This window comes from Shewanella aestuarii (assembly GCF_011765625.1).
GTDB lineage: Bacteria > Pseudomonadota > Gammaproteobacteria > Enterobacterales > Shewanellaceae > Shewanella > Shewanella aestuarii_A.
The window spans coordinates 874,557-1,335,929 of the sequence record NZ_CP050313.1 but is presented as its reverse complement, the minus strand read 5'-3'; the positions used below and the strand labels follow the sequence as shown (position 1 = coordinate 1,335,929).

At 41.1% G+C, this 461,373-nt stretch carries 381 protein-coding genes, 26 tRNA genes, 1 other RNA gene, 14 pseudogenes and 1 riboswitch (1 of these 423 cut by a window edge); of the genes and pseudogenes, 157 read left to right on the top strand and 265 right to left on the bottom strand.

What is annotated here, in order from left to right; translation table 11 throughout:
- Nucleotides 1-291 precede the first annotated feature (291 nt).
- On the bottom strand, nucleotides 292-1,569 hold the full coding sequence (locus HBH39_RS06135) for a methyltransferase (RefSeq protein WP_167676560.1): 1,278 nt from the start codon (nucleotides 1,567-1,569) through the stop codon (nucleotides 292-294).
- A gap of 97 nt (nucleotides 1,570-1,666) precedes the next feature.
- Here HBH39_RS06135 and HBH39_RS06130 point away from each other — a divergent pair, with 97 nt between their 5' ends.
- Nucleotides 1,667-1,897 carry a DUF1289 domain-containing protein gene (locus tag HBH39_RS06130; protein WP_167676558.1) on the top strand — a complete coding sequence of 77 codons (231 nt, stop codon included), beginning with the start codon at nucleotides 1,667-1,669 and terminating at the stop codon, nucleotides 1,895-1,897.
- A gap of 179 nt (nucleotides 1,898-2,076) precedes the next feature.
- On the opposite strand, the gene HBH39_RS06125 is transcribed toward HBH39_RS06130, so the two are convergent.
- Together HBH39_RS06125 and HBH39_RS06120 are read right to left on the bottom strand one after the other, a co-directional pair.
- On the bottom strand, nucleotides 2,077-2,430 hold the full coding sequence (locus HBH39_RS06125; protein WP_167676556.1) for a YajD family HNH nuclease: 354 nt from the start codon (nucleotides 2,428-2,430) through the stop codon (nucleotides 2,077-2,079).
- A 102-nt stretch (nucleotides 2,431-2,532) separates the two neighbouring features.
- Nucleotides 2,533-4,497: a BCCT family transporter gene (locus HBH39_RS06120; protein WP_167676554.1), complete on the bottom strand. Its 1,965-nt coding sequence runs from the start codon at nucleotides 4,495-4,497 to the stop codon at nucleotides 2,533-2,535.
- 474 nt (nucleotides 4,498-4,971) lie between these two features.
- Here HBH39_RS06120 and HBH39_RS06115 point away from each other — a divergent pair, with 474 nt between their 5' ends.
- Nucleotides 4,972-6,117: a glycerate kinase gene (locus tag HBH39_RS06115; RefSeq protein WP_167676552.1), complete on the top strand. Its 1,146-nt coding sequence runs from the start codon at nucleotides 4,972-4,974 to the stop codon at nucleotides 6,115-6,117.
- A gap of 242 nt (nucleotides 6,118-6,359) precedes the next feature.
- Nucleotides 6,360-8,000, top strand: coding sequence for a pyridoxal-dependent aspartate 1-decarboxylase PanP (gene panP / locus HBH39_RS06110; RefSeq protein ID WP_167676550.1), 1,641 nt, complete (start codon nucleotides 6,360-6,362; stop codon nucleotides 7,998-8,000).
- A 494-nt stretch (nucleotides 8,001-8,494) separates the two neighbouring features.
- On the opposite strand, the gene HBH39_RS06105 is transcribed toward panP, so the two are convergent.
- From HBH39_RS06105 to HBH39_RS06050, 12 genes are all read right to left on the bottom strand, one after another.
- A tRNA-Leu gene (locus HBH39_RS06105) sits at nucleotides 8,495-8,580 on the bottom strand.
- Nucleotides 8,581-8,632: 52 nt separating this feature from the next.
- Nucleotides 8,633-8,706, bottom strand: a tRNA-Cys gene (locus HBH39_RS06100).
- A gap of 19 nt (nucleotides 8,707-8,725) precedes the next feature.
- Nucleotides 8,726-8,801: transfer RNA gene (locus HBH39_RS06095), tRNA-Gly, on the bottom strand.
- A 157-nt stretch (nucleotides 8,802-8,958) separates the two neighbouring features.
- Nucleotides 8,959-9,507, bottom strand: coding sequence for a CDP-diacylglycerol--glycerol-3-phosphate 3-phosphatidyltransferase (gene pgsA / locus HBH39_RS06090; protein WP_167676531.1), 549 nt, complete (start codon nucleotides 9,505-9,507; stop codon nucleotides 8,959-8,961).
- A 44-nt stretch (nucleotides 9,508-9,551) separates the two neighbouring features.
- On the bottom strand, nucleotides 9,552-11,384 hold the full coding sequence (uvrC, locus tag HBH39_RS06085; protein WP_167676529.1) for an excinuclease ABC subunit UvrC: 1,833 nt from the start codon (nucleotides 11,382-11,384) through the stop codon (nucleotides 9,552-9,554).
- A gap of 47 nt (nucleotides 11,385-11,431) precedes the next feature.
- Entirely contained in the window at nucleotides 11,432-12,076 is a 645-nt protein-coding gene (gene uvrY / locus HBH39_RS06080; protein ID WP_167679991.1) for a UvrY/SirA/GacA family response regulator transcription factor, read from the bottom strand.
- Nucleotides 12,077-12,264: 188 nt separating this feature from the next.
- Nucleotides 12,265-12,693, bottom strand: coding sequence for a secondary thiamine-phosphate synthase enzyme YjbQ (locus HBH39_RS06075; protein WP_167679990.1), 429 nt, complete (start codon nucleotides 12,691-12,693; stop codon nucleotides 12,265-12,267).
- Between the two features lie 5 nt (nucleotides 12,694-12,698).
- Nucleotides 12,699-13,244, bottom strand: coding sequence for a DUF1569 domain-containing protein (locus HBH39_RS06070; protein WP_167676527.1), 546 nt, complete (start codon nucleotides 13,242-13,244; stop codon nucleotides 12,699-12,701).
- Nucleotides 13,245-13,616: 372 nt separating this feature from the next.
- Nucleotides 13,617-14,021 (bottom strand): hypothetical protein, encoded by a 405-nt coding sequence (locus HBH39_RS06065; RefSeq protein ID WP_167676525.1) that lies wholly within the window; start codon nucleotides 14,019-14,021, stop codon nucleotides 13,617-13,619.
- A gap of 25 nt (nucleotides 14,022-14,046) precedes the next feature.
- Nucleotides 14,047-14,631 (bottom strand): GNAT family N-acetyltransferase, encoded by a 585-nt coding sequence (locus HBH39_RS06060; RefSeq protein ID WP_167676523.1) that lies wholly within the window; start codon nucleotides 14,629-14,631, stop codon nucleotides 14,047-14,049.
- Nucleotides 14,632-14,832: 201 nt separating this feature from the next.
- Nucleotides 14,833-15,456: a 2OG-Fe(II) oxygenase gene (locus HBH39_RS06055; protein WP_167676521.1), complete on the bottom strand. Its 624-nt coding sequence runs from the start codon at nucleotides 15,454-15,456 to the stop codon at nucleotides 14,833-14,835.
- Between the two features lie 239 nt (nucleotides 15,457-15,695).
- Nucleotides 15,696-17,426, bottom strand: coding sequence for a SulP family inorganic anion transporter (locus tag HBH39_RS06050; protein WP_167676519.1), 1,731 nt, complete (start codon nucleotides 17,424-17,426; stop codon nucleotides 15,696-15,698).
- A gap of 444 nt (nucleotides 17,427-17,870) precedes the next feature.
- Between HBH39_RS06050 and HBH39_RS06045 the strand changes: the two genes are divergently transcribed.
- From HBH39_RS06045 to ilvN, 4 genes are all read left to right on the top strand, one after another.
- Complete coding sequence (locus tag HBH39_RS06045) at nucleotides 17,871-19,037, top strand: multidrug effflux MFS transporter (RefSeq protein WP_167679989.1); 1,167 nt, start codon at nucleotides 17,871-17,873, stop codon at nucleotides 19,035-19,037.
- Nucleotides 19,038-19,272: 235 nt separating this feature from the next.
- Nucleotides 19,273-20,160 carry an IS982 family transposase gene (locus HBH39_RS06040; protein WP_167676517.1) on the top strand — a complete coding sequence of 296 codons (888 nt, stop codon included), beginning with the start codon at nucleotides 19,273-19,275 and terminating at the stop codon, nucleotides 20,158-20,160.
- 297 nt (nucleotides 20,161-20,457) lie between these two features.
- Complete coding sequence (locus HBH39_RS06035; RefSeq protein WP_167676515.1) at nucleotides 20,458-22,176, top strand: acetolactate synthase 3 large subunit; 1,719 nt, start codon at nucleotides 20,458-20,460, stop codon at nucleotides 22,174-22,176.
- Nucleotides 22,176-22,670, top strand: coding sequence for an acetolactate synthase small subunit (gene ilvN / locus HBH39_RS06030; protein WP_167679988.1), 495 nt, complete (start codon nucleotides 22,176-22,178; stop codon nucleotides 22,668-22,670). The genes HBH39_RS06035 and ilvN overlap by 1 nt, the downstream gene beginning before the upstream one ends.
- Nucleotides 22,671-22,729: 59 nt before the next feature.
- Here the strand turns inward: ilvN and HBH39_RS06025 are convergent, their stop codons facing one another.
- The gene (locus tag HBH39_RS06025; RefSeq protein WP_280117344.1) at nucleotides 22,730-23,239 is read right to left on the bottom strand and encodes a tRNA-uridine aminocarboxypropyltransferase; all 510 of its coding nucleotides are present in this window, start codon (nucleotides 23,237-23,239) and stop codon (nucleotides 22,730-22,732) included.
- Nucleotides 23,240-23,444: 205 nt separating this feature from the next.
- Nucleotides 23,445-23,777, bottom strand: coding sequence for a hypothetical protein (locus HBH39_RS06020; protein ID WP_167676511.1), 333 nt, complete (start codon nucleotides 23,775-23,777; stop codon nucleotides 23,445-23,447).
- Between the two features lie 466 nt (nucleotides 23,778-24,243).
- Between HBH39_RS06020 and HBH39_RS06015 the strand changes: the two genes are divergently transcribed.
- The 6 genes and pseudogenes from HBH39_RS06015 to HBH39_RS05990 all read left to right on the top strand — a co-directional run bounded on the left by HBH39_RS06015 (nucleotide 24,244) and on the right by HBH39_RS05990 (nucleotide 43,095).
- Nucleotides 24,244-25,062: a transcriptional regulator gene (locus HBH39_RS06015; protein ID WP_167676509.1), complete on the top strand. Its 819-nt coding sequence runs from the start codon at nucleotides 24,244-24,246 to the stop codon at nucleotides 25,060-25,062.
- Entirely contained in the window at nucleotides 25,062-33,035 is a 7,974-nt protein-coding gene (locus HBH39_RS06010; RefSeq protein WP_167676507.1) for a type I polyketide synthase, read from the top strand. The genes HBH39_RS06015 and HBH39_RS06010 overlap by 1 nt, the downstream gene beginning before the upstream one ends.
- Nucleotides 33,032-35,119, top strand: a complete 2,088-nt coding sequence (locus tag HBH39_RS06005) for a PfaB family protein (protein ID WP_167676505.1) — start codon at nucleotides 33,032-33,034, stop codon at nucleotides 35,117-35,119. Before HBH39_RS06010 ends, HBH39_RS06005 begins: the two co-directional genes overlap by 4 nt.
- Before the next feature lie 32 nt (nucleotides 35,120-35,151).
- A pseudogene (locus tag HBH39_RS06000) lies at nucleotides 35,152-41,150 on the top strand (beta-ketoacyl synthase N-terminal-like domain-containing protein).
- 9 nt (nucleotides 41,151-41,159) lie between these two features.
- Entirely contained in the window at nucleotides 41,160-42,788 is a 1,629-nt protein-coding gene (pfaD, locus tag HBH39_RS05995; protein WP_167676503.1) for an eicosapentaenoate synthase subunit PfaD, read from the top strand.
- Between the two features lie 49 nt (nucleotides 42,789-42,837).
- On the top strand, nucleotides 42,838-43,095 hold the full coding sequence (locus tag HBH39_RS05990) for a hypothetical protein (RefSeq protein ID WP_167676501.1): 258 nt from the start codon (nucleotides 42,838-42,840) through the stop codon (nucleotides 43,093-43,095).
- A gap of 250 nt (nucleotides 43,096-43,345) precedes the next feature.
- Here the strand turns inward: HBH39_RS05990 and HBH39_RS05985 are convergent, their stop codons facing one another.
- Both HBH39_RS05985 and lgt read right to left on the bottom strand, forming a co-directional pair.
- Nucleotides 43,346-45,049: an FAD-dependent oxidoreductase gene (locus tag HBH39_RS05985; RefSeq protein WP_167676498.1), complete on the bottom strand. Its 1,704-nt coding sequence runs from the start codon at nucleotides 45,047-45,049 to the stop codon at nucleotides 43,346-43,348.
- Between the two features lie 428 nt (nucleotides 45,050-45,477).
- Entirely contained in the window at nucleotides 45,478-46,257 is a 780-nt protein-coding gene (gene lgt, locus HBH39_RS05980) for a prolipoprotein diacylglyceryl transferase (protein WP_167676496.1), read from the bottom strand.
- Nucleotides 46,258-46,509: 252 nt separating this feature from the next.
- Between lgt and HBH39_RS05975 the strand changes: the two genes are divergently transcribed.
- A complete protein-coding gene (locus tag HBH39_RS05975) occupies nucleotides 46,510-46,869 on the top strand; it encodes an MmcQ/YjbR family DNA-binding protein (RefSeq protein ID WP_167676494.1) in 360 nt (119 codons plus the stop codon).
- Nucleotides 46,870-47,156: 287 nt separating this feature from the next.
- Here the strand turns inward: HBH39_RS05975 and HBH39_RS05970 are convergent, their stop codons facing one another.
- From HBH39_RS05970 to HBH39_RS05960, 3 genes are all read right to left on the bottom strand, one after another.
- Nucleotides 47,157-47,948 carry a fumarylacetoacetate hydrolase family protein gene (locus HBH39_RS05970; protein WP_167676492.1) on the bottom strand — a complete coding sequence of 264 codons (792 nt, stop codon included), beginning with the start codon at nucleotides 47,946-47,948 and terminating at the stop codon, nucleotides 47,157-47,159.
- A 66-nt stretch (nucleotides 47,949-48,014) separates the two neighbouring features.
- Nucleotides 48,015-48,881, bottom strand: a complete 867-nt coding sequence (locus HBH39_RS05965; RefSeq protein WP_167676490.1) for an SMP-30/gluconolactonase/LRE family protein — start codon at nucleotides 48,879-48,881, stop codon at nucleotides 48,015-48,017.
- A gap of 1 nt (nucleotide 48,882) precedes the next feature.
- The gene (locus HBH39_RS05960) at nucleotides 48,883-49,542 is read right to left on the bottom strand and encodes a fumarylacetoacetate hydrolase family protein (protein WP_167676488.1); all 660 of its coding nucleotides are present in this window, start codon (nucleotides 49,540-49,542) and stop codon (nucleotides 48,883-48,885) included.
- Between the two features lie 217 nt (nucleotides 49,543-49,759).
- Here HBH39_RS05960 and HBH39_RS05955 point away from each other — a divergent pair, with 217 nt between their 5' ends.
- Nucleotides 49,760-51,787: a methyl-accepting chemotaxis protein gene (locus HBH39_RS05955; protein ID WP_167676486.1), complete on the top strand. Its 2,028-nt coding sequence runs from the start codon at nucleotides 49,760-49,762 to the stop codon at nucleotides 51,785-51,787.
- An 82-nt stretch (nucleotides 51,788-51,869) separates the two neighbouring features.
- Here the strand turns inward: HBH39_RS05955 and HBH39_RS05950 are convergent, their stop codons facing one another.
- From HBH39_RS05950 to HBH39_RS05935, 4 genes are all read right to left on the bottom strand, one after another.
- Nucleotides 51,870-52,448, bottom strand: a complete 579-nt coding sequence (locus tag HBH39_RS05950; RefSeq protein ID WP_167676484.1) for a thymidine kinase — start codon at nucleotides 52,446-52,448, stop codon at nucleotides 51,870-51,872.
- A 111-nt stretch (nucleotides 52,449-52,559) separates the two neighbouring features.
- The gene (locus tag HBH39_RS05945) at nucleotides 52,560-54,119 is read right to left on the bottom strand and encodes a Na+/H+ antiporter NhaC family protein (protein WP_167676482.1); all 1,560 of its coding nucleotides are present in this window, start codon (nucleotides 54,117-54,119) and stop codon (nucleotides 52,560-52,562) included.
- A 79-nt stretch (nucleotides 54,120-54,198) separates the two neighbouring features.
- Nucleotides 54,199-54,396, bottom strand: a riboswitch (Lysine riboswitch).
- 142 nt (nucleotides 54,397-54,538) lie between these two features.
- On the bottom strand, nucleotides 54,539-55,462 hold the full coding sequence (locus HBH39_RS05940; RefSeq protein WP_167676480.1) for an FAD-binding protein: 924 nt from the start codon (nucleotides 55,460-55,462) through the stop codon (nucleotides 54,539-54,541).
- Between the two features lies 1 nt (nucleotide 55,463).
- The gene (locus tag HBH39_RS05935) at nucleotides 55,464-56,213 is read right to left on the bottom strand and encodes an electron transfer flavoprotein subunit beta/FixA family protein (protein WP_167676478.1); all 750 of its coding nucleotides are present in this window, start codon (nucleotides 56,211-56,213) and stop codon (nucleotides 55,464-55,466) included.
- Between the two features lie 498 nt (nucleotides 56,214-56,711).
- On the opposite strand from HBH39_RS05935, the gene HBH39_RS05930 reads away from it, so the two are divergent.
- The 5 genes from HBH39_RS05930 (at nucleotide 56,712) to HBH39_RS05910 (ending at nucleotide 60,912) form a co-directional block, all read left to right on the top strand.
- Nucleotides 56,712-57,119 (top strand): H-NS family nucleoid-associated regulatory protein, encoded by a 408-nt coding sequence (locus HBH39_RS05930; protein WP_167676476.1) that lies wholly within the window; start codon nucleotides 56,712-56,714, stop codon nucleotides 57,117-57,119.
- 125 nt (nucleotides 57,120-57,244) lie between these two features.
- Nucleotides 57,245-57,640 (top strand): Rcs stress response system protein RcsF, encoded by a 396-nt coding sequence (rcsF, locus tag HBH39_RS05925; protein WP_167676474.1) that lies wholly within the window; start codon nucleotides 57,245-57,247, stop codon nucleotides 57,638-57,640.
- Between the two features lie 90 nt (nucleotides 57,641-57,730).
- Entirely contained in the window at nucleotides 57,731-58,459 is a 729-nt protein-coding gene (gene tsaA, locus HBH39_RS05920; RefSeq protein ID WP_167676472.1) for a tRNA (N6-threonylcarbamoyladenosine(37)-N6)-methyltransferase TrmO, read from the top strand.
- A gap of 4 nt (nucleotides 58,460-58,463) precedes the next feature.
- On the top strand, nucleotides 58,464-59,075 hold the full coding sequence (locus tag HBH39_RS05915) for an acyltransferase (RefSeq protein WP_167676470.1): 612 nt from the start codon (nucleotides 58,464-58,466) through the stop codon (nucleotides 59,073-59,075).
- Between the two features lie 127 nt (nucleotides 59,076-59,202).
- Nucleotides 59,203-60,912, top strand: coding sequence for a proline--tRNA ligase (locus tag HBH39_RS05910; RefSeq protein WP_167676468.1), 1,710 nt, complete (start codon nucleotides 59,203-59,205; stop codon nucleotides 60,910-60,912).
- Nucleotides 60,913-60,972: 60 nt separating this feature from the next.
- On the opposite strand, the gene HBH39_RS05905 is transcribed toward HBH39_RS05910, so the two are convergent.
- Together HBH39_RS05905 and HBH39_RS05900 are read right to left on the bottom strand one after the other, a co-directional pair.
- Nucleotides 60,973-62,334, bottom strand: a complete 1,362-nt coding sequence (locus HBH39_RS05905) for a sensor histidine kinase (protein ID WP_167676465.1) — start codon at nucleotides 62,332-62,334, stop codon at nucleotides 60,973-60,975.
- Between the two features lie 6 nt (nucleotides 62,335-62,340).
- A complete protein-coding gene (locus HBH39_RS05900) occupies nucleotides 62,341-63,900 on the bottom strand; it encodes a DUF3369 domain-containing protein (protein WP_167676463.1) in 1,560 nt (519 codons plus the stop codon).
- Nucleotides 63,901-64,253: 353 nt separating this feature from the next.
- Here HBH39_RS05900 and HBH39_RS05895 point away from each other — a divergent pair, with 353 nt between their 5' ends.
- Both HBH39_RS05895 and HBH39_RS05890 read left to right on the top strand, forming a co-directional pair.
- On the top strand, nucleotides 64,254-65,324 hold the full coding sequence (locus tag HBH39_RS05895; RefSeq protein WP_167679987.1) for a patatin-like phospholipase family protein: 1,071 nt from the start codon (nucleotides 64,254-64,256) through the stop codon (nucleotides 65,322-65,324).
- Between the two features lie 158 nt (nucleotides 65,325-65,482).
- Nucleotides 65,483-65,647 (top strand): small highly charged protein, encoded by a 165-nt coding sequence (locus tag HBH39_RS05890; protein WP_167676461.1) that lies wholly within the window; start codon nucleotides 65,483-65,485, stop codon nucleotides 65,645-65,647.
- 60 nt (nucleotides 65,648-65,707) lie between these two features.
- On the opposite strand, the gene HBH39_RS05885 is transcribed toward HBH39_RS05890, so the two are convergent.
- Nucleotides 65,708-66,244 (bottom strand): YfaZ family outer membrane protein, encoded by a 537-nt coding sequence (locus tag HBH39_RS05885; RefSeq protein ID WP_167676459.1) that lies wholly within the window; start codon nucleotides 66,242-66,244, stop codon nucleotides 65,708-65,710.
- 203 nt (nucleotides 66,245-66,447) lie between these two features.
- Nucleotides 66,448-67,842, bottom strand: a complete 1,395-nt coding sequence (locus tag HBH39_RS05880; protein WP_167676457.1) for a magnesium transporter — start codon at nucleotides 67,840-67,842, stop codon at nucleotides 66,448-66,450.
- 245 nt (nucleotides 67,843-68,087) lie between these two features.
- On the opposite strand from HBH39_RS05880, the gene HBH39_RS05875 reads away from it, so the two are divergent.
- Nucleotides 68,088-68,573 (top strand): glutathione peroxidase, encoded by a 486-nt coding sequence (locus HBH39_RS05875; protein WP_167679986.1) that lies wholly within the window; start codon nucleotides 68,088-68,090, stop codon nucleotides 68,571-68,573.
- Nucleotides 68,574-69,171: 598 nt separating this feature from the next.
- Here the strand turns inward: HBH39_RS05875 and HBH39_RS05870 are convergent.
- The 9 genes from HBH39_RS05870 to gltX all read right to left on the bottom strand — a co-directional run bounded on the left by HBH39_RS05870 (nucleotide 69,172) and on the right by gltX (nucleotide 72,149).
- Nucleotides 69,172-69,247, bottom strand: a tRNA-Glu gene (locus tag HBH39_RS05870).
- Nucleotides 69,248-69,339: 92 nt separating this feature from the next.
- Nucleotides 69,340-69,415: transfer RNA gene (locus HBH39_RS05865), tRNA-Ala, on the bottom strand.
- Nucleotides 69,416-69,448: 33 nt separating this feature from the next.
- Nucleotides 69,449-69,524, bottom strand: a tRNA-Glu gene (locus HBH39_RS05860).
- Between the two features lie 119 nt (nucleotides 69,525-69,643).
- Nucleotides 69,644-69,719, bottom strand: a tRNA-Glu gene (locus HBH39_RS05855).
- Nucleotides 69,720-69,838: 119 nt separating this feature from the next.
- Nucleotides 69,839-69,914: transfer RNA gene (locus HBH39_RS05850), tRNA-Glu, on the bottom strand.
- A gap of 119 nt (nucleotides 69,915-70,033) precedes the next feature.
- Nucleotides 70,034-70,109: transfer RNA gene (locus tag HBH39_RS05845), tRNA-Glu, on the bottom strand.
- A gap of 297 nt (nucleotides 70,110-70,406) precedes the next feature.
- Nucleotides 70,407-70,482 (bottom strand) — tRNA-Glu (locus HBH39_RS05840).
- Nucleotides 70,483-70,560: 78 nt separating this feature from the next.
- Nucleotides 70,561-70,636 (bottom strand) — tRNA-Ala (locus HBH39_RS05835).
- A gap of 103 nt (nucleotides 70,637-70,739) precedes the next feature.
- Nucleotides 70,740-72,149 (bottom strand): glutamate--tRNA ligase, encoded by a 1,410-nt coding sequence (gene gltX, locus HBH39_RS05830; protein ID WP_167676455.1) that lies wholly within the window; start codon nucleotides 72,147-72,149, stop codon nucleotides 70,740-70,742.
- Nucleotides 72,150-72,413: 264 nt separating this feature from the next.
- Between gltX and HBH39_RS05825 the strand changes: the two genes are divergently transcribed.
- The 11 genes and pseudogenes from HBH39_RS05825 (at nucleotide 72,414) to HBH39_RS05775 (ending at nucleotide 79,870) form a co-directional block, all read left to right on the top strand.
- A tRNA-Val gene (locus tag HBH39_RS05825) sits at nucleotides 72,414-72,489 on the top strand.
- 43 nt (nucleotides 72,490-72,532) lie between these two features.
- A tRNA-Val gene (locus HBH39_RS05820) sits at nucleotides 72,533-72,608 on the top strand.
- A 29-nt stretch (nucleotides 72,609-72,637) separates the two neighbouring features.
- Nucleotides 72,638-72,713: transfer RNA gene (locus tag HBH39_RS05815), tRNA-Val, on the top strand.
- A gap of 36 nt (nucleotides 72,714-72,749) precedes the next feature.
- Nucleotides 72,750-72,825 (top strand) — tRNA-Val (locus HBH39_RS05810).
- A gap of 29 nt (nucleotides 72,826-72,854) precedes the next feature.
- Nucleotides 72,855-72,930: transfer RNA gene (locus HBH39_RS05805), tRNA-Val, on the top strand.
- 30 nt (nucleotides 72,931-72,960) lie between these two features.
- A tRNA-Val gene (locus HBH39_RS05800) sits at nucleotides 72,961-73,036 on the top strand.
- 361 nt (nucleotides 73,037-73,397) lie between these two features.
- Complete coding sequence (locus tag HBH39_RS05795; RefSeq protein WP_167679985.1) at nucleotides 73,398-74,414, top strand: TRAP transporter substrate-binding protein; 1,017 nt, start codon at nucleotides 73,398-73,400, stop codon at nucleotides 74,412-74,414.
- A 76-nt stretch (nucleotides 74,415-74,490) separates the two neighbouring features.
- On the top strand, nucleotides 74,491-75,138 hold the full coding sequence (locus HBH39_RS05790) for a TRAP transporter small permease (RefSeq protein ID WP_432280139.1): 648 nt from the start codon (nucleotides 74,491-74,493) through the stop codon (nucleotides 75,136-75,138).
- Nucleotides 75,138-76,535 (top strand): TRAP transporter large permease, encoded by a 1,398-nt coding sequence (locus tag HBH39_RS05785; protein ID WP_167676453.1) that lies wholly within the window; start codon nucleotides 75,138-75,140, stop codon nucleotides 76,533-76,535. Before HBH39_RS05790 ends, HBH39_RS05785 begins: the two co-directional genes overlap by 1 nt.
- A 130-nt stretch (nucleotides 76,536-76,665) precedes the next feature.
- Entirely contained in the window at nucleotides 76,666-78,486 is a 1,821-nt protein-coding gene (locus HBH39_RS05780) for a sensor histidine kinase (RefSeq protein ID WP_167676452.1), read from the top strand.
- Between the two features lie 5 nt (nucleotides 78,487-78,491).
- A pseudogene (locus HBH39_RS05775) lies at nucleotides 78,492-79,870 on the top strand (sigma-54-dependent transcriptional regulator).
- A gap of 36 nt (nucleotides 79,871-79,906) precedes the next feature.
- On the opposite strand, the gene HBH39_RS05770 reads toward HBH39_RS05775, so the two are convergent.
- From HBH39_RS05770 to tesB, 3 genes are all read right to left on the bottom strand, one after another.
- Nucleotides 79,907-81,175 carry an MFS transporter gene (locus HBH39_RS05770; protein ID WP_432280138.1) on the bottom strand — a complete coding sequence of 423 codons (1,269 nt, stop codon included), beginning with the start codon at nucleotides 81,173-81,175 and terminating at the stop codon, nucleotides 79,907-79,909.
- Between the two features lie 98 nt (nucleotides 81,176-81,273).
- Entirely contained in the window at nucleotides 81,274-81,675 is a 402-nt protein-coding gene (locus HBH39_RS05765; RefSeq protein WP_167679982.1) for a YbaY family lipoprotein, read from the bottom strand.
- A 31-nt stretch (nucleotides 81,676-81,706) separates the two neighbouring features.
- Nucleotides 81,707-82,567 (bottom strand): acyl-CoA thioesterase II, encoded by an 861-nt coding sequence (gene tesB / locus HBH39_RS05760; protein ID WP_167676450.1) that lies wholly within the window; start codon nucleotides 82,565-82,567, stop codon nucleotides 81,707-81,709.
- Nucleotides 82,568-82,781: 214 nt separating this feature from the next.
- Between tesB and HBH39_RS05755 the strand changes: the two genes are divergently transcribed.
- Nucleotides 82,782-83,663: a 1,4-dihydroxy-2-naphthoate polyprenyltransferase gene (locus HBH39_RS05755; RefSeq protein WP_167676448.1), complete on the top strand. Its 882-nt coding sequence runs from the start codon at nucleotides 82,782-82,784 to the stop codon at nucleotides 83,661-83,663.
- A 64-nt stretch (nucleotides 83,664-83,727) separates the two neighbouring features.
- Here the strand turns inward: HBH39_RS05755 and gndA are convergent, their stop codons facing one another.
- Complete coding sequence (gene gndA, locus HBH39_RS05750) at nucleotides 83,728-85,257, bottom strand: NADP-dependent phosphogluconate dehydrogenase (RefSeq protein WP_167676446.1); 1,530 nt, start codon at nucleotides 85,255-85,257, stop codon at nucleotides 83,728-83,730.
- Nucleotides 85,258-85,534: 277 nt separating this feature from the next.
- Entirely contained in the window at nucleotides 85,535-87,451 is a 1,917-nt protein-coding gene (locus HBH39_RS05745) for a propionyl-CoA synthetase (RefSeq protein WP_167676444.1), read from the bottom strand.
- A 269-nt stretch (nucleotides 87,452-87,720) separates the two neighbouring features.
- Between HBH39_RS05745 and HBH39_RS05740 the strand changes: the two genes are divergently transcribed.
- The 8 genes from HBH39_RS05740 (at nucleotide 87,721) to HBH39_RS05705 (ending at nucleotide 96,401) form a co-directional block, all read left to right on the top strand.
- Nucleotides 87,721-88,122: a MerR family transcriptional regulator gene (locus HBH39_RS05740; protein ID WP_167676442.1), complete on the top strand. Its 402-nt coding sequence runs from the start codon at nucleotides 87,721-87,723 to the stop codon at nucleotides 88,120-88,122.
- Nucleotides 88,123-88,280: 158 nt separating this feature from the next.
- Nucleotides 88,281-89,450 carry an isovaleryl-CoA dehydrogenase gene (locus tag HBH39_RS05735; protein ID WP_167676440.1) on the top strand — a complete coding sequence of 390 codons (1,170 nt, stop codon included), beginning with the start codon at nucleotides 88,281-88,283 and terminating at the stop codon, nucleotides 89,448-89,450.
- A gap of 116 nt (nucleotides 89,451-89,566) precedes the next feature.
- Complete coding sequence (locus HBH39_RS05730) at nucleotides 89,567-91,174, top strand: carboxyl transferase domain-containing protein (protein ID WP_167676438.1); 1,608 nt, start codon at nucleotides 89,567-89,569, stop codon at nucleotides 91,172-91,174.
- 25 nt (nucleotides 91,175-91,199) lie between these two features.
- On the top strand, nucleotides 91,200-92,030 hold the full coding sequence (locus HBH39_RS05725; protein WP_167676436.1) for an enoyl-CoA hydratase-related protein: 831 nt from the start codon (nucleotides 91,200-91,202) through the stop codon (nucleotides 92,028-92,030).
- Nucleotides 92,030-94,051, top strand: coding sequence for an acetyl/propionyl/methylcrotonyl-CoA carboxylase subunit alpha (locus tag HBH39_RS05720; protein ID WP_167679981.1), 2,022 nt, complete (start codon nucleotides 92,030-92,032; stop codon nucleotides 94,049-94,051). The genes HBH39_RS05725 and HBH39_RS05720 overlap by 1 nt, the downstream gene beginning before the upstream one ends.
- Nucleotides 94,048-94,935, top strand: coding sequence for a hydroxymethylglutaryl-CoA lyase (locus tag HBH39_RS05715; RefSeq protein WP_167676434.1), 888 nt, complete (start codon nucleotides 94,048-94,050; stop codon nucleotides 94,933-94,935). The genes HBH39_RS05720 and HBH39_RS05715 overlap by 4 nt, the downstream gene beginning before the upstream one ends.
- Nucleotides 94,936-95,028: 93 nt before the next feature.
- Complete coding sequence (locus HBH39_RS05710; protein WP_167676432.1) at nucleotides 95,029-95,733, top strand: CoA transferase subunit A; 705 nt, start codon at nucleotides 95,029-95,031, stop codon at nucleotides 95,731-95,733.
- A gap of 11 nt (nucleotides 95,734-95,744) precedes the next feature.
- On the top strand, nucleotides 95,745-96,401 hold the full coding sequence (locus HBH39_RS05705) for a 3-oxoacid CoA-transferase subunit B (RefSeq protein WP_167676430.1): 657 nt from the start codon (nucleotides 95,745-95,747) through the stop codon (nucleotides 96,399-96,401).
- 62 nt (nucleotides 96,402-96,463) lie between these two features.
- Here the strand turns inward: HBH39_RS05705 and HBH39_RS05700 are convergent, their stop codons facing one another.
- Both HBH39_RS05700 and HBH39_RS05695 read right to left on the bottom strand, forming a co-directional pair.
- Nucleotides 96,464-97,876 (bottom strand): endonuclease/exonuclease/phosphatase family protein, encoded by a 1,413-nt coding sequence (locus tag HBH39_RS05700; RefSeq protein WP_167676428.1) that lies wholly within the window; start codon nucleotides 97,874-97,876, stop codon nucleotides 96,464-96,466.
- A gap of 272 nt (nucleotides 97,877-98,148) precedes the next feature.
- A complete protein-coding gene (locus tag HBH39_RS05695; protein WP_167676426.1) occupies nucleotides 98,149-98,655 on the bottom strand; it encodes a DUF1097 domain-containing protein in 507 nt (168 codons plus the stop codon).
- Nucleotides 98,656-98,981: 326 nt separating this feature from the next.
- On the opposite strand from HBH39_RS05695, the gene HBH39_RS05690 reads away from it, so the two are divergent.
- Nucleotides 98,982-100,772, top strand: coding sequence for an acyl-CoA dehydrogenase C-terminal domain-containing protein (locus HBH39_RS05690; protein WP_167676424.1), 1,791 nt, complete (start codon nucleotides 98,982-98,984; stop codon nucleotides 100,770-100,772).
- A 264-nt stretch (nucleotides 100,773-101,036) separates the two neighbouring features.
- Here the strand turns inward: HBH39_RS05690 and HBH39_RS05685 are convergent, their stop codons facing one another.
- The 8 genes and pseudogenes from HBH39_RS05685 to HBH39_RS05650 form a co-directional block, all read right to left on the bottom strand.
- Entirely contained in the window at nucleotides 101,037-102,047 is a 1,011-nt protein-coding gene (locus tag HBH39_RS05685; protein WP_167676422.1) for a succinylglutamate desuccinylase/aspartoacylase family protein, read from the bottom strand.
- A complete protein-coding gene (gene rimK, locus HBH39_RS05680; RefSeq protein WP_167676420.1) occupies nucleotides 102,047-102,952 on the bottom strand; it encodes a 30S ribosomal protein S6--L-glutamate ligase in 906 nt (301 codons plus the stop codon). Before rimK ends, HBH39_RS05685 begins: the two co-directional genes overlap by 1 nt.
- Nucleotide 102,953: 1 nt before the next feature.
- Nucleotides 102,954-103,385 carry an ATP-dependent zinc protease family protein gene (locus HBH39_RS05675; protein ID WP_167676418.1) on the bottom strand — a complete coding sequence of 144 codons (432 nt, stop codon included), beginning with the start codon at nucleotides 103,383-103,385 and terminating at the stop codon, nucleotides 102,954-102,956.
- Nucleotides 103,386-104,033: 648 nt separating this feature from the next.
- Nucleotides 104,034-104,402: a hotdog domain-containing protein gene (locus HBH39_RS05670; protein ID WP_167676416.1), complete on the bottom strand. Its 369-nt coding sequence runs from the start codon at nucleotides 104,400-104,402 to the stop codon at nucleotides 104,034-104,036.
- 234 nt (nucleotides 104,403-104,636) lie between these two features.
- A pseudogene (gene ltaE, locus HBH39_RS05665) lies at nucleotides 104,637-105,649 on the bottom strand (low-specificity L-threonine aldolase).
- A 51-nt stretch (nucleotides 105,650-105,700) separates the two neighbouring features.
- Nucleotides 105,701-106,291: a thiol peroxidase gene (tpx, locus tag HBH39_RS05660; protein ID WP_167676414.1), complete on the bottom strand. Its 591-nt coding sequence runs from the start codon at nucleotides 106,289-106,291 to the stop codon at nucleotides 105,701-105,703.
- A 103-nt stretch (nucleotides 106,292-106,394) separates the two neighbouring features.
- Nucleotides 106,395-107,228 (bottom strand): mechanosensitive ion channel family protein, encoded by an 834-nt coding sequence (locus HBH39_RS05655; RefSeq protein ID WP_167676412.1) that lies wholly within the window; start codon nucleotides 107,226-107,228, stop codon nucleotides 106,395-106,397.
- A gap of 24 nt (nucleotides 107,229-107,252) precedes the next feature.
- Complete coding sequence (locus HBH39_RS05650; RefSeq protein ID WP_167676410.1) at nucleotides 107,253-107,897, bottom strand: OmpA family protein; 645 nt, start codon at nucleotides 107,895-107,897, stop codon at nucleotides 107,253-107,255.
- 623 nt (nucleotides 107,898-108,520) lie between these two features.
- Between HBH39_RS05650 and HBH39_RS05645 the strand changes: the two are divergent.
- Nucleotides 108,521-109,989 (top strand): annotated as a pseudogene (locus HBH39_RS05645) (peptide MFS transporter).
- A 256-nt stretch (nucleotides 109,990-110,245) separates the two neighbouring features.
- On the opposite strand, the gene HBH39_RS05640 reads toward HBH39_RS05645, so the two are convergent.
- Nucleotides 110,246-112,057: a M1 family metallopeptidase gene (locus HBH39_RS05640; protein ID WP_167676408.1), complete on the bottom strand. Its 1,812-nt coding sequence runs from the start codon at nucleotides 112,055-112,057 to the stop codon at nucleotides 110,246-110,248.
- Between the two features lie 955 nt (nucleotides 112,058-113,012).
- Here HBH39_RS05640 and HBH39_RS05635 point away from each other — a divergent pair.
- Entirely contained in the window at nucleotides 113,013-113,792 is a 780-nt protein-coding gene (locus HBH39_RS05635; RefSeq protein ID WP_167676406.1) for a class I SAM-dependent methyltransferase, read from the top strand.
- A 92-nt stretch (nucleotides 113,793-113,884) separates the two neighbouring features.
- Here HBH39_RS05635 and HBH39_RS05630 read toward each other — a convergent pair whose 3' ends face one another.
- The 4 genes from HBH39_RS05630 to HBH39_RS05615 all read right to left on the bottom strand — a co-directional run bounded on the left by HBH39_RS05630 (nucleotide 113,885) and on the right by HBH39_RS05615 (nucleotide 118,282).
- Nucleotides 113,885-114,856 (bottom strand): PstS family phosphate ABC transporter substrate-binding protein, encoded by a 972-nt coding sequence (locus tag HBH39_RS05630; protein ID WP_167676404.1) that lies wholly within the window; start codon nucleotides 114,854-114,856, stop codon nucleotides 113,885-113,887.
- A gap of 200 nt (nucleotides 114,857-115,056) precedes the next feature.
- Entirely contained in the window at nucleotides 115,057-116,352 is a 1,296-nt protein-coding gene (phoR, locus tag HBH39_RS05625) for a phosphate regulon sensor histidine kinase PhoR (RefSeq protein ID WP_167676402.1), read from the bottom strand.
- Between the two features lie 105 nt (nucleotides 116,353-116,457).
- A complete protein-coding gene (gene phoB / locus HBH39_RS05620) occupies nucleotides 116,458-117,147 on the bottom strand; it encodes a phosphate regulon transcriptional regulator PhoB (protein WP_167676400.1) in 690 nt (229 codons plus the stop codon).
- A 196-nt stretch (nucleotides 117,148-117,343) separates the two neighbouring features.
- Complete coding sequence (locus HBH39_RS05615) at nucleotides 117,344-118,282, bottom strand: porin (protein WP_167676398.1); 939 nt, start codon at nucleotides 118,280-118,282, stop codon at nucleotides 117,344-117,346.
- 305 nt (nucleotides 118,283-118,587) lie between these two features.
- On the opposite strand from HBH39_RS05615, the gene rdgC reads away from it, so the two are divergent.
- Nucleotides 118,588-119,499, top strand: a complete 912-nt coding sequence (rdgC, locus tag HBH39_RS05610; RefSeq protein WP_167676396.1) for a recombination-associated protein RdgC — start codon at nucleotides 118,588-118,590, stop codon at nucleotides 119,497-119,499.
- Between the two features lie 105 nt (nucleotides 119,500-119,604).
- Here the strand turns inward: rdgC and HBH39_RS05605 are convergent.
- Nucleotides 119,605-121,430: pseudogene (locus HBH39_RS05605) on the bottom strand (M61 family metallopeptidase).
- A 186-nt stretch (nucleotides 121,431-121,616) separates the two neighbouring features.
- Between HBH39_RS05605 and HBH39_RS05600 the strand changes: the two are divergent.
- From HBH39_RS05600 to HBH39_RS05570, 7 genes are all read left to right on the top strand, one after another.
- Nucleotides 121,617-121,952, top strand: coding sequence for a hypothetical protein (locus HBH39_RS05600; protein WP_167676394.1), 336 nt, complete (start codon nucleotides 121,617-121,619; stop codon nucleotides 121,950-121,952).
- 17 nt (nucleotides 121,953-121,969) lie between these two features.
- Nucleotides 121,970-123,055: a tetratricopeptide repeat protein gene (locus HBH39_RS05595; protein ID WP_167676392.1), complete on the top strand. Its 1,086-nt coding sequence runs from the start codon at nucleotides 121,970-121,972 to the stop codon at nucleotides 123,053-123,055.
- 17 nt (nucleotides 123,056-123,072) lie between these two features.
- Nucleotides 123,073-123,771, top strand: coding sequence for a hypothetical protein (locus HBH39_RS05590; protein ID WP_167676390.1), 699 nt, complete (start codon nucleotides 123,073-123,075; stop codon nucleotides 123,769-123,771).
- Nucleotides 123,772-124,120: 349 nt separating this feature from the next.
- Complete coding sequence (locus HBH39_RS05585; RefSeq protein ID WP_167676388.1) at nucleotides 124,121-125,677, top strand: GGDEF domain-containing protein; 1,557 nt, start codon at nucleotides 124,121-124,123, stop codon at nucleotides 125,675-125,677.
- Nucleotides 125,678-125,725: 48 nt separating this feature from the next.
- The gene (gene ppnN / locus HBH39_RS05580; protein WP_167676377.1) at nucleotides 125,726-127,081 is read left to right on the top strand and encodes a nucleotide 5'-monophosphate nucleosidase PpnN; all 1,356 of its coding nucleotides are present in this window, start codon (nucleotides 125,726-125,728) and stop codon (nucleotides 127,079-127,081) included.
- Nucleotides 127,082-127,852: a flap endonuclease Xni gene (gene xni / locus HBH39_RS05575; RefSeq protein WP_167676375.1), complete on the top strand. Its 771-nt coding sequence runs from the start codon at nucleotides 127,082-127,084 to the stop codon at nucleotides 127,850-127,852.
- A gap of 58 nt (nucleotides 127,853-127,910) precedes the next feature.
- Complete coding sequence (locus tag HBH39_RS05570) at nucleotides 127,911-128,339, top strand: DUF3192 domain-containing protein (protein ID WP_167676373.1); 429 nt, start codon at nucleotides 127,911-127,913, stop codon at nucleotides 128,337-128,339.
- A 112-nt stretch (nucleotides 128,340-128,451) separates the two neighbouring features.
- Here HBH39_RS05570 and HBH39_RS05565 read toward each other — a convergent pair.
- Nucleotides 128,452-131,207: pseudogene (locus tag HBH39_RS05565) on the bottom strand (prolyl oligopeptidase family serine peptidase).
- Nucleotides 131,208-131,598: 391 nt separating this feature from the next.
- Between HBH39_RS05565 and HBH39_RS05560 the strand changes: the two are divergent.
- Complete coding sequence (locus HBH39_RS05560; RefSeq protein ID WP_167676362.1) at nucleotides 131,599-132,609, top strand: isocitrate dehydrogenase; 1,011 nt, start codon at nucleotides 131,599-131,601, stop codon at nucleotides 132,607-132,609.
- Nucleotides 132,610-132,726: 117 nt separating this feature from the next.
- Here the strand turns inward: HBH39_RS05560 and rlmM are convergent, their stop codons facing one another.
- The 4 genes from rlmM to HBH39_RS05540 all read right to left on the bottom strand — a co-directional run bounded on the left by rlmM (nucleotide 132,727) and on the right by HBH39_RS05540 (nucleotide 135,933).
- Complete coding sequence (rlmM, locus tag HBH39_RS05555; RefSeq protein ID WP_167676360.1) at nucleotides 132,727-133,824, bottom strand: 23S rRNA (cytidine(2498)-2'-O)-methyltransferase RlmM; 1,098 nt, start codon at nucleotides 133,822-133,824, stop codon at nucleotides 132,727-132,729.
- Between the two features lie 68 nt (nucleotides 133,825-133,892).
- Nucleotides 133,893-134,288, bottom strand: a complete 396-nt coding sequence (locus HBH39_RS05550; protein WP_167676358.1) for a DUF423 domain-containing protein — start codon at nucleotides 134,286-134,288, stop codon at nucleotides 133,893-133,895.
- A gap of 39 nt (nucleotides 134,289-134,327) precedes the next feature.
- Nucleotides 134,328-135,041, bottom strand: coding sequence for an alpha/beta family hydrolase (locus tag HBH39_RS05545; protein ID WP_208764186.1), 714 nt, complete (start codon nucleotides 135,039-135,041; stop codon nucleotides 134,328-134,330).
- The gene (locus HBH39_RS05540) at nucleotides 135,022-135,933 is read right to left on the bottom strand and encodes a transcriptional regulator GcvA (protein WP_167676356.1); all 912 of its coding nucleotides are present in this window, start codon (nucleotides 135,931-135,933) and stop codon (nucleotides 135,022-135,024) included. Before HBH39_RS05540 ends, HBH39_RS05545 begins: the two co-directional genes overlap by 20 nt.
- Before the next feature lie 180 nt (nucleotides 135,934-136,113).
- Here HBH39_RS05540 and HBH39_RS05535 point away from each other — a divergent pair, with 180 nt between their 5' ends.
- Nucleotides 136,114-136,341 carry a hypothetical protein gene (locus tag HBH39_RS05535; protein ID WP_167676354.1) on the top strand — a complete coding sequence of 76 codons (228 nt, stop codon included), beginning with the start codon at nucleotides 136,114-136,116 and terminating at the stop codon, nucleotides 136,339-136,341.
- 392 nt (nucleotides 136,342-136,733) lie between these two features.
- Here the strand turns inward: HBH39_RS05535 and thiI are convergent, their stop codons facing one another.
- The 3 genes from thiI to pomA form a co-directional block, all read right to left on the bottom strand.
- A complete protein-coding gene (gene thiI / locus HBH39_RS05530; protein ID WP_167676352.1) occupies nucleotides 136,734-138,188 on the bottom strand; it encodes a tRNA uracil 4-sulfurtransferase ThiI in 1,455 nt (484 codons plus the stop codon).
- A gap of 307 nt (nucleotides 138,189-138,495) precedes the next feature.
- Complete coding sequence (locus tag HBH39_RS05525; protein ID WP_167676350.1) at nucleotides 138,496-139,428, bottom strand: flagellar motor protein MotB; 933 nt, start codon at nucleotides 139,426-139,428, stop codon at nucleotides 138,496-138,498.
- A 2-nt stretch (nucleotides 139,429-139,430) separates the two neighbouring features.
- Entirely contained in the window at nucleotides 139,431-140,198 is a 768-nt protein-coding gene (gene pomA / locus HBH39_RS05520; protein ID WP_167676348.1) for a flagellar motor protein PomA, read from the bottom strand.
- A gap of 237 nt (nucleotides 140,199-140,435) precedes the next feature.
- Between pomA and xseB the strand changes: the two genes are divergently transcribed.
- Genes xseB through dxs form a run of 3 tightly spaced genes read left to right on the top strand, consistent with a single transcriptional unit; the run spans nucleotide 140,436 to nucleotide 143,466 of the window.
- On the top strand, nucleotides 140,436-140,666 hold the full coding sequence (gene xseB, locus HBH39_RS05515; protein ID WP_167676346.1) for an exodeoxyribonuclease VII small subunit: 231 nt from the start codon (nucleotides 140,436-140,438) through the stop codon (nucleotides 140,664-140,666).
- Nucleotides 140,667-140,699: 33 nt separating this feature from the next.
- Nucleotides 140,700-141,581, top strand: coding sequence for a (2E,6E)-farnesyl diphosphate synthase (ispA, locus tag HBH39_RS05510; protein ID WP_167676344.1), 882 nt, complete (start codon nucleotides 140,700-140,702; stop codon nucleotides 141,579-141,581).
- Between the two features lie 19 nt (nucleotides 141,582-141,600).
- Nucleotides 141,601-143,466, top strand: a complete 1,866-nt coding sequence (gene dxs, locus HBH39_RS05505; RefSeq protein ID WP_167676342.1) for a 1-deoxy-D-xylulose-5-phosphate synthase — start codon at nucleotides 141,601-141,603, stop codon at nucleotides 143,464-143,466.
- A 143-nt stretch (nucleotides 143,467-143,609) separates the two neighbouring features.
- Here dxs and grpE read toward each other — a convergent pair whose 3' ends face one another.
- Nucleotides 143,610-144,239, bottom strand: a complete 630-nt coding sequence (gene grpE, locus HBH39_RS05500; protein WP_167676340.1) for a nucleotide exchange factor GrpE — start codon at nucleotides 144,237-144,239, stop codon at nucleotides 143,610-143,612.
- 150 nt (nucleotides 144,240-144,389) lie between these two features.
- Here grpE and nadK point away from each other — a divergent pair, with 150 nt between their 5' ends.
- The 3 genes from nadK to HBH39_RS05485 all read left to right on the top strand — a co-directional run bounded on the left by nadK (nucleotide 144,390) and on the right by HBH39_RS05485 (nucleotide 150,175).
- Nucleotides 144,390-145,268 (top strand): NAD(+) kinase, encoded by an 879-nt coding sequence (gene nadK, locus HBH39_RS05495; RefSeq protein WP_167676338.1) that lies wholly within the window; start codon nucleotides 144,390-144,392, stop codon nucleotides 145,266-145,268.
- A 381-nt stretch (nucleotides 145,269-145,649) separates the two neighbouring features.
- The gene (locus HBH39_RS05490; protein WP_167676335.1) at nucleotides 145,650-147,296 is read left to right on the top strand and encodes an L-lactate permease; all 1,647 of its coding nucleotides are present in this window, start codon (nucleotides 145,650-145,652) and stop codon (nucleotides 147,294-147,296) included.
- A gap of 68 nt (nucleotides 147,297-147,364) precedes the next feature.
- Nucleotides 147,365-150,175: an FAD-binding and (Fe-S)-binding domain-containing protein gene (locus HBH39_RS05485; RefSeq protein WP_167676333.1), complete on the top strand. Its 2,811-nt coding sequence runs from the start codon at nucleotides 147,365-147,367 to the stop codon at nucleotides 150,173-150,175.
- A gap of 219 nt (nucleotides 150,176-150,394) precedes the next feature.
- On the opposite strand, the gene HBH39_RS05480 is transcribed toward HBH39_RS05485, so the two are convergent.
- From HBH39_RS05480 to HBH39_RS05460, 5 genes are all read right to left on the bottom strand, one after another.
- Entirely contained in the window at nucleotides 150,395-150,823 is a 429-nt protein-coding gene (locus HBH39_RS05480) for a GNAT family N-acetyltransferase (RefSeq protein WP_167676331.1), read from the bottom strand.
- A 57-nt stretch (nucleotides 150,824-150,880) separates the two neighbouring features.
- The gene (locus HBH39_RS05475; protein WP_167676329.1) at nucleotides 150,881-151,213 is read right to left on the bottom strand and encodes a hypothetical protein; all 333 of its coding nucleotides are present in this window, start codon (nucleotides 151,211-151,213) and stop codon (nucleotides 150,881-150,883) included.
- A gap of 87 nt (nucleotides 151,214-151,300) precedes the next feature.
- Entirely contained in the window at nucleotides 151,301-151,591 is a 291-nt protein-coding gene (locus tag HBH39_RS05470) for a hypothetical protein (protein ID WP_167676327.1), read from the bottom strand.
- Nucleotides 151,592-152,389: 798 nt separating this feature from the next.
- Nucleotides 152,390-153,451 (bottom strand): CobW family GTP-binding protein, encoded by a 1,062-nt coding sequence (locus HBH39_RS05465; RefSeq protein ID WP_167676325.1) that lies wholly within the window; start codon nucleotides 153,449-153,451, stop codon nucleotides 152,390-152,392.
- Nucleotides 153,451-154,743 carry a DEAD/DEAH box helicase gene (locus HBH39_RS05460; protein WP_167676323.1) on the bottom strand — a complete coding sequence of 431 codons (1,293 nt, stop codon included), beginning with the start codon at nucleotides 154,741-154,743 and terminating at the stop codon, nucleotides 153,451-153,453. The genes HBH39_RS05465 and HBH39_RS05460 overlap by 1 nt, the downstream gene beginning before the upstream one ends.
- A gap of 203 nt (nucleotides 154,744-154,946) precedes the next feature.
- Here HBH39_RS05460 and HBH39_RS05455 point away from each other — a divergent pair, with 203 nt between their 5' ends.
- From HBH39_RS05455 to HBH39_RS05445, 3 genes are all read left to right on the top strand, one after another.
- Complete coding sequence (locus HBH39_RS05455; RefSeq protein WP_167676321.1) at nucleotides 154,947-155,567, top strand: peptidylprolyl isomerase; 621 nt, start codon at nucleotides 154,947-154,949, stop codon at nucleotides 155,565-155,567.
- A 389-nt stretch (nucleotides 155,568-155,956) separates the two neighbouring features.
- The gene (gene yiaY, locus HBH39_RS05450; RefSeq protein ID WP_167676319.1) at nucleotides 155,957-157,105 is read left to right on the top strand and encodes an L-threonine dehydrogenase; all 1,149 of its coding nucleotides are present in this window, start codon (nucleotides 155,957-155,959) and stop codon (nucleotides 157,103-157,105) included.
- 436 nt (nucleotides 157,106-157,541) lie between these two features.
- The gene (locus tag HBH39_RS05445) at nucleotides 157,542-157,907 is read left to right on the top strand and encodes a cytoplasmic protein (RefSeq protein WP_167676317.1); all 366 of its coding nucleotides are present in this window, start codon (nucleotides 157,542-157,544) and stop codon (nucleotides 157,905-157,907) included.
- 89 nt (nucleotides 157,908-157,996) lie between these two features.
- On the opposite strand, the gene HBH39_RS05440 is transcribed toward HBH39_RS05445, so the two are convergent.
- Both HBH39_RS05440 and HBH39_RS05435 read right to left on the bottom strand, forming a co-directional pair.
- On the bottom strand, nucleotides 157,997-159,130 hold the full coding sequence (locus HBH39_RS05440; RefSeq protein WP_167676315.1) for a response regulator: 1,134 nt from the start codon (nucleotides 159,128-159,130) through the stop codon (nucleotides 157,997-157,999).
- Nucleotides 159,131-159,175: 45 nt separating this feature from the next.
- Nucleotides 159,176-159,958 carry an MlaA family lipoprotein gene (locus tag HBH39_RS05435; RefSeq protein WP_167676313.1) on the bottom strand — a complete coding sequence of 261 codons (783 nt, stop codon included), beginning with the start codon at nucleotides 159,956-159,958 and terminating at the stop codon, nucleotides 159,176-159,178.
- Between the two features lie 271 nt (nucleotides 159,959-160,229).
- Here HBH39_RS05435 and HBH39_RS05430 point away from each other — a divergent pair, with 271 nt between their 5' ends.
- From HBH39_RS05430 to HBH39_RS05420, 3 genes are all read left to right on the top strand, one after another.
- Complete coding sequence (locus HBH39_RS05430; protein ID WP_167676310.1) at nucleotides 160,230-162,476, top strand: hypothetical protein; 2,247 nt, start codon at nucleotides 160,230-160,232, stop codon at nucleotides 162,474-162,476.
- A gap of 27 nt (nucleotides 162,477-162,503) precedes the next feature.
- A complete protein-coding gene (locus HBH39_RS05425; protein WP_167676308.1) occupies nucleotides 162,504-162,821 on the top strand; it encodes an EscU/YscU/HrcU family type III secretion system export apparatus switch protein in 318 nt (105 codons plus the stop codon).
- Nucleotides 162,822-162,915: 94 nt separating this feature from the next.
- Entirely contained in the window at nucleotides 162,916-164,274 is a 1,359-nt protein-coding gene (locus HBH39_RS05420) for an RsmB/NOP family class I SAM-dependent RNA methyltransferase (protein ID WP_208764185.1), read from the top strand.
- A 79-nt stretch (nucleotides 164,275-164,353) separates the two neighbouring features.
- Here the strand turns inward: HBH39_RS05420 and HBH39_RS05415 are convergent, their stop codons facing one another.
- The 50 genes and pseudogenes from HBH39_RS05415 to HBH39_RS05170 all read right to left on the bottom strand — a co-directional run bounded on the left by HBH39_RS05415 (nucleotide 164,354) and on the right by HBH39_RS05170 (nucleotide 213,810).
- Complete coding sequence (locus tag HBH39_RS05415; RefSeq protein WP_167676304.1) at nucleotides 164,354-164,752, bottom strand: DUF2802 domain-containing protein; 399 nt, start codon at nucleotides 164,750-164,752, stop codon at nucleotides 164,354-164,356.
- A gap of 71 nt (nucleotides 164,753-164,823) precedes the next feature.
- Entirely contained in the window at nucleotides 164,824-165,318 is a 495-nt protein-coding gene (locus HBH39_RS05410) for a chemotaxis protein CheW (RefSeq protein ID WP_167676302.1), read from the bottom strand.
- A gap of 2 nt (nucleotides 165,319-165,320) precedes the next feature.
- Complete coding sequence (locus tag HBH39_RS05405) at nucleotides 165,321-166,439, bottom strand: chemotaxis protein CheW (RefSeq protein ID WP_167676300.1); 1,119 nt, start codon at nucleotides 166,437-166,439, stop codon at nucleotides 165,321-165,323.
- Nucleotides 166,423-167,214 (bottom strand): ParA family protein, encoded by a 792-nt coding sequence (locus HBH39_RS05400; RefSeq protein ID WP_167676298.1) that lies wholly within the window; start codon nucleotides 167,212-167,214, stop codon nucleotides 166,423-166,425. Before HBH39_RS05400 ends, HBH39_RS05405 begins: the two co-directional genes overlap by 17 nt.
- Before the next feature lie 21 nt (nucleotides 167,215-167,235).
- Nucleotides 167,236-167,736, bottom strand: coding sequence for a membrane anchored protein in chemotaxis locus (locus HBH39_RS05395; RefSeq protein ID WP_244325750.1), 501 nt, complete (start codon nucleotides 167,734-167,736; stop codon nucleotides 167,236-167,238).
- Nucleotides 167,729-168,931: a protein-glutamate methylesterase/protein-glutamine glutaminase gene (locus HBH39_RS05390; RefSeq protein ID WP_167676296.1), complete on the bottom strand. Its 1,203-nt coding sequence runs from the start codon at nucleotides 168,929-168,931 to the stop codon at nucleotides 167,729-167,731. Before HBH39_RS05390 ends, HBH39_RS05395 begins: the two co-directional genes overlap by 8 nt.
- 23 nt (nucleotides 168,932-168,954) lie before the next feature.
- Complete coding sequence (locus tag HBH39_RS05385) at nucleotides 168,955-171,165, bottom strand: chemotaxis protein CheA (RefSeq protein ID WP_167676294.1); 2,211 nt, start codon at nucleotides 171,163-171,165, stop codon at nucleotides 168,955-168,957.
- A 15-nt stretch (nucleotides 171,166-171,180) separates the two neighbouring features.
- Nucleotides 171,181-171,915 (bottom strand): protein phosphatase CheZ, encoded by a 735-nt coding sequence (locus tag HBH39_RS05380; RefSeq protein WP_167676292.1) that lies wholly within the window; start codon nucleotides 171,913-171,915, stop codon nucleotides 171,181-171,183.
- 13 nt (nucleotides 171,916-171,928) lie between these two features.
- Complete coding sequence (cheY, locus tag HBH39_RS05375; protein WP_007649667.1) at nucleotides 171,929-172,312, bottom strand: chemotaxis response regulator CheY; 384 nt, start codon at nucleotides 172,310-172,312, stop codon at nucleotides 171,929-171,931.
- 43 nt (nucleotides 172,313-172,355) lie between these two features.
- Nucleotides 172,356-173,075, bottom strand: coding sequence for an RNA polymerase sigma factor FliA (locus tag HBH39_RS05370; RefSeq protein WP_167676290.1), 720 nt, complete (start codon nucleotides 173,073-173,075; stop codon nucleotides 172,356-172,358).
- Entirely contained in the window at nucleotides 173,068-173,949 is an 882-nt protein-coding gene (locus tag HBH39_RS05365; protein WP_167679978.1) for a MinD/ParA family protein, read from the bottom strand. The genes HBH39_RS05370 and HBH39_RS05365 overlap by 8 nt, the downstream gene beginning before the upstream one ends.
- Before the next feature lie 4 nt (nucleotides 173,950-173,953).
- Entirely contained in the window at nucleotides 173,954-175,342 is a 1,389-nt protein-coding gene (gene flhF / locus HBH39_RS05360) for a flagellar biosynthesis protein FlhF (protein WP_167676288.1), read from the bottom strand.
- A 30-nt stretch (nucleotides 175,343-175,372) separates the two neighbouring features.
- On the bottom strand, nucleotides 175,373-177,472 hold the full coding sequence (flhA, locus tag HBH39_RS05355) for a flagellar biosynthesis protein FlhA (RefSeq protein ID WP_167676286.1): 2,100 nt from the start codon (nucleotides 177,470-177,472) through the stop codon (nucleotides 175,373-175,375).
- 135 nt (nucleotides 177,473-177,607) lie between these two features.
- Nucleotides 177,608-178,741 carry a flagellar biosynthesis protein FlhB gene (gene flhB / locus HBH39_RS05350; RefSeq protein WP_167676284.1) on the bottom strand — a complete coding sequence of 378 codons (1,134 nt, stop codon included), beginning with the start codon at nucleotides 178,739-178,741 and terminating at the stop codon, nucleotides 177,608-177,610.
- Between the two features lie 9 nt (nucleotides 178,742-178,750).
- On the bottom strand, nucleotides 178,751-179,554 hold the full coding sequence (gene fliR, locus HBH39_RS05345; RefSeq protein WP_167676282.1) for a flagellar biosynthetic protein FliR: 804 nt from the start codon (nucleotides 179,552-179,554) through the stop codon (nucleotides 178,751-178,753).
- 3 nt (nucleotides 179,555-179,557) lie between these two features.
- Nucleotides 179,558-179,827, bottom strand: a complete 270-nt coding sequence (gene fliQ, locus HBH39_RS05340) for a flagellar biosynthesis protein FliQ (protein ID WP_167676280.1) — start codon at nucleotides 179,825-179,827, stop codon at nucleotides 179,558-179,560.
- A gap of 8 nt (nucleotides 179,828-179,835) precedes the next feature.
- A complete protein-coding gene (gene fliP / locus HBH39_RS05335) occupies nucleotides 179,836-180,558 on the bottom strand; it encodes a flagellar type III secretion system pore protein FliP (protein WP_432280146.1) in 723 nt (240 codons plus the stop codon).
- 28 nt (nucleotides 180,559-180,586) lie between these two features.
- The gene (gene fliO / locus HBH39_RS05330; protein WP_244325749.1) at nucleotides 180,587-180,991 is read right to left on the bottom strand and encodes a flagellar biosynthetic protein FliO; all 405 of its coding nucleotides are present in this window, start codon (nucleotides 180,989-180,991) and stop codon (nucleotides 180,587-180,589) included.
- Nucleotides 180,992-181,095: 104 nt separating this feature from the next.
- Nucleotides 181,096-181,479, bottom strand: coding sequence for a flagellar motor switch protein FliN (gene fliN, locus HBH39_RS05325; protein ID WP_167676276.1), 384 nt, complete (start codon nucleotides 181,477-181,479; stop codon nucleotides 181,096-181,098).
- A gap of 10 nt (nucleotides 181,480-181,489) precedes the next feature.
- On the bottom strand, nucleotides 181,490-182,518 hold the full coding sequence (gene fliM / locus HBH39_RS05320) for a flagellar motor switch protein FliM (RefSeq protein ID WP_167676274.1): 1,029 nt from the start codon (nucleotides 182,516-182,518) through the stop codon (nucleotides 181,490-181,492).
- A gap of 27 nt (nucleotides 182,519-182,545) precedes the next feature.
- Nucleotides 182,546-183,064, bottom strand: a complete 519-nt coding sequence (gene fliL, locus HBH39_RS05315) for a flagellar basal body-associated protein FliL (protein ID WP_167676272.1) — start codon at nucleotides 183,062-183,064, stop codon at nucleotides 182,546-182,548.
- A gap of 95 nt (nucleotides 183,065-183,159) precedes the next feature.
- Nucleotides 183,160-184,929 (bottom strand): flagellar hook-length control protein FliK, encoded by a 1,770-nt coding sequence (locus HBH39_RS05310; protein WP_167676270.1) that lies wholly within the window; start codon nucleotides 184,927-184,929, stop codon nucleotides 183,160-183,162.
- 237 nt (nucleotides 184,930-185,166) lie between these two features.
- Entirely contained in the window at nucleotides 185,167-185,613 is a 447-nt protein-coding gene (gene fliJ / locus HBH39_RS05305; RefSeq protein ID WP_167676268.1) for a flagellar export protein FliJ, read from the bottom strand.
- Between the two features lie 35 nt (nucleotides 185,614-185,648).
- Nucleotides 185,649-186,988 (bottom strand): annotated as a pseudogene (gene fliI, locus HBH39_RS05300) (flagellar protein export ATPase FliI).
- On the bottom strand, nucleotides 186,957-188,027 hold the full coding sequence (gene fliH / locus HBH39_RS05295) for a flagellar assembly protein FliH (protein ID WP_167676266.1): 1,071 nt from the start codon (nucleotides 188,025-188,027) through the stop codon (nucleotides 186,957-186,959). Before fliH ends, fliI begins: the two are co-directional and overlap by 32 nt.
- 66 nt (nucleotides 188,028-188,093) lie before the next feature.
- A complete protein-coding gene (gene fliG, locus HBH39_RS05290) occupies nucleotides 188,094-189,140 on the bottom strand; it encodes a flagellar motor switch protein FliG (RefSeq protein ID WP_167676264.1) in 1,047 nt (348 codons plus the stop codon).
- Nucleotides 189,133-190,812 (bottom strand): flagellar basal-body MS-ring/collar protein FliF, encoded by a 1,680-nt coding sequence (gene fliF, locus HBH39_RS05285; RefSeq protein WP_167679976.1) that lies wholly within the window; start codon nucleotides 190,810-190,812, stop codon nucleotides 189,133-189,135. The genes fliG and fliF overlap by 8 nt, the downstream gene beginning before the upstream one ends.
- Before the next feature lie 55 nt (nucleotides 190,813-190,867).
- Nucleotides 190,868-191,206, bottom strand: coding sequence for a flagellar hook-basal body complex protein FliE (gene fliE, locus HBH39_RS05280; RefSeq protein ID WP_167676262.1), 339 nt, complete (start codon nucleotides 191,204-191,206; stop codon nucleotides 190,868-190,870).
- Between the two features lie 159 nt (nucleotides 191,207-191,365).
- Nucleotides 191,366-192,712, bottom strand: a complete 1,347-nt coding sequence (locus HBH39_RS05275; protein ID WP_167676260.1) for a sigma-54-dependent transcriptional regulator — start codon at nucleotides 192,710-192,712, stop codon at nucleotides 191,366-191,368.
- Nucleotides 192,705-193,913, bottom strand: a complete 1,209-nt coding sequence (locus HBH39_RS05270) for a sensor histidine kinase (RefSeq protein WP_244325748.1) — start codon at nucleotides 193,911-193,913, stop codon at nucleotides 192,705-192,707. Before HBH39_RS05270 ends, HBH39_RS05275 begins: the two co-directional genes overlap by 8 nt.
- Before the next feature lie 186 nt (nucleotides 193,914-194,099).
- Nucleotides 194,100-195,530: a sigma-54 interaction domain-containing protein gene (locus tag HBH39_RS05265; RefSeq protein WP_167676258.1), complete on the bottom strand. Its 1,431-nt coding sequence runs from the start codon at nucleotides 195,528-195,530 to the stop codon at nucleotides 194,100-194,102.
- A 548-nt stretch (nucleotides 195,531-196,078) separates the two neighbouring features.
- Nucleotides 196,079-196,483 carry a flagellar export chaperone FliS gene (gene fliS, locus HBH39_RS05260; RefSeq protein WP_167676256.1) on the bottom strand — a complete coding sequence of 135 codons (405 nt, stop codon included), beginning with the start codon at nucleotides 196,481-196,483 and terminating at the stop codon, nucleotides 196,079-196,081.
- A gap of 6 nt (nucleotides 196,484-196,489) precedes the next feature.
- The gene (locus HBH39_RS05255; protein WP_167676254.1) at nucleotides 196,490-196,810 is read right to left on the bottom strand and encodes a flagella biosynthesis chaperone for FliD, FliT; all 321 of its coding nucleotides are present in this window, start codon (nucleotides 196,808-196,810) and stop codon (nucleotides 196,490-196,492) included.
- 30 nt (nucleotides 196,811-196,840) lie between these two features.
- Nucleotides 196,841-198,205, bottom strand: a complete 1,365-nt coding sequence (gene fliD / locus HBH39_RS05250) for a flagellar filament capping protein FliD (RefSeq protein WP_167676252.1) — start codon at nucleotides 198,203-198,205, stop codon at nucleotides 196,841-196,843.
- Nucleotides 198,206-198,262: 57 nt separating this feature from the next.
- Nucleotides 198,263-198,670 (bottom strand): flagellar protein FlaG, encoded by a 408-nt coding sequence (locus HBH39_RS05245; protein ID WP_167676249.1) that lies wholly within the window; start codon nucleotides 198,668-198,670, stop codon nucleotides 198,263-198,265.
- Nucleotides 198,671-198,798: 128 nt separating this feature from the next.
- Nucleotides 198,799-199,599, bottom strand: a complete 801-nt coding sequence (locus HBH39_RS05240; RefSeq protein WP_167676247.1) for a flagellin — start codon at nucleotides 199,597-199,599, stop codon at nucleotides 198,799-198,801.
- Between the two features lie 322 nt (nucleotides 199,600-199,921).
- Nucleotides 199,922-200,725, bottom strand: a complete 804-nt coding sequence (locus HBH39_RS05235) for a flagellin (protein WP_167676245.1) — start codon at nucleotides 200,723-200,725, stop codon at nucleotides 199,922-199,924.
- Nucleotides 200,726-200,807: 82 nt separating this feature from the next.
- Nucleotides 200,808-202,010, bottom strand: a complete 1,203-nt coding sequence (gene flgL, locus HBH39_RS05230) for a flagellar hook-associated protein FlgL (protein WP_167676242.1) — start codon at nucleotides 202,008-202,010, stop codon at nucleotides 200,808-200,810.
- 11 nt (nucleotides 202,011-202,021) lie between these two features.
- The gene (flgK, locus tag HBH39_RS05225; RefSeq protein ID WP_167676240.1) at nucleotides 202,022-203,947 is read right to left on the bottom strand and encodes a flagellar hook-associated protein FlgK; all 1,926 of its coding nucleotides are present in this window, start codon (nucleotides 203,945-203,947) and stop codon (nucleotides 202,022-202,024) included.
- Nucleotides 203,947-205,080: a flagellar assembly peptidoglycan hydrolase FlgJ gene (flgJ, locus tag HBH39_RS05220; RefSeq protein WP_167676238.1), complete on the bottom strand. Its 1,134-nt coding sequence runs from the start codon at nucleotides 205,078-205,080 to the stop codon at nucleotides 203,947-203,949. Before flgJ ends, flgK begins: the two co-directional genes overlap by 1 nt.
- A 30-nt stretch (nucleotides 205,081-205,110) precedes the next feature.
- Nucleotides 205,111-206,187, bottom strand: coding sequence for a flagellar basal body P-ring protein FlgI (locus HBH39_RS05215; RefSeq protein ID WP_432280145.1), 1,077 nt, complete (start codon nucleotides 206,185-206,187; stop codon nucleotides 205,111-205,113).
- A 34-nt stretch (nucleotides 206,188-206,221) separates the two neighbouring features.
- Nucleotides 206,222-206,896, bottom strand: a complete 675-nt coding sequence (flgH, locus tag HBH39_RS05210; RefSeq protein WP_167676233.1) for a flagellar basal body L-ring protein FlgH — start codon at nucleotides 206,894-206,896, stop codon at nucleotides 206,222-206,224.
- A 9-nt stretch (nucleotides 206,897-206,905) separates the two neighbouring features.
- Nucleotides 206,906-207,694 carry a flagellar basal-body rod protein FlgG gene (gene flgG, locus HBH39_RS05205; RefSeq protein ID WP_167676231.1) on the bottom strand — a complete coding sequence of 263 codons (789 nt, stop codon included), beginning with the start codon at nucleotides 207,692-207,694 and terminating at the stop codon, nucleotides 206,906-206,908.
- An 11-nt stretch (nucleotides 207,695-207,705) separates the two neighbouring features.
- Nucleotides 207,706-208,449 (bottom strand): flagellar basal-body rod protein FlgF, encoded by a 744-nt coding sequence (gene flgF, locus HBH39_RS05200; protein ID WP_167676229.1) that lies wholly within the window; start codon nucleotides 208,447-208,449, stop codon nucleotides 207,706-207,708.
- Between the two features lie 228 nt (nucleotides 208,450-208,677).
- Entirely contained in the window at nucleotides 208,678-210,042 is a 1,365-nt protein-coding gene (gene flgE / locus HBH39_RS05195) for a flagellar hook protein FlgE (protein ID WP_167676227.1), read from the bottom strand.
- A gap of 59 nt (nucleotides 210,043-210,101) precedes the next feature.
- A complete protein-coding gene (gene flgD, locus HBH39_RS05190; RefSeq protein ID WP_167676225.1) occupies nucleotides 210,102-210,887 on the bottom strand; it encodes a flagellar hook assembly protein FlgD in 786 nt (261 codons plus the stop codon).
- A gap of 24 nt (nucleotides 210,888-210,911) precedes the next feature.
- A complete protein-coding gene (flgC, locus tag HBH39_RS05185; protein ID WP_167676223.1) occupies nucleotides 210,912-211,328 on the bottom strand; it encodes a flagellar basal body rod protein FlgC in 417 nt (138 codons plus the stop codon).
- A 2-nt stretch (nucleotides 211,329-211,330) separates the two neighbouring features.
- On the bottom strand, nucleotides 211,331-211,729 hold the full coding sequence (gene flgB / locus HBH39_RS05180) for a flagellar basal body rod protein FlgB (protein ID WP_167676221.1): 399 nt from the start codon (nucleotides 211,727-211,729) through the stop codon (nucleotides 211,331-211,333).
- 136 nt (nucleotides 211,730-211,865) lie between these two features.
- Complete coding sequence (locus HBH39_RS05175; RefSeq protein WP_167676219.1) at nucleotides 211,866-212,705, bottom strand: CheR family methyltransferase; 840 nt, start codon at nucleotides 212,703-212,705, stop codon at nucleotides 211,866-211,868.
- Between the two features lie 184 nt (nucleotides 212,706-212,889).
- Complete coding sequence (locus HBH39_RS05170; protein WP_167676217.1) at nucleotides 212,890-213,810, bottom strand: chemotaxis protein CheV; 921 nt, start codon at nucleotides 213,808-213,810, stop codon at nucleotides 212,890-212,892.
- 324 nt (nucleotides 213,811-214,134) lie between these two features.
- On the opposite strand from HBH39_RS05170, the gene flgA reads away from it, so the two are divergent.
- From flgA to HBH39_RS05155, 3 genes are all read left to right on the top strand, one after another.
- Nucleotides 214,135-214,842, top strand: a complete 708-nt coding sequence (gene flgA, locus HBH39_RS05165; protein WP_167679974.1) for a flagellar basal body P-ring formation chaperone FlgA — start codon at nucleotides 214,135-214,137, stop codon at nucleotides 214,840-214,842.
- Nucleotides 214,843-214,913: 71 nt separating this feature from the next.
- On the top strand, nucleotides 214,914-215,240 hold the full coding sequence (gene flgM / locus HBH39_RS05160; protein WP_167676215.1) for a flagellar biosynthesis anti-sigma factor FlgM: 327 nt from the start codon (nucleotides 214,914-214,916) through the stop codon (nucleotides 215,238-215,240).
- A gap of 143 nt (nucleotides 215,241-215,383) precedes the next feature.
- On the top strand, nucleotides 215,384-215,809 hold the full coding sequence (locus HBH39_RS05155) for a flagella synthesis protein FlgN (RefSeq protein WP_167676213.1): 426 nt from the start codon (nucleotides 215,384-215,386) through the stop codon (nucleotides 215,807-215,809).
- 94 nt (nucleotides 215,810-215,903) lie between these two features.
- Here the strand turns inward: HBH39_RS05155 and HBH39_RS05150 are convergent, their stop codons facing one another.
- The 3 genes from HBH39_RS05150 to HBH39_RS05140 form a co-directional block, all read right to left on the bottom strand.
- Complete coding sequence (locus HBH39_RS05150; RefSeq protein WP_167676211.1) at nucleotides 215,904-216,464, bottom strand: chalcone isomerase family protein; 561 nt, start codon at nucleotides 216,462-216,464, stop codon at nucleotides 215,904-215,906.
- 29 nt (nucleotides 216,465-216,493) lie between these two features.
- Nucleotides 216,494-216,973, bottom strand: coding sequence for a DUF2947 domain-containing protein (locus HBH39_RS05145; RefSeq protein ID WP_167676209.1), 480 nt, complete (start codon nucleotides 216,971-216,973; stop codon nucleotides 216,494-216,496).
- A gap of 158 nt (nucleotides 216,974-217,131) precedes the next feature.
- Nucleotides 217,132-219,609 carry a 6-hydroxymethylpterin diphosphokinase MptE-like protein gene (locus tag HBH39_RS05140; RefSeq protein WP_167676207.1) on the bottom strand — a complete coding sequence of 826 codons (2,478 nt, stop codon included), beginning with the start codon at nucleotides 219,607-219,609 and terminating at the stop codon, nucleotides 217,132-217,134.
- 452 nt (nucleotides 219,610-220,061) lie between these two features.
- Between HBH39_RS05140 and pseB the strand changes: the two genes are divergently transcribed.
- From pseB to HBH39_RS19950, 27 genes and pseudogenes are all read left to right on the top strand, one after another.
- On the top strand, nucleotides 220,062-221,057 hold the full coding sequence (gene pseB, locus HBH39_RS05135) for a UDP-N-acetylglucosamine 4,6-dehydratase (inverting) (protein ID WP_167676205.1): 996 nt from the start codon (nucleotides 220,062-220,064) through the stop codon (nucleotides 221,055-221,057).
- Entirely contained in the window at nucleotides 221,054-222,202 is a 1,149-nt protein-coding gene (pseC, locus tag HBH39_RS05130) for a UDP-4-amino-4,6-dideoxy-N-acetyl-beta-L-altrosamine transaminase (RefSeq protein ID WP_167676203.1), read from the top strand. The genes pseB and pseC overlap by 4 nt, the downstream gene beginning before the upstream one ends.
- Nucleotides 222,199-222,903 carry a pseudaminic acid cytidylyltransferase gene (gene pseF, locus HBH39_RS05125; RefSeq protein ID WP_167676201.1) on the top strand — a complete coding sequence of 235 codons (705 nt, stop codon included), beginning with the start codon at nucleotides 222,199-222,201 and terminating at the stop codon, nucleotides 222,901-222,903. The genes pseC and pseF overlap by 4 nt, the downstream gene beginning before the upstream one ends.
- On the top strand, nucleotides 222,900-223,994 hold the full coding sequence (gene pseG / locus HBH39_RS05120) for a UDP-2,4-diacetamido-2,4,6-trideoxy-beta-L-altropyranose hydrolase (RefSeq protein WP_167676199.1): 1,095 nt from the start codon (nucleotides 222,900-222,902) through the stop codon (nucleotides 223,992-223,994). Before pseF ends, pseG begins: the two co-directional genes overlap by 4 nt.
- Nucleotides 223,987-225,066: a pseudaminic acid synthase gene (gene pseI / locus HBH39_RS05115; RefSeq protein WP_167676197.1), complete on the top strand. Its 1,080-nt coding sequence runs from the start codon at nucleotides 223,987-223,989 to the stop codon at nucleotides 225,064-225,066. The genes pseG and pseI overlap by 8 nt, the downstream gene beginning before the upstream one ends.
- Nucleotides 225,063-225,620, top strand: a complete 558-nt coding sequence (gene pseH / locus HBH39_RS05110) for a UDP-4-amino-4,6-dideoxy-N-acetyl-beta-L-altrosamine N-acetyltransferase (RefSeq protein WP_167676195.1) — start codon at nucleotides 225,063-225,065, stop codon at nucleotides 225,618-225,620. The genes pseI and pseH overlap by 4 nt, the downstream gene beginning before the upstream one ends.
- A 2-nt stretch (nucleotides 225,621-225,622) precedes the next feature.
- Nucleotides 225,623-226,369 carry an SDR family NAD(P)-dependent oxidoreductase gene (locus HBH39_RS05105; RefSeq protein WP_208764184.1) on the top strand — a complete coding sequence of 249 codons (747 nt, stop codon included), beginning with the start codon at nucleotides 225,623-225,625 and terminating at the stop codon, nucleotides 226,367-226,369.
- A 14-nt stretch (nucleotides 226,370-226,383) separates the two neighbouring features.
- Entirely contained in the window at nucleotides 226,384-226,620 is a 237-nt protein-coding gene (locus HBH39_RS05100; RefSeq protein WP_167676193.1) for an acyl carrier protein, read from the top strand.
- Nucleotides 226,621-226,701: 81 nt separating this feature from the next.
- Nucleotides 226,702-228,114, top strand: coding sequence for an AMP-binding protein (locus HBH39_RS05095; RefSeq protein ID WP_167676191.1), 1,413 nt, complete (start codon nucleotides 226,702-226,704; stop codon nucleotides 228,112-228,114).
- Nucleotides 228,104-229,177 (top strand): acyl-protein synthetase, encoded by a 1,074-nt coding sequence (locus HBH39_RS05090; RefSeq protein WP_167676189.1) that lies wholly within the window; start codon nucleotides 228,104-228,106, stop codon nucleotides 229,175-229,177. The genes HBH39_RS05095 and HBH39_RS05090 overlap by 11 nt, the downstream gene beginning before the upstream one ends.
- Entirely contained in the window at nucleotides 229,174-230,349 is a 1,176-nt protein-coding gene (locus HBH39_RS05085) for an acyl-CoA reductase (protein WP_167676187.1), read from the top strand. Before HBH39_RS05090 ends, HBH39_RS05085 begins: the two co-directional genes overlap by 4 nt.
- A 218-nt stretch (nucleotides 230,350-230,567) precedes the next feature.
- Nucleotides 230,568-232,004, top strand: coding sequence for a hypothetical protein (locus tag HBH39_RS05080; RefSeq protein WP_167676185.1), 1,437 nt, complete (start codon nucleotides 230,568-230,570; stop codon nucleotides 232,002-232,004).
- A gap of 48 nt (nucleotides 232,005-232,052) precedes the next feature.
- The gene (locus HBH39_RS05075) at nucleotides 232,053-234,386 is read left to right on the top strand and encodes a hypothetical protein (RefSeq protein ID WP_167676183.1); all 2,334 of its coding nucleotides are present in this window, start codon (nucleotides 232,053-232,055) and stop codon (nucleotides 234,384-234,386) included.
- A 99-nt stretch (nucleotides 234,387-234,485) separates the two neighbouring features.
- Complete coding sequence (locus tag HBH39_RS05070; protein WP_167676181.1) at nucleotides 234,486-235,382, top strand: glycosyltransferase family 2 protein; 897 nt, start codon at nucleotides 234,486-234,488, stop codon at nucleotides 235,380-235,382.
- A 47-nt stretch (nucleotides 235,383-235,429) separates the two neighbouring features.
- A complete protein-coding gene (locus HBH39_RS05065) occupies nucleotides 235,430-236,698 on the top strand; it encodes a hypothetical protein (protein ID WP_167676179.1) in 1,269 nt (422 codons plus the stop codon).
- Entirely contained in the window at nucleotides 236,695-237,579 is an 885-nt protein-coding gene (locus tag HBH39_RS05060) for a methyltransferase domain-containing protein (protein ID WP_167676177.1), read from the top strand. Before HBH39_RS05065 ends, HBH39_RS05060 begins: the two co-directional genes overlap by 4 nt.
- Nucleotides 237,580-237,590: 11 nt before the next feature.
- Nucleotides 237,591-238,781, top strand: a complete 1,191-nt coding sequence (locus tag HBH39_RS05055; RefSeq protein ID WP_167676175.1) for a glycosyltransferase family 2 protein — start codon at nucleotides 237,591-237,593, stop codon at nucleotides 238,779-238,781.
- Nucleotides 238,782-238,806: 25 nt separating this feature from the next.
- Nucleotides 238,807-239,574, top strand: a complete 768-nt coding sequence (rfbF, locus tag HBH39_RS05050; RefSeq protein ID WP_167676173.1) for a glucose-1-phosphate cytidylyltransferase — start codon at nucleotides 238,807-238,809, stop codon at nucleotides 239,572-239,574.
- Nucleotides 239,538-240,632 carry a CDP-glucose 4,6-dehydratase gene (gene rfbG, locus HBH39_RS05045; RefSeq protein WP_244325747.1) on the top strand — a complete coding sequence of 365 codons (1,095 nt, stop codon included), beginning with the start codon at nucleotides 239,538-239,540 and terminating at the stop codon, nucleotides 240,630-240,632. Before rfbF ends, rfbG begins: the two co-directional genes overlap by 37 nt.
- A pseudogene (locus HBH39_RS20090) lies at nucleotides 240,629-241,188 on the top strand (dTDP-4-dehydrorhamnose 3,5-epimerase family protein). The gene rfbG and the pseudogene HBH39_RS20090 overlap by 4 nt, the downstream one beginning before the upstream one ends.
- Nucleotides 241,188-242,411, top strand: a complete 1,224-nt coding sequence (locus HBH39_RS05035) for a class I SAM-dependent methyltransferase (RefSeq protein ID WP_167676171.1) — start codon at nucleotides 241,188-241,190, stop codon at nucleotides 242,409-242,411. Before HBH39_RS20090 ends, HBH39_RS05035 begins: the two are co-directional and overlap by 1 nt.
- Nucleotides 242,408-242,545, top strand: coding sequence for an NAD-dependent epimerase/dehydratase family protein (locus HBH39_RS19960; RefSeq protein WP_208764183.1), 138 nt, complete (start codon nucleotides 242,408-242,410; stop codon nucleotides 242,543-242,545). The genes HBH39_RS05035 and HBH39_RS19960 overlap by 4 nt, the downstream gene beginning before the upstream one ends.
- A complete protein-coding gene (locus HBH39_RS05030; protein ID WP_208764202.1) occupies nucleotides 242,542-243,246 on the top strand; it encodes an NAD-dependent epimerase/dehydratase family protein in 705 nt (234 codons plus the stop codon). The genes HBH39_RS19960 and HBH39_RS05030 overlap by 4 nt, the downstream gene beginning before the upstream one ends.
- A 16-nt stretch (nucleotides 243,247-243,262) precedes the next feature.
- Nucleotides 243,263-244,033, top strand: coding sequence for a cephalosporin hydroxylase family protein (locus HBH39_RS05025; protein ID WP_167676169.1), 771 nt, complete (start codon nucleotides 243,263-243,265; stop codon nucleotides 244,031-244,033).
- Between the two features lie 8 nt (nucleotides 244,034-244,041).
- The gene (locus tag HBH39_RS05020) at nucleotides 244,042-244,926 is read left to right on the top strand and encodes a sulfotransferase domain-containing protein (RefSeq protein WP_167676167.1); all 885 of its coding nucleotides are present in this window, start codon (nucleotides 244,042-244,044) and stop codon (nucleotides 244,924-244,926) included.
- Between the two features lie 62 nt (nucleotides 244,927-244,988).
- Complete coding sequence (locus tag HBH39_RS19955) at nucleotides 244,989-245,114, top strand: hypothetical protein (RefSeq protein ID WP_280117342.1); 126 nt, start codon at nucleotides 244,989-244,991, stop codon at nucleotides 245,112-245,114.
- The gene (locus HBH39_RS19950) at nucleotides 245,098-245,220 is read left to right on the top strand and encodes a hypothetical protein (RefSeq protein ID WP_280117341.1); all 123 of its coding nucleotides are present in this window, start codon (nucleotides 245,098-245,100) and stop codon (nucleotides 245,218-245,220) included. Before HBH39_RS19955 ends, HBH39_RS19950 begins: the two co-directional genes overlap by 17 nt.
- 23 nt (nucleotides 245,221-245,243) lie before the next feature.
- Here HBH39_RS19950 and HBH39_RS05015 read toward each other — a convergent pair whose 3' ends face one another.
- Nucleotides 245,244-245,492 carry a hypothetical protein gene (locus HBH39_RS05015; RefSeq protein WP_167676165.1) on the bottom strand — a complete coding sequence of 83 codons (249 nt, stop codon included), beginning with the start codon at nucleotides 245,490-245,492 and terminating at the stop codon, nucleotides 245,244-245,246.
- Between the two features lie 218 nt (nucleotides 245,493-245,710).
- Nucleotides 245,711-246,997 carry a motility associated factor glycosyltransferase family protein gene (locus tag HBH39_RS05010; RefSeq protein WP_167676163.1) on the bottom strand — a complete coding sequence of 429 codons (1,287 nt, stop codon included), beginning with the start codon at nucleotides 246,995-246,997 and terminating at the stop codon, nucleotides 245,711-245,713.
- A 188-nt stretch (nucleotides 246,998-247,185) separates the two neighbouring features.
- Between HBH39_RS05010 and HBH39_RS05005 the strand changes: the two genes are divergently transcribed.
- The 13 genes from HBH39_RS05005 to HBH39_RS04945 all read left to right on the top strand — a co-directional run bounded on the left by HBH39_RS05005 (nucleotide 247,186) and on the right by HBH39_RS04945 (nucleotide 256,460).
- On the top strand, nucleotides 247,186-248,520 hold the full coding sequence (locus tag HBH39_RS05005; RefSeq protein ID WP_167676161.1) for a DUF4910 domain-containing protein: 1,335 nt from the start codon (nucleotides 247,186-247,188) through the stop codon (nucleotides 248,518-248,520).
- On the top strand, nucleotides 248,517-249,311 hold the full coding sequence (locus tag HBH39_RS05000; protein WP_167676159.1) for a formyltransferase family protein: 795 nt from the start codon (nucleotides 248,517-248,519) through the stop codon (nucleotides 249,309-249,311). The genes HBH39_RS05005 and HBH39_RS05000 overlap by 4 nt, the downstream gene beginning before the upstream one ends.
- A 186-nt stretch (nucleotides 249,312-249,497) precedes the next feature.
- Entirely contained in the window at nucleotides 249,498-250,265 is a 768-nt protein-coding gene (locus HBH39_RS04995) for an EAL domain-containing protein (RefSeq protein ID WP_167676157.1), read from the top strand.
- 333 nt (nucleotides 250,266-250,598) lie between these two features.
- Nucleotides 250,599-251,885 carry a tyrosine-type recombinase/integrase gene (locus HBH39_RS04990; protein WP_167676155.1) on the top strand — a complete coding sequence of 429 codons (1,287 nt, stop codon included), beginning with the start codon at nucleotides 250,599-250,601 and terminating at the stop codon, nucleotides 251,883-251,885.
- A gap of 1 nt (nucleotide 251,886) precedes the next feature.
- The gene (locus HBH39_RS04985; protein ID WP_167676153.1) at nucleotides 251,887-252,336 is read left to right on the top strand and encodes a hypothetical protein; all 450 of its coding nucleotides are present in this window, start codon (nucleotides 251,887-251,889) and stop codon (nucleotides 252,334-252,336) included.
- Between the two features lie 97 nt (nucleotides 252,337-252,433).
- Nucleotides 252,434-252,625, top strand: a complete 192-nt coding sequence (locus tag HBH39_RS04980; RefSeq protein ID WP_167676151.1) for a helix-turn-helix domain-containing protein — start codon at nucleotides 252,434-252,436, stop codon at nucleotides 252,623-252,625.
- A 290-nt stretch (nucleotides 252,626-252,915) separates the two neighbouring features.
- The gene (locus tag HBH39_RS04975; protein WP_167676150.1) at nucleotides 252,916-253,320 is read left to right on the top strand and encodes a hypothetical protein; all 405 of its coding nucleotides are present in this window, start codon (nucleotides 252,916-252,918) and stop codon (nucleotides 253,318-253,320) included.
- Nucleotides 253,321-253,406: 86 nt separating this feature from the next.
- Nucleotides 253,407-254,246, top strand: a complete 840-nt coding sequence (locus tag HBH39_RS04970; RefSeq protein ID WP_167676148.1) for a helix-turn-helix domain-containing protein — start codon at nucleotides 253,407-253,409, stop codon at nucleotides 254,244-254,246.
- A 551-nt stretch (nucleotides 254,247-254,797) separates the two neighbouring features.
- On the top strand, nucleotides 254,798-255,451 hold the full coding sequence (locus HBH39_RS04965) for a hypothetical protein (RefSeq protein WP_167676146.1): 654 nt from the start codon (nucleotides 254,798-254,800) through the stop codon (nucleotides 255,449-255,451).
- A 21-nt stretch (nucleotides 255,452-255,472) separates the two neighbouring features.
- Entirely contained in the window at nucleotides 255,473-255,760 is a 288-nt protein-coding gene (locus HBH39_RS04960) for a hypothetical protein (RefSeq protein WP_167676144.1), read from the top strand.
- Nucleotides 255,750-256,007, top strand: a complete 258-nt coding sequence (locus HBH39_RS04955; protein WP_167676142.1) for a hypothetical protein — start codon at nucleotides 255,750-255,752, stop codon at nucleotides 256,005-256,007. The genes HBH39_RS04960 and HBH39_RS04955 overlap by 11 nt, the downstream gene beginning before the upstream one ends.
- Before the next feature lie 5 nt (nucleotides 256,008-256,012).
- Entirely contained in the window at nucleotides 256,013-256,183 is a 171-nt protein-coding gene (locus HBH39_RS04950; RefSeq protein ID WP_167676140.1) for a hypothetical protein, read from the top strand.
- A 10-nt stretch (nucleotides 256,184-256,193) separates the two neighbouring features.
- Nucleotides 256,194-256,460, top strand: a complete 267-nt coding sequence (locus HBH39_RS04945; protein ID WP_167676138.1) for a hypothetical protein — start codon at nucleotides 256,194-256,196, stop codon at nucleotides 256,458-256,460.
- A 168-nt stretch (nucleotides 256,461-256,628) separates the two neighbouring features.
- Here the strand turns inward: HBH39_RS04945 and HBH39_RS04940 are convergent.
- Together HBH39_RS04940 and HBH39_RS04935 are read right to left on the bottom strand one after the other, a co-directional pair.
- Nucleotides 256,629-256,704 (bottom strand) — tRNA-Arg (locus tag HBH39_RS04940).
- A 131-nt stretch (nucleotides 256,705-256,835) separates the two neighbouring features.
- Nucleotides 256,836-257,966 carry a flagellar assembly protein FlgT gene (locus HBH39_RS04935; protein WP_244325775.1) on the bottom strand — a complete coding sequence of 377 codons (1,131 nt, stop codon included), beginning with the start codon at nucleotides 257,964-257,966 and terminating at the stop codon, nucleotides 256,836-256,838.
- Nucleotides 257,967-258,269: 303 nt separating this feature from the next.
- Here HBH39_RS04935 and HBH39_RS04930 point away from each other — a divergent pair, with 303 nt between their 5' ends.
- The gene (locus HBH39_RS04930) at nucleotides 258,270-258,980 is read left to right on the top strand and encodes a FlgO family outer membrane protein (protein WP_167676135.1); all 711 of its coding nucleotides are present in this window, start codon (nucleotides 258,270-258,272) and stop codon (nucleotides 258,978-258,980) included.
- Nucleotides 258,981-259,015: 35 nt separating this feature from the next.
- On the top strand, nucleotides 259,016-259,429 hold the full coding sequence (locus HBH39_RS04925) for an LPP20 family lipoprotein (protein ID WP_432280144.1): 414 nt from the start codon (nucleotides 259,016-259,018) through the stop codon (nucleotides 259,427-259,429).
- A gap of 130 nt (nucleotides 259,430-259,559) precedes the next feature.
- Here HBH39_RS04925 and HBH39_RS04920 read toward each other — a convergent pair whose 3' ends face one another.
- The gene (locus HBH39_RS04920) at nucleotides 259,560-260,495 is read right to left on the bottom strand and encodes a DUF6268 family outer membrane beta-barrel protein (protein ID WP_244325745.1); all 936 of its coding nucleotides are present in this window, start codon (nucleotides 260,493-260,495) and stop codon (nucleotides 259,560-259,562) included.
- A 97-nt stretch (nucleotides 260,496-260,592) separates the two neighbouring features.
- On the bottom strand, nucleotides 260,593-261,213 hold the full coding sequence (locus HBH39_RS04915; RefSeq protein WP_167676131.1) for a TetR/AcrR family transcriptional regulator: 621 nt from the start codon (nucleotides 261,211-261,213) through the stop codon (nucleotides 260,593-260,595).
- Nucleotides 261,214-261,428: 215 nt separating this feature from the next.
- Here HBH39_RS04915 and HBH39_RS04910 point away from each other — a divergent pair, with 215 nt between their 5' ends.
- Nucleotides 261,429-262,601, top strand: a complete 1,173-nt coding sequence (locus HBH39_RS04910; RefSeq protein WP_167676129.1) for an efflux RND transporter periplasmic adaptor subunit — start codon at nucleotides 261,429-261,431, stop codon at nucleotides 262,599-262,601.
- Nucleotides 262,598-265,666, top strand: coding sequence for an efflux RND transporter permease subunit (locus tag HBH39_RS04905; RefSeq protein WP_167676127.1), 3,069 nt, complete (start codon nucleotides 262,598-262,600; stop codon nucleotides 265,664-265,666). The genes HBH39_RS04910 and HBH39_RS04905 overlap by 4 nt, the downstream gene beginning before the upstream one ends.
- A gap of 78 nt (nucleotides 265,667-265,744) precedes the next feature.
- Here the strand turns inward: HBH39_RS04905 and cydX are convergent, their stop codons facing one another.
- The 5 genes from cydX to purL form a co-directional block, all read right to left on the bottom strand.
- Nucleotides 265,745-265,855 carry a cytochrome bd-I oxidase subunit CydX gene (gene cydX, locus HBH39_RS04900; protein ID WP_167676125.1) on the bottom strand — a complete coding sequence of 37 codons (111 nt, stop codon included), beginning with the start codon at nucleotides 265,853-265,855 and terminating at the stop codon, nucleotides 265,745-265,747.
- Between the two features lie 17 nt (nucleotides 265,856-265,872).
- On the bottom strand, nucleotides 265,873-267,012 hold the full coding sequence (gene cydB, locus HBH39_RS04895) for a cytochrome d ubiquinol oxidase subunit II (protein ID WP_167676123.1): 1,140 nt from the start codon (nucleotides 267,010-267,012) through the stop codon (nucleotides 265,873-265,875).
- Between the two features lie 15 nt (nucleotides 267,013-267,027).
- A complete protein-coding gene (locus tag HBH39_RS04890) occupies nucleotides 267,028-268,584 on the bottom strand; it encodes a cytochrome ubiquinol oxidase subunit I (protein WP_167676121.1) in 1,557 nt (518 codons plus the stop codon).
- A gap of 1,057 nt (nucleotides 268,585-269,641) precedes the next feature.
- Nucleotides 269,642-270,529 (bottom strand): IS982 family transposase, encoded by an 888-nt coding sequence (locus tag HBH39_RS04885; protein WP_167676119.1) that lies wholly within the window; start codon nucleotides 270,527-270,529, stop codon nucleotides 269,642-269,644.
- 303 nt (nucleotides 270,530-270,832) lie between these two features.
- Complete coding sequence (purL, locus tag HBH39_RS04880; protein ID WP_167676116.1) at nucleotides 270,833-274,714, bottom strand: phosphoribosylformylglycinamidine synthase; 3,882 nt, start codon at nucleotides 274,712-274,714, stop codon at nucleotides 270,833-270,835.
- A 389-nt stretch (nucleotides 274,715-275,103) separates the two neighbouring features.
- On the opposite strand from purL, the gene mltF reads away from it, so the two are divergent.
- Nucleotides 275,104-276,534 carry a membrane-bound lytic murein transglycosylase MltF gene (mltF, locus tag HBH39_RS04875; protein ID WP_167676114.1) on the top strand — a complete coding sequence of 477 codons (1,431 nt, stop codon included), beginning with the start codon at nucleotides 275,104-275,106 and terminating at the stop codon, nucleotides 276,532-276,534.
- A gap of 253 nt (nucleotides 276,535-276,787) precedes the next feature.
- Here mltF and tadA read toward each other — a convergent pair whose 3' ends face one another.
- The 3 genes and pseudogenes from tadA to guaB all read right to left on the bottom strand — a co-directional run bounded on the left by tadA (nucleotide 276,788) and on the right by guaB (nucleotide 280,591).
- Nucleotides 276,788-277,303 (bottom strand): tRNA adenosine(34) deaminase TadA, encoded by a 516-nt coding sequence (gene tadA, locus HBH39_RS04870; RefSeq protein WP_167679970.1) that lies wholly within the window; start codon nucleotides 277,301-277,303, stop codon nucleotides 276,788-276,790.
- 140 nt (nucleotides 277,304-277,443) lie between these two features.
- Nucleotides 277,444-279,021, bottom strand: coding sequence for a glutamine-hydrolyzing GMP synthase (gene guaA / locus HBH39_RS04865; RefSeq protein WP_167676112.1), 1,578 nt, complete (start codon nucleotides 279,019-279,021; stop codon nucleotides 277,444-277,446).
- A gap of 98 nt (nucleotides 279,022-279,119) precedes the next feature.
- A pseudogene (gene guaB, locus HBH39_RS04860) lies at nucleotides 279,120-280,591 on the bottom strand (IMP dehydrogenase).
- Between the two features lie 120 nt (nucleotides 280,592-280,711).
- Between guaB and xseA the strand changes: the two are divergent.
- Complete coding sequence (gene xseA, locus HBH39_RS04855; RefSeq protein ID WP_167676110.1) at nucleotides 280,712-282,067, top strand: exodeoxyribonuclease VII large subunit; 1,356 nt, start codon at nucleotides 280,712-280,714, stop codon at nucleotides 282,065-282,067.
- A gap of 209 nt (nucleotides 282,068-282,276) precedes the next feature.
- Here xseA and HBH39_RS04850 read toward each other — a convergent pair whose 3' ends face one another.
- Together HBH39_RS04850 and HBH39_RS19625 are read right to left on the bottom strand one after the other, a co-directional pair.
- Nucleotides 282,277-282,954 (bottom strand): OmpA family protein, encoded by a 678-nt coding sequence (locus tag HBH39_RS04850; RefSeq protein ID WP_167676108.1) that lies wholly within the window; start codon nucleotides 282,952-282,954, stop codon nucleotides 282,277-282,279.
- Between the two features lie 107 nt (nucleotides 282,955-283,061).
- Nucleotides 283,062-283,994 carry a choice-of-anchor H family protein gene (locus HBH39_RS19625; protein ID WP_208764182.1) on the bottom strand — a complete coding sequence of 311 codons (933 nt, stop codon included), beginning with the start codon at nucleotides 283,992-283,994 and terminating at the stop codon, nucleotides 283,062-283,064.
- Nucleotides 283,995-284,189: 195 nt separating this feature from the next.
- Between HBH39_RS19625 and HBH39_RS19750 the strand changes: the two genes are divergently transcribed.
- The 4 genes from HBH39_RS19750 to HBH39_RS04825 all read left to right on the top strand — a co-directional run bounded on the left by HBH39_RS19750 (nucleotide 284,190) and on the right by HBH39_RS04825 (nucleotide 288,172).
- Nucleotides 284,190-284,519: a PepSY domain-containing protein gene (locus HBH39_RS19750; RefSeq protein ID WP_244325744.1), complete on the top strand. Its 330-nt coding sequence runs from the start codon at nucleotides 284,190-284,192 to the stop codon at nucleotides 284,517-284,519.
- A gap of 2 nt (nucleotides 284,520-284,521) precedes the next feature.
- On the top strand, nucleotides 284,522-285,205 hold the full coding sequence (locus HBH39_RS04835; RefSeq protein WP_167676106.1) for a response regulator transcription factor: 684 nt from the start codon (nucleotides 284,522-284,524) through the stop codon (nucleotides 285,203-285,205).
- Nucleotides 285,206-285,270: 65 nt separating this feature from the next.
- Nucleotides 285,271-286,551, top strand: a complete 1,281-nt coding sequence (locus HBH39_RS04830) for an ATP-binding protein (RefSeq protein ID WP_167679968.1) — start codon at nucleotides 285,271-285,273, stop codon at nucleotides 286,549-286,551.
- Nucleotides 286,552-286,657: 106 nt separating this feature from the next.
- Nucleotides 286,658-288,172, top strand: coding sequence for a DUF3300 domain-containing protein (locus HBH39_RS04825; protein ID WP_244325743.1), 1,515 nt, complete (start codon nucleotides 286,658-286,660; stop codon nucleotides 288,170-288,172).
- A 1,003-nt stretch (nucleotides 288,173-289,175) separates the two neighbouring features.
- Here the strand turns inward: HBH39_RS04825 and HBH39_RS04820 are convergent.
- The 15 genes from HBH39_RS04820 to HBH39_RS04750 form a co-directional block, all read right to left on the bottom strand.
- The gene (locus HBH39_RS04820) at nucleotides 289,176-290,576 is read right to left on the bottom strand and encodes an ATP-binding protein (RefSeq protein ID WP_167676104.1); all 1,401 of its coding nucleotides are present in this window, start codon (nucleotides 290,574-290,576) and stop codon (nucleotides 289,176-289,178) included.
- Between the two features lie 34 nt (nucleotides 290,577-290,610).
- Entirely contained in the window at nucleotides 290,611-291,270 is a 660-nt protein-coding gene (locus HBH39_RS04815; RefSeq protein ID WP_167676102.1) for a response regulator, read from the bottom strand.
- Between the two features lie 59 nt (nucleotides 291,271-291,329).
- Nucleotides 291,330-292,208 carry an FAD:protein FMN transferase gene (locus HBH39_RS04810; RefSeq protein WP_244325774.1) on the bottom strand — a complete coding sequence of 293 codons (879 nt, stop codon included), beginning with the start codon at nucleotides 292,206-292,208 and terminating at the stop codon, nucleotides 291,330-291,332.
- A 102-nt stretch (nucleotides 292,209-292,310) separates the two neighbouring features.
- The gene (locus tag HBH39_RS04805; RefSeq protein WP_167676100.1) at nucleotides 292,311-293,609 is read right to left on the bottom strand and encodes a DUF3570 domain-containing protein; all 1,299 of its coding nucleotides are present in this window, start codon (nucleotides 293,607-293,609) and stop codon (nucleotides 292,311-292,313) included.
- Nucleotides 293,600-293,839: a DUF4266 domain-containing protein gene (locus HBH39_RS04800; protein WP_167676098.1), complete on the bottom strand. Its 240-nt coding sequence runs from the start codon at nucleotides 293,837-293,839 to the stop codon at nucleotides 293,600-293,602. The genes HBH39_RS04805 and HBH39_RS04800 overlap by 10 nt, the downstream gene beginning before the upstream one ends.
- Nucleotides 293,840-293,843: 4 nt before the next feature.
- Nucleotides 293,844-294,344 (bottom strand): TlpA family protein disulfide reductase, encoded by a 501-nt coding sequence (locus HBH39_RS04795; protein WP_167676097.1) that lies wholly within the window; start codon nucleotides 294,342-294,344, stop codon nucleotides 293,844-293,846.
- A 153-nt stretch (nucleotides 294,345-294,497) separates the two neighbouring features.
- The gene (locus tag HBH39_RS04790) at nucleotides 294,498-295,064 is read right to left on the bottom strand and encodes a cytochrome b/b6 domain-containing protein (RefSeq protein WP_167676095.1); all 567 of its coding nucleotides are present in this window, start codon (nucleotides 295,062-295,064) and stop codon (nucleotides 294,498-294,500) included.
- A 187-nt stretch (nucleotides 295,065-295,251) separates the two neighbouring features.
- Nucleotides 295,252-296,718 carry a ribosome biogenesis GTPase Der gene (gene der / locus HBH39_RS04785; protein WP_167676093.1) on the bottom strand — a complete coding sequence of 489 codons (1,467 nt, stop codon included), beginning with the start codon at nucleotides 296,716-296,718 and terminating at the stop codon, nucleotides 295,252-295,254.
- Between the two features lie 100 nt (nucleotides 296,719-296,818).
- The gene (gene bamB / locus HBH39_RS04780) at nucleotides 296,819-298,051 is read right to left on the bottom strand and encodes an outer membrane protein assembly factor BamB (RefSeq protein ID WP_167676091.1); all 1,233 of its coding nucleotides are present in this window, start codon (nucleotides 298,049-298,051) and stop codon (nucleotides 296,819-296,821) included.
- 11 nt (nucleotides 298,052-298,062) lie between these two features.
- Nucleotides 298,063-298,683: a tetratricopeptide repeat protein gene (locus HBH39_RS04775; RefSeq protein ID WP_167676089.1), complete on the bottom strand. Its 621-nt coding sequence runs from the start codon at nucleotides 298,681-298,683 to the stop codon at nucleotides 298,063-298,065.
- Between the two features lie 15 nt (nucleotides 298,684-298,698).
- The gene (hisS, locus tag HBH39_RS04770; protein WP_167676087.1) at nucleotides 298,699-299,973 is read right to left on the bottom strand and encodes a histidine--tRNA ligase; all 1,275 of its coding nucleotides are present in this window, start codon (nucleotides 299,971-299,973) and stop codon (nucleotides 298,699-298,701) included.
- A 111-nt stretch (nucleotides 299,974-300,084) separates the two neighbouring features.
- On the bottom strand, nucleotides 300,085-301,200 hold the full coding sequence (ispG, locus tag HBH39_RS04765; protein ID WP_167676085.1) for a flavodoxin-dependent (E)-4-hydroxy-3-methylbut-2-enyl-diphosphate synthase: 1,116 nt from the start codon (nucleotides 301,198-301,200) through the stop codon (nucleotides 300,085-300,087).
- Nucleotides 301,201-301,288: 88 nt separating this feature from the next.
- Nucleotides 301,289-302,299 carry a RodZ domain-containing protein gene (locus HBH39_RS04760; RefSeq protein ID WP_167676083.1) on the bottom strand — a complete coding sequence of 337 codons (1,011 nt, stop codon included), beginning with the start codon at nucleotides 302,297-302,299 and terminating at the stop codon, nucleotides 301,289-301,291.
- Nucleotides 302,300-303,085: a type IV pilus biogenesis/stability protein PilW gene (pilW, locus tag HBH39_RS04755; protein ID WP_167676081.1), complete on the bottom strand. Its 786-nt coding sequence runs from the start codon at nucleotides 303,083-303,085 to the stop codon at nucleotides 302,300-302,302.
- Nucleotides 303,086-303,116: 31 nt separating this feature from the next.
- Nucleotides 303,117-304,238 (bottom strand): bifunctional tRNA (adenosine(37)-C2)-methyltransferase TrmG/ribosomal RNA large subunit methyltransferase RlmN, encoded by a 1,122-nt coding sequence (locus tag HBH39_RS04750; protein WP_167676079.1) that lies wholly within the window; start codon nucleotides 304,236-304,238, stop codon nucleotides 303,117-303,119.
- 185 nt (nucleotides 304,239-304,423) lie between these two features.
- On the opposite strand from HBH39_RS04750, the gene HBH39_RS04745 reads away from it, so the two are divergent.
- The 4 genes and pseudogenes from HBH39_RS04745 to HBH39_RS04730 all read left to right on the top strand — a co-directional run bounded on the left by HBH39_RS04745 (nucleotide 304,424) and on the right by HBH39_RS04730 (nucleotide 308,433).
- On the top strand, nucleotides 304,424-305,482 hold the full coding sequence (locus tag HBH39_RS04745) for a CNNM domain-containing protein (protein WP_167676077.1): 1,059 nt from the start codon (nucleotides 304,424-304,426) through the stop codon (nucleotides 305,480-305,482).
- 221 nt (nucleotides 305,483-305,703) lie between these two features.
- A pseudogene (locus HBH39_RS04740) lies at nucleotides 305,704-307,435 on the top strand (bifunctional metallophosphatase/5'-nucleotidase).
- Nucleotides 307,436-307,538: 103 nt separating this feature from the next.
- Nucleotides 307,539-307,841: an NrfJ gene (locus tag HBH39_RS04735; RefSeq protein WP_167676075.1), complete on the top strand. Its 303-nt coding sequence runs from the start codon at nucleotides 307,539-307,541 to the stop codon at nucleotides 307,839-307,841.
- 115 nt (nucleotides 307,842-307,956) lie between these two features.
- Entirely contained in the window at nucleotides 307,957-308,433 is a 477-nt protein-coding gene (locus HBH39_RS04730; protein WP_167676073.1) for a GNAT family N-acetyltransferase, read from the top strand.
- Here the strand turns inward: HBH39_RS04730 and HBH39_RS04725 are convergent.
- On the bottom strand, nucleotides 308,430-308,642 hold the full coding sequence (locus HBH39_RS04725) for a DUF3820 family protein (RefSeq protein WP_167676071.1): 213 nt from the start codon (nucleotides 308,640-308,642) through the stop codon (nucleotides 308,430-308,432). The two genes, HBH39_RS04730 and HBH39_RS04725, sit on opposite strands and share 4 nt — an antisense overlap.
- 333 nt (nucleotides 308,643-308,975) lie before the next feature.
- Between HBH39_RS04725 and HBH39_RS04720 the strand changes: the two genes are divergently transcribed.
- The 4 genes from HBH39_RS04720 (at nucleotide 308,976) to HBH39_RS04705 (ending at nucleotide 311,923) form a co-directional block, all read left to right on the top strand.
- Nucleotides 308,976-309,722: an AAA family ATPase gene (locus tag HBH39_RS04720; RefSeq protein ID WP_167676069.1), complete on the top strand. Its 747-nt coding sequence runs from the start codon at nucleotides 308,976-308,978 to the stop codon at nucleotides 309,720-309,722.
- The gene (locus tag HBH39_RS04715) at nucleotides 309,682-310,128 is read left to right on the top strand and encodes a hypothetical protein (RefSeq protein WP_167676067.1); all 447 of its coding nucleotides are present in this window, start codon (nucleotides 309,682-309,684) and stop codon (nucleotides 310,126-310,128) included. The genes HBH39_RS04720 and HBH39_RS04715 overlap by 41 nt, the downstream gene beginning before the upstream one ends.
- A 259-nt stretch (nucleotides 310,129-310,387) precedes the next feature.
- Nucleotides 310,388-311,212 carry a zinc-dependent peptidase gene (locus tag HBH39_RS04710; RefSeq protein ID WP_167676065.1) on the top strand — a complete coding sequence of 275 codons (825 nt, stop codon included), beginning with the start codon at nucleotides 310,388-310,390 and terminating at the stop codon, nucleotides 311,210-311,212.
- Between the two features lie 54 nt (nucleotides 311,213-311,266).
- The gene (locus tag HBH39_RS04705) at nucleotides 311,267-311,923 is read left to right on the top strand and encodes a nuclear transport factor 2 family protein (RefSeq protein WP_167676063.1); all 657 of its coding nucleotides are present in this window, start codon (nucleotides 311,267-311,269) and stop codon (nucleotides 311,921-311,923) included.
- Nucleotides 311,924-312,002: 79 nt separating this feature from the next.
- Here the strand turns inward: HBH39_RS04705 and HBH39_RS04700 are convergent, their stop codons facing one another.
- From HBH39_RS04700 to HBH39_RS04675, 6 genes are all read right to left on the bottom strand, one after another.
- Nucleotides 312,003-313,481, bottom strand: a complete 1,479-nt coding sequence (locus HBH39_RS04700) for an HDOD domain-containing protein (RefSeq protein ID WP_167676061.1) — start codon at nucleotides 313,479-313,481, stop codon at nucleotides 312,003-312,005.
- Nucleotides 313,482-313,755: 274 nt separating this feature from the next.
- Nucleotides 313,756-315,078 (bottom strand): isocitrate lyase, encoded by a 1,323-nt coding sequence (gene aceA, locus HBH39_RS04695; RefSeq protein ID WP_167676059.1) that lies wholly within the window; start codon nucleotides 315,076-315,078, stop codon nucleotides 313,756-313,758.
- A gap of 84 nt (nucleotides 315,079-315,162) precedes the next feature.
- Entirely contained in the window at nucleotides 315,163-316,818 is a 1,656-nt protein-coding gene (gene aceB, locus HBH39_RS04690) for a malate synthase A (RefSeq protein WP_167676057.1), read from the bottom strand.
- Nucleotides 316,819-317,843: 1,025 nt separating this feature from the next.
- Nucleotides 317,844-319,592, bottom strand: coding sequence for a GGDEF domain-containing protein (locus HBH39_RS04685; protein WP_167676055.1), 1,749 nt, complete (start codon nucleotides 319,590-319,592; stop codon nucleotides 317,844-317,846).
- A 2-nt stretch (nucleotides 319,593-319,594) separates the two neighbouring features.
- Nucleotides 319,595-319,807 carry a hypothetical protein gene (locus HBH39_RS04680; protein ID WP_167676053.1) on the bottom strand — a complete coding sequence of 71 codons (213 nt, stop codon included), beginning with the start codon at nucleotides 319,805-319,807 and terminating at the stop codon, nucleotides 319,595-319,597.
- A gap of 35 nt (nucleotides 319,808-319,842) precedes the next feature.
- A complete protein-coding gene (locus HBH39_RS04675; protein ID WP_244325773.1) occupies nucleotides 319,843-320,658 on the bottom strand; it encodes an SAM-dependent methyltransferase in 816 nt (271 codons plus the stop codon).
- Between the two features lie 292 nt (nucleotides 320,659-320,950).
- Here HBH39_RS04675 and HBH39_RS04670 point away from each other — a divergent pair, with 292 nt between their 5' ends.
- Nucleotides 320,951-321,445: an outer membrane protein assembly factor BamE gene (locus tag HBH39_RS04670; RefSeq protein WP_167676049.1), complete on the top strand. Its 495-nt coding sequence runs from the start codon at nucleotides 320,951-320,953 to the stop codon at nucleotides 321,443-321,445.
- Nucleotides 321,446-321,561: 116 nt separating this feature from the next.
- Here the strand turns inward: HBH39_RS04670 and HBH39_RS04665 are convergent, their stop codons facing one another.
- Nucleotides 321,562-321,897 (bottom strand): RnfH family protein, encoded by a 336-nt coding sequence (locus HBH39_RS04665; RefSeq protein ID WP_167676047.1) that lies wholly within the window; start codon nucleotides 321,895-321,897, stop codon nucleotides 321,562-321,564.
- On the bottom strand, nucleotides 321,887-322,324 hold the full coding sequence (locus tag HBH39_RS04660) for an SRPBCC family protein (RefSeq protein WP_167676044.1): 438 nt from the start codon (nucleotides 322,322-322,324) through the stop codon (nucleotides 321,887-321,889). The genes HBH39_RS04665 and HBH39_RS04660 overlap by 11 nt, the downstream gene beginning before the upstream one ends.
- A gap of 203 nt (nucleotides 322,325-322,527) precedes the next feature.
- On the opposite strand from HBH39_RS04660, the gene smpB reads away from it, so the two are divergent.
- Entirely contained in the window at nucleotides 322,528-323,025 is a 498-nt protein-coding gene (smpB, locus tag HBH39_RS04655) for an SsrA-binding protein SmpB (RefSeq protein WP_167676042.1), read from the top strand.
- 71 nt (nucleotides 323,026-323,096) lie between these two features.
- Nucleotides 323,097-323,451, top strand: a transfer-messenger RNA (tmRNA) gene (gene ssrA, locus HBH39_RS04650).
- 304 nt (nucleotides 323,452-323,755) lie between these two features.
- Here ssrA and HBH39_RS04645 read toward each other — a convergent pair.
- A complete protein-coding gene (locus HBH39_RS04645; protein WP_167676040.1) occupies nucleotides 323,756-324,100 on the bottom strand; it encodes a zinc ribbon domain-containing protein YjdM in 345 nt (114 codons plus the stop codon).
- Nucleotides 324,101-324,230: 130 nt separating this feature from the next.
- Nucleotides 324,231-324,422: a ribbon-helix-helix domain-containing protein gene (locus HBH39_RS04640; protein WP_167676038.1), complete on the bottom strand. Its 192-nt coding sequence runs from the start codon at nucleotides 324,420-324,422 to the stop codon at nucleotides 324,231-324,233.
- Nucleotides 324,423-324,757: 335 nt separating this feature from the next.
- On the opposite strand from HBH39_RS04640, the gene HBH39_RS04635 reads away from it, so the two are divergent.
- Nucleotides 324,758-327,556 (top strand): EAL domain-containing protein, encoded by a 2,799-nt coding sequence (locus HBH39_RS04635; protein ID WP_167676036.1) that lies wholly within the window; start codon nucleotides 324,758-324,760, stop codon nucleotides 327,554-327,556.
- 76 nt (nucleotides 327,557-327,632) lie between these two features.
- On the opposite strand, the gene HBH39_RS04630 is transcribed toward HBH39_RS04635, so the two are convergent.
- A complete protein-coding gene (locus tag HBH39_RS04630) occupies nucleotides 327,633-328,955 on the bottom strand; it encodes a leucine-rich repeat-containing protein kinase family protein (RefSeq protein WP_167679965.1) in 1,323 nt (440 codons plus the stop codon).
- A gap of 216 nt (nucleotides 328,956-329,171) precedes the next feature.
- Nucleotides 329,172-330,215 (bottom strand): alkene reductase, encoded by a 1,044-nt coding sequence (locus HBH39_RS04625; RefSeq protein WP_167676034.1) that lies wholly within the window; start codon nucleotides 330,213-330,215, stop codon nucleotides 329,172-329,174.
- A gap of 161 nt (nucleotides 330,216-330,376) precedes the next feature.
- Here HBH39_RS04625 and HBH39_RS04620 point away from each other — a divergent pair, with 161 nt between their 5' ends.
- Nucleotides 330,377-330,964, top strand: a complete 588-nt coding sequence (locus tag HBH39_RS04620) for a TetR/AcrR family transcriptional regulator (RefSeq protein ID WP_167676032.1) — start codon at nucleotides 330,377-330,379, stop codon at nucleotides 330,962-330,964.
- Nucleotides 330,965-331,029: 65 nt separating this feature from the next.
- Here the strand turns inward: HBH39_RS04620 and HBH39_RS04615 are convergent, their stop codons facing one another.
- On the bottom strand, nucleotides 331,030-331,290 hold the full coding sequence (locus HBH39_RS04615; protein ID WP_167676030.1) for a TIGR02922 family protein: 261 nt from the start codon (nucleotides 331,288-331,290) through the stop codon (nucleotides 331,030-331,032).
- 321 nt (nucleotides 331,291-331,611) lie between these two features.
- Between HBH39_RS04615 and HBH39_RS04610 the strand changes: the two genes are divergently transcribed.
- Nucleotides 331,612-332,334, top strand: a complete 723-nt coding sequence (locus HBH39_RS04610; protein ID WP_167676028.1) for a YebC/PmpR family DNA-binding transcriptional regulator — start codon at nucleotides 331,612-331,614, stop codon at nucleotides 332,332-332,334.
- Nucleotides 332,335-332,411: 77 nt separating this feature from the next.
- Here the strand turns inward: HBH39_RS04610 and hpf are convergent, their stop codons facing one another.
- The 3 genes and pseudogenes from hpf to HBH39_RS04595 all read right to left on the bottom strand — a co-directional run bounded on the left by hpf (nucleotide 332,412) and on the right by HBH39_RS04595 (nucleotide 340,577).
- Complete coding sequence (gene hpf / locus HBH39_RS04605) at nucleotides 332,412-332,771, bottom strand: ribosome hibernation-promoting factor, HPF/YfiA family (RefSeq protein ID WP_167676026.1); 360 nt, start codon at nucleotides 332,769-332,771, stop codon at nucleotides 332,412-332,414.
- Between the two features lie 439 nt (nucleotides 332,772-333,210).
- Nucleotides 333,211-337,538 (bottom strand): annotated as a pseudogene (gene pulA, locus HBH39_RS04600) (pullulanase-type alpha-1,6-glucosidase).
- Between the two features lie 78 nt (nucleotides 337,539-337,616).
- A complete protein-coding gene (locus HBH39_RS04595) occupies nucleotides 337,617-340,577 on the bottom strand; it encodes a TonB-dependent receptor (protein ID WP_167676024.1) in 2,961 nt (986 codons plus the stop codon).
- 414 nt (nucleotides 340,578-340,991) lie between these two features.
- Here HBH39_RS04595 and HBH39_RS04590 point away from each other — a divergent pair, with 414 nt between their 5' ends.
- Nucleotides 340,992-341,429 carry an OsmC family protein gene (locus HBH39_RS04590; protein WP_167676022.1) on the top strand — a complete coding sequence of 146 codons (438 nt, stop codon included), beginning with the start codon at nucleotides 340,992-340,994 and terminating at the stop codon, nucleotides 341,427-341,429.
- Between the two features lie 92 nt (nucleotides 341,430-341,521).
- On the opposite strand, the gene HBH39_RS04585 is transcribed toward HBH39_RS04590, so the two are convergent.
- Entirely contained in the window at nucleotides 341,522-342,103 is a 582-nt protein-coding gene (locus HBH39_RS04585; RefSeq protein ID WP_167676020.1) for a hypothetical protein, read from the bottom strand.
- Nucleotides 342,104-342,351: 248 nt separating this feature from the next.
- Here HBH39_RS04585 and HBH39_RS04580 point away from each other — a divergent pair, with 248 nt between their 5' ends.
- Complete coding sequence (locus tag HBH39_RS04580) at nucleotides 342,352-343,188, top strand: M14 family metallopeptidase (protein WP_167676018.1); 837 nt, start codon at nucleotides 342,352-342,354, stop codon at nucleotides 343,186-343,188.
- A gap of 380 nt (nucleotides 343,189-343,568) precedes the next feature.
- Here HBH39_RS04580 and HBH39_RS04575 read toward each other — a convergent pair whose 3' ends face one another.
- From HBH39_RS04575 to HBH39_RS04555, 5 genes are all read right to left on the bottom strand, one after another.
- Nucleotides 343,569-346,844 (bottom strand): S41 family peptidase, encoded by a 3,276-nt coding sequence (locus HBH39_RS04575; RefSeq protein WP_167676017.1) that lies wholly within the window; start codon nucleotides 346,842-346,844, stop codon nucleotides 343,569-343,571.
- A 314-nt stretch (nucleotides 346,845-347,158) separates the two neighbouring features.
- Nucleotides 347,159-347,872 (bottom strand): hypothetical protein, encoded by a 714-nt coding sequence (locus HBH39_RS04570; protein WP_167676014.1) that lies wholly within the window; start codon nucleotides 347,870-347,872, stop codon nucleotides 347,159-347,161.
- Between the two features lie 2 nt (nucleotides 347,873-347,874).
- Entirely contained in the window at nucleotides 347,875-348,483 is a 609-nt protein-coding gene (locus tag HBH39_RS04565; protein ID WP_167679964.1) for a sigma-70 family RNA polymerase sigma factor, read from the bottom strand.
- Nucleotides 348,484-348,814: 331 nt separating this feature from the next.
- Nucleotides 348,815-349,558 carry a transporter substrate-binding domain-containing protein gene (locus HBH39_RS04560; RefSeq protein ID WP_167676012.1) on the bottom strand — a complete coding sequence of 248 codons (744 nt, stop codon included), beginning with the start codon at nucleotides 349,556-349,558 and terminating at the stop codon, nucleotides 348,815-348,817.
- A gap of 240 nt (nucleotides 349,559-349,798) precedes the next feature.
- Complete coding sequence (locus HBH39_RS04555) at nucleotides 349,799-350,698, bottom strand: hypothetical protein (RefSeq protein WP_167676010.1); 900 nt, start codon at nucleotides 350,696-350,698, stop codon at nucleotides 349,799-349,801.
- A 333-nt stretch (nucleotides 350,699-351,031) separates the two neighbouring features.
- On the opposite strand from HBH39_RS04555, the gene purE reads away from it, so the two are divergent.
- Both purE and purK read left to right on the top strand, forming a co-directional pair.
- The gene (gene purE / locus HBH39_RS04550) at nucleotides 351,032-351,523 is read left to right on the top strand and encodes a 5-(carboxyamino)imidazole ribonucleotide mutase (RefSeq protein WP_167676007.1); all 492 of its coding nucleotides are present in this window, start codon (nucleotides 351,032-351,034) and stop codon (nucleotides 351,521-351,523) included.
- Nucleotides 351,523-352,611 carry a 5-(carboxyamino)imidazole ribonucleotide synthase gene (gene purK, locus HBH39_RS04545; RefSeq protein WP_167676005.1) on the top strand — a complete coding sequence of 363 codons (1,089 nt, stop codon included), beginning with the start codon at nucleotides 351,523-351,525 and terminating at the stop codon, nucleotides 352,609-352,611. The genes purE and purK overlap by 1 nt, the downstream gene beginning before the upstream one ends.
- Nucleotides 352,612-352,695: 84 nt before the next feature.
- On the opposite strand, the gene HBH39_RS04540 is transcribed toward purK, so the two are convergent.
- The 5 genes from HBH39_RS04540 to HBH39_RS04520 all read right to left on the bottom strand — a co-directional run bounded on the left by HBH39_RS04540 (nucleotide 352,696) and on the right by HBH39_RS04520 (nucleotide 359,056).
- The gene (locus tag HBH39_RS04540) at nucleotides 352,696-353,313 is read right to left on the bottom strand and encodes a hypothetical protein (RefSeq protein WP_167676003.1); all 618 of its coding nucleotides are present in this window, start codon (nucleotides 353,311-353,313) and stop codon (nucleotides 352,696-352,698) included.
- A gap of 180 nt (nucleotides 353,314-353,493) precedes the next feature.
- On the bottom strand, nucleotides 353,494-353,931 hold the full coding sequence (locus HBH39_RS04535) for a hypothetical protein (RefSeq protein WP_167676001.1): 438 nt from the start codon (nucleotides 353,929-353,931) through the stop codon (nucleotides 353,494-353,496).
- A gap of 13 nt (nucleotides 353,932-353,944) precedes the next feature.
- Complete coding sequence (gshA, locus tag HBH39_RS04530) at nucleotides 353,945-355,570, bottom strand: glutamate--cysteine ligase (protein ID WP_167675999.1); 1,626 nt, start codon at nucleotides 355,568-355,570, stop codon at nucleotides 353,945-353,947.
- Between the two features lie 164 nt (nucleotides 355,571-355,734).
- Nucleotides 355,735-358,593, bottom strand: coding sequence for a M16 family metallopeptidase (locus HBH39_RS04525; protein WP_167675997.1), 2,859 nt, complete (start codon nucleotides 358,591-358,593; stop codon nucleotides 355,735-355,737).
- Between the two features lie 40 nt (nucleotides 358,594-358,633).
- Nucleotides 358,634-359,056 carry a YqaA family protein gene (locus HBH39_RS04520; protein WP_167675995.1) on the bottom strand — a complete coding sequence of 141 codons (423 nt, stop codon included), beginning with the start codon at nucleotides 359,054-359,056 and terminating at the stop codon, nucleotides 358,634-358,636.
- Between the two features lie 276 nt (nucleotides 359,057-359,332).
- Here HBH39_RS04520 and HBH39_RS04515 point away from each other — a divergent pair, with 276 nt between their 5' ends.
- The gene (locus tag HBH39_RS04515; RefSeq protein ID WP_167675993.1) at nucleotides 359,333-360,583 is read left to right on the top strand and encodes a dicarboxylate/amino acid:cation symporter; all 1,251 of its coding nucleotides are present in this window, start codon (nucleotides 359,333-359,335) and stop codon (nucleotides 360,581-360,583) included.
- A gap of 75 nt (nucleotides 360,584-360,658) precedes the next feature.
- On the opposite strand, the gene HBH39_RS04510 is transcribed toward HBH39_RS04515, so the two are convergent.
- From HBH39_RS04510 to recA, 16 genes and pseudogenes are all read right to left on the bottom strand, one after another.
- Nucleotides 360,659-361,930 (bottom strand): alginate export family protein, encoded by a 1,272-nt coding sequence (locus tag HBH39_RS04510; protein ID WP_167675991.1) that lies wholly within the window; start codon nucleotides 361,928-361,930, stop codon nucleotides 360,659-360,661.
- An 82-nt stretch (nucleotides 361,931-362,012) separates the two neighbouring features.
- Nucleotides 362,013-362,885, bottom strand: a complete 873-nt coding sequence (locus HBH39_RS04505; protein ID WP_167675989.1) for an ABC transporter ATP-binding protein — start codon at nucleotides 362,883-362,885, stop codon at nucleotides 362,013-362,015.
- A gap of 26 nt (nucleotides 362,886-362,911) precedes the next feature.
- Nucleotides 362,912-363,898, bottom strand: coding sequence for an ABC transporter permease (locus HBH39_RS04500; protein ID WP_167675987.1), 987 nt, complete (start codon nucleotides 363,896-363,898; stop codon nucleotides 362,912-362,914).
- 23 nt (nucleotides 363,899-363,921) lie between these two features.
- Nucleotides 363,922-365,310 (bottom strand): CmpA/NrtA family ABC transporter substrate-binding protein, encoded by a 1,389-nt coding sequence (locus HBH39_RS04495; RefSeq protein WP_167675985.1) that lies wholly within the window; start codon nucleotides 365,308-365,310, stop codon nucleotides 363,922-363,924.
- A 487-nt stretch (nucleotides 365,311-365,797) separates the two neighbouring features.
- Nucleotides 365,798-366,928 carry a sodium ion-translocating decarboxylase subunit beta gene (locus tag HBH39_RS04490; protein WP_167675983.1) on the bottom strand — a complete coding sequence of 377 codons (1,131 nt, stop codon included), beginning with the start codon at nucleotides 366,926-366,928 and terminating at the stop codon, nucleotides 365,798-365,800.
- Between the two features lie 9 nt (nucleotides 366,929-366,937).
- Nucleotides 366,938-368,730 (bottom strand): annotated as a pseudogene (oadA, locus tag HBH39_RS04485) (sodium-extruding oxaloacetate decarboxylase subunit alpha).
- 21 nt (nucleotides 368,731-368,751) lie between these two features.
- Entirely contained in the window at nucleotides 368,752-368,988 is a 237-nt protein-coding gene (locus tag HBH39_RS04480; protein WP_167675981.1) for an OadG family transporter subunit, read from the bottom strand.
- Between the two features lie 1,006 nt (nucleotides 368,989-369,994).
- Nucleotides 369,995-370,071, bottom strand: a tRNA-Arg gene (locus tag HBH39_RS04475).
- A gap of 61 nt (nucleotides 370,072-370,132) precedes the next feature.
- Nucleotides 370,133-370,224 (bottom strand) — tRNA-Ser (locus tag HBH39_RS04470).
- Between the two features lie 8 nt (nucleotides 370,225-370,232).
- Nucleotides 370,233-370,309: transfer RNA gene (locus HBH39_RS04465), tRNA-Arg, on the bottom strand.
- A 28-nt stretch (nucleotides 370,310-370,337) separates the two neighbouring features.
- Nucleotides 370,338-370,414: transfer RNA gene (locus HBH39_RS04460), tRNA-Arg, on the bottom strand.
- Between the two features lie 35 nt (nucleotides 370,415-370,449).
- Nucleotides 370,450-370,526 (bottom strand) — tRNA-Arg (locus HBH39_RS04455).
- Nucleotides 370,527-370,544: 18 nt separating this feature from the next.
- Nucleotides 370,545-370,636 (bottom strand) — tRNA-Ser (locus tag HBH39_RS04450).
- 292 nt (nucleotides 370,637-370,928) lie between these two features.
- Nucleotides 370,929-371,123: a carbon storage regulator CsrA gene (csrA, locus tag HBH39_RS04445; RefSeq protein WP_167675978.1), complete on the bottom strand. Its 195-nt coding sequence runs from the start codon at nucleotides 371,121-371,123 to the stop codon at nucleotides 370,929-370,931.
- A gap of 402 nt (nucleotides 371,124-371,525) precedes the next feature.
- On the bottom strand, nucleotides 371,526-374,150 hold the full coding sequence (alaS, locus tag HBH39_RS04440; protein ID WP_167675976.1) for an alanine--tRNA ligase: 2,625 nt from the start codon (nucleotides 374,148-374,150) through the stop codon (nucleotides 371,526-371,528).
- 506 nt (nucleotides 374,151-374,656) lie between these two features.
- Nucleotides 374,657-375,718 carry a recombinase RecA gene (recA, locus tag HBH39_RS04435; protein ID WP_167675974.1) on the bottom strand — a complete coding sequence of 354 codons (1,062 nt, stop codon included), beginning with the start codon at nucleotides 375,716-375,718 and terminating at the stop codon, nucleotides 374,657-374,659.
- A 363-nt stretch (nucleotides 375,719-376,081) separates the two neighbouring features.
- Between recA and mutS the strand changes: the two genes are divergently transcribed.
- A complete protein-coding gene (gene mutS, locus HBH39_RS04430) occupies nucleotides 376,082-378,679 on the top strand; it encodes a DNA mismatch repair protein MutS (RefSeq protein ID WP_167675972.1) in 2,598 nt (865 codons plus the stop codon).
- Between the two features lie 160 nt (nucleotides 378,680-378,839).
- Here mutS and rpoS read toward each other — a convergent pair whose 3' ends face one another.
- The 13 genes and pseudogenes from rpoS to rlmD all read right to left on the bottom strand — a co-directional run bounded on the left by rpoS (nucleotide 378,840) and on the right by rlmD (nucleotide 392,947).
- Nucleotides 378,840-379,808, bottom strand: a complete 969-nt coding sequence (gene rpoS, locus HBH39_RS04425; protein WP_167675970.1) for an RNA polymerase sigma factor RpoS — start codon at nucleotides 379,806-379,808, stop codon at nucleotides 378,840-378,842.
- Between the two features lie 77 nt (nucleotides 379,809-379,885).
- Entirely contained in the window at nucleotides 379,886-380,812 is a 927-nt protein-coding gene (locus HBH39_RS04420) for a peptidoglycan DD-metalloendopeptidase family protein (protein WP_432280137.1), read from the bottom strand.
- A 48-nt stretch (nucleotides 380,813-380,860) separates the two neighbouring features.
- The gene (locus tag HBH39_RS04415) at nucleotides 380,861-381,478 is read right to left on the bottom strand and encodes a protein-L-isoaspartate(D-aspartate) O-methyltransferase (RefSeq protein WP_167675966.1); all 618 of its coding nucleotides are present in this window, start codon (nucleotides 381,476-381,478) and stop codon (nucleotides 380,861-380,863) included.
- Nucleotides 381,479-381,491: 13 nt separating this feature from the next.
- Nucleotides 381,492-382,241, bottom strand: a complete 750-nt coding sequence (surE, locus tag HBH39_RS04410; protein WP_167675964.1) for a 5'/3'-nucleotidase SurE — start codon at nucleotides 382,239-382,241, stop codon at nucleotides 381,492-381,494.
- 38 nt (nucleotides 382,242-382,279) lie between these two features.
- Entirely contained in the window at nucleotides 382,280-383,341 is a 1,062-nt protein-coding gene (gene truD / locus HBH39_RS04405; RefSeq protein ID WP_167675962.1) for a tRNA pseudouridine(13) synthase TruD, read from the bottom strand.
- Nucleotides 383,342-383,368: 27 nt separating this feature from the next.
- Nucleotides 383,369-383,848, bottom strand: a complete 480-nt coding sequence (gene ispF / locus HBH39_RS04400; RefSeq protein WP_167675960.1) for a 2-C-methyl-D-erythritol 2,4-cyclodiphosphate synthase — start codon at nucleotides 383,846-383,848, stop codon at nucleotides 383,369-383,371.
- A gap of 43 nt (nucleotides 383,849-383,891) precedes the next feature.
- The gene (gene ispD / locus HBH39_RS04395; protein WP_167675958.1) at nucleotides 383,892-384,593 is read right to left on the bottom strand and encodes a 2-C-methyl-D-erythritol 4-phosphate cytidylyltransferase; all 702 of its coding nucleotides are present in this window, start codon (nucleotides 384,591-384,593) and stop codon (nucleotides 383,892-383,894) included.
- Nucleotides 384,594-384,597: 4 nt separating this feature from the next.
- Nucleotides 384,598-384,900: a cell division protein FtsB gene (gene ftsB / locus HBH39_RS04390; RefSeq protein ID WP_167675956.1), complete on the bottom strand. Its 303-nt coding sequence runs from the start codon at nucleotides 384,898-384,900 to the stop codon at nucleotides 384,598-384,600.
- Nucleotides 384,901-384,993: 93 nt separating this feature from the next.
- On the bottom strand, nucleotides 384,994-386,295 hold the full coding sequence (gene eno / locus HBH39_RS04385) for a phosphopyruvate hydratase (RefSeq protein WP_167675954.1): 1,302 nt from the start codon (nucleotides 386,293-386,295) through the stop codon (nucleotides 384,994-384,996).
- A 259-nt stretch (nucleotides 386,296-386,554) separates the two neighbouring features.
- On the bottom strand, nucleotides 386,555-388,192 hold the full coding sequence (locus HBH39_RS04380; protein WP_167675952.1) for a CTP synthase: 1,638 nt from the start codon (nucleotides 388,190-388,192) through the stop codon (nucleotides 386,555-386,557).
- 114 nt (nucleotides 388,193-388,306) lie between these two features.
- Entirely contained in the window at nucleotides 388,307-389,167 is an 861-nt protein-coding gene (gene mazG, locus HBH39_RS04375; protein WP_167675950.1) for a nucleoside triphosphate pyrophosphohydrolase, read from the bottom strand.
- Between the two features lie 14 nt (nucleotides 389,168-389,181).
- Nucleotides 389,182-391,385 (bottom strand): annotated as a pseudogene (gene relA / locus HBH39_RS04370) (GTP diphosphokinase).
- Between the two features lie 192 nt (nucleotides 391,386-391,577).
- Nucleotides 391,578-392,947 (bottom strand): annotated as a pseudogene (gene rlmD / locus HBH39_RS04365) (23S rRNA (uracil(1939)-C(5))-methyltransferase RlmD).
- 99 nt (nucleotides 392,948-393,046) lie between these two features.
- Here rlmD and barA point away from each other — a divergent pair.
- From barA to recN, 3 genes are all read left to right on the top strand, one after another.
- Complete coding sequence (barA, locus tag HBH39_RS04360) at nucleotides 393,047-395,917, top strand: two-component sensor histidine kinase BarA (RefSeq protein WP_167675948.1); 2,871 nt, start codon at nucleotides 393,047-393,049, stop codon at nucleotides 395,915-395,917.
- A complete protein-coding gene (locus HBH39_RS04355) occupies nucleotides 395,910-396,509 on the top strand; it encodes a YjaG family protein (protein WP_167675946.1) in 600 nt (199 codons plus the stop codon). The genes barA and HBH39_RS04355 overlap by 8 nt, the downstream gene beginning before the upstream one ends.
- 262 nt (nucleotides 396,510-396,771) lie before the next feature.
- A complete protein-coding gene (recN, locus tag HBH39_RS04350) occupies nucleotides 396,772-398,430 on the top strand; it encodes a DNA repair protein RecN (RefSeq protein ID WP_167675944.1) in 1,659 nt (552 codons plus the stop codon).
- 128 nt (nucleotides 398,431-398,558) lie between these two features.
- Here the strand turns inward: recN and HBH39_RS04345 are convergent, their stop codons facing one another.
- The 10 genes from HBH39_RS04345 to HBH39_RS04300 all read right to left on the bottom strand — a co-directional run bounded on the left by HBH39_RS04345 (nucleotide 398,559) and on the right by HBH39_RS04300 (nucleotide 406,094).
- Nucleotides 398,559-399,053: a phosphatidylglycerophosphatase A family protein gene (locus HBH39_RS04345; protein ID WP_167675942.1), complete on the bottom strand. Its 495-nt coding sequence runs from the start codon at nucleotides 399,051-399,053 to the stop codon at nucleotides 398,559-398,561.
- On the bottom strand, nucleotides 399,053-400,009 hold the full coding sequence (gene thiL / locus HBH39_RS04340; protein ID WP_167679963.1) for a thiamine-phosphate kinase: 957 nt from the start codon (nucleotides 400,007-400,009) through the stop codon (nucleotides 399,053-399,055). Before thiL ends, HBH39_RS04345 begins: the two co-directional genes overlap by 1 nt.
- Nucleotides 400,010-400,094: 85 nt before the next feature.
- On the bottom strand, nucleotides 400,095-400,499 hold the full coding sequence (gene nusB, locus HBH39_RS04335) for a transcription antitermination factor NusB (protein ID WP_167675940.1): 405 nt from the start codon (nucleotides 400,497-400,499) through the stop codon (nucleotides 400,095-400,097).
- A 14-nt stretch (nucleotides 400,500-400,513) separates the two neighbouring features.
- Nucleotides 400,514-400,990 (bottom strand): 6,7-dimethyl-8-ribityllumazine synthase, encoded by a 477-nt coding sequence (ribH, locus tag HBH39_RS04330; protein ID WP_167675938.1) that lies wholly within the window; start codon nucleotides 400,988-400,990, stop codon nucleotides 400,514-400,516.
- A gap of 121 nt (nucleotides 400,991-401,111) precedes the next feature.
- Entirely contained in the window at nucleotides 401,112-402,215 is a 1,104-nt protein-coding gene (ribBA, locus tag HBH39_RS04325; RefSeq protein WP_167675936.1) for a bifunctional 3,4-dihydroxy-2-butanone-4-phosphate synthase/GTP cyclohydrolase II, read from the bottom strand.
- 79 nt (nucleotides 402,216-402,294) lie between these two features.
- Entirely contained in the window at nucleotides 402,295-402,951 is a 657-nt protein-coding gene (locus tag HBH39_RS04320) for a riboflavin synthase (RefSeq protein ID WP_167675934.1), read from the bottom strand.
- Nucleotides 402,952-403,004: 53 nt separating this feature from the next.
- Entirely contained in the window at nucleotides 403,005-404,141 is a 1,137-nt protein-coding gene (ribD, locus tag HBH39_RS04315; RefSeq protein ID WP_167675932.1) for a bifunctional diaminohydroxyphosphoribosylaminopyrimidine deaminase/5-amino-6-(5-phosphoribosylamino)uracil reductase RibD, read from the bottom strand.
- A gap of 22 nt (nucleotides 404,142-404,163) precedes the next feature.
- Nucleotides 404,164-404,613: a transcriptional regulator NrdR gene (gene nrdR / locus HBH39_RS04310; RefSeq protein ID WP_167675930.1), complete on the bottom strand. Its 450-nt coding sequence runs from the start codon at nucleotides 404,611-404,613 to the stop codon at nucleotides 404,164-404,166.
- Nucleotides 404,614-404,725: 112 nt separating this feature from the next.
- Nucleotides 404,726-405,979: a serine hydroxymethyltransferase gene (gene glyA, locus HBH39_RS04305; RefSeq protein ID WP_167675928.1), complete on the bottom strand. Its 1,254-nt coding sequence runs from the start codon at nucleotides 405,977-405,979 to the stop codon at nucleotides 404,726-404,728.
- Nucleotides 405,945-406,094: a hypothetical protein gene (locus HBH39_RS04300; protein ID WP_167675926.1), complete on the bottom strand. Its 150-nt coding sequence runs from the start codon at nucleotides 406,092-406,094 to the stop codon at nucleotides 405,945-405,947. The genes glyA and HBH39_RS04300 overlap by 35 nt, the downstream gene beginning before the upstream one ends.
- A gap of 138 nt (nucleotides 406,095-406,232) precedes the next feature.
- Here HBH39_RS04300 and ettA point away from each other — a divergent pair, with 138 nt between their 5' ends.
- The 3 genes from ettA to HBH39_RS04285 all read left to right on the top strand — a co-directional run bounded on the left by ettA (nucleotide 406,233) and on the right by HBH39_RS04285 (nucleotide 409,708).
- Complete coding sequence (gene ettA / locus HBH39_RS04295) at nucleotides 406,233-407,900, top strand: energy-dependent translational throttle protein EttA (RefSeq protein WP_167675924.1); 1,668 nt, start codon at nucleotides 406,233-406,235, stop codon at nucleotides 407,898-407,900.
- A gap of 757 nt (nucleotides 407,901-408,657) precedes the next feature.
- The gene (locus HBH39_RS04290; protein WP_167675922.1) at nucleotides 408,658-409,131 is read left to right on the top strand and encodes an NYN domain-containing protein; all 474 of its coding nucleotides are present in this window, start codon (nucleotides 408,658-408,660) and stop codon (nucleotides 409,129-409,131) included.
- A 133-nt stretch (nucleotides 409,132-409,264) separates the two neighbouring features.
- Nucleotides 409,265-409,708 (top strand): thioesterase family protein, encoded by a 444-nt coding sequence (locus HBH39_RS04285; RefSeq protein ID WP_167675920.1) that lies wholly within the window; start codon nucleotides 409,265-409,267, stop codon nucleotides 409,706-409,708.
- Between the two features lie 42 nt (nucleotides 409,709-409,750).
- On the opposite strand, the gene HBH39_RS04280 is transcribed toward HBH39_RS04285, so the two are convergent.
- Both HBH39_RS04280 and HBH39_RS04275 read right to left on the bottom strand, forming a co-directional pair.
- Nucleotides 409,751-411,277 (bottom strand): putative bifunctional diguanylate cyclase/phosphodiesterase, encoded by a 1,527-nt coding sequence (locus HBH39_RS04280; protein ID WP_167675918.1) that lies wholly within the window; start codon nucleotides 411,275-411,277, stop codon nucleotides 409,751-409,753.
- A gap of 95 nt (nucleotides 411,278-411,372) precedes the next feature.
- A complete protein-coding gene (locus HBH39_RS04275; RefSeq protein WP_167675916.1) occupies nucleotides 411,373-412,215 on the bottom strand; it encodes an HDOD domain-containing protein in 843 nt (280 codons plus the stop codon).
- A gap of 248 nt (nucleotides 412,216-412,463) precedes the next feature.
- Here HBH39_RS04275 and yegQ point away from each other — a divergent pair, with 248 nt between their 5' ends.
- Together yegQ and HBH39_RS04265 are read left to right on the top strand one after the other, a co-directional pair.
- Entirely contained in the window at nucleotides 412,464-413,852 is a 1,389-nt protein-coding gene (gene yegQ / locus HBH39_RS04270; RefSeq protein ID WP_167675914.1) for a tRNA 5-hydroxyuridine modification protein YegQ, read from the top strand.
- A 14-nt stretch (nucleotides 413,853-413,866) separates the two neighbouring features.
- Nucleotides 413,867-414,124, top strand: coding sequence for a YfhL family 4Fe-4S dicluster ferredoxin (locus HBH39_RS04265; protein ID WP_167675912.1), 258 nt, complete (start codon nucleotides 413,867-413,869; stop codon nucleotides 414,122-414,124).
- Between the two features lie 85 nt (nucleotides 414,125-414,209).
- On the opposite strand, the gene ubiT is transcribed toward HBH39_RS04265, so the two are convergent.
- Nucleotides 414,210-414,713 (bottom strand): ubiquinone anaerobic biosynthesis accessory factor UbiT, encoded by a 504-nt coding sequence (ubiT, locus tag HBH39_RS04260; protein WP_244325741.1) that lies wholly within the window; start codon nucleotides 414,711-414,713, stop codon nucleotides 414,210-414,212.
- Between the two features lie 141 nt (nucleotides 414,714-414,854).
- Here ubiT and ubiU point away from each other — a divergent pair, with 141 nt between their 5' ends.
- On the top strand, nucleotides 414,855-415,868 hold the full coding sequence (gene ubiU, locus HBH39_RS04255; RefSeq protein WP_167675910.1) for a ubiquinone anaerobic biosynthesis protein UbiU: 1,014 nt from the start codon (nucleotides 414,855-414,857) through the stop codon (nucleotides 415,866-415,868).
- A gap of 10 nt (nucleotides 415,869-415,878) precedes the next feature.
- Nucleotides 415,879-416,751, top strand: coding sequence for a U32 family peptidase (locus HBH39_RS04250; protein WP_167675908.1), 873 nt, complete (start codon nucleotides 415,879-415,881; stop codon nucleotides 416,749-416,751).
- 16 nt (nucleotides 416,752-416,767) lie between these two features.
- Here HBH39_RS04250 and HBH39_RS04245 read toward each other — a convergent pair whose 3' ends face one another.
- Nucleotides 416,768-417,469 carry a hypothetical protein gene (locus tag HBH39_RS04245; RefSeq protein WP_167675905.1) on the bottom strand — a complete coding sequence of 234 codons (702 nt, stop codon included), beginning with the start codon at nucleotides 417,467-417,469 and terminating at the stop codon, nucleotides 416,768-416,770.
- Nucleotides 417,470-418,099: 630 nt separating this feature from the next.
- Between HBH39_RS04245 and HBH39_RS04240 the strand changes: the two genes are divergently transcribed.
- Both HBH39_RS04240 and HBH39_RS04235 read left to right on the top strand, forming a co-directional pair.
- On the top strand, nucleotides 418,100-419,458 hold the full coding sequence (locus tag HBH39_RS04240; RefSeq protein WP_167675903.1) for a YjiH family protein: 1,359 nt from the start codon (nucleotides 418,100-418,102) through the stop codon (nucleotides 419,456-419,458).
- A 252-nt stretch (nucleotides 419,459-419,710) separates the two neighbouring features.
- Nucleotides 419,711-420,082 (top strand): PilZ domain-containing protein, encoded by a 372-nt coding sequence (locus tag HBH39_RS04235; RefSeq protein WP_167675901.1) that lies wholly within the window; start codon nucleotides 419,711-419,713, stop codon nucleotides 420,080-420,082.
- 19 nt (nucleotides 420,083-420,101) lie between these two features.
- Here HBH39_RS04235 and radA read toward each other — a convergent pair whose 3' ends face one another.
- Nucleotides 420,102-421,466: a DNA repair protein RadA gene (radA, locus tag HBH39_RS04230; protein ID WP_167675899.1), complete on the bottom strand. Its 1,365-nt coding sequence runs from the start codon at nucleotides 421,464-421,466 to the stop codon at nucleotides 420,102-420,104.
- Nucleotides 421,467-421,686: 220 nt separating this feature from the next.
- Between radA and HBH39_RS04225 the strand changes: the two genes are divergently transcribed.
- A complete protein-coding gene (locus tag HBH39_RS04225) occupies nucleotides 421,687-424,089 on the top strand; it encodes a PilZ domain-containing protein (RefSeq protein WP_167675897.1) in 2,403 nt (800 codons plus the stop codon).
- Between the two features lie 40 nt (nucleotides 424,090-424,129).
- On the opposite strand, the gene serB is transcribed toward HBH39_RS04225, so the two are convergent.
- Nucleotides 424,130-425,089: a phosphoserine phosphatase SerB gene (gene serB, locus HBH39_RS04220; RefSeq protein ID WP_167675894.1), complete on the bottom strand. Its 960-nt coding sequence runs from the start codon at nucleotides 425,087-425,089 to the stop codon at nucleotides 424,130-424,132.
- 198 nt (nucleotides 425,090-425,287) lie between these two features.
- On the opposite strand from serB, the gene HBH39_RS04215 reads away from it, so the two are divergent.
- Nucleotides 425,288-425,941 (top strand): AhpA/YtjB family protein, encoded by a 654-nt coding sequence (locus HBH39_RS04215; RefSeq protein WP_167675892.1) that lies wholly within the window; start codon nucleotides 425,288-425,290, stop codon nucleotides 425,939-425,941.
- A 236-nt stretch (nucleotides 425,942-426,177) separates the two neighbouring features.
- Here HBH39_RS04215 and deoD read toward each other — a convergent pair whose 3' ends face one another.
- The 10 genes from deoD to pnp all read right to left on the bottom strand — a co-directional run bounded on the left by deoD (nucleotide 426,178) and on the right by pnp (nucleotide 439,117).
- On the bottom strand, nucleotides 426,178-426,888 hold the full coding sequence (gene deoD / locus HBH39_RS04210) for a purine-nucleoside phosphorylase (protein WP_167675890.1): 711 nt from the start codon (nucleotides 426,886-426,888) through the stop codon (nucleotides 426,178-426,180).
- A 100-nt stretch (nucleotides 426,889-426,988) separates the two neighbouring features.
- Nucleotides 426,989-428,206 carry a phosphopentomutase gene (locus tag HBH39_RS04205; protein ID WP_167675888.1) on the bottom strand — a complete coding sequence of 406 codons (1,218 nt, stop codon included), beginning with the start codon at nucleotides 428,204-428,206 and terminating at the stop codon, nucleotides 426,989-426,991.
- A gap of 11 nt (nucleotides 428,207-428,217) precedes the next feature.
- Nucleotides 428,218-429,549, bottom strand: a complete 1,332-nt coding sequence (gene deoA / locus HBH39_RS04200) for a thymidine phosphorylase (protein ID WP_167675886.1) — start codon at nucleotides 429,547-429,549, stop codon at nucleotides 428,218-428,220.
- Between the two features lie 121 nt (nucleotides 429,550-429,670).
- Complete coding sequence (gene deoC / locus HBH39_RS04195; protein WP_167675885.1) at nucleotides 429,671-430,444, bottom strand: deoxyribose-phosphate aldolase; 774 nt, start codon at nucleotides 430,442-430,444, stop codon at nucleotides 429,671-429,673.
- Nucleotides 430,445-430,809: 365 nt separating this feature from the next.
- Nucleotides 430,810-431,652, bottom strand: coding sequence for an outer membrane protein OmpK (locus HBH39_RS04190; RefSeq protein WP_208764181.1), 843 nt, complete (start codon nucleotides 431,650-431,652; stop codon nucleotides 430,810-430,812).
- Nucleotides 431,653-431,992: 340 nt separating this feature from the next.
- Nucleotides 431,993-433,267, bottom strand: a complete 1,275-nt coding sequence (locus HBH39_RS04185) for a NupC/NupG family nucleoside CNT transporter (RefSeq protein ID WP_167675881.1) — start codon at nucleotides 433,265-433,267, stop codon at nucleotides 431,993-431,995.
- A gap of 179 nt (nucleotides 433,268-433,446) precedes the next feature.
- A complete protein-coding gene (locus HBH39_RS04180; protein ID WP_167679961.1) occupies nucleotides 433,447-434,208 on the bottom strand; it encodes a TatD family hydrolase in 762 nt (253 codons plus the stop codon).
- A gap of 100 nt (nucleotides 434,209-434,308) precedes the next feature.
- Nucleotides 434,309-435,892, bottom strand: a complete 1,584-nt coding sequence (prfC, locus tag HBH39_RS04175) for a peptide chain release factor 3 (protein WP_167675879.1) — start codon at nucleotides 435,890-435,892, stop codon at nucleotides 434,309-434,311.
- Nucleotides 435,893-435,968: 76 nt separating this feature from the next.
- Nucleotides 435,969-436,871 carry a lipoprotein NlpI gene (nlpI, locus tag HBH39_RS04170; RefSeq protein WP_167675877.1) on the bottom strand — a complete coding sequence of 301 codons (903 nt, stop codon included), beginning with the start codon at nucleotides 436,869-436,871 and terminating at the stop codon, nucleotides 435,969-435,971.
- A 149-nt stretch (nucleotides 436,872-437,020) separates the two neighbouring features.
- Entirely contained in the window at nucleotides 437,021-439,117 is a 2,097-nt protein-coding gene (gene pnp / locus HBH39_RS04165; RefSeq protein ID WP_167675875.1) for a polyribonucleotide nucleotidyltransferase, read from the bottom strand.
- 442 nt (nucleotides 439,118-439,559) lie between these two features.
- On the opposite strand from pnp, the gene HBH39_RS04160 reads away from it, so the two are divergent.
- The gene (locus HBH39_RS04160; RefSeq protein WP_167675873.1) at nucleotides 439,560-441,596 is read left to right on the top strand and encodes a putative bifunctional diguanylate cyclase/phosphodiesterase; all 2,037 of its coding nucleotides are present in this window, start codon (nucleotides 439,560-439,562) and stop codon (nucleotides 441,594-441,596) included.
- 186 nt (nucleotides 441,597-441,782) lie between these two features.
- Here the strand turns inward: HBH39_RS04160 and rpsO are convergent, their stop codons facing one another.
- The 14 genes from rpsO to rlmE all read right to left on the bottom strand — a co-directional run bounded on the left by rpsO (nucleotide 441,783) and on the right by rlmE (nucleotide 454,983).
- Nucleotides 441,783-442,052 carry a 30S ribosomal protein S15 gene (gene rpsO / locus HBH39_RS04155; protein WP_167675871.1) on the bottom strand — a complete coding sequence of 90 codons (270 nt, stop codon included), beginning with the start codon at nucleotides 442,050-442,052 and terminating at the stop codon, nucleotides 441,783-441,785.
- A 120-nt stretch (nucleotides 442,053-442,172) separates the two neighbouring features.
- Nucleotides 442,173-443,126 (bottom strand): tRNA pseudouridine(55) synthase TruB, encoded by a 954-nt coding sequence (truB, locus tag HBH39_RS04150; protein WP_167675869.1) that lies wholly within the window; start codon nucleotides 443,124-443,126, stop codon nucleotides 442,173-442,175.
- Nucleotides 443,126-443,548 carry a 30S ribosome-binding factor RbfA gene (gene rbfA, locus HBH39_RS04145; RefSeq protein WP_167675867.1) on the bottom strand — a complete coding sequence of 141 codons (423 nt, stop codon included), beginning with the start codon at nucleotides 443,546-443,548 and terminating at the stop codon, nucleotides 443,126-443,128. The genes truB and rbfA overlap by 1 nt, the downstream gene beginning before the upstream one ends.
- 58 nt (nucleotides 443,549-443,606) lie before the next feature.
- A complete protein-coding gene (gene infB / locus HBH39_RS04140) occupies nucleotides 443,607-446,261 on the bottom strand; it encodes a translation initiation factor IF-2 (protein WP_167675866.1) in 2,655 nt (884 codons plus the stop codon).
- 26 nt (nucleotides 446,262-446,287) lie between these two features.
- Nucleotides 446,288-447,787, bottom strand: a complete 1,500-nt coding sequence (gene nusA, locus HBH39_RS04135) for a transcription termination factor NusA (protein WP_167675864.1) — start codon at nucleotides 447,785-447,787, stop codon at nucleotides 446,288-446,290.
- A gap of 31 nt (nucleotides 447,788-447,818) precedes the next feature.
- Nucleotides 447,819-448,274 (bottom strand): ribosome maturation factor RimP, encoded by a 456-nt coding sequence (gene rimP / locus HBH39_RS04130; protein ID WP_167675862.1) that lies wholly within the window; start codon nucleotides 448,272-448,274, stop codon nucleotides 447,819-447,821.
- Nucleotides 448,275-448,442: 168 nt separating this feature from the next.
- A tRNA-Met gene (locus HBH39_RS04125) sits at nucleotides 448,443-448,519 on the bottom strand.
- A gap of 83 nt (nucleotides 448,520-448,602) precedes the next feature.
- Nucleotides 448,603-448,689, bottom strand: a tRNA-Leu gene (locus tag HBH39_RS04120).
- A 9-nt stretch (nucleotides 448,690-448,698) separates the two neighbouring features.
- Nucleotides 448,699-449,034, bottom strand: a complete 336-nt coding sequence (secG, locus tag HBH39_RS04115) for a preprotein translocase subunit SecG (protein WP_167675860.1) — start codon at nucleotides 449,032-449,034, stop codon at nucleotides 448,699-448,701.
- Between the two features lie 4 nt (nucleotides 449,035-449,038).
- On the bottom strand, nucleotides 449,039-449,821 hold the full coding sequence (gene tpiA, locus HBH39_RS04110) for a triose-phosphate isomerase (RefSeq protein ID WP_167675858.1): 783 nt from the start codon (nucleotides 449,819-449,821) through the stop codon (nucleotides 449,039-449,041).
- Between the two features lie 160 nt (nucleotides 449,822-449,981).
- Nucleotides 449,982-451,319, bottom strand: coding sequence for a phosphoglucosamine mutase (gene glmM, locus HBH39_RS04105; RefSeq protein ID WP_167675856.1), 1,338 nt, complete (start codon nucleotides 451,317-451,319; stop codon nucleotides 449,982-449,984).
- 97 nt (nucleotides 451,320-451,416) lie between these two features.
- Nucleotides 451,417-452,253 (bottom strand): dihydropteroate synthase, encoded by an 837-nt coding sequence (folP, locus tag HBH39_RS04100; protein ID WP_167675854.1) that lies wholly within the window; start codon nucleotides 452,251-452,253, stop codon nucleotides 451,417-451,419.
- 71 nt (nucleotides 452,254-452,324) lie between these two features.
- Nucleotides 452,325-454,307 (bottom strand): ATP-dependent zinc metalloprotease FtsH, encoded by a 1,983-nt coding sequence (gene ftsH / locus HBH39_RS04095; RefSeq protein ID WP_167675852.1) that lies wholly within the window; start codon nucleotides 454,305-454,307, stop codon nucleotides 452,325-452,327.
- 46 nt (nucleotides 454,308-454,353) lie between these two features.
- Complete coding sequence (rlmE, locus tag HBH39_RS04090) at nucleotides 454,354-454,983, bottom strand: 23S rRNA (uridine(2552)-2'-O)-methyltransferase RlmE (protein ID WP_167675850.1); 630 nt, start codon at nucleotides 454,981-454,983, stop codon at nucleotides 454,354-454,356.
- A 90-nt stretch (nucleotides 454,984-455,073) separates the two neighbouring features.
- Here rlmE and yhbY point away from each other — a divergent pair, with 90 nt between their 5' ends.
- Nucleotides 455,074-455,373, top strand: a complete 300-nt coding sequence (gene yhbY, locus HBH39_RS04085; RefSeq protein ID WP_167675848.1) for a ribosome assembly RNA-binding protein YhbY — start codon at nucleotides 455,074-455,076, stop codon at nucleotides 455,371-455,373.
- Between the two features lie 231 nt (nucleotides 455,374-455,604).
- Here yhbY and greA read toward each other — a convergent pair whose 3' ends face one another.
- The 8 genes from greA to HBH39_RS04045 all read right to left on the bottom strand — a co-directional run.
- Entirely contained in the window at nucleotides 455,605-456,081 is a 477-nt protein-coding gene (greA, locus tag HBH39_RS04080) for a transcription elongation factor GreA (RefSeq protein ID WP_167675846.1), read from the bottom strand.
- 262 nt (nucleotides 456,082-456,343) lie between these two features.
- Nucleotides 456,344-456,565: a (Na+)-NQR maturation NqrM gene (nqrM, locus tag HBH39_RS04075; protein ID WP_167675844.1), complete on the bottom strand. Its 222-nt coding sequence runs from the start codon at nucleotides 456,563-456,565 to the stop codon at nucleotides 456,344-456,346.
- 30 nt (nucleotides 456,566-456,595) lie between these two features.
- Nucleotides 456,596-457,606, bottom strand: coding sequence for an FAD:protein FMN transferase (locus HBH39_RS04070; protein ID WP_167675842.1), 1,011 nt, complete (start codon nucleotides 457,604-457,606; stop codon nucleotides 456,596-456,598).
- A gap of 115 nt (nucleotides 457,607-457,721) precedes the next feature.
- Entirely contained in the window at nucleotides 457,722-458,969 is a 1,248-nt protein-coding gene (nqrF, locus tag HBH39_RS04065; protein WP_167675840.1) for an NADH:ubiquinone reductase (Na(+)-transporting) subunit F, read from the bottom strand.
- A gap of 47 nt (nucleotides 458,970-459,016) precedes the next feature.
- Entirely contained in the window at nucleotides 459,017-459,625 is a 609-nt protein-coding gene (gene nqrE, locus HBH39_RS04060) for an NADH:ubiquinone reductase (Na(+)-transporting) subunit E (RefSeq protein ID WP_167675839.1), read from the bottom strand.
- Nucleotides 459,626-459,630: 5 nt separating this feature from the next.
- On the bottom strand, nucleotides 459,631-460,263 hold the full coding sequence (locus HBH39_RS04055) for an NADH:ubiquinone reductase (Na(+)-transporting) subunit D (protein ID WP_167675837.1): 633 nt from the start codon (nucleotides 460,261-460,263) through the stop codon (nucleotides 459,631-459,633).
- Complete coding sequence (locus tag HBH39_RS04050) at nucleotides 460,263-461,057, bottom strand: Na(+)-translocating NADH-quinone reductase subunit C (protein WP_167675835.1); 795 nt, start codon at nucleotides 461,055-461,057, stop codon at nucleotides 460,263-460,265. Before HBH39_RS04050 ends, HBH39_RS04055 begins: the two co-directional genes overlap by 1 nt.
- On the bottom strand, nucleotides 461,050-461,373 hold the 3' end of the coding sequence (locus tag HBH39_RS04045; protein WP_167675833.1) for an NADH:ubiquinone reductase (Na(+)-transporting) subunit B. It continues 876 nt past the right edge of the window; 324 of the gene's 1,200 nt are visible here — the last part of the coding sequence; its start codon lies off the right edge, out of view — the gene reads right to left on this strand; its stop codon occupies nucleotides 461,050-461,052. The genes HBH39_RS04050 and HBH39_RS04045 overlap by 8 nt, the downstream gene beginning before the upstream one ends.

The window sequence follows — 461,373 nt, the reverse complement described above, 5'->3', positions numbered from 1 at the left end:
TATCAAAGCACACGCTATTTTAATGCCTGTCGGCCCTGTGTTTCGCTGATTTTGGTCTGCGATGCTTTGATGATTCTTGAATATTAGCGGATTGATTTGTTGTAATTCACTATTAACCCGACATTTGAACAAGAATGGCCCAAAACTTCAATCAAAAACCGCAATTTGTGCACCTGTATGTGCATTTAATTGTTAAATTTTGCAGGACACATTTTGTGCTAGATAACTGAATTAATCAGAAATTTGTAAAATAGAATAGTCTAAACAATAGCTTAATATAAATATTTAGTCTTATATGGTTTTCTTTGCATCAATCAGTATATTTCTTGGGGTAATACTGCTTGGGCAAAATTTGCTCAAAGTCACATGGTAATTTTGCTCAGTCAAAAAGCACACTCGATCAAGCACCAGCCATTGCTCAAGCACACTACGAAATACATGCCGAACGAGGTCAATTCGTTGAGTGAGGCGCTGTCTTTGCTTGCCAATAACTAAGTAGCTTTCAATATCAATATGATTGGCTATTACTAAACCTTTTTGCTTTGCCGCCCAATGACAAAAATCGCTAAACGACCCAGATAGCTGACTTTGCTTTAAGGTAGGCACAGGTAAATATTGATCAATTTTGCGAATATCACGCTGCAAACTATCAAAACCTAAACGCCAAGCAACCTCCTGAATACGAAGTGCATTTTGCTTTTTACTTGCAATAACACTTTGCTGCAATGGTAATTGTAAATCATGACGCGACAAGCTGAGCTGCGCTTGCTGAGCTAGCCTTGATAGCGGCTGATAATACTTGGCGTGAATGAGGTGGTAACAACAGGGTGAAATAGAGATCGCCTGAGTATTGGCCTTAGCGGCTAAATCAAGTAATCGCACATGTAAGTCACCGCAGGCATGCAGGGCAACGGCATGCTGCTTGGTTTTAATTGGGCTAGCGCTATCCGTTACATCAATCGCCGCAAAAGCATCGGCACAAATAAACTGCTGCTCAAGTTGCCATTGCTGAGCAAACGCTTGCCCATCATCACACAAAGCTTGCTGCCATTCTAAACTGGTCACTTGGCATTGTTGAGTTTTAGCAATTAAGCGACCAAGATGACCTTTGCCGGCACACCACTCTAATACAGGGTATATGGTTGGCTGACTAAATACTTGCTCGGTAAAAGCAACAATCTGTTGCCATTTGCGGCCTTTAATATGAGCACTAAAATGACTTAATTCACTTGTCGCGATAGATAGATTCAAGTTTGACTTGGTAAAGATTGCTTTATCTGAACCGGACGTTAACCAATGAAGTAAAGGCAACTGCGAGCTTTGTCCCAACCCCGTTAGATCGGCCTGTAATGCACTCAGTAAATGACCAACCAATAAGGTTTGATCACTGTCGATGGCATCAAGATTGGCATCATCTATTTGCCAAACTCGCTCTGCTAGACGTGGGAAATCCTCCTGCCAAGGTAAATCATGACAATCAAATGCGACCACTTGCCACAAAGGTTGGGTTAATTTGAGCAGTTCAGTTAGTGCATTAAATTGGATTGAGTAATCAAGCTGCGGCATCATTTAACAAGGCTGGCATAGTCTAATGACTGGGATTCTAACATTTAAGCTAACCCCATGATAATATCTTAGCGTTTTTAATAGCCAAGGGTTTAAGGATATGCAATCGCCATGTGTCGCACGCTGCGGATTAAATGAGGATGATTACTGTATGGGATGTTACCGTCACCTTGATGAAATTGTCATCTGGTCAAGCGCAACCAATGAGCAAAAACAGTGTATTGTTGACAAACTCGCAGCCAGAAAACAACAATTTGTCGGCGATAAAAACAGCCAAACACTTTCACGGGATAAATGGTTAGCCGCGGAGTCAAAAATCAATAGCAACTAACCCTGCACACGTTAAATAACGTGACCCATTTAAGGGTTAAACAGCCAGTGGAATGCAGATTAACCCCCTCAGCTATATCGCAATTTAAATTAGCCTTATATAAATTTAAAGCCAGCAGTGCTGGCTTTAAATGATGCTGATGTAAACAATTGTCGCTTTGTCATTAAGTCATCACAGCGCTATTTTTTCATCATGGCTTTCAGATCCGCAAACGGATTATAGGTTGCCACGTCTTGTTTCACTTCAGTGGTGCTGCCATAACGAATGAGTTCTTCAAAACGTGAATGCTCGTTATCGTGACAATACAAGCATAACAATTCCCAATTACTGCCATCGGATGGATTATTATCATGATTATGATCACGGTGATGTACCGTTAACTCACTTAAATTTTTATGGGTAAACTCGCGGGTACAACGCCCACAAACCCAAGGGTATAGCTTTAACGCTTGCTCCCGATAGCCTTTCTCACGTTTGGCTTTGTAATCTCTGGCTTCTGCCAACACCTTGTCTAATTTACTTTCACCGGCCATTTTCGTTTCCAAACACCCAAAAAAATTACCCCAAGGATATCAGGGATATCACTTGGGGCAATAGTTTTCAGCTTTCAAAACGCCTTTAATGGATCTATCGGTTTAAATTAACTCAGCATGGGATAGATGTAAGTAATGTAAATAGCGTTCATATTGAGTAACAATGTCTGCGGTGATCTGCTCTTGGGTATAACCCATCACATCATATTGCTGTCCGCCATGTTCTAAAAATACTTCAACACGATAATATTCCTGCTCGTTTTCAGTATTTTCTTCTGTAGTACCCGACATCATAAAGGCTCTTAAACGCAGTCCATAAACAAACGAAAGTGGATCATCTGGGCCAACTACCAGCCGCACCCTTTCATCTTTAAAGATTATATCGGCCACCTGCCCTTTCGCGACTAGGGTATTACGAACCTCTGTTAACGCAGGATATGCAATATTATCAATAAAGTACTGCGCGTCATCACGGCTTGGCTGCGACACCAACACATCTAACCTATCTTGCCACGTCATATTGGCTTTAGCATACTGCACACTGGTGTTATGAGATTGGACACTATTAATTTTGAGCCAATCGTCTTGCAGTGCCTTAAATAACCCTAAACACATTAATAACATGACAATTAAAAATGGCATTGCACTCGCAATTGCTGCAGTTTGTAAGGCTTGTAAGCCACCTGCTATCAATAGTACTGACGCAACCACCCCTTGCAATACCGCCCAGAAAATACGTTGCCAAACCGGTGCATTGCTATCACCTCCTGAGGTCAAATTATCAATCACTAATGAGCCAGAGTCAGACGAAGTAACAAAGAAAGTCACCACTAAGCACACTGCAATAATAGAGAGCACATTAGCAAAAGGCAGATGTTCAAAGAACTTGAATAACGCAATAGAGACATCGCTTGAAACCGCATCAGCTAAATAAGTCGCGCCTTGGTTTCTTATTTCATCAATCGCAGAGTTACCAAATACCGTCATCCACAAAAATGTGATGCTTGAAGGCACAAATAACACACCGATTAAAAATTCACGGATCGTACGGCCACGGCTGACACGCGCAATAAAGGTACCCACAAATGGTGACCAAGATATCCACCAGCCCCAATAAAGTAATGTCCAGCCCCCAATCCAATCTTCTTTCTGTTGGTAGGCATAAAGATTAAAGGTTTTACCGACAATATCACTTAAATAACCACCGGTGTTTTGCACAAAAGCTTGCAATAAAGCAACGGTTGGCCCAAGCAGTAAAACGGCCACTAACAAAAATAAGGCTAAGCCAAGGTTTAACTCACTAAGGCGTTTAACTCCTTTATCTAAACCAGAGAATACTGACAAGGTGGCAATGGCAGTAATTACCGCAATTAATATTACCTGTACGGTAACATTATTGGGCAAATCCGTAATAAGGTAACTCAGGCCAGAGTTAACCTGCAGCACGCCGAACCCTAATGAGGTGGCCACACCAAACATGGTACCTAACACCGCAAAAGTATCCACAATATGCCCCAGTGGACCATAAATTTTCTCACCAATTAAAGGGTAAAGCGCAGAGCGAGGAAGCAATGGCAGCTTGTGACGATAAGCAAAATAAGCGAGTGATAATGCCACTACCGCATAAATCGCCCATGCATGGATCCCCCAATGGAAGAAGGTAATCTTCATAGCATCTGTTGCTGCTTGGATAGTTTCAGGCGTCGCATCGGGTGGGGCAAGATAATGCATCACAGGCTCTGCTACCCCAAAAAACATTAAACCTATACCCATCCCAGCGGAAAACAGCATCGCGATCCAGCTTTTATAGCTGTAGTCAGGCACAGCATGATCTGGCCCAAGCTTAATATCGCCAAAGCGGCTAACCATGACAAAGATGATAAAAATTAGAAATATTGCTACACCAAGGATATAAAACCAACCAGCTTGAGCTTCTAAGCTGTTTTGCACTGCCTTAAAAAAGTGACTTGCTTCTGCAGGCCATACGGCGCACAAGAAAACCATTAATATAATAAGGATAACAGAGGAATAAAACACTGGTGGGTTGATACTTGTCTTAATCGACATAATGTCTCCCATTATTTTGACAACAAATGCATATGACATAAATTGATTAAATTCAATACATCATAAGATGAACAAATAAGTCTAACACAAATAATTAGTGCATTAACTGTTATAAGCAAAGCAAGGTAAATTCACTACAAAATGTGAAACAAATACAAGTCATACCTCAAAATAATAAACACAACCCAACAACCAGCATGTAGCAATAGAACGTTATCATCACAAGTAACCAAAGTAATTTACAAACATATTTGTTTTAGTTGAGTTGCAGAGAATGAAAGCGAGCAAGGATATTCGGGAAATATCAAACCAGCCATTCAAATAATACTGACATCAAGCTTGGCAAACATCTTGATGATGAATAAATATCAAATTGATTTCCGAGTAATAATGTACAAATTGGATTGATAACAATAGACTAAATTTATCGTCAAGCAGTTCACTTTATAACCTTTAACTAGGAAATTCGCGCTTATGAAGATTGTTATCGCACCTGATTCATTTAAAGAAAGCTTAACGGCACTGCAAGTTGCACAAGCAATAGAACAAGGCTTTAAGCAAGTGTTTCCAGATGCGCAATATGACAAAGTACCAATGGCTGATGGCGGTGAAGGTACAGTTCAAGCCATGGTTGATGCCACTGAAGGGGAAATTATTTCTGTAGAGGTCAGCGATCCTTTAGGCTCAAAGGTGAATGCTTTTTATGGCATTTTAGGCAGTGTCGCTAACAAACCCGCCACGGCGGTAATTGAAATGGCGGCCGCTTCTGGATTACACCTTGTACCTAGAGACCAACGTAATCCACTAGTAACTAGCAGTTTTGGCACAGGTGAACTGATCAAGCATGCGCTAGATCGTGGTATAAAGCATATCATTTTAGGCTTAGGCGGCAGCGCAACAAATGATGCTGGCACCGGAATGGCTCAGGCTTTGGGGATAAAATTGTTAACCGCTAGCGGGGAATCAATCAAAGCCGGCGGTGCGGGTTTAAGTGAACTTGCCACCATCGATACCAGTCATGCTCACCCCGCCATTAAAGATTGCCATTTTGAAGTCGCTTGCGATGTTGATAATCCACTATGCGGCCCACGCGGCGCATCAGCGATTTTTGGCCCACAAAAAGGTGCGACAGCCGATATGGTCGAACAGCTAGATATTGCCCTTTCACACTTTTCCCATATCGTCACCCAAGAGCTTAAGCAAGATGTATCCAAGTCAGCTGGTGCAGGCGCTGCGGGCGGCATGGGGTTTGGCGTCATGACATTTTTACAGGGGCAATTACGCCCAGGCATCGAATTAGTCATTAAAACTGTTGGGCTAGAAAAATATTGCCAGCAGGCCGATTTGGTGATCACAGGCGAAGGCAGAATTGATGGCCAAACCGTATTTGGAAAAACCCCTATGGGAGTGTTACAAGTTGCGCAACATTATAATGTGCCAACCATTGGTATCGCGGGTAGTTTAGGTGACAATGCTGATGCCATTGTAGAGCAAGGTATGACGGCCATATTTCCAATCATTCCAGGAGTGGCAAGTCTTGATGAAGTTTTAGCCCATGCCACGACAAACTTAATCAATACCTCCGTGAATGTAGCCAGACTTATTAAGCTCAAGCTGTGATAAGGTGTGCAGATGACCTTGTCTTGATGAACTAAAGCCTCAAACGGTGACAGCTTTTGATGTCAGCAGTCAGCGATAACAATCGACTCAAGATACCCAACGGCAATCACGATAAAAACTTGATGCGAACCAAGCCATAAAGTAAAGTTAGCACCCTCATTTTTGCCAGTGGGTGCGACTTTACTTTTAGTGTATTTATCAGTACTCATAGGGCGAATTTAACTTAATTACGGCAAGCCTAAATGACCTCGAAACCAATCCGCCATGCAGATGCATCAGAGCAAAGTTTATTGCGCATTTTCACTGTGCCAGAAGATGCAAGTTCAACGTTAAGTATTATTGAGCAAAAACTTTCTGAAGATTTAGCGGGTTTTTTAGGTAACAGTATTGCGGCATTAGAAAAGCCTTTAAGCGAAATCGAAACTGACTTTCAAGCATTTCAAATTCCAAGTATGCCAAGGTTTGTGTCTGATTATACCGATGAAATTATGCAAAACTTGGTCGCCCATTCGGTACATACTTCAGCGCCCAGTTTTATCGGTCATATGACCTCAGCACTGCCCTACTTTGTTTTGCCGCTGTCTAAAATGATGGTTGGGCTTAATCAAAATTTGGTTAAAATTGAAACATCTAAAGCCTTTACTCCGCTAGAACGCCAAGTACTTGGCATGATGCATCACCTTATTTACAACCAAAACGACCACTTCTACCAACAATGGATGCACAGCGCTAATCACTCATTAGGCGCATTTTGTTCTGGTGGCACAGTCGCTAATATCACTGCATTGTGGATTGCACGTAACCGAGTATTAAAAGCTGATGGTGACTTTAAAGGCGTGGGCCGTGAGGGCATGTTAAAAGCACTGCGTCATTATGGATACGATGACCTAGCTATTTTAGTGTCAGAACGAGGCCATTATTCATTAGGTAAATCGGCTGATTTACTCAGTATTGGTCGAGACAACATCATTAGCATTGCGACAGACGCGAACAACAAAGTGGATGTTGCTGCCATGCGTCAAGCAGCTCAAAAACTCGCAAAGAACAACATTAAGGTGATGGCCATTGTTGGGGTTGCAGGTACCACTGAAACAGGCAACATTGATCCTTTAACAGAACTCGCACAACTTGCCCAAGAGTTAGATTGCCATTTTCATGTTGATGCTGCATGGGGTGGAGCAAGCCTGTTATCGAATAAGTACCGTCACTTATTAACAGGGATCGAATTAGCAGACTCGGTCACTATTGATGCCCATAAACAAATGTATGTGCCTATGGGTGCAGGCATGGTGCTATTTAAAGATCCAGAGCTTGCACATACTATTGCGCATCATGCTGAATATATTTTGCGCGTGGGCTCTAAAGATTTAGGCAGTCAAACCTTAGAAGGTTCGCGTCCAGGCATGGCAATGCTGGTACATGCTTGTTTGCAAATTATTGGTCGTGAAGGCTATGAAATTCTGATTAACAACAGTTTAGAAAAAGCACGCTATTTTGCAGATCTGATTGAGCAACATCAAGAGTTTGAGTTAGTCACCTACCCAGAGCTTTGTTTACTGACTTACCGTTATGTACCCCAATCAGTGCAATTGAAACTTAATCAAGCGATTGCCGATAATCAGGTTGAATTGGTCACTAAAATTAATGGGCTATTAGATGGCCTAACCCAATTTATTCAAAAACATCAACGTGAACAAGGTAAGTCATTTGTATCTCGCACCCGCATTCGCCCTGCAAAATACCAAAGACAGCCCACAACCGTATTTAGAGTCGTGCTAGCCAATCCATTAACCAGTCATGAAATATTGGCTGAGGTCTTGAACGAGCAAGCTCAAATAGCCCAATTAGATAGCGAATATTACCCGCTGTTAATCGAACTGTAATTTGTAAGCAAAATCTAAGCGAGTAAATCTAAGCCTTAACAGATTGTTAAGGCTTTTTTATGCCAAACAATAACCCGAGGCCAGACTTGAACTGGCTCACCTGCTTTTATCAAGAGTGCGAGGGATTTTGTATCGTTAAATTTCAGACATAAAAAAGCCCCAACTTATCGTTGAGGCTTGTTTATCCATCACTTGCAAGCAAGCTTAAAATGGTACCCGAGGCCAGACTTGAACTGGCACGCTTGCTTTTATCAAGAGTGCGAGGGATTTTGTATCGTTAAATTTCATAAATAAAAAAGCCCCGACTAATGTCGAGGCTTTTTTATCCATCACTTGCAAGAAAGCTTAAAATGGTACCCGAGGCCAGACTTGAACTGGCACGCTTGCTTTTATCAAGAGTGCGAGGGATTTTGTATCGTTAAATTTCAGACATAAAAAAGCCCCAACTTATCGTTGAGGCTTGTTTATCCATCACTTGCAAGCAAGCTTAATAATGGTACCCGAGGCCAGACTTGAACTGGCACGCTTATTCAGCGAGGGATTTTAAATCCCTTGTGTCTACCGATTCCACCACTCGGGCAAAGTGTTGTTTTAACCGCTGCTATTAAAGCAAGCCATTAAACGCAATTTAGTGGAGGCGCGACCCGGAGTCGAACCGAGGTCGACGGATTTGCAATCCGCAGCATAGCCATTCTGCCATCGCGCCACAATGTAAACTAATGATTTGGAGCGACATATCGGGTTCGAACCGATGACCTATACCTTGGCAAGGTATCGCTCTACCAACTGAGCTAATGTCGCCTGTATCATTTCATGTTCAACTTTCCGCTAATGCTTCGTGTCGTTGATGTCTTGTCTACGGGGGTGCATTCTACCGATTTCATCACCGGTGTCAATTGCCTTTTTTACTAAAATGATTTGTTTGCACACTTAATAATCTTATTGATCTATTTATGTGCTATTCCTCAATTAAATCTTTCCAAGCCGCAGAAATATAACTGAACATCGACCAAAACGTCAGCAAGGCCGCTACATAGAATAGCGCATATGCCACATCTGTCAGTAACGGTGTAGGTTTCCAAATTAATCCGATAATCGCAATCATCTGGGCTGCAGTCTTATATTTACCTATCCAAGAAACCGCAACCACCCCTCGTTTGCCGATTTCAGCCATCCACTCACGCAACGCTGAAATGACAATTTCACGACCAATCATAAATAACGCCGCTAGGGTTAAATAGATATTATCGTTTTGCTGCACCAATAACACCAAGGCAGTGGACACCATGACTTTATCGGCAACAGGATCTAAAAATGCCCCAAAGCGAGTTGATTGACCTAACTTTCTTGCCGCATAACCATCAAGGGCATCGGTTACCGCTGCGAGCCAGAATATAAACGCGGCCGTAAATGGCGCCCACGTATAAGGAAGATAGAAAAAGAAAACAAATACAGGCAGCAACACTAATCTAAAAAGTGTTAATGCAATAGGTAAGTTAAACGGCATAAATAAACCAATAATCCAGAAGCTGCGCCAATCTTGCCTTAATTTTAGCCCCCTCGCAATGAATCATGGATCGTTTGTGCCATTTCTAGGCTAATTCCTGGCACTTTTGCTAATTCTGCCACACTGGCGCTTTTTACTTCTTGTAAACCACCTAAATGTTGCAACAAAGCTTTGCGTCTTTTCGGTCCAACACCCGCTATGGATTCTAAGGTCGATGTATTACGCGTTTTTTGACGTTTATTACGATGGCCAGTAATGGCAAAGCGATGGGACTCATCTCGAATATGTAAAATTAAATGAAACGCTGGTGAATCACTAGCGATATCGATGGTCTCTTCAGAACCACCAATCACGAAGGTTTCTAAGCCAGCTTTACGCCCTTCGCCTTTAGTGACACCTATTAATAATGGCGGCCTTGCTAATTTAGCACATTTGTCATCGACAATTTGTTGAGCAATTCGCAGCTGCCCTAAACCGCCATCAATAAACACAATATCTGGCACCTTGCCATTGTCATCAATTTTATCAAATCGACGCCTAATCGCTTGATCCATTGCAGCATAGTCATCGCCACCAGTAATGTCATTAATGTTATAACGCCGATAATCAGCTTTATGCGGGCCTTCGCGATTAAAGACCACACATGATGCCACCGTACTTTCTCCCATCGTATGGCTAATATCAAAGCACTCCATACGTTTAATAGGAAAGGTTAACTCTAGTGCCTCTTCAAGCAAACTAAAGCGCTGGTCAATGGTATTTTTATGGGCCAATTTGGTCGCAACCGCATTGGCAGCATTGGTTACGGCTAAACGTAAAAAGCTTGCTCTTTCACCACGAACTTGGGTTTTAAGGCTAAATTTCTTTTGCAGTGCTTGTTCAATGGCATGAGCCGTGGCATTCATGCCACCAAACTCATGACTTATGATAACTTCTTTAGGAATGGTGCGCTGCACATCTTGATTTAGATAAAATTGCGCTAAAAATGCACTCAAGACTTCGTCTAATTCTGTCGCGGCAGGAATAGTCGGATAATAACTTCGGCTACCAAAAATTTTGCCTTCACGAATAAATAATAAATGAAAACAAGCAATACCTGAGGCGTAATCCACGCCAATGACATCCATATCGCCTTTGCTGTTAGATACTTCTTGCTGCTCGCTCACTTTACGCAGCGCCGTTATTTGATCACGAAACAATGCCGCCTGTTCATAGTGCATATCTATTGCGGCTTGTTCCATTTTAGCGACCAAGGTTGCAATAACTTGCTGGTCTTTTCCCCGTAAAAACAAGGTGGCGAGTTTTACTTGCTCTCGATAGTCAGTTTCAGAGACTAAATCGACGCATGGTGCGCAACAACGGCCAATTTGATATTGCAGGCAAGGTCGTGAGCGTGACTTGTAATACACATCTTCACACTGGCGGATAGGAAACAACTTTTGCATCAAGTTTAAGCTTTCACGCACAGCACCGCCATTAGGGTAAGGCCCAAAGTAATGACCTTTTTCCCGTTTCGCGCCGCGATGATATGCCAACCTAGGGTGTTTATGCTGACTTAACAATATATAGGGATAAGATTTATCATCACGCAGCAGTACATTGTATTTTGGCATGTACTGCTTGATGTAATCATTTTCTAAGATCAGCGCATCGGTTTCACTGTGGGTCAGTGTCACATCAATGTGTTCAATATTGGCAACTAGCGCTTGAGTTTTAACATTAGGCAAATTTGCCCGAAAATAAGAACTTAAACGCTTTTTTAAGTCTTTTGCTTTGCCCACATAAATCACTTCATTGTGTTTATCATACATACGATAAACACCGGGTGATGAAGTGAGGGTTTTAAGAAATGGTTTTGATTGAAACCCTTGAGTCATAGAAATAACAGCCTAGCATTACCACAGGCTGAAACCTGTGAAAAAAGTTAGAACGAACCTGTATCAAGCATTTTGTAACGAATAGCTAGACGGGTCAATTCCACGTCACCATTGATCCCTAACTTAGCAAACAAACGGTAACGGTAACTATTAACGGTTTTCGGGCTCAAGTTAAGTTTTTCTGAAATGTCATTGACCTTCTCGCCATTAGTGATCATTAACATAATCTGTAATTCACGCTCAGATAAACTAGCAAATGGGTTTTCTTCGCTACCGTTAAATTGACTCAATGCCATTTGCTGAGCAATTTCAGGCGATAAGTAACGTTGACCTCGAGACACTTGACTAATGGCTCTGATAACCTCAGGAGACGTCGACCCTTTAGTTAAATAGCCAGAAGCACCAGCTTGCATGACTTTAGTCGGGAATGGATCTTCAGTTTGAACCGTTAATACTATAATTTTCGCATCTGGTTGATAACGTAAAATTTTACGCGTCGCCTCTAAACCGCCCATGCCCGGCATATTCATGTCCATTAAAATGACATCAGCTTCATTTTGACGTGACCATTGCACAGCGGTTTCGCCATCATGGGCTTCCCCAACAACTTTAATCCCACGCTCATCTTCCAAAAGGCGACGGATCCCTGTGCGCACTAACTCATGATCATCCACTAAATATACTGAAATCAACTTCAACCCACCTTTATTATTTGCCATTCTTCCTGAATATTGTGGCTTTTTATTTTATAAAACAGTGATGTAATGAACACACTCATAAAAATTAGAGTTCAGACTACAAATTTATCACCTTTAGATGATTTGGCACAAGCAAACAAATTGCGATCCTTCATAATTGTTACATCTTGTGGATAGCACAATTATGCGCCCATCTTACCATTTAAAGTGACAATAATTGTGCGCCCAGAAGCATGGTCTCGATGTTCACATAAATAAATCCCTTGCCAAGTCCCTAGGTTAAGCCGTCCATTCGTGATAGGGATTGACAACTCAGCTCCCAGTAAACTGGATTTTATATGAGCAGGCATGAAATCTGGGCCCTCATAAGTATGGCGATAATAAGGCGCGTTTTCAGGCACTATCACATTAAAATGACGCTCAAAATCACCTCTTACAGTAGGGTCGGCATTTTCATTTAACGTCAGTGATGCAGAGGTGTGTTGAACAAATATATGTGCCACTCCTATTTCATACTGATTAATTTCAGGTAACTGCGATAGCAATTCCTTATCAATTAAATGAAATCCTCGGCGTTTAGCCTTAAGTTGAATGATTTTCTGGATCCACATTGTCATCAGCCTACTTGCTTGATTGCTATCTCTGATAAATGGTTATTGATATGCATCACATGCGCGGCTTCATACTGTTGTTTGGTCAAATAACCATAAGCAAATTGGGGGGCTAACTCCCCCTGATAAGCGTTGAACGCGCTCAAAGCTTGCTGTAAACGTTGATAGGCCTGCTGGCTGTTTTGCGCTTTTAATAACATAGGTGCGCCGGGGATCGCCTCGGCAAGATCATGAGTCATTTTCCCTTTCGCTTCAAAAGAAGCAAAAGCTATGCGACCTATGGTATTTTGAAATACAGGCGATTTTAGCTGCGGATAACCTAGCATCGAATATTCAATACTTTGCGCACAATGGTTAAAAATTTCGGCCAAATCCCACGCGCCAGTTGTCTGTAAAGAAGACGTCATTAACTGATTAAGTTGTACTACAACCTGTTCGATAGTTAATGGCAATGGATAGGGCTCAATACGAGACCAGATGACCCCACCACCTACAACAATGCCAGCACTGGAAGTTATGGCGCCAATTATAAATTGCCTGCGATTAATCATATGTTGCTTATATTATCCTTTTGCATATGCCTATAGCTGAAGTCAGTTTCAATAACACAAAACATGTTACATTTTAGTTAATCATCAAAGCAATATAACTCAATGACCATGAGTGAGCAGACAATTTTATGACAGCTTATTTCAGCTTAATTTTTTGCAGCGAAGTGGCTTATGGCCTGTGTCAAAAATCAATCTAAAGCTTATCCCATGCTGCTTGATGCTGTTATTGATTAGTCCACTATTCAACACTCATGGTAACGAATGCTGACTCGCTTTACGGTTTAGCGCCGCAATTAACTATCTAGATAAAATAGATGCATAAAAAACGCACTCAAAGAGAAGTGCGTAATTCAATACAAAATCAGACTTTTATTACATGGTCGCCATAGACCAATAATCTAAGCGCTTCTGTGGATTATAAACAACAGTTTTACATAACTCTTTGTATTTTTTAATTAATACCCCAAGGCTGCTACTTCCACCAAGTGAATCAATCTGCTTTTGCTTTTCAGTGGCTAAATCTTGCTGAACTTGCTCACTACTGCGATATTTTTCGGCTAAAGTTATTGCATCAACCGCTGAAATTTTTAAGCGCTCACTCACCGATTGCATTTGCGGTGCATTCATTCCTGCAATTGCGTCAGCACTAATTTGATAATATGCCGCGCACTGTATTACTTCATCAGTAAATGCTTTTTGCGCAGCGTCCTCAGCCATAGCTATGTGACTCATAAATACTGTTGTAGCGAGAAACAACCACTTTCCTTTAGTTAACATATTGTGTCCTATTGCTATTAAAAAACTAACTGTGTAATCGAAAACGTAAGTTTTGCTCTACTGCTGGCCACTCTGGCGCAATAATGGAAAAGACCACGGTATCGCGGATCACGCCATTGGGATCTATTTTATGATGCCTTAACACCGCATCTTGCTTAGCACCTAGCCTTGTTATCGCTTTGCGTGAAATATCGTTATGCCAATGAGTACGAAACTCTACTGCAATAGCATCTAACTGGTTAAAGGCATAGTCGAGTAATAACAGTTTGCATTCACTATTTACGGGACTGCGTTGGTAGCTTTTACTGTACCAAGTGTAACCAATTTCAATTCTTCGATTCACTTTGTCCCAATGGCAAAAACGGGTACAACCAACAATGGCGTTTGTCATCTTATGTCGAACAACAAATGCCAAGCTATAACCTTGTTGCTGTTCAAGCAATGCCTTAGAAATATAATCAAGCATTTGCTCTGGTGGTGGCACCGAAGTAAACCAAAGTTGCCATAATTGGCCATCAGCAGCGGCAGCATTGAGATCAGCTGCGTGTTCAAGCGTTAATGGCTCAAGGCTGACATGAAGTCCTTGTAATGTAATTGTATGCTCACCCATCTAAAGCCATCCTGTATGCTTGCTTGTGGATATAAAAATTACTTTAACGAATAAGATGAAAACTTACATTACCTTAAATGATATTAGTAGTAAGTTAAATAAAAAGAATTTACAAAAACGTCAATCAAGTGCAACAAATCAATCACACAGAATTAGGAGGGTGACGCCGCCTAATGGCGGCGAAAAATTGAATAGTTAGACTTAAAATCCGTGGTTAGCGTGACTCACTCTAAACCAACCGGCTATGCTATTGCGAGGCACGAGTGTGGGCAAAACCTCATGTGGAAAACGCTCACTTAAAAAAATGGCTAATGTTCCTAATTCAGGCTGCACTGTCGTTATAACACTATCGTCTTCATCATAAATCACTAACTGGCCACCATTTTCGGCTTGCCAATTCGGATTGAGAAAAAACACTGTTGTAAGGATTCGATTTTGACTGCCCTTAAGTGCATCCAGATGTTTTTGATAATAGGCACCGGGTTGATAAACCGCATAGTGACTTTCATAATCAAACAGCCCCATAAAAAGGCGTCGATTTAGGCCATTTTTGAGCTGCTCCATAATCGATAAGTATTGATTGTCTATGACGTCTTGTTTATCAAGCCAACTGATTTTATCTGAACGAATTTGGGTATTAACTTGTTGTTCACTACCACGGCCGATAGCCGCTGATTTAAACTCAATATTCTGCTTTGCCTGCATTTTTTCAATTAAGGCTAGGCTTACATTGTCGGGAATGATATCAGATAAAAGAATATATCCTTTATCGACTAACGCATCTGCGATCACATCCAGCACTGCTTCACTTAATTGCGAAACCATACATGCCACATCCAATAAGACGACGCTTGATTCTGTACTTTATGACTCAGAAAGGAGGTTTGAGTCTGAATTTCGAGGGGGCGTTGTTACCAATAATATCAAGATATGATTGCCACATCTTGAGCCTACTTTGCAGCTCACTATGCTGTCAAAGTGGCAGAATATTATATCAATAAAACGCCTAGATCAACAAAACAAAATAACCTTTAATTACAATCTATTAGATAATTAAAAACTTGTTAAATCTGACTATGTAATAATACTGATTTATCGACCTCTGTTAGTGCGTTCACAGCTTGCGGCTCTTCTTGCGCTGCTTGATAACTTTGATTCAGCTTTAACGCTAAATATAAATCAGACAGGATCATGATGCCATCGTCACCACTGACCATCTCGGTTTGTTCAAACCAACTAAGTAACTGTCTTTTACGACCAGCCAAAATCACCTTTACACCACGTTTTTTAAATGTTTGCTGAATATCAGACAGCACCGCCATCACACTCAAATCAAGATGAGTAAAACAAGGCACCGCATCAATGATGACACATTTAATATCATCTTTTTGTCTGGCATAACCTTCAAATAATCGACGCTTAAAATACCCCGCATTGAAGTAAGTCAATGGTGAATTAAAACGATAGATAAAAATACCAGCCACAGGTTTAGCTTTATCGCTACTGTCTAAACTTCGAATAACCCCTTTACTATCAAGCCCAAGCACTTGATCGGTAGGTCTCATTACCGTACGAATAAATTGAAATAATCCCAATAGAACCGCTAATGTGATCCCCGGAATAACACCAATAAACAGCACGGCAAACAAGGTGGTTAAGGCTAGGTAAAATGCTTGTCTGTCTCGTAAGCGTAAATTCCATACGGCTTTTAAATCGAGTAAATGTACCGAGGCTATCACCAAGACCACTCCAAGCGCAGCGCTAGGAATAAACTCTAATGGTGCAGTTAAAAAAATCGCAATAACAGCAATAATGGCGGCAGCAATAATTGACACTAACTGAGTTTTCCCTCCGTTAGCATCGTTAACTGCGGTGCGAGAATCTGCACCACTAACCGCAAAACCTTGCGACAACGCAGAAGCCATATTGGCAAAACCTAATGCTCGAAACTCTTTATCGGCATCAATATCATAACCATTTTTTGCCGCAAAACTGCGAGCGGTTAGCATCATGCTCACAAAGCTGACTACCGCTAAGTTCAGGGCGGGCATAACCAACTCACGAATGATCCCCACGTTAAACTCTGGCGTTTGAAAAACGGGAAAACCGCCTGTTACTGTACCAATGGTTTTAACGTCGTATTGACCAAGATTAAATATCCATACCAATATTGCACCAAAGGAGATAGCAAACATTGATGCAGGCCAACTCGGTTTAAGCCGCTTCATCACAAAGTAAATGATGACGGTAAGCAAGGCCATCAGTAAGGTGGGTACATGTGTTTGAGCAAGATAAGTCGGCACGCCGCCTAAGCGCTCTAGCAGGTATTTATCGTCAAAGGTAAAACCAAATATTTTTGAAAATTGGCCAACAATAATGGTAATAGCAACACCGTTTAACAGCCCCATCAAAATTGGTTTTGATAAAAAGTCGGCCAATACCCCTAATTTGAATCGACTGGCAATGAGGCACCATAACCCCGTCATTGCCGTCATGGTCATCACTAATTGCCAATGCTTTACGCTATCCCCCGCGGCTAAAGGGGTCACAACAGCCGCGATAACAGCACAAGTTGCGGCATCTGGGCCAACAATTAATTGTTTTGATGTGCCAAAAAGTGCATAAACCAGCATAGGCAGTACGCAAGAATACAGTCCAACCGCAGCATTTACACCGGTTAATTGGGCATACGCGATGGCAACGGGTAAGGCAACGGCAGCAACGGATAACGCTGCACGAATATCATCTTTAAACCAACTAGACTGATAGCTAGCAAACGTCTCCAAACCGGGCATAAAAGCATATAATCGCGAAAGAAGCACAACAACCTCAAGCAACAAGTAAGTGGCTTATGATAAAACTATCTGTAATCAAATACACACAATTACAACAAAAATATTTCAGTTACAGCACTAAAAAAGCTAATGCTAGTAGCAATGACAGTTATACGCACAAAATGAGATCCTTCTCAAGCCAATAACTCAGTAAATTTCATACTCATCTACAACTGTTTGCCATTCGATATATTCGATTAATTAATCATAAAAAATGATTGAATAGATTCATAAAAAATCAAAGCCTATTAACCTGATCATGATATACTTTGCCCTTGGCTTTTTTGACTCTCTATCTCGCTTGCGCTATCTGTAAATAATGCCAGCTTAAGTACCCGTTTTTTTGAGGTGTTCGTGTCCCATCCATCTAAAGTATCAACGCCACAAAGCATCCCCAACCTAGCGATGTTAATTCCCATGCTTGCGGCTATCGTAGCCATTACTCCTCTGGCGATTGATATGTATCTGCCAGCGATGTCAATTTTAGCCGCCAGCTTTGATACCCAAGTGACCATGGTGCAATTATCACTCAGTATTTATTTGGCTGGCTATGCCTGTGGCATGCTTACTTTCGGGCCACTTGCCGATAAAATTGGCCGTCGACCATTAGTTATTATTGGCCTAAGCGGATTTTGCATCGTTAGCTTTTTGCTTGCTTGTAGTCAAAATATTGAACAGTTTTTAGGGTTACGTTTTTTTCAAGCCTTTATCGGCGCAGCAGCAACCGTAGTGGTGCCGGGATACATAAGAGAAGTGTATGGCGACAATACCGCTAAAGGTATGTCTTATGTCAGCTTAATTATGATGTTAGCCCCTTTAATCGCCCCCACTATTGGTAGCTTTATTTTAGAACTTGGCGATTGGCATTTAATCTTTTTTGTGCTGAGTTTTTATGCCTTGGCATTGCTGTGTTTAATTTTATTTAAGCTAAAAATGCCCAGCGACAAAGATAAACAACAACGCAGTCAACATGGCTTTTTGAAGTCTTATTACACTGTGTTTTCTCGACAAGGAGTCAAACTCCACATAGCCAGTGGCGTATTGACCTCATTTGCTTTTTTCTGCTACCTAACCGCTGCGCCATTTATTTATATGGAAGTATTTGGTTTGGACAAATCGCTGTTCGCCATTTTATTCAGTACCAATGTTGGAGCTTTAATGCTGGCCAATATTATCAACTCAAGAATTGTCAGCCGGTATGGCTCAAAACGAATGTTGAATGTCGCCACCTTTTTTGCCTTTATTGCTGCGTTAGGTTTAGTACTGGTTAACTTATTGGATTTCAGCTATCACTTTACCGTGATTATGCTGATCCCATTGATGGGCGGCTTAGGCATTATGTCTGTTAATGCTGACGCCATTGTATTAATGAAATTTAAACAAGAAACAGGCACAGCCACTGCGGTCATTGGCACCCTAAGATTTGGTTTTGGCGCAACAGCCGGGCCATTAATGGCATTATTTTACACCGGAACCGCAGTCCCCTTTGCAGTGTTGATGCTGATATCGATTGCACTTGTGGGATTTTGCCAAGCATTTCAAACTCGACTAAGCCAATCACAGCCGCAATAATCCCATTTAAAATATGGTTCAACCTTAACGCCAACGCCGATTAAAGCCGTTGGCGTTTTGATGTTGATTAGAGGCTTGCAGTGTATAACCAAATTAAAGCACGTGAATTCATCACACTAGGTTGATTTTAAACCATAACATAACCTGAATTCGGGATAAAAATAGAAGGGAACTAAAAGCTGGTTCCATGATCAGATCTTTCGACCAAGAAGGATTGACCACAAAGGAACCAGCTATGCGTAAACTAGTAGATTTATTTTGTCATGTCGATGATTTTTGTAAGGCTTTTCTACCTCAGTGGCAGCAACTTCAACTTGAAAGTGGCGAGCGAAAGCGTAATCGTAAAGGACGAATGTCTGAAAGCGAAATTATGACAATCATTGTCGCTTTTCATATGTCTCATCAGCGTGATTTTAAAAACTTTTATCTGGGAATTATCTGTCGTTATTACAAAAATGATTTCCCTACACTTCTCAGTTACACCCGATTTATTGAAGTGATGCCATCGATGCTTATACCACTAAGTGCTTTCTTTACCCATGTTAAAGGAGCGCCTACAGGTATTGAGTTTATTGACTCTACGAGCATTAAAGTCTGCCATAACTTACGCATCCCGAGACACAAGGTATTCAAAGGAACGGCTGCAAGAGACAAAGGAACAATGGGCTGGTTTTATGGATTTAAGCTGCACATTATTACCAATCATCTTGGCGATATTGTGGCAGCTAAGCTTACTCCTGCTAATACGGATGACAGAAAGCCCGTTCGGGAACTGTCAAAAGGGCTACTCGATAAGCTTTACGCCGATAAAGGTTATATCAGTAAGGCGCTGACTGAAGATTTGAAAGAAAACGGGATCACTCTTATAACAACTCAACGAAAGAACATGAAGGCGAAGATATTAGCGGCTTGGGACAGAGCAATGCTGTCTAAACGGTTCATCATTGAAACCATCAACGACCAACTGAAGAATATTTCTCAGATAGAGCATTCAAGACACAGGAGTTTACATGGATTTATGTTGAACTTGCTAGGTGGATTAATCGCATATTGCCTAAAACCAGAAAAGCCATCATTGAACATCACACCTACAGAAAAGTCAGGGTTGATGGCGATGGCTTAAACCGATCTCAGGTTAACATAGCCCCAACCGACAAGCGCTAATTTAGCTTTGACTTAAGCCGGTAGCGTAAAGATGAAAATATTTCAAACATGTTAAAAAATTAAATAAAACACTTGCAGTAAATATCGATTTACATATGATAAAGCTATCCTGTTCGCTAGAACGGACAACGGCATCAAGTCACAGCTTCATGCCAGTAACGAGCTTAAATACCTTTAAGCTTAATTTTTAGAACGATTACCGTCGTTGTATGCAAGATACTGTTTACCATAACGGTAACTTTAGAGGATTCTATTCATGGAAAAGCTTTCTGGCGCCAGTATGATCGTGCGCTCTCTTATCGATGAAGGTGTTAGCCATATTTTTGGTTACCCTGGTGGTTCTGTTTTAGATATCTATGACGCCCTCCATAAAATAGCTGGTGTTGAGCACATTCTTGTTCGCCATGAACAAGCTGCGGTTCACATGGCTGATGGCTATGCCCGCGCTACGGGTAAAGTGGGTGTGGTGTTAGTAACATCAGGCCCTGGTGCCACTAATGCCATTACCGGTATCGCAACCGCCTACATGGACTCTATCCCTCTTGTGGTATTATCAGGCCAAGTGCCAAGCTCACTGATTGGCAACGATGCCTTTCAAGAATGCGATATGATTGGTATTTCTCGTCCAGTGGTTAAACACAGCTTTTTAGTCACAAACCCTGCTGACATTCCTGAGATAGTTAAAAAAGCTTTTTATATTGCCGCAACGGGTCGCCCAGGCCCTGTGGTAATCGACTTACCAAAAGACTGCTTAAACCCAGAGATTTTGCACGATTACATTTACCCCGAGAGCGTTAAACTTCGCTCATACAATCCAACAACCACTGGCCATAAAGGGCAGATCCGTCGCGGTTTGCAAGCTTTATTAGCAGCAAAAAAACCCGTGTTATATGTGGGTGGTGGCGCAATTATCTCTGAGTGTGACCAACAAATTTTATCCTTAGCTGAGCAGCTTAATATTCCAGTGATCAGCACCTTAATGGGCTTAGGCGCGTTTCCAGGGACCCATCAACAAAGTTTAGGCATGTTGGGAATGCATGGAACATACGAAGCCAATATGGCCATGCACAATTGTGATTTAATTTTCGGTATTGGTGTGCGTTTTGATGACCGTACCACCAATAATGTTGAAAAGTACTGCCCTAACGCCACTATTTTACATATTGATATTGATCCCGCGTCAATTTCTAAAACGGTTCGAGTTGATATCCCGATTGTTGGCTCAGCTGAAAATATTCTTGATAGCATGCTAGAACTGCTTGCTGAGTCTGACACTAAAAATGATACCGAAGCACTGGCTGCTTGGTGGCAAGACATTAATCAATGGCGCGCACGTCAATGCTTATCATATGATAAAACCACTAACCGTATTAAGCCTCAGCAAGTGATTGAAACCTTGCACAAGCTTACCAATGGCGATGCTTATGTCGCCTCTGATGTCGGTCAGCACCAAATGTTTGCTGCACTGTATTATCCTTTTGATAAGCCACGTCGTTGGATTAACTCAGGAGGCCTTGGCACTATGGGCTTTGGTTTACCTGCTGCGATGGGGGTTAAGATGGCCTTCCCTGATGAAACCGTAGTGTGTGTGACGGGTGACGGCTCAATTCAAATGAACATTCAAGAGCTATCAACGGCATTACAATATGATACGCCAGTGAAAATCATCAATTTAAATAACCGCTTTTTAGGTATGGTTAAACAGTGGCAAGACATGATTTACTCAGGTCGTCACTCACATTCTTATATGGATTCTGTGCCAAACTTTGCCAAAATTGCTGAAGCCTACGGCCATGTGGGGATAACCATTAGCGATCCCAACGAGCTAGAGTCTAAGTTGGCAGAAGCATTAGCAATGAAAGACCGCTTAGTGTTTGTTGATATCAGTGTCGATGAAACCGAACACGTTTACCCGATGTTAATTCGTGGTGGGGCAATGAACGAAATGTGGCTAAGCAAAACGGAGAAGTGCTAATGCGTCGTATTATTTCTGTATTACTTGAAAACCAACCCGGTGCTCTTTCGCGCGTTGTTGGCTTGTTTTCTCAGCGTGGCTATAACATTGAAAGCTTAACCGTCGCCCCTACGGAAGACATCACCCTATCACGCCTTAACATTACCGTGTTAGCCGATGAAAAAGTGTTAGAACAAATTGAAAAACAATTGCATAAGCTAATTGATATTTTAAAAGTAGCTAACATTACTGAAACGGCCCACATCGAGCGTGAACTGGCACTTGTCAAAGTGAAGGCACAAGGCGAACTTCGCGAAGAAGTTAAACGCACAGCAGATATTTTCCGTGGTCAAATTGTGGATGTAACCGCCAGTTTATATACCATTCAAATGGCTGGCCCAAGCGAGAAAATTGATGCTTTTATCAATGCGCTCTCAGAAGTGACGAAAGTGATTGAAGTATCGCGTTCTGGTGTTGTGGGTCTTGCTCGTGGCGAAAAAGCAATGAAGCCGTAACACATCAATATGACATATAAAGGAGCTTAAATTGCTCCTTTTTTATGCTTACTTGATCACTAATGCTGTGCTAATAGCGTTATCAATGCCGTCATGATTTCTTGCCCTTGTTTGCCATGTCCCAACTGGATTAACAATTGGGCTGCGCACTCGGCGGTACATAACCCCTCCTCGACTTGGTTACGGCGCAAATGATAAATAGAGGGCTGCTTTGGGGTGAACATAAACCTTTGAAGATGCTGTAAATAAGGGCTTTGATTCATTATTTTACGCGCTTCTTGCCAAGTAGAATCTATGATGATCACATGATCCACTTTTTCCAGCAAAGGCTGTTCTTCAGGCTTAATCTCGGCAAGATTTATCGAAATTTGCTCAGCCGATGATGGAAATAACAATGCCACTCGGCCAGCGGCAATGAGTGACAATAATGCCTCAGAGGGCTGCGTGCGCTGCCACTCTATGACTATTGCTTGCTGACCAAGCACTTGCGTCACAAGCTTGCCAGTATTGTGTTTACGTGAGAATTCACGACTGTGGGTCAGTAAGATAATCTTCATTGGCTTTGGCATTAGATGAGTAAAAACGCCCATTATATTAACTGATGGGCATGATTTTACCTCAAGTTTTGTCAATCAAGCCTTTTGCCTTTTGCAACCATGTTATCTAAAACTTTTTTACGCTAATAAAAAGCTGACTGGCTAATTTTATCAAAGTGTAGTCAATTGTCTGCGCAGGGGATAAATATCAATAGCAGTGCGCATATAGATGGAAAACCTACTTAGGTAATTGTTTATCAATAAATGCACACCAATCATCTGTACCTTTTTTAGGTATATCGCTATTTCCCCGAATACCAAGCTTAAACTCAATCACCGATTGCCACTCTAGTGAACCCAAGTCTGGCCCATGACCTTTACCATCTCCGGAATTCAATGTTGACTCAACCCTAGCAAACCATGCTTGATTACATTGGATATTCGCATCTACTGTAGGAGCTTGTTGACTGACTGGCGGTTCACTTTTAACTTGCATAGATGAGCTATCTTCAGTCGCTGGCTGGCAAGCAGTTAAACAAAATAATAACGAAAAGCCGATGAATTTATTCATGGTTTACCTTTAACTATTGAATAGGATTATTCGCTACAGCATAGCAATAAATCAGCCTACTTACCCTAGCTTTCATCACACAACCACATTCAGCATAATCGATACTCACATTCAAGCCGTCAATGATATTATTGCTTTTTGTTTTTGAAGCACTAACCACAAAAACATAAACTTAAGCAAATTACCTTTACAAAGACGCATAGGTAACAGTTGTTCAATAGATCATTAAGTCAAATCTAGCACCAAGCATGCTGCTTCCCCTCATATCGCGTAAAACACCGCGTTCATCACCATGTAAAGTTAGCTTTTCAGCCTTGAAGCACAAGTTTATAGTCTCGGGTGATTGTATCGGAATGAAACCTCAGGTAATCTGCTTGCCACAAACTGTACAAATGTCACTGTTAAAGTCATTATCAAGTGTATACGACTTATCAGTCCCAACAGATTATTCGGATACTCAGTCTTAATGACCAAAGCGATAAATGCGCCAAAGAAAATAGCTCAGCATCGAAATGCAACGACCACGCCTGAGATGCGCCAATTTATCCAAGAATCTGATTTTAGCGTAAGCCAATTGGCTAAAATTCTTAATATCAGTGAAGCCACAGTTCGCAAATGGCGAAAACGTAAGTCAATCTCTGACACCCCAAATACACCACATCATTTAAAAACCACCCTTTCGCCAATGGAAGAGTACGTGGTGGTTGGGCTGAGATATCAGCTAAAAATACCGCTAGATAAATTACTGCAAATTACCCAGCAATTTATTAATCCGCATGTATCACGCTCAGGTTTAGCCCGCTGCTTAAAGCGTTATGGAGTTTCACGCCTTGATAACTTTGAAACACCTTATGTGCCAGACAAGTTCTTTAATCAATTACCTATAACCCAAGGCAGCGATGTACAAGCCTACGCAGTTAACCCACAAACCTTAGCTGAAACGCTGGCGTTACCCAATCCAGATCCTGATACCGTTGTGCAAGTGGTGTCATTATCACTGCCACCTAAGCTGACACAGCAAGAAAATTCTTCTGTTTTACTCGGTGTCGATTTTAAATCTGACTGGATTTATCTCGACATTTATCAAGATAGTCATACCCAAGCAACCGGACGTTATATGGAATACGTGCTAAGACACGGCCCATTTCATTTGCGTAAATTGCTGGTTAATAATTACCACACTTTCTTAGCTCGATTCCCCGGTGCCCAGCCTCAAACAGGTGCCCGAATGAGCAAACAAAAAATCAAAGCAGCATCTGCTACGCTGCCCGCTGGAGACTCATAATGAGCCAAGCCCCAAAAGTAGATAAATCTCAACAGCAAGCTAACACTGCCGCTGATAAAACAATCGACAAACGCTTAAATAAGCGTTTAAAAGATATGCCAATAGCCATTGTTGGTATGGCAAGCATTTTTGCTAATTCACGCTACCTGAACAAGTTTTGGGATTTGATCAGTGAAAAAATTGATGCCATTACCGATATTCCAGCATCGCATTGGAACAAAGAGGATTACTTCGATAAAGATAAAACAGCAGCGGATAAAATCTATTGCCAACGCGGTGGTTTTTTACCAGAAGTAGACTTCAATCCAATGGAATTTGGCCTACCACCTAATATTTTAGAGCTAACCGATACCTCGCAATTGTTGTCTTTGGTTGTGGCCAAAGAAGTGCTTGCCGACGCAGGTATCACCGACAGCTATGACACAGACCGCATTGGTATTACCTTAGGGGTCGGCGGTGGCCAAAAAATCAACCACAGTTTAAGTGCTCGTTTACAATACCCAGTGCTTAAAAAGGTATTAGCAAATAGTGGATTAAGCGATGCAGATACCGAAATGGTCATTAAAAAGTTCCAAGACCAATATATCCATTGGGAAGAAAACTCCTTCCCAGGATCATTAGGAAATGTCATTGCAGGTCGTATTGCTAACCGTTTTGACTTTGGTGGCATGAACTGTGTGGTTGATGCAGCCTGCGCTGGCTCATTAGCGGCAATGCGCATGGCATTAACCGAGTTGGTGGAAGGCCGAAGCGATGTGATGATCACCGGCGGTGTATGTACCGATAACTCGCCATCCATGTACATGAGTTTCTCAAAAACCCCTGCATTTACCACCAATGACACCATTCAACCTTTCGATATTGATTCAAAAGGCATGATGATTGGTGAAGGCATTGGCATGGTTGCCTTAAAACGTTTAGATGAAGCAGAACGGGATGGCGACCGAATTTATGCGGTAATCAAAGGTGTAGGTTCATCATCAGACGGTAAATTTAAAAGTATTTATGCACCGCGCCCTGAAGGCCAAGCCAAAGCATTAAAACGTGCCTATGATGACGCAGGATTTGCACCGCACACCATAGGGTTAATGGAAGCCCATGGGACTGGCACAGCCGCTGGTGATGTGGCTGAGTTTAACGGGCTTAAATCGGTATTTTCAGAAGGGAATGACACCCAGCAACATATCGCTTTAGGCTCGATTAAATCTCAAATTGGCCACACTAAATCAACTGCGGGAACTGCCGGAGTGATTAAGGCCGCATTAGCCCTGCATCATAAAGTGTTGCCGCCAACCATCAACGTCAGCAAACCAAACCCTAAGTTAGATGTGCAACACTCACCATTTTACTTGAATACAGAAACCCGCCCTTGGATGGCTCGCCCCGATGGCACGCCTCGTCGTGCAGGTATTAGCTCGTTTGGTTTTGGTGGCACTAACTTCCATTTGGTTTTAGAAGAATATAACCCTGAACATGCCCGAGGTGAAAAATATCGTTATCGTGCAGTGCCGCAAAGTTTATTAATCAGTGGTGCAGATAAAGCAGCCTTAATTGCTGAAATCAACGCCATTGTTGCCCAAGTATCCACATTAGATAGCAATACAGTAAATCTTAGCGAAATTACCTTGCGTGATTTAGCCAGCCGATTTGCTGTGCGTCAACTTGATGATAACCATCCACGGGTGGGCTTAGTAGTAAGCAACCTAACTGAACTGCAAACTCAATTAAATCAAGTGTTAGCACAGTTAGCCAGTCAACAAGCGGACAACTGGCAATTACCATCAGGTACTCGCTATCGTGCAAACGCCTTAGTTCACAATAAAAACAACACCGCCAAAGTCGCCGCATTATTTGCAGGCCAAGGTTCGCAGTATCTTAATATGGGCTTAGATCTGGCCTGTTATTACCCTGAAATGCGTACTCAAGTCGCCTTGGCCGATAAAGTGTTTGCTAGCCATAATCAAACGCCGCTATCACAAATTTTGTTCCCTATTCCCGCATTTGAAGCTGAAGATATTGCTGCCCAGCAAGCTCTGCTCACCAACACGGCAAATGCGCAAAGTGCCATTGGTGCTGTCAGCATGGGACAATATCAATTATTGACCCAAGCAGGCTTTAACGCTGATATGGTTGCAGGCCACAGTTTTGGTGAACTGTCGGCATTATTTGCCGCTGGCGTGATCAGTAATGAAGATTATTACCAATTGGCTTTTGCGCGTGGTCAAGCGATGGCGGCAACCCCAAAAGATCAAGATGCAGGGGCTATGTATGCGGTGATCATTTCAAATGCCAGCGATGATGCCGTGGCCAAAATTGAAGCTGAAATCAGCCAGTTTGCTGGCGTAAAAGTGGCAAACTATAACTCCCCAAGCCAACTGGTGATTGCGGGCCCAACTGACAGCAGTGCGCAAGCGGCCAAAGCGATACAAACTATGGGCTTTAAAGCGATAGCGTTACCCGTATCTGGTGCGTTCCATACCCCATTAGTGGCTCATGCGCAAAAGCCATTTAGCGATGCCATCAACAAGGTTAAGTTTGCTAAACCCGCTATTGCACTCTACGCCAACGCCACGGGTAAACTGCATGCGCAAGACGCCAAAACTATCCAAAAAGACTTTAGCCAACACATGCTGCAATCCGTGCGTTTTAGTGATCAACTCACCGCAATGTACGCAGCTGGCGCACGAGTATTTGTTGAGTTTGGCCCTAAAAACATTTTACAAAAATTAGTTGAAGACACCTTAACGGCACATAAAGATGACATTAGCGTAATCAGCCTTAATCCAAACCCTAAGGGCGATAGCGATTTACAATTACGCCAAGCGGCCATGCAATTAGCCGTGATTGGTGTCAATTTATCTGACATTGACCCCTACCAAGCGCCAATTGCCCCACTGGCAAAAGCGTCACCGATGAATGTTAAATTAACCGCCAATAACTTTATTAGTGCAGCAACCCGAAACAAGATGCAAACCTCGCTGACCACTGGCGCAATCACGCCAGCCCGAGTTGAAGTCCCTGTCGAGAAGATTGTTGAAAAAATTGTGGAAAAAGAAGTGATTAAAACTGAATATATTGAAGTGCCGGCAGCAGACAAAGCCCCAGCGAGTCATGCTACTACCAGCCTTAACACCCATGACAGCAACATGGCAACAGCCGCAAGCGTGAATACGTCAGCAGCGTTTAACCAAAGCGAACCTAGCAGTGATAGCCTAACGGCCTTTTTTAACGCGCAACAGCAAGCGGCCAATCTGCATCAACAATTTTTAGCCATCCCACAACAGTATGGTGATACTTTTACCCACTTGATGGTTGAGCAAAGCAAGATGGCAGCGGCTGGTATTGCTATTCCACAAAGCCTACAACGCTCAATAGAATTGTTCCACCAGCATCAAGCGCAAACCTTACAAAGCCATACCTTGTTCCTTGAGCAACAAGCAAAAGCAAGCCAATCGGCTTTAGCCATGTTAACAGGGCAAACGCCAGCAGTAGTATCGGCACCAGTCTTAGCAACCCAAGCCGCTCTGGCTCAGGTAGTGCAAGCGGCGCCTGTGGTGCCAGCAGCTCCCTCGATTTCACCGGTGCAGGCTGCAAGTGTACAGGCCGCACAAGCTCAACCAACACAGGTTCAAGCTATTCATCCAGTCCAGCAAGCTGCAGTAGCGCCTTCTGTCGTCACACCTGTGGCGATCACTCCTGCATTAGTTGAAGCACCCACGTTATCGGCTGATAAAGTGTTAAATACTATGTTAGAGGTGGTCGCTGAAAAAACCGGTTACCCAACCGAAATGCTTGAGTTAAGCATGGACATGGAAGCCGATTTAGGCATTGACTCTATCAAGCGAGTTGAGATTTTAGGCACAGTACAAGATGAGCTACCTAGCTTACCTGAGCTTAGCCCAGAAGATTTAGCCGAGTGTCGCACCCTTGGCGAAATCGTTGATTACATGAATTCAAAACTGCCTACTGATACCGCTGCGCCAGCGCCAGCACCCGCTGCTGTAGCACAAGCTGTTCAAGCGCCAGTCATCCAAGCCGCAGCTTCTGGTCTATCCGCAGAAACAGTATTAAATACCATGCTCGCTGTCGTAGCCGATAAAACCGGTTACCCAACCGAAATGCTTGAGTTAAGCATGGACATGGAAGCCGATTTAGGCATTGACTCTATCAAGCGAGTTGAGATTTTAGGCACAGTACAAGATGAGCTACCTAGCTTACCTGAGCTTAGCCCAGAAGATTTAGCCGAGTGTCGCACCCTTGGTGAAATCGTTGATTACATGAACTCAAAACTGCCTGCTGATACCCCTGCGCCTGTTGCTCAAACGCCTGTTGTTCAAACTGCTTCTGCTCTATCCGCAGAAACAGTATTAAATACCATGTTAGCTGTTGTGGCCGATAAAACCGGATACCCTGCTGAAATGCTTGAGCTAAGCATGGATATGGAAGCTGATTTAGGTATTGACTCTATCAAGCGAGTTGAGATTTTAGGCACAGTACAAGATGAGTTACCTAGCTTGCCTGAGCTTAGCCCAGAAGATTTAGCCGAGTGTCGCACCCTTGGTGAAATCGTTGATTACATGAACTCAAAACAGCCTGCTGATACCCCTGCGCCTGTTGCTCAAGCGTCAGTTGCTCAAACGCCTGTTGTTCAAGCAGACGCAACTTCAGCTCAATCAAGCGCAGTTGGTTTGAACGCCCAACAAGTGCAAAACACTATGATGTCAGTCGTGGCCGATAAAACCGGTTACCCTGCTGAAATGCTTGAGTTAAGCATGGATATGGAAGCCGACTTAGGCATTGATTCTATCAAGCGAGTTGAGATTTTAGGCACAGTACAAGATGAGCTACCTAGCTTGCCTGAGCTTAGCCCAGAAGATTTAGCCGAGTGTCGCACCCTTGGCGAAATCGTTGATTACATGAACTCAAAACTGCCTGCTGATAGCGCTGCACCAGCACCAGTAGCTCTAGAACAAGTAGCTCAAGCGCCTGTTGCTCAAGCAGACGCAACTTCAGCTCAATCAAGCGCAGTTGGTTTGAACGCCCAACAAGTGCAAAACACTATGATGTCAGTCGTGGCCGATAAAACCGGTTACCCTGCTGAAATGCTTGAGTTAAGCATGGATATGGAAGCCGACTTAGGTATTGATTCTATCAAGCGAGTTGAGATTTTAGGCACAGTACAAGATGAGCTACCTAGCTTGCCTGAGCTTAGCCCAGAAGATTTAGCCGAGTGTCGCACCCTTGGCGAAATCGTGGCTTATATGAATTCAAAGCTGACTCGTATCACTACAGCCGAAAGCTCGCTTGACCAAAACCTTGATAGCGCTGCCACCGAGCAGGCTTCAGCAAGCAAAGCGATAGCCAATGATTTACCTCCTCACAGCGAGGTGGCGCTAAAAAAGCTGTCAGCGGCAGATAAACTCGTCGATTGTTATGCTAAACAAGCCTGTATCGTGATCAATGATGATGGTCACAATGCTGGTGTGTTAGCAGAAAAACTGATCGCAGCGGGATTAACTGTCGCAGTCATTCGTAGTCCAAAATCCATTACTGTGTCACATTCACCATTAAGCAGCGCAGTGAAAAGCTTTTCACTCACTGAAGTCAGTGATGAGGCCATTAAAGCGGTGATAGATCAAATCAGTCAACACCACCACATTGCAGGTTTTGTGCATCTACAACCACAAATTACTGGCAAAGGAACCTTACCGATCAGCAGTGCAAGCTTCAATGCTGTTGAGCAGGCTTTCTTAATGGCAAAACACCTGCAAAAGTGCCTTACCGAGCGCGCAAAAACCGAGCGAGTCAGCTTTATGACTGTCAGCCGAATTGACGGTGGGTTTGGCTACTTAAATAGCGAACAACTGGCAAAAACTGAGCTTAACCAAGCCGCATTATCTGGTTTGAGCAAAACCTTAAGCCATGAATGGCCACAAGTATTTTGTCGCGCACTCGATATCGCCCCAAGTTTAACCGCAGTTGAGTTAGCTGAAGCCATTACCGCCGAGCTATTTGACTTAAACGGTAATACCGCTGCACAAAAAATCGTTGAAGTGGGTATAAGCGAACAAGGCCGCCACACGCTAGCGGCAACGGATACCGCAAGTCGTCAATTTCAAGCTGCAAAACTGAATAATGATGATGTCATTTTGGTTACCGGTGGGGCTAAAGGGGTCACGTTCGAATGCGCCCTTACCTTAGCAAAGCAAACTAAGTCACACTTTATTTTGGCCGGTCGCAGCGAACATCTGGCCACCAAAATGCCTGCATGGGCAAAAGGTAAACAAGCCAGCGAGTTAAAAGCTGCCGCCATTGGTTTTATTCAATCTCAAGGCAATAAACCCACCCCTAAGCAAATTGATGCATTAGTTTGGCCTGTTAGCTCTAGCTTAGAAATCGATCGCGCCTTAGCGGCCTTTGCCGATGTGGGTGCTAGTGCACAGTACATCAGCATGGATGTCAGCGCTGCCGATAGTATCAAGCAAACACTGGCTCAATTAGCGCCCATCACAGGTATTATTCATGGTGCTGGCGTGTTGGCTGACAAGCACATCCAAGACAAAACCTTAGCTGAATTAACCAGAGTATACGGCACTAAAGTCACAGGTTTTGCCAATATCATCAACGCCATTGATGCCAGCCAATTAAAACTGGTTGCCATGTTCTCATCTGCTGCAGGTTTCTACGGCAATACAGGCCAAAGTGACTATGCAATGTCAAATGAGATCCTCAATAAAACCGCATTACAACTTGCCAATAACTATCCGCAAGCCAAAGTAATGAGCTTTAACTGGGGTCCTTGGAATGGCGGCATGGTCAGCTCAGCATTGAAGAAAATGTTTGTTGAACGCGGTGTTTACGTTATTCCGTTAGACAAAGGCGCTAAGCTATTCGCCCACAGTTTATTGTCTGATTCCGGTGTGCAATTACTGATAGGTTCTGACATGCAAGGCGCTAGCAATAACGCTGATAATGTGAGCCCTGCTGTAAAAAAGCCTAATGCGAGCTCTTTGCATAATGCCAAGGGTTCGCTGACGCTTTCATTTAACAACACGGCATCTCACGCTAAAGTAGCCAGTAACAGTCAAAAAGTTGTTCGAGTACTCAACCCGCTGACCATGCCGTTTATCCAAGACCATTGCATAGCGGGCAATCCGGTATTGCCAACCGTTTGTGCAATTGCGTGGATGCGTGAAACCGCGCAGCAACTGTGCGGCCTGCCGGTCAGCGTGAGTCAGTATAAATTGTTAAAAGGCATTATTTTTGATTCTGCCCAGCCGCACCTGATGCAACTTGAATTAACCGAAACCGACAAGGGCTTAACGGCGTTAATTTCCAGCCGACTGTTACGGGATACCAAGGCGACATTGCGCCCTCAATATCAAGCCGATTTGATCATCAATCAAGCCGCATTAAATGTTGAAAACCAAGTCAAGCCAAGTTTGCCGGCTGAGGTGGTACAGTATCAACAAGCTGCTCCACTACTCACCAAGGCAGAGCTCTACAGTAACGGCTGTTTATTCCATGGGCCCCGTTTACAAGGGATTAAGCAGGTTTTGCTCGCTAATGATAACCAGCTTATTTGCCAAGTGGCACTGCCACATATTAAGCCGCAGGATTGCAGTGATTTTGCCGCGCAATTAGCGTTAGGTGGCAGTCAGATTTTTGCTGAAGATCTGCTACTGCAAGCCATGCTAGTTTGGGCAAGGGTTAAATATGATGCCGCCAGTTTGCCATCTACGATTGGCGAAATGACCACATTGGTGCCGTTTAAGGCTAACGATTGTGGCTATATTTTGCTCGATGTGGTTAAGCATTCAGGACGCGCGTTAACCGCTAACATCAGTTTGTACCATGAAGATGGCCGCTTAAGTTGCACCATGACCAATGCAAAAACCACCATCAGCAAAAGCTTAAACGAGGCTTTTTTAGCCCCCGCTAAAGCCTTAGCTGATTTGCAGGAGTCTGTGTGAGTACAACCCAATCACAACCGATGCGGATTGCGCTTAAGTTAGTGTGCCAAGACTCAGGTAATGTTGTTGGGCTAAATAAGCCCTGCAGCATTACCGCTAGCTTAATGGCTTCTGCCGTTAGGCTAGCACTCAGCCCATTTGCGAGTCGTCAGCTTGCTAATAGCGCAAAAACCGACTCATTTTTAAATCAGGCCATTGGGCAAATTAATCAACAACAAGCTGTATTGATTCAGTATGCAGGAAACAATGTTGGCATTTTGATGATGCCAGCCTTAATGGCTGCGCAGTATAAATGTCACCCTCATGCTTATTTAACCGCTGTAGCCAAAGCCGATACCGCCCAAGCTTCAATGCAACAAGCTTTAGTACAAGCGAAACGGACTCATATTCAACCACTTGAATATCCATTACCCGACAGTCATGATGAGCGGGCTCAATTTAATGCTTTAGTGGCATTAATTAACGCGTTTGCACTGCGTCAGCACCCTCACTATGGGCACTACTGGTTTACCGAGCCGCATCAAAGCCGCGTGGCGAGTTTAAGCTTTGTAGAGCAACACAATCGCGCGTATACCAGTGTCATTTTGGTTCAAGGGACACAATTGCCCGCGCCAAAGCCGTTAATCAATGAGCAGCAAATTTGGCTACCCATCAGCGCAGCTCATCCTAACGGCTTGATCACTGCGCTTGAGCAATTACAGCAAACACTGCAAGCCATCGCTGCGGATGAACAGCAGCAACTCATGGTGCTTATCAAACAAACCTTTGCTCAATACGATGCTAACGCCTGCATTGGTGCGGTATTGATGGCCAACTCGTTACCCGCATTACTCGTTGAAGCACAGGCAATGCAAAATCGATTGGTTGATTTTATCGCCGAGGTTAATCCGCTGCCGCTTCACTATAAAACCCCAGCGGGTAGCTGTGTCAATATAGATCAGCAGCAACCCCAGCAAGGCTTGTGTTTTGTTTACCCTGGTGTAGGCACGGTTTATGCCAATATGCTGCCAAGTCTTAATCAGTATTTTCCTGATTTATATGCCCAACTTGAGCGCGATGGCAACTTAAAAGCCATGCTTCAGGCTGACAGTATTTATCAACCAGATAACACCACTGCAATGAGCTTAGGCGATATGGCGATTGCAGGGGTCGGCAGCAGTTATTTACTGACAAAATTGCTATGCCAAATGTTTGCGATTAAGCCTGATTTTGCCATGGGCTATTCCATGGGTGAAGCCGCGATGTGGGCCAGCCTTAATGTATGGCAACAGCCTGAAACCATGATTGAGCAGACAAAAACCGACCGTATTTTTACCACGGATATTTCGGGGCAGCTCAATTGCGTACGCCAGTTATGGCAGCTTAGGGATGATGAACAAATTGTATGGAATAGCTTTGTCGTCAGGTCAACAGCCGCTGAAATTGAGCCATTACTAAGCCAATATCCACGGGTTTATTTAGCGATAGAACAAGGGGATACCTGTGTTTTAGCCGGCTGCGAAATCAGCACCAAAGCATTATTGAAACAGCTTGGCAAACGTGGGATTGCAGCCAATCGGGTTACGGCTATGCACACTCCGCCCGCCATGCTTATTCGTGATGATGTCAAAGCCTTTTATCAGCAGCCATTACATCATGATGAGGTGTTAAACGCCTTACCAAAACAAATTAGCTTTATCAGCGCGGCCAACGACCAACCGGTTGCGCTAACCAGCCATGCCATTGCTGACGCTATCGCCAATACTTTTTGCCAACCGTTAAACTTTACTAAACTGGTGCAAAAAGCCCAAGGCTTAGGCGCAAACCTATTTGTTGAAGTGGGTGCAGATCGCCAAACAGCCACCTTAATCGACAAAATTAGCCGCAACACGAAGCCGGCTATCGCCCTTAATGCCAAAGGCGCAGATGATGCCACGAGTTTGCTAAAATGCATTGCGCAGTTGGTTAGTCATCGTGTGCCTATGTCGCTGGCCTACTTAACTGACAATCTGGCTGAAATACAACAAACTAACTTTGCCGCTCAGTCCGTTGCCAGTAAAGCCGAACATTGCGCCACCACTTTATTACAAGGGGAACAATCTTGAGTTCTCAATCTTCTATTTATAAGCAAACCAATATGCCAAAAATTGCCATTGTTGGTTTAGCCACGCAATATCCTGACGCAGACACGCCGGTAAAATTCTGGCAAAACCTGTTAGATAAAAAGGATTCTCGTAGCACCATTAGCCGTCAAAAACTGAATGCAGAACCAGCCGATTATCAGGGCGTGCAAGGTCAGTCTGATCGCTTTTATTGTGACAAAGGCGGCTACATTCAAAACTTTAGCTTTAATGCACAAGGCTACCGTATTCCCGCTCAGCAATTTAACGGTTTAGACGACAGTTTTTTATGGGCCACCGATACCGCTCGTAAAGCCTTAATTGATGCTGGCGTAGATATCAATAACCCACAATATAATGCCCTGCTTAACCGCACAGGGATTGTGATGGGCACTTTATCTTTCCCTACGGCCAAATCAAACGAATTATTTGTGCCGCTGTATCACAGCGTGGTAGAAAAAGCCTTACAAGCTAAACTGCAACAAACTGATTTTACGCTGCAATCCTTTAATCAAAACGGTCAATCACCCCAAGCAGAGCAGGCATCAATATCTAACGGTGCTATCGCCCATAATGCATCAAAACTGGTCGCCGATGCCTTGGGGTTAGGTGCGGCGCAATTAAGCTTAGATGCGGCTTGTGCCAGTTCAGTTTACTCATTAAAACTGGCCTGTGATTACCTACATACTGGCAAAGCTGACATGATGTTAGCAGGGGCAGTCTCTGGTGCCGACCCCTTCTTTATTAATATGGGTTTTTCCATCTTCCATGCTTACCCTGACCACGGTATTTCGGCGCCATTTGATAGCAATTCAAAAGGGTTATTTGCCGGTGAAGGTGCGGGAGTACTTGTGCTCAAACGCCTTGAAGATGCCGAGCGAGATGGCGACCATATATACGCTTTAGTGTGCGGAATTGGTTTATCGAATGACGGCAAAGGCCAATTTGTACTTAGCCCAAATAGCAACGGCCAAATCAAAGCCTTTGAACGCGCTTATGCCGATGCGGCAATGCATGACGCACACTTTGGCCCTGCCAATATAGAAGTGATTGAGTGTCATGCCACCGGCACCCCTCTTGGCGATAAAGTTGAACTGACCTCAATGGAGCGCTTTTTTGCCGATAAACTCAATGGCAGTCATGCGCCGTTAATTGGGTCAGCTAAATCTAACCTTGGCCATTTATTAACCGCTGCTGGTATGCCGGGGATCATGAAAATGATTTTTGCCATGCGCCAAGGCGTGTTGCCCCCAGTATTAACATTAGCGCCCCGATTAACTCACCCAATCGCACCTTTGGCGCAGCCAACTTGCCCAGTGATGTGCAGCCTTGGCCTGATAAAGCAGGCAATCACGCCCGCCATGCTGGCGTTTCGGTCTTTGGTTTTGGTGGTTGTAACGCCCATTTATTACTTGAATCTTATCAAGCTAAAGCGCCAGCATCAGCGATTCCGCTTCAAGAGCCTCAAACAGCAAGCGCTTCGGTGAATGCTCAACTACCCATGCATATCACAGGTATGGCCGCCCACTTTGGGCCTTTATCAAGCATTAATGCCTTTGCTAACGCCGTAGAAGCCAGACAAACATCATTTACTGCCCTGCCTGAAAAACGCTGGAAAGGCTTAAACAAGCACCCTGAATTACTCGCTCAATTTGGTGTTCACCTTGAAGGCGAAAGCGCCCCCAAAGGTGCGTATATTGACCAGTTTGATTTTGATTTTTTACGCTTTAAAGTGCCGCCCAATGAAGATGACCGCTTAATTTCACAGCAATTGTTATTAATGAAAGTGGCAGACGAAGCCATTCATGATGCAGGCTTACAAGCGGGCGGCAAAGTGGCCGTATTAGTGGCCATGGAAACCGAACTGGAATTACATCAGTTCCGTGGCCGTGTTAACTTGCACACCCAAATTGCTGCAAGCCTAAAAGCTCATGGGGTTAACTTATCAGAAAGTGAATACCAAGCCCTTGAAACCATTGCAATGGATAGCGTATTAGATGCCGCCAAGCTGAATCAATACACCAGTTTTATTGGCAACATTATGGCATCACGAATTTCATCACTATGGGACTTTAACGGCCCAGCATTTACCATTTCAGCAGGCGAGCAATCGGTTAACCGCTGCTTTGATGTGGCGCAAAATCTTCTGGCAATGGAGTCTCGCCAAGCCCCGTTAGAAGCAGTGATTATTGCTGCTGTAGACTTATCCGGTAGCATTGAAAATATTGTCCTTAAAACCGCATCACTTGCCCAAACCTGTGAAGCGGCCAAGCAATCCGCTAAACCGCCAGCCTTGGTGATAGGTGAAGGTGCAGGTGCCATCGTATTGCAAACCGCTAACCTAGCAACAACTGAAATGGATTTAATCCATCAAGCCCTTGGTGCAGTTGATAATGACACCACAAGCCCGAGCATCAAGAGTTACGCCACCATTGACAGTATTAGCTTTGGTCATATCGACAATATTGCTGCAATCTCTGACAACCTACTCACTCAAACAGGGTTAAGCGCAGCTGATATTCATGCCGTTGCGCTAAACCAAGCTCCCGATTTGCAGGCATTAGCAAGCTTAGACATTAATCATGCTCAGGTCTTATCGCAGCTATATGCCCAAGCCGAATATAACCAAGTACAAAACTATATCGGCCATACTTTTGCAGCCTCAGGTATTACCAGTTTATTGCACAGCATATTCACTCAAACGAAGCAAACTGGAACTCAGCATACGGTTGTAGCAAGTTTAAGCGAAAATCAATGCTCACAAGTATTGCTCAGCCAAAACCCAAGCCAACAAGATGCCTGCAAGCAACGAGTCAACACAGATATTCAGCAGCAAACGGCTAAAAAGCTCAGCCTAGTTAAGCAGGTTAGCTTAGGTGGGCGCGATATTTACCAGCATATCGTGGATACGCCACTGGCTGAGCTTACCAGTATTCGCGCTAAAACAGCCCAAATAAAACCGGTATCAGCAATCACTGTCACAGCCATGGCTGATAGAGGTCATTTTGAAGCGCCTCAAATGGCGGTGCAGCAAGCTAGCTCAACAATTCATCAAGCGATGGGCAAAATACCATCAGCAATAACAGAGTCTCCTATGCCGTTTTCCGATCGTTCTACTCAGCTCAATCCAGCTAAACAAGAATCACAACCTTTGCCAGCTTCTTCTGTGCAGTTAGCGCAAATGAGTCTGCCACCAGCACATTTATCTGCCTTTGAACAAAACCAATGGTTGGCCCATCAAGCGCAACTGGCATTCTTAAAAAGCCGTAATGAAGGCTTAAAAGTGGCTGAAGAGCTGCTTAAACAACAACTTGCACAAATCAAAGGGCAACCTAGTGCAGCAGACCAAACTGCAACAACACCAGCCGTAAATGTGCTTGCAGAGCCAGCAAAGATACTGCGTCCAAACCATGCCAGTGTGCCGCCCTACACAGCGCCAACGCCAGCTGATAAACCTTGTATTTGGAATTATGCCGACTTAGTTGAATACGCAGAAGGCGACATTGCCAAAGTGTTTGGCCCTGACTACGCTGTGATTGATAACTACTCACGCCGAGTACGTCTACCAACCACTGATTACTTATTGGTATCACGGGTCACTAAATTAGATGCCACCATGAATCAATATAAGCCATGCTCCATGACCACTGAATATGACATCCCAGTGGATGCCCCTTATTTAGTTGATGGCCAAATCCCTTGGGCTGTCGCGGTTGAATCTGGTCAATGTGACTTAATGCTGATCAGTTACTTAGGCATTGATTTTGAAAACAAAGGTGAGCGGGTTTATCGTTTACTTGATTGTACCTTAACCTTTTTAGATGACTTACCCCGTGGTGGTGACACCCTGCGTTATGACATCAAGATTAATAACTTCGCTAAAAATGGCGATACTTTATTATTCTTCTTTTCTTACGAGTGTTTTGTTGGCGATAAGATGATCCTAAAAATGGACGGCGGCTGTGCTGGGTTCTTTACTGACCAAGAACTGGCTGACGGCAAAGGGGTTATTCGCACTGAAGATGAAATCAAGCTACGTAATAACGCGTTAAATAATCCGAACAAACCGCGTTTTCAGCCATTGTTGTATTGTGCTCAAACCCAGTTTGATTATGGCCAAATTCATCATTTATTAAATGCCGATATTGGCAGCTGTTTTAAAGGTGAGCATCACAACCATCAAGTTGCGTCAGGCAAACAAGAGTCATTATGTTTTGCCTCTGAAAAATTCTTGATGATTGAACAAGTTAGCAACCTAGATGTTCATGGTGGTGCATGGGGTTTAGGTTTTATTGAAGGCCATAAAACTTTAGCGCCCGATCACTGGTACTTCCCTTGCCACTTCAAGGGCGATCAAGTGATGGCTGGCTCGTTAATGGCAGAAGGTTGCGGCCAATTATTGCAGTTCTTTATGCTGCATATTGGCATGCATACCTTGGTTGAAAATGGTCGTTTCCAACCCCTTGAAAATGCCTCGCAAAAAGTGCGTTGTCGGGGTCAGGTTTTACCGCAACACGGTGAACTAACTTACCGCATGGAAGTGACCGAAATTGGCATTCACCCTCGCCCATACGCCAAAGCCAATATCGATATTTTGCTTAATGGCAAAGCGGTGGTGGATTTCCAAAACCTTGGGGTGATGATTAAAGAAGAAAGTGAATGTACTCGCTATCCTGCCCAAACTGACGCCGCAAGCCTAAGCAGCAATGTTGCAGCGACACTTAACCGCGCCAACACTCACAAAACTGCCGGCCAAGCTAGCGCAAATGCCCCTTTAATGGCGCAAATTCCAGATTTAACAGCGCCAACCAACAAAGGCGTTATTCCGCTTAAACATGTTGCAGCGCCGCTTATTCCTGATTACCCCAATCGTACCCCTGATACGCTCCCCTTCACGGCGTATCATCTATTTGAATTTGCGACTGGCAACATTGAAAACTGTTTTGGCCCAGACTTCAGCATCTACCGTGGCTTTATCCCACCACGTACTCCCTGTGGTGATTTACAGCTAACAACCCGTATTGTTGACATTGAAGGCAAACGTGGCGAGCTGAAAAAACCGTCATCGTGTATCGCTGAATACGAAGTGCCAGCAGATGCGTGGTACTTTGCTAAAAACAGTCACCCTGCCGTGATGCCTTACTCGGTATTAATGGAAATCTCTTTGCAACCGAACGGCTTTATCTCGGGCTATATGGGCACCACATTAGGCTTCCCGGGCCAAGAGCTATTCTTCCGTAATCTTGATGGTAGCGGTGAGCTATTACGAGATATTGATTTACGCGGTAAAACAATTGTCAATGACTCCAAGCTACTATCCACCGTGATTGCTGGTAGCAATATTATTCAAAGTTTCACTTTTGATTTAAGTGTTGATGGCGAGCCATTTTATAAAGGCAGCGCGGTATTTGGTTACTTCAAAGGTGATGCCCTTAAAAACCAGTTGGGTATTGATAACGGCCGTATAACCCAACCTTGGCATATTGACAATAATGTTGCTGCGGATATCACAGTCGATTTACTCGATAAGCAGTCACGGGTATTCCATGCCCCCGCTAATCAGCCTCATTATCGCTTAGCAGGCGGTCAGCTTAACTTTATCGACAAAGCAGAAATCGTTGATAAAGGCGGTAAATACGGCCAAGGTTACTTGTCGGCGTCACGCACCATTGACCCAAGTGATTGGTTCTTCCAATTCCATTTCCATCAAGATCCTGTCATGCCCGGCTCATTAGGCGTTGAAGCCATTATCGAGTTAATGCAAACTTACGCCATCTGTAAAGACTTAGGCAAAGGATTCGCTAACCCTAAGTTTGGCCAGATTTTATCTAACATAAAGTGGAAGTACCGCGGTCAAATTAACCCGCTGAACAAGCAAATGTCATTAGACGTGCATATTAGTGCCGTGAAAGATGAAAACGGCAAACGCATCATTATTGGTGACGCAAACTTAAGCAAAGATGGCTTAAGAATTTACGAAGTAAAAGATATCGCAATCTGTATCGAAGAGGCATAAGGATTAATAATGACAATTAGCACTCAAAACGAAAAGCTATCTCCATGGCCATGGCAAGTGGCGAACGCAGATGCCAGCTTTGATATAGCCGCTATTGGTAATAAGTTAAAAGACTTAAATAAAGCCTGTTACTTAATCAACCATCCAGAAAAAGGCTTAGGGGTTTCTCAAACAGCCCAAGTCGTGACAGACAAAACAGATATAGGCCAAGACTTACCTGTCAGCGCTTTTGCCCCAGCGCTGGGCACCCAAAGCCTAGGCGATAGTAATTTTCGCCGTGTACATGGCGTTAAATACGCTTACTACGCAGGCGCAATGGCGAATGGTATTTCATCTGAAGAACTCGTTATTGCATTGGGCAAAGCCGGAATTTTATGCTCATTTGGTGCAGCAGGTTTAATCCCATCACGGGTTGAGCAAGCCATACAGCGCATTCAAGCTGCGCTGCCCAACGGCCCATACATGTTTAACTTAATTCATAGTCCAAGTGAGCCAGCCCTTGAACGTGGCAGCGTTGAGTTATTTTTAAAACATAAAGTTCGCACCGTGGAAGCCTCAGCATTTTTAGGCTTAACCCCACAAATTGTTTATTACCGTGCAGCAGGATTAAGCCGAGATGCCAATGGTGACATTGTTATTGCCAACAAAGTTATCGCTAAAGTCAGCCGCACCGAAGTGGCGATTAAATTCATGCAACCCGCGCCAGCCAAAATACTGCAAAAACTGGTTGATGAAGGTTTAATCACCCCAGAGCAAATGGCATTAGCCCAGCTTGTTCCTATGGCAGACGATATCACTGCAGAAGCAGATTCAGGTGGCCATACCGACAACCGTCCTTTAGTCACTTTACTGCCCACCATCTTGGCCTTAAAAGACAAGGTGCAAGCTGAATATAACTACAACCCACCCATTCGTGTTGGTTGTGGCGGTGGTGTCGGCACGCCGGATGCGGCACTGGCAACCTTTAATATGGGTGCAGCCTATATTGTTACCGGCTCGATTAACCAAGCCTGTGTTGAAGCGGGCGCCAGTGATCATACTCGAAAACTACTTGCCACCACTGAAATGGCTGACGTAACTATGGCACCCGCTGCGGACATGTTCGAAATGGGCGTGAAACTGCAAGTGGTTAAACGCGGTACCCTATTTCCAATGCGCGCCAATAAGCTTTATGAAATTTATACCCGTTATGAATCAATCGAAGCGATTCCAACTGAAGAACGTGAAAAGCTTGAAAAACAAGTGTTCCGTGCCAGCCTTGATGAAATTTGGGCAGGAACTGTAGCGCATTTTAACGAGCGAGATCCGAAGCAAATCGAACGCGCACAAGGTAACCCTAAGCGAAAAATGGCACTTATTTTCCGTTGGTATCTTGGCCTTTCAAGCCGCTGGTCTAATTCAGGTGAAGTGGGCCGTGAAATGGATTACCAAATTTGGGCAGGTCCTGCACTTGGCGCGTTCAACGAATGGGCAAAAGGCAGCTATTTAGATGATTATACCCAGCGAAATGCGGTAGACTTGGCAAAACACTTGATGCACGGCGCCGCTTATCAGGCACGTATTAATTTACTGACCGCTCAAGGCGTAGCAATTCCTGTTGAATTACAACGCTGGCGTCCAAAAGATAGCGTAAAGTAAATCGTCATTAATTCATCAAGCTAAGTCAATTTTCATGTAGGTAGCGGTAATGAGCGAAACACAAAAACTAGATTTTTCAGCAGTGAATGACACAACATTGGCATCGTTTAATCAGCAAAAGAATCTGATCAAGCGCATGATGAAAGGTAACACTGCAGAGTGCAGCGAATGTAAAAAGCCGCTCACCTTAGTGTTACCGGCTAACGGTAAAAATGCCAAGGCAAGTGATAAATTACCGGGAATTTATTGTGCAAAAGGTTGCACCGATATTGAACTGGACATGGAAGCTGTGGCCTTGTTGAAATAACACGTAAAATTGTTTGTTGGAATAACTGATTTGTTATTGCGTAATGAGTTTAAGAAGGCATCGAAAGGTGCCTTTTTTGTTGGCCACATTTAAGGGTATTCACATCTTACAGATGTGGGTATTTAGGGTTGTATTTAAGCCCTTTTAATTATGTTGCCATAGACACAGTTTAATCAAAGTAAAACTATCGAGAAACAAAAAACCAGCAAATCATGCTGGCTTTTGATGAACAACAAAACCTCAAAACACTTTATGCTTTAGCAAACTTATAGGTGCGATAACCACCAATAAGGTTACGAGCTTTAAAACCATTGTTAACTAGCTGGCGATAAGCGACGTTGCCACGTAGACCAACTTGGCAGTAGATGATGATTTCTTTATCTTTTGGCAGTTCGTTCATACGTTGACGCAGTTGATCAACCGGGATATTAATCGCACCAGCGATACTACCACCGGCCTCAAGCTCTCCGGGGTTACGAACATCTAACAAGAGTTGATCAGCCGTTAACTGGTCAATCTCATCAAAATGTATGGCTGTTGAATCACCTTTTATTAGGTTATTGGCCACAAATGCCGCTTGGTTGATGACATCTTTAGCGCTGCCATAAGGCGGTGCATAGGTCAACTCAAGGTCTTGTAGCTGTTCAACTGTCATCCCGGCTCGTTGGGCAACGGCCATCACATCAATGCGTTTATCAATACCGTCTTTTCCGACCGCTTGAGCACCATAAATTTTGCCTGTTTTAGGACAAAATAACATTTTAAACGACACGATTTCAGCGCCTGGGTAATAGCTGGCATGACTGGCGGCATGCACATACACTTTTTGGTAATCAACGCCATCACGCTTTAATTGCTTCTCATTTTGACCTGTTGAAGCCACTGCAAGATCAAAAATCTTGCAGATTGCTGTGCCTTGTGTGCCTTTGTAGGTTTCATTACGACCAAGCATATTACCTGCTGCCATCCGCCCTTGACGGTTAGCAGGCCCAGCTAACGGCACAAGCGTTTGCTTACCTGTTACAAAGTCTTGGTCTTCAACGGCATCACCAACGGCATAAATATCAGGATCGCTGGTTTGCATATTTGGCTGAGTATAAATACCGCCAAGATCGCCAATTTGTAAACCAGCTTGCTTAGCCAGGGTGATTTCTGGGCGAACACCGATGGCCATAATAAGCAGATCTGTGGTCAATGTTTCACCATTATTTAACGTTAGATTAAGTTGACCTTGCAGATGTTGATGAGCTTCATTTTCACCAGACTCAATACTCGCGACATGCTCAGTTGGCATAAACTCAACCGCTTGCAGTGCAACGCCTAATTTTAAATCGATACCTTGCTGTCGTATTTCAGCATGGGCAAAGCCCACCATTTCACGATCAACTGGCGTCATGACTTGATCCGCCATTTCAATCAAGGTGGTTTTAATGCCTATTTGATGAAAGGCTTCCATCATTTCTAAGCCAATAAAGCCGCCACCCACCACAGTGGCGTGTTCCGGTTTATTCATCTTGATGGTGTTAAGAATGCGATCCATATCTGGAATGTTACGCAATGAATGGGTGAGAGGGTTATCAATACCCTCAATAGGCGGCACAATCGGACTTGCACCTGGGCTGAGTAATAACTTGTCGTAACTTTCGTTGTACTCTGTACCAGTTTGCAGATTTTTGACTGTGACAGTCTTGGCGGCGGAGTTAATTGCGATAACTTCGTGCTTCACTCGAACATCAACATTAAACCGCGCTAAAAAGCTTTCAGGAGTTTGCAGTAATAATTTGCTTCTTTCCTTGATGTCACCACCAATATGATAAGGCAAGCCACAGTTTGCGAACGAGACAAACTCGCCTCGCTCAAACATGATAATTTCTGCATCTTCACTTAGACGACGTGCGCGCGCTGCAGCTGAAGCGCCACCGGCAACGCCGCCGATAATTAAAATTTTAACCATGACTCTCTCCTGAAACCAACAGTTGCTAAATACCAGTATAAGGTCATTGCCTGTTATACATGCTTTAGTCATTGTGGTGATTGCTGACTGAATAAGCCTTATTATCCATAAGATTTTTCTAATACACAAGCCTTATGTCAAATTTATCTAATTTTAGTGCTTGTTGGTATAACTAAATAATGCTTATAAAACATAAATATTACAGCAATTTAGACTAAAACCACGGATATGTGATAAGGATTTGTGACTAAATGAGTACAGGAAAGACCTCGAATAACTAAAGACAGATTTCCAGTCAGAAGCGCAGAAATTAAGGAGCAAACTAACCATTGTTCAGTTGAACAACACAAACTTAATGACGACAAACTTAGCCATGGCTCACATATATCTGTGAGCCATGACCTTTATTCTAAATGAGCAATAGACATTTAGCGTTTCAACACAAATGGCATAATAAACAGCAACAAGCCAACGATGACAAATGGAATACTGAGCATTTGCCCCACACTCATACTCCAATCTTGAGCAAATTCGGCTTGCCTCACTTTAACAAACTCAATCAAATAACGTGAACCATATACCAGCGCTAAAAATAGCCCCAACAAGGCCCCTTGCTTTTGTTTTATATGGGTAAAACGATAAAGCAACCACATGCCGATAAAGAGCCCTAAATAAGTGATTGCTTCATACAACTGAGCCGGATGACGAGGCAACATATCAATACGCTCAAAAATAATGGCCCATGGTTTATCCGTTGGAATACCAACAATTTCGGAGTTGGTGAAGTTTGCCATTCTCACAAAAAAGCAAAAAATTCCCGTCGCAATAGCAATGCGATCCATCAAAAATAAAAACGGTATTTGCGCCTTACGTTGATAAAAATACATGGCCAATATCATGCCTATGGTGCCACCATGACTAGCCAGCCCGCCCTTCCAAATGGCTAATATCATCCAAGGATTAGACAAATAGTATCCTGGCTCATAGAAAAAAACATGGCCCAAGCGGGCCCCTACAACAATACCAACAACACTATAAATCAATAAATCATCAAGTGATTCTGTATCGAGTCCTTCAAGCGCATAGATCCGCTTCATCACCATAAAGCCTGTGGTAATTGCTGTGGCAAAAAGAACCCCATACCAATGTATTTTAAGGCCCATAAAAGACAGCAGTACAGGATCTAAGTTCCACACTAAATGTTCCACGATTGATGCTCCCTATCGCATGATTGACGCAAATTTGTTATCCGTTAATGAGTGCAGTATTACCCTCTTAACTGCTTAATTTCAAGGAGATAATTGTTTTCACGCTCAATATAACTCAATAAAAGAACTTCTTTAACTGCCAACACAAGGTCGCCCATACAACTCAATCAAAAAAGAACTACTTGAAAAGCGGTTAAAATCAAAACTATGATAAAAAGTAACTTGTCATCTTCTAAGGTAAAAGGAATTCAGATGGACTTTGAATCATTACAACAATATCTACTGGCCAAGCCAGAAACCCATGTTGACTTTCCTTTTGGTGAAGATGTCCATGTGTTTAAAGTAAAGAACAAAATGTTTGCTTTAATTGGGCAACGTAATGATTTATTGATGCTAAACCTCAAATGCGATCCCGATGAAGCCAATGCTTTAAGAGACATTTTTCCTGCCATTACAGCGGGCTACCATATGGATAAAAAACATTGGATATCAGTTTATTTTGACTGCACTGTGCCTGATGGCGAGGTGAAACGCCTGATTGATAATTCTTTTTTATTAGTGGTAAATTCCATGCCGAAAAAAGATCAAACATCAATTAAATTACATTTATGACAATCACAATAAATAACTGGCCATAAATAGCGTAGAAAAATACGTGATAACAAGGCAGATTTTTTTGATAAGCATTTATTCTACAACCAAAAAATCTAAGGCAGTGATCGGGTATTTCATAAGCGAGAGTGATCAGTTATTTATTAGGACTGGTATTAAACTCGAGCAAGATATTCGCTAGATAAAGCAACAAATCAGGGGCAAAATAAATGCCCCTGAATTTCCTACATTAAAACTCGCTAATAGCACTGAGTAATCAATTAACTGTCTTACCACAAATTAATTCATTAAAGCTTATCTTCAAAATTAACTTGGAACTCACCTAACCCTTCATAACGGATAGTCACTGGGGTATTCATAGCGACTTTAACGACACCAGCATAAGATCCCGTAATAATTGCTTGGCCTTTTTTAAGCCCAACCCCTTTAGACGCCAAATAATTAACTAACCAATAAATAGGGCTTTGTGGTAAGCCGCAAGGATGCTTGCCATCAAAATGTTGTGTTTGCTCATCACCACCAGCTGGCGACTCAGTGACTTCAACACTGACCTCACTCGCTTGGTAAACCGCCTGAATATCAATTTCAGGACCAATATAAATGCCTTGATTACTTAATCCATCTGCTAACTTTTCAAGGTTAGACGCACTGTAGTCTTGGCTAAATCTTAATTGAATCAATTCTAATGCCATAAACGCACCACTCATGGCTGCATCAATTTGGGCATCTGTATATTGCTGGTTAGGGGCAATATCTTGACCTAATACAAACGCAATTTCTGGCTCAATCAACGCGATAGATTGCTCCGTAGTTCTATGAGCTATCATTGGGCAAGCCGCTTGCTGAACAACCGCATCGGCTAAAATCGGTGCAAATATAAGCTGGTCATTGGGTTGTGGTACTAAGCATTTCCAACCAGCAATCTCTTTACCAAACAACTTAATCATTTGTTGTTGAACATAAAAAGCATCATCAATGCTTTGCGGCGCAATAGCCGCAAGTTCTGATGCCGGTTTGAGTGCAGTACGCTGGCTCATTAAATGGCTAGCTAATGTTTTTAATGCGGCTTGTTCGGTCATTTAACTTCCTAATAATGATATAAATAAAGTCTATTATATTGATTTATAAGTCTTTAGCACTAATGCTTATTTGATTTTAACTGCAGGCTCAAACAGTCCTGTTGTACCATGTTCAAATTGGATCATATTGCCATTTGCGATTGTCTTTGCCGCTTGCGTTTCTAGCCCCAATTGAGCTGATGACACAAATAAAATATGGGCTCGTTCACCACCAAATGCTGGGCATGTCGGGCGCTTTACTTTTACATCGATGCGCTGCAATAGCTCGCCTTCAGCGGAAATACACACAACACCCGCCCCATCCCATAAGGCTACCCACAAGTTACCTTTAGCGTCAACAACTGCACCATCGGGGACATCTTTTGATGCTGAAAAATCCATAAACAATTCTGGTTTAGCAATTGGCCATCCTAAATCATTAAGTTTGATTGAAAAAATTTGCTGCTTAGCTGAATCAGCAAAATACGCTAAGTGACGGGATTTATCGAAACATAGGCCGTTACTAATGCCAATTTCAGAGACTAATAAGCGTAGTTCAGATTGATACCATCGATAAATACTGCCTATTGCCTCTTCACCTTCTCTGCTCATAGTACCCAACCAAAATCCGCCCCAAGGATCGGCGCGGCCATCATTACTGCGAAGATCCGCGCGCTGCGCTTCTATGGCAACCAGAAGGGTTTCAGCATGAGTATGGGTATTAAATTGGTATAAGCCGCTGGGTTTAGCCAACAATAAGTGTTCAATATCTATCCAAGCAATTGCTGTAGCCATTTCAGCAAGTTTGATTTCCTGCGTTGTGTCTCCGTGACGGCTTCTTAGCAAATTATTGGGAAAATCAACCCAATATAGGGTGCTAGTCAGTGGATGCCATAAAGGGCTCTCGGCCAATAAATTCACCCGTGAGTCAAAAACACTGACTGCTTGCTTCATATTACTTTGCCTGCCATTGCTGACAAATTAACGGCGTTAATTGCTGCAGGTTATTCACGAGTTCGTCTTCTGTGGTAAAGGGGATATCAGCCCACAACTTAACCTCAAATCTCGCACCTTTGATCACTTTGCCGACACCTTTGGGTGTACCTGTCATGATCACATCACCATCATCAAGGTGCATAAAGCTTTGTAGCTCGTTTAAAATCACTTGCGGGGGATACATCATTAATGACGAGTGGCCTATTTGAACCAGTTCATTGTCTATGGTTAGGGTAAAACACCAGTCGCTAGTCACTTGCTCGATTACAATAAATTCGCTAAATACAACTGCACCATTAAACCCTTTTGCACGCTCCCATGGCAAGCCTTGGCTTTTAAGCTTATTTTGTAAACCTCTTTTGGTTAAATCTAATCCCACACCAACAGCATAGAGCTGACCATGCTTGATAACAAAACATAACTCAGCTTCATAATGTAGCTCTTCTTGATACACAGCGATTAGCTGTGAACTGATTGCTGAGTTGGGTTTACTAAAAACCACCATTTCATCTGGTACTTCATTACCTAACTCTTTGATGTGTTCAACGTAATTACGCCCAACACAGACCACTTTAAAAGGAACAATATCAGCCTTGCTAGCTATTTGAATTTGCTGCATCAACTACTCGTAAATGAATGAAAAATTGTTTAAATCATCTAAGCTTATTAACAAAAAAATTACAATTTATTGTATTACTACCGATAAGCTTAAGTAAGTGCTATCTAAAGTTGATAAAACCATGGTGCGATTTGTTTGCTAAACTACAAATTGATAGCACTTCAGTAAGATTAACCATAACGCATTTATACAATAAAAATAAGAGATCCTAAATATTATGCTTGAGTTAACAATCAAACAAAAAATTGCTTTAGGTTTTGCGACTATAGGAATATTACTGATTGCTGGAAGTAGTTTTTTTTATCGCTCATTAAATCAAATTCAAACCGCTAATGCCAACATTCAAACTTTAGCCGTTCCAGTACAAAACCAAACCAATGCTTTGCAACTTAGTTTGCTCAAAATGGCCAAAACTGGCAGTTTAGCTTTCTCGCAGTCAGGTCATGCCAACATTCAAGCCACTTTTAATCAATTTAATCAGCTTAAAACAGAGTACTTGGCAACGTTTACAGATTTAGCTGAAAAAGTAGCTGACCAACCCAAAATGAAATCCACCTTAAATACAGTCAGCACAGAATATGCTCAATACGTATCTCAAAGTGACAACATGTTTAATGCCAAATTAAATATCGAGAACAATAAATCCCACTATCAAGCACTTTTCAGCCAATTTTTACAAGTAAAAGATAATGCTAGTAATAGCATGATTGATTTAGAGATTATTGATGCTGCAGGCCAAGACGGGTTATTAGAGGAAGTGATTGGCACTGGTACGCGCATAGATGATGCCATTTACAATATGGGCAATATTATGACTGAAGTTGGCCGCTTTACGGACATACAAAGTATCAATAACCATCAGCAAGATGTATTGATGCTGATGACGAATATTGAAACCAACTTTCTATTTTTAAAGCAACAAGCTGCGAGTTTGCCAGCTGATGAGTTACTTACCGCTTTTGCGGAACAATTTAGCCAATTAAGCGAATTATTAGACGCCCCTGGTAGTTTATATGAGAGTCAGCGCAATGTGGTGGCTGCGTTAATTGCGGCAGAAACGGCCAACCAACAATCTAATCAATTTTTTGATGCAAGCTTAAGCGAACTCAATCAATTAATGATGCTAGCGGATCAGCGATTCAACGATTTGCAATCTGCTGCTGCAGATGAAATCAGTACCGCGCAAACTACTGTTATCAGTTTGGCAATAATCTTTATTATTTTAGCCGTTATTATTTATTCCTTAACCTCAAAAGCCATGCTGGGGCCATTGCAAGCGGTAAACAGAGCTTTGCATCGCATAGCCAGTGGTGACTTATCTAAACGCTTGAGTAAACGCAATGACGATGAATTTGGCGAGCTAATGGATAACATCAACAAGCTATCAGATGATTTAACCTCACTCTTAAAAGATATCAGTAACAACGCCCATCGTCTTGATGAGTCGGCGACCCATTCACGCCAGCAAGGTGAGCAAATTGCCGACTCTGCCAATATTCAAATTCAGCATATTAATCAGGCTAAACAACTCGCTGAGCAAATTCATCAAAGCTCTAATACGGTGAATCAGCAGGCCGTCGAATCTGCTCAGCAGATTACACTCGCCTCAGAGCAAGGTAATCAAGTTAAAGTCATTGCCGATGAAAACAGAAACCGAATAGAACAACTTTCAACTGGGTTAAGTCACTCAGTCAACATCATGAACAACTTAAGCCAACACAGTGACGGTATAGGTGGAATTTTAGTTACCATTAGTGCTATCGCTGACCAAACCAATTTACTTGCGCTCAATGCAGCAATTGAGGCAGCTCGAGCTGGTGAACATGGTCGCGGTTTTGCTGTGGTCGCGGATGAAGTACGTTCACTAGCGTCACGTACTCAATCATCAACGGCTGAAATTCAAACCATGATCAGTGCGTTGCAAACTGAAACAGATAAGGCAGTAAAAGCCATTTCTCAAGGGCAAAATCAAGCTAATGAATGCGTTGAACAAAGCCAAGCCTTGCATACTGCTATCCAACAAATTGAATCTGCGTTAATGACTATCAATAGCATGAGTCAAAGCATCAATCACGCCGCACAGGACCAAGTCAGCTTTAGCCAGCAAATTGATCACACTATGTCTGATACAGCTAAAGCCGCTGAGCACAATGCCAAGCAATCATCAGCAATGGCGCAACGCAGCCAAGAGCTTAATCAGCTGGCCACCTCTTTGACGAATTCGGTTAAGCGTTTTACCTTATAAATTTAAACTTATTGATAATGAAAAAAGGTTAGCAAGTGCTAACCTTTTTTCATTATCAAACAGAGCTTATGCTACCCCTGTATTAGTCCCATAAGAACTCTCTAAAATGTTTACGACAAACTGACTCATAGGTTTCATTGCCACCAATAGCAACTTGCTCACCTTCTTTCATCGGCATGCCTTCACCATCTAAACGCACCACCATATTCGCTTTTCGACCGCAATGACAAATGGTTTTAAGCTCAACTAACTTATCTGCCCACGCCAATAAGTACTGGCTGCCGGTAAATAGCTCACCCTGAAAATCACTCCGAAGACCATAACACAGCACAGGAATGTCAAAATGATCGACCACATAGGTTAACTGTTTAACCTGCTCTTTTGACAAAAATTGGCTTTCATCAATCAGTAAGCAGTGAATGTGCTGCTGTTCATGTGAGGCTTTAATAATATCAATCAAATTATCGTCACTTGAAAACACTTGTGCAGCGGTTTCGATTCCAATTCTTGAAGCAACCTTACCAACGCCATAACGATCATCAATTGAGGCGGTCATCACCACAGTGTGCATACCACGTTCGCGGTAGTTATATGAAGATTGCAATAATGAAGTGGATTTGCCTGCGTTCATTGCTGAGTAATAAAAATACAGTTGTGCCAAAATGATTTCCTAATCGCTATTTTTGGGTAAATTCTACTTGTATATCGACAATAAAAACAAACAAAAAAGCCGCACAGTGTTATCTGAGCGGCTTTTTAATGTCAAAATTGCTTAACGACCAGCCTTTAACTTCAATCCAAATAAGCTGATAGCAAATACCAAGCTACAGGCTATAAAGCCCATTAAAATTGATCCTGTATACCCTAGTACTGCATAACCAATAATACTGATAAAGGCCACAATTAACGCGTAAGGTAACTGAGTAATGACGTGATCAATATGGTGACAACTCGCACCGGTTGAAGACAAAATAGTGGTATCTGAAATCGGTGAGCAATGGTCACCAAATACCGCCCCAGCCAGTACCGCAGACAACATAGGCAGCATCATGGTTGAGTCACTCCCCATCGCCATATCAGCAGCAATTGGCAACATAATCCCAAAGGTGCCCCAGCTGGTTCCGGTAGAAAACGCCGTAATACCCGCAAGAATAAATAGCACTACCGGCAACAATGCAAACGGAATAGCACCAGTGACCAAACTCGCCATATATTTGCCCGTTTCTAATTGACCAATCACCCCAGCAATGGTCCATGCAAATAATAGAATGTAAATCGCCGGTAACATTGAACGAGCACCTGCGGTAATACCTAACATAATTAGTTTGATATCTATTTTTTGCACAAAGGCTAAAACAAGCGTCACAAGGAAGCCAACAATCGAGCCATAAAATAATGACTGACTCACTTCGGTATTTTCAAATGCGCCGATAACACTAAATGATTGACCATCCGCAGCCAGTGCAGCAGCACCACTGTTAAGCATAAAGAAGACAGTTGCAGCAATTAGGGCAAAAATAGGTAAGAACAATCCCAAAATTTTACCCGTATCGGCTTCAGGTAAGTCAGCATTTGCCCCTGGTGGTAGTCCTTTAGATTCATCAAACAGCTCGCCTTTTTGAGCATTCAACTCATGTTGGCGCATAGCGCCAATATCTAAGCTGAATAAGGCGACACACAACAACAATAATAAAGAAAAAACCGCGTAGAAATTCATTGGGATCATCTGAACAAACACACTTAAGTGTCCTGATTCAGTAAAACCATGCGCGGTTAAAATACCACCAATCAAGGCAATAATATAAGCCCCCCAACTTGAGATGGGTGAAATAACACAAATTGGCGCCGCGGTAGAATCCAATAAATAGGCAAGTTTAGCGCGTGAGATGTGATATCTATCAGTAATAGGCTTCGCAATAGAACCCACAACTAAGCTATTAAAATAATCATCAATAAACACGACACAACCTAAGAAAATGGTCATTAACTTAGCATCACGCTTATTACGAATACGCTCATGAGCCCAATCAGCAAAAGCACGGGCAGCGCCACTGACAGTGATGAGAGCCGTTATCATCCCTAACATCACCAAAAAGCCAAGAATTTGGAGGTTCCAGCTATTTAACGCGCCATCATCCCAAACAAGACCTTTAACGGTTTCCCCTATAAATACTGCAGTATCGCCTATCGCAAACTGAGTAAGTAATAACGCGCCCACTAAAATACCAATGCCAAGAGACAATAAAACTTTTCTGGTGGTAATAGCCAACACAATAGCGATGACAGGAGGCAATAGTGATAAAGCCGAATCGGCGTGACTTAAAACATTCATTAATTTATTCTTCGTGTAAGTACGAATGGAGGGCAACTGAACCGGTGTAAGATAATGCAATATCTTAAGAAACACCTGTCCTATCAGTAGCGCTCCATAGTAATTTCTTCTTGTCATCCCGACAAAAAATACTATGGCAGTGCAGTACCTATTCGGTAACAACACCAGCTGTATTGACCGATATCAATCACAACTTCGGCGCTAAATCCTTTCAAGATAGATCACAGGCATCACCCTACTTACCTTTACTCATATTTAGCGCACCTCTACTTAAAAGGGCGTTATCCCAACAAACGATAAGCTATTGTTCAATAAATAAGCATAGCTTAAAGTTGTGCGGGCACAAAGCGCGCACATGAAAACACATACGGCCATGAGGATGCTACCCCATGGCCGTATATTGTGAACAATATCACACTTTAAATCAGGTTATTCAATGCTGGAATCGCTTCAAATAAATCAGCCTCTAAACCGTAGTCTGCCACTTGGAAAATTGGCGCTTCTGGATCTTTGTTAATCGCGACGATAACTTTTGAGTCTTTCATACCTGCTAAATGTTGAATCGCACCAGAAATCCCCACTGCGATATACAAATCAGGAGCAACAATTTTCCCTGTTTGTCCAACTTGTAGATCATTAGGCACAAAACCGGCATCAACTGCAGCACGTGAAGCTCCAACAGCCGCACCAAGCTTATCAGCTAATTGTTCAAGAATAGCAAAGTTCTCTCCGCTACCCATGCCACGACCACCAGAAACGATAATGCCAGCATTACCTAATTCTGGGCGCGCTGATTCAGTTAAACTTTGAGAAACAAATTCAGCTTTCGACTGGATGGCTTCAGCCACATTGGCAAGTTCAGCACTTCCTGTATTAGCCACTGCATCAAAGGCACTTGGGCGAATCGTCATTACTTTTTTGGCATCTAAGCTTTGTACCGTAGCCAAAGCACTACCTGCATAAATAGGGCGAATAAAGGTATCAGCGCTTTCAACGCCAATCACTTCAGAAATTTGACTCACATCCAATAAGGCTGCAACACGAGGTAATGTATCTTTACCCACGCTTGATGCTGCAGCAAGGATATGTTCGTAATCTCCAGCTAGGCTCAAGATTAATTTAGCCAGATTATCAGCAAGGTGATTGGTATATTCTGCGGCATCAGCCACTAATACTTTGCTCACACCAGCTAAAGATTGAGCCGCAGTTGCTGCGCTAGCACATCCACTACCGGCAACTAACACATGAATATCGCCACCAATAGCCGTTGCAGCAGCAACAACTTTAGCGGTGTCGGCTTTTAAATGCGCATTATCGTGTTCTGCTAAAACTAAAATAGCCATGTTAGATCACCTTCGCTTCGTTTCTTAATTTTTCAACTAACTCTTCAACAGAAGACACCATAATACCCGCTTGACGCTCAGCAGGCGGGGTGACCTTTAATACTGTTTGATGGGCTTTTAACGTGACACCTAAATCAGCCACTGCCAATGTTTCTAAAGGTTTACGCTTTGCCTTCATAATATTGGGTAGCGAAGCATAACGAGGCTCGTTCAAACGCAAGTCAACTGTAACAACGGCTGGCAAAGGCATTTTTAACGTTTGTAAACCACCGTCAATCTCACGCGTAACGGTAATTGATTCACCTTCAACCTTAACTTCTGAAGCAAAAGTGGCTTGAGGTAAATCCGCTAGTGCGGCAAGCATTTGCCCTGTTTGGTTGTTATCACCATCAATTGACTGCTTACCAAAGAGTACTATTTGGGCTTGTTCTTTTTGCTGTACCGCATTTAATAGCTTAGCAATTGATAAAGGGACGAGATCTTCATCGGTTTCGACATGAATAGCACGATCGGCACCTAATGCCATGGCGGTTCTTAATTGTTCTTGTACCACTTTAGCACCGATGCTAACCACGACAACTTCAGTTGCAATGCCAGCTTCTTTTAATCGTACAGCTTCTTCTACTGCAATTTCACAAAATGGGTTTAACGCCATTTTTAAGTTAGCGGTATCAACATTTGAATTATCAGCTTTTACCCTGACCTTCACATTGGCATCGACGACGCGCTTTACAGGCACCAATATTTTCATAGGGTTTCCTTTCTACACCTTTGTCTATGGACAGCATTGGCCATTACCAATGCAATTGGTTTCAACTTTACGTCCTGTTGACGTTAACGTCAACACAAGTTAAACGATTGTTTGAAAAATTTACTTAAAAAAATCTTAAACTGGCAAGTTTTAGTAACACCCAAAAAAGTAAGGATAATTATCATCTCTCATATTTAGGTTTATTAACTAAATATAATCATTATTTATATGTATTTTGTTAAATTAAATTGATCATAAGTGAATATCTTTCTATTATTAGGCTTATTAATAAAATAAGCATTTATTTATTAATTATTCGTTTGAATGAATCGCTTTAAAAATGTGTGTCGTTAGGGAATTAAAATCTAGGGAATGAGATAACATTATTGACTGACTTATCATCAATAATCGTTAAACCGCATGTTGTACGACATTAATCATTCAAAGCTTAAAGTATCAAATAATGTGTATCCCAATAAAATTAGGACGCGAAACAATATGAGTGATTTTTTAGATATTCTAACCCACGGTCGTCGCTTTAAAGCAGCAGTGAAAGAATTAAGCATTGAAGAACTACATGATCTTGCAACCAAGCTTAATAAAATTATTACCGAACGTGAAGAAGATGCAAAAGCAGAAGAAGCTGCTAATGCAGAACGTAATGCACGTATTGCTGAAATTCTAGCTCAAATTGAAAACAGTGGTTTATCAATTGAAGATTTAGGTGAAGTATCAGCAGTTAAAGCCGCACCGAAAAAACGTGCGCCACGCCCACCTAAATATCAGATCACAGTTGATGGTGAGTTAATTCAATGGACTGGCCAAGGTCGCATGCCTACCGTATTCAAAAAAGAAGTTGATGCCGGTAAGTCATTAAATGACTTTTTAATACCAGGCATGGAATAATCATTAAACTTTTAGACAAAAGCGCTTACTTCGGTAAGCGCTTTTTTTATGACAAATTAAAGTTTGCTTTAACCTCTAATACAGACAAGGTAAACTGTACTAAATCCGGACTAAGTGAGCTAATTATGCCTATATCTATTAAAAAAACCTTCAGCGTTTCAGTCATTATTATTTTGCTTACGGCCTGTGCGGGTGATTACGCATTTAATAGTAACCTTGACCGAAAAACGATTAATGAATATTTCAAGGTTGGCGATGTAACCCTCTATGAAGGAGCAAATACCCCAACCGGCAACTATAAGGTTATTGGTTTAGCTGAAGGAGAATCTTGTCAAGAGCTTGCTAATGGTGCGCCTGCATCAATTGAAGATGCTCGCACAGAGGCACGTAAACACGCAGCAGATATGGGCGCTAATGGTCTTATTATTAAACAATGTATGCTAACCGAAGAACAAGACTCAGCCTGCTATAGCCGCAGCTTTTGTGTTGGTCAAGCGATACAGCAACTGAAAACTGAATAGTTTTTAATTAATACACTCTTCAATAACAAGCTTGTCTTACTTAAGCTAAGCTTGTTTCTAATTGATATCTAGCCAATAGACAGATCTTACATGTTCACCTCTGAAATTAATGCCGTTGCAATTTGTCGAACCCCTTATAAACAAAAGTTTGGTATTCCACGTCAGCCAGGATTAGTTGATGTCAAAGGCTATGTAGAGCTGGTACCCGAACTTAATAATCTTGATACAGTTAGAGGTATCGAGCAATATTCGCATTTATGGCTATTATTTTGTTTTCATGAAAACTTAGCTCAAGGTTGGAAAACCACAGTTAGACCACCAAGGTTAGGCGGGAATGAAAAGCTTGGGGTATTTGCAACTCGATCTACATTTCGCCCCAATGGAATTGGTCAGTCTGTGGTTAAATTACATGCTGTTGTGCAACGTAAAGGAAAAGTGTGCTTAGAGATATCAGGTATGGATTTACTTGATGGCACGCCTATTATTGATATTAAACCTTATATTCCTTTTTCAGATGCCATTAAAGACGCACAAGGTGGAATTGCCCAATTTGCCCCAGAACTTATGCCCGTTGATTATAGTGATTTAGCAATATCACAAATACAAAATTACAGCCAAAATAGCCAATATCAATCCTTACAACCGTTAATTAGCTCAGTACTGGCGCAAGACCCTCGCCCTGCTTATAAAAAAGCCAAACAAGATCCTAAAATATATCAAGTGGCACTCTATGATTTAGATATATTTTGGCAGGTAATAAATAACAAAATTAATGTAATTGAATTAAAGCCAACCACAGTTGCACTTTTGAAAGATTAAACTCATGAGTAATATCGATTATCAACAGCAACATAAAAAGCGTTTATCTTGGATGCCTTGGTTATACTTTAGCTTGAAGCCCAAGCATCTTGAGTGGGCACGCCCTTGGCAACAAGCCATTCAGCAACAGCTAACGTTACTGGAAACCATTTCAATAGGTGACAATTGCTTTATAGCTCCAGAGGCTGAGCTTTTTGCCGAACCCGGTAGAGATATCATTGTAGGTAACAAATGTATGATTGCTGCAGATGTGTTTATGCACGGCCCAATCACTTTAGGCGATGAGGTCGCCATCAATCATGGCTGCAGCCTTGATGGCGGCAAAGCCGGTATCCATATTGGATCACAAACTCGCATAGCAAACAATGTTACCGTTTATGCCTTTAATCACGGTATGTCACCACAAACACCTATCTACCAGCAAGCTGTCAGTTCTAAAGGTATTTTTATCGGCAAAGATGTGTGGATTGGCGCACAAGCAGGCTTAGTTGATGGTATTACAATTGGCGATCATGCGGTAGTGGGGATGGGATGTATCGTTACAAAAGATATTCCTCCTTATGCCATTGTGGCTGGAAATCCCGCCAAGATTATTGGCGATAGACGCAACAAGTAACCAGAATCAAGTTTGATTGTCGTCATGTGACAATTTATCAGCGACCTATTTTTAAATAATTCAGGTGACATCAACGCTTCAAGTGCTAAAATGACGCCCATTCTCTTTTATTAAATTGGACATTGGAATGCGAGTTAGCAAGTACCTGCTTTCAACACAAAAAGAAACCCCAGCAAATGCTGAAGTTATTAGCCATCAATTAATGTTGCGTGCCGGCATGATCCGTCGCAATGCATCTGGCTTATACAGCTGGTTACCCTCAGGTTTGCGTGTATTACGTAAAGTTGAAGCTATTGTTCGTGAAGAAATGAACAACGCAGGTGCCGTAGAAATTCTTATGCCGCTAGTTCAACCAGCAGACTTGTGGATGGAAACAGGTCGTTGGGAAAAGTTTGGCCCAGAACTATTACGCTTCCAAGACCGCCATAATCGTGACTTTGTATTAGGTCCAACCCATGAAGAAGTGATCACCGACTTAGTTCGCAAAGAAGTGAACTCTTATAAGCAATTACCCTTGACACTGTACCAAGTACAAACAAAGTTTCGTGATGAAGTTCGTCCGCGCTTTGGTGTAATGCGCGCGCGTGAATTTTTGATGAAAGATGCTTACTCTTTCCATTTAGATCAGCAAACCATGGATGATACTTATCAATCTATGTATACCGCCTACTGTAATATTCTTGAACGCATGGGACTTGAATATCGTCCAGTGCTGGCTGATACCGGCTCAATTGGCGGCAGTTTGTCACATGAGTTCCATGTGTTGGCTAATAGCGGTGAAGATTTAATTGCTTATTCAACGGGTAGCGATTACGCCGCTAACATTGAAAAAGCAGAATCGCCAATGCCAACGACCACACTGCAAGCGCCAACACAAGAGTTAACCTTAATTGATACACCTAATGCCAAAACCATTGCAGAACTCGTTGAGCAATTTGATTTAGACATCACTAAGACAGTTAAAACCTTAATCGTAAAAGGGTCTAATGAAGAAACGCCATTAATTGCTTTGATTATCCGTGGCGACCACGAATTAAACGAAGTAAAAGCGGATAAGTTAGAGGCAGTAGCGTCGCCACTAGAAATGGCAAGCGAAGCAGAGATTCGAGCTGCTATTGGTGCTGGCCCAGGCTCAATTGGCCCTATAGGCTTAAACATTCCAGTTATTATTGACCACAGTGTTGCAGTAATGAGCGACTTTGCCGCCGGAGCTAACCAAGATGACAAACATTATTTCGGTATTAACTGGGAACGTGATCTTCCTTTAGCAACCGCTGCTGATATTCGTAATGTCATTGAAGGTGAAGCCACACCTGATGGTAAAGGGACATATTCAATGGCTCGCGGTATTGAAGTAGGTCATATTTTCCAGCTTGGCACTAATTACTCAAAAGCAATGAATGCCACAGTATTAGATGAAAACGGTAAAGCACAAGTACTATTAATGGGTTGTTACGGTGTCGGTGTCAGCCGTATTGTTGCAGCTGCAATTGAGCAAAATCATGATGATCGAGGCATCATTTGGCCAGAAGCAATTGCACCGTTCAAAGTTGGTATTTTACCAATGAACATGCACAAGTCACATCGTGTTGCGGACATTGCTGAAAAACTTTACCAAGACCTTCAAGATGCAGGCATAGAAGTGCTGTTGGACGATCGCAAAGAGCGCCCTGGTGTTATGTTTGCTGACATGGAATTGATTGGTTTACCCAATGTTGTTGTTATTGGTGATCGCAATATTGATGCGGGTATGTTTGAGTATAAAAACCGCCGCACCGGAGAAAAGCAAGACATTCCATTTGATCAAATTGTTGAGTTTTTAAAAGCCGCTAAATAAGCCTTCAACAATAATCATTGAGTAAAATCGATATAAAAAACGCACCGTAAAGTGCGTTTTTTATTTTTTATTGATAAATATATCAATCTCTAATCCTTGATTGACCTCAGAGACCAACACAATACGACCACCCAGTTTTTGAGTCACTAAATTATAAACTATCGACATGCCTAACCCCGTGCCACCTGCATTTCTGGCTGTTGTATAAAAAGGTTCAAAAATCCGTTCTTTGGTCTCAGCACTTAAACCAATACCATTATCTTTATAAAACATTTTTATTTCATCACCAGATTCTTCTACACCTAAAATGATCCGCTTATCACCTTGAAACCCTTCAGGAAAAGCATGTCGAAAACAGTTTGAAACCAAATTAGTGAATATTTGCGCAATCGCACCTGGGTAAGATTCAACCATAACATTTTCAGCAAATTGAATATCTAATCCAATACGATTTTTACGGGTTAATGGCCTTAAAGGCGTTGATATTTGTTCCAAATATTCAGAAAGATTAAAATATTCTTTTTCAAGTGTTAATTGATCAGCTGACGTACGTTTAAAATTATGTACTAATTCTGCTGCACGAGATAAATTACGCTCAATTAACAATAAACCATCTGTCATGGTTTCAATAAAATCGTTAAATTCAGCTTCATCTAACTCATCGTTAGCAAATTTCTTTTTGATCTTATTTAATTCATCAATACAGTGACTTGTTGAAGTTACAGCAATACCTAAAGGGGTGTTGACCTCATGCGCCACACCAGCAACTAAATTCCCTAGTGCTGCGAGTTTCTCACTTTCAATTAAACTAACCTGAGTTGACTTTAAATGCGCTAAAGCTTGCTGTAATTCTCGCGTTCTCTCGATTACAGTGGATTCAAGTTGAGCATTAAGTTCTGCAAGTTGATGTTGATGGCTACGTACTTCATTCGCATTCACAGCTCGCCCGAAAAGATCAGCTAAAGATGCAACGAATACTTCTTCATCTCGTGTCCATTGGCGTATATCACCTCTATGCTCACAACAAATAATCCCAATCATTTTGCCGCCATGACGTATTGGGCCATCAAGCATTGATGTTATACCTTGTGGCTTAAGATACACCTCGCTAAATTCGGATGTGGCAGCATGCTGACACGCATCATTTGCAGCAATAATCCTTTCGGTATCTAACGCTTGAAAGTATCTTGGAAAGTCTTGACGATTAAGCGTAATTTTATCTTGTTGAGCCGCTTTATCTAACAATAAAAAACACTCTATAGATTGTTTATCTTTTGATAATAACCAAATACCTGCGCGATCGACATTTAGCCCTTTACAAATCGACTCCACAATAAGTTGTGATGCCCGCTGTAGGTCGCCTAAATCAATCAATTCTGATTGACTAACACCAAACAGCACATTTTCAAGTTTTTGATTCATAGCAGTCTAATGTCCATCAGGGCTATCAGGCATTTCATGTTGGATCTCAATAAACCTATCCATTAAGGCCAAGCTTGCCTCGCACAAAGCTGGATCAAATTGCTTTCCAGATTGCTCATGTAAGTAGGCTATAACCCGCTCTGCTGGCCATGCTGGTTTGTAGCTACGTTTAGACAACAAGGCATCAATTACATCCACAATCGCCATAATACGGCCTTCAATCGGTATAGCGTTGCCAACAAGCCCTTGTGGATAGCCTTGACCATCCCAGCGCTCATGATGGGTATACGCAATTCTAGCGCCCATTTTAGCAATGATACGATTTGAAGCTGCTAACAGGTTATACCCTTTCTCGGCATGGGTTTTCATTATCTCCCATTCATCGGCATCAAGTTTGCCCGGCTTGTGTAAAATGCTTTCCGGAATACCTATTTTACCCACATCGTGCAGAGGAGCAGCAAATCGAATCGTGTCAATAAAATCACTACTTAAGTTTAAGTGCTTTGCAAGAATTTCACTCATTAAGGCAACACGCCTTACATGGGCACCGGTTTCCTGACTACGTTGTTCAATTGCGTCACCAATAATTAAAATCAGCTCTTTTTGGGTTTGTTGAACGTTTTCTTTACCTGCTAAATTTTCGAAGGTCAAACTGACATTCGCAGCAAACAACTCTAAAATGCGGACCTGAAGAGGATTAAGTGAAGAGTTATGTTGCAGATATAAAATACTGGTTACGTCGTTACCAAACTCATAGAAGCCAACATAAATATTGTCTCGAACTAAAGAGGTTTTTAACGCAATAGCTTCAATAATATACTCTTTCACCTCACCTGGTAGTGACTCCACACTATCAATTTCGCTATAGCTGACCATTTCGCCAGTGGCAGCTAATAGATTCATTTGGGTATCTTGATATAAATCTTCGTGGTAGCTAGTTAAATATAACGCTGAACTATTTAAACCTAATAATTGCAAGGTTTGCTCAAGTACTGCACTACCAAAATGATGTAATGTGTTACTGCGAAGTACAGAAGAGGAAGCCGATATGACTTTCTCCATGCCCTTTTGACTTTGTTCAATAATTTTAATATCACGATATGAACGAAGTGATGTATAAACGCAAGATTTTAATTTGGCGGAGGTTAATTCGGTTTTAGCTTTGTAGTCATTAATATCATAATCACGGATCACTTTTTCTTCCGGAGCACTCCCCGGCTGACCGGTTCTAAGAATAATGCGAGTAGAGTGATTATGTAATTCTTCTCGAATTTGTTTCACTAAATCTAAGCCTGCATGATCATATTCCATAACGACATCAATAAATGCCAGAGCAATATCAGGTTCATCACGCAATACTTGAAAACCTTCTTTAGCGGTGTAACAAGAAAAAAATTCCAGTTTTCGACCATCTAAACTAAATTGGCTAAGTGCAAATTTAGTCACATCATGTACCCCTGGCTCATCATCAATAATGACAACTTTCCAGGGCGCTAACTGCACACTAGATGAAGTTGAGGAAGATACTTTTTTTGACATTTCAGAAGATTTTTTAAACAGGGCCACTAGAGTCTTCCTTTTATTTCACTCGATGTTTTTATTTCACTCGATGCCTGGATCGCGATAAAACGGAGAGAATGAATATTTATTTTTATTATCCATCTAGTTAATAGCTGACAAAGATACTTTTTGTCAAAGAAATGAGAGATAAAGTTAGCGATTTGTTTAGTTTTTTGTTTTAAGCCATCCAATTTACAATGATGCCAAGAACACTAAATAGCGATACTGTGGAACATATCCGACTAGCTTGAAAATTCAAAACAAGACATACTCAATGATAATAATGTCGAAAAGGGAAGAGTTTTAATAGTGTCTATAGCACTGGTTTTAGGGGCGGTGGCGCCCGTGCAGCATATCAAATTGGGGTATTAAAAGCGTTAGTTCAATTTTACCCACGTAATCACCATATTCCGTTTGACATCCTTTGTGGCACATCAGCGGGCGCGATCAATGCTACCTCAATCGCCACTCATGCGGCTTGCTTTCATTTAGGTGTCCGAAAATTAGACTGGGTATGGCGTCACTTTACCACAGATAAGGTGTATCAATCATCCTTGACTGGCGTTGGTAAACATCTGTTAAATATGGCAGTAAAAGGCTTACAGCACGATAAAGTCAGTACTGATGCACCTAGCTTGCTGGATAATCAACCTTTACGAGATTTACTAAATCAATTAATTGACTTCAAAAGAATTGATCGCAATATTCACCTAGGTGCGCTAACTGCGATTAGTGTAGATGCCTCTTGCTATAATAACTCGAAATCTTACAGCTTTTTTCAAGCTTCACATCAAATCGAAAATTGGCAACGCGCAAGACGATACGGTATAAAAACACTGTTAAATACTGACCATTTAATGGCCAGTTCTGCCATACCAATGGTCTTCCCTTCTATTAAGTTAAATGGCCGCTATTTTGGGGATGGCTCTGTGCATCAGTTATCTCCCCTTTCTAGTCCAATCCATTTAGGTGCATCTAAGTTATTTATTATCAACCTAGACAGTCCACATAAGACCAATGATAAAGAATTACAGCATCACCCTAAAACCGCCACAATTGCAGGCCACCTTTTAGATACCATTTTCTCTGATACGTTAAACAGTGATTTAGAACGATTACAGAGGGTCAATAAAACATTAAATCTCATTACTCAAGCAGATAGAAATAAACTGAATCTAAAGAAAATTGAAACGTTAGTAATTAAACCCAGTGAAGATTTAAGTGCTATTGCAGCTCGCTACTACGATGAAATGCCCATGGCAATTAGACATCTACTAAAATTAATTGGCAATAATAGGCAGTCAGACTCAAGTATTGTGTCGTATTTATTATTTGAGAAGGCCTATACCAGTGCACTCATTGATCTTGGTTACCATGATGCGATGTCTCAAATAGATTCAATTAAAAACTTTTTTGAAATTACCAAGTAATGCTTATTGTTACTCATATATAAATCAATCACCCTATAGGTACTACTTCATGCAAAATATTTTTCCATCAGGTGTTAAAAAATTCACTTTCTAAGTTACCTAAGTTTAGGTAAAAAGAGCCTGTACCAGTTGAGGTACTATTTTTTGGAAAAGTTGAAATGGCACACACATTTGAATTTGATGAAGATGATGCACCATGGGGTGACAACATCAAGGGCAAGCCTAAGTCAAAGAAAGTTAAACAACGCCGTAGAGATAGTAAACGACGTTATTTTGATGACAATGCAGAAATGGAGTTTGCACCAGCCCTAAAATGGAAATAATTTAAGCAGTTTTAGGCATCAAATTTAAAAGCAAGTTACAACAACTTGCTTTTTTATTACCTAAAACGATGCCGTACCACCAATATAGAAACCATTATCAAAGGTACGCCCACCTCCCGTCTCATAATCAAATTTCATTTTTCGATAACCCGCAAAAATTGCCATATTGGGGTTAAAGTTAAACTGCATTTTGCCATCAAACTCTTTATATGCATCTACATTAGAGAAAGATAAAACTGAAGGGGCATAATAACCAGCAGCACTAAATGAAACACTTTTACTGACTTGAAGCGAATATTTGCCACCTACAGCAACAGCGCTACCATTCTTACTGCCATCAAACCAAACATTTAGATATTTAGGACCAATTTCAAAATGATGTGGGCCATTATCATGCACCATGTGTGCAGAGAAATGAGCTAAATCACCTTTATCATCTGAATATACATAACCACCGCCAATTTTGATGTTCTTCGATATAGGAGTTTCTAATTCAACCGATGCGGATTTATCATTTAAACTCAACGAAAAATCAGTCCCATAAACAGGCGCGATCATACCCGCCAAAAAACCGATACCAAGTAATTGTTTTTTCATCCTAACCTCTTCACATGAATCTATAGCTTTAGGATACTGAAGCAAACAACTAATGTATTTAAAATCATAAACTAACAGATTAAAAAATGGTTATTTCAAACATTTCTAGCGCTTATCTCTCACATTAGAATAATAATTAAAAAAACTTACTAACATTAAGACACAAAAAAAGGCCATCGGCCTTTTTTGCTGTTGACATATTTTTACAGATAAAGGATTGTAGCTAATCCTAAAAAGGTGAAAAAGCCGACTACATCAGTGACAGTCGTTAAAATGACAGAGCCTGATAATGCCGCATCTTGATTGAATCGCTGTAAAATCATCGGTACCATTACGCCAGCAATCGCTGCGACAGCCATATTAATCAAAATAGCACAACCAATGATAATGCCCATTATCGTATCATTGAACCACCAACCAGAAATCATACCGATAATGATTGCCCACAATATGCCATTTAACGAGCCAATGCCGAGTTCATTTTTCAACAACGACATCACATTTCCCGATGATATCTGCCCCATTGCCATACCACGGATCATCAAAGTTAACGACTGACTGCCCGCAATACCTCCCATGGATGCAACGATGGGCATCAATACAGCTAATGCCACAACTTGTGACAATACATTTTCAAATAAACCAATAGTTGCCGACGCCAAAAATGCTGTCATTAAGTTAATACCCAACCACACAGCGCGACGACGAGCACCAACCGTAATTGGAGCGAATAAGTCATCATGCTCATCCATACCTGCAGTGGCCATCAATTGTGCTTCATAATGTTCCCGAACTAATATGGTTGCCAAACGAAGCGTCATACGGCCTATCAAAACACCTTCATCATCTACCACCGGCAACTCTAACTCACGACTATGCTCTATCGCCTCTGCAGCCTCTATCAATGAGGAATCTGCTGAGATAAAACGGCTATCGGCCCAAATTAATTCTGATAATAAAGTTTCAACATCCGCCTTGAATAAATCATAACGCCTGACTGTGCCAATATATTTATCATTAATATCCACTAAGAAGAGATGATCATTACAATCTAGATCGATTCTACGAAAAAAACGCTGACCTTGAGCGACTGTTGAATCAGGATTAAGCACCAACATTTGATGATCGGCATAACGACCAATTTCATTTTCATCATATTGATCGTAAAGTTCAAAGTGCTTACGCTGACGTTCACCCATTTGTGCCAGCGCACGATCGGTAATGCTGTCAGGTAATGAATCACTCCAATCAATCAAATCTTCAGGGCTGAGTTGTGAAAAGAGCAAATCCAATTCTGAGTCTGGCATTTTCTTCACAATGCCTAAACGAGGATCTGCGCGCATTAAGCTTAAAACATCAACACGCTCTTCTGGCTCAATTTGTTGCCAGCGCTCATAGCGCTCATCTAGCGGTAATGACTCTAATAATAATGCAACGGTACCAGGTTCTGCTTCTGTCAGAATATCGCTAAAAACATCAGCTTGCTCATCGCCTTCGGCTTCTGTTAACTGTTGAACAACTTGACTAACATCGGCTTGAGGTTGTGCTGAAAATTCTTGTTGTTCATCAGATTTAAGTTCGTTCTTTAATTCTTCCATAAGCACGCCCTCAATCTTGTAAATTTAATAATGCGCTGACTATATTCATATTTTCCTCTATAAGCAAACATGAAAAACAAGTTGTGCGCAACTATATTGAGAAAAACTTAAATCCACACTATAGTACAATGCTAAGCATTAAATTAATTGAATATTTTAGATCATGAAATTATTGATTTAAAATGGATTTAAACAAAAATCACGACAGCATCAGACCAATACTCATGATTGGATTAGGAGATAATATGGGCAAATCTTTATATGAATATAGTGTCAATAATATTCAAGGTCATGAAATTAGCTTGGAGACATACCGAGATAAAGTATTGCTGATTGTTAACACCGCCAGCAAATGCGGCTTTACACCGCAATATAAAGCCTTAGAAGCACTTTACCAGCAATATCAAGACCAAGGATTTGTTGTACTGGGATTTCCTTGCAATCAATTTGGCAAACAAGAACAAGGTAATGAAACTGAGATAAGTGAGTTTTGTGAACTGAATTTTGGTGTAACCTTTCCACTATTTAGCAAAATTGACGTTAACGGTAATAACGCAGCACCACTATATAAACACTTAAAGAAAGCTGCTAAAGGCATATTGGGCAGTGAAGCGATCAAATGGAATTTTACAAAATTTTTAGTCGATAGAAATGGTAAAGTGATTAATCGCTATGCCCCGACCACAAAACCTGAAGATCTTGCTGAGACTATTGAAAAACTTTTAAATTAAAACTAAACCTAAGCTGATGTTATATATAAATAATATAGTTTTATTTTAAAATACCTAAAAAAAATTTAAATTTATTTCATTTATTTTGAACTTTTATACAGATGATGACTCAAACATAGTGACAGTGATATTCACTTTGTTCATCATCTCCCTGGGACTTCTAGCGCGGTCCCCTTGATCTCAGAGTAGATCGATAGGCAGCCAATATGGTTGCCTTTTTTTATGTGTTAAATTTATTATGTCAATAGTAACAAAGAACAGCTCATTCTAAAGGGTAAAAAGACAAACTAACCCCATAAGGTTTTTAGTCTGTAGAATCACGACTTATCGAACAATCTTCCTTATTATTCTAATCACTTATTTAAACCATTAATCGTAATAAATAACTGATCATCCTAGCTTGTGAAAATACCTGATAACTGCGTTAGATTTTTTTGATTGTAGAATAACTACTTATCAAAAAATTCTGCCTTGTTATCACGCATTTTTCCTACACTGTTTCTGGCCACTTATTTACTGTGATTGGTATTACTGTAATGGTAATCTCGATTTGATGAATTACAGCCATAAAAAAACCACCTATAAAGGTGGTTTAGTTTGGTATCCCATAGGGGATTCGAACCCCTGTTACCGCCGTGAAAGGGCGGTGTCCTAGGCCTCTAGACGAATGGGACGCCGAGATTTACTTATACTCAGTAAATAGAGTGAATACTCGTTAATGCCTGTAGGCAAAACATTAACGCTATTTGTTGACACCAACAAAACTTGGTGGAGCTACACGGGATCGAACCGTGGACCTCTTCGCTGCCAGCGAAGCGCTCTCCCAGCTGAGCTATAGCCCCAAATTCTAATGTAAACATTAAAATTTGAATATGTGGTATCCCATAGGGGATTCGAACCCCTGTTACCGCCGTGAAAGGGCGGTGTCCTAGGCCTCTAGACGAATGGGACACTGGTCATACGTTATACTCTGTATCGAGTGAATACTCATCGATGCCTGTAGGCTAAACATCAATGCTATTTAGATTATTCAACACGTCTTTCGAATCATGTTCAACCATCTTAAAAAGTGGTATCCCATAGGGGATTCGAACCCCTGTTACCGCCGTGAAAGGGCGGTGTCCTAGGCCTCTAGACGAATGGGACACTGGTGATACGTTATACTCTGTATCGAGTGAATACTCATCGATGCCTGTAGGCTAAACATCAATGCTATTTAGATTATTCAACACGTCTTTCGAATCATGTTCAACCATCTTAAAAAGTGGTATCCCATAGGGGATTCGAACCCCTGTTACCGCCGTGAAAGGGCGGTGTCCTAGGCCTCTAGACGAATGGGACACTGGTGATACGTTATACTCTGTATCGAGTGAATACTCATCAATGTCTGTAGGCTAAACATCAATGCTATTTAGATTATTCAACACGTCTTTCGAATCATGTTCAACCATCTTAAAAAGTGGTATCCCATAGGGGATTCGAACCCCTGTTACCGCCGTGAAAGGGCGGTGTCCTAGGCCTCTAGACGAATGGGACACTGGTGATACGTTATACTCTGTATCGAGTGAATACTCATCAATGTCTGTAGGCTAAACACTGAAGCTATTTACCTATATCAACGCTAAAACCCTAAGGATTCGAACCCCTGTTACCGCCGACTCTTTATAAACCAAAGTGGGCGGTGTCCTAAGCTCTATTTCTAGACGAATGGGACACTGGTGATACGTTATACTCTGTATCGAGTGAATACTCATCAATGTCTGTAGGCTAAACATCAATGCTATTTAGATTATTCAACACGTCTTTCGAATCATGTTCAACCATCTTAAAAAGTGGTATCCCATAGGGGATTCGAACCCCTGTTACCGCCGTGAAAGGGCGGTGTCCTAGGCCTCTAGACGAATGGGACACTGGTGATACGTTATACTCTGTATCGAGTGAATACTCACCGATGCCTGTAGGCTAAACATCAATGCTTGTTGATAAGTGGTGGAGCCTAGCGGGATCGAACCGCTGACCTCAACACTGCCAGTGTTGCGCTCTCCCAGCTGAGCTAAGGCCCCTCTTATCTATCTACACTTTCGGATATACTGCCCTAATCAATGACATCATCCTCAACTGCGAGGCGCATTCTATGCACCATACCCGAAAGTGTCAACTCGTTTTTTACGAATTTATTCTATCTGCTACAAATTCAATCGCTTTGGATATTCTTTCAACAGTTCTGTCTTTGCCAATTAAGAATAAGGTTAAATCTAGACCAGGTGATTGACCCGCGCCAGTTACCGCCACACGAAGAGGCATCCCCACCTTCCCCATTCCAACGTCTAATTCTGCTGCTGTAGCTTCAATAACTTGATGCAAAGCTTCAACTGACCAGTCATCAAGAGCGACTAATTTCTCTTTAACTAGAGTCAATGGCTCTAATGCAACACCACGCAAATGTTTTTTAGCTTGCGCGGGATCAAACTCACTAAAGTCTTCATAAAAATATCGACTCGATGCTGCTAGTTCTTTTAATGTTTTAGCACGCTCAGATAATGCACTAACAACTTCAGCTAATGCAGGGCCATTTGATGTATCAATTTTTTGGTCATTCATATGCCACTGAAGGTGCGAAGCAACATATTCAGGATCTAATGACTTAATATAGTGTTGGTTTAACCAAATTAACTTATCGGTATTAAAGGCAGAAGCGGCTTTATTAATATCGTCAAGTTTGAACAAACGCTGCATCTCTTCGATTGAAAACACTTCTTGATCACCATGTGACCATCCCAAGCGCACTAAATAGTTAAGTAAAGCTTCAGGTAAATAGCCATCATCACGATACTGCATCACCCCAACTGCACCATGACGCTTTGATAATTTGGCACCATCGTCACCTAAAATCATCGACACATGTGCATATTCAGGTACTGGCGCACCTAATGCTTTGAGAATATTAATTTGGCGAGGCGTATTGTTGATGTGGTCTTCACCACGAACAACACAAGTAATCCCCATATCCCAATCATCAACCACCACACAGAAATTATATGTAGGGACGCCATCTGTACGCGCGATAATTAAATCATCTAAAAGGTCATTTGAAATTTCAATGCGACCACGAACATGATCTTCAAATACAACACTACCACCAATCGGATTTTTAAAACGAACAACAAATGGTTCATCGGTCTCGCGCGGTGCAAGATCACGACAGCATCCATCATATTTTTGTTGCTCACCTTTAGCGGCTTGCTCTTCACGAAGAGACTCAATGCGCTCGCGCGAACAGTAACACTTGTATGCACTACCCTGCGCTAACATTTGCGCAATGATCTCGTTATAACGATCAAAACGTTTAGTTTGGTAATAAGGACCTTCATCCCACGTTAAGCCTAACCAGTTCATCCCATCTAAAATTGCATCACAGGCAGCTTGTGTTGAACGCTCAATATCTGTGTCTTCAATACGAAGTACAAACTCACCATTATTAGCTTTAGCATGTAACCAAGAATAAAGTGCGGTACGTGCACCACCTACATGTAAAAAGCCTGTTGGACTTGGGGCAAAACGAGTCTTAGTTGTCATAATCGGACACTAACCTATATAAAAAGTGCTTTGACGAGTAATATCTCAAAACACGAGTATAAAAATGTGGCCGATATTCTAGCAGTCTACGCTCTAGGTTGAAATGCCCGATACGTCTTCCTGATGCTATTTTACAAAAATAACCTTGACAGCTTGCCTAACAAAACATCAAACGGAACAAAATTAGCTCTATCGAGAGATTTTTATCGAAAAATCGTTGACAGCAAAATGCTGCCCCCTATAATACGGCCCCACACAGCATGAGGTCGCTTAGCTCAGCTGGGAGAGCACCTCCCTTACAAGGAGGGGGTCACTGGTTCGAGCCCAGTAGCGACCACCATATTTTCACTGATGAAAATATTTGTTGTAGATTATATATCCCAGGTCGCTTAGCTCAGCTGGGAGAGCACCTCCCTTACAAGGAGGGGGTCACTGGTTCGAGCCCAGTAGCGACCACCATATAATTTATAACTTGTGTAGAGTTCCCAGGTCGCTTAGCTCAGCTGGGAGAGCACCTCCCTTACAAGGAGGGGGTCACTGGTTCGAGCCCAGTAGCGACCACCATTTTATGAACTCGCGCGCTTGATTACATTATTCCCAGGTCGCTTAGCTCAGCTGGGAGAGCACCTCCCTTACAAGGAGGGGGTCACTGGTTCGAGCCCAGTAGCGACCACCATAATGTTATTTAGCAACAAGATATTCCCAGGTCGCTTAGCTCAGCTGGGAGAGCACCTCCCTTACAAGGAGGGGGTCACTGGTTCGAGCCCAGTAGCGACCACCATATATCTTGAAGTCTGCTTTACCTATCCCAGGTCGCTTAGCTCAGCTGGGAGAGCACCTCCCTTACAAGGAGGGGGTCACTGGTTCGAGCCCAGTAGCGACCACCAAATTTCCCTTTTAAACTTCAAATTTACTTGCATCTAAGACTTATTCCTACGCTTTTAAGCTATTAATCATCTTTACTCTCGCTATTTTTGATCAAATGTTATCAATGTGTGAAATTACACCCATTAATCTGATTTGTTTGTTTCTTGTTTGACCCAATAATTTACGTCCCATAAAACCGCTTACATTTTTAAATTATAAAAATCAATAATTTAAATAACCCCTACATACTGGCACTACCTTTGCTACTGAAGTAATAGCCCTCTTAGGATTTAAGTTATATCCCGCTGCATTGACCCATGTAGCTAAAGAGGAAAAACGACAATAAATTAGAAAGGAAGCCTTACTATGCATAAGCCTACAATGACTGCACATCAAACGTTATGGCAATCACTAAAAACGGTTGCCAAAGTGTCTGCCCTCACCACGGCATTAATCTCCAGTGTTAATGCTTTCGCTGAACCGATAGAAATTAAGTTTTCTCATGTGGTTGCCGAAAACACACCTAAAGGGCAAATGGCATTAAAATTTAAAGAGTTAGTAGAACAGCGTTTACCGGGTGAATATACCGTCAGTGTTTTTCCAAGTTCACAGCTTTTTGGTGATAATAATGAGCTTGCAGCGCTACTACTAAATGATGTTCAAATCGTTGCACCTTCTTTATCTAAATTTGAGCGATACACTAAAAAGTTGCAAATTTTCGATCTGCCCTTCCTATTTGAAGACATGGAAGCTGTTGATAAATTTCAACAATCAGAATCAGGCCAAAAGCTTTTAAATTCCATGAATCGCAAAGGCATTGTTGGTTTAGGCTATTTACATAATGGTATGAAGCAATTTTCTGCTAATGAACCTCTTACCTTACCTCAAGATGCTAACGGCAAAAAATTCCGTATTATGGCATCTGATGTTATTGCAGCACAGTTTGATGCAGTAAAAGCCATTCCGGTTAAAAAGCCTTTTTCAGAGGTATTTACCCTATTACAAACTCGCGCGATTGATGGCCAAGAAAACACTTGGTCAAATATTTATTCAATGAAATTTTATGAGGTACAAAGTCACATTACCGAGAGTAACCATGGCTTACTAGACTACATGGTGGTGACATCCAATACGTTCTGGAAAGGGTTACCAAAAGATAAACGTGACATTATCAAGAAATCACTTGATGAAGCTATTGCCCTAGGAAATCAAATCGCAGCTCAAAAAGATTCAGAAGACAAACAAGCCATCCTTGACTCTAAACGTTCACAACTTGTCACACTTAGTGCAGAACAGCGCCAACAATGGGTCAATGCAATGAAGCCTGTTTGGGCAAAATTTGAAGACCAAATTGGTAAAGATATGATTGACGCTGCGCAACAATCAAATAAACAGTAAGTTTTATGGGTGGCATAGTTTCCCCTGTTTATGCCACCCACTTTTCTACCTATAACAATAAAAATAGGAGGAACAAGTGATTTCAAATCTGTTGAATAAATTCGAAGAAGGCTTTTTAAACTTATTAATATCATTCATGACCCTGTTGGTATTCGGCGAAGTGATCGCACGATTCTTCTTTAATACCGGCTTTTTGTGGATCCAAGAACTAACACTAACATTTTGTGGTTGGTTCGTATTATTTGGCATGTCTTATGGTGTCAAAGTGGGTGCACATATTGGGGTTGATGCATTTGTGAATACCCTATCACCGGGCCCTAAACGCCTAGTGGCCTTATTTGCCAGTATATTATGTGTGATTTATTGCGGCCTTTTTTTAAAAGGCAGTTGGGATTATTTATCGCAAATGTATCAAATTGGCTTGCCAATGGAAGATATTGACCTGCCTGCCTTTATCGTCCACCAGCTTGACCCCGACTTTGCATGGGAAGTATTGAAAATCGATGTTGAAGATAATGGTCCAGTACCAGTTTGGATGTCTCAAAGTATCTTACTCATTGGCTTTTCTATGCTGGCTTGGCGGTTTATTCAATTAACCATCGCCATTTTCAAAGGTGAAGTCGATGGATTCAAATTAGCTGATGAAGCTAAAGAAAGCATGCATTTAATTGATGATGCGGCCCAAACAGCAACTAAAAATACTCACAATAAGGACGACAAATAATGACTATCGCGACCTTATTTATCACTTTGCTTATCTGCATGTTAATTGGTATGCCTATTGCCATTGCATTAGGTTTCTCAAGCGTGTTGACCATTTTACTTTTCTCTAATGACTCCTTAGCATCGATCGCCTTAAAGCTTTACGAATCAACCTCAGAGCACTACACATTACTTGCAATTCCTTTCTTTATTTTATCTTCGGCATTTTTATCCACTGGTGGTGTCGCAAGGCGAATTATTGACTTTGCAATGGACAGTGTCGGCCATATTCGTGGTGGGCTTGCTATGGCTTCAGTCATGGCCTGTATGCTCTTTGCTGCGGTTTCTGGCTCCTCACCGGCTACCGTTGCCGCGATTGGTTCGATCGTTATCGTTGGGATGGTACGCGCAGGCTATCCTGAAAAATTTGCCGCTGGGGTTATTACCACCTCAGGCACTTTAGGCATTTTAATTCCACCCTCCATTGTGATGCTCGTTTATGCCGCAGCCACAGAGGTATCAGCTGCTAGAATGTTCATGGCAGGTTTGATCCCAGGATTAATGATGGGCGGCATGCTCATGCTAGCCATTTACGTGGTGGCCAGAATTAAAAATCTGCCTTCACGCCCCTTTCCCGGTGTTAAAGCCTTGTCAATTTCAAGCGCGAAAGCACTAGGAGGATTGGCACTCATCATTATTGTTTTAGGATCCATCTATGGTGGTGTGGCAAGTCCAACGGAAGCTGCTGCTGTCGCTTGCGTTTATGCCTATTTTATTGCGGTATTTGGTTATCGAGATATTGGCCCATTAAAGAATGTATCATGGCGTAACCATCAAGAGTCACTCATCACTGCAAGTGGCCGTAATATTTTACTGATGCTGCTGGCAGTCATAAAAACACCTGTCGATAAAGATATTCGTCATGTGGTTCGCGATGGTGCCAAAGTCAGTATTATGCTGCTATTTATTATCGCCAATGCCATGTTATTTGCTCATGTATTAACCACAGAGCGGATCCCACATATTATTGCTGAAGCAATTGTTAACCTTGGTTTACCACCATGGGGCTTTTTGATTATCGTCAACTTACTGTTGTTAGCTGCAGGTAATTTTATGGAGCCATCTGCAATTTTACTGATTATGGCACCTATTTTATTCCCTATTGCGACCCAACTCGGTATTGATCCCATTCATCTTGGGATCATCATGGTGGTCAACATGGAAATCGGCATGCTAACACCACCTGTGGGGCTCAACCTGTTTGTTACCGCTGGCATAACCGGTAAAAGCATGGGCTGGGTTATTCAGTCATGTTTACCTTGGCTAGTCCTGCTGCTGATATTTTTGATGCTAATTACCTATGTGCCACAAATATCACTATTTCTGCCTGAGTACATCGATAAATTAAATGGCTATTAAGGTGATAAAATAGAATAAAACGAGCATTAACATCAAACAATTACCTATACTACATTCCATTAACAGACAACTTAGGTATGATAACTGGTGTTAAGCTCGTTTTGTTATAAAGACCAATTTGAGAGCATGTATGGTCCCCCAATTAAAAAAATTAAAACGTAAAATAATCCCTATTATCGCGATCGTGTTTGGTTTAGCTGCCACCATATTCTTTACTCATTGGTATTGGCTTAACCAAGGTACTCAAGAGATCGCCACACAATCTGAAAAGCAGCTCAATGAATTAGTCATTTTTATTGAACAGCAATTATCTCAGTTTGAAATTATTCCCGAAGTTATTGCCAGCAATCCAATATTGCAACAAGGCTTATTAGCCCAGCAAGACAGCGAGAAAATGGCTCAGTTGAATGATTATCTTTTTGAGCTACAGCAAGTCACAGAAGCGTCCGACATCTATTTAACCGATGCTCTAGGCGTTGCTATTGCGGCGAGCAACTGGCAAAAAAAGAATTCGTTTATCAATCACGATTACTCATTTAGACCCTATTTTATCGATGCGTTGTCTGGTCGTGCTGGGCGATACTATGCAGTAGGGACATCTTCAGATAAACGCGGTTTTTATTTTTCGAATCCGGTCTATCACAATGGCATAGTATTAGGTGTCATTGTGGTTAAAGTGGATATAGGCGTAATAGAGCAACAAAGCGCAGGAATAGCAATTGCTGGTCAATATGAGTTTATGATCAGCGACCCTGACGATATCGTATTTTTATCCAGCGTCAATCAATGGCGTTTTAGTTCGTTAACTCCGCTATCACAAGCAAAGCGTTTTGCGATAAACAATTCAAAACGCTATGCCACCAGACCAATCAGCGAGCTTGCTATTACTCCAGAATATCAAGTCAATAATGATAAACCGTTTTCGAAATACAAAATAACCTCTGTCAATGGCGCACAAATGTATCTTGTTAATCAGCAATTTATGCCAAGTGCAAACTGGACTGTGCATGTACTGGCTCCTTTGCAGCCATTACAAACCTCCTTGCCAGCTATTATTTTACTTGCCACCAGCCTATATTTACTGCTGGTGTTATTTGCCATGTACAGTATCGAGCGACGTAAAAACCTGCTTCGTATGCATCAGGCCCAAAACCAACTTGAAGCGAGAGTTAAGCAGCGAACCGCTGAGCTGGAACAAACCAATACTCAACTAAAAAACACGCAAGATGAATTAATTCAAGCCGCCAAACTCACTGTGATTGGCAACTTATCTGCAAGTATTAATCATGAATTAAATCAACCTCTGGCAGCCCTGAGAAGCTATGCGCAAAATACACAAACCTTCTTAGGCCGCGACATGATTGATGACGCTAAAAGTAATCTGAAAATCATGATTGAACTCACAGATAGATTGGCCGATATCATCGCCCAATTTAAAAGCTTTACCCGTAAATCGACAGGCAAAGATAACGCAACTGACATTGGCCAAGCCATTAAACAAGCGTTAATTATTGTTCAACCTGAAATAGATAAACAAGGGATCCAATTAAGTCATACGTTACCCAATGGACGATGCCAGATTTGGGGTGATAGTGTCAGATTACAGCAAGTGTTGGTTAATATATTTAGTAATGCCATTGTTGCCATGCAGCAAAGTCCAACTAAACAATTAACCATCACAGTATCAACCTTGATGGCCAATAGTAGTCATAGCAAAAACCAAGTGGTTATCAGTGTTCAAGACACAGGTCCTGGGGTAAGAGAGAGTCAAATGACCAAAATCTTTGAGCCATACTACACCACCAATGAACGCCAAGGATTAGGCCTAGGCTTATCAATATCGCAACGCATTATCGAGTCAATGCATGGCAGTATTAAGGTGGAAAATGTTGCAGATAAAGGCGCAAAATTTACCCTCTTCTTACCACTCTATTTTTATGAGGAAAAATAATATTGATTTCTCTTGATGATATCAGCCAACTACAGGTCATTATTGTTGATGACGAACCTCATATTGGCAGTGTGTTAAGTCAATTATTTAAATTAGAAGGCATTAACGCACAATCAACCACGCAACCAACACAAGTGGCTGAGCTCATCTACAAAGACTGGCCGGGCATTGTGCTATCTGACGTGAACATGCCGCAGCTAAACGGCTTAGATTTATTGCAACAATTAATGGCCAAAGATGTCGATTTACCCGTGGTATTACTCACAGGTTTTGGTGATATAGCCATGGCAGTAGAAGCCGTCAAAAAAGGCGCTTATGACTTTTTAGAAAAACCCTTTAGCAATGAGCACGTATTTGACGTCGCCAAGCGCGCATTAGAAAAACGAAAGTTAACCTTAGAAAACCGCAAGCTTAAACAAGAGTTACAATCCCATATTGCACCTGGGCCTCGCATTCTCGGTCACAGTCCTGGCATCAACAAAATGCGTAATATTATTCATCAAGTCATTGATGCCCCAGCTGATATTATGATTGAAGGAGAAACCGGTGCCGGAAAAGAATTAGTTGCCCGTTACCTGCATGATCACAGTCAGCGTAATAAACATAACTTTGTAGCCATTAATTGTGGTGCCATTCCAGAAAACTTAATTGAAAGCGAACTGTTTGGCGCACAAGCTGGTGCCTATACCGGTAATGACAAAACCCGAATAGGTAAGTTTGAATACGCCAATGGTGGCACATTATTTTTAGATGAAATAGAAAGTACCCCGCTTAGCTTACAGGTTAAATTACTCAGAGTATTGGAAGATAGAAAAGTAGAACGTCTTGGGTCAAACCAATCAATAAACCTTGATATTCGCGTTATTGCCGCCACCAAAGTGAATTTACAGCAACTGTGCAGCACAGGAGAGTTTCGCCAAGATTTACTCTATCGACTCAATTTAGTCACCATACCTATCCCACCGCTGCGCGAACGCCGAGAAGATATTGCGTTACTTTTTCTGCATTTTGCTCGAATTGCATCAACCCGATACCACAAAGCGTTAATTGCATTAACGCCTGAACAACAAGCTCAACTAACCTCGCATGATTGGCCGGGTAATGTGCGAGAATTACGTAACCTTGCAGAGCGTTACGTACTCTTGGGGGCTGAAGCGGCATTTGCAGCAGGTAATATTGATACGCCCCTAGCATGCACTCAGGCATGTCATTACAGCAACGAGTCGATTTTTTTGAGCGTTTATTGATTGAAGAAGCACTAAGCCATAACAAAGGCAGCATCAAGCTCACGATGGAACAATTAGAGTTACCGCGAAAAACCCTATACGATAAGATGAAAAAGTTCGAACTTGACCGCAAGCAATACACCCAAGGTACGGAGTAATCAATCAGCTATGTTAGTTAAAACACCTAGTTGAGGTTAATTAACAGCAGAATGCTGATTAAGTGAACCTCGACTAAGCAGCCAAATAGCAATAAATAACATCAACAATAACACTAACGACCCCATGACCACCCCAGGCCATTTTGCCTCTTGCCAAAACACCATTAAAAATGGTCCACCTAGCGCAGCACCTAAATAATAACTGCACAAATAAAGCGAGGTGGCTTTAGCTCTATGCTGGGTTGCACGAATAGCAACAAACGAATTACAACAACTATGGCTTAAGAAAAAACCACTTGCAGTGATCAAAAAACCAAAAATAATCGCCCACATGGTATCGACTAGAGTTAATAAACTACCGCACAGCATAAGCAAAAATGCCGCCTTAAATAACGCAATAGACCCAAAGCGAACAATCCATTTTGCCGATAGATAGGATGCAAAAGTGCCGCTCAAATAACACAAGAAAATCAAGGTGGCATTAAAACGACTTAACTCATAAGGCGCAGCCATTAAATGTAACTGAATAAAGCTAAATTGATTCACCATCATCATAAAAGCTAAGCCACCGATGAGATAGGCTAAACTCATTTTCGCGTCAGATAAATGTAGCCAGAACCCGCGTAAGTCATCAATCATCTTGGCTTTGCGGCCATATTTAGATGAACTAGCACCAATAGATGTTTGAGGATTAATTTCATTACGGGGCAGTAAAAAAGTCACCACTGCGACACCGATTAATGTCACCACAAACACCAAGCCCATGGATTGTTGCCACGACAAATGCTGCGACAGTAAACCGCCAAATAACCGCCCTGCAATTCCACCAAGGCTATTGGCCATGATATAAATAGCCGCGGCTTTTAGCATAAACTCGGGGGCGAGTTGCTCTTTAAAATAAGCCATAGCAATGGCTGGAACCGCCGCCAATAAAATACCTTGCAGCAGCCTTACCCAAACAAGGGCATCAAAATCTTGGGTAAAAATAAGCAACACATTTGAACAGGCCAATAACCATAAGCTAACCACAATGGGTTTCAAGCGCCCAACTCTGTCAGAAATAATGGCATAAAAAAGCAAAGAAAACGCGAGGGTAAAACTGGTCACCGACAATACGAGCGTAGCTTGAGCACCTGAAACATCAAAGTGTTCAGCAATCAACGGCAACATACCTTGAACGGTATACAAATTGATATAAATTACCACAGAAGCAAGACACAAAGCCCAAATTAACCGACTTTGCTTACCTTGATCAGGTGAGTGAGAACTAGATGATTTGATTGAAGCTAATTCTGTTTGGTTCACAAACATGCCACAAGTTATACAACGAAAAAACATTATTGCTCGTCATTGATAATATACAATAACGAGCATTTGATTATGTGACCTCAGCGATACAAAAACTATCTAACTGGTTTCATTAATACTTCAGTAGTGAATTTATTATTATTAATCACTTCAAACTTATCATAGGTTTGAAATATCACTTGCTCTTGATAAGTTATCATTGCCACAACGCCATATTTAATTCTTGAATCAATAACATCAGCAGGAAAAATAAACTTAAATGGCACCGGTACTCGCGCAATATCAAAACTCTTTTGAGACAGGATAGAGCCAGGGGTGTTTAGATCAATTATCGCGATATTAATGGTGCAACCTTGAGGTAGGGCAATTTTTTCTAAATAGCTAGCAAAGCCATTTACCACCACTGGAGGCTCAGGCTCAACCGCGACACAACCACTAAGTATCGTACTTATTGCCAGAATAATCCCTGTGAAAAACAGTCTCGTTTTAGTCATCATATTCAATTTAAATCATCCTTAGCAGCATAAATTAACGCTTCATTCGCAACAAGCCTTCTTGAGTTGCAGAAGCGACCAAACGGCCTTGCTGATCAAAAAACTGCCCTTTGACAAAACCTCGGCCACCACCGGCGTTCGGACTTTCAATAGTATAAAGCAGCCACTCACCTAAATTGAACGGCCGATGGAACCACATCGAATGATCAATAGTCGCCAAACGAAGACCAGGATTTAACATTGACACGCCATGGGGCTGCAACGCCGTGACCAAAAAGTTAAAATCAGACGCATAAGCTAAAAGTGATTCTTGGATGTTGTGGTCGCTACAAACTTTACCGTTAGCCCTAATCCAAACATGACGAACTGGCTCAACCACTGACGGCGACATTGGATTAAGCGGATTAACCAAACGCATTTCAATTGGCGCATCTTCCATAAACTTTTCTAACACCTTGGCAGATACTTTATCACGCATGGTCATAGCAAGTTCTTGTTGATTCAATAAGCCATCAGGACCTGGTACAGCTGGCATTTTTGCATGATGCTCAAATCCTTCCTCAACAGTTTGATATGAGCACGTCATATAAAATATTGGCCGACCTTTTTGAATAGCTTTCACTCTTCGTGCGCTAAAACTGCCGCCATCACGCATAATTTCAACATCATAAACAATAGGCAGTTTTTCATCACCGGCGCGTAAAAAATAGCTGTGCATTGAATGCACATGACGATCATCAGAGACAGTTTGTTTCGCAGCACTTAACGCTTGCCCCATCACCTGACCACCAAACACATGACCAAAACCTAGATCTTGGCTTTGCCCTCGGTACAACCCTAGTTCAATTTGCTCAAGGGATAACAATGATAATAAATCGTTCAACACCTGACTCATTTACTTATCTCTATAATTATCATACTGATGAATAAGATTACCCTAATCGGCCATCTTATGGGTAGTTAGTTTCCATTAAGCTAAGCATAAAAACACCAACTTAGCGCCCACAAAGTTAAATTTAGTGATTTACTGCAAACAATATCAACAGCAGCATCGACCAAATTTTGTTAAGCTATTAGGCATTACTAATCTAGTCACTTAATTGGTTTATATGCAATCTTGGATTTTGGCTATTCGCCCAAGAACCCTACCGGCCGCTATTGGGCCATTATTAATCGGCAATATGCTCACTATTGAACTGGAACAGTTCAGCTGGCTAATTGCTGCGGTCTCAATGTTATGCGGTATTTTACTGCAAATTTCGGTCAATCTTGCTAATGACTATTTTGATTTTAAAAACGGGATTGATACCGATGAAAGAGTTGGGCCAGTACGTGTAACCCAAAGCGGTATGCTCCCAGCCAAGGCTGTACGTAACGCCATGTTCCTCTGTTTACTGGCTGCATTAGTCGTCGGTTCATATCTTATCTGGCATGGCGGTTGGCCAATAGCAGTATTAGCCGCAGCATCTATTTTAGGTGCCTTGTGTTACAGCGGTGGTCCCTATCCACTGGCGTCACATGGCCTTGGTGAAGTAGCAGCATTTGTCTTTTTCGGTTTAGTTGCTGTGGTCGGTAGTTACTATTTGCAAGCGGGCAATACTAATTTAACGGCATGGTTATTAGGTTCAGCTATCGGCTTCTTCAATTCAGCCATTATGCTGGTAAATAATACTCGTGATATTCAAACCGATACAAAAGCAGGCAAAAACACCTTAGCAGTGCGTATTGGTGAAGCCCAAGCTAAAGTCTTGTACCAAAGCTTTGTTTATTTGCCTTTTTGGATCATCATTGGCGGATTTTTACTGGGTGCTTTAGAAGGCTGGCCAGTAATGCTTGCTGGACTGTCATTGGTGTTAGCAAGGAACCTCAGCAAAGCATTTCACAATAACACTGGTGAAGCCTTAAACCCCATTCTTGGCCAAACAGCAAAGCTTACTATGATTTTTAGTGTGTTATTTAGTACAGGTTTGTTAATTGGTTTGGTTAATTGATTTTAGCTAATTTGCCGATCAAAAAAGGCTTCCGACTGGAAGCCTTTTCGTTATCAAGACTGCATTAGACCTTGTTTAGTGTGCGCTGTTTAGCACTCCAATCTAAATGATACTTTTCACCTGCAGGTTTATCGGTACGTTCAAAGGTATGCGCGCCAAAAAAGTCACGCTGCCCTTGCAATAGATTAGCCGGTAAAGTTTCACAGCGATAACTATCATAGTAGGCAATGGCAGAACTAATACATGGCGCAGGAATGCCTTGCATGACAGATGCGGCGACCGTTTTACGCCAGTTAAGCTGTTTAGCGGCAAGGCTTGAGCTAAAACTTTGTGCCATTAGCAAGTTTGGCAATTGGGCATTTTGCTGATAAGCCGCGGTAATCGATTGCAAGAAGGTTGCACGAATAATACAACCTGCACGCCAAATTTTAGCAATTTCAGCAAAGTTTAAGGTCCAGTTTTGTTCTTTAGCGGCCATCGCCATCAACTGAAAGCCTTGGGCATAACAACACACTTTGGCACAAAATAGTGCATCTTCTAACGCATCAATAAACGCCGTTTTTTCTTCGTCTGAAATGCTAGCCTTTGCCGGGCCGGCTAAGGTTTGACTGAGCTGAATTCTGAGTTCTTTTTGAGTGCTGACCGCGCGAGCATAAACCGCTTCAGCAATCGTTGGAGCAGGACAGCCTATCTGTAAACTGCTTACTGCAGTCCACAAACCCGTGCCTTTTTGACCTGCTTTATCTAGGATAACTTCCACTAATGGTTTGCCTGTTAGTGGGTCATCTTGTTGCAAAACTTCTGCGCTGATCCCCATTAGGTAACTGTTTAAGCTTCCTTGATTCCAACGATTAAAAATATCGCCTATCTCATGAGTTGAAATACCTAAACCATCATGCAGCAATTGATAGGCTTCGCAAATTAGCTGCATATCGGCATACTCGATACCGTTATGCACCATTTTTACGTAATGGCCGGAACCCGCTGGGCCAATATAGGTAGTACAAGGCTCGCCTTCTGTTACCGGATTCCCCGGCTCAAAGCGCTCTATTGGCAAACCTGTCACTGGGTCAACTTTCGCCGCGATAGCATTCCATATCGGCGCAACATATTGCCATGCAGAAGGATCACCACTAGGCATTAGCGAGGGACCAAAGCGTGCGCCGACTTCACCGCCAGAAACCGCTGAGCTAAAGAACTTAAACTGATCTTTATATTGAGCTTCGCGAGCAACGGTATCAGTCCATAGACTATTACCTGTATCAATCACAATATCTTCAGCAGTTATGCCTGCTTCAATTAAAGTTTGGCAAATGGCATCAACAGGCTTGCCTGCTGGCACTGATAATACAATGACCTTTGGCGAGACTAATTTGTCGAGCATTTGTGAAAGATTATTACAAGCTTGCATTCGTGGCGCTAAGCCTTCTTTGCGCTCGTGATGCTCTTGCTCAAGAGCCGCATTTATTTTGCCATTATCAAGATCAAAAATAGCAACATGGTAGCCGTTATCAGCAATGTTTAAAGCAAGATTTTTGCCCATAACACCAAGGCCGATAACGCCGATGTTTGACAATTGGGTGTGGTGAGACATTTGATTATTATTCCACAAGGTCACAGAGATTAATCGCGATTAGCGAATCCGTATGGACAAACATTATAGCGATTTTTGTAACTAAATTACCAGTCGAAAGCAGATCTCAAGGGTATAAGTCAGCGAAATGAGTTATTGTTTAAAACGACATTAGTCATACAATTATAAAAAAGTATTAAAATACCAAGGTAAACAATCAAGAAAGATAACTTGCTTGCACCTTGGTAAAAGACCATCAAAGCTTAACCTAGTTTAACCAACATTGAACTTGGCTTGCCTAAGCCAACGTTTTAGTTAATGCATTGGCATAACCCATCCGAGTTAGTGTATTACGGACAATTTCAAGTGTTTGGGGATCTTCAATGGTAGCTGGAACGCTATACTCTTGATTATCTGCAATTTTACGCATTGTCGCTCGCAGTATTTTACCTGAACGAGTTTTGGGTAATTTGGGGACTGCACTCACTAGCCTGAATGATGCTACAGGGCCAATCTCTTGCCTTACCAGCGCTAAAAGCTGTTTATTTAGGTCTTCGTCAGATAAATCGACACCATTTTTAAGTACAACCATCCCCAGTGGCACTTGGCCTTTTAATTTATCTTGCACACCAATCACCGCTGCTTCGGCTACCGCAGGGTGTTGACATAACACCTCTTCAAAACGACCGGTAGATAAACGATGACCAGCCACGTTAATGATGTCATCAATACGACTCATAATATAAAGATAACCATCATCATCAATATAGCCCGCATCACCAGTTAAGTAATAACCGGGATACATTGATAAGTAGCTTTCAACATAACGATTATCGTTTTGCCAAAGGGTCGTTAATGTCCCAGGAGGTAGCGGCTGTTTAATCACCACATTACCGCTTTCATTTGCTGGCACTTGCTTGCCCATGGCATCAAGGACTTCAACTTGATACCCAGGTACCGGCCTAGCAGGTGACCCCGGCTTAATGGCAATAGGGTCAACGCCCATTAAGTTAGCCGCAACAGGCCAGCCGGTTTCCGTTTGCCACCAGTGATCAATAACGGGTTTACCAAGCATTGCTTGACTCCAATTTAAGGTATCGGGATCACAGCGCTCACCGGCAAGAAACATTTGCTTAAGGCAAGATAAATCAAACTGTTTAATTAACTCACCATCAGGATCTTCGCGCTTAATGGCTCTAATGGCTGTCGGTGCGGTAAAGAAGCTTTTTACTTTATTCGCAGCAATAATGCGCCAAAAAGCGGCTGCATCTGGTGTACCTATCGGCTTGCCTTCATACATAATGGTTGTTGCACCAACCAATAACGGCCCATACACAATGTATGAATGACCAACCACCCAGCCTACGTCAGAGGCGGCCCAAAACACCTCATCAGCGCTAATATCGTAAATATGTTTCATCGACCAACACAGGGCAACCGCATGACCGCCATTGTCACGAACCACCCCTTTAGGTTGGCCAGTGGTACCCGATGTATAAAGAATATATAAGGGATCGGTAGCTTGCAGTGACACACAATCAACACCTGACGCACCTGCTACCGCCTGTTGCCAATCAACATCCCTTGGTGCGATTAAGCTGGCTTGATACTGATGTCGATTTAATATCAAACAATGACCAACCTGATGCGAAGCTTGCTCTAGCGCATCATCAAGTAAGGGTTTGTAAGGTACAACTCCAGACGGTTCAATACCACATGATGCTGATAACACTAATTTAGGTTTGGCATCATTGATGCGAGTGGATAACTCATTAGCAGCAAAACCACCAAACACCACAGAGTGAATGGCACCAATTCGCGCACACGCCAACATAGCAAAAGCGGTTTCAGGGATCATAGGCATGTAAATAACCACCCTATCGCCTTTCTCAATGCCAATGGATTGCATGTAGCCAGCTAAACGACTAACTTGTGCTAATAGCTCGTTATAGGTGATTTGATATTGATTTTGAGTCACTGGGCTAATGTAATTAATGGCAATATTATCTCCGCCCCCTGCTGCGACATGTCGGTCAACCGCATTAAAACAGGTATTCATTTTGCCATCAGTAAACCACTCATAAAATGGCTTTCTCGCCTCATCTAATATTTGTGTTGGCACCCGATCCCAGCTAATCATCTTGGCGGCATCTTGCCAAAAGCTAATTGGGTCTTGAATAGATTGCGCATGTAATGATTGACTTAGGTCGACCATAATAATTCTCCTGATAACTCACTTATAACGATTATGAGCAGAATTCATCCAATAACCCTATTAGACCAAGGGATAAGTCGTTATAATTTAGGCGATTTATTATTTAATGATTTATCTCCCCAATAACTCAATTGTTCTTTAATTATCAAAAGCTAATCACTAAAGTGGTAACTCAAATTAACAGTTCCCCTTTAGATTTAACAGCCCAAACTTTACCTTTACGTAAACTTCATATATCTTGCATCAAAAGAACCTTATTTGGTGAGATGATGAACGCGCCCCTTAGCCAACAGTCCACATATTCTATTAGTGATTTATCAAAAGAATTTGATATCACCACTCGCAGCATTCGTTTTTACGAAGACCAAGGCCTGATTAAACCTAAACGTCGTGGCCAAACACGGATTTATAGCTTGAAAGACCGTGTACGCCTGAAGCTTATTCTTCGTGGTAAGCGTTTAGGTTTTTCATTGTCTGAGACCCGCCGCTTGTTTGAGCTGTATGACGCCGATAAATCAAGCACAGCTCAACTTAACACCATGCTTGAATTAGTAAATGAAAAAAAAGCAGCACTACAACAGCAAATGGATGACATTAAAGTCGTGTTAATGGAGCTCAATTCTGCTGAACAGCAATGTAAATCAGCCTTAGACAAAAACAACAAAGCTTAACCCGATACATAAGCACTCAATTGCTTATGCATCGCTGATAAAAAAGAACCGAAAAAACGGTCATAAATAATAAAAAACCTTTAAAAGACAATGTATATGACTCCAAAACGTCAGCGAACGTGGAGTCTAAAATATAATAATTCAACAGGACACATGCCATGAGCGATCTATTTAGCAGCCTAAACTTTGGTTTAGGTGAAGATGTCGACATGCTGCGCGATGCAGTGCGCAGTTTTGCCAGTAACGAAATAGCCCCTATTGCTGCCCAAGTAGACCACGACAATGAGTTTCCCAATCACATGTGGCCACAACTGGGTGAAATGGGTTTATTAGGCGTTACCGTTCCAGAAGAGTTCGGCGGCGCTAACATGGGTTATCTTGCCCATGTGGTCGCGATGGAAGAAATATCCCGCGCATCGGCTTCTATTGGATTAAGTTATGGCGCTCATTCAAACTTATGCGTCAACCAAATTAACCGCAACGGCAATGCTGAGCAAAAAGCAAAGTATTTACCTAAGTTAGTCAGTGGCGAACATATTGGCGCATTGGCAATGAGCGAACCCAATGCAGGCTCAGATGTGGTGTCAATGAAGCTTAATGCCCGCAAACAAGGTGATCGTTATATTCTTAACGGCAATAAAATGTGGATCACTAACGGCCCAGATGCACATACCTACGTCATTTATGCCAAAACAGATTTAGACAAAGGCCCACACGGGATCACGGCATTCATTGTTGAGCGTGGATTTAAAGGATTTAGCCAAGCACAAAAGCTCGATAAATTAGGTATGCGTGGTTCAAACACCTGTGAATTAGTATTTGAAGACTGCGAAGTACCAGAAGAAAATATTTTAGGCGGCTTAAATAATGGCGTGAAAGTCTTAATGAGCGGCTTAGATTACGAACGAGTCGTACTTTCTGGCGGCCCACTCGGCATCATGTCAGCTTGTATGGATATTGTGGTGCCTTATATTCATGAGCGAGTACAGTTTGGTAAATCTATTGGTGAGTTCCAACTTATCCAAGGCAAAATTGCCGATATGTATACCGGCATGAACGCCGCAAAATCCTATGTATACAACGTAGCAAAATCATGCGACCGCGGTGAAACCACCCGCAAAGATGCCGCTGGAGCCATTTTATACAGCGCCGAATTAGCCACTAAAATGGCTTTAGATGCCATTCAATTATTAGGTGGTAACGGTTACGTCAATGAATACGCCACAGGTCGTTTATTGCGTGATGCCAAATTATATGAAATTGGCGCAGGCACGTCCGAAATACGCCGTATGTTAATTGGCCGTGAGCTGTTTAACGAATCTAAATAATTACGCTTAGGTTTAGCTCTTTTACATCAGCAGCTAAACCTGTTGCCAAGTTTGAGGAACCGTGGCCTCAAAGCCTGCCTCAAATTCCTAGTTTGTGCTCAATTAAGGATATCCACATGACGCAACTGAGCAGCAAGATAAACCCTCGAAGTGATGAGTTTAAAGCCAAGCATAATGACATGGCTTTACTGGTCGAAGATCTGCAAAAAAAACTGGCTAAAATTCAACAAGGTGGAGGTCCGGTTGCCTGTGAGCGACATTTATCTCGCGGTAAATTGCTTCCTCGTCAACGGGTTGAAAAACTACTTGATCCAGGTTCACCTTTTCTTGAAATTTCTCAATTTGCTGCATTTGAAGTGTACGATGAAGAGGTTCCTGCCGCGGGCGTAATCGCAGGGATTGGCCGAGTGAGTGGTGTTGAATGCATGGTTATTGCCAACGATGCCACAGTTAAAGGCGGCACATACTACCCAATTACGGTAAAAAAACACCTTCGCGCCCAAGACATAGCCAAGCGCTGTCACTTACCCTGTATTTACTTAGTGGATTCCGGCGGAGCAAACCTGCCGCGTCAAGATGAAGTTTTCCCTGACCGTGACCATTTCGGACGAATCTTCTATAACCAAGCGCAAATGTCAGCATTAGGTATTCCACAAATCGCTGTGGTCATGGGGCTATGTACTGCGGGCGGTGCGTATGTTCCCGCCATGGCCGATGAGTCTATTATTGTCAAAGAACAAGGGACGATTTTTTTAGCTGGGCCGCCATTAGTCAAAGCCGCAACCGGTGAAGAAGTCTCAGCAGAAGAGCTTGGCGGCGCAGAAGTGCACACCAAAATCTCAGGTGTTGCTGATCATCTTGCACAAAATGATGATCACGCCTTAGAGCTGGCTCGCCGCGCTATTGCTAGACTCAATCATCAAAAACACATCACCAGTTTACTTGGCCCAGTCAAACCACCAAAGTTTGACATCAATGAGCTATACGGCATTGTTGGCACTGATCTAAGAAAACCCTTTGATGTTAAAGAAGTGATTGCCAGAATAGTGGATGATTCAGATTTTGATGAATTTAAAGCTAACTATGGTGCCACTTTAGTCTGTGGTTTTGCCCGTATTCATGGTTACCCAGTGGGCATTGTGGCCAACAACGGTATTTTATTTTCCGAATCAGCTCAAAAAGGTGCCCACTTTATTGAGCTTTGCTGTCAGCGCAAAATCCCATTGCTATTCCTACAAAACATTACTGGTTTTATGGTGGGTAAAAAATACGAACATGAAGGCATTGCCAAACACGGGGCCAAAATGGTGACCGCCGTATCTTGTGCTAACGTACCTAAGTTTACCGTCATTATTGGCGGCAGCTATGGCGCAGGTAACTATGGTATGTGTGGCCGAGCATTCGAGCCAACCATGATGTGGATGTGGCCTAACGCGCGCATATCTGTCATGGGAGGCGAGCAAGCTGCTGGCGTATTAGCCACAGTGCGCCGTGATGGTCTAGCTCGCAAAGGGGTTGAGTGGTCAAGCGAAGAAGAGCACAACTTCAAACAGCCCATTATTGAGCAGTACGACAAAGAAGGTCATCCGTATCATGCCAGTGCCCGCCTTTGGGACGATGGCATTATTGACCCAGCACAAACTCGTGATGTGGTCGGCTTGGCTTTATCTGCGGCATTAAATGCCCCTATCGAAGACACCAAATTTGGTGTATTCCGCATGTAATTGCGAACCACATAGGAGCAAATTAATGACAGATATCAATCTAATTACCCACCAAGCCTTTCGATATGTTCAATGCACTTTAGTTGATGGTGTTGGCGAGCTGATCCTCAATCGCCCTGAAGTCCACAATGCATTTGATGAGGTGATGATCAACGAGATGATCACCGTTATCCAAGCGTTGGCCGACCATGCTGAATGCAAAATGTTAGTGCTACGTGCTAACGGTAAAAACTTCAGTGCTGGCGCCGATTTAAATTGGATGCGCAAGCAAGCCCAAATGGATTTCAGCCAAAACCTCGCTGACGCTAACGAGCTAGCGAAACTCATGCATGTCCTAGATAATTTTCCCAAGCCGACCATTGCACTCGTTCAAGGTGCGGCATTTGGTGGTGCTCTGGGATTAATTTGCTGCTGCGATATCGCCATCGCTAACCAGCGGGCAAGCTTTTGTTTAAGTGAAGTAAAACTGGGGTTAATTCCCGCAGTGATCAGCCCTTATGTGGTCCGCGCGATGGGGAACCGCCAAGCGAGGCGCTATATGCTAACGGCTGAACGTTTTCATGCCCAAGATGCATTACAACATCAGGTGATTCATGCCATTAATGATGACTTAAACGCGGAGGCAGCACCTTTTATCACCGCCTTTAAAGCGAATAGCCCACAAGGGATGGCGTGGGTTAAAACCTTAGTATCGCATCTCGAAAATGGTGTCATTGATGAAACTACACGGGCCTATACCAGCGAGCAGATCGCCCGCATTCGCGTATCAGATGAAGGCCAAGAAGGCTTAAATGCCTTTTTCGACAAACGCTCTCCGGCTTGGCAAGATGCCACCGTTCCTCAAGGAGCCAAATGATGTTTACAAAATTACTGATTGCCAATCGCGGCGAAATTGCTTGTCGTATTATAAAAACTGCGCAAACTATGGGCGTTCGAACAGTGGCATTATATTCTGATGCCGACAAAGATGCCCGCCATGTTGCCATGGCAGATGAATCCTTTTATTTAGGCGGCAGCGCCCCAGCAGACTCCTATTTAAAAGCGGATGTGATCATTGAAATTGCAAAAAAATCAGGCGCAAATGCAATTCACCCCGGATACGGCTTTTTATCAGAAAATGCGGAATTTGCCCGTCAATGTGAGCAAAACGGCATTGCATTTGTTGGCCCAGGTAGTGATGCCATCGAGGCTATGGGCAGTAAAAGCGCTGCCAAATCGATTATGGCCAAAGCCAATGTGCCCTTAGTGCCTGGTTATCATGGTGACGACCAATCTGATGAAACCTTGCTTGCCCAAGCTAAAATAATTGGCTTTCCTATGCTGATAAAAGCGGCTTATGGCGGTGGTGGCAAAGGTATGCGCATTGTAGAAAACCAAGATGAGGTATTAGCAGCGCTGCATTCAGCCCGGCGTGAGGCCATCTCTTCTTTTGGTAACGATAAGTTATTAATGGAGCGCTATTTACGCCAACCTCGCCATGTTGAAGTTCAAGTCTTTGCCGATACTTTTGGGAATACGATTTACTTATCAGATCGTGATTGCTCGATTCAACGTCGCCATCAAAAAGTGGTTGAAGAAGCTCCTGCCCCCGGTCTATCTGATGCATTACGCATGCAAATGGGTGAAGCCGCTGTCGCTGCGGCAAAAGCGATTGATTATGTCGGTGCCGGCACCGTTGAGTTTTTATTAGACACTGACAACAGCTTCTACTTCATGGAAATGAATACCCGTTTGCAAGTTGAGCACCCAGTGACAGAAATGGTCACTGGGCAAGACTTGGTCAAATGGCAGTTGGTGGTAGCCAGTGGAGGTGAATTGCCGCTTCGCCAAGACGAAGTCCGTATTCATGGCCATTCATTTGAAGTGCGTATTTACGCTGAAGATCCGCAAAATGAGTTTTTACCTGCCAGTGGCAAGTTAAATTTTTTACGCGAACCAGAGCAAAGCCGCCATGTGCGAATTGACTCAGGTATCCGTGAAAATGATGTGATCAGTAACTTTTATGATCCCATGATAGCCAAACTGATTGTATGGGATGAATCTCGCCCACGCGCGCTACAGCGATTAATCAACGCACTTGAGTCATATCAAATTAGCGGCCTCAAACATAATATCGAATTTTTAGCCAACATAGCTGAACATCCAGCCTTTGCCAAAGCTGATTTTTGCACCGACTTCATTGAACGCTACGGTGAGACATTAATAGGTGATGCCAGTAGCGAATCTGAAACTGCAATTGCCCTGGCCGGTTTATATCAAGTGTTATTACGCCAACAGGTTGCCAAAGCCAATGCACTAAACAGCAAAGACCCTTATTCGCCTTGGAACCAAGTAAGTGGGTTTAGGCTCAATAGCGCTAGTATTCATCATGTTGCCCTACTTGATGAAAAGCATCAGCTACAAAATCTGCTGATGACAGACTTAGGCGGTTCGCTGCACTTAGGCTTAAATGGCCAAGCCTTAAAACTAGCTGGTGACATAAAAAATGATGTGCTATTGGCTGAAATTAACGGTCATAAAAGCAAAATCCCCGTAAGCCATAACGGGGACGACTTTACCTTGTTCTTACCCAGTGGCAGCTACCAATTTACCGCAGTGCTTGCCCAAATTGCCGAAGATACAGTCAATAGTGCAGACAAACTTAAAGCCCCCATGAATGGAACAGTTGTGACTCATTTAGTGGAAGTTGGCGCACAAGTTAAGGCTGGTCAAGGTTTGCTAATAATGGAAGCCATGAAAATGGAATACACCATCGAAGCTCCATTTGAAGGCACAGTCACTGAGTTTTACTTTCAAAGCGGCGAGCTAGTCACCGATGGTGTTCAGTTGCTACAGGTAGAACCGATGGAAGTTAGCACTGAGGAAACCCACAAATGATGCCAACAAAAGTCAGCATTTTTGAAGTGGGTGCCCGTGATGGCTTGCAAAATGAACAACCTGTTTCGACAACAGCCAAAATGCAGTTAATTGCCGAACTTGCCGATGCAGGATTAACTCGTATCGAAGCTGGGAGTTTTGTGTCACCTAAATGGGTGCCACAAATGGCTGATTCGGCTCAAATACTGCAACAAATACCCAGAGTTAAGGGCGTCACTTACAGTGCGCTAACACCCAATCTTAAAGGATTTGAGTTAGCCCTTAATGCAGGTGCGGATGAGGTGGCAATATTTGGCGCCGCCTCACAAAGCTTTAGCCAAAAAAATATTAACTGCTCAATTGAAGAATCCATAGAACGCTTTATCCCATTGATGGAAAAGGCAAAACAGCACAACATTGCGGTTCGCGGTTACGTTTCTTGCGTCTTAGGTTGCCCTTATGAAGGTAAAATAGAGGTTGCTGAAGTTGCACGCGTGTCTGAAATTCTTTACAAAATGGGCTGTTACGAAATTTCATTGGGAGACACCATTGGTATTGGCACGCCTACAGATGCTCGTAGAATGGTGCAAGCTGTCAGTGAGGTTGTGCCAATTAGTCAATTAGCCCTGCATTTTCATGATACTTACGGCCAAGCATTAGCCAATATTTTAGCTTGCTTAGATTTAGGCATTAGCACCTTTGATGCCTCGGTTGCTGGCCTTGGTGGTTGCCCTTATGCCAAAGGTGCATCAGGTAATTTAGCCACTGAAGATTTAGTCTATATGCTTCACGGGATGGGCATTGAAACGAACATTGATTTATCCAAGCTTGCAAAAGCTGGGCATAACATCAGTGCAGTACTTGGACGACCAAGCGGTTCTAAAGTCGCTAATGCATTAAAATAATTAACCGATAAAAGGCTGGCATTACCCACACACATTTACCAGCATTTTATTGATTGCCTCAAATAAAGATAATAACCATAAGGACAGATAACCATGGCTGGATTTAACAAGGTCGTCCACAGTTACGATGAAGCACTACAAGGCCTGAGCAATGACATGACCATTATGGTCGGCGGTTTTGGTCTATGTGGTATCCCAGAAGGCTTAATTAACCACATGGTTAACTTAGGCGTCAAAGGATTAACCGCCATTTCAAATAACGCGGGAGTTGATGATTTTGGTTTAGGCTTATTGCTGAAACAACGCCAAATTGACACCATGATAGCCTCATATGTAGGCGAAAATGCTACATTTGAACAGCAAATGCTATCGGGTGAACTCAATGTGATTTTAACCCCTCAGGGCACCTTGGCTGAAAAAATTCGTGCTGGCGGTGCCGGTATCCCTGCATTCTTTACCGCAACGGGTTATGGCACTCCTATTGCTGAGGGCAAAGAAACTCGTGAAATTAAAGGACGTCATTATGTGCTTGAAGAATCATTAACCGCTGACTTTGCCTTAATCAGAGCATGGAAAGCCGATACCATGGGCAACCTTATCTTCCGTAAAACAGCAGCCAACTTTAACCCTATGATGGCGACCGCAGGTAAAATTACCGTGGTAGAAGCAGAAGAAATCGTCCAACCTGGTGAATTAGACCCCAACCATATCCATACTCCAGGCATTTATGTTGATCGGATCATTAAAGCCAGTTTTGAAAAACGAATCGAGCAACGCACTGTTAAAGCGGCGAAATAAGGAATAAATCAATGGCACTTACAAGAGAACAACTCGCTCAGCGCGTAGCAAAAGAATTGCAAGATGGCTTTTATGTCAACTTAGGCATTGGTATTCCAACTTTAGTGGCAAACTACATTCCCCAAGGTATGCAGGTTATGCTGCAATCTGAAAACGGCTTATTAGGCATGGGAGAGTTCCCAACCGAAGAAACAATCGATGCCGACCTCATTAATGCCGGTAAACAAACCGTTACCGCTGTTGATGGCGCATCGTTTTTTTCATCTGCAGAAAGCTTTGCCATGATCCGTGGTGGTCATGTGGACTTAACCGTATTAGGGGCATTTGAAGTCGATGTGAATGGTTCAATCGCCTCATGGATGATCCCAGGAAAACTGATTAAAGGTATGGGCGGTGCAATGGATTTAGTTGCTGGCGCAGATAATATTATTGTGACCATGATGCATGCCGATAAACAGGGTAACTCTAAACTGCTACCCGTTTGTGAATTGCCGTTAACGGGTTATGGCTGCATTAAACGCGTATTGACCGATTTAGCCTTTATCGAAATAAAAGACGGAGCGTTTCATTTATTAGAGCGCGCTCCCGGTGTTAGCGTAGACGAAATTATCGCTAAAACCGCAGGTAAGTTAGTTGTGCCAGAACATGTACCGGAAATGGTTTTTTAACCCATACTAAATACAAAAAGCCCGCAAAATGCGGGCTTCATTTATGGACGACATTCAGCTAATTACAGCTCAATATTAACCCATACTAAACGGTGATCTGAAGAAACCGACTTTCCGCCGCCGCCCCAGTTCCCCACGCGAACATCATTCATCATTAAGCGCCCTTCTTCGAACGTTGCTGGCCAGAATACACCTGACTCAGTCACATTTAAATCGCTAGATGGAATAACATGGTCTAAGCGTAAACCTGATGTGCTGGTAATAACACCAGGATATTTAGTTCCCCAGTTTGATTCACGACACTCACCAGTAGAAAGACATTCAGGGCCACCTAAACTGCGTGGCGCATAGACACCATGAGTCGCCAATTGATTCACTTGATCACTATACATTAAGTCTTTGATCGTATCTAAATAACCATCGCCTCTTTCAGGATCAGCATTTAAATCGCCTAAGATCACAAAAGATGAATCTGATTTAATACCGCCTTTAGTGCCTTCATCATCATAAATGTAAGAACCGTTACCTGAAATGTAATCATCCCAAAACTTAACTTCAGCACGATTTAACAGCTTATTATTTTCAGTTAAGGTATCGAAAATAGGCGGCGTTGGATGTGAAAGTAATAAATGGATGACTTTATCACCCTCTGCGGTAGGAATAATAATTGGCGCATCAACATGATTTTTTGACGACATTGGCTTTTCAGCCCAAGCGGCTTCGCTGTACCACTCATCACCACAAGCCATTCCCTCAGGAATAGGATACCTTTCATCATCACAGTTGGTGATAATTGGGTTCTTTTCACCTGGCATGTCTTTCCACTTGAAGTGCTGGAAAGTACGGATGTTGTCAGTATCAATTGGATACTGTGAAATTAAGCTAAATGCATATTGGCCATGATAAAAACCAAAACCCCAAGCATCATCAGGTAAAGCAACTTTACCATCACGATTTAAATCGTGATCACTTAACAGGCCGGTGTTAGTAGCAAAGTTTTCTACGTAAGGAAACTGAATAGGCTCAAGTAATTTAACTTCATCAGACGTTGAACCAAGTGCATTTTGTGGCACAGCAAGGTAATTTAAGCGAAATGCTTGAATGGCATCTAAATCTTCACCTGTACCATCATTATTAAATTCAGCCATCAATAAAACGGCTGGACGCTCAGTTTGAATAATTGCAGCCACGTTTTTGATCTGAATGACTTTCTCTGCGATGGTTTTTTCATTGCTTGTTAACGTGCCGTCAAACCATTTATCCATTAGCACTTGCTGTTCAGCAGGTGTTAACTTCAACTCAGCCACGAGATCTTCATAAGTATTACGATCGAAAGATAAATTATAAACGCCAATTTTGACATCCGTTACCTTAGGTGCAGGATCAACGGGATGATAGTAATTAGTTTCGTCATTACAACCTGTTAATAATGCTACACCAACGGCCATAGCTGCAGCTGTTTTTAATAATTTCATTTGAACCCCTTTATTATTGATTTATGCCTCCTTTCTTGGAAGCTAACAGGGATTCTAAACAGTAGGCCGAGCATTCATCAAATATAAATAGCCAATTTTAACAAAAGGTTGGCTGCAGAGCGAAGATGGTTAACGCTCGGTTAAACCGAACCCAAATTTGTTAATTTTAGGTTTGTCATTATGACAACATTACCAAAACATAAATTAGAAATGACTATGTTTAACACCCTAAGAATTATAAATTTAGAGCGTTAAACATACTTATAAAGGAATTATAAATCTGAATTTGAAGTGTGGGTTGTTGCACTAGCTTGACTAATAGTTTGCAATTTTTGAGTAAGGATAATTAGCTGCTCTGTAAGTAAACTCATGCTATAACCCAGCATAGCTCCAAGCATCAACGGTGGTAAAATCGCGCTGATATCAGCATTCATAGCAAACGTAATACAACAACCAATAAAAGCACCAGGAATAAATGCTAACTTACGATAGCTTGCCTGTAAGCACATGATTGAAGTGACTATTCCGGTTAACGCGTAGCTGACTAACGGCGAGGTAAACATTTGACTACCCGCAATAATTGTCCACCCCCAAAACACACCAGACAAATTAGTGGTCATCGCCATCATCATGCCTTTAAAGCCTGATTCAGTCTGAGCAAAGAAAGTGCTACAGCCTAAGAAGCCAATCCAAGTGACTAACTGAAATACATCAGCAACACCAGCCCAAAGCGCCGCTAAAAAACCTGCAGATAAAGCAATTTGCCAACGATGCTGCATAATAAAGCCTCACTAGATTAAAAAATAAAACTCAGTGTTTCAAATTTAACACAGTTAATTCAGCAAGCACGAATATTTAACTAAAATTAAGATCAATATCCCATAAATAACGCAATTCAAGGGCAAGCGGCAACAATGGTTAACATTGACTAAACTCATGGTAAGCGAGCTCAAAATCGCCAATTGTAATGGCAAAAAAGCACTGCAACAAAATTACTGAGTTTTTACTCCAATTAGGTTATTGTACTTATTAAAATCATAAAAATAACATCAATTCTGTTGCTGTCTCATTTGCAATAGAAGGTATCAACACAAGGAACGACCGTATGCCAATTTATCAAGCCCCTCTTCGTGACTATCAGTTTATTTTATCTGAACTGCTTAATATCTATCAGTATCAAGATCTGGCCGGTTTTGATGAAGTCGACCCTGAACTCGTCGATGCAATCTTACAAGGCGTAGCTGATTTCACTACCGAAGTGATGCTTCCACTTAATGCCAGTGGCGATTTAGAAGGTTGCCAACTTATCGATGGTAAAGTGATCACTCCTAAAGGCTTTAAAGAAGCCTATCAACAATATGTGGATAATGGCTGGGCAACATTAACCTGTGACCCAGAATTTGGTGGCCAAGGGCTGCCGGAAGTGGTTGGCACCTTTGCTACCGAAATGAAAACTGCCACCAATATGGCTTTTGCCATGTATCCTGGGTTAACTCATGGTGCTTATGCCGCGATTCATACTCATGGAAGTGACGCACTAAAGCAAAAGTACCTTGCCAAACTGGTGAGTGGTGAATGGACAGGCACCATGAACTTAACTGAGTCTCATGCAGGCACTGATTTAGCCTTACTGCGCACCAAAGCCAAACCACTGGGTGATGATACATTTGCTATCAGTGGCGAGAAAATCTTCATTTCATCAGGCGATCACGACTTAGCCGAAAACATTATTCATTTAGTACTCGCACGCTTACCCGATGCACCTGAAGGCGTTAAAGGGATTTCATTATTTGCTGTACCTAAGTTTTTAGTGAATCCAGATGGCAGCATTGGCGAAGCCAATTCACTAGCTGCAACCGGCCTTGAACATAAAATGGGGATTCATGGCAACTCAACCTGTGTGATGCATTTTGACAATGCAGTAGGTGAATTAGTCGGTGAACCACATCAAGGGTTACGGGCCATGTTCACCATGATGAACCAAGCACGATTGGGCGTTGGCATTCAAGGTTTAGGTGTATCTGAAATCGCTTATCAAAATGCGCTAGTTTACTCTAAAGATCGCATTCAAGGCCGTGCACTCAGTGGTGTTAAACAAGCCGATAAAGCTGCCGATTCCATTTTAGTCCACGGCGATGTGCGCCGTATGCTGCTATCACAAAAAGCTTTTAATGAAGGAACACGCGCATTAATGGGTCAACAAGCCCTGTGGCTTGATCAAGCCGAGCGTGAAAGCGATCCGGTAAAAGCAAAACAAGCTTCTGCGCTTGCGGCCTTATTTACTCCGGTCGTAAAAGGCTTTGTAACCGACCAAGGGTTTAAAGCCTGTGTTGATGCTCAACAAGTTTATGGCGGTCATGGTTACATCAATGAATGGGGCATGGAGCAATATGTACGTGATATCCGTATTGCAATGATTTATGAAGGCACCAATGGTGTGCAAGCCTTAGATTTGGTGGGGCGCAAACTGCTTGCTGATAAAGGCGCGACGTTAAATCTATGGTCTGAAATGGTGAAACAATTTATTGCAGACAACAGCGCCAATGAGAAAATGAAGCCATTTATTGCAGGCTTAATGGATGCTGCCGGTGATTTAGAACGCGCCACAGGATATATTGCTAAAAATGGGCCAACCAACCCTGACATCATTGGTGCTGCATCATTTGCTTACATGCAATTATTTGGGATCAGTTCACTAGCCTGGATGTGGGCTCGTATTGCAGCGACATCACTAGCAGCATTAGATAATGGCTCAGAAGACGAGGCATTCTATCAAGCTAAATTAAAAACAGCGGCTTTTTATATGACATACTGGGTCAGTCAGACTCGCAGTTTGCGTAAGCAAATTGAAGCCAGCAGCCAACAAATAGTCGACTTTGCTGAAGATTATTTTTAATCGTAATCACAGTAAATAAGTAAACAGAATTAGCGTTGACAAAATACGTGATAACAGGGCCAATTTTTCAATAAGTCTTTACTACAATGGAAAAATATAATCTTGTTATCTGGTATTGTCGCAAGCGATAATGAGCATCTATAGCGATTGATGTAAGTAATTGACTGCAAAACACCTATAAAAATGCCGCTAAATTTGAAGTGACCCCATAAAGTTGGACATTTCTAGTTAAGCGGCATTTTTATTGACTGACTATCAATACGCTTAAGCGTATTCGGCCATAAAATCATCTAGGCTATCGTTAACCATTTCGATTTCATCACCTGTAAATTGGGCAATGTGAAATAGCGCTTCACCTTCATTAGTTACCGGAATATTACTATTACCAATAATAATCCCATCTGTGGGCGCGCGTAACGCTACCGTCTCACCACCATGAGGGTTAACAACATAAGCTAAAATATTGCCTTTATTTACTCTTTCCCCCAACTTAAGCTTAATATTAATTAAACCATCGGTTTCACTGCGTACCCAATAGCTACGACTAGCATTAACGCTGCCTTTATTTGTAATGCGTCCTTTAATCATTTCAAGGTAACGCATGACATTTTGCACACCTTTAACACCCGATTTAATCGACATTTCACTAAATCGTAGCGCCTCACCGGCTTCGTACAAAATACACGGGATCCCTTTACTATTGGCATAACCTCGCATAGAGCCTGTGACATTTTTAGAGGTCATAATCACCGGTGCGCCAAAGGCGTTTGCCATAGCAAACATCACTTCATCATCGGTATCACATCGTATTTGCGGTAAATTATCACGATGGATCGCACCTGTATGCAAATCAATAATATGGGTTGCTCTGTCAACTAACTGATGCGATACCAAATAGGCCAATCGACTTGCTAACGCCCCTTTTGATGAACCAGGAAAGCAACGATTTAAGTCGCGCCGATCAGGTAAGTATCTTGATTGCTGAATAAAACCAAACACATTAATAATGGGCACCACCAGCAAAGTACCCACTAATGTTTTGGCATTGATTTTACTTAATAGACGTCGACATATTTCAACACCATTAAGCTCATCACCATGAATGGCCGCACACACTAATAATGTCGGGCCTGGTTTAGTGCCATGGAAGACTTCAACATGCAATTCCATTGGCGTGTCGTTATAAAGTCTTGCTGCAGGAAGCTTAACGCTTTCCTGCGTGCCTGCTTTGACGCTCACTTCACCTAAGGTGAAAGCTTCGCGCTTTTTGGCCATTAACCTACTCCTTTCGTCTTAGCGCTGGTTTTTTTAAGGTTCTTTTCAAGAAACTGAATAATTTTATCTGCGACATCAATACCCGTCGCTTTTTCTATGCCTTCAAGGCCAGGTGAGGAATTAACCTCCATAACCAATGGACCATGTCTAGAGCGTAAAATATCAACACCCGCTACATTCAGACCCATTGTTTTAGCTGCTCTAATCGCTGTTGAGCGCTCTTCAGGCGTCAATTTAACAATAGTTGCTGAACCACCACGGTGTAAATTTGATCTAAATTCACCTGCTAACGCTTGACGCTTCATCGCCGCAATGACTTTATCGCCAATCACAAAACAACGAATATCAGCACCACCCGCTTCTGCAATATACTCTTGCACCATGATGTTAGCTTTTAAGCCCATAAAAGCTTCAATCACTGATTCAGCCGCTTTACGGGTTTCAGCCAGTACCACTCCAATACCTTGGGTACCTTCTAGCAGTTTAATCACGCAAGGAGCACCACCGACCATGTCAAGTAAATCAGGGACATCTGCGGGTTTGTTTGCAAAGCCTGTTACTGGTAAACCAATGTTTTTACGAGATAATAACTGTAATGATCGCAATTTGTCTCGCGAGCGAGTGATCGCAACCGATTCATTTAATGGGTGAGTTCCCATCATTTCAAACTGACGCAATACCGCTGTACCATAAAAAGTCACAGATGCGCCAATGCGAGGGATAACCGCATCAAATGTTGGCAACTCTTCACCACGCGCATGAATACTTGGCGCGTTCATGTTGATGTTCATATAACATTTTAGTGGATCAACAACACTAACATGATGGCCACGAGCTTCGGCAGCCTGTTTCAAACGGTTTGTGGAATAAAGATTTTTATTCCGCGACATAATTGCAATATGCATTTTATTCACCTTGTAAATAGGACGCAGCTGAATCCACTAAAAATCGGCCTTCTAATGCACGACGCCCTAACAACATCCGAAATTTCATGTTATCTCTGTTGGTTAAAGTTAACTCAACATCAAACTGACTATCGCCAATAATAATTGGCGTTTTAATTACATAACGATTTGTAATATGACCGCCTGAGTCACTCACTTTGCGGCGATCAAATATCGGAAACTCACAAACAACCTCTCGATCAGAATCTTGCTCAGGATGAAGCCAAACTCGAACCCATTTCTGTTTTTCTTTTTGAAATGGCTTTATTTTAAAAGCATGTAAACAAGAGGTTTTCGCTCCTGTATCTACCTTAATTTTGACTTTTTCATTATCAATTTCAGGAAATTGGCCCCATTCGCGCCAGCCCACTATACCGAGGGTTTGTGTACTCATGGTATATCCTTAGATTATTAAGGGTTTACAATTAATTATGAATCCAACTACCGTAACATGATTCAACATAAAAAACTTTAACATATGCTAACGGCAGCTAACTTACATTGCTGCGAAGCAAAATTTCGCGCAATATACACTGCATTAACACTAAAATATATGACTTTGTATTACTATTTTTAGCACTGTAACAATCCACAAAAACACCACTAACAGAATGTCAAACAAGACATGCATAACCTATAAAAATATAGACGCTAAATTGAGATAATGATTTATGTTTTCTCAAATAACTTTTTAAATTTTAGATAAATAAAAACATAACGTTAGATATTATTTCAATGTCAATTACCCATACAACAATACACAAAACTGCCCACAGTACGCCTATCTAATTTAAACGCCAAATACCAACATGCTGTTATTAATGAATTTAAAAAGACTGAAAAAAATAAAAAACATTGGGATGTGTTGATGATTATGCAGCGGCATTTGCCGCACCATCAAATTTTATGAAGATATTATTTTACTGTGAGCGTTTTAAAACGTAACCGATAAAGCTGCTAGCTAACAAGCCATGCCAGTTTGAACATCAGCGCTTCAATTTAATGGCATGGCTTGGGTTATAGTTTATTACAGAAAGCAAAACTAAGCCGCATTGGCTCGCATACCATGTGGAATAGGTAAACCTCTTTCATTGATATTCACAAATACCATTTTATCGATACTGGCAATGGGTGCTTGATTAATTTTATTGCGCACCTTACAACGAATGGTTACCGAGCTTTGACCTAAACTAACACTATCAAAACCAAACTCGAGTATGTCCCCCACCACAGCAGGCGTCATAAAGTTAATCTCAGAAATAACTTTAGCAACATGACACTGACTCTTCATTTGGCAACTTGCAAAAATGGTAGCTTGCTCGTTTATCCAACTGAGCAACTGACCACAGCACAGCGTTTGGCAACTGTTTAAATTAACCGGTAATACCAGCTGACGACTGTAATATTTCATATAAACCTCACTCACTAAATAGGGGATACGATAACGCATACCTCTAAATAGGTAGCAAGCATCAAGCCAAAAATTTAATCTAAATAAATCATAATATTAAGCTATAGCTAATATAACTTCTGCACTTAAAGGAGACCTTGTATGCACTATTATGCGGCAGTTAAATAATCACTAAAAACAATAAAGCCTACATTTTTGTAGGCTTTATGTCGGCTTTTTATAGCAAGCTTAACACTAATTAACCAATTCTTGCTTGAGTCGTTTTATAAACACATCAATATCTGCTTGACTGATATCCGCATGTGTCACTAAACGCAACTGCCGACTTGGGCTCACTTTAATGCCATGATGTAATAAGCCATGAGTTAGCTTTTGTGGATCGATGCGGGGATCGAGCGTAGCAAACACCATGTTAGTTTGCACATCAGCGATATTGACCTCAAACTCAGGGAGCTGGGCTAATAACTGGGCTAGGTACTGAGCGTTATCATGATCTTCCGCTAAACGCTCGACTTGCTCTGTTAACGCAAGCTTTGCTGCAGCCGCAATAATACCAGCCTGACGCATCCCCCGCCGAGCATTTTACGCCAACGAATCGCTTTTTTAATTAAACGCTCATCGCCTAATAAAATTGAGCCGACAGGAGCACATAAACCTTTAGATAAGCAAATAGACACTGAATCAAAATACTGGGTTATCTTCGCAATCGATACACCTTGTGCAACAGCCGCATTAGCCACTCTTGCACCATCAAGATGTATTTTAAGGTTACGATTAAACGCTAAGGCTTGCGCCTCGGCCAAATAGCTTTGTGATAACACTTTGCCACCAATGGTATTTTCAAGGCTTAAAAGCCTTGTTCTAGCAAAATGGACATCATCAGGTTTAATGGCGGCCTCTATATCTGCTAATAAAATACTCCCATCAGCTTGATTAGTTAATGGCTGGGGTTGAATACTTCCCAACACTGCAGCACCGCCGCCTTCAAACTTATAATTATGCGCTTGTTGCCCACAAAGATATTCATCTCCACGATCACAATGGGACATTAATGCAAGCAAATTAGCCTGAGTTCCTGAGCTGACAAATAATGCACTGTCAAAACCAAACATCTCAGCGGCCATATCTTGCAAGTCATTTACCGTAGGATCATCACCATAAACATCATCTCCAACAGGCGCATCAGCCATTGCACGGCGCATAGCTTGAGTAGGCTGCGTTACAGTGTCACTTCTAAAATCAATCATCAAAACTTATCTCGATTTACACATGGCAATATAACCGGCAGTTTATAACGATTAAGGTTGGCTTGCTGCAATTTTTGTTAACGCTGCCAATGCAAGATCATAATTTGGGTGATCGCTCACCTCTTTAACCAACTCTTGGTACTTAAGCTCACCATTAGCATCAATAATAAATATCGCTCTGGCAAGTAAACCACGGCTTTCAATCAACAACCCATATTGATTGGCAAAATTGCGCCAAACAGAATCTGATAACACTCTGATTTTATCTACACTCTCGGTTTGACAAAACCGCTTTTGTGCAAAAGGTAAATCAGTGCTAATGGTTAGCATAACCACGTCTTGATTAAATTTGGCAAACTCGCTATTAAAACGCTTAGTTTGTAGGGCGCATACTCCAGTATCTAAACTTGGCACGGCACTAATCAATACCGTTTTGCCTTTAAAGTCACTTAGGCTAACTGGATTAAATTTCTCATCGACAACGTTAAAGTCTGGTGCTGCTTGGTTGTTGGCTGGTAGCAATCCTGACAAGGTAACTTGCTTACCTCCCATGGTTACCACGGCACTTTCTTGTCCGTAGCTATTACTCATCAATAAAGTGGCTGACAAACCCATTGCAATAAGTATTGAGGTTAATTTCATGAAGTTCTCCGTGAACATGATTTTGTTTACTGTAAATGTTTGGTGTAGATGTAAAAAAACCAGCAGATGCTGGTTTTTAATACGAATAGATTGCACCTAAAGATTAGTTAGATGCTAATTCTTTTACATGTAAATCCATTTGTGGGAATGGAATTTCAATTTCAGCAGCATCTAGCGCATTTTTGATTTGCTCTAATACTTCAAAGCGTGCAGGCCAGTAATCACCATTGTTAACCCAAGGACGAACGACAAAGTTAATCGATGAATCTGCCAATTCAGCTAAACCTATGGTGTAGCCGGGATCTTTCAATACAAACTGGTTGTTGTCTAATACTTCAGCTAATACTTTTTTGGTTTTGGCGATATCAGAGGTATAACCCACGCCAATAACTAAATCGATACGACGCTTTTCCATAATAGAATAGTTAGTGATAGTACCATTCATGATTGCTGAGTTTGGTGCCACAATTAGTTTATTGTCGCCGGTACGAATTTTAGTTGAGAAAATAGTAATTTCATCAATCACACCAGCAACACCCGCAGCTTCAACAAAGTCACCAACTCGACATGGACGGAATAACACCATCAACACACCAGAGGCAAAGTTAGATAATGAGCCTTGTAACGCCAAACCAACAGCTAAACCCGCTGCACCAATTACGGCAACGAGTGAAGCAGTTTGTACACCAACTTGACCTAATGTTGCGATGACTGTGAATACAAAAACCACTGCCCATGCTAAATTTGCGACAAACGACACGACTGTTTGGTCTACTTTACGATTAGTTAAAATTTTGTCTGTCATGCGCTTTGCAACACCAGCAAAATATTTACCAACAATAAAAATAACCAATGCAGCTAATGCTTTAAGCCCATAAGTCATCAAGAACTCTGGTGCTTGTTGCATTAAACCTTCTAAACCTTCGAGGTTTTCCATTGTTTTACTCCCTTAAGATGCAGATTATTCTGCTGATATGATAAATTCGACCCGTCTATTACGCTGCCGCCCTTCGGTTGTGGCGTTATCAGCAACGGGTTGACTGTTACTCATTCCTTTGACAGAAATGTTTACAGGATCAAAATTAAACTGGTTTACTAATACTTGTTTAACGCTATTTGCTCTTGCCAAAGATAAAGCTTGATTTAATGTTTCACTGCCAAGTAAATCGGCATGGCCTACTAACAACAAACGTAACTGAGCGTTATTGGCAAAAAAATGCTGAACATTTTCAATCGCTGGCCATTGAGTAAGCAGCACATCATCTTTGCCAAAATCAAAATACACTGGCAACAATTGCTGTTGTAAACAATCTGCAACAGGATCTGCGCTGCCTTTGCAAAAGCTTGTTGAATCGTGAGCAGCTAACTCACCTGCTAGCATCTCATTGTTCTCATTTTGATTAGGATTAAATTCAGCTCCTAAACTTTGGACATCAACATTAGCAGGATCGATGCAACCATTAGCCATAACAGCCACTTTCAGCGGCGTATCTGGGCAAGCATCTTTTTTATCCGGTACGCCATCCATGTCGCTGTCCTGCCAAGCATTGGCTTGTGCCATAACAGCAATACATAAAATCAGCAATTTGTTTGAAATTAAGCTCATGATGCCCTCAAGAGATTAGGCAGAGTCAAAAAGAGGCCCTGACACCAACATTTTGTTGTTTTTCATTTGTTTGCAGCAAGCTTATTTCCAATCGTCACATTTTAACTTTTAGTTACATTTTTGCAAACAAATTAATATAAGTTGCAACCACAAATTCAGACGTCATGGTTGACTGATTTAAGTAATATGATCACTTACAACTTAATCGACATAGATATCGGCTAACTTGATAAATACCTTAGTGCAATTAAGTCATTTAGACAGTGCGGTAAATTATTGAACCTTCGAAAAAGCAAGTTTGTTGCTATGTATATCACTGTGACATAAGTATCATTTTTGAGGCGCTAAAAATAATACCGATACCCGCGCAAACATTGACTTATCAGGCTGTAAAAGGGTATATAAGGTGGACTTTTTGACGTTTTAATCAAAACGAGCGTTGAAATGATAATATTTATTATAAAAATTAATCAATAAATAGGTCGCAATTACATTGTTGGTTGTTTTGACAAGTTTTAACATTTTGTTTTAACAACACATGTATCGCAGGCTCTATATTGCAAACAACATTCTGCAATAAAACTTTTATTGCAGCCAATCACAAGCTTTAAGGTGGACACTTAATGAGTGAAGCAAAATCACCCGGAACGATGCTAGGGCATCCTAAAGGGTTGTTCCTGTTATTTACAACCGAGCTATGGGAACGCTTTAGTTACTACGCAATGCGTGCAATTTTAGTACTTTATTTGGTCGATAAAGTCGAAAGTCAAGGCGGTCACGGTTTAGGCTGGACTCAAGCTGACGCACTATCTTTATACGGTACTTTTACCGGTTTAGTTTATTTAACACCACTTATTGGTGGTTGGTTAGCGGATGCTTACTTAGGTCAACGTAAAGCTATCTATATTGGTGGCGCATTAATGGCTGCAGGCCAATTTATGCTTGGTACCCCCATGCTTGGATTCCGGGTATGGAAACCGAAATGTTCTACCTAGGCTTAGGTACATTAATTTTGGGTAACGGTTTATTCAAGCCAAATATCTCTACTATGGTAGGTGATTTATATGAAGAAGGTGATCACCGTCGTGATGGTGCATTTACCATTTTCTATATGGGTATCAACGTGGGTGCTTTCTTGTCAGGCATCGTTGTAGGCTCGGTTGTTGCCGCATACGATGGTAGCTATCAAGCAGGCTTTATTTGTGCGGGTATTGGTATGATTATTTCGTTGATCATTCAATTCTTATTCGCACAAAAGTTACTGGGTGACATTGGTACGGTTCCTGCCGCGAAACTTGAAAGAGAAAAGAATGCCGCTAAAGGCGAAGTTCGCAAAGAGCCACTCACCAAAATCGAGCGTGACCGCATTAAAGTGATCATGGTAATGGGTTTGTTCACCATTATCTTCTGGGCGGGTTTTGAACAAGCTGGTGGCTTAATGAACCTATTTACCAATAACTTTACTGATCGAATGATTGGTGATTGGGAAGTGCCTACCACTTGGTTCCAATCGTTGAACGCTATGTTCATTGTTATTTTCGCGCCTGTAATCGCATCTATTTGGGTACGATTAGGTAAAAATGAGCCAAACTCACCAGTTAAATTTGCCCTAGGTCTAGTACTACTAGGCATTGGTTTCTTATTTATGATTGGTGCAGTTTTAGAAATGGGCGGTGATGCTTCAGCTAAATCAAGCATGTGGTGGTTAGTCGGAGCCTATTTCTTCCATACCATGGGCGAGCTATGTTTATCACCAATCGGTCTTTCAATGGTCACTAAATTAGCTCCATTACGTATTGCATCATTAATGATGGGCGCATGGTTCTTATTTGTTGCGATTGCAAACAAGGTTGGCGGCGTTGTTGGTTCGTTAATCGGTCACGGTGGTGAAGTTGAAGAACAACTTGCTAACGCTATGTCTATTTTTGCTGGTATTGCAATTACCGCGGCTGTTTCTGGTGTAATTCTATACTTTATGTCTGACAAGTTAGTTGACTGGATGCACGGTGCTGAAGGCCACAACGAAACTGAAGAACAAGCATTAGAAGAAGAAATTGCTATAACCGCTGAACATGAGGCAATTAAGCGTTAGTGCTTAATTAACTATCTTTTAGTGGTAATAAATAAAAACCTCAACTTCATAGTTGAGGTTTTTATTTTAATAACAGATGGTTATATAAATAACAGCACGTAACTGGACAGAAATAGCTTAGGGAAAATGCGTGATAATGAGGCGGCTATTTTCGATAAGTTGTTTCGATAAGTCGTTATTCTACAATCAAAAATAAAACGCTGTTATCAAGTATTTTTACAAATTCGCATCAACAGTTTTTATTACGATTAATGCACTAATTCAATATTTTATCTAACTGAACCTGTAAAGACGGGTGATAGCCTTCACGCGCAGCGCAATATATATCCCTAACCTCTTGGGAGTACCCTGCTAATAACAACTCGGTGTAAAGTGGTTTGACAAATTTAGTTCGGCCTACTGTTGTTAAAAACTCACTTAAGTTGGGTAACACAGGATCGTAGTGATTTCGCACTGCGACTCTGAACCAATCGCAAGCAATTTCAGCATTTTGACTTTGGCTTAATTGGAAATGCTCATCTAAATCCATTAATTGCGCTTGTTTGATGACTTGTGGCAATTTATTCAAAAAGTACTGCCAATCATGAACACTCCAATCGCTGACATTCAGCTCATTTGCCTGGCACCCTTGTTCAAAAGCCGATAAGGCCAACTCAACTTTATCTAGGCTATTAGAGCTTGGCGGTGTAAACCATTGTGGTAACCCTTGGCCATATAGCCACTCCATAAGCTCTGCTTCTGATAACTTGTCACTGTGTTGTGTTAACAAGGTTTGCTGCATGTAAGCCAAAAAGGTTTCTGTGGTGATGGCTTTAAAGGCAAAGTGTTTCACATAGTTAAATAAGAATTGATCAAAGACTTCACGACCAAGACGAAGCTCTAACTCATGAACAAACATCGAGGCTTTATCATAAGTGAATCGATTAAATGCCAAGTTTGGATCACGGGTTTGCACATTTGCAGGCAAAGTTTGGTCGACTAAATCCGTGGACTGCATTTCAGCTTGTAAGCGATTGTATTCATTCACCCACTCTATATCGGCTTGCTCTTTTCCGTAAACGGCTTCAACAATACGATTGGTAAAATAGGTGGTAAAGCCTTCGTTAAGCCATAAATCTCGCCATGTGGCATTACTGACTAGGTTACCCGTCCATGAATGTGCTAGTTCATGTGCGACAGTCGACACCAAGCTTTTGTCACCCGCTATTAAAGTTGGAGTCATAAAGGCTAACATGGGATTTTCCATACCGCCAAATGGAAAGCTAGGTGGCAACACTATCATGTCATAACGTCCCCATAAGTAAGGCCCTAATAATGATTCGGCCACTAAAATCATTTCTTCGGTATCTTCAAACTCTTTAACCGCTTTGGCTAACATGCCAGGCTCAGTATAAATACCACTTCTAGGTCCCGTTGCTTCAAAGGCTAAATCCCCCACTGCAAGTGCTAATAAATGGGTTGGGATAGGTTTATCCATGTTAAAGACAAACATGCCATCAACAGGCATTTGTGGGTTGTTTGGCGCACTCATTACCGCACGCAGGCCATTGGTCACGGTTATCTGAGCATCAAATGTGACTCGCGCTTTTGGGGTATCTTGCAGCGGGATCCAACTACGGGCATTAATTGGCTGTGATTGACTGAACAAGTATGGCTGCTGCTTACCTAATGTTTGCTGTGGCGTTAGCCATTGCAACCCTTGGGCATGCACTGACGTTTTATATTGGATGGTCACAGCATTGATTTGATCATCAATTGCAATCACCAGCTTTTGCCCTAAAGTATCATTTACGGCGATGACTTCAGATTTGAGCGGATTGCCTTGGACGTCCGTTACCCCAAAAATGATTAAATCACGACAATCAACAATAAGCTTCGACACGCCCTCATTAATCTTGCTTTGATCTGAGCGAACACGAAAGAATTGTAACGTCACTTCACCCGATAAACATTGTTGATCAAAGTCGACGAATAAATTGAGTTTGAAATGATTGACTCTTATGTCGTCAGTATTGGCACTTGAGTGGTAGTCATGGGTGTTATCCCATGATGATGTTGATCGTAACACGATAACCTCGCTTTATATCAGCCATATAATTTTGCAATGTAGGGAACAAACCATAACATTTTAGGGCTAAATTTGCTGAATTTGGCGAGTTTCCATAAAAACTTAAAATTTTTTTATTTATTTTTGAACTTATCGAGAATTGCTGCGTCTGAGTATATGAACCGAATCTTTATTGAGTTTTTTGTTCATCATCATCCTCCCTTTCAGATAGTGTTTATGTCCTATCAACAAATTGCATATTGCAGTGATAGCAACCTCTAACCAGGTTGCTTTTTTTTTGCCTATGGTTATTCGTTTGCATTTTAATAACTCAATTTCGCATCGATTGAATTACTCATCATGAGGCTGAAATATTTTTAATTTTTTGGGAACTAATTCAACAACGCTAAGTCTTAGTATATGAACCGAATCTTTATTGAGTTTTTTGTTCATCATCATCCCCATTCAGATAGTATTTTTATCCTATCAACAAAATTGCATATTGCAGTGATAGCAACCTCTAATCAGGTTGCTTTTTTTTACCGCTTTCTTCATAGATAATCAGTAAATTAGCAATCAGGCGAGATGTTAACGCCATCATTGTGATTTGCCGTATTACACTCTGGCTGAACGCCTAATAATCCATAAAATAAATTATTTTGACTATTTTTAAATTGCTTGGGAACTTATCTAAAAAGTGTCAGTCATATACTGTGAACCGAATCTTTATTGAGTTTTTTGTTCATCATCATCCCCCATTCGATACGCCTTATGGCTATCATTTAAGAATTGCGAATTGCAGTGTCAGCAACCTAAACTAGGTTGCTTTTTTTTGTTTGAAATTTGACTTAACTTGTACTCACTTCCCATATTGCAATCTGGTATGTTATTGAGCATAGATACTAATATTCTGTCTAACTAGACTTAAATGTCGCGTACTATTTATCAGTCAATGTATCAGTCAATGGATTTTAAAATGGATTATTTGAGCATTAATAAATTAGGATGGGATAATCGAACCCGAATTCATCTAGCTTCAAAATTCTATGATGTCGATGGGTTCAAAAATGGCAAAACGTCACTTAACCCTATCGAATTGCAGCAACTTGGCAATGTTAACGGTAAATCTCTGTTACACCTTCAATGCCATTTTGGCTTAGATAGTCTGTCATGGTCTAGGTTAGGGGCAGAGGTTGTCGGTGTAGACTTATCATCCAGCGCCATCGAGCAAGCCAATATACTCAAAGAGTCTCTGGGCTTAAAAGCAAACTTTATTGAAAGCGATGTTTACCAATTTGGTGTTAACAATACGAAACAATTCGACATTGTGTTTACTTCATATGGTGTACTTTGCTGGCTACCTGATTTATCTGCATGGGCCAAAACAATTTCCAATGCGCTAAAAGTGGGTGGTGAATTTCACCTAGTGGAGTTTCATCCTTTTAACGATTTACTAAATGGTTACTCCTATTTTCCTACTGGAGAACCAGATATTGAAGAAGAAGGCACTTATACCGAAAATTGTGACGGGTCAAAATCAACAATGGTAACTTGGCCTCACTCCATCAGCGAAGTCATCAATGCCTTAGTTAATGAGGGGCTAAGCATAGAAAGTTTCTTTGAATACCCTTATAGCCCATACCATTGTTTTGATGGCTTAGAGTTTGTCGCTGACCATGGCTATCAAATGCGATATAAAGGGCAGCAAGTCCCCTTGGTCTATTCAATCAAAGCCCGTAAAACGGCAAGAATTTAGATCCTTTATCGCCCGTCTGCATCTTTCAATTATTCTCAATACAAAAGCAAAAGGCCTCACAAAGAGGCCTTTTTTAAGTTGATATGTTTGATTTACAAACGAATACCCGCTTTTTCTAAATCTTTGGCAACAACGCTAGTCGGTAACGGGACATAACCATCTTTTTCAACTACTTGCTGACCTTGCTTAGACAAAATATAGCGAATAAATTCACGATCCATTGGCGATAAATCTTTATTTGGATGCTTGTTAATATAAACATATAAGTAACGAGATAATGGGTAACTTCCGTTAGCCGCGTTAGCTTCTGTTGCTTCAACATACTTATCGCCATTTTTAGAGATAGCGATGGCTTTAACACCAGCCGTTTTGTAACCAATTCCTGAATATCCAATTGCATTCAATGATTGTGAAACTGATTGAACAACAGATGCAGAGCCTGGTTGCTCATTTACGTTAGCTTTAAAGTCACCTTTACATAAGGCTTTTTCTTTAAAGTAACCATAAGTACCTGATACCGAGTTACGACCATATAATTGCACATCTTTAGCCGCCCAGTTACCGTCTAAACCTAACTCGCCCCAACGATTGATTTCTTGTCCACCACATTTATTGGTAGAGGAGAAAATGCTGTCAATCTGTTCAATGCTCAAGCCTTTTACTGGATTATCTTTATGAACAAATACCGCTAACGCATCAATAGCGACACGAATTGCAGTCGGTTGATAGCCGAAATGCTTTTCAAATGACTCGATCTCATTTGGCTTCATTTTGCGGCTCATTGGACCAAACTGTGCAGTCCCCTCAGTTAATGCTGGTGGCGCAGTAGAAGAACCCGCAGCTTGAATTTGGATGTTCACATTTGGATAAATGTGTTTAAACTCTTCAGCCCATAGAGTCATCATGTTAGCTAACGTATCTGAACCGACTGAAGACAAGTTACCTGAAACACCGCTTGTTTTTTGATATACAGGTAAAGTTTCATCTAACGCTGCCATAGATGCAGCTGAGAACACACCAGCGGCTGTTAACGTAATTGCGCCGACAAGTTTTTTAAGTTTCATTGTATTGCTCCAAATTAAGCGTACTAAATATTTTCAACACGGTCAGTATCAACTTCATTGATGACAACTCTATTACTTTGATATGACAGTTAGATGACAGGGACAGTAAAAATCTAAAACCACAGGAACAAAAATGCCGTCAGCATAGACGGCATTCGGTTATTCACCCTTTAGGGTAAATAATATCAATGGTTACCCATCTAAATATGTTCTAGTAAATGCATTGGGATCACAAAGCTAAATGTACTGCCTTTGCCTATTTCACTACTTACCTTCAATTCACTGTGATGATGGCTTAATGCATGCTTAACAATGGCTAACCCAAGACCGCTGCCACCGGTTTGACTAGATCGGGCATTATCTACTCGATAGAACCGCTCTGTTAATCGATTAATATGCTGCGGTGGTATACCGACACCGGTATCAGTTACTGAGAATCTAGCTCCCGTTGCCACACGATGCCAACGAATGGTCACAGTGCCGCCCGGTGAGGTATAACGGATTGCATTAGATACCAAATTAGAACATGCACTTAATAACTGCATTTCATCTCCATGCACATTTAAATGAGGTTCACACTCAAAAACCAGATGATAGTTATCCATTGCCAGCGCTTTGGCTTCTTGCTGCAATTGGCTGATCATATGGCTCATATTCACCGTTTTAGACAAATCTATATTAGCACCAGCTTCAATACGAGACAGTGCCAACAGCTGCTCGACCATAGATTGCATCCGAGTAGCTTGCTGTTGCATTAACTTAAGCGGCTTTTGGTTGGGAGATTGCTCATCCTCCATGGATTGCATGATTTCAAGATAACCTTGCAGTACGGTTAATGGGGTTTTAAGTTCATGAGAGACATTAGCGACAAAGTCTTTTCGCATACTTTCTAATTGGTGAATGCGAGTTATATCACGTGCCATAAGCAATAACTGGCCATCACCATAAGGCATTAAACGTAGCTCTAATAGTCGATTTTCCGATACTGGTGATTGGATCTCTAATGGCTCTATAAACTTACCTGCGAGCAAATAAGCGGAAAAATCTGGATGTCGAATAAGGTTATCAATACGCTGACCATTATCTTGGGGCCATACAAAGCCTAAAATTAACTGCGCCAATTTATTGCACCACAAAATGTTGAGCTCAGCATCAAGCACCACAGCAGCATCAGGCAAGGCTTCGGCCCCTTGTCGAAAACGGCCTAGCAATGCTGCTAATTGCCCTACTCGTCGGCGGTTTTTGCCCTGCAAACGATAAATACCATTAAAAATGCTTTCCCAACTGCCTAAGCCTTGTGGCGGGGTCAGTTTTTTATCTTTCCATAACCAAAAACTTAGACGAGAAATTTGACGGTAATGCCAATAAAGAAGAACCAGTGAGCCAATTAAAACGGTAAGGGTAATGTTGTCGAATAACCAGCCAACAAACACCAGCAATAACAGCATCAAACTAAGGCGAAACAACAGACGAAAGCCTGAATAAGAATCCAACATAGGCAACCTATTTGGCATGTAGCATAGATAACACCACCCTATGCTACGCTAAAATAAGGCAAATGCAGCCACAAAAAACATAAAATATGTGGCTAGATTAGCAAATTACATACGGGTTGAAAATCGATACCCTGCGCCACGTACAGTTTGTATCAACTTATCATAACCACCTTGCTCTACCGCTTTACGCAAGCGACGAATATGCACATCTACGGTGCGATCTTCGACGTAAACATTGGTACCCCAAACATTATCAAGCAATTGTTCACGGCTATAGACACGCTCTGGGTGGGTCATGAAAAAGTGCAGTAATCTGAATTCCGTTGGGCCCATATCCAATACTTCATCACCCATAGAAACACGATGACTAACAGGGTCTAATTGCAACCCTTGTACATTAATGGTTTCTTCTAACCGAGTGGGGGCACTACGACGAAGTACCGCTTTTATACGTGCGACCAATTCTTTAGGCGAAAAAGGCTTGGTTATATAATCGTCAGCACCAACCTCTAAGCCTTTTACTTTGTCTTCCTCTTCCCCGCGGGCTGTTAGCATAATAATAGGGATTTGACGGGTAAACTCATCTTGCTTTAAACGCTTAGCCAGTTGAATACCACTACCGCCAGGGAACATCCAATCTAATAGAATCAAATCTGGGTAAGGTTCAGCTAATAACTCAATAGCTGAATCAAAGTCTTCTGCTGCAGCGGTTGTAAATCCATGTTGATCCATCACAAATGTCAGCATCTCACGGATAGCTGATTCATCTTCTACAATTAAAATCCTTGCTGTCATATTCGCTTCTATACAGTTATTTGCCACGATGACTATTATTGGTCACTTTTGTGACAGTATTATGAACCTAAGCATGATTATTACCAATGGTATTATTTTATCTAATATCATTGTGCTGCATACCAATAAACACTAATCATTTTAGGAACAAGTAAAAAAGGAGCCGCAGCTCCTTTAGTTAGTATCAAATGTGTTATTAAAACTTGTGCTCTAAACCAATACCAACATAGCTATCATCAGTATCGATTGACTCAAATGTATTGCTGGTATAAAAAGCAAATACTTTAGTTGGCTTGGCTAGCTTGTAATCAACCCCAACAGACCATGAATCACCCTTGTTTTCCATATCTTGGTACTGCGCTTTTAAAGTTGTATCTTCAATGTCATACGCTGCGCTAAATAAATAGCCATTATCAGTCACATTAGAATCTAACTTCTCTTGTTGTTGATACATACCACCTAACACTAAACCAACCACTTTGCCTTGGATAGTGGCGCGCAAGGTGTCATAACCTTTCACTTTAGAGTCATAAGCTACAGCAGCATAAACTGGAGTATTTTTTAATTTTGCATCACCGTACATAGCGGCAACGCTCACACCACTGTCACCATCAGATTTCGCTTTTTGATCGCTATCTGCATCCGCAACATAAGTCACACCAAATTGGAAGTCAGCAAACATAGGTGTCATATAAGCTGCGGTTTGTGCCATACGGTTATCACCAACAAACACATTTTTTAAATCACCAGCAAGATCACCAAATTGATCAACTTTACCTTGAGATACTTTTAAGACCGTATCATTACGACCTACAGATACAGAACCAAAGTTACCTTTTAAGCCTACAAATTGATTACGGGCTTTAAAATTTTCTTTTGCATCATCGCCGGTATCTACTTCATACTCAATCGTGTAAAAAGCTTGTAAATCATTACCTAAATCAAAGTCTCCTTTAACACCAAAGCGAGAAGCATTACTTTGAATAGACGTTTCCGTCTCACCTTGAACATCGTTAGATTGAGCTGTTATGTTTAATTTACCGTAAACTTGAAGTGGATCAGCAGCATAAGCACTTGAAACAGTTGTAGCAGCAATTGCTGATGCAATTAGGGTTTGAGTAAATAAGTTCATCATTTCATCCTTTGGACATGCTATTTCGTCATGAGTTTGTTATTTCGGAACGAGCGGAAGTTTGCCTTCAGAATGTTTCAGAAATATTTCAATTATTAACAAATCTCCTACCAAGCAAAATTTACCCCTAACTGAGTTCATGTTAACTTTTGAATTTTATGACTAATTTCACACTTAACTGCTTTGTGACATTTTTATTAAACCTCACTAATTGAGTGTTCAACGAGACAAAAACCGCTGTTTACCCCAGACAACAGATGCCGTAAACTGCGTGACCAAATGTTTAATTATTCAATGAGTGTCTTCCTATGTGGTTTAAAAATCTCACCCTTTATCGTTTCAATAAACCGTTTTCTACTGACACAGAAACCCTAGAAAAAGCCTTGGCTGATTTCACTTTCTCTCCTTGTACCAGCCAAGATATCAGCAAGTTTGGTTTTTCTAATGCTTTAGGCAAAAAAGGCCATTCATTAGTCCATAGTGCTGAAAATCGTCATCTTATTTGCGTGACAAAAGAAGAGAAAATTCTACCGGGACAAGTCATCAAAGAAGCTATTGATGAAAAAGTGGCTGAAATTGAAGAGCTAGAAAGCCGTAAAGTGACCAAAAAAGAAAAAGATGCCATGAAAGATGAGATCACAACCACGCTATTACCTCGTGCATTTTCTCGTCGTAGTCAAACTCATGCATTAATCTTACCTGAGCTCGACATGATCTTAGTTGATAGCTCAAGTGCAACCAAAGCAGAAGAGTTATTAGCCTTATTACGCAAAGCATTAGGTAGCCTGCCAGTTATCCCGCTGAGCTACACTAAACCTGTAGAACAAACCTTAACCGAGTGGCTACAAGCTGGCGAAGCACCACAACCGTTTGAAATGCAAGATGAAGCAGAATTAAAGTCTGATTCAGAAGAAGGCGGCATTGTGCGCTTTAAACAACAGGTTTTACAAGAAGATGAAGTCTTAGCCCATATTGCTACCGGCAAACAAGTGCATAAATTAGCATTGCATTTTGCTCAATCGGTCGCCTTTGTGATGCAATCTGATGCCTCCATAAAACGCGTGAAGTTTTCTGAAGAATTCAGAGCGGGTAATGACGATTTAGGTAATGAAGATCCATTAGCGCGATTAGATGCAGACTTTGCCTTAATGGGCAGCGAGCTAGTTGCCTTTATCCAAGCTTTGCATGGTGCCTTTGGTCCAATGGAAGAAAGCATTTAAGGTAAGAATTACCCTTTATAGACATATAAATTGCCCATCTGTTGATGGGCAAATTATTGACAGGTTTACAGGTTTACAGGTTTACAGGTTTACAGGTTTACAGGTTTACTTATCAGTTTCGATATAGTTGCCATCATTATCAAATGGCCAATCTATACCTAGCCAAGCTTTTAAAAATGCTTTTTGCTCAGCGGTTACATTATCGACTGGCGTAATTTTTTGCTCACCTTTAGGCTGCTCGACCAAAGTGAGTGTTCGCATAACCAATTTGTCATTATTAAATACGCTTAGTTCAATCGACTCACCCGCCTTAAAATCGGCTAAACGCTTTTCCCAACCGCTGGCTGTTACTTTTAAACCGTTAACCGCAACCACCTCATCACCAGCATTAACGCCCGCTTTCCAAGCAGGGCCATCTTTATAAACTGTCGCAATCGTTAAATCATTATGATTACCGGTTAATTTCAGCCCGGCGCTCATCTCAGACTTGGCTTTCTCACCATAGCCGATCTGTAAACCCGCTTTAAGTAACATGGCATCAAAGTCCAAACTCACAGGCTGAGCAACATTTTGCTGCCACCATGGTTGATAATCTTTTCCTGATAATTCTGCCAATATCGATTTGATATCTTCAACGTTATATCCCATTGGGATTTTAAAATCTTGATAAAGCTTTCTATGCACATCGCGGTAAGAATGGGCTAAATCAGTATCAGACAGTAAACTAAAATCAAGTGATAACGAGGTTAAATACCCTTCCGAGTATATATTCACGCTATGGTTTACCGCATAATCCCCCAAGTGCTACTCCACTGACCAAGGCTGGCTTCTGCAATAGATTGCACCTGACGGCCAGGATTAAATTGATTATTGGTAATACGAAGACTTAAATCTTCAAAAAACTCTTGTGCACTAATAACATCGGCACGCAGTAATAACTGATTTTGAAAATAACTGGTGGAACCTTCTGCAACCCACAGTAATTCGGTCATATTCTCAGATTGGTAATCATAAGGAACCAAACCTTGAGGACGATATGCTTTAACGTTCCAAGTATGAATAAACTCGTGCGACGCGGTACTAATAAATCTTAAATAGTCTTTTCGCTCGCGAAAATTAAAACGCGGCAATTGGATAACGGTAGAATTTAAATGCTCAGTCGCACCACGTGCGCCACTAGTAGCATGGATCATATAAACATAACGCTCAAAGGGATAACCATCCCATATGGCACTCGCTTGATGGCTAATTTTTTCTAAATCGGTCACAATTTGTTGGGTGTCGTAGTTGCCTTCCCCCCAAAATATCACCTCATATTTGCGATCATTAGCTTCAAACTCAAAATATTGATTAATACCGGTTTCGATTGGTGAATCGACCAGCACATCATAATTATCAGCAACAAAAGAATGTGCTTTACGGCCGTTCTTCATGCCTGAGTGGCTTTTCCATCCTTTGGGCACGTCCATGTTTACGGTAACGGCCTCGTCTCGAAAGCTTGGGCTATACATAAAAATGCCACTGGCATCTAAATAAGCATGGCTGTTATCGATATGACGCAAGCGATCACCTAATTCATTAGCATACACTTGATAACTCACCGACACTTGGGTTGGTGTCGTTAATGCAACTTGCCATTCACCACTGGCAGTGCGAGTCCAGGGTAAGGCCTGTCCCTTACTGTCAGTGACATTGAATAAGCGGATCCCATCGGCGATAGGTAATACTTCATAGCGGCCAGTACGCCAAACAGGTAAGTTAATAATAAGCTTATCCGCATCAGATTTGGGAAAGGTTACCGAAACCTTAGCTAAATGATGTTGTGGTTGAGTCAAATCAATATGATATTTTACATCTGCCCATGCCGAATAACTCAAACTGGCAAAAAATAAGGCGCTACTGGTGGTGATTGCAATAACGGAGGGTTTCACGCTTGCTTCCTTCTGATATTATTTTATAAAATTTTGATGAGCAGTAAATTTTTTATGCTGCTAAAAAACAAGATATTTTGCTTTAAATCAAAAAGTATAACAATGTATGCTGTTGGCCTCAGCAATAAACAACATTAGTTTACAATTTATTAGTTATTTCGGTGTATCAAGGAAGGTTTTGGGGTTATGAAGCAGTTTATTAGTCAATGTTTGCTGATTTTTATCATGTTTACTACATATGCATTGGCTAATGATATGGAGCAACAAGAAATTGTGTTTCGTGAAAACCCGCAAACACTTTACGAGCAATTAATGGGTTCTGCACAACCGCCTTTTTCATTTACTAACCTAGCAGAATTTGAACAACTGGCTAATCAACGCAATTTATCCAGTACAGAACTTATTCAACAGATGATTTTACTGGCAAGATTAAATCTTGAGACCAACTTATATATTGACACTAAGTATGATGATGCCCAAACCTTAATCGATCAGCTAGATATAGTGGTCACAACCCTTTAGATAAAGCCGTTGTCATCATGCTTAAAGGCCGCATAAAAGCCCGTGTATCACAAGAATATCAATATGCAATTAACCAATATAATGATGCATTAAACAAAGTCAGTACCGATGTCTCATTAGCCGCAACGCTATTCAAATTTACTATTCATGAACACTTAAGCAGCTTACACGGGTTAATATTGCAACCCACTCCAGCTTTAACCCATTTAAATCGTTATCGTGAAATCGCTTATCAATTGCGTAATGACTACTTTATTGCCAGTGCTGAATTAATGCTAGGACGCTACTATAATCGCGTCAGTGAACAAGCTAAATCGCTGCAGCATTACACCGAAGCATTTAGAGTTAGTAGCCGCACTCGTTATTCCGGTTTAAAAGCCATGGCACAATTAAACCTTGCTAGAACCTACCGAGACCTCGACCAATGGGATGAAGCGCTCAAGCATGCCCATGATGCTGCGATAAGCTTTCAAGAACTCGGCAGGGGCCCCTATGTATCGGAAGCCTTTGTAGTTATCGCCATGACTTATGCCGCCCAAGAAAAGTGGAATAAAGCCATTGATCATTATTTAAATGCGCAACAAATAAATGAAGATTTAGGTAATGAGTTAGCGCAAGCTTTAGCAAATCATAATATTGCTGAAGCCTACTACAACTTAAATAACCCAAGCGCTGCGTTGACCTATATCAATATGGCTAACGAGATATTTAGAGCCAAAAATGTAAAACATTATTTGGTAGCAAATGAGTCCTTGTATGCTCAAATCCTTATCAAACAACAAATGTGGCCACAAGCTATTGAGCATGCCAACCAATCATTAGCCATAGCAAGAGAAAAAGGCTTAATTGAGCAAGAGTTAGAATCGCTAAAGCATTTATCAACTGCATATCGCAATTCTGGCGAACTAAATTTAGCCCTTGATGTGATTGATAACATCATTGCGTTAACCCAAGCTCAGGAAAAGCAGAAACATGAGACTAACAGTGACAACAACACTGAACTAACAGAGCAAAAATTAAAGTTCGAATTAGGCTTACAACAAGCTAAGTTAAGCCAAAAATTAATGATAATCAGCAAAAGCAATTTATTATCATTTTGCTGATCATGCTTTGTATTATTATGACAATGGTATTACTGATCGCCCTGAGCCGCTCGCAAAAAATTATCAAATCACAACGTCGATACAAAAAACTATATTCATTAGATCCTATGACAGAGCTAAATGGATTACGAGCTTGTATTCAAAGGTTAAAACACACTCCTAATGTTGACATTAAATCTTTTGCGCTAATCAAAATTGATGCTTTAACCCATATCGATGTTAACTTGGGAATGAGTGAATCAATGCAAGTATTACGTACAAAAATTAGCGAGCTAAGTCAACTTCTAGATGCAGATATTTACGTGATTAAACCTGGTCAAATCGCTTGCTGTTTTAATCATACCATCGAAGCTAGCATGATTTATCAAACAGTTACGGATTACCTGCGCCAAACAACCTTTAGCAACCCTATTATCCCAAGCTTTCACTCACATCATCAAACTCACAACATTTATATTGGCCACATTCACTTACCCTTGTTGGCGAATCATGATGTTTATATTTCCCCAGAACAGCATTTTGAAACAACCCAATTTGCGCTAGGTACTGCGATGACACAACAACAAAGTACCTATGTCTCATTAAAAACACTCAATTTTGCACCCGCGGCAATTTTTAGTGCGCCTTTATACTTAAACCTTACACAAGCGATGAAACGAGGAATAATAAAGGCAGAAAGTAATCAGCTGATTACTGAAGATGACTGGCCAAAGTAAGCCATAATTTAATAACACCGAAATAACCAATAAAGTCGAATCACCTTATTAAGTGATTGCTTATAAAACTGTTTTAGTATTACTTAACATTTTAAGCCTTAACACTGACTGCCTCCTACTATATGAACAAATATTAAGCAGATGCTCTCAGCAATCTTAGAATAGGCATATTTTCGATATGCCTAACTAACGCTTTGTTATAATATTGCTAAACTTGATGCAGTAAGTATTTTTAGACTTACAAAACCATCTTCTTTTTTAGCTCTAGATAAAAAGTCACTTCGGCCGATATAAGTTGGTTAAGTTAATTGATCAACATTGATCGTTTTTTTGAGTAACAAGGCATTATATGAAAGACTCTGATATCGCAGTATCGCAAATCGCGCTAATGAAGCAAAAACTGCATTCTGCACGTACCGCATTAGAAGAATTCAACAAAGACCGAAATGATAAACTTAAAACCTTAATTCAATTTATTGGCCAGTTAAGTTTGGCCTGTAAAGGTCAAAACCTTGAGCTTGATAATAAATTAGCCAAATTACGTCACAACCTTCACGATTTCGATCAAATCGACGAAGCTTTACCCGAGTTGGTTGATATTGAAAGGCTCTTAAAAGGCCAATATAACCAAACAATGGCCAAGCTTGAAGAGAGCCGTACCGGACTATCAAAAGTCATAAGACAGATCCAAAGAGTTAACTCTGCACCAGATAAAGTTAAAAAAGAAGTCAATTATTTCAAGCAGGAATTATCAAAACCCTTTCATACTGTTTGGGAATATATCCCTAAAGTTGAGAAATTAATTGGTTTCTATGAAGACATTCTCCAACTGCAATTCAACAATCCTGATGATATTGATATTTTGCCTCAGCATATTCAATTGGCTCGCGAATTAGCCGTCAAAATATCAGAAATTGAATTTCGTAAAGATCAACGCGATCAAGTATTGGTTATGAAAGAAGTGTTGCTAGGTGATATCACCTTAAGTACCCTGTTGGAATCTTACCAAACCATCATTAGCCTGTTATTAGACAACATTGCTCGCGAAAAATCGGCATCTCAAGATTTCCTATACGCATTAAATGATGCTTTAACCGTGGTCCGTGATGTCGTCAACAACTCGCACAATAGTAATGAACGCAGTGCACAACTAAAACAACAGTTGAATAATGAAATTAACTTAAGGGTTGATAACGCAGGCGGATTAATCACAGATATTGAAGACATTGCAGACCTAAAAACACAGTTAACCGTACAATTATCATCTTTACGTGATGCCTTATCTCGTAAAGAGGCGCTCGAACAACGTGAACAAGCGATATTACGTAATTCAATCAATGCAATGCGTAAAGAGCTAAACAGTATCACTCAAGAAGCCAACAGCTTTAAAGAGAAATTATTCGAGCACCAAAAACTAAACTTGCTTGACCCATTAACCCAGTTAGCTAATCGCACTGCATTAGAAGACAGAATGGATCAAGAGTATCGCAATCACATCCGTTTTAAGACACCACTGTGGATAGCGGTCACCGATATTGATCATTTTAAAATGGTTAACGATAACTTTGGTCACAGTACTGGCGATAAAACCTTGCAAGTGATTGCAATGGCACTGAAGAACTCACTACGTGAAAGTGAGTTTGTGGCTCGTTATGGTGGCGAGGAGTTTGTTTTACTATTGCCAGATATTACTGAAGAAAATATTTCTATATTACTTAACCGCGTAAGAGAGAAAATTAAAAATATTCCATTTAAGTTTAAAAATCAGAAGATTACAGTTACATTATCAATAGGTGCAGCCCAAGTGATGGAAAATGAAACCATCGAAGAAGCGTTCGAAAGAGCCGATGCCGCACTCTATAAAGCAAAAAATAATGGCCGAGACAGAGTGGTAATTGATATCTAAGCAGACATTGGGCTTAAATCTTTGCCATTTAAGTCCGAGGAGTTGCTTATGATTGTACAAATTAGTCCACGAGGCAGTTTAGACCAACTGTCCCAGCTTGAAGTCGACCGTCTCAAACAAGGCGCCAGCAGCGACCTTTATCAGCTTTACCGCAGTTGCTCTCTGGCGGTGCTTTCTTCCGGTCTTATCAGTGATGATGCCGAAGCGTTATTCAAAAAATTTGCAAACTTTGACATTAAAGTATTGCAACGCGAACGTGGCATCAAGCTGGAATTACATAACCCACCTGAACAAGCCTTTGTTGACGGCCACATTATTGTGGGAATTCAAGAGCACTTATTTGCAGTGCTCCGTGACATCATTTATATCACCAATAAATACGATAATTTAAAACACATCAACTTCACTAATGCCAACCACATTACCAATGTGGTCTTTGATATTTTGCGAAATGCTCGGGCAATTTCCCCCATGAAAGACCCCAATGTGGTTGTTTGTTGGGGCGGCCACAGCATCAACCCTACTGAATATCAATATACCCGAGAAGTGGGCTATCAATTAGGCTTGAGAGCACTCGATATCTGCACGGGTTGTGGCCCCGGAGCAATGGAGGGTCCCATGAAAGGCGCAGCCATTGGCCATGCTAAGCAACGCGTCACCACTGCTCGTTATATCGGCTTAACCGAACCAAGTATTATTGCCGCAGAGCCACCCAATCAAATTGTGAATGAATTAGTGATTTTGCCGGATATTGAAAAACGCCTTGAAGCCTTTGTTCGCCTCGGTCACGGCATTATCATTTTCCCCGGCGGCGCAGGCACCGCAGAGGAACTATTGTATTTTCTTGGTATCTTATTGAACAAAGAAAATGCACAAACGCCCTTCCCATTAATCCTCACCGGCCCAGAAGAAAGCGCCGAATACTTTGAAGAAATTGATCGTTTTATCGGTGCAACATTAGGAGAGGAAGCGCAAAGTAAATATCAGATCATTATTAATAATCCCATAAAAGTGGGACAAATAATGAAGCAAGGCATGGCACAGGTGAAAGCTTACCGAAAACAAAAAGGTGATGCCTACCAATATCAATGGTCATTAAAAATTGAGCCTGAATTTCAATTACCTTTTGATCCCACCCATGAAGTTATGGCAAATTTAAACTTGTATTTTCAAAACAACAAAGCGGAACTTGCCGCCAATTTACGTAAGGCATTTTCGGGCATAGTGGCGGGGAATGTTAAAGCTGACACCATTAAGTTAATTGAAAAGAAAGGCCCTTTTCAAATTCATGGTGACCCGCAATTGATGGACATGTTAGACAAATTGCTGAATGCTTTTGTCTCTCAGCAACGGATGAAACTACCCGGAAGTGCCTACGTACCTTGCTATAAAATTATAAGATAAATGAATAGATTACTCATTATTGATGGATTAAATCTGGTTCGCCGCATTCATGCGGTACTACCAGATGAAAACGATATTGACAGTGTGAAAGTTCGCACACTTGCGGCATGCCATAAAATGTTGGCTCACCATCTGCCGACCCATGTGGTTATTGTGTGGGATGGTGAGCAAGAGTCGTGGCGAAAAAAGCTATACCCTGATTACAAAAAAGGCCGCAAGCCTATGCCTGAAGCCCTACAAAAAGGCTTAGAGGGTATCAAAAAGGCATTAGAAGCAGAGCATATTCAATCGTTAAATGCTGAGTCTGAAGCTGATGATGTCATTGCCACGCTAGCATTAAAAATCACCCAAAATCAGGGCGAAGCCATCATTGCCTCAACCGATAAAGGCTTTAGTCAACTGCCGCAACACAAGCTGATAATTTGGGATCATTTTAATCAGCAACCCTTTGATTTATTAGAACATGAACGCAAATTAGGCGTTATTCACAGTCAATTTTTAGACTTTATTGCGCTTGCAGGAGACAGTGGCAATAAAATTCCCGGAATAGCGGGAATAGGCCCTAAATCAGCAGCAGATTTACTCAATAAATTTCGCAGCCTAGCCAACATCTATCGTTCGTTAGAAAACCTCGGCCCCAAACAAGCCAGCAAGCTTGCCGAGGGAAAAGAAATAGCTCGGATAAGTTATAAATTGGCTCAACTGCAATGCGATATACCTTTAAATATTAATTTGAAACAATTTCGTTACAATGTCGTTGTGTCCAATTAGTTTGAATACAGTAGACTAACTTTAAAAATCATTGTACTTACTTAATACTGGATAGTAAATGAACTCAAAAGCCACTTACATCATTGGCGGAATATTTATCGCCTACCTTTTTTTTGTCGCTGTCGTCATGTTTGTTTATGAACCACTTCCAGAAGACAGAGCTTGGGAAGAACGCCAAGCCTATAACCACCAAAAAATCAGCGAATTAAATTTTGGCCAAAGCCTTGATGATATCCGTAAAGTGTTTGGTCGGGCAGATTTTGTTGAAGCTAAAACGGGGGTTGATGGTCAGTATCAAATTATGTTTTATCGTACTCATCATGTCACCTCTGATGGGAAAACCACTAAAGATGAATGCACACCACTACTTTTTAGAAATAACATTTTAATTGCTTGGGGCATTGAAACCCACCAGCAATATCTTGATTTAGTGATTCTACCCACTGATATGCAAGGCATAAGCACTGATGATACCCAAAGTCACTAATATCGGCTCATGATCAGTCATAAAAAAAGCAGGCATTTATGCCTGCATTTTTTATGTTAATAACTTAGCTCAACCTGAGATAAAAGTTGAACTTAAGCGGATCACAGCTTACTTATGACGGCTTTGAAAACTCTTGGTAATCTTCGCCTTTCTCTAACCATAAAGGCGCAGGTTTGCCTAATAAATAATGATCAAAATATTGGCGCATTTTAATCGTGTAATCTAATTTGTTGGGATACTTCTTAAGATGGTGCGGTTCACCTTCGTATTGTAAAAACACGACATCTTTTCCTGCTCTGCGCATTGCTAAATACATTTCAATGCCTTGCTCCCATGGCACTGCATCATCAATATCACCAAACATAATCATCATAGGTGTTTGAATACGTTCAACATAAAATATTGGCGAATTCTCAATATATTTTTGTGGAGCCTTATACAACCTCTCACCTATCCGGCTTTGGCCAGTTTCATATTGAAATTGACGCGCTAAACCACTGCCATGACGAATCCCACTATAAGCACTGGTCATATTGGTCACCGGCGCACCAGCAACCGCAGCGGCAAACAAGTTGGTTTGAGTAACCGCATAAGCGGTTTGATAACCACTCCATGAATGTCCATGCAAGCCTATTTTTTTAGGATCGGCAATGCCCATTTCAATCAGTTTTTGCACCCCTGAGGTTAATACCTTAACGGCTGAAATTCCCGGATAACCAATTTCAAATCGAATATCAGGTAAAAAAATCGCATAGCCATTATTAGCGTACCAAGCAAAATTAGGCCTATGGTTGATTTTCATATCTGGAAAGTGATGCAATCGTTGACTCATAAAACGATAGTAATAAACCATAACAGGGTATTGCTGCCCTTGTTGATAATTACTAGGCTTAATGAGCACACCATCCACTAATTTACCATCAGGTCCAGTCCATTGCACCAGCTCAGCGGTCCCCCAATCAAAGGCTTGGCGCTGCTTATCAAGCTGAGTTAATTGGATTGCCTCATCTGTACTGAACAATGCTCCACTATAAATATCAGGATATAAATCATAGCGCTGCTTAGTAAATAGTATTTTTTCCGACAGTTTTGCTCTAGCCACTAACGATAATTTGCTCTTATTATCACCACTAATTGATTTAACACCCGCCACACCGACTTTTATTCGATAAAAGCCATCAGCTTTGCTGCGTTCATTGTAGCCATGTAATAGTAAATTTTGCGCATCAATCACGGTACTAGGCTGTTTGTCTTCCACCTGCCCTGTTACCCGAAATTGCACACTTTGCTTACGCCCTTCGCCATCGGTAAGCATAAAGCCAGTATGTGAACTGGTATTAAATTGCCAAGCATCAAATTTGTCATAAGCAATAAAACCAGAGCCATCTGCCAACCATGGGCCAAATCCGTAACCAGGGGCATGACTTGGATAATCATGGTCTTCATCAGCAAATGTTACAGGAAGCTTGGCTGTTAAGTTATAACTTCTAGCTTGTGCAATATCATAAAGATGCACATTCCCTTGCTGAAAATAACGCAAAAATCGGCCATTGGGAGACAAAGTCGGGATGGCATCACTTGGCTGCTGCGCTAAAATGAGTTGCTTACGCCCGGTATTCACATCGACTAAATACACATCGTGAAAAAATCCTGCCCAAGTACTCATTTTCTGATAAGGCACATCAGATGTTGCCACTAAATAGCGCTGCTGTTCACCATAATTAACCGTGGGCACGGTTTTATCTGCTAGTTGAATAATTTGATCAGCCTGAAGATGATACACCGCTAAATAAGTTCGTTTTAACTCATCTTGATATTGCTTAACTTGTTGAGGTTTTATCTTTGGATCATCACCATGCCAAACACGTAAATTCTTATTGCCAGTAATGATGTTAATATCAAATAGCGAGCTGTCATCGCTGTATTCTACCAATGTTTGCGGTGCGATAACCTGTGGAACTCGTCCCACAAATAAGCGCTCACTATCACGAGAAAACACTAACGAAGAATATTGATTAAGTGTCCAATCCTCACTGCGAGGTTGACGCGTCTTACCAGAAACCACGTCAATGGTATGTAATTGATATTCACGTGCATCGCGTTTTTGAGAAAGGCTACCAGTGGTAAAAGCCACATAACGACCGTTATTACTAAGGGCTAGCTCACCAATTTGTTGCACGGTAGATTCAAATATATTTCGCTGCGTTTGATGAGTTAAATTAACTATTTTGACTTGATGTTGCTTGGCCTTGTGTTGATTGATTGCCGCCACAAAATGAATGCCTGATTCATCAAATGTATATTGAGTCACACCGTCAAACGACAGTGTTTTTTGATTACTCAAACGAATCAGCGATAACTTTGTGCCTTTATCTGATTTTTCAATTTGCTGAGGATCATCTTGCTCGCTTGGTTCATCTTTTGCTTTTTATCTTCATCGAACCAAATGGCCAGATAGTCACCACTATCATTAAAACTTGCTGATTTTACGTTTTCAAAGCGCTGTTGCTTGCCGTTTTTTGTATTTAACAATACAAGGGCGGATGTTAATTCTGACTTCTTTTTGGTTTCTTTATCTAACAAACTTGGCGCAAGGGTTGCTATCACAAATTGACCATCACGGTTCACCATAGGCTGAGAACCTAAATCAATTTGCCAGCTATTACTGCCATCAGTGTGTTTAACAATAACATGACTATTGCCACGATCAGGCTGCGCTTCAACAGCCATAACGGCGCCATTATCGGCCAATACAGGCTTTTGCAAAGTGTCGAAATGCATAATATCTGTCAGCTCAAGCGACTTAGCTTGAGCTGATATCGATACAGTTGAAAGTATTGAACTCGATAACGATAACATCGCTATCATTAGATAAGGTTTTAGGTCTGATAATCTCACAGTCTTCCTCTTATTATAATTATCGATTGTGTCAAGATTGCTAAATATTCGACTATGGTCGTCTAGCCTGCAACCATAAAAGCGAGTCAAATAACCATTCTTCATCGGCCGGAATAATTGAAGTCCGATTAATCAAGCAAGTTAAGTCGCACAAATTTGTAGACTTCATTTTAGGGCGGCTATTTTAGAGTAAATCACAGTAAAATATCCGGATTTAATGTGAACTAAGTCACTATTTTCTGTAAATAAAGATTAAAAATCGTTAAAATGCGCCACGAAAAATAGATGATATCTATCGTCATGTTACCGCAAACACCTGCGGTGTAACAAATGCAGTACCACAATAGTGGAAGGACAATACATGTCAAAACGTACAATAACCGTAATTCCTGGTGATGGAATTGGCCCAAGTATTATCGATTCAGCATTAAAAATACTCGACAAAGCTGGGTGCGATTTTGAATATGAATTTGCTGATGCGGGGTTAACCGCCCTAGAAAAACACGGTGAACTATTACCGCAACGCACTCTAGATTTAATCGAAAAAAACCGCATTACCTTAAAAGGACCGCTCACCACACCTGTTGGTGAAGGGTTTACTTCTATCAATGTGAGCTTACGTAAAAAGTTTAGCCTTTACGCCAATGTGCGTCCGGTCAACTCCTTTAAAGGCACACAAGCCCGCTATGAAGATATTGATATCATCACAGTGCGTGAAAACACCGAAGGAATGTATTCAGGGTTCGGTCAAAAAGTCTCTGATGATGGCGCAACAGCTGAAGCAACCAGTATTATTACTCGCCAAGGTGCAGAGCAAATTACCACTTTTGCTTATGAGCTTGCCCGTAAAGAAAACCGCAAAAAAGTCACGATCGTGCATAAAGCCAACATCATGAAATCCACTTCAGGCTTATTCTTGAAAGTCGCCCGTGAGGTCAGTCAACGCTATCCAGATATCATCACTGAAGAAATGATTGTTGATGCCACCTGCATGAAGCTAGTGATGACTCCTGAAAACTTCGATGTGATAGTCACCACCAACTTATTTGGTGATATTTTATCTGATTTATGTGCTGGTTTAGTCGGCGGATTAGGCATGGCACCCGGTGCTAACATTGGCCGTGATGCAGCAATTTTTGAAGCAGTACATGGCAGCGCCCCCGATATTGCAGGCAAAAACTTAGCAAATCCGACCTCAGTAATTTTGGCCTCAATTCAAATGCTGGAATATTTAGGCATGGCAGACAAAGCTAAATTAATTCGTAATGCAGTATCAGCAGTGATTGAAGAAGGCGATCGCACCACCCGTGATTTAGGCGGAACACATGGAACAACGGATTTCACGCAAGCTGTACTTGAACGTTTGGGATAACAATTAAATCTTCTTGTTAATTCAATTAAAGATTCATAAGCGGCTGTATTTTATCTGATGAATAAAACAAAAGGCCGAGCAATATTATTGCTCGGCCTTTTGATAACACATTCGCGACTAACCTAAATCAGCGTAGTTAACACCCTTTTCAGGAAATAACCATAAGTGAACGGTCACTTCATCACGGTCATGGTACAAATGCTTGCACTGCATGCGGTAATCGATATTATTTTCTTTAAAGATTTCCGCCATGGTGTCTAAAATAACCCGCACTTCTTTGTAACGGCTTTTCATGGGTAATTTAAGATTAAAAATCGCTTCTTTAAACCACGCATTAATCGCCCATGCTTCTATTAGTTCAGCAACGCGAGATGGCTTTTCAACCATATCACACACTAACCAATAGATATTTTTACGAGGCGGCTCAAAACGAAAACCGTCGGCACGGTAATGCTTAACTTGGCCTGTTTCCATTAGTTTTTCATTCATTGGGCCATTATCGACAGCAGCAACCATCATGCCACGACGCACCAATTGATACGTCCAACCACCTGGACAAGCGCCTAAATCAACAGCATTTAAGCCACTACGACAACGACTTTCTTGTTCTTCTTTAGTCAGAAAAACCCCAAAGGCCTCATCAAGTTTCAAAGTTGAGCGACTAGGTGCATCTGCAGCCATTCTTAACCTTGGGATCCCCATATTATGTGGCGAGCTATTATGGCTTAAAGAGTAACCCGCATACGCTTTACCAGGGCCAATAAAGCATACATGAATAATGGGGCGGCGAGGATTCTCAGCCCCTAACAAGGCACCCGATTTTTTCAATCCTTGACGCAATGGTACCGTAAACTTACGACAAAATGCAGATAACTCTTTTGCTTCGTTGGTATCAGGGGTTTCGACACGCAATTCACCACATTTTGATAGCTGCGATAACGCTTCAACAATTGGACTTACACGGTCTTGTTCAGGCAAATCTACCAGCAATTCAGACGCGGCAAACATTTGACGAGTAAAAATCAATGAACTTAACGACAACTCAGACGCTAAGGTATCGGCGCCATTTTCGTCAAAGCACTGATAAATCACATAAGCATCATTATTGTTGGTTTTAACAAAACCGCCGACGTTAAGCTCCGCAGCACGTTGTTGAATTTCTGCAGCACATTCTTTTTCATAGCCTGCGCGGCAGAATAAAAATAGGTTTTTCATGTAAAGCCCTAAGGTCGAATGACCTTTACCTAAGAGAAAGCAAAATTTTGCGGATTATAGCAAGTTTATTACACCTTAGCAGGATTATGTGCTGACAGCTTGCGCCAAGCAGCGATTGCTAACAGTAACCAACCAATTAACAAACATAGGCCTCCCATAGGCGTAATAGGTCCAATCCATTTAGCACCAATTAACGCATACAAATATAACGAACCAGAAAATAGCGCGATACCAGTAATAAAAAATCCTGCCGACCAAGTCAGTAACCTAGGTGATAACCACTGAGCGCCGAAAGCTACAACGACTAATGCAAAAGTGTGATAAAACTGGTATTCCACAGCAAGGTTAAAAATACTGACAAGCTCCGCTGGCGCAATATTTTTAAGCCCATGCGCCCCAAAAGCACCCAATGCGACCGCCATAAAACCGCTCAATGCAGCAAAAGATAAAAGTTTATGATTCATAACTGCCCTGAATTCAATATCGATAGTTAAAAAATGAGCTTAACTGAGATCACGAATAAACTCATGGATTTGTGACACAGCAACATTGAGATTAGCGTTTAATGAAGTGCCTGACGACTTGCGAGGCACAAAACTATGATCGCCATCGACAATAGGCACGACTTCAACTCCATCACGCAGCGGCCACTGGCTAATTTGCTGAGGATTGCCAAACTTATCGCGCTCACCTTGTAAAACCAGTATTGGCATACTGGATTGATTTAAAGGTTCCAATCGTGGCTCCCCCCCTTTAAGCGGTACAAATGGGTAACCTAAACACACCACGCCTAAAACTTGCTCTAGCGCTTGTTTGGCATCAGCATTGTCGCATTCATGTAATGAGGAGCTTAACCAAGCCATCATGCGCGAACCCATTGATTTACCGACTAGCACGATTCGCTTCGCTGAAATAACAGCTTGATCTTGCTTGGCATAAATGTCAGCCAAAACGCTTTCTAAATGGGAAAGCAATTTAGGGGCTCGGTCCGGCGGCCGTCTTTTACCATCTTGCATATTAGCTTGCATATACAAAAAATTAAAACGATACACGCCATAGCCCTGAGCCACTAATAAACTCGCTAATTGACACATAAAATCATGATGCATATTCGCACCTGCACCATGGGCTAACACAATTAGGGTGTCACTATTTGGGTTACCTTCAAGAAGATAATCTTGTGCCACTTGGCTGTCATTATCCGGTAAGCAGCTCACTGCGCGACTCCTCTGCAAACATATCTACCATCCACTCACGAAATGCACTGACTTTACCCAACTCAGAATGATTTTGCTGACAAACAAGATAATAAGCATCTTTACTCACTAGCACATCCGGAAATGGACACACTAAACGCCCAGCTTTAATATCGGGCCTTGCCAATACGCTATAACCTAACGCCACTCCTTGACCGTGGGCAGCGGCTTGTAAAACCAGTGATGAGTGACTAAAGATAGGACCTTGATTCACATTAATATCGCTAATGCCACATTGTCGAAACCAAGCTTGCCAATCATGACGGCTCGAATCATGCAGTAGCGTGTGATGTTTAAGGTCGCTTGGACTATTTAATGGTTTTGGCCCATTAAGCAATAAGGGAGAGCACACAGGGATCAGTACTTCATTTCTTAGTTTATCTGCCCGTAACCCTGGCCAATTACCTTGGCCATAGTAAATCGCAACATCAACATCATCGGTTAACGAGCCAGTATCACTGTCCACAGCTTTAATGCGCACATCAATGTCAGGATTTTTCTCACTAAACTTAGCCAAACGCGGCACCAACCACTGAATAGCAAAACTTGGTGACATACTTACTGTTAACGAACCTACTGCGCTGCGAGCCAGTAAACGATCGGTCGCTTCCCCTAGTTGAATAAAGATATCTTTAATATCTAAGAAGTAACTTTGACCTTCTTCTGTTAACAATAATGATCTATTTTTACGCCTAAATAATTTCAAACCTAAAAAATCTTCTAATGCTTTAATTTGATGGCTAACGGCTGCTTGAGTAACAAACAACTCCTCTGCAGCACGCGTAAAGCTTAGGTTTCTTGCAGCTGCTTCAAATGCCTTAACCGCATTTAACGGAGGTAAACGTCTAGACATGGTGATCAATCTCTCGTTTTTTAATTAGTTTTTCTAATGATTATCGATATTTTTTGTCGTTTGTAAAGAATAGTGTGTTCGGTTAAATTAGCAGCATCGAAATTAAGCCAGTTGGACAATCTCTACGATGGAAGCGGGAATGTCCGACAATGCTATATTGTTGCGCCCGGAGGCCACCCTATGTTCAATTTAAAATCAGTTGTTGCAATCGCTTTTGTATCTTTACTTGGTCTTTCTACTGCTCAGGCAAACGAAATTGATATGAGTGATTTGTATGCCACTATTAATGCTGAATTAACTGATAGCATGAATAAAATGCAGCAAGACGTAGCAAAAGATGCCAATGATGTTCTTGTTAGCAACACAGATGAAGAAGTGAAATCAGTTCAAACTCAACTTGCTGATTAATACACTTTCAAGCAGCGACAAGCCTGACATTTTATGAGATAAAGCGTTAGCACTAACTTTTCATCTCATCAAAAAACCGCATTAATTGCGGTTTTTTTGTGGGTTATTTTTCATACCTATTCCGTAATACCAATCACGATAAGTAAGTGATCAAAAATAGCGTAGAAAAAACGCTTGATAACAAGGCATATTTTTCGATAAGCAGTTATTCTACAATCAAAAAATCTAGCTATTACCGAGCGTTGTAACAAGCTAGGGTGAACAGTTATTTATTACAATTGGTATGACAGGAAACCTAAAAAAATAGCGTTAATGACATTACTAACGCTATTTTTGTTAACCTCAAACGAAGCAATAAATGGGCTAATCGAGATTAAGGTTAATCGAACGGGTTATGGACGATATACTTTAACGTTTTGATGGCCTTGCTCAATTAAATACAATGCCTGTAGTTTACTCATCACGCCACGCTCACAATAAAGTAAGTAAGTTTTGCTTTTATCTAAATCGCCAAACTGGGTTGCTAGTTTAAAAAATGGGATAACCTTCACTTCAACGCCGTCAATCTCCAAAGGCTTTCTTTCTTCCTCTTCTGGGGCGCGAACATCAATCACCACTTCACCACTAGCGATGTCAGAGACAGTTTCTGTTTCGGTAATTTGTTGATTCATTTCAGACTCAATATCTCTTATGTCGATCACTTTTGCAGAGGCTACAATACGCTCGATAAGATCTTCATCAAACTTTTTCTCTTCGGCTTCAATCTTTGACAGTACAGCTTTTACCGTTGGTTTTTGCGAGATCACACCGCAATACTCGGGCATGGTTTTAGCAAAGTCTTCAGTGCCAATCACACGACTTTGATTGATGATATCTTGCTTATCCATCGCAATAAGAGGACGCATAATCAATAAATCAGTGCAGCGATCAATCACATTTAAGTTGGTTAACGTTTGGCTAGACACCTGCCCCAAGCTTTCACCTGTTACTAATGCTTGAATGCCATACTTCTCAGCAATTTTGGCTGCTGCGCGCATCATCATACGTTTAAGTACAACGCCCATTTGGCCATTATCGATGCGCTCTAGAATTTGCTCAACCACAGGCTCAAATGGCACTGAAATAAAGCGGACTTTATGTGATTCACCGTAGGTTTTCCATAAATGGAAAGCCACTTGTTTAACCCCTATTTCGTGCTGTGCGCCACCTAAGTTAAAGAAACAGTAATGGGTTCGCGCACCCTTTTTAATAAACTGAAAACTAGATACGCCAGAGTCAAAACCACCAGAAATCAAGGATAACACATCTTCTTGAGTCGCCATCGGGAAGCCGCCTAAACCTTCAATTCGACGCTCGACCATATATAATTTGTTGTTATCAATCTCTAAATTAACTGTCACATCAGGATTATTAAGTTTTACGCCAAGTGCGTCAGTATGCTGATTTAAACCACCACCAACATAACGTTCAACGTCAATTGAGTTAAAATCATGCTTACCAGAGCGTTTTACCCGCACACAAAACGTTTTACCGGCAATCTCATCACGATATCGAGGCAAGGCTAGTTGATAAATGCTGTCTACTGTATCAAATGGATATTCACTCACCTGTACAACATGCGCAATACCAGGAATACAGGCTAATCGTTGTGCAAATGTGTCTACAAGTTCAGGCTTACCCTCAGGCACCTTAACAATGATACGGTCAAATAAGCGCTGTACCTTAGCGTCTTCATCTACCTTTTTAAGCACATTACGAATATTGGTTTCGAGCATTTTAGTAAAACGTAATCTTACCGATTTACTCTTCATCATGATTTCAGGGTATAACTTAACGATAAACTTCATAGCGGTTCCGACAACATTAATTAGCGGCCGAAACTACTCAGTAGCTCAGCTAAACTTCATATTAATGATTTGATTTAATTAGATAAAGACTTAATTTTTAGCGACTTTGTATTTACTACATCCTCAAGATAAGATGGCAATAAACACCTGTAAGCGGCGTAAAACAAGCAGCAATTTGGCGATTATACCAAATTTGATTCAGGTTGTAACAGCATTCGCTCACATATTATGCATCTCTTATTCGGCTTATTTTAGCCATAAAAAAACGCTACCTTGTGGTAACGTTTTGTCGGTTTTTAATATTTAGCTAAGGCCCTTGGATGACTTTAATTTCGTCTGATTCTTTAGGCTTACCCTGCTCAATAGCAATTTCAACACGGCGATTTCTAGCTCGATTTGCATTGCTATCATTAGGCACTAATGGATTATTTGACGCCTCACCCATGACTTTCATTCTGCTTTCATCAAAACCGGGAACCTTCATAAGCTCATGGGCGACAGACACAGCTCGCTTGCTGGATAAATCCCAATTTGAACTATAAAGTTCGTTACTGATATGCGCGCCGTCAGTATGACCCGATACCGTAATAATGCCCGGCACATCTTTCAATAACAGGCCAATCTCACGAATAATCGGTCTGAACTTAGGTTGTAAAAAACCAGAGCCTGATGCAAATGATCCCTTTTCACGAATTCGAATAATAATTTGCTGACCTAATGATTCCAGCTCAATGGCACCATCAACGATTTGCTCGTTTAGTTGTTCGGCCATTTTCTTTAATTGTTCATTGATATTCTCTTGTGATGATGAAGCTTCATTTTTAACCGCTTCTGCTTTTTGTTGCGCTGTCGCGCTGGCATTACCACCACGTTGTTCACCACTTTGTTTCTGCACGCCGCCAGCACTGGCATCTTCACCAGCTTGATACTCAATGGTTTGCTGTGTCATTTCATTGGTTTGCTGATTAATAATTTCAATTGGAGTGGGATCTGGCCGACCAGGCCTGAATTCCAAGGCTATGACCGAGGTGCCTTTAGGGATATCTTTTACTTCTACTTTATTTTGCACCCCAAATGCGTATTTCATTGAACCGGCAATTTGCTTGAACTTCATGACATCCATTTCAGAAAATGCCAATAGTAAAACAAAGAAACACATCAACAGCGACATGAGATCGGCAAAGGTTGCTAGCCACATGGGCGCACCGGGTGGCGGACAATTGCACTTGGCCTTAGCCATGGTTATTCTCCGTCCGTGGTATCAATGTTACGCTGTTTTTCGGCCAAATAATTTTTTAAGAACCCCTCGATTACCCGTGGGTTTTGCCCATCTTGAATGGCAAGTACAGCATCCATAATCAAATTACGGTTTAATAACTCTTCACTCATACGCAGTGTCAACTTATCAGCCATTGGAATCGCAATCATGTTGGCAATTACCGCACCATACAAGGTTGTTAATAACGCCACAGCCATAGACGGCCCAATGGATTTGGGGTCATCCATGTTTGATAGCATGGCCACCAATCCCACAAGCGTACCAATCATGCCCATTGCTGGCGCCACATCGCCCATGGCTTTAAAAATGCCAATTCCCAACCTGTGACGCTCTTCAGTTAAAGCAATGTCTTTCTCAAGCGCATTACGCACCACATCACCATCATGCCCATCTACCAGCATATCAACGGCTTTTTGCATAAAGGTATTGCTAATTTGTGCCTCTTCTAATGCTAAAAATCCCCCTTTGCGGGCAGCGTCAGCCATATTAACTGATTGTTCAATCAAATCTTCAGGCTTATCAATCTTAAACATAAAGGCTTTGATACCAATTTTCACTGCGCCTAAAAATTGCTTGAGATTGAATTTCATCATCACAACAAATAATGACCCCATAACCACAATCAACAGTGAAGCCACATCGATAAAAATAGAGATGCCACCACTAGTGACCATGGCGCCAATAACAAATGCAAATGCACCTAGTATTCCTATCAGGGTTGCTAAATCCACAACTTCTCCTCAAATGCAGTTCAATCTGCTCGATAACCCAATTGCTTTTTAAAGGGTAACTTTATCTAATCTTATAACATTATCGGTCAAAAACGTTTCTAGTTTAGCGCGAATTTCAATATTCTGAACAAAATTCAGTAACAAAGCGTGCTATTGAGCAAATATCCTGCGTCTATATTTGACCCAAAAGCTTGGCTGATATACCTTGTCACACGCTGAACAAGAGGAATTGCAAACGTGGCCAAAAAACCTGAAAGTCTTAGTTTTGAGCAATCATTAAATGAGCTTGAAACCATCGTAAGCAGTCTAGAACAAGGTGAAGTGTCACTTGATGATGCACTTAAACAATTTGAGCGTGGAATTAAGCTGGTACGCCAAAGCCAAGCTAAACTAGAACAAGCGCAACAAAAAGTATCAATATTACTTGATGATACTGACACCCTAGCGCCATTAAAACTAGAAGACTAAATACTGCCTTTGCAGCTTTTGAGGTAATTTAAAGTGCTATCTGATGCAATGAAGTCTTATCAACAACGTGTTGATAATGTATTACGACATCATATCGAAAATCTTGATGATGCCGCCCCTAGATTAAAAGCCGCCATGAGTCATGGTGCATTACTTGGTGGTAAACGCATCAGGCCTTTTTTAGTCTACAGCATTGGTGAGATACTCTCGGTTCCATTGCCAACATTAGACAATCTTGCCGCAGCAATTGAATGTATTCATGCTTATTCGCTCATCCACGATGACCTACCCGCCATGGATGATGACGCACTGCGCCGCGGTCAACCCACAGTCCATATTGCCTTTGATGAAGCCAGTGCAATTTTAGCTGGTGATGCGCTGCAAACATTAGCTTTTGATATTATCAGCCAACCTATCGATGGCCTTACGCCACAACAACAATTATCGATTGTCGGTCTCTTAGCCAAAGCTTCAGGTTACCAAGGTATGTGTGGAGGACAGGCGATTGATCTTAGCGCAACAAACCAGCGTATTGAACTGGCAAGATTAACCGAATTACACAACAAAAAGACTGGTGCACTTATCAGCTGTGCTGTTGAAATGGCATTAATTGCTGCCAATGCCAGTCAAGATGAACATCAGGCATTGATGCATTACGCTCATCAAATCGGGCTCGCCTTTCAGGTGCAAGATGATATTTTAGATATCACCTCCAGTACAGAAGAATTGGGCAAACCTCAGGGCAGTGATGAACAATCGAACAAAAGCACCTTTCCAAGGTTATTAGGGCTTGAAGGCGCTAAAGCAACATCTCAACAACTTGTTGATGAAGCACTATCAGTGCTGACTAAATTGCCATACAATACCCAGTTAATTGCCGACTTTGCACGCTACATTATCGCGCGAAGATTATAAGAAGAAAGAATATCTCACTATGAGTTTCGATAATTCACAATACCCAGTGTTAGCTCAGGCTAATACGCCAGAAGATTTAAAAAAGTTACCTCAAGGGCTTTTACCTCAGGTGGCCAATGAATTACGCCAATTCTTGTTGCAGTCTGTAGGTAACTCTAGTGGTCATTTTGCGTCAGGTTTAGGCACGGTCGAATTAACAGTTGCCTTGCATTATGTTTATAACACCCCTTTTGACCGGTTAGTTTGGGACGTAGGCCATCAAGCCTATCCTCATAAAATTTTGACTGACCGCCGCGAAAAAATGCACACCATCAGACAAAAGAATGGCTTACATCCTTTTCCTTGGCGTGAAGAAAGTCAATACGATACCTTCAGCGTTGGTCATTCAGGCACATCTATTAGTGCTGCATTAGGCATGGCAATTGCGGCCGAAAAAGAAGCATTAGGTCGTAAAGTTGTTGCTGTTATTGGTGATGGTGCAATGACTGGCGGCATGGTGTTTGAAGCCTTAAACCATGCAGGTGATCTTCATAACGACATGCTGGTTGTGCTTAATGACAATGAAATGTCAATTTCTGAAAATGTTGGCGCACTCAACAATCACCTTGCCCAATTAATGTCTGGTCGCTTTTACACCACCATTCGTGAAAGCAGCAAAAAAGTGCTTAAAGGCATGCCTGTCATCAAAGAAATGGCTAAGCGCACCGAAGAACACCTCAAAGGCATGGTTGTTCCAGGCACACTATTTGAAGAGCTTGGATTTAACTATATAGGTCCAATCGATGGCCATGATGTTGATGCCCTAGTTGAAACTTTGCGTAATATGCGTGGCTTAAAAGGCCCACAAATTTTACACATAATGACCAAAAAAGGTCGCGGCTATGAACCAGCCGAAAAAGACCCGATTGGATGGCATGCTGTCCCTAAATTTGACCCAAGCAAATTTAAAAAACCCGCCACCAAACCCGGTTTACCTACCTTTTCACAAGTATTTGGCAAATGGCTATGTGATGTTGCCGCAAAAGATCCCAAGGTAATGGGGATCACCCCTGCTATGCGTGAAGGCTCTGGCATGGTTGAATTTTCACAGCGTTTCCCGAGTCAATACTTTGATGCGGCGATTGCAGAGCAACATGCTGTCACACTCGGTGCTGGAATGGCTACAGAAGGGTTAAAGCCAGTTGTTGCTATTTATTCAACCTTCTTGCAGCGAGGTTATGATCAATTAATTCATGATGTGGCTCTGCAAAGATTACCAGTCTTATTCGCTATTGATCGTGGTGGTATTGTGGGCGCCGATGGCCCAACTCACCAAGGTGCTTTTGATCTAAGCTTTATGCGCTGCATCCCGAATATGGTCATTATGGCGCCATCAGATGAAAACGAATGTCGCCAAATGCTTTACACCGGATACTGCTACCAAGATGGTCCATCGGCAGTGCGTTACCCTCGTGGTAGTGCCACCGGAGCTCAGCAAATTGAACAAATGACCGCATTACCCATAGGTAAAGGCATTATAAAACGTCAAGGCAGTAAAATAGCGATTGTTAATTTTGGTACCACTTTAGCCGCAGCATTAGCAGCCGGAGAAGCTGTAGATGCGACAGTTGCTGACATGCGCTTTGTTAAGCCACTTGATATTAATTTACTTTCTGAACTAGCGACTAGCCATGACGTTATTGTGACCGTTGAAGAGAACGCGATAATGGGCGGCGCAGGTACTGGCGTAATGGAAGCATTACAAAAGCTGAAAATCATCAAGCCTGTTTTACAAATCGGTTTACCTGATGAATTTATCAAACATGGCTCACCAGAAGAAATTACCCACGAGTTAAAGCTAGATGCTGAAGGGATTGAGCAGCAAATTCGTGACTATTTGAGCTAAACGAGCGACTCAAAAACCTGTTAAGCACAGATGAGTTTAGTTAGCGCTATTAACGATAAATGCTATTTCCCAAATTGATAACACTAAACATAAGCAAATAAAAAAGGGGCTGAAAAATCAGCCCCTTTTTTACATCTCAACAGTTATGCTTGAGTATCAACACTCGCGCCACCTTGTGACACCATAACCATAGCAGGACGTAATAGGCGATCATTTAAAATGTAACCTTTTTGCATTACCATCATCACCGTGTTTGCTGGAAACTCTGCACTGGGCTGCATCCCAATGGCTTGATGATTTTCAGGGTTGAATGCTTCACCAATTGGATTAACTTGAACGACACCAAACTTCTCAACACTGGCTAAGAATCCTTTCATGGTTAATTCAACACCTTCATAGATGGCTTTAGTGGCCTCATCTTCAGCTGATGAACCTTGTAAAGCGCGCTCTAAATTGTCAATCACGGGTAATAACTCGTTAGCGAACTTTTCTAAAGCAAACTTACGCGCCTGCTCTACATCTTTGGCAGCGCGGGTACGAATATTTTGTGTTTCAGCAGCGGCACGCATTTCTACATCTTTACGCTCAGCTAATGCGGCCTCACTTTCTGCAAGTTGTTGCTCTAATTCTTCAATGCGAAAATTAGCTTGGGTTAACTCATCCATCAAGCTTGCTTCGCTCGCTTCTACTTCTGCACCTTGTTCCACTTCCTGTTGTAGCTCTGCGTCTTGTGGCTCAATATTTTGCGGATTAGTATTCGGCTCGTTGCTCATTTTCACTCCAGCTAAAAAATGCGATTTCTTTCAGTAAATAGGTCAGCACGAGATTAATTCGCCTCGATACTCACACTTTCAATTAGTTTGGGTATATTATGGGGATCAATTCTAGCGTTTCAAGGCCTCTGCGCCCAGCAAATTAATAATATGACCAAAAAGTTTAATACAATCGGGCTGATCGGCAAACCTCATCACCAAGGAACAAATTTAACCTTGAAGCGTTTGCATCACTGGTTAACCATTCAAGGTTATAAAGTGATTGTAGAGTCTCGCGTGTCTACTGAACTTGGTAGTGATATTTTATCGATGGATTTGCTCGATATGGGCGCACACTGTGACTTAGCCATTGTTGTTGGTGGTGATGGCAACATGCTTGGCGCAGCAAGAGTATTAGCGCGTTTTGATGTGGCAGTGATTGGGGTTAACCGCGGTAATTTAGGCTTTTTAACCGATCTTCCACCAGATAATTTTGAAGATCAGCTGGCAGATGTACTCGATGGTGCATTTGAAACAGAATATCGCTTCTTATTAGAAGCTGAAGTTCATCGTCATGGCAAAATAACCTCAAGTAATACCGCAGTGAATGAAGCCGTTTTGCATCCGGGTAAAATTGCCCACATGATCCAATTTGAGGTTTATATTGACGATCAATTCATGTACAGCCAACGTGCTGATGGGATGATTGTATCTACGCCAACAGGCTCTACAGCCTACTCGCTTTCTGCTGGCGGCGCTATTTTAACACCAAACCTTCAAGCGTTAATTTTAGTCCCCATGTTTCCTCATACCTTATCCTGTAGACCCATAGTGGTCGATGCCTGCAGCACCATTAAACTTGTGGTATCGCCGGACAATGGTGAAAACTTAGAGGTCAGTTGTGATGGTCATGTCCATTTAGCCGTCTTACCTGGCGATGAAATTATTATTCGACGCTCAAGTGAGCGATTACGCCTTATTCACCCTAAAGGCCATAATTATTTCCACGTGTTAAGGAACAAACTTGGCTGGGGAAGCAAACTATTTTAATACACAAGTTGTATTTTTTTGCTTTCAAGACAACAACATACACAACAAATCAACAACAAAATTCAACTCATCGACGTTAGAATCTCGTGAGCAACCTCACATTCGACACAGCTAATATACGCTAGAATTCCCATGTTAACTGAGCTGCACATAAATGGTGATCTACATCTCGTTAGCTAGTTTGCATTTTTGACACACGTCTCAATATCAACTCAAGGAACACGAGTATTAGATTTAGATGATCTTGATCAAGTTTCATTGTCGTGAAATGCAGTCTATTACGTACCTCGGTTAAATCCGACGAAATGACTGAACAAAATTTAAAATACTAATATATAAAACTGACCAAAAAATCACTTTTACAAGCAAAGAGGTGTGTCCATGTCAACGTTACAGCTACTCGCTAGCTTAACGCCTATTATAAGCGTTATGTTGTTTCTTGTTTTACTCAAACTCCCGGCATCCAAAGCAATGCCTATATCTATGGTGGCGACCGGTTTAGCCGCGCTGTTCATTTGGCAAATGGACTCAACTATTTTAGCCGCTTCTGTAGTTGAAGGTTTACTTTCAGCATTAACACCATTATCAATCATTTTTGGTGCCGTATTCTTACTCAACACGCTTAAATTTTCAGGCGCAATGGACACGATTCGTGCAGGCTTCACGAACATCAGTGCAGACGCCCGTGTTCAAGTCATCATTATCTGTTGGTTATTTGGTTCATTCATTGAAGGCTCAGCAGGCTTCGGTACACCAGCGGCTATTGGTGCACCTCTTCTAGTATTACTAGGCGTGCCACCCATTGCAGCAGCCGTTGTTGCCTTGATTGCTGACTCAACCTCAGTATCATTTGGTGCGATTGGCTTACCGGTTCTATTTGGTATGGAACAAGGTTTGATGGAAAATGGCGTGTCGATGGCATCGGCACAAATTGCACAGCATGGCGGTAGCTTTGTTGATTACGCACAGTTCATTGCAATGCACATGATCACCATCGACTTAATTACTGGCTCGCTAATTCCACTCGTTCTAGTTTCGGTATTGACGGGTTTCTTTGGACGTAATCGCTCGTTTAAAGAAGGTTTACAAATCTGGAAATTTGCCCTTTTTGCCGGTTTCGCATTCACCCTTCCAGCATGGTTAATTAACTATGTTGCAGGCCCTGAATTCCCATCCGTTATTGGTGCGTTAGTGGGTATGGCAATTGTTATTCCTGTGGCTAAAAAAGGTTGGTTACTACCCGCTACACCTTGGAATGACTTTGCTGAGAATGATAGCAAAGCGGATAAAGCCGTTACCACTGAACCCGTTAAATTCTCGCAAGTTGCCGCTTGGTCTCCATATATCATTATGGCAGCACTATTAGTACTTTCTCGTGTAGTGACACCATTTAAAACATGGTTAAACAGCTTCAACATCAGCTGGACAGGCTTAATGGGCACAGAACTAAAAGCCAGTTTTGCTACTTTCTATGCTCCTGGTATTTTCTTTGTGCTTGTGTGTGTATTTGGTTTCTTCTTATTCAAAATGAAACCAAAAGCGATTAAACAGTCGATCACAGTTTCATGCACATCGATGTTACCTACTATTATTTCATTAGGTGCATCAGTACCTATGGTAAAAATCTTCTTAAACTCGGGTGCTAATGCCTCTGGTTTAGCGTCTATGCCTGTTGCTTTAGCTGATTTACTGGCTAATACCATGGGTTCTGTTTGGTATTGGGTGTCACCTGTTGTGGGTATTTTTGGTGCATTCTTGTCAGGTTCGGCAACCTTCTCAAACATGATGTTCTCAGGCTTACAATATTCTGTAGCAGATAACATTGGCATGAACCACGCTGTGGCACTTGCTTTACAAGGTATTGGTGCTAACGCGGGTAACATGATGTGTGTAATGAACGTTGTTGCTGCTGCAACCGTAGTTGGCATGGCAGGTAGGGAATCTGAAATTATTCGTAAAACCATGCCAGTGGCACTATTGTATGCATTCACAGCAGGAACAATCGCATTTGTCTGGGGCGGCTTCTAATATTTAACTCATAGCAAGTAGCCAACGGCTACTTGCTCAATCACTAAATTGTAAAATGAGAGCAAAATATGACTATTAATTATCAAATTGTCATGGATGAGTTATTAGCCAAATTAGGCAAAGATGCCGTTAGTAACGATCCTGTCCGTCGTTTCGCTTGGTCAACTGACGCAAGTTACTTCAGAATTGTCCCCGAAATCGTTGTTCATGCTGATGACATCGACCAAGTAAAAGCCACTCTTGAAATCGCAAACAAGCATAAAGCCCCGGTTACCTACCGTGCTGCAGGCACCAGTCTATCAGGTCAGGCTATTGGTGAAGGTATTCTACTTATTCTTGGCCATGATGGTTTTAGAAAAATTGAAATCAGCGAAAATGGCCAAAAAGTGACCCTAGGGGTTGCGGTTATTGGTGCGGATGCCAATGCGGCATTAAAGCCATTAAATAAAAAAATTGGTCCTGATCCGGCAACCCTAAATGCGGCCAAAATTGGTGGTATTGTGGCTAACAACGCCTCTGGTATGTGTTGTGGTACCGCGCAAAACTCATATCAAACCATTGACTCAGTCAAGCTTATTTTTGCTGACGGCACTGAACTTGATACCGGCTGTGAACAATCAAAAGCGGCATTTAAAGCATCCCATGGCGATTTACTTAAGTCGTTAATGGACTTGGCTGAAATGACCCAGAATAATCCCACCCTTGCAGCGCGGATTAAGAAAAAGTTTTCAATCAAAAATACCACGGGTTACAGCATCAATGCGTTAATTGATTATAGCGATCCATTTGACATCATTAACCACCTGATTGTTGGCTCTGAAGGTACCTTAGCTTTCGTTAATGAAGTGACTTACCACACGGTTGAAGAAGCCAAATTTAAAGCTTCAGCCATGGCGGTATTTTTCAATATGGAAGATGCAGCTCGTGCTGTACCGCCATTAAATATTGACGCTGTTGCGGCGGTTGAGCTACTTGACTGGGCATCGATTAAAGCTGTAACCGGTAAACCAGGTATGCCTGATTGGCTATCATCATTACCTGAAGGCGCGGCAATTTTATTGATTGAGTGTCGTGCAAATGATGCCGAAACGCTAGTTCAATACACTGAAACAGTGAATGAAAAAATTGCCCATATTGAAACCGAACGCCCTATTACCTTCAGTGATGATCCTGCGGTATTTGGTAAATACTGGGCCATGCGTTCTGGATTATTCCCCATTATTGGTGGCGCACGCCCTAAAGGTACGTCGGTAATTATTGAAGATGTAGCATTTGAGTTACAACACTTAGCGTCTGCCGCAGCGGACTTAACTGCATTATTCCATAAACACGATTACCCTGAAGGGGTGATTTATGGCCATGCACTTGCGGGGAACTTCCATTTTATTATCACACCAACCTTCTCTACCCAAGCTGATATCGATCGCTTCCACGCATTTATGCAAGATGTGGCGGAGATGGTGATTGATAAGTACGATGGTTCAATGAAAGCTGAGCATGGTACTGGTCGCGCGGTAGCGCCATTTGTTGAAATGGAATGGGGCGCAGATGCTTACACGTTAATGAAACAAATTAAGCATATTTTTGACCCAACCGGCTTATTAAATCCAGGTGTTATTTTAAATGATGATGCCGAAGTGCATGTTAAAAATATCAAACCATGTCCAGTGGTTGATGACTTTGTAGACCGTTGTATTGAATGTGGTTTCTGTGAAAAAACCTGTCCGACATCAGCACTTAACTTCTCACCACGCCAACGTATTGCAACGTTACGTGAAATTGAGCGTTTAGAGCAATCTGGCGACAAACAAGCCGCCGCTGAAATGCGTGCAAGCTCAAAATATGACGTTATCGATACTTGTGCCGCTTGCCAACTATGTACTATTGCTTGTCCTGTTGACAACAGCATGGGTAATTTAGTGCGTAAGTTACGTACGCCATACATTACCTCTACAGAACAAAAAGTACTTGATTTCCAAGCTAAGCATTTTGGTGTAGTTAACCAAGTGATCAGCACAGGTTTTGATACCTTGGGCATCATTCATAAAATCACCGGTGACACTATCACCAATTCGATTATGAATGTAGGCCGAATGATCACCAAAGAAGTGCCTTATTGGAATCCTGATTTCCCTAAAGGGGGTAACGTAGGTAAGCCTTCTGCACATGTGCCAGGTCAACCAACGGTATTATACTTCCCAGCTTGTGGCGGTCGTACTTTTGGCCCGACACCAAAAGATCCAGACAATCGCACCTTAGCAGAAGTGGTTATCACTTTGCTTGAGCGTGCAGGTTATAACGTGGTAACACCAGATAACACCCGTGAGTTATGTTGTGGTCAAATGTGGGAATCAAAAGGCGACTTTAAAAACGCAGATATGAAGCGTGATGAGCTAATTGATACATTAAGCAAGCTAAGTGACAACGGTAAAGTGCCAGTTGTAGTTGATGCATTATCTTGTACTTACCGTGCCTTAACCGGTAATCCAAAAGTGGATATTCTTGACCTAGTTGAGTTTATGCATGACAAGGTGTTACCTAAGGTTAAAGATAGCATCACTAAAAAGCCGAGTATTACTCTGCACCAAGGTTGTAGTGCCCGCAAGATGAAACTTGAGCCAACACTACAAGCCATTGCAGATGCTTGTGCTGAGCACATTGTATTGCCTGACGGTATTACTTGTTGTGGCTATGCGGGTGAAAAAGGCCTTTATAAGCCTGAAATTAATGCCAGCGCGCTACGTAATATCAAAAAGCTCATTCCGGCACAAACCAAAGAAGGTTACTACGCCAACAGAATGTGTGAAGTGGGCTTAACTCAGCACAGTGGTATTTCGTACCGCCACCTTGCATATTTACTTGAAGAATGTACGCGTTAATTATTGAATTAACGTCAAATCAATAAGTAAAACAAAGGCCAATCGAATCGATTGGCCTTTTTGTTAAGGGCATTTTGAACACATGGGCTTATGTAAGCGCAAAAGTGAACAGTAGGCTCAGTCAATGTTTAGCTATTCATTTAAGGTGCAACTGCATACCACCTTACCCACGAAAACCAACACATTTAAAAATGTCACGCGCAAAGAATCATTCTTAAATTATTTGTTGGCGATTGTTCTCGACATGTTGTAAAACCTGTCGTCTGAATGATCCACCACAAATCCAACTCTTTTATATAGGTGAAAAGCAGGACTGATTTTAAATACACGCAATCTAAGTGTATTGACGCCTGAATCAATAGCTAACCTCTCACATTCAGCAAGTGCTAGTGCACCAATACCCTTACTTTGAAATTGCTCACTGACTTGCAAGTCACGAATGTAGCAACCATCGTTATCAAATGCTAAACGAATTGCGCCAACAATCTCACCGTTGAGCAATATATCGAAATTAACTAAATCATGTATTTGCTGTTCAATTTTTTCGCAATCCCAATCAACAGAGTAGCGTTCATAGTATGGACGCATATTTAAATAGGTAATCTTAGCCGAAGCAGATAAATCATCTGTTTTTTGATACGTAATCATCGCGTCTCCAACCCTGCAAGCTTAATGGGAAGTTTGAGTTGGTTTTGATTGTACTTATTAGGTGTGTTTTGCATGATATTTAAGTGAATAATAGAGCGAAATCATACCTGCAATAACTAACCACACAAAAGCGGCCAACCTACAACCACTTGCGTCATTAAAATGCGGCAACTGAAAAAACAATGCAATACAACCAAATACCACAACTCCCAATGAGGCAATTCTCGAGTTGTATATGTAAATAAGTCCGCCGAGAAAAGTGATTGTTGCTACATCAATTAATATTGCTAAATTAAAGAGAGCGAATCCGATATTTATCGCTACAACAACTGCAATATTAGCAACTTGGTTTCTGATCTTTTCTTTGTAATTATCTTCAACTCTACCCATTGCTGGCTCAATTCCTAAAAACACCTAACGGTCAAGGCAAGCTCCTTAAAAGCCTAGCTTTGCCTTTGCATCATTTATACGATTACATTAAATTTTGAGCCTCTGAAACGCATTTTTTGCGATAAATAGCATCAATCCGAAAAGCATTAACAAAACAAGACCAAATGCACCGAAAAACATGGTGATTTCTATAGCTGATAACTCACTACTGCGAATAGGTTCATTGATGTCGTAATTCATCAAGTTACCTAATACATTGATCACTCCTGCGCTTAATCCGGTAAACAATGGCAATAAGACAAGATAAACGCATACCCTAAAAAAGCGATTCTTTTCACTAAATGGAGCATCAATTCGGTAATTGAAATTTGAACTCAATATCTACTCCTATTCCTGCACATAAATGCGTATTAACGATAATTCCGATAAACGCCATGAGGTACACATCAATATGTGATTCGCAAAATAGCTTTAATTACTAATACTTTTAGTAACTTATCAGCCCAATAGCCTTGAATCAATTTTATTTCAATCAATCTGATGGCAATGATCTAAATAACCGTGAATCATTTGCTTCGTTATGCCTTCTTAAAATCTACAACTTTTATTCAAAATCAGTAGTTTAGTGTTGTTACAAACCATAAGCCGAGTTTTTTGAATGACATAACGAAAAGTAAAATACGAAAAGATGGCAACTAAGTGCTCGAGGCTAATTTGAAGGCTAACAAGTTTCGAATCATAAATGTGTTACGAGCACCCACTTTTTAATTCATTTATCTTTGAGCAGGCACAGAAGACCATAGCTTAAATCTAATCAATTGCCTGCCGCAGGCCTATGTGCAAGCACGACCGTGACACGCTGAAAGTTCGTCCCTGAAAGCTCGGCCATGACGTCCATGTCATGGACGGTCACGGCCGCGCTTACACCCGAAATTTTCGCATCTTCGATTTGACCATGTTTGTAACTAATTCGACATAAAATTTTCAGACTCACTTTGAATTGAGGACGTTGAAGAAAATAGCGTGATGCTCACATGGATGTGAGCACAGCTTTCGCGGTGCATGGATGCACCATCGGAAGCGTTAGCATTTTCGAATAAGTCTGAAGCAGTCAACAAACGATAAATTAGTTGGGTCAGAGTAAACATTAACAAGGGAGCTGATAGGCACTTTTAATTATACAACTAAACAACCTAACAATTGCGCTTGCAATTGCTGTGCATCTAACTGGGTTGAACTGATAATTTCGACTCGAGAGTCCATGGTTTCATCTAATTCCGCTAAGGTTAATTGGCCATCAACCATGTTAACTGCCAATATACCATCAGCGGTTATCATCACTGCTTTAACCCTTAATACCCAAGGCCTTTTAAAAGATTCAAACCAGCTCATCAGTTTTTCAAACTCAAAGCAGTAGGCCACTCCCGTTAGCCAGCCCACACTGTAAAAATCATCGCCTTGATTGGTTTTACAGCGTATTTCGTTGGCGGTTAGCGGTTTGGGTGAAGATTTATCTTCCCCCTCCCACATAGCGGATTTAGCACTTAATAAACTTGGTTTTGGTAAAGTAGATTTATTGACTAATTGCACATCAGCATTGATACGCATTTTTTGCGGCTTATCGAGTTGTTCAAGCAATGAATGGATTAAGCCTGGCGCGCTAAAATGCGCTCTGGCCTCAACTACCACTGGACGAAGTTGAAGTTGTTGTAAAAAATCATTTAGTGCTTGCTGGTCTTTAGTCTCATACAACTCACTTTTATTAGCAATAACTACATCAGCAATGCACAGCTGCTCAATAAAGATAGGATGTTGATGATAACGTGGATCGGCCACTTTTCGCGCGTCAACTAAACAAAGCGTCGCTTTTAAATCAATAACCTGTTGATAGTGAGGTGCCTTAAGCACCTTGATGATTTGTTGCGGATGACCAATACCTGTCGGTTCGATTAATATTCTATCTGGCTTTGCACGTTGAATAATCTGGTTTATGGCCACTTGAGTTGGCACGCCCGCCGCACAGCACAAACAGCCACCAGCCACCTCTTTAATAAACACATCATTGCGACTGGTTTTATTGATTAAACTGGCGTCTACGCCGATTTCACCAAATTCATTCACCAAAACAGCCCAGGTTTCATCATTGGGCTTATTAGCAAGTAACTGCTTAATTAAGCTGGTTTTACCGACGCCTAAAAATCCAGTAATAACATTGGTTTTAATGGGTTTAGTGATCATTATTTTTTAGCTTTGCTGTACTTACCTTGACGAGTCGGTTTTGATTTATCTGCCGACTTAAACTTTGCCCCCGAACGGCTAAACTTTTTAACCGCTTTGTTGGCTTTATTGTCAGCGCCAACATCACGATATCGAGCAGGAAGCGGTGCGCCCTCTTCATAACCTTTTACGGTTTGCAGTGTGAGTGATTGATTAATTACCGCCTCGATCGCCTCAAGAAAGCCTTTCTCTTGTGGGCTCACCAGCGAGATCGCTTCACCTGATAAACCAGCACGTCCTGTGCGGCCAATGCGATGCACATAATCCTCTGGCTCTTCAGGAAGCTCAAAGTTAATCACCCTAGGCAGAGCCTGAATATCTAAGCCTCGTGCGGCTAAGTCAGTTGCCACTAATACCCTGAGCTGACCTGCTTTAAATTCTTCTAGCGCTTTGTTGCGCGCGCCTTGTGACTTATCACCATGAAACACAGAACTTTTAATGCCATCAAGGGAAAGTTCACGCTGCAAATGATCCGCCGTTTCTTTTCGGCTCGTAAACACCATAACCTGTTGCCAATTATGTTTACCGATTAGCTCTGATAACAACTCCGCTTTACGGCGCTGATCAACTTGATAACCAATTTGCGATACCGTGGCGGCGGTGGTGTGAGTGGCCACATTGATCAGCGCTGGAGTCAGTAACATTTTTTCAGCTAAGACTTTAATCTCATCAGAAAACAACGTTGCCGAAAACATCATGGTTTGATGCTGACGATTGACTAAGCGTTTTACCTTTTCGATGTCTTTAACAAACCCTAAATCCAGCATTCTGTCAGCTTCATCAATCACTAGATAGGACACGTTTGAAAGGTCTACATCGTGCTGACCAACGATATCGAATAACCGTCCAGGTGTCGCAACCAAAATATCGACACCTTGCTTAATTGCCGTCATTTGTGGTCGAATACTGGCGCCGCCATACACAGCCACACTAGCAATAGTTAAGCCTTGGCTATATTGCTGAATATTTTCATCAATTTGAATTGCTAGCTCACGAGTTGGCGTCATGATCAACACCTGAATATTAGTCTTCTCGGTTTGAGGTTGAACAGGCAAGCGTTGCGCCAACATTTGCAATAAAGGTAATGCAAATGCGGCTGTTTTACCGGTTCCGGTTTCCGCGCTCGCTAAAATATCTTTTCCTTCCAATACCAAAGGGATTACCTCAGCTTGAATAGGTGTTGGCTTGAGATACTCAATTTGAGTCAAGGTGTTTACAAGTTCTGGCATTAAACCAAGGGCAGAAAAAGACATAAGTCGCTCATAAGGCTAGATCAACAAAGGTGCTATTGTATAACGAATTCTCGCCTTGGTTTACCTTTAATCGAATAGTTCAGTGACTTAATTGCAAAAGCCTGAAGCGTAACACTTTGTATCACCCTGGTGGTTTATGTTGATATCAGCTCACAACTTGGTAACTATATGGGCAAATTTACTGCTTTTAATTAAAGGAATATATGAAACCGTATTTATCAGCTATGGCACTATTAGGATTAACAGCCTGTGGCGGATCAGACTCAAGCGACACTGCGCCAGTTGAACCCACTACACCAGACATGGTCATTAGCCAATGCTACAACTTTGAAACCACTATGGGCGACTTTGTTGTGGGTATCGACAATGTCAATATGCCAATAACTTCTGAAAACTTCAGCCGTTATGTAGATGAAGGATTTTACAACAACACCATATTCCACCGCATCGTAAATAACTTTGTTAATCAAGGTGGTGGCTTTAGCGCTGATTTAGACAAAAAAGCCACCCACGGGCCAATTAAGAATGAATCTTCTGTTGGACTCAAAAATGAATACGGCACAATTGCCATGGCGCGAACTCAAGTATTAGATTCTGCTACCTCGCAGTTTTTTATCAATATTAGCGACAATGACGATTTGGACTACCCAAACCAAGGTGGTTATGCCGTGTTTGGTAAAGTAGTGGCAGGCATGGAGGTTGTTGATATGATGAATGCAGTGAATACAACAAATAAAACCTTCAAAGATGGTTTCATCTATTCAAATGTCCCAGTTGAGAATATTGTGGTAACACAAGTATCTGATATCAGTTGCCCCGATTAACTCTTTTGATCTGAGCAATTATACTAATCGTAATAAATAACTGTTCCTCCTAGCTTGTTAAAACACTCGATAACAGCGTTAGATTTTTTAATTGTAGAATAACTACTTATCGAAAAAATCTGCCTTGTTCTCAAGCGTTTTTCCTACATTATTTTTGATCACTTACTTATCGTGATTGGTTTTAGTTACCATAAAGGCTACCTAGGTAGCCTTTCAATTTCTCTGCCAAAATTACAGTAACTATTGATTTTATTGCAGATATTCGACCCCCATAACAGTTATACTCCTAAATAGGTATTAATCCTCGATTTATTTGAGGTTTCTCACAAACGATACGCATCAGGATTGGTAAGTTGGCTTCAGACAAAATAATCGACTGGGGTAATACCATGGCGACAAAATTTTTTATTCCAAGCGTTAACATCTTAGGCCAAGGCAGTGTTGAAGAAGCCGTAAAGGATATCAAAGCATTCGGTTTTAAGCGGGCACTAATTGTTACCGACAAACCATTAGTTTCAATCGGGCTAGTAGCAAAAGTTGCCGATAAACTGCAAACCGAAGATATCGCTGTCAGCATTTTTGATGGTGTGCAACCCAACCCAACTACCGCTAATGTTGAAGCGGGTTTAGCCATATTAAATAAAGATGCCTGCGACTTTATTGTGTCATTGGGCGGCGGTTCACCCCATGACTGTGCAAAAGGGATTGCATTAGTTGCCACCAATGGCGGCAGCATTAAAGATTATGAAGGCGTAGATATGTCCGCTAAGCCGCAACTCCCCTTGGTTGCCATCAATACCACCGCAGGCACCGCCAGTGAAATGACGCGCTTTTGCATTATTACTGACGAAGCCAGACATATTAAAATGGCGATTGTTGATAAAAATACCACTCCGATTTTATCAGTTAATGACCCAGAATTAATGCTAGATAAACCTAAATCATTAACTGCGGCAACCGGAATGGATGCACTCACCCATGCTGTGGAAGCTTATGTATCCATCGCCGCCAACCCCATCACCGATGCATGCGCAATTAAAGCCATTGAACTCATTAAAGCCAATTTAGTGAATGCAGTTAAAGATGGTCAAAATATTGAAGCCCGAGAGCAAATGGCTTATGCACAATTTTTAGCTGGCATGGCCTTTAATAACGCAAGTTTGGGCTATGTTCATGCCATGGCGCATCAGTTAGGTGGATTTTACGATCTCCCACATGGGGTATGTAACGCAATTTTACTGCCCCATGTACAGCAATATAACGCTCAAGTTGTGCCACAACGTTTAGCTGATATTGCCGTCGCAATGGGTGAAAACGTCAATGGCTTATCAACTGAACTTGCCGCTGAGGCCGCCATTGAAGCTATCAAGAGTTTATCTGTTGCTGTTGATATTCCTGCAACATTAACCGAGTTAGGCGTTAAAGCTGAAGATATTCCAACATTAGCAGAAAACGCATTGAAAGATGCTTGTGGCTTAACAAACCCTAAGCAAGCCAGCTTAGAAGAAATTAGCCAAATTTATCTAGCAGCTTTATAAGCCAGCGAATGCAAGATAGTTGACGCAATTATTCTTATATAGACCAAAAGGCATTGCATCAATCACAGTTTCAAAGCTCACCATTGGGTGAGCTTTTTGCTTTATTCTAATGTTAGCAGTTACTCAGGAAGCTTTTAAGGAGGCTTTTAAGCAAGTTGAAATCACATATGGCAGCCAAATATCACCTCAAGCCCACATCAGTCTAATCAAGTATGTCTTGTTTATCCAAGCCAGTGTTGTGGATTACAAACAAGCTCACTGTCAATGTTTTAAGCAAAAAATGTACGATAAATGGCTGTTTAATAACCGTTTACAACCCCATTAAATGGTTACATTAGTAAAAGCGAACCTAGCTCTCAGTTCTGAGAATAACCATTGACCCCCGTTGAAAATTGAGTCTATGATGAAACAACTAATAAAGAAAAGGTAGTTACATATGACAGCTATTACTCATGTTCACAATTACACTGTTCGTTGCCCTCATTACCAAGAAAATCAAAAGCCTGCTGACTGGCATAATCATATTGAAGTTAACCACTCTTGCGAAATTGCGTTAAATAGAATCACTAAATGGCATAACAATGCCGGCAGTAAGTTATTTGAAATTGATGGCATCACGATCAGAAAAGCAGACAAGGAAGAAGCTTACTTTGCCATGCAAAGCAGCCGATTGAAACACGATGGACACGGCCTAGTGACCTTCAAGGTTTTCTTAGACAATTGCTGCCAAGATGTGTCTGTTAACGAAGTGATGGAATACCTGATTAAAGACTACCAGCAAAGAATTACTAAAATCGATTAATCTGCCAGATTAGTCGATTTTTTATTTTAAAGGCCGTTACATCTATAGATGAAACGGCCTTTAACTTTTATGGCTAATTATCTGTTACTTCAACTAACATCAAGTTGCATAAAACCACCAGCAACAATGGTTTTATCAAATACTAAACCTTTAAATTGATCATCGAGTAACAATTGCTGATGCTGTTGTTCACAGGTGCCAATACAAATAGATTCTCCAGGCATCAATCGCCGCTCATGAGTCATTTGCACTTTACACAACACAGAACCAATGGGCTGACATTTGGGCAATGCTAATGGGGCTAAACCTGATACATTGCGTAAATAACACCGCAAACCTTCACCTGCTTGAGCAATTGTTGTATCAAAAGAACGCAAATCAATACACACATAAACCATATTAGCGAAAAGATGTAAGCCAGAATTCATCATTTTATCATTGAGATAAGTTAACATTTCGGCGGGATTGAGTAAGATACTACTTTGTCCTATTCGGAATCTTTTCAACTTATCATTAACGAAACTACTCAGCAGCACACATCCAAAAGCCGATCTGTTATCTTCAGGTAAAAAGTGCGCCATATACATCACTAAATGATCATCATCTACCATAGTCGAGTCAATAAAATAAGCACTAACATCATTATTTTTAAACAAGCTGTAATTTATGGCTGCATTAGGATATTGAATGTGAGAGGCGGGAAACAATTGCTGTTGGACATTTTTAGCGGCTTGGGAATTTTGCTCAAGCAGCAATAAATTTTGATTGAGTTCATAATAAGATAAATCGGCAAATTGCTGCGAAAAATCATCACTGCCATCATTAGCTTTAGCCGCAAACTCGCTTTTTGCACTTGCTAATGCTTGTTGAATTGCAGCTTCAACTACAAATAAATCTGTTACAGGTTTAATTAAGTAATCCGATGCACCAATTCTAAGGGCCTCGATCACATCTGACATAACATCATTTGCAGAAATAACAATAGCGGGTAACTGAGGATTAATGGTCATCATTTGCCGTAGCATAGGCAAACCACCCATTTTAGGCATATTTAAATCGGCAATCACAACATCAAATACATGTTCATTAAATAGCTTAAGTCCCTGGAGTCCATCAATGGCAAACTCAACCCTTGCTCCTTGCGTATCTAGAAAGTCTCTCATTAATTGACTAAATACAGGATCATCTTCGACTAAAAGCACAGATACATCAGTTAAGGCCATGCGACTTCTCCACAGCAGAATACTGCTGGAGAGATCAACATCCAGCTATTCTAACTCATCCATATAGGCATCTAAAAGCGCGTCATCTTCTTGAATCTGCGGTACATTTCCATCATACACATTATAATCCACATACTGCAAGTAAGCTTCTTTTGCAAAAGTATAGGGATCAAGAGCATTATCAAGTAGTCTCTCTTGATCAATGGCTGAAGCACGAGAATGAAGCCCTTTTAATGCCCACTTTAATGCTGACTGCCACAAAGTAAACTCTGACAAAGGAAAGTATAGACTATCAACCCAGTTTGTTGCGAGTTCTCGAGTCACATAGGGACCTAAAAATGGGGCCATAAAATAAGGGCCATTCGGCACGCCGTAATAGCCTAAAACCTCACTAAAATCGTCATGCTTACGTGACATACCCATCATTTCAGCCACATCAATCAACCCAACAATCCCTAAGGTACTATTAATAACAAAACGCCCACCCGCGTTAGCTGACCAGCCCCACTTACCTTGTAACGCATTGTTTACCATGGCACTGGGTTCTTCAAAATTACGCACAAAATTATTTACACCGCTTTTCATTGGTAGGGGTACATAATCGTTATAGCCGTGTGCGATAGGACGAAATAGATATTTATCAAAGTATAAGTAATTGAAATCCCACATAACCCGGTTAAAGCTCTCAAAAGGGTCACGAGGATCTTGGTATGTCATGGTCACAGTAGGTGGGTCGATTAGCTCAGGCTCACTTGTTTGCGGCTCAGCAGTAGCGCCGTTAGCTGCAACTAACGAAAAAGAAAGTAATATTCCCTGATACTTCTTCATAAAATTCTCTTTAAACAACACAAACTCATAAGCCTAAACAAACGTTTAAATGTTATTCTTTATTAAAGCAATGATTGGTTAAGTCGATAAGTTATTAATTAGAATCTACGTTAAATGATGTCTGATGGATCTGCCGCTAAGGACTTTAATGGACGACAACATCAATTTGCTAAGGATACTGCAGCAATAGATAATAGCAATTATCAAATTGTAAAATATATTAACTTTATGCAATTTGATTTTAACACTCTCGCGATATACAGGCCGATATATGACCACGCCACCTTATAATATTAAGTCTTCTATGCCTGCATCTATTAAAGCAGAATCAAAGTCTGTGCCTAACAAAATCATAGGGACGAATCAGGCTGTGGCGAGTCAAAAACACCTAACGTCAGAGACCGATTCAACATCTAACAGCAAAAATAGCCAACAGCCTGATATCAATAAACCATTCGCCTCAAATTTATCCTCGGCACCCCATAAACCTATAGTTGCAATCCAACAAGCACAACCGGTTGTTATCAGTTACCCCGCCACACCGACAAATACCATGGTTAATGTGACCATAGCAAAACAAGAGTACCAACTTAACTTGACTGCCGAGTTGCAAAAATTATTGGCTAACACTCAACAAGTTATTATTTCTAGCGATTCATTTAAGCAACTAACTCTGCAAACAATGGCGAAGTTAGAGCTGCTTAATCAAGCTGCAAATCATAAAGCACCTGCACAAACACACACGTCGGAAAATCCGAACCAACAAACGTCCACAAATACCTCGATACAAACTAAACTGTTACTGCTTGCTCAAACAATTCAAATCAAATTACCCAACTCATTAATGAGTCTTGCCAATCAAAATGGGGTATCAACCGAGCAGTTAACTCAATTAGCATCAAGGCCTCAAGGGTATCCATTACCCAATGCGATAGTGGCTAATAAACAGTTATTATTTGTTGATGGTCCAACTATTCAGCTAGACAAAGCACAATTAGACAAAGTGCAATTAAGTAACGGTCAATACCTAGTCAGTATCAATAAAATTAATCAACAATTGGCTTTGAAACTTATTCCAATAAAAGCAGAAATCAGCGTCGACTTGATTGCCAAAAGTAACCCTAATCTTGAAGGTATAAACAAAGACCATGCTCAAGTGGTCATCAGTAAGCTAGAGCCGGCACAAATAATCACTCAACTTTTTAAAAAGCTTGAAGCTATTCCAGTGCCCAAAACATGGCCACTTGATGGCAATAATATAAAAGCTAATGGTGCTGACGGTTCAAGCAATAATCAATTAGCTCAAAAAGTAACTGTTGCTAGTGTCAATGGATTAGCCAAATTGGCTGCAGCTAAACATCCCTCTTCAATCGCTAACGAGGTACCAAGTAGTAGCTCTCAGCTTAGTACTTCTAAAGCGCAAAATTTGGCTCAAAGTGTGGCAACGGTTTTAGGCAGCATGCCTGTGAACAAAACTGAATTAGCCCAACAAATGCAACACTTTGCCTCAAATATCGCACCGCCATCTGGTAGATCAGCAGCTCAATCAAGTGAAGCAGCTAAACCTCAGCCATTTGCAGATATAAAGCCTGAGCCTGTTTCATTAAAACCAACATTAGGTGAAAGTGCACTAAAGGCAGCTAGTCAACAAACTGTGAATAAAGACACATTAGCGCCGTTCGAAGTATTACAAAAAGCCTTATCTAAAGCGGGCGCGGTCTCGGTACAAGCAACACACAACCCGGCAGCGACACAAAACTTAGCAGTAGAACTGTTAAAAATAATGCCACAAATAAGCCCTCAGCCTCTAACCTCGCTGGCCGATCCAACTCAACTACTCAATGAACTATACAGCCTTAGTAGTCTTAACTTAGCGCAATCTTCAGCGCCTAGCATGCAAGCCAACTTATTTTCAGGCAGCGCGATTACGACGTTATTTCAGTTATTACTTGGGGTAAAAGTGCAAAATGCAGGGCAGAAAATCAGCGCTAAACTGCAAAACCATTTACAGTTATTACAAAAACTCACCTTGGATAAATTTTCATTGCAACGCGGAGTGTTATCACTGTTAGATAAAGCAGGTTCGTTAGAAAGCTTAGGTCAATTAGCCAACAGTATTAATCTGTATCAACAAGCCAGTGGTGGAAGCGACCAAGCAATAAACTGGTTTTTTACCCTGCCCTATTCAGTCAATCAGCGTAATGAACAATTTGAAGGCCAATATCAATCCGATAAAAATGAGGATGACACAAACCAATCAGGTTGGCGCCTTCAATTGAAGTTTAATCTGTCATTAGGCTCTATTTTAATTTGTGCTCATAAAAAAGGCGATATTCTCGATTTAGAGTTCAAAAGCAACAATCAACAACTGCTAGATAAAATAGACGGCTTTCATGCTGCACTCAGCCATAAAGTGACTCAAATAGGCTTCACTCCCGGTCAGTTTAGTACCCAAATAGCCTCTATTCCCGCCACGTTATTACCTGGCGATCATTTTTTAGTAAAAACTCGGGCCTAGTTAGCCATTAAACATAATGAGATTATAATGAGCCAAGATGCAAACAAACCCAAAATAAGAGAGGCAGTTGCCCTGAGTTTTGACGGTAAAACGGCCCCGAAAGTGACCGCGTCAGGTAAAGATTTAGTGGCAGATGAAATTATTGCACTGGCAAAAGAAGCTGGGGTCCATATCCATGAAGACCCGAACCTGAGTGAGTTTTTACAACTGCTAGAGATTGGTGAGGCTGTACCCAAAGAGCTTTATTTACTCATTGCTGAGCTTATTGCTTTTGTTTACATGTTGGATGGTAAATTCCCTGAGCAGTGGAATAATTTACATCAAAAAATTGTCGCTAAAGCTTAATCTCAACCGCATTTAAAATGTCCAAGCTACCCCACAACAGTGTTGCATGGTAGAATGCTCGTTTACATTTCTTCGAGCCATACCATTAATTTCCATGACCGATAATCAATTTAGTTTTCACTTTGTCGCTAATTCCGGCGCAGAAAAACGTGCCATCAGTTACGCCAGCACCATATACAACTTATTTGATACGGTTTTATCAAACAAGCAGCCTGCAGATCGTGTCATCGGACAATATTTTAAAGAACATAAAAAGCATGGTTCGAAAGATAGACGGGTGATCCGAGAAAGCTTGTTCGGCTTATTTCGTTGGTGGGGCTGGATACAACACATAGGTAACTACCAATCTCCGGCAACGTTTTTACAGATGTTGACTATAGCTGCACAATTAGAAAGTCATACATGGCATGACATTCGTGCTGCATGGCTTGAATTCAGTGACATTAGCAACAATGCTGAAATCAATATAAATATGCTATTGGCGCAAAGCCAAACTCAAGATAATGATGATGTGACATCCAAACTGGCTCAATTTCATTCCATTTCGTCATTAACAAATGTCACAATTGACCAGCTTCTGCCAGACTGGTTCTGGCTGCACTGTCAAGTTGCCCCTACAGATAAGCAATCATTTATCCAAGCCATGACCAGCAGACCACCAATATGGGCAAGAGCGCAAAATCGATCTACTCAAGAGGTTATTGCTCGCCTCAAGCAAGCTGATATTGAAGCAACACCAAGTAAATACTTCTCTGACACTCTTAACTTGGGTTACAACAGTATCAATTTGAACCAAGTTGCCGCTTACACATCCGGAGAGATAGAAATTCAAGACCTTGCCTCACAAGTTATTGGTCAAACTTGTCATCCACAAGCGAATAGCCTTTGGTGGGATGCTTGTTCTGGTGCAGGAGGGAAAAGCTTACAGTTATATTCATTAATGCAGCAAGCCGGTGCTGAAGGCCGAATTGTCGCATCGGATATTCGCCGACATGCTTTAACTGAATTGCAAAAGCGTGCAAAACGTGCCGGATTTAAAAGAATTGAGGTAGCGCCTTGGCAAGGTGACGTGCTGCCCGTGGCATCTAACTATTTTGATGGCGTATTAGTTGATGCTCCCTGTAGCTGCACAGGCACATGGCGACGAAATCCTGATATGCGCTGGATTGATGAGGTTAATGCCATAAGCGACAAACCAGCACTGCAACTTGCTATTTTGTCCCGCAGCGCAGCGGCTGTAAAACCTTTAGGCGAGTTAGTGTATGCTACCTGTTCTTTAGCAAGCGTTGAAAATGAAGGAGTTGTGAATGCATTTTTGCAAGCCAACCCACATTTTGAGCTGGAGACTATCACCCATCCTTTTACGCAAACCCAACATTCAATGCTAACGGTTTGGCCGCAGCAAGCTAACAGTGATGGTATGTTCGTTGCCAAAATGCGTCGGGTAAAATAACCGTCCCAGTTCAAACTCGACAAAACAAAACGCCATCAACAAGATATTGTTGATGGCGTTTTGTTGATTAACTGAATGACTATTTTTTATGTAGCCTTAATAATAATTCAGCTTCCGCTTTAGGTAATTCACACTCTTGCATTAGCTCGTCAATGCCTGCTCCTAGCGCAACCATTTTTACCGCACGAGAGTAGAGTTTAGCTTGCGGATCTTGCTGACTAGCCTCATTCAGTATTTCAGATTGCTTAGCCATTTTCTTTTCTAACTCAACAACTTTACGTCCCATTCCTATGGTGCCACTTCGCAGCTCGTTGAGTTCGCGTTTTACCGCTTCACGCTGACGATCACTTTCTTTTACCAAAACAGTTAAGGCATCTACTTTATTTTTTAATTTACTCGATTGTTTTTGTAAATAAAGCACTAAACCTAAACAAGCAATGACGTACACCAAGGCCGCTATTAAAAATTCATCACCCATTTTAAACTCTCAAACACATAACAAAAAGCCAGCATACTGAATGAGCTGGCGCTTTGTCACTGAAAAATATTTTAAAGTTGAGTTAATTCAACCCACTCATCATCTGAAAGTAGTTTATCAAGATCAACTAAAATGAGTAATTCATTATCTCGATTACTTACACCTTGAATAAACTTAGCACTTTCTTCTGTGCCGACATTGGGAGCATTATCAATTTCTGAACGACGAAGGTAAACCACCTCCGCAACGCTATCGACCAAAATACCTATCACTTGCTTTTCTGCTTCAATAATGACTATTCGAGTAGAATCATCAACATCTGCTGACATAAGACCAAATCGTGAACGGGTATCAATAACTGTTACCACGTTACCACGTAGGTTAATAATCCCGAGTACATAGCTTGGTGCACCAGGTACAGGGGCTATTTCTGTGTAGCGCAAGACTTCTTGCACTTGCATCACATTAATGCCATAGGTTTCATTATCTAATTTAAATGTAACCCACTGTAGTACTGCATCGTCTTTACCTGCAGCAACAGCTGCTACACTTCTAGAATCGCTCATAGTTAACCTCGGTCAATCGAATCCTGACAACCTAAACCTGCATCAAGCATTTTGATTAACGCTTGTACATGTAATATGCCACACATTTGTTGTTTTACGACACCAGCAAGCCATGGGCGCTTACCGGATTTTTCACGCCAATTGACGTGTGATTTATCAATTTTTACAGCGTTGACTAATGACTCACAAGCCAATCCCCATCGACTATCTTCTAGCATCACTAAGTACTGATAATCAATCGACTCCGCGAGTTGTGGTGTATATTTTTCTGGCATAACCCAAGCACCAGTATCTACCACATTAATCTTTTCTTCTCTGTGAGTTTGTACCCCTAAAAACCATTTTGGACGACCAATTAAATGGCTAATTCGTTCTACCTTGACTATTCCCCCTAAACTGACAAGAGGAACGGCTAGTGTTAACCCCGCCACCTTAAAAAACAGCACTTGAAACTCATTATCCAGCACTTGCTGTAAGTCATGGGTGATACTTGGCGGTGTTGCCCCTAATTGGGTCTGTAGTGCTAACGTATCTGAATCATCGACATCTGGCTTATGATCAATAATAGCTTTTTTTATTGAATTTGGCGCTGTTTCGGATAATTTTTTATCGGCTAACGAATTGATTTCTTTATTAGCTTGAGTTGTTTTATGAGTGTTAACAATATCAACTGCTGTTTGTTTAGGCGCTTCATTTGCTTTGCCTATGATTGCTTGACGAACTTTATTTGCACTAGCTTTGATTTCATCAACCGAAATTGAGTTTTTGACAGCATCAATCTTTGCTTCAACCTTTGCTTCAACTTGCGTTTGAGGTTCTGGATCGGACACCGCAGATAGCAGTTTTGTTAATGCCGCTTTATCAATGCTTGTAGTCGGCTCAGCGAACCTTCTTGTTTCATTAGGTCGAGCATCCACTTGAGGTGCGACAAGGTGTTCTGTTGATTTTTTCGATATGACTGCTGATTTAGTGCTAGTGACTGGCTTGATTAGCTCATGTTCAGCAAGCGAAGGCCTGGCGTTGGTTTGAGGTACATCTTTTTGCTCAATGAGCTTTTCAGTAGGCTCACTCAGTAATAATGTAAAATAATCAAAAACAGTTTCATCAACCGATTTTGACATGAGCAAACTCCCGCGCTAATAAATAATCAAGTAACACATTATAGGCTTTAACACCTCGACTGGCTGCAGAATAATGTGACGCGGGCAAATGTGCTAAACTGGCATCTCGAAACTTAGTATCCACAGGAATAACGTTGGGCCATAAATGTTTACTATATTTCTCTTGTAAATAGGCCAGCGCAATCGGCGAAGCTTTGGTGCGCTTGTCATACATGGTGGGAATAATGCTATAACTATATTGCGTTTTTTTAGACCTCCCCATCAACTCCATGGTCTTAATCATTCTATCTAAGCCTTTAATGGCTAAAAATTCGGTTTGGACAGGAATAATAATATGCTGACTGGCTGCCAAAGCATTGACCATTAACACACCTAAAACGGGCGGGCAATCTATAATAGCAACATCATATTTGCCCTCTAAAAAAGCAATAAGATTTCGTAATACTAACCCCATCCCCTCTTGATGTCCCAATGCACGATCTAGAGTAGCAAGTGCCATGGTTGCTGGCAGTAAATCTAAACCTTCAATTTGAGTAGGTAAAATATATTGCTGGATAAATTCAGCGTTTAGTGCTTTATGATTAACAAAAACATCATACAATGACCCCGGAACCTCTTCAGAATCAATGCCTAAATAATAACCGAGTGAAGCGTGCGGATCGGTATCGATCATCAAGACTCGTTTGCCTCGTTTAACCAAAGCACCCGCAAGACTGGCAACACTGGTTGTTTTACCCACGCCACCTTTTTGATTTGCGACAGTCCAGACTTTCAAATATATATCCCTCGCCTAAGTTTAATCCATTAACGGTTTCTTTGACTCAGTCTCATCTAACTCTCGAGTAGTCACCCTAATACCACCGTTGGGTAAACTAATCACTTTCACACCATCTTCATTTTCTGAAATAATGACATCAGATTGTGGTGAAACCATGTTATTGGTTTGCTGATTAACAGCCTGTGTTGGACTTGATTTATCGGGTTGAGCATTAGGTCCCAACAGCACACTTTTTGTGTTTGTCGAACTATTTTTATCTGAGGCAAATTCAATAATGGCATCAGTTTGATCAGGGTGTTGTTTTAACCAGTTGGCAATGTCTTCAGCTTGTTCATCTGGTACCATCAGTAACACTTGAGTGCTTTCTAAACGGGCAACTTCGGCTTCTAGTTTGGTATTTTTACGTAAGGTTTCAAAGTACAGTCCAGCCAAAAAAATAACGGCAATGGTTAATAAAAACAACATCAAATTAGGCATTACACTACCTTTATTTTGATGATGTAGATACCCATTAGCCATGATGCGTCTCTTTCAATATCGCTTCTGCCATATTATCTAAACTAATCGAATGGCTTGCTAACCCAGCGGCTGCAATGGCTTGCGGCATGCCATAAACCACACAACTTGCTTCATCTTGAGCCCAAATGTTGGCCCCAGCATTTTTTAACATACGAGCGCCTTCTCTACCGTCTGCGCCCATTCCCGTCAGTACCACAGCAAGAATATCCCCTCCAAAAGCTTTTGAGGCCGATGCAAAAGTGATATCAACACAAGGCTTATAATTCATATCAACGTTACCGGCAATCACTTTCAGTCGCCCTGTTCCTGCCGTCTTTTCCACTAAGAGTTGCATTCCTCCTGGCGCTAAGTATGCACAACCTGGTTTTAATTGATCACCATTCTCGGCCTCTTTAACACTGATCTTGCACAAACTATTTAAACGCGCAGCAAACGCTGGTGTGAATGCAGCAGGCATATGCTGTATCAGTAAAATGGGATGAGGGTAATTACTTGGAAATTGCGTCAACACTTTCTGCAATGCCACAGGGCCACCTGTAGAGGTGCCTATCAGTAACAACTTATAACTTTTGCCACTAGGACGAATTGAAGAAACTGAAGAACTCACAACAGGCTTAGTACGTGGGTCGGTCATACCTGACGATAGAGCTCTGCTTGACAATGGTGAAGTTGATCTAGGTTCAAGTTGTCGAGCTGAAGCTAAACTTGCCGTTCCCGTCGTGGACAAACTTGCACGACTTGAGATACTACTGTGACTGGAACTCACCGAAGGTATCCGGCTTATAGGGCGGTAAAGGCGACGTCGTCCCAAGGTCTTGATACGCTGTTGCAATAAAGATATCGCGTCTTCTTTGTTAGTTGCGATATCTTCAAAGCGCTTGGGTAAAAAATCTAACGCGCCGGCCTCTAATGCGTCCAAAGTAGCTTTAGCACCATCATGGGTTAATGATGAAAACATTAAAATGGGAATTGGATTCGAGGCCATAATTTCACGGACGGCGGTAATGCCATCCATGACAGGCATTTCAATATCCATCGTAATGACTTGAGGATTCAACTCAGCGGCCATTTTCACCGCTTCTTGCCCATTAACAGCAACCGCAACAACTTCGAGATCAGGATCTTGATTAACAATTTCACTGACCCGACGTCGAAAAAAGCTTGAATCATCAACTACGAGTACTTTTATAGCCATTTCATTCCTTAAATAATGGAACTTTATTTTTTATTTTTGGCGTAATGTTTTAATAAACCAGGAACATCTAAAATTAACGCGATGCCACCATCAGAGGTAATAGTTGCACCAGCCATGCCCGGCGTGCCTTGAAGCATACTACCCAATGGCTTAATAACCACCTCTTCTTGACCAATTAGGGCGTCAACAACAAAGCCTATTTGCATGGTGCCCAGTTGTACAATCACAACATGACCATGTTTTTTATCACCATGTTTAAACTTAGTTTTGTTACGATGTAACCAATGCTCTAAGTAAAATAATGGTACGGCTTTATCACGAACAATAACCGTTAATTGACCATCAACAATATTGGTTTTGGTTAAATCAAGATGGAAGATTTCATTTACGCTTGAAAGCGGCAAAGCAAACACTTGTTTAGACACATCAACCATTAAGGTTGGCATAATCGCTAACGTAAGTGGCACTTTAATTTCTAAGACAGTGCCCTTTCCAAGCATTGAATCAATATGAACCGTGCCGTTAAGTTGAGTGATGCGGGTTTTAACCACATCCATACCAACACCACGTCCAGAAATATCTGAAATTTCAACTTTAGTAGAAAAGCCCGGTGCAAAAATTAAATTATATGCTTCATTATCTGTCATTCTTGCAGCGGCGTCTTCATCAAGCACCCCGCGGCTGATCGCAATCTGTTTTAACTTGTTAGGGTCCATGCCTGCGCCATCATCTTCAATTTTCAATAAGATGTGATCGCCTTCTTGGCTGGCCGATAATGTGATGGTACCAGTGCGTGGCTTACCGTTTGCTTCACGCGTGATGGGCATTTCGATGCCATGATCAACGGAGTTTCTGACTAAGTGAACTAAAGGGTCTGCTAATGCCTCGACTAAGTTCTTATCCAAATCGGTCTCTTCACCAATTAGAATGAGATCAATTTCTTTGTTTAAGGTCCGTGCGAGATCTCGAACAACTCTAGGAAAGCGACCAAATACCTTTTTAATTGGCTGCATTCGAGTTTTCATTACTGCACCCTGAAGATCTGCAGTTACTAAATCAAGGTTAGCTAAAGCTTTAGACATTTCTTCGTCTTCACGAGTTACGCCTAAACTGACTAATCGGTTGCGAACTAACACAAGTTCACCAACCATATTCATGATTTGATCTAAACGTGAGGTATCAACCCGCACCGTTGTCTCACCTTGCGGCACTGATGGCGCAGCTTTTGCTGGCGCTTTATCTTTCATCACCTCAGGCTCTTTAGCCGCAGGAGCAGGTTTAGCTTTAACAGCCGGGGCAACATTAACCGTTTTGGCAGCAACAGGTTGACTTACTTTATCTGTTACGGCTGCCTCGATAGTGGATGATTCTACAGATTTTGTTGGCGCAGCACCTTTACCGTGCAACTCATCAAGCAATCTTTCAAATTCATCATCTGTAATATCATCTGAATCAACTAATTGCTTAGGCTCTTCGATTACAGCAGGAGCTGGATTAACACCTGGTGCTTTAAATGAACCTGAGCCATGAAGCTCATCTAACAGCGCTTCAAATTCATCGTCGGTTATCTCGTCACTGTTTGTGGCTGCACTGGTTGTTGGCGGGGGAGCGACTTGCTCGTTTGTTGACTGAACGACACTTGAGCTAGTCGGGCTTTTGCCTTGCCCATGTAGTGCGTCTAATAAGGCTTCAAATTCGGATTCATCAATTTCATCAATCGATGCAGATGCTGGACTATCTTCAATCACCTCAGGCTCTGATGTTGTAGAGATTTCTTCTACGAGCTCAACAACTGACTCTTCGGTCACTTCTTCATAGGTTTCACCCAACTCTGATGGCAGCGGAGCACCTGAACTCAGCAACTTCAATTTATCAAGCAATTCAGGATCGGCAGGATCTTGTTGTTCACCTTGCTGAGTTTGTGCAAACATCGTGTTAATGGCATCAACGGCTTGCAGGATAATATCCATCAGCTCCGCATTGACACTTCGTTTAGCTGTTCTTAACAAATCAAAGGTGTTTTCGGCTTCATGACATACATCTACCATTGGTGTCAGACTTAAAAAGCCAGCACCGCCTTTAACGGTATGAAAGCCACGAAAAATCGCATTTAATAAATCGCTGTCATCAGGATTATTTTCAAGAGCGACAAGTTGCTCTTGTAGAAGCTCTAAAATCTCACCAGCTTCAATTAAAAAGTCCTGGAGTATCTCTTCATCAACATCAAATGACATTAAATTGACTCCTAATTAGAAACCCAGACTAGATAGCAGATCGTCGACTTCATCTTGGCCAGCCACTACATCATCACGCAGTTCGGCATTCATAATGGGGCCTTCTGCTTCTATCTTATTATCTTTTGCAACAGTTTCCGATAACGGTTGGTCGCCAAATACCGTCAACATAGAAACAAGATTACTTTCAACTTCACGAACCAAATCAATCACTCGACGGATCATTTGCCCCGTTAAATCTTGGAAATCTTGTGCCATAAGAATTTCATTGAGTAATTGTCGCAATCGATTCGAGTCATGCTCACTGTGCGACATAAATTGCTGAACATCGTAGCAAAGCGTCTTAAATTCGCTGAGCTCAATGTCTCTTTTCATCAATTTATCCCACATAGGTGTAACTGACTGTATATTACTGATTATTGTATCGGCCAAAGGTAGACATTCTTCAACTGCATCCATTGTTTTATTTGCAGCTTGTTCAGTCATATCAATAACGTAGTTTAATCTTTCTTTAGCGTCCGGTATTTCAGTCGTCGCCAATTCAGTTAAACGGTTATCCAATTGGAAGTCTTGCAGAGCATTGTGAAGTTGGCGAGTTAATTTACCCACTTCTTCAAATAATTCTCGCTGTAATGGTGTAGCGAGCTCTCTAACGACTTCATCAGCTTTTTCTTGCTCTCCCGCACTAAGCAGTTCAACAAGTTGCTGGGCCTGTTCGAGAGAGATTAATCCCGATGTTGATGCCGGCATAACTTATCCTTGCTTAAGCGAGACGTTCAAAAATCTTGTCTAACTTCTCTTTTAGGGTAGCTGCAGTAAAAGGTTTGACAACATAACCGTTTACACCAGCTTGCGCCGCAGCAATAATCTGCTCACGTTTAGCTTCAGCAGTTACCATTAACACGGGTAAATGCTTTAATGAATCGTCAGCTCTTATGGCTTTTAATAAGTCGATGCCTTGCATACCTGGCATGTTCCAATCTGTTACAACAAAGTCAAAATCGCCTTTTTGCAACATAGGTAGGGCTGTTGAGCCATCGTCTGCTTCTTGGGTATTGTTAAAGCCCAAGTCTCGCAACAAGTTCTTGATGATACGTCTCATTGTTGAAAAATCGTCAACAATGAGAATCTTCATATTCTTGTCCAAGGTTTCCTCCGGTGAGCTGATACTCTAGTGCTCTAATTAATAATTATTGTTGTGTCCAATGCTTGAGCTTGCCTTTCAATCTGAGCATAGCCTGACTTAATATCTGGCTAACCCTCGATTCGCTGACATCAAGAACTGCACCAATTTCTTTTAAGTTTAATGCTTCGTCATAATACAACGAAAGCACTAATGCATCTCTTTCTGGCAATGTTTTAATTGCTTCAACCATTGCGGATTGGAATTGAGTCTCAGCTAAAGATTCAAATGTTTCGTCTGGTGTATCACCTTCCGTGACTAGCACATCTTGAGAAACGCCTAAATCTTCTATGCCTATGATTTTCCCAACAGAAACATCATTTAAAATATGATGGTACTCATTGAGCGACATATCAAGTTTTTCTGCAATTTCTGTATCACGGGCATCTCGGCCAAGCTCTTGCTCTAACTCATCAATCACTTGTGCAACTCGACGATGATTACGATGTACTGATCGAGGCACCCAATCACCACGGCGTATTTCATCAATCATAGCACCTCGGATGCGGATGCCTGCAAAGGTTTCAAATTTTGCTCCTTTGCTGCCGTCAAATTTTGACGATGCCTCCAATAAACCAATCATGCCTGACTGCAACAAGTCATCGAGTTGCACCGATGCAGGCAATCGAGCCAGCATATGATGGGCAATTCTCTTTACCAGCGGAGCATACTGTTCAACAACGGATGTTTTATTATCGAACTGAGTATACGCTGCGGCTTTATTCACTCGCTCTACCCTCTTGTGTTTCTTTACGTTGCACTAGGCGCTCAACAAAAAACTCAAGGTGTCCACCAGGCTGCTGTGGAACCGGCCAACTCATAATTTTATTTGCTAATCCATGGTAAGCGATGGCGGAAGGCGATTTAGGAAAAGCTTCCACTACCAATTTTTGCTTACGTACTGATTTTCTTAAATTTTCATCAAATGGCACTGTTGCAACAAGTTCAAGTGCAACATCAAGAAATCTGTCAGTCACTTTACTGAGTTTAGCAAACAATTCCATACCTTCGCGCAAACTTCGCACCATATTTGCAACTATTTTGAAGTGGAACACCCCATGCTCACGACTTAAGATTTTTATCAGTGCATATGCGTCAGTTATTGAGGTGGGTTCATCACACACCACAATCAAGACATCTTGCGATGCGCGTGAAAAACTTAACACCATATCAGAGATACCTGCAGCGGTATCAACAATTAAAATGTCAAATTGAGTGCGCATTTCACTGAAGGCTCGAATTAAGCCAGCATGTTGAGCTTGCGTTAACTCAACCATTGCTTGTGTGCCAGATGTGGCAGGCACAATACCAATACCTTTAGGGCCGCGAACAATAATGTCGTCTAATTCTGCATCACCAGATAACACGTGAGATAAATTTTTCTCAGCGCGAATACCTAGCATGACATCAACGTTAGCTAGGCCTAAGTCGGCATCTAACACCAACACTCGCTTACCTTTTTCTGCTAACGCTACGGCAGTGTTTATCGACACACTGGTTTTACCGACCCCGCCTTTACCACCGGATACGGCAATTACTTTAACTTTTTCGTTATTAGGTTGATTCATCATACGTAAACCACTTGCTTGATCACGGGTCATATTATTACTCGAATGCATAAGCCATATCATTGGACCATGCCGCTGCGTCTTGAGACATTGGTTGTTCGGTTTCATTTAAAGCGGCTAACGCTTGCTTAGCCAAAGCTAAGGTATCTGCGACTTTCATGTCTTCTGGAACACGTTGGCCATCAGTAACATAGCTTAATGGTAACTCATTTTGAATCAGAACGCTCAGCGCTCCTGCAATCGATACTGATTCATCTAATTTTGTTAAAATCGCACCGGATAATGGGATGCGTTTAAAATGTTCAACAGCATCTTGTAAAACGCGACGCTGGCCAGTTGCCGACATCACTAAATAACTACGAATAGGAATTCGACTATTTGCCGTTAAATTATCAAGTTGTTGATATAAGCGCATATCACGCTGCCCCATACCGGCGGTATCAATTAACACGAGTTTACGATTTCTAAACTGGTATAAAATTTGTTCAAGTTCTGCAAGATCATGTGCTTGCTTAACGGGGCACCCCATTATTTTGCCATAAGTTGCTAATTGCTCATAGGCTCCAATGCGATAATGATCGGTAGTAATTAACGCAACCTGCTCTGCGCCATGATGAGCGGCAAAGCGGGCGGCAATTTTAGCTAACGATGTTGTTTTACCAACACCTGTTGGCCCCACAAACGCCACCACGCCGCCGCGTTTTACGATATCGTCACCTTGATTATCAAGTAAATTGGCTAAACTTTGCGGCAACGAACGCACTAAATCTGCTGGTGTATAATGTTGACTTAACCCTGCTAACTTAGCTGCTACTGGCGCAGAAAACTCTGCTGCAAGTAATTTACTTTCAAGCATAGCACCCACAGGGTCTTTGCGTTTTTTTTGGTCATTCATCAAAGATGATACTTGGTGAGTGAGTAAGCTGCGTAACGATGCCATTTCCTCACGTAACTCATTAATTTCAGCTGATTGTGCTTTATTACTTTTTACAGGCTTATCAAATACAGCTTGCTGGAATTGAGGTTTTGGTGTTTTACCTTCTTTAGCCCCTTGGAGTTGGCGAGCCCACTCTGGTAAATCGGGCTCATCAGATTGAGGCTGTAACTGTTGGCTCAAGCGGCTTTGTTGTTTTTCTAATAGTGCTTGTAAAGAATCAGCAACCGGTGGTGGGCTAACTTTGGTTTGCGCTTTAATGGTTGAACTTGATGCAAGCGATACCCTGTCTTCACTGATGTCCATAAAGCCCGGTGCTGGCGTTTTCATGGCGACATTAACTTTAGGTTCGTCGTAATCCACTGCCGCGACAATTTCAATGCCCCCTGCCACTTTTTTATTCGACATAATGACAGCGTCAGAACCTAGGGTCTCTTTAACTTGCGCTAACGCTGCGCGCATGTCTTTGGCAAAAAATCGTTTAATTTTCACTTAACCCACCTCTTAATTCAGACGTTATCACTATTGACCTACCGCTGAAACAATTCGAATTTGTTTTTCATCAGGGATTTCTTGATAAGAAATCACCCGTAAATTTGGAATAGTGTACTTAACAAATCGTGACAAGGTTGAACGGAGCATGCCTGATGTCAATAAAATGGCTGGCTGACCGACCATTTCTTGCTTCTGTGCAGCATCTAATAACGACTGCTGCATACGTTCTGCAAGGCCTGGTTCAATATTCGGTCCTTCTCCCCCTGTCGCCTGCATTGATTTATGCAACATCTGTTCCAACTCTGGAGCCAAAGTAATGACAGGGATTTCTAACTCAGGACCTGATATTTCTTGTACGATCATACGCTTTAAGGCGATACGAACTGCGGCGGTCAATACCTCGGTGTCATTACTCTTAGTACCATACTCCAACAAGGTTTGCACAATCGTACGTAAATCGCGTACAGATACCCCTTCATTAAGTAAATTCTGCATCACTTTCACTACATTACCGAGTGACATAACATCAGGAATAAAGCCATCAACTAACTTAGGCGATTGTTTGGATAACATATCCATTAACTGCTGAACTTCCTCATAACCTAATAGCTTGGCAGCATTATTAGTTAACAACTGACTAATATGCGTCGCAACAACGGTTGCAGTATCAACGACGGTATAACCAAGTGTTTGAGCATGTTCGCGTTGCTCAGGCACTATCCAAACCGCTTCTAAACCAAAGGCAGGATCACGAGTTTGTATACCATCAAGTTTGCCATACACTTGCCCTGGATTGATAGCCAACTCGCAGTCATGCCTTACTTCAGCCTCGCCAACCACAACCCCCATTAAATGGATCCGATAGGCATTTGGCGATAGGTCTAGATTGTCACGAATATGCACTGCTGGCACTAAAAAACCGAGCTCCTGTGACAATTTCTTACGAACGCCTTTAATTCTGCTCAGTAATTCACCACCTTGACCTTTATCAACCAAAGGAATCAGGCGATAACCAACCTCTAAACCGATAGTGTCAACATGACGCACATCGTCCCAGCTTAACTCTTTAGGTTCTTTATCTTTAACTTCACTTGGCCCTTTGGTTGCTAGCTCTAAGGCTTGAGCCTTTTTATCGTTAATCCGCTTGTGAACAAAATAAGCCGCACCTGCAGTAATGATGGCAAAAGAAAGAAATGCAAAGTGAGGCATACCAGGCACAATACCCATTACAAATAATAAGCCAGCCGCAATAGTTAAGGATTTGGGGTTGTCAAACATTTGGCTAATCATCATCTGGCCCATATCACCAGACTCATTCTGACGAGTCACCATTAACGCCGCTGCAATAGATAAGAGTAAGCCAGGTATTTGAGCAACTAAACCATCACCAATTGTCAGTAAAGTATAGATTTCAACCGCACTAGAAAAGTCTAATCCATGCTGCACCATACCAATCACAAAGCCGCCCAGGATGTTGATAACAAGAATCATGATCCCAGCAATCGCATCCCCTTTTACAAATTTAGAGGCACCATCCATCGCGCCGTAAAAGTCTGCTTCACGGGTAACTTCTTCACGACGAATTTTGGCTTGCTCCTGATTTAAGATACCGGCATTTAAGTCAGCATCAATAGCCATTTGTTTACCAGGCATGGCATCCAAGGTGAAACGGGCACTCACTTCTGAAATACGTCCTGCACCTTTGGTTACTACAGCAAAGTTAATGATAATAAGAATTAAAAATACCACTAAACCAACCGCGTAATTACCGCCTATCACCACAGAGCCAAAGGCTTCAATCACCTTACCTGCGGCATCACCACCATTGTGACCTTCAAGTAAAACCACCCGAGTTGAGGCTACGTTTAATGCTAATCTAAGTAAAGTTGCAACCAGAAGTACGGTTGGAAATGCCGCAAAATCAAGTGGTCTATCGGTATAAATCGCGACCAACAATACGACTAACGCTAAAGCTATATTGAATGAGAACAAGATATCGAGCAGAAATGCAGGAATAGGCAACACTACCATGCCTAGCGCAGCTAACACTAAAAGTGGAGTTCCAATACCTTTGAAAGATGAGGGTCTTATTTGTTTAAATTGCCCAAATGCTGCTTTAACATCCATTAGCGAAAGCCTTTTACTTGTAAATTATTTGACGCGTTAACAAGCACAAAGCAAAAACTAAGCCAATAACCGATAGCTAGGGAATTAAACGACTAATAGTTAGATTGATTGAACGAATTTTAATCCATTAAATCATTAATGCTTTAAGTCATCCGGAATGGGTTGATTTAGCGGGATAGGTGTGGGTCTGCGTCCTCTACCTTTTTGATATTGTTTTAACTGAAATACATAGGCTAATACCTGAGCCACTGCGGTAAATAAACCCTCAGGTATTTGCTGATCAATTTTAGTAGTATGGTAAATGGCGCGAGCTAAAGGGGGAGCAGAAACAATAGCAACGTTATGTTCTCGGGCAATTTCACGAATTTTAAAAGCAACATCATCTACGCCTTTGGCTAATAAAAAAGGCGCGGATGAACGAGTCACATCATATTTGACTGCAACCGCATAATGCTCAGGGTTAACCACAATCACATCAGCATTCGGCACTTCAGCCATCATACGTCTTTGTGCCATTTCACGCTGCATTTGCCTGACGCGACCTTTGACTTCGGGTTGCCCTTCACTGTCTTTGTACTCGTCTTTGATTTCTTGTTTGGTCATTTTTAATTGTTTATTGTGATTCCAAATTTGAAATGGCACATCAATAATAACAATCACCAGCATTGAGCAGCACAGTAAAATAAACATCCACACTAACAGCTCTAAAGCGTGATAAACATTACCCGGAAGGTGATCAGTGGATAACATTAAAATGTCATAAAAATAAAAACTTAAAAGTAAATACGCAGAAAATGCAACCACAGAAAACTTCGCAATACCCTTGGTTAATTCAACTAAAGCTTGAGTACCAAACATGCGTTTAAAGCCATTAATCGGGTTCATTTTACTGCCTTTAGGCATGAAGGCTTTTACTGAAAATGACAAGCCGCCTAAGGCGACATTGCCAATAAATGACACTAAAGCTAATAAGGCAATAAAACTGATTAAGGGTCCAACTAACTCGGTACCCACCACGCCCCATACACGAAACATGGAGTTAGTATCAAAAATTTGGTCTCGCTCCATGGTAAATAGTTGCGACATGATGGCATGCAAGCTTCTGGCGATTGAGGGCCCAGTCATGGCAAACCCCACTGCTGCGGAAATTAATACAGCTGCAGTGCCCAACTCTTTAGATCGTGCGACCTGACCTTTTTCTCGCGCCTGTTCTAGACGCCTCGCGGTGGGGGCTTCTGTGCGTTCTTGGCTGCTATCATTATCTGCCATTCATCGCTCCTAAAACATTACGTTGCCATCAATTTGGCACTGTAATTGTAAAATGTCACACATCAATCGCTGGGCAGACAACCACACTTCGTCAAAGTGGGCCATGATGGGTCCTAAGGTAAGCCATAGAATAAACAAACCACTCACCATGGTAACAGGAAAACCAATCGCAAAAATATTTAACTGTGGTGATGCTCGAGTCATCACACCAAAAGATAAGTTGATCAATAATAACGCCACAATCGCTGATATTGACATGGTTAGCGCAGCGCCAAACATATAACTGCCCCACATAGCCAAGCTTCGGTAAGTGGTTATGCTAATCCCTTCAGTCGATACTGGAATGGTCTCAAAGCTAGCAATTAACATCTTTATCATTAACAAATGGCCATCAACCGCTAAAAATATCATTGTGGCTAATAATAAAAAGAAATTACCGACTACAGGTGTCGTTGACCCTGAACCTGGGTCAACCATAGTGGCAAAACCTAAACTGGTTTGCATACCAATAACTTGACCTGTTAATACAAATATTTGCATTGTCATTAAACTCACAAAGCCCATGGCTGTGCCAATCAGAATTTGTTGCAGACTAATAAAGGCTGAACTTAACGCAAATAATTCAACATTTTCAACCGGAGGTAATACAGGAGCAACGGCGACGGTAATGGCAATCGCTAATAATAATCTTACGCGGGAAGGTGTGGTATTCGCACCAAAAACAGTCATTACCATCAACATACTTGCGATGCGAAATAACGGCCATAAGTACATGGCTATTGTCTGACTGATTTCATCAAACAATATTTCCATAACTTAACCTATAACCAAGGGGATTAAATTAACCATTTCAACAAAAAAATCCATCATGGTTTGTACCAACCAATGCCCCATAAACATCAACCCAAATAAGGTAACAAGCAAACGTGGAAGAAAACTCAGGGTTTGCTCGTTAATTGAGGTTGCCGCTTGAAACACAGCCACCACCAGGCCAATCCCTAAACCCGGTAAAATAATTGCTGAAACCATCAATACGATGACGGATAAAGCTTCACGAAAGATATCAATTAAAGACTCAGGAGACATATTCCCTCCTAAATCCCAAAGCTATTGGCTAAAGTGCCCATCACAAGGCTCCAACCGTCAACTAATACAAACAGCATAATCTTAAACGGTAGTGACACAATCATTGGCGATAACATCATCATACCCATGGCCATCAAGATACTGGCAACCACTAGATCGAGAACCAAAAAGGGCACAAATAGCATAAAGCCAATCTGAAAAGCGGTTTTTAATTCACTGGTAATAAATGCGGGAATAACAACGCTCATCGGCGCTTGTTCTGGAGAGGCAATATCTTTATAGCCAGAGATTTCAATAAAAGTTTGTAAATCTGTGGTTCTAACCTGTGACAACATAAAGTTTTTGATGGGCTCTTTGCCAACATCATATGCCTGAGTTAATGTCAGCGACTCATTCATGTAAGGTTCTACTGCTTCAGCATAAATTTTATCAAACACAGGCGCCATAATAAAAAAAGTCATAAACATACTAATGCCAATCAATACCTGATTCGATGGAGTTTGCTGCAAACCAAGCGCTTGGCGCAAGATAGATAACACCACGATAATTCGGGTAAAAGAGGTTAGCATTATCACCATGGCAGGAATAAAGCTCATTGCTGTCATCAGCAATAAGATTTGCATGGTCACAGAATATTCAGTGGCACCATCTGCACCTGTCGTTACAGTTAACGCGGGTAAGATGCCATCTTGAGCAGATACATCAGCAGACCAACTCACTAATACTATCATCAAGATATTGATGACGATGGCTATCCCTCTACTCATCATGACTTTCCTTGGCTTGTTGTAAACGTTTCGCAAATGCGGTGTCGTTTGGCGTAACAGGGTCGTGCAACTTATCAATTAAATTAATTTGCTGTGAGGTTACGCCTAATAAGTACTGCTGCTGATTGATTTCGACTATCAACAACTTTTCTTTTTGCCCAACAGCACTAACGGCTATCGTTTTAATTTGCCCATGCTGGCTCGGCACTAAATTGAGCCGTTTAACGATATAGGCCAATACAAATATCAACGCAATAACAACAATTAAACCGCCGATCATGTTAGCTAATGTGGAAACATAAGACCCATTATTAACGGTTGACGTGGTTACTTCTGATATTGGTTGTTCACTAACAAGTGTGACAGTTTCAGACAAGATGGCGGTAAGATATGACACGATAAATCCTTAAGCCACTTATGGTAAGTCAGTTAGCAATAGTTGATTGTTATGTGTTTACTACCACAAAACCGACTTAACAAAATTAAATGGACATCGAAAGCTTATTTAAGCTTTTTGATGCGTTCAGTTTGACTGATAACATCGGTTAATCGAATACCAAACTTATCGTTAACCACAACAACTTCGCCATGCGCAATTAAAGTGCCATTAACCATGACATCTAATGGTTCACCTGCAACGCGATCAAGCTCAACCACTGAGCCTTGGTTAAGTTGTAATAAATTGCGAATACTAATAAAGCTACGCCCAACTTCCATCGAAATGGTGACAGGAATATCTAATATAGAATCTAGCTTAGCCGCCTCTTCTTTAGAAATCGGTGCTGACTCGTCAACTAATTCATCTAATTCGACTTGCTTTGCCTCTTCAATCGCTTGCTCAGCCATTGCTGCAGCCCAATCGTCACCAGTATCTTCTGTACTCATTTACATCACCTTATAAATCTGAAATATCACGCGACTTGCCTTTGCGAGTCACGAGTTGCAGCTCTGATTTAACCGTTTCAGGTCGTGGAATTTTCTCACTGATTTTTAAAGCTAAATTATCTCGAGATTTCCCTAACTTACAGCGATAGGTTGGCAGGTCCTCAATACGCATCATAATATGTTCAGGTAACTCGATTGGAATAATATCACCCGCTTTAAACTCCATCACCTCACGTAATGTTAGTTCATGCTCAACAATATTAACGTCAAAGCCAACATTGACGTCCATGATTTCATCACGCAGAGCTTGCGACCAGCGCATATCGGTATCTTGCTTATCACTTTGCACGCCGGCATCGAGTAACTCTCTGATTGGCTCGATCATAGAATATGGCATGGTAATATGAAAATCACCGCCACCACCATCAACCTCAATGTGAAAAGAGTTAATCACTACCACTTCAGTTGGGCTAACTATGTTTGCCATGGCTGGGTTAACTTCAGAGTCAAGATACTCAAACTCCACATCCATCACAGGGGCCCATGCATCTTTATAATCTTCAAAAATAATCTTCAACAATAACTGCACGATTCTTCGTTCAGTCGGAGTAAATTCACGCCCTTCAATTTTGGCATGAAAGCGCCCATCGCCACCAAAAAAGTTATCTACCAAGATAAACACTAGTCGCGCTTCCATAGTGATTAGCGCCGTTCCTTTTAAAGGGCTAAAGCGCACCATATTTAAGCTCGTTGGCACAAATAAAGTGTGAACATACTCACCAAACTTGAGCATTTGCACACCATTAATTGACACTTCCGCAGCTCGGCGCATCATATTAAACATACTAATTCGAAGATGACGCGCAAATCGTTCATTAACGATTTCTAAGGTTGGCATTCGCCCACGAACAATTCGATCTTGAGAAGAGAAGTCATAAGAGCGAGCATCACTGCTAACACTATCAACCTCATCCTCTTCAACATCATCAACACCATGCAATAGCGCATCAATTTCGTCTTGACTTAATAAATCACTCACATGTTCACCTTAGCTATCCTGTCAGGATTATTGCATCACAAAACCAGTAAATAACACCTTCTCTACGATAGGTTTCCCCGTCACTGGCTGCAAAACATTTTGTACACTTAATAACGCCAACTGACGCAGCTCATCTTTGCCAGCTTGTGTACTTAGCTTTTGTACATCAGCACCACTAAATGTGGTTAATAATGCATCTTCAATCAAGGGGATATGCTTTTTGGTCGTCGTTTCATCATCAACGCCCCGTACCATTAATTGAACTTTAATCTCAACTAAACGTGCGCGGTCGACACCCGGCAGATTGAACAAAAATGGCCTTGGCATCCCGACATAATTAGCTTGCCCCTTAGGTGCGTCAACTTGCTCAACCGCTTCACTAGCTGCATTGCCAGCCGTTGAGACCTCGTCATCAGAGCCCATAAAAAACCATGCTCCAACGCCAATTAACAAGGCCACCAAAAAGCCAATACCGCCAAAAATAATTAATTTTTTCGACTTTTGGGGTTCAGCATTTTTTTCTTCAATTTCTAATTCTTCGGCCATACTTGTTCCTAAAAAACGGTATTTAACTTCGCAGCTAAGCCTAGCATAAAAGTTAGCGGGATCAGACAATAACAATATGCCTATAGGTTACCGACTTAAGCGTAATAATCTATACCTGAATGCAAACTCTGTGGCTGATTTTGATTCAGTGAATGTTCTATCGCTGAATTTTCATCCATTTCTTGTCCTGTTGACCAAGTCTTGTCGGCCTCAGGTTGCTGATCATCTTTACCGCCACCACCTTGAGAAACATGACTATCCGCAAGTTGTAGTCCTTCTTGTGCCAGCATTTCACGTAATCTTGGTATTGACTGTTCAACTAAATCACGGGTTTGAGATTGCGCAACCTGAAACTGAACTTGAGTTTGATCACCAGTAATTTGAATTTTTACCGTTAAATGACCTAGCTCAGCTGGATCTAAACGAATTTCAGCCTGCTGCACTCCATTACTGACCATGGTGATTAATTGTTGTCTCATCACAGGAGAAAATCGTTGGATCATTTCCAGCATTTGTACTTGGGATTCGCCATGCTGCTTCAAGGATAATTGAAACTGAGGTACATCGCTTTTATGCATTGGCGTAAAGCTGCTTTGGTTTTGTAGTGCTTTAAGCTCGGTTGGCTTATCCTCTGTGCTGCCAAAAATATCGATATCGCTTAGCGGCTTAACATGATCAACGGAATTCATAGCCATATTGGCGACGGGCTTAGTCACTTCTGCCTTGACCATATCAACAGATAGCTTTGCTTTACTCAAATCAACTTCCTGCACCCACTGATTTTTAATTTGACCATCCACTCGATCCTTATCGCCGAGCACCTGCTCGGTAGATTGTTGATAGGTAGAAGCAAATAATGTCGCTGAATTATTGCTACTCTTGTTTTGGGTATCAGTGACTTTCGTTTCAATATTCGCAGGTACTACATTTGGTTTGTTTGACTGTGCAATATTTAACTTATCTAAATCAATATTTTTCGCATTGGCCACATCTACATTTGGCTTATTCAAATCGATATTTTTCGGATTGTCAGCATCTACTTTTTGCTTGTTCAAATCGATATTACTCGTGTTAGTCATGTTTTGAGTTATCGACACATCACTTAATTTATCCGTCTCTTTTGACACTAGATTTAGCACATCAGCCTTTATTGAATGGAGATCCGGTTTACTCACATCCGCTTCTAGATCTAAATCCACTAGCGCTAGAATTGATTCATCGATAACAGGCGCTTGCAAGTTAAACTCTTCGACGATGTCGGCCAATTGCTGTGGCGATAGGCCTTGCAGTTCAACTAAATCCTTATTGGTAAAATCCATCAATTTTTGGGACTCATCGAAAGTTAAAGATGATAAAAAATCGCTGCTACTTTGGCCTGTTAATGGTGGATTAATAGTAGCTTGAAATAACTTCTGCTCGTCTGAAATAACTGAAGACTCGATAATACTTTCTATCATCGGTTTGTTTTGATGTTTTTTATCATAAAATGGCAACAAAGAATCTAAGTCAAATGATTCGTCAATAGCTTGTTGAGCTACGACGGTGTTATCACTGTGCGGCAAAGATTTTCCGTCGCCTTTGGATTTGTCAAAAGATTGCGCCATATCTAGTTGAGCAAAAATAAACTCAATATCGGCATCAACTAAAGGTTCTGAAAGTTCAACACCTTTACTGATTAATGCTTGCTCAGAGGATGTGTTGTATTGAGACGTGGGCTTTGACGATTCACTGGTAATCGAAGCTTGATTAGCTTGACTAAAAACAGATGAGAATGATTGATTATCAGATACTTGCGCAGCATCTTTAGTCACCCCGCCAGCATTTTTACTATTAGCAGACAGTAATATATTGCTCATTTGTTGCATAATTTATGCTCCGATAATCAAATCTTGAAAAGAATTAATGGTGCTAAAATTGGTTATTGATAATGCTTAGAGGCCACCAACTTTACTGACGCAAAAACGTCACAACACTGACGATTAATTCATAAAAACAATTAATATCTGATTTAAAGCAATTTAAGTGCCAACCTAAAGACTGACAGATTTAAAAGTGCTCAATTAGACAAAGCGGGATATGTAACAAGGGCATTGATTAAAGATCTAACGACGAGCTCGGTTACGAAGGTATTGTTGCATGGCAAATTCATCTGACATTTTTTGATCACGCTTAGCTTCAGCAATCATTGCTTTGTCAGCTTTATGTTTAAGCAGCATTTCAACCGCTTTACGTTTTTGCTGTTTTTCCAACCAATGCTTTTGCCGATAGCCTACTTGTTTATCAGCCTCTTGAACGGCTGCAACTTGCTGGCTGATCACAGTGTCAACTTGCTTAATAAATTGATGAAATTGGTGATATTGGTTAGCGCTTAACGTTGTGCCTTGATGGCCTTCCATTTGCTTCATGTAATCAAGACGATAATTATTTAATGCCTCTAATTGCCCCTGAAGTTTTTGTTTTTCAAATTGCGCAGACTTTAACTGCATTGCCGCTTGTTCTTCAGCGTCAATTGCCAGCTTGAGTACGGTGAAAAGAGGATCGGTGGCCATGTATCAACTCCAATAATGATGCTGCTACCAACTGATTAGTTCTGACACTGAGCGGCAATCTGACTCATCATCATAGCGCTATTTTCAAAGCTAATGGCTTCTTTAAAATTTTGACGCAAAAACGCATTCATGGCAGGTTGCAGACGTATGGCATTGTCAATTCGCGGATCGCTTCCTTGAGAGTACGCACCAATCGAAATCAAATCGCGATTTTGCTGATAAAGCGAATACATTTGCTTAACTCGGCGCATCGCCTCTAAATGCTCATCGCTAATGACCATAGGGGCGACACGACTAATCGATTGCTCGATATCAATTGCAGGATAATGACCTGAATCGGCTAAGCGACGAGATAATACAACGTGACCATCTAGAATAGCCCGTGAAGCATCCGCGATGGGGTCTTGCTGATCGTCACCTTCAGTTAACACAGTATAAAACGCGGTAATTGAACCTTGCCCTGGGCCGCCATTACCGGCACGCTCAACCAACCGAGGTAATTTAGCAAATACTGAGGGGGATAGCCTTTGGTTGCTGGCGGCTCACCAACGGCTAAAGCAACTTCACGCTGAGCTTGAGCATAACGAGTTAAACTGTCCATTAATAACAAGACGTTATAACCCAAATCACGAAAATATTCTGCGATACGGGTTGAGGTTTCACAGGCTCGCAAACGCATAAGGGGCGAGGTATCTGCTGGGGCTGCCACCACAACCGAACGCGCGCGGCCATCATCGCCTAAGATTTCCTCAATAAACTCTTTAACTTCACGACCACGCTCCCCCACTAAGCCAACCACAATCACATCGGCATTCGATCCTCGGGTCATCATACCTAACAACACACTTTTACCCACACCGGAACCAGCAAACAATCCCATACGTTGACCTTTGCCCACGGTTAACATAGCGTTGATAGCCCTCACACCGACATCTAAAGGCTCAGTAATAGCTCTACGTGAGAGAGGATTGATATAGGGTGGATGCCTCGATGCTTGCTCATTGGTATTTAATGGTCCAAGGCCATCAAGCGGTTGACCACTACCGTCCAGCACTCTGCCAAGCAAACTTAACCCTACATTTAAGCCATTCTGCTCACCTAACGGTTGCACCCTTGCACCGGGCAACACGCCGCGCAACTCTTCTACCGGCATCAAATATAATAATTTGTCATCAAAACCCACCACTTCAGCAACCAACTCACCAGCCATGGTTTCAATCGAGCATAAGCTGCCCACGGGAGCTCGGCAACCTGTTGCTTCAAGAGTTAACCCAACCACACGCACCAATTGGCCACTGGCTATTGGTCTAAGTGGCGACACATGTTGGTGATGCGCTTTTAGTTTATTCAGCAGTAGATGTTGACGGTTTGTCATCGGCCTCACCTTGCTCTAGCCCTTTATGTGCTTGCGATTGTTGTGAGCTAAGCTGGGATTGTGTCGCTTCATTTGGGTCACTTTCAGCTAAATTCGATTCGGCAACAGATTCCGGAAGGTCATTTTCAACTAATGTTTGTTGATTAGGTAGAGAGTTTTGGGTTTGCTGATTGAGTTGCTGCCTTGCCTCAGTCAAATCATCCACCGCGAGGGTTTGATACTGGCTATTAGCCGTTTTTGTATGATGAACTTGCCGACTCAATTGTTCAGACTGAGCATCAAGGGCTGAAAATACTTGTTCTACCCGATTAGAAACTCGTAAGTCGACAGTAGAACGTAAACTTTCAATATACACATCACCCACAACTAAACTGGGATCGCTTTCCAGATGCCAATCATTTTTGGCTAATTGTGCTTCACCGTAAAGCTCTTCCACTACTTTAACATCATCTGGATGTAAGCGTAGTTTCACCACTTGCTCTTTTAAAGGCAGGGCATCGATCCCTTTACGAATAATAGTGGCAATATGTTGTGGGTTTTGAGTTAACTCTTGCTGAATAACACCTTTGGCTAGTGTGAGTGTCATTGCGAGTATTTCCGCTTCAACTTCAGCATCTAAGACTGACAAAGGTTGCTCAAAATGCTTAATAAGCTGAGTAAATTGCGCAATCATAGCATTGGCTTTTGCTAATCCGGCTTCGTAGCCTTGCTGCTCTCCCTGAGCAAATCCTTCGCTGTGCCCTTGAGCTAAACCATCTAACCGGCCTTGTTCAAGCCCCTGCTGCAAACCTTCTTGCTTCCCTTGCTCAAAACCTTCTTGCTCAGCAGCGGCGCGGATATCTTCAAGTTGCGACATGGTTGGCATACTTGGAACAGCTTCTTCAGCGGGTTCGCTAGCATGATAAGCTTGAGCCTTGTGGCCAAAAAAATTAGATGGGCTTTGGCTTTTATCCTCGGTCACGTCTGGTAATTGCCAATGACTGAACTCATGCTCATCCTCAGCACTTAATACTTTATTGGTATGTTTTAAGGTAGTCATAGTTAGTCATCAGTCTCATTTTATGTAACTCGCAGGTTTATCTAATAAGCCAAAAGCAAATCAGTACTACAAGAACTCTTCACCACCACCACCGCCCAGCATAATTTCACCACTGTCAGACAAGCGTCTTGCGATAGATAAAATCTCTTTTTGTGCCACTTCTACTTCACTAATACGAATAGGTCCCATTGCTTCCAAATCATCTCGAAGCAATTCAGCGGCACGCTTAGACATGTTACCCAATATTTTTTCTTTAAGGGCTTCATCGGCCCCTTTTAGGGCTTTCATGAGCACATCTTGTTGGATTTCACGCAGTAACGCTTGAATACCTCGATCATCCACATCGATAAGGTTTTCAAACACAAACATTAAATCTTGAATTTGCTGAGCCATTTCTTCATCTGATTCACGCATGGTTTCCATGATCTGACTTTCAACGCCTGTATCTAAGTAGTTCATGATGTTAGCAGCCGCTTTTAGACCGCCCATTTTCGCAGCTTGAGCTCCACCTTGACCCGCAAACTGTTTCTCCATAATATCGTTCAACTCTTGCAATGCCGCAGGTTGAACTTCTTCTAAGTTGGCAATCCGCATCATTAAATCTAAGCGGGTGTTTTCAGGAAATTGACTAAATATCTCTGCCGCTTGATCTGGCTCTAAATACGACAAGACAATCGTTTGAATTTGTGGATGCTCGTTTTGGATAATGGTGGCTACTTGACGCGCATCCATCCATTTCAATGAATCTAGGCCTTTAGCACCACTGCCCATGATAATTTGTTCGATCAAATTACCGGCTTTATCTTCACCCAAGGCCGCAGTTAAGGCTTTGCGAACGAACTCTTCACTGTTAAAACCAATCGATGAAAACTTTTGAATCTCATCTAAAAACAGCTTATGAACGCCAATGACTTTTTCTTGACCAAAGTCTTCCATTGCCGCCATAGCCATGCCCACTTTTTGTACTTGTTTAGGTTCGAGGTGCTTTAAAATTGACGCAGCATCCGCTTCACTTAAACTCAGCAACAAGATGGCTGTTTTTTCAACCCCAGTTAACGAGTTAGGGTCAAAAGCGCCTTTTTCAACTTTTTCTAGGTTTTTATCATCAGCCATTGTCTTGTAACCAGTTTTTAACTACTTGAGTGGATAATTCAGGTTCATTTGCCACAAGTGCGCGGATCGCCTTAATCATATCATCATCTTTATGCAAATTAGGGATCAGTATTGAACCATCGTCAGCATAACTGTATTCCTCTCTGGAGTTCAACATACCTAAGGTATCTGCAGCATATTGATCTTCAATTTCAGCAAGTTCATGCCCTAATCTTGCCTCTTCAGGCATATTAACACCATCGGGGTTAATCAGGCGCTTTAACATCGGACGAACAACCGCAAGGATCAGTACCAAAATCACTGCTGCACCTAATACAAGTTTAACCGCTCGCCAAAACCAAGGCTGTTCCCACATATCTGGCTCTGGCAAGACTTCCATTAACTGATCCATAAACGGAACTGTTACTACCTCTAGCGCATCACCACGTTGACTACTAAAGCCAACCGCGCCTTCAAGCAAACGACGAATATTAGTTAACTCTTGCTCTGTTCGAGGGACGCGACTAACTTGACCGTCTTCACTCACTTGTCCTGGTTTAAAATCGACGGCAACCGATACACTCACTCTGCGCACGACCCCTACTTGCTGACGAGTATGACTAATGGTGGTATCTAATTCAAAGTTACGAGTGGCTTCTCGGAAGGTATCTGCAGATTTAGTTGATTCTGAAGCACCATTGCCAGCCTCTTGCGGAATATCAGATTCCATCGGCGGTTGGTTTGACAGCGCACCTGGGATGCCACCTACTGTTCCGCCACTTGTATTGCGTTCAACGGTCATTTCACTACGCACCGCTGGCAGATCAGGCGAAAAGCGTTTTGCCGTTTGCTCTATGGCGGTAAAGTCCATATTAACATCAACTTGCGATGTGTAATTTTCAGGTCCTAGAATGGGCATTAAAATTGCATCAATTTTTCTGCGGTATTCGGCTTCTTTCTGCTGAACGATTTCCAGCTCACGACGTGCTCTAGCAGATGCGCCATCTTGACTACCAGAATTAAGCAATCGACCATTAGAATCCGTTACCGTTACTCGAGAAGGCTCCAAACCTTGTACGGCTGAAGCAACAATATCAACAATAGAATCAATTTCTTCTTGACCTAAACCGCCTCGACGAAGACTCACTACCACGGTAGCGCTAGGTTGTGATTTATTACGCGCAAATACATTCTCTTTTGGCAAAGCCAAAATAACCTTTGCACGACTAATGCTTTTTAATTCTTCAATCACTCGGGCAATATTCAGCTCTTGACTGTGCTTTAAACGTGCTTGCTCCATACGTTGACTAACGCCAAAACCACTGTCTTTGCTCAAGTAATCATTGGTTTGCGATGAGCTTTCAACCCCTGCTCGGCTTAATAGTAATTTTACGTCTTGGTACTTATCTTCAGGTACTTTAACCACATCAACTTGAATTTGATATTTAATCTGATTTTTATCAAGTACATCGAGTACTTGGATCATCTCAGCGGTTTCCATTTTACCTAATGGACGATATTCAGGCTCTTGCGCCCACATCATAATAAAGACCGCTAGCGCCAAACACACTGCTAACGCCAAAATCATGGTGACTTGTCGCATCATATCTGCGCCGCCAACACTGCCGAGCAAGCCAGATTTATTCTCCTGGCTCAAACCAGCGTCTGCTGTAGTATCTGAACCTACCATTATGTCTGTGCTCACAATATGCCCCTACTTTCTTTATTCTTAATCACTTATGACTGCACTAAACTGGCATGCTCATAATTTCTTTATATGCTTCAACAAGCTTATTACGTACTTGCACCGTGGCTTCAAATGCTACGCCTGATTTTTCACGGGCAATCACTGTGTCAGATAAGGTCACAGTGGTATCACCCATGTCGAGTCGAGTTGCCAAGTTTGAGGAGGTTTGCTGCAAACCACTGACATGCCCTACAGCCTGTGAAAGTAACTGACCAAAGTCAGACCCAGCGGTATTATTGACCTGTTGAGTTAAGTTGGGGCGAATGCTACCCACAGAAGGTGCGATTTCTCCACGAAGAGACTGCATTTCTTGTAGTAATGGATTGGCGTTAATCTGCATGGTGAAACTCCCTGCCGTCGAATATTTGACGAAACTTGACACTGATACAGGGTTAAAGCAAGTTGAATGCCAATATCAATAGAAAAGCCAAAAGCTACCTTAAATAAGATAGCTTTTGGATTAAGCGATTAAATTAAATACAATTTTTTAATAGAAAGGTTATGCAGGTAATTGAATTCCCATATCGCGCATTTTAGCCATTTTATATCGCAGGGTTCTGGCACTAATACCAAGTTTTTCTGCCACTAACTTTCGGCTACCTTTACATTGATTTAGGGTTTCCAAAATAATCACATGCTCTTGAGCTTGTAACTCTCCACCTAACCCTTCAAGTTCTGTTGGCTTCTCACTGATTTCAGCATCTGCCTGCAATGAAACATCGCTGGCATCAATGATAATATCTTTCACACCAATTTTTTCTGCTGTATTTAAAATTAGCGCTCGTTGGATAACATTATCTAGTTCACGCACATTCCCCGGCCAACGATAACTTAATAGCTTGCGGGCTGCGGCTTCATCTAAAGCGGGCACAGGTTGAATATTGAAAGCTTTGGCATGTTTTACAAGTAAATGCTTTGCTAGCGGTAAAATATCAGCAGGGCGTTGGTTTAAGGCTGGCCAAGTTAATGGAAACACATTAATTCGGTAGTATAAATCTTCCCTAAAGCCACCAGATGTAGCCATTGCTTTAAGGTCACGATTGGAGGTTGCCAATACGCGCACATCCAATTTAATTGTTTTGCGGCCTCCTAAGCGCTCAACTTCACGCTCTTGCAACACACGCAATAACTTAGCTTGTAAACCAAGTTCCATTTCAGAAATTTCATCTAGCAGCAGCGTACCGCCTTGTGCCTGTTCAAATTTGCCAGGGCAAGCTTGGTAAGCGCCAGTAAATGCGCCCTTCTCGTAACCAAATAAGGTTGCTTCTAACATGTTCTCAGGAATGGCGGCGCAGTTTATCGCAATAAATGGTGCATCAGCGCGAGAGCTATGTTGATGAATATACCTTGCTAATACTTCCTTACCCGAACCACTGGGCCCCATGATCATCACTGATGCATCCGACATTGCTACGCGCTGAGCAAGTCCTAATAAAGCAATACTTTTTTCATCTTCGACAATAGGTTGGTCGGTATTATTTTTCTGCGGCAAATAGCGCGACACTTGATTAAGCAACACTTCTGGCGCAAACGGTTTCGCCAAATAATCAACCGCACCTAATTTAATCGCGCTGACCGCACTATCAATCGTAGCGTAAGCCGTCATTAATAATAGCGGCATTTTAGGTAAGGCTTGTTGAAGGTAATGAAGTAAACCTAACCCCCCAATCCCTTCCATCTGCACGTCACTGATAACCATATCAAAGTCATTGGCTTTAAGGGCAATAATGGCCTCCTCAGCACTACTAACATCAACACAATCATATTGTGCTAACAGCAAGGTATCTAATAAAGCCTCACGCAAGTCGGCATCATCCTCGACCAACAATATTTTTGCTTCAGCCATGATTGACCTCCTGCTTTACCTGCTCATCTTGTGGTGAAACTTGATGACTCAAAGGAAATGTTAGTCTGACTTGGCAACCCATATTGGGTTTGCAAGATAACTGAATTTGCCCGCCATGATTACGAACCACTGACTGCACTACCGCCAACCCTAAGCCTGTACCTTGGGATTTTGTGGTAAAAAATGGCTCTAACACTTGTTGCTGCATTTGCGGTTCTAAGCCTTTGCCATTATCAATAACATCCAAAAACACTTGGTTATCTTGTTGAACAGCACTAATTCTAATTTTGCTCGCTCCAGCTTCTATGCTGTTCATTACCAAATTATTAATGGCTGAACTAAGCGCATTGCTGTTAGCCATGATGCTCGCCTCGGTGCTTGATTCACTGTAGATTTCACAATTTTTCTTCTGAGCGATCACTTCACAATTGGCCATCACAGTATCAATAATCTCATTAAAGGATACCGTTTCAGCCATACTATCTTGACGGCCTTTGGCCATTAACAGCATGTCATTAACTTGTCTTTCTAGCTCATTTAAACGATCAACTAATTTAGACTGAAAACGTGCTTTGGCGGGCTCAGCTAACTTTGTGCTCCCCAAGTTTGAAGCATAAAGTAACGCGGCCGATAAAGGAGTGCGGATTTGATGTGCCAATGTGGCGACCATTTTGCCTAGCGCAGATAAACGTTGTAAATGTGATAAGTTCTTTTGTAGTAAACGGGTTTCAGTTAAATCAGTCAATACAATTAATTGGCCCGGCTCTGGGGATAGCGGCGTAATGGCAAGCTTCACGCGACGACCATTTTTTAACGAAACCTCGTGGCCATCATCATCTTGCGGGGAAAAAGCACGATGAATAATGTCTAACCAACGTAAACCTTGTAATGGACGACCTAATAATTCAGCTGCAACAGGATTTGCAAGTGTGACGACACCGTCGCCATTAAGAATGACAACCCCGGATGGCATTGCCTGAAGAATATGGGCCATTTGATTAGACATATTTGCAGCCTCAGTCACTTTAGAAACCGACTCAAGTGTCTTTTTCGCAGTCAAATTTTTGTCAGCAACAAATGTTCCAGCTAATGTCGAAGGCTTTACAGCCAATACCGATGATTGCTGAAAATTTGTTTTATTATAACTTGTTACAACTTGCTTATTTGCGCTTGACCTTGAATTTGACCATGAATTTAACATAGTGACTCCGTCAAAAGAATTACATATAACTCTCTTAATGCACGAGCTATGCCAAAATACATAGACTATGGCAAAGTACACGGGCTATGACCTAGTACACAGACAATAACAAAACCACTTTTGGCCTTAAACGAAAAAAGCATACCTTATTTGGTATGCTTTTTAATTATCATTGCAAATGTATGCTTATTCTTTACTCATGCCGTACTTACGCATTTTTTCTACTAACGTGGTACGGCGAATACCTAACATTTCAGCTGCACGAGCAACCACATTATCTTGTAACTCTAGCGCCTGACGGATCATGTCAATCTCAAGCTCAGCTAACAAGTCCTTCAAGTTAACTCCCTCAGGAGGCAGCTCAGTCGGAAAACGCGTTTCAGGTAAATCGATAGGTTCATCATCATTAAAGATAGACGCTAACGCATCACGTTCTTGTTGTTCTTCACTGATTTCAACACAGTATTCTGGCACATCAATATGGCGATATTTTTGCGGTAAGTCATTTACGTCAACTAACCCGCCTGGATACAAAATGGTTAAGCGTTCAACTAAATTAGATAATTCACGCACATTACCAGACCATGCATGTTCTTTTAAAGACTCTATAGCTCTTTGGGTAAAGCGCACTTTACCTCGGCCTTCATTAAATACTCGGCTAACCAGCTCTTGTAGTAATAGAGGAACATCTTCGCTTCGTTCAGCCAAGGCTGGCATTTCAATTGGAAACACATTCAAGCGATAATACAAATCTTCGCGGAAGTCATTTTTAGTAATCATCGACTCCAAGTCACGATGTGTTGCAGCAACAATACGCACATCCGTTTGAATGGTTTTACTGCCACCAACACGTTCAAATACCCGTTCTTGAAGAACACGCAGCAGTTTCACCTGCATCTGCAATGGCATGTCGCCAATTTCATCCAGAAATAAGGTTCCGCCTTCAGCTAATTCAAAGCGGCCTTTGCGCGAAGAAATAGCACCAGTAAAAGATCCTTTTTCGTGACCGAATAGTTCACTTTCTAACAACTCTGGTGGAATAGCACCACAATTAACCGGAATAAAAGGACCATCTCGACGTTCTGACATGTAATGAATATTACGCGCAACCACTTCTTTACCAGTACCCGACTGCCCTAACACCAACACGGTAGCATCTGAACTAGCAACTTGGTTAATCAAATGCCTCACATTGGCAATACCTTCACTACGACCAACCAGGCTACGAAACAGTTTAGTTTGATTACCACTAGTAGGAACTTGTTCTTTTTTGGCTCTACCAAAAACTTGGCAAAAATGCAGTAACTCGGTTAATTGAGGATAATTTATTGGTTCTTCAATTAAGCCTAAAATATTTGACGTTTCAACACCTGCAGCACCCAATAGTAATATGGGTTGCCATGGGGCGATGGTGGCAATATTTTTGATACTTTCTACAGCAAGATTATCAGCCACAATGACAATCGCACGGTAACGAGACTCTTCTACAAGCGACAACAATGCCTCTGGGGTAACAATGTCACATTGTTCACCTAAGAATTCAAAAATGCAGCACAAACGTGATACTCGTTCAGAGAGGGTACCGACAATCAAAATTCGTTGTTCAATTTGCATCATTCAAGGGGCCAAAAGCTTGTTTATAGGTTTTTTAGTATCCTTCGGTATTATTACGTTTTTCTCGTAAAAGCCAAAGGACTTTATGGTCACAAAACGTGACAACTTGTTGTAAATGTCAGTCAAACAATTTGTCTACTCACACTTACGGCCTGGGTAGGCATAAATTAATGTTGAGCTGGGGTAAATATTGTATTAACCGAGCGTCATAAGCAAGTCAAACGACACCTAATTGGCTAACAGAATTAATATTAGTGCATAATCGATTGTTTTTCATGCAAGTATAAGGTTTTTGGAGAATAAATATGAGTCTGAATAAGGTTAAATGACAACTCTAGACCTGAGGGGTAACTTCAACTATAGCAACATTAACAACCCGATTTCAGTTACACCTAATTCATGTTATATCTAGCTATTTAATAATGATTACGGCTTGTTACTCAGCCTAAGGGAACATTTTTAATGTTATAAAAAAACGTTAGCCAGCCATGCCAACTAACGCTTAATATTAAAAGCACTCCCATCAATATAGGAGTAATAGCTAATTTTATTTAACTCGCTTCTGAAGTCAGATGGTGTTTGTCTTGCGGGATAGCGTCCCAACCTTCCTTAATAATTCTTAATACAGCAGTGACATCATCAATGGCCTGCACATCATTATTAATGTTAGCCTCAGTGATCTTAACCAGCATAAACTCATATAAATCATTTAAGTTGCTGGCGATCTCGCCACCAGCATCCATGTTCAAACTACTATTCAAACCATTTATAAGGCCAATCGCTTTACCAATATAAAGCGCTTTATTTTGAAGATCATTACGCTCAATCGCGAATCGACTTTGCGCTAAGCGCTCTAGTGCTCCGGCAAACATCATTTGGATAATGCGATGTGGAGACGCTACAGCTATCTCACTATCTAAAGATACTTTTCGGTATGACTGTAGTGAACTTCTCATTTTTACCTACCTATCTGAATCAATGGTCTTATAAACCTGAATTTTTCGCTTATTTGACTTACCAATGCTTAATAAGTCTTTTCTATTTTGCGATATTGCTTGGGCTCTATTAGAAAATTGATTTGTTAAATCGATCTGTTCACGTAGAGCTTTTTCATCGACACTCAACTCATTATTAATAATTTTCTCAATAAAAAGTTGACGCTTCTGAAATAACTCATGCAAATTTGAGACCAAGTTATCAGACTTTTCGTTTTCAGCTGGTATTGATTCTATCTCACTAAACAAATTAATTATCAGCTGATTAATACTATCAAGCTCAGACATTTAACACCTTATTACACTTTATACTCACGACTATTGAGGTACGACACCCGGTAATGAATTAAGTCTATCGTATAAACCTGCACTCTGTTGATTTAACTGAGCCACAATGAGATCCATGGTATTAAATTGCTTGTACAGCCTTGCTTCTAATTGTTCCATCTTTAACGAGAAAGCTTCACGTTGATCATCTAAGCGAGAGGTTTGCTTAGTGTAAGTCTTGTTTCTGTCATCGATTAAGCCGCCAGTTTTAACATAGTTTTCGGCAAGATCATCTAGCTGATTCGCAAGACCTGAGGTTTCTGTGGCAAACAAGCCTTCAATTTTATCCATATCATTGGCAATAATGTCATCAAGCTTACTGTTATCAATAGTCAACTTGCCATATCGGTCTGTGCTAATACCTATTTCATACAATGCAGTAGTTTCACCATTAACATCAACGCGATCACTCACAATTCCCCTTAACTGTGATTCTAGTGAACGAATAATAGAATCGCCCTGCAATGCAGAGGCTTTTTTGGTGTCAGCATCATAGGAAGATAATTTATCGATAGATGTCATTAATGCATTATAAGAATCAACAAAGCCTTTAATATTTTCCTTAACCGCCTCGTTATCTAAAGTGATAGACAGTGTAGAGGTTTGATTAATATCAGCTTTTGTTAAATCCAATGATACACCAGAAATGGCACCCGCAACGGTATTGGTTTGCGAAGTCACTTTTTGACCATCTATATATACTATTGAATTTTCAGCAGGCTGTAGCTCAGATAAATTAGTGCCATTGAACATATCGGACAAACCTGTGCCTGTTGTATCTGTGACATTGACAGAAATTTGACTCTCTGTACCTTCTACATCAGAACTAAATACTAATCGGCTACCACCATCACTGGTAATTACCGTCGCTGTCATTCCAGGGTTATCGGTTGCATTATTGATCTTATTGGCAATTGCATTCAGATCATCACCCGCTTCAATATCTACCCCAAAGGCTTCAGCGCCAACGGTAAAATCCAGCCGCCCTGCTCCCACAGTCTGCTGAGCATCGGTTGCAAAGGCCCCTCCCACTTTATGGGCCTTGGCTAATTGTTCAACCTGAATACTATAACTGCCAGATTTAGCTGATTTGGTTGTGGTAGCGGTAAAAAAATCACTGTCTCCAGTAGAGACTTTACGTTGATTTAGGGTATTGCCATCTTGTAATTTAGCAAGTGCATCTTGAAACTTAGTCAATTCACTTTTAAGCGTACCCACAGCAGACACTTTAGCTTTAATCGCGTCTTCGGTTTTATTAAACATTGCTTCTTTTGGGATTTTTTCGGCATCGACCAGTACTTTAACAATAGTCGATATATCGAGGCCTGAACCGATCCCCGTTGCTGTTAATGCCATAACTCACTCCTAAATTAATCCGAAAAGCGAAGCAATAAATAGACCACACTATTAAAGTTAAACTTCAATTTTCATTAAAATGCCAGATACTTCACTTAATTTTTCAGCAAGTAGTAACGCTTCTTCGCTGGGAATTTGCCTAATTATATCACCTGAGGCAATATCTTGAACTTTTATCACCTGCTGCCCAGACTCTTCATCAACAGAAAATTTGAGCCCTTTTTGCATCAAGGACACCATCTCGGTTAAATCTTTGGCGACCTGCTGTAACTCTTGATCATTCTGCTTGTCTTTATTTTCTTTTGACTCACTGGTTTCTTTGACAGCCTGAATTGTTGACGTCCGTTCAAGTGTCGTTACTTCATTGCTTTCTTTACTCAATGCTAAGGGTTCTTTATGCAAACCATGCTTAGTTGCCTCAGCTTGGGATAAAAAACTGGCTGTTGAATTATGATGAATTTCCATATCTCACCTCACTGTTCTGCATGATTCAATAATAAAATCATGACGACACCGTATCTTAGGATTAACGACAAAAGGAGATCCATTGCTGAATCTCCTTTTCACCTAACCTTCGAACTAACTTACTAATATTATAGTAATGATAGTGCAACCTGTGGAAGCTGATTCGCTTGGGCTAACATTGCAGAACCCGTTTGCTGCAACACTTGGTTCTTGGTCATTGTTGACGTTTCTTTGGCGAAATCCACATCTACAATTCGAGACTTAGCATCAGCAACGTTGGCTTGAGTATTAGCACTGTTACTGATGTTGTGCGCTAGACGGTTTTGTGTCGCACCTAAAGTAGCACGTTGCTCGTCAATTAATCCAATAGCGGTATCAATTAAATCTGTTGTTGCAGCACCTACAGATAGCCCACTAACACCTAATTGATTTGCAGTGGTTGAAGTGATTGATAACGTTACATCTTCACCACCTTTATGTCCAACTTGGAAGCTTTTAGAAGTATATCCGCCACTCAATAACTTGGTATCACCAAAAGCAGTTGTATTAGCAATAGCAGTAATTTCTGTAGCTAATTGATCATATTCAGCTTGCAAAGCTGCAATATCGGCTGTTGAGTTTGCACCATTGACCGACTGGACTGAAAGATCACGCATACGTTGCAGCATGTTGGTTTGCTCTTGCATTGCACCTTCTGCAATTTGTGCCACTGAGATAGCATCATTTGCATTGCGCATACCCACATCTAAACCACGCACTTGCGAATTTAGGCGGTTTGAAATAGCAAGACCTGCAGCATCATCTTTTGCGCTGTTAATACGAAGACCAGAAGATAAACGTTCCATAGAGGTGGCTAATGCACCGCCTGATGCGTTCAAATTTTTCTGAGCTTTCATTGATGTTACGTTAGTATTTACTGTAATAGCCATGATTTAATTCCTCTATAAATTACCTGACTTAATAGTTAAGCCTGTTTGCTTAGCGGGTAAGTCAAGTCAGGCATTTCTTACTGGTTACAGTATATTTAACGGCCAGATATTTAATTGCTTTAGCTTTTTTTTAAAATAAATACATAAACCAACAGGGTAATCAATAATTCCCATATTAATCAATTAACTAATAAAAACAGAAGAACATAATATGTCGTGGTAAACTTAAATTGGCAGGAGATTAAAATAACAAACCCTTTTATAGCTGTAAGCCATAAAAGGGTTTTAGACATCATTATAATTCACAAATTTAGTGTTTAAATTAACCCAGTAGTGATAAGGCCACCTGAGGTAATTGGTTAGCCTGGGCTAGCATTGAAGATCCTGTTTGTTGCAGCACCTGATTTTTAGTCATAACAGCAGTTTCTTTGGCAAAATCGACATCTACAATTCGTGATTTGGCGTCAGCCACGTTAGCTTGAGTATTAGCGCTATTACTAATGTTATGAGACAGGCGATTCTGTATCGCACCTAAAGAGGCACGTTGCTCATCAATTAATCCAATAGCGGTATCAATTGCATCCGTCGTTGAGCTACCCACCGATAAACCGCTAACACCTAAAATGTTTGATGATGTTGCATTAAGGGTAATTGACACATTTTCACCACCTTTATGTCCGACTTGGAAGTCTTTGGTGCCATAAGAACCACTCAACAACTTGGTATCACCAAAAGCTGTAGTATTCGAAATTGCAGTAATCTCTGTCGCCAGTTGGTCATATTCAGCCTGCAAAGCTGCAATATCTGCAGTTGAGTTTGCGCCGTTTACAGACTGAATAGACAAATCACGCATACGTTGCAACATGTTAGTTTGTTCTTGCATGGCACCTTCAGCAATCTGCGCAACAGAGATTGCGTCATTTGCGTTACGCATACCCACTTCTAAACCACGAACCTGAGAGTTCAAACGGTTAGAAATCGCTAAGCCGGCAGCATCATCTTTAGCACTGTTAATGCGAAGACCACTTGATAAACGTTCCATTGATGTAGCAAGCGCGCCACTTGAAGTATTTAAATTCTTTTGCGCTTTCATTGATGTCACGTTGGTATTTACTGTAATAGCCATAAATAATTCCTCATTCCTAGTTTTGTTGCCAAGACTGTGGAGCTTGGCTAAATTTTACAATTTAACGTTCGGTATTGCTGAGTTAGATATAATCAAACAAAGACAGTGACCCGACCTTTCCAAAGACACTCGATACAGCATTGAGCGCCAGTTGTTGTTTCTCGAACTCGGTAATCGCTTCTGCATAATCCAAATCTTCTAATAATGACAATGCGCTATTATTGACTATCTGTTCTTCTGCATGATTTGTTGAAAAGCTTTCTAAAGCTTTTAAGCTATTACCGGCAATTCCTCGGGCCAGACTGACTTGATTTTGACCACTGTCTATATCATTCAATAGTTGTGCCAACTTTGAGCTATTTTGTTGTGTAGCTGCCGCATTGGGGTCTTCGAGTAAGGCAATAGCGTCTTTGAAACTGTCAAATATACTGACGCTGCTTTTAGGCTCCATGGTAAAACTATCGCCAGCGACGGGATTGCCGCTCATTTTGACTTCAATACCATTCACTGTGACAGGTGCGGTTGGGTCAAAATTAGGGACCGTGGTGACTATGGTGCCAGTTGAATCTGCTACCTGAAGCTCTAGCACGCCAGCATTATCAACAAAATTAAAGGTATAGGTGTCTTCGACATGAGCACCCGCATTGGTTATTTTGGCGCTATGGATATCAAAATCACCTTGTTGAGATGCTAAATAATTGACACCATAATCACCTAATGGATTAGGGGCATTCATAAATACCGTATCACCAGGAACATGGGTTCCCATGGTTACTCCACTGGCTACAATACTTTTTCTAACGTCACTATTACCGCTGTATATCATTTCGCCATTGCTATCGAATTCAAATGGCAATGTATTACTTTGGGTGCCAGCAAATAAATAATTGCCTGACTCATCTCGGCTGTTGGCAATCGAGAGCAACTCTTCAAGGCTTTGTTTCATTTCTTCGGCAATCATTTGCCGCTCATTTTGACTTAAGCTGCCGTTTGCACCGCGTTGCAGTTGCTCACGCATCGTGGTTATTAATGTTTCAACACTGCCAATTTTACTTTCGGTCACAGATAAATGATTTGTGGCGTAATCAATGTTTTTAACAAACTGATCAACCAAGCTATTTTTTTGCTTTAAATTATCAATACCAATGGCGGCCACAGGGTCATCACCTGCGGTATTTATTTTTTTACCGCTCGCGAGTTGTTCTAAAATTTTGTTAGTCGCGGTTTGCTTTTGCAAAATACTGCTGGTGTTTTGATGAAACATTTGTCCGGTAGAAATACGCATAATTTATTCTCCTATCGAACCGAATTTAAAATAGAGTCAAATAATTGTTGTGCGGTTGTCATGATCCGCGCCGATGCTTGATACGCTTGTTGAAAACGCATTAAATTGGCGGCTTCTTCATCTAAATTAACTCCCGACTCACTTTGCACTCGATTATAAGCTTGCTGGTAAATTGCATCGGCAGAGCCAACCCGAACTTCTGCTGCTTTGGTTTTGCTGCCAATATCAAGCTTGGTATTTTCAAACACACCAACTAATGTGGTTGTTCCACCATTCATTAATTTGGCGTCGGATAATTTAGCCATTTCAACAGCATTGCGGTTGTCGCCTTCGGCAAAGGATAAGTCAAAGGTAAAGCTGTCTGATACGCCAGCAGGCGATCTGTCATCGATTTCAAAGCTAAAACCAAAACCAGTGTCCACTTGAGGGGGTGTAAAAGTGGTAGGCCCACCAACAGATGTTCCGGTAGCATCAAATACTTCAAAGGTATTCGTGGTGCTATCAACAACAACCGTTAGCTCACTTTCAGTGACGGGAAAATTGGCATTATTACGATCAATGCCATTAAGTTTAATGTCCATGTTGCCTGAATTACTGGCATCAGCGGTAATTTTAGGGCCTGCTGCTGCAATTCCTTTCGGGTCGGTCATGATCATGGTTAAACCCGCAGCTGCGCCTGCAGTCGGTCGGATTTCAAATCGATCACCATCCTGTATGGGGCCATCGGCGATATTGATAGTAAAGCCATCTCCTCCAACTAACGCCCCTGATGCATTCAATGTTAGCGTGGTTAGCTCACCGGTTTGAGTGTCTTTTAACTGATAACCATTGGCGGTAGTAAATGATAATTCATAGCCACCACCACTGAGTAAGCCTACATCATCCACATTGACACTTAAGGCTGCATTGCTCGTATTAGTTGAATAACTGCCTGCTCGGCCTAATGACATCAAGGGATCGTTAATATCACGAAATAGGTTTTGGCCAATGTTGCCATTTAAATCAAACCCTTTTGATTGCATCTCGTTAAAAGTATCGGCGATACCTAATGCTAATTGGCCTAACTCTTGAGTTGCAGGCACTAAGGTTTCATTACGAAAATTGAATAATGCCCCAAGTTGTCCGCCTAATTTAGTGGGGTCAATCACCAACGAGTTATTACCACTACTCGCAGTCAGGCGTGGCTCATTCGGGAATGGATCACCAGTAGTAACCCCGACTGACATTGACACTTCACCAGAAACTAACATCACCGAACCACCTAACATGATGGATTTAGCGCCGGTATCAAGTGGAATGACATTCACCTCAGCGTATTGGCTAAGCTCTTGAATTAATGCATCTTGCTTATCAAGAAGCTGCGAGTCTTGGCCACCATTTTTCATCAATTCTAAATTGATGTTGCCAATTTCTTTGCTTATTTCATTAATCCGAGCCGCCATCGACTCTATTTGGCTATTGGTTTGCTTTGTTTGATTGTCTAAATGAGACTGCATCTGATTTAAGGTTTTAGCTAAGTTTTCAGCCGAGCTTAATGCACCACTGCGGATCCCTAAATCAGTGGGTAGATCTGCAATACTGTTGATGCTAGCAAAAAAATCATTCAACCCTTGTGGCACCATTTTGCCTATTTGGGAATATAACTGGTCTAGCTCACTCATTTTTGAGTAAGTGGCTTCTGCTGCACTTAAGCTAGTTTGGCCAATACGTAATTCACGAGCAGCAAATTCGTTATACACTCGTTTCACATCAGATACATAAGTACCTGTGCCCATAAAACTGTTGCCTAAACGCTGTGATTCAGTACTGGCTTGAGTAGCGACTTGACGGTGATAACCTAAGGTATTGGCATTGGCAATGTTATTACTGGTCACCGCCAATTGAGATTGCGACGCTAACACACCGGTTCTGGCAATATTTAATAGATCGATAGCCATTATTTAGCCTCCCCAGGTAATATGGATTTAAGCCCTTGTGTAACGGATTGCATAACACTAATCACCTTTTTGGCATATTGCGGATCAGTGGCATAGCCAGCTTTTTGTAGCGCTTGAATAAATTCACGCGGCTCGCTCGCCACTTTACGGGCATCTTGGTAACGATCGCCCTGAGAAATAAACGAAACAAAATCATTAAAGCTTTGCTCTAAATTGTCATACACACGGAAATCAGCGCGTTGTTGTACAGCGACCCCTTTTTCAAACTCCAGTGTGTTGACGGTAGCTTTATCGCCTTGCCAGCGCTTATCCGCTTTAATGTTAAAAAGGTTATTGCTTATTGAACCATCTTTGCTGCGGATAACTTTTTGTCCCCAGCCTGTCTCCAATGCTGATTGCGCAATAAGTACTTCCGCTGTGGTGCCTAATTCTTTGGCCGCTTTTTTGGCATGTGGGTAAAGCACAGATATAAAATGCTGTGGACTATCAAACTGGCTAACTTTCTCTTGTGCTGCTTGCACTTTACTTCCATCAGCCACGCTGGTATTTGGCAAGCTTTTGCCGCTAGCATCGAAACTGGCTGAAGCCGTTTTTTGACCGGATAAGATTTGATTCATTGCTTTGATTGAAGCGGCTGAGTTTAGCCCTAATGACGATACACTGTTGCTTTGAGCATGTTGCGTTAAAAGTTCTGAGTTATCGCGCAGCAAGATACTGTCAGTGGGACTTGCAGTTTGTGCACTATCCTGTTTATTGACAAACATACTTGGATTAACTTTGGCATCACTATTGCCCCGTAAAACAGAAGCTGGGGTTATCGGGCTATCGTTAGGGGATAACTGCTGCACCATTAAGTCTGCTAGGCCGAGCATGCCTTTATTAGACAAATCCATCGACATTTGCTGATCGCGCATTTGCTCATAAAAGGCAGTCGTTTCACTATTGAAAGGACTGTCAGATTTAAATGCTTCATTCGCATCGCGCATACTTTTCATCAGCATTTGAATAAAGATACCTTCAAATTGCTTAGCGACTTCTTTAAGCGCGCCCTTCTCGTCTTTCTGAGCTTGAACTCGGAGTGAATCCAGTCCACCTAGATCCAGAAAGTGCGATGAATTTGACAGCTTTTCCATAGTCGTTCCATATTGCCAAAGCGACAATTATTAGATGATGATAAGTTCACCATGCAAAGCGCCTGCCATCTTTAATGCTTCCAGAATTGCCAGTACATCAGAAGGTGCAGCGCCGACTAAGTTTACTGCCCTAACTAGCTCATCCAATGTGGTACCTGGATTAAACATAAACATGCGGTTATCGCTTTGATTGACATCGATAGTGCTGTCAGTTGTGACCACGGTTTGCCCACCCGCAAGCGGATTAGGCTGTGATACTTGAGTGGCTTCAGCAATCGTCACGGTTAAGCCACCATGGGTAACAGCAGCTGGCAATAATTTGACGTTTTGTCCAACCACAATAGTGCCAGTCCGTGAATTAACAATCACTTTGGCTGACTCATCGGCTGGTTCTACCTCAATATTTTCAAGGGTGGCTAAAAACGATACACGTTGTGAAGCATCACGTGGGGCACTCACTTGAATTGAGCTTGCATCTAATGCGCGGGCCATACCAGGGCCAAGTAAGTCATTAATGGCATCAGCGGTTCTTTTGGCAGTTGAAAAATCTGCACGACGTAAGTTAAAAGTAAGATGATCCCCATTAGCAAAAGGCGATGCCACACTGCGTTCAACAATTGCGCCACTGGGTATACGACCTACTGTGGGTGTATTTTGAATAACCTGCGAACCATCAAGCCCTTCGGCACTAAAACCACTGACAACTAAGCTGCCCTGTGCGATTGCATACACATTGCCATCAACCCCTTTTAAAAAGGTTTGAATTAAGGTGCCGCCACGTAAACTTTTTGCTTCCCCAATACTTGATACCGTCACATCAAGTAACTGACCGGGTTTAATAAAAGCGGGCATATCAGCATGCACAGCTACCACAGCCACATTTTTCACTTTTGGGCGAACAGACTCAGGTAAATTAATGCCAAAGTTTTTCAGCATAGTTTTAAAAGTTTGTTCGGTATAGCGAGTTTTCTCGCCGGTGCCTGGTAAACCGACCACTAATCCATAACCCACTAATTGGTTGGTTCGCACGCCTTGCACATTGGCAATATCTTTAATGCGTTGTGCTTCAACCTCAGAAGAGACAAAAATACACATTGCAACGAACATGGTTAAAATGACATTGATTTTCATGTTCATCTCCTTAGAAAGGCCACCACTCACCCATAAAGAATGAGCTTAACCAGCCCACTTTTTGGGTGTCGGCAAAAGTGCCCGTTCCGCTATATTGAATGCGAGCATTGGCAACGCGAGTCGATTCAATGGTATTGTCTGGGCTGATATCTTGGCTGCGTACAACCCCTGTGACGCGAATAAACTCATCACCATTATTAATTGATATCCACTTTTCACCACGAATAATCAAATTGCCATTACTCAGTACTTGCATCACATTGGCCGAAATACTGCCATCTAAACTGTTAGACTGATCGGCATCGGCTTCACGCTTGGTATTCATACTGTCAGAGTAGCGAAAATCCAACGGTACGCCTTTAATGGTGACATTACCGCCACCGGCATACACAGGTTCAACACTTAGCCCGGTATTTTTCTTTAATTCATTATTGGCACTTTTAGTTGCCTGAGTGGATTCTTTTAACACCACAGTAATAATGTCACCCACTTTGTGAGCTCGAATATCGGAGTACAAACTGGCTGATTGTGAGTCTAGAAAGATCGATCCCGTGGCTGCTTTTTGCGTTATCGGCTCTTCTGGATACACTGGCGCATAAAACGGATCATCTGGTATCGGTTTTTTCTGTGTTGAACTACACCCAGCTAGCGCGATTAGGCTGACTAAAGCAAGATACTTAATCATGATTGCCCCCTAAAGATTTTGATTCACATAAGACAGCATTTGATCAACCGCTGAAATCACTTTGGAGTTCATCTCATAGATCCGTTGACTTTGAATTAGATTAACTAACTCTTCTGTCACGTTCACATTAGAGGTTTCTAACGCGCCTTGACGAATAGCCCCCATTCCATCTAACGATGCTGTGCCTTGAATTGGCGTGCCGCTAGCACCGGTTTCGGTATATAAATTTTGACCGAGTGGATCTAACCCTGATGGATTAATAAAATCTGTCATGGTTAACTGGCCTATCACTTGGTTTTCAGCCGCATCAGCCGTTTTGACTGACACTTCGCCTTCGGCTGATACAGTAATACTAGTGGCATTATCAGGGATCGTAATTGGCGGTTGCAGAACATAACCTGAGCCCGGTGTGACGATTTGCCCCGTGTCATCTAAGCTAAACTGGCCATTACGAGTATAAGCAGGTGTCCCATCTGGCATTTGCACTTCAAAAAAGCCTGGGCCTTCGATCATTAAATCCAATGCATTGTCAGTAGTGAGCATGTTGCCTTGGGTAAACATCTTTTGGGTGGCAACCACTTTAGTACCTGCGCCAAGGTTTAAACCGTTTGGCAATTTAGAGTTATCGGCACTAATACCACCAGCTTGGTTAATTGTTTGATATAGCAAGTCTTCAAACACAGCGCGGCTTTTTTTGTATCCGACGGTACTGGCGTTAGCAACGTTGTTAGAAATAACCGCAATATCTGTTTGTTGGGCGTCTAAACCCGTTTTACTAATCCACAGAGCTGGATGCATAATAATTACTCCTAACTAATTCTTAATAATGATGATGACGAGCGATCAGCCTCTTCGGCATTTTTCATCATCTTGACTTGCATTTCGTACTGACGTTGAATATCGATCATGGCGACCATTTCATGCACAGGATTGACGTTACTCCCTTCAATCGCACCGCTTTCGACACGCACATCAGGATCTTTTGCCGCAGGCTGGCCTGACATTTGTCTGAATAAGCCATCTTCTCCACGCATCATTTGATCGTTACCCGGATTAACAAACTTTATTCGTGCCACTTCTTCGATCACTTCAGCGGTTGCACCTTGTGGGCGTACTGAAATAATGCCGTCTTCTGAAATATGCACCCCAGCGATAGGTAGTGGCAACACGATAGGCCCAGCATCGCCCATAACAGGCGTATTGCGGCTATTAACTAATAAACCTGTGCTGTCAAATTTCAAACTACCAGCTCGGGTATAAGCTTCTGAACCATCTTGGGCTTGTACCGCTATCCAGCCATCGCCTTTAATGGCAATATCCAAATCTCGACCAGTAGCTTTTAATGGCCCGTTGCTAAAATTAGTGCCCGGGCTTTCTATCATAGAAAACACACGAGTAGGTAAGCCTTCACCAAATGCTTGCATTGAGCGAGCTTGGGTCATATCAGACTTAAACCCATCGGTATTGGCATTGGCTAAGTTGTTTGCGCGTACTGCCAAAGCATTCATGCCTTGCTTAGCACCACTCATCGCAACATACATAAATTTGTCCATTTGCCGCTCCGTCAAAAAACCTTTAAACAACGATATTACTTAGACAAAGCAATTGGCATGCCAATAAAACGAATTACTTTTAAGTTATTGTTTTATTGATGGTAAGGGAAATAAAAGAAATAAGAGATAACTGGAGAGTGTCAAAAAATAACGAAATAAATACCGCAAAACTATACAAAGGCAAAGCGTTGCCGATAACGGCAACGCTTATAAGTGATGTATCAACGATTAACGGATCTGTAATACCGTTTGGTTAAGAGTATTGTTCACTTCAAGGGTACGCGAGTTTGCTTGGAAGTTACGCTGTGCTGAAATCAAATCCACTAATTCGGTGGTTAAATCAACATTTGACTGTTCTAATGCCGATGAACGAATGCTACCAAAAGTACCGCTATTAGCTTCACCCGCTAAAGCCGGACCAGAATCAAGGCTCTCTTTCCATGCAGTATTGCCTACCTGCGTTAAACCTTGTTCATTGGCAAATCGAACTAGGGCGACTCGTGATAAAGGCACGGTTGAACCATTACTGTAACTTGCCGTTACCAGACCATCAGCGCCAATGCCGACATTGGTCAATCGACCAACTGTGGTACCGTCTTGAGTTAACTCGGTCACTTCAAATGGTGAAGCATACTGAGTTGGATTATTGAAGTTAATGGTAATAGTTTGAGTACCATCAGTACCTGGATCTAATACTCCAGCGCCATTAACACCAAGCTCTTCTGTTGTTATTATCGCGGGATCAGTACCCGTATAAGCACCAACATCATTGAACTTAATTACTGCACCTTTCCATCCATCTGCATTTACAGCGCTTCTAGTAGTAGGGTCTGGGTTACCATCTCCATCGCTATCAAAATTATATTCTCCAGCAGGGCCTGCTAAGTCGACTGGTTTATCATCGATAGCATAAAATGCAACCCAGTTGCTTTCTCCAGTATATGAACCTTCTTCTGGTTTGATAAAATAGGTGGTCATAATATGCGGTTTACCTAATGAATCGTAAATCGTCACAGAAGTCGAATTATTAAAGGTTGCTGGGTCTTCGTGATCAAAATTAGCGGGATCTAATGCTTTCTCGCCTACATTTAAGTTCATCTGCAAGCCCACATTAGACGACATAACAGGGTTACCTGCGGTATCAGGAATTTTAATTGGCTGTGTGGTGGTTAAACTAACTGAAGTCGAGTTACCATCTTTATCAACCGGAAAGCCCTGCAAGTAATTACCAGCGGAATCAACCATATAGTTGCTTTGATCAACTTTAAATGCGCCAGCTCTAGTGTAAGATTGGTCACGAGTGCCTAGTTCAGATGAAGTAACAAAAAAACCACCGCCACTGATCGCCATGTCTAAAGAGTTGCTGGTAAATTGTAAGCTACCTTGGTGAAATTGCTGCGCAACTTGTGTGGTAGTCACCCCGCCCCCAACAGCTGTTTTGCTGTTTGAGAAAATCGAATTTGCATAAACGTCAGCAAATTCGGCACGGGACTCTTTAAAGCCAATGGTATTTACGTTAGCAATGTTATTTGCTGTGGTATTGAGATCTTTTTGCGCTGCTGCGATACCACTCAATGCGATATTAAATGACATATTTCACCTCGAATTTTTCGATAATATTAGTGACAATTTTATGGCACTAAACTGCTATATTAGGTTTCAGACACTGCAAGTACATCTGACAATTTAATGCCGCCAATACCGCGTAAGTTTAAAATTGCACCCGTTGCTGCCGTACCCAAGGAGACACTGGTAACATGAGCGTAAGTCGATACGGGAAGATCTTGCGACTGACCATCCACTTTACCGCTGGCTTTGATTGAATAACTACCCTCTGCGACAGGTTCGCCATTCTTATCAAGACCATCCCAAGCAACATCGACGTTACCGCCAGCACTGCCATCAATATCAAAGGTTTTTATTAACTGACCAGATTCATCTTCAATGCGAATCGTAATGGTATCGATTTTTTCAGGAGTACTAACCACACCTTTTATTTCAGAGCTTTCAGGTGTGATGGCACCAGTGTCAGATGGAATCAACACTTTACGGCCAACAAGTCCTGATGCCTGCAATGCTTGACTTGAACTCATCACGCTATTGAGATTTAAAATCTCGGCATTCAGATTGGCAATGCCATCTACCGTTGAAAACGATGCCATTTGGGCAATCATTTGATCATTATCTACAGGTTTAAATGGATCTTGCATCGATAACTGCTGACTGAGCAAAGCAAAGAAGTCTTCTTGCTTTAACATTTGATCTTTAGGCTCAGGCGTTTCAGGCACACTTGGCAATCTAATGCTGTCTAAAAAGGGATTGCCTGTTGATGTTGCAGTCGCATTCGATTGCACAGTATTTTTACTCACTGTACCTGTGCTAGACACACTTGACGTCTGTTGAGGCAAAGACTGACTATAAGGATTTACGAGGCTCATATATTACCTCCAAAAAAAATCATGCTATTTACCCATTCTAAGTGTCTGTTGCAACATTGATTTTGTTGCATCCGCCACTTGAACATTCATTTGATAAGAACGTGAAGCTGAAATCATATCGGCCATTTCTTCCATCACATTCACATTAGGCTTATAAATAAAGCCATCGGTATCAGCCATTGGGTGATCAGGAGAGTATTCTTTAATTAATGGCTTATCACTTTCAACAATCCCACGTACGTTCACTTTCTGACCCGCACTTTGCTGATGACTCGCATTGGCAAGTTCAGCTTCAAATATTGGATGACGTGCACGATAAGTTTTATCAACGCTACTGGAAACGGAATCAGCATTAGCAATATTACTGGCGGTGGTATTCAAGCGCACCGACTGGGCGCTCATACCTGATCCTGATACATTGAAAATATTAAATAAGCTCATAATTAATTACCTGTTAACGCTTTACGCATACCACTAAATTTGCCTTCCAAAAAACCTAGAGACATTTGGTACTCAAGTGCGTTTTGCATAAAAGCGGTTTGTTCCTGCTGCATATCAACAGTGTTGCCATCACCTGTATCAGGTTGATTAACTACACGATATTTAACATGCTGCTGATTAAGAGCGGTTAAATCAAAATGCTTTTCAGTGGTTTGACTCATCGATAAGCCTTTTTGATGTGAACGAGCAGCTGACATAGCAGAAGCAAAATCAACATCGCGAGCTTTGTACCCTGGGGTATTAGCATTTGCAATGTTGCTTGATAAAACTTCGGCTCGCTGGGCCCTTACACCTAAAGAGTATTGATGTACCCCAAGTGCATTATCAAAGTTAATCGCCATAAAATTGCCTCCATCAGCTATCTGATAGATATGTAGCAAAGGGTATGCCAATATTTTCGAAAAAGGGAGTTAGAAGGAATAGATGCAAAAAATAAAGCATACAATCCAATTACCGTATGCTTTTCGGTTAGTTAGATTAGGTTTTCTTTTGATAATAGATGCCAGGATTACACCGAACCATATTAAACTCGTCCGTCAAACCGGCAATTGACTCTGAAGCCCCAAGAAATAATATCCCCTGAGGATTTAAAGCGGCAGCAAATTGCCGCAAAATTTTTGCTTTTGCCTCCGGTGCAAAATAAATCAACACATTACGACAAAAAATAATGTCGTATTTCCCCAGCAACGAATAGCTTTCAAGTAAATTATGGGCCCGAAAGTTAACCAATCGCTTAACATTATCTTTCACTTTCATATTGCCATTGGGCAAAGCATCAAAAAACTGACGCTTACGCTCATCAGATAAACCTCGGGCTAAGGCTAAATTGTCATACTCAGCATTTTTACAACGCTCAAGCATCGATGGTGATAAATCAGTTGCTTGAATTGCTACACCTCCGGGTAATGCACCCGGTCTACGCTGCTGATACTCCATCACGGTCATGGCAAGAGAATAAGGCTCCTGCCCAGAGGAACAAGCCGCAGACCAAATGCGTAAGGGGCGCCCTAACTTTGAATACTCGGGTAACAATGCATTTTGCAGTAAATCGAATGGGTATTTGTCACGAAACCATAAGGTTTCGTTGGTGGTCATAGCATCGATGACTTCTGAGCGCAATTGACGCTCAGTAGGTCTCATTGAATGTTTAACAACGTCTGACAGAGAGGGGAGATTATATTTCCCCATAAGAGGTGCTAGACGACTTCTTACTAGGTATTGCTTATTTTCACCCAATACGATGCCGCTATGTTGTTCTAAAAACAACCTAAACTGATTATATTCTGATTCTGCGAGTGATTTATTGGTCACATTCACATCCTAAACAAATCGAGCTTATCCTTGCTCACTAAAATTATGACAACGATATGATTTACGCTAAAGTCTTTGAACTCATGATTTAACTTCCACAAACTGACTTTAATTTTTATCAAATCTAACTATCTAAATTGCCATTATTACACATTACTCAACAACTTGAGCAGGACTGACTATCAATCAATTACAAACTTAAATGCTTGTTAACCGCAGCAGCTAATTCATCTGGGTTAAACTTAGCGATAAAGTCATTAGCACCCACTTTTTGCACCATAGCTTGATTGAAAACACCACTCAATGAGGTATGCAATACCACTTTAATATTTTTTAACTTTGGATCATCGCGAATTTCCGCTGTTAAGGTGTAACCATCCATTTCTGGCATTTCAATATCTGAAATAATCAATGGAATTTCATGCGATACATCATTCATTTCACTGGCAATAGCTTTTAATTTATCCAGTGCTTCTTTGCCATCTTTTGCCGTATCGATTTGTAAGCTTAAAGACTCAAGTGAACGAATAATTTGCTTACGTGCCACCGCAGAATCATCAATAACCATGATGTGATAATGCTGTTCTCTGTCAATGGTTAGCTGCTTGTCGACTTCTTCGCTAATGGCTGTCTTTACTGGTGATATTTCATCGAGAATTTTCTCAACATCTAAAATTTCAACTAACTCACCTTCAATTTCTGTCACCGCAGTAAGGTATGAATAACGCCCTGCACCTTGAGGCGGAGGCATAATATCAGACCAATTCATATTAATAATACGTTCGACTGAACTGACTAAGAACCCCTGCACACTGCGGTTATATTCCGAGATGATAACAAAACAGTTTTCTGTTGAGGTGATAGGTTTTCCGCCTGTAGCTGCACTCAAATCAATCACAGAAATGGTCGCACCTCGGATATGCGCAACGCCTTTTACAAAAGGATTAAGCTTAGGAAGCGAAGTTAATGGAGGACATTGAAGTACTTCCTTAACTTTAAAAACGTTAATCCCGTACCTTTGACGCCCATTAAGCTTAAATAACAACAGCTCTAAACGATTTTGGCCAACGAGTTGCGTACGTTTGTTAACGGATTCCATTATACTCGACATAACACTGCCTTTTTGTTATTAAATTTTTGAACTAAATAGATAATAGCTTGTTTTACCTATCTGAATACATCTTTAAGTGAATAAACCACTCAGTAAGCCCTATGGTTTAGTGTGTTACACTTACTTGTGTTGTCTCTATCAATGCCGCAACCCCAATTGATCATATTTGTAGGCATATTATTTGCTTAACCATAACAACAACCGTGATCAGTGTGATTGTTTCATCAAACTAGTCATTTTATTGTCACTTGATTCAGCTTAATTAACACTCATGATGAAATTTAGTATAGGTGCAATCTCACAAAACAAGCTAGTATCCCCATGATGAAAGTAATTTATTTATGTTTTGGCTATTTATTGTTTAATTCATTAGCGTCCTATGCCAATGAAGTATCTTCTGTTCCAGCTATATCGACCATTACCCAAATGGCTGAAGATGTAATTCGAAAAAAAATTCAGCTAGACAATAATGCTAAGTTAATGATTACCCCACAAAACCTTGAAGGAAGATTAGTTCCTCCGCGTTGTTTTGAACCGTTATCAGTAACGTTAGCCAGTGACCGAGAAATTGCCCGCAACAACACGGTTAAAGTCAGTTGTAACACCCCCGATTATGACTATCCTTGGCTGATTTACATCTCTGTACGAGTTGAAATTCTTTATCCTGTTGCCGTAGCTGCCGAAGTCATTGCTCCCGGCACCCTCATTTCAGAGGAACAAATACAAATTGACTACATAGATCAATACAGTTTACGGGGGCAATATTTTTCTGACACAAATGCTGTCATTGGAACAAGATCCAAAAGACGTATTGCTAAAAGCTCCCCAATTCTTGGTAACCAATTATGTTTTGTATGTAAGGGCGATGCGGTATCCATTTATGCCAAAACTGAACATTTGCAGATAAAAACCTTAGGTGAGGCCCTACGCGATGGCAATATTGGCGAATCTATCAGCGTCAAAAATATAAATTCAAACAAACAATTAGAAGCAACGGTAATTGGCATTGGCGAAGTTGAAGTTAGAATGTAAAATAAACTAAAGTTTTTTCCCTTGTGGCCGATACCCTGTTTGGAAAACCGAAATTAACGCTGGAGCCTAACATGGCAATTGACATTAACAAGCTAAAATCTGCAACGAGCACGCCAATACAAACGTCTCGCGACAGTAAATCAGCTGCAGGCACAACTCAAGCGGCACCCAAAACTGCTGCGGTAAAAGCTGACTCGGTGAGTATTACCTCACAAGCGCAAGAATTACAAAGTACGCAGGCAAAAATGGCTAACTTACCTGAAGTCGACCAAAAGAAAGTGGCTGAAATTAAATTGGCAATTTCTGAAGGCCGTTATAAAGTCGACCCAGAAAAACTTGCAGCTAATATTGCAAACTTTGAAGCACAATTAAGCGGACTCAAATTTAACCAAGACTAAAGTGTAAAACCTGTCTTACTTATTCGACTTTTTACACTGTCTTGTTGAATTTATCTTAGTGCAAATTGATGCCTAATTAGATAAATAATCGCTTGTCGCCCGAATGGCGTCACAGACAAATGTATCAAAAATATGAGTAATGTATGACAGACATAGCCACACTACTTTCCCATCAGCAAGGTATTTTAACCTCGCTGAAGACAATCATATCCGCAGAAAAGCAAGCTTTACTCGATCAAGATGCCGATGCCTTATTAAAGCTGGCTCAAGACAAGCAGCAATATCTAATCAATTTAAAGCAAAATGACGATACTCTGGCAAAACACCCAGACAAAGCATTACTGACCAGTGAACCCACATTGATTGAAAAAGTGGCAGATTCCAAACTAATTTTAGCGGAATGTAAATCATTAAATCAGCAAAATGCCAACTTAATTGAACTAAATATTGCAAGTATGAATCGATTATCCCAAGCATTACAGGTGAGTCGAAACGCTTCCAGTTTGACCTATAACGATAAAGGTAAAACTTCGACCATTTCAACATTAGGCAATGACTTTAAAGCATAACCTTAACTGTATTACCAATAAAAACGGCACTTTTTAAAGTGCCGTTTTCTGTATAAATAGCTTCTAAAAACGTAGCGATTATAGCCAGTTCAGGTTAATTACCCAGCATTGCCTTCTTTAAACTCTTTTGAGCAGGTTTATCACCTAACCAAATGTTAAGTAAGGCTTGTCGAAATGCTTCACCTGCAACTTCACCCTGCTGTTGTTGATTTTTTAAACTAATCACACCTTGGTCTTTAGTTAACACAAAAGTAAACTGATCACCTTTTTTAATTTCTGCACTAAATAACGCCATAAACTGATCAATTTCAGCTTTTAGCGCTTGAGGCTTGCCATTGGTTGCCGCATCAAAGCCTTCATTAATCGCTTCAATCATTTTATCAGAGGTGATCATTCCTGAAGTGATATTCAAACGGATAACCGCTACAGGCTGTTCAATCACATCAGATAACGCAGTTTGATGATGTGGCAAATACAAACTACCTACATACAAGTCCATGAAAAACTTACTACGCACACCTGCACCATTTAAGATTAAAGTGTGCTCAGCCATATTCAATGACTCACTCAACTCTATTCCTGAAACTGATTTTGCATTAACTATGGGTGATAAGATAAGTGCAGCGGTTAAACTTAAAACGGATAAAATCTTCATAATGCTCTTCTATATGTGGAAATAAAGCGTTAGCCCCTAACGCCTAACTTGTACTGTCCATTTTGCTCAAACATAAGCGCTTGTTTTTGATTTGGAGAAATTAATAATGGACCATCATCAAAAAACAAAAAGCATTTCCAATTGCAAACAAATACATCCCATCGTGTTTCAATGACCTGATATTTTTCATAGCAAAAATACACTTTTGCATCATCAGGCCATTGGATATACTCAATTACCGCTTCAGGTAAGGAGTTATCATTTGAGTCCCATGCCGATTGCCAATGCTCAGTTGCTGACCAAGCATCTTGCTTAGCAGGCCAATCACCTTTCGCAAATTGTTCTGCACGACTACTTTTGTTACTAATCCATTTATTCCACACCTCCATTGAACTCTTCTCACTAAGAGGCTTAATCAAGGATTTATCGTCTTCACTCACGGGGAGATCTTTATGATTAAAGATCCATTTACGCTTGTAGGACTCAAGAGGAATATAAGAAATTGACAAGAATCACTCCTTCAAAGGGATTAGCACTAAGATAAAGGAGAGATTATAAAGTGTTTACTTCATCTTTGAAACGACTTGTAATCCGTGTAAGCTCATTCCACAAGTCAACCCACAAAAATCATGGGTTGAGCCTTCAGAATTAACGCTAAATATGAGTTTTATGCAGTTAGTTTGTGCATGTATTGCTTAGCTAACTCATTTTCAGGTTCGACATTTAATGCATTAACAAAGGCTGTTTTAGCTGCGTCATATTGTTTAATATCAAACATATAAACACCTAAACTAACCCAAGTAACTACATCTTCAGGGTATTTTTCCAGGTAATCTAAATATAGATTCACTGACTCCTGCACCTTACCCATTAATTTCAAGACTTGTGCATGTTTAACAGTATGCGCATCAGTAAAATGCGATATCTCTTCAAAACCAAGTATGGCAGTATCTAAATCATTAGAGTGTAAAGCGGTACTAATCAGTTGTTTTAATTCACTTATACCTCTCTGTTCTTGAGGGATATTAAGAATGGCCTGCTTTGCATTCACCAAATCACCTTCAAGCTCATATTTCACACTCAATGCAAACCAATATAGCGCAGATGCCTCTTCGTTTTGATTTTCGTAATGAGTCAAACTACGCACCATCTGAGAAATACCGGCTAAATGCTTTTCATTTTTTAAAAGCTCAATTTTGGTTCTAACTGGCTTTAAGTTTGATCTCGCCTTGATATAGCTTTCATAGGGCTTATCTGATGTTGTGGTACTTAAGGTATATTCTTTTACTAATTCTTCGACTAACTCTGAATTTGCAATACGAGTATTCTGTGCGTTTTTATGGTTTTGCAGCCAAATCAAAACACGCCCGGTTTGCTTATCCTCTCGCCAACTGTTTGCTAATTCGCTAAGAGGAACATCTACGTCAAGTTCTTTTAGTCGACAATTAACTTTACTTAAAGAAGCTGTAACTACCTTCAATAGTTGACTAACCGCGGCATTAAAACTTTTATAATACGCATAGGTCTGTGCAATTTTTTGTTCTGGAGTCAATGAGCCAATTTGCTGTACTGATAAAAAGCTCATAAATTGAAGATAACCAAATGTTTTGATTAATTTAATTAACCCACTGTCACTGTTGTTAATTTTTAGTTCAATTCTGGATAGTTGCTTATTTAACTTGGCTGATTGTTTTAGGTCGCTTTTCAACAAATCTAACTGTGCACACAAAGGTAACGCTTGCTCAACTAACTTTTCTACTTTTAGTAGCTTATCTTTAAAAGCATTTATTTCATTGCGTGTATTTTGTAACTGCTGTTTGGTATTAAAAGCTGAAAACTTTTGCTTCACTTGTGCAAAAAATGCTTCACTACTGATGACTTGCTCACCCAGAATCACATTTTTTGCGTCTTGACATTTTACCTTGTCAACTTTTGCGGCTTGTGCCGCAAGATTGATAAACTCCACACCGTCGGTTTCTGCTATTTTAGATTGCATCACTTCTAATGCGGTATACATTTGAATCGTTGTTTCCGCTAATTGGCCATCATTGGTTTCAACCCATTGTCCAATATGACCAAGAATCGCCGGGTTAATTTCAGACTCTAAGCTCCCTTTTGCATGTGTGTGACCATCCGGGGAAAAACACAAGTCCACACCACTTAACAAAATGTGCTTGAATTGCAATGCGATAGCGATATTGATGGCGGTATTGGTTACAGTAGGCCCATCACTGATAAAGTTTTGCTCATTACTCCATGGTAACTGTTGTCCTAAATAACACTTCACCCCCGCCCATTGGCCGACAATTTCAGAAGCCGCATGATAAGCATTAACAAGTAGGGTTCGATCTGAAAGTGGCAATAATCCCCGGCTGACACTGAGACTTAGCGGCAATGGATCGATCGTCATCACTATATGCGGAATAATCCCCGCCGCTTCCAATTTTCCTGCCACACGAGAAATAGCAATAATAAACAATTGCTTTTGATTTAATTTTATCCACTCAATTTGGCCATCAACCGAGGGGCCTCCAGCTACGACAATACAAGTCATTGCAGAAAAGTTATATTCTGACAATATCGATATCGCAGGCACTTGATTATCGGCGGCATTATCTAACTGCTTGGTCATGAATTTTTGAATTGACAATATATTAGTCAATTTCATCGATGCTACTTTCAATGTTGTCTGGATCATGCTTTTTAAGCCTAGATAGCCCTCTAAATGCCCCGCTGCGGCTCCTAAAGAATGACTAACACGACAATAGAATTGCTGAAAATAGATTTGTAATATAGGGCTTTCTAGTAGGGTGGCTAACTCATCAAAGTTACAGATAAAAATATCATGCTGTTGACGCTCAGGAATATCGATATTCAATACTTGTGTCACCTCTTCAAGTTCAACAAAGATGAACTTACTTCCTTTGGGTAACTCCATTTCCATTACATAATTTGCCAATAAGCCAGAGTCTAAGCCAATGACAATATGTAAAGTATTAGTTAATTCGAACTCTTGAAATCGCTGTTTAAAAAGGGAGGTAGAATCTAACTTTTCAAATTGATACTGATTGATAGCAGGAAAATAATGCTCATTAAAACGACTCAATTTAACGGTTTTTAAAGCAGGATTAATTAAGGTATTCATTGTTTTCCCTGTATTTAGCCACAACCATGATAAAAAAACGACACTCGCTGGCTGCGTCAAAAAAAAGTTATTTCATATAAAATCGAGCATTTTTAGCTCTTCTTACATCTTATTAAGCAAAAAATGAACCAGTTTCTCATAAAATAAAATATACTTTTGTAAAACAAAAAGAATACTCTACTCTTATAAAGAAGAAGAGTAACCATATGATTTATAACTATTAAAAATAAATCATTTTAACATGGATGATTTATACTCTCTTCAATAATATTTTTTTGTTTTTCATAACAAATGTCAAAGTCGCACAATACTAGCTTCTGGTCTGTTTTTTGCTTTGATACTTTAGGTAATATATGGAACTATGGCAAAGGTTGTGACAATAAGCCTATAACTATCACAATTTAAACGCGTTTTTACTAATAGAGTTACGCGCCATTTGCGCAGGAGAAATTATGTTTAATAATAAGTCAATTCTCATTACCGGAGGCACAGGCTCCTTTGGGCATAAATATACCCAAACTCTATTGCAACGCTATAAGCCCAAACGGATTATTATCTTCTCTCGAGACGAGTTAAAACAGTATGAAATGCAACAACGATTTGATCAAAGCTGCATGCGCTACTTTATTGGTGATGTCAGAGACAGTGATCGTTTAAAGCAAGCCTTTAAAGATGTCGATTTTGTTATTCATGCTGCAGCAATGAAACAGGTACCTGCTGCAGAATATAACCCGATGGAATGCATTAAAACGAATATCCATGGGGCTGAAAATGTTATCAAGGCTGCAATCGTTAACAATGTTCAAAAAGTGATCGCCCTTTCGACAGATAAAGCCGCGAATCCTATTAATTTGTACGGTGCAACTAAATTAGCCTCTGATAAGTTATTTACAGCAGCAAACAATGTCGTTGGCACAGGCCAAACTCGTTTTTCTGCCGTCAGATATGGCAATGTTGTCGGTTCTCGTGGCTCTGTTGTGCCTTATTTCAAAAAGTTAATTGCTGATGGTGCCACCTCGTTACCTATAACCCATCCGGATATGACACGCTTTTGGATCACCCTGCAAGAAGGGGTCGACTTTGTTTTAAAAAACTTCGAGCGTATGCAAGGTGGTGAGATTTTTGTTCCTAAAATTCCCTCGATTAAAATTACTGATTTAGCATCGGCTTACGGTAGTGGCCTTGAACATGAAATCGTGGGTATCCGCCCTGGTGAAAAAATGCATGAAATCATGTGCCCAGGCGATGACTCTCATCACACCATTGAATTTGATGATCACTTTGTTATCACTCCCAGTATTAAATTCTTCGGTAAAGAAATGAACTATTATATCAATGCTCTCAAAGAGAAAGGTAAGCTAGTACCTGAAGGATTTGAGTATCATTCAGGCAACAACAGCCACTTTTTAACCGTAGACGAAATCACCAAACTGGATTCATTAGCATGATCCCCTATGGTAAACAGGATATTAACCAAACCGATATTGACGCGGTGATTAATGTCCTCAAATCAGATTACCTCACTCAAGGCCCTAAGGTACCTGAATTTGAGCAAGCAATATCGCAGTATGTTGGCGCAGTACATGCAGTTGCTGTCAATAGTGCCACATCAGCACTGCATATTGCCTGTTTAGCACTCAATATTGGCGAGGGTGACATCGTCTGGACAAGCCCGATCACCTTTGTCGCTTCAGCAAATTGTGCCCTTTACTGTGGCGCAAAAATAGATTTTGTCGATATTGACCCCATCACGGGTAATATGTGTCCAAAAGCATTAGCACAAAAGTTAAAAATAGCTCTTAAAGAGGGGCAATTACCTAAAGTTGTTATCCCTGTTCACATGGCGGGCCACAGCTGTGATATGCAAGCCATAAACCAGCTATTAACGCCGTATAATATTCATATTATTGAAGATGCCTCCCATGCTATCGGAGGCCAATACCAGCAAACACCTATCGGCCAATGCCAATACAGCGATATCACTATTTTCAGCTTCCATCCTGTCAAAATTATCACTAGTGCCGAAGGCGGCATGGCTACAACTAATGATCAAAATTTGGCTGACAGTATGAGGCTACTACGTAGCCATGGCATCACAAAACAACCTGAGAAAATGCTCCGATCAAATGAAGGTGACTGGTATTACGAGCAACACCAATTAGGCATGAACTATCGAATGACTGATCTCAATGCCGCATTAGGTTTGAGTCAATTAGTTCGTGTGGATGAATTTGTCGCCCAGCGAAACCGGCTAGCACAAGCATATCACTCATGCTTAAATGGCCTAGCCATTGAACATGTTAGCCCACTGTCTGATAGCTACTCAGCTAGGCATTTACACATCATTAGGCTAGGTAATGCATCAAAAAGACGAATGATTTTTGATGCAATGAGAGCCGCTGGTATTCAGGTTCATGTGCATTATTTTCCCGTTCACTTACAACCTTACTACCTTAACCTAGGTTTTAAAGCTGGCGATTTTAAACAAGCTGAGCAATTTTATGAGCAGATCTTAACCCTGCCTTTATATCCTGAATTAACCACTGCACAACTTGAATATATTTGTGCCACATTGAAGGGATTGCTTGAATGAATGTCGCAATCATTCCCGCGCGCGGTGGCAGTAAGCGCATCCCCCATAAAAACATTAAACCGTTTAATGCTAAGCCTATGATTGCTTATGCCATTGAAACAGCAATAAACAGCCAATGCTTTGATAAAGTCATTGTGTCAACCGATTGTGAGGCCATTGCCAATATCGCTAGACAATATGGTGCAGAGGTTCCTTTTATGCGTCCTGCAACGCTAGCAGATGACTTTACTGGCACAACAGCAGTTATCAAACATGCGCTTGCTGAAATACAAAAACAGGGATGGATACTCGATTATTGTTGCTGCATTTATGCCACTACCCCTTTGATGCAAGCTTCATCATTAATCAATGCCAAACACACATTATTGAATAATCCTGAGTTAGATTATGTCTTTTCCGCTTGTGAGTTTACATTTCCGATCCAACGGGCCTTGTTACAAAATCATGATGGCACAGTGACGGTGTTTGACCCTGTAAGTATTAGTAAACGCTCTCAAGATTTACCCAAGACATATCACGATGCAGGGCAATTTTACTGGGGTAAAGTCAGTGCTTTTTCAGATGATTCAACAACCGTATTTGGCCCAAAGTCTCAAATGGAAGTATTACCCTCCTATCTTGTTGCAGATATCGATACCATTGATGATTGGCAGCGTGCAGAAGTTCTGTACCAAGTGCTCACAAGCCAAGGAAAAATATGAATATCGTCTTCAGGGTAGATGCCAGTAGCACAATCGGATCAGGGCATGTATCTCGCTGCTTGTGTTTAGCTCATGCGCTTACAGCAGCCTACACACCAATTCAAAACACACAATTATCAGAAGATAACCCTGTCGTGCAGTGTCAATTTATTTGCCAAGACTTACCCGGCAATATGGCGACAGTCATTGCCAATGAAGGCTTCACAACAAACTTATTACCTCACTTTGCTGAGCACACTGAGTCACTTGACGCTCAAGCTTCATTAGCGGTAATTAATCAGCCCATTGATTTACTGATTATCGACCACTATCAATTAAGCAAAACCTACAGCTCAGCACTGCGTTCCCGTTGTCGTCATATTATTGTTATTGACGATTTAGCCAACCGTGTACATGACTGCGACATACTAATTGACTGCAATTTATTACCAAAGTTTACGCAACGATACCAACATCTTGTCAAGCCATCATGCCTGCAGTTATTAGGGCCTGAATTTGCCTTGCTACGGCCTGAGTTTTATCAAGCCCATCGGCAGCAAACCCGCTCTAACATTTTGGTATTTTTAGGCGGCGGTGACAGCCAAAATGTTACTTACACCGTCCTAGAGGCACTATTTTCGCTCCAAGTCACGTTACCTAAACAGACGCAAATTGATGTGGTTCTTGGGGCTGCGAACCCTTGGATTGACTCACTACAAAAAGAGTTTGGTCATTATCAGCAGATCAATTGGCATATTCAATGTGACTATATGGCAAGCTTAATGGCTAATGCATTTTTAGCCATAGGCGCTGGCGGTTCAACCCACTGGGAACGATGTGTCATGCAATTACCCGCTCTAGTGGTAACAGTGGCCGACAATCAAATTGCAACCACACAATATTTAGCAACTTTGGGCGCATGTGCCTGGCTGGGAACAAGTGAAAAGTTAACCTCACAACACATTGCCACTGAACTAAATAAATTACTCCAATCCCCTGAATTACTTGCATCAATGAGACAAGAAGCCGCTAAAATAATTCCTAAAAATGCAGGCATAACGTCAATAGTACGCGAGATAAAAAATCTGATAGGAACTCAGCTACATGCATAGAAATAATCTTGATGTTACTCACACCGATGAAATAACCATAGACGGAATTAAAATTGGCGCAGGGCAACAGCCTTTTATTATTGCAGAACTTTCAGGTAATCATAATCAATCGCTTGATACAGCGATGCAAATGATCAAAGCTGCTGCCGAAACTGGTGTGCAAGCAATAAAGCTGCAAACTTATACCCCCGATACCATTACCCTAGATGTGGCTGAGAACGAGTTTTTAATTTCAGAAGACGATAACCTTTGGCAAGGCAAAAGCCTTTATCAACTTTATGGCGAAGCAATGACACCATGGGAGTGGCATAAACCACTATTTGATTACGCCAAGTCATTAGGCCTTATTGCCTTCAGTACACCGTTTGATTTAACTGCAGTCAACTTTTTAGAGCAATTAGATGTGCCCTGCTACAAAGTCGCCTCATTTGAAAACACCGACCATGCCATTTTAGCAGCGGTGGCCAAAACGGGGAAACTGGTAATCATGTCAACAGGAATGGCAAGCATTGATGAGCTTGCAGAGTCGGTAGACGTTCTTAAAGCCAATGGTTGTAACCAGCTTATTTTGCTTAAATGCACTAGCCATTATCCCGCCTCACCGGTGGATGCAAATTTATTGACTATCCCACACTTAGCCCAATTATTTGACTGTCAAGTGGGCTTGTCCGATCACACCACAGGCATTGGTGTCTCTGTTGCAGCAGTCGCTTTAGGAGCCTGCGTCATTGAAAAACATTTTGTTCTTGACCGCAGCATTGGTGGTGTTGATAGCGAGTTTTCGTTAGAACCAAGCGAATTCAGAATGCTAGTTGCAGAAACCCAGCGAGCTCAAGTGGCATTAGGTAAAGTACGCTACGGCTGCACGCCTAAAGAGCTAGACTCAAGGCGCTACCGTCGATCATTATATATCAGCCAAGATCTGCAAGCAGGCGACACTCTGAATACCCATAACCTGCGTTCAGTTCGGCCTGGTTTAGGCTTAGCGCCAAAATACCTACCGCTATTATTAGGTAAAAAAATTAACCAAGATGTCAAAGCCGGCACCGCAATGAGTTGGGAATTAATATGACGTCAAACATGAATTCAAACTGGCCACCAAGCTATACGGCTTATGGCATTACCCTATCGCCATTATCGCAAGATATGATTGAAACCGTTCGACAGTGGCGTAATGATCCAAAGATTGCCGAGCTTATGCTCGACAAAAGCCACATTACTGCCGAACAGCAACAAACGTGGTTTGATGGTTTACAGGGTGATACTTCTCGTGCTTACTGGGTTGCTTATTTTAAAGATGAGCCCATCGGTGTTGCTTCATTAATGCATATTTGTTACGACAGCTCATCGGCGGAGCCAGGGTTATACATCTACCCTGAAAAATATCGCAATAATATCGTGCCTTTTTGTTTAGCATTTGCCCTGAACGACTTTGCTTTTCAGCAGCTTTCATTAAACGTTTTATGGGGTAAGATTTACGAAACTAATCAATCATCTATGCGTTTTCATCAAACCTGTGGATACCATCAATACGATACAAAAGCTGACGGTTTAATGCTGGTAAAACTACTAAAAGATGACTACGAGATAGCTAAAAAGCCAATTGCGAGATATATAAGGTATTAATAATGAAACTACTACAAGATAAACATATTCTTATTACCGGTAGTAGTCGTGGTATTGGCAAAGCAATTGCCGAACTTTTTGCATCTCACGGCGCAACGTTATACCTCAATGGCACCAACGTTGAACGACTGGAAAAGCTCAAACAAACTATTACTGACGAATATCAAACTGAATGCCACATTATCCCTTTTGACGTCAGCAATTCTGACGCTGTAAAAAATGGCTTTAAAAGCTTGTTCTCATTAACTAAAAGACTGGATGTTCTGGTTAATAATGCCGGTATTTTATCCAGTTCCCTACTGCGTATGATTGACAGTAAGCAAACTGAACAACAATTTGCCACTAATGCCTATAGCATTATTTATTGCTGCCAATATGCCAGTAGACTAATGCAAAAGAGCACGCATGCTTCCATTATCAACATGTCTTCGATTATGGGCGGTGTCGGTAGCGAAGGACATATTGCCTACAGTGGCAGTAAAGCTGCTGTGAATGGCATTACAAAATCTTTAGCGAAAGAGCTCGCTGATAAACACATACGAGTGAACGCTATCGCCCCCGGTTTCATCGACACCGACATGACACGAAATATCAGTGAAGATAAGTATCAACAGCGCATTAACAGTATTGCTATGGGATATGCCGGTCAGCCTGAAGACGTAGCCAATACCGCCTTATTTTTAGCATCTGATATGTCCAAATATATCACTGGTCAAGTGATTGGCGTTGATGGCGGCATGTTAATTTAACCTTTGGAGTTTATATGAATCACCCTCAACTACTTGAGCTTTTTGCTAGCGCGCTAGCAATTGACATTAAAAAGGTAACCCCTGATCTAGCCTATGGCACCATTCCCGAATGGGACTCTACCGCTCATATGATCCTTATTGCAGAAATAGAAGATAAATTTGACGTCATGCTGGATACTGATGACATTATTGATATGAGTTCAGTTGCTAAAGCTGATGAAATTATTAATAAATATCTAATCCAGCAATAAGCTAACGAGTTAACAATAGTTTAGCCAATTTTAATGAGATGCATTAAGCATGCACTCTAAACAGTGAGCCCAGATAGCAAAGTGAACAACACATCGAGTCATTTTTATCAAATCATTGAACAGCATGCGCAGGGCACACCTGAAGCCATGGCATTGATAGATAACCATCAATCACTCAACTATCAGCAACTGCTAGAACAAATTGATGACAGAGTTGCTTGGCTTAAGCAACTCATTAACAATAAAGGCGTTATCGGTTTACAATTTTCCGCAACAATTTGGCATGTTGTTACTTACTTAGCTTGCTTAAAAGCCAAAATACCTTTGCTGCTGATTGATCCTCAACTCGATGAACAAATCGCCCAACAGCAGTCCATTAACTTAGGCGCGAATTGGTTAATCACAGGTGAAGCTAACTACATTAAATTAACTGATAGGCCCATCGATACTCGCTCAGATTTAGCCATTCTTCTTAGCACCTCAGGCTCAACCGGTGCCGCTAAATCTATTATGCTAAGTGAAAACAATCTTTTTAGTAATGCTCAGTCAATTTGCCAATACTTACCCATGACAAATACCGATACGGGCATTGCAAGCTTACCGCTTAGCTACAGCTATGGCTTATCACTATTGAATACCCACCTTGTTATTGGCGCATGTTTTGTTTTAACCACCGAAAGCTTAATAAGCAAAACGTTTTGGCAGTTAATGAGCCAACATAAGGTCACGTCACTAGCAGGCGTGCCCTTTAGTTATCAGATGCTAAAACGGTTACGAATAGACACAATGGATTTACCGGCCCTAAAATATTTAACCCAAGCAGGCGGCAAATTGAGTGCCGATTTAGTCATGCATTTCCATCACATCACGCAATCATCAGGACGGGCTTTTTATGTGATGTATGGCCAAACAGAAGCGAGCGCCAGAATAGCCTACCTGCCGCCTCAATATTTACCTGAACATAGTGATTGTATTGGTATTGCCATACCGAACGGCAAACTGATTTTACGGGATATCAATACCGATGAAGCTATCACGGCCCCTGACGTTGAAGGCCAGCTTTGCTATCAAGGCCCTAATGTCATGTTGGGGTATGCCAGCAGCCCCAGTGACTTAAGTTCACAGCAAGTAATAACGGAATTGAAAACCGGTGATATAGCCGAAATAACCTCAAAAGGGTTAATTAAAATTACCGGCCGGCTTAACCGAATTTTAAAAATTCAGGGTAAACGTTTCAGTCTTGATCATCTTGAACAAGTGTTACTTCAGTATACAGGCCAGCATTGCTATTGCTTTGGCGAAGATGACCAACTCATGGTGGCGATTCCTCATCATTTAGCCATAGAAACCATCAAACAATTTTTCAGCCAACAATATAAATTGCACCCAAGTTTATTTAGCATCATTCAACTTGATACAATTCCACGCCTTAGTAATGGGAAGCCTGATTATCGAAAACTCAAGCTGATTAAGGAGCAAAATAATGCTGTTTGAACTTGAACCGTATTCAATTAAAAAAGAGCAAAAACAGCCATTACTTCAACAAGAGTTATCTGCGTTAACGAAACACCATCAACAACATTGTTCAGACTATGCACGTTTAATTCAAACTCAATGGCCGAACTTGTCGTTGCCGGTAGCAAACACCCAAGCATTGCCCTATTTATCAGTCAGATTATTTAAGCAAATCGGGCTTAAATCCATCACTGATGAGCAGGTTTTTAAAACATTATATTCAAGCGGAACCACCGGCACGCCTTCTCGTATTATGTTAGATAACCAAACTGCTGCGGTGCAGTCCAAAATTCTCGTCAAAATTATGCAGCAATGGTTAGGAAAAGCCCGCTTACCCATGCTAATTATTGATCACCCCTCAGTGGTAAAAGATCGCGCTAATTTCAGTGCTAGAGGGGCTGGTATTCAAGGGCTTGCCTTTATGGGCAGAAATCACTGTTATGCACTAAATGATGACATGAGTATTAACTGGCCATCCTTAGAAGCCTTTTGTACAAAATTTGCCGATGGTCCGATATTAGTTTTTGGCTTTACCTTTATGGTTTGGCAGCATTTTATTCAACAACTCATTAGTCACAAAAAAACCATAAATCTCCCCCAAGCGACGCTTATTCACAGTGGTGGCTGGAAAAAATTAATTGATCAAGCCGTTGATAATCAAACCTTCAAGCAAACCGCAAAGCAAACCTGTGGTATCAGTAAAGTGCACAACTTTTATGGCATGGTGGAACAAGTTGGCGCTATTTTTGTCGAGTGTGAACAAGGCTACCTCCACTGCCCTAGCTATGCCGATATCATCATTAGGCAGCCAAATAACTGGCAAGTGGCTGACTTTAACCAGCCTGGCGTGGTTCAACTATTATCGACGTTACCCAAAAGCTACCCTGGCCATAGCCTATTAACTGAAGACAGAGGGATAATTATCGGTGAAGATGATTGTCGCTGCGGAAAAAAAGGCAAATATTTTAAAATATTAGGAAGATTACCTCAGGCTGAGGCTCGAGGTTGTAGTGACACCTTCGAAACAGGACAAGCATCATGAGGTGGGAGATCTTAAATCCAACGGCCACGCTGCCTAAAGTTAATCACAGCTTCGCCGACGAGGACATTGGCTATTGCCAAACTCTTGGACAAACGATACTGAGTGATTCTGAGGTGAAGCGCTATCCTGATCTGGTCGCACTGGGCTTTTGGCTCAGAAAAGCCAATATCCTGACCATCAAGAAAAATCATCAATCAAAACATAATCTACTGCGTCCATTAGGGCTGGTGTTTCACTCCTCTCCCGCAAACGTTGATAGCTTATTTGCTTATTCCAGTATCATCAGCTTACTTTGCGGCAATATAAACGTCATCAGGCTGTCTAATCGAACCGGAGGCAGTACTGAAATCTTAATTGATAAAATTAACTCGCTGGCAACTCAATACCCGCAACAAAATGCAAGAATGCAGTTAGTTAAGTGTGATTATCAATCCCCAGAATTGTTATCCCTACTAAAGAAGGTTGATGCAAGAGTATTATGGGGAGGCGAGCAATCAATCCAAGCTCAGCGAGCGATCGCCATCCCAGCGCATGCAAGAGAATTCACCTTTAGTCATAAATACTCGCTATGCGTGCTAGATGCTCAAGCTGTAGTTAACGCAGATAAAAATCAACTTGAAAAGCTAGTGCAAAACTTTGTTAAGGATCAAATCACCTTCTCACAGCAAGCTTGTACTTCAGCTAAAGCCATTATTTGGATTGGTGAAACTGAACAAATACAGCAAGCAAAGCAAATATTGTGGCCAGCAATTACCACCAAAGTCGACACCTTACACAGCATGTCGGCAAGTGAGCACTATACAGCACTGGCTAATGCACAACTCTTGATGATCAAAGATGCAAGCTTAACCGTCATGGTTCAGAGTGGTAGCTTGGTGCGCATTCAGGCAAATAAGCTAACCGCAACCCAGTTGCAATATCATCAGGGCAATGGGTTATTTATCGAATTAGATTTAACCAATTTGAATGACCTAACACCTATGCTAATGCCATACCACCAAACGGTCAGCCACTGGGGTTTTGAGCAAAGTAAAATAAGCCAATGGCAACAATCAGTGCTAACCGGTGTCGATAGGCTAGTGCACGTTGGCCAAGGCATTAATTTTGACGAAATATGGGATGGCTTAAATTTAGTTAATAGCTTTTCACGTACCGTCCGGTGTGAAAGTTAATGCCTCCCTAGGTACCCATTAATCATAGAATTACTGGTACATTTATTGCTTTATTGAATGCTCTAATCGGAATACGTAGATTAATACGGCAAAAAATTGGCGCCATAAGGAATGGGCGACAACATATAAAAAATCAACCAATTTCTAAGAGTGATGCAAAGTTAGATGACATATTACTCAATAAAACGAGACATTTTGGAAAAGACAATCTCACGAATATGAAGATACTAAGTGATACGGCTTTAACAGCCACAACTAAAAAAAATCAACATGAAAACCTTAGCAATACAAACAATGATGTATTGTATGACTTTGGGCATGACATTTTAGCACCTATTGTAAATTCATTTATTCACTACATTGTTAAAAAAGCGCCAGAGAAGGCAACCTTTTTGTTCCTTGGGCGTGATGGTTTTATGTTAAGTCAAGGATTTGATTTATACCTACAGCAATCGCAAAACCCCAAAAAAATTAAGTCACATTATATTTATGCCAATCGGATTCTGGCAAATCAATTAACGACAAAAGCATTAAATTCAGAATTGATCTCTTACCTTAATTCACAATTTAAAAGTGAAGGAATATGGGGACTTGTCACCGTATTTGGTTTAAATAACACAAATTTTTCTCGCGCACTAGAGAAGTGGCTAGCGCAGAATAATTTAACCAAGCATACATTTATTGACAACAGCATAAGTAAAGAGCTCATTACAAACAGGCAAATTACCAAACTATTCGAAAACGACATAACTGAAATAGCGCACAATGTAAAAGCCTACCTCACCAGCTACTTACCTAAAAGCAAAGATGAATCTGTCATACTCATTGATATCGGATGGCGCGGTACCATATACAAACAACTATCCGCAATTTTTCCGCAAATAAACCAGTGCTATCTCATGGCATATCTCGGAGATAAACATAATAACATAGATGCGATGGTATCAAGATATAATGAATACAATGGTTACATAAACCTACTGATAGAATATCGTGATCTTATTGAATACTTTTTATCAGAGCCTGTAAGTAACATTATTAAAATTGATAATAAATTAACCCCTATATACTTACACTCCAACAATGAAAACAATCATAATATTGAGCGAGAATCAGTTCAAAAAGGCATATTAGCATACTGTAAAGCAGACTGTTTAAAACATCCAAACCCACAACTTGCAATCACATCATTGGAACGTTTTTTCAACTGTACACCCAAGGTATTTCACAAAGCTATTTCGAATATTCATGTTGACATCAATATACAAGGTGAATCGAACCTAACAATACTGGATATTCTTCCATCCACCTCTAATATATCGCAACCTGCTAAAGAAAAAGATTATCAATCGATGATATATGGATTTTTGCAACTTATGCAAAAGTTAAAAGATAAGCCAGAGATTGTCATTTATGGCTCAGGAAGCGGCGCAGAGTTCGTGCTACCCCATATTAACAATCATAAAATATACATTGTTGATATAAACAAAAAAATACATGGAAATAAAATACGCAACATACCGATTAGTGGTTTTGAAGTTTTTAATATTTTTAGTGGAACAGTGTTCGTCACCGTACTGGGAAGAAAGAATCAAATAAAAGAAAAATTACTCTCATTTGATGTAGAATTAATTTTTCTAGAGGATTATTTATGATCCATTTATATAGCAAATTAATTCAGCATTAACATTAAGAGTGAACTTATGAAAAGCAATCTCGACTCACTTTTTTTAAATAGTCAACTTTATAATGATTATTTAACAGAGCTAGCAAACCCACAAATAGAAGTGGTATCGTTTGATGTCTTTGATACGTTACTAAGACGCACATGCATCAAACCTGAAAATGTATTTTACGAAGTAGCAAAAAGAGCTATCAAAAATAGCGTATTACCCGCAATCGTCAGCAAAGATGACTATTACAATATACGTGTTTGTGCTGAAAAAAAAGCAAGAGAACTCAGTTTAGATGAAGATATTAAATTTGATGATATCTTTTCTCAAATGTACTTCAACAGTAAAGTCAGAGCAAAGTTAAAAACGCTTGAGTTAGAAATAGAAGAAGAGTTATTGTTTGCAGACCCTATTGCTATAAAGCTACTACAATTAGCTAATGATTCTGGTAAAAAGATCATTATCACTTCTGATATGTACTTACCCGAAGAAATAATAAAAAAACTAGTATATAAAAACATTCCCAACAACATTCATATTTCTCATTTCTTTGTATCATCTGCTACAAAAAAAACAAAAACAACTGGCAGTCAATTTTCCTACATTTTTGATCAGTTAGATATCAAAGCTGAGGCACTTTTACATATCGGTGATAATGCACAAGCAGACGTTGCATCAGCCAACAACTGTGGTATCAACACTTTATTATTTAACACTCCAGATTGGATATTAGACATATTTAAAAGAGAAAGCATATTTAAAGTCAACTTAGATTTTAACATTTACTATGCAAGATTGTTTTCTGCGCTCCTGATCCCTAAAAACCTAACCGAAAGTGAAAACTTCTTTTATTACTATGGCTGCGTTGTTAATGGTCCAACATTAGCTGGTTTTGCTAAGTGGATATCTCAATACGCCAACCTCATAGGACAACATGAAGTATTTTGCTTAATGCGAGAGGGAGATATATATGAAGAGTGCCTCAAACAAATAGATTCAAACTTACTCACGACAAAATTTTATGCATCAAGAAAATCTACGTACTTAGCATCACTGAATGAAGATACTTACCTAGCAAACTTGATCCCATCATTAGCAAAAAATTCATATACCCTCAGTGACCTGTATTTAGATTTCTCTCTAGGTGATATACCACTAAATTTACAACAATTCAAAAATACTGAGCTCTATAAACTGGAGAGCATATCATTAGGTGAAAAACTAGTAATTGAATATGTTAATACAGAGTTAGATAAGCATAAAGTAAAAATAATAAAAAAAATAAATGAAAACAAATCGATATTAAACAAATACTTCAACCAAGTAAAAAAATCAGATTTACCATATTTTTTTGTTGATTTTGGTGCAGGTGCAACTATTCAGCACCAATTACATTTAGCATTAGATAACAAGGCGACATGTAATTTATTATTCTATGCTAACAATCGTGCTTACAAAAAAACCGCTCTTCATCATATCGCTTCATTTATACCGCTTAATCACAATACTCAAAAAGCGATTAACGACATGCAACGTTCACCAGAAATTTTAGAGACTGTTCTCGTTGGCCAAGAACAAACAACAACCACTTATAGATATGGTGCAGAGGGTAAAGTTTTGCCCGTTAAGCCTAATAAGTCATATTCTAGTCAACATATTAATAAAATCTGTGCATTTAACATTGGCGTTAAAAATTACATCACAGTTAGCCAGCATCTCAACTGTCAAGAACATACCGAAAATAATAGAGAGTCATTTGCATTTTTATTTGAACGTTTGATTAATTTACCGACAAAAGAAGAGGCGATTAATCTTGGAGCACTAACTCATGAAGACAATTATGGCTCAGATAGAGAATACTCAATCATAGAACCTAAGCATTTAAATAATATTGCAGCAGGTTCAATAGAAGACTATTGGCGTCAGCATTGCGTTAATCCGTCAAAACATCTCTATGATACACCTTGGCCACAAGGCGCAATGACCTTGGTTGACTCTAATGCGTTAGCTGATTTTTATAAATTAACCTATTACGCCAATCGTCACTATTATTCTATTAACTTGATTATGAATAATTTACAGTCAGTTCCCACAAAAAGAGGGATTATTATATATGGTGCAGGTGAGTTTTTTAATGAATTAGAGCCAATACTTTCAGCTGCAGGCATAAAAATTGCTTATGTTATTGATAAGCGTGCAAGTTTTGGCAGTTTTGACGTAAGAGGGTATAAAGTCATCCATATTGGTCAACTGGATACCAGTATAAACATGCCGATTGTCATTGCTTCTAAAGCTTTTTTGACTGAAATAAGAAGCACGATTAAACACAGATTAGGCGAGAACGCACTTATCATTTCTTGCTAATGGAATAGGTTTTTCAATCTATAACGGTTGAAATTTGTCCTGGTTGGTGTTGTTAAAATAAAAAATATGTTTGGATATCTTTAATTTAATGAGTATGTTATGACTAAAATAACGGTAATCATCCCTGTATACAATGCCGAAAAGTATATTGAAAGGTCACTAGACTCAATACTCATCCAAGAATGCATAAATGACATTGAAATATTATGTATCAATGATGGGTCAACAGATAATTCAGCATTGATAATTGAAAAAAAATGTCTAGAAAATAGCAGTATCAAGTTAATTAATCAGAAAAACCAAGGCCCTGCTCACGCAAGAAACTTCGCAATGAGTATTGCTAAAGGTGACTATATTGCATTTGTTGCTGTCGATGATTTTATAGTCTGTAACAATTTAATTTGGCTACTTCAGGAAATAAATAATAGCAGAATTGATATTATTTTTTTTGATTCCAGTACGATTCAATCTAAAGGAAAAATAAGTAGAAAAATAAGCTTAACTGTTCAATTTTTCGCTAATAGTGATCACGGCTTTCGTTATTTACAAGAAAACCATTATGGACCAAATTTTTGTTTGGCATTTTTTTTCAGCGTATTTCTACATAATAATAAACTATTATTTCCATTAAATTCAAATTGTGGAAAATCACATTTTTTTAGGATGGTTATTTTAACTTCATCAAGAATTGTGCTACTGAGCGATGTGTTTTACCACTATGTCCAATCTGAAGGCTCATATTGTAGAGTAACCAACACTAGAAACTTACTTGATCTACCTGTCTTATATTTGAAAATCTTATCTGCACTAACACTTAGCCAAAAAGCCCAAATCGGCCCCTTTAAAGTTAACAATATTCGCGGTGTATCATTACCACATTGTAACTTCTCTCTATCAGATACCATTATGATTTTATTAAGTAAATTTGTAGATAAAATAAAAACAGATTTATTAAAAGTGATTGATATTCATGTTTTTAAAGTAATCAACATATGATAAGTCACTTATTAAACTTACTAAAATAGATTATTAAGGAGCGGGAAATGACATATAGAATAGATTCAGCTTTAATGCCAGTCCCAAATAGTATTACAAATCAACTCAATCTGCTCGCAGTTAAGTACAAAGGGCAGCGGATCGCTGTCTCCCCTCATTGTGAATTAGTTTGCAATCTATACTTACGAGGTCATTTTCGTGATTTTGAATTGGTTGGTGCTATAGATAATAATACTAGTAAACATGGCAAAACCCTTTCAGGTATTCCTGTATATGGCATTAAGGAATTACCAGAACTAGACGTGACCTCAATTCTGGTAATTCATAGTCACTACCATCAAATTATAACCTCAAACTTAGTCAGTAATGTCCCCCAAAATATCGATGTCATTGATCTTTCGTGTAAATATGATGATCGCCAGTTTCGGACTCAGATTGCACAATATTTTGATCGAAAAAATAGTGATATGCTGCGTCCAGGGTTCGAAAGTAATAAAGCAATTATGGCTCACAATTTACACACAGCAGAAATAACAATTGATCCTTGTTGGGGGCTAGGAGATAAGCTCTGTTTAATGGTTGCAGCAAGAGAATTCTCGCTAAGGAACCCTCATATTGATGTGAAGTTTAATGATCTTAAAGATATCGTTAATGCCTTTGGTGATGATTTATTATCACAAGGCCAAGCACTACCTCTGCCAAATAATGCCAATGCTTTACATAGGACTAAACTATCATCACCTGCAGCAAATTATTTAGGCTGTTTCTTACTAGGACTTGGGTTAGACTTTGATCAAAGACCTAAACTGCGACTGCCTAATGTTGACGCGCCTAAAGGATTAATACCAGGACAATATATTGCATTACAGCCAACGGCAAACTTCGCTAAACCAAACATGACGCTAAAAGATTTACAAGCAATCATTGATGCATGTCCACTCCCTGTTGTACTAACTGGCCCTTTGCAGCCAATCAATTCTCATTTAGCAAATATAGATCAAATATCAAATCAGCTAACTCATGCTAGTAGCGACCATTATGGTAATGAAATGGATATGTTGAAAATTATTAGACATGCTGCATTAGTAATAACACCGCGCTCAGCAAGTGCCCATATTGCTGCCGCTTATCAGGTTCCTGCTATTGTATGTGTTCCGAATGATGGTGAAAATTGGCATCTAGATTATCCTGATTGGATATGCAAACAGATACCTGTTACCAATAAATTAATTGTTAAAGAAGTAATAGAAAACGTAAATCAAATAATCAGTATGGGCAATAACTCAAATACTGAAATAGATAAGGAAATCGTATGAATCAGTGCAAAATAGCTCATGCATGCGAACCGCAGAAGTCACACCTTCGGCGGCAAAAATCTGGTTTTTACCAGCGCTATTTAAGTGGTAAGGCGATCTTGGATATAGGTGGAGGAGACGGAGAAAGCCTTATCCCAAATAGTATCATCGTAGATTTAGATTACCCAGGCTATAATGGCACTACCCTGCCATTTGAAACCTGTAGCCAAGACGCTGTATTTTCAAGTCACTGTTTAGAACATGTGGATAACCCAACTTTCACAATCAAGGAGTGGTTTCGTGTCATTAAACCCGGTGGTTTTTTAGTATTAGTGGTACCACACCAATATTTATATGAACGAAAACTCAATTTACCCTCACGCTGGAATAAAGAGCACCTTCGGTTTTATACGCCCTCTTCTTTGTTATTAGATGTAGAATCTGCATTAATAATGAATACCTATCGTATTAGAAGTATGTTAGACAATGATGCTAATTTTGACTACAACGTTAGTGAATATCAGCATGCAACTGGTTGTTATGAAATTGAATTAGTAATAGAGAAACTTGCCGAAAATCCTGTTATGGAATTTGGTACTACTCGTTTAAAAAAACAACTTATACAACAGAAAATTAAAGACGTTATAATTTGTGGGGCTGGAGAAATTGGAGAGGATATATATCGATTAACCCAGCAGCTGAACATAAAAGTTCATGCTATAACCGATCAACATGACCAACAGTTAAAAAATGGCATCAGAACCATAAAATTGTCGAGTTTAACACAACCACCTTGTATAGATTTTATAGTGGCATCTGTAGCATATAAACAAGACATAATCACCGAATTAAAAACGATATCGGCGAAGCATAATTTCGCAGCTCGTATACTTACTATTTAAATGGAGAAATTATGAATACTTCGTTGCCAAAAGTGAGTATTGGTATGCCGGTTTTTAATGGCGGAGAATATATAGCAGATGCTATCGAATCAATATTAAATCAAACATTCACCGATTATGAAATTATTATTTCTGATAACTGCTCTAACGATACAACAGGAAAAATCTGTCAGCACTATGCCCAAAATGACTCACGTATTCGTTATATAAAACAATCTTCTAATATTGGTGCTGAAGCTAATTTTAACTTTGTATTTAAACAATCTGTAGCTAAATATTTTATGTGGGCAGCGGTTGATGATATACGTTCGCCGAAATTTTTAGAAGTAAACTATCAATTTCTAAATAACAACCTCGATTTTGTATCATCCACATCACAAGCAAGATTAGCCGACTTAAAAAACAATAATCAATCAACTATGGGTTGTTGGGAGTTAAATCAAGATCGTGTTGTCCCACGTTTAATCACGTTTTATTCTAGCTGGCATGCAAACTCACTCTTTTATGGCCTTCATCGCCGCCATTCAATTGCAAGTTGGAGAGGGTTAAATTCTAACTTCCACCATTTCTTAGGAGGCGACTGGGATTTAGTCGTGCATCTTTTAAACCAAGGAAAAATGCATTGTGATATGACAGAATATATACAATTAGGGGCTGCTGGTTCATGCCGTATTAGTAATTTATATTCACAGTATCGACGTAACTTGATTGATGACTTTATCCCATTTCGCGATAACTCTGTACAAGCATTAAAAGTAATGCTTAAGAGTAACGATTGGACAATACAGGAAGCCTTCCAGCTATTAAATAATTTATATCGTTATAACAATTTAGGAAGACAACATCGAATCAAAATTGAACAATACGATGCCAATAGCACAATTATCGCTCAACGTTTAAGCAGAGAAAACATCAACGAAATAATCATTTGTGGAGCAGGTGAAATTGGCATGCGATTAGCTGCTGTTTTACTAGAACATGATATAAAGGTATTAGGCTTCACAGATAAAATGGCTAATGATCAACAAGTTAAAATATTAGGCAATAAAATACCTGTGCTGACCTTGGAGCAAGCAAGTAAACTTGATTTTAAGGACTATATTATTGCTTCCAACCAATTCGCAGTAGAAATTTCACAAGAATTAATGCAGTTAACGGCACACCGTCAGCAAGTAGTAAATATTCATTATTTAACGTCGTGACGTTAGTTATTTTAGGGAGAGAGTGATGAAAGCCGTTATTTTAGCCGGAGGACTAGGTACTCGCATTAGCGAAGAGTCTCATTTAAAACCCAAACCAATGATTGAAATTGGTGGAAAACCAATACTTTGGCATATTATGAAAATATATTCATATTATGGCATTAATGACTTTGTCATTTGCCTTGGCTACAAAGGCTATATAATCAAAGAGTATTTTGCCAATTACTTCCTGCATATGTCTGATGTCACTTTTGATATGCGAACCAATAAAATGGAAGTGCATCACGAACATGCCGAGCCTTGGCGAGTCACCTTAGTCGATACTGGTGAACACAGCATGACAGGCGGACGCCTAAAACGTGTGAAAGATTATGTAGACGGAGAAACGTTTTGCTTTACTTATGGTGATGGTGTCGCTGACATCAATTTAGATAAGTTATTACAGCACCATAAAAATGCCGGTAAAGTTGCCACTGTAACAGCTATTCAGCCACCCGGACGATATGGCGCTTTAAATATCAACAATGGCATTGTGCAAACCTTCCAAGAAAAACCTGCAGGTGACGGTTCATGGATCAATGGTGGTTTTTTTGTTTTAGAACCAGCTATTTTTGATCTACTTGAAAATGATAAAACGATTTTTGAAGATGAACCACTGATTAATTTAGCCAAAAAAGGCAATATGAGTGCTTATAAACATTATGGTTTCTGGCAAGCAATGGACACCTTACGTGATAAAAACCAGCTAGAAGATTTATGGCAATCCAAAACGCCACCTTGGAAAGTATGGTAATGGCGCTATTTAACGATTTTTTCCGTGGCCGTAAAGTGCTAATAACAGGGCATACTGGTTTTAAAGGCAGTTGGTTGACCTTATGGTTACATCGCCTTGGGGCAGATATTACTGGGATAAGCTTACTTCCACAAACACAACCCAATCTATTCAGCCTGTTAAATATTGAATCCTTATGCCAGCATCATGTATGTGATATTCGTGATCAGCCGGCATTGGCAACCCTAATCAACAAAGTCAAACCTGAGATTGTATTTCACCTTGCCGCTCAACCATTGGTTAGAGCCAGTTACCGTGAACCTATAGAGACCTTTTCAACCAATGTTATGGGCACAGCGAATCTGCTTGAAGCCTTACGAAGTAGCGCTACCGTAAAATCGGTCGTCATGGTCACTACTGATAAAGTTTACCAAAATCAAGAAGTAGAAAGGCCCTACCAAGAAGATGATCGCCTAGGAGGGCATGACCCTTATAGCGCCAGTAAAGCCGCAAGTGAATTAATCATTGATTGTTATAGAAACTCTTTTTTGGCAGAGCAAGGTATTGCCTTGGCATCAGCCCGAGCAGGCAATGTAATTGGCGGTGGTGATTGGTCTGATGATCGCCTAATTCCTGATGCTATCCGTGCATGGCAAAACAAACAACCATTAAATATTCGACGTCCAGAATCCATTAGGCCCTGGCAACATGTTTTAGAGCCACTATTTGGCTATATGAAACTAGCCCATGACTTATACCATCAACCTGAATTATCTGGGGCATTTAATTTTGGTCCTGAGACAAGTGAAGCGGCGACAGTAAGACACGTCATCAGTACTGCTCAGCAGATTTACAGCTCTGGAGATGTCATCTGGCACGATGTTCCTGAAGGTGTTCATGAAGCTGGGTTACTCACATTAGATACCACTAAAAGCCATGGGATGCTCAATATTAGATCGTTATGGGATCTAAATGAGACATTAAAGCGCACAATAAATTGGTACAGTGAACATGAAAATGGAACAACTGCACAGGCATTATGCGAAGCTGATATCGCCGCCTACGAGGCGTTATTATGAGCCGATTTAAGATAACTAACACGCCCTTAGAGGGTCTAAAATGCCTACAACGGCAACGCATTGGTGATCAGCGTGGCTTTTTTTCACGATTATTCTGTGCAAGCGAGCTAGCACAATGTGGTTGGCATAAGCCTATTGCCCAAATTAATCACTCACAAACCGCTAAAAAAGGCACTGTCCGTGGCTTACATTATCAACATCAGCCTTTTAGCGAAATGAAATTAGTGAGTTGTATTCAGGGTGAAATTTGGGACATTGCCGTTGATGTAAGATCAAATTCCCCACTTTTTTACAATGGCACGCGCAATATTTATCCGCAGAAAATGGCAAGGCATTATTAATACCTGAAGGCTTTGCTCATGGTTTTCAAACAATCACTGATAATGTGCAGCTACTGTATACCCACTCCGAAATCTATGCCCCAGATGCAGAAGCGGGTATCAATATTTTAGATCCCAAGTTAGCTATTCCCTGGCCAGTGCCCATCACTGAACGTTCCGTTCGTGATCAAGGCTTTCCCTTGCTCGATAGTCAATTTTCAGGAGTAATCATTTAATGGATTGCAGACATTGCGGAACATCGTTAACACATACTTTTATCGATCTAGGCTTTGCACCGCCTTCTAATGCCTATTTGACTCATGAGCAACTTAATCAACCAGAACTTTACTTCCCTCTAAAAGTCAAAGTCTGCCATCAGTGTTGGCTTGTTCAAACAGAAGATTACAGCCAAGCTGAGGAGTTATTTGATGCGAATTATGCATACTTCTCAAGCACCTCCAGTGGCTGGCTTGCTCATGCTAAGGCTTATAGCGAATCCATAATCGAGCACTTAACTCTCGATTCTAATAGCTTTGTTATTGAAATCGCTTCAAATGATGGCTATTTACTCAAAAACTTTGTTGCCGCTGGAATTCCTTGCTTGGGTGTAGAGCCAACCGCCAGTACCGCAGCAGCTGCGGAACAAATAGGGATCCCCGTACTGAAGGCGTTTTTTAGTGAAAAGTTAGCTGCAGAATTAGCAACTAAACAACAAGCTGATTTAATTGTTGGTAATAATGTGTATGCTCATGTTCCTGATATCAATGACTTTACTAAAGGTTTAAAAACAGCTTTAAAACCCAATGGGACCATTACCCTAGAGTTTCCGCATTTATTACAATTAATTGAGCAAGTTCAGTTCGATACCATTTATCATGAACACTTTTCTTATTTATCGCTCAATACCGTAACCAAAATTTTTACTGCGGCAGGTTTACGTATTTGGGATGTAGAAACACTACCAACCCACGGTGGAAGTTTGCGAATTTATGGCTGTCATGCAGACGATACCCGCCCAAATAAGCCTGCAGTTAATGCCATGCTTGAGAGTGAAAAAGACTACGGCTTACAAGATCTTGATGTATACCTTCAGTTTCAAGAACGCGCCAATAAGCTTAAAAATGAATTATTAGGCTTTTTGTTGCAACAAAAACAGCTAGGTAAAACAGTTGCAGCTTATGGTGCGGCAGCTAAAGGCAACACTATGCTAAATTTTGCCGGAGTAAAACCAGACTTATTGCCATGTGTTTACGATGCCGCCTCCTCAAAACAAGGTAAATTTATGCCTGGTAGCCACATTCCAATATTAGCGCCTCAATATTTGGCAGATCAAGCTCCCGACTTTTTAGTTATTTTGCCTTGGAATATTGCCGCTGAAGTCAAAAATCACCATAAAAACCTTGTAGCTAAAGGCACTCAATTTGTCACCTTTGTCCCCCAATTGAGTATTGAATCATGAAATCGATTCTCGTCACTGGCGCATCCGGCTTTGTCGGCCGACAAGTACTGAAACATTTAGCCAAATTCGATATAGACATCATCGTTGTCACGCGAAATGAGCAAAGCGAATACTTTAATAATATCCCCAAATAAAAAAAATCATTCATTCAAAAGATCTTTTTATTGAAAATGAACAGTGGTGGCAAGATCACTTACATGGAATTGACACTATCATTCATATTGCTTGGTATGTTGAGCCGGGGAAATATCTTAATTCAGATAAAAACATTGAATGCATGCAAGGCACTCTGACATTAGCAAAAGCAGCTATTGCAACGGGTGTTAAAAAGTTTGTCGGGATAGGCACTTGCTTTGAATATGATTTAGACCAAGATTTCCTCTCAACATCTAGCCCATTGAAGCCATTGACCATATATGCAGCAGCGAAGGCAGCTACCTATATTTCACTATCACAATGGTTAGCTACTCACGCTGTCGAATTTGCATGGTGCAGACTTTTTTATCTATATGGTGAAGGTGAAGATAACAGAAGGTTTGTGCCTTACTTACGCTCAAAACTGGTAGCCGGTGAGCCTGCAGAATTAACTAGCGGAAAACAAGTACGTGACTTTATGAACATTGATGAAGCAGGCAAATTAATTGCGCTAACAGCGATAGAAGATCACCAAGGACCTATAAACATATGTTCTGGATTGCCGATAACTATCAGACAATTAGCCGAAAGTATTGCTGATGAATATGGCAGAAGAGATTTATTAAAGTTTGGCGTTCGTGCAGATAACCTAATAGATCCTCCCCGTGTTGTTGGTATAAAAAGCTTTAATACCCCATAAGTATTCTGGAGTTTAAATGAACGATTTTGAAAAAGAAGTGTTTGATAGAATTAAATCAAATGCCAATAACCAACCATTACAAAATGCAGCAAACGCGTTTCTGGAATTATCAACCAAACCACAGTATTCATACAATTTTGCTTGGCAAGGACGACCAATCATTCAATATCCCCAGGATATGATCGCCATGCAGGAGTTGATTTGGAATATAAAACCCGATCTCATCATCGAAACCGGCATAGCCCATGGTGGCTCGCTTATATTTAGTGCATCAATGCTAGCTCAACTCGATATGTGTGATGCGATTGAGTCTGGTGAAATGTTTGATCCCAAAGTATCTAAACGTAAAGTGTTAGGCATTGATATTGATATTCGCGCTCATAACCGTGAGGCTATAGAGGCACACCCAATGGCTTCGCGTATCCAAATGATCCAAGGTTCAAGCATTGATCCAGCAATAATAGATCAGGTTAAAGAAATCGCTAAACATTATGAAACAGTGTTAGTTTGCCTAGATTCAAATCATACACATGAGCATGTACTTGCAGAGCTAGAAGCCTATGCACCACTAACTTCAACTGGAAGTTATTGTGTGGTGTTTGATACGTTAATCGAAGATATGCCTGATGATATGTACCCTAATCGGCCATGGTGTCCTGGAAACAATCCTAAAACAGCGGTATGGCAGTACCTTAAAACTCATCCTGAGTTTGAAATTGACACTGATATTCCGAACAAATTACTCATTACTGTTGCTCATGACGGTTTTTTAAAACGGATAGACTAGGTGGAAAAATGTTTAACTTTGATCTTTTTTTACAAACGCTGAAAACTGAACACAACATGTTCCAAACAAGAGAGCTACCGAGTATTGCTCAAATCAAAGAAGATGATTTGCGAGAAATTGGTAGCTTACTAGCCTACGACAACACTATCGCTTCATTAAGAGACAAAAATAAACAATTTGTTTGGCATGTTGCCTTACCTAAAAGTGGCTCTACCTGGTTAACAAATACCTTAGCGGCACTTTTAAACACCAAAGGCTGGCAAAATTTTTATTTTTTAAATGGCGGTGGTAATCGAGCTCAAGAGATTAGTCCATCTGAAATATTAAGACAAAAACTGCTCGACAAACACATTTTTGCACAACATCAACATTGCTTATACTCAGATTATACATTAGACATTATTGAAAAATTTAATATTAAAGTCATTTTACAAGTTAGAGATTTAAAAGATTGCTTAATTAGCCTTAAAGATCACCTTGATAACGAGACGACAATAAAGCCTTTGTTTTATATGAATGATTTCTGTTGGAATAGTTTAAATGAAGATCAAAAGCTTGAGTTTCTTATTGCATTTGCGGCCCCTTGGTATGTTAATTTTTGGGCGGGGTGGAGTCATGCAATAACATCCCGAAAAATTGATGTCTCTCTGGTAAATTATTCAGATCTATTAACCGACTTTGAATCAATTGTTTGGAACATATACCAGTCAGTTGGATACAACAAAGATGCACAGTTCACTGCAAAGTTGAGTGAATTAAATGGTTCAGTTTTTACTCGTAAAAATATTGGAAAAACAGGAAGAGGAGATCAATTCTCTGCTGAACAAAAACTAAAAATTCAATCGCTAACATCATTTTTCCCTGATACTGACTTTTCCCCAATAGGCTTATAGCTCAACAATTAATCTTATACAAAATTAATAGAGTGACATTAATTGCCTGAAAGGATAATAAAATGAATCTTAGTAGCAAAAAAACTCGGGTAACCTTAGATGAAAAAATGCAGTACGCCCCAGATGAATCAGCTGCTATCGAGCACGTTATTGGTTTTCGGGTAGGTTACAGTGCAGCTACCTATTAAAGGCGGGTGGGTTGAAGTCGATAACCCTTCAGATATTGCGTTATACGAAGCAAAGATCCAACATGCCAATTGGCATCATGATTGGCGTCACAACGACAGCAAATAAGAAGCAAAAATCAATTTTAGTTGCTAGGAGTGAATTAACGCCACCATCTCGTATTCTAAATAATCCGCTAGGCCCAGCCAATCTTGATTCTCTTGGGCTTGCAAAGCCAAGCCGATGGTTTGCTGCATTTGAACTGAGCTTAATATATTTTTATGATTTTGTTCTAAAATATTTAAACACTGGATCAACTGCTGCGAGGCTTCAGGCTCGTTGCCCAACCGAAATAATTTTGCCGTTAACGCCGCTTGTTGTTGGAAACTCAATTCATTCATAATAAAAAACCTGTCAAATACCTGCCCGCAATAATCATACCAACCGTATTAAATAACTGATCATTCTAGCTTGTGAAAACACCTGATAACTGCGTTAGATTTTTTGATTGTAGAATAACTACTTATCAAAAAAATCAGCCTTGTTATCACGCATTTTTCCGACGCTATTTCTGGCCACTTATTTACTGTGATTGGTTTCAAATCTACTTAAAACATGTTTATAAAGATAACAAAGAAACGCCCTGTAATTTGGCGCTTTGAGGGCTAGATTGATAAAAATCAATCTCTGGATGCTGATGAATTAGCTGTTCAAGACTGCGTAAATACCCTCTAAAATTTAAATCCGTGGTTACTTTTTCGCCTTGTCCATTTTCAATCAAATGCTTTTTACTCACACTGACCTTTGGCCCTAAATCACCATCATTCCAAAACGCATGGGTTTTATTGTTGGCATAACAAAAATCACAGCCAAATAAGGTAATGCTGCTGGGTTGCATTTTTATCGCCAAATCTACCGCAGGGTGGATCACGCTGCCATTGCAAAATAAGCGTAACTTCGGGTGTTGTTTATTTAATGTCTTATACATGCTGGTTTGTGAATATGCAGCAAAACGCTTTCCTGGCCAGGCATTTAGTACACTCGTCATCACCCGCGGGAAATAAACCAATTTAACGGAATCTAAGACAGTTACCGGTAGATGGGCAGGAGTGATCTTTGCATCGATACTGACCACAATATCAGGCGTAATCCCATGATGGGCTAAGGCCTTAAATGCGGTATCAACTGCGATAATCAATGGTGGTTTCGCTGAACAATGTTGATTCAAAATATAATCATAAAATTGCTCTAGCGTCGGCCCTGCACCAATAACAAATACATCTCGATTTGGATATAAATCGGTCAGTATTGCAGCATCTTGATCCTGTCTAACAAAAGCAAGGTTATCAGCTAAACGCTGTTCAATTTCAGGGTCTTTATCTAAATGATGACGATTAGAAAACTCACGATGATTCTCTAGCATTAAAAGATCTCGTGTTGCTGCATTCTTGTCGTCAGCTAATTGTAAATCTGGGGTGCTAGCAATATAAGGAGAGCGAATTGCAAAAGGGTCAGTGCTTGGCATTAAATTTACCCTTGCATCTTCAAGCCACTCACGTTGATCGGTATAGGTCAGTAGCAATGCCAATAAGGCCATATTTAGCGGGTAAACATTAATCTGCTGGATAGCTAGATTATCAATCAACAAACTAGCCACATCACCCATACCAATACCGTATAAACTGATGTTAGTTGCGGCTTTTGGCAAGGTGTCGATAAATAAGGACGCCTCAGCCATACGGTCGTGACGACTACTTAATTGCACGCCATCAACACGAATTGTTTGCGTCTGCCCTGTGACTAATTGCGCATCAAAGTGTTCAAAGGATGTTTGCATAAGATGTTGAGCAATTTGAGGCCAACGTTTACTGATGATGGCGATATTTTGTTCAAAAAGCGCTGACATGCAGACTCCTAAGGTTTCACTAATAAAAAACACGTATCATCATAAGGGTAACCTAAAAAGCGACCAAGCAAAATGCAATGTCTCAGATTAAACGCAGCACCAATATAAGTTGTATAGTAAATGAGTGCAGTAGGAATAAAATTTGCATAGAATGCATAAGTGTCAAAATATAATAACAATGGAATTTTATGAGTTGCGAATACACATTTTTAAGTCAATGTTTTGATCACTTATTTCCTTTACCGCGCTCCATCACTGGGCCAGGTATTGAGGCATCAATACATTATTTACAGCAATTCATGCCCTTGTCGATTGAAAAAGTTCCCTCTGGAAGCCAAGTGTTTGATTGGACAGTGCCACCAGAATGGCATTTAAAGCGAGCCACTCTGACAGGGCCAACAGGCGAGCTAATCTGCGATACCGATATCAACAACTTGCATGTCGTCAACTATTCCATTCCCGTTCAAGGGCAATACCAATTATCCGAACTACAGGCCCACTTGCACAGTACACATCATTTTCCAACCGCTATTCCCTATGTCACCAGCTACTACAATCCCACTTGGGGTTTTTGCATGGCAGATGAAGTGCGGCAAACATTAAAATCAGGCACTTATACTGTCAATATTGATACTGAATTTAAAAGCGATGGTGGAGTTCCTTTTGCGCACTGTGTTTTGCCCGGCGAGAGTCACAAAGAAATATTATTAAGCAGTTATTTATGCCACCCATCAATGGCCAATAACGAATTAAGCGGCCCTTTGGTATTATTATTACTCTACCAACGCATTGAAAAATGGCCTAAAAGGCGTTTTAGCTATCGCTTTTTGCTAAACCCAGAAACCATAGGATCACTCTGCTTTTTATCGCGCTACCACCAACACCTTAAGCAAAATCTCGCTGCAGGATTAATCTTAACGTGCCTAGGCGGAAGCAATAGTACTTTGCGCTATAAATCAAGTCGGATAAATAACAGCGTATTTGATGAACTTATCCCAACGCTAAGCCAGACGGACGAAAGTTGGACTCATCATGCATATACTCCACTGCATGGTTCAGATGAAAGACAATATTGCTCACCGGGTTTTAACCTACCAATGGGACAAATTGCCCGAACCGTTTATGGACAATATAACGGTTACCATAATTCCTTAGATGACAAAGAAACCATGGACGTTAATCAACTGATTAGATCAGTTGATCAAATTGAATCTATGCTGAAAATGGCCGAAGTATGCGGAAAGCCAGTCAATCAATCGCCATACGGCGAACCTCAATTAGGAAAAAGAGGTTTATATCCAACGATTAACAAGCCAGGAAATTGGCAATTATCCAGCGATACGACAATGGATAACCGAAAATTCCTAAACATTGTGCTAACTACATTAAGCATGGCAGATGGCCTTAATTCAAGCATTGAAATTGCAAAACAAAGTAACTGCACTATTCATGAATTAGCCGATGTTATAACAATACTAGAAGACAAAGGGCTCATTAAATTTAATCAGGAGCCATTGGCATGAGTATCGTTTTTATTTGTGGTAATCACCCGCGCCATGCTTTTATGGCAAGACAACTGGCAACAACAGGCATCTTAAAAAGTGTCATTGTCGAGCAACGTGAACACTTCACACCTCAACCGCCCGCATCCATTAGTGATGATCTCAAAGCATTGTTTACTCATCATTTTGCTCAAAGAGACTACATTGAACATGACACCTTTGGTGCAGTCAATTGGCCCGATGTGCCAATTCATCATATACAATTGAGCGAACTAAATTCAGAGCGAGTCCACACCCTACTCACTCAAAGTGATCCTGATATATTAATTACTTATGGCTGCCACATGCTCACAGAAGCCACATTAAACTGTGTATCGGGAGAGCGCTGGAATTGTCATGGTGGATTATCGCCACAATATCGTGGTGCCATCACCCACTTTTGGCCCAGCTATATGTTAGAGCCACAAATGACGGGAATGACAGTGCATGATTTAACTCAAAAATTGGATGCGGGCGATATTGTCCACCAATGTGTTGCAGATATGGTAAGAGGCGACACCTTACATCAGGTAGCCGCTCGTGCTGTCCGAAAGCTCGGTGAAGAACTCCCTCAAGTTATCGCTAAATTTATTCAAGATGGTCGCATGGAAAAGCAAGCCCAACGTAATAATGGCACGCTGTGGCTAGCGTCAAAATGGCAACCTGAACATTTACGCCTTATTTACCAAACCTATCAAGATAAGATCGTTGATTTATACTTAGATAAAAAAATTGGCCAACATCAGCCAAACTTATTTAGGCAACTGCCCTAAATAACCTTCAAAGCAAACAGGAACATGTTAATCTCATGTTCCTTAATATCACGCTTTAAAGATGCAAACTGTGTAGGATTCGCCCATTTATTAAATAAATTATAAAGTCATAAATCAGCAAGTTAAAAAATAGCAAAAATCACTAACGCCAACTAATATTAATAAAAAATGCGATAGGGCTAAGCAATGAACTTAGAATGTAACAATAACGACAGAACAACCTGCCCCAATTGTGCAGACATGAATGCTTTAGATTTTGATTTCACAATGGCTTTCCAGCCAATCATTAATTGTAAAACCAAGCAGATATTTGGTTATGAAGCGCTGGTGCGTGGTTTAAATAATGAATCCGCTTACTCGATTATTTCTCAGGTAAATGATGACAACCGATATTTATTCGATCAACTTTGTCGTGTAAAAGCCATCGCACTAGCAGCCAAATTAAACATAGATTGCATGTTAAGTATTAACTTTTTGCCTAACGCAATATACCAGCCTCAGCGATGCATTCGTACCACACTTGAAGCCGCTAAAAAACACAATTTTCCAACCAAACAAATCATGTTCGAGTTTACTGAAGTTGAACAATTTAAAGACAACGACCACGTAAAACAAGTTGTTGATTATTACAAGGAATTAGGCTTCAAAACTGCGACCGATGATTTTGGTTCAGGACATTCTGGATTAAATTTATTAGCTGATTTTCAAACGGACATAATTAAATTGGATATGGAATTAATCCGTAATATTAATCAAAACAAAGCCCGCCAAACTATTGTTCATCATTGTTTAAATATGTTCGCAGACCTAGGGGTTACAGCGCTTGCTGAGGGAATTGAGACAATAGAAGAATATATTTGGCTTAAAGAAGCGGGTATTGAATTAATGCAAGGTTATTTGTTTGCGAAACCCAGCTTTGAAAGCTTACCTGCAGTAGACTTTTTAGCCCTCTAATCTAACTTACTGATACAAAGGCAAAGTTAGACTCAAAAAACTAACCAAAATTAAAATCAAATGCTTGAGATTGAAAGCTTAGGTGGTCTATAGGTGGGACAAAATTTTTAGCAAAGCTGTAAGTAATTGATAGCTTAAAGCTTAATTTTTTATATGGTCTCCCCACAGGGGATAAGCCCGCCTAATATACCCACTTTAACCAACCTTAACAACCACAAATATTGATATATAAAATCAACCACTTATATTAAAATCACATTAATGGATATATATTAAAATTAATGTATATTTACCTTTAGCGGGAGATTGGTGGGAGATAAGTGGGAGATCAATATGACTAAAAAAGAAAGGTTCAAGTTTACTAAAACGCTAATAAAGCAACTCAGAGAGAGACGCGAAAACACTTATTATGGTGATACTGAAGTCCCACCTCTACATTTAAAAACCAATACTAACGGCAATGGTTATTTTTACTTAATAAAGCGCGTTCAAGGTAAAAAGGTTTTTGTTAGCTACGGTAGTTCTGACGAAATGACTGTGGAACAAGCCCGAAAAGCAGCGCTTGATGATATAGAATTGATGCGCCAAGGGATAAACCCTAATGAGGAAAAAGCCGCGATAAGAGAGCGCAGACTTAACAGCTTTACTTATGCTGATTTGTTTGCAGCCTATAAGGCTGATTTTCAAGTCAGAATAAAAGCTGGTGAGCGTAGACCTAAATCGCTTGAGGATGCTCAATCCCTTTTCAAACTTCACACCAAGCCCTTTTTTAAAAACAAAGACGTTCGAGACCTCACTAATGATGATGCTCGAAAAATTATTTCAGATCTAAAAACGGCAAAGAGCCCTGCAATTAGTAACAAGTGCCTCACTCAAATCAAATCAATCTTTAACTACGCAAAGAAAGAAGGTCTTATTTCTGACAATCATTTTGCCGTAGCTAAAAAGTTTGCAGAGCAGCCAAGAGAGCGTGTATTGACTCAAGAGGAAGAAATCAGACTTTTGGCAGCACTGGACGAAGAACCACAAGTTTTTAAAGACATTGTATTAATCGCTTTGCTGACAGGACAGCGTAAAAGCTGCGTTTTGTCTTTGAGATGGGAAGAAATAGACCCGCAGCAAAGAATTTGGACGATACCAGCAAGTAAGGCTAAATCTAAAAAAGGCTTAGTTGTGCCACTTATCCCCGCAGCAATGGAAATCTTAAACCGAAGAAGCCAAGAGGCTGAACAAGGCGAGGTTTTTGTATTCCCTAATAAGCGCAGCAAACTAGGTCATGTTGTTGAAAAAACAGGACAGGGCTCATTCTGGAGGCGCGTCACAAAGCGTGCAGGGCTTTATTCAGACGACAAAGCACAAAGACTAACCTTTCACGATTTAAGGCGTTCTACAGCCACCAGAATGGCGAGAGCAGGCATAGAGTTAGCCATCATTCAAAAGGCGTTAGGTCATAGCTCAATAGCGATCACACAGCGCACCTATGCACACCATGATTTAAGTCAGGTTCGCGCAGGTCTTGAGCATATCAGTAATGAGCCACAAACAGCCGTTGAGCTATTAAAAGAACAGTTAAGGGCACTTACACCGGAACAACGAAAAGAATTGTTAGGAGGGCTTTAAAGTGAGCCAAAAACCACAGCACTACGGGATAAACGAAGCGACTTGCGCCACAGAAATAAACTGGGCGCTAAAAACATTTGTCGAGATGGTTCGTGACGGTGATGAAGTCCCTCAGCACCTTCTTGAATTTATCGCTGGTGGAGTTGAGAAGTATTTAAAAGGTGGGAAACCATGGAGTAGTAAAGTTGATAGCGAGTTTAAAAACTCAAATGCTATTGGTTTGATGTTAGCAATTATTGAGCGTGGCGGAAGCCAATTAGACATTGCCGCCCACTGGGGCGTAACCAATTCTCGAATTAGTCAAATGTTAGCGCCACCTGAGGATGACCAGAGAGGCTTAGATTTGATCAGAAGAAACATGCTCAAAAATTCATATCTTGCACTGTATAAAAACAAGAATCTCTCAGACATGCTTAATGCATTATCAGAAATGAAGGAATCAACAAAATAATAAGTTAAGGAATTTAATTTCTAAAAACTTAATTTGTCACATTAATGAAAATATATGATTCATCCTAGTCATTAAGCAAGAGCAACGGGTGAATATTATGCAAAATCAAAATCTACTAAACAATTCAGAAGCAGCAGCTTATTTAGGCGTAACAGAGGGAACTCTAACAGTCTGGAGGAGCTGCGGCAGATACAACCTCCCCTTTGTAAAAGTTGGTCGCTTAGTCCGCTACAGGCTAACCGATTTAAACGCATTCCTAGATAGCAGAACGCAAACCAAAACCGCCTAGGCTTATCCCTTGTAAGGAGAAAACCTAACTTTTAAGTAATTAATTTTATTCAATTAAAAATATTTTCTTAATAAATTCTACCAATTTACTACCGATTTTAAGGAGTTTTATGAAAATTACTATCGAATAAATGAAAGCTGATTATCCACTAGCCTATATGGAATTGATGAAAATGAATGTTGGATTAATGATGCTGCTTAACTGCTTTACCACCAGCATTGTTAGTCGATTAATCCGCTATAAACTCAGCGAGTTAAACACATTCCCAGACTTAACTAGAGAGGTCATAAATGAGTAAACGATCTTATGGAGTTTCAATAGTATTAGGTCGCCTTCTAAATGGAGAGCGCCTAACAGCAGAGCAAATAACTTTTTTAACTAATGGGGAGCAACAAAGCCGGGTAATGGATGAATTAAGAAAATCGTTCATACCTTGGGACTGTGACGAATCAGCAAAAGATACAGTATGGTTTATCCCGCCTTCTGAAATTCATCGTTATTTCAATTGCAGAGATGAGCAGATAGAAGCCGAAAAATCACATTATTACGCAAAAAAAACCATGAAGCTTGATCGAATATTGAGGGATGCTATCAGGTGGCGCGGCGTGAATTGGCTTATCAACCGAATCAATGAGCAGGCGGCAAATGATTCAATCTATAACGCTGAAAAGCAAGAAGGCTTTGAGAACAAGTAGTCTCAAAGCCCTCGGATAAAAACATGGTTAGCGGTGTAAGTTTGGCGACATAAGCCGCTAACCATATTTGATAGAGTAATACTTCAATGGCTGAAAGTAAAACTGAAAAAGGTTCATGGCTTCCAGAATCAATCGAGCAGGCAGTAATCCAAAGTGGGTTAGATTTATATCATGCGTGGATTGTTAGCAAAGCAATTTCTTACTACAAAGCAAATCGCGATTATCACGCTTCCAATGCTTACCTAGCTAAGAAACTAGGGAAAAGCACCAGACAAATACAAAGATACATTAAAGACCTTGAGCGCTTTGGCTGGCTTTATGTGAACCAATCAAAGTCGGTTAAAGGTTCAAGTAGAAAGTTACTACCCACCCAAAACACGCTTGCAATCTTGAGGGGTGACATAGATGTCATGCCTAGGGGTGACATAGATGTCATGGGAGGGGTGACGCCAGTGTCACCCAATAATAAAGACCATAACAAAGTTATTAATAATACAGTTTTAACTACAACATCATTTGAAAATGATGCCGATGTTTTTTACAAGAATCATCTAAGGAAGTTAATAGCACAAGACTTAGGCATTGAAACTGATGATATGGTTTTCGAGTTTTATGAAGTTGCAAGGCAGTGGGCAGAGCTTGTTACGAATGTGGACATACCAGAACAGCCTAACACCTCAATAATTCAGCTATTGTTAAGCAATGATACATTGGCAGGCTTTGCTAACAGCAATCAGGTTATAGAGTTCCTTGATGGGCGCTACCAAGAAAGAAACGTATTCAAAAGAGACAAACCAGTAAACCTTAGCTGGCTAATGTGTGCAGAGATGGAGGACTTAGCAAGAGATGGGATTCTTAGTAGTGAAGGCTTTGCAGAGCAATGGAGTAACAACGCTGTAAAGCTTTTAGCAGAAACATTAGTTTGAGTAGAATTTAGTTGCACCTAAGTTGTTTTAGTCGAGTTCAGAAGAAAACTGATAACTCAATAGACTGATTTAATGAGATTTAAATTTAAACAATCATATTTTTCTCCCACCATTCTCCCCCCATATAGGGGAATAGGCTATTTTAATTGCACCAATAAGTGCCTTTGAAATGCCCGATTCTGGGCTATTTGAAAAATAGAAATTCCTACCTTTAAAAACACTAAGAAACCACTAAGGTTTTTAATTCTCCAGATTGTTTAATATTAAAGCCAAGTTCAGTAAATCATTCACCATACAAAATCTCATGGCGGGATAATATGACGTGACGACATTTCACGAATCAGCACAAACACCCGCAGCATTTCTCAGAACTCACATAGAAACGCCTATTTAACCGATAACGCAAAGTGGATCGCCCACAATTGGCCGTTCTAACCCGCTAATTGATAAAAACGATTAATAAATTAAGTTTTAATCGAATAAATAAATACTGGGTGGTATAATTTATAAACAAGAAAGGCATCAAGCCATTCAATAACGGGGTTAATTTTATGAAAAGCATTTCTGATTTAGTTGGTCAGGTGAAGATTTCTCAGCGATTAAACAACTCGCTAGCATTTAAGAACATTGAGCTATCCGCAAGTAACTATGAGAGCCTGATGAGCAAGCTATCAATGCTCGATTGGCAAAAAACCTCATCGATGGATAAAAAAGCTGTTCAGAAAAAAATCCAAACGGCAAATGAAAGTGTTACACGAGAAATGCAAGCGGCATCGAATCAGTTATTGAGCAAGCTTGCCTCTCAGCAAGACAAACTCGAGCAGGCTTCAAAAGCAACACATACAGATTTAGCCATTGCGGGAATGTTAGCTGGCAAAACAGCAAATCAATTATTTGAGATTGGTTGCCAGTCAGCAAGTGCGGCAAGAATTTTGACATCAACTGATGCAGGTGTTTTTGGTGGTCTAAGCCGAGAGCAGGTCAACACTTTGCGCAAGCATGCAGCACCAGCCCAGTTTGCAGAAGTTGAAGAAACGGAAAAGGCTATTGATACCCTAATTCGCCTGAAATCAACGCTAGACGCTGCCCACGGTTACAATGAAATAAAGTTTTCAGCCAACGGAAACGAACAGAAGATTGCAGGCATCTTGAACGATGAAGCAGTCGAAGAAGCAGCCGAAGAAAGCGAGCAAGAAACCGAATAATAATTTAACGGGATTTTTATTATGCCTGAATTTGAAGCTGGAAATAAACGGGCGAGAGGTCGCCCAGTTGGGGCAAAAAATAAGCGCTCTTTGTTGCCTAAATCCCTAAGTAAAGAAGCAATCAAACAGCTTGAAGGGAAGGTATTAGAGGGCGACATGGTAGCCATTAAGTTTGTTCTTGATAGGGTTTACCCAAGCTTAAAACCTGTCACTCAAAGCGATTCATTAGACGGCAAGCTGATTGAGGCGCGGCTAAAAGAAATCACTGAATTTGATGAACGCTTGCGAGCACTAGAAAATGCGCAGTAACAAAAACCTACTTCAGCGATTGGAGCAAATTGAAAACCGTTCTTGTGTGATCATTGATCATTTCGATGATTGGGGAGGTGGCGAGCAAACGCCAGAGGATATTTTTAACGCTGAGTATTATCACTTGATCCATACGGGCGCTATTTCGTGGGAAAGCTATTTTTATCTTGGCAAGTTGCACGGGCTTAACCCTGAATTTGAAACATATGAGGCGTATCGAGCGGATATGCTAACAAACGGCTGGTGATGATTATGAAATCGAGTCTAGTTAAGCGCCTAGAAAACCTGAAAAGCGATAAAAAACTTGTTTATCCGCAGTGGCACCAATTCAAAAATGAATCTGAATACGTCGAATTTATGAATGCTCACAATCCTGGTGTTGATTGGCGTGAAAAATACCGACCGCTCGAAGATTTTTACTAAGGGGCAAGCAATGCGATCTGATGAAAACGCAGAAAATTCAGAGTTTGAAGTAAACTTTTATTGCCAAGCAATTGTCGCTAGTTATCGCATGAAGCCTTATCAGTGGTTAGCCCGCTTTGGTGGGTTTACTTATTCAGGATGGATCCCAGCAGAGCACCGGCATTTGAAAAGCGATTACAAAGAAATCCTGCTTGATATGCGCTCAAAGGTGAAGCCCGTTGTTAATCTTGGCATCAAGCCTGAATTTAGATTGAACACAGCGCAGCATTTTTCCTAACAAGTAGGAAATTAGATAGAAATCCATCAACACAAAAGAGCCTAGCTTGAACACAAGGCTTTAACTTTTTGCAATATATTTTCTAATGAATCACGCGGGAGAATAGCGGGAGAACGCTGAAAAAATGACAACCCAAGTTATTGTTCTGTATAGCTTTTTATATTCAAATGGTCTCCCCACAGGGACTCGAACCCCGATCGGCCGCTTAGGAGGCGGCTGCTCTATCCTGTTGAGCTATAGGGAGACGCAAATGATTATACTGGTTTTCAATCCGATGAAAAGGCTTTAATTAGGGTTTAAATTTGTTTAGATTTAATCGCTTAATAATTAAACGCCCTGCGTTATCAAGATTTCTATTCAACCTCAAAATAAGCACTAAAGCTTAATGGCAATATCGTAAACCTGAATATTTTCACTGCTATCTATGTTTTCAAGCACGGCAGTCGCAATATCCTCACTCACTTGCTCTATCATCACCTTGGCTCGACTTTGTGTGGCAATGGCGCGCATGCTATTTAGCCTATCTGGAATATTTTTTTGCAATACAATTTGAAACTTATCACCCATTTTGACGCCATTTTTACGACCTAAATTAATGATAATGCGATCGCCCTGTCTAGCAATAATTTGCCCTAGCAAAGGGCGGCAATTCAGCTGATTATCTAATTGCATGATCCCTTGCTGAAGTTGCAATGTAATCGCTTGTCCGTATGAAGACCCCCAAAACCTTTGGCTATTTGGCATTACGGCATCTTGACGCTCAAACTCCCACGGCGCGTTGGTGGCAAATTCATCTGCCCACACTACTTCGCCACTAATACCATGATATAAAGTCAATTTATAACTAAATTGCCTTAGCGGGGTGTGATCGATCAAACCAAATAAACTGCTGGTAAAAGGTTCGGTCGACATGTCAGTCACTTCAGACTGCAATATATACTGGCTGTCGGTAATTTCGCCTAACCAACTAGGAATACGATAGCCATTAAAATTCACTAATTCGTTAGTTTTGTCGATACGTTCATCGGCATGAATACGTGCAAAACTATATTGCGACTGTTTATTGATTTGGACACCTAACTGCTGAGTCAATGCTTGGCTAAAGCCATTAAGTTGCCCAGTTCTTAGCTGTGCTCTATCAGCAATCTCAACCTGGGGCACCATAATAGCCGCTTTTAGCGACTGTTCAGCACACTGCGCTGCCGCTGAAGTGTCATCAATATTTAACGATAACACCACCTCAATTCGATTATCGCTAATGATTTCACTGACCAATTCAATATTATTAGCCGCTCCCATTCGCTGCATCATAAAGGTGTCTTGAGTAAGTGTGCCTTGGGTAATTTGTTGTTGGCTACTAAAGTTCACCCCAGCTTTTAAGCTGGCATAGTTGAGCGCTTGATTTATGGCGTCTTCTCTCGCTTTATCAATATTCCCATTTACAATGGTCGCTTTACCGGTCACTTCTACGAGTTCTGCGTATACGCTTGGACTCATAATGACCATTAGTAGTAAAAATTTGGTCAGCCTTGCCCTAAGTGTATAACCTTGAGTCTGTGTGCCTAAATAGGTTAATCCAGCTTGCAACATAGCTCTTCCTGCGTCAGATATCCGTCACTTTGGCTTTAAATCATTGCTAAGTAGACGTTTACAATATGATGTTATCAATTCAAAGCAATTTTTGTGCCTAAAAAAGGCAATAGCGACCATTGCCATGTTGATATTTTAATAAAGATTTTTGCTTTGAGGCCGATAAAAGCATATCAGAACAAAACTAATGGCTTTTAAGCAGATGCCAAGGATAAAACCATGCAGCAACGATTAACCGTTTTAGCTTTAATGCTGACAACATTCGGTCTGTCTGGATGCACTAACACCCTAAATCAGAGTGATAACTTAGCCTTTAGTAATGAAGGAAAATGGGTGAGTTACCAAGACAGCAATGACATGTACCAAGATAAATTGGTATATGATGCAAATGCATCAGGTTTAGCCCCCAAAGGCCAGGTCAATATTTGGGCTGAAAAATTAGTCAATGAGCTAGTATTGCAAAATGATGCGTTGCGTCCCGATCAACCTTTAGTGGTTGCCACACCGGTTATGTCAAACAATTTCCAGCAAACTAATGAGTTAGCATTGCAATTACAGCAAAGTCTTATGACGGCTTTTCATGCTCATGAGTTTAATCTTGTTGACCTAAATGTCGCTAATGCGCTCAGAGCCACCAGTCAAGGTGAGTTTATGCTTAGTCGAGATTGGCAACTGCTGCCCAGTGATTTACCGGTATCTCATGTGTTAGTTTCAACGCTTAATTTAACCAATGAAGGAATTAACTTTAATGGTCGAATTGTTGATGTCACCAATAATAGAGTAGTTTCGGCCGTGCAATCTTTTGTCGCTGGCAAAAGTTTATCTGGCTATGTGATACCAGCTAATAAAGTGCAAACCCGTGATGGTTTACTCTATCGTACTGAAGATACAGCTAATAACCGTTATACCGTATTAGGAGATAAGCAATGAAGCACTTGGTTCTTAGTCTAATACTTGGTGTTTTTATGATTGGCTGTGCCAATAATCAAAAGCATGTGCAATGGGAAACCGAAGCGCCCAGCCAGTTTCCTAAAATTACCGCTGTAGGTTATGCCCCATTAGCAACCCAGCCAAGTAATGAGCAATCACATAAAATTTTAATGGCAATGCAAGCATCAAAGGTTGCCGCATATCGTGAGCTAGCTGAACAAGTTTATGGCCAAAAGATTGATGCACATAGCAGTGTTAGTGAGTGGCTACTTACTAACGATACTGTTAAGTCATCTGTGAGTGGATTAATTAAGGGCGCAAAAGTGGTTAAAACCTACCCTTCAGGTGAGTTTTATGTCACTGAGCTTGAGCTCGATTTTGAGCAAGTATGGCATTTATACCAACAACAAAATCGCCCTAAACGCATTAAAGAAGTAACTTATTTTTAGCTAACCGTTTATGCGTTGCTAAACCGAGTTAAAATTCATTCAGCTAATTTGCTTTTCACTATTAAAAACGCCGATGACTATCGGCGTTTCTTTATATGATTTTTTATTTTGTAATTTAAGACTTAAGCAGTTAAAAATTGATTTTAAAGGTTAATCCACCAGCTGCTTGATTGCTTATATCTTCAGTTGACTTAGGTTCACTAAGCTCAATTTCACTGCCAAAGAAATAGCCTGCGTATGCATTCAAACTTACGCTTTGACTGATCTGCCAACCGGCACGAAAAAAGCCAACCCACTCTTCAATCTCAATGGTGGTGTCATCATTTTCAATTAAAAAGCGCTGTGTACGACGTGATGACCCTACCCCAAAATCCCATTCGTCAGATAACTTGTAACTCACCTCTAACCCTGCTGGGCCACTAAACCCGGCTTGGAATGGGTTAGCAAGTACCCACTTGTCACTTATTTGCCAGCGAACCGCCAAGTAAGGCACAGTACGAACTTCTGAAATATCATTTAAGTAAGCAACACCCACGCCTAACATATTACCTGATTCAAATCGGTACATGCCTGATGCAACCGCGCCATAGCTTTGCGCGTTTGATGAAGAAGCGATATCAGCATAGGCATACTGAATTTTGGGGGCAAACATAAACGTCCACTGATTACCTGGACGATAGATTAGTGATAGACCTGCACTGTATTGATTGATAGACGACCAAGGAACATTTGCGTTACGGATGGCACTGTCTTGTTTTATTCGCCATCCATAATCTAAATTGTCATAACCGATATTGGCACCAATCATCCACTGTTTATTAAGGGGCATAGCTGCTGACAACTTCGCTGACCACACATCACGTTGTAGTTCGTTGCCATTGTCACCAACCGTCACAGACTCAGTTGAGGTTCGGGCAACATTTAACTCAAATGGGGAGCGGCTTGCAGCATTAGCGGTGGAACTCAGTGCAGCTAAACTAATAATCGATGCAACAATGGCTATGGATGTATACGAGACATTTTTTGAGTGCGCAAAGGGTATTTTTTTACTGGCTGTGGGTACCATTTTTTGCATCCTTTCAATACAGTTATAAATATTCTGTTTGGGTGATTGTTTCACAACTCAAGAGTATACGTAAGCTGCTAATAATAGTTCACTTTTATTAAACTTTATGGGCTCTTAAAAACATGTTTGCGGTTTCAACAAGATAGTTATTACGTTTAGTCAGTAAATCCCCTGATGATAAGCCCAATTCTAAGCGCATTTTAAGTTCACCAAACAACATTAAACATAAACGCACAGCGCTATCATGCGGATTATCAAAATAATATTGCTTATGCTGGTTTACCTTGGCTAGATAATCTCGCATTAGCCCCAACACATGTTTAGGACCAGCTTGATAAAATAAATCTGAGGCTTCGGGGTGGGTATCTGCTTGAGCAACACAAGTTTTAAACACGGTAATAGCTTCTTCTGACACTATCATTGCGCCAAATTGTTGCGCGAATGTGGTAATAGCAATTTCAGGTTTAGAAGGATCGATTAGTAAATCTTCAGTTAATTGATGTATCACACATTTAGACTCAATGGCGGCGACAAACAAATCATCTTTCGAACCAAAATGAGAATATACCGTCTGCTTCGACACTCCAGCATGTTTAGCAACTTCATCCATGCTGGTGTTAGGAAATCCCTGATTACAAAACAAATCAATCGCAGAACTTAAAATTTGAACACGTTTCTGTTCACTTTTAGATAAAGGGACTTGTGGATGATTATTCATTTTTTATTCTTCTGCTGTTTATCTGGCGAAAAGTTTAATCACTTTACATTTGCAACTATTTAATCACAAATTAGACTAGACAGTCTAGTTTTTTGAAATTAGACTTGCTAGTCTAGTTTAACTAAAAAAACACATTCACTCATTAAATCAAACATTCAATAGTAAACGTATCAACACGAATAAAAAGTAACTTAAGTCAATTGGAGATAGGTATCATGGAACATAAATCGACCACAACAGTGCATCGATATATGATAGGCCTTATTAGTGGGTTACTACTACTTGGTTGTGGTTCAGAGGTTCAGCCTCATGCGCAGATACCTCATTATCAAACCGTAGCAACCAGCCAACTGACAGCATCGTCTTATTACCAACATAGTCAAACCTATACAGGCATTATTCGCTCAGCCAATACCACGGGCATAGGTTTTGAGCTTGCAGGTAAACTTAATAGTATTAGCGTTGATAGCGGTGACAGTGTTGAAAAAGGCCAAGTGCTTGCATCGTTAAATACCCAATTATTACAAGCAGAAAAACAACAATTGCAAGCCAGTTTGCAGCAAACAAAATCTGATTTAGATCTGGCCAACATCACCTTAAAACGTAACTTATCCTTAAAAGATAAAAATTACGTGTCTGCTCAACAACTCGATGAGAGCAAGCAACAGGTTAATAATTTACAAGCCAATCAGCAAAGGTTATCGGCCAGTTTATATGCCACAAATTTAAAGTTAGAAAAATCCATTCTGACCGCGCCATTCAGCGGTAAAATCAGTAAGCGTCATCATAATCTTGGTGAAGTGATCACTTTAGGTAGCCCAGTTTTTACCTTAATCGGTAATGACCAGCGCTTAGCGTATATCGGTGTCCCTATTGATGTTGCCCATAGATTGCAGCGCCTCCAGCAAGTTAACATTCGAGTAGGTAATCAATTACTTAACGGAATTATTGAAGGGATCAGCGCTGAGATTGACCCTATCACACGAACCGTGCAACTGCGGATTAGTTTACCCGAGCATGCCAAGGTGCTTAATGGTGAAATTGCCTATTTTGAACATCAACAAAATATTGCCGAAGCGGGTTTCTGGGTGCCCATATCAGCATTAACAGATGGCATTCGTGGGCTATGGAACTTATATACACTAAGTGCTCAACCTCATGAAAGCGGTAATAATCATTATGTTATTGAACGACGTGATGTTGAGATTATCTACACAAATCAGCAACAAGCCTATGTCAAGGGTGCCATCAATGCTAACGATATTATCGTGACTGAAGGACTGCATAAATTAGTTGTTGGTCAGGTGGTTATTGCAAACAAATCATCACCACTATCTGCCACTTTTAGCACAACTAGCGCTAACACAATCAAAACAGAGGCATTATGATTAAAGCCTTTTTAGAAAATGGCCGTTTAGCTAGCTTATTTATTTCATTATTAATAGTGGCTGGCTTTAGCGCAATTTCAAGCTTACCTCGCACTGAAGATCCACACATTACAAATCGTTTTGCTTCTGTAATTACCCATTACCCAGGGGCGCCGGCTGAACGTGTTGAAGCATTGGTTACTGAGGTGCTCGAAAATCAACTGCGCCGTCTTGAAGAATTAAAACTCGTGCAATCTACCTCTCGCCCTGGCATTTCAGTGATTCAACTTGAGTTAAAAGATTCAGTCACCTTGAGCGATCCTGTTTGGTCACGCGCCCGCGATTTAATTGCCGATGGAAAGTACTTATTACCCATTCAAGCGCAAAATAGCACTCTTGATGATCAAGTCGGTTTTGCCAGCACTGCGATTTTAGGTGTGGTGTGGAATGATGATAGCCCAGTTAGAACCGACATATTAAATCGTTATGCTAAAGAACTACAAAGCCAATTAAGACTGTTATCTGGTACAGATTTCGCCAAACTCTATGGCGCGCCAGAAGAAGAGATTTTAGTTGAGCTAGACGGCAATAAAATCAGCCAACTTAAACTAACACCCGCAGCCATAGCCCAAATTTTATCTAATGCCGATAGTAAAATTTCAGCGGGTGAAATTAATAACAGCCAGTTTCGAGCACTGGTTGAAGTTTCAGGTGAATTAGACTCTCAAAGCCGGATTCGCCAAGTACCGCTAAAAGTCGACATCGATGGCAAAATCATTCGTCTCGGTGATGTGGCAAACATTAGCCGCCAAGCCAAAACGCCTACAAACAATATTGCGCTTATTGATTCACAGCCCGGTATTATGGTCTCGGCAACTATGCTAGAAAGCCATCGGGTAGATCAATGGCAACAACAAGTTAGCAATACCATAAATCATTTTTCAAGCAACTTACCATCAAACATCAAGGTGCAATGGCTATTTGACCAACAAGGCTATACATCGGTACGCCTTAGTGATTTGGTAATAAACCTACTACAAGGTTTTGTAATTATTGTGGCAGTGTTAATGCTCACTTTAGGGTTACGTAATGCGCTCATAGTTGCCTTATCGCTTCCACTTACGGCCTTGTTCACATTAGCCTGTATGAAGTACACAGGTTTACCCATACATCAAATGTCGGTAACCGGCTTAGTGGTGGCATTAGGCATTATGGTCGACAACGCAATTGTGATTGTTGACGCCATTGCCCAGCGCCGTCAGCAAGGACTGTCAAAGTTAGAGGCTGTATCGCAAACCTTGCATCATTTATGGCGGCCGCTGGCTGGCTCCACCATTACCACCATGCTGGCTTTTGCTCCTATTATGTTAATGCCTGGCGCAGCTGGAGAATTTGTTGGCGGCATTGCCATATCGGTCATGTTTGCCTTACTGGGCTCTTATCTTATTTCTCATACGTTGATCGCTGGCTTAGCTGGTCGATTTAGCCGCAGCGACAAGCCAAATGCTTGGTATCAACAAGGTATGGCGTTTCCAAGATTAAGCAAAGCATTTAAAACGAGTTTAGCGTTTGCCTTAAAAAGGCCTTTATTAACCGCTATTGTGGTCGGTATTTTACCCATTTCTGGTTATATGGCAGCGGGGCAAATGACTGAGCAATTTTTCCCGCCTTCTGATCGAGACATGTTCCAAATTGAAATGTATTTATCTCCACAAGTCAGTATTGATAATACTCATGAACAAACCCTGCTGGTGAATGAAACGCTAAAAAGCATTGAGGGCATTAGCGAGATCACTTGGGTTGTGGGCGGCAATACACCGTCGTTTTATTATAATTTAACCCAACGCCAACAAGGGGCAACAAATTACGCCCAAGCCATGGTCAAAGTAACTGATTTTAAAACGGCCAACAAACTGATCCCACAACTCCAACAAATGCTAGATCTCGCCTTCCCACAAGCTCAAATTCTCGTAAGGAAACTTGAGCAAGGCCCGCCGTTTAACGCGCCAGTTGAATTGCTTATTTATGGCCCATCCTTAGACACCCTAAAAGACATTGGCGAGCAAGTTAGAGCGATGCTAAGTGCAACGCCAGATGTTATCCATACCCGTGCCACTCTCTCTGCCGGCGCCCCTAAGTTGTGGTTGCAAGTAAATGAAGATGCCAGTTTAATGAGCGGGTTAAGTTTGAGCGATATCGCCAACCAAATACAAATGGCGACCACGGGTATAATTGGTGGCAGTATTTTGGAACAAACCGAATCACTACCCGTTCGAGTTAGATTGGGGGATAACAGCCGTGAGCAAGCCACTCGCTTAGCCGAGCTAAACTTAGTTTCTCCTACAGGAAGCGGTATTCCACTTTCAGCGCTGTCATACAATCAAATTAATGTTAGCCGCGGAGCGATCCCACGTCGAAACGGTGAACGAGTCAATACCATTGAGGCCTATATCACCAGTGGCGTTTTACCAGCACAAGTGCTAGATGATGCCAAAGCACAGTTAAGTAAAATACCGTTACCCGCAGGCTATCGAATTGAAATCGGCGGTGAAAGCGCTAAACGTGATGAAGCCGTGGGCAATTTAATGTCTAATCTTTTGGTCGTCTTGATGCTGCTGTTAACGACAGTGGTCTTATCATTTAACTCATTTAGGTTAACCGGCATTATCTTACTAAGCGCAATCCAATCCGCAGGTTTAGGCTTATTGGCAGTGTATGTATTTGGCTATCCATTTGGATTTACGGTCATTATTGGTTTACTGGGCTTAATGGGACTGGCCATCAACGCTGCCATTGTTATTTTAGCCGAGCTAGAAGATTTACCTGAAGCCAGAAATGGTAACCTACCGTTAATTATAGAAACTGTCAGCAGTTGTGGCCGCCATATTGGCTCAACCACCATTACCACCATTGGTGGCTTTTTACCGCTCATCATTGCTGGCGGCGGGTTTTGGCCACCGTTTGCCATTGCCATTGCCGGTGGCACACTACTGGCAACAATGTTGTCATTAGTTTGGGTACCTGTGATGTACACCCTATGGATGAAACCTAAAAATCAGCGGCAACCAGTTTTTGTAACCGCTTGATGATAGAAGCGGTAAACCATCACCAATAAAAAAGCCCTGCGATTGTTGCAGGGCTTTTTACTGGATTAATGAATAAGATTAAATATCTTCTTCTCTGTCCATGTTTTCAGTCGCTTCTAGCCATAACGCATTAATAATGCCGAATGAACATGCTAGTAACACACCTAAAATCCACGAAAAATACCACATAGATGTTAGCTCCTAATTTAGTAAAGTGAGGTTTTATTGTCTTCAATAAAACTACGATTTAAACGGCCATACATCTTGTAATAAGTCCAAATAGTGTAGCTTAGTACCGTTGGAACAAACACAATGGCAGCAAGTGTCATTACTTGTAAGGTCATTTGGCTTGCTGTTGCATCCCACATAGTTAGGCTCACATTTGGCTCAAGTGAAGATGGCATAACAAATGGGAACATCGCTGCACCACAAGTTAAAATCACGCCAGCAATCGCTAATGAGCTAAAGAAGAATGCAAAACCACTGCGGTTTAAGCGGCTAGCAAAAATGGCTAACACTGGCATTAATAAACCTAACACAGGGAATAACATAGTAACTGGATATTTGTCGTAGTTTGCAAACCACGCGCCAGCTTCAATGGCAACTGTTTTAGTGGTTGGGTTAGATGGACCTGCAATATCTAAAGTAGACGTGACGACATAGCCATCAATACCATTTGCTAACCAAAGGCCTGCTGCGCCAAATAAAACCACTAACAATCCACCAAAAATTTGCGTCATGTTGGCAGCGCGAACACGTAGCTCACCTTCCGTTTTCATTTGTAGCCAAGCAGCACCTTGCATCATGATCATGCTAACAGACACTAAACCCGCTAGTAATCCAAATGGGTTTAACAAACCAAATAGACCACCGTGGTATGTTGCACGCAAATACTCGTCAAAGTTAAACGGGACACCTTGCAGCAAGTTACCAAATGCCACACCAATGATTAGCGGCGGAACAAAGCCACCGGCAAATAATGCCCAATCCCATGATTTACGCCATTTTGGATCTTCGATTTTTGAACGGTAATCAAAGCCAACAGGACGTAAAAACAAGGCAAACAGCACCAACATCATGGCGACATAAAAGCCTGAGAAAGACACCGCATAAACCATAGGCCATGCAGCAAATAATGCACCACCTGCAGTAATTAACCAAACTTGGTTACCATCCCAGTGCGGGGCAATAGAATTGATCATAATACGGCGTTCAGTATCATCTTTACCAATAATAGGTAATAACGCACCGACTCCCATATCAAAGCCATCTGTAACGGCAAAGCCAACAAACAGCACACCAATTAATGCCCACCAGATAAATCTTAAAACTTCATAATCAAACATAGTCAGGTCCTCTGATTAAGCATCTTGGTTTTCAAAGTGATAACGACCAGTCTTCATGCTGCTAGGGCCAAGACGGGCATATTTGAACATCAAGAACATCTCAATAACCAGTAATACCGAGTAGAACAAGGTAATTGAAATGATACTGAACCATAAGTCAGACACAGTTAAGCTTGATGCTGACATAAAGGTCGGTAAGACCTCTGAGATGGTCCAAGGTTGACGGCCATACTCAGCGACAAACCAACCACACTCAATGGCAATCCACGGGAGCGGTAAGCTGTATAGCGCAGCTTTAAGCACCCATTTTTTCTCAGCAATTTTGTGACGTGTGCTTTGCCAGAAGGCGGCTGCAAACACAAACAACATTATTACGCCTGCGCCAACCATGATACGGAATGACCAGAACATAGGAGCAACATTTGGAATCGAGTCTTTCGCTGCTGCTTTGATTTGCTCTTCTGTTGCATCAACTACGTTTTCGGTGTAACGCTTCAGAAGTAAGCCGTAGCCTAAGTCATGCTTAGTCGCTTCAAAGTTATCGCGAAGTTCTTGGCTTTCATCACCCGCACGAAGCTGGGTTAAGAATGAATAAGCTATCATACCGTTACGAATACGAATTTCATGCTCATCAATCAGATCAATAATACCGGTCACTTGCTCATCTAAAGAACGCGTTGCGATAATACCCATGGCATACGGGATTTTAATCGCATAGTCAGTTTCCATGGTTTCTTGATTTGGAAAACCAACGGCAGTAAAGGCAGCTGGAGCTGGCTCAGTATGCCACTCAGCTTCAATGGCTGCTAACTTAACACGCTGAACCTCACCCACTTTATAGCCAGATTCATCACCCAGTACGATAACCGATAAAATGGATGCCATACCAAAGCTTGCTGCAATAGCAAACGAGCGACGGGCAAAAGCTAGGTCACGACCTTTTAAGATGTAGTATGAGCTAATCGCAAGCACAAACATGGCACCAGCGACATAACCCGAAGCCACAGTATGAACAAACTTAACTTGAGCTACAGGGTTAAAAATTACCTCTGCAAAACTCGTCATTTCCATACGCATGGTTTCATAGTTAAATACTGAACCGACAGGGTTTTGCATCCAACCGTTAGCGACTAAAATCCACAATGCCGACATGTTAGAACCAATCGCTACAAGCCAAGTCACAGCTAAATGCTGACGCTTACTAAAGCGGTCCCAACCAAAGAAGAACATACCTACTAGGGTAGACTCTAAGAAGAAGGCCATTAAACCTTCAATAGCAAGTGGGGCGCCGAAAATATCACCCACATAATGAGAGAAATAAGACCAGTTAGTACCAAACTGGAACTCCATCGCCAAACCGGTTGTGACACCTAAGGCGAAGTTAATCCCAAACAACTTACCCCAAAACTTAGTCATATCCTTATAGATCTGTTTATTTGTCATGACATAAACAGATTCCATAATCGCTAGGATAAACGCTAAGCCTAATGTCAGCGGAACAAACAAAAAGTGATACATGGCTGTCAGCGCAAACTGCAAACGCGATAGCTCAACAACCTCTTCGATAATCATTGGCGACTCCTTACTTCAGTACTACCAAATGCAAATTAAGACAACTTACCTGTTGCCAAGATTAAAATTGACATATTTCCATTTTCATCAAGCCTCACAATCAGTCAGGTTACATGAGTGTTAATACCCAATAAAAATGCAGAAATTGTTTTACTGGCTCAAATTGCCAATTAACAGCCAAAAACACGCTTAAGATCTCATTTTTGATTCAAATGTGATCTGGCTACATAACTATTTTCATAAAAATAAATTTTCTCTTAAAATTCATTAAGTTAATTTTTATAAAAATATTGAATACTCGAATTTTATACCATTTTAATTTGATTCAAATCAATCTGGATTATAGTTTTCAATCGGTTTTGAGCTTGTGCGCATACTACCAAACAAGTGGTATTGACAGTACCTCAATTAATTGATAGGCAAATTTGACGTATTTTTAACAACAACAGAAAAAATTAAATTGATAACTATTAGACACCTAAGGACCCAAAAAGATAACACAACAATATTAATCAACAATTTTACTTTATATAAGGATTCATATAAACACTATAAAAACAATAGCTTAATAAAAAAAATAGGTAGGAGGCACCAATAGCGCATTAGAAAAACTAATCACAGATATCATTTTTACTAGTTTGAAAAGTTGCTTATCTAGGTCTATCATGCCCTCATTAAGAAAACGAGTAGCAAACATGCCAAGGAATCGTTGTCTTAACACTCGAGATAGTCGATTTTAACCCCCAATTGATATAAAGAGATGTTGCTATGACTAAAGTATTTGAAAGCGTTATAAACTTATACAAGCGTGCTTTTGTGGAAATGTATACAGCAAAAGAAATGAACTAAGACCAAATTTTGATGTTTTGTTAGCGCAGAACTCACTGCCTAATGCTAAGCCGGCGTTAAGTAGCAAAAACAACCCCATCCACTCGATGGGGTTTTTAATGCCTCAAACTTGACAATCATAATAGCTAATCATGCTCTCTCGTAAAAAAGTACTGATAACAGTGTTATATTTTTTGATTGTAGAGTAACTAATTAACCTGAGATCGGTTTAAGCCATCGCCATCAACCCTGACTTTTCTGTAGGTGTGATGTTCAATGATGGCTTTTCTGGTTTTAGGCAATATGCGATTAATCCACCTAGCAAGTTCAACATGAATCCATGTAAACTCCTGTGTCTTGAATGCTCTATCTGAGAAATATTCTTCAGTTGGTCGTTGATGGTTTCAATGATGAACCGTTTAGACAGCATTGCTCTGTCCCAAGCCGCTAATATCTTCGCCTTCATGTTCTTTCGTTGAGTTGTTATAAGAGTGATCCCGTTTTCTTTCAAATCTTCAGTCAGCGCCTTACTGATATAACCTTTATCGGCGTAAAGCTTATCGAGTAGCCCTTTTGACAGTTCCCGAACGGGCTTTCTGTCATCCGTATTAGCAGGAGTAAGCTTAGCTGCCACAATATCGCCAAGATGATTGGTAATAATGTGCAGCTTAAATCCATAAAACCAGCCCATTGTTCCTTTGCCTCTTGCAGCCGTTCCTTTGAATACCTTGTGTCTCGGGATGCGTAAGTTATGGCAGACTTTAATGCTTGTAGAGTCAATAAACTCAATACCTGTAGGCACTCCTTTAACATGGGTAAAGAAAGCACTTAGTGGTATAAGCATCGATGGCATCACTTCAATAAATCGGGTGTAACTGAGAAGTTTAGGGAAATCATTTTTGTAATAACGACAGATAATTCCCAGATAAAAGTTTTTAAAATCACGCTGATGAGACATATGAAAAGCGACAATGATTGTCATAATTTCGCTTTCAGACATTCGTCCTTTACGATTACGCTTTCGCTCGCCACTTTCAAGTTGAAGTTGCTGCCACTGAGGTAGAAAAGCCTTACAAAAATCATCGACATGACAAAATAAATCTACTAGTTTACTCATAGCTGGTTCCTTTGTGGTCAATCCTTCTTGGTCGAAAGATCTGATCATGGAACCAGCTTTTAGTTCCCTTCTATTTTTATCCCGAATTCAGGTTAATTACCGAAAAATCGGCCTGGATATCACCCATTCTTCCTGCGTCATCTCTGTCCATTTATTTACTGTAATAAGTATGACTCATTAGCGGGTTATTAACACACTCGCTTCAAAGCGCTGAGAAAAATGCAAATAAAAAAGCGACTCAACTGAGTCGCTTTTACTTCTAGATTAAAGATTGACTGATTAAACCTGATTAGCTAAACCTGATTAGCCAATTTTAACGCGTGCGTTACGGAACATACGCATCCAAGGGCTATCTTCTCCCCAATTTTCAGGGTGCCATGAATTAGCAACGGTTCTAAATACACGCTCAGGATGCGGCATCATAATAGTCACACGCCCATCATTAGTACAAATACCCGTTAAACCATTTGGTGAACCGTTAGGATTCAATGGATATTGCGTCGCAATGTTACCGTGACCATCAACGTAACGCAGTGCAATTGTGCCTGAAGCTTCTGCTTTTGCTAAGGCATCCGCACTGGCAAACTCAGCTAAACCTTCACCATGAGACACAGCGATAGGCATACGCGAACCCACCATACCTTCAAAGAACACAGATGGACTTTGTTGCACTTCAACCAAACTAAAACGTGCTTCAAAACGCTCAGAGCGATTACGTACAAAGTGTGGCCAATGCTCACTACCCGGAATAATTTCTTTGAGGTTAGATAGCATCTGACAGCCATTACACACGCCTAAAGCAATGCTGGCATCACGCTCGAAGAAACGGCTGAACTCATCACGGGCACGACTATTGAATAAGATTGATTTCGCCCAACCTTCACCCGCACCTAAAACGTCACCGTATGAGAAACCACCACAAGCCACTAAACCTTGAAACTCTTCTAGGCTAATACGGCCAGATAAAATATCAGACATATGCACATCACGGCTTTCAAAACCAGCGCGGTCAAATGCTGCCGCCATTTCAATATGCGAGTTAACCCCTTGCTCACGTAGAATGGCCATCTTAGGCGCAACACCTTTTAGAATATAAGGTGCAGCAACATCTTCACTTGGGTCAAACCCGAGTTTAACCGTTAAGCCTGGGGCATCAGCGACTTGCTTCAGAGCAAACTCTTCTTTAGCACACTCAGGATTATCACGTAATGCCTGCATACGGTAAGTGGTTTCTGACCATAAAGTACGCAGTGCTGAGCGACTATTTTGATAAATAACGCGCTCACCATCACTGATGGTGATTTGATCAGCATTAACTAAACCACCGATTTGATGACAACTGACCCCACGCGCTTCAAACTGAGCAGCAATAGCATCCGCTTGCGCAGCGCTAACTTGTAATACAGCCCCTAACTCTTCGTTAAATAAACGCTCAAGATCAGTGCCATTTAGCCCAGCTAGGTTAATCGTTAAACCTGTGTTGCCCGCAAACGCCATCTCAACTAGCGTGGTAAATAAACCACCATCACTGCGATCGTGATAAGCCATCACCGCTTTGTCAGCAACTAATTGCTGCATCACTTCAAAGAACCCTGCAAGATTCGCGGTATTATCTAAAGTTGGGGCAATATCGCCTAACTCGCTATAAACCTGAGCTAAACAAGAACCCCCTAAACGATTTTGACCATTGCTTAAATCCAGCATTAATAATGTGCTGTCACCTTTGTCTGAACGCAATTCAGGCGTCACCGTTTTACGAATATCTTGCACCACTCCAAAGGCTGTTATCACCAATGACATAGGTGAAGTAACCGATTTTTGCTCACCGTTATCTTCCCATGCGGTTTTCATCGACATTGAGTCTTTACCAACAGGAATAGTCAGTCCTAGCGCAGGGCATAAATCTTCACCAATGGCTTTAACCGCTTCATACAAACCGGCATCTTCACCTGGGTGACCCGCTGGTGACATCCAGTTAGCAGATAACTTGATACGCTTGAATGAACCAATGTCAGTACCTGCAATATTCATGATTGATTCAGCAACAGCCATACGGGCCGAGGCATCAAAGTCTAATAGCGCAAGTGGCGTGCGCTCACCCATAGACATGGCTTCACCGCTGTAGCTGTCAAAACTTGAAGCCGTTACCGCACAATCAGCCACAGGAACCTGCCAAGGACCAACCAATTGATCGCGGTTAACTAACCCCGTAACCGAACGGTCACCAATGGTGATCAAGAAGGTTTTATCAGCAACGGTAGGTAAAGTTAAAACCCGTTTAACGGCATCCGCTAAGTCAATTTTAGTTTGATCTAATGCTGGTGATACTGCTTTCGCCGAGACAACATCACGGCTCATTTTAGGCGCTTTACCTAATAGCACTTCAAGCGGTAAATCGATTGGCTTGTTGTTAAAGTGGCTATCAGCAAGTGTAAGATGCATTTCTTCGGTTGCTTCGCCCACAACCGCAAATGGTGCACGTTCGCGGGCACAAATATCGGCAAATTGTTGTAGGTTTTCAGGCGCAACCGATAATACATAGCGCTCTTGCGATTCATTACACCAAATTTCAAGCGGGCTCATGCCGGGTTCATCTGATGGCACATTACGTAAATTAAACACACCACCACGATTACCATCGTTCACTAATTCAGGAAACGCATTGGATAAACCACCGGCACCCACGTCGTGAATAAATTGAATCGGATTAGCTTCACCTAGCTGCCAGCAACGATCGATCACTTCTTGACAGCGACGTTCCATTTCAGGGTTTTCGCGTTGAACAGAAGCAAAATCTAAATCTTCACTTGATTGACCCGAAGTCATAGAAGACGCTGCGCCGCCTCCAAGACCAATGTTCATGGCTGGGCCACCTAAAACGATCAGCTTAGCACCAACAGTAATTTCGCCTTTTTGCACATGTTCTTCACGGATATTACCTAAGCCACCGGCAATCATAATTGGCTTATGATAACCACGCACTTCCACACCATTGTGACTAGATACCTGTTGCTCGTATGTACGGAAATAACCGGTTAACGCTGGGCGACCAAACTCATTATTAAATGCCGCGCCGCCTAATGGGCCTTCAAGCATAATATCTAATGGGGTAACAATCCGCTCAGGCTTGCCGTAATCGCCTTCCCAAGGCTGCACAAAACCCGGAATTTTAAGGTTAGAGACAGTGAAGCCCGTTAAACCGGCTTTGGGTTTTGAACCACGCCCCGTTGCACCTTCATCACGAATTTCACCACCTGAACCGGTGGCCGCACCAGGATATGGGCTAATTGCCGTGGGATGATTGTGGGTCTCTACTTTCATCAACACGTGCATTGGTTCAGTGTGATAGTTGTAAACGCCGTCAGGATCAGGGAAGAAACGCCCTGCAACAGACCCAGTCATTACCGCAGCGTTATCTTTATAAGCAGATAATACGTTGTCAGGGGTGACTTCGAAGGTGTTTTTGATCATTTTGAACAAAGATTTAGGCTGCACTTCACCATCAATTGTCCAATCAGCATTAAAGATTTTATGACGACAATGCTCAGAGTTTGCTTGGGCAAACATCATTAACTCAATGTCGTTAGGATTACGGTTAAGACGAACAAAGTTCTCAACTAAGTAATCAATTTCGTCTTCTGCCAAAGCCAAGCCTAGCTTCACGTTAGCCACTTCTAGTGCTCGGCGACCTTCTGCCAGAATATTTACACTATTAAACTTAGCGGGCTCTGTGCGCTTAAATAAAATATCTGCCGCAGCAAAATCAGTTAACACAACTTCAACCATGCGGTCATGTAATAAAGCCACTAACGCTTGGTGTTGTTCAGCAGATAATTCAGCTGACTCAATATAGTAAGCAATACCACGTTCAAGACGTTTAACTTTGCCAAGACCACAGTTATGAGCGATATCAGTGGCTTTAGAAGACCAAGGAGAAATAGTGCCAGGACGCGGAGTAATAAAAATTAACTGTCCTTGTGGGGCGTGAGATTCAATGGCTGGGCCATAAGTAAGAATTCGTTCAAGCTGCACGCGTTGGTTGTCATCAAGTTGCTCTGATAGATCAGCTAAATGTATAAACTCTGCATAGATATTGTTAACAGGAAGCGCAGCGTTTTCGCAGGCCTCCATGAGTTTTTGAACTCTAAATGCAGAAAGTGCAGGGGCTCCGCGAATGATTTCCATCACGTCTATTCACCTTATAAATTATATAGGAGGGTCAGAATTGGCGCTATTATAGGGAATTGCACAGTACAAATCACCTGCCATTCAGGGTGAAAACAGTGTTTCCCGATAGACAAAATATCAAGCTCTGAATCGCTATCAACTTGCCATCAACAAAATAAAACGTGAACTACAATGTTATAAAAATGATCGGTTTTGTAGCATGCAATATGGATTGACTAGGTATCTATTTGAGCGCTTTTTGAGCGACTCTAGGTGTTTGGCATAACTCCTGTTAAAGTAAGCCCAATTATGACGCGAAATACCCTACTTAATACAAGCCATAAACTGAATCACAATATACTTTTTATTTATTTAAATTAGAGATATACAGTAATTTTTTAATAAATATGATCAAAAACATAGTCATTATCTTGTTTGCCTTGTTTTTAACGGCCTGTGAGCCCACTAAGACTTTGCAACCACAAGACATCATTTCACCGCAGCTTAAACGTACTGAACTTAAAGTCGGTACACTTTATGGCCCGCAAATTTATCTTAACTCTGAAGAGTTAGGCGAGTCAGGCTTTGACTATGAAATGGCCCACAAGTTTGCCAACTATCTCAACGTACCGTTAAAAATGGTGCCGTTTACCAATCGTAAACAATTGTTTGATGGTCTAAAAACAGGCCAAGTTGATATTATTGCTGCAGGCATAGCCAAAACCCCAACTCGCAGCCAGCACTTTAAGCTTGGGCCAACCATGTATAAGGTAAACCAGGTTTTGGTTTATCGCGAAGGCACACCTCAACCCAAAGACATTGGTGCCTTGTCTGGTGAAATTACAGTGGTTTCTAACTCATCATCAGTGAATACCTTAAATCAGTTACAAAAAGATCATCCTGACTTAATGTGGAATCAAATTCAGGAAGACAACGAAGACATCTTTGCGTTAGTAGCAAGCGGTGAAATTAACTACACCATTGCAGACTCTAATAGTCTGCTAATTAATCAACGTTTTTTACCCGAACTTCGTGCTGGCATGATTTTAGAAGAAAAACTTGAAGTGGTGTGGTTACTTCCACCAGATGGAAGTGATCGCCTAATGAGTAAATTACTGGCATTTTGGCACAATGAAAAACGTGCCGGCACCATTGAACACTTGAACGAGAAATACTTTGGCCATGTGAAACGTTTTGATTATGTTGATACACGTGCCTTTATCCGCGCCATCGACAACGTACTTCCTGAGTATCGCAGCATGTTTGAACAATATGCCGGTGATATTGATTGGCGTAAACTGGCTGCCACCAGCTATCAAGAATCACATTGGAACCCATCGGCACGCTCCCCAACAGGTGTTCGTGGCATGATGATGCTCACTCGCCCAACAGCGGCTTATGTTGGAGTTGATGACAGATTAGATGCCGAACAAAGCATTCGTGGAGGTGCGGCATACCTAAAAGACATGATGAATAGATTACCTGATTCTATTCCAGAAAGTCAGCGTATTTGGTTTGCTTTAGCGTCTTATAATATCGGCCTTGGCCATGTTGAAGATGCTCGTCGTTTAACCCAATCAATGGGGATGGATCCCAGCGCTTGGCGAGACGTAAAAAAAGTATTACCTTTGCTGCAACAGTCAAAATACTATAAACAAACCCGATATGGTTATGCCCGTGGTAGTGAGGCGGTGCATTATGTTGATAGCATTAGACGTTACTATGACACCTTGGTTTGGGTAGATAATCAAACCAAAAAAATGGAAATAATTGAAGCACCTACAGAAGTCATCGCTGAAGAAAACTCAGCGATAACCCAACAAGCACCACAGGAATAATATTGCAGGAGTTGTAATGCGAAGACAATTATCAAGTAATGTGATGTCACGCCGTCGAGTAATGTTAAAACTCAGAAAAAGACGTTTACACGAAAGACAGCGTTCACACTTTAATTTTCAAAAAATGGATGCTTAGGCATCCTTTTTTTTCGTTCGTGGTTTATATGATATGAGTAAACAAGCCAATGAAACTGTCCAAATATTGAGTAGACTACTCAGGGAGTGCGTTGGATTTAAAACTTAAAAACTGCTTTTATTGATTCAATTTAGCCGCTTGTTTTAGGGCTTTTTTTTCAGCTCGGCGGCGCTTAAAAAACGCACTTAACTGGGCACCACATTCATCAGCGAGTACACCCGATGTGACCTCAAGTTGATGATTAAACGCGGGGTGCTTGACTAAATCAACAACACTGCCTGCCGCGCCAGTTTTTAAGTCACCAGCGCCATAAACGAGCCGTTTAATACGCCCATGCACCATAGCACCAGCACACATAGCACAGGGTTCAAGCGTGACATAAAGTGTTGTGTCTAGCATACGATAATTTGTTAACACCTGCCCTGCTTGACGAATGCATTCCATTTCCGCATGGGCGGTCGGATCATTATTTAAAATGCTCAAGTTAAAACCACTGGCAATCAAGACATCATCTTTGACCAATACCGCGCCCACTGGCACTTCGCCCTTTAACTCGGCTTGCTCAGCTAATTGCATGGCTAAGCGCATCCATTTTTGGTCTATAGCTTGCTGTATTGTATCAATATCTTGCATTTCGGTATCTTTGGTATTCACGGCGCTTTCGCTTACAGTCACGGCTCTAGCCTAACAAATCAATAGTGACCATATTCTAACAAATAAAAAAGACGCCGAAGCGTCTTTTTATTACTCATATCAACTTAAACTGACTGAGGTTATTCCCACTCAATGGTAGCAGGCGGTTTACCAGAAATATCGTAAACCACACGCGAAATACCATCGACTTCATTAATAATGCGGTTAGATACCCGACCTAAAAAGTCGTACGGTAAATGTGCCCAATGTGCGGTCATAAAGTCGATAGTTTCTACTGCACGCAGTGAGACCACCCAATCATATTTACGACCATCGCCCATCACACCCACTGAACGTACCGGTAAAAATACCGTGAATGCTTGACTGACTTTATTATACAAATCAGCTTTGTGTAGCTCTTCAATAAAGATAGCATCAGCGCTGCGCAGTAAATCACAGTATTCTTTTTTCACTTCACCCAGCACGCGAACACCCAAACCAGGTCCTGGGAATGGATGGCGATAAAGCATGTTGTAAGGTAAGCCGAGCTCTAAACCAATCTTACGCACTTCATCTTTGAACAACTCACGCAATGGTTCAACTAATCCAAGCTCCATATCATCCGGTAAGCCACCCACATTATGGTGCGACTTAATTACATGAGCTTTACCTGTTGCACTGCCCGCAGATTCAATCACATCAGGATAAATAGTGCCCTGTGCTAACCATTTAGCATTGACGCACTTTTTCGATTCTTCATCAAAAATCTCAACAAATACGCGACCAATAATTTTACGTTTAGCTTCAGGATCAGCTACGCCCGCCATCGCATCTAAGAAGCGATTTTCAGCATCGACATGGATAATATTAAGCCCGAAGTGATCGCCAAACATTTCCATTACTTGAGCGGCTTCGTTTAAACGTAATAAACCGTTATCAACAAATACACAAGTCAGTTTGTCACCAATCGCACGATGTAACAGCATGGCAACCACGGATGAATCAACTCCGCCAGACAAACCTAGGATAACTTCGTCATCACCAATTTGTTTTTTCAAACGCTCAATAGCATCTTCAATAATGGACGATGGCTTCCAGTTAGCAGGACAACCACAAATCTCTAAAGCAAAATGCTCTAGCATGCGCTTACCCTGGCGGGTGTGAGTCACTTCCGGGTGAAATTGCACACCATAGAATTTTTTATCTTCATTAGCCATTGCCGCATAAGGACAAGTGTCAGTTTTGGCAACAGCAACAAAACCTTCAGGAATTTCAGATACTTTATCGCCATGGCTCATCCATACATCTAACAATGGTTTACCGTCTGCGCTAATAGCATCTTCAATACTTTTGAATAAAGAAGATTGGGTTAATAATTCAATTTGGGCATAACCAAACTCGCCCTCACCCACACCTTGAATAACCTTGCCACCTAGTTGCTCGGACATGGTTTGCATGCCATAACAAATACCTAAAACCGGTACGCCTGCGTTAAACACATATTCTGGTGCACGTGGTGAATTTTCTGCGGTCACGCTTTCTGGACCACCAGCTAAAATAATACCATTTGGGGCAAAACCGCGGATTTGCTCTTCGCTAACGTCCCACGCCCATAACTCACAATAAACGCCAATTTCGCGAATACGGCGGGCAATAAGTTGGGTGTACTGAGAGCCAAAATCAAGGATCAGTATCTTGTGCTCATGGATATTACTCATGGAGTACCTTCAAATAATGATTAATGCATTAACCTAAACAATCGTGTTTAAGTAAATTGATAACAGTAACAGGGCAGCGTTTGCTGCCCTTATTCAAATTAAGAACCTGAACGGTAGTTAGGCGCTTCTTTGGTTATGGTCACATCATGTACATGTGATTCACCCATACCAGCTGAAGTCACTTTAACAAACTGTGCATTTTCGTTTAGCTCTTTGATTGTTGAACAACCCGTTAAGCCCATACAAGAACGCAAGCCCCCATATGCTGGTGAATAATCTCTTTTAGCTTGCCTTTGTATGGCACGCGACCTTCAATACCTTCTGGTACTAATTTGTCAGCAGCATTATCTGTTTGGAAGTAACGATCAGATGAGCCTTGTGTTTGGCTCATTGCACCTAACGAGCCCATACCGCGGTATGATTTGTAAGCTCGGCCTTGGTAAAGCTCTGTTTCACCCGGAGCTTCATCAGTACCGGCAAACATAGAGCCTGCCATAATACATGATGCACCAGCAGCTAACGCTTTAGCTAAGTCACCAGAGAAACGGACACCACCATCGGCAATCACAGGTATACCTAGTGCTTTAACTGCTTCGGCGGCATCAGATACCGCAGTAATTTGTGGTACACCAACACCGGTAACAATTCGAGTGGTACAAATTGACCCTGGGCCAATCCCCACTTTAACAGCGTTAACACCCGCTTCAACTAAGGCTAAAGCGCCACTAGCAGTTGCAACGTTACCACCAACAATTTGTAAATCAGGGTATTTGGCACGCGCATCACGAATACGTTGTAACACGCCTTCAGAATGACCATGTGATGAGTCAATCAATAAAACGTCAACACCGGCTTTAACTAAGGCATCAATACGTTCTTCATTGCCAGCACCTGCACCAACCGCAGCACCAACACGTAAACGACCTAATTCGTCCTTACATGCGTTTGGTTTACGTTCAGCTTTTTCAAAATCTTTTACCGTAATTAAGCCTTTAAGCTTGAAGTTATCATCTACCACTAAAACTTTTTCAATACGGTGTGAGTGCATTAACTTTTGCACTTCGTCTAATTTAGTGCCTTCTGCAACAGTCACTAGACGATCTTTTGGCGTCATCATATCTGATACGTTTTTATTCCAATCGGTAACAAAACGTACGTCACGACCAGTAATAATACCGACTAATTCGTGTTCATCATTGACCACTGGATAACCCGCAAAACCATTTTTTTCGGTTAACAAGCGTAAATCAGTCAGGCTAGTTGATGGGGTAACAGTAACAGGTTGTTGAACAACACCCGCTTCGTAAATTTTAACTTTACGCACTTCTTCGGCTTGTTGCTCAATACTCATATTCTTATGAATAAAACCTAAACCGCCTTCTTGCGCCATCGCAATAGCCAGACGAGATTCAGTTACCGTGTCCATTGCAGCAGACACTAACGGAATGTTTAATTCAATTTTGGTTGTTAAACGAGTTTTAAGAACAGCGGTGTTAGGGAGTACGGTGGAGTGTGCAGGAACCAACAACACATCGTCAAAGGTTAGAGCATCTTTTAGTAAACGTAACATGGCAACATCTCCCTAGTTGAGTAGGATTTAGAGGTGAAATATTGCGGCGGGATTATACCTTGCATATTGGGGTTGGTAAATGGAAAATAGGTTTTTATTAGCTTTAGAATGAGAACAGTCATGAGTGCCACAAAAAACAATGTTTATACCGTTTCTAAGCTCAATGGCGAAGTCAGGCAAATTCTTGAAGGTCAATTAGGCAAAATTTGGCTAAATGGTGAAATATCTAATTTCTCTTCACCCTCTTCCGGGCATTGGTATCTCACGCTTAAAGATAACTTTTCCCAAATCCGTTGCGCCATGTTTAAAGGCCGAAACCAAGCGGTCCGTTTTAAACCCATTAATGGTCAACAAGTATTAGTTAAAGGCGCTATTAGCGTGTATGAACCGAGAGGCGATTATCAATTACTCATTGAATCTATGTTGCCTGCTGGTGATGGGCTGTTAGCACAAGAATTTGAAGCACTCAAAATGAAACTGGCCGCAGAAGGATTATTTGCCAGCGACACTAAGCGCCCATTACCCAATAACATTCAGCGCATTGGGGTGATTACCTCGGCAACCGGTGCAGCTCTTCGCGATGTACTGCATGTACTTGCAAGACGTGACCCATCAATTGAGGTGGTTGTTTATCCAACTCAAGTGCAAGGGGCGCTCGCCAGTCAATTAATTTGCCATGCCATTGCTCAAGCGAATCAGCGCTTAGAAGTTGACGTATTACTGCTGACTCGCGGTGGTGGCTCGCTAGAAGACCTGTGGTGCTTTAACAATGAAGACCTAGCGCATGCGATTTATAACAGCGCAATTCCGGTTGTTAGCGCTGTAGGGCATGAAATAGATACCACCATTAGTGATTATGTTGCTGATGTGAGAGCACCAACGCCATCAGCGGGTGCTGAATTATTATCAAAAGATAAAGGCAATAAAACCGAAAAACTGGCCAGTATGCTACTGCGTTTACAACAAGGGATGCGTCATTATCAACTCCATCAGCATAGCCAGCTGACTGAATTACATCATAGATTACAACGTCACGAGCCAATTCGCCGCTTACAACAATTCGAGCAGCGTTTTGATGAAATGCAGTTAAGATTAGAAAATGCCATTAGCCATAAACTTGGTCGTTTAACATTAGTTCAGCAGCAGCTTGAAAGTCGTTTACAGCAACGCTCGCCGATTCATCTACTCAAAGCTGAGCAGCAAAGGTTACAGTACTTATCAGCACGTTTTTATGATGCAAAGCAAAGCTATTTAACTCAGGCACAAAATCGTCTCAAACACGCTGCACATCAATTAGAAACTGTTAGTCCTCTGTCAACATTAAGCCGCGGTTATTCGATTACCACACTAAACAATACTGTACTTGATGATGCTAGCTTAGCGAATATTGGCGATGTGATTCACACTCGTTTAAAAAGCGGAAAGATTGAATCCAAAGTGATTAAAGTCGAGAATAATACCCATCACGGTAAATAAGTGAACAGAGATAACCTAGGAAATTGCATGATAGTAAGGCAAATTTTTCGATAAGCAGTTATTCTGCAATCAAAAAATCTAAGGCTGTTGTCGAGTATTTCCACAAGCTCGCATGCTCAATGATTATTGGCTGGCCGTGACTAAACTTGATCAAAAAAGCCATCCAAAGATGGCTTTTATCAAAGAGTTAACACTCAGTTGAGCATTAATTACCCCTCAATTGGCGTTAATACAATTTCAACGCGACGATTTTGCGCACGACCTTGTGGTGTGTCATTGCTGGCAATAGGTTTTGACTCGCCCATACCAGTTGCCACAACCCGAGAACCTGCCACATTTCGGCTGGTTAAGTATTGCGCCACTTCACTTGCTCGAACTTGTGATAAACGCTGATTATATGATTCTGAACCACTAGAGTCTGTAAAACCAAACACATTAAGTTTTGTTTTATCAAACTCTTGTGCCACCAACACCACACTATTCAACACATCTTTTGCTCGCTGACTTAACTCGGTTTTATCAACCTCAAATGTCACTTCATTAGGCATGTTCAACATGATGTCATTACCATTACGCGTTACGGTTACTCCTGTTGATTGCAGTTGCTTACGCAATTTTTCTTCTTGGGCATCCATATAATAACCGATACCACCACCCACTGCCGCGCCAGATGCCGCGCCGATCAAAGCGCCTTTTTTACGATCTTTCTTGCTTGAGGATGCCACACCGATCACCGCACCACTAATTGCGCCTATAAGCGCACCGTTAGTCGCTTTGCTGTTTTCTGCTTCACCGGTATATGGGTCGGTGGTTTGGCACCCTGATAATAACAATACCGTTCCCATTAAAGCCCCACCTAATGCAGCTGAATTTAATTTTAGCGCCATATTCTTTTCCTGTTGTGATTAATGTCTCTCAAAAATGTAAGCGTACTCAGACTTATTAATTACAGTTCAAATCTTCATTATTTACAACCATAAACTCTAGCAATTATTTATTTTGAATAATAAATGCGCCGAATCAACGCGATAAAGCCAATCAACCCCAAACTTAATCCACCTAATGTTCCGGCGTGAATCACTTCATATCCTTCATCACGGTCACTGCTTTCAAGTGGTAATGCATACAAACCATCGGAATCATCACCACTGATCGTTGCCACCACATCGCTATAGCCATATTCATATAAATCGATAAGTACATCGTAATAATCGGTTTTGTAGCCTCTTGCTAAAGTCGTGAGTACTTCAAAATCGTCATCGGGTGAATCACCGTAAATGGTAAATACCTTTGTGGTGTAATAATGTTCCCAAGGACCGCCATTTCGGCTTAAATACATTTCAGCATAAACATCGGCGGGCTCATTCACACTGTAGCCATAGACATCAGCGTCAAACGTTACGCTGAACGTTTGATAAAAACCATCACGATCAAAATCATCAAACAACCGGCTATAGGCTTCATAAATGGTAAAGTCACGATAACCGTTATAAGACTGTGTGACCACGTTTGCTTGTGCTGAATTGACATGATTAACAGTATTTTTAGCACTGCCACTAATGCCATGACGCACTTGAGTTAACGAACCATTCTTATAAGCTTCAAGCCGTTGTTCTCTGGTTTGGTATGCCGTGTTCTGCTCTTTAGAAACAAGATGTTGGTTAACTTTTTTATCTGTGCCATTCAACTGCTGTTGTGCCTGAGCTTTAAGCTCAGCGATTTGTGCCGCTCTGACGTCTAAGCTAACGTCTTCATTATTGCTATCACCAAGCGATAGCGACTTACCCGCACTAACCACAACTCGCCCAGCAAAGTGCTGATCAACTTGCGCCGCTTGTAATGTCGACCCAGCCAACAAACTGACTAATAGTAATAAACCTTTAGCGATATTGTTGCTTGTTGCTAGTGTGCTATTAGAAGTCTTCATAATCATTCCTTTTCATTTAACGCTTAACACATTTAAAACCAATGAAAATGAATCCAAGCTGAACACACATAATGCCTTCGCATTCAGTTTGTGTTCATCTAACTCACTAGATAATCAACAATAAGATATCGCAGTAGTTTCTAAAATCTGGCGGATCTTTTACACTGACAAGGTACTTGTTGAATGGATACCCCCATGACCCGAACGGTTTCAAAAAACAGCACTCTACTATGCCTTCTGATGATAAGTTTGTTATCTATCAGCTCAGTCAGCTTTGCTCAAAGTGCACTACAGTTAAGCGCTCAGGGTTCAGCACTTCGCCCCGGCCCACAGTCTAAAAAACAACAAAACCTTGTTATAACCAGCTCACAACAAGCCGCAAGCCTTGCCCAAAGCCGATTTGGCGGCAAAGTATTGCGGGTACAATCAACTTCATCGGGTTATAGAGTGAAATTACTCAGTTCAGATGGCGTAGTATTTTATGCCAATGTAAATGCCCAAAGCGGTTCGGTATCAAGGAATTAATCATGCGAATACTGTTAGTTGAAGACGATTTGAACTTGCAAACTAATCTAGCTGCGCATTTACAACAGGCAAACTACAGTGTTGATGTCGCATCCGATGGCGAAGATGGTTTATTTCAAGCACAAGAAACCCCCTATGATGCGGCAATTATTGATGTCGGTTTGCCTAAAATGGATGGCATCAGTTTGATTGAAACCCTTAGAGCCGAACAAATTAGTTACCCTATTTTAATCTTAACCGCCCGAGATGGCTGGCAAGAAAAAGTGAAAGGCTTAGATGCAGGCGCAGATGATTACCTGACTAAACCATTTCAAGTTGAGGAGTTAGTTGCTCGGTTAAATGCCTTAATTCGCCGCTCAGCAGGGCAAGCCAGCCCACTTATTACTAACGGCCACATTCAACTTAACACCCGCACCATGGTGGTCACGCTCGACAAACAACCCGTCACCTTAAGCAGTTCTGAATTTAAATTATTCGAGTATTTAATGCTTCACCAAGATGAAGTGATTTCAAAGTCGCAATTAATCGAACATATTTATGATCAAGATTTTGATCTAGACTCAAATGTGATTGAGGTGTTTATTCGTCGCCTACGCAAAAAGCTAGATGCCGATAATCAATATCAGCTCATTGAAACCTTACGAGGCCAAGGTTACCGCCTTCGTCAAATTCAGGCCGAGGATTAATCCTTTTGTCACTAACACCGCATTGGCGCCTGTCATTAAAAACTCGCTTTATATTGAGTGGCTTAATGCTTATTGTGGTATTACTGCCAAGTATCGGTTTTACGTTAAATAAAGCCTTTGAAAGGCAAATTGGTCAATCGATTAAAAATCAGCTAAATGCTTATATGTATAGTGTATTAGCGGTGGCTGAAGTGGAAAATGCACAACTTGTGATGCCAGCAAACCTTGTCGAAAATCAATTTAATGTGATTGGTTCTGGCCTTTATGCGTTAATTAGCACTCAAGATAAAGTGCTGTGGTCATCAGGATCTTTTTTTGGCTTACACCCACCAAAGCTGATTGAGCCAGCCATAGGTCAGCATAGATTAGAACGCATTAAAATCGATAACTTAAAGCATATTATTTTCAGCTTTACCGTCAGCTTTGCCACTGAAACAAAGTCTGTCCCCGTAACCATTCATATCATTAAAAATGAAACCGATTATCAACTTCAGATAGATGAGTTTAATCAAACCCTGTGGAGTTGGATTGGGATACTCATGTTAGTCCTTACCGTTATTCAAACGGTTTGGTTAATTTGGACATTAAAACCCATCAATCAATTTGGCCAAGAAATCCAACTTATCGAACAAGGTAAAATCGCCGCGCTGCAACAGGCCTACCCAAGCGAGCTAAACCAATTAGCAAAACAAATCAATACCTTATTACATACAGAGCAACAGCAACGACAACGATACCGTAATGCTCTTGCTGATCTCGCACACAGCCTAAAAACCCCACTAGCGGTGCTTAAATCGCAACCGCAACTTAATCAAGATAGCCATGAACAACTGGATAATATTAACCATATTATTGGTTATCAATTGAAAAAAGCCCAAAGCGTTGCAGCCAATGCATGGCACCTTGGGATTAGTGTTGATGAAACCGCCAGTAAATTAGTTAGAACCCTAAGCCAAATTTATCGCGATAGTCATATTGATATTGATTACCAACTGATTGAAGACAAGCAGCCCGCCATTTTTAGAGGCGATAGTGCAGATTTAAGTGAAATGATTGGGAATATTCTTGATAACGCTTGCAAGGCTGCCAAACATCAAGTGTTATTAACGGTGATTCAGGCAGAGCAATTACACATTATTATTGAAGATGATGGCGTGGGGTTAACGCCTGAACAACAACAGCGCATATTTGAGCGGGGCGTGCGAGCAGACACTTATCAACAAGGCCATGGTATCGGTTTAGCCATTGTTAGCGATCTGGTTAATAGCTATCAAGGTACTCTTAACGTTAGTCAATCTGAACAATTTGGCGGCGCGAAATTCAGCCTTACATTTCACTCATCATAAAAATTAAATCACCACTCATTAATAGCTTTCAGCTTACGTTCATTTTCACTTGGTTATGCTGTCGTTAACATTCGCAAAGTACCTATTTTAGGTGCCTGGAGACAGTATGAAACGACCTCACATTAACCAACTCTCAATAAAGACGCTTTTATTGGCCTTGTGCTTATGCTCGTCTAGTACTGTTTTGGCTGCATCAACAGACACGACTTATCAAAATAATCAAGTTAGTCAGTCCGTTGAGGCTATGCCATCTGAAGCGGAACTAGCACAGATGCTGGCACCCATTGCCTTATACCCAGACAGCTTATTGACCCACATCTTAATTGCTTCAACTTACCCACTTGAATTAGTACAAGCACAACGCTGGTCGAAACAATATGGTGAGTTAGATACCGAAAACAAAATGAAGTTAGCTGAAGAGCAAACTTGGGACCCTAGTGTGATCGCACTGGTGGCGTTTCCTAGCGTACTAGAAAAGTTAAATGATGACTTGGAGTGGACTCAAAACTTAGGTGATGCATTTTTACAAGATGAAGAAGTTGTATTAAACGCGGTTCAAACCTTACGTCAAGAGGCCGACAAAGCCAAAAGCTTTGACGGCATGGATAACATGACAGTCACCCGTGTTGAGAAAAAGATTATCATTGAACCCGCACAGCCAGAAGTGATTTACGTTCCTTATTATGATCCAAGAGTGGTTTATGGAACGTGGCGCTGGCATGCATACCCGCCGGTGTACTGGTACACACGCCCTGTGCTTTACGGTTATCACCGTCCAATTTATTGGGGGCCGCGGGTACACATTGGCTTTAACTTCTTTTTTGGTGCGGTCAATTGGTCTAGTCATCGCATTGTGGTGATTAATCACAGGCACAGTCATTACTACAAACCAGCACGTAAAATTGCTTATAGTAATGGCGCACAGCGTTGGAAGCATAAACCAACTCATCGTCATGGGGTTGCTTATCGCTATTCAAAAGTGAGCAAACGCTACGACACGCCACAACGTTATCAACATCACCAAAAAACCCGTGATATCGTTAATAAAGCGCCAAACCAAAAACCGAATTACAGCAAAGACAAAGGCATTAAAGATAAATTACAGCACAACACTCGCGATTTAAACCGTCGAGATCTAGATAAAAATCATGTGATCGCTAAAGACAAGGCGATCAATAACAATCGTATGAATGTTCATAAAACAGAGCAACAACGAGTAAACAAAGCATTGCAGCAAACTAGCCGTGATCGCCCAACCAGCACAACAAAGCCGGTTGTGCAAAGGGACAAGCAATTAACCCGTGAAACAGTAAAGCGAAATAAACAAATTAAAAACTATGATCGGGCAGCAAAAACGCCAACGGTTAATGATCGCTCAGCACCACAGCGCCCGAGTAATGTTAATCAAGTAAAAAATAACCTAAATCAAAGCTACACAAATCGTAGCCAAGTACAGCGACCAACAAATACGCATGTTAATAGAGCTGAGCCAGTTAATAAAAATGTTCAAATTAATAGAAGTGCTAAACCTAGTAGAATGAGCACAGCTTCACATCAAGTAAGACAAAGCTCGAACACTAGCCACACCAGTCGTTCAGCTTCAAGCAGAGGCCATCAATAAGATGCAGCGGGCATCGCTGTTTATAAAAGCGATGCCCTGCAGCAAACCATCGCAAAGGGTAAATTAAGCTCATAAAATAGCGCTAACTCGGCTGAATGCGATTCAAAGCGACAAAATCGCTTGGTGTTAACAGCCTTATGTGTGGTTACACATATCTGATCTTACAGTTTCGATGAATAGGATTGGGCTTCATCGGAAAGATAGTTATGAGCGAGGAACTGACTGTCTGACAAACTCGTTTTTGCCCAAAAGTATCTTTGTAATATGGCCTGCGGCCACAAACGTCGTGGCGCTTCGCCCACACCAGACCAAAAGGGCAAACGCATGCTTTTTTTACAAAAGAAGCCCTTTGGAAACCTTCAGCGCCCCAGACAAAAAATGCTGAAAAGCGCATATTTTCGATGGGGTTCGATCCAGCTTTAAACTTCATATGTAACCTGATTCGGTCATTGTCGACTAATACAAAATCTCCCTAACGCTTCCGATAGGCGTCTGAAGTAAATGGATTTACAAATGTCACGATTTCAGGGATGCCAAAGAGTGACCATGGCCTAACGAAAGCTAGCTTGGCATCCATGCCAAGCTCAAGGGGTCTCGAAATAAAGAGTCTCGATGACCTCAATTCAAATTAGGTATGAAAGTTTTACGTCTAATTAGATCCAAACAAGGTTAAATCGAAGAGGCGAAAATTCAGATGCAGATCAGCCAGCGAGTATCCAAAACAAGGCGAAGTTTCACTGCGTGAAACATTTCTGAGCGAGAGGCATGGATGCCGAACTGGCTTTTTAACAAGGATGTTATTGGTTTTGGTTAAGCCCACACGGACGTGCTTGCGGCGTCTCGCTGGATTATCTGCACGATAGCCTGCGGCAGGCAATTGGTTAGGTTGCAGCTATGAACTACAGAAAAACCAATATAAATGAAGTTTAAAATTCGTGGCCTTAAAACGTTTCTGTCCAAAATCTAGTTTGTCCGAATATCAGTTCACCTTATGCATATTCACCTATGCACTGTAGGGTAAAACCAAACAAACGCTTAACCCTGTTGGTTTGATTTGGCTAAAGCTAATATCACCTTGATGCAATGTCATAATATTTTGACATATTGATAAACCAAGCCCCGCCCCCTGAGAAACGTTTTCATCAACACGATAAAAACGGTTTTTAGCCAGTTTGATTTGCTCGCTTGTCATACCATTGCCCTGATCAATGACACAAATTACACATTGCAGCTCATCCGCTTCAGCACGGATGGTAATTAACGAATCCCGTGGACTATATTTACAGGCATTTTCAATAATATTCTTTAACACAACTTCAATATAAAAACGGTCAGCATGAATGGTTAATCCCTTGGGAATGTCTATCTGCCATTCATAATCGGCCACGATATGCACCAGTTGATTGATCACATTGTCAACCAACTGCTGTAATGAGCACTCTGTTTTATTCAATGCATCAATGGCATCGACCCGAGATAATAACAACAGTTGCTCAACCGTATGCCCCATGCGATGAATTCCTTTTTGCACAGCTTGAGTATAAGACAAAGCTTGTTGCTGAATTGATTCATCAGCGCCAGTCAGCAAATCTGTTAAGCCGTCACTGTGTAATTTAATTATGGCAAGCGGGGTTTTAAGTTCATGGGCCGCATCAGCACTAAAACGCCTCTCACGTTGCATCATGCTGGCAATTCGCCCTAAATAGCTATTCAACGCCTGTTGAATTGATATCAACTCTTTAGGCAGTTTTATATCAATAGGTGATAAATCTTGTGCGGTACGTGATGTTAAGTGGCGCTCTAATTGGGATAGAGGTTGAAACAAATAATAAGTCACCATCAATAATAACAACAGCATGATTGGCGTAATAATTAACGCTGAACGCCAGCTATTAGCATTAATTTCGTCGACTAATTCTTGGCGAACATCATTACGTTGGGCCGTTACTATCCATACTTTTTTTGCTTCTGAATACAAACGAAACACATGCCATTGGTGTCCATTAATAAACTGTTTGACATATCCTTCGGTAAACTGTGCTAACTCATTGGCATCAGTATTATCAGAATAAGCCAATAATTTTCCGGTCGCTGAAAACAATTGAAACGAGAGTTTACGTTCATAAGATAACGTCTGCGCAGTCATTTGCTCAGATAAAGTATCAATATTGGACTCTGGAATATGGAATCGGATAGGTGTTTCACTTAGCAGTTTAATTTTATCCAAGGTGAGTTCATTAACGTAAAACAACTCGAGCAGTTTGGCGGTTTGCACCATATCAGCATCAAACAATTCGTTAATTTCATGTTCGGCATCACGGCCACTTAAGATGCTGGCAAACGAGACGGTTAAAATCACGCCGGCTAGCATCAATAAGCTAAGAGATAATCGTAACGACAGCATAAGCACCTTGGCTTTAAACAGAAAATAGAGTGAATTAATTTACTTCAGCTAATATGTAGCCAATGCCGCGCACCGTTTTAATTAATTCAGTGGCCATTTTTTTACGTAAATGATGAATATGCACTTCTATTGAATTACTGCCCACTTCATCCCAGCCGTAAGTTAGTTGTTCTAACTGATTACGGGTTAATACTCGTCCTGCAGATTGGGCAAACTCCAGCAGTAATTGGTATTCGCGACGAGATAAATTTATCAGTTGATCTTTAAAATGAACCTCACAGCGAGCAAAATCGATACGAAGCGCACCATAACTAAATTGATTATTATCAAGACCATGCTGGCGTCGAATAATGGCGCGTAAACGGGCGATTAGCTCTCTAACATCAAAAGGTTTACTCAAATAATCATCTGCACCAATATCTAAACATGTTAAGCGGGTATCAAAATCAGTATTGGCGGTGAGGACGATGATAGGCAAAGATACGCCATTTTTACGCCAATATTTAATCAAGTCAGCCCCTTGCCCATCTGGCAAACCTAAATCGAGAATAATCGCGCTGAAATCTTCATTATCCAACGCGACCATGGCTTGCTTATAGGAAGACAAATGATCCACTTGAATGCCTTCTTTTGTTAAGCTCAGCTGCAACCCCTCAACTAACAGCAGGTTATCTTCGACTAATAGCACACGCATAATGATCCTTTATTTACTCAACGGTTAACTTGTTGCTTTATCTAACGCTAAATGCACGACTAGCGAAACACCTTGTGCTCGACACCTTGCTGCTGTAAAAACGCTTCAGCCTCTGCGCCTTTTAACATTGCCATTGTCGATAACATGCCTGCGGCAATACAATTGGGGCCCAAAACCGTTACCGACAATGGTGCGTGTTCAACAGGATAACCACTTTGTGGATTAATGATATGCCCATAACGCTTCCCCTTCACTTCAATATATCGGCGCGTAGTTCCACTCGTTGCCAATGCACCTTGCTTAATAGTCAGTAATCCTGCGGCATTATCAAGCTGTTGTGGGTTTTCAATGCCAACCTGCCAGCCATCATTATTGCTGATAGGACAAGCAATATCGCCACCAAAATTAACCAACACTGAGTAAGTTGGCCAACGCTGCGCCAGTAATTGTGCGGTTCTGTCGACGGCATATTCTTTACACACCCCGCCAAAATCTAAGCTCATGCCAACGGGCATCTTGATCTGGCTTGCTGAAAACTCAATTTTATTAAATCCCACCAAGCCTAAGGCAAGGTGAATATCTGCGCTATTGGGTATCGCATGCTTTCCATCAAATCGCCACAGCTGCATTAATGGCCCCGCTGTAATATCAAAAGCGCCATCACTTAATTGATAACATTGTTTGGCAAACTCCAGCAGTTGTAGCGTTTCACTATCAATGCTTACGGGTTCACCTTGAGCATGATTAATTTTGCCTACCAAATTGCTGGCGATAAACCGACTGTATTTTTGCTCAATTCTTTTCGCTTCATCAAAAGCCATTGTGAGCATTTGCCGTGCAATTTGCTCATCATGACCTTGAATCAATAACTCACACGGACTTGCCATGGCATCGAAACAACCTAAAAAGCCCCAACTACGCTGCGTTAATTGCATCATGGTTGGGGCGATTTTCAAGCTTGTGTGACTGGCTGTTAATGTATTTGGGTTCAATGCCTTTTACTCGATAACAGACAAACACTCTATAAGCAAAATGAACAACTAAAATGAGTAGCTAACCTGCGCAACAATGGCTTTTACTGCAGGAAACAAATCATAGTTATTCAGCTCACCCGGAATGTCAAAGCCGTTATTTTTCGGATTTTGTTGATAGTACTCAATACGATAACTCATTTCATGACCACCAGATAGTCGATGACCAAATTTAAGCCCAACTGTGTAAGCATCCATATCACCAATGCGATAATCGGCGCTGGCAAACTCAGGTAAAGCTTGATCAGCCTTTAAGAAAGGTTGATAGAACTCTGCCGCTTGCTGCTGGTAGTAGCGCAAATGAATTTGACCATAAAAATTGGGTGCAAAATAGTATCGATAATGAGTTTCAAGTGTATGCGACTGAATATCCCAGTCATCGGTATTGTATCGATAGGAGAAATCAACCACACCTGAATCCAATGCCCCCTTCGCCATTAAAAATACACTGTGTTTTAGGCGTGAATCAGGGCGATTTTCATAACGATAGCCTTGGGCGATGCCATTAGTATCAACCTCAGTTAATATTTTGTAGGGGTCGGTCATATAACCCGACACACTGGAAAACCCGTAGTTAGCTTGCATTAACCAATTACGGTTCAGAATTTGGGTTAAACTCAGCATCACATCAGCTGTTTGCTTGGTGTCATCACCCTCTAAACGCGTCGCATCAAATGCAGCTTGATACGCTTCATCATTATCATAGTCTTGGCGGAAAACCATGTTAGATAACGCAACCGGGCGGCCACCGACAGGGTCTACAGTGTCATTTGCATAAGCTCCGGATAACGCTAACGTGGTGTTATTTTTATTGAAACTGCGCTCAACGCCAGCATTTAAGCCTAAAGAGAAATAATCATACTCTTTAGAACCATAAACACCCGCATTGACAGTCCAATCTGGATTTAGTATTTCTTGCCAGTTGGCACTTAATTGCACTCGCGTATCGTGAAAAGTGTCATCTAACGGAGTCTCACCCGCAGCAACATTATATTGGCCCTTACCCGATGGACGAGTAAAGGTTTGTTCTTGTGATTGTGCGACCGCCCCCGATGCTGATGCACCGGTTAACGTATCCACCACCAGCTTCATATCCAATAACGAGCTATCACCAAAAGCCTTTTGCACATTACCAATCGCTTCAACAGCTTGCACACGTTCTTGCTCACCATAATACATAATAGCGGCATCGACATTCCAATCATCATTAGCTGGTACTGGCTCTGTGGCACTCACGGTCTGGCTTAGCAAGCTACAACTGGCCATCGCCAATGCGGAGGCGATTGAATGTTTGTTAGTTAATTGCATCCGCAACCTCCGCCAGCAAGAGAACGACCACCACTAGTACCTTCTTTACTAAAGTAAATATGATCGTCTAAAGACAAGTCTAGCTTCTCATGATCAAGCGCCATATCTGCGCGAGCAAACTGGTCTTTCTCCCACGGCTCAACCCCAAGGCTTGAACAACCGGTTAACGTACTTGCTGCAGAAAAAAGTAGCACACAGGTCACTAAGCGTTTATTTATACTGATTTTCATCTGATTATTCCTTCAACAGCATTTGGATTTCTTGTTCATAGGCTGGTTTATTTTGTTCATAGAAGCCTACATGGCGTTGAACTAACTCGCCTTTACGGTTAAACAAATAACTACTTGGCATACCAGGTAAATCGAATGATCGCGCAACATCCCCCTCGGGATTAAAACGCACATTAAAGTTGGCAGGTAATTTGGCTAAAAACTCATGGGCCAGTTCGGTGTCTACATCTAGGTTAATTGCAACAACTTCAAATCCTTGTTGTTGATACTTAGCCTGCATCTCATTCATCCAAGGGAATGACTTTCTACACGGACCACACCAAGAGGCCCAGAAATCGACATAAACGACCTTGCCAGCAAATTCTTGCAAACTTACCTTTTCATTTTGTGCGTTTTGCACTTGATGTTCTAAAGAAGGGGCAGCCCAAATAGAGCTGCAAACGCCAGCACTAAGCACGAGACTTAGAGTTAAAATCGAGTTGCGGAGATTAAGAGATAACGACATATATGCAATACATCCATAATAACTAGGTAACTTACAAATTAGGTTACCAATCTTAAGGTATTATTAAGGATAGTTAAGCAATGAAAGAATTTTGAAAACAAACCAAACCAAAAAGGTTACAAGCACTTATAGCAAGTGCTTGCATGAATATGATTAGCCACCGATCATTTTCGACACTATGCCTTTTTCATGGCCATGTTCTGCCAATACAATGCCGGCTAAATGTAAGCTAATGAATGGAATAAAATACCAAAGTGCGAGTACATGTATTGTTTCAACTTGATGCTCAATTGACTCAGGTCCAAATTTTAGTACCAACCCCGACAACACAGATAATGTAACGCCAGCGTAAAATAACCAATAAACCCACGCTTGAAACTTTTGTTTTATGCTAGCTTGAGCACTAAAAGCTGAAGGGTAATGCAGCCCTTGTTTGGCCATGTACACAAATCGAGCAGATAAGATACCACCCACGGCATAACCAAAATAAATATGCCATTGAAACATCACATTACGGATACTTTTGGCAATGCTAATAGCTTGGGTATCAGTAATAACAATATCGAGTTTAGCCAAACCTTGAAGTATGATGGCCGCCATGTGATTTTTTTCCATCCAGCCTAAACGCAACAAAATGGTCACTAGCATTATCATCATAGTGAGTGCTAATCCCCAATGTAATAATCGATGAATAACCCCAAAGTGAGAATTGATTTTCATATAAGCCCCAGTATTAATAAAACTGCAAGGCTGATTATCTGTGATGAAACTTAACAATCACTTATGGTAAAAATTTAATCTCATTTTTAGCTTTAATACCAATCGTCAAGTCAGGATGATTTAGTTTGTCAGCAAAAATTAGACACAAAAAAGCCTGAACGAGTCAGGCTTTTTTGATAAGTATCAATTACTTTTTACGATCTTTAATATGGCTCATGGCACGTTTTCTTCTACGGGCTTGGCCTAAGGTTAGCTTTTCTGTTTTACCTTCAAATGGGTTAACACTTTCATGGAAACGTAATTGAATTGGCGTCCCGACAACGTTTAGCGAACGACGGAAGTAGTTCATCATATAACGCTTGTATGAATCAGGCAGCTTACTGACCTGATTACCATGCACAACAACGATGGGTGGGTTATAACCACCAGCATGGGCATATTTCAATTTCACTCGACGACCATTAACCAATGGTGGCTGGTGATCATCTTGTGACATTTGCATAATGCGGGTCAACATTGAAGTACTAACACGACGAGTCGCACTGTCGTAAGCCTCTTCAATGGACTCATATAAATGGCCCACGCCCGTGCCATGCAAAGCAGAAATAAAGTGAATACGAGCAAAATCGATAAAACCTAAACGGCGATCAAGTTCAGCCTTTACTCTATCTTTGACGGTTTGATCAATACCATCCCATTTGTTAACGGCAATCACTAATGCACGACCCGCATTTAACGCAAAACCTAATAAGCCTAGGTCTTGCTCCGCAATACCTTCACGAGCATCAATAATCAGTAATACAACATTTGAGTCTTCAACCGCTTTTAAGGTTTTAATAACCGAGAATTTCTCAATCACTTGATGCACTTTGCTGCGACGACGAACCCCAGCGGTATCAATAATAATATACTCACGACCTTCACGTTCCATCGGAATATAAATACTGTCACGAGTGGTACCCGGTTCGTCATAAACCACCACACGCTCTTCACCCAAAATACGGTTAGTCAGTGTTGATTTACCCACGTTAGGCTTACCAATAATGGCTAGTTTGATCGGTAAAGCCTGTAAACGAGCTTGCTCAGCTTCAGCTTCTTCTTCGCTGTACTCTCGCTCAACCTCTTCACCTTCTTCGCCTTCGTCACGGGTTATCCCCATCGCTTCAGCATAAGGTGTTAAGGCGTAATCAATCATATTGGTAACACCACGACCTTGTGCCGCAGCCATTTGATAAACTTCACCTAAACCTAATGACCAAAACTCAGCACAAGCAGAATCAGCATCAATACCGTCAACTTTGTTAGCAACAACAAAAGTGACTTTATCGCGACTACGTAAATGCTGAGCGATAGCCAAATCAGCAGCGGTCAAGCCAGCACGAGCATCCGTTAAAAATAACACCACATCCGCTTCTTCAATCGCCGCTAATGACTGCTCAGCCATTTTGGTTTCGATCCCTTCTTCAGTGCCATCGATACCACCAGTATCAACCACAATGAACTCATAGCCAGCTAAAAACGCACGGCCATATTTACGGTCGCGGGTTAAGCCCGGAAAGTCTGCTACTAATGCATCACGGGTTCGGGTAAGACGATTAAATAAAGTCGATTTACCGACGTTAGGTCGCCCGACAAGGGCCACTACAGGGATCATGATTTTGCCTCTAAAATACTTCTCAATAAAAAGCCCCCGGAAAGCTTCCAGGGGCTCTAATAAGGTTATTATACCTTATTTGGTGAAAATAGCTGCAGCGTTATTCGCTGGCAACTGCTTCCTCGTTATTTGCTACACTGCCATCATCATTCAACGTGACAATCGCTAAACGGCCACCGCGTGTTTGTAGGTAAATTTTACCATCGACCACAAGTGGTTGGCTATATAAGCCTGAGCTATCAACCTCAACACGGCCAACAACTTGACCATCTTCACGATTAATAACATGTAAATAACCTTCAAAATCACCTACAACCAAATATTTATCAATAATCGCTGGAGATGTTAACTCACGGTTTTTAAGAGTGGCGTTACTCCAAAGCTCTAAACCATTACGACGGTCTACGGCATAAATTCGGCTATGATCATCAACCACATATAAACTTAAACCTGCATGAGCTAACTCATTAAAGCTAGAATACTTACGAGACCAAATAACGCGCCCACTGCGAAGCTCCATCGACACTAAATTGCCGTTGTAGCTAATTGCATAAAGATTGTCACCTAAAATCAAAGGTTTCATGTCTACATCAGCCATACGGGTAAATTCATTCCCCCCCGTTGGATTGAAGACAGCTTGTTCCCAAGCCACTTGACCATTGTTTTTAACAATTACGCTGACTTTACCATCCGCTGTACCGAGAAAAAATCCACCCGCTTCATAAGCTGCAGAACCTGTGCCGCGCAAGGTTAAGTTTGGCAGTTGCATTTCATGAGTCCATAGCTTTTCACCGCTATCAATATTAAAGGCATCAAACGTGCCTTTACTTGAACTGACAGCTACCGCATCTTCAGCTACAGTAGGCGCAGATAATAACTCTCCTCCCGCTTTAGCCGACCACAAGATCTCGCCTGTAGCTTCATCAAGTGCCACTAACAAACCGGTTTCGCCACCCACAAACACTTTTTTGCGTGCCGCAGTGACCCCTGACGCTAAGCGGATACCTGAAGTGTTAATAGCAAGTTCATCTTTAAACTCATGGCTAAAATTAACGCTCCAGATTTTATTTAACGTTTGTTGATCAAACGCGCTGACTTCACCATGACGATCAGCCACAAAAATTTTGCCGTAATTCACTGCTGGACGAAGTTGTGAATAAAAATCACCTACGCCTTTTCCAATATTTTTGCTCCAGTTTACTTCTGGAAATACGCTTGCTTGAATATCAACTAACTCACTGACAGGCTCATCTTCAACATCACTTGAAGAACAACCCGACATAAGTGCGATACCAAGCCCTGCGGCAAGTAGATTTTTACACCACAACTTCATTGGCTAATTCCTTATGCCTTATTTAGGTTATCTAACTTCATTGTTAATGCTGGATTAGTTAATGCACCACCATTATCAATTGCGGCTTGATAAGCTTGTCTTGCACCTTCAAGATCATCTTGACGAACTAAAAAGTCACCTTTTAATTCTTCACGTTGCGCTACAAAAGCGCTATCAGTCACTGATTCTAGAGTTTGTAATGCAGTACCAACATTGCCTTGTTCAGCTTGTAAACGAGCTAAACGGATCATTGCAATCATATCAATGCTTGAACCAGTTTTAGCAGCAATAATGCGTTTGAACGCATCTTCGGCTTTAGTCAAATCACCCGCTTCAACAGCCGCTTTAGCTGTCATTAACTCAAGCAGTGCTTGATAACCTTGTTGGTCATGATCTTTAGCGAAGTTTTCTGCGCCTTCAATAAACGCATTCGGATTCGTTGCGCTTACACTTAATTGGTCAAAAGCATCTGATGCACTTTCGGCAGCACTTATCTTCATGTCAGAATAAGTATTCCAACCATATAAACCACCTAAACCAACAACAGCACCAATCAAAATGGATGGACCATATTCTTTTGCAAACTGCTTGATAGCATCTACTTGTTGTTCTTCTGTGCTATAAATTTCCACGCGCACTTCCCCTTTCTAAATCAATTCTGCAATTTTTGCTACCAGTTCACTGCGGGTAACTAATTGTTGTTCTTTGTTATTTCTTAATGGCTTTATGGCCACTTGGTTATTGGCAATTTCATTCTCACCAATAATTATCGCAAACTCAGCACCACTTTTATCAGCGCGCTTCATCTGCTTCTTAAAATTTCCACCGCCACAATGACTCATGACTTTAAGCGTTGGTAGATGTTGACGCAACTCTTGAGCAACTTTAATTGCTTCAACCACACAGTTATCACCCATTGCAGTCACATAGACATCTACTTCAGGTGCTATATCAGCATTTAATTCTAAGGTTTCAAGCAGTAAAACAATCCGCTCAAGCCCCATAGCAAAACCCACTGCAGGGGTGTCTTTGCCACCAAGTTGACCTACAAGACCATCATAGCGACCACCAGCTAACACTGTACCTTGTGAGCCTAAACTACTAGTCACCCATTCAAACACAGTGCGATTATAGTAATCTAATCCACGCACAAGACGAGGATTAATGGTGTATTGGATACCCACAGCGTCTAAGAGTTCACATAAGGTTGAAAAATGTGTTTTCGATTCTTCACCCAAATAGTCACTTAGCGCTGGCGCATTGGCTAGCAAGGCTTGAACATGCTGATCTTTAGAATCTAAAACTCGAAGCGGATTGGTATACATACGACGCTTACTGTCTTCATCTAACTGCTCTTTATGCTGCTCAAGAAACGCAATTAATGCATCACGGTATGTTGCACGTTCAGCAGGATCACCTAAGGTATTTAGCTCAAGAGTTACATGGTCTTCAATACCGAGCTTTTGCCACAATCGTGCTGATAACATTAATACTTCAGCATCAATATCAGCACTACCGATACCGTAAACTTCTACACCAAATTGGTGAAATTGGCGATAACGACCTTTTTGTGGGCGTTCATGGCGGAACATAGGCCCCATATACCATAAGCGCTGTTCTTGGTTATACAGTAACCCATGTTCATTACCCGCGCGCACTGTTGAAGCGGTTCCTTCAGGACGTAAGGTTAAACTGTCACCGTTACGGTCTTCAAAGGTGTACATTTCTTTTTCAACAATATCGGTCACTTCACCAATAGAGCGCTTAAAAAGATCTGTACTCTCTACCACTGGAGTCCGTATTTCGCTGTAACCAAAGGCACTAACAGAAGTACGGATAACCGCTTCTACTTTTTGCCAAATTGGGCTTTGGTTTGGCAGCAGATCGTTCATGCCGCGAATTGCTTGGATTTGTTTTGCCACAGATAACTCGTCCGTTATATTGCTAGGCTAATACCCAGTGATTAAGGATATTTAGCCAATAAAAAATATCGCCCACACATTAAGACTTAAAGCCTAGTGCAGACACAAAAATTATTCAGTTGTATCGCTGATATCGATGCGGTTCGCCATCATGCTAGCTTTAGCACGAATTTTAGCTTCCAATGAGTCAACAATATTATTGTTGTCAAAGCGCTCTTTTTGACGAATACCATCGTCGTAGTAACCACTTTTACCATGACTACCCGTTAACCCAATATGCGAAACTAACGCTTCACCAGGGCCGTTAACCACACAACCAATGATGGATACATCCATTGCGGTAGTGACATCTTCTAAACGACGCTCTAACTCATTTACCGTCGAAATCACATCAAACTCCTGACGAGAGCATGATGGGCAAGCAATAAAGTTAATACCACGACTACGAATGCGTAACGATTTTAAAATATCAAAACCGACTTTGATTTCTTCAACAGGATCCGCAGCTAAAGAAATTCGTAATGTGTCACCAATACCTTCAGCAAGCAACATACCTAAACCAACGGCAGATTTGACTGAACCTGATCGCATACCGCCAGCTTCAGTAATACCAAGGTGTAAAGGTTGTTTAATTTGTTTAGCCAATAAGCGATAAGACTCAACCGCAAGAAACACATCAGAAGCTTTAACACTGACTTTAAATTGATCAAAGTTAAGTCGGTCTAAAATGTCCACATGGCGCATGGCAGACTCAAGTAATGCTTCAGGTGTCGGCTCGCGGTACTTGTCCATTAAATCTTTTTCAAGGGATCCACCATTCACACCAATACGAATAGGAATGTTTTTATCACGAGCACATTCAACCACACTGCGAATACGCTCTTCATTACCAATATTACCCGGATTAATACGCAGGCAATCTGCACCGTATTCAGCCACTTTAAGGGCAATGCGATAATCAAAGTGAATATCTGCAACTAATGGCACTGTTACTTGCTGTTTGATTAATCTAAACGCTTCGGCAGCGTCCATTGTGGGTACAGATACCCTGACAATGTCGGCTCCCACTTTTTCAAGCGCATGAATTTGAGCAACGGTTGCTGCGACATCTGTGGTTTTAGTATTGGTCATTGATTGCACTGCAATTGGCGCACCGTCACCAATCGGGACATTACCTACGTATATACGTGTAGAAGGTCGACGGATTATTGGAGATTCGTTATACATGCAATGTTGCTCTACTAAATTACGATTGATGACATTTTAACGGGCAAATGCGCGCAAGTCTAAACTGACTGCACGCAATAATCTAACACTACTCGGGCTTGGTTAATGTTAACCGTGCGACTTTGCCGTTTTCATACTGACTTAAACTGACATTTTCACCGTCAATACTTAAGGTGACACCTTGCGGAGCTCCTAGTATTAATTTAAACGGTGCCTGACCAGACACATTCACTTTATGGCCTGCGGTTTTCACCCCATCAACCAATACTTTGCCGGTCACATCCACCAAATTAATCCAGCAATCTGAAGTTACATCTATCTTCACCGTGCTGTTCGCGCTGGTAGTGCTCGTTGTTTCAGAGGCAGAGCTTGATGATGTCTCTGCGGCTACAGCCTCAACTGAAGGTGCTAAAGACTCCACTTCATTCGCTTCACGGGTTTGATCAACTTGGTCATTTGGCTCAACGCTTTGAGCCGGATTAGCCGCTTGATTTTGTGTGGGGGTTAACGGGCTTACCAATTCAGAGTCAGTTTGTACTGGTTCATTATCAGTAAACGCTTGATTATCTACAGCATTCGATTCAGTAAACTCATTTGCGTTATCAAGATTGGTAACGGTATTCGCTTGGATCTCTTCAACCGTTGGCAATGCAATACCGGATTCTGTCAGTGAATCGGATTGCTGCACCCACCATAACACCAACATGCCCAATAAAATGATGACGATGACATAAGTCATCAAGTTTAAACGGCTATCTCTGGCTTCTCGCGTTGTTTTGCGCGAAAAGCTTTGCATTGTGGGTGGCACATATTCGGTGATCTGTTGATCTAGGCATTGCTTGATGGCCTCCATATCGGCATCAATAAAACGTGCATAATTTTTGATATAACCACGTGCATAGGTATTCGAGGCAATATTATCAAAATTATCAGCTTCAATATCCGCTAAAATTTTAGGACGTAAATGCAACTGCAAGGCTACCGATTCTAACGATAGCCCTTTACTTTCACGCGTAGTTTTAAGTATCGCCCCTAAAGTGGCGACCTTCTCTAACGCTTCAACATCTTGTGTTGGTGACTCTACTGGTTCATTTGTCATTTAGTGCAAGTTAGCTCTGTATTCTTTTGCTTGAGGAGATGCAGGGAATTTTGCAATTAAACTTATGCCAAATCGCTTCATGGCATTTACATCGCCAAGTGCCTGCTCAATTTCTATCCCTAACGCTAAACTTTCTGCCGTTTCATTGGTCACTTGATGGTAGCGAGCTAACACTGAACGAGCAGCAACATAATCACTATCTTCAACTGCAAGTTCGACTAGCTCCATCAAGGTATTACTTCTGCGTGGGTCGTATTTTAACGCCATTTCAAAGTACTTACGTGCCTTTTTGATATCACCACTGGTACGGCTACAAACGCCTAAGTTTTCATAACTTGACGCTGTTCGGGTGTATTTATCAGTCTCTATCGCTTCTAAAAACATTTTCTCAGCTTGAGCGAATTTTTTCTGCTGACATAAAAAAACCCCAAAATTGTTTTTTGCATCACCAGATGCATCCTTTGAATTGATGGCATTGTAGTATGATGCTTCAGTGCGCGCCAAGTCGCCCACTGCTTGATAGTAATACGCCATTGCGACATGCACTTCGCTGAGTTGAGGTGCATATTCGACCGCTTTATCTAAATTGTATTTGGCCTGCTCACTGTTACCACGACGCATATAGGTTAACCCAAGCTGCATACGCTCACGAGCGGCAGACACTTTATCAACTTGACGTTGAGCAACCGGTATATCAGTTCCACTGTAGGTTCGTTCAGTAACACAACCACTTAACGAGATACCCAACAAACCTATCATGATTAGATAAGGTTTTCCTTGCTTCATTTATTAGCCTATTTATTGTGCAAACAAAGAGTTAATCCATTGTGACTGAAATCTGACTTTGTTGCATTTGTTTTTTTGCTAAACGTTTAGTACGGTCACGGATATCTCCTGCAAGTTGACCACAAGCAGCGTCAATATCGTCACCACGAGTTTTACGAACAATAACGGTCAAACCGTATTCCATTAATACTTTAGAGAAACGATCAATACGAGAATTAGATGAACGCCCATATGGCGAGCCTGGATAAGGATTAAATGGAATTAAATTAATCTTACACGGGGTATCTTTCATCACTTTTGCTAATTCATGCGCTTGATCGGTACTGTCATTGATGTGATCCAGCATAACGTACTCAACCGTGACTCGACCACGATTAGCGTTCGATTTAGCTAAATAACGACGAATACCTGCTAAAAACTCTGCTAATGGATATTTTTTGTTGACTGGTACTAGCACATCACGCAGCTCATCATTTGGCGCATGAATACTGACGGCTAGGGCTACATCAATCACATCGCCTAATTTATCTAATGCAGGAACAATACCTGATGTAGATAGTGTCACGCGACGTTTCGACAAACTAAAGCCAAAATCATCTAGCATAATATCCATAGCCGGTACCACATTGGTTAAGTTGAGTAATGGCTCGCCCATCCCCATCATCACCACGTTAGAAATAGGACGATCACCGGTATCTTTATGGAACCCTAAAAATTGCGAAACGCGCCAAACTTGACCAACAATTTCTGACACTGTCAAATTGCGGTTAAACCCTTGCTGGCCAGTAGAACAGAAGGTACATTCAAGCGCACATCCCACTTGAGATGACACACACAAGGTGGCACGGTCTTCTTCTGGAATGTATACGGTTTCAACTTCTTGGCCCTGTCCTACATTAATGGCAAACTTAATGGTGCCATCATTAGACTTTTGATAACTGGCAATTTCAGGTGCAACGATTTCACATTTAGCAGCAAGCTTTGCCCGCAATGCTTTGTTTATGTTAGTCATTTCTTCGAAGTCACTGACACCAAAGTGATAGATCCACTTCATTAATTGATCGGCACGAAACGGTTTTTCGCCCATTTCGCTGAACAACGCACGCAGTCCTTTACGATCAAGATTTAATAAATTGATCTTCTTTTCACTCATTTGCCTAACCTCAAACACCTAAAACCTGTAACAGGGCGGCGAATTATACAGTCCGAGACATCTTTTAGCTAGTATATAACCTAGTCATCCTAAAATACGGTTTTTAAGGCTTTCGAGTAAAAATAAACATGCTAGAATGCCGACTGGCAATGTCGCCTGTTACGAGGAAGTTTCCACCCACCTTTATGATAACTTTGTTTGTTATTGTGTTTTTCGCGATTGCGATTTCATTTTTATGCAGTGTTTTTGAAGCCGTTCTACTATCCGTTACTCCCAGCTATATAGCCTCGCTAATGGATACCAACCCACGTATTGCAAAATTGCTTGAAAAGCAAAAGCAAAATGTCGAATCGCCGCTGGTTTCCATTCTAACACTGAATACCATCTCTCATACTGTGGGAGCTGCGGTGGCTGGTGCGCAAGCAGCTGTGGTATTTGGTAGTGAAATGCTTGGGGTATTTTCTGCTGTATTGACCTTTTTAATTTTATTTTTCTCAGAAATTATCCCTAAAACATTAGGCGCTAATTATTGGCGTAAATTAGCCCCAGCAGTATCAGTCTGTTTATATTGGATGGAAAAAGCCACCAAACCGCTTATTTGGATGTCACAAAAAGTGACTCAAAAATTAGGTAAAGGTGAAAGCGGGCAATATATCCGCCAAGAGTTAAGCGCAATGGCAAAATTAGGCAAAGATAGTGGTGAACTTGATGCCCAAGAGTCACAAATTTTAACTCAAATCTTATCGGTAAAAGACATGTTCGTCACCGATATCATGACCCCTAGAACCGTGATTTTTAAACTGCCCAATGCACTAACACATCGCGAATTTATTGAGCAACATTTATCAAGCCCGTTTACTCGTATTCCTGTTTATCAAAACGACCGAGATGATGTAATTGGTTATGTTAATCGCCATGATCTTATCTTAGCGGTCAAAGACGCTCCAGACGCCCCCATTGGCGAACAACTTAAAAACTTGCTTGTGGTTCCGGCATCGGTAAAAGTATTGCCCCTATTTCAAATGATGATAAAGCGCAATGCCAAGATGGCGTTAGTAGTTGATGAATACGGCTCAGGCGAAGGTATTGTCACCATTGAAGATATTATCGAAACGCTGATTGGGCTCGAAATTGTCGACTCGAAAGATTTAGCACCAGACATGCAAGCGCTCGCGCGCAAACTTTGGCAACGTAGGGTCAAAAGTAAAGGGTTAGTGCTTAAAGATGACAATGAACCTGATTAAATAAGCTTGAAGTCAACTAATCCACCAAGGGGAAATTGCGTGTATAACAGATCGAATAATCTGAACAGAACAATCGCAGCTTCCCTTTTTATTTAGCTAAAACTAAATTAAAGTCCTTTCTAATATTAATTTTTGTTCAGATATTGTTAGCACAACAACCTTATCCCCGTACAACATAAACCCGTTGATCTTTTTTAGTGCTTCAGGTTTAAGAGGAATTCATGCCACACGCTTATTATTTATCACTTGCTCATATTAATGATACCCACTCAAACTTTGAACCAAGCCAAGTGAAGTTTACCCTGCAACATCAATCAAAATTTTATCAAATGAAGGTTGATACTGGTGGCTATGCACGAATAGGCTTTCAAGTTGAACAACGTAAACAGCAAGCAAATAAAAGTCATCAGCCTTTTGTGTTTTTACATGGTGGCGACAGTTTTCAGGGCACATTATATTTTCGTGAGTTCCAAGGTTCAGCAAATGCCCATTTACTCAATCTATTACAACCTGATGCCATGGTGTTAGGTAATCATGAAATCGACGCTGGCAACGAGCCTGTAAAGGCCTTTTTAAATCGAATTGAATTCCCTTTAATGGCTGGGAATATGGATTTAAGTCAAGAACAGCAAGATAAACCAGGTTGCCTAGCTGGGCATGCACAATTGCTTGATTACGATTCGAATCAGCAAATTGCAAAGGTGTTACTCAAACCATTTTACGACACCCAATTAGCGATTATTGGCATTACTTTAGATCAAATGCCATTAATCGCCAGACCCGATCCCGATACCCTATTTGTCAATGCCATTGAAACCACTAGACGCACTGTGCAACATCTTCACCAGCAAGGAATCAAGCACATTGTTGTATTAAGTCATTTAGGGCTAGATCAAGACCGTGAGCTGGCCGAAAAAGTGACTGGTATTAGTGCCATTATTGGGGCCACTCACACACTCTGCAAGGTGATATGTCAGCTCTGGGGTTATCCAACATGCCCTATGGGGAATGCGTCAACCACACACCTATTTTTCATGCGGGTAAATATGCTGAAACTATTGGTTTAGTTGAACTAGAAATGAATAAAGAAGGCAAAGTCATTCAATTCAATGGCAATAACTTTTTTATGCTTGGGGATAACATTGAAATAAGCCAAGCTGATGACACACCGATTGACGATGATGTAAAAACCGCGTTAAGACAACAACTTTTCGATCACCCTTGTATCTTGGGGCAGATCAAAATGATGAAATACATCAAGTGATCCACACACAGTATCGGCCCGCATTATTGGCATTGGAAAATCAAATTCTGGCGCATATACCTAAAGATTTTATCCATACACGCTTGCCCAGCAAAAACTTCCCTCATGGCAGTGAAATTGCCCCTTGGGTTAGCCGCAGCATGTATAAAACCTGTCAGAGTATTGAACCTAAACTGGATTTTGCATTACATAATGCTGGCGGAGTAAGGCAATCATTAACCAAAGGACAATTATCTGTAGCCGATGTATTTGGTCGCATTTTACCGTTTGAATTACCTTTAGTAATGTACCAAATACAAGGCAAATACATAATTGAAGTCTTAGAGTCTGCCATTAACGCGGCAACCAATAATGGCACGATTGGCACAGGCGCTGGCTCATTCCCCTACCCTTATGGGTTGCGTTACCGTTACGATGGCAAGTTAGCTTTAGGAAAACGAATTACTGATATTGAAATATATCGAAATGATCTTTGGCAACCTTTAAACAGCAATGAATTATATATTGGCGTATCAAGTTCATATACAGCGACTGGGCGTGAAGGTTACGATGCACTATTGAATGCTATATGGCAGCAACCCATTGAACATAAAACTTTACCCGAGGCCTTTATCGATTTCGTAAATACTTACGGTTATAAAATTGGCCAACAGCAAATTATTAACATTAATTACATTAGTCATAGGTAAATTAAAAAATAATCAAGCGTAGATCACAGACGAAAGTACGACGACATGCTTAAATGCCATCAACAACCGAATGAACTAACAGATTGAAATTGAGGAAACATTAATGAAAACAAAACTGATTAAACTACTTGCGGTAACCACTTTAGCCCTTGGCGTATCTTCAGCTTGGGCTCAAGGTGTTATCCATCAAGGTGAAGTGATCGACACCATGAATGGTGGTGGTTACACATATGTACAAGTAAAAGAAGCAGATAAAACATATTGGGCTGCGGGTCCACAAGTGGTTGTGGCCAAAGGTGATAAGGTAGAAATGTCTGAGCAAATGTGGATGAACGACTTCAAAAGCTCAAGCTTGAACAGAACCTTTGATGAAATCATGTTTGTTGGTCAAATCGTTAAAAAATAAATATTTACTAACCTGATAATCACCAAAAGCATGGTAGGCTAATTCAGCAATGAATTAGCCTTTTATTTATCATTATCGCTAACGTCAGACAGTTACGTCTCTTTTATGGATAGCAATGTTTATTACTGAATTTACCCCAGCAATGGCAGATCAAATCAGCCAGCTATACCATCAAGCTATTCAGCAAATTAGCCATCCCAGATATAACCAGAGTAAAAAAACTGCTTGGTCAAAAGCACCACGTTCAAAAAAATACTGGCAAATCCGCCTTAGGCGCAATAAAACTTGGGTGATGATTAATGAGCATCAACAGCTGATTGGGTTTATTTCGGTAGCAACCGACTTTACACATCAAGGTTATATTGAATATCTTTACGTCTCGCCACAATATCAACAACAAGGCATTGCCAGTGCTTTACTACGCACATTGCAAACTTGGTGTCAGCAGCAATCATTTACCCAGTTGAGTGTTGATGCCTCTTACCTTTCAAGACCTATTTTTGAAAAAGCAGGCTTTACCTTATGTCATCCAAGTTATCAGCGAAAATTGGGGCAAACATTAAATGGTTTTTTGTTAACAAAACCGATTTAACCCTTGATTAGCGGTTGCAGCATATCTTCTAAACCGTTGAGTTTCACTTCATACATTAATGCCAACTGTTGACCCAACTTACCTTCAGGAAATCCTTTACCATGAAACCAAACTAAATAGGGTTCGGGTAACTGAATCAACTTACGTCCAGCATATTTACCAAAAGGCATAACTTGATTTACAGCATCAATCAGTTGTTGTTCGTCCATTTTTACTTCTCTATCGCTACAAAATAATATATTTATTTATTATATAAAAATAAAAAAATAATCTAAAAGGTATATGTAAAAAAACTATGCTGTTTGTTATTTGCTTAACAGACGTTAAAAAACACAAAATCTCAACCTAACCCTTATTTAAAATAACCTTTATGCAACATTGACACTGTTCGATACAGTGAGTCAATTTTTTGCCACTAAAACATAAAACGCCAACATTTCAACACTTGCTGATTTATCAAAAAAACGTCAAAAATCAGGTCATTGACGATACATATACCAGCAATTAAAGTTAACTTATTACTCAAGTATGAGGACTTTTACATGATAATTTTAGTCGGTGGCGAAAAGGGTGGAAGTGGCAAAAGCTGCCTTGCACAAAACATCGCTGTCTTTCTTACTAAAGAAACCAAAGCCAGTGTAATTATGGTTGACTGCGATCCACAAAGAACGACATCAGACTGGATACAAGCGCGCAATAATAACCCAGAATTGCCAGCAATCAATTGTGTCCAGCTATACGGTAAAATTCGTAATGACCTACTCAGCCTTGAACAACATTATGACTATGTCATTGTAGACTGCGGCGGCCAAGATAATTTAGCCTTACGCGCCAGTATGTCGGTTGCGTCTCATGTATTAATGCCATTAAGACCTAAACGTCGTGACTTAAAAACCGTTAGCCACATGGATGACATCGTTGCGACCTGTAAAATGATCAATCCTAAATTACATGCCTCATTTGTCATCACTCAATGCCCTAATCTACCCAATCAAGCAAGTCGTATTTTAGAAGCAAAAGATGTGTGTCGCACCTATGACATCAATGTATTAGATGCGGTCAATTACAGCCGTAATATTTATGACGATAGCGAAGAATCAGGTTTATCCGTGATTGAAATTGAACCTAACGGCAAAGCAGCTGATGAAATGCGCGCCATTGCCTGTGAAATGTTACAAGCAAAAAATGCGAAGCAAATCATGGAGCAACGTCTTTCACCAACAAATGTTACCACACTGAGGGGGAATTATGGGTCTGGCCGATCTGAAGAAAAACGCCTCGTCATGTAAAGCCAGTTTTTCTGGTCAAATGTCGGTTGAAGACTTTATTGATGCCGCCAGTTTATATGCACTAGGGCAAACACACGAATTTGCTAATTCAACTAACGTGGTCGATTTTTTAAGCCGACGAGATGAGCAGCAAACAAGAACAAGTAAACCAACAAAAGGTAAAAAAGACGTCAATACAAAGCCATTTAAACGCGCTACTTTTACTTTAAGCGAGCAGGCTATTAACCAATTAGCAGAAAATAGCCAAGCAAGCCAATTAGCAAAATCCAAGTTAATTAGGCATTTAATCGCTGAACATAACTTGCTTTCAATAGAGCAAAAGCAGCAACTTTATAAAAAGTTCGAACAAGAAACACAACAAATTGCCGACCATAAATTGCGTCAGCAGGCTTTAAAGTTCCAATAATAATAAGTAACAAACCCCCTCCCTAGTTCCCTTGCTGGCAACAATTTGTTGCCAGTTTTTTTATGCTTGGTTACTTAACAACGCCGATAGCGATTGAAAAACCAACAACCTATCCCAATCTCTTTATTAACAAACGTAAACAATAGGTAGGCTGGACTGCGTATCATAACTTGCTTTCTAAAATATGAAATAAACGACAGTATAGACTCAATTAGCACACTAGCTCATCTTTTGGGCGCAGCTCAGGTTTAGTAGGTATATGCTAACACTCATTATATTGATTTTAATTGCAGTAGGCTGGATGAGTTGGATTGCCACAAGCCAATACCGGCAAGATAGACATCGTCAGCAGATTTGCGCTACGCCCTTTCCAAAAGCATGGCGTAATATTTTGCGCCAACGCTTTCCTTACTTTCAAGCCATGCCTACAGATCTGCAATTACAACTGAAAAAACACATTCAAGTTTTTATTGATGAAAAAACCTTTATTGGTTGTGATAATTTAGTCATTACTGATGAAATCAAAGTCACCATTGCGGCACAAGCTTGCTTATTATTACTGAATCGTAAAACCAATTATTATCCTCAGCTAAAACAAATATTAGTGTACCCGCATGCCTTTATTGTTGAGCAGCAAAAAGTAGACTTTGCCGGGGTGACGTCTCAACATCGAAGCGTGTTACTGGGCGAGTCTTGGGGAGATGGTAAAGTGATTTTGTCATGGCAAAACACACTAAAAAACGCTGCTGAACCTTATAATGGTCAAAATGTGGTGATCCATGAATTTGCCCATCAGCTTGACCAAGAAAATGGCCCAGCCAATGGCGCACCGACACTAAGGCAAATTAAAGATTACGCCAGTTGGTCTGAAACTTTGGGCAACGAATTTAAACAATTACAGTATTGCGCTGCCCAACAAATACCGTCATTATTTAGCTATTATGGTGCGACTAACCCAGCAGAGTTTTTTGCCGTGATCAGCGAAACATTTTTTGAAAAACCACATGAGTTCAGCAAGCTTCATCCAAGTCTGTATAATGAATTAAGTCAGTATTATCAATTAAATCCCATCCACTGGCATTAAATTATTTGCCAATAAAATAACGATAAAATACGTAAAAATTAATAAGGAACAATTATGCAATCCATTATTCATAAATTGGGATTTATCGCAGTACTAGTGACGACAGTATTAGCATTTGAAGTCAATGCAAACGCGGTGAAGCAACTAGACAATACTATCAGTAATCCGACACCTGTTACGCCTCAAGATAATGACAACAATGCGCTAACTCAAATTAATGAGCACCCAGTCAAGGTCACTAGCGAACAAGTCAGTGAAGAAACCATAGCCATTATCAGCAATTTGAATCAACCTGTTCAAAGCATTGATAGCCAAGGTTTAACAGATGAAGATGACCAACAAGTAAATAGTTTATTGAACCAATTACATGAAACGGCAATGTCTGCCGATTGGGATACCTACTTTAGTCTGTACCACCCAAATGCGATCTTTATAGGTACCGACGCCAGCGAGCGCTGGAACATGGTGCAATTTAAACAATACGCGACACCAACTAAAGGCTGGCGATATGACTTACAAGCGCGTCATTTGGTGCAAATTGGCGATGTGATTGTATTTGACGAGCAATTATTTAGCCCAGCCTATGGCATCAGTCGTGGCACTGGCGCATTAATCAGTACAGAAAATGGCTGGAAGATCGCTCAGTATCATTTAAGTTTTCCAATCCCGAATGCTAAAGCTAAGCGTATTACCAGTATCATCATGCAATAGGCTTAAGCAGAAACTCTCAATAAAAAAGCCCTTTAAATCATAGCTAAAGGGCTTTTATGATTAAGCTTACCTTCGCCAGTTAGCTCAATGATTGAGTAAAACAGACATTGGCTAATTGGCTAAAATGGGTAAAGGCATCAAAATCTGTCTGCTCAAATCGTCTAAATGAAAAATTTCTATCTGCATAAAACACACCCAACACTTTGTTGCCCACCATCAGCGGCGCGATGATAAAACCTTCCCTTGATAATCTCTGCAATAGCTTATCATTACACACGTTTCCCCCAGCAAGCTTATTATTAGATTCTGTCGAAGGTGAAACAATCCACTGCGGTTTTTTTTGGGTAACGCATAAAGAAAATACCGATTGGGTATCATCTAACTCAATTAAAAAGGTGGCTTTCATTGCATCAGAATCATCCCCCATCATCACCCGAGGTTGCAGCAGTTTTCGGTTTGGAGACAATAACAACACCCCGCATCGGTCAACTCCAACACCCAGTAAAATCCCTTCTAGCGCGGTTTGCATAATCTGATTAAAATCGGTTTTTTGAATAGCAAATTGAGTTAATTGACGTAGTTTAGCTAACTGATAATTTAAATCAGTTTCTCGTATCGATTCAATTTCAGGCGGCTCGGCCAACTTTTGCAAAACATCTTCGACATTGGGTATAAAAGCAACTAAGGGGTTTGCGCCATAATCAAGTGCTAACTTCTGAGTTGCCTGGCCACAACGCGTAAACCGCAATGTAAACTCTTCCACACTGACATCAACCATTTCAGCCGCTTGTTTTAAATGCTTATCCAATAAGGCCTGATTGACTTTCGGCTGGGCAACCAACTCTGCAAGTTTGTCAGCTAAATATATACAGCGAATTTCTGGCATACTGACATCAGGATTAGTGAGCGATTTTAATAACATATCGCCTAAGCCCCAGCTTCTGGCTATACCCTGTGATAATTGATTAAAAGAGGCGCCTAATTCATTACGAATAATACTTTGTAACTCATTGGGATCGTCAGTGGCTGATAATTTGGCATCCACTTCATCGATAAAAACACCACCTGAGCTCCAAAAAGCACTCTCACCAATTCGGTATAATAAAGAGGCAATAAACACTTCTTCACGCAGTACATCATCACGATCGCCCATCATCATTCTTGCAATCATTGCCGAATGAAAAGATTGCGCCATTAATTTAAGTAACCGCTGAAACACACTATTGGAAAGGTTATGGTTCTCTAACATGCTCGACAATAGTCGCGCAGTGATACAAATATTGCGAATGGTATCAAACCCGAGCACCACAGCGGCTCGGCTAACGGTTGACACATGATTGATGCCTTTATTATAAATGGCACTATTGGCAACCCGTAAAATCTTTGATGTCAGCGCATTATCATGCATCACGCTGCGGCCTAATTGAGTTAACGAGGAAACATCATCTTTAGCGAGTTTTTCTAAATCACGAACGGTAGAACACAACGCGGGCATTTCTTGCTCGCTAATGCGCTTAGTCCAATACTCAACGCCTTTATGGGTCTGATTCAATGTCATTTTCTGCCTTATCTACCATGCTTTGTCGCTGATATGCAGTATAACAATAATATAATAATTGTTACGAGGTAAAAAAAAGTGACTCAATTGAGTCACTACACAAGCTATGTGATTAAATCTTACGGGTGGGAAGTAAGACCAACAATAAGAATCGACAGCTAAGCTTATGCTTAATGATCCAAAGGTTGGATAAAAGTCCCGCGCGGCCTGTAGGTGAACCGCACGGGGTTACAACAGTCGCAAAGCGACTAAACTGTAAAACGGTATAGCAAGATTAGAACTGCTCTTCTTCAGTCGAGCCAGTTAATGCTGTGACTGAAGACTTGCCGCCTTGAATACAAGTTGTCACTTGGTCAAAGTAACCCGTACCCACTTCTTGCTGATGTGACACGAAGGTATAACCTTTCTGTGCTGCAGCAAATTCAACTTCTTGCACTTTTTCAACATAGTGCTTCATCCCTTCACCACGAGCATAGTCATAAGCCAAGTCAAACATGTTGTACCACATGTTATGAATGCCTGCTAAGGTGATGAACTGATACTTGTAACCCATGTCTGATAAGGCTTGTTGGAAGCGAGCAATCGTTGCATCGTCTAAGTTCTTCTTCCAGTTAAACGAAGGTGAACAGTTATATGCAAGCAGTTGATCTGGGTATTGGGCATGAATCGCATCAGCAAACTTCTTCGCTTCCTCTAAACAAGGCTTAGCGGTTTCACACCAAATTAAATCAGCATAAGGCGCATAAGCAAGGCCGCGTGAAATGGCTTGATCGATCCCCGCTTTCACACGATAGAAGCCTTCATCGGTACGATCACCAGTTACAAAGTCACGGTCATATGGGTCACAATCTGAGGTCATTAAATCAGCTGCGTTAGCATCGGTACGTGCAATGACTAAAGTATCAACACCACTCACATCAGCCGCTAAACGAGCCGCAACTAACTTTTGAACCGCTTCTTGAGTTGGCACCAATACTTTACCACCCATGTGACCACACTTCTTAACAGAAGCTAATTGGTCTTCAAAGTGAACACCTGCTGCACCAGCATCAATCATTGACTTCATTAATTCAAATGCGTTTAGTACGCCACCAAAGCCAGCTTCAGCATCTGCAACAATTGGTAAAAAGTAATCGGTGTAGTTTTCATCACCTGGATTAATTTCTTTGCTCCACTGAATTTGATCAGCGCGGCGGAACGAGTTGTTAATACGGCTTACGACTGCAGGTACAGAGTTAGCTGGGTATAAAGATTGGTCTGGATACATGGTACCCGCTAAGTTAGCATCAGCAGCAACCTGCCAACCTGAAAGATAAATAGCTTCAATACCCGCTTTAGCCTGTTGAACGGCTTGACCGCCTGTTAACGCACCTAAAGAATTAACATAGCCTTTTTTAGCACCACCATTTACTAATTCCCAAAGCTTAGCAGCGCCGCGCTTGGCAATGGTATTTTCAGGCACAATTGAACCACGTAAGGCGACCACTTCTTCTGCAGTAAATGGACGCTTAACCCCTTTCCAGCGTGGATTTTCAGCCCAATCTTTTTTGATTGCATCGATTTGTTGTTGACGTGTTAGTTGTGTTGCCTTAGTCATAATGTGACTCCTTCCTGTGTGACTGCTAGTCAGTTGTCGTTGCTGCAAAATACAGCACACGATATTGTTATTTTTAAAAATTAATTAAGCGGTAAGTAGCTCATAACCCGGTAAGGTTAAGAAATCCACCAACTCATCTGACGTGGTAATTTGTTCAAATAGCTCTGCTGCTTTAGCAAATTGTCCCGACTGATAACGCTCTTCCCCAAGTTCGTTTTGTACATTGACTAACTCTTCTTCCAACATGTTCCTAAATAATTCTTTAGTAACAAGTTTGCCGTTAGATAATGATTTTCCATGTTGGATCCATTGCCAAATCGAAGTGCGCGAGATTTCTGCTGTAGCGGCATCTTCCATCAAGCCATATATGGGCACGCAACCATTTCCTTGGATCCAAGCTTCAATGTATTGAACTGCAATACGAATATTTAAACGCATACCAGCCTCGGTGCGTTCCCCATCACAGGGTTCCAGTAAATCAGCAGCGCGAATTGGCGCGTCAACATCACGTGTAATATGTAATTGGTTCGTTTTATCGCCACCAATGTAGTCGTTAAAAATAGCCATGGCAGTATCAGCAAGACCAGGATGAGCCACCCAAGTACCATCATGGCCATTGCGCGCTTCTAACTCTTTATCACCACGAACCTTTTGCAATACTTGCTGGTTGGTTGCTTCATCTTTTGCTGGAATAAATGCTGCCATTCCGCCCATTGCTAAGGCACCGCGTTTGTGACAGGTTTTGATTAACAATCGTGAATAAGCACTTAAAAAATTAGTGTCCATAGTGACTGCTTGACGATCTGGTAAGACACGATCCGCATGACGCTTTAGGGTCTTGATATAACTAAAAATGTAATCCCAGCGCCCGCAGTTGAGTGCCACAATGTTTGAACGTAATTCATACAGAATTTCATCCATTTCAAATACGGCTGGTAAGGTTTCAATTAAACAGGTGCACTTAATGGTGCCAGGCTTTAAGCAAAAGCGTTCTTCTACAAATGCGAATACCTTTGCCCACCAGCGTGCTTCAATATGACTTTCAAGTTTAGGAATATAGAAATAAGGTCCTGAATTTTTTGCTAATAACTGATGATAGTTATGGTAAAAATACATTGCGAAGTCGAATAACCCGCCCGGAATTGCCGTGCCTTTAAATTCGATATGTTTTTCAATTAAATGTAGACCTCGAACACGAGCAATTAAGACGGCAGGATCGGGGTTCAACTTATACTGTTTACCTGTTGCAGGCGCAGTAAATTCAATATCACCTCTAACAGCATCACGTAAATTAATCTGACCCTCAATAACTTTTTGCCAACTCGGTGCAAGAGAATCCTCAAAGTCAGCCATAAATACTTTTACATTGGCATTCAAGGCGTTAATAATCATTTTACGATCAACAGGCCCAGTAATTTCTACACGACGGTCAGTTAAATCTTCAGGAATGCCGCGAATTGCCCAGTCGCCATCACGAATAGCACGGGTTTCAGGTAAAAAGTCAGGTAACTCGCCTGCATCAATACGTGCCTGCTTTTCTTTACGTTTAGCAAGTAATTGCGGCACATCTCCAGCAAACTGACTGCATAATGATTCAAGAAGTGCTAAAGCCCCTGAATTTAAAATCTGCTCCTGCCCAGCAATGTCAGGGCCATTAATGACTAAATCTGATTGTTTGGCTGATTGTGGCTGCTCAGTTTCATTTTTACTGTACTGTGCTACTAATTGCTCTGCCGTCATAACCGGGCTCCTAAAATTACGCTGTTTTCCTAACGATTAAATCAACACATAAAACTGTTGTTGTTAACTCAGCTTCATATCTCTCAAACCGTCAAATGTTCGTTTCGCAGTAAAAACTACGTAAAAACAGTTGTAATTGCAACAGTTCACACCTTACCAATTTGAGTGAAAACCACTAAATTACGTCAATACACATTGGTAATACCAAGCTCAAAAATAAACATTAAAATACTAATTAATAATGAATTATTCTTTTTACACTTTGTAAAATTTACTGTGTCAAATTAAATGGACTTACCAAATTACCAATTTTAACAACAAGATTTTAACAACGTAATTTAATTACAGACCGTAAACAATTCGGTACTAAACTTTAGTCGATAAGATGTCTTAAAGGATCAAAGCGATGTTTTGAACTCACTTTAGGGTAAACTTAAAAAAAACAATTAAATCATTATGTTGAAATAAAAATACTAACAACACAATTCAAACAAGCATTTTAAAATTACCTTTACGTAAGATGGAACTTAAAGAGTGTTTTTAATGGAGACATACAAGGATGTGTTATCCGATCATCAATCACTCAGCCTAAGGTTTTAACGAAAAAAAAATCAAATTTTTTTAAATTTTTTTCGTAAATGGTAGATTTGACTAAAATATCACCCTTGATACGAACTTATTCAGTGTGCCCATTCACACTCACTAGTCACGACTTAGAGTATATTGATGTTGATCATTTACATGATTGTTCTTGTTAATAGGTAACCTGAAACAGACCTAGACTTGAATTGTGCATGTGAAAACTGAGATTGAAATGGGCTATCTCTTACGCACAGTTCAGTTTAAACAAATTTAAAGGTGAGATAGGTGAGATAAATCTGAATTTATAGGGTACAAAAATACCATTTACATCTTCGCAACAAGAAGCGTCAACATACATAAACCATGTCACACTTGTCAGATGCTTGAACTTAGCTCATTGCTTGCAATCATAGCGAAAGCGTCTTGTTGACGCTTAAAAGCCATTAAGCATCAAAGCTGGGTTTATACACTAACACTTTATTACGTCCCTGTGATTTACACTCATATAAGGCAATATCAGCCTTGTTCAATAAGGGATCTAAACTGAGATCCTCTTTATTCAAGGCACTCACGCCAATACTGACGGTAATTGAAAAATCATGACCTGAATACTTAGTATTGATCCGTTCAACTTCTTGACGGACCGTTTCAGCCAGATTAAAGGCGGTTAACTCATCAGTATACGGCATATAAATAACAAACTCTTCACCGCCAAGGCGACAGAAAATATCAGAAGGCCTAATAATATCTTCAACCACATGAGTGATTTTTTTTAAAGCCCAATCACCCGTAGCGTGGCCAAATCGGTCATTAATAGTTTTAAAAAAATCTAAATCTAAAATCATAATCGAATAATGGCCATTATTTGCCAAAACTTGTACCAGCTCATTTTCAGCTAAATCTTGACCCGTCTGACGATTGTAAATACCGGTTAAGCCATCACGCTGTGCTTGACGCATGTATTGGTTGCGCTGCATCCAAGCGGTAATCAACAGTAAGCCCAAACCAATACACACACCAAAAAGTAAAGTTGAAAACATGATTGATGAGCTTTTTTCTTTTAAAAACAGATCTTTTTGCTTCATCATTAATTCATGTTCTTGGATCAAGTTGTTATTTTCACGGCTTTTTTCAGCGCTATCGAATCGCGCCATTTGATAAGCATTTTGCTTCAGTTTTTTTTCATTCAGTTCTTGTAGACTAAGCGCATGAGCGATAACTTGATGTTGGTAAGCTTTGGCAAAATCACCTTGATGACTGGCGAGCATTGCCAACACCTCATGTGCGCGAGTCTTAACCTCATTATTCACTTTATCTTCGTTTAAGTTGGCTAATTCAGAAGCGTAACTATATGATTTTTCGTACTCCTGCTGATTAAAATAAATATTAGCCAAATAAGATTTTATATCGTTCAATTCAACTTGAAATTCAAAAGGTAAATATCGCTTGTACGCCTGCTCAAACAAACGTGAGGCAGTATTAAAATCACTTAACTCAAAATACGCTATCGCTTTACCTTTTTGTGACATGATATCAATCAATGGCAAGCCATTTGCTGCACAATAACTCCCAGTTTCATCAAATAAGCTTATCGACTCTTGCGGGTTTTCAAGTTTAAGCATAGCGACAGCATAGTAAAGCATGGCGTAGCATTCGCTTTTAACGTCTTGGCCTTGATTTAAATTCAACACTAATTTAGCGGTTTTAAGCATCTCTTCGTACGCGTATAAATCCATCAACACGTTAAGTAAACGAATATATGAAGCTATTTTGATTTTTGTATCTTGGTAAGTGTCAATACGAGACAAGTTAGTGGCTAATTCTAAAAAAGCACTCTCATAGTCTTTCAAACCATTGCTTACCGTCACTTTATAAAGATAAATTCGAGTGAGCAATTCTTCTGATGGGGATGCCTTAAGCGCATTATCCAAGGCAATTTTAGCTTGTTGATATTCAGACAAGTAGATATGAAGCAAACTCATCAACATATAGTAGTGAGCTTTTTCTTGCTCAGTAAACTGTTCAAGTTTGTCATCTAATGCTAACAACTTTTGCTTTGCTAGTTGGAAATCAGAACCGATTAACTGATCAACTTCAACCAGTTGGTTTGAATATTGTTCAGATGCTACAACGCCACAGGTCATAACCAGTAGCGCTGAAAAAAACCAACCTAACAAGATACTTTTCAACAAAGTTAATCCGAATGATGATGCACAACAACAAAGCTTTGATAAGCGTCATCACCGAAATGGGCTTTTAGTGCTGCCATATCGCCAGCCATGACTAATTTAATTTCTTCGGCTGTTAAGCCATTAGCTTGCATGACACCTTGAGGATCTTTCTTATAAGCTTCCAATAAGGCTGCATCTGCTGATAATTTTTGAGCAAACTGGTTTAAATTTGACATGTATTTTCCTTGTTGTACTAAGATGTAATCTTGCGTTAACCAATCTCAACTTCGCTGATCCCTAAGCGCTTAAGTACATTTTGATTAAATATTAATTTTTTAGCTGGCGGGATCAGTAAGGTACTAATCGCTTTTAGCTCTGCAGTTACTAATTCTGACAGCTTAATTTTATCCATACGAGGCATTTGAAAGGGTAAATTTGCCGCTTCATAAATGATCACTTCGTGAGACAAAGGGTACCATTGACTTAAATGGTCAACCAATACTTGTAACTTAGCGGACGTTGTCGAAAACTGAGTTAAAGTATGTTCACCAGCTAACGCAATTTGCCACAACAGTAAATGTGAACAGGGATCTGGCGTATGATCGTAAAGTAAAAACTGGGTTGCCTCATAACTTTGATGACCACTCGTGCCGGGATCTATCCCTAAATCCGCCCACAAACAAGACTCTGCTGAAATCCCGGGTAGCATACTGGCCTCATACCCTTCTGTTTTAGCTTGTCTAATCGCCATGTGCGATACGCAAGCAAATACACCAGGATGTCCATAAAGTGCACAGACAACTAATTTACCCTGACGTACTTGGGTTAATATCGCCTCAACCATTTGCGCATAGGTTTCACGACGATTTTTAATTTCCCCTTTTTGTGCATAATAACCCTGCAATGAACATACATTTGAATTTAATGATTCAACCCAGCGCTCTGCAAAACCGTCAGGCAACAATGTAAATACAATATCGGCCAATTCAATATAACTTTGACTTAACGCACCAACCTGCCCAGCCAGTTGCATTCCTGTGCCAACACAAACTAATCGACCAAGCTTGTCAGCCTGACAATCAGACATTTTAGTATCAACATGGGCTTGGCTTGCTAATAAATGAGTCATGGTTATTTTTATCGTTATACCATTGTAAAAAAAGCGATAATAAAAACAGAGTGTAAAGACTTAATACGCACACCATAAATTAAACAATTAACTAATAACATGCCAACAATTTTACTAAAAATATAAATGTTTACATGTGAACTAAATCATCATCAATGTATCAAATTAACAGCAAGTAGCATCCTCCCCTTGTCAGCATAGGGTTTGCTTGGGTATGATGGCCGACAGAATTTAGGAAGTAGCGCAGACAATGATTAACAAAAAACAGAGCCTTACCCTTATTAGCGCGGTTGCGTTATCACTTTCATTAAGTGGCTGTGGAGTATTTGATTACTTAGTTTATAAACCTGATGTGCCGCAAGGTAACTACATGGAGAAGCAGCAGGTCGATAAATTACGTATCGATATGACCAAAGAACAAGCAGAATACATTCTTGGTCGCCCCGTATTACGCGACAGTTTTTCCGATGACACTTGGTATTATGTGTATCACTTTAAAAGTGGTCGTGATGCTAGCATCATTCATAAAGAACTTATTATCCATTTCAACGAAGACAAGATTAGTCGAGTTGAAGGTGATTACGAATTAAGTGCTGATTTTAACGTGCCACTCGATCAAAGCTCATTGCCTTCATTAAACGAGCCTGAAGATGATCCCTTACTGCCAGAACAACGTCCAGATAGTAAACCATTGGTTGAAGAGCAACGCGGGTTAAATGAATCTAAGATAAACGACCAAGAGTAACGTTTAGGTAAGTGATTGTTGCAAACCAATCATACTAAAAAGCAGAATCAACCGATTCTGCTTTTTTAATTTTAAGCCTTAAGATATTTGCAATCTATAAGTCACAAACAGATTTGTTAACTGACTTTCGCTCCAGTCACTTTGTTAATTCGACCTTCATCTTTGGCTTTTTCCGCACGTTTACGGCGCACATCTTTAGGGTCGGCAATTAATGGACGATAAATTTCAACTCTTTGCCCCGGCACCAATACCTCATCAGCTTTAACTATTCGGCTAAAAACACCTAGCTTAACCGAGTTTAAATCAATTTCAGGGAAAAAGTCGCAAATATTGCTTTGCTTAACCGCCTCAATAAAAGTGCAGCCTGGCTTCACCATCACAGTAATAATTTTTTGTTGTTTAGGGAGTGCATAAACAACATCAACAGCAAACGATTCTTGTTCATTTATCACGATAAATCACCTTTGCCCTATCAGTAAATGCCGTCACCATAGATGACATTAACTCCTTAAACACACGCCCAAATGCCATATCGGCCAATGGATTTGAAAATTCGAAATCTAAATCAAATTCAACTTTACATGCATCATCGGTTAATTCAGTAAACACCCATAAACCTTGCAAGTGTTTGAACGGTCCGTTTTCTAAAGCTAATTCAATTCGTTTACCTTTTACCACTTGATTCCGGGTAGTAAAGGTTTTACGAATGCCGGCTTTACTCACATCAACTGATGCCAACATAGTCTGGCCATCAAACTCTAACACTTTGCCGCCAACGCAGCCGGGTAAAAACGCATGATAAGACTCAACATCATTGACTAACTCATACATTTGTAAGGCACTAAAACGCACCAACACACTCTTGGAAATCTTAGGCATTCGTACTCACTTTGACTAAATATTAAGGCGATTTTATCACGTTAAATGAAAAAGGCATCTGCTTCATCACAACATAGGCGTACACTAACCAATAATTTAGGTATAATCATTGAATTATAAAATTTCTCCCCCATATCTGTTTTATAAACAGCGCTTTTTTCAAATGGGCAATGCGGGCAATAAACGCCAAACGGTAAATTAGAATGGTAAAAAAGAATACTAAAAAGGGAAAAAACGCCCCAGCAACAATCGCACGTAATAAACGTGCCACCTTTGAATTTCGCATTGAAGATAAAATTGAAGCAGGCTTAGAACTCATGGGATGGGAAGTCAAATCCATCCGTATGGGAAAAGTGACCTTACAAGACTGTTACGTATATATTAAAAATGGCGAAGCATTTATGCATGGTTGTACCGTGCAGCCATTAAACACCGCATCAACACATGTTGTATGTGACCCGATACGAACCAAAAAGCTGTTATTAAAACGCACCGAAATAGACAAGCTAGCAGGTTTAATTGAGCGGCAAGGTTACACACTCGTGCCGTTATCAATGTACTGGCGTAAAGGGGCTTGGGTAAAAGTAGAAATTGGCTTAGGTAAAGGTAAAAAAGACCACGATAAGCGCCAAGACACGAAAGAACGAGAGTGGAAAGTTGAGCAAGCTCGGGTAATGAAAAAAGACAAAATGAACGGATAATGTACAAACGATTGTATTTTGGTGGAATAGACTAGGTATTTTAGTCATAAGCCGATACAATCAACCAACTTGGGGGCGATTTTGGATTCGACAGGATTCACGAAACCCTGGGAGCATGTCGAGGGGCGGTTGGCCTCGTAAAAAGCCGCACAGTTATAGTTGCAAACGACGATAACTACGCTCTAGCAGCTTAGGCTAGCTAGCCATCTTACCCACGTTTCTCAAATGGGCAGGGATTTAAGATGGTCATATTACATTTGATAGCGAGGGAACTCCGTCCGGGGGTGAACCGCGAAACAGTACCGGACTCGCCAATTGCAATCCTGTCTTTCGGAGTGTACTTGGTTAACCAAAAGAGAGACTAAACATGTAGCGCCTTGGATGTAGGCTTTCTGGACGCGGGTTCAAGTCCCGCCGCCTCCACCAATTAAAACAAAGGGTTAGCCGAAAGGCTAACCCTTTTTCTTTGTTTTTAATTTGATACAAGCTTAATTTTTATTCAAGTGCGGCGGCGGGAACTGAACCCATGTCCATAAAATGATCCCACAAAAAAACCTGCACTTGGCAGGTTTTATCAAACTCAATTAAATAACTAAACAAAATAACCTCGAAAAATATCTAATAACAGAGCCGTTGTTTTCAATTAGTAGTGATTCTACCATCAAAAAAGATAACGCCATTATCAGGTGTTTTCACAAGTTACAATGCGCAGTTATTGATAACAAAAGGATTAGTTTTGTTTTCTAACAAACTTTGATTTGAGCATCATTTGGCCATGGCCATCAACTTTGCAATCAATATCGTGGTCAGCGTCCACAAAGCGCTTAATTACCGCTTTGGTACCCACTTTAAGCACAAGTGAAGACCCTTTTACTTTAAGATCTTTGATCAAAGTGACTTTATCTTCTTCAGCCAATAAGTTGCCAACGGCATCTTTTAAAATGATGGCATCAGGATCAACCACAACTTCATTTGGATTCCATTCGTGGGCACACTCAGGGCAAATGAATAAACTGCCATCTGAATATGCATAAGGTGATTCGCACTTAGGGCATGGTGGAATGGTATCGCTCATAAGTATTTCTCTGTAAGTAACTGTAAAACGGCTTTATTAAGCTATTTCTAGGGTTAATAAGGCAACAATGATAATCGCATTATAATAGAATGTTCATATTTGAGCTAGGTGAGTTTAAAGTACAACCCGGTTAACTTTTAACTTTTGGGTTATGTGTCGGCTTTTGTTGGCCATCGCTCACATTATGTTGCTCTAAATACCCACGAATTAATTGCCTAACCACTTGTGACGGGGTTAAATCTTGCGAAGCACATAACTGCTCAAATGCTTGCTTTTTTTGCGGGTCAAGTAACACGGTAAAACGTGCTGTTTTGCTTTCCATTTTCAAACCTTGCTGTTAGTCATTATCATTTGGTTATAATAAAACAAATGACCTTAAACAGCAGCAATTGCTTTAGCGATTGTTGTGAATAAAAATTAACCAATCAAATTTTACTCATGTTCAAGTAAGTTAGCTCACACTCACTATCTAGCCTTAACTTAAAGTACTTCACTGTCCATTGAGCTAAAGAACTGTCAAACATACTATTGACCTAACCCATTTTGCCCCTCATATTATCTTTTAACTATGCAACTTTTTGATTACAAGCTGATTAATAAAAACAAATCGTGTCTAAAGGTAATTATGCCGTCTTCTTTTGAATTTGAGTCTACGCAATGAGTCTAATTACTCATTACTTACATAAGTGGAAAATTCGACTAGCAATTTTGTGTGGGTTAATTCTGTTGTGGCCACTGCAAAATAAATTAGTAGAACATTTACAGAACGATGCTGTAATACCTTATCAAATTGAACTTAAGACCCCTTTGCCTGCTGATATACTTCAAAGACATGGTTTACCCGCAGATGCTGAAATTGAAAAGGTTTATGTGAGCGGCAGCTTTAGTGACTGGCATAGCGATGACCCATACTATGCACTGAAGCCTATAGCTAAGGAACACGGGATTGAATGGCAATATTCATTACCGACATTTCCAGGAGAAATTGAATATAAACTAGTCGTGTTTATTAAAAACCAACCTGAACCCACTTGGATGCTAGACCCCAACAATCCAGATACAGTTGTTAGCCCTTGGGGTGATCAAAACTCTGTGTTACATGTGTCTGACTGGCCAAAAATAGCCTTAATAAGTCAAATTCTGACTTTTGCCTTGTTAGGAACGTTCCTACTTTATTGCATTTTAGAACCACTGCTTTTTTGGTTGTTACATCAAAAAATGCCGTTCTACCGCAAGTTAGTGCTGAGCAATATTTTAATTTTAATCTGTGCTCAGTTATTATTTTTTAGTTATCAGTTGCATTTGAATCGGCAGCTCATTAAACAAGGTTTAATTGACTCAATACATGGTATGCATCTAATTTTTAATGGTGAAAACATTGATTTTACAGCACTTGAAAATCAGCAAGATGAACTAAATGACATTTTGAGCCGCTTCTTTGGTCCAGCAACTACCCGAGTCGATAAAACCCAAAGTAGCTTATTTCAAATCACCTTATCTGACTTTGCTGTGTTAGATAAGCAAGGTAAATTGATCACTCTTAGCCATCGCCTCCAAAATCAACAGCTCCAACAACAACGTGCCGAACAATTGGGTTTTCAGTCATCTAGTGAGTATTTTATGCAAGGAATGTGGTCAGCATTATTACCGCAAACCATAGCAAACGCACAAAACGGTCAGTTACTCGTTGCGGTCAGACCATCTAAGGTACAAAGTGTTGAAAACCCTCGAACATTAACTGCTGAATGGTTATTAGGCTTCAGCCAATTTACGCAACCAATATTGTCACGGGGTCAGGTTTTGGGCTATTACGCGGGGTCGATTCAGGTCAAGCTTTATGGCGCAGAATTGCTTCGCATGCTGATGTTTCAATTACTATTATTATCTGGCGTTGTGGTATTAACGAGTTGGTTATTTGCCCGGGTAGGTAAAATTGTCACCAAGGATATTTTACAATTAACTTTTTGGACCCAAAATATTGTAAAAGGTAACCTTTCACAAGAACTGTCGATTAATAGTCAAGATGAAATTCAGCAACTTGCTGAAAATTTTGATCAAATGCGTCACTCATTACGAGACAGCTTTGAACAAATTGAGGAGCAAAATTGCAAACTTTTTAAAGAAGCCTACTTTAATACCCTAACCAAATTGCCTAACCGTAAAAAGTTATACAGTGATTTATCTGATCAAGGTATGACAGCATTATTGGTAGTCAACATTAATGATTTTAGCGAGTTTAATGATTTTTATGGTATTAATTCGGGTGATGCGATAATTATTGAGGTTGCTGAACGAATCACCCAATATTGCCAAACATTGACTGATTGGAGCGTTTATAAAACCGGCCCTGACGAATTTAGTATCGCCTATAAACCTGCATCGGCCAAAAGCCTGACCTGTGATGCTTTAGCTGATTTTGCTACTCAACTCTCAAATAATATTTGTCATAAAGCCCTTGTGCTCGATAACAATAAATTTTATATCTCTGTCAGTATTGGCGGTGCCATTATTGACTCAGATACAGAAACTACCCCTGACATCAGTGCGGATCTAACCATTAATACCGCCTCCGATCTACCTTTACAGCAACAAGCTATAAGCCAATCGGCAATCAGCTTACATCGCCATGCAGACTTAGCCCGTCGACTTGCTAAAAAACAACGGTTAATTTTTAGCTGTTTCTCTGCAGAAATGGCCAATCCCGATGCATTTGAAGAAAATATGCGTCAAAGCCAAATGTTAGCTAAAGCGGCTCAAAATCAATGGGTAACACCATACCTCCAACTCATTCAACCATTGAAAGATACCCCAATAAAATTTGAATGCTTAATGCGGATTTCACTTCCTAACGGACAAGTCTTGGCCCCAGGGCAATTTATGCAAGCAGCTAGGCAGTCAAGGCTTTATCCACAATTGATGTACTGCATGATGCAAAAATCAATTGCGATGTTTAAAGATCAGCCCTATGAGTTTTCGTTAAATATCACCTTAGATGATATAGCTATTCCCCAGAATTTGCAGGCCATTATAAGTTTATTAACAGCCAACATTGATGTTTGCCCAAGGTTGACATTTGAGTTATTAGAAAGCGAAGAAATAACTGATTATCGCGCTGTTGAGCAGTTTATTAAAACTGTTAAACCATTGGGGTGTAAAATTGCAATTGACGACTTTGGCTCGGGGTATTCCAATTTTGTACACTTACTGAGTTTAGACATTGATGCTATCAAGATTGACGGTTCACTGATTCGCCACCTAGACAGCGACCCTAAAGCACAACTATTGGTGGCCACGGTGGCAAAGTTTGCCCAACAAATGCATATCAAAACTGTTGCTGAATTTGTTGAAAATGAAACCGTATTAGGACTATTAAACCAATATAATATTGATTATGCGCAAGGTTACTTATTAGGTAAACCTGCACCATCAATTGCGCTAGCGCTTTGTACTAAATAGCCCAATTGCTCCAACGCAGTACCGAAGTCAATACGATTGTAATCACTGCCCAGTTAATCTCAGCGCCAATAATGCCTTAACTTAAACGTTTTGTAAGCGCTTGAGTAATTTCAGCAAAACTAGGTCGATGAGTGATGTCTAACGACATGCACTGGCTTGATAGCTGAGTTAAGTTTGCCATTAACGCTTTATCTTGCGCATTTTCAACCGGCTCAAGCTGCTGCAATAAATCATCAAGCAAACAACCAAACGCGCGCACTTCGATTTGGGCGATCATCTGCTGCTGAAAAGCATTTAATCTTGCTAAGTTAGATGCTGCACCAAAGTCACCAAATAACACATCATTTTGTTGATTAACCATAATGTTATGGGCATAAATATCACCATGGCTAATATGTTGCTGGTGCATATGATGTAAGGTTTCGCTCATTTGCAATGCAATGGTTAAAATTGCATTAATACCAAAACGAGTTCCATCAGCAAAGATGTCTCGGGTACAAGTGGCAAGAGATGGCGGTAAACCAAGGTTACTAAAGCCTGCTGGGATAAGTTCCATCACTAAGCCTAACTGCCCTGCTTGGTTAATTTGTCCAATCACTTTAATCAAGTTGCTATGTAACCCTGTGGTTAAGCAGCAATCTAGTTCATCCGCTGGGTAACCATCACTGGTAATCGCGCCCTTAAAGATTTTAACGGCTGTCATAGCAGGAAAACCGCTTGGCTGTTTATGCCAGGCGGCACGGTAAATCACTCCTGAAGCCCCCTGACCTATCGGCTCAATCAAGTCTATATGCTCAAGGTCAAGCATAGGTACAGTGTTATTTTGGCATACATCCACATGACTAAAATGATTCCCCGCAAAGGCTAACCAAGCTAGCTTGGGCAAGGTCACTAACCAGTCTGGCAGTGCGGTTAACTGATTAGCTGACAAGCGTAGTAGTTCTAACTCGCGGCAATTCGCCATGCTACTGGGTAAGCAAGTCAGTTTGTTTCCCGCTAATGCCAGTTTTTTAAGCTGGGTTAAATCTCCCATTGAGTCAGGTAACTGGGTGAGTTGATTGTCAGTTAAAATTAACCAGCGGGTTTGTTTAGGCAATGCATTTGGCGCTAACTCAGAGAGTTGATTGGCCTTAAAACCAATCATTTCCAACTTAGGGCAACGACCTAGCACGGTAGGTAATGAGCGAAATTGGTTTTGCGATAAGAACAGAATTTTCAGTTGCGTTAGCTGATCAAAATCATCTGGCAAACTTGAAAGCTGGTTATTTGATAAATCGAGCACTTCCAGCGTGTCAGCTAAGGTAAATATACTCCGAGGAAACACTGTTAAGTTTTCAGCTATTTGTAGATGGTTTACGCCTTTAAGTTCACCCGACTCAAGCTGTGCGAGTGTGTGCAACGATGCTGAATTCATCAATAACCTCATTTAAAACTAACCGCTGAAACAATATGAAGGCGCGATTGTAAAGAAGCGGCTAGCCTATGGCAAATGATGGGCTGTCAGATGACCGGCTAATCAACCAATAAAATGAAGCCACTCAAATGGAGTGGCTAAGATAGAATACTCACCAAGCAAACGGCGTGGTGTGCATTTTATTTACTCAACTAAAAGTCCCTAAACCAACTCAGCTAACATCGCATCATTGTATTCAACCACGGCCTCGCCATTACGTACTTTAGCAACGTAATCCGGATTCGCAATAAAGGGACGACCAATAGCCAATAAGTCAAACTTACTTTCAGCAATGGCTGCAGCGCCTGTTTCGGCACTATAGCTACCTACGCCAACTAACGTTTTTGGATAGACTTTACGTAAATAGCTGGATACGCGGCCATCTAAATAATCAAATTCCATTGCATCATCAAAGATACCGGCATGAACATAAGCTAAATTACGCTTAGCCAATTCTGGTAATAAATAATCAAATACCGCTCGATCTCGCGCATCGGTACCCATATTGAAATACGCACCAGGTGATACACGTAACGCGGTGCGGTCTGCGCCAATACGCGCGATGATGGCATCAACCACTTCAAGAGCAAAACGAGACATGTTTTCAGGGGTTTGTCCGTACTCATCATCACGACGGTTACTGTCGTAATGTAAAAATTGGTCAATTAAATACCCATTAGCACCGTGAATTTCAACGCCGTCAAATCCTGCTTCCATCGCATTAGCGGCAGCTTGTGCATAATCACTAACAAGACCTTCAATATCTTCTAACGTCGCAGCCTTTGGTGTTTGGTAAGTTAACTCACGCATACGCGGCACACTGCCTTCAACCGCTTGTGCTGATGCCGACAACACGTCACCGCCACCAAAAAAATGAGGATGAGCTACCCGACCGGTATGCCATAGCTGCGCAAAAATTTTGCCGCCATTGGCATGTACCGCTTGAGTGACATTTTGCCATCCTTGAATTTGCTCAGTACTGAACAAACCTGGGGTATTTGGATAACCTTGACCGTCTGGGCGAATAATGGTCGCTTCACTGATAATTAAACCCGCTTCGGCACGACGAGCATAGTAATCAGCCATGGCTTGAGTTGGCACAAGATTTTCGTCTGCCATGCAGCGAGTCAATGGCGCCATTAAAATTTTATTAGTTAAAGTTAGGGTGTGATTAAGGGTATAGGGTTGGAATAAATTCGCTGTCATGTCAGCCTCCTTTCTTGAATATGCGTTCAAGATAATCTTATTTGAACGCTCATTCAAGTTGATTTTGAATAAACATTCAAAATTAGATAGAATTCAACATCCGTTTAAAATGCTTCGTTTGTATACTGCGAACATGCCACAAAAGTGAAAGGCTAATAACCATGAGAAACGCTGAATTTGATCGCCAAAACGTACTGCGTGCTGCCATGCGTGCCTTTATGGTCAAAGGCTATGCTAAAACCAGTATGCAAGATCTCACCAAAGCAACGGGTTTACACCCGGGGTCAATTTATTGCGCATTTGACAACAAAAAGGGCTTACTACTGGCGGCCATTGAACAATACAACCAAGATAGAATCGCTCAGTTTGCGCAGTTTTTTGATAACCAAGACAGTCCATTACATAACTTAAAATGTTACTTAGACCAGATTGTACAAGAGTGCCTCAGTTGCGATGCAACTCAAGCGTGTTTACTCACTAAAGCATTAAATGAAATTGGCGAACAAGATGAAGAAATTAGTCAATTAATACAAGGAAATTTACTCATTTGGCAACAGGGGATTGAAAGCATACTAGAGCAGGCAAAATCACAAGGGTTAATTGATAATCAATCAGACAGCCAATTACAGGCTCAGTATCTAATGATGGGGATTTACGGCTTACGCACCTTTGCACACACTCATCCTACGGCAGACGTGTTACAGCCTTTAGCTGATAAGTTATTTGCAAGCATCACGCCGTTTCGATAAAGCGAGTAAAACTGAAAATGACGCATATTCGCGTCATTTGGTTTGCGTACAAATCATCATTTCATTTAGCTAAGAACGCGCTGAGAATAGACCCTTTCCCCTAACGCATTTAAGATGGTGCACTCACCTTCAAGCACAGCAATAATAGATTTTCCTTCTCTAAACGAATTAGGGATCATCACTCGGCCAGATTGGCTAAATGGTAAATCAGTTAAAACCGCATTATGCATTTCAAGGCCAACAGGTGCCTCGTAATATAATACTGTCACAGTAGCAAGTGACGGTGACTGAGTAGTATTTTGCTCACGCTCAGATTCAGGTTTCATATTATGTTCTCAATACCAGTAGTTACTGGTTAAGTTTAGGTTTCAATAAGCAATTTACAAGTGCAGGTACGACCAACCCTAATGAACCCAACAGTTGTCAAGAGCTTGTTTAACAAATGTGACGAGCAAACACTGTTGTTGATAATACGCACACTGGGAAGTTATTCAATAGATAGTGCTTTATTTTGCGTAAAAGATCCGTTTTCTGATATTTAATTCAAGTTTGATACTTTTTAATTTTAGAACGACACTAAACAGCCTGATAGATTCCTGTTAGAATCGACGGCAATTTGACGTTAAATATACTTAAACGAGATCAAGATGGGCAGAGCATACCAAAACCGTAAAGAATCTATGGCCAAAACTGCCGGTCAAAAAACTCGCCTTTATTCACGCTACGGAAAAGAAATTTACGTATGCGCGAAACAAGGTGGCGTTGACCCAGATGGCAACTTATCACTTCGCAGCTTAATTTCACGTGCTAAAAAGGACCAAGTTCCTGCGCACGTTATCGACCGCGCTATTGAAAAAGCACGCGGCGGCGGCGGTGAAGATTATGATACTGCACGTTACGAAGGTTTTGGCCCTGGTGGGTGTATGGTGATTGTTGACTGTTTAACCGACAATGGTAATCGTACCTTTACGCAAGTGCGCCAAGCATTCGTTAAAAACGATGCAAAATTAGGCAGTCCAGGTACTGTTGGCCACATGTTCGAGCATCAAGCTGTATTCGTCTTTGATGGTGACGATGATGAAGCCATTCTTGATTTGCTAATGATGGCCGATGTGGATGTTACCGATGTGGAAGCCGAAGATGGCTTAATCAGTGTATTTGCACCGGTATCTGAGTTTAACAATGTCAAAATCGCACTCACTGAAGCCATGCCAGACATTGACTTTAAAGTTGAAAACTTATCTTTTGTGCCACAAACCATGACTGAAATCACGGGTGAAGACATTGAAAGTTTCGACAAATTTATTGCAGCACTTGAAGATTGTGATGATGTACAAAACATTTATCATAACGCTGAAATTAACGATTAATCATGAGGGCTCAAGTCCTCGTTAATCCAATAAAAAACGCAGCTTAGGCTGCGTTTTTTATTTATTAAGCTATTAATTTATTTAGTTAAATCCATTTCTTGAATTTTTTCATAAGCAATTTCAGGCGCGGTAACCTCAGGCTTGGCATGCAAATCAGCTTTTAACTGGCCTTTACGGTGTTTAAGTGCAGCATCTAGCTTTTTGGCTGCACTCGCAATTGCTGGATACATAACCGCATCAACGCCCTTAGCAGCGATGCGACTACCTTCATAATTAGTGCTGATCTCTACATCAAATTCACCATGTTCTTTAGCAATGATGATGTCTAATGAAATAAGGGTTGGAAAGTGACTTGCAAGTTTAGTGAATTTTTCTTCGACATGTTGTTTTACAACATCAGTAACATCTACGTGGTGACCAGAAAGATTTATTTTCATAAAGAATCCTTAACTTATATAACTGTCTTATTATGCTGTAATTAAATAGTGACATAATAAGAACTTGGGGCATTTGCAGTAGATCACAAGGATTAAATCACCAAAGTGTCAAAAATGAAGATATCGTCACAACTGTAATTTAATTCTGTATTTCGCTTGGTACTAATTTGGTTCTAATAACAAACTTGTAAGCCAATAGGTGTATAACCACCATACACACTAAGTATAGACACATACAAGCATCTTTGGTTGCAACTTTAGTGGGCTTTCTTATTTCGTTTAAAAATAAGTCAGAATCAGTGAATAACAAGCTATTTTTCACTCAACAGTAAAAATACATGAAAATAAATTAATATTATAAATTCAATAAAATACCATTTTTACGGTGCCAAAAACCACAAACTCAGCCGCAGCTGAGTTTGTTCAAGTTTTCTTTCAATTAATTTACCGAGCTCACCACCAAACTTAGTGAATCACTACTGGGGCCGGAAATAGTAAAGCGATAAACGCCATCGTTGGGTGCATCGAAATGCAAGTTAGCGCCTTTTTTAGCTAAGGTTTTGGTGGCTCCTTCAACAACCACTTCATCACCGGCAATAGCGCCAAAGTCGACAGTAGACCAATCAGCTGTAGCCACTTTAAACTCATTATTACCCGCAACTAAAGCGATATCGACACTGTAAACCGATGCGCCTTGATAGGTTAATACATCCACTTCTCCCCAGCCATTCATGCCACCGCGGATATAAACCGTATTGCCTGCAAACATCTCGGTTTTATTCACGGTTAATGTGGGTTCGTTACGATTGCTCATGTCAAAAGTGAATGTATATTCAGCATCGCTATCAAAAGTGACATTCAAATTACTACCCTTTACTGCCAGTAATTTGGGTTCAGCCAGAATAACAGAAGTGTCGGCTTCACCACTGCCATAATCCACAGTTGACCAGTCCGCTGAGGCCACTTTAAATTCATGAGTTCCGGCATTAACCCTAATTTGACTTTGATAGATACTGCCGCCCATATAAGTTAGCTCATTGACTTCACCCCAACCATTCATGCCACCACGAATATAAATCGGTGTTCCAACAAAGGGCTCTTGGTTATAAACGGTTAGAACAGGGTTAGTTTTATCTGATGCATCAAGCGAGAACACATAGGTTGCATCAGTGGTTGCGCTAAAGATCATATTAGCCCCTTTAGCGGCCAGTGGCTCAGCAAGGTCTTCATCAACGCCTGCTACATCACCTGATAGCGCCCCAAAATCGACTGTACTCCAGTCTGCTGATGCTATTTTAAACTCATAGTCGCCTGCGGCTAGGGTAATCGCAACGCGATATTCACCGGCACCAATATAGCTAAATGCGTCAACCTCACCCCAACCGTTCATACCGCCACGCACAAACACCTGCGTGCTACCAAAGGGCACAACATCAGGTGCACCAGCAGTAGCAGTGGCACTTAATCCTTCACCTTGGGTATCGCCTTGCGCTTTAACAAACACCGCCGTGGTATAGGCTGGCACGTTAAAGGTGCCTTCACCGTCGCCTTGACTAAAGCTTGCTGACTGCACTTGGGTGTCAATGGAGTTGATTAATGTTGGATGCAAGCTAAAACCCGAGGCCGTTGCCACTGTATGTGATTGAGCAACACTACTGCCATTAATCATCACCACCATGGCATCAACCATAGGATCGATGTCAGTTAATCCACTGCCATCATCAACACTCATCACGATTATGCCCTGAGTTTGACGCTTGCCGATATTATGAAACCCAACGCGATCAATAATATCTTGCTCAGTTGTTAAGCGCAGTAATGGGCTGGATTTACGGATAGATAAAAACTCATTAAACACGCTAGAGGCAAACTCAATTTCAGACATAGACGTCGCGGAATTAGGGTTGCCAGATGCTTTGATAATTTGTGCCATTTTGGCGTTATTATCTTGCTTTAGAGGCAAACCAACGTTCCAATTACTGCTTCCTTTAGTAAAGTCGACCCAGTTAAACCAATCGCCAGAATCATAAGAATTGCGGTCCATTGATTTTGAGCGCAGCATGTCGCCTCCCATTTGTAAAAATGGAATGCCTTGACTGAGTAAAGGAATGGTTGCAGCAATATTCTGCACCCGAACTCGCGATGCTAATGATAAGGTTTCATCATTTGAATACTGCAAAATATCCCACAAGGTTTCATTATCATGCTTTGACACATAGTTAATGCTATCAGCAGGATCTAACGCATATGCTGTTGGCTGGCTGTTCCAACTAAAGCTACTGCCTTTGGCTGAATTACCGTTAAAGTCTTTAAGCACATAGTTTTGTAAGTTGCCAGCCATAGACAAGCGCAATGTATCTTGGTCACGCAGGTAGTCATCTTTTTGCTCTGAAGCAAATAAAGCGCCCCACGAACGGCTTCACGAATACGGTCGTTAAAGGTACCAACTTCGCTACCCGCCATGTTCGCTTGTACGGCTTGCTCGAATAAACGGTTGTCGGCTACTTCACCAAAGTTCCAACCTTCGCCATAAAAGTAGTTATCCGGATCAACCGCTTGTACAGCTTCACGCGCAGCTAAAATGCTCGACTTGGGCATATGCCCCATAACATCAAAGCGGAAGCTGTCAACACCATATTCTTTAGCCCAAATAACCATTGAATCGGTAACAAACTTGTCCATCATTCGATGTTCAGTAGCTGTGTTATCACAACAAGTTGATGTTTCAATTTTACCGCTTACTTCGTTATAACGGTGGTAATACCCTGGCACCACTTTATCAAGCACTGAGTTATCCCATAAACCTGAAGCACTGGTGTGGTTATAGACCACATCAAGCACAACCCTAAGACCAAGCTCATGTAAGGCTTGGTTCATGGCTCGTAATTCAACAATTCGAGCCACGCCATCTGCGTCACTGGCATAACTGCCTTCAGGAGCAATAAAGTGCTGTGGATCGTAACCCCAGTTAAAGCTGTCATAGCCTCGCATGGCATTCACTAACTCTTGTGTATCAAACGAGCCTACTGCGTTATCAGCCAAAATCGATTCAATCGTGGCTGACTTATCGCCGGTTTTACATGCCGCAGCATTATCATCAATCTTGTCGCACAACGCGCCTAAGGTATCAGTGATATCAATACGCTCAGATGGATCTTCATTCACTGTGGCAATATCATTTACCGGTAGTAAGTGAAAGTGAGTTACTCCGTTTTCAGCTAAAGTACGTAAATGTTCAACGGGGGCACTGCCCTGTTCAGTAAAGGCTAAATACTTACCTCGGTTGGCGGCTGTGGTACTTTCATCACGGGCACTAAAGTCACGTACATGACCTTCGTAAATCACCGCATCTTCTGCGTTAGCAATGGTCGGTATGCTATGAGCATCCCAACCTTCAGGTTTTAAATCATCATCACTTAAATTAACAAACTGACTATAACGGCCATTAGTTGACACATTTAATGAGTATGGGTCAGTTGCTTCAAGTAACTCTACTTTTCCTGTTAAGGGGTGATAGACCTTAAGTTCAAAGCGGTAGTACATGCGGTCTAATTCCATACCACCTGAATATGACCAAATACCGGTTTGATTATCCAGTGTCATGGGGTGTGATGCGGTTTGTTTTTTGCTGGCATCAAACACTTTTAGATTAACCATTTGGGCTGTAGGCGCCCAAACCTTGCTAGTGATACTATTGCCGTCATAAATAATACCCAATGAAACCTCGTCGGCATCATTGTCCCCTTGGGTATAAAGTGCATCAAGCACCTTGGCAACCTGTACATTACTTGCCACTAATGGCTTGTTGTCTTCATCATAAGCCACTAACACTAGCTGACCTTTGGCTATGGCTTTCGCTTCATCAGCGGTTAACTCGGCTTCATAAGCAGGCCAATTAGCTAAATGTGGCACTAATGCTTTTTGTGCGTCGGTTAAGGTGCTTGGCACAACTTCAAGTTGAGTACCATTGATATTGCCCGCATCATCACTGGCGATTTCACCCATCTCTGAATGATGAATAACAAACTTACTGACACCCTCTGCAGGTTTGTCCCACACAAAGGTATTTTGATCTAGCCAGTGCGCGCTGGCACCATCAATTGAAAAACCGGTATCTAATATAGGGTAAGCATAAATATCGCCTACGCCATCAATGGTAAAGTTTGCGCGATCAAACATGGCTTCTGGTGCATTTGCATCAGCAAAGGCTACTAAGCTCATGCTTAAGTCACCCGATGAAATTGCCTTATCATCACCATCATGAATGATGAAATTAGCACATTCTCCATAGCCTTCTTTTAGATCTAAAACCCAATAAGCACCATAGACTTCATCCACCCCAGTAAAACGATGGCCATTGGCCCAGTCAGTGCTATCAAATGGCGGTGCATAGGCATCACATTTGTCGTTATTCCAAGTATGTAATTTATAGGCTGAATACTTAGGATTTGACTCGGTGTTATTTTTATCCTGCTTGCGATGGTAATAAAGCACCGCTTGATTAGGACCAGCTAACACACTTGGCAGTGGCAAATTAGGGTTAAAGCCTACTTCACACTTTTCATTGTTTGCATCTGGAAAAGTCGGCGCAGGACAACTTAATGGCGGCGGTGGCACACATTCTGTCCCCGCAGCATTAGGTACGTTAGGGATATTACAAGTTAGTAGCACTTCCCCTGGTTCTGCTGAGTCGCCACCACAACCATAAAGTGCAGTTAATGATAAGGTTACTGCCGATAATTTTATTATTCTATAAAGGCTCATCATGAGTCACTTCTCCCTGTTAAATTCGGTACTGGGCATTTGGTTGAACTGAGCTGATTAACTGCGTCATAAACGTAAGATTTACATGACATAATTTAACCCCAGATAAAATTCACGACCGAAGTATTGGATGGTGCCGGTTTTGTTTTCGTTGCCAAAATAGCTCTTGGTCGGCTCATCAGTTAAGTTATTCACTTGGAATAACAGCCCTAGCCCATCGGTCACTTGATAAGAGGCTTGATAATCAATCACGGTTTCACCGTCAAAATTGACCACCTGCTCATTGATTGCCACTTGCTCAGAGATAAAATCGTCACGGTAGCGGGCGCTAACACGGGTTTCAAAGCCTTCATAGCTGTAAAAAAGCGTTGCACTGGCAACATTATTTGATAAGCCGGGTAGACCTTGCTTTGACGATTCACCAGCAAAGGTAGAAATGGTTTCAATTTCAGATTCGGTATATGAGTAGCTGGCATTAAAGCCTAACCCCGACCAAGCATCTGGCAGTGAGGCAAACACTTGTGTGTAAGCTAACTCTAAACCACGAATATAGCCGCCCTTTTCATTGTTCATTGCGGTGGTAAACGTGCCATTGACCGTTGGCACCACTTGGCCGCTGTCTAATTCAATCGAATCAGGTACGTTGTAGCCATTGCCTTTAAAGTCGTAATTGTCGATGCTATCGGTATCAATAAATGACTTAATGTCTTTGTAGAATAGTGCCGCTACAAATGCACCTTCATCAAAGTAATACTCATAAGACACATCATATTGATCGGCATAGAAAGGTTTTAAAAATGGGTTATTGGTGCTCGAACCATTAATTTCACCTGTGTCGCTAACCGATGCACTGGCATCACCCGCTAAGCGGTTAATCGGAGGACGCGACATCACCTTGGCGGCAGCAAAACGCACTTGAGCACTTTCGGTTACATGAAAATTAAGGTTTATTGAGGGCAAATAATCGGTATAGCTCACCCCTTCAATAATGGGCGCATACAGTGAGTTATTAATGCCAATTTCGTCAACAATGTTTTGTGCGCCAAAAGCCGGATCGCCACCAACATTTTTAAGTACGGTTGCTGATTGGTCGGTATTAACCACTCTGACACCAAAGTTACCGGTTATCGGTAAACCAGCCAGCTCAGTATCAATATTTGCTAATGCGTATCCAGACCAAACTTTTTCATACACTTCACCACTTTGCAGTACAGACCATGAATAATTATTGGTATAGCCTTGGGCTTGCCCCGGCGCAACCCCATCAGCATTACCCCAAGTTTGCACCGGCTGCGGAGTACCATTAGGGAACCAAGCATTCAGCGCAGCATCTACATCAATGGCTAAATATGACGGGAAGTAGCTAAAATCGCCCTGCCAATCAACCACAGTGGTCATATCTTCGGTTAGCCTTAATGGTGGCTGTGAACTTGAAAAGCCATTATCGACACCGTATTCAAATACTGATCGATCATTTGAGTAAGTACGATCTGAATAGCGACTACCAAACTCAATACTTGAGATATAATCATTATCTAAGGTGTATTCAAAATCAATCCGATAAGCGCTGAGCTTATCTTCATTAACATAAGGGTAAATGCCATATTTACTGACCATCATACGGTCAATATCAGAAAAAGCTTCGGCTTGATTAAAGCCTACATCCGGTAAATCTAAACCATTTAGTAAATAACTAATGGATACATTTTCATCAAAAATTGGCGTATCGGCATTAGCATCAACCGCCACGTTTGCCCATAACAAGCCATTACGGAAATTACTTTTTGCCGATGAAAATGACACATCAAGATTCACATTAAGGTTGTCGGTAACTTGCCAATCGGCATTGATGCCGTAGCTGTTTACTTCATCAAAATCTTGATTGTCATCATTAACTAATTCAACTCGCGTGTTACCGGTAGATTTGCGATTATAAGTACCACCAATCACCGAGTTACCATCCAAAATTGGATTCGCAATCGAGGCGCTTTCTGGTTCTAACTTAACCCTAAAACCACGAGCAAATGCTTCAGTATCAAACCGAGAAATAAACGCATCCGCTTTTAGGACAAAATTATCCACCGGCGCCCATTCAATTGCCCCCATATAGCCATTACGGGTTTCAACACCGCCTAAGTGCTGAATTTCAAAACCTTCACCCAAATATTCCTTATGGGCATTAGTCATGTCACCGTCGTCACCAATGGGGCCGTTGGTGTCGTTTTCCAAAAAGTCGACATCAGCCGTACCATTGTATGCAAAACCAATAAATTGGGTTGCGACACTGGGCTGGTTCAATCTTGCATAGCCCACGGCAATGCCTAATGTGTCTTCAAGAAATTTACCTTGATAAGAAAAACTAACGCGATCGCCATATTCTTCAGCACCATAAACCTCACTGGCGCGGTCGTTATACATGGCGCGGGCATTAACCACAAAATTATGTTTTTCGGTTTTACTTAAAGGACTTACGGTTGCTAGCTCAACCGTACCGGCAACACCACCTTCAAGCAGTGATGCTTTTGAAGACTTGTATACTGCGGCAGAGCTAATTAGCTCTGATGGATATTGGTCAAACTCAATGCTACGCGAACCACTGGTTGATACCTGTTCACGACCATTTAAGGTTGAAGACACAAAGCCACCAGACATACCACGAATATTGATTTGGGCCGCTTGCCCACCGGTTCGCACCGCAGAAATACCCGGTAATCGGGTCAGTGCATCCGCCATAGAGACATCAGGCAATGCCCCTAAATCATCGGCAGAAAGTTGCTCCGATACCGTATCGCCGTATCGTTTAGAATTAATGGAGTCGATCAAACTGCGGCTGTAACCTTTAATTTGAATACGCTCTATATCGTCAGTAACGATACTATCATCTGCATTCTGACTGGTATTGGTTGCTTGCGCATTGGCATTATCAGCTTGCGAAGTCTGTTCAACCTCATCAGCGGCATAGGCTTTTACAGGCATGAACATTACACTCACTCCTGCGCTTGCCAAGGCTAAAGCTAAGATACTCGGTTTACATTTGAGCATTGGTTTCCCCTTACATTATTGTTGTCCAATACTCAGATATACCACCCACATTATGCAGAATATCGGACATTATTTATCCCGATATACTAGTCATCGCAACCTTTTGATAACAACTCAGTGCATACGTATTCATTACAAACTTGCAACATTTAACTTGGCTAAAAGTGAGCTAAAATAACTGAAAGGCGATTTTTACTGATAAAAATTAATGTGTTGTCATATCACTGGTTATTTCTATATGTTTTTGAGTTAGTACTCATAAACAAAAAGTTTTAACCAAATAACAAAAACAAAGCGATAACCATAGACATTACCCTGGAGTTGGTGTTGAATCTGCAGCTATAAAACATTCTTGTAGTAGCAATTTCATATCAAGCGCGAATACAAAATCGAATGGTGTAATAAGGAATTAACATGGGTTTTAAAATAACTGTAGATTGGCAAGGTTCACCAGCTGAAGAAGGCGAGTTTAACCGAGACCATCAAATTATCTATGGTAGCGGGCAAACTGTTACTGCATCTTCTGCACCTGAGTACAAGGGCAATGCCGAAAAAATAAACCCGGAAGAGAACCTATTAGCTGCACTGTCTTCATGTCATATGCTCACTTTTTTAGCAATTGCACATTTGAAACGCTTACCAGTGGCCTCTTATACCGACAATGCCACCGCTGATTTAGGTAAAAATGAAGCCGGTAAAATTTCGGTAGTAAAAATGACATTATCGCCACAAGTGGTATTTGAAGAGGGTGTAACGGTTTCTGATGAAATTATTAGCAAAATTCACGAAAAAGCACATGCTAACTGCTTTATCGCTAATTCATTAGCTTGCGAGATTGAAATTAAACATTAATCAATGACTGAAACCAGTGCCTCAAAGCACGTGGTTGAATACCCACAAAAAAAGCCGCATCAGCGGCTTTTTTGCAGTTAAATCAATATCAACTATTCACTTTTTTGCATAAAGTCTTCAGTGAAATCAGTTTTCCAATATTTGTAACCTTGAACGGTTGCTTGTGCCGCAGCGCCCATTAAGTTGACTTGGTAAGTTTTAACACCGTCAATATCAATTGATTGGTTAGCAGAAGCTTGATCGCCCTTGTCTTCATATTTAGCGCTGGCTTCAGCTTGAGCTTGACCTTCATAACCAGACTCTTTAAAGCGCTTTAACGCATCAGCCTTAACAAACGCTTGCACGAAAGCCATTTGTTTCCAACCAATACCCGCACCCACGCCACCTGTTGCAAAACGGTAGTAAGATTTTTTACCGCCTTCAGTTAATACACAAACGCCGCCACCGGTTGATAAGGCAAATAAATAGGTATTATTACCAGTACAAACAACATAACCAACAGATTGATTTACAGCAGTTTTTGCTTCAGGGTGCTGAGCATAAATCTCTTGTAGTGCTGCTTGAGTTTCTTTTTGTGCATTGGCTTTTTTAGCTTCAGGGCTATTACCCGTTGCACATGCAGATAGACCTAAAATGGCTGATAGTAAAACAATAACTGATAAAGGCTTTGTCATAGATACTCCTAAATAATGTGCGGCAAATATAAGCAAATAATGTTGAATTTCAAAGTAAATATAGCCAATAAAACAGTCATCGCCATAAGCATTCAACTTCAAAAAAACAAGAATACAACATTATTAACTTTATATTGCTGTTTTTGTCATTTTTAAGTAACCCAATTGTGTAAAGCAACACAATTTGAATTGGCTTTTGGGTAACGACTAATTAAGATGAGCAAGGTTTGTTTACTAAGAATGAATTTATGTCGCAGTTATTCCCCAATTACCAATGGCACTCAACCATTTTTGATTGTCACTCCAATAATATTGAACAATTTGAGTTGTTGTTAGCTCATCAGGTTAAGCGCCTTAAGTTACACCAGCATGTGCTTGGATATGTTGATGAAATCAATCGCCAGTATCCATTGGCGTTTTATCAGTCACCTTCTATCTCCACCAGCAAAGCATCTATTTTACTTTGTGCGGGTTTTCATGGTGAAGAAGCCGCTGGCCCATGGGGATTATTGAACGCATTAACCCAGCTGGACAGCAACATTACTGACAAGGTGAATCTGAGCATTTTGCCGCTAGTTAATCCTAGTGGTTTTAGTATTGGTAATCGCTTGAATATGTTTTTACAAAATCCCAATCGTGGTTTTGTATACCAATCAGGTCACATTCAACCTAATCAACATACCTCTGCGGAAGGGCATATTTTACAGCTAGCGCAAACCACATTATTGCAAGCTAGCCAGCATGGTTTATTAACTTGCCATGAAGATGTATTACTCAGCAATTGTTATTTGTATTCATTAGAATCGGCAACCAGCCCCAGTGAGTTGAGCTACCAATTACGTGATGCTTTAGGTAAGTATTTTCCTATTGCGCTAAATGGTGAGATTGACGATTGCCCTGTGAAAGATGGGATTATTTTCAATCATTTTGATAGCTCGTTTGAAAGTGGATTATTTCAAAGTGGTAGTCAAATCGCCATTTGCACTGAAACACCGGGGCAACAGCCATTTGATCAGCGTGTGCTTGCTAATCGAGACGCGATTACTTTGTTTATCAACCACTTTGTTGATGATCATCGTCAATAGACGCATTTCGTGAGCATAAATGCGTATTAAGGACTAATACATTTCTGCCGCACAGATTGTTTTCTATTTATGAAAAATTAATGTCGTGGCACTTCACCAGATCAGATAAAAAGGGTATCAACAGCGATATCAACAAAGCAAATCGAATAATCTAATAATTCCTCCAGCATTCAAGCATGGGCTAATTTGTAATTGCTTAATAACGGCAAATATGAGCTGAATACACCGAAATACCATCAGTTCTTACTAACTCAATGTACTCCCACAATCCAACAACCGCTCAGTCAGGTGAGTTCGCTTGCGTGCACGGCAAAAGCCCCATCACTGATAGGGCTGTAATCGATAAAATCTACATTAACTGACGATATAAAATAGACAGATTAATTAGCGTGAATATCATCAGCTTTACCTGTTTTAGGTAATGGCAGAGCCTTAAGAGGCTGATAAGGGCTTTGGGCTAACTGCTCTTTTAAATAGCTAATGGCTTTTTCTAATTGAGCATCTTCACCTTGATATGTCGCAAACGGTAAATTGCTAACCTCAATATCAGGCTCAACACCGTGGCCTTCCACAATCCAACGTCCATCCATTGCATATTGTGGATATTCTGCCACCCTAGCCATACCCTTATCGGCCAAACTATTACGTCCCGACAACCACACTCCTGCTCCGGCGGTTTGCTTACCAATAAGCGGTGCAAGGCCAAGGGCCTTAATACCCGCTGAGAAGGTTTCGCCATCGGAATAAGTCATTTGATCTGCTAATACCACCAGCTGGCCTCTAAAGGTTTGCTGCATATTGGTATTAGCTGTGCCGTGGGTTGGCTGCCAAAATGCCCATGCTTTACGCAATAGCTTTTCAATAATCCAACTATCAATGTTACCGCCACGATTGCGGCGCACATCAATAATTAATCCAGCTTTGTCGTAGTTGGTGTAAAACTCGCGGGCAAAGCTTGCAATATCACCCGCGCCCATGGCGTATAAGTGTAAATAGCCAAATTCACCTTTTGACGCTTGGCTGACTTTATCTGCATTATGATGAACCCAATCTAAATATCGCAGCTTGGCAGCGGTTGCTATATCGGTTGGCGAGACAATGGTTTGATGCTGCTCTCGGCCTCTAATTAGGGTTAGTAATACCTGCTTGTTGACTTGGTTTCGCAATAATTGGGTCACTTGGGCAATATTACTCACCGGCTTGCCATTGATTGCCTTAATAATATCGCCTTCTTTTGCGTCAACCTCAATGCGGGCTAATGGCGACGCTTGGCTAGGTAACTCAGGATCGTTCTGATAAATATGGCTAATTTCAACGCCTTTTGCCGTGAGTGTTAATCTCGCACCTAACGCGGCTGATTTAGCGGCATCACTGTCTTTAGCAACATCGCCACCACGCACTTGCGAGTGCAGAGAGTCTAACTCCCCCATCATTTGCTCAAAAATATCATTTAGCTCATATCGATCAGTTAAGCGCTGCAACAAAGGTTGATATTTGGCTTTAGTGGCCTGCCAATCAAGCCCGCGCATTTGGGTATCAAAAAATTGCCCTTTGTGCATTAACCAGGCATCTTCAAAAATCTGTTGCCACTCTTGCATGGGAGAGATATTTAATTGCCATTGCTGAGTATTTACCTTTGCTTGGCTAACATCGGCAGGCAGTTTGTCACCCGCAGCCACAATCAATAACTCTTTAGGATTGGATTGCTTATTTAACAGAATTTGCTTACCGTCGTTTGATACATTGAAATCGGCAATGTCGTCGGCAAATACCTCGACTTTAGGCGCGTTTTGATTAAAAGCTATCCACTTAAGACTTGATACTTGGTTATTTGTATCAAGCACATATAGTCCCTTATCGGTTTGTTGCAAGCGATTATAGTTGCCCGATGCCACCGGCACTTGCCATAAACGCTGAGGCAGTCCTTGCCAGTCAACTTTCACTTTTACTATGCTGTCGCTAGTGCTGTTACTGTCGCCTTGCTTAACGCTTAGCTCGGTTTGCTTAGCAAAGGCAAATTGCGCCTTTTCATTTAATGCAATGGCAAATATTTGGCTGCGCTTATCAAATACCGGCCCCATATTTCGGTCACCCCAAGGTGAACTTGGTGTGGCGTTAAAGTCACGATTAGATAAGAAGTACAGCCAATTACCATCTTTGCTAAAGCTTGGTGAATATGACTCGTATTTATCGCTGGTGAGCGTTTGCGCCTTTTGTTGGTTGACTGAATACAACACAATTTGCGGGCGCTGCTGACCGATTTCAGCTTTGGTCATCGCGACAAATTGACTATCTGGCGACCAAACAATATCTTGATAAGGCCCTAAGCCTTCGCCATTCACCATGATTTTTTGATTGGTGTTAGCTTTCAAATCCAGTAACCATACATTGCCCATATAGTCATCATGAGCTAAATAGCGGCCATTGGGTGATAAGGTTAAACTGGTACGCAAGGTGGTACCATCTTTGGTTAGCTGTTTTGCGCCTTCACTGCCATCGGCGGGATATTGCCAAATTTCTTGCTCACCCGATGCATCACTAATGCCATACACCCATTTACCATCTTTGCTCAATAAAGCATGACGAATGCGGCTGTCAGCAGGCGAGGCAATTTGAACTAAGCGGCGCTCATCAGTTTGCGCTATTGCCACATGGCCGCGAGCGGTAATCACCACTTGTTCACCATTGCTGCCCAATTTAGTTGAGGTTGCAAACTCCATCGGGTCGTTCACCCAATGTTCACGTCGATGGGGAAAGTCACTACTTAATGCGACATTAAGAGTTTGATCTCGATTGGTTGCGATATCAAATAACTTAATATCAGCGCCTTGCTGAAAGATAATACGTCCGTTATCCAGCTTGGCATCACGCACTTGCCAATCGCTATACTGACTATGCTGCTTGATATCGCTGCCATCTTGCTGCATTGACCAAATATTATCGTTCCCAGAGGCATCGCTGATAAAATACACGCGGTCTTGCCAAACCATAGGTTGGCGGACAGAACCTTGATGCTGGCTAGTCAGTTGCTCTGCTTCTTTGTTGCTGCCTAGCTGATAACGCCAAATTTTACCTTTAGCCCCGCCGCGATAAACCTTGGCATTGTCACCGCTGGCTTGTAAGCCAAACTGAGTGAAATAGACGTACTGCCCTTGGTTATCAATCACCCCTTCAATGGCATCTGCTAAAGGTAAATTGGTCACTTGCAAGGTGTTAGGATTAACGGTTTTTAGAACCCAGTAATTGGCAGGCCCAAAGGCATTGTCGGTGGAATAAAGCACCTCTCCGCCAGCGGTCCAACCTTGCAAACGTACCCTTGAGTTTTCAAAGCTCAGTCGTTTTGCAACACCACCCGCCATGGGCATAACATAAACTTCAGTCGCGCCCTCATAATTGGCGCTGTAAGCCAACCATTGACCATCATGGGAAATACTGGCATCTATTTCTTCAGCCGCTTGAGTGGTTAACCGACTCGCGACTTTATCGCCAATTTGGCTTTTCCATAAATCGCCTTCTGCGGTAAAGACTATGGTGTTGTCATGCAAGGCTGGAGCACGGTAATAGCCTTGATTGCTACTCTGTGAGGCGGTAGCTAAAAATGAACTGAGGCAGCCCATGGCAAGTAAACAACCCAGACTAGTTGGTCGAAGTTTCATTGGCGTGTGATTTCCCTATAGTTGTTTTTATGAGTTAGTCGTTTTTATGAGTTAGTCGTTTTTATGAATTTGTTGCTTTATGAGTTTGCTGTCATTTTGAATGTATTTGTTGGCAGACGGCATTTTTTGCTTTGTTATTTTTTGTTGCCTCACGTTACCAGAGTCCACAGATATTAACAGTGGCAAAATGTAACCATTCGCAACAGTAAAGGTTAAGGTGAACACCCAACAAAAAGGCCAAGCAATTGCTTGGCCGTTACGTTTGTGTCAAAGCGCTGTATTTGTTGAGTACAGCCCTTATCAAAGACAAAGTGCTACTGAGTATTAAGGCGCTGCTTGAGCTCAGTATATTGTGAATAAAGCTTATTGTTTGGTTGCGTCACCTCAGGAAAACGCTGTTCAATATCCGCTAATAAGGCCATCGACTCTTGCCACTTACCTCGATTGATCAGCGCTTTTAGCTGCAATAAGGCACTGTCTGCAGCCGCAATCACCGGTGGTTGCTCGTCTAATTCATTGGGCGTTAACTTGGCGGCTGATGTCAAGGCGCGCGATTCAACAACCTGAGCGTTAATGTTATTCGAATTGATGCCATTAGATTGATGAATGACATCAACATTGGCTGGTTGTTGCGCCTCGTGGCTAGCGTCTACAGGCATAGTATCCGCACTCATCACCTGTATTGCTTCACTCGTTACCGACATTGGCTGCGGCGTCATATCCATTTGGGTTGGCGCAATAGATTGCTCCATTGGCACCATCATAAATAATCCAGCGATGATGAATACCGATGCTGCTGTAGACAACTGCCAACGGTACTTTTGCCAAGCGCTATTGGGCACTAAATTATCATCCGTTTCATCTGGTAGCTTAGCTTGACCAGAAGATAGATTCTCTCTTAGGTAAGCATGCGCTTTGGCCAAAACAAGCTCATCTAATTGTGCTGAAGGTTCAGGCTTGGGGCTGCGATGATATAGCAGGCTAATTTCATCTTGTAGGGCTAAAAACTCATCATCTTGCTGGCTCATTTTCAACCCTCCAGTAACTTATTGGCGACACAGGTTTTAATGCTTTGATAAGCATAACGAATACGACTTTTGGTTGCCTCTAATGTGACTTGGCCGATTTCACTGATCGCCGATGCCGTTAAGCCTAATTCGACATTCAATAAAAAGGCTTCTTTTTGTACTGACGGTAATAACGCAATGCAACCTTGTAACAACTTAGCTTGCTGCTGTTGCTGTAATTGGCTATCTGGCTCTATATCGGCGCTTGCGATAAAGTTTTCCATGGTTTGCTCGTCGGCTAACCCTTGTGTGTGATCTAATGGTTTAACGGCTCGGACATGATCAATAATCAAGTTATGTGCAATCTTATACAGCCAGGTGGTGAATTTAGCGGTTACTTGATAATGGGCTGCCGCTTTAATTACTTTACCCCAGACCTCTTGATATAAGTCTTCAGCTAACTGGTTATCATGTAACTGGCGCACAAAATAGCGATATAACGGGCCTTTATGTTTACTATAAAGGCTTTCAAAGGCTTTTATGTCTCCGGCTTGATATGCCAACATTAATTGCTCATCTGTTGATTGCGCTGCGGTTGATTGCCCTGCTGCGAGCGAGTCATTACTTAGCATTATTTGCGCTTCACCTTGTGGTTTCATAGGCCTTCAAATATCAATGAATTAGCGGGTTAGGTATTCAATCGGATCATAAAAAGCACGACATTGTTTAACTCCTGTCGAGCTAACAATGTTAGCGTGCGGATGATTTGCAACCACTCAATTTAAAAACCATGCCGATAAACCATTCCGATAAACTAAGTCGATAAACTAGGTCGATAAACGATAACGGAAAACCAAGGTTATCATCGAACACTGATTGATAAAAAAATATATCATAATCAATATTATTACTAATAACGCTTGAAAATACATAAAGGGTTAAGTTGTTGGTAAAAATATCAACTTAATCAACAAATACCTTTTCTAATTCCGGTTTGAGTAAAACCTTCTCATCATGGTCAAAAAATTCATTATGGGCAGCAATAAAGTCTTGTTTAAATGCATTTTGGTTCATAACAAAGTCTATGCGCTCAATAAGCTGTTTTCCTTGCGGAGTTTTCGAGCAGGCAATATAGCCATAATCAGGCTGAGTGACCCCAGCAATGGGAATAGCCTGAATCGCCAGTTGAACCTCTTTATCACTGAGTATTCGATATGCTTCGGCAGAATACTCTATCACTCCTGCAACGCGGTTTTTTAACAGCATTTCTATTAACTTTTGAGTCGAGTTCATACCACTACGGTAATAAAACACATCAGGATTGCTATTAATATAACGATTAATGATGTCGCCGTATGAGCGCCCTTTAACAATACCAATATGAGCATTCAATGCAGAATAGGTACTTAAATCGATTTGTTGCGGAAATTTATCGGCATTTTCCTTCGTGACAATTAATCTTAATGGCGGGTAAATACTGATTGGCTTTTGGCTGAAATAAGCGATTTTTTCGCGCTCGGCAGATTTAAACTTGTTATACATGCAAGCATTACCGAGTTTATTTAAATCGCTCCATGCTCGGGTATAACTGACCTGCTGTTGCGTGAACTCAAACTGGGCATCACTGTGCTGCAATAACAACGCAAACATGCCTAGAGGCTGCTCTACAGTGAGATCATTTTCTGTTGTGTCAGTTTCGGCAAGCACTATAGCCTGCAGCGGAGTAGCATGTACGACTGAGGGTAATAACAAACGACAACACAGGCATGAAACCATCAGCAAGCTGAACAGGGTACAAGTCGAGTGCGATTTTTTAAACCAATGAACAATGGAAAAATGAATCAAAATAGTACTCCTGCAACACAGTCGTTAACATCTATCCATTAATTTAAAAATCGCATTCCATTTTGATTTATACGCTGTACTAAAGGTTATAGGGTTATAGGGTTATAGATTAAAAATAGCTTTCAATTCAGACTCTAGCAAAGACTTATCATCAACCGAGGCAAACTCGCGATGAACATCAAGCAAGCCACGCTGAAAATCTTTGCTGCTCATCGCTTTATCAATGGTGCTAATTAAGTGTTTTCCCGTTGGCGTTTTGGTGCAAACCATATAGCCCGGAGAGGGCTTTTGCACACCTTGAATGGCAATGCCTTTAAATTCAAATTGCTTACGAGTGCTCTTTAATCTAGCGCTAACGGCATCGGCATACTCAATAAACCCATCGATACGATTCATTTCAAGCATATTGATTAATTTATCAACCGAATCGCTACCATCACGAAAAAATATCAAGTCTTGTTTTTGGGCTAACTGCTTATCAATTACCTCACCATAAGCACGGTTGCTGGCCACGGCAAAGCGCTTGTTTTGCAATGCTGTGATTGAGGATATATCAAACGTATCCGAGAATTTATCGGCATCTTCAGCGCGAATAATTAACCTTAAAGGGGGATAAAGCGTAATGGGATAGTGGCTAAAATACGCAAGGCGTTGGCGCTCAGGTGTTTTCACCTTGTTGTACATGCAGCTATTGTCTATTTTAGCGAGTTCAAACCAACTTCGACTCATGCTCATTTGTTGATAAGTGAATATAAGTGGTTGTGGGCTATTTTGCTGCAGCATTTTTAATACCGCCATCGGCTGCATGTCGGTCACGTCAATGGAATTATCAGCAAATTCACCTAATAAAACCGCATGATTTTCAGCCGTATGACTCAACACCGCTGGAGCAATGACAAGCCCTATCAAACTAAATCGCCTTAGGAACGAAAACACCGACATATCCACCTTGATTAAATACCCTAAAAATAAACGCCCTATGCTGCGTCTTTCACTATTCACCAACCCAATACTTAGCAAAACAATGACGACGAAACTTGTATCAGAGACGACTAAAGTATTAAGTTACAACCTAGCGCGAACTTAAGCTAATTGCATGCAATTTTTTAACACTGTAACAATTTAATACAATGCGGCGTGACATCAGGGCGAGTATTCGGTATCACAAACTAAGTGTTAGCCGAACAAAACACTGAAGCGCAGCCAAAATACAGGCAACATGCTATTATCTGTCACCTTTTTTATCGCCTTAATATTAATGCTAATCCATGATGCGAATTTGGCATGAATGACTAGCTAAATATATCAATATAATGAGTACGTTAAGGAGTAAGCATGCAAGCCCTTGTTGCTGTTGTTATGGGTTCTAAAAGTGATTGGCCTACCATGGAAGCCGCCGCTGAAATAATGGATAAACTCCAAGTTCCTTATCATGTTGAAGTTGTATCAGCCCACAGAACACCAGACAAATTAATGGACTTTGCCAGCACTGCTGCCGACAAAGGTTATAAAGTGATTATCGGCGGCGCCGGTGGTGCTGCTCACTTACCAGGAATGATAGCGTCAAAAACTCGCTTACCCGTTTTAGGTGTTCCGGTACAAAGTAAAGCCTTGTCTGGCATGGACAGCTTATTATCCATTGTACAAATGCCTAAAGGCATTGCGGTTGGCACCTTGGCCATCGGTACTGCGGGGGCGTTTAATGCCGGTTTACTTGCAAGCCAAATTTTAGCGACTTCGGATTCTGAGCTCGCAGCAAGAATTGATGCTTTTCGTGATGAACAAACTCGTTCAATTTTAGATAATCCCGATCCGAGAGAAGACTAATGAGCCAGCAACATACTGTTTGGGTATTAGGCAATGGCCAATTAGGTGCCATGTTAAGCCATGCAGGGCAGCCTTTGGCCATTGATGTTCGCCCTGTAGACATTATGACCCCAAGTGATGATGTGCTGCCGATTGAGGCCTCGCATGTGATCACTGCTGAACGTGAGCAATGGCCAGAATCCAGCACTAGCTTACAATTAAGTACCCATCAACACTTTATTAATGGTCCTGTTTTTGGCCGTCTTGCTGACAGATTTACCCAAAAAAGCTTACTTGACGAATTAGCTGTCGCGACTGCACCATGGCAATTAGTTGATGATACCGTCACCCCAGAGCAACTTTATCACCAATATGGTGACCGAGTTTTATTAAAGCGTCGCACAGGCGGCTATGATGGCAAAGGCCAGCATTGGTTAAAACAAGTTGAATCAAGCCTTATTCCAGCCGATTGGCGTAATGAAGCCATTGCCGAGCAAGCCATCAACTTTGATGAAGAAGTCTCGCTTGTGGGTGTACGCACTCAAGATGGTCGTTGTTTATTTTATCCATTGACATTAAACCTGCATCAAGATGGTATTTTAATGGCGTCTATTGCGCCGTTAACTCGTTTAGATCATTTGCAAGCGGAAGCTGAGCAGATGCTTTCGACCATCATGAATGGGCTTGAATATGTTGGTGTGATGGCAATGGAATGCTTCCGTGTGGGTGAGCATCTATTAGTGAATGAGTTAGCGCCACGGGTGCATAACTCAGGTCACTGGACTCAGGCGGGTTGCCACATTAGCCAATTTGAGCTGCACCTGCGTGCGTTATGCAATTTACCCGTCCATCAACCACAAGTTAACTTCCAATGCGTTATGGTTAATTTGATTGGCATTGACAAAGATGACCGCTGGTTAAGCCTGCCTAATGCAGAACTTTTTTGGTACAACAAAGAGGTTCGTCCCGGTAGAAAAGTCGGCCATTTAAATTTATCGGTTCACAATACCGATGCGCTTAAGCAAACCATTAACCAGTTAAAACAGTGGATGCCTGCGCAATATCAAGCGCCATTAGATTGGATTTTAGCTGAGTTTTGCTCACATTAATTCATAGTGCCACGCCAACAAAAAAAGAGCTTGCGCTCCTTTTTTGTTGGCTTAACCTAAGTTAACGCTATACAAGCAATGACGTTAGCCGAAGAAAACTCGCCACAACCAAGATGAGTCCAGATCGTCTTTACAGGTGCGATATTGCTGTGCATAGCGTTTTGAGCGGTCGTCCACTTTTTGCGCCACGGGTCCTAACCACTTTTTGGCTTTATAAGTGCCGCGTTTATAACCGCCCCAACCTTCGTGATAATTCAAATATTGGTTTTTAGCATCCCACTTAGATACGCCATTCACTTTGTTAGTTTTGTAAATAAACCAGCCCATAAAATCCATCGCGTCAGCAAAATTACTGCGGCTTGACCATGAGTTACCGGTTTCTTTAACATAATCATCCCACGTCATGGTTTTTGCTTGCGCATAGCCGTAAGCATCACTAGCCCGACCAATCGGAATAAAACCTAAAAAGTATTGCATTGGCGGCGCGGCATTATGCTTAAAAGAGCTTTCTTGGTACATCATGGCTAAAGGTACGTGAACAGGTACGCCCCACTTTTCACGAGTATTCACCGCAGCTTTGTACCATGAGCGGTTTTCTTTAAAAATAGCACAGAGGTTTTCGGGTTCAGCAGGTTGAGGAGTAGCACAAGCAGTTAATAACAATAAACAACAAGCAGTAACTATGTACGTAGACGACTTCATAACACCTCAATTAAGCAGGAAACAGACTCGGGATAATGCACGTTGCCGGTTAAATTTAGTTGATTCAGCAGTATAAAAGGCCATGTGAATAGCCATTAAGCAACGTCAGGCACATTATCGATATAACAATTTTCAAAGCAAACAGCATAAAGTGTCACATCTATTGGGTACTAAAGCAATTTAAGACTTGGGGCTCATATCACATTGATAAGATTCTTGTTGAAACACTACAGGTTGCCAAAATTTTTGATTACGCCCAGTGTAAATTTTGTCGGTATTCATTTGCGCGGCGATATGGTATCGCTGATTCGCCTCAACATTCACCGTTAATACTTTAGTGGTTCGCGCCGCTAATGAGACTTTCAGCTCTGGAGAGTTTATTAGCTCTACTACGGTAAACTCATGCTGCCCTGGCGATAAGCGATAGTTAGGTCTGGATATCACAGGTTTACCGTCTAAATGCGTTACCACTAAGCGATATAGATATTGCTCAGGGTTAGGCTTGATATAAGCCGAAACCGTTCCACACTCAATAACATCAGGAGATGAAGCACAGCTAGACAGCAACATACTGGCTGCTGTCATACTGATAAGTGTTAAAGATGAACGTACGGCCATCAGGGCTCCTGAGTTACGCTTTACAACCACTGAAGAGTTCAGCGGGTGCAACCTCTTTAAAATACTCTTGCAAGAATAAATCAAAATCTTGGGTTGATTCAGCTTCAATTTGCTGCTGCTTAACCAAGGAGTCTTTAGCTTCTTGTTGATATTCTTTCTCTTTACTTTCACTAAATGGGTACTTTGTTAAATACTCATGGTAACGATTAGTCAACTGCTTAACCCAATCACCATGATCAATCCCTTTACCAATCAAGTCATTTAGCACTCGACCAGATAAAGTTAGACTTGGATCGTCAATGGCAGCTTGCCAGGTCGCTAATGCATTTTGATACTGCTCGCCTTGCTCACCATCGAGTAATTTGGCTAAGCGAGATAAATCTGTGAATAAACTTTCCATCCAAGCTTTTAAGCTGATCGCTTGGCCATTTTGGCTCAGCATCAAACCCGGTTTACGGCCTTCTAGCACTACTTTTTTCAAGTTTTGGGCAATTTCATGCTCACCTTGTTCGTCAGTTAATGCTGATGGTGAAAGTAAACAATGCAATAAAAACAAATCTAAAAAGCGTACTTGAGTTGCATCAATACCCACAGGGCTAAATGGGTTAACATCTAAAGCGCGCACCTCAATGTATTCAACCCCAGCCCGTTGTAGTGCTTGGGACGGTTTCTCACCGGCTAGAGTCACTCGTTTAGCTCGAATGGGCGAGTAAAACTCATTTTCGATTTGCAAAATATTGTTGTTTAGTTGGCGGTATTCACCCTCAACTTTAACGCCAATTTTTTCAAATTGTTTTGATGGTTTTCTAATCGCAGCCTGTACCCCTTCAAGGTATTCAGGTAAAGAGTTGTAGCTGATATTAAGCGTTTCTTGTTCTTTATTGGTATAGCCTAAATCACTCATACGAAGCGAAGTTGCATACGGTAAATACAAGGTTCCTTTACCGGTTTTTTCAAACTCAAAATCCACTTGACGATTTTTAACAAAAGACGAGCACAATGCGGGTGAAGAGCCAAAAAGATACGGTAATACCCAAACCATACGGCGGTAATTACGGATCAATCCAAAATAAGATTCTGAAATAAACTCGCAGCGACCAATTTGGTCTGTGCGCATTGTCGGGTTGTTAGACAATTTGCTATCAAACAGCATTTGCCATAAATCACGCGAAACTGAAAAATTAAAATGCACCCCTGCGATAATTTGCATTAATGCACCATAACGATGAGTTAATCCTTGACGATAAAGGGTTTTCATTTTTCCCGTATTTGAATTGCCATATTGAGCAATAGGGATTTTTTTCACATCACCGACATAACACGGCATGCTAACAGGCCACAGTGTTTGACCATTTAAATGACGCACTGTGTATGCATGAGTTTGGGTTAACCCTTCAAGTAAGGTGTCAATATCGCTGTTTACTGGGGTAATAAACTCCAGTAACGACTCGCTATAATCTGTGGTGATCCGCGAATGAGTCAACGCCGAACCTAGGGCTTGAGGGTGTAAATCTTGTGCCAACTGGCCATTGGCATCAATACGTAATGCTTCACGTTCAATACCACGAGACATACCAAGTAAGGCTTCACGCCCTTTACTGTCGCTAAGTTTATCGACGATTTCATTGAAAGATTTCAATATTAAATTCTCTTTGATGGATTCGCGTTGCGAGTAAGCTAGACCCGATAATACCTGAGATTATTGCCAAGATGGCAAAAAAAAATCAAAACGAAAAACGGCAACAGATAATCTGCTACCGTTTTTACACATATCACTGAATATAGGGGCTTAGCTACTTATATTCAAGGCTGTTCAATGATTTCAATAGGATAACCCAGTGTTTTTAATTGTGGCTCAATGGTTTGTTTGTCACCTACCACTAAAAACAACATACTATCAATATCTAACTGGCTTGCTGCAAGTGAGTTTAATTCATCCAACGTGATTGAATTTATGATTTCAGTTTGCTGCTGGGTGAACTGATTATCTAACTGATAACGCTGTATCCGTCGTATAAAGCTAGCTTTTTGTCTAGGCGTTTCGTAATCGAGGGCTTGACCTTGGGTGATAGAGTTTCGCAAAAACGCTAATTCATCAGCACTCATACCGGCTTGCTGATAATGACGAATTTCATTAATAAACTCAGTTAGTGCTGCGCCAGTCACATCGCTTCTCACGCTCGCCGACGCTAAAAACTCGCCACTGTCTTTTTGGCCTTGAAAGCTGCTTCTTGCGCCATAGGTGTAGCCTTTATCTTCACGTAAATTCAAATTAATACGGCTGTTGAACGCCCCACCTAGCGGGTAGTTCATCAAGGTTGCTTTAAAGTACTCGCCTGTCGCATCGTAAGATAAACTGCGTCGGCCAATGTTGATCACTGACTGAGCGGCACCGGGCTTATCAATTAAATAAATGGTTGCTGGCGCTGCATATAGTCGTTTATTGATAGGCGCAATCGGGCTGGCTTTGCCTTGCCATTGACTAAAGGTTTCCAACATTGGCAAAACTTGTTGCTTGGCTAAATCAGACACCAACACCATTTTGGCATTACCTGCGGTATATTGCTGCTGATAAAAGGCTTTTACATCCTCAAGGGTTATCGCATTTAGGCTCTCTATGGTGCCCAAATTACTGCTGCCCATGGCGGTGCTTTTGCCATATAGCAAAGCGGAAAAACCATTACTTGCAAGGTAATTAGGATCCGACATCAAGTGTTGTAAGTTTTGCAGCTGTTGCTGTTTTACCCGCTCAAAATCAGCTGCATTAAAGGCAGGGGAAAACAACCTTTCATTCACTATCTCAAGTGTGGCAGCTAAGTTTTTGGTTAAGCTAGAAACTTGCACATAAGCTTGTGATTTACCTGAATCAAAATTTATGGTTGAGCCTAACATTTCAAGGGCATTAGCCAGCTCTTCCGCACTGCGTTTGCTGCTCGATTCGTTCATCATCTGCGCCGTTAACTGCGCAAGTCCTGCTTTATCAATAGGAGCAGAACGATGTCCACCTTCAAGGTAAATAACGAGCTCAACCGTTGGTGTTTCATGGCTTTGGGTTGCCATCACTTCAATGCCGTTACTGAGTGTTGCTGTCCATAACTCTGGCACATTCAACTGCGGGGCTTTACCTGCTTGGGGCATTTTAGAACGATCAAAACTTGAACTTACTTGTTTTAGCTCATTATCTTGCTTTACTTCAGTAAGGCCAGTTACCGCATCTTTGGCCACAGCTAATGGGACTGGAGTGAAGTTGTCCTCTTTAGCCACTAATTGCGTTTGCCCTTCTGGCACCACGCTCATTACCACTCTTGGTTTACCTTTAATGTAAGTATTAAACACCCGCATCACATCGGCTTTGGTGACTTTACTATATCGCGCTAGATCGCTGGCCACCATGTTGGGATTATCATAAAAAGTCTGGTTAGCGGCTAAAGTCGATACTTTACCGCGCACACTTTGCATACCAAAAATAGTATCAGCTTCAAACTGCACTTTGACTTTTTGTAAGTCATCGTCGGTCACACCGCGTTGTTCAAATTCGGCAATGGACTCATCAATTTTGGTTTCTAAATCAGCAAGTTTTCCCCCCATAGCTGGGTTAGCTAGGGCATATAATGTAAATTGACAGGCTAACTCTTGACATGGATGACTCACCGAAGATTGCACTGCATAACCATCTTTAACTAAATTTTTATACAATAACGAGGTTTTACCACCACCAATAATATTGGCTAGCAAATCTAATGGTGCTTCATCAGGATGCCCTGCATGCACAGTTGGCATACCGATATACAATAATGGCAAATGAACTTTATCTTCCATTGATATATAACGGCTTTCGTTCAATGTGACGGGGATTTTACTGGGTGCCTGTACTGCCGGCCCGGCTGGTATATCAGCAAAATATTGGTTCACCCAAGCCAAGGTTTGTAACTCATCAAAGTCACCGCCTATGGTTAATGTGGCATTGTTTGGGCCATACCAACGTTGAAAAAAGTGCTTTACATCGTCAAGGGTAGCGCGGTCTAAATCTTCAGGCCAACCAATAACAGGCCATGAATAAGGATGTCCTGCTGGATATAAAGCTTGTGCAAAACGTTCACTCATGCGGCCATAAGGACGATTATCAATCCGCTGAGCACGTTCGTTTTTAACGGTTTCACGCTGCACTTCAAATTTTTCACTGGTTAAAGCGGGTAAAAAGAAGCCCATTCGATCAGACTCTAACCAAAGCATTTTTTCAAGTTGGTTGCTTGGCACGGTTTCAAAATAATTAGTCCGATCAGAATTAGTCGTGCCATTTAATGTACCACCAGCTTCAGTAACCACTTTAAAATGCTGCTCGTCAGCTACGTTTTGTGAGCCTTGAAACATCATATGTTCAAATAAATGGGCAAAGCCACTGCGACCAGCCAACTCTCTGGCTGAACCGACATGATAAGTCACATCAACATGCACTAAAGGGTCGGAAGTATCTTGATGTAAAATCACCGTCAAGCCATTCGCTAGTTGATACTTTTTATAGGCAATACCTATTTCACTGTCAGCCACTTTAACGTTTTCAATTAAAGTCACCCCTTCAGGCAGAACCGTCTCTCGTGGTGTGTCATTAGCACAGCCCATTAAAGCCGCACTAATTGCGACAGCTAAAATCCACTTTTTCAAATCACACTCCTTCCATTCATTTAAGCTCAGTGCTAGCCCATTAAATGGCCAGCATAAAGGCAAATACAATTAAACTGTAACGTATGGTTTTACCAATTAAAATCATGATGGTGGAACTCACTACGGGTAATTTTAACCATCCAGCAATTAAGCACAGGATATCACCAATTAATGGTAACCAAGACAATAACAATGCCCAAACCCCGTAGCGCTCAAACCACTGTAAACTACGTTGATAATACTTGTTGTCAAAATCTTGTGGGGATTTAGCAAAACGGCCTGCGCGCCCTAGATAATAGCTAGTCATTGCCCCTAGAGTATTGCCCACACTTGCTGTGACCAATAAAGCAAGCCAAGGTTCACTGTTTTGAGTAAGCAAGCCTAAAAGTAAAACTTCTGATCCTCCTGGTAACAAAGTTGCAGCTAAAAAAGCCCCAGAAAACATTAGCCACAATTCACTCATACACTACCTTTTTGATTATTAAAGCATTACTGTTATCACTCAGCATTTTTGATGTTGTAATCAATTTATAAAAACTTAAAGACATATTAACACTGATATTTATAATTATAAGTTATATCAAATTGACGTTGTTTGTCTCTATAGTGCTAACTAGAATGCCATTAAATTTATTTCATGCAGTGGGCTAACGGGTTAATTTTGTCACGCTATTAAATTGGTGCATTGCATAAACAACCACAACAAGAATAACAATCTTCAATAAAATTTGGATACCAGATGATTTTACAAACCTTAAAACGCATCCCATTTTGGCAAAAAGTCCTTGCAGGCTTTATGTTTGGCGCTCTTGCTGGTGTCGCCTTAGGTGAAAGCGCTGTGATGCTTAAACCATTGGGTGATTTATTTATCAGCGCGATAAAAATGTTGGTAGCGCCATTAGTTTTTTGTGCCATTGTGGTCAGTATTACCTCAATGGGCTCACAGGCTAATTTAAAACGTTTAAGCTTTAAAACCCTTGCCATGTTCATGTTGACTGGCACGCTAGCGTCAATTATTGGCTTAACCGTTGGTAGCGCATTTGATATGGGCGGCTCACTTGAGCTGGCCACCAGCGAAGTGCGTGAGCGTGATATACCCGGCTTTGCTCAAGTGTTATTGAACATGATCCCTGTTAATCCTTTTGCATCATTAGCCGAAGGCAAGGTATTGCAAATTATTGTATTTGCAGCTTTAGTGGGCATAGCCATTAACGCGGTGGGCGAAAAAGCTGAGCCACTTAAAAAGGTAATGGAAGCCGGTGCTGAAGTGATGTTTCAGCTGACTCGTATGGTATTAAAACTGACTCCAATTGGTGTGTTTGGCTTAATGGCTTGGGTTGTCGGTGAATATGGCTTAAGCACTTTATTACCTTTGGGTAAGTTTATTGTCGTTATCTATGTGGCCGCATTAATACACATTATTTTTGTTTACGGTGGCTTAGTTAAATTTGCTGCGGGATTAAGCCCGGTTAAGTTTTTCCGTAAAGCCATGCCAGCTCAACTTGTCGCATTTAGCACCGCATCTAGCTTTGGTACATTACCCGCAAGTACCCGTTGCACTGAGTCTATGGGTGTGTCCAAGCGTTATAGCGCCTTTGTGTTGCCACTCGGCGCAACCATGAATATGGATGGATGTGGCGGTATTTATCCCGCTATTGCAGCGATTTTTATTGCCCAAATCTATGGTATTCCATTAGATATGACTGACTACATGCTAATCGCAGTTACCGCAACGGTTGCTTCGGTTGGTACAGCAGGCGTCCCGGGTAGCGCCATGGTAATGCTCACTGTTACCTTAGGTGCCGTCGGCTTACCCTTAGAAGGTATTGCCTTTATTGCTGCAATTGATCGCATTATCGATATGATCCGCACCGCAACTAATGTCACTGGCGACATGATGACAGCGGTGGTGATTGGTAAAAGTGAAGGTCAATTAGATGTCGACCAGTTTAATGCTGAAGATGTTAACGCAGAACAACAACCAAGCTAATCAAAATAACAAAAAAGCGAATAGGGATAACCTTATTCGCTTTTTTGTATCTATAGCAATTTGATAATTTGCAAATTAGAAACTTGCACTTCCCCATAGCCACACTTTATCAGTATCGACTTTACCTGAAGTATTATTGCCTTGTGAATAAGCGGCATATTTAACACCTAAGGTGTAGTTGGTTTTGATTGGGAAAGTAAATTGTACATCCACTTCAGAACCCAAATCATCAACTGTGGCACTGGCTTGATCAGCGTCAAACTTGTGATAAGCCACTAACCAGTTACCGCCAACCACTTTACCGCCAATAGAAGCATAAATATCTTGTAAACCTTCTTTAGGGGTCGCTAAAAATTGATCTGTCCAACCATTAAACTTATGAAGTGTGGCCAGTGGCGTTGAAAAACCATACATGCTGTCATCTGAACCTAGGTTTTCGTAACCCACTTTGGCAACAAAGCCAGAAAACCCAACACCAAGCTCTAAGCCTAAGTAATCGGCATCAAACTTAACATCTGCGGTGCTAGCTTCTTGGGTGGCATATTCAACAGAATACATCAGTTTAGTTTTATCAAAGTCGACCGCGCCGACAAAACTGGCACCATAAGTGTCTAAGCCATTACTAACGGCTTTGTCTTCTTCAAGTAAATACGCATACGCGGTAACTTGACCGACACTGGTTTTATAAGATGCATTAACGATGTGATCTTTTGAGTCAATATCTTTTACCTCAGCAAAAATGCGGTTGCGTTTGTAAAGGTAAGCATAATCAATCTTGAATGCATCTTGCGCGTATTGCATCGCAAACGCATCAAAGGTTTGACGATCTTGACGCCAACCGACATGGCCGACAAAACGTTGATTATCAATCGCGATAACCTGACGACCTAATTTTGCTGCAAAGCCACTGTTTTTATATTGAATAAATGCTTGATCTAATTCTGTGGTATTGGGATCAGCAATCACAGAGTATTCAGGGTTATGTCCAATGCCATCATTGTAATCATTCACCCCTGCAACATCACGCGAGTCTTCAAACTCTACCAATGCAGTTAAACCGTAATATTCAGCAGTAGAAAACGTCAGACGAGTGCGCAAAGTTAATGCATCTGCATCTTTTAATGCATTGTCTTGGCTTACGTTTTCATAGCGTAAGTTCAGATCAACTTTGGCACTACCTTGGGTAAATGCATCAGCAACTGATTCTACTTTGGCTTCAGCAGCATGCACGCTCCCTATAGCTAACAAAACTGAACAAGCCAGTGTTGAGACGACGAGTTTGTTGTTAGCTGCCGATTTTTGGCAAGACTTAGCTGCAACTTGATTATCAAGAAGTAATTTTTTCATCATAAAACCCTATTAATATAATTTTAAATATGTAGAACTTGGTTACGGATATACACCCAATGTAAAACTTTTGTAGCAGCGGTTAACCTGCGGTAACCTTAACGACATCTGCACTGTCTTTCTGTGATATATCCTGCATTTTAGATACTTGTTTAGAATTTGTTAGCGGCTCGACTTTGCGCTGTTTTTCGTATAGGAACTTCAATACCTCAGATCGCAACCGGTTGTATTCAAGATCTTCAGCGAGTGCGAGGCGATTTCGAGGCCTTTGAAGATTAACATCCAATATTTCACCTACCGTTGCTTCTGGGCCATTCGTCATCATCACAATTTTGTCTGATAACAATACCGCTTCATCCACATCATGGGTGATCATAATGACGGTGTTATTGAGCTGCGTTTGTATCTCCATTAATGAATCTTGCATATGGGCACGCGTTAACGCATCAAGCGCACCAAAAGGCTCATCCATCAATAACACTTCAGGCTGCATGGCAAGCGCGCGAGCAATGCCAACCCGCTGCTTCATACCACCTGAAATTTCACCGGGACGTTTGTGCATGGCATGATCCATATGCACTAAATGCAGGTTATGCTCAATCCATTGCTTCATTTCTAGCTTATTCATTTTGCCAGCAAACACTTGTTTAACTGCCAATTCAACATTTTGATACGAAGTTAACCATGGCAATAATGAATGATTTTGAAACACCACTGCGCGCTCAGGCCCTGGCTCTTTGACCTCAGTACTTTTTAAAATCACTCCGCCTTTTGTTGCTTGATATAAACCTGCAACAATATTAAGTACCGTTGATTTACCGCATCCTGAGTGACCAATCAATGAGACAAACTCGCCTTTATTGATTTTTAAATTCACATCTTTAAGCGCAGTAAAGCTTCCCTTAGGGGTAGGGAACTCCATATCAACGCCACTGATATCTAAGAATGTTTTCATACTTTACCCTTATCATTTACGAATGATTATGCTTTGTCCCAAGATGCCCAGTTTTGTAGCGCTAAAATGCCACGGTCCAATAAAAAACCAATAAAACCAATTACCACCACAGCAGCCATAATGCGAGCTAATGATTCAGAACTACCGTTTTGAAACTCATCCCAAACAAACTTACCTAGCCCCGGGTTTTGCGCTAGCATCTCTGCCGCAATCAACACCATCCATGCGACGCCCAACGATAAGCGCATACCGGTAAATATCATTGGAATGGATGCGGGCAATACGATTTTGTTCACATGGGTTAAAGGTGATAATCGCAATACCTTACTCACGTTTAGTAAGTCTTGATCAATACTCGACACACCAATGGCGGTGTTTATAATCATCGGCCATACGCTACATAAGGTGACGGTGAGCATCGAATTGATAAAAGACTTTGATACCACGGGGTCATCTGACACATATAAGGCGCTAACCACCATGGTGACCAACGGCAACCAAGCCAGCGGTGATACGGGTTTAAAAATTTGAATGATTGGATTGATTGCCGCTTGTAAACTGCGACTTAGCCCCATCCAAATACCTAAAGGTATTGCAATAACCGCCGCAAGTACGAATCCACTCATTACCGTAATTAGACTAGTAATAATCTGATCTAAAAACGTTTCTTTACCGGTATAGTTTCTTATCTTGGGCTCGTATGTTGGCTCTTTTGCCACCCTTGCTGCATTACGAGTTTCTTGTCGTTCATAAAAAGCGGCAGCTTTCTCGCGCTCAGCAACATGCTCTTGGTACAAGTTGCCAAACTGACCCACAACGGCAACAGGTCCAGGAAACTGCCCTAACGACGTGTTAATACTGTTGGCAGTAATTGACCACAGCACCAAAAACACAGCAATGCCGATAAAAGGAAGTAACAATGCTTTACTTAGCTGACTAACGTACATAATCACTCCTGTTAGCCGACTACTTTGTAAAAAACTCGCCTTTGAAATAGATGTAATACTGGTCATCTTCGACTCCTTAGCTGCAAGATTTACAGCTTGTCACCTTGCTTTAAACCGATAGTGAATTTCTCGATATAGGCATTAGGTTGAGTGCCGTCATAAACAATGTCATCGATAAAGTGCTGTTGTGGGGCTTTAAAACCTGTTTCTGTGGCAAAATTAGGAAATTCGCTAGCAGAGATCAGCTTGTCATCAATAAGAGATTGAGCCGCTTTAGCATAGATATCAGGGCGATAAACTTTAGCTGCGGTTTCTTTGTACCATTCATCAGGCATATCTTCAGCGATCTGTCCCCAACGACGCATTTGAGTTAAATACCAGATAGCATCTGAATAATATGGATAAGTGGCGTTATAGCGGAAAAACACGTTAAAATCAGGCACTGCACGCTTATCGCCTTTTTCATACTCAAACGTTCCTGTCATGCTATTGGCAATCACTTCATAATCTGCACCCACATAGTTAGATTGCGACAAAATTTTCACCGCTTCAGGGCGGTTTGCATTATTGTTGTCATCTAACCATTTGGCTGCGCGAATCAACGCACGAGTCAAGCGAATGGTGGTATTAGGATACTTTTGGGCAAATTCCTCTGTAATACCGAAAACTTTTTCAGGATTATCTTTCCAAATTTCATAATCAGTCACCACAGGAACCCCAATACCTTTAAATACAGCTTGCTGATTCCAAGGCTCGCCCACGCAATAACCGTAAATGGTGCCAGCTTCTAAGGTTGAAGGCATTTGCGGTGGAGGCGTCACCGACAGTAACGCCTGAGCATTGATTTGACCTGAAGTATCGCCTTTATGTGGCGCGTAAAATCCGGGGTGAATACCGCCAGCAGCTAACCAATAGCGCAATTCATAGTTATGGGTTGATACTGGAAATACCATGCCCATATTAAATGGCTTACCTGCGGCAATGTATTCTTCTACAACCGGTTTTAACGCATCAGCTTTAATCGGATGCACAGGCTTACCATCGTCTTGCTTAGCAATATTGGGTTTCATCTTGGCCCAAACTTCATTGGATACGGTAATCGCGTTACCATTTAAATCCATTGAAAATGGCGTAATGATATTGGCTTGCGTGCCATAACCTATGGTTGCGGCAATAGGTTGGCCAGCTAACATATGTGCCCCGTCTAAACGGCCATCAATCACGCCATCTAACAACACTTTCCAGTTAGCTTGCGCTTCAATAGTGACGTATAGACCTTCTTCTTCAAAATAGCCTTTCTCATAGGCAACGGCTATTGGCGCCATATCGGTTAGTTTAATAAAACCAAATTTCAACTCCTCTTTTTCCGGAAAGCCAACCTCTGCATTTACGGCAGTTACCGTTAAACTTGCACTCACCCCCAAAGTGAATAACAGCGGCTTAACAAGCTGTTGAGCAAACTTTGTTTTCCAATTCATATTTAATCCCCTCATTATTTCAATTTTAAATTCTCAATAAAAAAGGCGCTTTACGGTATCCGATAAGGAATCCCCTAATAGCGCCTTTGCTAAATAAATCTGAATAATTTTTACAATCAAATCATTAATAGCGTTTAAGTCCTCAATTGCTTAAACAGCTTTTAATTTCGTATATACAAATATATATTCATCATTTATGCCAACTATTTAAGTTGTTAATTTTATTGACTTACACTCTTCATAATAAGGTTTTATCTCGCTTGTGAATATCAAAACAGCGCCAAAACAGTGCATAGTGACAACTGGCGCACTAAGATGAATCACACAGTTCTCATACGTCGCACTCAGCCTGACCACGCTGCAAAAAAAAAGCCAATGACATTTGCATTGGCTTTTTTAATTGGACTGAACATAAAGTTAGACTAACTCATGAATTTAGATGCTGTTAAAGACATAATATTAGCCCAGATAATAACGATAGTGTTGGTTAACCTAATACCGCCAACAATACCCCTGCTGCGACAGCGCTGCCTAATACGCCTGCAACATTTGGCCCCATAGCATGCATCAATAAGAAGTTTTGATGATTAGCTTCTAAGCCAACTTTATTCACCACACGAGCAGCCATTGGTACCGCTGATACACCCGCTGCACCAATTAATGGGTTAACTTTTCCACCAGATAATTTACACATTAACTTAGCCATTAATACCCCACCAGCAGTACCAATGGAGAAAGCAACTGCGCCAAGTAATAAAATTCCTAAGGTTTCGATGCGTAAAAACTCTTCAGCCGAAAGCTTTGAACCAACAGCAAGTCCTAAAAAGATAGTCACAATATTGATCAGTTCGTTTTGTGCTGTTTTTGATAATCGATCAACAACACCAGACTCACGCATCAAGTTACCTAAACAGAACATACCAACTAACGGTGTTGCTGCGGGTAAAAACAAAATGGTTAATCCAACGACCATTAATGGGAAAATGATCTTCTCGCGCTTACTCACTTCACGTAGCTGTTCCATTTTGATGCTACGCTCAGCGGGTGTCGTAAGTAGCTTCATAATAGGCGGCTGAATTAATGGCACTAATGCCATGTATGAATAAGCAGCAACCGCAATGGCACCCAAAAGATCAGGCGCTAACTTAGAAGCTAAAAAGATAGCCGTAGGCCCATCTGCACCACCAATAATGGCAATGGCCGCAGCATCTTTCATGCTAAATTCAAAACCAGGCACTAAGTTAAGTGCAATTGCGCCCAATAATGTGGCAAAAATACCAAATTGTGCCGCTGCACCAAGCAATAATGTTTTTGGGTTAGCAATCAGTGCACCAAAATCAGTCAAAGCCCCGACCCCCATAAAAATCAATAAGGGGAAAATGCCAGTTTTAATACCCACGTAATAGGCGTAATACAATAACCCACCTTCTTCGGTAAAACCTGCATTGGGAATGTTTGCTAAAATTGCACCAAAACCAATAGGTAATAGTAGTAAGGGCTCAAAACCACGGGCAATGGCTAAATACAGCAGTAAACAGCCTACACCCATCATCAATAACTGACCGCCTTCAAAATGCGCGATACCTGTCTCAGCCCAAAAGGCTAGTAATCCTTCCATATCGCCCTCTTATGCTAATGCCAGTAATGCTGAACCAACGGTAACGCTATCGCCTTGCTTAACAGCAAGTTTGGTAACAACACCATCTTCCTGGGCACGAACTTCAGTTTCCATCTTCATTGCTTCAAGAATGATAACTACATCACCCGCCTTAACCGTTTGACCATCTGTAACCAAGACTTTAAAAATATTGCCAGATAACGGTGCAGACATAGTGCACTTAACCGCGCCTGATGATGCAGGTGGAACTGGAATAGGATTTGCTGTTTGACTCGCAACCCCAGCTGGAACAATTTGACTGATTTCACCACCTTGACTCACTTCGACCACAAAGCTTTGACCTTCTACATTCACGGTATAGGTTTCAGGGCCTTTTGAGTCTTTAGCTTTAGTATCTTTAACCACTAAATCATCCGCTGTAGGAACCGGCTCAAATGCGTCAGGGTTACCGCGATTTTGTAAAAATTGCAGTCCAATTTGACTAAACAATGCATAAGTCATTACATCGTCATCAGTTTCTGCCGCTAATGAAAAATCTAACTCTTTGGCTTTTTGCGCTAATTCAAGACGTAATTTGTCGAGTTCTGGCTCAATGAGATCTGCAGGACGACAAGTAATGGCTTCAGCGCCTTTAAGTACTCGTGCCTGAAGTTCTGCGTTAACGGGGCCGGTGTTGCACCATATTCCCCCTTTAAAACGCCTTCTGTTTCTTTGGTCATTGATTTATAACGCTCACCCATTAGAACGTTAATAACCGATTGTGAACCAACAATTTGCGATGTTGGGGTTACCAAAGGCAAGAAACCTAAGTCTTCTCGAACTCTTGGAATTTCCTCTAGTACGGCATCCATTTTATCTGCGGCGCCCTGCTCTTTAAGCTGGTTTTCCATGTTGGTTAACATACCACCAGGAACTTGAGCACGAAGAATACGAGAGTCAATCCCTTTTAATGCCCCTTCAAAGCGAACATATTTTTTACGTACTTCGCGGAAGTAGGCTGCAATCTCTTCTAGCAACACCATATCGTAGTTAGTCTCACGATCTGTGCCTTCTACCATAGCAACAAGCGTCTCTGTTGCGCTGTGGCCATAAGTTTGGCTCATTGAAGAAATAGCGGTATCTAATACATCAACTCCTGCCTCAATGGCTTTTTGGTATGTTGCTGTACTTAAACCAGTTGTGGCATGGCAATGCATTGAAATCATTAAGTCAGTTTGCGACTTTAATCGGCTGATCAAATCGAAGGCTTCCATAGGTTTGAGTAAACCAGCCATATCCTTAATACATAATGAATCAGCGCCCATATCCTCTAGACGCTTTGCCATATCAACCCAAGTATCAAGAGTATGTACAGGGCTTGTGGTGTATGAAATTGTGCCTTGTGCGTGACCGCCAACGTTTTTAACTGCCTTTACCGCAGTTTCGAGATTTCGTACATCGTTCATCGCATCAAAAATACGGAATACATCTACGCCATTTGTGTGCGCACGTTCAACAAACCGAGTCACAACATCATCAGCGTAATGACGGTAACCTAATAAATTTTGACCACGAAGTAACATTTGCTGAGGCGTGTTTGGCATCACTTTTTTAAGTTCGCGAATGCGATCCCATGGATCTTCACCTAAATATCGAATACAAGCATCAAATGTGGCACCACCCCATGACTCTAAAGACCAATAGCCAACTTTATCCAGTAAAGGTGCTATAGGTAACATGTCGTCAATACGTAAACGAGTAGCAAGTAAAGATTGGTGGGCGTCGCGCAGGGCGACATCGGTTAAGGCTAACGGCTTGCTCATAAAAACTCCCAAAAATAAATCTTACGCGCGGTATTGGTGAATAGCAGAAGTAATAGCTGCAACTAATTTTGGATCTAATCGGTTAGTGGTAACCGGATCAGAGGCGATATCTGGTTTAGCAACGACCATTGGAACTGGGCAAAGTTTTGCAACAATGGCGATTCCTACAATGAGTACACTTAAAAAAATGAACACTAGGCTCATTCCCATTACCATAATGCCAAGTGCATCAACTAATTGTTCACTGATCGATGTCATACTTCCTCGCTGAAAATAAACGTGATATCGCTATAGCGCCCTCATCAAATGACGCTTATGAAGTGTTATCGCTATTATTGGTAATAAATTACCACTTTAGTTGTAGCGCAACCCGTTAAAAGCATAAATATTCACAAATAATCGAATTTTATAAATTCAAAAAAAAGCAATTATTGATAGATTGCACCTTTGAAGGCTAATTTAAGTTACAAAATATAAACAATGTATATCAAGATTACCATCTGTTTGTAAAATGGTCTTACCAAAAATAGTTATCTCAAACGAAAACAAATGCTAAATATTCAATTTTTATAGCAATAAGCTACCAAATCACTAATTAAATATGCAAAACACTTAAACACACCGCTTGTTGTCTTTTTGTAAAATCCACTACATGTTACTCGATCATTGTTTGCATATCTTTTGTTAATAGTCACATCCTATCTGCATAAAAATGAAACTGCCCATCAAATAGCCATCGCAGCGGTTAGAAACTTAGGTTCTAAAGACTATTTTTACTGATAACGACGATAAATGGGCGATACACCACTAAGAATAAGGAAAGGTAGAACGTCGTCTAAACCAACGGCAAGACCGACTATTGGCGCGCGAGTAAATCTTCTATGCTCAATTGATATCAAACAACACGGTACGAAATAATTTATCCGCATGTTAATGGGTATAGTTGGCAGAATAAAATAAGATGTATATAACACTCACTGGCTCAACTAAGTGCTTAACACCTGTTGAGATTTAATAAGCAGTAACCAACACAGCTAATTCCAATCACTGTAAATAAGTGAATAAATATAAAGAAGAAAAAATGCATGATAAAAGGTAGATTTCTATGATAACGAGTTATTCTACAATCAAAAAATGTAACGCCATTATCGAGTATTTTTACAAGCCAGATTGAGAATTTAGTTGCTGTGCTTAGTATAAGTAAACAACGGGGAAGAAATTGGATGTAAAAAAGCCCTGCTAAAATAGCAGGGCTTTTTTAAGATGGTACGCGTGAGAGGATTCGAACCTCTGACCGCCTGGTTCGTAGCCAGGTACTCTATCCAGCTGAGCTACACGCGCAAATTTCGCTTTGGTCATTCAATCATAGTTTATATAGATGCATTTGCAACATATGAATGAATGGCGGAGAAGGAGGGATTCGAACCCTCGATGGGAGATAAAGCCCATACTCCCTTAGCAGGGGAGCGCCTTCGGCCACTCGGCCACCTCTCCGTCAAATATGGTACGCGTGAGAGGATTCGAACCTCTGACCGCCTGGTTCGTAGCCAGGTACTCTATCCAGCTGAGCTACACGCGCAATAAATTAGGATTAAATGAAATTGAAATGGTACGCGTGAGAGGATTCGAACCTCTGACCGCCTGGTTCGTAGCCAGGTACTCTATCCAGCTGAGCTACACGCGCATCGTATTACTTCAATAACATAACAAAAAACAAAATGGTACGCGTGAGAGGATTCGAACCTCTGACCGCCTGGTTCGTAGCCAGGTACTCTATCCAGCTGAGCTACACGCGCTTTGTTATTTGTAAGAAATGGCGGAGAAGGAGGGATTCGAACCCTCGATGGGAGATAAAGCCCATACTCCCTTAGCAGGGGAGCGCCTTCGGCCACTCGGCCACCTCTCCGTTTTCTTGGCGCACATATTACTGTTTGCCGAAAATAAGTCAAACCCTTTTTAGGAATCCCTAACTCATTTGGAGTGTTTTTAATCACATTGCGGAGTTAAACAGCAAAAAATGCTAAAAAGTCTGTTCTGATTAACGATTAATTGCTGCTAGCACCCACTATCACTCTAAATAATAATTGGCTAATTGCGTGTCAATAAAACACTTACGCACATCTAATGTGGTGAACTGGCTTCAAAAACAAAAAAGTCAGCAAATGCTGACTTTTATGGTGGCGTAAATTCTAAATAAATTAGAAATTTCCGCCTTCTGACGAACCTGATTTCTCAGATTGAATACGCTGATAAATCTCTTCGCGATGAACAGAGACCTCTTTTGGTGCGTTAACACCAATACGTACTTGGTTACCTTTAACACCTAAAACAGTCACAGTGACTTCATCACCAATCATCAATGTTTCGCCTACACGACGAGTCAAAATTAGCATTCGGTTGCTCCTTTAGTTCACACTGCATAACACGCTTTGTCCGTAATATGCGTTTATTATAGGGTCTGCTCAATAAAAGTCATAGTAACTTCAATTACAAAGTTTGACTAACGAGCATTTATAAATCAGAAAAATAACAACGCACAACATGCAGCTTAATGCGCCATCTACAATAACCTACACTTTCAAACAAAAATGTTAGGTTGTTAACAAAGTCATGTGAATAAGTTAGAAATCAACATTTAAATAATTTCAGAACTGATATCCATCGTATTCTGATAATTTTAAAAACAATCAAAGTTAACCTAAAGTCCACTATGCCAAAAGACCTCATAACACTCAAGACTTAACACCGTTCTATATCGCGAAAAGTCTCGTATCTTTGAGGTCTAACGCAAGTTTTTAACTTAAACGTTCTGTAATCCAAGGATGAACTGATGCTAATGCGGCATCAAGTGCTTCTGGCTGCGTGCCACCGGCTTGAGCCATATCAGGGCGTCCACCACCTTTACCACCGACCTGCTGAGCTACCATTGCCACTAACTCGCCCGCTTTCACTTGCTTAGTTAAGTCGTTACTCACACCAGCAATTAAGTTAACCTTACCTTCTTTGGCAACACCTAAGACAATAATAGCCGATTTTAGCTTTTGCTTAAGCTCATCTTGAAGGCCGCGTAATGAGCCAGCATCAACACCTTCAAGTTTTTTCACCAAAACCTTAACACCATTAATGTCAATTGCATCAGTCGCAAGATCTGCGCTCGCAGCTGCGGCTAATTTATCTTTAAGTTGAGATAAATCTTTTTCAAGTTGCTTTACTTTATCGAGTTGTGCTTTAAGTTTAGCCACAACTGAAGCACTGTCAGATTTTAATAAAGCAGCAGCTTCATCTAATTGAGCTTGCTGCTCAGCTACATATGCCATAGCTGCAGCGCCGGTAACCGCCTCAATACGACGAACCCCAGCTGCAATGCCACCTTCAGAAGTAATCTTAAACAGACCGATATCACCTGTGCGCCCTACGTGCGTACCACCGCAAAGTTCGATTGAAAAGTCACCCATGGTCACAACGCGCACTTCTGCGTCATACTTTTCACCAAACAAGGCCATTGCCCCTTTTTCTTTGGCTTCATCAATGGCCATCTCTGCGGTTTTAAGCTCATGATTGCGACGAATTTGAGTATTAACTAAGTCTTCAACCATTTTTAATTCTGTAGGTTTAACCGCTTCAAAATGAGAAAAGTCAAAACGTAAACGTTCAGGGTTAACCAGTGAGCCTTTTTGTGTAACATGGCTACCAAGTACTTGACGCAGTGCTGCGTGCAATAAATGAGTGACCGAGTGATTTAATTGGGTACGATGACGGAGCTTTTTATCAACTTGTGCAGACAAAACTTGGCCAACAACTAAGTTGCCTTCAGTTAATTCGCCTTGGTGCCCCGTTGCGGGACCAAACTTCTGGGTATCCACAACATTAAAAACCACACCATCACTGGTTAATAAACCTTTGTCACCCACTTGACCACCAGACTCAGCGTAAAACGGTGTGTTATCTAACACAACAACACCAGTTTGGCCTTGAGTTAAGCTGTCCACAGCTTTGCCGTCTAAATATAGAGCTTTGATAGTACCCTGACCTAATAATTCGGTGTAGCCACAAAATTCAGTGTCAGTATCAATAATCAGATTACTATTGTAATCAGCGCCAAAATGACCTGCAGCTTGAGCACGACTGCGCTGTTCAGCCATAGCAGCTTCAAAGCCCGCTTCGTCTACTTGAATATCACGTTCACGACAAACGTCTGCAGTTAGATCCACAGGGAAACCGTAGGTGTCATAAAGTTTAAATACAGTCTCACCATCTAAAACATCGGTTTTTAAATCAGTGAGTGCGCTATCTAAAATCTGCAAGCCGCGCTCAAGAGTACGGGCAAACTGTTCTTCTTCTGCTTTAAGCGCTTTTTCAACAATGGCTTGCATTTGTACAAGTTCTTTAGCTGCATCGCCCATAACATTAATTAAAGTTGGCACTAGCTTATAGAAGAAAGACTCTGTCGCACCTAACTTATTACCATGACGAACAGCACGACGGATGATACGACGTAATACATAACCGCGACCTTCATTTGATGGCATTACTCCATCAGCAATAAGGAAAGCACATGAACGGATATGGTCAGCAATAACGCGTAATGATTTATTTTCTAAATCAGTTACCCCAATAATTTCAGCCGACTTAGCAATCAAAGCTTTAAAAATATCAATCTCATAGTTTGAATGAACGCCTTGCATAATCGCTGCAATACGCTCAATTCCCATACCTGTATCAACTGAAGGTTTTGGTAAAGGGAGCATCTCACCGTCAGCCTGACGGTTGTATTGCATAAATACGATATTCCAGATTTCAATAAAGCGATCACCATCCTCTTCAGGTGTGCCAGGACGGCCGCCCCAAATATGTTCGCCATGATCATAGAAAATTTCAGTACAAGGACCGCAGGGACCTGTATCACCCATTTGCCAAAAGTTATCAGATGCGAATGCTGCACCTTTATTATCGCCAATACGGATTAAGTTTTCCGCTGGTACGCCAATTTTTTGCGTCCAGATATCATACGCCTCATCATCTGTCTCATAGATGGTGACGCATAAGCGTTCTTTTGGCAGTTTTAATGTGCCCGTTAAAAAGGTCCACGCAAAGCGAATAGCCTCTTCTTTGAAATAATCACCAAAGCTAAAATTACCTAGCATTTCGAAGAAAGTATGATGGCGCGCGGTGTAACCCACATTATCTAAATCGTTATGTTTACCACCGGCTCGAACACAACGTTGTGATGTGGTTGCGCGGTTATAGCTGCGTTTATCCATACCAAGGAATACATCTTTAAATTGATTCATACCCGCATTGGTAAATAGTAGCGTTGGATCGTTTCCGGGAACTAATGAACTACTATCAACAACCTGATGTCCGTTATCTTCAAAGTACTTTAAAAAAGCACTTCTTAACTCTGCTGTGGTCTGAAACATGAAATGATCCTGAAATAGAAATAAACGAAAGTTTCAAGCTTGGAATATATCAAACTCACATGGAGTTTATAATTGAATAATCAAGCCTATAAATGTGGGCATTATATACTGAATTTACCCAAATATGCGAGATGAGCAGGTTGATACATCAGTATTATTAAAGATATCGCCTGCAATCATGATTGCATAGATAGTGGGGCAATTCTGGATTAAATAATAAGCAAATTAAGCTTTGGCTAGACTGATGATTTAGTAAAAACAAACGTTAAACCCATGTTTATGATAGATAATTCAGCTTAATCATCCGTGTAAAGCGCATAGTCTGATACTAATGCTGTTAGGTTAAAGCTAAAGGCTTATGTTTCATTATAATCAAGGGAATGTGGAACTCTCAACTACTCGGCACCCTTTGGTATGACCGATTTTGAACGCCTTTATAAGAAAAATCGCGGTGAGCAAGATGCTCTACCGCGATAGATTTGACTGACAAGCTCAGAACTAAATTCTTAGAATACTTCACCGGTTTCTAAATCAATATTTTCATCAATATCAGAAGCTGAGCTGGCACCCGTGCCTGAACTTAACAACATAGCACGTAATGTAGTATCAATTTCTTTTGCCACTTCTGGGTGCTCAAGCAAGTATTTACCAGCATTAGCACGGCCTTGGCCAATTTTGTCACCTTTATAGCTGTACCAAGCACCCGCTTTATCAACCAATTTATGTGCAACACCTAAATCGACTAATTCACCAGTACGGTTAATTCCTTGACCATAAAGAATTTGGAATTCAGCTTGCTTAAATGGAGCCGCAATTTTATTTTTCACTACTTTTACGCGAGTTTCGTTACCCACAACTTCATCACCATCTTTAATCGCGCCTGTACGACGAATATCAAGACGAACCGAAGCATAGAATTTTAATGCGTTACCACCGGTAGTTGTTTCTGGGTTACCAAACATAACCCCAATCTTCATACGGATTTGGTTAATGAAGATAAGTAACGTATTTGACTGCTTTAAGTTACCAGCCAGCTTACGCATTGCTTGGCTCATCATACGTGCCGCCAAGCCCATATGAGAATCACCGATTTCACCTTCAATTTCAGCTTTAGGTGTTAATGCTGCGACTGAGTCAACAATAATCACATCAACGGCACCGCTGCGGGTTAAAGCATCACAAATTTCAAGCGCTTGCTCACCGGTATCAGGCTGAGAACATAATAGGTTATCAATATCAACACCTAATTTTTTTGCATAAATAGGGTCTAAAGCGTGCTCTGCATCGATAAACGCACAAGTTTTACCTTCGCGTTGAGCTGCGGCAATGACTTCTAAAGTCAGAGTTGTCTTACCTGATGACTCAGGACCGTAAATTTCTACAATACGCCCCATTGGTAAACCACCCGCACCCAATGCAACGTCTAATGAAAGTGAACCTGTTGAAATGGTTTCCACATCCATTGTGCGGTCTTCGCCCAATTTCATGATTGAGCCTTTACCGAATTGCTTTTCAATTTGACCTAATACTGCGGCAAGTGCTTTCTCTTTATTTGGATCAACTTTCATTTTAAAACCCCTTTCAGGTGATAACGGCGATACAAGATTTTTATCCGTTTATATCGCAAAAATCTGCTTAATACACATTCTATCATCAATGTGTTTGTCTAATATGCTGATCAGTATACTGTATAGTCATACAGTATCAAGTCCTACAGCTAACTTTTTTTATTTACATTTAAAAACAGTAAATTAAGATCTATTAGTAAATAAAACCTGTACAGTTAAACAGTACTTAATGAGAAGCATCCTGCAAAATTATTGCGCAAAACTTATCTGAAGCTAACCTTCTCCCACAATTATTGTTAATATTAGCACCAATAATTTTTCGCCTTTCTTTGGCGACAAGCAATACAGAGCTAACAGTAAAATATGACCGACCTTGATAATCTAGATTTAGAAAAGCACACTCCGATGATGCGTCAGTATTTGACAATGAAAGCTGCTCACAGAGAAATGCTTCTCTTCTATCGTATGGGTGACTTCTATGAGCTATTTTATGATGATGCTAAGAAAGCCTCTGAAATGCTGGGGATTTCACTAACCGCCAGAGGTAAAAGTGGTGGTGACCCAATCCCGATGGCAGGCATTCCATACCATGCTGTTGAGGGCTATTTAGCAAAGCTGGTACAAGTAGGTCAGTCAGTGGCTATTTGTGAACAAATTGGCGACCCGGCAACATCTAAAGGCCCAGTTGAACGGCAGGTAGTCCGTATTGTTACACCGGGCACTTTAACTGATGAAGCCTTACTGCAAGAGCGACAAGATAATCTATTAGCAGCCCTTTATGAAGGTAAAGTTGGCTATGGTTTTGCAACCTTAGATATCTCGTCTGGTCGGTTTGTTATTTCAGAGCTTGATACTCGAGAAGCACTAGAAGCAGAGCTACAACGTACTCGTCCTGCAGAATTATTATATAGCGAAGATTTCTCAGATATGTTGCTAATCAATAACCTCAAAGGGATACGAAGACGCCCTGAGTGGGAATTTGATTATGACACTTGCGTCAATTTATTATTAAATCAATTTGGCACTAAAGATTTACGAGGGTTCGGCATTAGTGATGCAAGATTAGCACTGCAAGCTGCAGGCTGTTTGATGCAATATGTGAAAGATACCCAAAAAACAGCCCTTCCTCATATTAATTCTATTGTTCGCTTTAATCAGGCTGACTCGATTATTTTAGATGCTGCAACAAGACGCAATTTAGAGCTAACTCAAAACTTATCTGGCGGACGTGATAACACCCTAGCATGGGTATTAGATAATACTGCCACTCCGATGGGTAGCCGTATGTTGCAACGCTGGATCCACCAGCCACTTAGAGATAGAGTCGCAGTGAGCCAGCGTCATAACGCCATCAGTGAATTAATTGATCAAGACTTATATCCATTATTGCATGATCAACTTAAAGCACTAGGTGATATTGAGCGAATTATGGCACGTTTAGCATTAAGAAGTGCAAGACCTCGTGATTTTGCGCGTTTGAAACAAGCTTTAGGCTTGTTGCCTGAAATTCAGCAAATTTTAAAACCTTGCCAGCAGCCATTATTAACAAATTTAGCGGTTTTACTGGGAGAGTTTCCTGTTGAACATGCACTTTTAGAAAGCGCTATTATTGATAACCCACCTGTACTTATTCGTGATGGCGGAGTGATCCGTGAAGGTTACAATGCAGAACTCGATGAATGGCGAAAATTAAGTGACGGCGCAACCGATTATTTAGTGGAATTAGAAGCTCGAGAAAAACTGCAAACAGGCATAAATACCCTCAAGGTAGGGTATAACCGTGTTCATGGATATTACATTGAAGTCAGTCGACTGCAGTCTGACAGGGTACCACTACATTATCAACGTCGACAAACCCTTAAGGGAACTGAGCGTTATATTACTCCGGAGTTAAAAGAATACGAAGAAAAGGTATTATCAAGTCAAGGCAAGGCGTTAGCATTAGAAAAACAATTGTGGGAAGAGTTATTTGACTTACTCATGCCTAAGCTGCATGAGCTACAACAGTTTGCCAATGCTGCAGCTGAGCTAGATGTACTCAGTAACTTTGCAGAACGTGCACAGACCTTAGGCTATCATTGCCCACAAATGACCAATGACATTGGGATAAATATAGAAGGCGGTCGTCATCCCGTTGTTGAAAAAGTAAGCCAATCGCCTTTTATCGCAAATCCAGTGTGCTTATCACCACTAAGAAAGATGCTGATTGTGACCGGCCCCAATATGGGGGGTAAATCCACCTACATGCGCCAAGTCGCACTTATCACGTTAATGGCCCATATCGGTTCATTTGTACCAGCAGAAAAAGCTCAAATTGGTCATGTGGATCGTATTTTTACCCGTATCGGTGCATCTGATGATCTAGCCTCTGGTCGCTCAACCTTTATGGTTGAAATGACCGAGACAGCTAATATTTTACATAATGCTACCCAGCAGAGCTTAGTATTAATGGATGAAATTGGCCGTGGCACGTCAACATATGATGGCTTATCGTTGGCTTGGGCGGCCGCGGAGTATCTTGCTCAAAAGGTTAACGCATTAACCTTATTTGCTACCCATTATTTTGAACTGACTCAACTGCCAGATCTAATAAATGGTGTCGTCAATGTTCATTTAGATGCTATTGAGCATCAAGATACCATCGCCTTTATGCATGCTGTTCAAGAAGGCGCTGCAAGTAAAAGCTATGGTTTACAAGTCGCGGCATTAGCCGGTGTGCCACAAAACGTGATACGCGCCGCTAAACATAAACTTCACCAATTAGAAAGCCGCGACCATCAACCTAAATATGATGATGCAGCAAATATAACCAGTCAGTCTCAATTATCACTGGCGATGCCAAGCACGGATTACTCACCACTAAATGATCATTTAGCGCTAATTGATCCTGATGAGTTAGCGCCTAAACAAGCGTTAGAGTATATATATCAACTTAAGTTATTAGCGAAAAAACTAAATTAGTTGTCTGACAGATTAATTTGAAGAGATAAAAACGCTTAAAGAAAAGACACGTTAATTGACTTATTAACGTGTCTTTTATTTCGTCTATTTAGCTTGCTTATGTCGCTCGAAAAGTAAATTCATAGCTTAAGGTTTGAAAAGCATAAAACTTACAAATGAGTTAATCTCTAAACAAAGCTTCTACTGATAATCCTTGTTGTCCAAGAAGATCTTTAAGACGCTTTAATGCTTCAACTTGAATTTGACGGACACGTTCACGTGTTAAACCAATTTCAGCGCCTACATTTTCAAGAGTCGAAGGTTCATAACCCAATAAACCAAATCGGCGAGCCAGAACTTCACGTTGTTTGGTATTTAACTCGTTTAACCAACCAACAATCGAATTAGATAAATCTTCGTCTTGAACACGGTGATCAGGACCGAGCGAGTCATCATCGGCAATGACATCCAATAAGGCTTTGTCATTATCACCGCCTAATGGCATATCAACCGAGGTAATGCGCTCATTTAGCTTTAGCATGCGACTAACATCACCAGTTGAGACATCTAGTTTTTCGGCAATTTCTTCAGCCGTAGGTTCGTGATCGAGTTTTTGAGCAAGTTGTCTTGCAGTGCGTAAATACACATTAAGCTCTTTAACAACATGAATAGGCAAACGAATCGTGCGTGTTTGATTCATTATGGCGCGCTCAATGGTCTGACGGATCCACCAAGTCGCATAAGTAGAGAAACGAAATCCTCGTTCTGGGTCAAATTTCTCAACCGCACGAATTAATCCTAAGTTACCTTCTTCAATAAGGTCCAGTAATGCTAAACCGCGGTTATTATATCTTCTGGCAATTTTAACAACGAGACGAAGGTTACTTTCTATCATACGATTGCGAGATTTTTCGCAACCTTTGAGGGCTTTACGTGAAAAGAAAACTTCTTCTTCTGCGGTTAGCAGTGGAGAAAATCCAATTTCACCTAAATATAATTGAGTGGCATCAAGATTTTTTTGAAGGTCGTCTTGTACTTTTTCTTCAATTTCAAGTTGTTGAACTAAAGTATTGTCAGCGTTTGCTGCAACGTCGTATGGTTGTTTAGCTTGATCCTGTTCTGCGAACGCAGCGCTATTCTTTTGGCTCATAATTGCTCTCCCAAACCTTAATTGTGATGTTTCAAATCTACACTTGATTATCCTCCGTTATTAATGTTGCTAAACAATTATTGTTTAGGTAGATATCGTAATGGGTTAACTGACTTACCGTGATAGCGAATTTCGAAGTGAAGCATCACTTGGTTTGTCCCTGTACTGCCCATTTTGGCAACTGTTTGGCCTGCGCTAACATATTGCTTTTCTTTAACCAAGATTGTATCAGCATGAGCATAAGCACTTAGAAAATCGTCGTTATGTTTGATAATGACTAAGTTACCATACCCACGTAACGCATCACCTGCGTATACAACTCTCCCATCTGCCGCAGCGCGAATAATATCGCCACGGTTACCAGCAATCTTGACTCCTTGATTGCCTTGCTCGCTAGAAGAAAAATAACCGATTATCTTTCCTTTAACGGGCCAGTACCACTTTTGCACTTTATCAGGTAAATCTGCAATTTGTGGACTTTCATTTTGGTTAATTTTTTGTTGGTCAGTTGTTACAGAATACGCAGGCTTAGCTTTGTGATCAAGCGTTTTTTTTGCACTATTTAAATTACTACTTTTTGCTGGCTGGCTCTGGGTTTGCGCTTGTTTTGATTTAGAATTTTTACTCGAATTTGTGACATTTCTCGGTTTATCGGAAGCTATTTTGTTAACAACTGCATCGGTATTTTTGTTACTATTTTTCGTACTTCCGCCAGCATAATTACCAATTATTAAGGTTTGCCCAGGAAAAATCGTATAAGGCTCTTTTAGATTATTTTGTTTTGCTACATCACTAAAGTTACGGCCAGCCCCCCAAGAGATTGAGTACAGAGTGTCGCCTTTTTTAACTTGATATGATGTGCTTTTCAGTGAACCACGTTCATATTTGGGAGATAAGGTTGTAGATGAAATATTTTCAACTGGAGCAGGAGTATGGGCCTGGAAACTACATCCTGACATAAATAGACCAAATATCACAACCAGAGGCCAACACAAATGCATCAAAGTAAATCCTTTACGCTTTCAAAAGAAATAGTCTTATTGAGATGATTATTATGCCAACTCGCCATTGATTAAAGGGACAAACTTTACCGCTTCGATAACGTGTGACTCAAAATCATTCCCGCGGCGAGTGACTTTTAATAATTGCTGAGTATCATCACCAACAGGAATAATTAGCACACCGTTATCAGCTAATTGCTCCAATAATGCTTGAGGAATCGTGACTGCAGCAGCCGTAACCATAATCCCATCAAAAGGGCCGCGGTTACTCCAGCCTTTCCATCCATCGCCATATTTAAAAGACACATTATGCAAATCTAATCTTTTTAGCCTTTGTCTAGCCTGAATTTGTAAAGATTTAATTCGTTCAATGGTACATAACTCAGGAACTAACTGGGCCAAAACGGCTGCTTGGTATCCTGATCCAGTGCCAATTTCCAGCACTTTTTTAGGTTGAGTTTGTAGTAACAACTCGGTCATTCTGGCGACTATATACGGTTGAGATAACGTCTGGCCTTGACCAATAGGAAGTGCGGTATTTTCATAGGCTTTATGGGCTAGTGCACCATCAAGAAATAATTCTCGTGGAGTACTGGCCAAAGCCTGCAATACTGCATGATCTCTTATACCTGCTTCTGCCAATTTTTTAGTCAAATTGGTCGCTCGCACGGACGCTCCCCTATCATATTTTTTCTACCCAATCGGCTAATTGTTGCAATTGATTATAAGCAGTTAAATCCACTGTCAAAGGTGTGATAGAAACATAGCCTTGAGCGACAGCCCCAAAGTCTGTTCCTTCTCCAGCATCTTGTTCAGCGCCTACAGGACCAAGCCAGTAAATATCTTTACCTGCAGGATCTTGGGTTTTGATCATTCCTTCGGCTTTATGTCTTGCTCCTAAACGAGTGACTTTAATCCCTTTAATCTGCTCTAGCGGTAAATCTGGTACATTGACATTTAATATTTGGTTAGACGCTATCGGGTTTTCAATTAAGCTTTTCAGTATTTTTACCGCATACACTGCTGCGGTTTGATAATGCTGTAATTGTTTGCCGACTAAAGAAATCGCCATCGCTGGCAAACCTAAAAAACGTCCTTCCATTGCCGCCGCTATCGTGCCTGAATAAAGGGTATCATCCCCCATATTCGCACCGGCATTAATACCCGACACCACAATATCTGGTTCTATTTTGCATAGCTGCCTGATGGCTAAATGCACGCAATCGGTTGGTGTGCCATTTACTGAAATATAACCATTTTCTAAGTTATTAATTCTTAATGGATTAGTCAAGGTCAAAGAGTTGCTCGCCCCTGAACAATTTCGATCAGGTGCCACGGTCAATACACTAGCAAATTCAGCTAAGGCTTCGGTAAGGGCAATAATTCCCGGTGCACTTACACCATCATCATTACTGACTAGTATATTAATCATCTTTAGCTACCATTTGTTATTCCATTCACCTTGAATGACTATGATTGCGCTTGTTGCTCTGCAACCATGCTTTGCCACTGCGCATCTTTGACATCAGTATAGTTAACGAGCTCTCGAAGAACTGAGGTTGCATAACTACCTGCTGGTAAAATAAATTCTACAACGCAGATGTCATTATCACATTGCCACTTCATCGCCTGCGGCTTTAACAGTAACAAGCGCCTTTCTTGGCTTAAACCAGCATTTTCTAGCCCTGTTAAATCGGTTTGAGTATCAGCTAAAGCTGTAGATTCCATTTTTGCAGCTAAATCAATGGCTAACGACTGACCTCTTCCCCAAAGCGGTGCAGACAACCCTATATCATTTTCTGCTAGTCGGTTTAGCAGTACTGGATCCCATTTCTGTGCAACAAAATAACTCTTACTACCCGCCAACATAACGCAATCGCCATCGATGGGATTTAACTGATGATGCGCCAGTCGGTAAGAAACCACTTGATTAAATATATGTGAGCGAACCGCCGATAAGTACATACTTTTCTTAGTACGATCTTTAACATTCTTACTGCCAGCCAGCATTTGACGGCCCATCAGTAAGTTTTTACCTTTGTGGCCAAAGCGCTGCTCACCGAAATAATTAGGGACACCGGTTAATGCAATTTGTTCAAAACGTTGCTGCATTGCAGGAATATCAGTGACATTTCGCAATGTTAATGTGAACTTGTTACCCAATAAGGCACCAATACGTAATTTTTTACTGTGTCTTGAACTTGAAAGTATCGTTAATTGTTCACTATTCAAGGCTTGCCAATCAGGCATTTCTTTACCAGGAATACGAACACCAAACCATTGTTCAGTTTGGGCATTTTTATCTTTTTGACCCGCGTACGTCACCTCTTTGGGATGCACTTTAGCAAATTTTGCCAGCATTTCTGCAACATGGGCGGTGTTCAAACCCTCTTTGCGAATGTGCAGCATATGATGCTCACCTTCTCCTGTTGGCGAAAAAGGTAGAATTTCTTCAACAATAAAATCACTATTGTGGGTACGAAGATCTGCGCTGCTTTGAGGTTTGCCAAAAAGGTAATGTAATGAACTCATAATTTTATCTCTAAATAACTTTTCTATTTATTGGCGAACCATTAACACAACCGCTTCAACCGCTATGCCTTCTTTACGACCGGTAAAACCCAGTTTTTCGGTCGTTGTCGCTTTAACATTAATATCATTAATATCAGTATTTAAATCTTGAGCTAGGCAGGAACGAATCGCGTCAATATAGGGCAACATTTTGGGTGCTTGTGCAATCACAGTCACATCTAAATTACCAATAATAAAGCCTTTTTGTTTGGCTAAATCATAACAATGACGTAAAAGAACACGGCTATCTGCACCAGCAAATTGAGCATCTGTATCAGGAAAATGTTTACCAATATCACCTAATGCCATAGCGCCTAAAATGGCATCGCTAATGGCATGTAATACAACATCACCATCAGAATGGGCAATAAGGCCACATTCATATGGCACAGTTACACCACCCAAAATAAGTGGTTTATCGCCACCAAACTTATGTACATCAAAACCATGACCAATTCGCATTTTCATAAGTCTGCCTTCTTTTCTCACTATTTAGAGCTTAACTATTTAATTATGTTGTTGATACATGTTGGCTTAAAAATAATGCTGCCAAATGTAAATCATCAGGATGTGTCACTTTAATGTTATCAGCGCGGCCACTGATTAAACCCGGTTGACAGCCTGCCCACTCCATTGCGCTAGCTTCATCGGTTACGGTTGCTCCAGCTGCCAATGCCTCAATAAGGTTTTGCTTTAATGTAACCACAGGAAAAAGCTGGGGCGTTAATGCATGCCATAAATGAGCTCGATCAACCGTAGTACTTATTGTGCCGTCAGCATTGGCGCGCTTCATGGTATCGCGAACTGGCGCAGCTAGTATCGCACCTTGTTCATACAGACTAACACCTGCAATTAGCTTATCAATATCACCATGGGTTAAGCAGGGTCTTGCCGCATCATGGACCAGCGCCCATGCCTTGGCATCAGCTTGTTGTAAGGCTGCTAAAACCGAATCTGCGCGCTCATCACCACCGATAACAGTCATCAGTTTAGGGTGACTTGCTTGAGTCAATTGTTGAAAAAACGTGTCTTGTGGGTTTAGCGCAACAATCACCTGTTTAATGGCGGAGTGAGATAATAAGCAATCTAGCGTATGTGCCAAAATGGTTTGCTTACCTAATAGCAAGTATTGTTTAGGGACATCCGCCCCCATACGGCTTCCTATGCCTGCTGCGGGAACTATGGCTACAAGATTTTGAATTGGAAAAGTCATAGTTTTAGTGACCAAAACTGTTACGTTCACGGAGTTCTGAACCGACAACACGATAAAAGGTTTCGCCTTCTTTAACTAAACCTAACTCATTACGTGCACGCTCTTCTATGGCTTCAGTGCCACTTTTGAGATCAAGGATTTCTTCTTTAAGGATTTGATTACGGGCAATAAGCTTGGCGTTACTTTCTTGCTGGGCTGCTATTTGCGTTTGCAATAAAAAGTACTCGGATAAATTATTCTCCCCCATCCATATACGATACTGGAGCAGCGCTAACAAGGCTGTTAGAGCGAATAAGAGTTTCTTCATAATTGGCTTAGCAAGTTATCCGTATGATTGAATGTACTTATAATACAACAAAAAAGGCCACCGAGTGGTGGCCTTTTTTCGCTCAAGCTAAAATTATGCTTGGCCTTTCACTTCTTTAAGACCGTTATACGGTGCTTTAGAACCTAATGCTTCTTCAATTCGAAGAAGTTGATTGTACTTAGCAACACGGTCGCTGCGGCTTAATGAACCCGTTTTGATTTGACCAGCTGCTGTACCAACAGCTAAATCAGCGATTGTTGCATCTTCAGTTTCGCCTGAACGGTGAGAGATAACGGCAGTAAAACCAGCATCTTTAGCCATTTTGATTGCGGCTAATGTTTCAGTTAAAGAACCGATTTGGTTAAACTTAATTAAGATTGAGTTAGCAATACCATTGTCGATGCCGCGCTTAAGGATCTTAGTATTGGTTACAAATAAATCGTCACCAACTAATTGGATTTTATCGCCAAGCAGTTTAGTTTGGTGTGCAAAACCTTCCCAGTCAGACTCATCAAGACCATCTTCAATAGACACGATTGGGTACTGTTCAGTTAAGTCTTTAAGGAAGTAGTTAAACTCTTCAGAAGTAAACTTTTTACCTTCACCTTTAAGATCGTAGATGTTAGCTTCTTTGTCGTAGAACTCAGATGCTGCACAGTCCATCGCTAAAGTAATGTCTTTGCCTAACTCATAACCTGCATTAGCTACCGCAGTTTTAATGGCAGCTAGAGCAGCTTCATTTGACGCAAGGTTTGGTGCGAAACCACCTTCATCACCCACAGCGGTAGAATGACCGTCTGCTTTTAATACTTTAGCAAGGCTATGGAATACTTCAGCACCCATACGTAAACCTTCGCGGAAGTTAGCAGCGCCAACAGGTTGGATCATAAACTCTTGAATGTCTACGCTGTTATCAGCATGTTCACCACCGTTGATGATGTTCATCATTGGAAGCGGCATAGAGTAAACACCTGGAGTACCATTTAAATCAGCGATATGCGCATATAAAGGTACACCTTTTGCTGCTGCGGCGGCTTTCGCTACTGCTAATGACACAGCAAGAATAGCGTTAGCACCAAACTTAGCTTTGTTTTCAGTACCATCTAAGTCAATCATGATTTGGTCAAGTTCTGCTTGAGCCAATGCATTTTTGCCTTTTAATGCTTCTGCAATCGGGCCATTAACAGCGGCAACAGCGTTTAATACACCTTTACCTAAATAACGTGATTTATCACCATCACGAAGCTCTAATGCTTCGCGGCTACCCGTTGATGCTCCAGATGGCGCAGCAGCCATACCAATAAAGCCACCTTCTAGGTGTACTTCTGCTTCAACAGTTGGATTGCCACGAGAATCCATGATTTCGCGACCAATAATCTTAATAATGTTAGCCATAGCTACCTCTAAATTTTGTCAGTATTACTGAAAGTTTAAAAAATAAATTAAAAATCAACACCGATAAAAACACATTAAATCATTGAAACGGTCTTTTTATTGGTATTAACTTTCAATTTGGTAAGTTAAATTCACAATGCTAGGATAAATCGAATTAAGTCTAGCGGCAACTACCAATTTTACCTCAAGGAAGAGCTCGCGCAAATTGTCGCCAAAAATAAAAAAGGCCGTTAACACTTTGGTCAACGGCCTTACAAGATTAGTTCAAATCTTTTTTCTGATACGCTAAAGATGCAGCAACGAATCCTTCAAATAATGGGTGGCCATCGCGAGGCGTTGAGGTGAACTCTGGATGGAACTGTCCAGCAACAAACCAAGGGTGATTTGGCATTTCAATCATTTCTACCAGCTTACGATCAGAAGACAATCCACTGAATATCAAGCCAGCCTCTTCTAAACGATTAATATAGTTGTTGTTGACTTCATAACGGTGACGATGACGCTCAACACACGTTAACCCACCATATGCCGTGGCCGCTTTTGAGCCTTCTTTCAGATGACAAAGTTGTGCCCCTAAACGCATAGTGCCACCTAAATCAGACTCTTCATGACGCTGCTCAATATCGCCTTCTTCGTTGATCCATTCAGTAATTAAACCAACAACAGGGTGCGGAGTTTGTGGGTTAAATTCTGTTGAATGCGCATTTTCAAGACCGGCAACATGACGCGCAAACTCAATTAAAGCCACTTGCATACCTAAACAAATACCGAAATAGGGTAAGTTGTTTTCACGGGCAAATTTAGCAGCAAGAATTTTACCTTCCACCCCGCGCTCACCAAAACCACCAGGGACCAAAATACCATCAAGACCTTGAAGCACTTCTTCGCCTTTAGCTTCAACGGTTTGTGAATCAATATATTTAATGTTCACATTGACGCGTGTTTTAAGACCTGCATGTTTTAAGGCTTCATTGACGGACTTATAGGCATCTGGCAATTCAATATATTTACCCACCATTCCAATGGTCACTTCTCCATTTGGATTAGCTTCTTGGTAAATAACATTTTCCCATTCAGATAAATCAGCTTCACCACATTCTAGATGGAAGCGCTTGATAACTAAATCATCTAAACCTTGAGAGCGAAGTAATGCTGGGATTTTATAAATACTGTCTACGTCTTTTAACGAAATTACCGCACGCTCTTCAACATTACAGAATAAAGAAATTTTCGCTTTTTCATTTGCTGGAATAGCACGGTCGCCACGACACACTAATACATCAGGAGCAATACCGATTGAACGCAGTTCTTTAACTGAATGCTGAGTTGGCTTGGTTTTAACTTCGCCAGCCGCGCCTAAAAACGGCACCAAGGTTAAGTGCATAAATAAGGTGCGATCGCGTCCTAGCTCAACACCTAATTGACGAATAGACTCAAGGAAAGGCAATGATTCAATATCACCTACTGTGCCACCAATTTCGACAATAGCAACATCATGACCTTCACCACCAGCTAATACTTTTTCTTTAATTGCATTGGTGATGTGAGGGATAACCTGAATAGTTGCACCTAAATAATCACCACGACGTTCTTTACGAAGTACTTCTTCGTATATACGACCGGTTGTAAAGTTATTGCGACGATTCATTTTGGTGCGGATGAAACGCTCATAATGACCTAAGTCTAAATCTGTTTCTGCACCATCTTCAGTCACGAATACTTCCCCGTGCTGAGTTGGGCTCATGGTACCCGGATCAACGTTGATGTATGGGTCCAGTTTCATAATGGTTACATTGAGGCCACGCGCCTCTAAAATTGCTGCTAATGAAGCGGCTGCAATGCCTTTACCTAGTGATGAAACTACGCCACCAGTAACGAAGATATACCTTGTAGTCATGCTGAACCTGAGAAATGTATTGGAAAAATTACGTGCTTGTAAGAAAGCACTAGGACGGGGTAGTAGTATACCAAAGCATCGAGGTTTCGACAAACCAAAACAACATTCAGATGACTATTCTTGTCGCTTTACGCTATCCCAATATTGATCAAGCTGTTCAAGGCTGTGCTCTTCAAATGATTTACCACTTTGTTGAACACAGTTTTCTACACCACGAAACCTCCGCTCAAACTTAATATTCGCTTGTCTAAGCGCTTGTTCGGGGTCAACATTAACATACCTTGCCAGGTTCACCACGGCAAATAAAAGATCCCCCATTTCATCGGCTATTTTGGGCTGATATTTTTTAGGATCAGTTGCAAGCAGATTCACCTCAGCCAACACTTCATCGACTTCTTCATAAATTTTGTCAACCACAGGCTTAAGTTCAGGCCAATCAAAACCGACCTTAGCGACCCGTTTTTGAATTTTTACGGATCGCGTTAATGCAGGAAGCGCATGAGGAATATCATCGAGTAATGAAAGTTGCTGTTTTGCAGCTCGCTCTTGAGCCTTAATGGTTTCCCAAGATTGCTTTATTTGTGTTGCGGTGACAAAAGCATTATCTGAATCACTGGCACTCGCGGATAAAGACGATGAATAAGACTCATCAAAAACATGAGGATGACGGCGCACTAATTTAGCACAAATACGCTCTATCACAGTGGTGAAATCAAACTGGTTTTGTTCAGCAGCCAATTGACTATAAAACACCACTTGAAATAACAAGTCCCCGAGTTCATCAGGGAGCTCAGCCCATGCTTGACGCTCAATAACATCCGCTACTTCATAAGCTTCTTCAAGGGTAAATGGCACAATAGATTGAAAATCTTGTGCCAAATCCCAAGGGCAACCTGAGTCGGGTTCGCGCAGCTTTTGCATAATATTTAGCAAAGGAGCGATATCCACCTTAGTTTGATTCGGTTTTCGACTCATAGGATCCACTCCATCTAAAGTCGACGAGACTCAATGACGCCATCCACTTGAGATAATTTAGCCAACACCCGCGACAAACTATCAAGGTTATATAGCTCAAGTTCAATTTCAACGGTGGCAGTTTGAGTTTTGACATCTGACTTTGAACTCATAGCCATAACATTGGATTTATCCGCAGCAAGGACAGTGGTTAAATCACGAAGTAAACCACTACGGTCGTGGGCGACCACTCTTAATTTTATTCGATAACCACCGGAGTAACTCTCCCCCAAACTACGTCAACAGCACGTTCAGGATTGGTGCGCATTAACTCTTTCACTTGGTCACAGTCACGGCGATGCACAGAAATACCACGCCCCATGGTGATGTAGCCAAAAATCTCATCGCCGGGTACTGGCTGGCAACAACGAGCAATATGGCTCATCAAATTACCAACACCATCAACTTCAACCTGCCCTTTCCCCGGTTTTTTAGGACGATGAACCGCTTTCTTTAAGATATCTTCAACAATATCTTCTTCATTTTCAGGTTGATTACGATGCTTGCTCTCTGTGTAATTAACCACTTGATTAAGACGTAAATCGCCGCCACCTATTGCAGCAAGCATGTCATCCATTCCATTAAGATTGAATCTTTCAACGGCAACCTGAGCATCTTTTAGCTTTAGACCAACACGGTTCAGTTCAACTTCTAACATTTCTTTGCCCGCAACAATGTTTTTATCGCGATCTTGTTGTTTGAACCAATGTTGAATTTTGGCGCGTGAACGAGATGACTTTATGTAACCTAAATTAGGGTTTAGCCAATCTCGTTTAGGATTGGGTATTTTGGAGGTGATAATTTCAATCCGCTCACCGGTTTCAACTGTGTAGGTAAATGGCACAATACGCCCATCAACTTTGGCGCCAATACATCTATGCCCCACTTGCGAGTGAATGTAATAGGCAAAATCAAGCACAGTTGAGCCATGAGGTAAATCAACCACTTCACCGTTAGGGGTAAACACATAAACGCGGTCTTCAAATACTTGGCTGCGCACTTCATCGACTAAATTACCACTTTCAGCCACATCTTCTTGCCACTGTAGAATTTTACGTAGCCAGTTGATTTTCTCTTCATAGCCACTTTGTTTCGCGGTATTAGCACCTTCTTTGTATTTCCAATGTGCTGCAACACCTAGTTCAGCATCTTGATGCATGGCCTCAGTTCTAATTTGAATTTCAACGGTTTTACCTTCCGGCCCTACAACAACCGTGTGAATTGATTGATAACCATTTGGCTTTGGATTAGCCACATAATCATCAAACTCGCGAGGAATATGGTGCCAAAGATCATGAACAACACCGAGTGCGCCATAACAATCTTGCAGTCGTTCGGTGACAATTCTGACTGCACGCACATCAAATAACTCATCAAACTTTAGATCTTTACCCTTCATTTTGCGCCAAATACTGTAGATGTGTTTTGGTCTACCGTAAACCTTGGCACGGATCTGGTCGTTATCTAACCGCTGTTGTAATTGACTGACAAATTTATCAATGTAAATCTCGCGATCGACCCGTTTTCCGTCTAATTGTTTGGCAATATCTTTATAAACAACAGGATGTAGATATCTAAAGGAAATATCTTCTAGCTCCCACTTTAACTGCCCAATCCCTAAGCGATTGGCCAAAGGAGCATAGATATCGGCAATTTCACGGGCAAGCAATACTCGAGTTTCTTCATCGGCATTTTTGACGGCTCGTAACAGGCAGACTCGCTCGGCAAGTTTGATAACCACAGCACGCACATCTTCAACCATGGCCAAAAGCATTTTGCGGATATTATCAATTTGCGGCTCCGCGCTTCGGCTATCAGACACCTTTAACGCACCAATGGCGTTCATGGTTTCCACACTGGCGACTAATTTGGCGAGAGGATCACCAAAATGTTCAACAATATATTCTTCACTGAAGATCCCAGCATCAAATACCACAAACAGGACTGCGGCTTGCAGAGTTTCAAGATCCATATTAAGCGGCGCTAATATTTCGATCATCTCACGAATACGCCCTAATAGCTGAGTGTGCGCTTGCTTATCTTTGATAGGCAAGGCTTCCATGCTTTTGATCATCTCTAATATCACTTGGGCTTCGTTACTGTCTTCTATGTAACGTACAACCCATTCTTCAAGATGAAATTCTTCAGTATTAAAATGTGCTTCGCGAACTGAAACCATACCTATTCCTTACACATTGACGCAAAATACAGCACCAACGTTATGTTTCTTTTCATAGCTGAATGATGATTAAATCATTAAACATCATTGTCTGTTCATATCTATAAACTCAGTTAAACTATCTTGAGCGTATCGCCATGAGTTTTCAATTGAATAATATGTAACACTTTGTTTGAAACCACATACAAGTGGTTATTTCACAAGCTCAAATAATGCCATAGCTTCAATGTGATGAGTTTGTGGAAACATATCTATCATACCAATACGAGTTAATTGATAACCTTGCTCAATCAGCACTTTACTGTCTCTGGCTAGACTGGCTGGATTGCATGACACATATACTACTTTTTTAGGTCGCATCTTTTCTAGCCATTGTAAGCTTTCATATGCACCGGCTCTTGCAGGATCAAGTAGCAGTTTATCAATTTTACCCAACCATTTCTCATCGGTTAAATCAGCACTTAAATCTGCATGATGAAAATCCAGATTACTAAGCTGATTCTTGTCCGCATTACTTTTGGCTTGCAAAACCATATCGGGCACACCTTCAACACCTATTACATCAGCTGCCGTGCATGCCAATGGCAAGCTAAAATTACCCACTCCACAAAATAAATCTAACACACGCTCATTCGCTTGGGGGCTAGCCAGTTAATCGCTTGCTGCACCATCGCATGATTAATTGCCTCATTTACTTGAACAAAATTACCTGGGGTAAACTCACAACACACTTCTTTATCACTGTTAGCTAATGATAATGAGTAAAACGGTAATGTGACTTGCTCATGTTCAACTTGCGGATACAACTGCACTAATTTGGCTTCATTATCTTGCAATAATAAAGTTAATTGATGATTTTTGGCAAAATCAGTTAACCAACGAATGTCTGATGCAGGCAACGATTTGGTAATTCTAATTACAGCAAATAAACCATTTTCGGCTTGGCTGAGTTCTAAATGCCCAAGACTGGCTTTCGCTTTTAATTGATTTAAATTTGCTGCAAATGGGGTAATTAAATCTGATAACGGTTTAGCTAATACATGACACTGGCTAATCGACACAATCTTGCTTGAAGCTGATTGCCTAAAACCCAAGTGTAAATGCTGTGTTTTTTTATCAAAAACCGTGGCTAAACGTGCTCGACGGCGATAATGCCATGCATCACCAACAATTGGCGGTGTCACTAATTCAGCTGATAATTCATCACCCGTTAATTTTGACATGAGACTTAACAACGCCTGTTGTTTGTAATCTCGCTGAGCAACAATATTCATATGCTGTAAATCACAACCACCACATTGCGCGTAGTGCGAACAAATAGGATTAACGCGTGTTTCACAAGGTTTATCGACTTTAATCAAATTAGCTTTGGCATAACTTTTCTTCTGCTCAATCAGCTGCACTGTCACATGTTCATTAGGCAAGGCGCCAGCCACAAATACCACTTTGCCTTGATATTGACCAATTCCTGCCCCTAAATGATCAAGTTGGGTGATTTCAATACTAAGCTTTGAGGATAACTGCTTAGATTTGTTTGGTTTAGCTTTGAAGAATTGTGCCATTTTGGCCTCTAAAAATGAATAAAACACTAGTCAAAGACGCGCTATTTCTGGCAGTCTAGGCTGATATCAACACAACAATGTAGGAATAAAACCCAAAACATGAAAAGTAGCGAGAATATGACAAAATACAGCCTGCGATCATGGGTTTTGGTACTGGCGTTAGCTCCTACAATTGTAGTGGGTATTCTACTTGGAAGTTACTTCACCATAAACCGCTTTTATGAGCTCGAAGACACCTTAATCGCAAAAGGGACGAGTATTATTGAGCCTTTAGCGCTCGCCAGCGAATTCGGGCTCATTACCCAAGACAGAGAATCCACCAAAAAAATCCTCTCTGCAGCACAAATGCGAAATGCTGCACTCATTTACTCTGTGGCAATTTTTGATGATCAAAACCAGCTTTTTGTGACTTCGCATTACCACAAAGATTTTGAAATAATGCGTGCTTCACGACCTCTAACTGAGCTTAATGAAACAGAGTTTACCACTGTAGACGACATACTGGTTATTCGCAGCCCTATTATTTCAAACACCAACCTAAAAGCAGCTAGTTTTGTTAACAAAGCTAATTTGGCTCAAAACATAGCCGATATTAGCCCTGAATCTTCACTAAACATTGAGGATGTTGTCAAACCTATCTACAACAACAAAAATGAACAAGTTATTGGTTACATAGCTATTTTAGTCAATAAAGAAAACGCATTACTAGAGCAACACCGCGCCGCAATTGCCGCTTTTATTATTGTGCTCATCGGTGTGCAATTTAATTTGTTTTTTACCTTCCGCTTAGTCAAGCACGTAAACCACCCGATTACAGAAATGGTTAGAGTGGTAGCAAAAATTCGTGAGGGTAAACTAGATACTCGTTTAGAAGGCAACTTAATTGGCGAGCTAGATTTACTCAAACGTGGCATCAACGCAATGGCTGGAGCATTATCTGAATACCATGATGAAATGCAACAAAACATTGATCAAGCCACATCAGACTTACGTGAAACACTCGAACAAATTGAAATTCAAAACGTTGAACTTGATTTAGCCAAAAAACGCGCATTAGAAGCCAGCCGAATTAAATCTGAATTTTTAGCTAATATGTCCCACGAACTCAGAACTCCATTGAATGGCGTGATTGGTTTTGCAAGGCAACTGATTAAAACACCGCTACATTCTAGTCAACTCGATTACATTAAAACGATTGAGCGCAGTGCAAGCAACTTATTAGCCATTATCAATGACATTCTCGATTTTTCTAAATTAGAAGCGGGCAAAATGGTACTTGAAAAAATGCCATTTGCATTACGAGAAACCATCACTGACACCTTAAGTATTATTGTTGGTAGCGCGAGAGACAAAGGACTGGAGCTGGTTATCGATATTGACGGTAATGTGCCTGAAAGCGTAAGTGGCGATGCCATGCGAGTAAGTCAAATTATCACCAACTTAGTGGGTAATGCGATTAAGTTTACTGATGAAGGGAGTATCACGGTAAAAATCACCTTGGTAAATACCACAGAGGAAGCATACACCTTACGTTGTGAAATTATTGATACCGGCATAGGTATTGATGAGAGTCAGCAAGAATATTTGTTTCAGGCTTTTGGTCAAGCCGACTCATCAATTTCTCGTCGGTTTGGTGGCACTGGATTGGGTTTAGTGATCACCAAGCGCTTAATTAATCAAATGGGCGGCCAAATTGGATTTACATCCAGTCCTAACAAAGGTTCTAACTTCTGGTTTATTTTACCATTAGGAATAAGCCAATTTGAAATTGGCGAAGTATTACCTTTAGCCTCATTGCAAAACAAAACGATTTTACTTTATGAACCACGTGAATTAACCCGTGATACCTTAAATCGACGACTAGAGTCATGGCAAGTCAATTTAACCACAGTAGGTAAACGAGAGCATTTAGAAACAACCTTAGCAAACAACAATATTCACTTTAACTACATATTGTTAAGTTGCCACGGTTTCCAAAGCCCAGAAGAATTAGTTGAACACTTAAAGCTTGCTAAAAAACACACAAGCTGTTTAATTTTACTGCATGACTGTATTGATCAAGAGCTAATTGTTAATCACTTGAAGCCAAATACAGATTTACTACTCACTACACCGATCAGCGATTACCAATTGGCTCGTCACTTAATTTATCCACCAGCGCCTAAAGCGCTGCAGCAACAAGTGTTACCCGAGGTCACAACCCATGATACAAAACGCTTGAATGTGACTGTACTGGCGGTGGATGACAACATGGCCAACCTCAAATTAATTGATACCCTTCTACAAGAGTTAGTCGTTAATGTTGTCACTGCTAAAAATGGTAAAGAAGCTATTTCGCTTGCACGAAGTCGAACCTTTGATTTGATCTTTATGGATATTCAAATGCCGGGGATCGACGGTATAACCGCAACTCAGCGTATTCGTCACGAATCAATGAATCGTCACACCCCCATTATTGCCGTCACTGCCCATGCGATTGCTGAAGAACGCGATACCATTCACGCCTCTGGCATGGATGGATTTTTACCAAAACCAATCCATGAAAACTCATTAAAAGCGGTAATTAATCGTTGGATTGCCAAGCCAAAATTTACTCATTTTGACTTGCATACACTCAATTGGGATCTATGTTTAACTCAAGCAAACCAAAAACCTGATTTAGCGTTAGAAATGTTGAAGATGCTAGTTGAATCATTACCACAAACGATTGTTGATATTGAACAAGCACTGCAAGAAAACGATCAACAAGCCATGTTACATACAGTACATAAATTACATGGTGCAAGTTGTTATTGTGGCGTACCAACAACTCAAAAACTTTGCCAAGCAATAGAATCAGCGTTAAAGCACAAAACACAAATAATTGACTTAGAGCCCGAAATCCTTGAGTTACTTGACGAGCTATCTAAGGTAGAATCAGCGGCAACTCAAGTTTTAGAACAGTTATCAATGGACATCAGCCATGACTAGCAAGCCAGGATTTTTTAAACGTTTAAAAGCATTGTCTCTCCCACAAAAACAACTATTTGCAGTAGCCTTATGTCAGCGAATGCTACCAAACTACCAGTTGTTTTCAGAAGTTTGTGAATTTGGCCAACCCCAAATACTCTCTACGGCTTTAGATTTACTCTGGCAAAGTCAGTACGATAGCAAAGCAAAATATAATGTCGATGTTCATATACAACGCTTAGACGAAAACACACCAGACCCCAGTGATTTCGAAGCTTATGGAGCATACCCAGCAATGGATGCCGCAGTGGCCATCTCGACATTAATGAGTGCCATCCACGCAAAAATTGAAGAAGATATCATTAACATTAGCAAACTGTCTTCTTCCACTGTAGCAAACTATATTGAAGCCATTAGCGATGAAAGCTTAATGGATGAAGAACTAGACGAGTTTGTGTTTGCCCATCCAGTGATGCAAGAAGAAAAAGAATTACAAGGCATGCTATTAGATATCATTGAAGCAAACCCTATTATTACTGCTGATCTAGTCAAAGGCCTGCGTAAAGATATCGTCGAGTCAGGCGTATCAAATATTGGTATTTCGGCTAACTAATCCTGTATACCATGCCCTCTAGCATAATTATCTGCTAGAGGGGTGCGCAGCTCCTTCATGCCTAGGCATGCCCCAGCGAAGCATAATTATCAAATTAACAATTCTCTTATAAAATAATCAGTTAAGTAATATTGATCCCATTTTGCTGAAAACCGTACACATTTGAATCAAAAAAACCTCACCTAGGCTACTTTACTGTATAAAAAATCAGTATATACTGTTTATCAATACAGTGGTTTAGTTTTAGCGACAGGACATCAATATGCTTTGCCAACTCAGCATTAATAATTTTGCAATCGTACGTTTTTTAGAACTTGACTTCAAAGCAGGTATGACAACGATTACCGGTGAAACCGGTGCCGGTAAGTCAATCGCCATCGATGCACTGGGGTTATGTTTAGGTAATCGAAGTGATGCGAACACTGTAAGACCTGGAGCCAGTAAAACTGAAGTAAGTGCACGATTTACTCTTAACGATGTGCCACAAGCTAAGCGTTGGTTAGAAGACAACGATCTTGATAATGACGATGAGTGCATTTTACGCCGCACCATCAATAGTGATGGCCGCTCACGTGCATACATCAATGGCAATCCCGTTCCTATTGGGCAGCTTAAAGCCCTTGGGCAACTACTTATTGGTATCCATGGTCAACATGCCCACCATGCAATGCTTAAGAATGAGCATCAACTAACCCTATTAGATAGCTATGCAAACCATAAATTACTATTAGATACCGTCAGCACAAGCTATCAGCGCACCAAACAAATTGAGAATGAATTAAAAGTACTCATGCAAGCTCAGCATGAACGAATTTCTCGCAAACAATTACTGCAATACCAAGTAGAAGAGCTCGACGAATTTGGCTTAGCAGAAGGTGAATTTACAGAAATAGAACAAGAACACAAAAGACTGGCAAACGGTACAGAACTGATAGAAAACTGCCAAGCTAGTTTGCACCTGCTGAGTGAAAATGACGATTACAATATCGATTCACTGCTCAATAAAGTTATTGCATTGGCTGAAAGCCTACAGAATGTCGATGAAAAGCTAACCCCAATAGCCACTATGCTTAATGATGCACTTATTCAAGTTCAAGAAAGTAGCAGCGAGATTGAAGACTATCTCAGCAGACTAGAGCTCGACCCAGAACACTTTTCATATCTTGAAAAACGCTTAACAACTACCATGCAATTAGCAAGGAAGCATCATGTTAGCCCTGAAAAATTAGCTGAACATCACGCCCAATTAAAAGCAGAACTTGAATCATTATCAAGTGATGAGACAAAGCTAGAAGAAATAAAGCAGCAGCTCGAGACAAGTCGTGAAGCCTATTTAAATCACGCACAAAAACTCAGCCAGAGCCGGGCAAGATATGCCAAAGAACTCGATAAATTAGTCACTCGATCCATCCATGAGCTAAATATGCCAAAAGGAAAATTTACTATTTCAGTTAACTTTAATCCTGAAATGAGCAATAGCCTAGGCTGTGACCAAGTGGAATTTTTAGTAACTACCAATCCGGGCCAGCCACTACAACCTATTGCCAAAGTCGCTTCAGGCGGTGAGCTATCACGTATTGGTCTTGGCATTCAGGTTATTACCGCGAAAAAAGTCTCGACCCCAACACTGATTTTTGACGAAGTCGACGTAGGGATTTCCGGCCCAACGGCATCGGTTGTAGGCAGAATGCTAAGAAGTTTAGGTGAATCAACTCAAGTTTTATGTGTAACTCACCTTCCTCAGGTTGCAGGCAACGGCCACCAGCACATGTTTGTCAATAAATTCAACAAAGGTGGTCAAACAGAAACCACCATGCAAAGCTTAGATAAAGAACAACGCATCAATGAGCTTGCTAGGCTATTAGGTGGTGACATTATCACCGAAAACACCTTAGCAAATGCCAGAGAGTTACTATTGTAGACTTGATAAAAAATGGCATCGGTATTAATACCGATGCCATTTAAACTTGCCAGATTAATAACATAATGCTTATACCAGTCATCAAGATTGCGATTATAAGCAATTATTGCAAATTCACTCGCTAGCTTTTATCCCCAAAAATAAACACACACTTGCAAACAAACAAAAGCAAAAATACCGGCTAGCACATCATCAATCATAATCCCAAAACCCCCTTCCACTTTGGCATCAAGCCATTTAATGGGCCATGGTTTGATAATGTCAAAAAAGCGAAAAAAGCCAAAACCTAATGCCAACCATACCCATCCAGCAGGCGCTGCAATCAGAGTGATCAATAACCCAGCAACTTCATCCCATACAATTGCACCATGATCATGCATCCCCATATCTTTAGCAGCCTTATCACAGATATAAATACCAACAATAGTAGCAACTAAGGTGACAGCTAAATAAATGCTTAAGCTAAATTGGCTTAACAATAAGTACAACGGAATTGCGGCAAGCGTACCAAAAGTACCCGGCGCTTTTGCCGCTAAACCGCTACCAAAACCTAGTGCTAAAAAATGTACTGGATTAGATAATGATAATTTTTTTAAAGCTGGATCTTGTGAAAGTAAACTCATTAGAAATGCTCAAAACCTTTAAAGTCTGGGGTAAATGGTTTTCCATCTAGGGTAAATTTCAATTTATCTCCCGCACAAATTTGACCAATTTTGACAAACTTTACCCCTGCATGCAGTAATGCAGTATCAATTGCACCACGTTCAGACTCTGGGACAGTAAACAGTAATTCATAATCCTCACCACCGGTTAATGCATAAGCTAAAGCCTGCTCTTCACTGACACAACTTGCCAGCGCAGTGGAGATTGGGATTTGATTAGCATCAATGACAGCTCCGACATTAGACGCCTTTAATATGTGGCCTATGTCTGACACTAATCCATCAGATAAATCGATAGCACTTGAAGCCAACCCCCGTAGAGATTGTCCTGCTAGTACTCGGGGAGTAGGATAATAATGACGATTTAGCAGGTAATCTTTAAATTGAGGCGCAACTTGATATACACCGCGTAATAAATCAAGACCTAATGCAGAATCCCCCAAGGTACCTGTAACGTATATCCAGTCCCCCACTTTAGCAGCACTTCGCTTTAATGCCTTTCCTTTGGGGACTTGACCATTAATAGTGATGTTAATGCAACGAGGGCCACGTGTCGTGTCGCCACCAATTAAAGCAACTTGATAATATTCTGCAGCTTCGAATAATCCATTACTAAATTCACTCAACCATTGCTCATCAACATTAGGTAAACTTAAAGCGAGCGTCATCCATGCAGGCTCTGCACCCATGGCAGCTAAATCAGACAAGTTTACCGCTAATGATTTATAACCCAATGCATGTGCAGGCATATCAGCAAAAAAATGCACCCCCTCGACAAGGGTATCGCATGATATGGCAATTGATTTGCCACTTGCTGGCTCAACAAGCGCGCAATCATCGCCGATATCTAATAAGACATCACGACGCTTTTGGCCGCGATTGAGGAAATATTTTTCGATCAGTTGGAATTCTTTCACGCTCGCTCTGGTGCGGGTATTCCGCCCACCTTTTGAAATCATGTTGACACAAATAAAAACGGTATCCGAAGATACCGTTTTTGTTTTATCTGTTTTTAACGATTTTGTCTAATAAACCGTTTACAAACTTATGGCTATCATCAGCACCAAAGGCTTTGGCTAATTCGATACCTTCATTGATGGCCACTTTAAACGGCACATCTTTTTTAAAGGTTAGCTCGAATGTCGCTAAACGAACAATGGCTTTCTCTACTGGTGAGACATCATCAAAGTCGCGATCTAAATGCGGCTTTAGCAATTCGTCAATTTGCGCTGTTTTAGCGGTTACACCCGCTAAAAGCTCACGAAAATAAGCAACATCAACACCATCTAAACTTTGTTCAGTTAAAAACTCATGTTCAACATCAGCAACATTATTGCCAGTTAATTGCCATGAGTATATAGCTTGAACGGCTAAACGGCGGGCCTTACGGCGCTCAGAAGGCTTCATTACTTTTCCTACTATTACAACTGTTGTTCTAGTTGTTGCAGCACATTAACCATTTCAAGTAAACCAAGCGCGGCTTCGCCACCTTTGTTACCTGCTTTTGTACCAGAGCGCTCAATAGCTTGCTCAATGGTATCTGTAGTTAACACACCGAATGAAACTGGGACATCAAATTCAAGCATCACTTGAGCAAGTCCTTTATTGCATTCACCGGCAACAAAATCAAAATGAGGAGTACCACCACGGATCACAGCACCTAGTGCAATAATACCGTCAAACTGACCACTCGCAGCAACACGGCGAGCCGCCAAAGGTAGCTCAAACGCGCCAGGAACTCGGACAACGGTAATGTTGTCATCAGAGACTTGGCCAAAACGTTTTAATGTATCTATTGCGCCTTCAAGCAGACTTTCAACAAGAAAACTGTTGAAACGCGATACAACGATCGCCACTTTGGCATTTTTCGCTTCGATATTACCTTGAACTACGTTCATTCTATCTTACCTAAATTAGCTAAAGCACCCATCTGGGGCGAAAGAGGCAATATGATACCACAGCCAAACGCCCTGAGCTCTATGCAATTAATGAAAAAATTAAAAATTAAAAACCAGACTATTATTCCGAGATATAATCAGTGACTTCTAATCCAAAACCCGACAATGAATGGTAACGCTTAGGCGAACTTAATAAGCGCATTTTGCTCACACCTAAGTTAGCCAATATTTGCGAGCCAATACCCACGCGGCGTGATGTACCTTGCCACTGAGCAGGTGCAGTTGCCTGACCATTATCTTCGGCTTCAAACGCTTTCACTTTTGCGAGTATCTCACTGGCATGCTCTGTATTAGCTAACAGCACTAATACGCCATCTTCAGCGGCAATACGTTCCATTGCGTTTTCTAATGGCCAACTACGTTTTTGATCACGCTCTGAGTGCAACAAATCATTAAAGGTATTTTGTAGATGAACGCGTACTAAGCAATTCTCTTTGACCTCACCTTTAACTAATGCATAATGCAATTGATTATCAATAGTGTCGCGGAAAGTTACCATTTGGAACTCGCCAAAACGAGTGGGCAATTTACAGCTTGCTTCACGCACCACTGTGGTTTCTTTGGTGTTACGATACTCAATTAAATCAGCAATTGTACCGATTTTAATACCATGTTTTTCACTGAAGATCTCAAGATCTGGACGACGCGCCATCGTGCCATCTTCATTCAAAATTTCAACAATAACGCCAGATGGTTCAAGCCCAGCTAAACGCGCCAAATCGCAACCTGCTTCAGTGTGGCCAGCACGGGTCAATACCCCACCATCTTGCGCCATCAATGGAAAAATATGACCGGGTTGCACTAAGTCTGCAGGCTTTGCATCTTTAGCCACTGCAGCTTGTATCGTCACCGCACGATCATGAGCAGAAATACCGGTTGTCACACCTTCAGCGGCTTCAATAGAGACGGTAAAATTCGTTGAAAACTGGGCATTATTATTTGTCACCATCAGCGGCAAGCTTAATTGCTGACAACGCGCTTTGGTCATGGTCTGGCAAATTAATCCTCGTCCATAAGTCGCCATAAAGTTAATTGCTGCCGGTGTGACTAATTCAGATGCCATAATAAGGTCACCTTCATTTTCACGGTCTTCATCATCCATTAAGATAACCATTTTACCTTGACGAATGTCTTCGATGATTTCTTCAATACTGTGTAACGCCATGTGGGGAACCTTTTTGTTGTAATCGTCGTTGCTTGTGATGTTTTAATAGGGTAAATCTTTAAACCGATAAAGCTTGTTACTAACGCATAAAACCTGACTTTGCCAATAACTCCATCGTCACACCGCCACTTTCTGTATGTACAGCAGGGCCTTGCATTAGCCGTTCTAAATATCTTGCAATTAAATCCACTTCAATATTAACCGTGTCGCCAGCTTGTAAATTTAACAAGGTAGTTTCAGTGGCCGTATGAGGCACAATCGTTAACCTAAATAGGCACCCTTTAACTTCATTAACCGTTAAGCTCACGCCATCAATAGTAATTGAGCCTTTATGAGCAATATATTTAGTTAATTCAGTTGGCGCTGTTAACCAAAATTCTATCGCTTGACCGCGATATAAGCGCTGCTCTACTTTAGCAATACCATCAACATGACCACTCACCATATGGCCACCTAAACGCGTGGTGGCGGTGACGGCTTTTTCTAAATTCACTTGCTGACCAACTTGGTAATGAGCAAAGCCTGTTAAAGCGACAGTTTCAGCAGACACATCTGCCACATAGCCATCTGCCAAGGTTTGTACCACAGTTAAGCAAACACCATTAGTGGCAATACTGTCACCTAGTTTGACATCGGCTAAATCTAAACTACCACTTGCCACCGTCAGCCGAATATCATCACCTTTACGTTCGATTTTGCGTAAAGTACCTAAGGCTTCAATAATACCAGTAAACATAGTGACTCACTTATTCATGTGTTAGCAGGTTATCTATAAACCTAACGCTTATTTTAATTGAAACGAAATACAAAACGTGTGTCTTGACCGACATTTCGCTTATCTTTTAATAACATTTTTGGTGCCTGCTCGATTTTGTGGTAATCAGGTAGTTGCAGCATATTTCGTCCTGCGCTGCCTAACAGTTTTGCCGCTTGATATAACACTAACTCATCGGCCAAATTGTGTTCTATGACACTACCCGCTAATGTTGCACCCGCTTCAATAAGCACTGTGTTACAAGTTTGCCCCAAATGAGTCAACACACTGTGTAAACAGACTCTATTTTGCAAGTCCTTGCTAGCAATAAATACGTTAACATGAGCAGGAAATTGCGCTTTAACGGCTTCAGGGTAGTCAACCGTTGTCACCAGCAGTATTGGACTAGTAATTGCAAATAACTGATAATTCGCCGTCATTCGCGCTTTAGAATCTAATATAACTCTTATTGGTTGATGTATAGATGAGGGTGAAAGTGTATTTTTCAAGCTTCCAAGCTGTTCATAACGAACATTTAACTGCGGGTCGTCGGCAATAATCGTTTCGATACCTGTGATTAAAGCGCAATGACGAGCGCGCAACCTTTGCACATCACTGCGGGCCGCTGAGCCAGTAATCCATTTAGATACCCCATTTGATAAAGCCGTTTTACCATCAATACTGGCAGCCACTTTGACGGTAACCCAAGGCATACCGGTTTTCATACGTTTCATAAAGCCAAGGTTAACATCAAAGGCTTCGTCTTCAAGCAATCCTACGTCAACTTGAATACCTGCTTGTTCAAGCATGGCAATGCCTTTTCCGGCCACTTGTGGGTTGGCATCTTTTACCGCTACCACCACTCGGGCGATGTTGGCATTAATTAAACCTAATGCACATGGCGGAGTGCGACCATAATGACTACAAGGTTCAAGCGTGACATAAGCTGTTGCCCCTTCAGAACTAAACCCATTATCTTTTAACTGTTGCAAGGCATTAACTTCGGCATGCCCTTGACCTGCAACCTGATGGTAACCTTCACCGAGTATTTGATCATCTTTCACTATCACGCAGCCAACACAAGGATTAGGACGTGTGGTATACAGACCTTTACGGGCAAGTTGGATGGCTCGGCTCATCATCTGATGATCAAAAACACTAAAAACGGCCATGGTTGATTCTCTAAATAAAAGTCTATTTTTGTAATTTCGCGATAGCTTCGCCAAATTGAGACACATCTTCAAAAGCACGGTAAACGGATGCAAAACGAATATAGGCCACTTTGTCCAAATTCATCAATTGCTCCATCATCAAATTACCTATCATTTCTGAATCCACCTCACGTTCACCGGTAGCGCGCAATGTTGATTTTATTTTCGATAAAGCTTGTTCAATTTCATCGATGGATACAGGACGTTTTTCTACTGCGCGCAACATACCACCGCGTAATTTATCCTCATCAAAAGGCTGGCGAGAACCATCACGTTTGATAATTCGTGGCATAACTAACTCTGCACCTTCAAAGGTAGTAAAGCGCTCATGGCATTCGGTGCATTCTCGGCGACGACGAACTTGGTGACCATCGGCAACCAATCTTGAATCGATAACTTTGGTGTCTGTCGCGCTACAAAAAGGACAATGCATTCAACCTCCCGCAAAAATAAAATGGCCGCTAAAATTAGCGGCCATTTAAGTTTATCTTATTTATTGCTTGAGGTTAACTAGCATGTAAGAAACAGCTAAGTTAAGGTGCAAATTAAGCGTAAACGGGAAACTTAGCACATAACTCAAGCACTTGCTTTTTAACACGCTCAATTGTGGCTTGGTTAGTGATGTCATCTAAAATGTCACACATCCAACCGGCAAGCTCGATGGCTTGTGCTTCTTTAAAGCCACGACGGGTAATTGCAGGCGAGCCGATACGTAAACCAGAAGTCACAAAAGGTGAACGTGGATCGTTAGGCACAGAGTTTTTGTTCACTGTGATATTGGCAAGACCTAACGCAGCATCCGCATCTTTACCTGTAATGTCTTTGCTAATTAAATCAAGCAAGAACAAGTGGTTTTCAGTACCACCAGACACCACATTAAAACCACGTTCAATAAAGGTATTAGCCATCGCTTTTGCATTAACAACCACTTGTTGCTGGTATACTTTAAACTCAGGCTCTAATGCTTCTTTAAATGCCACCGCTTTACCGGCGATCACATGCATTAAAGGACCACCTTGACCACCTGGGAATACAGCTGAATTTAACTTTTTGTATAAGTCTTCATCATTAGCGGCTGAAATAATAATGCCACCACGAGGTCCTGCTAAGGTTTTGTGAGTTGTTGAAGTCACAACGTGAGCATGTGGAACGGGTGTTGGGTATACGCCCGCGGCCACAAGACCTGCAACGTGTGCCATATCAACAAATAAGTAAGCATTAATTTTGTCGGCAATTTCGCGCATTCTTGCCCAATCAACGATACCTGAATAAGCAGAGAAGCCACCAATCATCATTTTGGGTTTATGCTCAAGCGCTAAACGCTCCATTTCGTCGTAGTCAATTTTACCAGACTCATCAATACCGTATGGAATGATGTTGTATAACTTACCAGAAAAGTTAACTGGTGAACCATGGGTCAGGTGACCACCATGGGCTAAGTTCATACCTAAAACGGTATCACCAGGCTGTAATAATGTCATATATACAGCACTGTTAGCTTGTGAACCTGAATGAGGTTGTACGTTCGCGTATGTTGCGCCAAATAATTCTTTTGCACGCTCAATCGCCAAGGTTTCAACAACATCAACATACTCACAACCACCGTAATAACGCTTACCTGGGTAGCCTTCAGCATATTTATTGGTTAACTGTGAACCTTGCGCTTCCATCACGCGAGGACTGGTATAGTTTTCAGACGCGATTAACTCGATGTGCTCTTCTTGACGATTTGTTTCATCTTCAATAGCTTTAAATAATTGTGGATCATAATCCGCGATATTCATCGATTTCTTCAGCATGGTGACTCCAACGACAGGTTCTAATAATATTAAGTAGGGTTGCGCGGTATTCTACTCTGCCAAGAAAATTAATCACAGTGTTAACAACATGAAATTCACTGTGTTCTGAATTCAAAACGATTCCCGTTAGCTTGCTTGATGGATTGACCTAGTTAAGTCTTATTTTTTTACCTTAACCTGTCAGCCAAGCAGTTGAGTTCGCATCACAATAAAGTAGAATTAAGCCACTTTAGTTAACCCAATAGAGATCCTCATGGCTCAATTTGTATATAGCATGCTTCGTGTGGGCAAAATTGTTCCACCTAAAAAGCAAATCCTTAAAGATATTTCTCTTAGCTTTTTCCCAGGTGCCAAAATTGGTGTACTAGGTCTTAATGGCTCAGGTAAATCGACCCTACTACGCATTATGGCTGGCCTTGATACTGAAATTGAAGGCGAAGCACGTCCAATGCCAGGGCTTAAAATTGGTTACTTGCCACAAGAACCTAAATTAAACCCAGAACAAACTGTGCGAGAAGCCATTGAAGAAGCAGTCAGTGATGCCAAAAATGCTCTGACTCGTTTAGATGAGGTTTACGCTGCCTATGCTGAGCCTGATGCTGATTTTGATGCGCTCGCCAAAGAGCAAGGTGAACTTGAAGCAATCATTCAAGCTCAAGATGCCCATAACTTAGAGCACATTCTTGAAAGAGCCGCCAATGCTCTTCGTTTACCAGATTGGGATGAAAAAATTGAAGTCCTTTCTGGTGGTGAACGCCGTCGAGTTGCAATTTGTCGTTTACTGCTTGAAAAGCCTGAAATGCTATTACTTGATGAACCAACTAACCATTTAGATGCTGAATCCGTAGCGTGGCTAGAACACTTCTTACAAGAATACACAGGTACAGTGGTTGCTATTACCCATGACCGTTACTTCTTAGACAATGCGGCCGGTTGGATTTTAGAACTTGACCGTGGTGAAGGTATTCCTTGGGAAGGCAACTACTCTTCATGGCTAGAACAAAAAGATGCTCGTTTACAGCAAGAATCTGCTGCAGAAAGTGCACGCCAAAAGACCATTGCCAAAGAATTAGAATGGGTTCGCCAAGGTGCTAAGGGCCGTCAATCGAAAGGCAAGGCTCGTATGGCCCGCTTTGAAGAATTGAACACCAATGACTATCAAAAACGCAATGAAACCAATGAGCTATTTATTCCACCAGGACCTCGTTTAGGTGATAAGGTCATTGAAGTCACTCATTTAACTAAGTCTTATGGCGACCGAGTATTAATTGATGATTTATCATTTACGGTTCCTAAAGGCGCTATCGTCGGCATTATTGGTGCTAACGGTGCAGGTAAATCAACCTTGTTTAGAATGATATCTGGCACAGAACAACCCGATAGTGGCAATATTTCAATTGGTGAATCCGTCAAAATTGCATCAGTAGAGCAGTTCCGCGACTCAATGAATGATAAAAATACTGTATGGCAGGAAATTTCTGGTGGGCTAGATATCATGAAAGTCGGCAATACAGAGATCCCAAGTCGTGCTTATGTTGGACGTTTCAACTTCCGCGGCGGTGACCAACAAAAGATTATTGGCACACTGTCAGGTGGTGAGAGAAACCGTGTACATTTAGCCAAGCTTTTACAAGCTGGCGGTAACGTACTGTTACTCGATGAACCAACCAACGATTTAGACGTAGAAACATTACGCGCACTAGAAGAAGCGTTGCTTGAGTTTCCTGGCTGCGCCATGGTTATCTCGCACGACCGCTGGTTCTTAGACCGGATCGCCACTCACATTTTAGATTATCGTGATGAAGGTAAAGTTAACTTCTATGAAGGTAACTACACAGAATATTCAACATGGCTGAAAAATACTTATGGTGCCGATGTTGTAGAACCACACCGCCTAAAATACAAACGTATGAGCAAGTAAGCTAAATACTAATACTTTTAGCCAGTTAACATAACAAACAGTCACATATGTCTCTGTTTGTTATGTTTTTATCTTGTCTATGTCAAAATTTTGTCATTTAAATTCATTCCTAATCATAATCTGTTTGTAAAGACCTACTAACTTCAGTATCATCGTTTCTTAATGGAATTTTTTTGTGCACGACTGACTCTTTCATCAGTTCTTATTTCGTAGAGACGGGGGAATGTGTGCCTATGTGCAAGCAACTCTTTTGCTGCACTAGAGTCATTAATTCATAAGAACAAAGAAAATTAACTCAAATTGAAAAGTCAGAAACACACGATTGAAATAGCCAACCTACTAGTAACGATTAAAGACAAAGTGATCATATACAGAGAAGTTTTGTTACAAAACAAAGTTTACGCAAGAACAAATACTTAACTGCCCAAAACCAAACAGTCTATATAAAAGGCATTTTTCTAAAGGCGATTATCAACAAGCTTAAGATGACCGTTCAGAGAATCGCATCCCTGTTGGTAAGCTATTTGAGTGCAAAAATTCAAGACTTTATCCCAACGTCGCAAAAGGAGTTGTTTTTTTAGGGGGTTAATTAGAACAGGATATATAGCACCTGAGGCAATAACTGGCGAAAGGTTCCTGCCTCAGCCAATGCAAAAATACGGTTCGACTATCAACCCGAACCGTAACACTAACTTCAACCCATGGAGGCGGCAATTAATCCCGAAACTAAAACAGCGGGTATCCTTGTCGCATAATAATGAACAAAATCGCCATATTTGTCGACGTACAGAATATTTATTATACCTGCAAGCAGGCCTTCAACCGCAGCTTTAACTACCGAGAACTCTACAAGCAACTAGCTGTCAGAGGAGAAATTACACACGCTTATGCTTATGCTATTGCTCCTAACGACGATGGCCAAGTTAAGTTCCAAGACGCATTACGCTACATCGGCTTTGAAGTAAAAACAAAACCTTATATTCAGCGCAGTGACGGTTCAGCAAAAGGCGATTGGGATGTGGGCATAACCATAGATATGTTGGAATTAGCACCAGAAGTCAATGAAGTGATTTTACTATCCGGTGATGGTGATTTTGATCTCCTAATAAAAACCATTAACCGTAAATATGAATGTTTTACCCATGTGATTAGTGTTGAGGCGTTAACCGCAAAATCTTTAACAGATCAAAGCCAAGAATTTACGCCAATCACCCCAGAGCTACTTAAGTAAACCCATTATATATCAACTACTCGCAGCTAAAGCTACAGATATTACTGGAGTTACTGTAGAAGTGATTGTTTGGTTGATTGCGCAGGGGCGCCGTTGGAAATAGTTAAACAATATTTGGAACAACAGGAAAGTAATGAATAAGCACACACCTACAACTACCCTACTTTGGAGTAAAACGGCTCATTTTAGTGTGCAAATTTACTATGAAGATACCGATTTTTCAGGCGTGGTCTACCATCCAAACTTCTTGAAATATTTTGAGCGTGCGCGTGAGCATGTAATTGGCGCCAATATCTTACAACAACTCTGGGCAGAGCAAGGGTTAGGTTTTGCGGTTTATAAAACGGATATGATTTGCCATGAAGGAGTCGAATTTGCCGATGTTATAGATGTAAGAACTCAGTTTTGTTTTGAAAGTAAATATCGCACAATTTGGAAGCAAGAAATATGGCGCCCCCAAGCAAGTAAACCTGCAGTGACCGCCACCATAGAGATGGTATGCATGAACAAGCATCGTCAATTAAGCCCCATGCCTAACAATCTAATGAGCTTATTAAGTCAAGCTATGCCTGACTAGCCCCAGATATCGCTATTCATTTTACCCGTAGTGCTATGAGTTTTAGTGACTAATAGGCTGTTTATTCTCATCAATCTTCCACTGTTGGTGCTCAGCATGAAATCGTATCAATGCTTGCTCCAGTCCATCTGCCGCCATAGGTTTGGCAAAAATATCACCTTGGATCCTATCTGCACCAAAGGCTGTAATCGAATGATAAACGGTTAACGTTTCTACACCTTCGACAGTCACTTCAAATCCAAGCTCTTTGGCTAACGCTATGGTCATTTTGACGATATTTTTTGCTTGTTCATCCTGCTCAAATCCACTCAAAAAAGCTTTATCAATTTTTACTTCATTGACCGGCAGATAGCGTAAATAGGCAAGCGATGAATGACCGGTTCCAAAGTCATCAATAGCAACTTTCACCCCAATAGCTTGCAAGCGCTCAATGGTATCAATCGCTTGGGTATATGACTCCATCAATGCACTTTCAGTTATTTCAACCATTAAACTGTCAGCCGGCACCCGATAGTGATGTAATCTCTTGTTTATATCTTCCACTAAATTGTCACTATGCATGTCAGCACCAGAAAGATTAATCGCAACTTTGACAAACACACCTTGCTCACGCCATGTTGCAAGTTGAGAAATCACCTTATCAAGTACCCAATGACTAATTAAACTAATCATGCCGGTTTTTTCAGCTAATGGAATAAACTCATCCGGAGAGATATTACCTAAGCCATCATGATGCCAGCGGATCAGAGCTTCAACTTGTACGCATTGACCGGTTTTCGTTTCAACTTTGGGTTGGTAGACCATAAACAATTGATTTTGCTTTAGACTTTTTGGCAAGCTGTTAATAATCAATAATTCTCGATACTGCTTTTTATCGTCCCCTTGATCATAGTAAGCAATATCTTGATGATATTGTTTAGCTTTTTTTAATGCTAGGTCCAACCTTCGCAGCATAATACTTACATCGGCATGATGTTCCGCCATTGCCAATACACCCATTTGTACCTTAACGCTAATCGGCTGCTGTTCAATATAAAAGGGTAATTGCAGGCGTTGTTTAAGGTCTGACAGTTGAGCGGCGCTGACATTATGATTAAAAAATAACAAAAATTCATTACCATTCATTCGCGCCACAAATTGCGCCTGCAATGGCATGGAAGCAATTCGCTCAGCAAATGCTTTAAGTAAATGATCACCAAATACAAAGCCAAATAAATCATTCACAAACCGAAATTGCTTAATATCGACAAGTATAATCATCCCCTCAGCGTTAGGCATTTGACTGACAATTTTGCGTTTAAAGCCCACTCTATTAAATAAGCCTGTTAGCTTATCTTTTTCAACATTAAAGGGGATAGACTGTTGTAATTTGAGCAATGCTCTGATTAGCGGTAAAAAAGCGTTAGGGGTAGCACCAACATCGATGGGGGTAATATTGATAAGCTGTTTTTCAATGATGTGTGTGAGGAATTGCAAATAACGATGTTGACGCCAGCAATATAAGCCACCGACAATAACCACTAAGCTAAGTAAGCTTACAAAGAAAGACAGCCAATAAGCATCATTCATATAGTGTTGATAACTCTACCTTCATTGCATGAAAATAAGCACTTTTGTGGTCAATGGCAACAATCAAAAGTGCTCATTATTCTATTGATAACAGGTTACTCGTAGCTTTGCATAATTGAATGATAAATCTCCGAGAACTCATCACTGCCTAAGTCTTCCGGTGTGACAGGTAAGCCGCGTTTTGCAAATACATCTAAGCGCTGCTCTAATTCCTCACCAGCACGTAACTCACCGGTATAAAACGCAGCAGAGCGAATAAAATCAAGATAAGTCACTCTTTCAGGTAGGTAATGTAAATCAGCCCAACGCTCAACCACTTCCATAACTTCAGGGGCAAAATCCCAGCTTTTCAACACAGCTCGACCAATTGGGCCTTGCATTTTACGCACAAGACCACGTAATTGTTCGATACTGGTAAACAGCTCTGGGTGGATCTCAGCTTCAGATAATACTGGTAGAGCACCAATATTATGTACCAAACCAGCTAAGGTTAATGTTTCACGATCCAGTTTTTTAGATGGGTTACGCTTGTTATAAATATCCAGCATGGCGCAAGCCGATGCGGTGACTTCAATCGAGGTTTTCCATACTTCATCCATCACTTCCCACACCATTTCATTGGTAGAGATAAATAATTGCTCCATTGCAACCGAAGTGGTAATTGATTTAATTTGAATTAAGCCAATACGATTCACTGCCGCACTAATGTTTTCAGCTTTGTTACCGCGGGAATACAAAACACTGTTAGCAACCTTAATAATACGGGCAGAAATTGCAGCATCTTGTCCAATGATATCGCCCACTTGTTTCAAGCTAGAGTCAGGACGCGCAACCACTTCTTGAACTCGCATAGCCACTTCAGGCAATGTAGGTAAGACTAACGCATCGTCTTTTAGTTTTTTTAATAAGCTGACCAATAGCTGATGTTCAGTAGACATCTTGTCTCCAGAAAAATGAAAATTTATAGCCAAAGATTGTATACCTAATTGCCGGTTTAAAGCGAGTCAAGTGAATCAAATCAGTCATATTTTTATGACAATCATGCAAAAATAACCATACTTATAGTTAAATTTATTTACGCTTCGCTGCTCACAAAAACTTGGGTTAAGTTTGCAGCGCATCATAAACTCAAGTAAAATCGCGACCCCGCAATTTGTGCGCTTTTCAAGCTATATTGAGAGTAATTATGTTTAAACCTGAGCTATTGTCACCTGCTGGAACTCTGAAAAATATGCGTTATGCCTTCGCCTATGGCGCTGACGCCGTTTATGCAGGCCAACCACGTTACAGTTTACGGGTAAGAAATAATGACTTCAAAATGGAAAACTTAGCCAGTGGTATTCAAGAGGCTCATAGCCTAGGTAAAAAGCTATATGTGGTCAGTAATATCGCGCCTCACAACGCTAAGTTAAAGACATACATTAAGGATATGGAACCTGTAGTAGCCATGAATCCCGATGCATTAATTATGTCAGATCCTGGCCTTATTATGATGGTGAGAGAAGCGTTTCCAGATCAAGTTGTACATTTGTCAGTCCAAGCTAATGCCATTAACTGGGCATCGGTAAAATTTTGGCAGCAACAAGGAATTAAGCGAGTTATTTTATCACGTGAGTTATCACTTGATGAAATTGAAGAAATTCGCCAACGCTGCCCTGATATCGAACTAGAAGTGTTTGTCCATGGCGCATTATGCATGGCATACTCTGGCCGTTGCTTACTCTCTGGTTACATCAATAAACGCGACCCTAATCAAGGCACTTGCACCAATGCGTGTCGTTGGAAATATGATGTTCATGAAGCCAAGCAAACTGAAACCGGTGACATCATCGCAGTAAATCCACAAGGTATTGTAGACCAACATGGTGTGCAGTTAGAAACTCCGCCAACCTTGGGCTTAGGTCAGCCTTCAGACCAAGTTGTGTTACTACAGGAACCGGGGCGCCCAGGTGAATACATGCCAGCATATGAAGATGAGCATGGCACTTACATCATGAATTCAAAAGATTTACGTGCAATCCAGCATGTTGACCGTTTAACAAAAATGGGCATTGATTCATTAAAAATCGAAGGCCGTACCAAATCATTCTATTATGTTGCCCGTACTGCACAACTTTATCGTCAAGCTATTGAAGACGCCGCAGCTGGTAAAGATTTTGATCGCACTTTAATGTATAACCTAGAAGGGCTTGCTCATCGTGGTTACACCGAAGGCTTTTTACGCCGCCATGTTCATGATGAATATCAAAACTATGACTACGGTTACTCAATCAGCGATACCCAACAATTTGTGGGCGAGTTTACCGGCAAACGTAATGAACAAGGTCTCGCTGAAATTGACGTAAAAAATAAGTTTTCCGTGGGTGACAGTGTTGAAGTTATGACCCCTCAAGGCAATTTTACTTTAACCGTCGAGAACTTAGTTAATCGCAAAGGTGAAAGTGTTGAGGCAGGCTTAGGTTCAGGGCATTTTGTCTTCCTTGCTTTACCTGCACAAGTGGACACCGACAAAGCTATTTTAATGCGTAATTTTCCACAAGGTCAGGATACCCGCAATCCTCACAAAGCAGGATAATGAGGCAATAACTCATGGCGTTAATTATCGACGACAGCTGCATTAATTGTGACATGTGTGAGCCTGAGTGCCCTAACTCAGCAATTACGATGGGCGAGGAAATCTATGAAATAGATCCCGCCTTATGTACCGAATGCGTTGGACATTATGACAAACCCACTTGTGTTTCAGTCTGCCCTATTGACTGCATTGATCCCGATCCTGAACATGTTGAATCACAAGATGAGCTACTGGTGAAATACAGCCGGTTAACAGGTAACTCACATAACTAGCTAAAAGATATCATTAAGCTTGTTTCAATAATCCACAAAAAGGCGCTATATTAAGCGCCTTTTTTATGTTTAATCAATGACTAACTTATGCAGATTGAGAGTACTGTTGCAAGGTTTGTAAAGTAACTGCTAACTTTTCAATAGCTATCTTGGCTGCGGCAGGTAAAGAGTCAAGCTCAATACTCAGCAATAAATTTTTTACCTCTAAACCTAACTCAGTATCGCCATCAATTAATAATTTACGCTGAAAAAATAACGTATCAGGATCTTCTTTTACCGCTGCAACTAAAAGCAACTCAGGCACATTGGCGGTAAATGTCACATCGGCTTGGGCTTTGTTACTTAGAATAAGCTGTTGCTCAAAACTGATTTGAAAACGTAAACCAATATCAGCCACATTGATTTCAACCCATTTGCCCTGCAAAAAATCCAACTCTGATTCATCAAGTTGCGGCTTCAACATGAGGTTGAGTAATTTAGCCAGTAAATCTAACTTGAGTTTGTCAGGCACCATAGCAAGTGATTGCTTACTTACTTTAGGGGCAAAATTTAATACTTGTGCAGCAAATTGCTGAGTAAATCCACTCACTTTTGTTTCCTACCGAATAATGACTCTATCATTCAAGCCAGTTTAACTAGTTTTTATTGGCATAAACCTGTTTTAAATCAAATCAAATTCATTGAATCACTTTTACACTCGCCTACATTTTTAAAAAATGAGACCCCATCAATGGAACTGTTATGCCCTGCAGGCAACCTTGCATCACTAAAAGCGGCATTTAATGCTGGCGCAGATGCCGTTTACCTAGGCTTAAAAAATGATACCAATGCCAGATCATTTGCTGGACTTAACTTTTCACCCAGCCAAATGGCTCAAGCAAACAAACTAGCAAAGCAACAGAATCGTAAGCTGTTTCTTACCCTAAACACTTTTCCCAAACCCGGTGAAGAAAGCCGTTGGTATGAAGCCATCGATCTTGCAGCTGATCTACACCTAGATGCTGTAATTTGTGCCGATATTTCATTGCTTGATTACGCCAGTCGTCACTACCCTAGCCTGCCATTGCATTTATCAGTGCAAGCCAGTGCAACGAATGTTGCTGCCCTATCATTTTATAAGCAGCAATTTAATATTGAACGGGCAGTATTGCCACGGGTGTTATCAATTAAACAAGTGCGAGATTTAGCAAAAGTCAGCCCGGTCGATCTTGAAGTGTTCGCATTTGGTAGCTTGTGTATTATGGCTGAAGGTCGTTGTCATTTATCCTCTTATGTCACAGGCCAATCTCCCAATACCGGAGGTTCTTGCTCACCAGCTAATCATGTGCGCTGGCAAGATCAGGGGAGCAAGAAATTGACTCGATTAAATGAGGTGTTGATTGATACCACAAGCCAAAATGAACAGCTTGGCTACCCAGTGGTATGTAAAGGACGCTATCAAACCAATGAGAATATGACAGCCGATTACATGCTGGAGTCCCCCACCAGCTTAAATACCATGAGTTTAATTCCACAACTCGCTAACGCAGGTATTCGTTCATTAAAAATAGAAGGTCGACAGCGCAGTCCAGCTTATGTCACTCAAGTTACACAAGTATGGCGCCAAGCCATTGATGCCTATTTACGTTCGCCAGAAAGCTTTGTGCAGCAATTAGCTCAAAATCATCAATGGCATGCTGCATTAGATAAAGTATCAGAAGGACAAATTACCACCTTAGGCGCTTACGAGCGTCAATGGCAATAAGGCATATCACATGAAGTATTCTCTCGCTCCACTAACCTATTGCTGGGACAAAGCCAGCGTATTCGACTATTACCAAGCAATGAGTGAAACCAAGATTGATTGTGTCTATTTGGGTGAAGTAATTTGTAGTCGCCGTCGTGAGCTGAAATTTAATGATTACCTTGAGCTAGCCCACATGCTTAAAGCTAAAGGCAAGCAGGTATTTTTATCCAGTATGACCTTGATTGAGTCACAATCTGAAATTACCGAGCTCACTCGATTGGTCAATAATGGTGAATTTGCCATTGAGGCCAATGATATGGCAGCGGTGCACCTTGCCTCACAAGCAAAGGTTCCATTTGTTTGCGGCCCCGCGATTAATTTATATAATCGTTCTAGCATCGACCTCATGCACAACCTTGGCATGACACGTTTTGTAATGCCTTATGAATTATCACAAAAATGGCTAGAAAATGTGCTACGTGACAATAAACCAACATTCGAAACTGAAGTGTTTGGTTACGGATATATGCCGCTAGCACACTCAGCTCGCTGCTTTACCGCTAAACATCACCAGCAGCCAAAACTAGACTGTAAAATTGTTTGCCAGCAATATCCCAAAGGGTTATTGACTCAAACCCAAGAGTCGCAGCCCTTACTAAGACTTAATGGCATTCAAACTCAATCAGCCGCAAGGTTGAATCTGATTGATCAAATTCCAGTCATGGCACAAATAGGCGTGGATTATTGGCGTTTATCGCCTTCTAGCATCAGCGACATTGAACTAATTAATCAAATCACTGCATCAGATCTCACTCAGTTAGCAAGCATACCGCCAGAAAATGACACCGCCAACGAGTGCAATGGATACTGGTTTTCAAAACCAGGAATGGAAATACAGTAGCGATATATTCAAAAACTTATTGATGTGCTTCAGTCGTTTTATTTAACCAGCCAAGCAAAGACACTACCCAGATGATTAAACTAAAACAACTGAGCCACTGAAGTAATGATTGCCACCATAGCGCAGGTTTAGGCGCTATGGTGGCTGAATCAGCAATTAAATCAATATAGGTCATCGTGGGGGTTGGACTGGCAATTATTCCCGCATAGGGTAGCGCAAACATACTCAAATTAACCAACAAGCAGCATATGGCTAACACCAAAGGTAACATCAACCTCTGCCCCTTCATTTGCATCACGTAAACAATAAAAAATACGCTCGCTATTGAACTAAATAAAATAGCAAAGCTTAATGCGCCAACATGTAAGTGATAAACATTAAGTGGAAATAGACCTGTTGCAGCTTGTGCGATAAAACTTGCCGTTAAAAATAACCAAAAAGGATATTTAAGCCAACCTGATGTGATCTGCAAAGCAAACAAACTCGATAGCGCAATACAAAGACTGCCAAAAAATAATCCACCATTGACGACCAAAGCAAAATTGGCATGACCATAGTAACCGAGCTCACTTATGCTTTTGTGTAAAGGGAGAAAACCCATTGAAGCATGCTCAGAAATATCCAGCCCACTTGCTAAAGCAATACCGATAAAAATGCCAAAACAGCCTAAAAAGCCGAAGCGAACAGCCAATTGCTTGATCCTATCTCTTTTTGTCATAAGACCTACTAAAGTGAATTTTTATCGACATAACTATCTTATCTTTAGTGCTCAGCTCACACTATTGAATAACTAAATATTAGCAAAATGAGCTTAACTCACATGCCTTACCATGATTTTTATACCATCAGGTTTGCTTTAAATTAACCCTCACGACGTTTTAAATCACATAACATCATTATGAGTTTACGGTAACTGTCTATACAAAACTGCGTGATAGACTCCAAATCTAGCGATTCATTTTCATCCATAAAAAATAAAAAACAATAAAAAAATAGCTTTATTGTTAACCATTTGACTTAAAGCCTGACTAAAAAAGTGCATCAAACCTCTTGTTTAACAACACACAAATTGCAACATCACAAAATCAAACACAAAACATACACAAAACATATTTACAACCTTTTGATTATATAGAATTTTTGAGTGCGTTTTTCAATTTTTGCTATACAATATATATAATCAAAAATATGCGATAACTATTCGTTTTAGTGAATCGTTTTACTTAAACGTGGATAGACGGTAACCTTGCAGCGCAAACCGAATGAACAGACTTTCGATAATGCTCTAGCAAAGCAAGGCTTGATAATTTATTCATAGCTGTAATGGGTATATATTAAGGTAAACAAAGTGAACCAACCAAAACCAATACATAATCTCAAAACAATATTGACCTTTTTAATCCCATCTTTATTAGGTTTGCTACTTTTTATCACACCAGTAGCAACATCTGATGGCCTAACCATTCCAATTGCAATTGTCTCTAAAGCATTGCAAGCCTATTTAGGTGGCAGTATACAATTGATAGTGACCGCCATTGTGGTCTTTATGGCCATAATATCAATATTGGCAACCGTACTTCGACCTGAATTTGTTCGTAAAAATCACTTTTTACGCAACCTACTGCTTGTAACACCATTTTGGTTAGCGATGCGAATTGTCGGTGCTATTTTTATCGTGTTAACCTGCTTTCAAATTGGACCAGAAGCAATCCACTCTGGTGATACGGGAGGGTTAGTTTATAACGATTTATTACCGGTTTTATTTTCGGTATTTATCTTTGCAGGCATGTTGTTACCTTTATTACTTAATTTTGGTTTACTTGAGTTTTTCGGCACCATGTTAACTAAAATTATGCGCCCTATCTTTAACCTCCCTGGACGAAGCGCCATTGATTGTATGGCCTCTTGGTTAGGTGACGGTAGCGTTGGTATTTTAATGACCAACAAACAATATGAAACCCGCTTTTATACCCAAAGAGAAGCTGCCGTTATCGGTACTACTTTCTCTGCAGTATCAATTACATTTAGTTTAGTAGTTATTTCACAGGTTAAACTTGAACACTTGTTTGTACCATTTTATCTAACTGTTTGTTTCGCCGGATTTATGGCGGCAATTATCGTTCCTAAGTTACCGCCACTGTGTTGGAAAAAAGATACTTATATTGATGACACACCACGTCATGCTGATGATGAAACAATCCCCAAAGAACATGGTGTACTGTCATGGGGATATCATCAAGCTCTAACTCGTGCATCAAAAGTTACCAGTGCAAAACATGTTTTATTAGATGGTGTTAAAAACGTTGTTGATATGATTTTTGGTATTATTCCAGTGGTCATGGCAATTGGCACAATAGCCCTGATCCTTGCAGAACATACGCCAATCTTTGATTACTTAGGCATGCCATTTATTCCACTATTAGAGTTGCTGCAAATTCCTGAAGCGACACAAGCCTCTAAAACCATCGTGGTTGGCTTTGCTGATATGTTTATTCCGTCTATTTTGGCCAGTTCAATAGAATCAGATTTAACTCGATTTGTCATTGCAGCTCTATCAGTGACTCAGCTCATTTACATGAGTGAAGTCGGCGCACTATTAATTGGCAGTAAAATTCCAGTGAACTTTTTCGAACTATTTATGATTTTCATTCTACGCACATTGGTTACTCTGCCTATCATTGCGTTAATGGGACATCTTATCATTTAGTCCGCCAAATCTATTCAATGCCAAAATGGAACCTGCGGGTTCCTTTTTTTATCAATAAAATTCATGTTGTTAATATAACAATAATCATTGGCAGCAAAATAACAAATTAAAATAAAAACTCGTATGTCATTGAAACAAAGTGGCTGTGGTAGCTTTAAATAATTGTTTATCACACTAATAGAATAAATTCGGTATTAATGAGTGTTATATCGTATGCTAAATGGTGAGAATGTTGAGAATAAGGACTTAAAGATGGATGAGAGACGAAAGTTTTCCCGAATTTTATTTGATGCTAATGCTTATTTGGTAAAAGATCAGTCAACTTGGCGCACGACAATTTTGGATTTAAGCATTAACGGGGCATTAGTCCAGTTACCTGAAAATTTTGAACCTCAGCTTCACAATGAAATCACCTTAGAATTTATATTGTCTGATTCAGATATTGAATTAATCATGGCTACAGAAATCGTCCATATAACCACTGAACATCTTGGACTACGCTGTTTACACATCGATGTTGAAAGTATCAGCCATCTCAGACGAATAATTGAGCTTAACCTTGGCGATGCAGAGTTACTCAACCGTGAGCTCGCAATGCTTATTCAACCAGAAACAGAAGAATAAGCATTAGCAAATAAAAACCTTACAGCGCGTTTAATGCCTCTGTTAGCTTAGTAACCCCGACAACCTCCATGCCTTGTGGTGGCTTTTTAGGCATATTGGCTTTAGGGACAATAGCACGTTTAAAGCCATGTTTTGCCGCCTCAATTAATCGCTCTTGACCATTAGGTACAGGGCGAATTTCACCTGACAAGCCGACCTCACCGAATACCACTAAATCACTGGGTAATACATCCCCTCTAAAACTAGATACCATGGCCAACAGTAAGGTTAAATCTGCACTGGTTTCAGTTACTTTTACGCCGCCAACAACGTTCACAAACACATCTTGATCTGACATCAGCAAACCACCATGACGATGCATCACAGCTAACAACATGGCTAATCGATTGCCATCCATGCCCACCGCCACACGTCGAGGGTTAGCCATAGCGGAATCATCAACCAACACTTGCAACTCAACCAATAACGGCCGTGTACCTTCCCACACAACCATCACTAACGAGCCCGATGAAGCTTCATCTCCGCGGGATAAAAAGATAGCTGAAGGATTGGCCACTTCTTTCAAACCGCGTTCGGTCATTGCAAACACACCAAGTTCATTAATCGCCCCAAAACGGTTTTTATGAGAGCGAAGAGTTCGATAGCGGCTATCACTGTCACCCTCAAACATCACGGAACAGTCAATACAATGCTCCAGCACCTTAGGGCCAGCTAAACTACCATCTTTAGTCACATGGCCTACCATTATCACCGCAATACCATGTTGCTTTGCAAATCGCGTTAAATACGATGCCGACTCTCTCACTTGCGACACACTTCCGGGGGATGATTGAATATCACTCATGTGCATAACTTGAATAGAGTCGACAACAATCACTTTCGGTTTTTCTTGCAAGGCAATATCGCAAATGGCTTCAACACTAGTTTCAGACAACATACGCAGCTTTTTGGTTGGCAAGCCTAATCGATGTGCTCGCATCGCCACTTGTTGTAATGACTCTTCCCCCGTCACATAAAGTGCCGGCATTGTTTCAGCAAGTTGACACAAGGTTTGTAATAACAAAGTGCTTTTACCGGCCCCCGGATGGCCACCAATCAAAATGGCGCTACCGGGTACAATGCCTCCGCCTAACACACGGTCAAACTCGCCAAATGAACTGGCAATTCGAGGCAGTTCATTTAGATCAATTTGATCTAGTGTTTGTACTTTTCTATCAATACTGCCTGCATAACCACTAAACTGATGAGTTCGAGTCGCACTGCTGGCCCCCAAACGCACTTCAGTAATCGTGTTCCACTCTTGGCAAGCACTGCACTGTCCTTGCCAACGCGGAAAGTCTTGACCACATTCATTACATACATATGCCGTTTTATTTTTAGCCATAACACTCAATCTATGAATTTTTAAAACGAAAAAAACCGTGGTTACCTACTAACAGCAATACTATGCTGTGTTAGAGCAACTATTTATCAGTATTGTTTTTCATTTATAATTATTTCGGTATAAAGTTAACTCTACAGCCGAATCTAATAAAGCATTGCCTTTTCATGCCGATAAGATTACCAGTCACGCTACAATTAAGCATTAAAAACGATAATAGATAATGACTTTAGATAATCACAGTGGACTAATTGAACAATTAAAACCTCTTATGATGGAGCCTGATTTTCAGGATATATTCGAGAGATTAACTGCTGACGAATCCAATTCGACTCGATTTTTGTTAAAAATGGAGCTGAATCGTATTTCTGCGCCTTGCACTCGTATTATTGATCTGCGTGACAAAACTGAATTACCTTGTGAAGAGTTTACTATAGGAAAACAGCGACACTTTCTTGATGAACCGTCAAAAAACGCCATAGAGTCTATCTTACCCATCTATCACAACAAATATACCTTGGGTGTCTATGAGCATGTCATTAAATCGCACAAAGAACGTAAACAAATCATCCAACAAAAAAAACAAGGCAATATTACTGAGCCTCAACAAGAACAGTCCCCTTTTGAGGTCCCCGGCATTGTACTAGGTAGCTACTTTAACCGTAGTGAAGAGCGAATGAATTACAGCATTCGTATTTCAGCAGTGCAACCTGGTATGGCTGATGTTTTTGGCGCAACACTCGATTTATCAGTTGGTGGTGCACGTATTCGCCTACCGCAGAAGCATAACTTCGATACCGAAAAGCCCATAAGAATAAAACTCCTCGAACTAAGTGAAGAGTTTTATTTTGAAGACTTACAGCAAGGTGTTGATTATCAAATCGTTGATATTCAGAACAAAGATGACAATGCAATATTTCGCCTAAAACGATTAGGCGGTGGCGCAGAACTAGACAAGGTCATTACGCAGCTTATTCGAGCGTTCAAATTTCGTTATAAAGTGGATGTTAATGATGTCATCGTGAATGCGACAGGCTTAGGTTTTGAACGTCACTACCTACCATTACAGCCTCATTTGCCATTATTTATTAGCATTAATGAAAATAAGCCCACTATAAGCCATACGTTATTGGCAAGAGGCAACCAGCCGATTTTTCATTTTTTCCAAAATGAACATGACGTAAACCAACTCTCTGGCATGCTAACCAATAACCGTTTAGTCAACTTACTCAAGTTTCCTGATGTAATTGAACATCGACTGTTATTCAGTTTTATCCATATTGCCAATGGTAAATTGCATTTCTACTCAGCAACCTTAGCTGAGTTAAATAAAACCGGTCATCTTGGGCTATTTCTTGGTTTTGGGGCCAAAAAGTCAAGCTGGCGGGTGTTTAAAATCCATAGTCATAAGATTGATCACAGCCAGAATTATAAAACCTCGACACTACCAGGGGACGATAATCATTACAGTGGATTAACAGAGCAGCAATTGGCGACCTTCAGTCATGTACTACATTTATGCGATCTCACTAATGAAGAAGCTAAACCACAATACCAGTCATGGTTTACCGGCCAAGATGTTAATCAGTTAAAAATCTTCGCCCAGCAAAAAGTGACCACTAATAGCATCAAGAAAATATCGATGCCATTTAGTGAACGTCGCCACGAGGCACGCTTTTCATTTAAAACCTTAGTAGAAATCAAGCAAGGCGATAAAACGCTTAGTGGTATCACACATGATATATCAAGTAGAGGTTTACAGATCAACTTAGATGAATCAGCTGATTTGCAATTTCCTGCGGCAGTGACACTCAGCTTTCCTCGTCTGCAAACCATTGCAGGAAAAACCAATTTATCAAATTTACCTTACCAACTCGTCCGTGCGCGCTCAAACGGTGCAATTTTACATTTAAGTGCGCTTATAGGACATGAACCCCATGCAGGTGTTGAGTTTTTAAATAAGTTAATCACTCATAATAAACAAAAGTTAGCGCAATTATCTGATAAAGATGGTGAACAACTTGAACTTGCTGATGGCATGAAAAATTTGATGATGCGAGAATTAGTAGGTGTGCCTTATTTTATTGAAAAAACAAATAAAACAATTCAATTAGCCGGCATTGGCATCGGGACAAAAGTAGATGAAATTAGTCATTTATTTTCACAAGATACAGACAAAATAATGCAATATAACCTTACACCACTTATGGCTGATGGGGTGTTTAAAAATCAAATTGTTGAACCTATTCGATCAATGAAGCCTCACTATGAAATGAGCTATATTGAAATATTTATGCGTATTACACGCCATTCACGTGGCACCATAAACCTTACATGTAAACTCACCAAAGCACTCACCACAGAAGAGCAGCAACAATTTATAGAACAAAGTCAGCGATTGGGCCGCTTTATGGCCCTGAGAGTATTTAGAGGGGCAACAGATAAGCCAGATATGAGCTATATTCGTCGAGAATTAGAATATATACATATCCATGCAAATCACAGAGCAAAACAACTTGAAGAGCAGTTATGGCGCATTATCGGCTTAGGTGAATTATTGGATATTACCCAAGAAATCTGTTTACGTTATCCAACACTGCAAAATCAAGTGGTTATTGAAAAATAGCTGCCCGCCTCGTAAATGCTTATCAGCCAAACATCAAAGGTTAAGCTTGTAAGCAAAAAACCAATGCCCGTAAATCTAAATGATTAACAGCCAAGTTTGCTGCGCTAATTAATTTAGGCTTAGCATGAAAGGCCACGCCTAAATCTGCTGCTTGTATCATGGGAATATCATTCGCACCATCACCTATGGCTAATGTTTGTCCAGCTGCAATTTGCCATTTTTGAGCACAACGTTTGATGACACTCGCCTTATATTGAGCATCAACCACATCACCACAAACCTCCCCCACTAACTTGCCATCTTCTATCACTAGCTCGTTAGCAAATGCAGCATCAAGTCTTAGTAAATGCATTAAATGGTTTACAAAGGGGGTAAAACCACCCGACGCGACAACAAGCTTCCAGTGATTATCTTGTAACTCATCTAACGATGCCGTTAACCCAGGCATTAAAGGTAAGTTATGGCACAAGGTGTCAATAATACTCGCATCAGCATTAGCGAGTTTACTCACTCGCATACGCAAACTTTGTTCAAAATCAAGCTCACCACGCATCGCACTAGCCGTAACCGCAGCCACTTCATCCCCTACGCCAGCCATGGCTGCTAACTCATCAATGCACTCAATTTGAATGGCGGTCGAATCCATATCCATCACCAATAATCCTGGCTGTTTTAAATTAGGTAATGGACTGGTAATAACCAGCAACTCAGCCTTAGCTTTATGCGCTGTAAATTGTGTGTAAAAAGATTGCATAAGTTCATCGAAATCACCTTCAAAAGCGATTTCAAATCCAATAAGATCATTCGCGCGATGCAACACTGCAAAATGAGCATTACAGCTTAATTGCTGCAACCAAGTTGCAATATCTGCTTGTGTGGATTGTTCAAATACCACTCGAGCGCGCTGCAAGTTGAATAAAGATGCTTCGGTTATGTAATCCGCTTCTTCATATCGTTGGCATAATAAGCCATTATGCCTATATTCATTGGTTGTAGACATCAACAACCACTGCAGAATATGATCGCTATTGTTTATTATGTTAGCGCTATGACTTACCATGAATTCAACCTCTTAGCATGCGACTATCTACTGATATCATTTTCGATTAGTATGATTAAACACCTGCAACCTTAAAATAATAAGCTATCGGCACTTAAGTTAGCGTCCAATTAAATAGAAAAATGACTAAGGATTAAAGTGATTTTTGTTAAAGGTCTAAAGAAAAGGCAAAAAATTACTCGGCTCATTCAACTAATTCTCGCGATAAGCTTGGGTTTTGGTTTAGTTAATCTGTGGCAAAGTAATTTAAAAAATGGCCAAAAGTTATTAAGTACACAAACCAAGTTAATGGCTAGAACCTTAGCTCAACAAGCAGCTAACGGTGCGGCTCCGGCGATGTTTTTACAAAATGATGAGCAACTTCAATGGTTAGCTACAACATTAACTAAAGATCCCAAAGTGGTTTCGGTAAATATATATAATTCGCAAGGTGTAAGATTAGCGTTTGCTCAATCCGTTACACCTAATGAACTAGGTCCAGATTCTGAAGAATTACGTCAACTACTTGTCCCCTATCCGCCTTTGATTGAAAACGTAATACAACAGGAAAATAATTTAGGTTATGTAGAAGTAAGGCTTGATCTCAATATGTTTTTTGATGAAATCAGATATTTACATAATCAGAATATGGAACTCTTAAAATGGATGTTATTAGTAGCAGGCTTTATTGGGTTATTGCTATCACGCTCTTTATCCTTTAAGCGCGCTGATTTCGATAGGCGTAAAACAAGATTAAAGCATATAAAAAAGCAAAAGTTAGCCAATCAGCCACAAGATTCAGATAACAAATAACGAATAATACCATTAATCACAGTAAATAAGTGATCAGAAATAACTAAGGAAAAATGCGTTATATCAAGGTAGATTTTTATAATAGGCAGTTATACTACAGCCAAAAATCTAACGCTGATATTAGGTATTTCACAAGCTAGAATCAGCAGTGATTTATTTCGATTGCGATAGCCATTTAGGTATAAAAAAGGCGCTATGTAAGCGCCTTTTTTGATAATTTTTTTTAATACAATGAATTATAGCGTTACTGCAGCATCTAATGTCATGATAATCATGTCATTGAATGTTGTTTGACGTTCTTCAGATGTAGTTTGCTCACCGGTACGAATGTGATCAGACACGGTCACAACACATAAAGCTTTAGCACCTAACTCGTGCGCAACGCCATAAAGACCAGCAGCTTCCATCTCAACACCTAATACACCCATTTTTTCCATCACATCAAACATTTCTGGATCAGGTGTATAGAAAAGATCTGCTGAGAAAACATTACCAACACGGATTTTAGTGCCGTGTTCTTTGGCAGAATCAACCACTGCACTTAATAAACCGAAGTCAGCAATAGCTGCGAAATCTTGGTTTTTAAAACGTAAACGGTTAGCTTGTGAGTCAGTACATGCACCCATGCCAATAATTACGTCACGTACTTTTACATCGGTGCTGATTGCGCCACAACTACCAACACGGATTAAATTTTTAACGCCGTATTCTTTAATAAGTTCATGTGCATAGATAGAACAAGATGGAATGCCCATTCCAGAACCCATTACTGAAATACGCTTACCTTTATAAGTACCTGTATAGCCAAACATGTTACGCACGTCAGTTACTAATTCAGCGCCCTCTAGGAAGGTTTCTGCAATGTACTTAGCACGTAATGGATCGCCTGGGAATAGAACCGTTTCAGCAAATGCACCCTCTACGGCATTAATATGTGGTGTAGCCATGTATATAACCCCTATTTTCTATTATTTTTAAATCTATTAAATTTTAACAGTTTTCAAAACTTATTGAACCATAAAATGAACCATCGTTCTAAATAAAAGCCTAATCTAAGAACGATTCGCCATACTCCATAGGCTCAAGTTTAAAATAACTTGCAATAGACTGCCCCATATCAGCAAAAGACTTTCTTCGACCCAATGAGCCCGCTGGTAAACCTGCACCATAAGCTAATACAGGAACATGTTCGCGTGTATGCTCAGTGCCTTTCCAAGTAGGGTCGCAGCCATGATCTGCCGTTAGCAATAAGAAGTCGTCTTCGTCTAGCAAAGCAAGTAATTCAGGTAAACGTGAATCAAAATATTCTAAGGCTTTAGCATAGCCAGCAATATCTCGGCGGTGGCCATAATGTGAATCAAAGTCAACAAAGTTGGTGAATACTATGGTGTTATCGCCAGCACGCTTAATTTGAGTTAACGTTTCGTCAAATAGCGCTTCTAAGCCCGTGGCTTTGTACTGTTGTGTAATGCCGCAATTAGCATATATATCAGCAATTTTACCAATACTAACGACTTCACCGCCGGCAGCTTTCAATTTATCGAGTACAGTTGGGGCTGGAGGTTGAACCGCATAATCATGACGGTTTCCAGTTCTGGCAAAATCTTTCGCACTCGAACCAATAAATGGACGCGCAATCACACGACCGATGTTATATGGCTCTAGCTCTTCACGGGCAATTTTGCACAAGTTATATAAGTTTTCTAAACCAAATGACTCTTCATGACAGGCAATTTGGAAAACCGAGTCAGCAGACGTATAGAAAATAGGTTTTCCAGTCTTCATGTGCTCTTCGCCTAACTCTTCTAGAATAGTTGTACCAGAAGCATGACAATTACCTAAAAAGCCATCTAAACCAGCACGAGCAAGAATTTTATCTGTTAACTCTTTTGGAAATGAGTTGGTTAAATCACTAAAGTACCCCCACTCATAAAGCACAGGCACACCCGCCATTTCCCAATGACCACTTGGGGTATCTTTACCCGAGCTTAGCTCTTCGGCATAGCCATAAGCCCCAATAACGTCAACATCATCGTTAAAGCCATCAGCAAATTTACCCGTTGATTCAAAACCTGCATGCCCAAGCCCTAAACGAGCAAGGTTTGGGAGTTTTAGTGGACCTTGACGTCCAACATCGGCCTGACCTTCAGCACAAGCTTTAGCAATATGGCCAAAGGTATCTGATCCAACATCACCGAATTTATCTGCGTCACCCGCAGCACCAACGCCAAATGAATCTAGCATTAAAATAAATGTACGTTTCACTATCTAACTCCTTATAGATCCGATACACGAATGTATTGGTATATCTCTGGTGTTTTTTCAGGTGCAGAATCTTTAATATGTATCGCACTTTTAACGGCTTGTGCGGCTTCTGCAAATGCATCTTCAGTTTGTGCGTGGATCATAGCAATTGGGGTATCTTTATCGATAACCTGCCCTAATGCACACATCTGAGTTAAGCCAACACTGTAATCAAGCGCGTCACCGGGTTTACGGCGACCACCACCTAGAGTGACAACAGCTAAGCCTAGCGCTCTGGTGTCCATGCTATGCGCAAAACCGCTAGCATCGGCATAAACTGGACGAATGATTTTGGCATGAGGCAAGTATTTGTCGTAAGCTTCAACAAAATCAACTGGACCACCCAACCCTGAAACCATTTTACCAAAAGTCTCAGCAGCTTTACCGTTATCTAATACAGCTTGTAATTTAATACGCGCATCAGCTTCATTTTGTGTAATTCCGCCCAAAATTAGCATTTCGGCACACAACCCCATGGTGACTTCATACAAGCGAGGATTACGATATTGGCCAGTAAGGAAATTAATAGCTTCGCGAACTTCTACCGCGTTACCCGCACAAGATGCTAAAACTTGGTTCATATCGGTTAATAATGCAGTGGTTTTTGTTCCCGCACCATTTGCGACAGCCGTAATACTGCGAGCAAGCTCTTCTGATGCTTGGTAAGTCGGCATAAATGCACCACTACCAACTTTGACATCCATCGCGAGAGCGTCAAGGCCTGCTGCTAATTTTTTAGATAGGATTGAAGCGGTAATGAGTGAAATAGACTCAACCGTTGCGGTATTGTCACGAATCGAATAAAAGCGTTTATCCGCTGGAACTAAATCACCTGTTTGGCCAATAATCGCCACACCAGCTTCTTTTACCACTTTGCGGAATAGCTCACTTGACGGTTCAGTTTGATAGCCAGGAATAGCATCAAACTTATCAAGGGTGCCACCAGTATGACCAAGGCCACGACCCGAAATCATCGGAACATAACCACCACAAGCAGCAGCCATAGGGCCAAGCATAAGACTAATAACATCACCAACACCACCGGTACTGTGTTTGTCGATTATTGGGCCATTTAAATCTAAGCTGCTCCAATCTAACACAGTACCTGAATCACGCATTGCTGACGTTAATGCAATACGCTCATCCATATTCATATCATTAAAATAAACCGCCATGCCTAATGCGGCAATTTGGCCTTCTGACACAGTGTTATGAGTAATGCCATTAACAAAAAATTGAATTTCAGCTGTGCTTAACGCTTCGCCATTACGTTTTTTACGGATAATCTCTTGAGCTAAAAACATAAAACTGCCTCCCTTTGGCAATCCATCACCAATAGGACCGCCATAAAGTCAGGAATGCATCTAATGCAGAGACACCACATTGGGTATTTCTACATTAAACGCCACGATTTTGCGGATAATCTTAGTAGCCTTGATTAGGCTTGGGTGCTTCGGCTAAATCAAGCGTGTGCAATAGGCTATTTAGCAAACTTGATGCACCAAAACGGAAGGTACTTGACGAAATCCAATCTTCACCTAAAATACGTGCCGCAACACCTAAAAACTCAGCGGTCGCTTCTGCATCTTTTACTCCGCCAGCAGGTTTAAAGCCAACTTTGGTGTTCTTTTCGCTGATCACCGTTAGCATAATTTCAGCCGCTTCTATCGTTGCATTTACCGGTACTTTACCTGTTGATGTTTTGATAAAGTCCGCACCTGCATCAATTGATAATTCAGACGCTTTACGAATTAAAGCAGGGTCTTTTAATTCACCTGATTCAATAATCACCTTTAAAATGGCGTCATCACCACACGCTTCTTTACAAGCTTTAACCAATTCAAAACCCACGGTTTCGTTACCGGCCATTAATGCACGGTATGGAAATACAACGTCAACTTCATCAGCGCCATATGCAACCGCTGCACGCGTTTCTAAAACCGCAATCGCAATATCATCATTGCCATGTGGGAAGTTAGTCACCGTGGCAATTTTGATGTCTTCACAATCAAGTTCATTTAGCGTTTTACGGGCAATTGGAATAAAACGAGGATAGATACAAATGGCGGCGGTGTTGCCTGCTGGCGTTTTCGCTTTATGACACAAATCAATGACTTTTTGATCAGTATCATCGTCATTTAAAGTGGTTAAATCCATTAATTGGATACCAAGTTGTGCAGCTTTAGTTAAATCAGTCATAAATGCTCTCCATTAAGAAAATCAAAAAATCTATTGTGGGCAACACAACACAATGAGCTGGCATATGTGATTATTTTTATGGCCGGGCCTTCGAGTATTGCCAGTAAACATCAGTATTTACTAACCTAAAGTATTCAATATGATAACGAGTACCACGACTTGAATCCTTGAAGACCGGAAAAGAAAAGCAAGGAAGTTTACTTTATCAATTCCGCGAAAAGTCCTTTTTAGCGCGTTTTACTAAATTTTGCCTAAATACACTAAACTGTAAAATATGCTTAGGTAAAACTTAGTTTTACTGTCTTGCTAGACAGTATAGTAGAGCCACAATATTTTGTGGCTCCTGATTATCTATAAAGTCTCTATTAGAAGTTATACTTCGCAGAGAAAATCATAGCATTTTGATAAGCTGCAGTACCTAGTTTTTGTTCTGCATAGCGGTATTGGATACCGAAGGTTACATCACTAGTGGCATTCCACCATAAAGCTACTGCACCGTTTAGGCCCCAGCTCTTACCATTAGTGTTTTGGAAGTCGTCATCTCCTGGGCCTGTACATGTTTCGCTAGTACAAAAACCACGGTATTCATCTGCACGAGCAAACTCAATTTCATTCCAGTTAGTGATCATAAGATCTTGTCCACCCAACTTAAAGTTATAGCCAAGTACCCAACCAGCCATACCACCGTTGAAACCTGCACCAATGGCACTGTTATGAGCAAAATGAGCACCAACAAAAGGCTTAACCCATAAACCAAAGTCAGTGTTAATGTCATAGCTAACACCTAAAACTACGTTTTGCTCATAGAAACCAGAAGAGTCAGTCAAGCTATAAATGTGACCGTAGGCATTCCAATTGGTTTCACCAATATTGATTGCCACACTACCTTTAGCTGCAATACGGAAAGCTTTACTACCGTCATCTTGATCTCCGCTCCAATCCATTTTAGTTGGATTTTCGAAATCAATGAAACCGTATACATCACCCCAATCGTAACCTGCACCGCCTTCGATTTCTAAATAAACAAAATCAGATTTAGCACCAAAACCATTTTGAATATCACGAGAACGGTCTTCAGTACCATCGCTCCAGTCTAAATAATTTACAGAAACATTTGCAAAACCATAATATTGTTCTGCTTGAACAGTACCAACTGTCATTGCAGAAACTGCAGTTACAGCTAAAGCTAAAGTTTTAACATTTTTCATCATCAACCCCATTTTATAATTTTGCTGTCATCAAGGACAGCTCTTGTTTTTAAGCGCAGGTATTTTACCTCTATTGTTATAAATCACAATATTTAATAGGTAAAAAACAAATACTAAATTCTATCTTGTGAACAATGTCATAACTTTCACGTCACAACACAACAGCAAATAAAACATTTAAGTTCAAAATAAGGCTGCAGTAACAATTTAAATCAGCACTCACTCTAAACTGAAAACAACTTCGCATTTGGAAAGTGGTGGTTAAACACGATTAATTTTTGTTAGATGTCTATTGACTGGGTCTTTGTCGAGAAAAACCCAGTCCTTGTATCGTATTAACTTAGATAGCTAAGAATAAACCCGCTAAAGTTGCACTCATTAAGTTAGCTAATGAAGCAGCAATAACCGCACGAACACCAAGCTTAGCAAGGTCGTGACGACGATTTGGCGCCATAGCACCTAAGCCGCCTAATAAAATTGCAATTGAAGATAAGTTAGCAAAACCACACAATGCGAAAGAGATAATCGCTTTTGTACGGTCAGTCATTGCTTGACCCGTTGCTTCAACCAACATACCGCCATCGGCAATATCTTTTAAGTAAGGAGCAAAGTTCAAGTAAGCCACAAATTCGTTTACAACGATTTTTTGACCAATGAAAGAACCAGCAACCATAGCTTCATTCCAAGGTACACCAATAAGGAAAGCTAAAGGCATGAACACGTAGCCAAGAATAAGTTCTAAAGATAGACCTTCAAAACCAAACCAACCACCAATACCACCTAGCATGCCGTTAATCATTGCAATTAAACCAACGAACGCTAAAAGCATTGCGCCAACGTTTAACGCTAAATGCATACCAGAAGAAGCACCAGCGGCTGCTGCATCGATAACGTTGGCAGGCTTATCAGTATCTTCTGGTAAGTCAGTCATATCGTTATTGGTTTCTTCAGTTTCTGGGTGCATTAACTTCGCCATCATTAAGCCACCTGGTGCCGCCATAAATGATGCTGCAACTAGGTATTCAATCTTAACGCCCATACCTGCATAACCAGCCAATACCGCACCAGCGATAGAAGCTAGACCACCCACCATGATGGCGAATAGTTCAGAGTTAGTCATTGTAGGAATGAAAGGACGTACAACCAGCGGCGCTTCAGTTTGACCAACGAAAATGTTTGCTGTTGCAGACATTGACTCAGTACGGCTAGTGCCTAAAGCTTTTTGTAATCCACCACCGATGAACTTGATTACCATTTGCATGATGCCAAGGTAGTAAAGTACAGCGATTAAAGAAGAGAAGAAAATGATAACAGGAAGAACACGTACAGCGAATACGAATCCAACACCGTTAGCAAACATAGCGTCAGTACCTAAACCACCAAATAGAAAGTTGATACCCGCTTGTGAATAACCAATAACATCAGCAACAGCTTGTGAAACACCACCAAGAACTTGCTGACCAATTGGTACATATAATACAAAACCCGCAAAAAACGCTTGAATAGCTAAAGCGCCACCTACAGTACGAACATTAATAGCTTTTTTGTTTGTCGACAGTAAAAAACCTATCGCTAGTATGGTGACCACCCCAACTAGACTCATAACTATATCCATTACTCATCACCCTTTTATTGTTAACATTTTTATTAAATGTTGTTAACCAACCTATTTCCGCTGCAGATTATAACTGAGCATTAGTTGAAAATCGTCGATTTGATCAAACTTTTAGAGTTTAATTTCAGTTATTTACAAAACAAAAGCAGCAAATAACACATGCGTTTGCAAAAAAACAATTAAAGCTCAAACAGTTGCAAAATGTTTTTATTAAGCTGTTCTAATATAGAAACAGTTGTTTTTTTGTTCAAAATTGCTAATTTTTTTATGATTAGAGGTAAAATTAGTGGGGAATTTATTTTTTGCGCTGATTTAAAGGGCGCCATACTCGGTGAATCCGTTTCTATCAGCAAATGTTCTGTACCAATGTGAGCAACAACCTGATGTAACTTTTTAGCTTGAGAGTTGAGTATCAGACCTCCTATGCCTAACTTATAACCTAGGTTGATATATTGCAGGGCAATCTCGGTACTGGCATAGAATCCATGAATGATCCCACCTCGCTTATTAGGGTACTTCTTTAATAAGTTTATTAATTCTGAATGACATTTAACGGCATGTAAAATCACCGGCAAATTGTACTTTTGTGCTAACCTCAATTGTTTTTCTAGTAAAAACAATTGGCTATCAAATGAAGTATGTAATTTATCTAATCCACACTCACCAATTGCCACAAAATGACTATTTTGGATATTTTCAATAATTTGCTGCTCGAGTAACTTTATCGAATTTTCAATATCTTCAGGGATATACCAGGGGTGAATACCAAGAGCAAAATAACAGTCATATTGTTTTGCTACTGCCAACTGCCGTTGCCAATAAACCGGGCTAACACCCGGGATTAAAGCATGCGTAATGCCAGCCTGAGCCATATCTGCAAATAACTGCTCACGAACTCCATCAAATTCAGGAAAATCAAGATGAGCATGACTTTCAAAAATGCCTATTTGCATTGTTCATTCCATTAGCCAAAAAATAGAAAAGGCGCTATATGCGCCTTTTAAGTTACATCAACTTTAATTGTAGTTCATTGCCAAATGATTAATTCTCACGGGTTTTGGCAAATTCGACATCTGGATAACGTTCCATCGCTAAGTTCAAATTAACCATGGTCGGTGCAATGTAGGTTAAATTATCACCACCATCTAAAGCCAAATTGGAGCTGCACTTACGACGAAACTCTTCTAATTTACGCTCATCTTTACAATAAACCCAACGCGCGGTTGAAACACTAATGCCTTCATATATTGCTTCAACATTGTATTCACTTTTAAGACGACCAACAACAACCTCAAACTGGAGCACACCAACCGCCCCAACAATCAAATCATTGGAATCTATAGGTCTAAATACCTGTACAGCTCCCTCTTCAGATAACTGTACAAGACCTTTGAGTAGCTGCTTTTGTTTCAGCGGATCTTTTAAACGGATACGACGGAACATTTCAGGGGCAAAGTTTGGAATGCCGGTAAACTTAAACTTTTCACCTTGAGAAAAAGTATCACCAATTTGAATTGTGCCATGGTTATGTAGACCAATGATATCACCCGGGTAAGCTTCTTCAACTTGCTCACGATCGCCGGCGACAAAAGTCAAAGCATCAGAAATACGCACATCTTTACCGATACGAACATGGTGCATTTTCATGCCCTTTTCGTATTTTCCTGAAACCACTCGCATAAAGGCGACACGGTCTCGATGTTTTGGATCCATATTCGCTTGAATTTTGAATATAAACCCTGAAAAGTTACTGTCAAGAGCAGTGATTTCACGCACTTCAGTTGCACGAGGTTGTGGCTTAGGTGCCCATTCAGTCAACCCATCTAACATATGGTCGACACCAAAGTTACCTAATGCAGTACCAAAATAAACAGGTGATAGTTGGCCTTTTAAAAAAGCATCCAAATCAAACTCGTGTGACGCACCAACGACGAGCTCAAGCTCTTCACGCAATAATTCAGCTAGCTCACCACCGATCTCTGCATCAAGTTCTGGGTTGTTTAACCCTTTAACAATTCGCACTTCTTGAATAGTGTGACCTTGACCTGATTGATACAAAATCGTTTCGTCACGATGAATATGATAAACACCTTTAAATGACTTACCACAACCGATTGGCCAAGTGATAGGTGCACAAGCAATTTTAAGCTCGGTTTCAACTTCATCCATCACTTCCATCGGATCACGAATATCACGGTCACATTTATTCATGAAAGTAATAATAGGTGTATCACGCAACCGGGTAACTTCCATTAACTTACGCGTACGATCCTCAACACCTTTAGCGGCGTCAATCACCATAAGGCATGAGTCCACGGCAGTTAAGGTACGATAAGTATCTTCTGAAAAGTCTTCGTGACCGGGTGTATCAAGTAAGTTAACGAGGCAATCGCGATAGGGGAATTGCATAACCGAAGTGGTAATGGAAATACCACGATCTTTTTCCATTTCCATCCAGTCAGATTTGGCATGTTGCTTAGAGCCACGACCCTTTACAGTACCTGCTGTTTGAATAGCTTGACCGAATAACAATACTTTTTCTGTAATTGTTGTCTTACCCGCATCGGGGTGCGAAATGATTGCGAAGGTACGACGCTTATCGACCTCTACATTAATGCCTGACATGTTAACCTTTGCACTTGACGCTAAAAAAGGCGCAAATTATAGCGCCTCTGGGTCGAGTTGGCTAGGCAAACAACATTTAGCTTTGTGGTGGCTGCTCTAGGATATGTTTTATTTTTGCAAGCTCAATCCTTGCATAGCGATGTTCAACAAAATCATAAATGTTAGTTGCTAAGGTTAGACGATAATAATTAGCAGCATCTTGATATTGTCCTAACTCATCGGCACGTTTAGCCATATAAAAATAAGCTTCACACAATCTTTCAGCATACTCTTTAGGTTGACTTAACCCCACTTTGGCCGCTGAAAATAGTTGCTCTTTCGATATTTTACCAAGGTAAAAATCAATTAACATGCTCGACCATGCACTGTCTTCTAGTTGAGTGCGCTGCATGCTAAGCGTCTTCAACGCATTTTGATTATCAATGTGGGATGACATTAAATATAACCACAAAACACGGTAGCCATCACTTGGATCACGTCGATAGAATTCTTGCATATCTTTCACTGCAAGCTCATATCGCTCACCATAATATAAAGCGATACCACGGTTAAGAAAGGCATAATCATATTCAGGGGAAAGCTCAAGCACACCATCGAAAGCCTCGTAAGCACTTTCAAATTCACCTTCTTGTGTATAATAAATGCCTAAAAAATTATAAGCATCAGCCAAGTTAGGTTGAAGTTTTAATGCTTGATGAAAATCAATTCGGCCCAGTAAGCGTAACCCAACGCTGTCATAAATCACACCACGGTCATAATGAAAGCGTGCTCGTTGTTCGTCAGTGAGCTCCATGGTGGCTAAAATTTCATTTAATTTAGCCAGAGTAACTTCTAATTTATAATCAGGCATAACTGGAGCAACCACTATTTGCCCAGAAGCAGGATCACTAGCTGAACCAGAGGTTGTTGCACAACCGGTTAATAACAAGCTAGCACCTGCAACTATCGCAACAAACGTGGTGCGTAATTTGAATTCCATCCACTTTACCTTAATCCGGTTCACTAATAAGACTTATCATAGCAACCCAGCTAACTAAGCGCTATCGATGAATCGACTGTTTTGTGTCATAAAAACTAAAAAAAGGAGACCTTACGGTCTCCTTTAATAGTGTTAACTAAACAAAGAGATTATTCAGCTGCTTCTTTAGTTTGTGCTTCTTTGATAGAAAGTCTAACGCGCCCCTGACGGTCAACTTCCATCACTTTAACTTCTACTTCTTGGTTCATTTCAAGATGATCAGAAACGTTAGCGACACGCTCTTCACTAATTTGTGAAATGTGGACTAAACCATCTTTACCAGGAAGGATATTAACGAAGGCACCAAAGTCAACGATACGAATAACCTTACCTTTATAAACACGACCTACTTCAACTTCAGCAGTGATTTCTTCAATACGACGAATAGCTTCTTTGGTTGCTTCGCCATTTGAAGATGCAATTTTCACTGTACCATCATCATCTAACTCAATCGTTGTACCGGTTTCTTCAGTAAGTGCACGAATCGTTGCACCACCTTTACCAATAACATCACGGATTTTCTCAGGATTAATCTTGATCGTTGTGATACGCGGCGCATGATCAGAGATATCATCACGATGTGAACCAATAGCTTGATCCATTACATTAAGAATATGAACACGAGCACCGTAAGCTTGCTGTAAAGCAATGTCCATGATTTCTTTAGTAATACCTTCAATCTTGATATCCATCTGTAAAGCTGTAATACCATCACGAGTACCAGCGACTTTAAAGTCCATGTCACCTAAGTGATCTTCATCACCTAGAATGTCAGAAAGAACAACAAAGTCATCGCCTTCTTTCACTAGACCCATAGCGATACCAGCAACAGAAGACTTAATAGGTACACCGGCATCCATCAATGCTAATGAAGTCCCACAAACAGAAGCCATAGAGCTTGAACCGTTAGATTCAGTAATTTCTGAAACCACACGGATGCTATATGGGAATTCTTCAGCAGAAGGCATCACAGCATTGATACCACGCCACGCTAACTTACCGTGACCAATTTCACGACGCTTAGGAGAACCCACCATACCCGTTTCACCCACCGAGTAAGGAGGGAAGTTATAGTGAAGCATAAAGCGATTAGTACGCTCGCCCATGATGCTATCAATTTTTTGTGCATCACGCTCTGTACCTAGAGTACATGTTACCAATGCTTGCGTTTCACCACGTGTAAACAATGAGCTACCGTGAGTACGTGGAAGTACACCAGCTAGCACGCTTAATGCGCGGATCATATCAGGTTCACGACCGTCGATACGTGGCTTGCCACTAAGGATACGACTGCGAACAATATTTTTCTCTAAGCTACCAAGTAAGTTATCAACTTCACGTTGATCAACATCAGGATTCTCGGCTACAAGTGCAGCTTTAGCAGCGGCTTTAACAACACCAACTTGCGCATAACGATCTTGCTTAACTTCAATTTGATAAGCTTCTGTCATACCAACTTCAGCTAAATCTTTAATTTTAGCTACTAAGTCTTGGTCTTGAACTGGTGCAGTCCAATCCCAAATTGGTTTACCAGCTTCCGCTTTAAATTCAGCAATAGCATCAATAACAACTTGCTGTTGCTCATGACCATAAGTTACAGCACCTAACATGATTTCTTCGGCAAGTGATTTCGCTTCAGATTCAACCATCAATACCGCACTTTGCGTACCCGCTACAACCAGATCCAAGTCGCTTTGAGCAACCTGATCGACTGAAGGGTTAAGTAAGTATTCACCATTGATATAACCAACACGTGCAGCACCTAGTGGGCCATTAAATGGAATACCAGATATCGCAAGTGCAGCAGAAGTACCAATCATTGAGATAATGTCAGGCTCAATTTGTGGTTCAACGGATACTACAGTAATGATAACCTGTACTTCATTTTTAAAACCGTTAGGAAATAAAGGACGAATAGGACGGTCAATAAGACGTGCAATCAAAGTTTCATCTTCTGATGGACGACCTTCACGCTTAAAGAAACCGCCAGGGATCTTACCCGCTGCGTATGTTTTCTCTTGATAGTTAACTGTCAATGGGAAGAAATCACGGCTTAAATCCGCAACCTTTTTACCAACAACAGTGACAAGGACAGTTGTATCACCCATGCTTGCTAATACCGCTGCATCAGCTTGACGTGCAATAACACCTGTTTCTAAGGTGACTGTATGTTGACCATACTCAAAACTCTTTACGATAGGATTCACGTGACCCATTCCTTAATTTAATTACCTTTAAAATACGCGCGTAAGTATACTTCAAATCAGATCAATAGTTAAATAGTGACTGACATCAAGATGTAAAATTTAATTCTCAAATAAATTTTCATTAAATTTAAACAACTTAAAACAAAAATTATCACCAAGTTACATATTAACGTGATGTAAGTACACAACATAGCGATCACAAGATTGAAATTGGGGAATTTACTTGTAATATGGATTGGTTAGCTATACTAATATAAATTAGGTTAATGCATTGAATATCCTAAACTCGGTTACTTATTCGATATGATGTTTTATCCAGATTTACCTAAGTGATTAGTTATCTAAGTTATTGATTCGTAAGTTAATTAAATCAAATGCATATCGAATAATTTTAAACCAACAAGACACTATAAAAATATGTCTAAAAGACACGGACCAAAACATGACCCCAAGATTTAAGTCATTGACTTGGAAACAAACAAATCTTGTAGTATTTACTGCACTATTTTTTGCTATCGCCATATTTATTGTTGAAATTGCCCTTGTCGTCGTCACCACCAAACAACAACTTCATGGCTCACAACAAGAGCTTCTCGATTCCGTCGAACAAACAACAACAAATGCAGTTTGGGCATTAGATGACAAACTTGCACAACAAACACTTGAAGGCATTATTAAAGTCGATAATGTCGGCTCTGCAGTACTTGAGTTAGACGATGGATCGTTATTTGTCTTTGTTTCGAGCGAAGGAGAAGACTTTTCTGATAATTACATCACCCTCAGCAATAAGCTTTTTGGTGAGCTTAAAGAAATATCTCGACCTTTGTACCGTCCCTTTTATTTTGAAGGTAGCAAAAATCAGCAGTTAATCGGAACGTTAACCATATTTTATGATACCCAAAAACTAACAACCCAATTGTTTAATCAATTGCAATTAAGTTTTATAGCAACACTAGCAAGAGCATTACTACTCACCTTGGTATTAACCGTCGTTTTCCATCGATTTTTGACCCAACCGATAGCGAGGATCAGCGAGGCTATCGATAAAATTGATCCAGACACGCCAGATGAAAACCTATTGCCTATGTCTGCTGCACACAAGGATGACGAGCTAGGTTTAGTAACAAGCAAATTTAACCAAATCTTGCTGCAATTTAGTCAAACACAAAACAAACTTAGAAAAATGGCCACCCGCGATCCATTAACTGGGTTGCCTAATCGCACCTTGTTACTTGAAACGCTAAACGTGACCATTCAAAGAGCGCGAGTTCATAAACGTAATTTTGCACTGCTATTTATTGATTTAGATCGCTTCAAAAACGTAAATGACTCTCTCGGCCATGCACTAGGCGATCAATTTCTTGCTCGTATAGCGCGTATTCTTGAACGCGTTGTCGGTGATAAAGGCAGCGTTGCAAGACTGGGCGGAGATGAGTTTGTGGTATTAGCTGATGATATAGAGAGTCCAGATCAAGCTGCCGACTTTGTCGACAAACTGCTAATTCAGTTGAATACACCACTGCAATTAAATGAACACACCATTCACCCAGCTGCCTCAATTGGTATTTCAATTTATCCTGATGATGGCGTCAGCGCTGAAGATTTAATTCGACATGCAGATATTGCCATGTACAGTGCCAAAGCGGCTGGTTCAAACCAATGGTCATTCTTTAAAGAGCAGATGACAGAGCGAGCAGCGGTGAGATTACGTACTGAAGCCTCATTACATGATGCATTAAAAAACAATGAGTTTTTACTTTATTTGCAACCCAAATTAGATATTAGCACCAATAAAGTTATTGGCTGTGAAGCACTCATTCGTTGGAAAAAAGATGGCCGATTGATAAGTCCAATGTCATTTATTCCAGTGGCGGAAGAGACAGGTATTATCATTCCAATTGGTCGCTGGGTAATTGAGCAAAGCTGTAAAATATTACGAGACTGGCAGAAAAAATATAATTTCGCCCTGCCTATTGCAGTCAATGTTGCCTCACAACAATTTGCAGATCCAAGCTTAGTACCCGATATCAAACAGATGGCGCTACGTTATCAAGTTAGACCAGAACTACTTGAAATTGAAATAACAGAAACTTCTTTGATGAATGATATTGAACTTGCCATCAGTAAGCTTGAGCAACTTAAATCGGCAGGGTTTGGTATTGCTGTTGATGATTTTGGTACTGGCTATTCTTCTTTATCTTATTTACGCCATTTACCGATTACCACGATGAAAATTGATCGTGCTTTTGTTAGCGATCTTCCCAATGACAGTGCGATTGCATCCACCATTTTGATGCTAGGACAACAATTAAACTTATCGATTGTCGCTGAAGGCATTGAAAATCAAGATCAACTAGATTGGCTACGTGATCATAATTGCCCTATTGGACAAGGTTTCTTCTATAGTCAGCCTTTACCATTAGAAGAGTTTGAAATGAAATATCTTGCCAGTAAAAATGCGCTAATTAGTCACATTTAATAACAATTACAGTAAATAAGTGAACAGTAATAGCATAGGGAAATGCGTAGTACTAAAGTAAATTTTTTGATAAGCAGTTGTTTATTAGATTGGGATAACTCAAATAATGATATTTATTGCAATAAAAAAGGAGGCATAAGCCTCCTTTTTTACGGTTTCAACTCGCAAATGCAAGTTGAAGTCGAATTAACGACGTAAACCTAACTTCTGGATCAAAGCAGTGTAACGCTCTGCGTCAGTACGCTTTAAGTAAGCAGTTAACTTACGACGTGCACTAACCATACGTAACAAACCACGACGAGAATGGTGATCGTGGATGTGCTCTTTAAAATGACCTTGAAGGTGATTGATTTGAGCAGTTAATAAAGCAACTTGTACTTCAGTTGAACCAGTGTCGTTATCGCCACGACCAAATTCAGCTACGATTTTTGCTTTAGTTTCAGCACTTAGTGACATGTGTATCTCCAAATATAAAAAATTATCTTTAGCCGATCACTAACTCAGCTAAAGGAGGCGGTGCATTCTACCTATAATTCAGTTGCAGGGCAAATACAAATCTAAATATCGATATAAATTTTAGCTCGCCAGTGTATCTTCGCGCAGAACAATTAATCGCTTAGGTGCTAGTAACCCGTCATCGTTCATACTGCCTATCCCGACAAATTGTCGCTGCTCACCAATGGTAATCCTAACTAACTCATCCGGTTTTAAGCCTGAAGCCTGAATCGCTTGCCCTTGCATCACATAATACAGCATACTCTGAGGTAAGTTGATTTCGGGGAAGTTAGCGACAGCTGTATCCATGGGTAACAATAGTGGGTCTAGCAACTCTTTGGGCTCTACGCCCTGTTCTTGTGCAGAGGCGACTAAGGCTTCAAGTTGTGACAGGCTAACCATTTTCTCATACGGATACTGTGCAACTTGAGTTCTGCGGAGCATTATCACATGTGCACCACAACCAAGCATTTCGCCTAAATCATCAATAATTGTGCGAATATAAGTTCCTTTTGAGCAATGAATATCTAAAGTTAACTCATTACCTTCAAGTTTAATAAAGTTAAGCTCAAAGACTGTGATTGGGCGAGCTTCACGCGGCACTTCAATGCCTTCACGGGCATACTTATATAAAGGCTGACCTTGATACTTTAACGCAGAGTACATCGACGGGACTTGCATGGTATTACCACGGAAATGCTCGAGTGCTGTCAGCAGTTTTTCATGAGAAAAAGCAATATCGCGAACTTCTACCACTTCACCGTCAGAATCGCTAGTATCTGTGCGCTCACCTAATTTGGCTGTCACTAAGTAACGTTTATCCGCATCTAACAAGTGTTGAGAAAACTTAGTAGCCTCACCTAAACATATAGGTAGCATACCCGTAGCTAATGGATCTAAGGCTCCAGTGTGTCCTGCCTTATTAGCATTAAAAAATCGCTTAACCCGCTGTAAGGCGTGATTAGAGCTCATGCCGGTGTCTTTGTCGAGCAAAACAATACCATCAATAAAACGACCTTTTTGCCGACGAGCCATTAATCTTTCTCCTGGGTATCGTCTTGGTCTATTTCATCAGCACGACCGCTCTCTTGCTGCTTTTGCTTATCTTTAGAAATGACCTGACTCACTAAGTTAGACATCCTCATGCCTTCTACTAATGAGCTGTCATAGACAAACCTAAGTTCTGGCATCACGCGTAATTTCATACGACCTGCAACTAAAGTACGAATATATGGTGCAGCAGTCATTAGTGCAGCAATTTTTTCATCAACAAGAGATTTATCTTCTTCAAAAAAAGTCACAAACACTTTGGCGTAACTTAAGTCACGCGACACTTCAACATCGTTTACAGTAACAAAACCGATACGAGGATCTTTCATATCGCGTTGCAGTACCATCGCCAATTCTTGCTGCAGTTGCTGACCAATACGACGAGTACGGCTAAATTCTTTTGCCATAATTAACCTACCTGAATCATTTAATCAAAAAGGGCGGCTAATGCCGCCCTTTCATATATTATAGCGTTCTCGCTACTTCGACGGTTTCAAATACTTCAATCTGGTCACCAACGCGAACATCGTTGTAGTTCTTCACACCGATACCACATTCCATACCATTACGAACTTCAACTGCATCATCTTTAAAACGACGTAACGACTCTAATTCGCCTTCATAGATAACAACATTATCACGAAGTACACGGATTGGCGCACTACGCTTAACGATACCTTCAGTAACCATACAACCAGCAATAGCACCTAGTTTAGGAGACTTAAATACATCACGTACTTCGGCCAGACCAATAATTTCTTGTCTGAATTCAGGTGCAAGCATACCTGTCATTGCTGCTTTAACTTCATCAATCAAGTTATAGATGATGCTGTAGTAGCGCAAATCAACACTTTCAGCTTCAATTGTCTTACGAGCCTGTGCATCAGCACGAACGTTAAAACCAACCATAATTGCATTAGAAGCTGCCGCTAATGTTGCATCAGTCTCAGTTAATGCACCTACGCCTCTTGCAATGATGTTCACTTTAACTTCGTCTGTTGATAGATTCTGCAATGAATCACAAATCGCTTCTAATGACCCTTGAACATCCGCTTTAAGAACGATATTAAGCTCTTGAACTTCACCGTCAGTCATATTAGCAAACATGTTCTCTAACTTAGACTTCTGCTGACGCGCTAACTTAACATCACGGAACTTGCCTTGACGGTATAAAGCAACTTCACGCGCTTTACGCTCATCGCGAACAACCGTGGCTTCATCACCCGCAGATGGCACACCTGAAAGACCTAAAATCTCAACAGGAATAGATGGACCAGCTTCAGTGATAGGACGACCATTCTCATCTTTCATCGCACGGATTTTACCGTACTCTAAACCACAAAGAACGATATCACCTTGACGTAAAGTCCCTTCCTGAACAAGTACTGTAGCCACTGGCCCACGACCTTTATCAAGTTGTGATTCAATCACTACACCAGCTGCCATGCCGTCACGAACAGCTTTAAGCTCTAATATTTCTGCTTGTAATAAAATAGCTTCTAATAACTCATCGATACCAGTACCAGCTTTTGCCGATACGTATACAAACATGTTATCACCACCCCAATCATCAGACATTACACCATGTTGAGATAGTTCGTTTTTAACACGATCTGGATCGGCTTCAGGTTTATCCATTTTGTTAACAGCAACAATTAACGGAACATTACCCGCCTTGGCATGCTGTATTGCTTCGATAGTTTGCGGCATTACACCGTCATCAGCAGCAACAACAAGTACCACGATATCCGTTGCTTTAGCACCACGAGCACGCATTGAAGTAAATGCCGCGTGACCAGGAGTATCCAAGAAGGTAATCATACCGTTCTCGGTTTCTACATGGTAAGCACCGATATGCTGAGTAATACCACCGGCTTCACCAGAGGCAACTTTTGACGCACGAATATAATCCAGTAATGAGGTTTTACCATGGTCAACGTGACCCATAATCGTCACAACAGGAGCTCGAGTTTCTAGCTTCACATTCTCATCACGATCTTGCAGTACTTGATGCTCTAGTTCGTTTTCACGAAGTAGTACAACTTTATGACCCATTTCTTCTGCGACTAATTGTGCAGTTTCTTGGTCTAGTACTTGGTTAATGGTAACCATTGACCCCATTTTCATCATTTGTTTGATGATTTCTGTCGCTTTAACTGCCATTAAATGAGCAAGTTCAGATACTGTTACTGTCTCACCTAAACGCACATCACGCGTGACGGCTGCAGCAGGTTTATTGAAGCCATGAGCCATTGATTGCGGTGCATTGCTGCGATTGCGCATATGCTTTTCGCGCCCATCACGAGCATCTTTACCACCACGTTTTTTATTGGTGTTTTTATTACGAGCTCGACGACCACGTTTTTCATCATTTAAGTCTGATGTATCTTCTGCTGCTCGAGCAACTTTAGAAGTTGTAACATGGTGATCACTGTTTTTCTCAGCTTCTAAACGTAAACGCTCTTCTTCCGCCCAACGCTTAGAATTTTCTTCAGCAAGTTTGCGTGCCTTTTCAGCCGCCTTTTCTGCTTCTTCTTTTTGCTTTTGGGCTAACGCTGCTACTTGAGCAGCCTTAAGGCGCTCAGCTTCTTCTTTAGCCGCTTTGGCATCAGGATCTTGCTTTTTATCTGCTTTAGATTCAGCTTTAGCTGCTTTGGCTTTGTTTGCAGCTTCTGCTTTCGCTTTAGCTTCTGCTTCGGCTTTCGCCTTTGCTTCTGCTTCTGCTTCTGCTTTAGCTTTTGCCTCTAACTCCGCCTTAGCTTTAGCTTCCGCCTCAGCTTTTGCTTTGGCTTTTTCTTCTTCAGCCTGTTTGGCTAATTCAACATCGTCACGCTTAACAAAAGTACGCTTTTTACGCACTTCTACTTTAACGTCTTTAGACTGCCCGCCTTGTCCTGCAACACTTAAAGTCGATACAGTTTTACGCTGTAAAGTCATTTTAGTAGGAGCTGCATCACCACCGTGTTGCTTTTTCAAAAAATCTAATAGTTGTTGTTTCTCTTTTTCAGAAACACTATCTGTTTTAGCTTTCTTAATGCCGGCTTCATTAAATTGTTCAACTAAACGTTCAACCGTTTTGCCTACTTCTTGAGCCAATTTTTCTAAACTTGTATCTGCCATCAATTAATACCCCTCTGTTGATCGACTTATGCTTCTTCGCCAAACCAACAGATGTTGCGGGCAGCCATGATGAGCTCACCTGCTTTTTCTTCTGTCAATTCTTCAATTTCGATTAAATCATCGATACCTTGCTCAGCAAGGTCTTCCAATGTCACTACACCTTTACTTGCTAAAACAAATGCAAGGTGAGTCTCTAAACCTTCAAGCGCTAATAAGTCTTCACTTGGATGTGCATCATCTAATGCTTCTTCAGAAGCGAGTGCACGAGTTGAAATTGCTGCTTTTGCACGCTCACGCAATGCTGCAACAATATCTTCATCAAATCCATCTATTGCTAATAATTCAGATTCAGGCACATAGGCAATTTCTTCTAATGAAGTAAATCCTTCCTCGGCTAAAACTGACGCAAAATCTTCATCTACATCTAACGAAGAAACAAATAAATCGATCACCTTGGCGCTTTCAGCCTGGTGTTTCTTATTCATATCTTCAACTGTCATAACGTTTAGTTCCCAACCGGTAAGTTGTGTTGCTAAACGTACGTTTTGACCATTACGGCCAATTGCTTGTGCTAAGCTATCAGCTTCTACTGCGATATCCATTGAGTGGTTATCTTCATCAACGATGATTGAAGCAACATCTGCTGGCGCCATTGCGTTAATAACGTACTGAGCAGGATTATCATCCCACATAACAATATCAACACGCTCACCACCAAGTTCGTTAGATACGGCTTGCACACGTGCACCACGCATACCAACACAAGCACCGATAGGATCAATGCGCTTATCATTAGATTTAACTGCGATTTTAGCACGAGCACCAGGATCACGAGCTGCGCCCATGATTTCAATCATTTCGTCGTAAATTTCTGGTACTTCAACTCGGAAAAGTTCAATTAACATTTCCGGTTTACTACGTGTTAAAAATATTTGTGCACCACGTGCTTCAGGGCGAACGGCATAAAGTAATGCACGAACGCGATCACCTGGACGGAATGATTCACGACTGATTAAGTCTTCTTTAAATAATACGCCATCAGCGTTATTACCTAAATCAACAACAACATTTTCACGGGTGCTCTTTTTGACAACACCAGTTACGATTTCACCTTGACGATCAATAAATTGCTCTACAACTTGTGCTCGCTCAGCCTCACGGACTTTTTGAACAATAACTTGCTTAGCAGTTTGAGTTGTAATGCGATCAAAAACGACAGACTCAATCTCGTCTTCAATGTACTCACCTACTTGAATATCTGGGTTTTCGTAGCGAGCTGCTTCTAACGTAATTTCACTGTAAGGGTTTTCAAGAGCTTCGCCATTGTCATCAATAACCTTCCAGCGACGAAAAGTGTCATAGTGACCGGTTTTGCGGTCAATAGAAACACGAACTTCAATATCACCTTCGTACTTTTTCTTGGTTGCTGTAGCAAGTGCAATTTCTAATGCTTCAAAAATTTTCTCACGCGGAACCGCTTTCTCATTTGAAACCGCTTCTGCTACTAGCAGGATCTCTTTATTCATTTGGTCTAGCCTCGTTCTTCACCAGAAACTATTATAACTTAGCGATAATGTTGCCTTTGCGGATATTATCCAAAGCAACAACCAAGTCTTTACCATCAACATTAAGTGTAAGCATTTGCCCTTCCACTTTGCTGATGACGCCTTTTAAATTACGACTACCGGCAACAGGCATAGTCAGTTGAACTTTTGCATCTTCGCCGATATATGCAGCGTATTGCTGTGCGTTAAATAACGGTCTATCCACACCGGGAGAAGATACTTCAAGTGTATATTCAGTAGAAATTGGGTCTTCAACATCCATTACCGCACTGATTTGTCGACTCACTTCTGCACAATCTTCAATAAGAATGCCATTTTCATGATCAATAAAAACTCTTACCACAGAGTGACGACCAGCATGGACATATTCGATGCCCCAAAGCTGAAACCCAAGTGCCTCAACTGGTACAGTTAACATCTCTACCAATTTAGATTCTAATGTTGCCAAAAATGACCCCCAAAAAACGAAAAAAGGGCTAAAAGCCCCTATCTAATCCGGTTAACACACGGAAAATCAAAAGTCCATATAACAAAAAACCCCGTAATCACGAGGTTATTTTTATTATAGAACCTGTAACTGTGAGTAAATATTTTTACGATATTACTCACAGGGAGCTGGTTGCGGGAGCCGGATTTGAACCGACGACCTTCGGGTTATGAGCCCGACGAGCTACCAAACTGCTCCATCCCGCGTCAACTGTGTGCAAGTATATTGGCTTACGCCTTTGCTTGCAATAATTATTCAGAAATTTACCATTAACTGAACAATTTTTATCTGGTGCCGAGAGCGGGACTTGAACCCGCACGTCCGTTAGGACACAGCCACCTCAAGGCTGCGCGTCTACCAATTCCACCACCTCGGCAAATCAGTTTTAGTCAGGAATTTTAGTCTCTGACTGTTGCTCAACTACAGGTGCACTATCAATTACTTGCTCTGCAGCAGAACTTAAATCACTCCAATTAGCATCAGTTTGTTTATGGTTAGCACTTAAATTTCCAATGACTAAACTTAAAACAAAAAAAGTGATGGCTAAAATTGCTGTACTACGAGTCAGAAAGTTTCCTGAACCGCTTGAACCGAAAAGCGTACCAGACGCTCCAGCTCCAAATGATGCACCCATATCGGCACCTTTTCCTTGCTGGATAAGAATCAAACCAATAAGGCCAATTGCAACCACCAAGTAAACAACTATAAGAACTTCGTACATATTATTACGCGCTCATTGCTATGGAACATAAACTTAGGAATTCTGACGAATTTAAGCTAGCTCCGCCAATCAGTCCACCATCAACATCAGGCTGGGCAAAAATGTCTGCCGCATTACTCGGTGTCACACTGCCACCGTATAGAATCCTGATATTTTCTCCAATAAAAGGAGACACTTCAGAGAGTCGATTGCGAATAAACGCATGAACTTCTTGCGCCTGCTCTGGAGTTGCGCTTTTACCGGTTCCGACAGCCCATAGAGGCTCGTAGGCGATAATTGCGTTGTCAAAAGCCATAGTGCCATTTTTTTCAATGACTATATCTAACTCTTCAGCAATAACTTCAAAAGTTCGTCTTGCTTCACGAGCTGGACCTGACTCACCTACACATAAAATAGGTGTCAAACCATGCTTTTGTGCTGCTGCAAATTTCTCTGCAACGATATTACTTGTCTCGCCATACATTCGGCGACGTTCGGAATGCCCGATAATTACATATCGACATCCGGAATCTTTTAGCATCTGCCCAGATATTTCACCGGTATACGCGCCAAAATCATGTTGACTTAGATTTTGAGCGCCCATTCTAACAAGCGCACCATCTAAGGTTTGCTTATTGGACTCAAGCAGTTGCCTAACACTTTCAAGATAAATTGAAGGCGGGCATAAAACCACTTCAGCTGAATCATTTTGGAGCTTTGCAGCAAACTTTTTAAATAGCTCTTGTGCTAACGCTGCACTGCCATTCATTTTCCAGTTGCCAGCCACCATAGGACGTCTGAGTGCCATCACTGTCTCCTCTGAAAGCGGCGTGAATAATAGCGAACCACTTATCAAGTTACAATAGGTAATAGATGAATATTTACAATAAGCTGTCGAAGTGGTTATTTTTCAATCCAAGAAACAGCCTAAAGATATTATTTAATTTTATAAAACGATATCCGTTAGATTAACAGGCTTGTTTAACCGCTTCAGCAATTTTATTAGCATAAGCGAGAACTTGATCATGTTCATCCCCCTCAACCATCACTCGAATCAGAGGTTCGGTGCCAGACTTTCTGAGTAATACCCGCCCTCTAGAGCCAAGCTGTTGTTCTACAAAAGCTTGAGCAGATTTTACAACATCAGAATCAAGAGGGTTAGAATTACCTTCAAATCTAACATTAACTAACACTTGAGGTAACATTTTTAATGTTTGCGTTAAGGCTTCTAGCGTACTATTTTGTCGTCGCATCGCTGCAAGCACTAGAATACCAGCAACAATACCATCCCCGGTTGTACCATGGTCTAGGTTCAAAATATGCCCTGAGTTTTCACCGCCGATACGCCATTGATGTTGCTTTAAAAGCTCCATCACATATCGATCACCGACTTTAGACCTAACAAAAGGAATCTTTAAATCTTGCAAGGCAAGTTCTAAGCCTAAATTAGACATTAAAGTTCCAACAACACCACCTTTTAATAGACCGCGCTTTTGTGCATCAACGGCTAAAATATATAATATTTGATCCCCATCAATCACTTCACCGAGGCGATTAACCATCATAATCCGGTCTCCATCACCATCAAGTGCGATACCAAGATCAGCTTGCTCAGCTAAAACTGTTTCGCAAATTTTGGCCATAGATGTTGCGCCAACTTTATCGTTAATATTGATACCATCAGGTTTATCACCAATAGATATGACCTCTGCACCTAATTCTCTAAACACACTTGGTGCAATATGATAAGTTGCACCATGAGCACAATCGACCACAATTTTAAGACCTGTTAAGGTGTGTTCCGCAGGAAAGTTACCTTTACAATATTCAATATATCGGCCAGCAGCATCATCTATTCGACGCGCCTTACCTAATAAATGCGACTCAACACAAACGAGTGGTTTATCTAACTCAGCTTCAATTTCTAGCTCAATGGCATCGTCTAGTTTACTACCATCAGTAGAGAAAAACTTAATGCCATTATCATAATATGGATTGTGAGATGCACTGATTACCACACCTGCTTCTGCACGAAATGTTCGCGTAAGGTACGCTACTGCCGGTGTTGGCATCGGCCCCAATAACAGTACATTCAAACCCGCAGCAGATAATCCAGCCTCAAGTGCCGACTCAAATAAATAACCAGAAATACGTGTATCTTTACCAATAATGACTTTTTTAGTGCCATTACGTGATAATACTCGTCCAGCAGCCCATCCAAGTTTTAAGGCTAACTCTGGAGTCATTTTACCTGAACCAACTTTACCTCGAATACCGTCAGTTCCAAAAAATTGTCTTTGTTTCACATATCCCCACTTAAGCGAAATCGCTTAATCATCTTACACAGGTTTCAAATGGCATATTCAAAAGGTATTAAGTGAAATACCAAACATAGCTAGCTACTTAATCAACATAGGCCATCGTTTCTGCCATCACCTTAAGGACATCAACAGTTTCGGGTACGTCGTGCACTCTGATAATCTGTGCACCTTGTTGAGCGGCTATTAAAGCCCCCGCTAAACTGCCTGCCAACCGCTGATTAGTTGGTCGCTTCAGTAAATCACCAATCATGCTTTTACGTGATAAGCCAATTAAAATTGGCAGATGAAATTGATGAAATGCAGGTAAAGTAGCTAGCAATCGATAATTATGCGCCAAAGTTTTTCCAAATCCAAAGCCAGGGTCCAAAATCATTAAATCCTTTGTAATTCCTGCGGCCTCACAAGCCAACACTCTTTGTTCAAAAAACGCAATAACCTCAGCCATTACATCATAATATTCTGGTTCATCTTGCATGGTTTGCGGCTGACCTTGCATGTGCATCAAACATACTGGCACTTTAAGGGATGCTGCCATTTCAAGTGCTCCGGGTACTTGTAATGCTCTTACATCATTAATCATATTGGCACCTGCAGCAACAGCTTGTTGCATAACCTCAGGCTTACTTGTATCGATCGATATCCATACTTGATGCTTTTGAGCTATGTACTCAATAATAGGGATTACTCGGGCCAATTCTTCTTCAATTGAGACTTCTGCTGCTCCCGGTCGCGTTGATTCTCCACCAACGTCAATAATTAACGCCCCTTGCTCTACCATGCGATCTACATGCTGGCAAGCTGCTTCAAATGCGGCAAAATCACCACCATCAGAAAATGAATCTGGTGTGACATTAACAATTCCCATTACAACCGGATGAGATAATTCTAACTGCTTGTTATTATGCTTTAATTTAAACATCAGTATTTCCTAACACCGAAATCTAAAACAAGAAAACCCCTTTCGGGGTTTTCACAAGGTTAAGTTTAGACTCATTTAGCCGCGGACTCGTCCGTTTCTAAATCATCTTTTTTGCTTGGTTCAGCTGGTCCATCATCGGGTTTAGCTTGAGATTCAACCTCAGACTTTGGTTCAGCATTAGTATTGTTATTACCGTTACCTTTATCACCAGCAGAATCATCATTTTGCCAATCAGCTGGTTGACGCACTTCACGACGATTCATTAAATCATCAATTTGCAATGAATCAATAGTTTCGTACTTCATCAATGCATCTTTCATTGCATGAAGAATATCCATGTTATCTGTCAACAATTGATGTGCACGGTTATAATTCTTATCAATAATTGCTTTAATTTCAGAATCAATTAGAGATGCGGTATCACCTGACATTGCTTTAGTTTTACCCATGCTGCGACCAAGGAACACTTCCCCTTCTTCTTCAGCGTAAAGTAACGGCCCTAATTTATCTGAGAAGCCCCACTGTGTAACCATGTTACGTGCAATTGATGTGGCATATTTGATATCTTGAGACGCACCAGTAGAAACTTTTTCACTACCGAAAATGAGCTCTTCAGCTAAGCGCCCGCCATAAGCTACGGAAATTTGAGACTCTAGCTTACGACGACTTTGACTGATGGCATCAGCTTCTGGCAAGAAGAAAGTGACTCCCAAAGCACGGCCTCGAGGGATAATTGTGACCTTATGTACAGGATCATGCTCAGGTACAAGGCAACCAACAATAGCATGACCGGCTTCGTGGTAAGCAGTCATTTCTTTTTCAGCCTCAGACATCACCATAGAGCGACGTTCCGCCCCCATCATAATTTTATCTTTAGCTCGTTCAAATTCTTCCATGCTAACCATGCGACGATTGCCACGAGCCGCAAACAAAGCGGCTTCATTGACCAAGTTAGCTAAATCAGCACCAGAAAAGCCTGGCGTACCACGTGCAATAACACTTGCTTTAACATCATCAGCTAAAGGCACTTTGCGCATATGGACTTTAAGAATTTGCTCTCGACCACGCACATCAGGCAAGCCAACGACTACTTGACGGTCAAAACGACCTGGACGCAATAAAGCGGCATCCAGTACATCAGGGCGGTTAGTTGCTGCAATAACGATAATACCTTCGTTACCTTCAAAACCGTCCATCTCAACTAGCATTTGGTTTAGCGTTTGTTCACGTTCATCGTGCCCACCACCTAAACCTGCGCCACGTTGACGACCAACAGCATCGATTTCATCGATAAAGATAATACATGGCGCTGATTTTTTTGCTTGTTCAAACATGTCACGCACACGAGATGCACCCACACCAACGAACATTTCAACAAAATCAGAACCCGAAATGGTGAAAAAAGGTACCTTAGACTCACCAGCAATTGCTTTAGCAAGTAACGTTTTACCTGTACCTGGCGGGCCAACCATTAATACGCCCGTAGGGATTCGACCACCGAGTTTTTGGAACTTAGTTGGATCACGTAAGTAATCCACTAACTCTTTCACTTCCTCTTTTGCTTCATCACAACCGGCAACATCAACAAAAGTGGTTTTAATCTGATCTTCACTCATCAGTTTGGCTTTACTTTTACCAAACGACATCGCGCCTTTTCCGCCCCCGCCTTGCATTTGTCGCATGAAGAATATCCATACACCAATTAGCAGTAGCATTGGGAACCACGATATAAATATTTGAGTTAAAAAGCTCGATTCTTCAGCTTCTTGCCCCTTCATGCTAATACCTTTGCGATCAAGGTCATTAATTAGATCTTGGTCATACATGGGCATGATAGTGGTAAATTTTTCGCCAGTACGTTTTGTTCCTTCTATCGTACGTTGGTCGCTCTTGATTTCGACGGCATTAATTTGGCCATCACGAACATTATCAAGAAAAGCGGAATAATCCATCTTCTGCGAATTCGAAGAAGTAGGGGAATAACCCTGAAATACCGACATCAACACAACGGCGATGACGACCCAGAGTATTAGATTTTTTGCCATGTCACTCAAATTATTAGACCTCTATTACAGTCTTGCGATAATAAATATTAGACTACTACAACTTGTAACCAGTCGCCACTATATAGACTTCTCGAGAGCGTGCTCTAGAAGAGTCTGGTTTACGGGTTTTTACCACTTTAAAAGCTTGCTTAACCGCTGCCATATACTCATCAAAGCCCTCCCCCTGAAAGACTTTAACAGCAAAACAACCGTTAGCAGCTAATACTTGATGACACATATCCAATGCCAGCTCAACTAAATACATTGCCCGTGGTTGATCTACCGCACCGGAACCACTCATATTGGGTGCCATATCCGATAATACCACATCAACTTTCGCTTCACCTACTCTGGACAATAATGCATCGAGTACTTTTTCTTCCCTGAAGTCACCTTGAAGAAAATCAACACCAACAATTGGATCCATTGGTAAAATATCACAGGCAATAACTTTACCTTTTTCTCCAGCAAGTTTTACAGCAACTTGAGACCAACCGCCAGGGGCTGCACCTAAATCTACGACGGTCATTCCTTGCTTGATCAATTGATCTTTCTGCTGAATTTCCTCTAACTTAAATGCAGCTCTTGAGCGAAAGCCTCGCTTTTGAGCTAATTTAACATAGTGGTCATCAAAATGTTCTTGCATCCAGCGAGCTGAGCTCGCGGTACGTTTTTTAGTTACCATTCAAATTCCGTAACGATTTGGAGTTACATATAGAGTATATAAGGGTAGAATAGCGGTTTTTCAACAGTAACTCAGCAAAAGTTGGTATAAATGAACTTAACAACCAAACAGAAACAGTATCTAAAAGGTCTGGCACACAGTCTAAAGCCAGTTGTGCTGCTTGGTGCCAATGGATTGACTGAAGGTGTTCTGGCTGAAATTGATAGCGCTCTTAATCATCACGAATTGATCAAAGTGAAAGTAGCCTCTTCTGATAGAGAACTTAAAAATGCCATCGTTGACGCCATTGTACGTGAAACTCAGTCTGCGAAAGTGCAAACCATTGGCCACATTGTAGTGCTATTCCGTCATTCTGAAGAAATGAAAATCGCGCTTCCAAAAGCCAAGTAATAGCAATCACAGTGAATAAGTGGACAGAAATAATGTTGAAAAACTCATGATAACAAGGCAGATTTTTTATACGTAGTTTTTCTACAGTCAAAAAATCTAACGCTGTAATCAGGTATTTTAACAAGCTAGGATGATACAGTTATTCATTACGATTGGAATAATATCTAGATTATAAAAAACCACTGCCTTTGCAGTGGTTTTTTATGCCCAAATGATTAATTAAGCATGTATTTATAAATATTCAACTGACACGATTTCATAATCTGTAATGCCACCTGGAGTAGAAATACCGACTTCATCGCCTTCATTCTTGCCAATTAAACCACGGGCAATTGGTGAGTTTACTGAAATTAAATTTTGTTTAATATCTGCTTCATCATCACCCACAATTCGGTATGTCACCTCAGCATCAGTATCTATGTTCAAAATGGTTACGGTGGCTCCAAATATGACACGACCGGTATTTTCAATAGTAGTAACGTCAATAATTTGTGCATTAGATAGCTTACCTTCAATGTCACGAATACGAGCTTCACAGATACCTTGTTCTTCACGTGCAGCATGGTACTCAGCATTTTCTTTCAAATCACCAAGTTCACGTGCAGATGCAATCGCTTCTGTAATTTTAGGGCGACGATCAAACTTTAAAATCTCTAACTCTTTACGTAGTTGATCAGCACCAACAACGGTCATTGGAACTTTATTCATGTGAAATGTTCTCCATAAAACAAACGCATCCCTTGTCGATTAAATATCAACTTAATCTGTATCGCTCTAAATGATTTATGTTCAATAACAAGAATACGATGGGGATGATACATAGATAATGGCAACAGCTTACCTAAGCTTAAGCTGAGTTGCCAGTAGCTTTAAACAAAATCAATATTGAACCACTAAAAAATAAACCCTATTTGCACTTAGTTTAATAAACCTAAGCACAAATAGGGTCTTTGAAACTTTTATAGCAAGGCTAAATAATTCTGTTTTGCTCGAGCTTTTGACGACGCTCTTCTTCAGCCATACGACGCTTACGTTTATCGCAAGGATCGTCACAATCACAGGCTTTTTCAATCCCCAAAACACCTAAGCCGCCACAGCTTCCTTCAACCGCCTTTTTCTTGATGATATAACCAACCGACATCAGTAAGAAAAATAATAATAACACTACAAACGCAGCAATAAATGTGCTCATCTCAGTCTCCAGTTTAACGACTCTGGCCGATTAATTAATATAGCGTGTAAACGCATCACTATAATAGACCTGATAACCCTGCTCCTGCTTTTCAATCAGCATTATTGCTAAATTTTGCTCTTTAGCAAGCGCTAATGACGCTTCGGTACCTAATACCATCATAGCAGTAGCATAACCATCTGCTGTCATTGTACTTTTATGCAATACCGTTGCTGAAGCTAATTTATGTTTAATTGGATAACCCGTGCGAGGATCAACGATGTGTGAAAAACGTTCGCCGTTTTCTTCGTAATAATTACGATAATCACCCGAAGTAGCCATTGCGATACTTTCTAACTCAATGACTTGTTGAACCTGTTGACCTTCAGATGTGGGTTTTTCAACAGCAATTCGCCAAGCAGAACCATCAGCTTTTTGGCCCTTTACGCTTATTTCACCACCGATTTCGACAAGATAACCACTGACATGATATTTATCTAATAACGCAGCAATTTTATCTACACCAAATCCTTTTGCTATTGATGATAAGTCGATATACAAATCGGCATTATGTTTTACTAGCTTATTACCATCTATAGACAACTCAGCCATACCCATTTTGGTTTTCGCTTCATTAATCTGTGCTTGGGTTGGCACATCGATAGGACGTTTGTCTGGACCAAACCCCCATAAATTAACCAAGGGCCCTAAGGTGATATCAAGCGCCCCACCCGTAACCTCATAGAGTCTTATCCCTTCATGAACAACTTGGAGCGTATCTGCAGAAACTTCTACACTTTGCTTAATTTGTAACTGATTAAATCGAGACAGCTCAGAGTTAGCTCTATAGGTAGACATTTGATCATTCACTTGCTCAAGCGCCATATCAATTTCAGCTTGTAGCAATTGAGTTTGAGGCAATCTCTCATTATTAACCACAGTAATGTGGTAAGTAGTGCCCATAGTATTGCCAGATAGAACCAGAGTCGGCTCAGGCTTAGTGCAAGCCACCAAAAAAACGACAAGAAAAAATGAAATGAAAAATTGAATAAATTTAGTCATAAAGATGTTAGTTATTACTCATACAAAAATTGCAGCTACTTAAGCATTAGGGGCTTAAGTATAACTGCAATTAATAAAAATTAAGGTGCCGTTAAGCACCTTAATTATTTAAAATTTAGCCACCGAAGTCATCTAATAAGATGTTTTCATCTTCAACACCTAAATCTTTTAGCATGCCAATTACTGCTGCGTTCATCATTGGAGGCCCACACATGTAGAACTCACAATCTTCAGGCGCTTCATGGTCACGAAGGTAGTTTTCATATAACACGTTATGAATAAACCCAGTATAACCAGTCCAGTTATCTTCAGCTTGCGGATCAGATAAGGCAACATGCCATTGGAAGTTCTCATTTTCAGCCGCTAGGCCGTCAAAGTCTTCCACATAGAACATTTCACGCTTAGAACGTGCACCATACCAGAAACTCATCTTACGCTTAGATTTAAGACGCTTAAGTTGATCAAAGATATGCGAACGCATTGGCGCCATACCCGCTCCACCACCAATAAAGACCATTTCTGCATCAGTATCTTTAGCGAAGAACTCACCAAAGGGGCCTGAGATAGTGACCTTATCACCGGCTTTTAAGCTCCAAATATACGATGACATTTTACCGCAAGGAAGGCTTAAATTGCGTGGTGGCGGTGTTGCAATACGCACGTTGAGCATGATAATGCCAAACTCTTCTGGATAGTTAGCCATTGAGTATGCACGGATCGTTTCTTCGTCTACTTTAGATTCTAAATTAAAGAAACCAAAGTGCTCCCAATCACCACGATATTGTGCTGGTACATCAAAATCAGCATATTTCACATGGTGAGCAGGCGCTTCAATCTGAATATAACCACCCGCTCTGAACGGTACAGATTCACCATCCGGAATTTGCAGCTTAAGCTCTTTAATAAAGGTTGCTTTGTTATCATTAGAAATAACTTCACATTCCCACTTTTTGATACCAAAGATTTCTTCTTCTAGCTCAATTTCCATATCGGTTTTGACGTTAACTTGGCAAGCTAAACGACAACCTTGGCGAGCTTCGCCTTTACTAATATGATCAAGTTCGGTTGGTAAAATATCGCCACCACCTGATTTAATGTGAACTCGACACTGGCCACAAGAGCCGCCGCCGCCACATGCGCTTGACACGAAGATACCGCTATCAGCTAAAGCGCCGAGTAATTTACCACCTGCGCCAGTTTTAATTGCTTTGTCCGCATCACCATTAATACCAATAGTGATATCACCGCTCGCAACCAGTTTTGATTTAGCGAATAAAATCACTAACACTAAAACCAGTACGATGGCGGTAAACATACTCACACCTAGATAAACATCTATTGGAGTAGATTCAAGAATACCCATTCACTTATTCCTTAAAGGTTCAAATTAATACTTCGTCTTAGTGATTCTTATAAAGAAACACCAGAGAACGACATGAAACCTAGAGCCATAAGACCAGCAGTAACAAAGGTAATACCTAAGCCACGTAAACCATTTGGCACATCAGAATACTTCATTTTCTCACGGATACCCGCTAACAATACAATTGCTAACGCCCAACCGATACCAGAGCCGATACCAAACACTACGCTTTCGCCTAGAGTGTAATCACGCTCGACCATAAATGATACCGCACCGAAAATTGCACAGTTCACAGTAATCAATGGTAAGAAAATACCTAATGCATTGTATAAAGGTGGAAAATACTTATCTAAGGTCATTTCCAAAATTTGTACTAATGCAGCAATCACACCGATAAAGGTAATAAACTTCAAGAAGCTTAAGTCAGCTTCAGGAACACCAGCCCAAGCCAATGCGCCAGGAGCAAGGATACCTTGGTAAATAATTTGGTTAGCCGGTACTGAAATAGCCAGAACCACAATTACCGCAACACCTAAACCCATCGACGTAGTTACCTTTTTAGACACAGCTAAAAAGGTACACATACCCAAGAAGAAGGCCAGAGCCATGTTCTCAATGAATATCGAACGTATTAATAAACTAATATAATGTTCCATTACGGCTACCCTTTTGCTTCTACTTGCTCTGGCTTATAAGTACGGATCATCCAGATTAAACCACCAATCAGGAAGAACGCACTTGGTGGAAGTAGTAATAAACCATTTGGTTGATACCAGCCACCATCAGAGATTTTGCTGAGGATTTCAATACCGAATAATGAACCGTTACCGAATAACTCGCGAATGAAGCCTACAGATAATAAGATCGCACCGTAACCTAAACCGTTACCGATACCATCCATAAAACTCATCATTGGCGGTGTTTTCATTGCATAAGCTTCGGCACGACCCATTACGATACAGTTAGTAATAATCAAACCAACGAATACAGATAACTGCTTCGCGATATCATAAGCATAAGCTTGTAATACCTGGTCAACTACAATTACTAAGGATGCAATAACAGTCATTTGCACAATAATACGCACACTGCTAGGAATGTGATTACGTAGTAGCGAAATAAACAAGTTAGAAAACGCAGTTACCACAGTCAACGCTAATGTCATTACAATAGCGGTTTCCATTTTTGCAGTTACCGCTAGCGCACTACATACACCCAAAATTTGTAAAGCAATTGGGTTATTATTGATGATTGGTCCGGTTAGAACCTGTTTCAGTTCTTTAGTATTAGCCATTAGCTAAGTCCTCCATTGCGTGCTTTTTCAATAAAGCGTGCAAAACCTTCTTCACCTAACCAGAACGTAAGTGAGTGCTGAACACCATTACTGGTTAACGTTGCACCAGATAATGCATCGATACCATGAATAGAAGCCGCTACAGCAGGAACTTTTGTGACTTGAATCGCTAAACTACCACTTTCGTCATAAAGTTTCTTACCTTGCCATTTAGCAATCCATTGTGGATTTTGAACTTCACCACCTAGACCTGGAGTTTCACCAGAGCCAGTAAAGTCATAATACACTAGGCTTCGAATAGTATTCATATCCGCTTCAACAGCAAGGAATGCAAACATAGTTGACCACAAACCGTAGCCTTTAACAGGAATAATCACAGTTTGCAGTTGTTGGTTATCATCTTTAATTAGATAAATAACACCCTTGTTTGCAACACGTTTAACTGAAGCGATATCGTTTTTAGGCTTGAAAGAAGTAGCAGGAGTTCTGGCTGCTTTTTCAACATCAAAAGTATCGGCATTACCTTCAACAAAGTCACCCGTTTTTAAATCAACCAAGCGAGCTTCAACGTATTTATTATAGGTGTCGATAATGGTTTTCTTGTCAACCTTGCCTGATTTAGTATCCACTAAACCTGCCGCTTCAAGAATATACTTTTGCTTATCTAACAGCTTGTTCTCTTGCTGGGTAGGCTTAAGTAAAACCGCAGCTGTCGATACAAACATTGAGCAGACAAAGCAAAGACCAATTACAACAAACAGTGTTTTTCCAAACGAATCTTTATTACTAGCCACGTGCAATCCTCCGTTTGATATTTGCTTGAACGACGAAGTGGTCAAATAGAGGCGCAAACAAGTTAGCGAATAAAATAGCTAACATCATGCCTTCTGGGAATGCTGGGTTAATCACACGGATAAACACCACCATAGCACCAATCAAGAAACCGTAAGCCCATTTCGCTGAGTTAGTAAATGACGCTGATACCGGATCGGTTGCCATAAACATCATACCGAAAGCAAATCCACCTAATACTAAGTGCCAATGCCAAGGCATTGCAAACATAGGATTAGTGTCGCTTCCAATGATGTTTAATAGAGTAGCAATAGCGGC

Bases quoted from the DNA above. Each gene is read 5' to 3' on its own strand.
- HBH39_RS06135 (WP_167676560.1), bottom strand. From the start codon at position 1,569: ATGATGCCGCAGCTTGATTACTCAATCCAATTTAATGCACTAACTGAA.
- HBH39_RS06130 (WP_167676558.1), top strand. From the start codon at position 1,667: ATGCAATCGCCATGTGTCGCACGCTGCGGATTAAATGAGGATGATTAC.
- HBH39_RS06125 (WP_167676556.1), bottom strand. From the start codon at position 2,430: ATGGCCGGTGAAAGTAAATTAGACAAGGTGTTGGCAGAAGCCAGAGAT.
- HBH39_RS06120 (WP_167676554.1), bottom strand. From the start codon at position 4,497: ATGTCGATTAAGACAAGTATCAACCCACCAGTGTTTTATTCCTCTGTT.
- HBH39_RS06115 (WP_167676552.1), top strand. From the start codon at position 4,972: ATGAAGATTGTTATCGCACCTGATTCATTTAAAGAAAGCTTAACGGCA.
- panP (WP_167676550.1), top strand. From the start codon at position 6,360: ATGACCTCGAAACCAATCCGCCATGCAGATGCATCAGAGCAAAGTTTA.
- pgsA (WP_167676531.1), bottom strand. From the start codon at position 9,507: ATGCCGTTTAACTTACCTATTGCATTAACACTTTTTAGATTAGTGTTG.
- uvrC (WP_167676529.1), bottom strand. From the start codon at position 11,384: ATGACTCAAGGGTTTCAATCAAAACCATTTCTTAAAACCCTCACTTCA.
- HBH39_RS06075 (WP_167679990.1), bottom strand. From the start codon at position 12,693: ATGTGGATCCAGAAAATCATTCAACTTAAGGCTAAACGCCGAGGATTT.
- HBH39_RS06070 (WP_167676527.1), bottom strand. From the start codon at position 13,244: ATGATTAATCGCAGGCAATTTATAATTGGCGCCATAACTTCCAGTGCT.
- HBH39_RS06065 (WP_167676525.1), bottom strand. From the start codon at position 14,021: ATGTTAACTAAAGGAAAGTGGTTGTTTCTCGCTACAACAGTATTTATG.
- HBH39_RS06060 (WP_167676523.1), bottom strand. From the start codon at position 14,631: ATGGGTGAGCATACAATTACATTACAAGGACTTCATGTCAGCCTTGAG.
- HBH39_RS06055 (WP_167676521.1), bottom strand. From the start codon at position 15,456: ATGGTTTCGCAATTAAGTGAAGCAGTGCTGGATGTGATCGCAGATGCG.
- HBH39_RS06050 (WP_167676519.1), bottom strand. From the start codon at position 17,426: ATGCCCGGTTTGGAGACGTTTGCTAGCTATCAGTCTAGTTGGTTTAAA.
- HBH39_RS06045 (WP_167679989.1), top strand. From the start codon at position 17,871: ATGTTAATTCCCATGCTTGCGGCTATCGTAGCCATTACTCCTCTGGCG.
- HBH39_RS06040 (WP_167676517.1), top strand. From the start codon at position 19,273: ATGCGTAAACTAGTAGATTTATTTTGTCATGTCGATGATTTTTGTAAG.
- HBH39_RS06035 (WP_167676515.1), top strand. From the start codon at position 20,458: ATGGAAAAGCTTTCTGGCGCCAGTATGATCGTGCGCTCTCTTATCGAT.
- ilvN (WP_167679988.1), top strand. From the start codon at position 22,176: ATGCGTCGTATTATTTCTGTATTACTTGAAAACCAACCCGGTGCTCTT.
- HBH39_RS06025 (WP_280117344.1), bottom strand. From the start codon at position 23,239: ATGCCAAAGCCAATGAAGATTATCTTACTGACCCACAGTCGTGAATTC.
- HBH39_RS06020 (WP_167676511.1), bottom strand. From the start codon at position 23,777: ATGAATAAATTCATCGGCTTTTCGTTATTATTTTGTTTAACTGCTTGC.
- HBH39_RS06015 (WP_167676509.1), top strand. From the start codon at position 24,244: ATGACCAAAGCGATAAATGCGCCAAAGAAAATAGCTCAGCATCGAAAT.
- HBH39_RS06010 (WP_167676507.1), top strand. From the start codon at position 25,062: ATGAGCCAAGCCCCAAAAGTAGATAAATCTCAACAGCAAGCTAACACT.
- pfaD (WP_167676503.1), top strand. From the start codon at position 41,160: ATGACAATTAGCACTCAAAACGAAAAGCTATCTCCATGGCCATGGCAA.
- HBH39_RS05990 (WP_167676501.1), top strand. From the start codon at position 42,838: ATGAGCGAAACACAAAAACTAGATTTTTCAGCAGTGAATGACACAACA.
- HBH39_RS05985 (WP_167676498.1), bottom strand. From the start codon at position 45,049: ATGGTTAAAATTTTAATTATCGGCGGCGTTGCCGGTGGCGCTTCAGCT.
- HBH39_RS05975 (WP_167676494.1), top strand. From the start codon at position 46,510: ATGGACTTTGAATCATTACAACAATATCTACTGGCCAAGCCAGAAACC.
- HBH39_RS05970 (WP_167676492.1), bottom strand. From the start codon at position 47,948: ATGACCGAACAAGCCGCATTAAAAACATTAGCTAGCCATTTAATGAGC.
- HBH39_RS05965 (WP_167676490.1), bottom strand. From the start codon at position 48,881: ATGAAGCAAGCAGTCAGTGTTTTTGACTCACGGGTGAATTTATTGGCC.
- HBH39_RS05960 (WP_167676488.1), bottom strand. From the start codon at position 49,542: ATGCAGCAAATTCAAATAGCTAGCAAGGCTGATATTGTTCCTTTTAAA.
- HBH39_RS05955 (WP_167676486.1), top strand. From the start codon at position 49,760: ATGCTTGAGTTAACAATCAAACAAAAAATTGCTTTAGGTTTTGCGACT.
- HBH39_RS05945 (WP_167676482.1), bottom strand. From the start codon at position 54,119: ATGAATGTTTTAAGTCACGCCGATTCGGCTTTATCACTATTGCCTCCT.
- HBH39_RS05940 (WP_167676480.1), bottom strand. From the start codon at position 55,462: ATGGCTATTTTAGTTTTAGCAGAACACGATAATGCGCATTTAAAAGCC.
- HBH39_RS05935 (WP_167676478.1), bottom strand. From the start codon at position 56,213: ATGAAAATATTGGTGCCTGTAAAGCGCGTCGTCGATGCCAATGTGAAG.
- HBH39_RS05930 (WP_167676476.1), top strand. From the start codon at position 56,712: ATGAGTGATTTTTTAGATATTCTAACCCACGGTCGTCGCTTTAAAGCA.
- rcsF (WP_167676474.1), top strand. From the start codon at position 57,245: ATGCCTATATCTATTAAAAAAACCTTCAGCGTTTCAGTCATTATTATT.
- tsaA (WP_167676472.1), top strand. From the start codon at position 57,731: ATGTTCACCTCTGAAATTAATGCCGTTGCAATTTGTCGAACCCCTTAT.
- HBH39_RS05915 (WP_167676470.1), top strand. From the start codon at position 58,464: ATGAGTAATATCGATTATCAACAGCAACATAAAAAGCGTTTATCTTGG.
- HBH39_RS05910 (WP_167676468.1), top strand. From the start codon at position 59,203: ATGCGAGTTAGCAAGTACCTGCTTTCAACACAAAAAGAAACCCCAGCA.
- HBH39_RS05905 (WP_167676465.1), bottom strand. From the start codon at position 62,334: ATGAATCAAAAACTTGAAAATGTGCTGTTTGGTGTTAGTCAATCAGAA.
- HBH39_RS05890 (WP_167676461.1), top strand. From the start codon at position 65,483: ATGGCACACACATTTGAATTTGATGAAGATGATGCACCATGGGGTGAC.
- HBH39_RS05885 (WP_167676459.1), bottom strand. From the start codon at position 66,244: ATGAAAAAACAATTACTTGGTATCGGTTTTTTGGCGGGTATGATCGCG.
- HBH39_RS05880 (WP_167676457.1), bottom strand. From the start codon at position 67,842: ATGGAAGAATTAAAGAACGAACTTAAATCTGATGAACAACAAGAATTT.
- HBH39_RS05875 (WP_167679986.1), top strand. From the start codon at position 68,088: ATGGGCAAATCTTTATATGAATATAGTGTCAATAATATTCAAGGTCAT.
- gltX (WP_167676455.1), bottom strand. From the start codon at position 72,149: ATGACAACTAAGACTCGTTTTGCCCCAAGTCCAACAGGCTTTTTACAT.
- HBH39_RS05795 (WP_167679985.1), top strand. From the start codon at position 73,398: ATGACTGCACATCAAACGTTATGGCAATCACTAAAAACGGTTGCCAAA.
- HBH39_RS05785 (WP_167676453.1), top strand. From the start codon at position 75,138: ATGACTATCGCGACCTTATTTATCACTTTGCTTATCTGCATGTTAATT.
- HBH39_RS05780 (WP_167676452.1), top strand. From the start codon at position 76,666: ATGGTCCCCCAATTAAAAAAATTAAAACGTAAAATAATCCCTATTATC.
- HBH39_RS05765 (WP_167679982.1), bottom strand. From the start codon at position 81,675: ATGATGACTAAAACGAGACTGTTTTTCACAGGGATTATTCTGGCAATA.
- tesB (WP_167676450.1), bottom strand. From the start codon at position 82,567: ATGAGTCAGGTGTTGAACGATTTATTATCATTGTTATCCCTTGAGCAA.
- HBH39_RS05755 (WP_167676448.1), top strand. From the start codon at position 82,782: ATGCAATCTTGGATTTTGGCTATTCGCCCAAGAACCCTACCGGCCGCT.
- gndA (WP_167676446.1), bottom strand. From the start codon at position 85,257: ATGTCTCACCACACCCAATTGTCAAACATCGGCGTTATCGGCCTTGGT.
- HBH39_RS05745 (WP_167676444.1), bottom strand. From the start codon at position 87,451: ATGGTCGACCTAAGTCAATCATTACATGCGCAATCTATTCAAGACCCA.
- HBH39_RS05740 (WP_167676442.1), top strand. From the start codon at position 87,721: ATGAACGCGCCCCTTAGCCAACAGTCCACATATTCTATTAGTGATTTA.
- HBH39_RS05735 (WP_167676440.1), top strand. From the start codon at position 88,281: ATGAGCGATCTATTTAGCAGCCTAAACTTTGGTTTAGGTGAAGATGTC.
- HBH39_RS05730 (WP_167676438.1), top strand. From the start codon at position 89,567: ATGACGCAACTGAGCAGCAAGATAAACCCTCGAAGTGATGAGTTTAAA.
- HBH39_RS05725 (WP_167676436.1), top strand. From the start codon at position 91,200: ATGACAGATATCAATCTAATTACCCACCAAGCCTTTCGATATGTTCAA.
- HBH39_RS05720 (WP_167679981.1), top strand. From the start codon at position 92,030: ATGTTTACAAAATTACTGATTGCCAATCGCGGCGAAATTGCTTGTCGT.
- HBH39_RS05715 (WP_167676434.1), top strand. From the start codon at position 94,048: ATGATGCCAACAAAAGTCAGCATTTTTGAAGTGGGTGCCCGTGATGGC.
- HBH39_RS05710 (WP_167676432.1), top strand. From the start codon at position 95,029: ATGGCTGGATTTAACAAGGTCGTCCACAGTTACGATGAAGCACTACAA.
- HBH39_RS05705 (WP_167676430.1), top strand. From the start codon at position 95,745: ATGGCACTTACAAGAGAACAACTCGCTCAGCGCGTAGCAAAAGAATTG.
- HBH39_RS05700 (WP_167676428.1), bottom strand. From the start codon at position 97,876: ATGAAATTATTAAAAACAGCTGCAGCTATGGCCGTTGGTGTAGCATTA.
- HBH39_RS05695 (WP_167676426.1), bottom strand. From the start codon at position 98,655: ATGCAGCATCGTTGGCAAATTGCTTTATCTGCAGGTTTTTTAGCGGCG.
- HBH39_RS05690 (WP_167676424.1), top strand. From the start codon at position 98,982: ATGCCAATTTATCAAGCCCCTCTTCGTGACTATCAGTTTATTTTATCT.
- HBH39_RS05685 (WP_167676422.1), bottom strand. From the start codon at position 102,047: ATGGCCAAAAAGCGCGAAGCTTTCACCTTAGGTGAAGTGAGCGTCAAA.
- rimK (WP_167676420.1), bottom strand. From the start codon at position 102,952: ATGCATATTGCAATTATGTCGCGGAATAAAAATCTTTATTCCACAAAC.
- HBH39_RS05675 (WP_167676418.1), bottom strand. From the start codon at position 103,385: ATGAGTACACAAACCCTCGGTATAGTGGGCTGGCGCGAATGGGGCCAA.
- HBH39_RS05670 (WP_167676416.1), bottom strand. From the start codon at position 104,402: ATGAAATATTACAGTCGTCAGCTGGTATTACCGGTTAATTTAAACAGT.
- tpx (WP_167676414.1), bottom strand. From the start codon at position 106,291: ATGAAATTAACCTCAATACTTATTGCAATGGGTTTGTCAGCCACTTTA.
- HBH39_RS05655 (WP_167676412.1), bottom strand. From the start codon at position 107,228: ATGGAAAACCTCGAAGGTTTAGAAGGTTTAATGCAACAAGCACCAGAG.
- HBH39_RS05650 (WP_167676410.1), bottom strand. From the start codon at position 107,897: ATGAGCTTAATTTCAAACAAATTGCTGATTTTATGTATTGCTGTTATG.
- HBH39_RS05635 (WP_167676406.1), top strand. From the start codon at position 113,013: ATGGATTATTTGAGCATTAATAAATTAGGATGGGATAATCGAACCCGA.
- HBH39_RS05630 (WP_167676404.1), bottom strand. From the start codon at position 114,856: ATGAAACTTAAAAAACTTGTCGGCGCAATTACGTTAACAGCCGCTGGT.
- phoR (WP_167676402.1), bottom strand. From the start codon at position 116,352: ATGTTGGATTCTTATTCAGGCTTTCGTCTGTTGTTTCGCCTTAGTTTG.
- phoB (WP_167676400.1), bottom strand. From the start codon at position 117,147: ATGACAGCAAGGATTTTAATTGTAGAAGATGAATCAGCTATCCGTGAG.
- HBH39_RS05615 (WP_167676398.1), bottom strand. From the start codon at position 118,282: ATGATGAACTTATTTACTCAAACCCTAATTGCATCAGCAATTGCTGCT.
- rdgC (WP_167676396.1), top strand. From the start codon at position 118,588: ATGTGGTTTAAAAATCTCACCCTTTATCGTTTCAATAAACCGTTTTCT.
- HBH39_RS05600 (WP_167676394.1), top strand. From the start codon at position 121,617: ATGAAGCAGTTTATTAGTCAATGTTTGCTGATTTTTATCATGTTTACT.
- HBH39_RS05595 (WP_167676392.1), top strand. From the start codon at position 121,970: ATGCTTAAAGGCCGCATAAAAGCCCGTGTATCACAAGAATATCAATAT.
- HBH39_RS05590 (WP_167676390.1), top strand. From the start codon at position 123,073: ATGACAATGGTATTACTGATCGCCCTGAGCCGCTCGCAAAAAATTATC.
- HBH39_RS05585 (WP_167676388.1), top strand. From the start codon at position 124,121: ATGAAAGACTCTGATATCGCAGTATCGCAAATCGCGCTAATGAAGCAA.
- ppnN (WP_167676377.1), top strand. From the start codon at position 125,726: ATGATTGTACAAATTAGTCCACGAGGCAGTTTAGACCAACTGTCCCAG.
- xni (WP_167676375.1), top strand. From the start codon at position 127,082: ATGAATAGATTACTCATTATTGATGGATTAAATCTGGTTCGCCGCATT.
- HBH39_RS05570 (WP_167676373.1), top strand. From the start codon at position 127,911: ATGAACTCAAAAGCCACTTACATCATTGGCGGAATATTTATCGCCTAC.
- HBH39_RS05560 (WP_167676362.1), top strand. From the start codon at position 131,599: ATGTCAAAACGTACAATAACCGTAATTCCTGGTGATGGAATTGGCCCA.
- rlmM (WP_167676360.1), bottom strand. From the start codon at position 133,824: ATGAAAAACCTATTTTTATTCTGCCGCGCAGGCTATGAAAAAGAATGT.
- HBH39_RS05550 (WP_167676358.1), bottom strand. From the start codon at position 134,288: ATGAATCATAAACTTTTATCTTTTGCTGCATTGAGCGGTTTTATGGCG.
- HBH39_RS05540 (WP_167676356.1), bottom strand. From the start codon at position 135,933: ATGTCTAGACGTTTACCTCCGTTAAATGCGGTTAAGGCATTTGAAGCA.
- HBH39_RS05535 (WP_167676354.1), top strand. From the start codon at position 136,114: ATGTTCAATTTAAAATCAGTTGTTGCAATCGCTTTTGTATCTTTACTT.
- thiI (WP_167676352.1), bottom strand. From the start codon at position 138,188: ATGAAGTTTATCGTTAAGTTATACCCTGAAATCATGATGAAGAGTAAA.
- HBH39_RS05525 (WP_167676350.1), bottom strand. From the start codon at position 139,428: ATGGCTAAGGCCAAGTGCAATTGTCCGCCACCCGGTGCGCCCATGTGG.
- dxs (WP_167676342.1), top strand. From the start codon at position 141,601: ATGAGTTTCGATAATTCACAATACCCAGTGTTAGCTCAGGCTAATACG.
- grpE (WP_167676340.1), bottom strand. From the start codon at position 144,239: ATGAGCAACGAGCCGAATACTAATCCGCAAAATATTGAGCCACAAGAC.
- nadK (WP_167676338.1), top strand. From the start codon at position 144,390: ATGACCAAAAAGTTTAATACAATCGGGCTGATCGGCAAACCTCATCAC.
- HBH39_RS05490 (WP_167676335.1), top strand. From the start codon at position 145,650: ATGTCAACGTTACAGCTACTCGCTAGCTTAACGCCTATTATAAGCGTT.
- HBH39_RS05485 (WP_167676333.1), top strand. From the start codon at position 147,365: ATGACTATTAATTATCAAATTGTCATGGATGAGTTATTAGCCAAATTA.
- HBH39_RS05480 (WP_167676331.1), bottom strand. From the start codon at position 150,823: ATGATTACGTATCAAAAAACAGATGATTTATCTGCTTCGGCTAAGATT.
- HBH39_RS05475 (WP_167676329.1), bottom strand. From the start codon at position 151,213: ATGGGTAGAGTTGAAGATAATTACAAAGAAAAGATCAGAAACCAAGTT.
- HBH39_RS05465 (WP_167676325.1), bottom strand. From the start codon at position 153,451: ATGATCACTAAACCCATTAAAACCAATGTTATTACTGGATTTTTAGGC.
- HBH39_RS05460 (WP_167676323.1), bottom strand. From the start codon at position 154,743: ATGTCTTTTTCTGCCCTTGGTTTAATGCCAGAACTTGTAAACACCTTG.
- HBH39_RS05455 (WP_167676321.1), top strand. From the start codon at position 154,947: ATGAAACCGTATTTATCAGCTATGGCACTATTAGGATTAACAGCCTGT.
- yiaY (WP_167676319.1), top strand. From the start codon at position 155,957: ATGGCGACAAAATTTTTTATTCCAAGCGTTAACATCTTAGGCCAAGGC.
- HBH39_RS05445 (WP_167676317.1), top strand. From the start codon at position 157,542: ATGACAGCTATTACTCATGTTCACAATTACACTGTTCGTTGCCCTCAT.
- HBH39_RS05440 (WP_167676315.1), bottom strand. From the start codon at position 159,130: ATGGCCTTAACTGATGTATCTGTGCTTTTAGTCGAAGATGATCCTGTA.
- HBH39_RS05435 (WP_167676313.1), bottom strand. From the start codon at position 159,958: ATGAAGAAGTATCAGGGAATATTACTTTCTTTTTCGTTAGTTGCAGCT.
- HBH39_RS05430 (WP_167676310.1), top strand. From the start codon at position 160,230: ATGACCACGCCACCTTATAATATTAAGTCTTCTATGCCTGCATCTATT.
- HBH39_RS05425 (WP_167676308.1), top strand. From the start codon at position 162,504: ATGAGCCAAGATGCAAACAAACCCAAAATAAGAGAGGCAGTTGCCCTG.
- HBH39_RS05420 (WP_208764185.1), top strand. From the start codon at position 162,916: ATGACCGATAATCAATTTAGTTTTCACTTTGTCGCTAATTCCGGCGCA.
- HBH39_RS05415 (WP_167676304.1), bottom strand. From the start codon at position 164,752: ATGGGTGATGAATTTTTAATAGCGGCCTTGGTGTACGTCATTGCTTGT.
- HBH39_RS05410 (WP_167676302.1), bottom strand. From the start codon at position 165,318: ATGAGCGATTCTAGAAGTGTAGCAGCTGTTGCTGCAGGTAAAGACGAT.
- HBH39_RS05405 (WP_167676300.1), bottom strand. From the start codon at position 166,439: ATGTCAAAATCGGTTGATGAAACTGTTTTTGATTATTTTACATTATTA.
- HBH39_RS05395 (WP_244325750.1), bottom strand. From the start codon at position 167,736: ATGGCTAATGGGTATCTACATCATCAAAATAAAGGTAGTGTAATGCCT.
- HBH39_RS05390 (WP_167676296.1), bottom strand. From the start codon at position 168,931: ATGGCTATAAAAGTACTCGTAGTTGATGATTCAAGCTTTTTTCGACGT.
- HBH39_RS05385 (WP_167676294.1), bottom strand. From the start codon at position 171,165: ATGTCATTTGATGTTGATGAAGAGATACTCCAGGACTTTTTAATTGAA.
- HBH39_RS05380 (WP_167676292.1), bottom strand. From the start codon at position 171,915: ATGCCGGCATCAACATCGGGATTAATCTCTCTCGAACAGGCCCAGCAA.
- HBH39_RS05365 (WP_167679978.1), bottom strand. From the start codon at position 173,949: ATGACCCGTGATCAAGCAAGTGGTTTACGTATGATGAATCAACCTAAT.
- flhA (WP_167676286.1), bottom strand. From the start codon at position 177,472: ATGGATGTTAAAGCAGCATTTGGGCAATTTAAACAAATAAGACCCTCA.
- flhB (WP_167676284.1), bottom strand. From the start codon at position 178,741: ATGGCAGATAATGATAGCAGCCAAGAACGCACAGAAGCCCCCACCGCG.
- fliR (WP_167676282.1), bottom strand. From the start codon at position 179,554: ATGGAAATATTGTTTGATGAAATCAGTCAGACAATAGCCATGTACTTA.
- fliQ (WP_167676280.1), bottom strand. From the start codon at position 179,827: ATGTCTCCTGAGTCTTTAATTGATATCTTTCGTGAAGCTTTATCCGTC.
- fliP (WP_432280146.1), bottom strand. From the start codon at position 180,558: ATGATAGTATTAGTGAGTTGGTCTGCTGATGTATCTGCTCAAGATGGC.
- fliN (WP_167676276.1), bottom strand. From the start codon at position 181,479: ATGAGTACAGAAGATACTGGTGACGATTGGGCTGCAGCAATGGCTGAG.
- fliL (WP_167676272.1), bottom strand. From the start codon at position 183,064: ATGGCCGAAGAATTAGAAATTGAAGAAAAAAATGCTGAACCCCAAAAG.
- HBH39_RS05310 (WP_167676270.1), bottom strand. From the start codon at position 184,929: ATGCAACAAATGAGCAATATATTACTGTCTGCTAATAGTAAAAATGCT.
- fliJ (WP_167676268.1), bottom strand. From the start codon at position 185,613: ATGGCCACCGATCCTCTTTTCACCGTACTCAAGCTGGCAATTGACGCT.
- fliH (WP_167676266.1), bottom strand. From the start codon at position 188,027: ATGACTACCTTAAAACATACCAATAAAGTATTAAGTGCTGAGGATGAG.
- fliG (WP_167676264.1), bottom strand. From the start codon at position 189,140: ATGGCTGATGATAAAAACCTAGAAAAAGTTGAAAAAGGCGCTTTTGAC.
- fliE (WP_167676262.1), bottom strand. From the start codon at position 191,206: ATGCAGATTAACGCCAATCCATTACTACAAGAAATGCAGTCTCTTCGT.
- HBH39_RS05275 (WP_167676260.1), bottom strand. From the start codon at position 192,712: ATGGCTGAAGCAAAAATATTGTTGGTCGAGGATGATGCCGACTTGCGT.
- HBH39_RS05270 (WP_244325748.1), bottom strand. From the start codon at position 193,913: ATGTTAAATTCATGGTCAAATTCAAGGTCAAGCGCAAATAAGCAAGTT.
- HBH39_RS05265 (WP_167676258.1), bottom strand. From the start codon at position 195,530: ATGATGCAAATTGAACAACGAATTTTGATTGTCGGTACCCTCTCTGAA.
- fliS (WP_167676256.1), bottom strand. From the start codon at position 196,483: ATGAGAAGTTCACTACAGTCATACCGAAAAGTATCTTTAGATAGTGAG.
- HBH39_RS05255 (WP_167676254.1), bottom strand. From the start codon at position 196,810: ATGTCTGAGCTTGATAGTATTAATCAGCTGATAATTAATTTGTTTAGT.
- fliD (WP_167676252.1), bottom strand. From the start codon at position 198,205: ATGGCATTAACAGCAACGGGGATCGGTTCAGGCCTCGATATATCGACT.
- HBH39_RS05245 (WP_167676249.1), bottom strand. From the start codon at position 198,670: ATGGAAATTCATCATAATTCAACAGCCAGTTTTTTATCCCAAGCTGAG.
- HBH39_RS05240 (WP_167676247.1), bottom strand. From the start codon at position 199,599: ATGGCTATTACAGTAAATACTAACGTAACATCAATGAAAGCTCAGAAA.
- HBH39_RS05235 (WP_167676245.1), bottom strand. From the start codon at position 200,725: ATGGCTATTACAGTAAATACCAACGTGACATCAATGAAAGCGCAAAAG.
- flgL (WP_167676242.1), bottom strand. From the start codon at position 202,010: ATGCGTATTTCTACCGGACAAATGTTTCATCAAAACACCAGCAGTATT.
- flgK (WP_167676240.1), bottom strand. From the start codon at position 203,947: ATGGCTATCGATCTATTAAATATTGCCAGAACCGGTGTGTTAGCGTCG.
- flgJ (WP_167676238.1), bottom strand. From the start codon at position 205,080: ATGGAAAAGCTGTCAAATTCATCGCACTTTCTGGATCTAGGTGGACTG.
- HBH39_RS05215 (WP_432280145.1), bottom strand. From the start codon at position 206,187: ATGTTCGTTGCAATGTGTATTTTTGTCTCTTCTGAGGTTGAAGCACAA.
- flgH (WP_167676233.1), bottom strand. From the start codon at position 206,896: ATGATTAAGTATCTTGCTTTAGTCAGCCTAATCGCGCTAGCTGGGTGT.
- flgG (WP_167676231.1), bottom strand. From the start codon at position 207,694: ATGCATCCAGCTCTGTGGATTAGTAAAACGGGTTTAGACGCCCAACAA.
- flgF (WP_167676229.1), bottom strand. From the start codon at position 208,449: ATGGACAAATTTATGTATGTTGCGATGAGTGGTGCTAAGCAAGGCATG.
- flgE (WP_167676227.1), bottom strand. From the start codon at position 210,042: ATGTCATTTAATATCGCATTGAGTGGTATCGCAGCAGCGCAAAAAGAT.
- flgD (WP_167676225.1), bottom strand. From the start codon at position 210,887: ATGAGCCTCGTAAATCCTTATAGTCAGTCTTTGCCTCAACAGACGTCA.
- flgC (WP_167676223.1), bottom strand. From the start codon at position 211,328: ATGAGCTTATTTAATATTTTCAATGTATCAGGATCAGGTATGAGCGCC.
- flgB (WP_167676221.1), bottom strand. From the start codon at position 211,729: ATGGCGATTAACTTTGATAATGCACTTGGGGTACATCAATACTCTTTA.
- HBH39_RS05170 (WP_167676217.1), bottom strand. From the start codon at position 213,810: ATGTCGAGTATAATGGAATCCGTTAACAAACGTACGCAACTCGTTGGC.
- flgA (WP_167679974.1), top strand. From the start codon at position 214,135: ATGAAAGTAATTTATTTATGTTTTGGCTATTTATTGTTTAATTCATTA.
- flgM (WP_167676215.1), top strand. From the start codon at position 214,914: ATGGCAATTGACATTAACAAGCTAAAATCTGCAACGAGCACGCCAATA.
- HBH39_RS05155 (WP_167676213.1), top strand. From the start codon at position 215,384: ATGACAGACATAGCCACACTACTTTCCCATCAGCAAGGTATTTTAACC.
- HBH39_RS05150 (WP_167676211.1), bottom strand. From the start codon at position 216,464: ATGAAGATTTTATCCGTTTTAAGTTTAACCGCTGCACTTATCTTATCA.
- HBH39_RS05140 (WP_167676207.1), bottom strand. From the start codon at position 219,609: ATGAATACCTTAATTAATCCTGCTTTAAAAACCGTTAAATTGAGTCGT.
- pseB (WP_167676205.1), top strand. From the start codon at position 220,062: ATGTTTAATAATAAGTCAATTCTCATTACCGGAGGCACAGGCTCCTTT.
- pseC (WP_167676203.1), top strand. From the start codon at position 221,054: ATGATCCCCTATGGTAAACAGGATATTAACCAAACCGATATTGACGCG.
- pseF (WP_167676201.1), top strand. From the start codon at position 222,199: ATGAATGTCGCAATCATTCCCGCGCGCGGTGGCAGTAAGCGCATCCCC.
- pseG (WP_167676199.1), top strand. From the start codon at position 222,900: ATGAATATCGTCTTCAGGGTAGATGCCAGTAGCACAATCGGATCAGGG.
- pseI (WP_167676197.1), top strand. From the start codon at position 223,987: ATGCATAGAAATAATCTTGATGTTACTCACACCGATGAAATAACCATA.
- pseH (WP_167676195.1), top strand. From the start codon at position 225,063: ATGACGTCAAACATGAATTCAAACTGGCCACCAAGCTATACGGCTTAT.
- HBH39_RS05105 (WP_208764184.1), top strand. From the start codon at position 225,623: ATGAAACTACTACAAGATAAACATATTCTTATTACCGGTAGTAGTCGT.
- HBH39_RS05100 (WP_167676193.1), top strand. From the start codon at position 226,384: ATGAATCACCCTCAACTACTTGAGCTTTTTGCTAGCGCGCTAGCAATT.
- HBH39_RS05090 (WP_167676189.1), top strand. From the start codon at position 228,104: ATGCTGTTTGAACTTGAACCGTATTCAATTAAAAAAGAGCAAAAACAG.
- HBH39_RS05085 (WP_167676187.1), top strand. From the start codon at position 229,174: ATGAGGTGGGAGATCTTAAATCCAACGGCCACGCTGCCTAAAGTTAAT.
- HBH39_RS05080 (WP_167676185.1), top strand. From the start codon at position 230,568: ATGAAGATACTAAGTGATACGGCTTTAACAGCCACAACTAAAAAAAAT.
- HBH39_RS05075 (WP_167676183.1), top strand. From the start codon at position 232,053: ATGAAAAGCAATCTCGACTCACTTTTTTTAAATAGTCAACTTTATAAT.
- HBH39_RS05070 (WP_167676181.1), top strand. From the start codon at position 234,486: ATGACTAAAATAACGGTAATCATCCCTGTATACAATGCCGAAAAGTAT.
- HBH39_RS05065 (WP_167676179.1), top strand. From the start codon at position 235,430: ATGACATATAGAATAGATTCAGCTTTAATGCCAGTCCCAAATAGTATT.
- HBH39_RS05060 (WP_167676177.1), top strand. From the start codon at position 236,695: ATGAATCAGTGCAAAATAGCTCATGCATGCGAACCGCAGAAGTCACAC.
- HBH39_RS05055 (WP_167676175.1), top strand. From the start codon at position 237,591: ATGAATACTTCGTTGCCAAAAGTGAGTATTGGTATGCCGGTTTTTAAT.
- rfbF (WP_167676173.1), top strand. From the start codon at position 238,807: ATGAAAGCCGTTATTTTAGCCGGAGGACTAGGTACTCGCATTAGCGAA.
- rfbG (WP_244325747.1), top strand. From the start codon at position 239,538: ATGGCAATCCAAAACGCCACCTTGGAAAGTATGGTAATGGCGCTATTT.
- HBH39_RS05035 (WP_167676171.1), top strand. From the start codon at position 241,188: ATGGATTGCAGACATTGCGGAACATCGTTAACACATACTTTTATCGAT.
- HBH39_RS19960 (WP_208764183.1), top strand. From the start codon at position 242,408: ATGAAATCGATTCTCGTCACTGGCGCATCCGGCTTTGTCGGCCGACAA.
- HBH39_RS05025 (WP_167676169.1), top strand. From the start codon at position 243,263: ATGAACGATTTTGAAAAAGAAGTGTTTGATAGAATTAAATCAAATGCC.
- HBH39_RS05020 (WP_167676167.1), top strand. From the start codon at position 244,042: ATGTTTAACTTTGATCTTTTTTTACAAACGCTGAAAACTGAACACAAC.
- HBH39_RS19955 (WP_280117342.1), top strand. From the start codon at position 244,989: ATGAATCTTAGTAGCAAAAAAACTCGGGTAACCTTAGATGAAAAAATG.
- HBH39_RS05015 (WP_167676165.1), bottom strand. From the start codon at position 245,492: ATGAATGAATTGAGTTTCCAACAACAAGCGGCGTTAACGGCAAAATTA.
- HBH39_RS05010 (WP_167676163.1), bottom strand. From the start codon at position 246,997: ATGTCAGCGCTTTTTGAACAAAATATCGCCATCATCAGTAAACGTTGG.
- HBH39_RS05005 (WP_167676161.1), top strand. From the start codon at position 247,186: ATGAGTTGCGAATACACATTTTTAAGTCAATGTTTTGATCACTTATTT.
- HBH39_RS05000 (WP_167676159.1), top strand. From the start codon at position 248,517: ATGAGTATCGTTTTTATTTGTGGTAATCACCCGCGCCATGCTTTTATG.
- HBH39_RS04995 (WP_167676157.1), top strand. From the start codon at position 249,498: ATGAACTTAGAATGTAACAATAACGACAGAACAACCTGCCCCAATTGT.
- HBH39_RS04990 (WP_167676155.1), top strand. From the start codon at position 250,599: ATGACTAAAAAAGAAAGGTTCAAGTTTACTAAAACGCTAATAAAGCAA.
- HBH39_RS04980 (WP_167676151.1), top strand. From the start codon at position 252,434: ATGCAAAATCAAAATCTACTAAACAATTCAGAAGCAGCAGCTTATTTA.
- HBH39_RS04975 (WP_167676150.1), top strand. From the start codon at position 252,916: ATGAGTAAACGATCTTATGGAGTTTCAATAGTATTAGGTCGCCTTCTA.
- HBH39_RS04970 (WP_167676148.1), top strand. From the start codon at position 253,407: ATGGCTGAAAGTAAAACTGAAAAAGGTTCATGGCTTCCAGAATCAATC.
- HBH39_RS04965 (WP_167676146.1), top strand. From the start codon at position 254,798: ATGAAAAGCATTTCTGATTTAGTTGGTCAGGTGAAGATTTCTCAGCGA.
- HBH39_RS04960 (WP_167676144.1), top strand. From the start codon at position 255,473: ATGCCTGAATTTGAAGCTGGAAATAAACGGGCGAGAGGTCGCCCAGTT.
- HBH39_RS04955 (WP_167676142.1), top strand. From the start codon at position 255,750: ATGCGCAGTAACAAAAACCTACTTCAGCGATTGGAGCAAATTGAAAAC.
- HBH39_RS04950 (WP_167676140.1), top strand. From the start codon at position 256,013: ATGAAATCGAGTCTAGTTAAGCGCCTAGAAAACCTGAAAAGCGATAAA.
- HBH39_RS04945 (WP_167676138.1), top strand. From the start codon at position 256,194: ATGCGATCTGATGAAAACGCAGAAAATTCAGAGTTTGAAGTAAACTTT.
- HBH39_RS04935 (WP_244325775.1), bottom strand. From the start codon at position 257,966: ATGGTCATTATGAGTCCAAGCGTATACGCAGAACTCGTAGAAGTGACC.
- HBH39_RS04930 (WP_167676135.1), top strand. From the start codon at position 258,270: ATGCAGCAACGATTAACCGTTTTAGCTTTAATGCTGACAACATTCGGT.
- HBH39_RS04925 (WP_432280144.1), top strand. From the start codon at position 259,016: ATGATTGGCTGTGCCAATAATCAAAAGCATGTGCAATGGGAAACCGAA.
- HBH39_RS04920 (WP_244325745.1), bottom strand. From the start codon at position 260,495: ATGGTACCCACAGCCAGTAAAAAAATACCCTTTGCGCACTCAAAAAAT.
- HBH39_RS04915 (WP_167676131.1), bottom strand. From the start codon at position 261,213: ATGAATAATCATCCACAAGTCCCTTTATCTAAAAGTGAACAGAAACGT.
- HBH39_RS04910 (WP_167676129.1), top strand. From the start codon at position 261,429: ATGGAACATAAATCGACCACAACAGTGCATCGATATATGATAGGCCTT.
- HBH39_RS04905 (WP_167676127.1), top strand. From the start codon at position 262,598: ATGATTAAAGCCTTTTTAGAAAATGGCCGTTTAGCTAGCTTATTTATT.
- cydX (WP_167676125.1), bottom strand. From the start codon at position 265,855: ATGTGGTATTTTTCGTGGATTTTAGGTGTGTTACTAGCATGTTCATTC.
- cydB (WP_167676123.1), bottom strand. From the start codon at position 267,012: ATGTTTGATTATGAAGTTTTAAGATTTATCTGGTGGGCATTAATTGGT.
- HBH39_RS04890 (WP_167676121.1), bottom strand. From the start codon at position 268,584: ATGATTATCGAAGAGGTTGTTGAGCTATCGCGTTTGCAGTTTGCGCTG.
- HBH39_RS04885 (WP_167676119.1), bottom strand. From the start codon at position 270,529: ATGAGTAAACTAGTAGATTTATTTTGTCATGTCGATGATTTTTGTAAG.
- purL (WP_167676116.1), bottom strand. From the start codon at position 274,714: ATGGAAATCATTCGCGGAGCCCCTGCACTTTCTGCATTTAGAGTTCAA.
- mltF (WP_167676114.1), top strand. From the start codon at position 275,104: ATGATCAAAAACATAGTCATTATCTTGTTTGCCTTGTTTTTAACGGCC.
- tadA (WP_167679970.1), bottom strand. From the start codon at position 277,303: ATGCAAGATATTGATACAATACAGCAAGCTATAGACCAAAAATGGATG.
- guaA (WP_167676112.1), bottom strand. From the start codon at position 279,021: ATGAGTAATATCCATGAGCACAAGATACTGATCCTTGATTTTGGCTCT.
- xseA (WP_167676110.1), top strand. From the start codon at position 280,712: ATGAGTGCCACAAAAAACAATGTTTATACCGTTTCTAAGCTCAATGGC.
- HBH39_RS04850 (WP_167676108.1), bottom strand. From the start codon at position 282,954: ATGGCGCTAAAATTAAATTCAGCTGCATTAGGTGGGGCTTTAATGGGA.
- HBH39_RS19625 (WP_208764182.1), bottom strand. From the start codon at position 283,994: ATGAAGACTTCTAATAGCACACTAGCAACAAGCAACAATATCGCTAAA.
- HBH39_RS19750 (WP_244325744.1), top strand. From the start codon at position 284,190: ATGACCCGAACGGTTTCAAAAAACAGCACTCTACTATGCCTTCTGATG.
- HBH39_RS04835 (WP_167676106.1), top strand. From the start codon at position 284,522: ATGCGAATACTGTTAGTTGAAGACGATTTGAACTTGCAAACTAATCTA.
- HBH39_RS04830 (WP_167679968.1), top strand. From the start codon at position 285,271: ATGCTTATTGTGGTATTACTGCCAAGTATCGGTTTTACGTTAAATAAA.
- HBH39_RS04825 (WP_244325743.1), top strand. From the start codon at position 286,658: ATGAAACGACCTCACATTAACCAACTCTCAATAAAGACGCTTTTATTG.
- HBH39_RS04820 (WP_167676104.1), bottom strand. From the start codon at position 290,576: ATGCTGTCGTTACGATTATCTCTTAGCTTATTGATGCTAGCCGGCGTG.
- HBH39_RS04815 (WP_167676102.1), bottom strand. From the start codon at position 291,270: ATGCGTGTGCTATTAGTCGAAGATAACCTGCTGTTAGTTGAGGGGTTG.
- HBH39_RS04810 (WP_244325774.1), bottom strand. From the start codon at position 292,208: ATGATGCAATTAACGCAGCGTAGTTGGGGCTTTTTAGGTTGTTTCGAT.
- HBH39_RS04805 (WP_167676100.1), bottom strand. From the start codon at position 293,609: ATGCAATTAACTAACAAACATTCAATCGCCTCCGCATTGGCGATGGCC.
- HBH39_RS04800 (WP_167676098.1), bottom strand. From the start codon at position 293,839: ATGAAAATCAGTATAAATAAACGCTTAGTGACCTGTGTGCTACTTTTT.
- HBH39_RS04795 (WP_167676097.1), bottom strand. From the start codon at position 294,344: ATGTCGTTATCTCTTAATCTCCGCAACTCGATTTTAACTCTAAGTCTC.
- HBH39_RS04790 (WP_167676095.1), bottom strand. From the start codon at position 295,064: ATGAAAATCAATTCTCACTTTGGGGTTATTCATCGATTATTACATTGG.
- der (WP_167676093.1), bottom strand. From the start codon at position 296,718: ATGATCCCTGTAGTGGCCCTTGTCGGGCGACCTAACGTCGGTAAATCG.
- bamB (WP_167676091.1), bottom strand. From the start codon at position 298,051: ATGAAGTTGTGGTGTAAAAATCTACTTGCCGCAGGGCTTGGTATCGCA.
- ispG (WP_167676085.1), bottom strand. From the start codon at position 301,200: ATGTATAACGAATCTCCAATAATCCGTCGACCTTCTACACGTATATAC.
- HBH39_RS04760 (WP_167676083.1), bottom strand. From the start codon at position 302,299: ATGACAAATGAACCAGTAGAGTCACCAACACAAGATGTTGAAGCGTTA.
- pilW (WP_167676081.1), bottom strand. From the start codon at position 303,085: ATGAAGCAAGGAAAACCTTATCTAATCATGATAGGTTTGTTGGGTATC.
- HBH39_RS04750 (WP_167676079.1), bottom strand. From the start codon at position 304,238: ATGAGTGAAAAGAAGATCAATTTATTAAATCTTGATCGTAAAGGACTG.
- HBH39_RS04745 (WP_167676077.1), top strand. From the start codon at position 304,424: ATGATAACTTTGTTTGTTATTGTGTTTTTCGCGATTGCGATTTCATTT.
- HBH39_RS04735 (WP_167676075.1), top strand. From the start codon at position 307,539: ATGAAAACAAAACTGATTAAACTACTTGCGGTAACCACTTTAGCCCTT.
- HBH39_RS04730 (WP_167676073.1), top strand. From the start codon at position 307,957: ATGTTTATTACTGAATTTACCCCAGCAATGGCAGATCAAATCAGCCAG.
- HBH39_RS04725 (WP_167676071.1), bottom strand. From the start codon at position 308,642: ATGGACGAACAACAACTGATTGATGCTGTAAATCAAGTTATGCCTTTT.
- HBH39_RS04720 (WP_167676069.1), top strand. From the start codon at position 308,976: ATGATAATTTTAGTCGGTGGCGAAAAGGGTGGAAGTGGCAAAAGCTGC.
- HBH39_RS04715 (WP_167676067.1), top strand. From the start codon at position 309,682: ATGGGTCTGGCCGATCTGAAGAAAAACGCCTCGTCATGTAAAGCCAGT.
- HBH39_RS04710 (WP_167676065.1), top strand. From the start codon at position 310,388: ATGCTAACACTCATTATATTGATTTTAATTGCAGTAGGCTGGATGAGT.
- HBH39_RS04705 (WP_167676063.1), top strand. From the start codon at position 311,267: ATGCAATCCATTATTCATAAATTGGGATTTATCGCAGTACTAGTGACG.
- HBH39_RS04700 (WP_167676061.1), bottom strand. From the start codon at position 313,481: ATGACATTGAATCAGACCCATAAAGGCGTTGAGTATTGGACTAAGCGC.
- aceA (WP_167676059.1), bottom strand. From the start codon at position 315,078: ATGACTAAGGCAACACAACTAACACGTCAACAACAAATCGATGCAATC.
- aceB (WP_167676057.1), bottom strand. From the start codon at position 316,818: ATGACGGCAGAGCAATTAGTAGCACAGTACAGTAAAAATGAAACTGAG.
- HBH39_RS04680 (WP_167676053.1), bottom strand. From the start codon at position 319,807: ATGTCAAATTTAAACCAGTTTGCTCAAAAATTATCAGCAGATGCAGCC.
- HBH39_RS04675 (WP_244325773.1), bottom strand. From the start codon at position 320,658: ATGTCTGATTGTCAGGCTGACAAGCTTGGTCGATTAGTTTGTGTTGGC.
- HBH39_RS04670 (WP_167676049.1), top strand. From the start codon at position 320,951: ATGATTAACAAAAAACAGAGCCTTACCCTTATTAGCGCGGTTGCGTTA.
- HBH39_RS04660 (WP_167676044.1), bottom strand. From the start codon at position 322,324: ATGCCTAAGATTTCCAAGAGTGTGTTGGTGCGTTTTAGTGCCTTACAA.
- smpB (WP_167676042.1), top strand. From the start codon at position 322,528: ATGGTAAAAAAGAATACTAAAAAGGGAAAAAACGCCCCAGCAACAATC.
- HBH39_RS04645 (WP_167676040.1), bottom strand. From the start codon at position 324,100: ATGAGCGATACCATTCCACCATGCCCTAAGTGCGAATCACCTTATGCA.
- HBH39_RS04640 (WP_167676038.1), bottom strand. From the start codon at position 324,422: ATGGAAAGCAAAACAGCACGTTTTACCGTGTTACTTGACCCGCAAAAA.
- HBH39_RS04635 (WP_167676036.1), top strand. From the start codon at position 324,758: ATGAGTCTAATTACTCATTACTTACATAAGTGGAAAATTCGACTAGCA.
- HBH39_RS04625 (WP_167676034.1), bottom strand. From the start codon at position 330,215: ATGACAGCGAATTTATTCCAACCCTATACCCTTAATCACACCCTAACT.
- HBH39_RS04620 (WP_167676032.1), top strand. From the start codon at position 330,377: ATGAGAAACGCTGAATTTGATCGCCAAAACGTACTGCGTGCTGCCATG.
- HBH39_RS04615 (WP_167676030.1), bottom strand. From the start codon at position 331,290: ATGAAACCTGAATCTGAGCGTGAGCAAAATACTACTCAGTCACCGTCA.
- HBH39_RS04610 (WP_167676028.1), top strand. From the start codon at position 331,612: ATGGGCAGAGCATACCAAAACCGTAAAGAATCTATGGCCAAAACTGCC.
- hpf (WP_167676026.1), bottom strand. From the start codon at position 332,771: ATGAAAATAAATCTTTCTGGTCACCACGTAGATGTTACTGATGTTGTA.
- HBH39_RS04595 (WP_167676024.1), bottom strand. From the start codon at position 340,577: ATGCTCAAATGTAAACCGAGTATCTTAGCTTTAGCCTTGGCAAGCGCA.
- HBH39_RS04590 (WP_167676022.1), top strand. From the start codon at position 340,992: ATGGGTTTTAAAATAACTGTAGATTGGCAAGGTTCACCAGCTGAAGAA.
- HBH39_RS04585 (WP_167676020.1), bottom strand. From the start codon at position 342,103: ATGACAAAGCCTTTATCAGTTATTGTTTTACTATCAGCCATTTTAGGT.
- HBH39_RS04580 (WP_167676018.1), top strand. From the start codon at position 342,352: ATGTCGCAGTTATTCCCCAATTACCAATGGCACTCAACCATTTTTGAT.
- HBH39_RS04575 (WP_167676017.1), bottom strand. From the start codon at position 346,844: ATGAAACTTCGACCAACTAGTCTGGGTTGTTTACTTGCCATGGGCTGC.
- HBH39_RS04570 (WP_167676014.1), bottom strand. From the start codon at position 347,872: ATGAGCCAGCAAGATGATGAGTTTTTAGCCCTACAAGATGAAATTAGC.
- HBH39_RS04565 (WP_167679964.1), bottom strand. From the start codon at position 348,483: ATGCTAAGTAATGACTCGCTCGCAGCAGGGCAATCAACCGCAGCGCAA.
- purE (WP_167676007.1), top strand. From the start codon at position 351,032: ATGCAAGCCCTTGTTGCTGTTGTTATGGGTTCTAAAAGTGATTGGCCT.
- purK (WP_167676005.1), top strand. From the start codon at position 351,523: ATGAGCCAGCAACATACTGTTTGGGTATTAGGCAATGGCCAATTAGGT.
- HBH39_RS04540 (WP_167676003.1), bottom strand. From the start codon at position 353,313: ATGAAGTCGTCTACGTACATAGTTACTGCTTGTTGTTTATTGTTATTA.
- HBH39_RS04535 (WP_167676001.1), bottom strand. From the start codon at position 353,931: ATGGCCGTACGTTCATCTTTAACACTTATCAGTATGACAGCAGCCAGT.
- HBH39_RS04520 (WP_167675995.1), bottom strand. From the start codon at position 359,056: ATGAGTGAATTGTGGCTAATGTTTTCTGGGGCTTTTTTAGCTGCAACT.
- HBH39_RS04515 (WP_167675993.1), top strand. From the start codon at position 359,333: ATGATTTTACAAACCTTAAAACGCATCCCATTTTGGCAAAAAGTCCTT.
- HBH39_RS04510 (WP_167675991.1), bottom strand. From the start codon at position 361,930: ATGAAAAAATTACTTCTTGATAATCAAGTTGCAGCTAAGTCTTGCCAA.
- HBH39_RS04505 (WP_167675989.1), bottom strand. From the start codon at position 362,885: ATGAAAACATTCTTAGATATCAGTGGCGTTGATATGGAGTTCCCTACC.
- HBH39_RS04500 (WP_167675987.1), bottom strand. From the start codon at position 363,898: ATGACCAGTATTACATCTATTTCAAAGGCGAGTTTTTTACAAAGTAGT.
- HBH39_RS04495 (WP_167675985.1), bottom strand. From the start codon at position 365,310: ATGAATTGGAAAACAAAGTTTGCTCAACAGCTTGTTAAGCCGCTGTTA.
- HBH39_RS04490 (WP_167675983.1), bottom strand. From the start codon at position 366,928: ATGGAAGGATTACTAGCCTTTTGGGCTGAGACAGGTATCGCGCATTTT.
- HBH39_RS04480 (WP_167675981.1), bottom strand. From the start codon at position 368,988: ATGACATCGATCAGTGAACAATTAGTTGATGCACTTGGCATTATGGTA.
- csrA (WP_167675978.1), bottom strand. From the start codon at position 371,123: ATGCTAATTTTGACTCGTCGTGTAGGCGAAACATTGATGATTGGTGAT.
- alaS (WP_167675976.1), bottom strand. From the start codon at position 374,150: ATGTTTCAGACCACAGCAGAGTTAAGAAGTGCTTTTTTAAAGTACTTT.
- recA (WP_167675974.1), bottom strand. From the start codon at position 375,718: ATGAAAGTTGATCCAAATAAAGAGAAAGCACTTGCCGCAGTATTAGGT.
- mutS (WP_167675972.1), top strand. From the start codon at position 376,082: ATGACCGACCTTGATAATCTAGATTTAGAAAAGCACACTCCGATGATG.
- rpoS (WP_167675970.1), bottom strand. From the start codon at position 379,808: ATGAGCCAAAAGAATAGCGCTGCGTTCGCAGAACAGGATCAAGCTAAA.
- surE (WP_167675964.1), bottom strand. From the start codon at position 382,241: ATGATTAATATACTAGTCAGTAATGATGATGGTGTAAGTGCACCGGGA.
- truD (WP_167675962.1), bottom strand. From the start codon at position 383,341: ATGAGTTCATTACATTACCTTTTTGGCAAACCTCAAAGCAGCGCAGAT.
- ispF (WP_167675960.1), bottom strand. From the start codon at position 383,848: ATGAAAATGCGAATTGGTCATGGTTTTGATGTACATAAGTTTGGTGGC.
- ispD (WP_167675958.1), bottom strand. From the start codon at position 384,593: ATGACTTTTCCAATTCAAAATCTTGTAGCCATAGTTCCCGCAGCAGGC.
- ftsB (WP_167675956.1), bottom strand. From the start codon at position 384,900: ATGAAGAAACTCTTATTCGCTCTAACAGCCTTGTTAGCGCTGCTCCAG.
- eno (WP_167675954.1), bottom strand. From the start codon at position 386,295: ATGGCTAACATTATTAAGATTATTGGTCGCGAAATCATGGATTCTCGT.
- HBH39_RS04380 (WP_167675952.1), bottom strand. From the start codon at position 388,192: ATGACTACAAGGTATATCTTCGTTACTGGTGGCGTAGTTTCATCACTA.
- mazG (WP_167675950.1), bottom strand. From the start codon at position 389,167: ATGAGTCGAAAACCGAATCAAACTAAGGTGGATATCGCTCCTTTGCTA.
- barA (WP_167675948.1), top strand. From the start codon at position 393,047: ATGAAAAGTAGCGAGAATATGACAAAATACAGCCTGCGATCATGGGTT.
- HBH39_RS04355 (WP_167675946.1), top strand. From the start codon at position 395,910: ATGACTAGCAAGCCAGGATTTTTTAAACGTTTAAAAGCATTGTCTCTC.
- recN (WP_167675944.1), top strand. From the start codon at position 396,772: ATGCTTTGCCAACTCAGCATTAATAATTTTGCAATCGTACGTTTTTTA.
- HBH39_RS04345 (WP_167675942.1), bottom strand. From the start codon at position 399,053: ATGAGTTTACTTTCACAAGATCCAGCTTTAAAAAAATTATCATTATCT.
- nusB (WP_167675940.1), bottom strand. From the start codon at position 400,499: ATGAAGCCTTCTGAGCGCCGTAAGGCCCGCCGTTTAGCCGTTCAAGCT.
- ribH (WP_167675938.1), bottom strand. From the start codon at position 400,990: ATGAACGTAGTTCAAGGTAATATCGAAGCGAAAAATGCCAAAGTGGCG.
- ribBA (WP_167675936.1), bottom strand. From the start codon at position 402,215: ATGGCGTTACACAGTATTGAAGAAATCATCGAAGACATTCGTCAAGGT.
- HBH39_RS04320 (WP_167675934.1), bottom strand. From the start codon at position 402,951: ATGTTTACTGGTATTATTGAAGCCTTAGGTACTTTACGCAAAATCGAA.
- ribD (WP_167675932.1), bottom strand. From the start codon at position 404,141: ATGGCCGTTTTTAGTGTTTTTGATCATCAGATGATGAGCCGAGCCATC.
- nrdR (WP_167675930.1), bottom strand. From the start codon at position 404,613: ATGCATTGTCCTTTTTGTAGCGCGACAGACACCAAAGTTATCGATTCA.
- glyA (WP_167675928.1), bottom strand. From the start codon at position 405,979: ATGCTGAAGAAATCGATGAATATCGCGGATTATGATCCACAATTATTT.
- ettA (WP_167675924.1), top strand. From the start codon at position 406,233: ATGGCTCAATTTGTATATAGCATGCTTCGTGTGGGCAAAATTGTTCCA.
- HBH39_RS04290 (WP_167675922.1), top strand. From the start codon at position 408,658: ATGAACAAAATCGCCATATTTGTCGACGTACAGAATATTTATTATACC.
- HBH39_RS04285 (WP_167675920.1), top strand. From the start codon at position 409,265: ATGAATAAGCACACACCTACAACTACCCTACTTTGGAGTAAAACGGCT.
- HBH39_RS04280 (WP_167675918.1), bottom strand. From the start codon at position 411,277: ATGAATGATGCTTATTGGCTGTCTTTCTTTGTAAGCTTACTTAGCTTA.
- HBH39_RS04275 (WP_167675916.1), bottom strand. From the start codon at position 412,215: ATGTCTACTGAACATCAGCTATTGGTCAGCTTATTAAAAAAACTAAAA.
- yegQ (WP_167675914.1), top strand. From the start codon at position 412,464: ATGTTTAAACCTGAGCTATTGTCACCTGCTGGAACTCTGAAAAATATG.
- HBH39_RS04265 (WP_167675912.1), top strand. From the start codon at position 413,867: ATGGCGTTAATTATCGACGACAGCTGCATTAATTGTGACATGTGTGAG.
- ubiU (WP_167675910.1), top strand. From the start codon at position 414,855: ATGGAACTGTTATGCCCTGCAGGCAACCTTGCATCACTAAAAGCGGCA.
- HBH39_RS04250 (WP_167675908.1), top strand. From the start codon at position 415,879: ATGAAGTATTCTCTCGCTCCACTAACCTATTGCTGGGACAAAGCCAGC.
- HBH39_RS04245 (WP_167675905.1), bottom strand. From the start codon at position 417,469: ATGACAAAAAGAGATAGGATCAAGCAATTGGCTGTTCGCTTCGGCTTT.
- HBH39_RS04235 (WP_167675901.1), top strand. From the start codon at position 419,711: ATGGATGAGAGACGAAAGTTTTCCCGAATTTTATTTGATGCTAATGCT.
- radA (WP_167675899.1), bottom strand. From the start codon at position 421,466: ATGGCTAAAAATAAAACGGCATATGTATGTAATGAATGTGGTCAAGAC.
- HBH39_RS04225 (WP_167675897.1), top strand. From the start codon at position 421,687: ATGACTTTAGATAATCACAGTGGACTAATTGAACAATTAAAACCTCTT.
- serB (WP_167675894.1), bottom strand. From the start codon at position 425,089: ATGTCTACAACCAATGAATATAGGCATAATGGCTTATTATGCCAACGA.
- deoD (WP_167675890.1), bottom strand. From the start codon at position 426,888: ATGGCTACACCACATATTAATGCCGTAGAGGGTGCATTTGCTGAAACG.
- deoA (WP_167675886.1), bottom strand. From the start codon at position 429,549: ATGTTTTTAGCTCAAGAGATTATCCGTAAAAAACGTAATGGCGAAGCG.
- deoC (WP_167675885.1), bottom strand. From the start codon at position 430,444: ATGACTGATTTAACTAAAGCTGCACAACTTGGTATCCAATTAATGGAT.
- HBH39_RS04190 (WP_208764181.1), bottom strand. From the start codon at position 431,652: ATGAAAAATGTTAAAACTTTAGCTTTAGCTGTAACTGCAGTTTCTGCA.
- HBH39_RS04185 (WP_167675881.1), bottom strand. From the start codon at position 433,267: ATGGATATAGTTATGAGTCTAGTTGGGGTGGTCACCATACTAGCGATA.
- prfC (WP_167675879.1), bottom strand. From the start codon at position 435,892: ATGTCAGGCATTAATGTAGAGGTCGATAAGCGTCGTACCTTCGCAATC.
- nlpI (WP_167675877.1), bottom strand. From the start codon at position 436,871: ATGGAATTCAAATTACGCACCACGTTTGTTGCGATAGTTGCAGGTGCT.
- HBH39_RS04160 (WP_167675873.1), top strand. From the start codon at position 439,560: ATGACCCCAAGATTTAAGTCATTGACTTGGAAACAAACAAATCTTGTA.
- rpsO (WP_167675871.1), bottom strand. From the start codon at position 442,052: ATGTCACTAAGTGCTGAAACTAAAGCAAAAATCGTAGCTGAATTTGGT.
- truB (WP_167675869.1), bottom strand. From the start codon at position 443,126: ATGGCTCGTCGGCAAAAAGGTCGTTTTATTGATGGTATTGTTTTGCTC.
- rbfA (WP_167675867.1), bottom strand. From the start codon at position 443,548: ATGGCAAAAGAATTTAGCCGTACTCGTCGTATTGGTCAGCAACTGCAG.
- infB (WP_167675866.1), bottom strand. From the start codon at position 446,261: ATGGCAGATACAAGTTTAGAAAAATTGGCTCAAGAAGTAGGCAAAACG.
- nusA (WP_167675864.1), bottom strand. From the start codon at position 447,787: ATGAATAAAGAGATCCTGCTAGTAGCAGAAGCGGTTTCAAATGAGAAA.
- secG (WP_167675860.1), bottom strand. From the start codon at position 449,034: ATGTACGAAGTTCTTATAGTTGTTTACTTGGTGGTTGCAATTGGCCTT.
- tpiA (WP_167675858.1), bottom strand. From the start codon at position 449,821: ATGGCACTCAGACGTCCTATGGTGGCTGGCAACTGGAAAATGAATGGC.
- folP (WP_167675854.1), bottom strand. From the start codon at position 452,253: ATGTTTAAATTAAAGCATAATAACAAGCAGTTAGAATTATCTCATCCG.
- rlmE (WP_167675850.1), bottom strand. From the start codon at position 454,983: ATGGTAACTAAAAAACGTACCGCGAGCTCAGCTCGCTGGATGCAAGAA.
- yhbY (WP_167675848.1), top strand. From the start codon at position 455,074: ATGAACTTAACAACCAAACAGAAACAGTATCTAAAAGGTCTGGCACAC.
- greA (WP_167675846.1), bottom strand. From the start codon at position 456,081: ATGAATAAAGTTCCAATGACCGTTGTTGGTGCTGATCAACTACGTAAA.
- nqrM (WP_167675844.1), bottom strand. From the start codon at position 456,565: ATGAGCACATTTATTGCTGCGTTTGTAGTGTTATTATTATTTTTCTTA.
- HBH39_RS04070 (WP_167675842.1), bottom strand. From the start codon at position 457,606: ATGACTAAATTTATTCAATTTTTCATTTCATTTTTTCTTGTCGTTTTT.
- nqrF (WP_167675840.1), bottom strand. From the start codon at position 458,969: ATGGGTATTCTTGAATCTACTCCAATAGATGTTTATCTAGGTGTGAGT.
- nqrE (WP_167675839.1), bottom strand. From the start codon at position 459,625: ATGGAACATTATATTAGTTTATTAATACGTTCGATATTCATTGAGAAC.
- HBH39_RS04055 (WP_167675837.1), bottom strand. From the start codon at position 460,263: ATGGCTAATACTAAAGAACTGAAACAGGTTCTAACCGGACCAATCATC.